Raw genomic sequence first — 461,373 nt, forward strand, 5'->3', positions numbered from 1 at the left:
CCAGGGATTCATTGGCAGGGTTGTAAACGGCGATCAAGGCGTCGCTGGCGGGCTTGACGAATTGACCGTTAAAGAAATTGCGCTCGAATTGCATGTGGTTTGCCCAACGTTGTTGTTTTGCGAGTGACATGCAGTTTTGTCGTTGTTAGGGGGGCAGGCAAACGACTTATTGGGTGGGGTAACGTGAGGAAAATGCAGGTTTGTGTGTCTGTGGCGGGAACATATCTCCTGAGTGGTTGAAGCAAAAGCACAGCCAAAGCGGCCATGATCAGGCAAGCTGCACACGGTCAACTGTGGGAGCTGGCTTGCCTGCGATAGCGGTCTTTTGGTGGTGTACATATCCGTTGCTGCGGTAACGGCTTCTATCGGTTCCGCTCTTACAGCGGGTCACTTTTGGCAAACGCCCCAAAAGTAACCAAAAGGTCTGTGCCCCACCCCTCGGCACCTCGCTTAGGCTCGGTGTGCCCTCACTCCGGCTTGAATCCGTGGGCCGCCGCGATGGGCCATCCTTGGCCCAGCGCGGCTAACCCGGCGTCCTGCCGGGTTACCCACGGATTCAAGCCTGCGTTCGGCCATCGTGGTTAACGGGGCGTCTCAGATCAAGATCAAGATCTACAGCACGGCGGCCTGAAAGCCGACCTGAGTGGTTGAAGCAAGAGCCAGATCAAGTGCAAGGCAAAAGCCTATCTGAATACACTGAAGAACTGCTTTTCTGTGGGAGCTGGCTTGCCTGCGATGCAGACACCTCGGTACATCAGGCACACCGAGTTGATGCCATCGCAGCGGTGCGACGATTCGACAAGCCAGCTCCCACCTTTGACCGAGTATGGCTTTGCTGTTGCTGTTGCTGTTGCTGTTGCTCCGGCCCTTACATCCTTTTCGATGACGAAGTCAGCGGTCTTTTGATCTGCGCTTTTGATCTTGATCTGAAATCGCCCCGTTAAACACGATGGCCGGAATTCGACAGTGATTTGGGGGGTAAACCGGCAGGGATGCCGGTTTAGCCGCGCTGGGCCAAGGATGGCCCATCGCGGCGGCCCCCCAAATCACTGTCGGATTACGGGCATGCCGAGCCTAAGCGAGGCACCGAGTGTTGGGGCGAAGACTTTTTGGTTACTTTTGTGTCTTTACAAAAGTGACCCGCTGTAAGAGCGGAACCAATAGAAGCCGTTACCGCAGCAACGGATATGCCCCCCGACCGCCCAGCCCCACCAAGACCACCTCAACGTTAATGTTGTGTAGATGCCCATGCTGCGATGGCCTGACATACCGAGGCGTCTGTATCGCAGCGGTGCGACGATGATTCGACAAGCCAGCTCCCACAGAAATCAGCTCTTTGGTGTATGCCATTCGCTTTCGCTTTAGATCTAACCACTCAGGTCGAACGCAGGCTTGAATCCGTGGCTAATCGGATATGCACACAATCAACCCGCCGCAGTAGAGGGCTCCAACTGCCGCTGCGCCAACCAGATCTCCTCCTGCAACCACCGGCCGAACACCTGCAACTGCGGCGAATCCGTCTGCTCCGGCCGGGTCACCAGCCAATAGGACTGATGCCCTTCCACATGCACATTCAGCACCTGCGTCAACTGCCCACAGGCCAGTTCCGCTGCGACCATGTGCCAGTCGGCAATGGTAATCCCCAACCCATCCGTCGCCGCCCGAATCGCCAGGTCCAGCAAGTCGAATTCATAGCCGCCCTGGGTATCCACCCCATGAATCCGCGCCGCGTCCAGCCAATGCTTCCACGTCAAGTAACGCTGATCTTCACTGGCCAACACATGCAGTAAAGTCATGCGATTCAGATCCACGCCATCACTGCATTCCCGGGCATACAGCGACGGCGCGCACACCGCGATGTGCCGCTCCTGAATCAGCAACGAACTGTCCAGGCCATCCCACTCGCCATTGCCGAACCGAATGGCGCAATCGAGCGTGCTGGTCTGCGCCAGGCTGTCTTGCAGGCACGTGGTGATGCTCAGCTCCAACTCCGGATGCGCCTCGCGCAAACGCCCCAAACGCGGCATCAACCAGCGGCTGGTAAACGTCGGCGGCGCGTTGATATGCAAGCGGTTGGAGTGGGTTTTCTGCTGGATGCTGCGCACCGTCAGCTCGATCTTGTCGAAGGACTGGTGCAACGCCCGCAGCAACACCCGGCCGGCGCTGGTCAGTTCCAGATGGTGATGGCGGCGCTCCAACAGGTTCTCACCCAATTGTTCCTCAAGCTGGCGTACCTGGCGACTGACCGCGCTTTGGGTCACATTCAACAGCTCTGCAGCCCGGGTAAAGCTGCCAGTACTGCCGGCGACTTCGAAGGCTTTGAGGGCATTGAGACCAGGCATTTTGCGTTTCATGGAGGGCACTCGACAGCAGCGAACAAGGAATGATTGAGCGGAGCAATTGTGCGCACAACATACCTTTATGTGTTGGGCCAGGGGTAGCTCCCTCTTCACAGGACTGAAACTGACTGTGTCGTTTTTTGACTAATCACGTCGTGCACGAACAAATAGCACGCGTATTTCGCATGCACACTAAGACAATTAAGCACTGGTCGCCCACTGCCTACAAAAGTTAGCCTGCCGAACAACTAACCCTGTTGGTTTCCCCTTAATTAATCCGAGACCTCGGCATGTCGAACACACCCGTTTCATCAAGGCGAAGTGTCGGCTTGCTGGCACTTGTATTTACCGCCTGCAATGCCACCACCCACGGTTTCAGTATTTTCCTGTATTCAGCTTTATTACCGCAGATCCGCCAGGTATTTGAACTCAGCTATAGCCAGGCCGCACTGATTGCCGCCGTGTTGCAGCTGTTCTACATGGGCGCCTCGATTGCCAGCGGCGTTGCTGCGGCCTGGGTTAGCCCGCGAAACATGGTGCGCATGACGATTGGGTTAAGCCCGGTGCTGCTGGCTCTGGCCGTCGCCACGCCGTGGGTATTGCCGTTTGCCCTGTGCCTGGCGTTGGTGTCGGCGTGTGCGGTGTCGAACTGGAATGCTATTACGGCGTTGGCGCGCGAGGTCATACCGGCCAGCCACCTCAGCCGCGTATTGGGGCTGGCGTCATCGGGGGCGGCCTTTGCAATTTGTTTGAACGGGCTGTTGATTGCGCTGTTGCAGGGGCTGTCGTTGCGCCAGTTCTGGTTGATCTGCGCAGGCTTGACACTGCTGGTCACGCTGCTGACCCTGTGGGCCCTCGCCTCGCACGTCGAACAAGCGCCCCGCGCCGTCCGCCCGCCCGCGTTCGACCAAGTGCTCAGGCAATGGCTGCATCTGTGTGTGAACCAGCCGGTAGCCTTGCAGATTGTGTTGCTCAGTGGATTTATCGGCGCTATCAGTGGGCCGTTTCTCAATTTTTTGTCGGCCTTTGTCAGCGATCGACTGCATGCCGGCGCGACGGTGACCGGCTCTATGTGGACATTGATCGGAATCGGCGGCGCCATCGGCGGGCTGCTATTGGGCACGTTCGCGGACCGCTGGGGTGCGCTGCGCGTGCTGGCGCTGAGCATCGGCGCCTTTGGTCTGGCGATGCTTGGCCTGCTGTGGCATCCCAGCCTGCTATTGAGTTGGCTGGCCGCCGGTTTGTTTGCAGTATTTTATTTCCCCTCATGGGGCTTGATGGCGGCCTACCTCAGCGCACGCCTGGAACCGGTACACAGCCTGCAAGTAGTGAGCCTGAGTATGGTCAGCTATGGCTTGGCGAGTGCCTCGGCGAACGGGCTGTGTGGTTGGTTGTTGCAGGCCAGTGGTGAATTTGCCGTAGTGCATGCCTGGATTGCCGGCTGGGTACTGGCGAGTTTGTTACTGCTCAAACGCATGGCTCATCGACAGGCCCTGGATGCGCTGGCTGTGCAGGTACCCTGAGCGCCCCAACTGGCGCTGCAATATTTCTACCAGAGCGTCCACTTCCGGCACCTGGCAACCTGTCGAGCGCCAGAACATCAGGCGCGCCGGTGCAATCGGTGGAAAGCCTTGTTGCTCATCCAGAATCTGCCAGCCCTGCGGCACCAACCGCCGCGCCATGACCCCTACCGACAACCCCTGCTCGATGGCAATCGCAATACCACGCGGGCTTTGGCTGGTATAAACCACCTGCCATGAACGCCCGGCCTGAGCCAGCGCCTGCACGGCATTGGCACGGAACGCGCACCCTTCGGCGTACACAGCCAGCGGCACCGATTGGCGCCCTACGCCACTCCAACTCGGCGCCGCCACCCACACCAACGGTTCATCGCACAGGTATTCCCCCGGTTGCAGGCCCGCATGTTCAACACCCAGCACCAAGTCCAGCTCGCCGCGATGCAAGCGGCTGACCAGCGCCGTAGACATCTCACAGCAAATATCCGGGCGCACCTGGGCAAACTGCGCCTGAAAATCCTTGAGCATCCCGCCCAGGCAGTATTGAGCGTAGTCCTCGGGCATACCCACATGGATACACACCTGCTCATTGGGTAATTGAGCCGCGCTGACCGCCTCAAGGTGCAGCTTGAGGATCTGCCGCGCATAAATCAGAAAGGTTTCGCCGCTCGGCGTAAGGCCGATGGAGCGGCTGGTGCGGTGAATAAGCGGCGTTCCCACGATCTCTTCCAGGCGCTGCAAGCTCTGGCTGACGGTGGACTGGGTTTTATGCAGACGCTCGGCCGCCGCCGAAAACCCCTGGCATTCGATAATTGCCACAAACACTTTAAGTAAGCTGCCATCCAGTTCGCCTGACATAACTATCGCCCCTGCCGATGGATTCGATCACAACTTGTAATTTCCACTTCAAACCGGTTTACGCAACTATCGACTCAACACAACAGCCTACTTCAGGAGCCGTGTATGAGTCTTAAACTTGCCGATGCCGAAACCGGTGATATCAGCGATATCATTAATACAGCGCTGTATCCCATACATGATTCGGGCCATGTTCGACTGCGCGCATTAATTGAACATGCGCGTGCCGAACTGGCCGAAGACGGTTGCTGCCTGCTGAAGAACTTCCTGCGCCCCGAAGTGCTGGAACAGGCGCGCCTGGAAGGCCAGGCACTGTCGGGCAAGACGTTCTATTCGGTGCGCAAGGTCAACGCCTACTTCACCGAAGACGACCCCAGCCTGCCCCAGGATGACCCGCGCCGCACGTTCATGGAGCGCACCAGTGGATTCGTGACCCGCGACATGATCGCCCCCGACGCGATCATCCATCGCCTGTACGTGTCGCCAATGATGAAGCGCTTTATCGGCGCCTGCCTCGACGAACCGGAGATTTTCGAATACGCCGACCCTTTCGCCGGCCTGGTGATCAACGTGATGCCCGAGGGCACCGAGCAGCCTTGGCACTTCGACACCAACGAATTCATCGTCAGCATGATGACCCAGAAGCCCGAGGCCGGTGGCCTGTTCGAGTACGCGCCGATGATCCGCTCGCGCAGCCAGGAGAACCTCGGCGCCGTCGGCAAAGTGGTGCGTGGCGAAGACCGCTCGCGGGTGCAGAATCTGGAGCTCAACCCCGGTGACTTGCAGATCTTTAAGGGCCGTTTCTCGGTGCACCGCGTCACCCGCGTGGAAGGCTCAACCGAGCGCAACACCGCGATCTTCGCCTACTCCGAGAAGCCCGGAATCATTGGCCGCGCCCAACGCACCAAACAGCTTTACGGACGCCTGTCCGAAGCCCACCTGCAAGCCGAACGCAACCTGGTGCGCAGCGACCAGTTGCTCGACTGATTCACGCCCATAAAAAACCAAAAAACCGTCTTTGCCCTGCGAGGAACACCCATGAGTCTGTCAGGCCCCAACCGCAACCCCGCCGACTGCGAACCCACTTATGACGAAATCCAGCAAATCCAGCTGGACCGCCTGCAACGGGTACGCAACGAACTGAAAAAACGTGACTACGCCGCTTGTGTGCTGTTCGACCCCACCCATATGCGCTACGCCACCGGCTCACGCAACATGCAGGTGTACTCGGCACGCAACCCGGCGCGTTATGCCTTTATACCGGCAGAAGGCCCGGTGGTGATCTTCGAGTTCGGCGGCTGTCTGCACCTGGCCGAAAGCCTGAATACCGTGGATGAAGTGCGCCCGGCCAAAGCCATTTCCTACTACTTCTGCGACAGCTTCTTGAGCAACGTCACCGCCGACTGGGCCGCCGAGATTGATGAACTGGTGCGCAAGTGCGGCGGGGGTAAACGCATTGCCATCGAAAGCGCCACCTCGGCCGCCGCGTTCGAACTGCAACGCCTGGGCTACCAAGTGTTTGACGCCCAGGAACCGCTGGAGCGTGCGCGCTGCATCAAGGTGCCCAACGAACTGAAAATGATCCGCGCCAGCCTGCGCGCCACTGAAGCGGGTGTGCGCCTGATGGAAAGCAAACTGGTGCCTGGCATCAGCGAAAACGAACTGTGGTCACATCTGCACCAGCATGTGATCGCGACCGATGGTGATTACGTCGAGACTCGCCTGCTGTCCTCTGGCCCACGCACTAACCCGTGGTTCCAAGAGTGCAGCACGCGGCCTATTGAAGCCGGTGATCTGGTGGCGCTGGACACCGACGTGGTCGGACGCTTTGGCTACTACGCTGACTTTTCGCGCACCTTTCTCTGTGGCGACCAGGCCGCCACCGCCAAGCAACAGGAACTGTACAAACTCGCCTACGAGCAAGTACAGACCAACGTGGAAATGCTCAAGGCCGGGCGCAGTTTCAAGGAATATGCCGAGATGGCCTGGAAAATTCCCGAACATTACAAAAACAACCGCTACTTCGCTCTGGCGCACGGGGTTGGCATGACCGGTGAATACCCTTACGTGGTGCACCGCGAAGACATCGATGCGCTGGGTTATGACGGCGTGTTCGAAGCTGGCATGACCATCTGCGTGGAAAGCTACATCGGCCACGATGACGGCGGCGAAGGCGTGAAGCTCGAAGAACAGATTTATATCCACGAACACGGCATTGAGTTGCTCTCTGATTACCCGTTCGACCCGCGCCTGTTGCCACGCTGAACACGTCTAGCTCGATAGGTGCCCTTGGGAGGGATCCGTAACATGCATTTATAGAAGGTTACTGCGCAGAATTTGTCGTTTGTCCATCTTTGCGCAAATGACAAAACTGCGGGCATCTCTAATAAAAACAACATGAGAGCTGCCCTATGTCCTATCCCATTGCCCGCCTTCTGACTTCGTTGCGCCTTGTTCTTCTGCCGGTTTCACAGCGGTTCGTGCTGCGCCGTTGCTGCGCTTGCCACTGACCCTTGCGGTTCAACAAAAACGCATATTCGCAAGTACCGGAGAGGCTTATGAAAGACTTGACTACCCTGGACGGCGCCCCGCCGCATCCAGCCATCAATGACCTGTGTGTGCAAGTTAAAAGCGCTGAAATCAACCGCCGCCAGTTCCTGCGCACCGCCGCGCTATTGGGCGTCACCGTCGCCAGCGCCAGCACCTTTCTGGGCTCTGCTTTACTGGGCAGCGACGCCCAGGCCGCCGAAGGCACACCGGCCCGCCAAGGCGGCAGCCTGCGCTTTGCCTGCGCGATCCAGGAAATCCAGGACCCGATGCTGATCACCTGGATCGAAGCCTCGAACCTGTTGCGCAACTCGCTGGAATACCTGACCTGGGTCGACGCCGACAACATCACCCATCCGTACCTCGCCGAAAGCTGGAGCCCGTCCGACGACCTCACCACCTGGACCTTCAACCTGCGCCAGGACGTGAAGTGGAGCAACGGTGACAGCTTCAACATCGACGACGTGCAGCACAACATTGAACGCTGGATCGCTGCCGACTCCAAGTCGGTCAACCGCACCGCGTTCCAGGACATCAAAGCCTTCGAAAAAGTCAGCGACTACCAGTTCCGCCTGCAACTGAAACGGCCAATGCTGGCGATTCCGGAAATGCTCAACGCCTTCACCTGCGCCATCGTGCACCGCAGCTTCAAGGCCGGTGACGACTGGTCCAAGAACCCGCTGGCCACCGGGCCGTTCAAGCTGGTGGCGTTCGCGGTGAACAAGCAGGCGACCTTCGCCAAGCGCGCCGACTACTGGGGCAAACCCGCCAACCTCGACGAGTTGCGTTACATCGACATGGGCACCGACGTGTCCACCCATCTTGCCGCCCTGCAAGCCGGGCAAGTCGATGTGCTGTACCGCGTGACCGTGGCCGAACTCGACCTGGCCAAGCGCCTGCCCGGCGCGCAGTTGCTGACCTGCAAATCCGCGCAAACCGTGGTGATGCGCATGGCCTGCGACCAGAAACCCTTCACCGACTTGCGCATCCGTAAAGCCGTGGTGCTCTGCGCTGATAACGCGCAGATGCTCAAGATCGCCTATCGCGGCATGGGCACCTTGGGCGAAGACCACCATGTGGCCCCCTCCCACCCCGAATACTTCCCGCTGCCCAAGCGCGAGCGCGACGTGGCGGCGGCGAAAAAGCTGCTGGCTGAAGCGGGTTTTCCGAACGGTTTGGATATCGACCTGATCGTCGGCAACACCCAGGGCCGCTATGAGCAGGACTGCGCGCAGATCCTGCAACAGAACTGCCTGGAAGCCGGAATTCGCATCAACCTGAAAGTGGTGCCCGCCGCGCAGTACTGGCCGATCTGGGACAAGGCCGCCTTCAGCCTCACCTATTGGGCGCATCGCCCGCTGGGCGTGATGTCCCTGGAGCTGGCCTATCGTGGCGGCGGCGCATGGAACGAAAGCCACTACAGCGACCCGGCGTTCGACGCCGCGCTGGACAAAGCCATGGGCATCATCGACCCCAAGCAACGCGCGGTGGCGATGCAAAGCGTCGAGCAGATTTTGCAGGACGCCTGCGTGATCGTGCAGCCGTTCTGGGGCGACAAGTTCACCGCCGTGAGCAAAAAAGTGCAGGGCTTTGAGGTGCATCCTTCCGACTTCTACCCCATGGGTAACGTGTGGCTGAGCGCCTGAATCAAGGCGCGCGCGTTTCCTGCCCACAGGGCAGGCATTCCAAACTTCGTCGGAGCATGCACCCATGGCTCATTTTCTATTGCGCAAACTACTGGCGCTGCTGGCGACCTTGCTGTCGGTGTCAGTGATCGTGTTCCTGGCCCTGGAACTGAACATCGAGGACGTCGCGATCAACGTCCTCGGTCCCTACTCCGCCGCCGATCAGCGCGCGGCATGGTTGGTGGAACATGGCTACAACCAACCCTTCGTGTGGCGTTACCTGCTGTGGCTCAAGGACTTTGTCAGCGGCGACTGGGGCACCTCGGTGTACTTTCGCGAATCGGTGATCAAACTGCTGCTGCCCAACCTGGCGCAAACCCTGACCCTGGCTGGCCTGGCCTTGCTGGTGATGGTGCCCGTGGCCTTGACCCTCGGCATCCTGGCCGGCATTCGCCAGGGTTCGCTGCTGGACCGGCTGGTGTCGTTCCTGTCGATCGTCACCACCTCGATCCCCGACTTTGCCAGTGCCGTGTTCGTCTCGGCGATCTTCGTGTTCTGGCTCAACTGGCTGCCAGGCGTGAGCAGCATGAGCGACGGCTTCAGCGCCGTGCAATTGGTGCTGCCGTTGATGGTGCTGTGCCTGTTCGGCATCGGCTACCTGGCGCGGATCACCCGGGCGTCGATGGTCGAAGTGATGCAGTCGCCCTACATCCGCACCGCGCGGCTAAAAGGCGCCTCCACCGCGCGCATCGTGGTACGCCATGCCCTGCGTAACGTACTGATCGCACCGATCACGGTGATCATGCTCTACATCCCGTGGCTGCTGTCCAACGTGATCGTGGTCGAGGTGTTTTTCGCCTACAAGGGCTTCGGTTCGCTGCTCTACACCGCATCGCTGAACCATGACGTGTACCTGATCGAAGCCTGCGCGATGGTCAGCGCCGTGGTGGTGGGCATCACCAAGATCTTCTCGGATCTGGCCTACACCTGGCTCAACCCGCGCATCACCCTGCGCAGTCTCGGCGGAGGTGCTCAATGAATCGCCTGCAAGCCTTCAAACATCCTCTGGCGTTACTCGGCTTGTTGCTGGTCGGCGGCTGGGTATTGATCGCGCTATTTGCGCCGTGGTTGGCGCCGCATGATCCGCTGGAGAGCTTCACGCCCTTGCTGACGCCGATGAGTGTCGGCGACAACGGCCAGAGCTTCCTGCTGGGCACCGACATGATCGGGCGCGACATCCTCTCGCGGCTGATCTGGGGCACCCGCACCGTGCTGTTCTGGTCGATCCTGGCCACGCTCACGGCGTTCGCCGTCGGCATCGCCATGGGCCTGTGTGCCGGTTACTTCAACGGTTGGGTCGATGCGCTGCTGTCGTATGTGGCCGACACCGTGCTGTCGTTCCCGGTGCTGGTGTTGTACATCGTGATCATCATCGCCCTCGGCGCCTCGGCGCTGAACATCCTGATTGCGGTGACGTTTACCAGTGCGCCGGCGATCTTTCGCATCATGCGTGCGCTGACCATCGATATTCGCTCGCGCGACTACGTGCTCAGTGCAATCACCCAGGGCGAAGGCTCGCTGCGCATCATGCTGGTGGAGATTTTGCCCAACTGCGGTGGCCCGTTGATCGTGGATTTCTGCCTGCGCATCGGCTACACCGCGATCATGATTGGCGCCCTGGGTTTTCTCGGCCTCGGCCTGCCGCCGCCCACACCCGACTGGGGCGGCATGATCAACGACGGCCGCGCCATGGCCATCGCCTTCCCGCACCTGGTGATCTTCCCGTGCATTGCCATCTCCACCCTGATGCTGGGCTTGAGCCTGCTGGCCGACGGCCTGGATGAAAACGCCCAGCAAGGCGCAAGGAATTGAGCATGAACCCACAACCCGTATTGCGCGTGCAAAACCTCTCGATTGAACTGCCAGCCGGCGCAGACCGCAGCCATGCGGTGCACGGCATCAGCCTGGAGGTACGCAAGGGCGAAATCCTCTGTGTGATCGGCGAATCCGGCTCAGGTAAATCGGTGCTGTCGGCGGCGATCATGGGCGACTACGCCAAAGGCTTGCGTCACGCCGGTGGGGTGATCGACTTTCTTGGCGAGGATATTTGCACCCTCAACGAAACCCGCCTGCGCCAGTTGCGCGGCAACCGCATCGCAATGATTTTCCAGGAACCGATGGCAGCGTTGAACCCGGCGATCCGGATCGGCAAGCAAGTCGAAGAAATCTTCGAAATCCATGCGCCGCAAATGCCCCAGCGCGAACGCCGCGAACGCATGCTCGCACTGCTGGAATCCACCCAGTTGCCCGACCCGCCGCGCATCGCCAACAGCTTTCCCCATCAACTCTCCGGCGGCCAATGCCAGCGGGTAGTGATCGCCATGGCCTTGGCGATGAACCCCGACTTACTGATCGCCGACGAACCGACCACCGCCCTCGACGTCACCACCCAGGCCCAGGTGTTGAAGCTGGTGCGCGACCTGCGCGGGCGCGGTCAGCATGGCATTTTGTTTATCACCCACGACTTCGGGGTGGTAGCGCAGATTGCCGACCGCATCGCCGTGATGGAAGGCGGCCGTCTGGTGGAAATCGGCGAGCGCGACCAGGTGCTCAACGCCCCGGCCCACGCCTACACCCGCAAGTTGATTGCGGCGGTACCGGCGCTGCATCCTGAACTGCACACACCCAGTGCCGATGGCGAGCTGGCGCTGCGCATCCAGAACCTGACCAAGACCTACACCGTCGGCGGCAGCTCGGTCGCGGCCTTGCGTAACGTATCGCTGAACCTGCCACGCGGCAAAACACTGGCGATTGTCGGCGAGTCCGGCTCGGGGAAAAGCACGCTGGTCAAGGCCGCAATCCGCCTGGTGGACAGCGACAGCGGGCATGTATGGGTCGGTGATACGGACTTCTTGGCCTTGCGCGGCGCGGCCCTGGCGGCCAATCGGCGGCGCATCCAGATGATTTTCCAGGACCCGTATGGCTCACTCAACCCGCGCCATCGGGTCGGCGACATCATTGCCCGTGCTGCGCAACTGCGTGGTTTATCGGCCAAGGACGCCTGGGCCGAGGCCGGTGATTTGCTTGAACAAGTGGGCCTCAAGCGCGATGCGCTCAAGCGCAAACCCCGGCAGTTTTCCGGTGGCCAGCGCCAGCGCATCGGCATCGCCCGCGCCCTGGCGATGCGCCCGGAAGTGTTGATCGCCGATGAAAGCGTCTCGGCGCTGGATGTGTCGGTGCAAAAGCAGGTGCTGGAGCTGCTGGCCGATCTGCAAAAGCAACTCAACCTGAGCATCCTGTTTATCACCCATGACCTGCGCGTAGCGGCGCAGATCAGCGACCACATCGCCGTGATGCGCCAGGGTGAGGTGGTCGAATACGGCAGCGCCGAACAGGTGCTGTTGCGGCCCCAGAACAGCTACACCCAAGCCCTGCTCGCCGCCGCACCGGGCGCCACGCAATTACCGGCTGCCGGGCCACCGCTGAGGTTGATCCGCCCCGCCGCGCACTGAGTTCAAAGCCTTTCCCTGCGTCGCAGCGCTCGCTGCGACAACGGGCTGCTGTTGCCAAAAATAACTAATAACGAGAGTAAAACCATGCGACCAACCCTACGTTACATCGCCCTGGTACCCGTGCTCGGCGCCCTGGCGGCACCCGCCATGGCCTACCAGGTCACCGACAACCTCGACCTCGGCGGCGCCGTACGCGCGCGTTGGGACTATGACCCGGACCGCGGCATCCAGAAATTCGGCCTCGACACCGCGTTCCTCAGCGCCAAGTACAACTCCGACACCTGGATCGGTGAGGCGCAGTACCGTTTCTACGGGCGTTCGTACCCGTACCAGTACACCAAGAACTACGGTGATATCCAGTTCGCCAAATTTGCGTGGGTGGGCTACAAGTTCAATCCCAACCAGCAAGTGCAAGTGGGTCTGAACACCGTACCGTTCGGCTTGCAGCCCTATTTCGGCAGCACCTTCTACGAAACCCTGGGCAATGTGATCGGTCTTGAAGACGTACAACAGGTCGGCGCCAAGTACATCCAGCAAAGCGGCGACTGGAATATTCAGGCCGGTTATTACCTGCGCCCGGCATGGCAAGGCAAAGGCACCAGCAAGGGCGTGACCTATTCCAGCGTGGTCTCCGAAGCCGACAGCTACGTGGCCGATGGTAGCAACAACCAGGAACGCAACACCGTGGTGGTACGCGTGGCCAAGGCAATGGACCTGGGTAACTGGAAATCCGAAGTCGGCCTCTCCGGCCTCACCTCGACCCTGGAGAACAAAGACACCGGCAACGATGGCCGCCGCAACGCCGTGGCCATTCACTACCTGGGCAAGAACGGCCCGTGGGGTGTGCAACTGCAGGCGGCGCGCCAGCAAATGTCGCCGCGCAACGAAGGCACCGACGGCGTGGTGACGCTGGGCGGGTATGACGGCACCTTCAACGTCGCCAGTCGCGGCAACTTGTATGTGGCGGATTTGAGTTACGACGTAGGCGGCAAGTACCTGTTCGACCAGATCAGCGGGGTGAAGCTGTATGCCAACTACAGTGCCTTTGACAAGTCTGACAATGACTTCAAAACCTCACAGCGGCTGATCCTGGGCACTTCGTTTTCGGTCAGTAAATTATGGGTGGCGACGGAGTGGCTGATCGGCAAGAACGACCCGTACATTGGCGGCAGCAGCTACACCCAGAGCTTGGGCGCAGGCGGCAGTAATCAGTTGGAAAATCAGCTGTACATGAACATCGGTTACTACTTCTAATAGGCCACCGGCGCCATCGCAGGCAAGCCAGCTCCCACATTGAAATGCGTTGCCAGTTTGGGAGTGGGGTTGCCTGTGATGAGGCCAGCAAAGACACCATAAAAATAACAAGTATGGACTCCACCCATGCGCCACCTGCCTGCCCTCACCATGCTCCGCGTCTTCGAAGAAGTCGCCCGCCATCGCAGCTTCAGCCAGGCCGCCGTGGGCCTCAACGTGACCCAGGGCGCGGTCAGCCGCCAGATCAAACAACTGGAAGACTACCTCGGTGTCGCCCTGTTCATTCGTACGCCCCAGGGCCTGTCCCTGACCGAAGCCGGCTTTGCCCTCTCGCCGCACCTGAGCGACGCCTTCGACCATATCGAGCGCGCCCTGCAAGCCGTGCGCGTGCCCAACCTGCGCCAGCGCCTGCGCGTCGTCGCACCGCCCACCTGGGCCACGCGCTGGTTGTCGGCACACTTGCGGCGCTTTTGCGAGCGCTACCCGGATATCAACCTCAGCGTCACCCACCAAAACACCCACGACAGCCTTGCGGAGGTCGACTGCCGGATTCGTTTCGGCCTGCATGCGGACCCGCATTGCAGCAGTGAGCTGTTGGTGATGGAGCGGCATATCGCGGTGGCCAGCCCGGAACTGTTCGAAGGCGGCCAACCGCCGGATCTGCGGCGTTTCCCACTGCTGCATATCCTGCACGACGGCAAGCGTTTGAAGGTCTGGGAGAACTGGCTGGCGGCCATGGGCCGAGACGACATCGATGCGGGCCAGGGCCTGGAATTCAGCACCCTGGACCAGGTGATCCACACCGCCCTGGCCGGCGGTGGCCTGGCGGTGATCGACCGGCAGATGATCGAACGTGAATTGGCCAATGGCAGTTTAGTGCCGATCACTCCCGTGGAAGTGATCGGCCCCTATGGTTATTGGCTGGATGTGGCGGCAGACAAACAGGGATTATCCAAGGTTCGCTTGTTTACGCAGTGGCTGGGCCAGGTCAGCAATCCCTGACACCGACGGCGCTTGGGCTTTGCACGCTTGGCTCAAGGTCAACGCTTTGGTCTCTGGCGCCCAGGCCCAGGAGATGATCGCACCCAACACCAGGATAGCCGCGAGAATCCCCATGGTCGGGCTCAAGCCAATGCCCGCCACACTCACCGGCAGCAAAAACGTGCTGATCGCCGACCCCAACCGGCTTACCGCTGTCGCCAGGCCAATCCCGCTGGCACGCACTTCGGTTGGAAAGCTTTCGGCCGGGAACACGCCAACCAAGTTGCTCACGGCCGACAACACCAGCGTGAACACACCAAAGGTCAGCACCATCAACCACGCCATACTCCCCGGCAACACAGCGAGTAAAAACAACGCCGCCGCAAGGATGATGAATGAGTTGATGAGGAAGCCCCGCCGCGAGAACTTCACGGTGCACCAAATACCTATCAATGCACCGACAATCAGCAACAGGTTAAGCAGCAACTCAGTACCGAACCCCTGGGACAACCCCATCTTCTGCAGGATCGATGGCAGAAACGTATAGATCGCGAAATACGGCATCACGATGCAGACAAAAAACAGGCAATTGAACGCGGTGCGCTTACGGTACTCACGACTGAACAACACGCCATAACCGGAACGGGTCTGCGTCGGCGGTTCTTCATCCAACACCACATGCTCGCCCAAGTGCTTTTTGACGATGGCACGGGCCTCGGCGATGCGCCCACGGTTGACCAGCCAACGCGGTGATTCCGGCGTGCCGATTCGGGCGATCAGGATCAACCCGGCCGGAATCGCCGACGACGCGAGCATCCAGCGCCAGGCGTCGTCGCCGAGGCTGAGCATCGCGGTACCGACAAAGGTTGCCGCCACATAACCAACGGTCCAGACCACGCTAAAAGAGCCGAGCAACACGCCGCGATGCTTCTTCGGCGCGAATTCGGCAAGCATGGCGTGGCCCACGCTGAAATCGCCGCCCAGGCCAATGCCGATGAGGATGCGGCACAGCAACAGGCCCATGGCCGTCTCGGCATAAAACTGCATGACCGAGGCGACGGTAATCAGCACAAAGCTGACCAGGAAGATTTTCTGCCGGCCGAGAGTGTCGGAAATCCAGCCGAAAAACAGGCTGCCCACAAACAGCCCGATCAGCGCCGAAGCGCCGATCAAGCCTTGCCAGAAGGCGTCCAGTTGCATCTGTGGGCTGAGCAGGGTGAAGGCAATGCCGATCAGGCCAAGGATATAGCCATCGGTGAAATGTGCGCCGAAGGTGAGGCCGGCAATTTTCAGGTGAAAACGGCCGATCGGCAGGTCGTCGATTTTGACGGGTTGAGCAGTCATGGTGTTCTCCATTTTGTTGTTCTTGACGGAGTAACAGCGGGCAACACCCGATCCAATGTGGGAATGGGCTTGTGTGGGAGCTGGCTTGCCTGCGATAGCGGTGTGTCAGTTAATCAATGGGTGGCTGACCCACCGCTATCGCAGGCAAGCCAGCTCCCAAATCAGGACTGCGTAGTCTTACAGCCCTCCCATCAACAGGTATTTGATCTCCAGGTAATCATCCAGCCCATACTTGGAGCCTTCACGGCCCAGGCCCGATTCCTTGATCCCACCGAACGGCGCAACCTCGGTGGAGATGATCCCTTCGTTGATGCCGACCATGCCTGCCTCCAGGCCTTCGGCCATGCGCCACACGCGGCCGATATCGCGGCTGTAGAAGTAGGCGGACAAGCCGAACGGCGTGTCATTGGCGCGTTGCAGCACTTCGGCTTCATCCTTGAAACGGAAGCACGCGGCCACCGGGCCAAAGGTCTCTTCCTGCGCGATCAGCATGTCACCCTGGGCTTCGGTGAGGATGGTCGGTTCGAAAAAGGTCCCGCCCAATGCATGGCGACGGCCGCCGCAGAGCAGTTTGGCGCCCTTCTCCAGCGCATCGCCCACATGCGCTTCAACCTTGGCCAAAGCCGCTGCATTGATTAACGGGCCTTGTTCGGTGTCGCCATCCAGCGCACTGCCCACGCGCATGGCGCTGACGGCTTCGGCCAGTTTGCGCGTGAAAGCGTCGTACACGCCGTCCTGGATAAAGAAGCGGTTGACGCACACACAGGTCTGCCCGGTGTTGCGGAACTTGGACGCCATGGCGCCTTTGACGGCGGCGTCCAGGTCGGCGTCGTCAAACACGATAAACGGCGCGTTGCCGCCCAGTTCCAGCGAGACTTTTTTAAGCGTGTCGGCGGCCTGGCGCATCAACAGTTTGCCGGTGCGCGTGGAGCCGGTGAACGACAACTTGCGCACCACGCTGGAAGCTTGCAGCGCACCGCCGATGGCCACCGCATCGCCGGAGACGATATTGAACACACCGGCCGGAATGCCCGCCTGCTCTGCCAGTACCGCCAGGGCAAACGCCGACAGCGGCGTTTCTTCCGAGGGTTTGAGAATCATCGTGCAACCGGCCGCCAGCGCCGGGCCGACCTTGCGGGTGACCATGGCCAGCGGGAAGTTCCACGGCGTGATCGCCGCGACCACGCCAATGGCTTCCTTGGTCACGATAATGCGTGCGTCGGCCTTGTGGGTCGGTATCACATCACCATAGGCGCGCTTGGCTTCTTCACCAAACCACTCCAGGAAACTGGCGGCGTAGACCACTTCGCCCATGGCTTCGGCCAAGGGTTTGCCCTGCTCCAGGCTGAGCAGTTGGGCCAGGTCTTGCTGATGGCTGAGCATCAACTCGCTCCAGCGCTTGAGGCGCTGGCTGCGTTCCTTGGCGGTAAGCTTGCGCCAGGCCGGCAGCGCGCGGTTGGCGGCGTCGATGGCCAGGTTGGTTTCTTCAGCGCCAGCGCGTTGCACCTCAACGATCAGCGTGCCATTGGCCGGGTTGACCACCGGGTAAGTCGGCGCACCGCTGGCCCATTGACCATCGATGTAGTTGCCAGTACGGATCAGCGGGTTCATGCCACGGCCTCGATCAGGTTGAAACGGTCCAGGCCCGGGCGGGCCGCGCGCAGGATGCGCTTGCCGGCGGTGTAGTCATTGATCACGTCGCACGGGGTGTAATTGCGTTCCAGCTCGTGCAGTTCTTCGGCGTCGAATTGGGTGTCCAAGGCCGCCAGCGCGCTGTCGAACTGCGCGGTGGTGTCGGCGCCCACCAGCATCACGTCGACGCCTGGGTGGTTGGCGACCCAGGCCTGGGCGATCTGTGCATTGGACACGCCACGGGCACGCGCCACACGCTGAACCGAATGGGCGATGTCGAACGAAGCCTGGTCGCTGTACATCTGCTGGGTGAAAAAGTCGGTCTGGTTGCGCGTCGACTGCACTTCGCCGGTCAGCAAGCCACGCGCTAGCGGGCTGAACACCGAGACGCCCAAGCCCTGGTCGCGGCAGAACGGGATCATCTCGCGCTCTTCTTCGCGGTAGGCGCAGTTCAGTTGCAGCTGCATATTGATCGGCTTGACCCAACCATTGCGTTCGCAGGCCATGAGGATTTTCGCCAGTTGACCGGTGAGCATGGTCGACACGCCGATGTAGCGGGCCTTGCCGGAACGCACGATGTCGTTCATCGCCGCCATGGTTTCTTCGACCGGGGTGTTCACATCGAAGTAATGCAGCATGAACACGTCGACGTAATCCATGCCCAGACGGCTAAGAGACGCGTCGATGCTGTCCATGATGTGCTTGCGTGAGTGGCCGCTGGCATTGATGCCACTGCGGGTGCCGTAGCCGACCTTGGTGGTGACCACAATGTCTTCACGCCGTGCCACACGCTTGAGGATGCGCCCCACCACTTCTTCGCCAACGCCTGCGGAATAGAAGTCGGCCAGATCAATGAAGTTGACGCCGTTGTCCAGGGCGTGAGCGACGATCGGCTCGCTTTGCTTTTCATCGAAAATCCACGGTTTCCAGTCCGGGGTGCCCATGTTCATGGTACCCAGGCACAGACGCGAAACTTGCAGGCCGGAGTTGCCCAAACGAATGTATTGCATGGCAGTCTCCTCAGGCCTTTGGCGTATAGAAAGGGTTGCTGATGTGGTTGACCACATCCGCCAGTTGCGCGGTGTAAGGCGAGCCATTGAGGGCCGCGCGGATCGCGGTGCGGCAGGCGTTGTAGTTGTTCAGGTAGACCGCATCGAGGTCGTCGCAGCCTGGGTTGACCCAGTTGGCGGTGACAATCGCCCACTCGTCTTCGGCTTCGGGCGGCAAGGTGCCGTCCAGCAAGGCTTCGAGCACCGCCTTGGCGATGCCGGCCTGGGACGCGCCCCAAGTGGCGTTGCCGTGCAAGTCGCTGCCGATCGCGGCCTTGTTGACGTAGAGGGTCATGGGTTTGACCGGGATATTCGGCTGGGCAATCACCATGAACGGGCAGTGGCCCTGGCTTGGGGACGCGAGGCTGTTGGCGAACGCTTGGCCGGCAGGGCCGTTGCGTGGGCCGATCAGAATATTGATGTGGGCAGCATTGACGCCTGGGCCTTCGAAGCCTTCGCCGATGTACAGATCAAGTGCTTTCATTTTCGCAAACGCTCGTTGTTGTTATGGGGAGCTGGTTGGCGAATTTTTAGCACTGACGGCAGAAGCGCCCGTAACCATTAAAAGTCATGGGGCTGTGAGTTTTTATCATGGCTCTGCTATAGGGCGAGCTCCATCTTGATGATCTCGATGGACACCGGGCTGTTGCCCCGGCTGAAGGTGCCCTCGCCGACCTTGCGAAAGCCGAAGGCGGCATAGAACTTTTCGGCGTTGAGGGTCGCTTCCAGGTAAGCCTTGGCGTGGCCGGCGTTCTTGATGCGCTGCAAGGCTTCATTCAATAAGCGTGCGCCAATGCCCTGCCCGGCTGCATCGCCACGCACAAACAGTTTGCTGATTTCATTGCCGTCGATTTCGATAAACCCCTGCAGCCTGTCGGTGTGTGCCAGCCACAGGTTGCCGGCGGCGATAGGTTCGCGGTAGGTCGCCGGTGAGCGGCCGTCGAGCCACATGGCGATCTGTTCGGGGCCGTAGTCGCCTGTGCAGAGTGTTTCGACGGAGTTCTTATGCACCTCGAAAAGGTTTTGCGCGTCTTCCAACGTGGCGGATCGGATCAGTATTTTTTTCATTCCCTTGAAATTCCACCGTCAGTCAATGAACCCAGGCTTTATAGCTCAACGGGCGCTGTGCCGCGACCCAAGACCGCACATCTTGTGCGTTGACCTGTTTTGTTACACACCATATAGTGTGCCCACAAACACAAACCACCACTACATAGTGTGCAGTATCGGTATTTACCGACCACACTCTGCGCAGTATTTCAATGCCTTGAAGCCTGCAAAAACCTATTTTTCGAGTACCAGGAAGGAGAATTTCAATGTTGAGTTGGGATGAAGTCGACAACGAAGACACCGGTGCAGCGGTGATCAAAGGCGCCAACGCCGGCCACGCCAGCGAAGCCAACATGGACCGCCTGGACGGTGCCGGCGCCGCTGCCGCCCTGGAAGCGCGTAACGTGACCGCCAACGACTCGGCCGCGATCATCCGCGCCAAGGCCGCCCTGGACAAACTCGACGTCGCCGAAGGCCTCGCCGAGCTCGAAGGCTCCGCCGCCCGCGTCGCCGTTGACGAAAAGCGCATGATCAACTGCCGCGCCGACCTCAACCAACTAGTGCCCTTCAAGTACGACTGGGCCTGGCAAAAGTACCTCGACGGCTGCGCCAACCACTGGATGCCGCAAGAGGTCAACATGACCGCCGACATCGCCCTGTGGAAAAACCCCGAAGGCCTCACCGACGACGAACGCCGCATCGTCATGCGCAACCTCGGCTTCTTCTCCACTGCCGATTCGTTGGTCGCGAACAACCTGGTGCTGGCCGTGTACCGCCTGATCACCAACCCGGAGTGCCGCCAGTACATCCTGCGCCAGGCCTTCGAAGAAGCGATCCACACCCACGCCTACCAGTACTGCATCGAATCGCTGGCCATGGATGAAGGCGAGATCTTCAACATGTACCACGAGATTCCATCGGTCGCCAAAAAAGCCGCCTGGGGCCTCAAGTACACCCGCTCGATCTCCGATCCGAAGTTCGAAACCGGCACCGTCGAAACCGACAAAGAACTGCTGCGCAACCTGGTCGCCTACTACTGCGTCCTGGAAGGCATCTTCTTCTACTGCGGCTTCACCCAGATCCTGTCCATGGGCCGCCGCAATAAAATGACCGGCGTCGCGGAACAGTTCCAGTACATCCTGCGGGATGAGTCGATGCACCTGAACTTCGGTATCGATGTGATCAACCAGATCAAAATCGAAAACCCGCACTTGTGGGATGCCGAGATGAAGGAAGAAGCGACCCAGATGATTTTGCAGGGGACGCAGCTGGAGATTGAATACGCGCGCGATACCATGCCGCGCGGGGTTCTCGGCATGAATGCGGCGATGATGGAGGATTACCTCAAGTTCATCGCTAACCGTCGTCTGTCGCAGATCGGCCTGAAAGAAGAGTACCCAGGGACGACCAACCCGTTCCCGTGGATGAGCGAGATCATGGACTTGAAGAAGGAGAAAAACTTCTTCGAAACCCGCGTGATCGAGTACCAGACCGGTGGTGCGTTGAGCTGGGATTAAAAATGTAGGAGCGGGCTTGCCCGCGATGGCGGCGGGTCAGTTAAGCATGTATTGGCTGACACTCAGCTATCGCGGGCAAGCCCGCTCCCACATGGGTTAGCGGTATTTTTTAGACTTGCGTACAAACTTTATGCCCAACCAAACCATCAAAACGCCCTGCGTCGGCCTGTGCTCGACCGTTTACGGCGACCTGGTCTGCCGGGGCTGCAAGCGTTATCACCATGAAGTCATCCAGTGGAATGGCTACAACGCCGACGAAAAGCAGGCGGTGTGGCTGCGCCTGGAGCAGTTGTTGGTGCAGGTGATGGCCAGCAAGTTGGAAGTGTTTGACCCCAAGCTTTTGCGCCAGCAACTTGAAACCCGCAAAATTCGCTTTATGCCACACCAGTCGCCGTACTGCTGGGCATACCAGCTGATTGCCCGGGGCGCGCGGGTGATTTCCAGGCTGGATGCGTATGGGCTGGCGTTGCTGCCGGAGTTCCGCGAGCGCCATCTGGCGGATTTGCGTGATGCGATTGACCGCGAGTTTTTCCTGCTGTCCGAGGCGCATTACGAGCGCTATATCGCACCGGGCTTCTTGAAAGAAGCCTTTGGGCCAGCACTGATTGCCACCTTCTAGACTTGCCGTCAGCGATGGACAGGCAGCGCTAACCCGAACAGCACAAAAAAACCACCGCAGACTTTATTGAATCGGCGTCCGGTTCGGGCTAACCAGGGCCTGACCCGATGTGCTGCGCTGGCCACCAGATATTCAACAACAAACTCCACCACGGCGTAGGTCAGCGCAATGGCGGCCGTCTGCGCGATGAGGCTTCGGTGTGGGTCCAGAAAAGGTGGAATGAAGGCGGTGAACAGCAGCAGCGCCTTGGGGTTTGAAATCGCCGATACCAGCCCTTGGCGAAACAGCGACCAGCTTCGCAGGCTGGTCGTAACGGCTGCCTCAAGACTCACAGGCGCCGAGCGCCACAACCCAAACCCCAGCCAGATCAGGTACAGCCCGCCAACCATCTTCAGTGCCGTGAACCAGGTGGCAGACGCCTGGATCAGTGCCCCCAAGCCTAAAGCGCAAAACGACAGCACCACGGCAAAACCGAGCACGCCGCCCGAAATCGTGAAGAGTGTTTTGCGGCGCCCGTGAATGGCGCCATGGGTCAGCACTAATAATGCATTGGGCCCTGGCACTATAGCGATGCCGCAGCAGGTAACCAGGTAGAGCAACCAGGTGTCGAATGGCATGGTCAAATCCAGCAGGCAGGGGTTGAGGCCAGGATTTTGCGGGTGAACAAACCTCTTGAAAAGCGCATAATTTACGTCACAGCCATTCGATTAACGAATAGAGGTCACCTGGATGCCTGCCAGCAATTTGCAGATCGATTGGCTCAAATGCTTTGTCGCCGTGGTGGATGCCGGCTCGCTCTCTGGTGCGGCCCATGAGGTCAACCGCTCGCAGTCCGCCGTCAGCATGCAAATGAAAAAACTGGAGGCCGCGCTGGGGCGGCAGTTGTTAAGCCGTGGCCCGCGTCACCTTCAACTGACGGCGGACGGTCAGTTACTGCTGGGCTACGCCCGGCGCCTGCTCGCACTGCACGCCGAGACCCAGGCGGCCTTTCACGGTGAAGAATTGACCGGACGCATCCGCCTTGGCGTTGCGGAAGACTACGCGGCAATGTATCTCACGCCGGTGCTCAAGCGTTTTTTGCCGCGCTATTCGGGTGTGGAAATAGAACTGACTTGCGAACAGTCGGCCGCACTCATCCCGCGTGTGCGCAGCGGCGATCTTGATCTTGCACTCGTGTCGCGTGACGCCCCTCAAAGCGGCACTTTTCTGTTCAAGGAACCCATGGTATGGGTCGGTTCGCCCCAGTTCGAACTGTGGAGGCGCGATCCACTACCTATAGCCGTCTACGAAAGTGCAAGCCTGGCCAGACGTTATGCGGTGAACTCACTGAGCCAAAAGGGACGTGAATTCAAGGTGGTGTACAACAGCTCCAGCCTTGCCGGCCAACTAGCCGCCGTTGAAGGTGGGCTGGCGATTGCCGCAATCACCCAATGTACCGTGCAGGCATCGCTTCAGGTTCTGGGCAGCGAGCACGGCTTGGGCAGAATTGAACCCATGGAGGTTTCAATCCTGCGAAGCCGGGCCTCGCGCGGGTCTGAAGCGGTTGATAGCCTGCATGCATTCATCATCAGCTCACTGAGGCAACAGGCTTAACTGGGGTTCAAGAGGTCCAGGAAGGCTCGCGCTCCGCCTGCACGCCATACCGCTCGATCGCTTGGCGACAAACATCGGGCTCCAGACTGCCCTGCTCCACCAATGCCGTCAGTGCCGCCAGTACAATGTGGTGGCGATCCACCTCAAAGAAATCGCGCAAGGCTGCCCGCGTGTCACTGCGCCCAAAACCGTCTGTGCCTAACACCGTGTAGCTGCTGTCCAGATACGAAGCGATCATCTGCGGCACCGCCCGCACATAGTCGGATACGGCAATCACCGGCGCACCAGCGGGCAAACAGTCGCTCACATGACTGACGCGCTTTGCCTCTTGCGGATGCAATCGATTCCAGCGCTCCACCTCCCGCGCATCGCGTGCCAGTTCGCTGAAACTGGTCACGCTGAATACCTCGCTCGCCACTTGCCAATCTTCGGCCAGTAACTGCGCGGCTGCCTGAGCCTCACGCACCAGTGTGCCCGAGCCGAGCAGGCGCACCTTGGCATCCGCAGCACTTTGCAACCGATACATGCCCTTGATAATCGCCGCCTCCACACCCGCCGGCAGCGTCGGTTGCGGGTAGTTTTCGTTCATCAGGGTGACGTAGTAGAACTCGTCCACATCGTGCTCCAGCATTTGCCGCATGCCGTGGTCGAGGATCACCGCGAACTCGCCGGCAAATGCTGGGTCGTAGGCGCGGCAATTGGGTACTGTCGCGGCCGTGAGGTGGCTGCTGCCGTCCTGATGCTGCAAGCCCTCGCCGCCCAGGGTGGTGCGCCCGGCGGTGGCGCCGAGCAGAAAACCTCGGGCGCGCTGGTCGGCGGCAGCCCAGATCAGGTCGCCGACGCGCTGGAAGCCGAACATCGAGTAATAGATATAGAACGGCAACATGCGCAGGCCATGCACGGAATAACTGGTGGCGGCCGCTACCCAGGAGCTGATGGCGCTGGCTTCGCTGATGCCTTCTTCGAGAATTTGCCCGTCGGTGGCCTCGCGGTAGCTGAGGATCGAGCCGATGTCTTCGGGTTCGTAACGTTGCCCAACACTGGAATAGATGCCGATCTGCTTGAACAGGTTGGCCATGCCGAAGGTACGCGCTTCATCCGCCACAATCGGCACGATGCGCGGGCCCAGCGCCTTGTCCTTGAGCAGGTTGGTGAGCATGCGCACAAACGCCATGGTGGTGGACATTTCCTTACCCTCGGCTGCCGTGGCGAAACCGGCGTAAGCCGCCACCGGCGGCACGCTGACGGGTGCGGCCAGCGGGCTGCGGCTTGGCACATAACCGCCAAGTTTGTGCCGACGTTGGTGCAGGTAACGCAGTTCAACGCTGTCCTCGGCGGGTTTGAAAAAACTTAAGGATTCGGTCTGCGCATCCGTCAGCGGCAATTGGAAGCGATTGCGAAAGGCGAGCAGCGCGTCACGGTCGAGCTTCTTCTGCTGGTGTGTGGTCATCTTGCCTTGCCCGGCTTCGCCCATGCCGAAGCCCTTTTTGGTCTGGGCCAGGATCACTGTGGGCTGGCCTTTGACCCGGCGCGCGGCGTGATAGGCGGCGTGGATCTTGACCATGTCGTGGCCACCGCGCTTGAGGCGATCGATCTGTTCGTCGCTCATGCCCGCCACCAGGGCCGCCAGCGACGCGCTTTGGCCGAAGAAGTGCTCGCGGTTGTAGGCGCCGTCTTTGGCGGCGAAGGTCTGGAATTGCCCGTCGACGGTGTTCGACAAGGTGTCCATCAGTGAACCGTCAGTGTCCTTGGCCAGCAAGGCGTCCCAGTCCGAGCCCCACACCAGCTTGATCACATTCCAGCCGGCACCGGCAAACAAGGCTTCGAGTTCGTCGATGATGCGCCCGTTGCCACGCACCGGCCCGTCGAGGCGCTGCAGGTTGCAGTTGACCACCCAGGTCAGGTTGTCCAGGCCTTCGCGGGCGGCCAGGGTCAGGGCCGACATGCTTTCCGGCTCGTCCATTTCGCCATCGCCGAACACGCCCCAGACGTGACGCTCGGCGGTGTCCAGCAAGCCGCGATGTTGCAGATAGCGCATGAAACGCGCCTGGAAAATCGAGCTGATCGGGCCGATGCCCATGGAGCCGGTGGGGAACTGCCAGAAGTCCGGCATCAACCACGGGTGCGGGTAGCTGGACAGGCCGCGTGCCCCGGCTTTTGGCCCACCGATTTCCTGGCGGTAGTGCGCCAGGTCGTTTTCCGTCAGGCGGCCTTCCAGATAAGCACGGGCATAAATTCCCGGTGCCGAATGTGGCTGGTAGAACACCAGGTCGCCACCGAAGGTGTCGCTGCGCGCTCGGAAGAAGTGATTGAAACCGACTTCGAACAAGTCCGCCGCACTGGCATAACTGGCGATATGGCCACCCAGCTCGCCATACGCCTGGTTGGCGCGCACCACCATGGCCAAAGCGTTCCAACGTACCAGCGAGGCGATGCGTTCTTCGGTGGCCAGGTCACCGGGAAACGCCGGTTGCTGCTCAACACTGATGCTGTTGATGTAGGGCGTGCCGTGACGCGGTTTCCAGTCGATGTGCGGTGCGCTGCCTTCACGGGCCAACAGGTCGAGGATCTGGCGCGCGCGTTCTGGCCCGGCATTGGCCACCAGCGAGGCCAGGGCGTCGCGCCACTCATCCAGTTCTTGCGGGTCTTGGGCTGTGTGATTGACTGCACTCGCGAAACCGTTCATGGGCACCTCCGGGCTTTTTTTCCAGTTCATGTCGGTGCCTGAGGATTTTTTGCCTGTTATCAGGCGCAGGTTCAAGCATTTTGAGCATGAATCACTGCTAATCATCTTTTTAGCAGCACGTTGTGCTCAAACACGACGCAGCACCGCAACTGTGTTTAAAATGCCGCCCGCTCAACGACTGACGCTCAACGATGAACCCAGACGCACTCGCTACCCTGCACGCCCATTTGCTCACCGCCCTGGCCCACCCGCCGAGTGAAACCCGGCGCCTGTTCCACGGCCGTGGCCGCTGCTGGCCGGGCCTGGAGCAACTGACGGTGGACTGGTTGCAGGGCGTGCTGCTGGTCTCGTTGTTCAAGGAACCCGAGCCTGCGCAGCTCGAAGCCCTTAAACAACTGCTGCAAACGCAGTTCAGCGCTTACACCGTCGCCTTGCAACACCGCTACTTGCCGCAAAGCACCACCGAATGGCTCGCGGGCGAGGCCGTTGACGAACTGACCATTACCGAAGGCGGCCTGCGTTACCTGATCGACCTGGGTAAAAAACAGAACAGCGGGCTGTTCCTCGACATGCGTTACGGCCGCAACTGGGTGCGCGAACAGGCCAAGGGCCAGCGCGTGCTCAACCTGTTCGCCTACACCTGTGGTTTCTCGGTGGCCGCCATCGAAGGCGGCGCCGACCATGTGGTGAACCTGGACATGGCCCGTGGCGCCTTGAGTCGCGGGCGCGACAACCATCGCCTCAATGGTCATGACCTGAGCCACGTCAGCTTCCTGGGCCACGACCTGTTCAAGTCCTGGGCCAAGGTGACGAACAGCGGCCCTTACGATCTGGTGATCATCGACCCGCCGTCGTTCCAGAAAGGCAGCTTTCTGCTGACCAAAGACTACCAACGCGTGTTGCGCCGCCTGCCGGATCTGCTCACAGCCCACGGCACGGTGTTGGCGTGCATGAACGACCCGGCCTTCGGTGAGGACTTCCTGATTGACGGCGTAACCCGCGAAGCACCGGGCCTGCGCTTTGTGCAGCGATTGGAAAACCCGCCGGAATTTCCCGATGTCGACCCGCAAAGCGGTTTGAAGGCATTGGTGTTCCGTCAGGGTTGATGCCGAAACGTCTGACCCTTGCTACGCTAAGTGATACACCGGGGCGGTGAACCTTATCCCCCCCTTCCCGGTCGATACCTGCATTCCCCGGCCAGACTCGACGGCGTTACGTCGTCGGCTGCCCTGTTTCATCTTTTGGAGAGCCGCCCGTGATATCGACCCTGCATGTAGCCAGACTCAAAGCCTGGGGCGCCCACGGCTTTACCGCCACCGGCGTGGTGCTGGCGTTCCTGGCCACCCTGGCATTGCTGGAAAACTCACCCAAGGCCTGCCTGCTGTGGCTGGGCCTGGCGCTGGTGGTCGATGGCGTCGATGGCTCGCTGGCGCGACGGGTAAATGTCAGCACGGTACTGCCCAGCTTTGATGGGTCGGTGCTGGACCTGGTGATTGACTACCTGACCTATGTGTTTATTCCGGCGCTGTTCATCTACCGCTACATCGACCTGCCGGACTTCACCCACCTGTTTACCGTGTCGGTGATCCTGGTGTCGTCGCTGTTCTGCTTCTGTAATGTGAACATGAAGAGCAAGGACAACTACTTTGTCGGCTTTCCTGCGGCGTGGAATGTGGTGGCTCTGTGCGTTTACATCATCCAGCCGGATGCCTGGGTGACCCTTGCCACAGTGATCGGCCTGGCGCTGCTGACCGTGACGCCGATGAAGTTTCTGCACCCCTTCCGGGTCAAGCGCTTTATGCCGATCAACATCGCCGTGACCACCATATGGTTGCTGTGCAGCTTTTTGATGGTAGTGGATTACCCCAATACCAACCCATGGACGTTTGGGTTGTGGTCGGTGATGTCGGCTTATTTCCTTGGGATTTGCGTGTGGCGCACGGCGTTGGAGTGGTTGGGTACCCATAAATAGCCGGGCGGGCACGGTTTAAAGGTGGGAGCTGGGTTGGCTGTCTGTCTGCCTGCGATGGCGTTGGGTCAGTTACATCGGTTGGGCTTGCGCCACTGCTATCGGCGCAGTTTTATCTTGGGGGCATATCCGTTATTTAGGCCACGGCTACTATTGGTTCCGCTCTTACAGCGGGTCACTTTTGCAAGGACGCAAAAGTGACCCGCTGTAAGAACGGAACCCTACTCAGCCGTTACCGCAGCAACGGATATGTACACCACCAAAAGACCATCATCGCAGACAACCCAGCTGCCACATTTGGATCTGGGTACATGCGGCAGGTAAGATGGCGATCTTTGGCGCAGCCCTTTTCTGCGCCCTGCCAATAATAAGCCCTGCCCATGCCCTTCGAACTCAGCGTTGACCTGACCACCCTCGCCATTCTTGCCTGCGTGGCCTTTATCGCCGGCTTTATCGACGCCATCGCCGGCGGCGGCGGGCTGCTCACCACGCCGGCCTTGCTCACCGCCGGCATGCCACCGCACCTGGTGTTGGGCACCAACAAGCTCAGCTCAACCTTCGGCTCCGCCACTGCCAGTTTCACCTTCTACCGGCGCAAGCTGTTCCACCCGCGCCAATGGGTGCATGCCATCGTCGGTACACTGGTCGGTGCCTTGGCTGGCGCCGTGGTCGCCCATTACCTGCCCGCCGAAACCCTGAACAAAATGCTCCCGGTGATCGTGTTCGCCTGTGGTGTGTATTTGCTGTTCGGCGGCACGCCCAAGGCACCGCTGGATGCCGATGCACCGATCAAGAAGAAATGGCAGTCCACCCAAGGCTTCGGCCTGGGTTTCTACGACGGTGTGGCCGGCCCCGGCACGGGTGCGTTCTGGACGGTGAGCACGATGCTGCTGCACCCCATCGACCTGGTCAAAGCCAGCGGTGTGGCGCGCAGCATGAACTTCGTCAGCAACGCGGCGGCGCTGTCGGTGTTTATCTTCAATGGCTCGGTGGACTGGATCGTCGGCCTGGCGATGGGCGTTTCGGTAATGTGTGGCGCGTTCTTTGGCGCACGCAGCGCAATCAGCGGCGGCGCCAAATTCATTCGCCCGGTGTTTATCACCGTGGTCCTCGGCCTGACGGTGCGCCTAGCCTGGCAACACTGGTTCAGCGTGGCCTAAACGGCGCGCCAGGTAGAGGTCGATCAGGTAACGCGCAATCGAGCGTGACGCCGGCAACGGCGGCAAGTCGTGGATGTTGAACCACTGCGCGTCTTCGATCTCATCGGCCTGGGGCACGATGTCGCCGCCGGCGTACTCGGCATGGAAGCCCAGCATCATCGAGTGCGGGAACGGCCAGCACTGGCTGCCCATGTACTGGATGTTCTTGACCTCCACCTGCACTTCTTCGCGCACTTCGCGGATCAGGCAGTCTTCGGCCGACTCACCCGGCTCGGCGAACCCCGCCAGCGTGCTGTACACACCCGTGACAAAACGCGGCGACCGTGCCAGCAGGATCTCGTCGCCACGGGTCACCAGCACAATCATGCTTGGCGAAATGCGTGGGTAGCTGCGCAGGTCGCAGGCCTGGCAATACATCGCACGTTCGCGCGGCACCTGGGCCATGGCCTGGCCGCAACTGCCACAGAACCGATGCTCCCGCGCCCAGGTGCCGATCTGCGCGGCGTAGCCCAGCACTTTGTAAAGGGTGTGGTCGCCCTGCAACATAAAGCCGCGCAGGCCCTGCCAACTGCAACCTGGCACCTCGGCCGCCGCGTTGAGTTCCAGCAGGTACACCGGCTCACCGTCGAGGTGGCCAATGCCATGCTCGGCGAATACCGACAGGTCCTGGCGCTTGAGCCATTCACGCGGGAACAGCGGGCCATTGGTGTCATGCAAAAAGCCCTCGCGGCTGCGGGCGACGGCCCAGCCGCCAGGGGCGTCGTTGTCCAGCAGCGTTGTGGTAATCCAGCCTGGGGTCATGTCAGTCAATCCACGAATTCGGGTTTCTGCTTACTCATATGGGCCGCGATGGCCACGCGCAGGTCGTTGGATTGCAACATAGCCGAGTTCCAGGTGGCAACGTATTCCAGACCATCATTGACCGTATGGTCACGCATGTAGCTGATCATGGCTTTGGTGCCGGCCACGGCAATCGGTGATTTGCTCGCGATTTCATGGGCAATTTCCATTACACCGGCCAACAGGCTGTCCTGATCGGGATACACACGATTGACCAGGCCGATGCTGCGCGCTTCTTCTGCGCCGAACGGGCGACCGGTGTAGGCCAGTTCACGCAACATGCCGTCGCCAATGATGCGTGGCAGCCGCTGCAAGGTGCCGACGTCGGCGGCCATGCCGATGTCGATTTCCTTGATCGAGAACTGCGCACCTTCGGCGGCGTAGCGCATGTCACAAGCGCTGATCAGGTCGATGGCGCCGCCGATGCAGTAACCCTGGATCGCCGCCAGCACCGGCTTGCGGCAGTTGTCCACGGCATTGAACGAGGCTTGCAACTCGAGGATCTTGCGCCGCAGCAAGCGTGCATTGCGGCCCACGTCCTTGCCGAAGCTATTGGCTACCGAGGCCATCATCATCAAGTCGATACCAGAGGAGAAATGCTTGCCGGCGCCGCTGAGCACCACCGCGCGCACGGCGTCGGTGTCTTCGACCCATTGGAAGATGTCGATGATCTCGGTCCAGAACGCTGCGTTCATCGCGTTGATCTTTTCCGGGCGGTTGATCTGCACATGGGCAACGTTGCCAGTGAGTTCGACGATGAAAGCTTGGTATTCGGACATGGCAGTGATCCCTGACTGGCGAGTAATAAGGCTCGAACTATAACAAGGGAGCATGACGGCGCATCGGCCAAAAACGGGACTGGCAAAAGTAACGAAATATTGTGGGCGCCGAGTTTATGGCCTGCCGATACATTTCACCCAGGAGCCGCGCTTTATCGGCTATACACTCAGGGCCACTGCCTGGAGCCCGCTATGCCGTCCACCTTTCGTTCATCATTGATTCTGGCCCTGGTGGTCGTGCTGACCGGCATTGGCGCCGGGCTGGGCGGGATGCTGCTGGCGTTACTGCTGCATGGCATCCAGCACCTTGCCTACGGTTACAGCCTCGACAGCCTGGTCAGCCACGAAACCTTTTTGTGGGGCGTCACCGCTGCCGCGCCGGAGCGCCGCCTGCTGGTGCTGGTGGTGTGCGGCCTGGTCGCCGGGCTGGGCTGGTGGATGATTTATCGCTATGGCCGCCCGCTGGTGAGCATCAAACAGGCCGTGTCTGAAAAGATGCCGATCATGCCGCCCAAGACCACCCTCGCCCACGCCGTGCTGCAGATCATCACCGTGGCGCTTGGCTCGCCATTGGGCCGTGAAGTGGCGCCGCGTGAAGTCGGCGCGCTGGCCGCGACCTGGCTGTCACAACGCGCGCGCCTGGAACCGCACATGCACCGATTGATCGTAGCCTGCGGTGCCGGTGCCGGGTTGGCGGCGGTGTATAACGTGCCATTGGGCGGCGCGGTCTTTGTGCTGGAAGTGCTGGTGGGCGCCTTCAGCTGGCCGGCGGCGGTGATTGCGCTGGCGACCTCGGCGATTGGTGCGTCGGTGGCGTGGATCGGGCTGGGTGCGGAATCGCAATATGTAGTGCCGCACTTTGTGCTCAGCCCGGCGCTGATCGCCTGGGCGGTGGTATGCGGGCCGGTGTTTGGTGTGGCGGCCTATGGGTTCAGCCGTTTCACCGCCGGCGCCAGGGCCAACGCCGCACGCGGCTGGCGCCTGCCAGTTATGTCGCTGATCAATTTCACGTTTATCGGCGGGCTGGCGATGCTGCTGCCGCAGATCCTCGGCAATGGCAAAGGCCCGGCGCAACTGGGCTTCGACAATGAGCTGACGATAAGCCTGGCCGCCATCCTGCTGCTGGTCAAGGTATTGATCACTGCGAGCAGCCTGCGTGCGGGCGCCGAGGGTGGCCTGCTGACGCCGGGCCTGGCCAATGGCGCGCTGCTCGCGATTCTGCTCGGCGGTGCCTGGAGCCTGGTGTGGCCAGGGGTGCCGCTGGGCGCATTTGCGATCATCGGCGCGGCGGCGTTTTTAGCGTCCAGCATGAGCATGCCGCTGACCGCGATTGTGCTGGTGGCCGAATTTACCCGCATCGAGCATGACTTTCTGGTGCCGATCATTCTGGCAGTGGTGGGTTCGATGTGCGTGAGCAAGCTGTGTCAGCGCTGGGAAATAAGTGGAAAAAAGCCCGCCCAAGCGCCATCCTCTGCGCTTTAAGCCGCCCACTTCGCGGCGCTCGACGTTTAAAGGATATGCCCATGCTCGCCCACCCCCTCACCCCTGCCGATTTCGACTTCATTGACGAAACGCTGTTGAAATACGGCGACGATCATTCGGTGCTGAACCTGGCTGAACTCGACGGCTATTTCACCGCGCTGGTCTCCAGCCCGGCACAGGTGGACGTCGCTGAGTGGTTCCCGGCGATTTGGGGCGGGCAGAACCCGGCCTGGGAAAACGTGGAAGAAGCCCAGCGCTTCCTTGAGCTCTGCGTGCGCCATATGAATACGCTGGCGGCGCTATTGGCCACCAATGCGCAAGGCTTCAAGGCGCGCTTCGATGACACCGAGCATCAAGGCCAAACCCTCACGCTGGCCGAGGAATGGTGCTTTGGTTATATCCGTGGCGCCGCGATTGGCAACTGGCCAGAACTGCCTGCCGAACAGGCGGCGCTGCTGGAGAAGATTTCCTGGTGCGCCGAGCAGGACAACTTTGAACTGCCCGCAGACCTGGATGTAAACGCCCACCAGCAGCGGGCTCGAGCTATCGAACCCGCTGCGCGGGCGTTGCATGATTACTGGTTGGCCCAGCGTTAACAGCGCTTATTTGAAGTCCAGGTCAAACGCCTGATAGAACGCGTTGCCGGTGTTGGCCACGATCCACATCAACACCACCACATGCCGGCCTTGCTTGCCCTTGGGCAACGTGACCTGGTGTTCGACCTTGGCTTTCATTTCATCGGCGTGCTGGTAGTACGGCACCTGGGTGTAGAAGTCTTCGAAAAACGGCTTGGCCTCCAGTTGCGCACGGCTGATGCGTTGCTTGGGGTCCCAGCCATCCTTGGTGATCAGCCAGCGATAACCACGGGTGACGTGGGCGGCGGTGTACTCCCACTGCACCTTGAACACCTGGCCTGCCTCAACATTAAGCAATGGCCAGGTAAACGGTGTGTTGAGCTTTTTGCTCATCTCCTCGTCCGTGAAGTTGATGCAATCGCGGTCGTCGGTCTTGCCGCCGCTCAAAATATGTCCGTCGGCCGGCGGCGTGACACTTTGATCATCGGTTTCATAAGGTGCCGGGAATGGCCCGGCGGTGAGCGATGGGAAGTTTTTGCCGCCTTCCATCTCGTTCACCTGCCAGTTACCGAGCAGCCCGCGCTCCACCGCCACTGAACCACGGCTGGGCGGGGTCACCACGCGACCGTGACGAAGTTGGGTCTGGGGTTTGTTCATTTCATTCACTCCTTGATTGAATGTGCCCCGTCATGGAGCACGCCTTGAACTTACCTTGGCGGATTTTATTGTCCAACTGCCGCTTCTCTCAGAAAGCTCGTACATCGCCACCGTTTCGCGAAGCAAAAGCCGTTCTCCTGCATCGGCTTTGTGCTTTGTCCTACCCGATAAGAGGCGGTACGGCTACAAATCGCGACATGGATAAGACGTCAAGTCGACACCAATGTGGGAAATATCGACCTGCACGGTGTTATCCATTGCGACCCTCCCCCGATTCTTGCTATCACAGGCGCCTCCAATAAAACGCCTGCTCAAAGGATTGATCGACCATGACTGACCACGCTGACACCTTCCATGCCCTGCACCACGACAGCCTGTTGATCCTGCCGAACGTCGCCGACGCCGGCGATGCGCGCCTGGTGGCGCAGCTGGGGAGCAAGGCGGTTGCCACCAGCAGCGCCGCCGTGGCTTGGGCGCATGGCTACAAAGACGGCAATCAACTGCCGCAGCCGCTGTTGATCAGCACGGTGCAGTCCATCGTGCGGGTCATTGACGTGCCCTTGAGCGTCGATATCGAAGGCGGTTATTCCGACGATCCGGAGCACGTCGGCAAATTGGTCAAGGCACTGATAGACGCCGGTGCCGTAGGCATCAACCTGGAAGACGGCAGCGGTTCGCCAGAGCTGTTGGCACGTAAAATCGAAGTGGCACGCCGGGTCGCAGACAGTGCTGGTGTGAAACTGTTTATCAACGCCCGTTGCGACGTGTACCTCAAAGGCCTGGCGCCCGAGTCACAGCGCCTGGAGGAGCTGTTGCGTCGTGCACGTCTTTATCAGCAAGCAGGCGCCGATGGCTTGTTCGCCGCAGGTATCCACCTTGAACACGAAATCCAGCAGTTGTGCCAGGCGACTACCCTGCCGGTAAACGTGCTGGCCTGGAACGGCCTGCCCACTCCAGAGGTACTGCAAGCGTTGGGCGTGCGCCGTTTGACTGCAGGCTCCAGCATTGCCGAGTTCCTCCATGGCGCCATGCATCAGCTCGCGGCCGGATTCCTGCGTACCGGCACATTGCAGACCCACGAGTTCAAGGCGTTCACCTATGGTGAAGTTAACGCGCTGATGGCGCCGTAATACGCGCCGTACAACGATCCCTGCTCGACAAGGGTGGCGTGTTTGGCTGATTATTCGGGTCCGCCCGTCGGCCACTCCATACCGCCTTGCCTTGATCAGGAGCCTTGTACCTTGAGTTCGCAGAAAACCGTGACCGTTACACCGCCCAATTTCGCCCTGAACGGCAAGGTCGCGCCCCCCGGCTCCAAATCCATTACCAACCGTGCCCTGCTGCTGGCGGCCCTGGCCAAGGGCACCAGCCGCTTGAGCGGCGCACTTAAAAGCGATGACACCCGCCATATGTCGGTGGCCCTGCGCCAGATGGGCGTGAGCATCGATGAGCCGGACGACACCACCTTCGTTGTGACCGGCTCCGGCAAACTGCAATTGCCCTCGCAGCCACTGTTCCTCGGCAATGCCGGCACCGCGATGCGTTTTCTGACTGCCGCCGTCGCAACCGTCGAAGGCACTGTGGTACTCGACGGCGACGACTACATGCAGAAACGCCCGATCGGCCCGTTGCTGGCCACCCTCGGCCAGAACGGCATCCGCGTCGACAGCCCGACCGGTTGCCCGCCCGTGACCGTGCACGGCGTAGGCAAAGTGCAGGCCAGGCGTTTTGAGATTGATGGCGGCTTGTCCAGCCAGTACGTGTCGGCGCTGCTGATGCTCGCCGCCTGCGGCCAGGCGCCGATTGAAGTGGCATTAACCGGCAAAGACATCGGCGCGCGTGGCTACGTCGACCTGACGCTGGACTGCATGCGTGCGTTCGGTGCGCAGGTCGAGGTGGTCGACGACACCACCTGGCGCGTGGCCCCCACCGGTTACAGTGCCCATGACTACCTGATCGAACCCGACGCCTCCGCCGCCACTTATCTGTGGGCTGCCGAAGTGTTGACCGGCGGGCGCATCGACATCGGCGTGGCCGCGCAGGACTTCACCCAGCCGGACGCCAAGGCCCAGGCCGTGATCGCCCAGTTCCCGAATATGCAAGCCACGGTAGTCGGCTCGCAGATGCAGGACGCAATCCCGACCCTGGCGGTGCTGGCCGCGTTCAACAACACCCCGGTGCGCTTCACGGAACTGGCCAACCTGCGCGTCAAGGAATGTGACCGTGTACAGGCGCTGCACGACGGCCTCAACGCGATTCGTCCAGGTTTGGCGACCATCGAGGGCGACGACCTGCTGGTGGCCAGCGACCCGGCACTGGCCGGCACGTCCTGCAATGCACTGATCGACACCCACGCCGACCACCGCATCGCCATGTGCTTTGCCCTGGCCGGGCTGAAGGTGGCGGGTATTCGCATCCAGGACCCGGACTGCGTGGCCAAGACCTATCCTGATTACTGGAAGGCCTTGGGCAGCCTTGGGGTAACGCTCAGCTACTGAGCCAGCACGTCGGCGTAGGGAGGGAATGCACATGACAATTCGCCAACCCTGCCCACCCGGCGTCTGTGCCTGTGACCGCGAACACCTGCTGCAAGCGCCCGGCGCCGACCTGCGCATCCTCAGCCTGACGCGTCAGGAAGAAAAAAAGCTGGTCGAGCGCCTGGAAAACCTCCAGAGCCTGCAAGACCTGGAACACATGCAACAGAAGATGTTCGAGCTATTGGGCATCCGCGTGCAGGTGGCGCCAGGGCACACCGAGGTCAAGAGCATGCGCGGCATACAGATCAACATCGATGAGCAACCCGGCCTGTGCCGCAAGACCCGCCAGGCGATTCCGGCAGCGATCCGTCGCGGCATGGAGAGGCGCCCGGAAATCGCCTACCGCCTGTTGGATGCCCACGATCTGTTTCGCGAAGGCTGATTCACCCGGCCACCAGTTCGCGTGCAAACAGGCTTTGCCCGATGGCCTTGGCAGTGTGCAAGTGCGCTTGCGCAGCGCCGCTTTCCGAATCCAGCAGCAGCTTTGACGTCACCACCTGCGCCCCACAGTAATCAAAAATCCCGTAGTCGATCTGCGTGCGCATGGCCTTGGCGTAGCCGTGCCGATCGAACGCGCCTTCATCCGCCGCACCCAGCGCCAGCAGGTGTACCTGCAAATGCCGCAGTTTTTTCACCACCGGCGTATCGGGGCCGTAATCGATTGCCCAGCCGTTGACGAACACGCGGTCGATCCAACCTTTGAGCAGGCCCGGCAGGGACCACCAATAAATCGGAAACGCCAGCACCAGCGCATCGGCGCGGTCGATGCGCGCCTGTTCGGCCAGCACATCGGCGGGTGCTTGTGCGCGAGTGCGGTGTACCAAGTGGTCGGCGGCGGTATAGCGCGGGTCGAAGCCTTCGGCGGCGAGGTCGGCAACCTCATAAGTGTGGCCGGCCGCCGTGAGCCCGGCCGCCACCTGTGCGGCGACGCTATGGGTGAGGGATTGCGGGTCGTGATGGGCTACAACGATCAGTGCGTGCATGACATTGACTCCATTTCGAGCTAGGCTGGGCGCTAGCTACTTTTAGTAGGTTACGCGCCTTAAGTTACTTTTGGTATATAAGCATGTCAAGCGATCAATCCCCTGCCCCACGCCGCCGCCTGTCCCGCGAGGACCGCCTGCGCCAATTGCTCGACGTCGCCTGGCAACTGGTGCGCGAGGAAGGCACCGAAGCCCTGACCCTGGGCCGTCTGGCCGAGCTGGCGGGCGTCACCAAACCGGTGGTCTACGACCATTTCATCACCCGTGCCGGCTTGCTGGCGGCCCTGTACGAAGACTTCGATAGCCGCCAAAACCAGGTGTTTGCCGAGGCGCTGGACACCAGCGCCGCCACCCTGCAGGAGCAAGCCTGGGTTATCGCGTCTTGCTACGTCGATTGCGTGTTGTTGCAAGGGCGGGAAATTCCGGGGGTGATTGCCGCCTTGAGCAGCTCGCCGGAATTGGAAACACTGAAGCGCAAATACGAGGCGATCTTTCTGCAAAAGTGCCGCGATGCACTGTCGCCGTTTGCGCCCAGCGGCACTGTTTCCCAAGCGGGCTTGCGCGCCATGCTGGGTGCCGCCGAGGCCTTGTCCCAGGCGGCCGCCAGCGGCGAGATCAGCCGTGAAGAGGCGCAGCAGGAGCTGTTGGCGACGATTCTGGCGATGGTCAATCGCGGCCGCGTTTAACTAATTATTCACGCAGAAGGAATAAAGCGCCGCGACGGGTGTTTACCTGGGTACACCTTCTCAACACCAGAAAAACCCAGGAGCTTGTCATGCTGAAAAAATCCTTCCTCGCGGCCGCTGCCCTCCTCGCCTGCGCTTCATCCATGGCCTTCGCCGCCCCGGCCAAGGTGGCCGACAGTGCCAAGGGCAAAGTGCTGGTGGACAGTCACGGGATGACGCTTTACACCTTCGCCAAAGACAGCGCCGGCAAGTCGGTGTGCACGGGCCAGTGCCTGGCCAACTGGCCGGCATTCACTGCCGCCGCCTCGGCGAAAGATGCCGACGGCTACAGCGTGATCAGCCGTGACGACGGCAGCAAGCAGTGGGCCTACAAAGGCCAGGCGCTATATACCTGGGTCAAGGACGCCAAGCCTGGCGACGTCACCGGCGACGGCGTGGGTGGGAACTGGAACGTCGCTAAGCCGTAAGGGCTGGGCTGTGTACATATCCGTTATTTTTGTAACGGCGGCTATTGGTTCCGCTCTTACAGCGGCTCACTTTTGCAAGGACGCAAAAGTAACCAAAAGGTCCTCGCCCCAACACTCGGTGCCTCGCTATGGCTCGGCATGCCCGCAATCCGCCAGTGATTTGGGGGGCCGCCGCGATGGGCCATCCTTGGCCCAGCGCGGCTAAACCGGCATCCCTGCCGGTTTACCCCCCAAATCCCTGTCAGATTCCGGCCATCGTGTTTGACGGGGCGATTTCAGATCAAGATCACAATCAAAAGCGCAGATCAAAAGACCGCTGACTTCGTCATCGAAAAGGATGTAAGAGCCAGAGCAACAGCAACAGCAACAGCAACAGCAACAGCAACAGCAACAGCAACAGCAACAGCAACAGCAACAGCAACAGCAAAGCCATACTCGGTCTAATGTGGGAGCTGGCTTGCCTGCGATGGCATCAACTCTGTGTACCTGACACACCGAGGTGTCTGCATCGCAGGCAAGCCAGCTCCCACAGAAAAGCAGTTATTCAGTGTATTCAGATAGGCTTTTGACTTGCACTTGATCTGGCTTTTGCTTCAACCACTCAGGTCGGCTTTCAGGCCGCCGTGCTGTAGATCTTGATCTGCTTTTGATCTGAGACGCCCCGTTAACCACGATGGCCGAACGCAGGCTTGAATCCGTGGGTAACCCGGCAGGACGCCGGGTTAGCCGCGCTGGGCCAAGGATGGCCCATCGCGGCGGCCCACGGATTCAAGCCGGAGTGAGGGCATGCCGAGCCTAAGCGAGGCACCGAGTGGTGGGGCACAGACCTTTTGGTTACTTTTGGGGCGTTTGCCAAAAGTGACCCGCTGTAAGAGCGGAACCAATATCAGCCGTTACCGCAGCAACGGATATACACACACCCCCCTCTACACCCAAGGAAGATTTTTAACACTCAGGACACGTGCTGATTCACAAACAACCGCACCTTACGCCCCAATTGATCCAAGTGCCGATCTCGCTGCTTCTCGGCATCGACCATCGCGCGCTTGCCGTGCTTTTGCAGCAAGTACGTATGAATCTGCCGCACCTCCAGCGAGCTGTAAATCGCGGCCACGTCCAGCACGCCCATCAAACCATCGGTCCCATAATCGCGCGTATTCATCAACACCTGGGTATCGCGTGCGCCACGCACCTGAAAGCCCAGCGCTTGAAACGCCGGGACTTTTTCCACTGAGCAGGCCAGCTCTGCGTGGGGATAAAGCGCCAGCACCTCGCCAAGCATCGCGCGGGCCACGCCCTGGCGCCGGTGCCCGGCCTGCACCGCCATGAAGGCGATGCCACAGGCGTGCGGGTCGTCCTTGACAGGCAAGTACAGGCAAAAGCCGATCACCTGTTCTTCTTGCATCGCCACCACCAGTTCAACCGCGATGCCCTTGGCCCCATTCAGCGCTTCAAGGTACAGGTGCACCTCGTAACCGACGGCATATTGATAGATGTTGTAGAGCAAGTTGCTCGGCGGCAACGCGACACTGCTGATGTCGGTGAGGTTATCCACCACCAGCTGCAGGATCTGGCTGTTGATCGGCTCGGGGCACGCGGAGGTGTAGCGGGTAAGGCTGAACATGCAAATTCCTGGGTTTAGCGTCAAGGCAGCGGTGATTGTACCTGCTGCCCGCACACCTCGCGCAAACAGCCGCGCAACCAGCGGTGGGCCACATCGGCATCCAGGCGCGGATGCCAGAGCATGGCCACAGTGAACAGCGGGACCACTATCGGAAGCGCAAAGCTATACAGCCCGTCGCGCTGATGGGCGGTGTAGCGTTCGGGCACGCTGGCGATCAGGTCGGTGTCGCGGGCCAGGGCGATGGCGGTGGCAAAGCCGGCGACAATGGTGCTGATGTCCCGCGTCAGGCCCAGCGCTTGCAGCGCGTCGTCGACTTGGCCACGGTCAAGCCCACGGCGCGATACGTAGACATGCTGGCCCTGGGCAAAACGCTCGGCGCTGACGTCACCCTGGCTCAGCGCATGGCCGCTGCGGACCACACCGATCAGCCGGTCACGGAACAACGCCTGGGTCAATAGTTCGGGGCTGGCGCTGGCGTCAACCACGCCGATCGACAGGTCAATACTGCCCTCGCGCAGCAGCGCCGAGTCCTTGTCGCTCTTGTCGACGAAACGCAGGCGTACGCCCGGCGCTTGCTGGGCGATACGCGCGAGCAATACCGGGCCGAGGTTTTCGACAAACTCCTCGCTGGAGCGCAGCGTGAAAGTGCGTACCACCTGGCCCAGGTCCAACGTTTGCGCCGGGCGCAGCACCGCTTGGGCTTCCTGTACCAAACGGCTGACCTGTTCACGCAGTTCGACCGCCCGTGGTGTCGGCACCAGCCCGCGCCCGGCGCGCACCAGCAAGGGGTCACCGGTGGTTTCACGCAGGCGTGCCAGGGCACGGCTCATGGCCGAAGGGCTGAGGCGCAGGCGCTTGGCGGCAGCCGCGACACTGCCCTCGCTGAGCAACGTATCCAGGGTAATCAGCAAATTCAGGTCGGGCATACGCGCTCCTTATCAGGCGTTTGATGCAGGTATTAGCTGCAACCCATGCGTCTTCCGCCATATTAGGCCACGCCGTAGAGTTGTGTCAGTTGCGTTCACTTAAGGAATCGTCCATGCACAGCTCTTCACGCGCCGCGCTCGTCAGCCTGTCGCTATCCATGTTGCTGGCCTCTTTGGGCACCAGCATTGCCAATGTTGGCCTGCCCAGCCTGGCCCAGGTATTTAATGCCTCGTTTCATGCCGTGCAGTGGGTAGTGCTTGCCTACCTGCTGGCGATCACCACGGTGATTGTCGGCGCCGGCCACCTGGGTGATCGATTTGGGCGCAAGCGCGTATTGCTCACCGGGTTGCTGCTGTTCGCGGTGGCGTGCGCACTGTGCGCGGCGGCCCCATCGCTGGAATGGTTGATTGCCGCGCGCGCCCTGCAAGGGTTAGGCGCCGCCAGCATGATGGCGATGACCCTCGGCCTGGTCGGCGATACGGTGACCAAGGCGCGCACCGGTCAGGTGATGGGCTTATTGGGCACGATGTCGGCAGTCGGCACCGCCATGGGCCCGAGTGTCGGCGGGGTGTTGCTGAGCCTGTGGGGCTGGCGCGCGTTATTTGCGGTCGGAGTGCCGCTGGGCCTGTTGGCCACCGCCCTCGCCTTTTATTACTTACCGGCAGATCGCCAGGCCAACACCAGCGTATCGGCAGGTGCTTTCTGGCAGCCTTTGCAAGACCCGTCGCTGCGTGCCGGGTTGGCGATGAGCGCGCTGGTGGCGGCAGTGATCATGGCCACCTTCGTGGTCGGGCCGTTCTACCTGTCACGCGGGCTGGGGATGAACCCGGCCTGGATGGGCCTGGCCATGGCCGTCGGCCCTTGTGTTGCGGCGCTGACCGGTGTGCCGGCGGGCCGCCTCACCGATCGCCTGGGCAGCCAGCGCATGACCCTCGCGGGACTGGGCGTCATGGCCCTGGGCGCGCTGTCGCTGGCGCTGGCGGCGGGACTGCTGGCTTACCTCGGCGCCCTGATCCTGCTGACGACAGGCTACAGCCTGTTTCAAGCCGCCAATAACACCGCGGTAATGAGCGACGTCGCACCGACACGCCGAGGCACCGTTTCCGGCCTGCTGAACCTGTCGCGCAACCTGGGCCTGATTTTCGGTGCCTGGGCCCTGGGTGCGGTATTTGCCTGGGCCAGCCCCGATGTGGCCCACGCAGCGCCGCCCAGTGTTGCCACTGGCTTGCACGTGACCTTCGCCGTGGCGTTGGCCCTGATCGTCACCGCCAGCACCTTTGCCTGGGGCCGCAACCGCACCACGATCTGCCCGCAGAACACCCGTTGAGGCAAAAAAACAAAAAAGGCGTTGCCCCAAACCGGGTTACTTCGCGCATCATGGGCACTTTCAAGCTCAAGGGTAACGTCCATGCGCGTGCTGTCATTGATGATGGGTCTGACGACGCTGGCCGCCAATTTGGTGTTCTGCGCCAGCGCGATGGCGAATGAAGAAAGTCAGTTGGTGCAACAGATCAACGAATACCGCAGCCAGGTTCAACGCTGCGGCAACCAGGGTTCCCAGGAACTGCCACCGTTGGCCAGCGATACACGGCTGGTGCTGCCGGCCACCAATGTCGGCGACTTGCAGCAGGCACTGGCGCGGGCCGCGTACCCGATGGTGAATGTGCAGGCCATCAGCCTCTCCGGCCCCAAGGACGCCCAGGCGGCGATGAAGGCGGTGCGCGAAAGTTTCTGCCGGGTGGTGCTGGACCCGCAATTTGTCGACATCGGCGTGAGCAACAGCGGCCAGGACTGGCGCATCGTGCTGGCACGCCCGCTGCTCACCAGCGGCCTTGGCGATTGGCAGACCGAGGGCAAAAAACTCCTCGAACTGGTCAACACTGCCCGTCAGCAACCGCGTCAATGCGGCACCCAGGCGTTTACCGCAACGACGCCGCTGTCGTGGAATGATGATTTGGCCAACGCCGCCAACAGCCATTCGCGCAACATGGCCAATGGCAATTTCTTCGACCACCTGGATCATGACGGCCGTACGCCTGGCGATCGTGCGGAATTGGCCGGGTACATCGCAAAAAACATCGGCGAAAACATCGCCGCCGGCCTCGACAACCCGCGCAAGGTGGTGGACGGCTGGCTCGCCAGCCCCGGGCATTGCGCCAACCTGATGAACCCGCAGTTTCGTGAATTGGGCGCCGCCTACGCCATGGATCCCAAGAGTGATGCCGGCATTTATTGGACGGGGGTTCTCGGCGCGCAATAGGTGTTTTGAGGCGCGGCTGCAGTCCTATTCATTTGGATAGAACATCAAATTGCTATCACCTGGATAATCGTGCTGAACTGGCAGCATTCAATCCGGTCTGTTGCTTGTTAGCCTGACCGCTTCAGGCCCTCGACAGACTGTGGTAAACAAGGTGTTCTCGCAATGATGAATTGGCTGCAAAGCAGCAGCGACATGGCTGAGCGGGTTCGCCGGCACGACTGGGCCAACACGCCGCTGGGCCCGCTGGAGCAGTGGCCCGACGTGCTCAAGACTACCGTAGCGCTGTGCTTCGCATCGAGCTTTCCCCAGGCGATTGTCTGGGGGCCGCAGTTGATCACACTCTATAACGACGCATTCATTCCGATACTGGGCAGCAAGCCCGACCCATTGGGCCGCCCCTTCAACGAGGTGTGGCATGAGGTGTGGGCGGATATCAGCCCCATCGCCGATGCCGCCTTCCAGGGCCATGCCACCTACATCGAAAATTTCCCTCTGGTGATTGAACGCGGCCCGACGCGGGACCAGGCGTACTTCACCTTTTGCTACAGCCCGATTCGTGACCCCGAAGGCAAGGTGGTGGGCATTCTCGACACCGTGTCGGAAACCACCACCACGGTATTCCTCGCGCGGCGCCTTGCAGTGCTGGATGCCATCAGCCACACCGTGGCCAATGCCGCCGATGCCGAAACCATTCTGACCGGCACCACCCAACTGGTGGCCGAACATCTGCAGGTGAGCAACTGCGCCTACGCCGATATGGACGCCGATGAAGACGGCTTCACCATCCGCGACAATTGGGTGGCACCCGGTTCGCCCAGCCTCATCGGCCGCTACAGCCTGGCGGCTTTTGGCGAGACAGCGGTCAAGTGCCTGCGCGCGGGTGAGCCACTGGTGATCCATGACCACGTGCGTGAACTGCCGCCAGAAGAATCGGCGTCCTTTCAGGCACTGGGTGTCAGCGCCACCATCTGCATGCCCTTGATCAAGAAGGGTCGGCTGACGGCCTTGATGGCGATACACGATAAATCTCCACGGCTGTGGTCGAGCTACGACCTGGCGTTGCTGCGCGAAGTGACCGAGCGCTCGTGGGCGCATATCGAGCGCGTGCGCGCCGATGCCCATGTGCGTGAAGGCCTGGCAGCCTTTGCCGAACTCAACACCACCCTGGAGCAGCGCGTCGAAGAACGCACCCTGGCACTGGCTCAGGCCGAAGCCGCGTTGCGCCAGTCGCAGAAGCTCGAAGCCATCGGCCAGTTGACCGGCGGCGTGGCCCACGACTTCAACAATCTGCTGACCATCATCCGCTCCTCGGTGGATTTTCTACGCCAGCCGGGGTTGTCCGAAGAACGCCGCCAACGCTACATGACCGCAGTGTCCGACACCGTCGAGCGGGCCAGCAAACTCACCAGCCAACTGCTCGCCTTTGCCCGCCGCCAGCCGCTGAACCCGGAAGTCTTCGATGTGAGCCTGCGGGTCAAGAACATCGGCGAGATGCTCGAAAGCCTCACCGGTGCGCGTATCCGCGTGCAGCTGGAACTGCCACGGCGACCGTGCCATGTGTGCGTCGACTCCAGCCAGTTTGAAACCGCGCTGATCAACATCGCGCTCAATGCCCGCGATGCCATGGAGGGCCAAGGCACCCTGACCCTGCGCGTGGCCCACAGCGCAACGCTGCCGCGTATCCGTGGCGATGCCGAATCAAGCCAACCCTTTGTGAGTATCGCGCTGGCTGACACCGGCAGCGGTATTGGCGCCGACACCGTCGAGCGTATTTTCGAACCGTTCTTTACCACCAAGGCGGTGGGCAAAGGTACCGGGCTTGGCTTGTCCCAGGTGTTCGGGTTTGCCAAACAGTCCGGTGGCAACGTCGACGTCACCAGCAGCCTCGGCCAGGGCAGCGTGTTTACCCTGTATCTACCCGAGGCGGAGCCTGTGGCAGTGCAGCCCTGCCCGGTGCAGGAAGACCAAGGCCCGGTGCCTGACACTGCGGCGCGCCACATCCTGGTAGTCGAAGACAACCTTGAGGTTGGGCGCTTCGCCAACCAGATCCTGCAGGACCTGGGCTACCGGACCACGTGGGCCACCGATGCCGAGCAGGCACTCGCGCTGGCCGGCCCGGACGGTAAGGCGTTTGACGCGATTTTCTCGGATGTGGTGATGCCCGGCATGACCGGCGTGGCCATGAGCAAACTGCTGCGCCAGCGCCGCCCCGAATTGCCGGTGGTACTTACGTCGGGATACAGCGAAGAACTGGCCGACAGCGGCTATGAAGGCTTTGAGTTTCTCCCCAAGCCCTACTCCGCCGACCAAGTGGCGCGGGCATTGGCCAGGTCGATGTTCAAGGAGTAACGCGCTACAGCGCGACGGCCACCTGATTGCGGCCCATGGCCTTGGCGCGGTACAGCGCTTTGTCGGCGTTGTTCATCAGGCTGTGCAGGTCCTGATCAAGGCTGCGGGTGGTGGCCACACCGAGGCTGGCGGTCAAGCCCTTTACCGGTTCGGAGGTCAGGCCCGAAATCGCCCTGACCAGTTGCTCGGCAATGTCCCGTGCGGTTTCCAGCGAGGTGTTGGGCAGCAACACCGCAAATTCTTCGCCGCCGAGCCGACCATAAACGTCGGCCTGGCGAAACGACGCGCTGATCACCCCGCCAATCTGGCGCAATACCTGGTCACCGGCCTGATGGCCGTAGGTGTCGTTGATGTCCTTGAAGTGGTCCATGTCCAGCATCAGCGCGCTCAGCGGCTGCTGGTTGTGGCGGCATTGCGCGTACAACAGGTGGGCATGTTCGAAAAACGCGCGACGGTTCATCAGCCCGGTGAGTTCATCGGTCTGCGCAGCACGCGTAGAGATATGGTGGGCACGCTCCATTTGCCGGGTCAGGCGGAAGGCTTTTTCCAGCGCATCCGAGAGCTTGCGCGTGGCACTGACCACAAAGGTCGAGAACACCAGCACCGCAATCGCCACACCCACTTGCATCGGCGCCGGCTGGAACAGCAACCACAGGGTACACGGCAACAGCACCAGCGCCATGGAGCCCAGGGTCATATAGCGATAGGCCGAATAACACGAAACCGCGCTGACCGACATGCCCACGGTGAACAGCATGACCAGCACTTGGGATACGCGATCATCCGGCGGCATCACGGCCAGGGCGCCGATGCCCCAGGTACCGGCTGACAGCATCAGCGTGACCCAATAGCGGCGCTCCCAGCGCGCGGGTGTGCGCTCGCTGTCGGGGCAGCGAAACCAATCGGTGAACAGTTTGACGCGCACCAGCGATGTCACCGCCAGCACCGCCAGCCAGACCAGCATGACCTTGTGGTCAAACCGGCTCCAGCACAGCCAGCAGAGCATGACGGCGCCCAGGTAGCTGCCGAAAATAGCCGAAAACGATTGGCGAAACAGCTGGTGCAAACGGTCGGTTCGCACCTGCTGTTCGATGAGTTCATCCGGGTCTTGCCCACGCCCAAGGCCGTTCATGAAATACGCCTGCTTCGACTGCCACGACAAAGGCGCCATTGTGGCACCCTGCCAGTAGCGCGGACAACAGAATCCACCACGCTAGAGCCCTTAAAGCGCTTCCGGTCGAAGAATCAACACGCCCAAAGGCGGCAGATTCAGCGACAGCGACACCGGCTGCCCATGGCGCGGCGCCTCCTGGGTGAACACTTCGCCGCCGTTGCCATAATTGGAGCCTGCATACGTATCGGCATCGCTGTTGATCACCTCGCTCCAGCGCCCGGCAAACGGCACACCGACCGCATAGCCCTCACGCGGCACCGGGGTGAAGTTGGCCACCACCAGCACCGGCTTGCCGTCCTTGCTCCAGCGCAGCCAGGCATAGACGCTGTTGATCGCGTCGTCGCCAATCAGCCACTGGAAGCCTTGGGGCGCGTCGTCTTGCTCATGCAACGCCGGCTCTTCGCGGTACAGGCGGTTAAGGTCGCCGACCAGCTTTTGCACTCCGCGGTGTTCAGGGTATTGCAGCAGGTACCAGTCCAACTGCTGGTCGTGGTTCCACTCACGCCACTGGCCGAATTCGCAGCCCATAAACAGCAGCTTCTTGCCGGGGTGCATCCACATAAAGCTCAGGTACGCGCGCAGGTTGGCGAACTTCTGCCAGCGGTCACCAGGCATCTTGTCGATCAGCGAATGCTTGCCGTGCACCACTTCGTCGTGGGAGATCGGCAGGATAAAACGCTCGGACCACGCATACACCAGGCCGAAACTCAGCTCATTGTGATGATGGGCGCGGTACACCGGGTCTTGCTGGATGTAATGCAGTGAATCGTGCATCCAGCCCATGTTCCACTTGTAGTTGAAGCCCAGGCCGCCCTGCTGGGTGCTCTGGCTGACGCCCGGCCAGGCCGTGGACTCTTCGGCGATCACCAGCGCGCCCGGCGCTTCCAGCGCCACTACATCATTGAGATGGCGCAGGAAGTCGATGGCCTCCAGGTTCTCGCGACCGCCATGGCGGTTCGGCACCCACTCCCCGGCTTTGCGCGAATAATCGCGATACAGCATTGAGGCCACGGCATCCACGCGCAGGCCATCAATATGGAAGTGTTTGAGCCAGTGCAGCGCCGAAGCCAACATAAAGCCGTGCACTTCGGTGCGGCCCAGGTTGTAGATCAGCGTGTCCCAGTCCTGGTGGAAGCCTTCCAGCGGGTTGGCGTATTCGTACAAGGCCGTGCCGTCGAACTGCGCCAGGCCGTGGGTATCGGTGGGGAAATGCGCCGGCACCCAGTCCAGAATCACGCCGATGTCGGCCTGGTGCAGGGCGTTGACGAAAAATCCGAAGTCTTCCGGCGAGCCAAAGCGTGCGCTCGGCGCAAACTGCGACAGCGCCTGGTAACCCCAGGAGCCGCCGAACGGGTGTTCCATGATCGGCATCAACTCGATATGGGTAAAGCCCAGTTGCTGCACATAGGGAATCAAGCGCTCGGCCAGTTCACGCCAGCCATATTGGCGCGATACTTCGCCGGCCTCATCCAGTTCGCACTGCCAGGAGCCCACATGCAGTTCATAGATCGACAAGGGCGCCGAGGCCTTCTGCTTGTCGGCACGCGCCTGCATCCATTCATGGTCTTGCCAGTCGACCTGCAACGGCGCGGCGACTTTCGAGGCGGTGTCGGGTGGCAGTTGAGTCGCAAGCGCCATCGGGTCGGCCTTGAGCGGCAGGATCCCATGCGCACCGAGAATCTCGTACTTGTAGGCTGCGCCCGCTTGCAGGCGTGGGATAAAGATCTCCCACACGCCCGACGGATGCCGCAGGCGCATCGGATGGCGGCGGCCGTCCCAGATATTGAAGTCGCCCACCACCGATACGCGTCGCGCATTCGGCGCCCACACCGCAAAGCGCACGCCTTGCACGCCGTCGACGCTGGTGACCTGCGCGCCCAGGCAACTGCTGAGGTCACGGTGATTGCCTTCGGCAAACAGGTACAAATCCATCTCACCCAGCAGCAATTGGCTAAAGCTGTAAGGGTCTTCGGTGATCTGTTCGCCACCGGCCCACTGGATTTTCAGCAGGTAGCCCTGACGCGTGGAAAAATGCCCGACAAACAAACCCGGCACCTGGGTCGCGTCCAGGCCGCCGATGGTTTCACCGCTATCGCGGGCTAACACTTGGACGCTCAAGGCTTCGGGCAGGAACGCGCGGATAAATTGCCCGCCCTGCTCGTCATCGTGCGGCCCCAGGATAGAAAACGGGTCCGGGTGTTCCGCGCGCACCAACGCTTCTACATCTTTGGGCGCCGGCATGGCGGTCAACTTCGCTTGCAGCGGTTCTCTCTGTGTAAAACTCATGACGTCTCCTCACCGCGTGCAGTCTTCGATATAGGTAGCAGCCCGCTGAGCAAACCGTGCAGCCCTTGCAGGGGCACCGGCAACCAGGTCGGGCGATTTTCCGCTTCGTAAGCCACTTCGTACGCGGCCTTCTCCAGGCTGAACAACGTCAGCGCTGCGTCCTGGCCTTTGGCATCCTGCCAGTCATGCGCCAGTGTAGACGTAGCCTGATGATAAGCCTGGATAAATGCGCTGCGCGCTTCACTCAGGTAACGGTCAGTCACACGCTTGCGGGCGGTATCCGCTTGCGGTGAATGATCCACACCTTGCACATTCAGGGCCATGGCGGCGGCGTAATCAAACGAGCGCAACACGCCACTTACATCTTTATACGGGCTGTGCTTGCCGCGCCGCTCATGCAGAGGGCGCGCAGGCTCGCCTTCAAAGTCGATCAAATACGCATCGCCCTTCACCACCAGCACCTGGCCCAGGTGCAAGTCACCGTGGACACGAATGCGCAAACCGCCGGCCGTGGCTTTCGCAAGGGCCTGGATGCTGCTGGCAAGCGCTTTTTTCTGCCCCAGCATTTCACTGACCAGCGCCTGATCGGCGGGGTTCAACTGGCTTTGATGAAGTTTTAACAAGTGCAGCGCACGGTCGATCTGTGCGCCGATGTCCTTGGCCCAAGCCTGAGCGTCCTTGGCCGTGGTGGTCTCGGGCTTGAAGTCTTTGTTGGTGGTTTTCGCCGCCAGCACCGCGTGCATTTCGCCCAGGCGCTGGCCAAGCAAGCCGGCAAAATCCTGCAGTTCGCCCAAGGCGTTGTAATGTTGCTCCTGCTCGGACATGGCTTCGGCCAGCTCGTCGCGAATGGCGCGTTCCAAACTGTTCTGGGTCCAACTCCAGGCGTCGCCCTGGTTGCTCAAATAGCCTTGGGCGATCATCAACAGGTTGTCTTGCCCTTCGCCATCGCGGCGAATCATCGAGCCCAGCAACGGCGAAATATTCGGGTAATCGGCCGCCGTCAGGTAAGCACTCATTTCCAGCTCCGGGTGTACCCCGGTGCTGACTTTGCGGATCAACTTGAGCACCAGGCTTTCACCCACCACCACCGAACTGTTGGACTGTTCGGCAGACAGATAGCGCACTTGGGAGTCATCGCTCAGTTGCAGCGCAGCCAGGTGCGGCGTGGCTTCAAAGCGCAAGTCACCTTCGTCAGTGGTCAATACGGTGCCCGCCTGCAAACTCTGGATCACCGCGCGGATAAAGTGTTCCAGGCTGAAGGCGTCGGTCACCAGCCCGACCTGGCGGCCCCGGCGTACGCGGGCCAGCGCCAGTTGCTGGGGCAAGGCACTGGTGAACTGGTCTTCGGCCAGGAAACCGAACGGCAACTGATAACGACTGACCTGGCCGCCACTGGTCACCTCGACTTCGCTGAGCAGCACCGGGTGCTGCGGGTCGCCAAAACGCACGCCGTAGGCAATCTTTATCTGATCGATGGCCGCGTCTTTGCCGGCAAACCAGCGCCGCTTGGGCAACCATAGCGGCAGCGAGGTGTGTTCCAGCGTGGTGCGGCATGGCTCGTCGAGTAACTCTTCCATGCGTTGTTTGAGTACCAGCGTGGTGAAATCCGGGATGCTCTGCGCCGGCTCCACATGCCAGCTGGGCATCTGGTTCTCTGCCGCCAGCACAAACCAATAGAAACCGTACGGCGCCAACGTCAGCAGGAAATTCAGCTGGCCGATGGGCGGGAACGCGTTACCGCCGAGCATCTCCACTGGCACCATGCCGGCGAACGCGGACAAGTCCAGCTCGGCCGCCTGGGCGCTGCGCGACACGTTGGCCACGCACAGGATGATTTCTGTGCGGCCATCGTCGCCGGTGAACTCACGGGTGTACGCCAGGATGCGGCGGTTGCTCGGCGAGAGCATTTTCAAGCTGCCGCGCCCAAACGCCTTGGACTGCTTACGCACCGCCAACATGCGCCGGGTCCAGTTCAGCAGCGAATGCGGGTCTTGGGCCTGGGTTTCGACATTCACCGACAGGTAGCCATATTGCGGGTCCATGATCGGCGGCAACACCAGGCTGGCCGGGTCGGCGCGTGAGAAACCGCCGTTACGGTCGATGGACCATTGCATCGGCGTGCGCACGCCGTCCCGGTCGCCCAGGTAGATGTTGTCGCCCATGCCGATTTCATCGCCGTAGTACAAGGTCGGCGTGCCGGGCATCGACAGCAACAGACTGTTGAGCAGTTCGACGCGGCGGCGGTCACGCTCCATCAGCGGTGCCAGGCGCCGACGAATGCCCAGGTTGATGCGCGCGCGGCGGTCAGCGGCGTAGTAGTTCCACAGGTAATCACGCTCTTTGTCGGTGACCATCTCCAGGGTCAGTTCATCGTGGTTGCGCAGGAAGATCGCCCATTGGCAGTTGGCGGGAATTTCCGGGGTCTGGCGCAAAATATCGGTAATCGGGAAACGATCTTCCTGGGCCAGCGCCATGTACATGCGCGGCATCAGCGGGAAGTGAAAGGCCATATGGCATTCATCGCCGTCGTCGCCTTTTTTGTCACCGAAATACAGTTGAGTGTCTTCCGGCCACTGGTTGGCTTCGGCCAACAGCATGCGGTCGGGGTAATGCGCGTCGATCTCGGCGCGGATCTGCTTGAGCACGCCGTGGGTTTCCGGCAGGTTCTCGTTGTTGGTGCCGTCGCGTTCGATCAGGTAGGGAATCGCGTCCAGACGCAGGCCGTCGATGCCCATGTCCAGCCAGTAGCGCATCACCGACAGCACGGCCTTCATGACTTGCGGGTTATCGAAGTTCAGGTCCGGCTGGTGCGAGTAGAACCGGTGCCAGAAGTACTGGCCGGCGACCGGGTCCCAGGTCCAGTTGGACTTTTCGGTGTCGAGGAAAATGATGCGGGTGCCGTCGTACTTCTGGTCGTCATCGGACCACACGTAAAAGTCACGGGCTGCCGAGCCCGGCTTGGCCTTGCGCGCCCGCTGGAACCAGGGGTGCTGGTCAGAGGTGTGGTTGATCACCAGCTCAGTGATCACCCGCAAGCCACGTTTGTGCGCCTCACTGATAAAGCGTTTGGCGTCGGCCATGGTCCCGTAGTCGCTGTGTACACCCCGGTACTCGGCGATGTCATAGCCATCGTCGCGACGTGGCGAGGGGTAGAACGGCAGCAGCCAGATGGTGTTGACGCCCAGATCGGCGATGTAATCGAGTTTGGCGATCAGGCCGGGAAAGTCGCCGATACCATCATTATTGGAATCGAAAAAGGATTTAACGTGAACTTGGTAGATCACCGCGTCCTTGTACCAGAGCGGGTCTTTGATGAACGTGGCTGGGGTGGGTTTCTTCGCCATTGGAAACTCCTGGAACACTGGAAAATCTAGGATCTGGACGCCGTCAGTGTGGGAGCGGGCTTGCTCGCGAATACGGTGGATCAGTTACAGATGTATTGCCTGACACTCCGCGTTCGCGAGCAAGCCCGCTCCCACATTTTGATCTTCGTCCGATCAGGAGACGGTGATGCGCCATATGCCAAACGGCATCTGCGGCTCGATGCGCATCCACTGGTTCTTGCCGTACCAGGTCCAGCGATGGCCATTCATCAGGTCTTCGCCTTGGGTCTGGGCGTCGTCCGGCAGGCCCAACTCCCACAGCGGCAATTCGAAATGGGCCTCTTGGGCATTGAACGGGTCAAGGTTGACCGCCACCAGGATAAAATTGCTGCCATCGTCACTGCGTTTGCCGAAGTACAGGATGTTGTCGTTCCAGGCGTTATAAAGCTTCAAGCCCAGATGGGTGTGCAGTGCCGGGTTCTGCCGACGAATGCGGTTGAGCTGGGCGATCTCGGCAATGATGTTGCCGGGCGCGGTGAAGTCCCGGGGGCGGATCTCGTATTTCTCCGAGTCCAGGTATTCCTCTTTGCCCGGCACCGGCGCCGCTTCGCACAGTTCAAACCCCGAATACATGCCCCACAAGCCAGAGCCCATGGTGGCCAGCGCGGCGCGAATCAGAAAGCCTGGGCGCCCGGATTCGTGCAGAAAACCTGGGTTGATGTCCGGGGTATTCACAAAGAAATTCGGTCGGAAACACTCGCGCCACGGCGATTCGTTCAACTGCGTGAAATATTCGCTCAACTCTGCCTTGGTGTTACGCCAGGTGAAATAGGTGTAGCTCTGGGAATAACCGACCTTGCCCAGGCGCGCCATCATCGCCGGCGTAGTGAAGGCTTCGGCGAGGAAGATCACCTCTGGGTGCCTGGACCGCACATCACTGATCAGCCATTGCCAAAACGGTAGCGGTTTGGTGTGCGGGTTATCCACGCGAAAGGTTTTCACCCCCTCTTGCACCCAACCTACAACAATGTCGCGCAACTCGGTCCACAGGCTCGGAATCGAGTCCGCGGCGTAGAAATCGACGTTAACGATGTCCTGGTATTTTTTCGGCGGGTTTTCGGCGTATTTGATCGTGCCGTCCGGGCGCCAGTTGAACCAGCCTGGATGCTGTTTAAGCCACGGGTGGTCCTGGGAGCACTGAATGGCAAAGTCGAGGGCGATTTCCAGGCCATGCTCGGCGGCGGCCTTGACCAGCCGGCGAAAGTCGTCGCGGCTGCCCAGCTGCGGGTGGATGGCTTCATGGCCGCCCTCCTCGCTACCGATCGCATACGGGCTGCCGGGATCATCGGCGCCTGCGGTCAGTGAGTTATTCTTGCCCTTGCGATGGCTGCGGCCGATCGGGTGGATCGGCGGAAAGTACAGCACGTCAAAGCCCATGTCATGGATCATCGACAGCCGCGCATGCACGTCATTAAAGGTGCCGTGGCGCGCCGGATCGTCGGTGATCGAGCGCGGAAACAGCTCGTACCAACTGGCAAATTGCGCGGCTTCACGCTCAACGTCGATCGGGTATACGGTGCTGATGCTCAAGTAGGCGCGGTGGTCGGCCTGGGTCATCAAATGTGCACTGTCTTCGTGCAGGAACTGCGCGACCTGCTCGGTTTCCAGCAAACCCGACAGTTCGTGGTGCAGCAGCATCAGGCGGTCGCGCAGCTCATTGTCGCTACGCTCGGCGGCCTGCAATACCAGGCTGCGGCCTTCCTGCAGTTCAAGGCTGACCGACACACCGGCCTCATGCTTTTTGCGCAACTCGTAGCAAAAGCTCGCAAAAGTGTCGATCCAGGCTTCGATGCAGTATTCGTGCGGGCCTTGCTGGTCCACGGTAAACGCGCCTTCCCAGCCATTGTTGCCGACATCGTTCATCACCACGCTGTGCCAGCTTTCGTCCTGCAGCGGGCGCCAGCGGATCAGCACCGCAAGCTTGTCATGGCCGTCGGCAAACACCTTGCTGGTGACGTTGACGCGTTGGCCCACCACGGCCTTCACTGCAAATTCACCCCCGTCAATGACGGGTGTGGTGCTTTCAATCGCGATCCTTGGCAACAACAAAGCCTGGGACAGCGGCAATATGGAGTCTTCTGGAGTCAGTGTTTCAGCAGTCATCGAGCATCTTCCCCTTACGCCCTGTGGACGCTCTTTGCTTGATCCGAATTCTGAGACGGCGACGCTCTCCCTGAGCAGGGCCGTAATAGGTCCGAGCCTGGGCTGCGATGAAAAGTTCAGGTGGATGTGCCGCCATTGGGCGGGAATCAAACCTGCCCGGCGGTTGTCCACCGATAGAGCAAAGCACAAAGGAGGCCATACCGATGAATATCCCAATCCCGGCTGAAACCCCAGACCCGAATATCGACAATCCAACCCTGCCGCCGAGTGAACCGCAACCGATCCCGGAGAAGGAACCGCCGGAAAACGAGCCACCACCGGTGGAGGAACCACCCACGACCATGCCGCCGGTGATTGTGCAATCCTGTTGATCAACGGCCTCACTCACACGCGTACTCGGCATCGGGTACCTGCCTAATACGCATCCCCCTGCGCGTACAGATGAAATAGCCTACATCTCGCCTGTACGCCTATTGCTACAGTCCTACTCGCGATTACTAGAGCATCTTTCAGTTTTCCCTTCTTAAGCGCGAGCGGGTTAATACCATGTCGGACATCCATGTGAAGCAGGGCCACCACCACCTCCACGTAAATCCAGAGGTTTCTATCAGCCGAAGTTATCTCAAGGAGTTTAAAGCGAGCCTCACAGAGGACGATATCGCCCAGATTTTGCGCGCCCCCAACTCCCTGAAGTCGCGTAAAATCCTTAATGAAATGCGCTTGCTTTTCAGTAAGGAAGGTATCGACGCCATGTTGAAAGAGCCAGATGCCAAGGAAGTTGCTGAGCTCCTAACGGAAATCGGCAAGTTTCTGGAAAAAAACTGCGACGAGTCCTGTATTAAAATAGCCACCCAATTTTATTTCAGCGACTATCAGGCCGCCTATGACAAACAGAAAATCGCCTTACTGTTAAAGTTGATATCGGGTAAGGAAGAATTTGGCTTCCCCCATATTTTTGAGTTTTTCAAAGACACGGCCGGAGCGTTGGAGCAACTGAATGATAGCCTGAAGGACACAGGCGAAACGATCACGCATATGCACACCATCACCGCAAAGCTCACTCCAAAACACCTTAAATCAAGGATGAAGGCTCATTGATCGCGGGCTCACCGTTCCTTCTCGAAGAGCCTGACGACTTTGGGCATCAAGCTCAGTACAACCAGCGCCAGCAGTGTACTCAAGACCGCCGTTGATTCACGCCCGACGCCTGCCGCCACGCCGATCGCGGCGGTCATCCACAGGCCGGCCGCAGTGGTAAGACCTTTGACGTGCTGGCCCTCTTCATCCTCCTTGCCCTTGAGGATAGTGCCAGCACCCAGGAAGCCGATCCCGGCGATCACCCCCTGCAGCACCCTGCTCATGGCGTCCGACTGGCTGCCTGACATCTGCGGCACCAGCACAAACAGTGCCGCGCCCAACGCCACGAGCATGTGGGTACGCACACCCGCCGCCTTGCCCTTATGCTCACGCTCAAAACCCAGGATACCGCCTAGGATCGCAGCGATTAGCAGGCGAACGGTTATCTGCGTGAGCTGCTTTGCATCAGCGATGTCAGCGAATTCAGCGTGCAGGGTTTGAAGCACTTCTTGCCACCAGGCGTCCATGGTCGTTGTCCGTTTTATTGTGGTTAGCCGATAGACAGCAGCAACCGCCAGTCAGTTGCCTGGAACACTCGGCATTGCGCGACGACCTAACCCATGACTGCCCATAAAAAGGAGAGCCCCATGCCTGTACGTATCGTCAACCAAACGTGCTTTTTCAAAGTCACTGACCAAGGCCCGGAACACGCCCTGCCGGCCGCTCAAGTAACGGTGAGTACCGACAGCGCCAGATCCATGTCTTTTATCGAGTTCAAAGGCGATAAGGTTTACATCACCGAAGCCGAAGCGGACGCATTGACCATTGCGGGTGCCACCGACGGGCGCAAACACTTGAAGGCGACCGACAGTGGTTCGGTGATTTGATTGATCTGTATCAGCCGGTAAAAAACGCAGCTGCGCCCCAAGCGCCACGGGGTGCAGCAGATTGTCGCAGTAACGTATAAATAACCCATCTGATCCGCTTTTTATCGACCTACCTGAGTCTGTTATGTAAACAGCCTGAAGCTCATAGTTCATTGGCCTGATGGAGGCTGATGAGCGAATGACCATGAGCGAAAGAATCCCAACCGTGGACACCTTTGAGCCCATACACCCAAAGAAGGTGAAGGCCAAATCCAGTGACAACCTGATCCATACCCGCAGTTTTACCGGCGTATTCCGCACCTTGCGGGTGAGCGGCGCCGCTGTGCTGTTCCTGGCTTTTTTTGGCACCGTATGGCTGAACTGGTCCGGGCGCCAAGCCGTGCTGTGGGACTTGGCCGAAAGCAAATTCCACATCTTCGGCGCCACCTTCTGGCCCCAGGATTTCATCCTGCTGTCGGCGCTATTAATCATCTGCGCTTTCGGCCTGTTTGCAATAACCGTATTTGCCGGCCGCGTATGGTGCGGCTACACCTGCCCGCAAAGCTCGTTCACCTGGCTGTTCATGTGGTGTGAAAAGGTCACCGAAGGTGAACGCAACCAACGCATCAAACTGCAAGCGGCGCCCTGGAGCCTGAACAAACTGGCGCGGCGTTCGGCCAAACACACGCTGTGGCTAGGTATCAGCGTGCTGACCGGGCTGACCTTTGTCGGCTACTTCACGCCCATCCGGCCGCTGGCCACTGAGTTGCTGACCTGGCAAATGGGCGGCGTGAGCCTGTTCTGGGTGGTGTTTTTTACCGCAGCCACCTACCTCAACGCCGGCTGGCTGCGCGAAGCGGTGTGCATGCACATGTGCCCGTATGCACGCTTTCAGAGCGTGATGTTCGACAAAGACACCCTGACCATTTCCTACGACGCGGCGCGTGGTGAAAACCGTGGCCCGCGCAAACGCGAGGTGAAACCGGCGCAGGTTGGCCTCGGGGACTGCATCGACTGCCAGCTGTGCGTGCAGGTATGCCCCACCGGCATCGATATCCGTGACGGTTTGCAAATGGAATGCATCGGCTGCGCGGCGTGCATCGACGCCTGCGATTCAATCATGGACAAGATGGGCTATGCCCGTGGACTCGTCAGCTATACCAGCGAACATCAACTGCAAGGCGGCAAAACCCACCTGCTCAGGCCACGCCTGATCGGCTACAGTGCCGTGCTGCTGGTGATGATCGCGGCCATGGTGGTGGCCTTGATTGAGCGGCCAATGGTATCGCTGGACGTGACCAAGGACCGAGGCATGTTCCGTGAAAACAGCCAGGGATTGATCGAAAACATCTACAGCTTAAAGGTCATCAACAAGACCCAACAGCGCCAGGACTACCGCCTGGAACTGGTGGACGCCGAGGGCTTCCAGTTGCAAGGCAAGACCCAGCTCAGCCTGGCACCGGGGGAAATCAGCGATGTGCCGGTGTCGGTGGCGTTGCTGGCCGATAAACCGGCGAGCAGCTCGCAGACCCTGCGCTTCAAGGTTGTGGATGTGGATGAGCCGTGGATTTACAGTGCAGCGGACAGTCGTTTTGTGGCGCCGTTGAATCGTTGATATTCAACACACACAGAAGATCAAGTGTGGGAGCTGGCTTGCCTGCGATGGCGTCCGGTCTGGCACGGATGATGTTGAATGTGCCACCGTCATCGCAGGCAAGCCAGCTCCCACATTGAGTCGGCGTTCAATTTTTTAGAAAGTTAATCAGGCCGCCATGAAACGCTACGAAAAATTTGCCGACGACATCGCAGAACTGATCCGCTCCGGCGTCCTCGGCCCTGGCCAACGGGTACCGTCGGTGCGCTATGCCAGCCAGACTTACGGCGTCAGCCCGTCCACGGTGTTCCAGGCCTACTACCTGCTGGAACGCCGTGGCCTGATCCGTGCGCGGCCGCGCTCCGGTTACTTCGTCAACACTCACGCGCCCAGCCCGTTTTCCGAGCCGGTGGTGAGTGAACACGTGCATGAGTCCACCCAAGTCGATGTGAGTGAGCTGGTGTTCTCAGTGCTCGACTCCATCAAGGACCCCAACACCGTACCGTTCGGCTCGGCGTTCCCCAGCCCCATGTTGTTCCCGTTGCCACGCCTGGCGCGCTCGTTGGCCAGCGCCGGCCGCGAGATGGACCCGCGCCTGGTGGTCACCGACATGTCGCCGGGCAACCCGCAACTGCGCCGCCAGATTGCCCTGCGCTACATGGTGGGCGGCCTGATGCTGCCGATGGAAGAGCTGTTGATCACCAACGGCGCCCTCGAAGCGCTGAACCTGTGCTTGCAAGCGGTGACCGAACCGGGTGACCTGGTCGCCATCGAAGCCCCGGCGTTTTATGCCTGCCTGCAAGTGCTCGAACGCCTGAAGCTCAAGGCGGTGGAAATCCCCGTACACCCGCGCGACGGCATCGACCTCAATGCCCTGGCGCAAACCCTGGAGCGCTACCCGATCAAGGCCTGCTGGACCATGACCAGCTTCCAGAACCCGATGGGCGCCACCCTGCCAGAGGCGAAAAAACAGGCACTGGTAGAACTGCTGCGCAGCCATCAAGTGCCGTTGATCGAGGACGATGTATACGCCGAGTTGTATTACGGGCAGCACGCGCCAAAACCGGCCAAGGCCTTCGACACCGAAGGGCTGGTGATGCACTGCGGCTCCTTCGCCAAGAGCCTGGCACCTGGCTATCGCGTCGGCTGGGTCGCGGCCGGGCGCTATGCGCAGAAGGTTGAACGCCTGAAGCTGATGACGTCACTGTGCCCCTCGATGCCGGCCCAGGCGGCGATTGCCGACTACCTGCAACACGGCGGCTATGACCGGCACCTGCGCAAATTGCGCTACGCCCTGGAAGAACAGCAGAGCGCCATGCTGGCCGCCATCGCGCGCTACTTCCCGGCACAGACGCGGGTCAGCCAGCCGGCCGGCGGCTATTTCCTGTGGCTCGAACTGCCGGAGCAAACGGACTCGTTGAAGTTGTTCCAGATGGCCCTGGCCCAGGGCATCAGCATCGCGCCGGGGCCAATTTTTTCGGCAACCCAGCGCTTCAGAAATTGCATTCGCTTGAACTATGGCAGCCCGTGGACCGAGGCCTCGGAGAAGGCCATGGAAACACTCGGGCGCATTGTGCGGTCCTTCTAGTGTGCGGTCCTTCCAGGCTCGGTTGTTGCCTTATCTGACACCATCGCGGGCAAGCCCGGCTCCCACAGTGAAATGCGTTCCACTGTGGGAGCCGGGCTTGCCCGCGATGGCACCTTGGCTGGCGCTAAAGCCTCAACGGCCACCGCCCAAATCCAGAAAAGTGCCAGTGGTATACGAGGCCTTGTCCGACAACAACCAGATAATCGCTTCCGCCACTTCATCCGGGCGCCCGCCGCGGGCCATGGGAATACCGGACTCCAGTTTGCTGACCCGATCCGGGTCACCGCTCAAAGCATGGAAATCGGTAAAGATATAACCAGGGCGCACCGCGTTGACGCGGATCCCCTCGCCCGCCACCTCTTTGGACAGGCCGATGGTGAAGGTGTCCAGTGCGCCCTTGGACGCGGCGTAGTCGACGTATTCACCCGGCGAACCCAGGCGCGCGGCGACGGACGACACGTTGACGATGCTGCCGCCCTGCCCGCCATGCTTGGGTGACATGCGCAGCACCGCCTGCTTGGCGCACAGGATCGGCCCCAGCACATTGGTCTTGATGATTTTCAGGATGCGGAACTCGGACATCTCATCGACCCGCGACTTGTGCCCCACGGTGCCGGCGTTGTTGACCAGTGCCGTCACGCGCCCCAGCTCGGCGTCAACGCGATTGAACAATGCAATCACTTCATCTTCGATGCTGACATCGGCCCGCACCGCAATGGCTTGTGCGCCCAAGGCACGCACTTGTTCCAGCACACGCTGGGCCGCCGCCTCATCGGACTGGAAGTTGATGCAAATACGATAGCCCTGGCGCGCAGCCAACAAGGCCGTCTCGGCGCCGATACCACGGCTGCCCCCGGTGATAATGACGACTTTGTCCATGCGTGCGGTCTCCTGAATAAACCAACGGTTTAAGGTTGGATCCAAGAATACCCGTCATCCACAGCTTTTGTCAGGCGCTATGGCGTCTTCGGCGCGCTGGATATCAGCCATGAAACCCTCGGCCGGCAATGGGTGACCGAGCAAATAGCCTTGCAGGGAGTTGCACCCCAGCCGGGTGAGGAAACTCTGCTGCACATCGGTCTCCACGCCTTCGGCGACAATGCGCAGCCCCAGTGCCTGGCCGAGGGCGACAATGGCCGAGACGATGGCGGCGTCGTCGCTGTCGTGTTCAAGGTCACGCACAAACCCGCGGTCGATCTTCAGCTCGTTGGCAGGCAGGCGTTTGAGGTACATCAGGCTCGAATAGCCGGTGCCAAAGTCGTCGATGGACAGGTCCACGCCCATGTCCGACAGTTGCTGCAACACGGTCATGCTCGCATCGGCATCGCTCATGGCGGTGGTTTCGGTGATTTCCAGGGTCAGGCTGTTGGCCGGCAACTGGTGACGCTCCAGCGCCGCTGCGACACTATTGACCAGCCCTGCATGGCAAAACTGCAACGCCGAGAGGTTGACCGCAATGCGCCAGTCTTCATACCCCTGCGCATACCACACGGCCATCTGGCGGCAAGCTTCGTTGAGGACCCATTCGCCGATGGGAATGATCAACCCGGTTTTTTCCGCCAGCTCGATAAACATCGCCGGCAATAACAGCCCCTGCTGTGGATGCTCCCAGCGCAACAACGCTTCGGCACCGACCGCAATACCGCTGAGTGCGTCGAACTTGGGCTGGTAGTACAGGCGGAACTGTTGGTGCTCAACGGCGTTGCGCAGGTCCTGCAACAACTGCAGCTGTTTGCGCGCATTGGTGTTCATCGACACATCAAAGAAGCTGTAGCCGTTTTTGCCCATGCCCTTGGCGTGGTACATCGCAGCGTCGGCGTTCATCAACAGTTCCTGGGGGGTGCCGCCGTTGCCGGGGAACATGGCAATACCAATGCTCGCGGAGATCTTCAGTTCGTGCTCGGCCACCTTGAACGCACGGTTGATCAAGCCGACCTGGCGCTCGGCCAAGCCCATGGCGTCGTCCGGCTGAGTCAACTGCACCAGCAACACAAACTCGTCACCGCCGATGCGTGCCAAGGTGTCCTGGCTGCGCAGGTCTTCGCGCAAACGCAAACCCACTTCGCGCAGCAATTGGTCACCCAGGTGATGGCCAAAAGCATCATTGACCGGCTTGAAACCGTCCAGGTCGATAAACATCAATGCAAAACAACCACCCTGCTCTTTCACTGCCTGTATGGCCTGTTGAATGCGGTCGGCGAGCAAGGTGCGATTAGGCAGGCCGGTGAGCATGTCATGCAGGGCCAGATGGGTGAGTTCCTGGTTGGCCAGGGTCAGTGAGTCGGCGAGCACGGCAGTGCGGGCTTCCAGGCGGGCGTCGAGCAACGAGGTCAGTAACGCGATGATCAAGACCGCCAGCGAAGTGACCAGCACCAGGTTATCCAGGCCCTTGCCACTCAGGCCCGTCAGCGCGGCGCCGCAGAAACTGTTGTCATCAAAACGCGCGGCAGCCATGCCGGTGTAGTGCATACCGACGATCGCAATGCCCATCACCACTGCGGCGCCGCCCCGCGCCAGGCGCACGTAAGGCGTGTTGCGCCGCAGGTTGAAAGCGATCCACAAGGCCGCACCGGACGCCACCACGGCGATCAACAACGAAGCGCCAAACAGCGCCGGGTCGTAGTCGATGCCCGGAGTCATGCGCATCGCGGCCATGCCGGTGTAGTGCATGCTGGCAATACCGGCCCCCATCACCAGTGCGCCAAACGCCAACTGCCAGGCCGGCAGACGTGGCTGGCTGACCAGCCACAGTGCAAAGCCACTGGATAATACGGCGATCAATAACGACAGCGCGGTAATGCCCAGGTCAAACCCGAGCGCAAATGGCAGGCGCAACGCCAACATGCCGATAAAGTGCATGGACCACACGCCCACGCCCATGGCCAATGCCCCACCGGCCATCCACAGGTACACCGCGCGGCCCTTGGCGGTCGCAATACGGCCAGCCAAGTCCAGCGCGGTATAGGACGCCAGGATCGCAACGCACAGGGAGATCACGACCAGAGAGGGGGAATAACTACCGATCAGCATGCAAACTCTCAAGACTGACGGGCCTGAAACGCCCGTGCCAAGTGGCAAAGCGGGCGATTGTAGCGAGAATAATTATTGCCGGTTTGATTAATTATCATGGGGCCATCAGTGGCATTTTGGCGCCAATCTACTGACCTTAAAACGCCACCTGCTTTAGCCCGCTGAAACGGACCATCTGCTTGAATATCAGGCTCGGTCCGACAGGATCGGCCACTTTAAAATCCCGGAGGCGATTGAACCGGCACGGGCGGATTTTGATCGGCGGTGTGCCGAGGCGTAACCAGTGCGGGCTGTTGTGGCGAGGGAGCTTGCTCCCGCTCGGGTGCGCAGCGCCCGCAAGGTTTATGGGGCCGCTGCGCAGCCCAGCGGGAGCAAGCTCCCTCGCCACGGTGATAGTGCCCAGTCTTGATTGGGGAGGCGCTTGAGTTGTTTTTACAACCTACTCGGCGGATCTTGATCGGCGGTGTGCCGAGGCGTAACCAGTGCGGGCTGTTGTGGCGAGGGAGCTTGCTCCCGTTCGGGTGCGCAGCGCCCGCATGGTTTTTGGGGCCGCTGCGCAGCCCAGCGGGAGCAAGCTCCCTCGCCACAGTGATAGTGCCCAGTCTTGATTGGGGAGGCGCTTGAGTTGTTTTTACAACCCACTGGGCGGATTTCGATCGGCGGTGTGCCGAGGCGTAACCAGTTCGGGCTGTTGTGGCGAGGGAGCTTGCTCCCGCTCGGGTGCGCAGCGCCCGCAAGGTTTTTGGGGCCGCTGCGCAGCCCAGCGGGAGCAAGCTCCCTCGCCACAGTGATAGCGCTCAGCCTTGATTGGGGAGGCGCTTGAGTTGTTTTTACAACCTACTCGGCGGATTTTGATCGCCGGTGTGCCGAGGCGTAACCAGTGCGGGCTGTTGTGGCGAGGGAGCTTGCTCCCGTTCGGGTGCGCAGCGCCCGCATGGTTTTTGGGGCCGCTGCGCAGCCCAGCGGGAGCAAGCTCCCTCGCCACAGGGATAGCGCCCAGCCTTGATTGGGGAGGCGCTTGAGTTGTTTTTACAACCCACTGGGCGGATTTTGATCGGCGGTGTGCCGAGGCGTAACCAGTGCGGGCTGTTGTGGCGAGGGAGCTTGCTCCCGTTCGGGTGCGCAGCGCCCGCGAGGTTTATGGGGCCGCTGCGCAGCCCAGCGGGAGCAAGCTCCCTCGCCACAGTGATAGTGCTCAGCCTTGATTGGGGAGGCGCTTGAGTTGTTTTTACAGCCTACTCCGCGGATTTTGATCGGCGGTGTGCCGAGGAATGACGAGAGCGGGCTGTTGTGGCGAGGGAGCTTGCTCCCGTTCGGGTGCGCAGCGCCCGCGAGGTTTATGGGGCCGCTGCGCTGCCCAGCGGGAGCAAGCTCCCTCGCCACAGGGATAGCGCTCAGCCTTGGGGAGGCGCTTGATTTTTTAAAAGCTACTCAGTCACTGTTTTTCAGCCAAAGACGTCTGCCCATCCCAGCCGCCGCCCATCGCCGCAATCAACTGGACACTCGCGACCAACCGGGTCTGCAACAAGGTCAGCACGGTGCGCTCATTACTCAACGCAGTGGCCTGCACGGTCACCACATCCAGGTAGGCAATCAACCCAGCCTTATACTGATTCTGCGTCAACCGCAGGGACTCCCGCGCGGCCTCCAGGGCCTCATTGCTGACCACCGCCTCGTCCTCCAGCACCTTCAACTGCACCATATAGTTTTCCACTTCGCGAAAACCATCCAGTACAGTCTGACGATACTTGGCTACCGTCTCGTCATAGGACGCCACGCTACGATCAACCTCAGCCGAACGCTGCCCACCGTCAAACAAGGTCATCGCAAGCTTTGGCCCCACCGACCAGAACCGGTTGGGCAAACTGATCCAATCCGCATAGGTGCTGCTGGAATACCCACCCGCCAGGCTCAAGGTCAGGTCCGGGTAATACGCCGCCTTGGCCACGCCGATATTCGCGTTGGCCGCAATCACTGAGCGCTCTGCCGACGCAATGTCCGGGCGCCGCTCCAGCAATTGCGACGGCACACTCAGCGGAATCTGCGGCAAGGCTGGAATGTCTTTGCTCACCGCCAGATTGAAGTTGGCCGGCGCTTCGCCGATCAACACCGCAATGGCGTTTTCCAACTGCGCGCGCTGCCAGATCAAGTCGATCAAGCTGGCCTGGGTGGTCTTCAGTTGAGTTTGTGCCTGAGCAATCGCAGCCTTATCGGAAACGCCCGCCCGGTACTGGTTTTCAGTCATCTTCAGCGAGCGCTGATAAGTCTCCAGCGTGGCCTGCAGCAGACGCGTCTGTTCGTCCATCACGCGCAGTTGCAGGTAGTCCTGCACCAACTCCGATTGCTGGCTCAACCGCATCGCCGCCAAATCCGCCGAGCTGGCCTCAGCCGTCGCTTCATTGGCCTCAAGGCCACGGCGCAACTTGCCCCACACATCGGCCTCCCAACTCACGCCCAACTGGGCATTGAGTGTGTCGCGGATACCACTGCTGGAACTGCTGAGGCTGGCATTACTGCTGCCGGTGCCCTGGCTGGCACGGGTTTTACCGGCACTGAGGTCCACCGTTGGGAAAAACGCCCCGCGTGCGCTGCGCACCTGGGCCTGGGCCTGGCGAAAGCGCGCTTCGGCCTGGGCCACGGTCTGGTTGGAGTTGTTAAGGCGCGTGACCAGTTCATTGAGTTGACGGTCCCCATACAACTCCCACCAGGCGCCACGGGCCAGGGAATCGCTCGGGTTGGCCTGGCGCCAGCCCTGGGCTTGCTTGAACTGCGCGGGTTCGACCACCTCCGGGCGTTTGTAATCCGGGCCGATGGCGCAGGCGCTGAGCAAGGCGCCGCACAGCAGCATCGTTAGGCCCTTCACACCCTTGCCGATACGTGTGGTGTGGCGAGGGCGCTGGTTAGGGGCCGCTGCGCAGCCCAGCGGGAGCAAGCTCCCTCGCCACAGGGTCGCGGCATTCGTTGAATCGGTCATAGCGCAGTATCCAAGGCAGCATCGGTACGCACGCCGCGCCAGGCGTTGAAGCGGTGGCGCGCGCGGTCAAGATAAAGGTAAACCACCGGGGTGGTGTAAAGGGTCAGGATCTGGCTGAACACCAGCCCGCCGATGATGGTCAGGCCCAGCGGCTGACGCATTTCGGCGCCATCGCCGGAACCGAGCAGCAACGGCAAGGCGCCGAGGATCGCGGCGAGCGTGGTCATCAAAATCGGCCGCAGGCGCAGCAGGCAAGCGCTGCGGATCGACTCCAACGGGCTCATGCCGTCGTGGCGCTCCAGTTGCAGCGCCAGGTCGATCATCAGGATCGCATTCTTCTTCACCACACCGATCAGCAGGAACAGGCCCAGCAGGGATATCAGGCTGAACTCGCCGCCCAGCAGATAGATCGACAGCAGCGCCCCGACACCCGCCGACGGCAAGGTCGAGAGGATGGTCAGCGGGTGAATATAGCTTTCATACAGAATGCCCAGCACCAGGTACACCGCCACCAGCGCGCCGAGGATCATGAACGGCTGGCCCTTCTGCGTCGCCGCAAAGGCATCGGCGGTGCCGGCCATCTTGGCGATCACGTCTTCGGGCAAACCGACCTTGGCAATCGCCCGTTCGATAGCGGCCGTGCCCTGCTCCACCGTCACCCCAGGCGACATGTCGAAGGCAATGTTTTCCGAGGCGAACTGGCCTTCATGGCTGACGCGGTCGTCGGCCAGGCTGTTTTCGTAATGGGCAATGGTCGATAACGGCACTCGCGCGCCCGTGGAGGTGATCACCTGCATCTGGTTCAGCGTGATCGGGTCCTGGGCGTATTTCGGGTTGACCTCCATCACCACCTGGTACTGGTTGAGGCTGTCGTAGATGGTGGAAATCTGCCGTTGGCTGTAGGCGTTGTTCAACACGGACGTGACCATGCTCATGTCGATGCCCAGGCGCTTGGCCTGGTCGCGGTCGACTACCAACGTCACCTGCGCCGCACCGCGACCTTCGCGGGCGTCGATGGCGGTCAACTCCGGCAGCTCGCGCAAGGCAGCGACCACTTTCGGGTACCACAAGCGCAAGGCAGCCAGGTCACCGCTTTGCAGGATGTAGGAGTATTGGGCGCTGGTCTGGTCACGGCTGCCGCCAAATTGCAGGTCCTGGTCGGCCATCAGAAACAGGCGGCCGCCCGGCACCAGCGGCACGTCCTTGCGCAGCCGCTCGATCACTGCCTGGGCCGAGAGTTTGCGCTCGGCAATAGGCTTGAGGCGTACCAGCATCACCGCGTTGTTGGTGCCGTTGTTACCGCCGATAAAACCGGCCACGCTGAGTACTGCCGGATCCTTGAGGACCGCCTTGCGGAAGGTTTCCATTTTTGGCTGCATCACATTGAACGACAGCCCGTCATCGCCGCGCACAAAGCCGATCAACTGGCCGGTGTCCTGCTGCGGCATGAAGGTTTTCGGTACCACCACGTACAGCGCGATGTTCACGCCCACGGTGACCAACAGGCTGAGCAGGGTCAGGCGCCGGTGGCGCAGCACCCAGTCCAGGCTGGTGGCGTAGGCCGCAACCATGCGGTCGTTGATCTTCTGGCTCCAGCGCTGCAAACCGCTCATGTGCCCTTTGACATGCGGTTTGAGCCAGCGCGCGCAAAGCATCGGGGTCAAGGTCAGCGAAACGATCAGCGACACAATGATCGCCGCCGACAAGGTGATGGAAAACTCACGGAACAGGTTGGTGACAATGCCGCCCATAAACAGGATGGACAGGAACACCGCCACCAGCGACACGTTCATCGACAGCAAGGTAAAGCCGACTTCTTCGGCGCCCAGGTACGCCGCCTTCATCGGCGGCACGCCGTCGTCGATATGCCGGGAAATGTTTTCCAGCACCACAATGGCGTCGTCCACCACCAGGCCGGTGGCCAGAATAAGTGCCATCAGCGAAAAGTTGTTCAACGAAAACCCAAACAGGTACATCACCGCAAAGGTGCCGACCAGCGACACCGGCACCGCCAGGGTCGGGATCAATGAGGCGCGGAAGTTCCCCAGGAACAGGTACACCACCAGCACCACCAGGGCCACGGCAATCAGCAGGGTCATCTCGGCTTCATGCAGGGTTGCGGTGATCACCGGCGAACGGTCCATGGCCAGGTTGAGCTTGACGCTGGACGGCAGCACCGCCTGCAACGCCGGCAACTGGGCCTTGATCTGCCGGACGGTCTCGATGATGTTGGCGCCCGACTGGCGGTTAATCACCAACAGCACCGCCGAATCATTGTTGAAGAAGCCGCTGTTGTAGCGGTCTTCCACGCCGTCGCTGATCTTCGCCACATCCCCCAGGCGCAAGGCTGCGCCGTTCTGGTAACGGATCAGCAGCGGCTCGTAGTCCTTGGCCTTTTCCAACTGGTCATTGGCCTGGATCTGCCAGTTGCGCTCGCTGTCTTCCAGGGAACCCTTGGGCCGGCGCTGGTTGGCATTGGCGATGGTGTTGCGCACATCGTCCAGGGCCACGCCGTACTGGTCCAGCGCCTTGGGTTCCAGCTCGATACGCACCGCCGGCAAGGAACTGCCGCCGATCTGCACTTCGCCCACGCCCGGCACCTGGGACAGGCTTTGCGAAAGGATGGTCGAGGCCAGGTCGTACAGCTCGCCTTTTTGCAGCACGTCAGAGGTCAGCGAGAGCACCATGATCGGTGCCTGGGACGGGTTGATTTTCTTGTAGGTCGGCATGCTGCGCATGCCACTGGGCAGCAGGTTGCGCGAGGCATTGATGGCCGCCTGCACTTCGCGCGCCGCACCGTTGATATCGCGGCCGGAATCGAATGCCAGAATCACCCGCGTCGAGCCCTGGCTCGATGAACTGCTCATGGTGGTGATGCCGGAAATCGCGCCGAATGAGCGCTCCAGCGGTGTCGCCACTGTCGAGGCCATCACCTCCGGGCTGGCGCCAGGCAAGCTGGCCGACACCACGATCACCGGAAAGTCGATCTGCGGCAGGGGCGAAACCGGCAGCAAGTTGAAGCTGACGCCACCGAGCAACATGATCGCCAGGCTCAGCAGCATGGTGGCTACCGGCCGGCGAATAAAAGGTCCGGACAGGTTCATGACTCAACCGGCTCCAGGCTCTGCGGCTCTTTGCGCCAGCGGCGGCCAAGGCGGTCGAAATACAGGTAGATCACCGGCGTGGTGAACAGCGTCAGCACCTGGCTCACCAGCAAGCCGCCGACCATCACCAGGCCCAGCGGTTGGCGCAGTTCGGCGCCCGAACCGCTGGCCAGCATCAATGGCACCGCACCAAACAAGGCTGCCAGGGTAGTCATCAAAATCGGCCGAAAACGCAGCAACGCCGCCTGATAAATCGCCGTCTGCGGGTCCAGGCCCTGGTTGCGTTCGGCGTCGAGGGCGAAGTCGATCATCATGATCGCGTTCTTTTTGACGATACCGATCAGCAGGATGATGCCGATGATCGCGATCATGCCCAGGTCATTGCCACTGAGCAGCAACGCCAGCAAAGCGCCGACTGCGGCGGATGGCAACGTGGAGAGAATCGTGATCGGGTGAATGTAACTCTCATACAAAACGCCGAGCACGATGTACATGGTCACCACCGCCGCCAGAATCAGCAACAAGGTGCTCGACAGCGAGGCTTCGAACGCCTGGGCCGCGCCTTGGAACTGGGTCTGCACGCCCACCGGCATGCCGATGTCCTTCTGGGTCTGGTTGATCAGCTCCACGCCTTTGCCCAGCGCGACGCCTGGGGCCAGGTTGAACGACATCATCACCGCCGGGAACTGGCCGATATGCGCGATTGCCAGTTGCGCCTGACGCTGTTCCACATGCGCCAGGCTCGACAACCGCACCTGGCCGCCGTCGGTGGTTTTCACATGGATCTGGTTGAGTGCAGCAGGCCCCAGGGTTTCACCCGATTGCGCCTGCAAGACCACGCGGTACTGGCTGGCCTGGGTGTAGATGGTGGAAATCTGCCGTTGGCCGAAAGCGTCGTACAGCGCGTCGGTGATGGTCGACACACTCACGCCCAGGCGCGAGGCGGCGTCGCGGTCGATCACCAGGAACACTTGCAGGCCCTTGTCCTGCAGGTCGCTGGCCACATCGGTGAGTTCCGGCAACTGGCTGAGGGCGTGTACCAGCTTGTCGCTCCACAGCGCCAGCAGGTCGGCGTCCGGCGAGGACATGCTGAACTGGTACTGGGTGCGGCTCACGCGGTCTTCAATGGTCAGGTCCTGCACCGGCTGCATGAACAGGCGAATGCCCACCAGCTTGTCGATCTGCGGTTGCAGGCGCGTGATCACCTGGGCCGCGCTCACGTCGCGCAGGCCGTGGGCCTTGAGGTTGATGAGCAAACGGCCGCTGTTGAGGGTGGCGTTATCGCCATCCACACCGATGTAGGACGACAGGCTTTCAACCGACGGGTCGGCCAGGATCACTTTGGCCAACTCCTGCTGGCGCTGGCTCATGGCGGCAAACGAAATCGACTGTGGTGCTTCCGAGATGCCCTGGATCACCCCGGTGTCCTGCACCGGGAAAAAGCCCTTGGGCACTACCAGGTACAGCACCACGGTAAGACCCAGGGTGGCGATGGCCACCAGCAGGGTCAGCGGCTGGTGCTTGAGCACCCACTGCAATTTGCGCCCGTAGGCTTCGATCAACCAATCGATCCAGGCGCCGCTGGCCTTGTAGAAACGGCCTTGTTCTTCTTCCTTGGGTTCGCGCTTGAGCAGGCGCGCGCACATCATCGGCGTCAGGGTCAGGGACACCACCAGGGAAATCAGGATCGCCACCGCCAGGGTGATGGCAAATTCACGGAACAGCCGCCCAACCACATCAGCCATGAACAGAAGCGGAATGAGCACCGCGATCAGCGACAGGGTCAGGGAAATCAGGGTGAACCCGATTTGCTTGGCGCCCTTGAGCGCAGCCGCCATGGGCGTCTCGCCTTCCTCGATATAGCGCGAGATGTTCTCCAGCATCACGATGGCATCGTCCACTACAAACCCGGTGGCGATGGTCAGCGCCATCAGTGTCAGGTTGTTGATGGAGAAGCCTGCCAGGTACATCACGCCAAAGGTGCCCACCAGCGACAGCGGCACGGCGATCGACGGAATGATCGTGGCGCTGACCCGGCGCAGGAACAGGAACGTCACCATCACCACCAGGGCAATGGCGATCAGCAATTCGTGCTGTACGTCCTTCACCGAGGCGCGGATGGTCTGGGTACGGTCGGTAAGCACCGTCACATCCAGGCCCGCCGGCAGGTTGTCGGTGATGCTCGGCAGCAGCGCCTTGATGCGGTCCACTACCTCGATCACGTTGGCGCCGGGTTGGCGCTGGATATTGAGCAACACCGCCTGGTTTTCATTGGCCCAGGCGGCAAGGCGTTCGTTTTCGGCGCCGTCGACGATCTGCGCCACATCTTTAAGGCGCAAAGGCGCGCCATTGTTGTAGGCCAGGATCAACTGCGCGTATTGCTCGGGCGAGACCAACTGGTCGTTGGCATCGAGCATCGACACCCGCGTGGGGCCGTCGAAGTTACCCTTGGGCTGGTTGACGTTGGAGGCGGCGATCAGGGTGCGCACGTCCGACAGGTTCAAACCGTTGGCCGCCAGGGCCTCGGGGTTGACCTTGATACGCACGGCCTGACGCTGGCCACCGGCGATGCTGACCATGCCGACGCCGCTGATCTGTGCAATTTTTTGCGCCATGCGCGTATCAACCAAGTCGTTGAGCTTGGGCAGCAACATGGTCTTGGAGGTAATCGCCAGGGTCAGCACCGGGGTATCCGCCGGGTTGACCTTGTTGTACACCGGCGGCGCCGGCAAGTCCTTGGGCAGCAGGTTGGTCGCGGCGTTGATCGCGGCCTGCACCTGTTGCTCAGCGACATCCATATTGATGTCGAGGTTAAAACGCAGGGTCAGCACCGAGGCGCCACCCGAACTGGTCGAGGCCATTTGTGTGAGGCCGGGCATTTGCCCGAACTGCCGCTCCAGCGGCGCCGTCACTGCGCTGGTCATCACGTCCGGGCTGGCGCCGGGGTACAGGGTCATCACCCGGATGGTCGGGTAGTCCACCTGAGGCAAGGCCGAGACTGGCAACAATCGGTACGAAATGATGCCGGCCAGGACGATGGCCAGCATGCTCAGCGTGGTGGCAACCGGGCGAAGGATAAACAGTCGCGACAGGTTCATGAACCGACCTTTTGCGCCTTGCCGGCGTTAGCGCCGGTCTCCCCTTTTGCCGCAGGCTTGCCTTGCAGGTGTTCGGTCGGCGTGGTCGGCACTTCGCTGCTGTCATTGACCACTTCAATCTCGCTGCCGTCCTTGAGGCGGTCGGTGCCTTCCAGGACCACGCGGTCGCCGGCCACCAGGCCTTCCTTGATCACCGTGTTGTCGCCATCGGTATCGCCGACTACCAACGGTTGCATCTTGACCTTCTTGTCACCGTCGAGCTTGTAGACGAAGGTGCCGCTATTGCCGAACTGGATAGCAGCCGACGGCGCCAACACCACGTTGTGCAAGGTGTCGGCCAACAGGTGCACGTTAACGAACTGGTTGGGGAACAGCGCCTGGTCCTTGTTATCGAAACGGCCTTTGAATTTGAGGGTGCCGGTGGTCACGTCGATCTGGTTGTCCAGGCTCTGCAGCACGCCAACCGCCTGCTGTTTCACATCGCCACGGTCCCAGGCTTCCACGGGCAGTTTGTTGCCGGCGTGGTAACGGGTGAGCACGGTGTCGAGGGTGTTTTCCGGCAGGGTGAAGACCACGCTGATCGGCTGGGTCTGGGTGATCACCGCCAGGAACGTGGTGTCGTTGGCTGCCACCAGGTTGCCGACGTCGACCTGACGCAGGCCGACCCGGCCGCTGATTGGGGCGCGGATCTTGGTGAATTCGAGGTTGAGCTTGGCGTCGTCCACCGCGCCCTGGTTGGTCTTGACGGTGCCCTGATACTGCATGACCAAGGCTTCGGCGGTGTCGAGGGTCTGTTTGGCGATGCTGTCCTGGGCATACAGGTCACGGTAACGCTGCACATCAACCTGGGCGTTTTTCAGTTGTGCCTGGTTCTGCAGCAGTGTGCCCTGGGCCTGGAGCAAGGCGTTCTGGTAGCTGCGCGGGTCGATTTCCGCGAGCAAGTCGCCGGCCTTGACCATCTGGCCTTCTTCAAAGGCGATCTTGACCAGCTCACCGCCTACCCGGCTGCGCACATTAATGGTATTGAGCGCGGTTACCGTGCCCAAGGCCTTGTAGTACACCGGGAACTCACCCAGTACCGCTGGCGCCACGCGCACCGGGATCGGGCCGGTGGAACCACCGAAACCAGGCCGCGCCATTCCCGTTTTGCCGGTATGCCCAGCCGGTTTCTGCGTGCTGGCATCTTTATGGCCGGCGGGCCAGAATTTCCAGCACAGGCCGGCGATAACCAATAGCACGAGCAGGCCGAATAGCCAGCGGCGGGAATTGCGGGGGGAGGATTGCATGGAGTGATCAACCATTGGGCGCGAGAGCTTCTTCTTTGGGAGGCTGAAAGATAAGCACTGGGGCGCATTAAGAAAAGCGCCTTTACCGGCTATTTACCTTGGATTACAACTTTTAACTTCTGAGCTTAGTCCGTTGGCTATTTCGCTAAACGTCTGAAGCGCAAATAAAAACGGCCTGGACTAGGCCAGGCCGCAATCTTGCATCAAGCGTGCTACTGCAAAATGACAGTAATGCGCCGAAACAGTTACTTCAAAACAGCCAGGGCTGCTTCGTAGTTTGGCTCTTGGCCGATTTCTGGCACCAGTTCGCTGTGCAGCACGTTGTTGTTTTCGTCCAATACCACCACGGCACGGGCGGTCAGGCCTTGCAGTGGGCCATCGGCCAGGGACACACCGTAGTCAACGGCGAAGTCGGCGTTGCGAAAGTCCGACAGGCTCAGCACGTTGTCCAGGCCTTCAGTGCCGCAGAAACGCTTCTGGGCAAATGGTAGGTCGGAGGAGATGCACAGCACCACGGTGTTGCTCAGATCGTTGGCCTGGGCGTTGAATTTACGCACCGATGTTGCGCAGGTCGGGGTATCGACACTTGGGAAGATGTTCAGCACTTTGCGCTTGCCGGCGAACGTTTCCAGGCTTGCCTGGGACAGGTCTACAGCGACAAGGCTGAAATCTGGAGCGGTGGAACCGGTTTTCGGCAATTCGCCTTCAACCTGGACAGGGTTACCACGAAGGGTGACTTGAGCCATGAACGGAATCCTTATGCTGGGTTTTGGTTAAACGAATTCGAGAGGCCGAAGTTAACCACAAAGCGCAGTGACTACCTACCACCGGACACAAATTGTCATGCCACGCAGGTGTGGTTTAATTGCGCGTTTTTTGCCCGCCCTTCAAGGATCTGCTTTAGATGAATCAGCCCGCCACCAAAGTCCTGGTCATAGGTTATGTCTGGCCGGAGCCTCGCTCCTCAGCCGCCGGCGGGCATATGATGCAGATTCTGCAAAGCTTCCTGGACCAGGGTTGGGACATTACCTTCAGCAGCCCGGCGACCATTGGTGAACACAAGGCCGACTTGCCTGCCCTGGGCATCGCCGAGTGCGCCATCGAGCTCAACAACCGCAGCTTCGACGATTTTATCCGCGCGTTAGCCCCGGATATCGTGTTGTTCGACCGTTTCATGATGGAGGAACAGTTCGGCTGGCGCGTGGAGCAAAGCTGCCCTGACGCGCTGCGCGTGCTGGAAACCTCCGACCTGCAATGCCTGCGTGATGCGCGTCAGCAGCGTTTCAAGGCCCAGCTCAAGGCCCACCCGGACAGCGACGACTTCAGCGCGCTGTTCGAGCCGGCACTGCAGGAAGAATTCCAATTGATGGCCGACACCGACATCGCCAAGCGCGAGATCGCCGCCATTTACCGCTGTGATATCAGCCTGATGATTTCCGATGTAGAAATCCGCCTGCTCACCGAGCAATTCAAGGTGCCCGCCGCCCTGCTCCACTGGTGCCCGTTGATGCTCGAGCCGCCGGCTGAAGCCTTTGCGCCGTTTGAAGACCGCGCGCACTTCCTCAGTATCGGCAATTTCCGCCATGCGCCCAATTGGGATGCGGTGCTGTGGATGAAGAACAGCCTGTGGCCGTTGATCCGCCAGCAACTGCCGGGAGCACAGCTGCATATCTACGGCGCCTATACGCCGCCCAAGGCCACCGCCCTGCACAACCCGGCGCAAGGTTTTCATGTAATGAACTGGGCTGAAGATGCGCTGCGGGTCATGGGCGCTGCGCGCATCTGCCTGGCGCCGCTGCGTTTTGGCGCCGGCATCAAGGGCAAGCTGATGGATGCCATGCTCTGCGGCACGCCAAACATCACCACGCCGATTGGCGCCGAGGCCATGGGCGACGATCAGCCGTGGCCCGGTGTTATCGGACAGAGTGCCGAGGCCCTGGCCGCTGCCGCCGTGGCGCTGTATCAAGACCGTGAGCATTGGACTCAGGCCCAGGAAGACGGCCGCCGCTTGCTGGCTCGGCGCTACGACCAGAGCCTGCATGGCCCCGCCCTGGTAGCCTGCCTGGAACATTGCCGCAGCGGCCTCGCCGCCCATCGCCGGGACAACTTCACCGGCAGCATGCTGCGTCACCACGCGCATAAAAGCACCCAGTACATGTCGCAGTGGATCGAGGCAAAAAACCGCAGCGTATAAAGGATGGCGCTGGCGAGGTTGCGCGCAAGGAGGCATTATCCTACGCAGCAACCACAATAAAGCGACGGCAGCATGACCCGAGCAATGCGAATCACCGACCCTTCCTACGAGTTGATGGACGATCACAACGGTCTGTCCATCATCTATCGCCAGCACGGTTTCCCCTGCCCACTGGTGCGCTGGCACTTCCACAAGGAATACGAGCTGCACCTTATCGTTGCCAGCTCAGGCAAAGTATTTATCGGCGACTACATCGGTAACTTCTACCCCGAAAGCCTATTCCTCACCGGCCCTAACCTGCCCCACAACTGGATCAGCCAGGTAGAGGAAGATGAGGTGGTACCCAAGCGCGACATGCTGGTGAACTTCACCGACGAACTGTTTGAACAGGGCAGCCCAGTGTTTGCCGAACTCAAGACCCTGGCGCCGATGCTGGAACGGGCGCAGTACGGCATCGAGTTCCGGTGCAAAAAAACCATCGCCCAAGCCATGACCCTGATGCAGCGCATCGAAGACGCCCAGGGCATGGCGCGCCTGGGGCACTTCTTTATTCTGCTGGAGGTGTTGAGCGCCTGTGACGACTACCAACTGTTGTCCGGCGTGAACACACCGCAACTGGCCGATGAACACAGCATTGACCGCACCAACCGCGCGGTGGACTACATTTTTGCCCACTACGCCCGCGAATTGTCGCTGGAGGAAGTAGCCGAGCACCTGGGAATGAAGCCCACGTACTTTTCCCGCGTGTTCAAGCAGGCCACCGGGCGCACCTTCATCGAATTCGTCAACCGGCTGCGCATCAGCAAATCCTGCGAGTTGCTCGCGGATGGTGACAAGGCCGTCACCGATGTGTGCTTTGAGTCGGGTTTCAACAATATCTCCAACTTTAACCGGCGCTTCCAGCAGCTCAAGGGCATGACGCCGTCTCACTACCGACGCCTGGCGGTGCAACGGTTGACCGAACAGAACCTGGCTTAAAGGTTTCAGCCCATGACTTGTCGAGTGCAAAAAAGTATCAGCTCCAGTGCGCCCAAGGATTTGTCATAACCCCAATTGAAGGCTGTAATCAACGCACACTCTTCCTGACACCTTGTAGGAAGACACAACAACAATAACTGTCCTTCTGTAGCCCCCTGGGCGCGGAAATGGAGTGCGCGATGAAGTTCACAGCAAAAGCACTGCTTGTCTCCACCTGCATGACTACCTGCATGACCCTCAGCGCCGTCAGCTTTGGCGCGCAAACCCTGACCATTGCCACCGTCAACAACAGCGACATGATCCGCATGCAAAAGCTCTCGAAAACCTTCGAGACCGAGCATCCGGACATCAAGCTGAACTGGGTGGTGCTTGAAGAAAACGTACTGCGCCAACGCCTGACCACCGACATCGCCACCCAAGGCGGCCAGTTCGACGTGTTGACCATCGGCATGTACGAAGCTGCACTGTGGGGCGCCAAAGGTTGGTTGGAGCCGATGAAAGATCTGCCGGCGTCCTACGACCTCGACGACGTGTTCCCTTCGGTGCGTGACGGCTTGTCGGTCAAAGGCTCGCTGTATGCCCTGCCGTTCTATGCCGAAAGCTCGATTACCTACTACCGTACCGACCTGTTCAAGAACGCCGGGCTGAGCATGCCCGAGCACCCGACCTGGAGCCAGATCGGCGAATACGCGGCCAAACTCACCGACAAGAGCAAAGAGCAATACGGCCTGTGCCTGCGTGGCAAAGCCGGTTGGGGTGAGAACATGGCGCTGATCACCACCCTGGCCAACGGCTACGGGGCGCGCTGGTTTGATGAAAAGTGGCAGCCGGAATTCAACGGCCCTGAGTGGAAGGAGGCGTTGAACTTCTACGTCGACAACATGAAGAAATCCGGCCCGCCGGGTGCTTCCAGCAACGGTTTCAACGAAAACCTGGCGTTGTTCAACAGCGGCAAATGCGCGATCTGGGTCGATGCCAGTGTGGCCGGCTCGTTCGTCACCGATAAGTCGCAGAGCAAGGTCGCTGACAGCGTCGGCTTCACCTTCGCCCCGCACGAAAAGACCGACAAGGGCACCTCGTGGCTTTACTCTTGGAGCCTGGCGATCCCGACCAGTTCCAAAGCCAAGGACGCCGCCAAGGTGTTCACCACCTGGGCAACGTCCAAGGAATATGGCGAGCTGGTAGCCAAGACCGACGGCATCGCCAACGTACCGCCTGGTACGCGCAAATCGACCTACAGCGACGAATACCTCAAAGCCGCGCCGTTCGCCAAGGTGACCCTCGAATCGCTGAAAGTCGCAGACCCGACCAAACCGACGCTCAAGCCGGTGCCGTATATCGGTATCCAGTTGGTGACCATTCCTGAGTTCCAGGCGATTGGTACCCAGGTCGGCAAGTTCTTCTCGGGTGCGCTGACCGGTCAGCAGACGGTGGACCAAGCCTTGACCGCCGCGCAGACCACTACCGAGCGTGAGATGAAGCGGGCGGGTTACCCCAAGTAACTCAGCATCACCGCGATAAATGCTTTGTGTGGGAGCTGGCTTGCCTGCGATGCGGGCGACTCGGTCTGTCAGCCAGACCGATGTGATGCCATCGCAGGCAAGCCAGATCCCACATTGAGCGCGCTCCGATTCTAGTTTTGCATGCACCCGACTGGTCTTGATCCTAATGAATACAACACCCAAAAACCGCCTGGCCAACCCCGGCTGGTTCCTTGTCAGCCCCTCGGTGGCCATGCTGCTGCTGTGGATGATCGTGCCGCTGGGCATGACCCTGTACTTTTCGCTGATCCGCTACAACCTGCTCTACCCTGGCGAAAACCAATTCGTGGGGCTGGAGAACTTCACCTACTTCATCACCGACTCGGGCTTCTTGCCCGGCGCCACCAACACCCTGTTACTGGTGGGCAGCGTGCTGCTGATCAGCGTGGTGTTCGGCGTGTTGATCAGCGCTTTGCTGGAAGCCAGTGAGTTTTTTGGCCGTGGCATCGTGCGGGTGATGCTGATTTCGCCGTTCTTCATCATGCCCACCGTCGGTGCGCTGATCTGGAAGAACCTGATTTTCCACCCGGTGTCAGGGATTCTCGCTGCCGTGTGGAAGCTGTTCGGCGCCGAGCCGGTGGACTGGCTGGCGCACTACCCGTTGCTGTCGATCATCATCATTGTGTCGTGGCAGTGGCTGCCCTTCGCTATTTTGCTGCTGATGACCGCCATGCAGTCCCTCGACCAGGAACAAAAAGAAGCCGCACGCCTGGACGGTGCCGGCGCCATCGCGATCTTCTGGCACTTGACCCTGCCGCATCTGGCGCGGCCGATTGCCGTGGTGGTGATGATCGAAACGATCTTTTTGCTCTCGGTATTCGCCGAAATCTTCACCACCACCAACGGTGGTCCCGGCTACGCCTCGACCAACCTCGCCTACCTGATCTACAACCAGGCGCTGGTGCAGTTCGACGTGGGCATGGCCTCGGCCGGCGGCTTGATTGCCGTGGTCATCGCCAATATCGCGGCGATCATCCTGGTGCGGATGATCGGCAAAAACCTGACTGACAAGCCTTGAGGGCCGCGCCATGACGCTTCAACAATCCCGCCGCCTGCAAAGCCTGTTGCTCGGCACGTTGGCTTGGGCCATCGCGATCCTGATTTTCTTCCCGATCTTCTGGATGGTGCTGACCAGCTTCAAGACCGAAATCGACGCGTTCGCCACGCCGCCGCAGTTCATCTTCACGCCGACGCTGGAGAACTACCTGCACATCAACGAGCGCAGCAACTACTTCGCCTACGCCTGGAACTCGGTGGTGATTTCGTTCAGCGCCACTGCCCTGTGCCTGCTGATCTCGGTGCCGGCCGCCTATTCCATGGCGTTCTATGAAACCAAGCGCACCAAGGGCACTTTGCTGTGGATGCTGTCGACCAAGATGCTGCCGCCGGTGGGTGTGCTGATGCCGATCTATCTGCTGGCCAAGAGCATGGGCCTGCTGGATACGCGCATTGCGCTGATCATCATCTACACCCTGATCAACCTGCCGATTGTGGTGTGGATGGTGTACACCTACTTCAAGGATATCCCCAAGGACATCCTTGAAGCCGCACGCCTGGACGGCGCCACCCTGTGGCAGGAAATGGTCCGCGTGCTGCTGCCGATCGCCAAGGGCGGCCTGGCCTCCACTGTGCTGCTGTCGCTGATCCTGTGCTGGAACGAGGCGTTCTGGTCGCTGAACCTGACCTCCTCGAATGCCGCACCGCTGACCGCACTGATCGCCTCTTACTCCAGCCCCGAAGGCTTGTTCTGGGCCAAGTTGTCCGCCGTCTCGACCCTCGCCTGTGCGCCGATCCTGATCTTTGGCTGGATCAGCCAGAAGCAACTGGTGCGTGGCTTGTCCTTCGGCGCAGTTAAATAATAATTCCAAGCGGAGGCCCATCATGGCCAACCTGAAAATCAAGAATTTGCAAAAAGGCTTCGAAGGTTTCTCGATCATCAAGGGTATTGACCTTGAGGTGAACGACAAGGAATTTGTGGTATTCGTCGGCCCGTCGGGCTGCGGTAAATCCACCCTGCTGCGTTTGATCGCCGGCCTTGAGGAAGTCACCGAAGGCACCATCGAACTGGATGGGCGTGACATCACTGAAGTCACCCCGGCCAAGCGCGATTTGGCCATGGTGTTCCAAACCTATGCGCTGTACCCGCACATGAGCGTGCGCAAGAACATGTCGTTTGCCTTGGACCTGGCGGGCGTCGACAAAAAAATCGTCGAGAGCAAAGTCAACGAAGCCGCGCGCATTCTGGAACTCGGCCCGTTGCTGGAGCGTAAGCCCAAGCAGCTCTCGGGTGGCCAGCGTCAGCGTGTAGCAATCGGCCGCGCCATCGTGCGTAACCCGAAGATTTTCCTGTTCGACGAACCACTGTCCAACCTCGACGCCGCCCTGCGCGTGCAGATGCGCTTGGAGCTGGCGCGCCTGCATAAAGAGCTGCAAGCCACCATGATTTACGTGACCCACGACCAGGTCGAGGCCATGACCCTGGCCGACAAGGTGGTGGTACTCAACAGCGGCCGTATCGAGCAGGTCGGCTCGCCGCTGGAGCTGTACCACCAGCCGGCCAACCTGTTTGTGGCGGGCTTTCTGGGCACGCCGAAAATGGGCTTCCTCAAGGGCAAAGTCACCCGCATCGAGGGCCAGGGCTGCGACGTGCAGCTGGACGCCGGCACCTTGATCAGCCTGCCATTGAGCGGTGCCAGCCTGAGTGTGGGCAGCGCCGTGACCCTGGGCATTCGCCCCGAACACCTGGAAATTGCCGCGCCTGGGCAAACCACCCTGACCGTCACCGCCGACGTCGGCGAGCGTCTAGGCAGCGATACCTTCTGCCACGTCATCACCGCCAACGGCGAGCCGCTGACCATGCGGATTCGCGGCGACATGGCCAGCCAATACGGCGAAACCCTGCACCTGCACCTGGACCCGGCGCACTGCCATCTGTTCGACACCGATGGCGTGGCCGTGGCTCGTCCACTGCGCGCTGCCGCCTGATTTTGCGAGAGTTGTGATGAAACTGAATAAACAGAACCTCACCCAGTTGGCGCCGCAAGTAAAAATCCCCGCCTACGCCATTGCCAGCACCAGCCAGGGCATCGCGCATATCGGCGTCGGCGGCTTCCACCGCGCGCACCAGGCGTATTACACCGATGCGCTGATGAACACCGGCGTTGACCTGGACTGGAGCATCTGCGGCGTCGGCCTGCGCAGCGAAGACCGCAAGGCCCGCGACGACCTGGCCGGCCAGGATTACCTGTTCACCCTGTATGAACTGGGTGACACCGACGACACCGAAGTGCGCGTGATCGGCGCCATCAGCGATATGCTGCTGGCCGAAGACGGCGCCCAGGCGCTGATCGACAAGCTGGCGAGCCCGCAGATTCGCATCGTTTCGCTGACCATCACCGAAGGCGGCTACTGCATCGACGACAGTAACGGCGAGTTCATGGCGCACCTGCCGCAGATCCAGCACGACCTGGCGCACCCCAATGCACCGAAAACCGTATTCGGGTTTATCTGCGCCGCACTGACCCAACGTCGCGCCGCCGGCACCCCAGCGTTTACCGTGATGTCCTGCGATAACCTGCCGCACAACGGCGCCGTCACGCGCAAGGCCCTGCTGGCATTTGCCGCCCTGCACAACGCCGAGCTGCATGACTGGATCAAGGCCAACGTGAGCTTCCCGAATGCCATGGTCGACCGCATCACGCCCATGACCAGCACCGCCCACCGCCTGCAACTGCACGACGAACACGGTATCGACGACGCCTGGCCGGTGGTGTGCGAGCCGTTTGTACAATGGGTGCTGGAAGACAAATTCGTTAACGGCCGCCCGGCGTGGGAAACCGTCGGTGTGCAGTTCACCGATGACGTCACGCCTTATGAAGAGATGAAGATCGGCCTACTCAATGGCAGCCACCTGGCCCTTACTTACCTGGGTTTTCTCAAGGGTTATCGGTTTGTGCACGACACCATGAATGACCCGGTGTTTGTCGCCTACATGCGCGCCTACATGGACCTGGACGTCACGCCAAACCTGGCGCCGGTGCCGGGCATTGATCTGACCCAGTACAAGCAGACGCTGGTGGAGCGCTTTTCCAACCAGGCGATTGCCGACCAGTTGGAGCGTGTGTGTTCCGATGGCTCGTCGAAGTTTCCCAAGTTCACCGTACCGACCATCAATCGCTTGATTGCCGATGGGCGCGAGACCGAACGCGCGGCGCTGGTTGTCGCAGCCTGGGCGCTGTACCTCAAGGGCGTTGATGAAAACGGCGTGACCTACAAGATCCCGGATCCGCGCGCCGAGTTCTGCCAGGGGCTGGTGAGTGATGATGCGCTGATCAGCCAGCGCCTGCTGGGTGTGGAAGAGATTTTTGGCAAGGCTATTCCCAACTCGGCTGAGTTTGTGGCAGCGTTTGAGCGTTGCTTTGCCAGCTTGCGCGACCACGGTGTCACCGCAACCCTGCAGCAACTGCTGAAGAAACTCGATTAAACCTGTGCGAGCTGGCTCATGTGGGAGCTGGCTTGCCTGCGATAGCATCACCTGGGTTTGACTGGTAGACCGAGGTGCTGGCATCGCAGGCAAGCCAGCTCCCACACAGACCAGCTCCCACATTTGAGCGGGTTAACAATCCAAGAATAATACTGCTGAGCACTCCTTCATGACCCAGCAAAACCTGTACCTCGGCATCGATTGCGGCACCCAGGGCACCAAAGCCATCGTCCTCGACGCCTCCAGCGGCAAGGTGCTTGGCCTGGGCGCCGCCGCGCATACGCTGATCAGCGGCGCCAATGGCCGCCGCGAACAGCACACCCAGGAATGGCTGGATGCCTTTACCGAAGCCACTCACCGCGCTTTGCAACAGGCCGGTGTGGACGGCCAGGACATCCTCGGCATCGGCGTCTCCGGCCAGCAGCACGGGCTGGTGCTGCTGGACGAGCACGGTGAAGTGCTGCGCCCGGCCAAACTCTGGTGCGACACCGAAACCGCGCCGGAGAACGACCGCCTGCTGGCATATCTGGGCGGCGAAAGCGGCTCGTTGGAACGCCTCGGCGTGGCGATTGCGCCGGGCTATACCGTCTCCAAACTGCTGTGGACCCGCGAACAACACCCGGACGTGTTCGCGCGCATTGCGCATATCCTGCTGCCCCACGACTACCTCAACTACTGGCTCACCGGCCGCGCCGTGGCGGAATACGGCGATGCGTCGGGCACCGGTTACTTCAACGTGCGCAGCCGCGAGTGGGACGTAGAGCTACTGAAACACATCGACCCGAGCGGGCGCCTGGAAAAAGCCCTGCCCGCGTTGATTGCGGCCGATCAAACGGTCGGCACCATCCTGCCGGCCATCGCCGAACGCTTAGGTATCAACCCGAATGCCAAGGTGTCCAGTGGCGGCGGCGACAACATGATGGGCGCCATCGGCACCGGCAATATCGCGCCCGGCGTGATCACCATGAGCCTGGGTTCGTCCGGCACCGTATACGCCTTCGCCGAGCAGCCGAATGTCAGCCCGCAAGCATCGGTCGCGACCTTCTGCTCATCCAGCGGCGGTTGGTTGCCATTGATTTGCACCATGAACCTGACCAACGCCACCGGGGTGATTCGCGAGCTGTTCGAGCTTGACCTTGCGGCCTTCAACAGCCTGGTTGAGCAAGCGCCGATTGGCGCCGATGGCGTCAGCATGCTGCCGTTCCTCAACGGCGAACGCGTGCCCGCCCTGCCCCACGCCACCGGCAGCCTGCACGGGCTGACCATGACCAACCTGACCCGCGCCAACCTGTGCCGCGCCGTAGTCGAGGGCACCACCTTCGGCCTGCGCTACGGCCTGGACCTGCTGCGCCAGACCGGCCTGCAAAGCCACAGTATCCGCCTGATCGGCGGCGGCTCGAAAAGCCCGGTGTGGCGGCAGATGGTCGCCGATATCATGAACACCGAAGTGGTGTGTACCGAACAAAGCGAAGCCGCCGCCCTCGGTGCGGCAATTCAGGCGGCCTGGAGCCAGTCCGGCGAATCCCTGGCCAGCCTGTGCGACACCTGCGTAAGTGTCGACCCCAGCAGCCGCACGCTGCCGGTGGCGGCCAGTGTCAGTGCCTATCAACAGGCTTACGAGCGCTATCAGCAGCTCGTGGCAACCCTTTAAGAGCGAACGACTATGTATCTGGTGTGTGGCGAAGCGCTGTTCGATTTTTTCAGCGAGGAGGATGCCAGCGGGCAGGCTTCCAAGGTCAATTACAAGGCCATTGCCGGTGGTTCGCCGTTCAACGTGGCCGTCGGTTTGCGTCGCCTGGGCATTGAGTCCGCGCTGTTGGGTGGCGTGTCCAACGACTTCCTTGGCCAGCGCTTGCTGCAAGTGCTCAAGGACGAAGGCGTCAGCCAGCAATTTCTACTTGAGTTCGCCGCGCCGACTACCCTGGCCATGGTTGCCGTGGGCGCCAATGGCTCACCGCAGTACAGCTTTCGCGGTGAAGGCTGCGCCGATCGGCAACTGGCGATTGAGCACCTGCCGACCTTGGGCGATGAGATTCGTGGCGTGCATATCGGCTCGTTTTCGCTGGTGGTACAGCCGATCGGCGACACCCTGCTGAGCCTGGTCAAACGCGAAAGCGGCAAGCGCCTGATCAGCCTGGACCCCAATGTGCGGCTCAACCCGCAGCCGGATATCCAACTGTGGCGTGAGCGCGTGGCCGAGTTGGTCAAGCATGCCGACCTGATCAAGGTCAGCGATGAAGACCTGCACCTGCTCTACCCCGACCAGTCGCCCGAGAGCGTGCTGCAAGGCTGGTTGCAACACCGTTGCCAACTGGTGTTCCTCACCCGTGGCGGCGAGGGTGCGACAGTCTTCAGCCGCCAGCACGGCAGTTGGTCGCAACCTGCGGTCAAGGTGGTGATGGCCGATACAGTGGGCGCCGGCGACACCTTCCAGGCCGCGTTAATTGCCTGGCTGACCGAGCAGCAGCTGGATTCGGTGGAAGGCGTGCAGCAGCTGACACGCGCGCAGATCGACAGCATGCTCGGCTTTGCTATCCGCGCCGCCGCACTGACCTGCAGCAAGACCGGGCCGGATTTGCCGTATCGCCAGCAATTGGGCTGAAGCCTGGGTTTCATGAAGGTTTTGTCAGCCAAGGCAAAATTAATCGATGGTTAATCCCGCAAGCCGAGAGTGAATTTGAACTCACTTGCGGAGCACCATCATGAAACTGCGTACATTGTTATTCACCGGCACATTGGCCCTTGCCGCCGTGTCGGGCATGGCCCAGGCCGACACCGCCGCCAAGCCCGTGCCTTATCAATACGGCATGCCCTTGAACGTCGACAAAGTGATCGCTATGCACGAGGAAGATACCAGCCTGTGCAAGGTGATCAACGCCGATATCAAGTTTGTGGACAAAGCCGGGAAGATCGAAGATGTGGGCTACCGGAAAATGTCCGAAGCCTGCGATTTTCAGAATTGAAACGCACCGTACTGGGCCTGGCGTTTACCAGGCCCACAGGTCGTCGGTGAATCACTCTCAAACACTTGGCTGACTAGTAGCCGCGCCCCGCCGCCCTTTGCTGAGCAGGTGCTTGGGTGTGCTTGAGGTCTTCGCGCAACCCGCTGATCAGGTTGCAAATGGCTCGACTGCTGTCGAGTTTTTCCGCGTTGATACCTTTGACTTCCAAATCCACCCGGTCACGGTCGCGGTCGTCATAGACCTTGATCGTTAATGAAGCGTCTTCGGCTTTGGTGCATTCGCACCGCTTGGGCAGGAAACTTCCTTCAATAATGCTGCGTAGCTCTAGTTCCGAAAGCATGGCCAACCTCTCCTTTTTTGAGACTGCCAACAGATTTTTAGGTACAGATATTCAGGTACGGTGCAGGCGCAGGCCTGCGGCGTCTTACCGACCCTGGCAGACGCTTTCATTCATCAGCCTACTAGGCAAAATCCACTCTCGTTGTAACCTTTCCTCATAAGCGCCGCGCTGACTTATATAAGTCTGTTCACCCCGGGCTAATTATCGTCGAACCGCGCCGATTAAACGTTTATGCACTAAATTACACCTTGCGCCGCTACTCTCTCTGCAACATGTCGCAAACTATCAAAGTTGATATTGGCCCCGGAATTTACCGCCACCAAGGTCTGCCCGCGCACGCCATTTTGGTTGACGTACTTGCGAATGCCCGCCACTGCCAGTGCGCCGGAAGGCTCGGTGATGGAGCGCGTATCGTCGTAGATCAGCTTGATAGCGCTGCACAGTTGGTCATTGCTGACGGTGATCACTTCATCGACCCAATCGCGGCAGATCTCAAAGCCATAGGCACCGATCTGCGCCACCGCGGTGCCATCGGCAAACCCGTCGACACTGGGCAGCACCACCCGCTCACCGGCGCGCAAGGCCGCCAGCAGGCAACTGGAACCCTCGGGTTCGACCCCGACAATGCGCACCTCGGGCCGCAGGTATTTGACATAGGAGGCAATCCCGGCGATCAGGCCACCGCCGCCCACCGGTACGAAGATCGCGTGCAGCGGGCCTTGCTGCTGGCGCAGTATTTCCATGGCAACGGTGCCTTGGCCGGCGATCACATCGGGGTCATCGAACGGCGAAACAAAGGTGCAGCCCGAAGCCTCGGCCAATTGCAGCGCATGCGCCAAGGCAAACGGAAAGCTTTCGCCATGCAACACCGCCTCGGCGCCACGGGAGCGCACGCCCAGCACCTTCAACTGCGGCGTGCTGCACGGCATGACGATACGCGCCTTGATGCCCAGCTCCCGCGCCGCCAGCGCCACGCCCTGCGCATGGTTACCCGCAGAGGCGGTTACCACGCCACAGGCTTTTTGCTCATCGCTCAGTTGCACCAGCTTGTTATAGGCACCACGGATCTTGAAGGAAAACGTCGGCTGCAAATCTTCCCGCTTGAGCAGCACCTGGTTGCCCAGTAACGCCGACAGCGCAGGCGCCAGCTGCAAGGGCGTGCGCACCGCCACGTCGTAAACCGGGGCGGCGAGGATCTTTTTCACGTAGTGCTCAAGCAGCCCGGTGTTGGCGGTTTGCGCGGCGCTGTGGGTACTCATGGGCATCTCCTGGTGTTGGTGTGCTGCCCAGGAGTCGGAAAAACAAAACCCGCCTCTAGGGCGGGTTTGGGTGCAGCCGTGTGCTATCCCGCCAAATGAGGAATGGCGGTAATAATAATGCTCGGCTGGCTGCAGAAGGCTTGAAAGGTCATGCAGCGAAATTAACCGGCGGTTGCTGGGCAAGTCAATGGCCTGTCGCCATTTAGCCGGTTGGGGTTTACGGGCGATATACGAAACGTATACGCTTTGTATATCCATCTAACACAGTGAACCCCATGGGCATCGTCAAGATCACCGACCAACTGCACGAACAGCTTCGCCTGGCCAGCGCCGCCATGGACCGCTCCATCAACGCCCAGGCCGAGTTCTGGATCAAGATTGGCCTGCTCGCCGAACTCAACCCGCACCTGCCCTACAACGAGCTGATCAACAAGTTGTTGCTGGACAAGCCTGACCTGATTCGAGGGCGCGGCTGATGATCAAGACGCCTGCACAACTGGCGGTGATGCGCGAATCCGGGCGCCTGCTGGCCCAGGTATTCAGCATGCTCGACGGCTTTGTCGCCGCTGGGCGCTCAACCCTGGAGCTGGACAGCGCCGTCGAGGCCTTTATCCGCAACGACCTCAAAGCCCGCCCGGCGAGCCTTGGGCAGTATGACTACCCGTTTTGCATCAATACCTCGATCAACGAAGTGGTGTGCCATGGCATGCCCAGCGCCAAGGAGGTGTTGAAAGACGGCGACATCATCAACATCGATATCACTCTGGAGAAAGGCGGTTTTATCGCTGACTCCAGCAAGATGTACATGATCGGCAACGTGGCGCCCAAGGCCCGGCGCCTGGTGGAACAGACCTTCGAAGCCATGTGGGCCGGCATCCGCCAGGTTCGCCCCGGCGCCCGCCTGGGCGATATCGGCCATGCGATCCAGAGCCATGCGCAGGCCAACGGCTACAGCGTAGTGCGCGAGTATTGCGGCCACGGCATCGGCCGGCAGATGCACGAGGAACCCCAAGTGCTGCACTTCGGCCGCCCCGGCACCGGGTTGGAACTGTGCGAGGGCATGGTGTTTACCATTGAGCCGATGCTCAACCAGGGCAGCGCCAAGGTGCGCGACCTCAAGGATGGCTGGACGGTGGTGACCAAGGACAACAGCCTGTCGGCGCAGTGGGAACATACCGTGGCGGTGACGGCGGACGGCTTTGAAGTGCTGACGCTGCAACCGCCAACTGACGCATAACCTGGGGGGCTGGCTTGCCTGCTGTGGCGGTTTGTCGGTGTGTATATCCGTTGCTGCGGTTATGGCCGCCTATGGTTCCGCTCTTACAGCGGGTCACTTTTGGCAAACGCCCCAAAAGTAACCAAAAGGTCTGTGCCCCACCCCTCTGCACCTCGCTTAGGCTCGGTGTGCCCTCACTCCGGCTTGAATCCGTGGGCCGCCGCGATGGGCCATCCTTGGCCCAGCGCGGCTAACCCGGCGTCCTGCCGGGTTACCCACGGATTCAAGCCTGCGTTCGGCCATCGTGGTTAACGGGGCGTCTCAGATCAAAATCAAGATCAAGATCAAGATCTACAGCACGGCGGCCTGAAAGCCGACCTGAGTGGTTGAAGCAAGAGCCAGATCAAGTGCAAGGCAAAAGCCTATCTGAATACACTGAAGAACTGCTTTTCTGTGGGAGTTGGCTTGCCTGCGATGCAGGCACCTCGGTACATCAGGCACACCGAGTTGATGCCATCGCAGCGGTGCGACGATTCGACAAGCCAGCTCCCACATTAGACCGAGTATGGCTCTGCTGTTGCTGTTGCTGTTGCTGTTGCTCTGGCCCTTACATCCTTTTCGATGACGAAGTCAGCGGTCTTTTGATCTGCGCTTGTGATCGTGATCTTGATCTGAAATCGCCCCGTTAAACACGATGGCCGGAATCTGACAGTGATTTGGGGGGTAAACCGGCAGGACGCCGGTTTAGCCGCGCTGGGCCAAGGATGGCCCATCGCGGCGGCCCCCCAAATCACTGGCGGATTGCGGGCATGCCGAGCCTAAGCGAGGCACCGAGTGTTGGGGCGAAGACTTTTTGGTTACTTTTGTGTCTTTACAAAAGTGACCCGCTGTAAGAGCGGAACCCTACTCAGCCGTTACCGCAGCAACGGATATGTACACCACCAAAAGCCCGTTCCCACAAAGTGCAATGTACTCACGCGCGGCTGGCGCCGCCGGCTATGCGCTTGAGCCCGAACACCATCAACCCCGCTCCAACCCCCATCGCCACCATCAACAGCGGGTAAGACACCCACCACGGCGTGCCCGCCGTCATCATGCTGAACTCCGACATCCCGCCCACGCTGGCGATCAGGTTGAGCGGCAGGAACACAACGTTGATCAACGTCAGCTTGCGCAGCAGATTGTTCATGCTGTTGTTCATCAGGTTGCCGCGTGCATCGATCAGTCCGGAAAACACGTTGGAGTAGATTTCCGCCTGCTTGTAGCACTGGTGGTTCTCAATGATCAGGTCATCAATCAAGCCCAGCACCTCGGCGCTGAAATGCTCTTTTTCCGCGTGGTTGCGCAACCGTGACAACACCGCGCCGTTGCTGTGCAGCGCGTTGATGTAATAGATCAAACTCTCGCTGAGGTTGAACATCTGCATCAGGTGCTGGTTGCTCATCGACGCGTTGAACTGTTGCTGCAACTCCCGCGCCACCAGCTTGATCACCTTGAGGTGCCCAAAGTAGTGGTGGATGTTGTTAAGCAGCAGATCAAGCAGCACGTCCAGCGGCGTATGCAACGGCCGGCGTGCGCCGAGCCCGGACAGTGGGGTGGCATCCGTGGCAATCACCAGCAGGCGACCGGGCGAAAACAACAGCCCGCAGGAGGCCACTTCGAACATCAGGCTGCCGCCGCCCGAATAGTTCTCCGGGCGTTTCCAGATCAGGAACAGATTATCGGGGTGGAACTCTATGCGGGAGACTTCATCCGGGTCGAGGGCCGAGGCCAGGGCGTGCTCGTCGAGTTTGTGATGCTCTCGCAGCCACTCGCGTTCGGCCGCGTCCGGGTTGTTGAACAGCATGATTGCAGCGTCGTCCTTGTCCGCTTTGCACAGTTTTCCCTCGATCAGTTCAAAGCGCTGGATCATCGCGCGTCACCAGCCCTGGCCCTGGCGTTTCAACTCCAGCCGCCGTACGAACTCCTCCAGCACTAGTGCATACAGGTCGTCTTGCAAATAGGCATCTTCGATACCGGCGTCCATGTTGGGGTTGTCGTTGACCTCGATCACCACCACTTTATCGCCGGACTGCTTGAGGTCGACACCGTAGAGGCCGTCGCCGATCAGGTTGGCGGTTTTCACCGCCAGTTCCACCACCGCCTTGGGCGCTTCGTGGACCGCCAGGGTGCGGCATTCACCGTTGATGTCCTGGCCGATAGCCTTGTGGTTATAAATCTGCCAGTGGCCCTTGGACATGAAGTATTGGCAGGCAAAGATCGGCTTGCGGTTGAGCACGCCAATGCGCCAGTCGTACTCGGTGTAGAAAAACTCCTGGGCCAGCAACAGCACCGAATGTTCGAACAACTCGGCGGTGGCCTTGAGCAGGGCTTCCTGGCTTTCCACTTTGATCACGCCGCGCGAGAAGCAACCGTCGGGGATCTTCAACACCAGCGGGAAACCCAGGCGCTCACCGACCCGTTCGAAATCTTCCGGTCGCTCCTTGTAGAGAATCTCGGTGGCGGGCATGCCCAGTTGATGGCTGTTGAGCAAGTCAGTGAGATAGACCTTGTTGGTACAGCGCAGGATCGATGCCGGGTCATCCATCACCACCAGGCCTTCGCTTTCGGCTTTTTTGGCAAAGCGATAGGTGTGGTTATCGACGCTGGTGGTCTCACGGATCAGCAAGGCGTCGTACTCGGCCAGGCGCGAATAATCCTTGCGCTCGATCAGCTCCACATCGATGCCCAGCCCTTTGCCGACCCGCACGAAGTTTTCCAGGGCGCGGGCATTGGACGGCGGCAGTTGCTCCTGTGGGTCGTGAAGAATCGCCAGGTCATAACGCGCCAAGCGGCGTGAGCGCGGTTGGCGCCAGATCTTGCGGCTGAAGTTGTCGAGGGCGTGGGCGAACTGGTCTTCCTGGTCATCGCGCAACTTGTGCAAGACCCCGGATTTGACCCCTTCGATGTGCCAGCCATTGTGTTTGCGAAACTCAACTAACAAGATCGGGCACGGGAACGTTTCAAATAACTGGCGGGCCAACTCTTGCAGCGGTTCTATATTGGTTCGACCAAAATAAAGTGTCAGGGTAAAGCCTTCGGTATTGCTGTAAAGGTGATGACTCAAGGCTTTATCGAGGGTTTTATCCAGGTCATCCAGCGACAAGCCATACAGCGACTTTTTAGTCAGTTCACTGATGGTGCGTACCGACGGAATCACCTTGTGCCCGCGCGCTTCGGCCAGCAACGAGCAGTAGTAGCCATGCCCCAGGTACTTGTAGCTGCGGCACAGGTTGATCACCTGTACACGCTTGCCCGTCTCGCTTTCACGGGTTTGCTCAAGGTATTCCTGGGCGGTCACGATGTCTTCGCTGGGGAAGTAAGAGGCCCAATCTTCCTTGCGTTCGACAATGATCACCACTTGGCTTGAGCCTTTGCTTGCGACCGAAAAATAACCGTTGGAAGTTATTGTCGCCGCGACGTTTTGCTCGGATACTTCACGCCAATGACCTTGTACCGCTGACATAATATTTGATCCGCTTTAGAGAACTCGACCTTTTCTATTAAGCACGATCTTTTAGAGAAGTCCCGTTTCGTTACGCAACTTTTACGGCGGTCATATGGCTCTTTTCTTTCGCGTTGCAACCCCCGCAGATGTGCCCGAACTGGTCACGCTGGAACAGCACTGTTTCACCACCGACCGGCTCTCGCCGCGCAGTTTCCAGTGGATGGTCAGCCGTGCCCATGGGCAGTTGCTGGTGGCGGAAAATGACCGGCAGTTGCTCGGTTATGCACTGGTGCTGTTCCATCGCGGCACCTCGCTGGCGCGGCTGTACTCCATCGCCATCGCCGAACACGCGCGCGGCATGGGCTTGGGTAAGCAATTGCTCACGCGCATCGAGGCCTGCGCCCTGGAACATGACTGCGCCTACCTGCGCCTGGAAGTGCGCACCGACAACCCCGGCGCCCTGGCGCTGTATGAGCGCAATGGCTACCGCCGCTTTGCCCTCATCAATGACTATTACGAAGATCACACCGCGGCTATTCGGCTGGAAAAACGCATCCTCCAGCACCAGGTCGCACGCCCGCAGAGCGTGCCGTATTACCAACAGACCACCGACTTCACCTGTGGCGCCGCGTGCCTGCTGATGGCAATGGGTGCGTTGCTGCCGGGGCGCATGGCCGGGCGGCGCGAAGAACTGCAGATCTGGCGCGAGGCCACCACCGTATTCATGACCGCAGGCCACGGCGGCTGCAGCCCGCAAGGTTTGGCGCTGGCCGCCTGGCGCCGAGGTTTTCGAGTGCGAATGCAGGTGAACGTGCGCGGGCCGTTGTTTCTGGATGGCGTGCGTGACCAGCACAAAAAGGACGTGATGCGCTTAGTACACGAGGCGTTTGAAGAAGAATTGGCCGGCAGCGACGTCGAGCAGTTGCTGGGCGGCCCGCTGGATTTACCCCAGGTATTGCAGGCCGGCGGGCAGCCATTGGTGCTGATCAGCAGCTACCGCCTCACCCGTTCCAAGTCGCCGCACTGGGTGATGGTCACCGACTGCGACGCAGAGTTCGTTTACTTGCATGACCCCGATGTGGACCACAGCCAGCATCGCCAGCCCCTGGACTGCCAGCACCTGCCGGTCAGCCATGGGGAGTTCGAGCGCATGTGCCGTTTTGGCAATAACAAACTGCGCGCTGCGGTTGTGCTGTTTATGCCACCTGCTTGACCGCGGCCTTGGCTTCCAGTTCGCGCACCAGCGGCAGGACGCGCTGGCCGAAGTATTCGACCTCTTCCTGAAAATGCAGGAAGCCGGCCAGTATCAGGTCCACGCCCACGGCCTTGAGCGCGACAATGCGCTCGGCGATCTGCTGCGGCGTGCCAATCAGGTTGGTCTTGAAGCCGTCGTTGTATTGCACCAGGTCTTCAAAGCTGGACTTGGCCCAGTTGCCCTCGCCTTCCGGTGAGGCCTTGCCGGCCTGTTTGGCCGCATCGCCAAACGCATTCACCGCTTCGGGGTCGGCCTTGTCGATGATTTCGGCGAGCACGGCGCGCGCTTCTTCTTCGGTATCGCGCGCGATCACGAAGGCGTTTACACCGACTTTCACCGAATGATGATTGGCCGCGGCCTTGGTGCGGATGTCATCAACCTGGGCCTTGATACCTTCGGGCGTGTTGCCGTTGGTGAAATACCAGTCCGACACGCGTGCCGCCATGTCCCGCGCCGCCCGTGAGCTGCCGCCCTGAAACACTTCCGGCTGGCCGAGCGGCTTGGGTTTCAGGCTGTAGTTGTTGAAGCGGTAAAAGTCGCCCTTGAAGGTGAAATCGTCCTGGCTCCAGATGCCTTTGAGGGCACGGATAAACTCCTCGGAGCGGCGATAACGTTCATCGTGTTCCAGCCAGGGCTCGCCGATGGCCTGGAATTCGCCCTTGAACCAACCGCTGACAATGTTCACCGCGATGCGCCCGTTGGTGAGCTGGTCGATGGTCGCCAGTTGCTTGGCCGCCAGCGCCGGCTGCCACGGGCCGGGCAGGATCGCTGCGATCACCTTGAGCGTGGTGGTCGCCGCCAGCAACGCGTGGCTGAACGCTACAGACTCATGCTGATTGTCGGCACCGTAGCCGGCGGTGAAACGAATTTGCGTCAGGCCATATTCAAAGCCGGCCGCCTCGGCCAACTGCGCGAGCTTGCGGTTGTAGTCGATGCCCCAGTGAGTGCGCTGTTCGATCTTGCTGACCACCAGCCCACCGCTGACGTTGGGCACCCAATAGGCAAATTTCACGGCTTGCTGACTCATCTGGCAGTACCTCGCACGAAAGGATGTAACCAGGCTTGAGCAGCAAGCGTGCCAGACATCATCAAAGCGCCACCCCATGGGCGTTGCAGCGTATATCGCAGTGGTTGTTGCCACGCCGGCGAATGTCGCGCAGGGCCTTGATTTGTCGATTTACTGTTGCTGGGCCAACAGCAGGTTGGATCCATCCTCAGTAAATACGGGCTGCGCCGCCCGGCACGGACTGTGCAATCAACTCAGCATTGATCACTGCCCAGGAGCCGTACCCCATGACCGAGCAACATGTCATCAACCCGTTGTCTACCGGCGTCGATTACGCCACCCTGGCCGCGCGCTTTCGGCCGATTTTCCAGCGCATCGCCGAAGGTGCCGTGGCACGTGAACAGGCGCGCGCCCTGCCCTATGAGCCCATAGAGTGGCTCAAACACGCAGGGTTCGGCGCGGTGCGGGTGCCAGTGGAATACGGCGGTGGCGGCGCGTCCCTGCCGCAATTGTTCGAGCTGCTGATCGAACTGGCGGCGGCCGACTCCAATGTGCCCCAGGCGTTGCGCGGGCACTTCGCCTTTGCCGAGGACCGCCTGAACGCGCCACCCAGCGCAGGCCGCGACCTGTGGTTCAAGCGATTTGTCGACGGCGATATCGTCGGTTGCGCCTGGACTGAAATCGGCACTGTGGCCATCGGTGATGTGGTCACTCAGGTCAGCCCGGATGGCGATAACTGGAAGCTCAACGGCGAGAAGTTCTACAGCACCGGCAGCCTTTTCTCTGACTGGATCGACGTGTATGCCCAGCGCAGCGATACCGGCGCCGACGTGATCGCCGCCACTCGCACACGCCAGCCCGGCGTAGTGCAACGTGATGACTGGGACGGGTTTGGCCAGCGCACCACGGGCAGCGGCACCACGCGGTTTACCGATGCGGTGGTCGAGGCCGACAACGTGATCGACTTTGCCACGCGCTTCAAATACCAGACCGCGTTTTACCAACTGGTGCTGCTGGCGAGCCTGGCCGGTATTGGCCGTGCGGCGCTCAACGATGTGGCGCAGCAGGTGCGCAATCGTAAACGCATCTACAGCCATGGCAACGCGGCGCATGTCAGCCAGGATGCGCAGGTACAGCAAGTGGTGGGTGAAGTGGCCGCGCTGGTGTATGCCGCCGAGGCCAGTGCGTTGAAAGCTGCGGTGCCGGCGCAACGGGCTTACTTGGCGAGATTTGCCGGGGACGAGGTGGCGGAGCGTGAGGCGAACGTGGCTGCCGAGATTGAATCGGCGACAGCGCAGGTGGTGGTGTCGGAGTTGATTCAGCGTGCCACGAGTGAGCTGTTTAATGCGCTGGGGGCGTCAGATGTGCGCCAGGGTAAATCGCTGGATCGCCACTGGCGCAATGCGCGGACGGTGTCGTCGCATAACCCGGTGATCTACAAGGCGCGGATTGTGGGGGATTGGGTGATCAATGGGACCGAGCCGCCGTTTGTGTGGCAGATCGGGAATGGGCCTGGCAAGGGCTGAGGTGGGTTACCTGTGGGAGCTGGCTTGCCTTCGATGGCGGCTTGTCGGTGTACATATCCGTTATTTGGGTAACGGCGGCTTATGGTTCCGCTCTTACAGCGGGTCACTTTTGCAAGGACGCAAAAGTAACCAAAAGGTCCTCGCCCCACCACTCGGCACCTCGCTTAGGCTCGGTGTGCCCTCACTCCGGCTTGAATCCGTGGGCCGCCGCGATGGGCCATCCTTGGCCCAGCGCGGCTAACCCGGCGTCCTGCCGGGTTACCCACGGATTCAAGCCTGCGTTCGGCCAGCGTGGTTAACGGGGCGTCTCAGATCAAAATCAAGATCAAGATCTACAGCACGGCGGCCTGAAAGCCGACCTGAGTGGTTGAAGCAAGAGCCAGATCAAGTGCAAAGCAAAAGCCTATCTGAATACACTGAAGAACTGCTTTTCTGTGGGAGCTGGCTTGCCTGCGATGCAGACACCTCGGTACATCAGTTACACAGAGTTGATGCTATCGCGGGCAAGCCAGCTCCCACAGTTGACCGAGTATGGCTTTGCTGTTGCTGTTGCTGTAGCTGTTGCTCTGGCCCTTACATCCTTTTCGATGACGAAGTCAGCGGTCTTTTGATTTGCGCTTTTGATCTTGATCTGAAATCGCCCCGTTAAACACGATGGCCGGAATTCGACAGTGATTTGGGGGGGTAAACCGGCAGGGATGCCGGTTTAGCCGCGCTGGGCCAAGGATGGCCCATCGCGGCGACCCCCCAAATCACTGGCGGATTGCGGGCATGCCGAGCCTAAGCGAGGCACCGAGTGTTGGGGCGAAGACTTTTTGGTTACTTTTGTGTCTTTATGTACGGACCGGACACATGGTTGACGGGTGTGCGGGGACATGGTGGACACTTCTCGGCAAGCTAACTGCGCCGGGAGGCCATCATGCCCTGGAACTCGAGAGACGCCATGAGCCTAAAAGAAGAGTTTGTTTCCTTAGCAAAGAAACCCGGCAGTAATAAGCGAGAGCTGTGCCGACGATTCGGCATAAGTCCGCAGACAGCCTACAAGTGGCTAAAACGCTACGAGGCCGGCGGTTCTGCAGGCCTGCAAGAGAAGTCACGTAAGCCCGTCAGCAGCCCCAAGCTGACCCAGGCCGAGCTGGAGGCTGAGGTTATTGCACTTCGCCAAGATCATCCGGCATGGGGCGGACGCACAATTAGCAGCATGCTGGACAAGCGAATTGCCCCCAGTACTGTCACGAATGTCTTGCACCGGCATAGCTTGATTAAACCCTCAGATAAAGAACCAGGGGCCCTGCTGAGATTTGAACATCCTGAGCCCAACGATCTTTGGCAGATGGATTTCAAAGGCCACTTTGCAATGCAGCAAGGCCGATGCCACCCCCTGACCATCCTGGACGATCATTCGCGGTTCAATCTGGCCATCCAAGCGTGTGATAACGAGCGAGGTACCACCGTAAAAGAGAAGATGAGCAAGGTATTTGAAATTTACGGTTTACCAGCACGTATCAACGTCGACAATGGCGCGCCTTGGGGCTCACCGCGTAATCCTGGCGAGATCACCGAGTTGAGCATTTGGCTGGTGCGTTTGGGAATTCGGATAAGTTTCAGTCGTCCCTACCATCCGCAAACAAATGGGAAAATCGAGCGTTTCCATCGATCACTCAAGGCAGAAGTCCTTAACGGACGTCACTTTCTACACTGGCAGATGCCCAGCTAGCTTTCGATCAATGGCGTGAAATATACAACCTGCAACGTCCCCATCAGGCGCTGGAATACAAGGTGCCAATGGACCGTTATCGCAGCAGTTCTTGGGATTATCCGCAGCAACTACCGGAGTTTGAATACGGACCAGATGACGTATTAGCCAAGGTTTATCACAGCCGTTTTCGCTTTCAGAAAAGCTATTTCAGCATCGCAAAAGGCCTGGCAGGGCAACACATAGCAATCCGCCCTAACCCTGAAAGCGATGGTCTGTTCGATGTCTATTTCTGCCATCATTTTTTGCGAACTATCGAAGTTAGTAAGCCTGATTATGGTCAATAATGTGTCCACCATGTCCCCGCACATGTGTCCACCATGTGTCCGGTCCGTACATGTCTTTACAAAAGTGACCCGCTGTAAGAGCGGAACCAATAGAAGCCGTTACCGCAGAAATGGATATGCACACCTAAAGCCAGCGCCCACACTTGCCCTGTGTACCACTCAGAACGCGAGCTTATACCCGATGGTCATCAACATAATCGCCAGACACGGTCGCAACACGCCGTCCGGGACTTTGCCGGTCATGTGGCTGCCCAGGTAAATCCCCGGCAACGACCCCATCAGCAAAAAGCCCAACAGGTGCCAGTCCATATTGCCCATGCTGGCATGCCCCAGGCCCGCCACCAGGGTCAGCGGCACGGCGTGGGCGATCTCGGTGCCGACCAAACGCCGCGTGGCCAGGAACGGGTACAAGATAAACAACGCCACAGTCCCAAGCGCACCCGCGCCGATGGAGGTCAACGCCACCATGGTGCCCAGGACCGCACCGGTGACCACCGTGAGTGCATTCAGGTTACGCGGGCTCATGTGGTAATCATCACCGGCGTGGCGCTGAGCAAACGCCAGCAGGCTTTTCTTGAACAGAATCGCCAGCGCCGTCAGCAGCAGCACAAAACCCAGCGCCTGCTTGATCACCGCGTTCATCGCGCTGGGGTCGGTGTGCAGGCTGGCCAGGAACCACAAGGTCAACAGCACCGCAGGCACGCTACCCAAGGTCAGCCAGCCGGTGATGGTCCAGTCGATATTGCGGTTTTTGCTGTGCACCAGTACGCCACCGGACTTGGTGATGGCGGCGTACAGCAAGTCAGTGCCCACGGCGGTGGCCGGGTTGATGCCAAACCACAACAGGATCGGCGTCATCAGGGACCCGCCGCCGACACCGGTCATGCCGACGATAAAACCAACGATCAGGCCAGCGACTACAAAACCAAAATTGCCCACATCCATTACAACTACCCGCGGCCTTATAAAATTCTGGCCGCAGGATAGCGATTTTTCTTATAACGACTTATATCAATATGATCTGACTTTATGCCTTTTCTGCCAGACGATGGCAGACATAGGCCTGGGTCTGATACGGAAACGCCACAGTGTCACGCCCGCGCAGCGCCGGGTGAGTATCGATCAGCCGGCGCAATTGCTCAGTCACCGTGGCCTTTTGCGCCGCCGGCAGCGCCGCGATGAAGCTCACCGACAGGAAGCGATCCATGATCACTTCCTGGGGGCTGCCCACATGCTGATAGGCAAAACAGCTCATTTGCGGCGCGGAAAAATACTCACCGGTGAAGGCTTCGCGCCAACGCCCTGTATGAAAACGCGGCGTGTCACCTTCATAGGGCGTAATGATTTCGGTGATGGCCGCGACCCAGTCCACCGACTCATCGCGCACATTCCACACCAGGCCCAGGCGGCCATCGGGCTTGAGCACGCGGTGGATCTCGGCCAGTGCGGCCTCGGTTGCGAACCAGTGGAAGGCTTGCGCACACACCAACGCATCGGCGCTGGCATCCGGCAACGGCATAGCTTCAGCGGTGCCGCTGAGCAGGCGCACATCCGGCAACAGTTTGCTCAGTTGCGCGCCCATGGCCTCGACCGGCTCGACGGCAATCAGGCTAGGCGCCAGGGTGCTGAGCAAACGGGTGAACTTGCCGGTGCCGGCGCCCAGGTCGATCACGCTCGACTGTGGGTTGATCCGCAGCGTATCGGTCAGCCAGCCGGTGAGTTGGCGGGGATAATCCGGCCGACCTTGGGCGTAAGTGGCGGCTTGGGTCGAAAAACCTTGTTGAGCAGACGTGTGAACACCAGTCATTGCGACGTTCTCCTCGGGGGCGGGGCGCACAGTGTGCGCCCTCTGAAGTTTATTTTCTAACCCGTGCATCCAATCGTGCGCCTCGCGTGTAGTCCTTGCAGTCACCCTGCTGTTTTACTCAAATGGAGCACTACCCATGAACGCTAAAACACTGTTCTGCCTCGCGGCTGCACTCTCCGTCGCGCCTGCGGTTTTCGCCCAGACCGGTTTGCCTGACAGCATCAAGGTGCCGGATGGCCACAAGGTCGCCATGGAAACCACCGGGGTCGGCGAAATCACCTATGAATGCCGCGACAAAGCCAACGCCGTCGGCCAGACCGAATGGTTCTTTGTCGGCCCCAAAGCCGTATTGAATGACCGCAGCGGCAAGCCAGTGGGCAGCTACTTCGGCCCGCCCGCTACTTGGCAAGCCCAGGACGGCTCGAAAATCACCGGCACGCAACTGGCGGTCGCGCCTTCGAGTGCAGGCAACCTGCCCTATCAACTGGTCAAGGCCAACCCGGCCGAAGGTAAAGGGGCCATGAGCGGCGTCAGTTATATCCAGCGGGTCGCGCTTAAAGGCGGCGTGGCGCCAAGCAGCGAATGCACGGCGGCAAACAAAGGCCAGCAGGCCGTGGTGAAGTACCAGGCCGACTACATCTTCTGGGCGGCCAACTGAGCAAACTCGGCTACGCTGCCTGTGGCGAGTGCGCTCGCCACAGGACTCAGCCATTTTAAGGATGCCGTGTTTGTTTGATTATGAAGCCTGCCTGGCGGCATGTGCCCGTGGCGACCGACGCGCCTTGCGCCAACTCTATGCCGAGGACAGCAGCCGTTTGCTCGGCGTGGCGTTGCGCATCGTGCGTGACAAAGCCCTGGCCGAAGATGTTGTGCATGACGCGTTTATCAAGCTCTGGCGCGGCGCCGGCAGTTTCGACCCAAGCCGTGGTTCGGCGCGGGGCTGGGTGTTCAGCATCACCCGGCACTTGGCGCTCAATGCCGTACGCAATCACTCCCGGGAGGTGGCCTTGAGCGACGAACACGAACAGGTCGCCGCCGCCCATGACAGCTTCGAATTCAGCGCCCGAGAAGGTCAGGTATACCGCTGCCTGGAACAACTCGACCCGACCCGTCGCACGTGCATCCTTCACGCCTATGTCGACGGTTATTCCCACAGCGAAATCGCCCGGAAACTGGACACGCCCCTGGGCACCGTCAAAGCCTGGATCAAACGGAGCCTCGTCGCGCTGCGCGAGTGCATGGCATGAGCAACCCACTGGATGAACTCGCCAGCGAATACGTGCTGGGCACCCTGCCCGCCGAGCAACGCGCCGAGGTCGAGCAACGCTTGAAACATGACAGCGAGCTGCGTGCAGCGGTGGATGCCTGGGAGCAGCGTCTGCTGCCGCTGACCGCCTTGGCCGAACCCGTGCCGCCGTCCGCACAGCTGTGGCGGCGCATCGAACGCAGCACGGCAAATCAGCCAGCCGGCCTGCCGTGGTGGAACCTGCTGGCGCTCTGGCGTGGGTTGGCCGGCGCTGGCCTGGTGACCACACTGGTGTTGGCCGCGCTGTTGCTGACCCGCCCACCCGTAGCCGATCCGACGTTTGTGGTGGTGTTGGTCGCGCCACAGAACCAGGCACCCGGCTGGGTGATCCAGGCCAGCCATGATCAGCAGATCCAACTGATTCCGTTGGGGGTGATGGAGGTGCCGAGCGACAAAGCCCTGCAATTCTGGACCAAAGGCGATGGCTGGCAGGCTCCGGTTTCGCTGGGGCTGGTCAAGCCTGGGCAAACCTTGTCGGTGCCGCTGGACAAGCTGCCGCCACTCACGCCAAACCAGCTGTTCGAACTGACCCTGGAAGACCCGCAGGGCTCGCCGACCGGCAAGCCGACGGGGCCGATCCAGGCGATCGGCCGCGCGGTCAAAGTGCTCTGATCAGTTTTAGCTGGGCAGCCACACCCTGAACCGCGCCCCGCCCAGGGGCGAGGCCAGGGCCGTCAAGGTGCCGCCCTGGGCTTCCATGGCGCGCCGGCTGATCGCCAGGCCAAGGCCAAAGCCGCCGGTGGCGCGGTCGCGGCTGCGGTCCAGCCGATAGAAGGGTTCGAAGATACGCTCGCGCTGCTCCACGGGAATGCCGATGCCGTCATCGTCCACGCAGATTTCACAGCCGTCGGCGCAGACCTTGACCCCCACCTGGATGCGCCTGTCGCAATAACGCGTGGCATTGCGCAACAGGTTCTGCAACGCCCGGGCGGTGAGGCGCGGGTCGAGGCTGAAACGCTCCACGGCGCAGTCGAGCGCGACGTCGATGACGATCTCGGGGTTTTCCAGTTCGTCATCGACGCTGCCCAGCACGCTGTCGATAAACTCATCAAGCACCACGTCGACCCGCTCCGGCAACTGCGCCGGGTTTTGCAGGCGGCTGTAGGAAAGCAATTCAAGCACCAGCTCGTCCAACTCGCGAATATGCGCCACCAGGCTTTGCAGGCGCTCGCGGCTGGCCTGGGGCAAGTCTTCGGACAGCGCCAGGGCCAGGCCGAAGTCCAGGCGCGTCAGCGGTGTGCGCAGTTCATGGGACACCGCGTTGAGCAAGTCGCGCTGCTGGTTGAGCAGGCCTTCGATGTCATCGGCCATGGTGTCGAACACCGACGCCAGGCTGCCGATGTTGGAGCTCGCGGGAATCTGTGTGCGCTCGCTGAGGTTGCCCCGGCCCAATTGCGCGGCGGTGCTTTTCAGGCGCTCCAGGTCGCGCCAGTGCGGGCGCAGCCAGAACAGCAGGCAGGCGAGCAAGGCGGCGCCGATCAGCACGTTCATCGACCAGTACAACAGGTTCATGTCGAGCGGGTCCGGCGGGATGCTCAGTTTTACCGCAAACTGCTGGTTGATCGGCGAGCTGATGTCTTCCATCCAGCCCCACTCGCCCAGGCGGATCACCGGCTTGCCGTGCTCCAGCAGTTGTTCCTCCTCGGGCGTATAGCTGGCGTCCTGGCGCAGCAGCAACTTGACTTGCAGCGGTGCGAAATCCCGGTTCAGTTGCTCGGTCACGTGCGACCAACGCTCCACCGGCGCGCGCAGATACTGCTTGACGATAAGCTTTTGCAGGCCACGGGTCTGTTCGACGTTGTAGTCCATGTAGCGGTGTTCAAACAGCTGAATCACCAACTTGGGTATCAGGAAGATCGCGGCACTGAAGGTAATGATGGTGATCAGGTAGAGGCGCAGCAGTACACGAAACATGAATCAGCATTCCCACTCGGAACGGCTGAACAGGTAGCCCTTGCCCCATACGGTCTTGATCTTGCGCGCCTCGCCTGCGTGGTCGTCGAACTTGCGGCGCAGCTTGGAAATGGCCACGTCCACCGAGCGGTCGGTGCCGTTGAACTCGATACCGCGCAGGCGTTGCAGGATCTGGTCGCGGCTGAGCACTTCACCGGCGTGCCGGGCCAGCACCACCAGCAGGTTGTACTCACCGCTGGACAGCTCCACGGCCTGCTCGCGCCAGGTCACGGTGCGCTCCGACAGGTCGATGCACAGGTTGCCCATGACGATCTGGTCATTGGCCACCTGCGGTTCGGACAAACTGCTGCGGCGCAGCAAAGTGCGTACACGGGCAAGCAGCACGCGCGGCTCGCAAGGTTTGGTCACGTAGTCGTCGGCGCCCATCTCCAGGCCCAGCACCTGATCGTGGCTGTCATCGCGGGCGGTAAGCATCAGAATCGGCAGGCCCGCCGAGTCGGCACGCAGCAGGCGGCACACCTGCAAGCCGTCGAGGCCGGGCAGCATCAGGTCGAGGATCACCAGGTCCGGCGGGTTAAGGCGCGCCCGTTCGCGCACATGGTCGCCACGGCTGAGCACGTTGACGTGGTAGCCATTGCGTTCCAGGTAGCTGGCAATCAGCTCGGAGAGTGCGGCGTCGTCTTCCACCAGGAGGATGTTGGGCATGGTGTTTCCAAATAATGCAGTTTGTCGGCGGTATACAGACCCTTGTGGGAGCGGGCTTGTGTGGGAGCTGGCTTGCCTGCGATGGCATCGCCTCGTTCTCTATGAAAGACCGAGGTGCCTGCATCGCGGGCAAGCCCGGCTCCCACATAAGTCCGGCTCCCACACCTGCCCGGTTTTCACATTTGATCTTTGCTGTTTGCAGGATTGTGCAAGGATATACGCCCTCAAGCGACTATGGGCCGCACCTTACACTTCTTCACACACGGCCTACACAGCTTCACAGCACCACGGCGCAGGTGTCTTTAGGATGCGCCAGTCAATATTGGGATATGAGCATGTCGAAGAATCTGTTTGCGCCATTTTGCCTGCTGGCCCTGACGCTGGCCCTGAGTGGCTGTGGCCAGTCGGCCGATGAAGCGCCAGAGGCGCCACTGGCCAAAGTGCGCATCGAAACCCTGCAGGCCAAGCCTCTCTCGATCACCAGCGAATTGAGCGGGCGTATCGCCGCGCCGCGCATTGCCGAAGTGCGCGCACGGGTCGCCGGCGTGGTGATGCAGCGGGTGTTCAAGGAAGGCCACGATGTAAAACAGGGCGATGTGCTGTTTCGCATCGACCCCGCGCCGTTCAAGGCCGACCTGGACAGCGCACAGGCCAACCTGAGCAAGGCCGAAGCCAACGCGTTCCAGGCGCGCCTGCAAGAGCAGCGTTACAGCCAGTTGGTCGAAGGCAACGCCATCAGCGGCCAGGACTACGACAACGCCCGCGCCGCCGTGCGCCAGACCAACGCCGAAGTCGCCGCCAACAAGGCCGCAGTCGAACGCGCGCGGTTGAACCTGGGCTACGCCACCGTCACCGCACCGATTTCCGGGCGCATCGGGCGTGCGCTGGTGACCGAAGGTGCGCTGGTCGGCCAGAACGAGGCCACGCCGCTGGCGATCATCCAGCAACTGGACCCGATCCACGCCGACCTCACCCAATCGACCCGCGAACTCAATGACCTGCGCCGCGCCTTTCGCGCCGGCAGCTTGAAGCAGGTCGGCCAGGACCAGGCCAAGGCCACGCTGATCCAGGACGACGGCAGCCTGTACCCGTTGCCGGGCAAGCTGCTGTTTGCCGAAATCAGCGTCGACCCGGGCACCGGGCAGATCATCCTGCGCAGCGAGTTCCCCAACCCGGACCTCGACCTGTTGCCGGGCAGTTTTGTGCGTGTGCGCCTTGAACAGGCCGTCGACAAGCAAGGTATCAGCGTGCCGCAACGTGCCATCACGCGTGACAGCGCCGGCATCCCGATGGTGCTGCTGTTGGACGCCGAGCAAACCGTCAGCCAGCAGCCGGTGGAACTGGGCGCGGTGATTGCAGACCGTTGGATCGTCAGCAGCGGCCTCAAGCCCGGTGACCGTATCGTCGTCGAAGGCCTGCAACATGCGCGCCCCGGTGAAAAAGTCGAGGTGGACGACAGTCCCGCCTCCGGCCAGCCAGTCAAGGAATAAACCGCCATGCCGCAGTTCTTTATTGACCGCCCGATTTTCGCCTGGGTGGTGGCCCTGTTTATCCTGCTGGCCGGCGCGCTCGCCATCCCGCAGTTGCCGGTGGCCCAGTACCCCAACGTTGCGCCGCCGAAAGTGGAGATCTACGCGGTGTACCCGGGCGCCTCGGCCCAGACCCTGGATGAAAGTGTGGTCAGCCTGATCGAGCAGGAGCTAAACGGCGCCGATCACTTGCTGTACTTCGAATCCCAGAGCAGCCTGGGCTCGGCCACCATCACCGCGACCTTCCAGCCGGGCACCAACCCGGAAATGGCCCAGGTGGATGTGCAAAACCGTCTTAAAGCGGTGGAGCCGCGCTTGCCGCAAGCGGTGACCCAACAAGGTTTGCAGGTGGAGAAAGTCTCCGCCGGCTTCTTGCTGCTGGTGACCCTGACCTCCAACGACGGCAAGCTCGACGACGTAGCGCTCAGCGATTACCTGGCGCGCAACGTGATGAACGAGCTCAAGCGCCTGGACGGCGTGGGCAAGGCCCAGCTGTATGGCGCCGAACGTGCCATGCGTATTTGGATCGACCCGCAGAAGCTGATCGGTTTCAACCTGACACCGGCCGACGTGAATGCCGCAATCAGCGCGCAGAACGCCCAGGTTTCGGCGGGCAGCATTGGCGATTTGCCGGGCACCAAGACCCAGGAAATCACCGCCGCGATCCTGGTCAAGGGCCAGCTGTCGACCCCGGCGGAATTTGCCGACATCGTGCTCAAGGCCAACCCCGACGGCTCCACCGTGCGCATCGGCGATGTGGCGCGGGTGGAAGTCGGCAGCCAGGAATACCAGTTCTCCACGCGCCTGAACGGCAAGCCGTCGACCGCCGTCAGTGTGCAACTGTCGCCCGGCGCCAACGCGCTGAACACCGCCACCCTGGTGCGGGCAAAGATGGACGAACTGTCGCGCTACTTCCCGGCCAACGTGGAGTACAAGATCCCTTACGACACGTCGCCGTTCGTCAAAGTCTCGATCACCAAGGTGGTCTACACCTTGCTGGAGGCGATGGCGCTGGTGTTTGCGGTGATGTTCCTGTTCCTGCAGAACGTGCGCTACACCTTGATCCCTACCCTGGTGGTGCCGATTGCACTGATGGGCACCTTCGCCACCATGCTGTTGCTGGGTTTCTCGATCAACGTGCTCACCATGTTCGGTATGGTGCTGGCCATTGGCATCCTGGTGGACGATGCGATTGTGGTGGTCGAAAACGTCGAGCGCATCATGGCCACCGAGGGCCTGTCGCCCAAGGACGCGACGAAAAAAGCCATGGGCCAGATCACCGGCGCCATCGTCGGTATCACGTTGGTGCTGGTGGCGGTGTTCCTGCCGATGGCGTTCATGCCGGGTTCGGTGGGTGTGATCTACCAGCAGTTCTCGCTGTCGATGGCCACCTCGATCCTGTTCTCGGCGTTCCTGGCCCTGACCTTGACGCCGGCGCTGTGCGCCACCTTGCTCAAGCCGATCGCCAAGGGCGAACACCATGCCAAGGGCGGCTTCTTCGGCTGGTTCAACACGCGCTTTGAGCGCCTCACCGACCGCTATGAAGGCTGGGTGGCCTATGCCCTCAAGCGTAGCGGCCGCTACTTGCTGATTTATCTGGTGCTGCTGGTGGGCCTGGGTTGGATGTTCAGTCGCCTGCCCTCCTCGTTCCTGCCGGTGGAAGACCAGGGTTACACCATCACCGATATCCAGCTGCCGCCGGGCGCGAGCAAGAACCGCACGGTGCAGGTGGCCGAGCAGATCGAAGCGCACAACGCCGGCGAGCCTGGGGTGGGCGATACCACCATGATCATGGGCTTCAGCTTCTCCGGCTCTGGGCAGAACGCAGCGCTGGCGTTTACCACGCTCAAGGATTGGTCGCAGCGCAGCAGCGAAGATTCGGCCTCGGCAATTGCCGACCGCGCCAACGCCGCGTTCAGCGAGCTTAAGGACGCGATCGCCTACGCGATTCTGCCGCCGCCGGTGGACGGCCTGGGTACTTCCAGCGGCTTCGAGTTCCGCTTGCAGGACCGTGGCGGCGTCGGCCATGCCGCGTTGATGCAAGCGCGTACGGAGTTGCTGGCCGCCGCCGAAAAAAGCCCGATCCTGGCCAACGTGCGCGAAAGTGCCTTGGCCGAAGCACCGCAAGTGCAGTTGCAGGTGGATCGTAAGCAAGCCAACGCCTTGGGCGTGTCGTTTGCCGATGTGGGTAATGTGTTGTCGTCGGCCATCGGTTCGGCCTATGTCAACGACTTCCCCAACCAGGGCCGCATGCAGCGCGTGGTGGTGCAGGCCGAAGGCGACCAGCGCAGTCAGGTGGCGGACTTGATGAAGATCAACGTGCGCAATAACGCCGGCAAGATGGTGCCCCTGTCATCGTTTGTTGAAGCCAGCTGGACCCAAGGCCCGGCGCAACTGACGCGCTACAACGGCTACCCGGCCATTTCCATCAGCGGCGAGGCGGCGCCGGGGCACAGCACCGGTGAGGCCATGGAAGAAATCCAGCGCCTGGTCAGCCAATTGCCGGCCGGCCTGGGCCAGGAATGGACCGGGCTGTCGTTGCAGGAACGCTTGTCCGGCTCCCAGGCGCCGTTGCTGTTGGGCCTGTCGCTGCTGATCGTGTTCCTGTGCCTGGCGGCGCTGTACGAAAGCTGGTCGATACCGACCTCGGTGTTGCTGGTGGTGCCGCTGGGTGTGCTTGGCGCCGTATTGGCGGTGAGCTTGCGTGGCATGCCCAATGACGTGTTCTTCAAGGTCGGCTTGATCACCATCATCGGTTTGTCGGCGAAGAACGCGATTCTGATCATCGAGTTTGCCAAGGACCTGGTTGACCAAGGTGAGGATCTGATCGAGGCCACCCTGAAAGCCGCACGGCTGAGGTTACGGCCGATCATCATGACCTCGCTGGCGTTTATCCTCGGTGTGGTGCCCTTGGCGATTGCCACCGGCGCCAGCTCGGCCAGCCAGCAAGCGATTGGTACAGGCGTGATCGGCGGCATGATCACCGCGACGTTGGCGGTGGTGTTTGTGCCGGTGTTCTTTGTGGTGGTGATGAAGCTGGTGCGTAGACGCAGCAAGTCTGACTGATCGGCGTCGTGGATCCCTGTGGGAGCTGGCTTGTGTGCTGTGGCGGGCTTTTGGTGGTGTACATATCCGTTGCTGCGGTAACGGCGGCTTAGGGTTCCGCCCTTACGGCGGGTCACTTTTGGCAAACGCCCCAAAAGTAACCAAAAGGTCTGTGCCCCACCACTCGGCCCCTCGCTTAGGCTCGGTGTGCCCTCACTCCGGCTTGAATCCGTGGGCCGCCGCGATGGGCCATCCTTGGCCCAGCGCGGCTAACCCGGCGTCCTGCCGGGTTACCCACGGATTCAAGCCTGCGTTCGGCCATCGTGGTTAACGGGGCGTCTCAGATCAAGATCAAGATCTACAGCACGGCGGCCTGAAAGCCGACCTGAGTGGTTGAAGCAAAAGCCAGATCAAGTGCAAGGCAAAAGCCTATCTGAATACACTGAAGAACTGCTTTTCTGTGGGAGCTGGCTTGCCTGCGATGCAGACACCTCGGTGTGGCAGGTACACAGAGTTGATGCCATCGCAGGCAAGCCAGCTCCCACATTAGACCGAGTATGGCTTTGCTGTTGCTGTTGCTGTTGCTGTTGCTGTTGCTGTTGCTCTGGCCCTTACATCCTTTTCGATGACGAAGTCAGCGGTCTTTTGATCTGCGCTTTTGATCTTGATCTTGATCTGAAATCGCCCCGTCAAACACGATGGCCGGAATCTGACAGGGATTTGGGGGGTAAACCGGCAGGGATGCCGGTTTAGCCGCGCTGGGCCAAGGATGGCCCATCGCGGCGGCCCCCCAAATCACTGGCGGATTGCGGGCATGCCGAGCCTAAGCGAGGCACCGAGTGTTGGGGCGAAGACTTTTTGGTTACTTTTGTCTGGGCCGGCATTCCGGTCTTTACAAAAGTGACCCGCTGTAAGAGCGGAACCAATATCAGCCGTTACCGCAGCAACGGATATGTACACCACCAAAAGCCCACCATCGCAAGCCAGCCAGCTCCCACAGGGTTCGCTTGTCTCAAGTGCAACTGAATGCGCTATGGTGCTCACAACCTCTCCCCTGTTGTGAGCACCTATGGCCTTCCTCGCCCGCACCCACCCTCGCCTCTCATCCGCCGCCGTCCTTGGCCTTGCCGTGGGCATTTTGGCGCCGGCCGATACGCTGATCAGCAAAATCCTGATTGGCTGGAATGCCGGCGTCTGGACCTACCTGGCGCTGATGCTGTGGCTGACCAGCCGTTCACGTGCCGATGACGTGAAGCGCATCGCCGAGATCGAGGATGAAAACGCCGGGTTGGTACTGTTCATGGTGTGCGTTGCCGCGATTGCCAGCCTTGCGACCATCACGGTAAACCTGGTGGGCAGCAAAGACCTGGACAGTACGGCACGCCTGTTGCACTACGGTTTCACCGGCATGACGGTGATTGGTTCATGGTTGCTGACCGGGGTGATTTTCAGTGTGCATTACGCTCGGCTGTTCTACACCTGGGACGGCGACGAGCCGGCGCTGCGCTTTGCCGAAGGACTGCGCACCCCCAATTACTGGGACTTCCTGTACTTCTCGTTCACCATCGGCGTGGCGGTGCAAACGGCGGATGTGGGGGTTGCAACACGTGCAATGCGCAAAGTCGTTTTGGGGCAGTCGTTGATTGGGTTTCTGTTCAATACGGCGATTCTGGGCTTCTCGATCAATATTGCCGCCGGATTGTTCAGTTGAACCTTAATGCATGGCGACAACCCTGAACTCACTGGGAAAGGCTATTGCGAAGCGCTTTTGAGCTGACTAAAAAAAAACCTGATCTTTCGATCAGGGCTTTTTAGCGTTGCCTGTTTATTTAGAACGCATAACGCAGGCCAACGTTAACAGCGGCTTTTTGCTTGATTTTGTCACTGGTGCTGGTCTCCAGGTCGACATGCGCCTGCAGGTCCTGGGTAAACGACACCGCCACACCGGCACCGTACTTGGCGCGCGAGCCCGACAAATCATTGTTGAACGTCTGGTTGTTGACCGTGACCTTATTGTTGTCAGCAAACTCGTGGACCATTGCTGCACGCAGGTAAGGCTTGATCAGCGTGCCATCATCCAGCTGGAACTCGTGGCCAATGGTTGCACCGGCCTCGGCGGTCCTTGAGCGAGTGCGCTCACCGTCCACTTGCAAGCCGTTTTTCAAGCTGTACGTGCCACCTTGGACCACAATGGTCGACAGTCGGCCGTAAGGTTCAATAAAGGAACCCTCACCAAACTTGATATGACGGCCGAGCTCAGCCGACAAACCACCGCCTACGTTGTTGTAGCCACCCTTGGTGGACGTGTTGTCACTGAGGGTGGCCTTGGCCTGGTTCTGGAACCGGTTGGCTTTGGCGACGGCATCAAAGTAGAAACCGCTTTCTTCGTCCACCCAGGTGGCATAAGTACCCAGGAAGTAGCTCTTGACGGTACCGGCAGCGCCGCGAACCGGGTTCACGTCAGAATTACTGTGGCCGCCGAATACACCGACTTTCCATTGGGTGTCGGCCAGCGGCATATCAGCACCGATGGAAAAACCCTGCAGGCTTTGCGAGTAGCCGGTGCCCGAACTCTGGGACACATCATATTTACTGCCGAAACCACGGATCCAGAGACCCGTGCTGTGCGGAGAGTAGCGCAACTCACCCATACGGGCGCGCAGCGAACCCTCTTCGGCGGTCATGATGGTCACCGGGGTATTGAACAATGCCGTCACTACGCGGGCACTGCGGCTGACAATACGGGTTTGCGTGTCCAGAAACCAATCATTGCCTTCCTGTTTCAGGTTGTAGGCATAAGCACCCATGTCGACCGGGCCGCCCTCGAGAGAGAACGCCGCATCACCGCCGCCGGTGTGCACAACCTGGGTTTTGACCAGTTCGCTGCCGCTGGCTGCGAGTGCCAGGCTGTGGTTACCCGTGGCTTCGCCGGTCACATTGATGAAGTCGGTTTTGCCCTCGTCAAAGTTGGTGCCCATGACAAAGGTGCCGTTGCCGGAAAGCGTCTGCAGGTTCAACTGGTAAAACTCATTCGCCGCGCCCATGGTCACCCTACCACCGGCCATGTTCAGCGCACCCACTTGGCTGTCGCCGGTCATGTTCCAGTTCGAAGCATTGCCTACGCTCATGGTGGAGACATTCTGCAACTGGCCCGTCAGCTCGGCATTGTTCTGCAGGTTCAAATGGGCCGTGCTGGTGGCGTCGGCGATTACATTACCGAACAGGTTTCGGCTGTTATCAACATTCATCGTCGCCGTGGCACCGCCAGACACAGACAGCAGATTGCCATTGCCGCCCTTGAGCGTAGAACCGTTGAGTACGTCGATAGACACCACTGGCACTCGACCTGGCGTGCCCCTGACCGAGATGGCCGAACCGCTACGGCCCTCAACCACAGACTGGTCCAAAACCAGTTTGCCATCCGTCAAGTCGTTCCGATTACGCGTGAACGTCACGCCATGACCATTGCCGATAATAGTACTTTGCGTGGCCGTCGCCGTGGCGCCTGTAAGGGAGAGTCCAAAGGCCCCTGCTCCCGTACCTTGTACCAGCGAGTTTTGTTTAAAGTGTAACTCACTGCCGGTGAATGCTTCCGCACCGCCGATAGCGCCTCTGATCGTGGTGTTGCTGACTTCGGCCGATGAGCCGCTCAACGCGCCTACAACACCAAACGCCTGCAACCCTAGGCCATTGGTATTGGTCAGGGTACTGTTGTTAATAACCGCCTTACTGCTGTCCAGCCGCACGGCGCCGTATTGGGAATCGCTCGAAGTAACACGTGCAGCGTCCATGTTGACTGTGGAGCCCTGCCCAGCGCGCACACTATCCGCTGCGCTGCCGCTGTTCATGTTCAACGTGGAGCTTGATAGGTCGATGGTGGTGGCTGTTGCACGGTTCATCGTCAACATGGACCGGCCCGACAGTTGCCAGTCCGTTGATTGCTGAGTCGCGTCAATGGTTCTTTGCTCACCGTTACCCAACTCAACTGCCTGAGCTTGCCCCTGTATCGCGGCAAACAAACAGAATGTAATGGTGGGGACTTTCATCATCGCACTCAAGGGTTTGAGTTCGAACGTATTCAGTGCCGACATGGTCAATCACTCTTTTGGTAAGGCCTACAAAAGCGGTTCGGCTCACTCTCTGAAAGTGACGCCTTACCCGTGCGGCACGTAGAGTAAGTATTAGAGATTAATTCCGATGTAGGACTAATCTGTAACCCCTTGGTAAGAAAGCAGCACTTGGGGTCATCTAATTAGTCAGGTTCTGTCAGGGAATTCCCCTCTCAGGCTGAGAGGGGAACCCTGCCGCGTATCAATGACGCCTCTAAGGGATGAGGATTGCTCCCACGTTATCGCACCGTGTGAAACTCAACGTCGTACGTACGTTAACGCCCGCGGTTCCACGCCCCAGCGTGCCGTTGTTCAGCGGCGCGGTGTAAATCAACTCCGCACGCCCTATTTGGGCATGTTCAAGGAAACCCGCATAGGGAATCGGGAAGGTATAGCCATTAGCTCTAATGGCAGGGGTAATGGTTACGTTGTAACTCTGCGTTTGGTCAAAAAGCCGAGGTGTGCCCGTGCGAGGCCTGAACACCTGCAGTACCAAGGTCAGTTGCTGACCATCAACCATTCTCGAGTCCCCTGGCACAGTAATCCTGCCTTCCCAGTTTGTCGGCGCCGGTGCTACTAGTGCTGGGCAGCCCCATTGAGCAAACGTCCCCGCCGTTGCACCAATATATCGAGCCGCCGGTAGGGGCGTAGTTACCGCGCCCAGCAATTCAACCGGTGTAGGACCCGCGCGATTGAGGTTAGTGGCAGACGTTGGCGTTGCCGTTGGTGATACGACATAGCTGAGGTTATGTGTACCATTGCCCAGTTGTTGAAAGACACTCCAGTCGATGTCCCAGGAGACACGCGCTCCGGGTAACTCACCGCTGAGTTCCTTAGAGGGCGCGACGAACGTACCGTCAGGGTTTACAAGGATAAGAAACATGCCTGCCGCCGGCAATTCAAAACGGTCAGTGGTTTGCCATAACTCGATTGTAACGGTGACCGGCAGGTTAGACTGTGCAAACTCCAGCTTGTTATCCACAGTCGCGCCGGTACCACGGAACGATGCAGGAATCAATCGGGTATTGATACTGCCTGGTATGCCCGGATTGCTCGGCCCTGTCACACTAAAGTCCACTCTGAACGGTGTGATCGGGCCAGGGAAAGTGTCACCATTTTTGCGTATTTCATAGGTGATAACGACTGATTTCGGGCCTTTTATGTTGCCGTAGTCCGCTACAGCCAGCGGGCTCAGAAAGGGCTGATCCAAAGTGATTGGAACCGAAACAACACGAAACCACTGGCTCCAAGCCCCATTGTTGTATCGAATCCGAAACTCGTCCTTGGTAACGTCAACGTTCGTATAGGCCGGAATTACGCCCGTAGGGCCTAATTTCAAGTCGTCAACATCGACCAAGTCATCAACGAGGTCTGGCGCCTGTTGAATGACAATCGGCCGTAAATTTTCGGGTGCCGGATCCAACGCGATAGTGAACGTAATTGAAGGCGCAGAGACCAAACTTGTATTGCCCTGCGAGTCCGCGATTTGATAAGTAAAGAAGCACGGCCCTCCTTGCGTAATCTCACTGGCGAGCACTGTCACTGTGTTACCGGTTTGTGTCATGCGCCGCGGTGGAGTCTGCCTGGCCACTTCTGTGGCTGTCACGGGGGTGCCGTGGTTATAGAAAATGGTCAGCGTATCTCCTGGCTTCCAAGCCCCGAGGCCCGTCGTTATGTTGTCAGGAATAGAGAACGGCAAATTGAACTGCGTCAGTTGTGCCAGACTAATAACCTGGCCCGGCGGGAAGGCCCCCGTGTATATCGGTGCAGGTGGCTGCACCCTTAAGTAGGGGGGATCCAGGTCCATTTTATAAGTCGAAAAGGGTGACGTCTGGCCGATAGAACCAGGTCTGTCTACGTCGCCTGGAATATTTGGATCCGCAGCAGTATTCTCGAACAATTCAAAACGTACTTGAAAATCACCCGACAGCTGTTTTCCCGAACTCGCAACGACAGGAATACTCACCTCAAACGTGTCGTATAGGGCGACGATTACAAATTGCTTTTCAGCCACCAACGTCCATGAGTCAGGAAAGTCATTAATGACGTCTCTTCGATAGACTCTAACCCAGTCACCCGCGTCTGAACCTGAGCCAGAAGTGATGGTCAGCTTTATAGGTTTGTCACCGTCAGCCGCTGAAAGATACCCTGTTACAGGGTCTACTCCTTGGATAACGGGAGGGAGTGCTCCAGGGGTAACAGGTATTGCCTTTAGTGTAATTTTTTTACCGATCATGTCGTGCTCTCCATTCGCAATTGTATTATTTACCGAATAAAATCAAACGACCAAGGACCTCTGGATGACTGAAGCCCCCTCACGCCACTTACTTCACTGCCACCTTCACTTCGATCTTGATTAATGAATTTATCCAGCGCTAGACTGGCCCACAAAACTTCCCGGACGAATACTTAAGGTCAACTTGTACATACCCGACTTTCGACACGCCGACTAATCCGCCGTCTCGAAAAACACTATATTTTGCTGAGGCGCCGGCATAATCCCTCAGCGGCTTTATGATGTTTTGATAATCCGTGATTTTAAAAATATGCGACACTTGATTGATGCCCCACGTATGACTCAGGGTCAGTGCCGTCGACACCAGCGGGTTACGATCCGGGTAATCATCGAACCCCTGGAAGGCCAGCGTAAACAAATCCCCTGCCGATACACCGACCCCAGGCGTCACCTGAATCTGAAATTCCTCCCAGGGAAGCGGGAGCGGTTTACCGTCTGGGCCAAGGCCAGGAGTGCAATTAATAAATTTATTAGGATGATTTACATTTTGAGGGAACGTGGGCTTTGGAAAGCTTATAGGCGGCGTGATGCTTATGACAACGCGTTGATTACCCGATTGTTGCTCGTTAACGCCGTTAGTGCTCACGTAATACACGAGGGCAGTCGTATTACCGCCGCCCTGTATGATCGACCAGCTAATGCGATTGTCAAAAACGATAAGGGCGCCAGCGGTGTCACCCAACTTGACGGTATAGGTTGCCACCGGCGCTGCCTGCCCCGGCCAGTACAGCAACAGCAAGTCACCGAGTTTCGGGTTACCGGACAGGCGCGCTTCCACCCTGACAGCGTCGATACTGTCGCGACTGTCCAGTTTATTGGCTGTATTGGACACCGCGCCATAGAGATTGGCCAAGTCCAACAGTGGGTTAAGTAACGCTGGCGCCTGATTGTGATCGCGGCCGAATACCGTGAAATCCATATTCAGCAATTTCAGCGGAGATATCGTCCCAGGGCCCACCGTGTCGGAAGCACGTCTAATGTAATAGCGAAACGGCACCCTGTCCTTTCGTTGCAGATCGGAGCCGTTGGCAATCAGCTGCTGCCAGGTCAAGGTTCCGGTAAACGGAAATGAAGTGACAGGTATCGGCGGAAGTTTAACACCCGCCAATTCAGGGATACAGAGATCCCCAGGTATAAAATTGGTGTAGCTGCTGATGCCAAACGAGACGATATTACGCGCATCGTCACGTTTGATGAGTTGATCAAAATCAAACGCAGGCACCGTAGGCACGGGCAAATTGCCGGGCAGTGGCGTTAGGCTCAGCAATACACTTCCGGGCGTGGAAAGTTGACTGATGTTACCCCCCTCATCCTTGACCCGGTACACCGCAAACAATTTTTGCGCACCTGAAAACTTGCGAAATTCCGACACCAGCACCTTTAAAATAATTGCACCTGTAGTAGCAACTATTTTTTCAACGTGAATCGGTAAGCCCGTCGGATCTGAATTGCTGTCCATAAACCACAGGAAGATTTCGTCAAGCGTGGCGCGAACCTTATAATCGCCCGGCACCACGACATCCAGTGTCAAATTATTATCCAGATCAGGCGTAGTAATAACTGTATTTGAAAACACCGGCGCCTTAAGCACCTCGCCTTTACCCGGCGCACTGCGGTCGATAATAATCCTGACTGGGGGCGAGAAATTGGCCACCGGTGCGTCGGACTGGTCATTGTGTATGCGATAAGAAAGATTGACGACAGCGTCACCCAGCAGCAAACCGCTAGGAATATACATTCGCAGTGGAAAGTCGCGGGGAAACAACTCTCCCACGACCGGTATCGGTTCAACGTAAACAGGCAGTGCTAACCCGACGACATGCCAAACAAACACAATATAATCAATGCTCCCCGGCTTGGTCAGTTCAATCCATGGGCCAGGTATCCATACGAGAAGATCATCATCCAGTAAGCGTTTTGGAATCACACCACTCGCCAATCGTCCCTCAACGATTGGCAAGGGAGCTTGAGGCACGGCGGTCACAACTGTGCTGTCGGGCAAACCTTTGGCGCTATTGGTTTGAACATTGCTATTAGTTGGGGGCGGGGTCATATCGTTCTCCGTAAAAGCAACATTGCGCCGGTCACTGGTTTTTATTGAAGGCTGTGACGTTGATTGAATACCCGTTGCTAACGTCCCGATACTGTCAGAACTAACAGGTCTTACCGCCATTCGTCGGTTGCACGCGCGAATGAGCGCTTGCCGCGCGCTGAATGACACTTGACGTTGTTTCGTGAATGAGGTCTCCTGAAACCGGTTTCATAACGTCACCACCTCCAATAAGAAAGGCCTGCCACCGTGACTCCTTTTTCCGCCGCCCAGCGCAGCCGCGTGACCATGCTCGACGTCGCCGAACGCGCCGGCGTGTCCAAAGCCAGCGTGTCGCGCTTTATCGGCGAGGACCGCGCCCTGCTCTCCGACGCCATTGCCTTGCGCATCGAACAGGCGATCAGCGAACTCGGCTACCGCCCCAACCAGATGGCACGCGGTTTGAAACGCGGCCGCACACGCCTGATCGGCATGCTGGTGGCCGATATCCGCAACCCCTATTCCATTGCCGTGATGCACGGCGTCGAAACCGCCTGCCGCCAGCATGGCTACAGCCTGGTGGTGTGCAACACCGACCGCGATGACGAGCAAGAGCGCCAGCACCTGGCGGCGCTGCGTTCGTACAACATCGAAGGGTTGATCGTGAACACCCTCGGCCACCACCTTGACCAACTGCTGGAGTTGCAGCGCGAAATGCCCCTGGTGCTGGTGGACCGCAAGGTCGAGCCGTTGCACAGCGACCTGGTGGGGCTGGATAACCCGGCGGCGGTGCGTATTGCCGTGGAGCATCTGCAACAGCAGGGTTATCGCGACCTGTTGCTGGTGAGCGAAAAGGCCGATGGCACCAGTTCACGCCTGGAGCGTCAGGCGAGTTTCACGGCGGAAATTGCGGCCCGGCCGGCGTTGACCGGCGCGGTGCTGGAACTCGATGACAGGCTGGCAAACCATCTGCACAGCTTCCTCGCCAAGCCAGGCCCCAAGGCGTTGTTCTGCGCCAATGGTGTGGCTGCGCTGGCCTGCACCCACGCACTCAAAGCGCTGGGCCGCAACCTCTTTGATGACTTCGGCCTGATTGCCCTGGATGACCTGGACTGGTACCCGCTGGTGGGCAACGGCATCACCGCCCTCGCCCAACCCACCGACGCGATTGGCGCCAGCGCCTTTGACTGCCTGCTTAAACGCTTGCGCGGCGATGACGCACCACCGCGTACCCTGGATTTTTTGCCCGAACTGATCGTCCGTGGCTCCACCCAATCCCTTGTGGGAGCTGGCTTGCCTGCGATGGCGGTCTGTCAGGCGAAGCCGTAGTCGCCTGACACACCGCCATCGCAGGCAAGCCAGCTCCCACATTGGTTTTTCGTATAAAAATGAAACCGGTTTCAGAGGTACATAACAATGCATAAATACCCCGTCTCCATCAGCCTTTCCAGCTACGGCGCCGATCTGGTACGCGAGCAGGGCCAATTAGGGTTTGTCGAACTGTTGGTGGCTGCCGGCGCCCAGCGCATCGAGTGGCGCGAAGAACTGCTGACCACCGAACAACCCACCGCCCTCGCCCAGGCCGCTGCCGAACACGGCCTGGAATCGGTGTACTCATCGCCCCTAGAACTTTGGATCGCCGGACGCGCCCAGCCCAACGCTGAACTCAGTGCAACCCTGGACCGCGCCCAAGCCTTTGGCTCGCGCTGGCTAAAGGTTTCCCTCGGTTATTTCACCGACACCAACGACCTGCAAAGCCTGCACGCCCTGCTCAACCGCCACCCGGTCAAACTGCTGGTGGAGAACGACCAGACCCTGCACGGCGGGCGCATCGAGCCGATGCAGCGCTTCTTTACTGAGGTGGAACGCCTGGGCTTGCCGGTGAAAATGACCTTCGACATCGGCAACTGGCAGTGGCAGGACCAATCCGCGCTCACCGCCGCGCGGCTGTTGGGCCGTCATGTGGATTACCTGCACTGCAAGGCTGTAGCGCGGCGCCAGGACGGCAAGCTGGTGGCCTTGCCGCCCGGCGCCACCGACCTGCATCTGTGGGAACAACTGCTCAAACATATGACTCAAGGTATTACCCGGGCCGTGGAATTCCCGTTGCAAGGCGATGACCTGGTTGCAGTCACCGCACAGCAGGTCGCCGCCCTCGCCCTCCTTGGCCAGCCCCGTGCGGAGAACGCCCATGTCTGAGATCGATATCCTTTCGTTTGGTGAAACCATGGCGATGTTTGTCGCCGAACAGACCGGCGACCTGGCCCAGGTGACGCAGTTTCACAAGCGCATTGCCGGGGCCGACAGCAATGTCGCCATCGGCCTGTCGCGCCTGGGTTTCAACGTGACGTGGCTGAGCCGTGTCGGCGACGATTCCCTGGGGCGTTTTGTGGTCGACACGCTTAAAAAAGAGGGCCTGGATTGTCGGCATGTGGCGGTCGACCCGCTGCACCCGACCGGCTTTCAATTCAAGTCCCGCGAAGAAGCCGGCGCCGACCCGCAGGTGGAGTACTTCCGTAAAGGCTCGGCGGCCAGCCACTTGTCGATTGCCGCGATCAGCCCCGCCTTGCTGCAAGCGCGTCACCTGCACGCCACCGGCATCCCGCCCGCCTTGTCCGAGGCCACCCGCGAGTTGTCCGTGGAGCTGATGACGCAGATGCGCAAAGCCGGGCGCAGTGTGTCGTTCGACCCGAACCTGCGCCCATCGTTGTGGGCCAACCAAGCGCAGATGGTCCGCGAAATCAACGCCCTCGCGGCCCTCGCCGACTGGGTCTTGCCGGGCCTGGGCGAAGGCCGCTTGCTCACCGGTTTCGACGACCCGGCCGACATCGCCGCGTTCTACCTTGACCAGGGCGCCGAAGCCGTGGCGATCAAACTGGGCGCGGACGGCGCCTACTACCGCACCCACATGGACCAAGGTTTTGTCGCCGCCGTCCCGGTGGAAATCGTGGTGGATACCGTGGGCGCCGGTGACGGTTTTGCCGTCGGCATGATCAGCGCCCTGCTCGAAAACCTGAGCTTCCCCGAGGCGGTACAGCGCGGCAACTGGATCGGCAGCCGCGCCGTGCAAAGCCGTGGTGATATGGAAGGTTTGCCCAACCGTGCCGAATTACCCACCCGATCTGTTGCATGACCCACTCCCTGTTGCCACAACTACAACAAGCTCAGGAGCAACCCCATGGAAACTGTGAAACTCGCCACCCGCCGCTGGTGGTACATCATGCCTATCGTGTTTATCACCTACAGCCTGGCGTACCTGGATCGCGCCAACTACGGCTTCGCCGCGGCCTCCGGCATGGCCGAAGACTTGATGATCACCCCCGGCATGTCGTCGTTGCTGGGCGCGCTGTTTTTTCTTGGCTACTTTTTCTTCCAGGTGCCGGGTGCGATCTACGCGCAAAAACGCAGCGTTAAAAAGCTGATTTTCGTCAGCCTGATTCTGTGGGGCAGCCTGGCCACACTGACCGGCGTGGTGTCCAACGCCTATATGCTGATCGCCATTCGCTTCATGCTCGGCGTGGTCGAAGCGGCGGTGATGCCGGCGATGCTGGTGTACCTGTGCCACTGGTTTACCCGTGCCGAACGCTCACGCGCCAACACCTTCCTGATCCTCGGCAACCCGGTGACCATGATGTGGATGTCGGTGGTGTCGGGCTACCTGGTGCAGCACTTCAGCTGGCGCTGGATGTTTATCATCGAAGGCCTGCCGGCGGTGATCTGGGCGTTTATCTGGTGGAAGCTGGCGGATGAAAAACCCGCCGACGCCAAGTGGCTGAGCGAACAACATAAACAAGACCTGCAAAGCGCCCTGGCCGCCGAACAGGTCGGGATCAAAGCGGTGAAGAACTACGCTGAAGCCTTTCGTTCGCCCAAGGTGATCATCCTGGCGCTGCAGTTTTTTTGCTGGAGCATCGGCGTGTATGGCTTTGTGCTGTGGCTGCCGTCGATCCTCAAGGCCGGCTTGCAGATGGACATGGTCGAAGCCGGTTGGCTTTCGGCGCTGCCGTACCTGGCGGCGGTGATCGGTATGCTGGCGGTGTCGTGGGGCTCGGACAAGCTGCAAAAACGTAAACGCTTTGTGTGGCCGCCGCTGCTCATCGCGTCTATCGCCTTCTACGCATCCTACGCGCTGGGCGCTGAGCACTTCTGGTGGTCCTACACCCTACTGGTCATCGCCGGCGCATGCATGTATGCGCCCTACGGTCCGTTTTTCGCCATCGTCCCGGAAATCCTCCCGGCCAACGTCGCCGGTGGCGCCATGGCGCTGATCAACAGCATGGGCGCACTCGGCTCGTTCGGCGGTTCGTACTTGGTCGGTTACCTCAATAGCAGCACCGGCTCACCCGGCGCCTCGTACCTGCTGATGAGCGGCGCGCTGATGTTTGCCGTGGTGTTGACGATTTTCCTCAAGCCCGGCGTCAGTGATCGCGTGCCGGTGCCAACCCTGGAGTTGAAGGTAAAAACCTCATGAAAAAGTCTGTGGTCCTGTACAAAAAACTTTCCGCGCCGTTGATGGCCCGCTTGCACGAACACGTCGACGTGACCCTGATCGACGCCCTCGACGAACCCGGCCTGGCCCGGCTGCGTGACGCCTTGCCCGGCGCCCATGGCCTGTTGGGTGCCAGCCTGCGCCTGGATGCCGAGCTGCTCGACCTGGCGCCCAAGCTCGAAGCGGTGGCCAGTGTGTCGGTGGGCGTCGACAACTACGATATCGACTACCTGACCCAGCGCGGCATTCTGCTCAGCAATACCCCGGATGTGCTGACCGAAACCACCGCGGACACCGGTTTCGCGCTGATCCTGGCCACCGCCCGCCGGGTGGTCGAGCTGGCCGATATGGTGCGTGCCGGGCAGTGGAACAAGAACATTGGCCCGGCGCATTTCGGCACCGATGTGCATGGCAAGACCCTGGGCATTATCGGCATGGGCCGCATCGGCGAAGCGCTGGCTCAGCGTGGGCATTTTGGTTTTGGCATGCCGGTGATTTACCACAGTCATTCGCCCAAGCCGCGGGTCGAGGAGCGCTTTGGGGCGCAGTTTCGTAGCTTGCCGGAGTTGCTGCAGCAGGCTGATTTTGTGTGCCTGACGTTGCCGCTCACGGCTGAAACCGAAAAGCTGATTGGCGCGCGTGAGTTTGGGTTGATGGGGCCGGAGACGATTTTCATCAATATCTCGCGTGGCAAGGTGGTGGATGAAGCGGCGCTGGTTGAGGCGCTGCAACAGCGCACAATTCGGGCGGCGGGGTTGGATGTGTTTGAGCGCGAGCCTCTGAATCATGACTCGCCTTTGTTGCGCCTGAACAATGTGGTGGCCACGCCGCATATCGGTTCGGCGACCCACGAGACGCGGGAGGCGATGGCCGCTTGCGCGGTGGAAAATTTGCTGATGGCGCTGGCTGGGGAGCGGCCGGACAATCTGGTTAATCCGAGTGTGTATGTTCGGTGACTGGCACCCTGTTGTGTACATATCCGTTGCTGCGGTAACGGCTGAGTAGGGTTCCGCTCTTACAGCGGGTCACTTTTGCAAGGACGCAAAAGTAACCAAAAAGTCCTCGCCCCAACACTCGGGGCCTCGCTTAGGCTCGGCATGCCCGCAATCCGACAGTGATTTGGGGGGCCGCCGCGATGGGCCATCCTTGGCCCAGCGCGGCTAAACCGGCATCCCTGCCGGTTTACCCCCCAAATCACTGTCAGATTCCGGCCATCGTGTGTGACGGGGCGATTTCAGATCAAGATCAAAAGCGCAGATCAAAAGACCGCTGACTTCGTCATCGAAAAGGATGTAAGGGCCAGAGCAACAGCAACAGCAACAGCAACAGCAACAGCAACAGCAACAGCAACAGCAACAGCAACAGCAACAGCAACAGCAAAGCCATACTCGGTCAACTGTGGGAGCTGGCTTGCCTGCGATGGCATCAACTCTGTGTACCTGATGTACCGAGGTGTCTGCATCGCAGGCAAGCCAGCTCCCACAGAAAAGCTGCTCTTCAGTGTATGCAAAACCGCTTTTGCTTTTGATTCAACCACTCAGGTCGGCTTTCAGGCCGCCGTGCTGTAGATCTTGATCTTGATTTTGATCTGAGACGCCCCGTTAACCACGCTGGCCGAACGCAGGCTTGAATCCGTGGGTAACCCGGCAGGACGCCGGGTTAGCCGCGCTGGGCCAAGGATGGCCCATCGCGGCGGCCCACGGATTCAAGCCGGAGTGCGGGCATGCCGAGCCTAGGCGAGGCACCGAGTGGTGGGGCGAAGACCTTTTGGTTACTTTTGGGGCGTTTGCCAAAAGTGACCCGCTGTAAGAGCGGAACCATAAGCCGCCGTTACCCGAATAACGGATATGTACACCGACAAACCGCCACAGCAGGCAACCCAGCTCCCACACTTAAAGGCCCTAACCCTCAAATCAAATCAACGCAACGCCCGGCGCAGCACCTTACCCACCGTGGTCTTGGGCAACTCAACACTGCGAAACTCCACATACTTGGGCACCTTGTACCCCGTAAGATATTCACGGCAATGGGCCAGGATCTGCTCCTGGGTCAAGCTCGGGTCCTTGCGCACCACGATGATCTTGACCTTCTCCCCCGTCACCGGATCTTCCACCCCAATCGCCGCCACCTCCCCCACACCGGGATGCAACGCCACCACGTCTTCAATCTCATTCGGATACACGTTAAACCCCGAAACCAGGATCATGTCTTTCTTGCGATCCACCAGACGAATATACCCCCGCTCATCCATCACCCCAATGTCCCCGGTGGAAAGCCAGCCCTCAGCATCCAACACTTCAGCCGTTTCTTTGGGCCGTTTCCAGTACCCCTGCATCACCTGCGGGCCACGCACTTGCAGTTCACCCTGCTCGCCAATCTCCGCCAGCTCGCCATCCTCGCGCATAAACCGCACCCAGGTCGACGGCAGCGGTACGCCGATGCTGCCGGTGAATTCCATCTCGCGCATGCGGGCAATATTGATCGGGCTGATACTCACCACCGGCGAGCACTCGGTCAGCCCATAACCTTCAATGATCGGCAGCCCAGTGACCTCCTTCCAGCGTTTGGCCACCGCTGTGTGCGTGGCCATGCCACCCGCAATCACCATGCGCAGGTCAGAAAAATCCCGCGCACAGAACTCTTTGTTTTCGAGCAAACCGTTAAACAAAGTGTTGACCCCGGCAATGCCATTGAAGCGCTCCTTGCGCAAAATCATCTGCACCCGTTTCACATCCCGTGGGTTGGCAATCAGGATGTTGCGCCCGCCCAGGCACATAAACATCAGGCAGTTCACCGTCAGCGAAAAGATGTGATAGAGCGGCAGCAAGGTCACGTTGGTTTCCTGCTTGTCCTGGTCCAACTGATCCCCGACCCAGGCCTTGGCTTGCAGCAAATTGGCGATGATATTGCGATGGCTGAGCATCACGCCCTTGGCATCCCCCGTAGTGCCGCCGGTGTATTGCAAAAACGCCAGCTCGTCGAGGTGCATCTCCACCGGAAAATGGTTCAGCGCCCGTCCCTGTTTCAACACGTTGTTGAAGCGCACCGCGCCAGGCAGGTGAAATTTTGGCACCTGTTTTTGCACGCGACGCAGGATGAAGTTCATCGCCGCGCCTTTGAAAGTGCCCAGCAGGTCGCCAATGGCCGCGACTACCACGCGTTTGACACGGCTGCCCTGCGCGACTTTTTCAAAGGTGTGGGCGAAGTTTTCAAAGATCACCAGGGTTTCGGCTTCGCTGTCCTTGAGCAAATGCTTGAGTTCATGGGAGGTGTACAAAGGGTTGACGTTGACCACCACCGCACCGGCCAGGATCGTGCCCAGCAGGCAGATCGGGTACTGCAAGCAATTGGGCATCATCAGTGCCACCCGGTCGCCCTTTTTCACGCCCTGGCCCTGCAACCACGCGGCAAACGCCTGGCCTTGCACCTGCCAGTCGGCGTAGGTCATTTCGGTGCCGATGCTGACGTAGGCGACCCGTTCGCGGAATTTTTCCAGGTGCTCCAGGAACACCTCGCGCAGCGACGAGTAGGCCTCGATACCGGCCTCGATGTCCGCCGGCACGCCCGGCAAGTAGGCGTTCAACCAGACCCGTTCGGTGTGTTCCTGGCTTACAGCGTTCATGGCAGTCTCCTTATTGTTGTTTTTGATCAGGCTATTTTTCGACGATGGCGGTAATGCCCAGCCCGCCTGCTGCACAAATCGAAATCAGGCCGCGCCCACCACCGTTCTCATGGATGGTTTTGGCCAACGCCGCCAGTTGCCGGCCACCGGTGGCGGCAAACGGATGGCCACAGCCCAGCGAGCCACCATTCACGTTCATCTTGCTGCGGTCGATGGCGCCCAGCGGTGCCTCCAAGCCTAGACGCTCGCGGCAATACTCGGGGTCTTCCCACGCCTTGAGCGTGCACAGCACTTGGGCGGCAAAGGCTTCGTGAATTTCAAAAAAATCAAAGTCGGCAAACCCCAGGCCCTCACGCTTGAGCATGCGCGGCACGGCATACGCCGGGGCCATCAACAAGCCTTCGGTGCCGTCGACAAAGTTCACCGCGGCGGTTTCGCCAGTACGCAGGTAGGCAAGCACCGGCAACCCCTGCTCGGCAGCCCAGGCTTCGCTGGCCAGCAAGACCACTGAGGCGCCATCGGTCAGCGGCGTGGAGTTACCCGCCGTGAGCGTGCCGTTTTGGCGGTCGTAGGCAGGCGATAGCCCGGCGAGCTTCGCAAGGCTGGCATCGGCACGCAGGTTGTTGTCGCGCGCCAGCCCGCGATAAGGGCTGATCAGGTCATCGAAAAAGCCGCGTTGGTAGGCCGCATCCAGGCGCTGGTGGCTGGTGAGGGTCAGCTCATCCTGGGCCAGGCGTTTGATCTGCCAGCGCTTGGCCATTTCTTCGCAGTGTTCACCCATGGACAAACCGGTACGCGGCTCGCCATTGCGCGGCAGCAACGGCTTGAAAAACATCGACGGGCGCACCTTGAGCAAGGCCTTCACCTTGGCGCCCATGCCCTTGGCGCGATTGGCCGCCAGCAAGGTGTGGCGCAGCGATTCGTTGATGCCGATGGGCGCATCGGAAGTGGTATCGGCACCGCCGGCGATGCCCACTTCGATCTGGCCGAGGGCAATCTTATTGGCGACCAGCAGGGCCGCCTCCAGCCCAGTGCCGCAAGCCTGTTGCACGTCGTAGGCAGGTGTGTCTGGCGACAGCGTGGTAGACAGCAACGCCTCACGCGCCAGGTTGAAATCCCGCGAATGCTTGATCACCGCGCCCGCAGCAAACTCGCCCAGACGCTGGCCGTGCAGGTTATAGCGCTCGATCAGGCCTTGCAGGGCTGCCACCAGCAGGTCCTGATTGCTGTCGTGGGCATAGACGGTGTTGGAGCGGGCAAACGGGATACGGTTGCCGCCGATAATCGCCACACGGCGGGTCGGGGCCGGGTTGAAGCTGTAGTCACTCATTCGTGGCTCTCTTTCCAAATAAATAGCCCACGCATATGCGGTTTATCACCGGCACCATTGCGCACTTCTCACTCACGGCGCGGCCCGGTCACCGGGCGGCTCCACAGTGCAACCTGGCCGGGCAGGAAGATCGGCAGCTTGAAGTCGCAATGCGCTTGCGCCTGATCCAGCCCGCCCGGCGGTTGCTGCGCCGCCAGTGCGCGGCCCAGGGTCCACATGCCATGGGCGATGGCGCGGCGAAAGCCGAAGATCCTGGCGCCGATCACTGAGGTGTGAATCGGGTTGAAATCCCCCGAGACTTTGGCAAACCGGCGCCCCAGGTCGGCCGGCAGCACCCAGCGCTGGGTACGCAGCAGGCCATCTTCCTGCAGGGGCAACACGTCTTCCCAAGGCTCACCAACCGGGTCTTTGACGTCTCGGCGCAGGTACAGGCTGTCGCTTTCCCACACCAACGTATCCGCCGCAAAGGCGCGGGTGGCGATGCTCAGCGCCTGGCCCTTGGGGTGCGCCACCCAGCGTTCGCAATACACTTCCAGGCGCAAGGCCTGGCCTTCGTGCAAACGCTGGTGCTGACGAATGCGATTGGCCAGGTGCACCATGCCACTGGCCGGGTACGGAAAGCTCGGCCGGGTCAGCAGCATCAGGTGCAAGGGAAACGCCAGCACATGCGGGTAAGACAGCGGCACGCCCTGCTCACGGCGAAAACCGCAGGCGCGGCCATAGGCGGCGATGCCAGTGGCGCTCAGCTCCACCGCCGAGCGCACCAGCCGTTCCGCAGGCAATGGCGGCGGCCCGTCGAGCTTGGGTTTGCGCAGCGCACGCACGCCGTCCAGCAACAACTGGGTGCGTGACGGTGGCGGGTCGATGATCTGCGTCACATAGTCCATAGCTCAGGCTCCCAGCAGGCTTTGGCCGCACACGCGCACCACCTGGCCATTGACCCCGCCGGACGCCGGGTGCGCCAGCCAGGCGATGGTCTCGGCCACATCGATCGGCTGCCCGCCCTGGGACAGTGAGTTCATGCGCCGCCCGGCCTCACGAATCATCAGCGGGATTTTGGCGGTCATCTGGGTTTCGATAAAACCCGGTGCCACCGCGTTCACAGTGACTTGCAGCGCGGCCGCCTGCGGCGCCAGACCTTGCACCAGGCCAATCACGCCCGCCTTGGAGGTGGCGTAGTTGCTTTGCCCGAGGTTGCCGGCAATACCGGAAATCGACGACACGCACACAATCCGCCCGCCAGGGTTCAAGCCCTGGCCTTCCAACAGTGCGGTGCTGAGTTGCAACGGCGCTTCGAGGTTGACCGCCAGCACACTGCGCCATGCGGCTTCGGTCATCTTGGCGATGGTCTTGTCGCGGGTGATCCCGGCGTTGTGCACCACCACATCGAATGCGCCGTATTGGCTGACATGCGCCTGCAACAGCGCGGCCGCATCGGCTGCGGTAATGTCCAACGGCAAGGCCGAGCCGTTCACGCTGTCGGCGGCTTGCTGCAGCGCAGCCTGGGCTTGGGGCACGTCCACGCACACCACATGGGCGCCATCGCGAGCCAGCACCTGGGCGATCGCCAAGCCAATGCCACGGGAAGCGCCGGTGACCAGGGCACGGCGACCGGCGAAGGGCTTGTCCCAGTTCGCCGCCACCTGGGCGTCCACGGGTTTTTCCAGGCGCACCACCTGGCCCGACACATAGGCCGAGCGGCGCGACAAAAAGAACCGCAGGCTGCTGTCCAGCGCGCCTTCTGCGCCCGGCGCCACGTAGATCAACTGCACCGTGATTGCCCGGCGCAATTCCTTGGCCAGCGAGCGCACCAGCCCCTCAAGGGCACGCTGGGCGATGGCCTGGGGCAGGTCCTGGCAATGTTCCGGCGCCGTGCCGAGCACCACCACGCGGCCGTGCTGGCTTAGGCGCTTGGCATTAGCGTGAAAGAACACGTAGAGCTCGTCGAGTTGTTGCAGGTCAAGCACGGCCGTGGCGTCGAACACCGCGCCCTGCACCTTGACCGTGGACGGCGCCTTGAGGGTTGCCGGGGTGGCGGCGACGGTGTCGGTGTCTTTGAAAAGCTGTTGCACCTGCGCACCCAGGCGCCCTGCCCCGGCGATAATCACCGGGTTGGCCAGGCCTTGCTGGCCGCTGCGGTGGCGTTGCAAGGGCAAAGGTTGCGGCAGGCCGATGGCTTGGGCCAGGCGCCGACCCCAGGGGGAATTGACGAAGGATAGGTAGCTGTCACTCATAAAACATTCTTTCCCTGTAAACCCGATCCAGTGTGGGAGCTGGCTTGTTGTGGCTAGGAAGCTTGTTGTGGCGAGGGAGCTTGCTCCCGTTCGACAGCGTAGCTGGAGCCCGCTTTTGGGGGCGCTTCGCACCCCAGCGCAAGCAAGCTTGCTCGCCACAACAAGCTTGCTCTCCACAACAAGCCAGCTCCCACACTGACCGTGTTAATTAACTGAGGCGTTTTCGCTTTGGCTGCTGCGGCGCTTGGTCGTCGGCTCAAAGGCTTGCTTGCGTTGCTGCAAAGCCTCCAACAAGCCAAAATCCTGCGGGAAGTCGTCAACCTGAATACCGTGGTCGGCATATTCCACGTAACGCCCGAGCAAGCTGTCTTCCTCATCGCTGATCAAATCCAGCGCCCGCGCCTTGACCCGCCAGCCGGTGAAAGCCGTGGCGGAAATCGGCATCGGTTCGATCAGGCCTTGCTTGATCGCCGGCTTGAGCCGCGCCTCGATCAACTCCACCTGCGGCAACAACCGGAAGCCCAATTCGCCATAGGCGAGCTTGTCGATTTCCGGGCGCGGAATGTAGGAATTGGCCAGCAAGCGGTCGCGGGTTTCGCCGGGGGTTTGCACCACCTCCGCCACCTGGGCCAGCAGGCGGTCCGAGGGTTTGTGCTGGGGAATACCGAACGGGAAACTCAAGGCACGCACCACGGCTGCCGCAGGTTTCGATGGGTAGTTGTCGAGCACTTCGTTCAGGGCTTCATGGGCGCGCAGCAACGCGTCCTGGGCCGACCAGTGCACCAGCGGCAAGTCGGCCTGGGGCCGCCCGTCGTCCTCAAAGCGCTTGAGCACGCAGGACAAGATGTACAGCTGCGAAAGAATATCGCCCAGGCGCCCGGTGATACTTTCCTTGCGCTTGAGCGCACCGCCGAGCACGCCCATGGACACATCCGAGATCAATGCCAGCACCACCGACAGCCGATTGGCCTGGCGGTAGTAGGACGCCAGCGCCGGGTCGGTCTTGGCCGGTGCGGCGATCAAGCGCCCGCCGGTCAGCGAATGCACCGCAGCACGCACGGTATTGGCCAGCACGAAACTCAGGTGGCCAAACATCGCGCTGTCGAAGGCTTCCAAGGCTTTGCGTCGATCCGGGTTGTGCGCCGCTTCCATCTCGCGGAACACATATGGATGGCAACGAATCAGGCCCTGGCCAAAGATGATCAGGCAGCGCGTCATGATGTTCGCGCCCTCTACCGTGATCGCAATCGGGCTTTGCTGGTAGGCGCGGGCCAGAAAGTTGTTGGGCCCCATGCAGATGCCCTTGCCGGCCACGATGTCCATGCCATCGTTGACGATGATGCGCGCGCGCTCGGTGACGTGGTACTTGGCAATCGCCGAGATCACCGAGGGCTTTTCACCGGCATCCAAAGACGCCACCGAGACCTTGCGCACCGCATCGCAGGCATACAAATGCCCGGCCATGCGCGCCAAGGGCGCCTGCACGCCTTCGAACTTGCCGATGGGCAGGCCGAACTGCTTGCGCATCGCCGCATAAGCCGTGGTGCCGCGTACCGCCACCTTGCCCAGGCCGACGTTGGCCGAAGGCAGCGAAATCGCGCGCCCGGCCGCCAGGCACTCCATCAGCATGCGCCAGCCATTGCCGACCTGTTCGCGGCCGCCAATCACCCATTCCAGCGGAATGAACACATCCTTGCCGGTGGTCGGCCCGTTCTGGAATACCGCGTTCAGCGGCCAATGCCGACGACCGCTGTTCACGCCCGGATGAGAGGTCGGGATCAATGCGCAGGTAATCCCCAGCGAACCAGCCTTGCCGAGCAGACCGTCCGGGTCTTCGGCGCGAAACGCCAGGCCCAGCACCGTGGCAATCGGGCCGAGGGTGATGTAGCGCTTGTCCCAGGTCACTTTGAAACCCAGCACTTCCTCGCCTTCGTGCATGCCCTTGCAGACAATGCCCAAGTCCGGAATCGCGCCGGCATCGGAACCGGCATACGGGCTGGTGAGGGCAAAACACGGGATGTCTTCGCCGCGTGCCAGGCGCGGCAAATAGTAATTGCGCTGGGCATCGGTGCCGTAATGCAGCAGCAGTTCAGCCGGGCCGAGGGAGTTGGGCACCATCACCGAAATCGCCGCCGCCGAGCAACGCGTCGACAGCTTCATCACCACCTGCGAATGCGCATAGTGGGAGAAGCCTTTGCCGCCGTACTGCTTGGGAATGATCATGCCCAGGAACCCGGCGTCCTTGGTGTACTGCCAGCCTTCGGGCGACATGTCCTGCCAGACCTGGGTGGTTTCCCAGTCGTTGGCGATGTCGCAGAGGGTTTCCACTTCGTTGTCGAGGAACGCCTGTTCTTCAGCGCTCAGGCTGGCCGGCGCGGCTTGCAGCAGACGCTGCCAGTTGGGCTTGCCGCTGAACAGCTCGGCGTCCCACCACACGGTGCCGGACTCGATGGCGGCGCGCTCGGTATCGGACATCGCCGGCATGATCGTACGAAACAGGCCCAGGGCCTTGCTGGTCAGCAGTGTGCGGCGCAGCGGCTTGATCGTCATCAGCACGGCGGGCAATACCACCAGGATGGCCGCGACGCTGGCGCCAAAGCCTGCGACCCCATTGAACAGATAACCAAGCGCCAGCCAGACCAGGCCGACGCCCAGCCACAGGGCCGCGGCGGCTTGTCGATAGGCCAGGGCAATCGCGGCGGCGACACCCATCAATAACCAGATAACCATGGGGATACCTCTACTCAATTCAGGGTATGGCATGCGCGTCGCTCGTTCAGGATGAACGAGGGCGTAAAGCCACACTACAAACTTGAAAGGACAAATTCAAATTTTGTTTTGAAATTTTTATTTAATACTTTGACCAAAAAAAAGCGGCCGAACGCCTCAGCCAAAAACCCAGGGATGAAACGCTGCAGGTCGAGCGCATCAAGATGCGCTTGACTCCCTCGCCTGCAGCGGCACAACAGGATCAGAATTTATACGTGGCCGACACACTCACCACGTCGCCGGAAGATTCCGCCGTGCCGTCCAGTTGGCCTTCACCAAGGCGATCGACGTTTTTGGTCTTGAGGTTGACCTTCTGCACGAATTGGTGGGAATACGCCGCGTCCAGCGACAGGCCAGGTACGGCCTTGATGTCATAACCGGCACCAAAGGCAAGGAAGTAACGATCACCGTCGGGAATCCGTGGGTCACGCGTGGAGTTACGTGTAGGCGTCTGGTCATAGGCGACACCCGCGCGCAATGTCAGCTCATCCGTGGCTTTGTAGTCACCACCGATAGAGGTCATCCACGAGTTTTTGTAGTTGTACGGAATCGCAACAATCGTGGTGCCCTGGGACTTGAGTGTCAGGTCCTGGAAGGACGACCATTCGGTCCAGGTTGCGCTCATGCCCAAGGTCCAACGGTCGTTGAATTGGTGCACCCAATCAATCGACGCAGTGGCGGGAATATCCAACTGAGTACTTGCGTGGGCACCGTCCGGGAACAGTTTCAAGCCTGGGTAGGCCAATTCCACCAGCGTTTCGCCATTCGGCCCTTGTGGAGCAGTCATGGCATTCCTGCCGATCGCATCGGTTTTAATGTTGTACTTGCCAGTCATCTTGTTCTTGATTTTGGCGTGATAGTTCAAGCCGAGGGTATCTCTGTCGGTCGGCTTCCAAACCACGCCACCGAACCAGCCTACCGAAATGTTATCCACTTTGACCCGGATCAGCGACTCGCCCACGCCGGATGGAAATGCCGCCCCGCCAAGCCCTGGAGACACAGCGGCAGCGGCTAACAAGTCCACGTTCTGGCTGACGAAGCCCTGGCTACGCTGAACAATTGCACCACCACCGATGGAGAACTGATCGTTGACCTTGAACGACAGCGAACCTGTCAGGCCAACCGTTTCGATTTTGGTATCGACGGCAAAATCACGAAACTTGGAGTTCTCATTCCAAGTCGTGCGCATGCCCTGTGGCACCACCTGACTCAAGCCAAACGCAAACCGGTCGCCCATGGGAATAACCAGGAACCCGGTCGGCAGCCACGCGGTAAAACCACCTTGGCCACCGTCGTTGTTGTTCAACACCGGGTCGCCCATGGCGCCTTGATCATCGAGCACGGGCGTATTAGTCACAGGGTTGCCGGCATAGTCATACGCCTGGCCGCTGTATTTGATTTTGACGCGTGCGTAGTCAACCGTTTGTTGTGCAATGGTGGAGTCGATAAATGCCATCGCCGCCGGGTTGTTGTACGCGGCACTGGGATCGTTCTTGAACAGCGAACCACCACCAAATGCTCGGCCCCAGCCAGGAGCGCCATAGGTTGGCGTAGAGAAACCGCCCGCCTGTACGGTGCCCGTGGTCATCAAGCCGCCCAGCAGGGCCAGGCCCAATAACGTGTGAGCGTGTTGTTTCTTATTATTCATGCGGCACTCCTTATTATTATTTACGCCCGGCCCCTGCCGGTGGGTCGTGTGCTACAGCGCGTGGTTAAAGAACGCGCCTGTTCTGATGCGGGTAATGCATTCAGGGATTGGTCGTAATCGAACCGGTCAACGTGGCGTTCAACGACACCAGCGTGCAGTTGCCAGCCATGGCTTGATTGGCGCCGCTCAACACATGCGATGCGTTGTCCCAGGAGGCCACAACATTGGTGGGACCGCAGTGGGTAGTGTCAGCCCCCCAAAGGTTGCGCATCGTGAACCCCACATTGTTGATGACGCCTTGGTTGGTGCTGCTCAGATTCACGGTCCACGGTAAGTCGACAGGTTTGAATAAGGCGCAAAGCGCATTCGCCGCCGGGATGACGCTGTTGATAGTGGCGACGCCATTGGCGTCAATTGTTCCCGAGAGACTCAAACCACACGTCATGGCCCCTTGGAAGGTGGCCGGCGATTTCAATACAACACTGGCATTGGTACTGCTGAACGGACCCGGCGGGCTGAAACCTGCCGCGCACACTGCCGATGAAACCACGCCCAGGGCGACTATCATTGAACCCAGGAGGGCTGTTTTTCTAAGGCTTTGCATTGTCATGTTCCCCAGACAATAAACACCGAATCCAACCGGCTCCGCCGGTGGTTTTCCCGCAGCCGGCACCTCGTGGGAGGCACCGGCCTTTCTACGGGTGATCAGCCCTTACGGAGTGACGCGCTTACGGGTTAACCGACAGCGTCGGAGCCACGACACTCAGGGAAACCACGGTGCAGTTGCCGCTCAGCGATTGGTTGGCAGCCGACAGGGTCTTGGTGCCTGGAGTCCATGCCACAGCGATAGGGGTAGGACCGCAGTTGGTGGCCGGGATCGAGGTGATCTTGTAGCCGACATTGGTCACGGTACCGGTGGTGCCCGTTGCAGCAGTGAGCACCCAAGGCAGGTTGGTCAGGGTAGGCAAACCGCACAGGCCGCCACCGGTCAAGGTGGCACCATTGATAGAAGCCACGCCACCGCTAACGTTGCCGGTAAAGGTGATGCCGCAGGTCACCGCAGCACCGAAGGACGAAGGCGACTTCACCACGATGGTGCCGGGGTTAGTCGAGAACGGGCCATCCGGAGTGATGGAAGCCGCACTGGCCATCGAAGCCGCGCCAAAGCACAGAGCAAAAGAAGTTGCACAAACGAGGGTTTTCAAGCTTTTCATTGTTTTTCCTCACATGTTATGGCGAGTCATTTCGCCAGGGGTAATGGCCATGATCGAGAGGTCACGGTGAAACTGCAGAACTTCCCTTTCCAGCCAAATTTCAATGCAGGTACCGCTACAGTTTTAGAATTCGTTTATTCGACCACTTTGAAGGTCGGCGGCATCTTGATCGACACCGTCTTGATCTTGCAGTCTTCGCCAATCGGCACATTGGCGGCTTCCAACTTGCCGGTGGCATTGTCCCAAGTGCCGTCGGCGGTCGACGGGCCGCACTTGCCGCCTAAACCGAAGGCATGCACATCCACGCTGATGTTCGACATCGAGCCGCTTTTAGTGTCTTTGGCAATGAGTACCCAAGGTAAGTTGATGGCCTCGACACGGCTGCATTTAAGGCCGCCGTCGAATTCAACTTTGTCGACATTCACCGACGTGCCATCGGCCGCGACCTTGCCGGCCACCTTGATGGTGCAGTCGGCGCTGATCAGCGCGCCTTTGGAAAAGCTGATCGGGCCTTGGGCCGTAAAGGCGCTGCCGGCCGGCTCGATACGCGCAGCCTGGGCGTGTTGGTAAACCATCAGGCCCAGTGCGGCCAGGATGACATGGGCAGTAAAGGTGGCAGGGCTTTGCATGGTGTACGTCCTTCCCTTGAATTTATTGTTGTAGGGTCAAACCACTAACTTGCAATAAAACCGATGAATCCTGGGCGATGAAGGCCTGCGCGGTACACAGACCCCGAGTTCACCCACACACGCGTTAGTTCAGATTAAAACGGCGTCGCGCTGTTGCTGTACTTCTCCAGATACTTCAACCGCTGTGAGGGTTGAAGATTGGTCAGGGTGATATCCCCGGCATAGTGGTTCAATACACGGTGGTCCATGCGACGTCGCCATAAGTACGGCACGTAGGCCCAGACAATCATGCTGGCGTAACCGTAAGGCAGTTGCGGCGATTCATCGAAGTGGCGCAGCGACTGGTAACTGCGGGTCGGGTTGGCATGGTGATCGGAGTGGCGCTGAAGTTGGAACAGAAAGATATTGGTGACAATCCGATTACTGTTCCACGAATGCCGAGGCGAACAACGCTCATAACGACCATTGGGCAACTTCTGGCGTTTAAGCCCGTAGTGCTCGACGTAGTTGACCACTTCCAGCAACGAGAACCCGTAAATGCCCTGGATGATCAGGAACGGAATCACCGCTGCGCCCAACCAGGCAATCATCGCCCCCCACAGCACCAGGCTGTACATCCAGGCGCTGAGCACCGCGTTCTTCCAGTGCAAGGCCGGCAGGCCGAGTTTGCGCAGGCGTTCGCGCTCCAGGTTCCAGGCCGACACAGCGCTGAACCACACTGAGCGCGGCAGGAATGCCCAGAAACTCTCACCCAGGCGCGAGCTGGCCGGGTCTTCCGGGGTGGCGACGCGTACATGGTGGCCACGGTTGTGTTCGGTGTAGAAGTGCCCGTAGAAGGTCGGCGCCAGGGTAACTTTGGCCAGGAACACTTCCAGCGGCTTGGGCTTGTGCCCCAGTTCGTGAGCGGTGTTGATAGCAATGCCGGTGGCGGCACCGGTGGACATGGCCATGCCCAGGTAAGTGAACCAGCTCACTGAGCCATGCAGTTCGGTGCGCGCGGTAATGAACGCGGCGGTTTTAGCCAGCCAGCTCGACGGCTCAAAGTGGGCAGTGGCGTTGAGTAGACCGCCGCTGATGATCCAGTCGATGCCGCCGGCGGCGAGCCAGCCGGTGATCACCACCGACGAGATGACGAACAGCACACCGGTGTAGACGATCCAGCGGTAATAGCTTTGCGATTCGAGGTGGTTGACGGCGGATTCGGGTGGGTTACTGACGTCTTCACCGAGCAGGCCATCGATCAGCGGGATAAGGCCGAAGATCACCAGCACACCGACCCACCACAGTTGCTGTACGCCGGTGGACATCGCCAGGGCGCCGGACAGCAATGGGGTTGCCAGCGGCATGATGCCGAGCCACCACAGGTGACGCTTGCCGTCGGTCCAGACGGTTGGGCTTGCCATAGTCTGATTCATGGCAGCCTCCGAACGAGGCAGATTGGACATGCGATAAAAGGCGTTTTTTTCATTATTTTATTCGCTCTTAGGCACTTCAAAAACTGTTTCAAATTACACATTGAAATAATTTTTTAAAATTAATAGCGCGGAATCGTTAGGTCGTCAACTAGTTTCTCGAAGGCTTTTTTACGTGACCGGGCAGTCTCTTTTTCAGCCGTTTGGTCAGGTGTCTAAAGCAGGCATCGACGCCGTTGAACCGCGAGTCGGGTGGCACAATTATTTACCCTGCTACTTACCCACTAGGGCCAATGGCGTGTGCGGCAGCGGGTCGTTTTGCGGCGGTTTGACGCGCTTGGCAATCTGCTCCACCACCGCCACCACACGCTCTGTGGCGGTGATCGGCAGCATATGGCCCCTGCCCTCCACCACTTGCAGCTTCAGCCCCGGCACCTTGCTGGCCAGGGCCTGGCCGTGCTTCTGAAAGTCCAGCACCTTGTCGCGCGCGCCATAGATCAGGCCGATGGGCAGGGTCAGTTGCGGGTAGCGCTTGACCATGTCCGGCAAGTGATCGTTGACCGTGTTGATCTCGGTGGAGGCGGCGTAGAAGTTGTCCGCGCGCATCCCCAGCAAACCGCCGCCACGCGTGGCGAAGTCCGGTGGCGCGGCGTCCGGAGCGAACACGCCCTTGACCACCGAACCTTTGGTCAACAGCCCCACAGGCATGGTCAGGGTCTGCGACATCCAGCGCCGGAGCCAGGCCGGGCGCACGGCCAGGGACAGGAACACCAGCGGCAACAGGCGCTGCGGGTGGGTCAGCGGCGCGACCAGAATCAACCCCGACACTGCATGGGGATGATCAAGCGCCAGCGCCAGGGCAATCGCACCGCCAAGGGAATGCCCCAGCACCAGCGGCTTATCCAGGTCGAGTGTCTTGATAAATGCGGCGATTTGCCGGGCCTGGGCCGGCAGGTCTGCCGCCGTGTGGGCGCCACGGCTGGAATAGCCGGAGCCTGGTCGGTCCAGGGTGATCACCCGAAAGCGCTCACGTAATTGCCCGGACAACGCATAGGTGAGGTTGCGACTGCTGCCCATCAGCCCGTGAATCATCACCAGCGGTGGGCCTTTACCTTCTTCGACATAGTGAAAGCGCTCGCCATCGACCTCGACGAAACGCCCGTTGATCGGAACGGTGGCTTCTATACGCCGTGTCATCCAGGCACTAAAGCCCCACAACAGCGCACTGGCGCCCACCACCACACCCGCAGCGACAACCCATTCAACCGCCATAGCTTGGTCCTCTGCTTCCCTGCTGCTGCTCCCTGACCGGTATTGGTCAAGGCCTCAGCCACCGTCCACACCCTGGACCCGGACTTGCTGCACAGCGTGCGCGTCTGTCGGACAAGGCGCACATTACGAACAAGGTCCTAGCGTAGGCGATATTTTCAGGTAGATTATTTAAAATCTTTTTTAAAATAATTAATTCATTTTTTCTTTGCAATGGTGTTCTATCTAAAAGACAAAACAAAAACAGGAGCACATCTGATGCCCATGAGGGACAGCCTATGAATGCCCACAGTGATTCCATCGACATCGCCATCATCGGTTCAGGCTTTGCCGGCCTGTGCATGGCGATCAAACTCAAGGAAGCCGGGCTTACCGACTTCTTTATCGCCGAGCAGGCCGACACCCTCGGCGGCACCTGGCGTGACAACCATTACCCGGGCTGCGCCTGCGACGTGCAGTCCCATGTGTATTCGTTTTCGTTTGCGCCCAACCCCAACTGGACCCGGCAATTCGCGCCGCAGGCGGAGATCCGCGCTTACCTTGAGCAATGCGCGCAGCGGTTCGGGCTGGCGCCTTATTTGCGCTTCGGCATGGGCCTGCAACGCGCGGTGTTTGATGAGCAGCAGCAACGCTGGCAACTGAGTTTCAGCGATGGCCGCCAGGTCAGCGCGCGGGTGCTGGTGTCGGGCATGGGCGGCCTGTCGCGTCCGGCGTTGCCGGATATTCCAGGACTGGACAGCTTCAAGGGCAAACGCTTCCACTCCCAGCACTGGGATCACGACTATTCGTTGAAAGGCAAGCGCGTAGCGGTGATCGGCACCGGCGCCAGTGCGATCCAGTTCGTGCCGCAGATCGCGCCGCAGGTGGCGCACTTGGACCTGTTCCAGCGCAAGCCACCGTGGATCATGCCCAAGCCGGATCGCGAGATTTCAAGGCTCGAACGCTGGGCCTTCAAACACCTGCCGTTTACCCAACGTCTGGTGCGCGGCGCTTTTTACTGGGCGCTGGAAGGCCGCGTGGTGGGTTTTGCCCTGCACCCACGGTTGATGAAGATGGTACAGAAGATCGCCCTGCGGCACCTGCGCAAACAGGTGGCGCGCCCTTCCCTGCGCAAAACCCTGACGCCCGACTACACCATCGGCTGCAAGCGCGTACTGATCTCCAATGACTATTACCCGGCGCTGTCACGCAGCAATGTCGAGGTGGTCACCGACACCGTGCTGCGCATCGAAGCCGACGGCGTGATCACCAGCGACGGCATCAAGCACCCGGCCGACTGCCTGATTTTCGGCACCGGCTTCCAGGCCACCGACCCGCTGCCCCGCGACTGCATCATCGGTCGCGACGGTGTCGACTTGATGGACGCTTGGCGCGATGGCGCCCATGCCTATAAAGGCACGACGGTGCCGGGTTATCCCAACCTGTTCCTGATTGTCGGGCCTAATACGGGCCTGGGGCATAATTCGATGATCCTGATGATCGAGGCCCAGGTCAGCTACATCCTCGATGCGCTCAAGCACATGCAGCACCAGCGCATTGCCACGGTCGAGGTCAAACCTGCCATCGAACAGGCTTACAACCAGCAACTGCAGGACAAGCTCAAGCGCACCATCTGGAACACCGGTGGTTGCCAAAGTTGGTACCTGGACCCGCGCACCGGCAAAAACACCACGCTGTGGCCCGGATCGACCTGGCGTTTCAAACAGGTCACCCGGCACTTTGCCCTCAAGGACTACCTCGCCAACCCGTTGCCGGCCTCTGCGCCGCGTGCGGTAGTGGCCCCGCAACCCACCGTAGAAGGCAGCCTGTCATGAAGTCATTCAATGGCCGCGTGGCGGCAATCACCGGCGCAGCTTCCGGTATGGGTCGCGCCCTGGCACTCGCATTGGCGCGTGAAGGCTGCCACCTGGCGCTTTCGGACAAGAACAGCCAAGGCTTGGAACACACCTTGGCGCTGATCAAAACGTCGACCTTGTCGCCGGTCATGATCACCACCCACGTCGTCGATGTGGCCGACCGCCAGGCCATGGAGGATTGGGCCGCACGCTGCATGGCCGAGCATGGCCAGGTCAACCTGATTTTCAATAATGCCGGCGTGGCGCTATCGAGTACCGTCGAGGGCGTGGACTATGCCGACCTTGAGTGGATCGTCGGCATCAATTTCTGGGGCGTGGTGCATGGCACCAAGGCGTTTCTGCCGCACCTCAAAGCCAGCGGCGACGGGCATGTGGTCAACACCTCCAGCGTGTTCGGCCTGTTCGCCCAGCCAGGCATGAGCGGCTACAACGCGACCAAGTTTGCCGTGCGCGGCTTTACCGAATCGCTGCGCCAGGAGCTCGACCTGCAAGGCTGCGGTGTGTCCGCCACCTGCGTACACCCTGGCGGCATTCGCACCGATATCTGCCGCAGCAGCCGTATCGACGCGAACATGACCGGCTTTCTGATCCACAACGAGCAACAGGCCCGCGCCGACTTCGAAAAACTCTTCATCACCGACGCCGACCAGGCCGCCAAGGTGATTCTGCAAGGCGTACGCAAGAACAAGCGCCGCGTGCTGATCGGTCGCGACGCGTATTTTCTCGACCTGCTCGCCCGTTGCCTGCCGGCGGCCTATCAAGCCCTTGTGGTGTTCGCCAGCAAGCGTATGGCGCCCAAACCACGCACGCCGGTGTTCGAAACCAACGACGAAACCCGTCTCTGAACAGGAGCACGCACCATGCTGCCGATCCGTCGCGATATCCGTTTTGCCTTGCCTGCCGAGCGCATCAAGGACTGGCACGAACAAGGCCCCTTTATCACGCACTTCTTCAATGCGCTGTCGCTGTTGTTTCCCCAGGGCGAGCTGTTTTTCATGGACAGCGTGCGCCACTATCGCCAGCGCATCGACGACCCGGCGATGAAGAAAGAAATCCAGGGGTTTATCGGCCAGGAAGCCATGCACAGCCGCGAACACGTGGCCTACAACGATCACTTGCAAGCGGCCGGTCTGCCAGCGCACACCCTCGACAAGCGCCTGAAGTTCTTCCTCGACCTGCAAAAGAAACACCTGCCACCGTCGTTCAACCTAGCGGTGACCATCGCCCTGGAACACTACACGGCGATGCTCGCGGAAATCCTGCTCAGCGACCCGTCGCGTTTTGGAGAGTCACTCAAGGGTTACCAGCAGATGTGGTACTGGCACGCCCTGGAAGAAACCGAGCACAAGGCCGTGGCGTTCGATGTGTGGAACACCGTGATCAAGCCGGGGCCGATGCGTTATTTATTACGCACCGGCACCATGTTGACCACCACGCTGCTGTTCTGGCTGGTGGTGTTTGATTTCCATGTGCGCCTGCTGATGGCCGACCGCAAAGCCGGAGGGCAACTGAAAGGGTTCTGGCGCATGCTCAAGTTTCTATACGGGCCCAAGGGCGTGTTCCCACGCATGGTGCGGCCGTGGCTGCACTACTTCAAACCGGGCTTTCACCCCTGGGACCATGACAACCGTGCACGCCTGGCGGGTATCGACGATCTGGTCGAAGAGATCGAACGAACCCAGCGCGAATACGCGTCCGCCCACGCTTAAGCCTGAGCCGCCGCACGCCTGCGGACAAAGCCCGGCAGCAGGTCGCCGGGCAGCGCCTTACTGTAATACCAGCCCTGGATAAACAGCTCGCTGCCGGTGTTCAAAAAGGCCAACTGCTCGGCGGTTTCCACACCCTCGACCACCACGCCCAGGTTCAGCGCCTCACAAAAACGCAGCATGCCGGTCAACACCTGTGCGCCTTTGGGGTCGCGCTGGGCCACCACGAAACTGCGGTCGATCTTGATAAAGTCCACCGGGAACTGGTGCAGGTAACTCAAGGCCGAAAACCCGGTGCCGAAGTCATCGATATACACCTTGGCGCCGATCGCCTGGAGCCTCTGGATGGTCTGGCGGGTGGCCTGCACATCACCGACCAACGCATCTTCGGTGATTTCCACCGAGACCTGCCCACGGGCCTGCGCGAGAATCTCCACCAGGCGCTCGCCATAGTCAGCCTGGGTGAGCGTGGCGCTGGAAATATTGATGGTCATGGGCAAGGCAAAGCCGATCTTTTGCCACTTCTGATACTGGCGCACCGCCTGGGACGCCACCCACACATCCACGTCCGGCATCAACCGCGCCTGGGCCAGCCATTGCAGGAACTCCCAGGGCGAATGCACCGTGCCCTGGCTGTCGCGCGCGCGCATCAGCGCCTCGCAGCCGGTACACAAGCCGGTGCGGGTCGAGACTTGGGGCTGGAATTCCAGGTAGAACTCGTAATCGCTGATCTGCTGGATACGGCTCAGTTCGACAGCCTGGCGGGCGGCCGCCTTGTGCGACGCCAACACCGGGTCCAATTCCAGCAGGCGGCCTTTCTCTTCGAGGCCACGGAAGGTCATGTCCAACGACTTGAGGTATACCGTACCGCCCTCACTGGACTGGCGATGAATCGCGCGCACATACGGCGCATACACCAGCGTGCCCAGGCCCAACAGCAGCACTTGCAGCACCACCGCCGCCACGTCGCCGTGGGTGCTGAGGTAGGCATTGAGCAGCACGGGCGCGGTAAATGGCACGCTGGCCACCGCCGGCGAGACCCAGCCCAACTGCACCACCGTCAAGGCCAGCAGGGTGTTGAACGCCGGCACCAGCAAAAATGGGATAAACAAGCGTGGGTTAAGGATGATCGGCAAACCGAACAACAGCACTTCGCTGACATTGAACAACGACAGCGGCAGACTGGCCATCGCCAGCAAACGCATGGATTGGCTCTTGGAAAACAACAGGATCGCCAGCAGCAAACACAACGCCCCGCCCGAGCCACCGATAAATGCGAAAGAACCGAGCAAGCCACTGTTGAGCAGGTACTTGACCGGTTCACCCGCCGCGAGCGCGGCGCCATTGAGCACCACGGCCTGGTCCAGCACATCGAACAGCGGCTGCATGGCGTACACCCCGTGAATGCCGAAAAACCACAGCAATGAGTTCATCAGGGTGACAAACAACCCGCTGCCATAGGGTGATTGCAGCGCATCCAGTACCTGCGGCCCCTGCAACTGCGCCACATAGGGAATCTGCACCAGCAACGACAACACCACCACTAGCAACAACGCCGTAATGGCGCCCGGCACCACCATATTGATGGTGCCGCGCAGGTTGTGGCCCACCAGGTTTTCGTTGACCAGGCGGGTCCAGCGAAAACGGTGCAGCCAGGCGATCGCCGGCACATTCAACAGCGGCGAAGCAATGGCGATAAACAACACAAACGTCGCCGATGCTCGCGGGTAATCACGCAACACAAACGTGGCAACCACCACGTGGGCCAGGCACAAAAATGCCACCGGCAACTGTGGCAGGCGGTGCTGTATGGCGAGCATGTAGCCAATCGATGCCGCCACCAGCAGCGGGATCACCGAGCTGATCTGGTTGTGCAGCCCAGACAGGAAAGCCACCACCTGCGGATCGAAGCCCAGCACGTTGGCGCATTCAGACAGGATCAGGAAACCGGCTGACACCAGCAGGCACGGCAGTATCCACAGCAAGCCCTCGCGGATAGCGCGCAATGACTCGGTGCTGGCCAAGGCCGCCAGGCGTTGGGTGAGGAAAAGTTTGAACAGCGTTTGCGCCATGCCCCGTCCCTCTGCCCGTATCGCTTTCTGCCCATACTTGGCAGTGCCCAGAAATCCCATGTAACGCTACACGGCCACCTACCGGTTGCGAAAGGCTTTTGCCGCACTACGATTAATTATTCAGAATTAATTTCAGTTTGCGCGGCTTGTCGCAACCGTCGGGTTAGCCCTCAAACCCGTTTCCCGATGCCCAGGCCAGCGACCCTGCGCGCCTACGCGGCAATTGCCCGCTAGCTGATTGCAAAGCCTGGAGCGTGACCCCATCTATTCACTTCATCCCATCAGGAGTAAGCCCTTGTCAGAACCCGGTGATAACCACCAGCGCGCCCTCGACCGTTTCTTGAGTGAACACCCCGAGGTAGCGACGCAACTGGATACCCTCAACCCTCTGGCCGCCCAAGCCAAAGGCGAAACCCTCGCGCAGTATCGCGCCGAGCGCTTGCATGAGGCTTTCGAGGCCGAGGCTGAGCGCCAACATCTGTTTGCCTGGGAGCTGACGCTGAAGTTGACGGCCGAGTCGGCTGAAGCTTTTGAGGCGCAGCGCCTGGAAGTGCATAAAGAAGTCGCGCAGATGGCGGGGTTGGGTTGGGAGGAGTACTGCCGGCTGCATGAGTTGGCTGGGTAGGTAATGTGGGAGCTGGTTTGCCTGCGATGGCGGTTTGGCGGGGGGTGTTTGGTAGGGGTACATATCCGTTGCTGCGGTAACGGCTGAGTAGGGTTCCGCTCTTACAGCGGGTCACTTTTGCAAGGACGCAAAAGTAACCAAAAGGTCCTCGCCCCAACACTCGGTGCCTCGCTTAGGCTCGGCATGCCCGCAATCCGACAGTGATTTGGGGGGCCGCCGCGATGGGCCATCCTTGGCCCAGCGCGGCTAAACCGGCATCCCTGCCGGTTTACCCCCCAAATCACTGTCAGATTCCGGCCATCGTGTTTAACGGGGCGATTTCAGATCAAGATCAAGATCAAAAGCGCAGATCAAAAGACCGCTGACTTCGCCAGCGAAAAGGATGTAAGGGCAACAGCAACAGCAACAGCAACAGCAACAGCAACAGCAACAGCAAAGCCATGCTCGGTCTAATGTGGGAGCTGGCTTGCCTGCGATGGCATCAACTCTGTGTAACTGATGTACCGAGGTGTCTGCATCGCAGGCAAGCCAGCTCTTATCAAACAAAAAATAACTCATTGTTTTTGCTCTTAAAAATTAAGCCGCTTCAATCAGCTGCAACCCCAACTTTCGCGCCTTGCGTTCCAGGGCGCGCAGTTGTCGGTCTCGGCTACGTTCTTCAAATTCCTCCATTCCCTTCTCAACATAAGGCTGACCTTTGGTCAGCATCGCGTAGATCAGCCGTGCCAGTTGATGAGCTGTCGCCTTGATGGCACAACAGGTGTCCATCCGGGTCAGGCGCGCTCGGTGGCTGGCACCGATAAAACTTTTATCGTTGCGTGCAATAGAGGCAGCTTGCTTCAGCGCTTGCGCAGCTCGATTAATCACTTTCACCGTCTTTCCAGGAAGGGGTTTTCCTCCCGAAATTCTCGTCGGCGGTGCAAGGCCTAGCCACGAACAGAAGTGCTGCGAAGTCGGAAAGCGTGATAAATCCGCCCCCAATTCACTGGCCAAAACCAACGCCGTGTCGATTCCGATGGTTGGGATTGCGGTCAAATCCACGCCCATGACCTTGTTCAGCGCGCGATGCAAAATCAGTTGCTGCTCATTTGAGCGGTGTGGGTTGCGCAGTGTTTTGCTGGGCGGAACAACATCCGCCTGAAGAACGGGTAGTCGCTCCAGTGCCTGCGCAATGGCTTGATCACACTCGCCAATCTGTTTTTCCAGAAAATCATAAGCTGCCAACTCCTGACTCAGCGCATGCAAATGCTCGGCTCGCCAATTACCGCGCAAGCTGCGGGCGACAGTGGCCTGGTCTGCTTTGACGCGCTTGTCTCTGAGCATGGCGAGTACTTCGGGGTCCCGTTCGCCTTTAACGATTGCTCGCAAAATGCTCATGCCCGTCACCCCGGCAATGTTGCTGATGACCTGAGCCAGCTGGATGTTCATTTGGACCAGCGCCTTTTGCATCCGATTAAGCGCTTTGGCTTGGTCACGCACCTTATTGCCACGCTGACGGACCAGTGAGCGCAGTGAGCACACTTCGTCCGAGGGCCGAAAAGCGCCTCTCAACAGGCCGTGCGTCATGAGCTGAAGAATCCACTGGCAATCCAGTACATCGGACTTTCGTCCGGTAATTTGTCGAGTCGCGCGGGAGTTAACGAGATAGACCTCAAAACCTCGTCTATCCAGTATCTCGAAAAGTGGGATCCAATAAACGCCGGTCGCCTCCATCGCCACCATCTTGACGCCCATGGACTCAAACCAATCGGCCATGGCGTGCAAATCGTCGGTGAAGGTTGAAAACCTTTTAACCGGGTCATCGCATTTCGTCGGATCAACGGCAGCCAAATGTTCACCGCCGCCAACATCAACGGCAGCGCAGTCAGGGTGAATAACTTCAAACCGTTTTTGGTTCTTGCGCGTCATGACAATTCCTCGCAGGATTGAATGACGCGGGCGGGGTACACGGTGGCGAGCGGATTCACTCTCTTATACGTGGTCACAGCTAGCTGTGCCGACAATGACTCCACGCCGATACCGTGCAGGCCACTCTCCCACTCGGGTGCTGTCACACCAGTGCTGGTTACGGCCTTTGCCCCGCCCGCGTTCTTCAACCTTACGATGAACCAGTTTGATGCGCGACAGCGCTACATCGAAGAGGTGGCGGGGCCTCCCACAGAAAAGCAGTTCTTCAGTGTATTCAGATAAGCTTTTGCCTTGCACTTGATCTGGCTTTTGCTTCAACCACTCAGGTCGGCTTTCAGGCCGCCGTGCTGTAGATCTTGATCTTGATCTGCTTTTGATCTGAGACGCCCCGTTAACCACGCTGGCCGAACGCAGGCTTGAATCCGTGGGTAACCCGGCAGGACGCCGGGTTAGCCGCGCTGGGCCAAGGATGGCCCATCGCGGCGGCCCACGGATTCAAGCCGGAGTGCGGGCACACCGAGCCTTAGCGAGGTGCCGAGTGGTGGGGCGAGGACCTTTTGGTTACTTTTGCGTCCTTGCAAAAGTGACCCGCTGTAAGAGCGGAACCGATAGAAGCCGTTACCGCAGCAACGGATATGTACACCGACAAACCGCCATCGCAGCCAAGCCAGCTCCCACAGAAAACCAGATCCCCACAAAACAGCCGATACACAGCGTAGGCCAAATCGATACCTTGCCAGGCACCGGTAGCTACCCGAACCAGCGCCATCGACAACGCGCCATTACCTCGCCCAACGCCTCTACGCTGATCGTTCGACGCTCAGGGTCCATAGCCAAGGCCAAGCGCAACGCCGGCCAGCATCCTGCCGGCAACTGTCGGGGGCGCTGCAGTCGCTCAGTGGCGCCACGCTCACCCAAGCGCCTGCCATGGGCCAACTCATAGATCACACAGGCCACCGCATACAGATCAGCACCCGCCGTCAGCGCACCGCCTGCCAACAACTCCGGCGCCGCATAAGCCGGTGTCCAGGCGTTAAACCGGTCACGACTCAAAACCGGCAAACCCGCCATAACATCCGCCATCGCCCGCCCGAGGCCGAAATCGAACAAACGAATGCCCTCTTCACCCACCATGATATTCACCGGTTTCACATCACCATGCAGCACACCTTGGCGATGCACATACGCCACGGCATCCAGCAACTGCACGGCCAGGGGCTGCAACTCACGCCACGGCAAGCCATCGGGACACTCCAGCAGCAGTCGGTCCAGGGTCATACCGTGCATTAACTCCATGCTGAAAAAGGCCATCTGGCTGCTGACATCCACCTCGAACGCAAACATTCGCACCACGCGCTCATGCTGCAGGCTGCGGGTCAGGGCGAACTCGCTGTAGAGCAGCACATGTGCATCCGGCGCCAATCGGAGATTCTCACCCAGCACCTTGATTGCCACATTGGAACAGGGCTCGCCAAACTGTTCGTGCAACAGGTCGCGCGCCCGGTAGACCACGCCCATGCCGCCCGAGCCCAGCACGCGCTCAAGGTGATAACGCCCCGCCAGCAAGGTGGGCATGCCAGGTGCCGTGGTCATGCGTGCACCACCACGGCCGTCAGGTCATCCCGCGCCGGCCCGCGTAACGCTGCCGTGAACAGCTGCGCCACGACCTGTTGCGGCGTACCGCTGTCCATGGCGCTGCCCAACTCGGCATGCGTCATCGCCTGGTACACACCGTCACTGCACAGCACAAACACATCGCCTGGGTGCGCGCCCAACTCCAGCACCTCGAGTTTCAGCGGGTGCCGAGCGCCTACGGCGCGGGTCAATGCCCTGGCGTCGGGATGCGCCTGGGCCTGCGCCATGCTCAACCGCTGCTCATCCATCAATTGGCGCAGCAGTGAATGATCGCGCGACAGCTGATACAACCGCCCGCCTCGCCACAGGTAACAGCGGCTGTCCCCTGCCCAGATACACGCTGCGCGACGGTCTTCCAGCAGCAGAACCACCACGGTACTGCCCATCCTGTCGTCGCGGCCTTCGGCCGGCGGTGAGGCGTTATCCCCCCAACACTGGTTGAGCCGTTGCAGGCATCGCCGCACCGCATCGATGCGCTGATCGAACGTACCCTGGGCCGGCAACGCGGCAAGGCTGTCGACAACCCATTGGCTGGCCCTGTGCCCGGCCCGGTGGCCACCCATACCATCGGCAACCGCCCAAAAACCCTGTTGCGGGCAGTCAAGAAACGCATCTTCGTTGCGCTGCCTGGCCTTGCCACGTTGGGTGCGTGCCGCGCTCACTGCGCAAGCTTGTCGCGCGGTCATAGTTGCTCCGGTAAACGGAACGTGCGCCATGTGTCCATCTGAAACGGGCTGGGTGTGCGCTGGCTGACCAACAGGTAATTGGCACGTAAACCGGCGAGGTCGGACTTGAGTATCTGCGCATCGCGCCCGCTGGCAGGCTCGCTTTGCAGCAAGTCAAAGAACCGAAACAACGACCAGGCCCCGCTGTTCTTCTCGATGCCCAACGGTCGTTGTGCGCCGCGCTCCAAAACCAGGCTGCTGCGACCATTTTCCACTTCACTGGGCCACTGGAACGTCACAGGCACAATCGGCCCATGACGGTACTCCAGCTGCTGACCGCCAAAGCTCAACACCGCACGGCTGACCGCCTGGTCCAGGCTATAAGGTGCCAACGTAAATCGAACCGCCAGTTCGCCCTGGTCGCCACTGAAAAAACTACGGCGGATGGTCTGCGCTTTGCCGAGTTGCTCCAGTATCGCGCGCGACATTGGCAAGCTTTGGCCTTCCAGGCCGCGCAAGCGATAACGCCCGCCGTCGGCGCTGATAAACGGGCGCAGGTAACTGTCATGGAATTTTGCCAACACGCCCTGGGGTTTGAAAAACTCCTCGAAGTCGCCCACGGCCACGTCACTGCTGGCATGGGCATTGAACGGGTAACGCTGGCGGATAGCCCTGGCGTACAGGCTATACACCTCGCTCCGATAGCGTTGGTTCACATGCGTATAGGCCTCATCGAACAAATGCCGCCAACTGTCGTCGGCAAGGCCCTCAATCCAACCTTTGAGCGGCAGCGGCAAACGTGCGGCAACATCACGTAACTGTCCCAGCCCAGGCTGTTGCCCTTCCATTCGCCGTTTTACCATCTGGAAAGCCGCCTGCTCCGGCGCCCCTTCGCGGTTCAGCGCCGCCAGTTGCAGGTGTACAGCGTCAAGCTGGCGCAACGCCTGGGTCAGTTGTTCACCCGGGTTTTGCTGCTCATCAAGCAGCTGATGCAAAGGCTCGAAACGGCGTTGCAAAGCGCGTCTTGCGGCGTCATCGCCTGTGGGCTTGGGCAAAACACCTGCGCGTACACGGGCAGCCATCGACACAGCGATGGCAGCCACGTCACCTGCCTCGTGGGGCACCGCTGACATCGGGTCATCAGTGGCTAGCAAACGGGTATTTTCACGCACCTGTTGTAACAACAATAGCAACGGTGATTGCGCCGAGGTGAGGCTCGCCAGTTGCTCCGCATCCTGGCGCAGGTTTTCGGTTTCGCGTAAATGAATCTGCCCCAGGGCCTGGCTCCACGCATCGGCGTACTCACTGAAATAGCGCTGTTCCAGTTCGACTATCAACCGGCGCAATTCCATCGTACTAAGGTCGGTCGCCTGCCCCAGCACCCAATTGTCCTGAACAATCGCGTTAACCAGTCGCGGGCCTTGCTGGTCGAAATACTGCACATAGCGCTTGCTGTAAAAACCGGCAATCGGTTGATCCAGCGCCGTGAAAACTGTGCCGTCCGTAAGGCGGATAGGTTCCAGCGTGTGCGATTGCTCGCGCAGCACGCGATACACCACGTCTGCCAGCGACTCTGCGCGCAACACCTGGCGCGCCTGGGCGACCAACTCATCATTGAGCGGCGCGGCGAAGGGTTGTTCAAGCAGCCGGCCGAAGTGCTCACTCAGGCGTGCCTGCGTCGAGGCCTCGCCGGTAAAGCGCTCCGACCACCGAGTGGCCACACGCTCCGCCAACCACCCAGTATCACGTCGCTCGCGCAGGTTGAGCATCAGGTAGGCGCGCAGGTTATCCAGTAACCGTTCGCGATCCCCAAGGCTGGACCGCACGCGTTCTTCGAGCAGCGAAGCGACCTGGGCGACCATGTGCTGCAGGGCGTCGTTGTAAGCATCGACTAACACTGGGCGGCTCACTTCCCCCTGAAACAGTCCGGCCCTTTCCAGCACGCCCGCGTCCGACACCGGCGGAAAAACCCGAGTGGCCGCCAGGCGCTTGTCCAGCAGCGTCAGTAACGCCAACGTCTGGTCCGCATCGGCAGAAGTCTGCGCATTAACTTGCCCTAACTGCGCCAACTGCTCCAGGCGTTGGTGATTGATCCAATAGCTGTTCATCCAGAGCATGCCCGCCGCACCGATGACCAGCGCTACGGCGCTGGCCCATCCCGCCTGCTGCCAACGAATGCGTCGGTGCTCTTCGGTGTGCAGCCCCGCAAGATCGGCCTCGGCGAAAATCACCTGGTTGAAAAGACCTTGGGCAAAGCGTTCGTGCCGCTCACCCGCACTGGTCAAATAGAAACCTCGCAACCCCTGGATGCGCTGATTGCGATGGGCGCAGAACGCCACCTCGATAAACAGGCATAAACGCTCACCGATGCGTGCCACCTGGGGCGCAAAATCCAGCATCAGGCCTCGGCGCTGTACATTGCGCTCCTGGTGCAGGCGCTGCACCAGTTCGCCACTCAGGCGCTCCAGCAACGCCTCGAACGCCTGGCGCACCTGCGCCATAGGCACACCCGTGTGGCTGCCGGTGATCAGTTCACCCAGTACGCCCTCTGCGGTGCTGTCCTGCGGCGTATCAAAAAACGCGGTAAAGCCCGGGATGTGGTCAGCGTGAGTCAGCACCAGATACACCGGAATATCGATGTGCAGCGTCTGCTGGATATCCTGTAAACGCGAATGCACATGCCGTGCGTGGCGCTCCAGATCGTGCTCATTGCTGCCCAGCAAGGTGTCCACCGACAACGTCACCACCACGCCATTGAGTGGACGTACCCGGCGCCTGGACTTGAGCAGACCGAGTAATGTCGACCAGCCTGCGGCATCGACCACGCGGTCGGGTTGGTCCAGGTAGCGCCCGGCACTCTCCATCAGGACGCCCTGGTCGGCGAAGAACCAATCACAGTAGGCGCTGGCCCCAGGTGAGGCTGATTGAACGTGATCCGGCGGGCGCCGCAAGCCATTCGCCGCCAGCAAAGCGCTCTTGCCACTGCCTGGTTGTCCGATCAACAAGTACCAAGGCAGTTCATTGCGGGAGCGCGCGCCGCGCCCGAGATATTGGCGAGATGTTTTCAAGGTGTACAGCGCGTCCTTGAAGCGGCTGCGCACCTGTTTGCGCTCATCCTCTACCAGCGCCGGATGCTGACGCTCGGCCCGAAGCTCGTCAGTTCGGGGCCGAGCGCTGTGGCGTGCGCCCGTAATGACCATCGCCAGCCCCCATAGCAGAAACAGCGCGCTGATAGTCACGAGCCGAGCCGGAGCACCTTGCCAGAACCGGTGGTCATCCACTGCCAGCACAGGCCCGAAAAACCACACCAGGCAGGCGCTGGAAAGCACCAGCAACAAGCTCCATACCCAAACGATGCGCAGCATGGTGCCCACGCCCTTAAAGAATGCGTTCATTCAATGTTCCCAGCGTTACAAGGGCGTCAGAGTCAGTTCCGGCGCCGAAGATTGAAAGGGTTGCAACGCATGGGCTCGTTCCTGCCCCAATACCCAGGCAGTTGCCGAATACATCGCCAGCAAAGCGATCAAGCCCAACGCCATACACCAGCGTGCAGAGAGCATGCGCAGTCGCCTGCGGCGTGCCTGCTGCGGTCGCAAGGCACTTGCAAACACAGACACCGGGGCGCCACGTACGTGTCTTATCTGGCGATACAAGGCATCACGGACGCCCTCAAGCTCGGTCACACCGCGCTCCATGACCCTGTATTTGCCTTCAAAACCCATCGACAGGCACAGGTACATCAACTCCAGCATGGCCAAGTGCTTTACGGGGTCGCGGGACAGCCGCTCCAAGAGCTGGAAAAACTTTTCGCCGCCAAAGGTTTCGTTATGAAAACGACTCAGCAGACTGATCTTCGACCAGTCGCTGCGACTCCCCCACGCCGTGGTGACCACCGCCTCATCCACGACGCTGCACAGCACATAACGGGCAGCAATCACCTGAGCGCTTTCCATGCCTTCATGCTGGGCGCGGACTTCAAAGCGTGTGAGGCTTGCGGCCAGGCGGTCATTGAGCGTCTGCAGGTTTTCCCGGCCACTGCTGAGTTTGAGTTCAAGCACCTCGGACAGCAGTTCCCAGGCAGCCGCCACCAGCGGGTTAAGGCCCACGTTGAAACGTTGCGCGCCCTGCACAGCGGCGGCGTAGACCATGCGGTCCTCCAACTGCTCAAAACGCGGTGGCGAGGGGAAGTCCGTCACCGGACGCTGTTCCGGGCCGTGGCCATTACGGTCCAGCAACACGGTTTTTTCATCCAGCGGGTATTCACTGTCCATGTTCATCATGTTCAATTCCTGATAGCCCAGAAGGTCAGTTCCAACTGGCTGAACTCGCCGCCGACATGGAACGCAAACCCACCCGACTGCTCCAGCTGCGCGATATCGCGGGCACTGAGTTCGAGCATGAAATAGGTTTTACCGGCATGAAAAGGGATCTGGCGGGGCGCCACCGGCAGCAGTTTGACCTTGATGCCCGCCAGGTGCAGGTTGACCAGTTCACGGATGCGCTCTACAGGGCCGATCTTGAGATGGGCCGGCAAGCGATGGCGCAGTTCTTCCGAATCGCACTGAGCTGCGACTGCCAGGATGAATGTCGCGGTGCCCAGCAGCTTGAGATCAGCCACTGGGCAGACCATCACTCCATACTGGCGCTGTTGCAGTACCAGCTCCAGGGTATGCTGCTCAAAGACCATCGACAGCACCGTGCGCAGGCCCGCCATCAGCCCACGAAAACTGGCGCCCTGGTCGCCATGGAGGTAGCGCACCTGCTGGGTGGCGCGCTTGCTGTCACTGGCGAACGTCGCCAGCTCCCCCAGTATCGACAGCATTTCGCGGAACAACGCCTCTGAACGCACTTGCGCCTGAGCCAGGTAATGACGCAGCACCGGCTCGGCCCGATTGATCAGCTGCAGCATCAGAAAATCCGAAATCTGCGCACCTGCCTTGGCGCCATTGCCGCCAATCCGCTCAGCAATCGCATCCCCCCGGCTGGCGAGCAGGCTGATCACTTCTTTGAGGCAGGACGAAACAAACCCCGAGCCCTGCACATAAATAAACGTCGGGGCAAAATCAGCCTCCATGCGCAGCCCCTCTTCAGCAGAGCACTCCACTACCTGCGCAAGCTTGAGCTTCACGTAGACCTCATCACCCGGCTGCTCACCCAGCAACAGGCGCAAATCCGGGCGTGCGCAACGGATCTGGCAACGCGCGTCACGGCCTGCATTGGAGTCAGCCACTTCAACGTCACAGGCGATGTAGCGCGCCAAGACATCCGGCGCCTCCAGCGTGCGGGTTTCAACCTGATTGCCGGTCGCCATCGGCAATGCCAGGTACACCGATTGTCTGCCCGCGTTGGTCGGCACCTCCAGTACCAGTGGCGCCATGGCGGAGGTCAACTCGAAAAGACTGCCGTCCGGCAAAACGCCACTGGCTTGATTGACCACCAACTTGCCCAGGTTAAGGTACTGCAGATCGATCTCCAGGCTCAGAAAACCCCAGGCATCACTGCCCAACAAGCGGGTTCGGTTGAGCTGCTGGTGGTAATAACGATCGTTGTGTTGCAAGTGTTGGGGGCGCAGCAACATCCCTTCCTGCCAGATGACTTTATGAACCTGCATATCAGTTCTCCACCGGGCTGGCGATTGGGTCGCCAGCACGGATACCCGACTGGTCAAGTACCAGGTGCGCTCGCGTCACTTGCTGTGGCGCCAGCGCCAGCACCCATCGCCATTGCACATGGGGCAAATCGCGGTACGCCGCGATGATGCCCACGTAACGGCTCTGCGGTTCGCTCCTGAGCTTGAGGGCCACCTGCTCGCCGGGACGCAACTCCAGCTCCTCGCTGCTCACCCAGTCTTTGGGCAGCGCCTGCTCGGCATGCCCATAAAGCGTAAAAAAATCTGCGTGTTCGAATGCAACCGGATGCTTGAGTTCAAACAGCTGCACCACCACCGGCGAGGGACGCCCATGCAGGTCGGGGTTCACTTCTTCACTGGCGGCCAGCGTCAGGTCCAGCTTGGTCAATGTGGAAAAGGGTGACAGGCTGCTGCAACCACCCAGCAGCCCCAATACCACCAAAAGAGGTAGGGCGACACGGCTCATGGGCATCCTCCTGGCTGTGTGGCAAATAACGCTGAGGCCAGGCGTACCTGCTCCTCATAGGCCTTGGCAAAGTCGCCGCGCAACAGGCCCGAGCTCAATGCGTCGTCTTCGACCAATCGTTGATAGTGGCGCTGGTAGGCCCGCCAATGCGCCCCGTCGGCAAAGAACGTCGGCACCTTGTCATCGCGCTCAAAACTGGCCAGCAAGTGATCCGGGGCAAACGTCGCCAATGAGGTGCGCACGGCCGTGCGGCACGCAGCGAGCAGAGCGACCTGATGCACTTGTATTTGCCGGTACACCTGCGTAATAGCGGCTTCGGCGCTGGGTTGTGCCAATTCACCCGTGCCCAGCAATGCCACCAACGCAGCGTCAATGCCCAGGCTGTCTTTCAACGCATTAGGGCGCTTGATCGAGGTGCTCGCATCCAGCTCCAGTTCGTTGCGCAGTTCGTCGTGTGTGCGCAGGTTTTGTTGCAACCCATCGATGGCGTACCTGAGCAAACCCGCAGTCTTGATCGCCAACGCCTCGCGGCCAGCGCAATCAAGCGTCTGCACATTGACGCCCAACGCCTTGGCGAACTGCGCCCAGAACGCTGCGTCAGCCTCGGGCGCCTGCGCTTCAGGCAACACCGGCTCGACCCTCTCCACCACAGGAGCTGCTTGTGTAGGTAAGGCCAGGTGATCGCGCTCGACACCGTCACCATACATCCAGGCACCCGATGCCTCTTGCACGTCGTTCAAGGCGTCCAGCTCACTCGACAGTGCCCCATGCATCGACTGGCGATCCCATTCATGAACGGGGTCAAGGCCCAGGTAAGCATCCTCGGGTATCACCCCGCCCTCGGCGGACAATGGCGGGCTATGCGACGCCACACGCTCAATCAGCCGCGCACGGATGGCAAATGGGCCCAATTGGAAAACATCACCCTCCAGGATCAACCGCGCCTGCCCCTTCTGCAGCGACTTGCCACTGCCCACCTCACGGATACCGTTACTGCTGATATCGGTCAGGAAATAACGCGCGTCACGGTAACCGATCAACCCGTGGTGACTGGAAAGCAAGCGACTGGGGTCAGGGATAGTCCAGTCGCAACCGGCGCCACGACCGACCACCCCGCCCATTCCATCGAACACCTTGCGCGCGGGCGGGTCACCGCCCGCGCCATCACACACCTCAAGCAGTAATTGCATGAAAGGCTCCCTTTTCATTGGCCGCGACGGGTCGCTTGGGGGTCACCCAAGGGACGATAGTCAGCATCATCAAACACGTAATTGGCGCTGCAGCCGCTCAGCAAACACAACACAAGCACCACGGCTCGCCATGCACGATCAAGCATCGGGTTCTCCCAGGTAGATAAAACAAGCGCGGTATCGCAGAGCCCATGAGCACGCCAGCGTGAATTCGCCATTCAGCATTCCCCTCGAGACGCGCCCATGGGGATATTCAACCGTGCAATCCGGTACAGCAGCGTGCGACGCGCAACCCCAAGTTCACGCGCAGTACGCGTTCGATTGCCACGGTTCTTGTGCAGGCAATCGATCAGAAAGACCCGCTCCACCCGCTCCATGCGCTGACGCAAGGTTGCCTCGACGGCTGCACCTGCGGGAGCCGACGACAGCGACAGATGCGCAGGCAAAATCACCCCGTCGTCACACAGCAGCACCGCACGTTCCACCAGGCATTTGAGCTCTCGCACATTGCCTGGGAAGGCGTGGCCCGAGAGCTGATCAAGCGCAGCACTGGACCAACTGACCAGCGGTTTTTCGAGTGCAACGCAGACCTTTTCGGCAAAGTGCCGGGCAAGCAGCAGCACATCACCCTCGCGCTCACGCAATGCCGGTAATTGGATAGGGAACTGTGCCAATCGGTAATAGAGGTCTTCGCGAAAAGTCCCCTGGCTGACCATTGCCAGCAGGTCGCGATGGGTGGCGGCAATGATTCGCACGTCGACCTTGTGGGCGGTACTGGCGCCCAAGGGGCGCACCTCACCTTCCTGTAAAACCCTCAGCAGCTTTGCTTGCAGGGCAAGTGGCATATCGCCAATCTCATCCAGCAGCAATGTGCCGCCGTCGGCAGCGTCAAACAGCCCTGAATAGTTGCGCTCCGCACCGGTAAACGCGCCTTTGCGGTAGCCGAACAGCTCACTCTCCAGCAAGCCCTCAGGGAAGGCGGCGCAGTTTTGCACCACAAACGCCTGGTTGCTGCGCGGGCTGGCGGCGTGAATTGCACGCGCCACAACCTCTTTGCCAGTGCCTGTTTCACCGTGCAACAGCACAGTAAAAGGCGCCTGCACAACCTTGCCGATCAGGCGACGGGTCGCCGCCATCGCCGTACTGTTGCCGATCAAACCATAGACCCCGGTGACAGGCGCACCGCGCTGGGCAACAACAGTGACGCGCCCAGGATGGGCAAGCCGGTGCAGCGTTAATTGGCCAAGGGCAAAGCTACCCAGTTGGCCCAGCGACACGGCGTAGCCCTGCAATTGCGCCGGACGCAGGCTGGCACACAGCAGGACGCCGCACACCACCTTGCTCTGGTTGAACAGGGGCAGGCATGACAGCGCGTGCCAAGGCGTTGTCGTCGCTGGTAGAAAACCGCTGTCATAGGCGCTGTTGCACAGCTCATCAATGGTCAATGCACACCGCTGGTCGAGGGCGTAATGCAATAACTGCTGGTGCTGAACAGCCACGCTTTGCGCCAGCACCTCTGCGGGTTCGCCGTCAGGGAAGTATTGAGCGATCAGCCGCAACTGGCCGGTCGTTTCATCTCGGGCGTACAGTTGGCTCAGGTCGCACCGGCTCAACTGCGCAGCAGCCGTGACACAAAGGTCCGCCAACGTCTGTTCTTCGCGCTCGAATCCCAGGCGGCTGAACCAGCCCAGCAATTGCTCGGCATAAGTCAGCGGATCAGGCAACGGGTTGACCGGGCTGTGCGTCATTGGCTGAACTCACACACCGGCACACCGCTGCCATCCAGCGTCACGTGGGTGGCCGAGAGGGATTCGTCAACGGCCATCGCACTGAGCAGGCGGTCAACGATCTGCGGCAGCAAATGGGACTCGATCCATTGGTCGATATAACGTGCGCCACTGTCCTGGTGCATACAGCGTTCGACCATGTGCGTGACCAATTCGGCGCTGTAGCTGAACGCCAGTTCGCGCGTGTGCAAACGTTGGGCAAGGCGCGCCAACTTGAGCCTTGCCACGTCATGCAAGCGTTCGCCAGCGAGCGGGTAATACGGCACAACACGCATGCGGGCCAGCAGAGCCGGCTTGAAGTGAGCGCGCAATACCGGGCGAATCACTTCCTCCAGGGCCGCAGCGTCCGGGCGCTGGCCATCGGCGCACAGGGCTGTGATGCAATCGCTGCCCAGGTTGGACGTCATCAGGATCAGCGTATTACGAAAGTCAATTTCGCGGCCTTCACCGTCATTGGCCAAGCCTTTGTCAAAGACCTGGTAGAACAGGTTCAATACGTCCGGGTCGGCCTTCTCGATTTCATCGAGCAGCACCACCGAATAGGGTCGCTGGCGCACGGCTTCGGTCAGTACGCCGCCCTCGCCGTAACCAATGTAACCGGGAGGCGCTCCGATCAATCGGGACAGGGAGTGTTGCTCTTGGTACTCCGACATATTCAACGTGATCACAAAGCGCTCGCCGCCGTACAGCAAGTCCGCCAGCGCCAGCGCCGTCTCGGTCTTGCCGACCCCGCTCGGGCCTGCGAGCAAAAATACGCCCACCGGGGCATCAGGGTTATTGAGGCCCGCAGCCACCGCTCGCAGGTTGCGATCAAGCGCCTGCACCGCCGGTTCTTGCCCAATAATTCGCCTGCGCAGAGCGTCGGCAAACCCCAGCACGCGCTCACTGTGCTCCAAGGCCAGTTGCTCAACCGGGATACCTGTCCAGCCGCTGATGACCCGAGCGACTACCCGTGGGCATACCTCGTGGCGGGCTTGCTGCTGTTCACGCTGCATCCAGCTCTGTTCGGCTTGCTGGCGCTCGAGCTCAAGGGTGGCCAGCCGCCGGACCAGTGTTTGCAACGCCGGCTGGTCAACGGGCAAACCTGCTTCAACATCCCGCTCAAGCGCCACACGCTGTCGAACGCCCTCAGCCAATTCAGCGCACAGGTGCTGCAACGCCTCAGGCGCCGCCGTCAGGCTTATGCGTACTTGCGCACAGGCCGTATCCAGCACGTCGACGGCCTTGTCCGGCAGCTGCCGCCCTGCCAGGTAACGAGCACTCAACTGCGCTGCCGCGACCACCGCATCGTCACGTATGTAGACGCCATGGCTGGCTTCATACACCGGCACCAACCCGCGCAAAATGCAGACCGCTGCCGCCACACTCGGCTCGCCGACCTTCACCGGCTGGAAGCGCCGTGCCAATGCCGGGTCTTTTTCGATGTATTTTTTGTACTCGGACCAGGTCGTGGCTGCGATGGTGCGCAATTGCCCACGCGCCAGGGCGGGCTTGAGCAAATTGGCGGCATCGCCGCCCCCCACCTGCCCGCCGGCACCCACCAAGGTATGCGCCTCGTCAATAAACAGAATCACGGCCTGGGGTGAGGCGTTAACCTCGTCGATCACACCTTTGAGCCGCCGTTCGAACTCGCCCTTGATGCTGGCACCGGCCTGCAACAAGCCCATGTCCAAGGTCAGTATGCGCACACCCTTGAGTGGTTCGGGCACTTGTGAGGCCACCACCTGCAGCGCCAGCCCTTCGACGATGGCGGTCTTACCCACGCCCGCATCACCCACCAGAATCGGGTTATTCTTGCGTCGACGCACAAGGATATCGATCACTTGACGGATCTCCGCATCTCGACACAGGACCGGGTCGATACGCCCCTCGCGAGCCTGATGCGTCAGGTCATGGGTAAAGCGCTCCAGCAGTGTTTCCTCTTGTCGCAACGGGCGGGTATCGGAGCCCTGGCTCAACAAAAAATCACGCACACGCTGCGCGTCCAAACGACTCAATAGTTGCTGGTAAGCACTGCCCGCGTGTTGCAACGGATGACGCAGAAGTGCCAGCAATAAAGCACCTGCCTCTACCTCTACCTGCCCCAGTTCAAGGTGGGCAACCATTAACGCTTGTTGCAACCACTGCACCAGTGCCGGGGCAAACACCGGGCTGCGCGATGCACACTGCTGGCCTTTGAGTTGCAGCATGGCCTGAAGCTCGCCTGGAGCGATTTCGGCATCCGCCAGCGCCCTGACCAAAGGGCCGTCAGGGTGCTCCAGCAGTGTCAGCAGCAGGTCCTCAACCAACACTTCCTTGCCGCCGCGCGTTACACATCGCTCGGCGGACCGCGTCAAGTCCAGGCGCGTCTGCGGGGTCAAGGTCCGGATCAGTTGTTGCAGGTCTACATTCATCATAATCATCAGTCCCTACTCTGAGTGGCTGGCCAGAGTGACCACACCGTCGGCACTCTCGTACCCCAACCAACTGGTCCAACCGAGACGGCACACGTTGCGCTCGCCAATATGCAGCGGCCGCACTTCACCCTCGGCCAGTACCAGGCGCACGTCATAGTCCAATGGCGTGCGCAGCATCAGGCGAACCAGCGAGCACAACGGTTTGCAGGCGCTGCCGGCGGGTAGAAACGCGTGGAATAGCTGCCAGCTCAAGCCCTCGACATGCACCCTGAACTTGCCGCTGCGATCGGCAACCTGATGCCCCAGCAGCAGGTCTTCGCCAAGCACGTTGTTGGCCGCACCGAGTTGATTGCGTTGTTGCTGGGCGATGACCACCGTGCGTTCAACCCATTGCTCAATGAACAAACGGCTGTGCTTGAAGTAATGACGCAGTACCGTTTCGATCAAGGTTGCCGAGTGCGCTCGCAGGCTCAGCAGCCCCAGGTACGGTAACAATCGCTTGCAGTCCAATTGCGCGACGTCACGAATCTGGGGGCTGCCCAGACCGACCAGCGCGAACATCTGCGCGGAAAAAGCATCGCTGGCGTCGGCGCGAAAACACGCTCGATAGCGGTATTTGCGCCAGATCGGCAGCATCAACCTCTGCAGGCGGTGGTGAAATACGTCTAGAAAGCCACGGCTGACGCTGCCATTCGCCTGCTCTTGATAAAACCCAGGCAATGGCGAACCGGAGCCAAACAGGCCAAGCACGTTAAGACGCAGGCGCGCCCGTAACTGTCCGTGTTCGACAAAAAAAGCCACCCGGTCGATGTCGTGCCCAGGGAACCCCAGGCTTGGGTTGGCCTGAAACTCGAGCAGGTCATATAGCGCGTCGTCATCCAGCAAGGGATGGCTGTCGCGCAGGCGCTCAATCACCTGCAGCACCGCCTGAAATAACGAATACTCGCGAATGGTGCGTGCCAGAGCAGTCAAAGCAGGGCCTGCCGACCCATCCGGGGTGGCCATAGATACACGTCTCCTTGTGTGCTGGTGACCCGCAGTTCGTGGTACGAATTGAGGCCGGCGTATAGGGCAAAAAACTCGTTGAGTGCCGAGGCGAAGACAAACAGGTCGCCCTGCCCGGCAAAGCCGTTGGCATCAATGCTCAAGTCGACCTGCAGGCCGCGTATGGGCAGCCCACGATGCATTCGATCGACGGCTTGATGCCTGATGGACTTCAACGCATCCAACTTTCGCTGGCTGACGTTGTGTGCCTGTCGATCGTGATAGCGCGGCAAGTCGTAGGTCTGGAGGATGACTTTCAAAGCGCCGGTATCGGTCAACGAGAGGTAGTTGAGCGACATGTTGCTGATCAGCTTCCAGAGGAAGTCCTGGTCCAGAGGCGGAGCAAAGCTCGCCGTCGGCGCACAGATATTGCGAAACGTCAGGAATTCCGGGGTTTGCTCGCAGGGCTGATTGATCTCCCCAATCTGCAACAGGCGTGGCAAGTTGTGGTTGGTGCAGGTCAATTCAATCGAGAGGGTTTCCTGCTCATTGCCTGGGCCAGTGCCGAAACTCAACCAAGTATCCAGTTCGGCACTTTGCACCGATGAGCGCTGACGAATGCTGTAGCTGGGCGTCCGCGCCGAAGTCGCATTGCCACTGTCATGCTCAAAGGATTCGAACGGCACGTATACCTGGTAGCCCAAACCACCCGGGCGCCACCCGGTCACCTGGTCCACGGAAAAAACAGCGGCATTGCCCCGGGCTATACCACCCGGCAGCAGCAGGTACTCATCCTGCTTGCCATCCAGGCGAATAGGCACTGCGTCATGCTTGAACAGGTTGGCAATTGGCGTGCAATACAGTTTTACGTTGTCCAGCGTGGGGCGATGCGTGGCATGCGCGTGATGGTTTAACTTGAAACGCAGCTCTACCCCCCTTGCCTGCTTGAGCAGTTCATTGGGCAACGCCTGTAACGCATCCAGCCCCAGTACATCGACAAACAGATACTTGTCCGTGAACGCAAAATATTCCTGCAGATGGCGATAACCGCAAAAGGTGTTGGCTGGATAGGGAATCAGTGCCTGTTCCTCATCGAACCCCACCGGTTTTACTTGGCTGGCAGCAAGGCGCAGCGACAACGGCTGGCCATCGTGAGCGTTGATCACAAGCCCTTCATCGTCAAAGAGCCGTAATTCGATGCCTTCCAGATGACGCAGCAGGCTCAGGTACAAGCCTTGGCTTACCTGTCGATCACCCGCCAGGTGCAAGCGCAATTGATCGAACGCCAACTGACTGAAATTGCCCTCCACGCTCATCTCCATGCGCAGGTTGAGCAACGTGTGCGCGCCCTGGGGCAAGTACTCCATTTGGCTCAGTTGCAACGCCAGCACCTGGGTGGCATAGCAGGTACGAAAACGGCAGCGCTCACCGTTGACCAGCACGCTTTCAACCGGCGTGTCGCGATCTACGCTTATCGGGGTACACGCATGCTTCAAAGGGTCGAACTGCAAGATGCTGAAGGCCGGCAGTGGCCGCATATAGTTGGGCCACAGCAGATGCATCAATGAGTGAGTCAGCTCTGGAAGCTCGTCGGCCAGCTTTTGGCGCAAGCGCCCAGTAAGGAAGGCAAAGCCTTCCAATAGACGCTCTACATCCGGGTCCTGGCCTGAGTCGGCAAGAAACGGGGCCAAGGCTGGATTGCGTTCAGCAAAACGCCGCCCCAGTTGGCGCAAGGCACTGAGTTCACTTTGATAAAAGTGGTTAAAGGACATCAGGCAGCACCTCAACCCGACCACCACCGGCCAACTGCGCGTTAAAAACCACCGGTTGCATAACGCCATCAATCAGCAGTGTTGCCTCAATCACAAACACCAGCACCAAAGGGTTGCCGTTATCGGGTAACCCCCTGACACGCACGTTCGACAGGCGGGGTTCGTATACCTGGATGAACCGTTCAATCGACAGGCGTGACTGGCTCAATGACTCATGCAGGCTCAAGCGCATGTCATTGAGGTCGGGCAGCCCGTAGTCAGGCAGCGTCAAGACACTGCCTGCACGTGTGCTGAGCATTTTCTCCAGGTGCGCGGCAATCGACGCCACGCTCCCCGCCCTGGCGGGTGCCAGGCCTTCGAGACGCTCAAAAAGGCTGCGATGATCGGGTATCCCCTGCCCCTGTCTCATTCTTTGTCGAGTTTGCCGACGAGCGACAGAGTGAAGTCCGCGCCCATGTACTTGAAGTGCGGCCGTACACTGAGGTTGACGCGGTACCAGCCAGGTTCGCCCTCGACATCACTGACCACGATGCGGGCAGCCCGCAATGGGCGCCGCCCACGCACTTCGGCGCTGGGGTTTTCCTGGTCGGCAACGTATTGGCGGATCCATTTGTTGAGCTCCAGTTCCAGGTCGGTACGCTCCTTCCATGAACCCAACTGCTCGCGCTGCAACACCTTGAGATAATGGGCCAGCCGGTTGACCACCATCATGTAGGGCAGCTGTGTCCCCAGGCGGTAGTTCAATTCCGCTTCCTTGCCCTCGGCACTGTTACCGAAATACTTGGGTTTCTGTACCGAGCTGGCTGAAAAGAACGCCGCGTTATCACTGCCTTTGCGCATGGTCAGGGCAATAAAGCCTTCCTGCGCAAGCTCGTACTCACGACGGTCAGAGACCAGCACTTCGGTCGGTATCTTGGTTTCAATTTCACCCATGCTCTGGAAGTGATGCAGGGGCAGGTCTTCGACCGCACCACCGCTTTGCGGACCGATGATGTTCGGGCACCAGCGAAACCGGGCAAAACTGTCAGTCAGCCGGGTGGCAAAGGCAAACGCGGTATTGCCCCACAAATAGTGCTCGTGGCTGTTGACCACGTTTTCCTGGTAGGCAAATGTCTTGACCGGGCAATCAAGGGGATCGTAAGGGGTACGCAGCAGGAACCGCGGCACGGTCAGGCCAATGTAGCGGGCATCTTCGCTCTGACGAAAACTTTGCCATTTGGCAAATTGAGGCCCCTCGAAATGATCCTTGAGGTCCTTCATGTCTGGCAAACCGGTAAAGCTTTCCAAACCGAAAAAGCCCGGCCCTGCGGCGGCAATAAACGGTGCATGGGCCATGCAGGCAACACTGGAAACGTATTGCATCAGTTTCACATCCGGCGCGCTGGGCACAAGGAAGTAGTTGGCGATGATGGCGCCCACGGGCTGGCCGCCGAACTGACCATACTCGGCGCTGTAGATGTGCTTGTAGAGCCCCGACTGAGTTATTTCCGGAGAGTCTTCGAAATCTTCCAGCAAATCCTGTCGTGAGACGTTCAGCAGTTCAATCTTGATGTTCTCGCGAAAATTCGTGCGGTCGACAAGTAGTTGCAGCCCTCTCCAGGCGGCCTCAAGTGCCTGGAAATCCGGGTGGTGAAGAATTTCATCCATTTGCTCGCTGAGCTTCATGTCGATCTCGGCGATCATGCGATCAACCAGGCGCTTTTTGACCGGTTCGCCGCGGTTGTGCGGCTTGACAAGCTCCTCGATAAACGCCGAGACACCACGTTTGGCAATGCTGTAAGCCTCGTCATCCGCGCTCAGCAGTGTCTGGGCAATGATCGTATCCAGAATGCTGTGCTCGTCAGCCATTCGGGTGGGTAGCGGATGCTGTTGGGTCGTCATGGCATCAGTGTCCTTTACTGAAAGTGTCAGGCTTTGGGGTCACTCAACCCCAATTCGGTCAATACTCGGGCGCGGGAGTCGTCATCCGCCAGCGCCTGTTCGATCGCCTTGCGAAAGCTCGGCGTGTTACCCAACGGCCCCTTGAGGGCCATCAGCGCTTCACGCAGCGCCATGAGTTTTTGCAGCTCCGGGATCTGCTCGACCAGGTTGGCCGGGGTAAAATCCTTCATCGAGTTGACCCGCACCTGGATCGCCAGTGCTTCAATATCGGGAAGCTCTTGCAGGCGATTAGGCACACTTAGCGTCAACGCCAGTGCCTGTTTGGCCAGCACGTCGTCAAAGGTGTTCTTGTCGATGCCGATGGGCTTGCGGTCTTCGAGCTTGCGTGGGTCTTCGCGCTGGGCGAAGTCGCCCAGCACGAGCAACTTCAGCGGTAGCTCGACCTCTTCCTGGGCGCCCCCGACGGCGGGCTTGAAGGTGATATTGATACGTTCCTTGGGCGCTACCGAACCTTCTTTGGCCACGGTAAATCTCCTTTTTTCGAGGGGGTTCAAAAGCCTATTCAAGTACCGCTTCAACATCGAAGTGGCATAGCCTTCGGTGGGTAGTTTCCTTACGCTCGCGTACGGCCTGGCTTTGCGGCAAAAGCTCGCAACAGCGATACAAAAGCTGTGCAACCTGCAGTGCCAGTTCCGGCTCCCAACGATCCAGGCCGGCGTGCTGAAGCTCGTGGTCAAGGCCTTCCAGTTGCACCTTCGCCAGCGCTTGCTTGCCAGCCGATACGCATAACCGCGCCAGCGCCAGCCGCCAATGAAAACGCGCGCGCTCGCTGCGTGCGGTGTGCATGCCCTGCTTGAGTTCGTGTATTGCCTGCTTGAGCCCGTCCGTGCGCAGCCTGGGCATGACCGCTTGCAAGGCCGCCTCCCAGGGTTCGGCGTTGGCGTCAACGACCACGCCGGACGGCGCAGGCGGCTGCAAGTGTCGAGCGACCTGAAGCGTGATCCAGTCACGGGTGGCGGTATCGGCAAACGGCACACCGTCGTGAAACCTGAATTCGTGCAGGTCTGGCAAGCGTTGCAGTAACAGCGCGAAGCTGACTTCCAGTTCGGTCATGGCCAGATTGGCCTGCAAGGCCTCAAGGCATTCCCAAACCATGCGCAAGCCATCAAACCAGAACAAAGCGCCCGCCAGGCTGGCCTCCAGTTCGAGCAACAGTTCGCCGTAGTGCCCTTGGGCAAAACGCTCCCGGTAGCGCTTGAGCTTGTCGGGCGTGGGGCCACGAAGCACCGTGAGCCGCTCACTGTCAGCGTCCGGGTAGCTGTTGAGTGCCAGCCAGGTCAGTGTCCGGTTAAGGCGCAAGGCACGCAGGTCGGCCGCATCCTGGCGCAGCCACCAGTTGCATAAGTGCCGGCCATGTTCCTGTAACGTGCGCAGTGACTTGTGCGCGTCTTTTTCGCTGGCTATCGTCTGGCCGCCAGTGTTGTCCTGACCTGCTGCCGGCTCGGCGCTCGGCAACCGCGTCGCCGCCTGCTTGACCTGCGCAATCACACCCGCCGAATCGGCTTCAGGCAGCTCTGCTGCGGCCTGCTCCAACCGCTGCGTCAACTGCCTGCGCAGCGGCAACAACAGCGGCGCCTCATCGCCCAAATACGCCGACCAGAGCCGATCAAGGTGCACCAGATGTTCAAGCATGCCGCGAAATAATGGCTGCTGATCGTTGAGCGAAAAGCCTTGTGCAAATACCTGCTCCAGGCGCAGCGCCAACCAGCCCAATGCTGCGCCACGGGTGCGCAATTTTTCCGGATAGACAACCGCCCAATGGTGCTCGCATAAATGACGCATCAACCCCAGGCCCGCCACCAGCCCTGGCAAAGATTCACGCTGGTACAACGCCCACGTCAACCAGGCGGCCACCCGCAGATCCTTGGTGTGCTGACGCAGCAGGCACTCGCTGATTTGCACGACCACCTGCCAGTCCGGCTGAGTGCTGACATGAATCGATTGGTGCTTGCCAAGTTCGGCCTCCAAGTCTTCATATTCACTTGAAAAGCGCATATTACTGCCTGCAAAGTTACTTTGCGCACAGGGCACTAAGGCAAGTTCAAGATAATAACCACACAAAGCGCCTGAATAATCCATTTTGGGCCGCACACCAATAAAATAATGAAATCCTGTGCACCTGAACCACACTGAGGCGCAAAAAGCACGATTATAAAAACCTCGCCACTTGCGCCACGAAGTTCGCAAACACTAGCCGTGCAAATGACATCCAGCAAGTCTCAAGCTCGCACTTAAGGATTTTCCTACAACCCCCTAAATTATTGGCGTGCGCAGCATTTTGCACAGCAAAATCAGCACAATATGTTTAATTGCACTGTTCCTTTCAATAAGCGCACGCAACAGCAAGACGAGCAAATTAATGCGCACTTCTGCGCAAACAATTTCATTAAAATCCGATTAAAACGACGAGCCACTTATCGAAAACCAGCCTGACAACAAGCGCACCCCTTGGTTTTACTGGCTCGGTTAATTTCAGGCACGCTTCTTGTTATAAGAACTTGCCCAACCGGCACAACTGCCGCTTGGCACTACTTAATTCATCAGGCAAGGAAACCCGTCATGCCAACACCCGCATACCTTTCGATCACCGGTGTAAAACAAGGACTGATTACGGCAGGCACTTTTACCCAGGACTCGGTAGGCAACATTTACCAGGAGGGCCACGAAGACCAGATTCTGGTCCAGGCCTTTTCACATCAGGTGATCATCCCCCGTGACCCGCAATCCGGTCAGCCAACCGGCCAGAGGGTTCACAAACCGTTGATGATCAGTAAGGTCTTCGATAAATCATCGCCTCTGCTGTTCAGCGCGCTGACCAGTGGCGAAGAAGTCAAATGCCAGTTGCAATGGTTCCGTACGTCGTCGGCCGGCACCCAGGAGCACTACTTCACCATCGAGCTTGAGGGTGCCACCATCGTGGATATCCAGTCACGCATGCCGAACTGCCAGGCGCCGGAAAACGCGCACTTCACGCATTTGGAAGATGTGCATTTCACCTATCGCAAGATCATTTGGACCCACGAAGTGGCAGGGACTTCCGGCTCGGACGATTGGCGTAGCCCGGTCGCCGGCTAACCCTGGACGACGCAGAAACGGCGGCCATGGACGGCACCGTTTCTGCGCGTTTGCTACACCATTACTGGCTATACCATTGACAGTGGATGCTTGCGTTTGGGTGCGCCGAACACACGGTCGATCGCATCCAGATCGTGCTCGTCGAGCACCAGTTTCGCGGCGTTTGCGTTAAGCCGCACATGCTCGGGGCTCACCGCCTTGGGGATGGCAATCACACCCTCCTGGCGCAGTACCCAGGCCAGGGCGATCTGTGCGGGTGTGGCCTCATGGCGGTGGGCAATTTGCTTGAGCGTCGGGCTGGACAGCAGCTCGCCGCCCTGGGCGATTGGGCAGTACGCCATCAGTGGCAAATGGTGCTGTTGCCACCATGGCAACAGGTCGAATTCGATACCCCGTTCTTCGATGTTGTAAAGCACCTGGTTGGTGGCACAGGCCGGGGATGCAAGTTCCTGCAGGTCGGCGACGTCGAAGTTGGAAACACCCCAACGACCGATCTTGCCTGCCTCGCGCAGACGTTCGAACGCTTCGACGGTTTCTTCGAGCGGATACTGGCCGCGCCAGTGCAGCAGGTACAGGTCGATATGATCAGTGCCGAGGCGCTGAAGGCTGGCGTCACAGGCACGCGGCACGCCCTTGTGGCTGGCATTGTGAGGGTAGATTTTACTGACCAGGAACACCTGGTCGCGCTTGCCACGAATGGCCTCGCCTACCACCTTTTCTGCGCCACCTTCGCCGTACATTTCAGCGGTGTCGATCAGGCTCATGCCTTCTTCGATACCTAATTGCAACGCGGCGACTTCGGCTTTGTGCTGGTCCGGATTTTCACCCATGCGCCAGGTGCCTTGGCCGATGACAGGCACGGGCACACCGGCCAGATCAATGGTACGCATAACAACCTCCTGATGAGTTGGCGAATTAACAGTGTGGCACTGACCGGACAAAAGGGTTCAATCGAAGTATGGTTAGCCTTTACCCAATCGCCAGGCAGGAACTGTAATGCTGTTTGTGGTCATGCTCGGGGGCAAGCACCCAAGGGCCAAAATCGAAGTTCACGATGTGGTGTTCGCAGTGGCGGACACGCTGCAAGCCACCTACGCGCAGTTGCGCGACGGCTGGTTCGGCAGCCCCAAGGGCATGCATATCGACGCCTGGATGGCGGTCGATGGCGTAGACGGCTGGAAGGTCGAACTCAGCCAAATGGCGCCGCCTGCTGGTGCTTATCACCTGTACTTCATCAACCTGGGGGGTTATGAAGCTAACGTGTTTGGCGAGGCCCACCATTACTTAGTGGTGGTGGCTCGCGACAAACAGGAAGCCAGGCGCAAGGGCCAGCAGCAGCTGTTGCAGCATTGGTCGCAGGCCCATACCGATGGCGTGATGGACATTGACGACTGCCTGCCTATCGATCTGGTGGACGGGCGTTATGTTCACCTGGTGCAAGGCGCACACCAGCCGATCATCCAGCAGAACGATTACATCACCCTGCCCTGAGCCGTTATGTGCGGGGCTGCAAGGTTTTGCCAAATAAACGATTGCCGTGGGTTTCTCCCTGGAAGGTATAGGTCGGCGAGCCCAGCACCGCATAACCTCGCCGAGGGTAAAAACCCAACGCGCGTTCATTGCCCACCCACACGGTCGCCCACAATAAAGACGCGGCGCCCAGGGCTGCGCGCTGTTCTGCCGCCTGCAGCAACCGATAGCCAATTCCCAGGCCGGTAAATCGCTCCTGGATGTAGAGGCGCTGCAACTCGGCGGCATCCGGTGCTGTGATCATCGAATGAGTGGCGTGGAGTTTGATCTGGGCGAAGCCAACAAGGTGGCCGTTCGACTCAGCCACCACCAGCGACAGACCTGGTTGTGCCATCAGGTGGGCGATGGTCTGCGGCGCAAAGGCTTGTAACGCCTCATTGGCAATCGAGGCACGGATGCCGTGGGTGGCATAAGTATCGAGGAATACCTGCATACCGAGCACGCCAATGCATAAGGCGTCCTCGGCAATGGCATCGCGAACGGTAATGGGCGGCGGATTGATAGCTGGCATTGAGTCTCCGTACTCAGGGGTGCAAGGTTCAACGTTTTACCACGAATACAGGTGACAGCAATTGCCTCTGCCGATGGGCCGCAGTAGGGTTTACGCCTCGCCCAATCTGCTGGAGCCCGCCATGAGCTTTTTTTCCGACCCCGATGCCGTCGCTCGCTACGCCGAAGGCCCTGTGCGTCTGGTACCAGGCTTCGATGGCTTGCAACGGATGACCACCTTGCTGCTGCGTGAAACTGTTCCAGCGACCGGCAGTGTGTTGGTATTGGGCGCCGGGGGCGGCCTGGAGCTAAAACGTTTTGCCGACGCCGAGCCAGGCTGGCGCTTTACAGGCGTCGACCCGTCGGCCGAGATGCTGAAGTTGGCGCAGGCGACACTGGGCCCTTTAAATGAGCGCGTGCAGTTGCACGAGGGTTATATCGATACCGCCCCATTGGGTCCCTTTGACGGCGCCACCTGCCTGCTGACCCTGCACTTCATTCCCGAAGAGGAACGCCTGCAAACCCTCAAGGCCTTGTGGCAACGGTTGCTACCCGGAGCACCGCTGATCGTGGCGCACCACAGTTTCCCCCAGGCACCGCAGGAAAAAAGCCGCTGGTTGAAGCGTTACGCAGCGTTTGCGGTGGACTCCGGCGTGCCGGCCGAGGATGCCGAGCGCGCGATTACCGCAATCAGCGCCAAATTGCCGGTACTGTCACCTGAGCAAGATGCCGCCTTGATGGTTAAAGCCGGGTTTGAAGGCGTGGAACTGTTCTACGCCGGCTTCAGTTTCAAAGGATGGGTAGGCTACAAACCGCGCTAGCGCTTACCAACTACCGGATGCGCCCCCGCCGCCACTGGAACCACCGCCTCCGGAAAAGCTACTGCTGGAACTGGACCCTGAACTCGAGCTGGAGCTAGAGCTAGAGCTAGAGCTAGAGCTAGAGCTAGAGCTAGAGCTAGAGCTAGAGCTAGAGCTGGAACGGGAGCCGGAACAAGAGCAAGAGCAACACCGACACCCGCCCTCACCGCACGAGTCGCTCCCGTTGTCATACCTGGCAAAAATCAATAATGCGGCAATAGAGGCGATCACCAACGCCGCCCAGCGATCAGGGGGGGTACTTGCCAACAAATACACTGCCAGGAAGATCGCCAACACGAACATAGCGCGGAGGATAAAAAAGCCCCGATGCGTGTTCCAGGATGCTTTGATGACGTTAAACAACTTCACGTAGTAACTCAGCACCATCAGCGCCATCAGCGGCAGCGCGATCCAGTTCACCAGGCTCAGATCCACGAGTTGGCTCACTATTACCACGCCCGTGCTGTAGACCAGTGCACCGAACACGCCATAAAACCACCCGCGCTTGCGCCACAAATTACCAAACACAGCAGCACCGGCCAGTTGGACCAGCGGAAGCACCAGCCAGTACATCGCAGTTTCCATGCCACCGGCGAACATCACCAGCAGCCCCAGGAACATCGCTTGAGCGATCAGTACAACGGGCCGACGCTGCTTGCGCGCCACGCCCCACACGGCGATGGCGCCCCCGCCGACTAGCGCCAGCAGAATGCTTATCACCTCAGTCGCAAGGCTTGGTTGTTGCCACACGACCTTGGGCAAATCGCCTCCATCCACCAACGCAGTCAAGTCATCCAAGGCGTATTGAATACCTCCGGCGTAGTCACCTCGGCTAAACGCCGGCGCGATGTGTTCCCGGATTATGAGGTGAGCGAGCAGGTCAGTGACCGTACCTTCCAGGCCATACCCCACTTCGATGCGCACTTTGTGGTCGTCCTTGGCCACCAGCAACAAGATGCCATCGTCAACTTCTTTGCGCCCCAGCCTCCAGGCACGAAAAAGTTGGTTGGCGAAGTCCTCAATACTCGCTTCACCGGTGCTGGGCAGCATCAACACAGCGATTTGTGAACCTGTGCTCTCTTCCAGCATTTCGAGCTGGTCGCGCATGCGCTGGAGGGTGCTGACATCCAGAGTGTCGGTCAGGTCGATAACCCGCTGGTTCAGCGCGACGCTGATCAGCGCGGGCCGCACCGTATCGGCATGGACCGGGGCGTTCGTTAACAGCCCCATTACAACCAAGGCCAGCAGGCCCAAAACAGATTGTCGTAAAAACACCATCATTCCATCGTTACCTGAAGCATCTTCCTGAAGACGGCGAGTTTACCTTACTGGCATTTGAGCCCCCCAAAAAAACTTACCAACTACCGGATGCCCCACCGCCGCCACTGGAACCACCGCCACCGGACGAACTGCTGCTTGAACTGCTGCTTGAACTGGAGCTTGAGCCAGAGCCGCCACCCGAACCCGAACCACCATCGGAAATGCTCTGCAAAAACACTATAAACGCCACCACCGAAGCGGCGGGTATGGCGATGATCCAGCCTTGATAACCGTGCCCCAGCAGTAACCCGACGGCCACATACACCGCTACCACCGCCGCCACCCGCACGAGGAAGAAGCGCGGGCTATTTTTCCAGGATTGGTGGATAACGAAAAACAGCCCCACGTACAACGCCAGCACTAACGCACTGCCAAACGGCCATACCAGCCAATGGACGAAGTTGACGGCGATGAAGTGGTCCACCACCAGCAGCCCGACCACATAGGCCAGCACCCCAATCACGCAGTAAAACACGGCGCGCGCCAGCCACAAGGCGCCGAAGGTCGCGCCGCCTATCAGCAGGGTCAGCGGCAATACCAGCAGGTACATCGGCCAGTCGCGCCCGCCCCCATACAGCGTCAGCAGTAGCGTAACCGCCATGGTGGCGATTAACGCCCAGCGCCAAGGCAGCTTGCCGGCGGCGATCAGCACACCGCCGACGCCCCCAAAGATAAACGCCAACAGCACCGCAATGGCCTGCGGGTTGACCTCAGGCCCCACCGGCGTGGGCAGGTCGCCGCCGTCTACCAGTACGCCCAGGTCATCGACAGCTTGTTGAATCCCACCCGCATAGTCGCCCTGGCGAAACGCCGGGGTGATGTGTTCCTCGATGATGCGGTGGGCCAGCAGATCGGTAACCGTGCCTTCAAGGCCATAACCCACCTCGATACGCACTCTGTGGTCGTTTTTGGCTACCACCAGCAGGATGCCGTCGTTGACGTCCTTGCGCCCCAGTTTCCAGGCACGGAACAACTGGTTGGCAAAGTCCTCGATGGTTGCGCCGCCGGTGGTAGGCACCAGCAGCACGGCAACCTGGGCGCCTTTGCGTTGTTCGAGGGCGGCGAGTTGAGCCTTCAAGCGCTCGGTTGTGCCGCTATCCAGCGTATTGGTGAGGTCGATCACCCGCTGGTCGAGGGCGACTTTGATCGGCGAAGTGTCCGCCTGGGCGCTGGTCAACAGACTGAGAAATGCCAAGGCCAGCAGACTCAAGACAGTTTGGCGCAGAAACAGCCGCATGCTTTGTTACCTGAAGTTTCTTCGTGGAGGCCTCGACTTTACCTTATAGACGTATAACGCGTGACCCCGCGCCCGCGACTATCTAAACTGCCCGCACATATAGCAATGCGCCATAACTGAGAACCCCATGAACCTAAAGCACCGCAACAACGTCAGTGTGATGGGTAACGGCACCGCGACCCTGGTGTTCTCCCACGGTTTCGGCTGCAACCAGGCCATGTGGAATTATCTGGCGCCGCCCTTTGCCGAGCGTTTTCGCGTCGTGATGTATGACCTGGTGGGTGCCGGCCTGTCGGACATCAGCGCATTCGACAAGACCAAATACGCTGCGCTGGAGGGTTATGCCCGCGACTTGAACGAGATTATCGACGCTTTTGCCAGCGGTCCGGTGATCCTGGTCAGCCATTCGGTCAGCGCGATGATCGCCACCCTCGCCGACCGCCTGGCGCCAGGCCGTATCGCGGCCCATGTGATGATCGGCCCTTCGCCGCGCTATATCGACGACGCGGATTATGTCGGCGGTTTCAAGCGCAGCGATATCGATGACCTGCTCGACACCCTCGACAGCAACTACCTGGGCTGGTCCAGCACCATGGCTCCCGTGATCATGGGCGCCCCCGAGCAACCGGGGTTGAGTGCCGAGCTGAGCGACAGTTTCTGCCGCACAGAACCGGATATCGCCAAGCAGTTTGCGCGGGTGACCTTTATGTCGGATAACCGCAAAGACGTGATCGGCCTGACCACACCCGTGCTGATCCTGCAATCCCGTGACGACCTGATTGCGCCAGTGGCCGTGGGCGAATACTTGCACAGCGTGCTGCCCAACAGCACCTATTGCCTGGTCGATAACGTCGGGCATTGCCCGCATATGAGCGCGCCCCTGGCTTGCACGATGGCGATGGACAACTTCCTGGCGCCGTGGGCCGTGGCCCATGCCAGCTGACCTGTTCGAGAACGCCGCCTGTGCCCTGGCCGTCACGGCCGAAGACGGCACGATCCTGCGCGCCAACGCCATGTTCGGCGAATGGCTGGGGCTGCGCAGCGCCGAGCTGTGCGGGCGGCGCTTCCAGGACTTGCTGACCATGGGCGGGCGAATATTCCACCAGACCCACCTGGCGCCGATGCTGCGCATGCGTGGCAGTGTGAGCGAAGTCAAACTCGACCTGGTGCACCACGACGGGCACAAAGTGACCGTATTGCTCAACGCCAACGCCCGCGAACAGGCCGGCACGCTGGTACACGACCTGGCACTGTTCGGCACTACCGACCGCGACAAGTACGAGCGCGAGCTGCTCAATGCACGCAAGCTCGCCGAAGCCCTGTTGCAGGAACGCACCAGCACCGAATTGGCCCTGCATCAGGCCCAGGCGGAACTGAGCGAAGCCTATGCCATTGCCCAGCGCCGCGCGTTGTTTGCCGAGCAGATGGTGGCGATCGTCAGCCATGACCTGAAAAACCCGCTGACCGCCATCCGCATGGCCACCGACATGCTTGCACGCAGCGAGCGCACGCCCAAGGAACGCCAGTTGCTGGGCCATATCGGCCAGTCCTCCGAGCGCGCCCAGCGAATGATTGCCGACCTGCTGGACTTTACCCAGGCCCGGGTTGGCCACGGGATCAGCATCAAGACCACGCCCTTGGATTTGCACAGCGTGATCCAACACGCCGTGGATGAACTGCGCATGGCCTTCCCCAAGGCCACGTTAAAGCACCAGGCCGAAGGCATCGGCCAGGCGTGCCTGGATGCCGACCGGGTGCAGCAGATCATTGGTAACCTGGTGGCCAACAGCGTGGCTTATGGCGACTTGCTCCTGCCTATCACCATCACTTCACGCTTGGGCGACAGTGGCTGCGAAGTGGCGGTGCATAACCACGGTGCCGCGATCCCGCAGACGCTGATCGCCGTGCTGTTCGAGCCCATGACCCGCGGCACCGACCAGGGCAGCGAGGTGCGCAGCGTGGGGTTGGGCTTGTATATCGTGCGTGAACTGGCCAAGGCGCACGGTGGCGACGTGGCGGTGAATTCCTGCACCAACCTGGGCACGACCTTTACCGTGACGTTTTAGACCAGGTACACCGTGCCCTGCATGACCGGCTCGACACGACCGGTCAACACCACACCGCCCTGCCCGTCCCACTGCACAGTGACCGTGCCACCGTCGCACTGCACCTCAACCGTGGCGTCCAGCAAACCGCGCCGAATCCCATTGACCACTGCGCCACAACAGCAGGAACCGGACCCCAGCGGCACGCCCCCGCCGCGTTCCCAGATACGCAGGCGGATATGGCTGCGGTCCAGTACCTGCACAAAATGCACATTGGTGTTGGCCGGGAACAACGGATGGGTCTCCAGCGCCGGGCCCACGGCCGCCACGTCGATGGCGCTGATGTCGTCGATAAAATAGGTGCAATGCGGGTTGCCCATGCTGCAGGCGGCAGGCGCGCCATCGATGGGCAAGATGCGGGTGTCGAGCGCTTCGGCCAACGGCACGGCAGACCAGTCCAACGAAGGCGCGCCCATGTCCACCGACACTTGCTGGCCGGGCGCTCGAACGCAGGTCAACAAGCCTCGATCGGTGCGCAGTACGAGGCTGTTGCGACCGGTCTCATGCATCAAGCGGTCAGCTACGCCACGGGTGGCGCTGCCGCAGGTTTGCAGCGGCGTACCGTGGGGGTTCCAGAACTTGATGCGGGCCAGCGCATCTTCGCAGTCGAGCACCACGGCCAGTTGGTTAAAGCCGATACCGGTGTGGCGGTTGCCCAGCCGCCGGGCCACCTGCGCAGTGATCGGGTCGTCCTGGCCACGGCGGTCGATGATGATGAAATCGTCGCCATGGGCATGCATCTTCACAAAGGGCAAGGTCATGGGCGGTCCTTGTTCGAGATCAGCCTGCAAGCATACGGGAGTTTCATCCTAGCCGTTTCAGCCACGTGCTAGCGTTGGCGCATCCTCATCCAGCAGAACCGTCCATGAACAAAACCACCCTCGTCTTTACCTTGCTGCTGGCCTCGTTGCCCGGGGTGACCATGGCTGCAAGCCTCTGCCAGCCTGCGGCGGCAAACCCGGCAGCCAACGCCCTGCTGGCCAACGCCCAAAGGCATTTGGCCGACCAACCTGCGCCGTTGCCGCATGTGCACACCGAAGGCACCCTGCCAAACCATGGCATTCGCGAGCAAAGCATTGCCGCCGAAAAGGACTGGCCGCTGATGCGCCAGGCGGCGCTGGCCTGGCGCATCAGCGGTGACCCGCGCTACCTCAGGCAAGTCGATGACTACCTTGCCGCGTGGGCCGATGTCTACCAGCCGGATTTCAACCCCATCGACGAAACCAACCTGGATATGCTGATCACGGCCTATGCGCTGACCGCCGACCACCTGCGCCTGGAAACCCGCGCAGCCAGCCGCCGCTTGATCAGCAACCTGGGCAATGGCTACCTCGCGCATATCGAACAATTCCACGGCCCGAAAAAAGGCACCCAGACCAATAACTGGCAGAGCCACCGCATCAAGTTGGTGACCCTGGCCGCCGGCGCACTCAACGACCAGGCCATGCTTGAACAGGCTCATCAGCTGTTTAAACAGCAAGTCGCCGACAACATCCTGCCCGACGGTTCGGTCACAGACTTCCAGGACCGTGACGCCCTGCATTACGTGGTCTACGACCTTGAGCCGCTGGTGCAGGCCGCACTGGCGGCCAAGCCCTACGGCGGCGACTGGCTGAGCCTCAAGGCCAATGGCGCGTCGCTGGGCGCCGCGCTGGATTGGCTGGTGCCTTACGCCACTGGGCAACGCAGCCACCAGGAATTCCTGCATACCCACGTTCAGTTCGACAAAGACCGCGCCAAGGTGGGCGAACCCGGTTACAGCGGCACCTGGGATGCCAAAAGCAGCGCGACGCTGTTCTGGCTGGCGGCGCAACTGGATAAACGCTACCTGCCCGTGGCCACGCAGCTGGCGGCCCACCCGGCCGATTGGATCAGCACCTGCTATTTGAAGTAAGCGCGGCTAGACTGGCCGGGCGCCCCATTCAAAGGATTGACCATGCTTATTGTATTCAGCGGCCTGCCCGGCACCGGCAAGACCACGATTGCCAGCGAACTGGCACGTCGGATAAACGCGGCTTACCTGCGTATTGATGTGATTGAGCAGGCGCTTCGGGATGCAAACGTACTGACCAGTGATGTGGGCGCCAGCGGTTATGGCGTGGCGAATGCGCTGGCATTGAGCAATTTGCGATTGGGGCAGACGGTGATTGCCGACTGTGTGAACCCTGTTAAGGAAAGCCGGGAGGCATGGCAGGCCGTAGCAGCGACAGCGGGTGTCGAGCTGCTTGATATTGAGGTGATTTGCTCTGACCTGCGGGAGCATCAGCGCCGTGTGGAAAGCCGCACGGGCGATGTTGCCGGGTTGGTGCCGCCCTCCTGGCAGTCCGTGTCAGTACATGAATATGAGGCGTGGACTGAAGCGCCACTGACTGTCGACACTGCAAGTGTGACAGCCGCCGAGGCCGTCGAAGTGATCCTGGCACACATCACCCCTGTGGCGAGCAGGCTTGATGTGGCGAGCAGGCTTGCCCTGCGTTGGGCTGCGAAGCGGCCCTAATACAGTCACCGCGTTTTGTCAGATAAACATCAGTGTCTGGTTTTGGGGCTGCTTCGCAGCCCAACGCAGGGCAAGCCTGCTCGCCACAACAAGCCCGCCTGCCACAACAAGCCTGATTGCCACAACGAGCGTACTCGCCACAGTAATCCCATCAGCCACAACGAGCTTCAGAGCACCGCCCCCATCGCCTTCACCAACACTGGGTCACGCCCATAAATATCCGGCGAGTACACCAACCCGCCCTGGCGATCGACCTCCACCGTCCAGTAGCCCAACAGCACCGGCACCGGCGTGGCCAGCCTGAACTCATGGGTTGTGCCGGTGGCCAGCAATTCTTCAGTGCGCGTGCGTTCGGCCGGGGTTACCAGCAAATCGCGCAGCATCATCGGCTGCTCAACACGCACGCAGCCCGAACTGAATGCCCGTGGGCCTTTGGTAAACAGCGGCTGGCTTGGCGTGTCGTGCAAGTAAACGGAATAAGGGTTGGGAAAGCGCATCACGATGCGGCCCAGCGGGTTGCGCGGGCCGGCCTCCTGGCGCAGCAGAATATTGCCAGGGCGCGACCAATCCACCTGGTCGGCGGTGAGTGGGCGGCCTTGAGCGTCGAGCACTTGCAGGTTTTGCTGGCGCAGGTATTCGGGGTTGAGGCGGATGGCCGGGAGTTTGTCCTCACGCATGATGGTCGGCGGGATGGTCCACGTAGGGTTGAGGGTCAGCCGGGTAATGCGCGACTTGAGCAGCGGCGTCTGGCGTTCGGCACGCCCGACTTGCAGGCGGGTTTGCCACACCGGAATGCCGGCTTGGTAGACGCTCAGTTGCGCGGCCGCAACGTTGACCACAACGCCTTCAGGCTCCAGGTCCTGGGCCAGCCAGCGGAAGCGTTCGAGGTTGATGCGCAACTGATCGCGGCGCATCGCCGGGCTGATATTGAGTTCGGCCACGGTGCCCGTGCCTATCACACCGTCGGCCTGCAACGAGTGGCTGAGCTGGAAGGCCTTGACCGCCTTGACCAACTCGTCACGGTACTGCCGGCTGTTGCCCGTCGGCGCCTTGGCGAGATAACCACCGCTGTACAAGCGCCGCGCCAGTTCGGGCACGCGCGGGTCTTCCATGCCGGGCTTGAGCAGCGGCCCGGTGGCGACCGGGTCCCAGTGGGGCAGCGGCTGCAGGCGCACAGTGGCATAGGTATTGCGCAAGCTGCGGTACAGGTCGGCGCTGGGGCGCGCCTGGTCAAAGGCTTGCGCCATGTCTTGCAGGCCGGTGGCGGCAAAAGCCAACACTTGGGCATTCGGGTCCAGGGTGGGTGGCTGGGAATGCCACAGCGGCTCGAAATGCGACTGTTGCAGGCGGCCGTAATGCAGATCCTGCAGGGCTTGCAGGTATTGCCGACTGCTGCCGATATCGCTGCACAGCACGTTACCCGTGGCCTCCACGGTAGGCAGGCTATAGTGGGTAGGGTCCAGGCCATCGTCGGCCAGCACCAACAACTGAGATTGCAGTGCATGGCGGCGCTCATCGGACCACAACGGCACATTACCCTGCTGCTGGTAGAGCGCCTGCAAGCGCGCTTGCGCCGTTGCGTCTATCTGCGCGGCAAGGGTGGGGCAAACGCTGGGCAGTTGAGAAAGGGCCAATTGCACCGGGCTGGTTGAAACCACCGGCACAGCGTCCACCGGCAGCTCATCAGCTGTCGCGACCAGTGGTGCAACGAGCAGGCAAATGCTCAAGTAACATGCGTGTTTTTTGAACAATTGACTTAACTCCAATCCACAGCGGGGGGGATGTACTGTAGATGCTGACTTTTATATGCCGCGCCGGCTTGATCGCCGTGACCCTGGCTACGCTGAGCACTGTTGCGCTCGCCGCCAATGCCAACCCTCCTACTTTGTATAGCAGCCTGGCGCGCTCGGCTCCAGAACTCAATCCCACTGTACTGAAAAGCGCCCTGAGCGCGGTGCAATGCGCGGTCAATAACGGCGAGGAACGCTCGGATCGCCTGGCCGTCATTGACTACTCCCAGCCCTCTACCGCCCGTCGGCTGTGGATCTTCGACCTGCGCAAAAAGACCCTGGTGCTGCGCGACCTGGTGGCTCACGGTGCCAAATCCGGGGAAAACTTCGCCACGCAGTTCTCCAATCGGGAAGGCAGCCACCAATCCAGCCTGGGTTTGTTCCGCACCCAGGAAAGTTACTTGGGCACCCACGGCTACTCGTTGCGCATGGACGGCCTGGAGCCGGGCTTCAATGACCAGGCCCGCGACCGCGCGCTGGTGATTCATGCGGCCGACTACGTCAACCCGGCCTGGAGCAAGCGCGAAGGCCGTATCGGCCGCAGCCAGGGTTGCCCGGCTGTGCGCCCACAAGTAGCGCGTCAGGTGGTAGACAAGCTCAAGGATGGGCAGTTCATGTTCTCCTGGTACCCGGACCAGCGCTGGCTGAAGTCCTCGACGTACTTGAACTGCAAGCCCCAACAAGTGGCCAGTAGTCGTACAATCCGTGGTGGTTAGCCTGTCCCCACAGATAAAAGAGAGCGTCGCATGCTTCTACATACGTCCACCTGGATCGAGATCGGGCAGTTTCTGGAGCGCAGCCGCACGGTGGTGATCCCCATCGGCTCCAACGAACAACACGGCCCCACCGGCCTGCTGGGCACTGATTGGATGTGCCCGGAAATCATCGCCCATGAGGCACAGAAGAACGCCGACATCCTGATCGGCCCGACCTTCAATATCGGCATGGCCCAGCACCACCTGGGCTTTCCCGGCACCATTTCGTTGCGCCCTTCCACCTTTATCGCCGCGATTGGCGACTGGGTGCGTTCGCTGGCCGGGCATGGTTTCGAGAAGATCCTGTTCTTGAATGGTCACGGCGGCAATATCGCCACCATCGAAGCAGCCTTTTCCGAGCTGTACGCCGAAGCCAGCTACGCGCGCCGCCCGGCCGGGTTTGCGCTCAAGCTGGTGAACTGGTGGGACTTGGAAGGCGTCAACGAACTGGCTCACCGCCAATTCCCGGTGGGCCACGGCAGCCATGCCACACCATCGGAGATTGCGGTGACGCAATGGGCGTACCCGGAGTCGATCAAGTCGGCTGAATATTCGCCACAAATCGCCAACACCGGGCCGATCCGCGAAGCACTGGACTTCCGCGCACGCTTTCCGGATGGCCGCATGGGCTCTGATCCCGCACTGGCGACGGTGGAAAAAGGCGGTGAGTTGGTGGCGTTGGCAGCCAAGGGGCTGGTCAACACCGTGAACATCTTCAGCAACGAAGCCAAACCCTAGGCCCACCATAAATCCAAATGTGGGCGCTGGCTTGTAGGGTCGCCGCATCGCTGCGATGGCGGTGTATCAGTCGAGAGGTTTAGTGACTGACACTCTGCTATCGCAGCGATGCGGCGACCCTACAAGCCAGCTCCCACCTTGAACGGTGTGAAGGCTCGAGTTACTTGCAGTCCTGTGCCGCCAACTCAAGCCGCGATGGCTTGATCGCCGACGCCAGTGGCTTGCGCTCATACAGGAACACCTTGGTGCCGTCCTGGGATTTGTAGGCTTCCAGCACATCATCGGCAGCAATCTTGCTGGTCAACACCACTTTGGCATGACGCGAGTTCTGGGTCACGGTCGAGGTAATGCCGTGCTTTTCAAGCTTGGGCAATACGCACTGCACATAGCCTTCCGGGGTCTTGTCAGTTAGCAGGGTCAAGCTTGGAGCGTTCGGAGCGGTGATACAACCGGTCAGCAACAAAGGAGCCGCAGCCAGGGCCGGGACGAAAAAAGCGCGCATATAAAATCCTGAATATAAAAAGAAAAGTTCACATTAACTGGCGCTTACCAGCGCCTTGAGCGACACATCGAACTGCTTCAACGCATCAAGCTGTACATCACGCTGCTGTTCAATCTGTGCGGCAATCTCCGGCGCCGCCTTATCACGCACCCACACCGACGGCACTTGCTTGTGCACCGAGCCTTCGGCCTTGGCAATGTATTGCAGGTTCACGTCATAGAACCGTGCAACAAAGCGCGCCTCAACCTGATCGTTACGCTGGGTCAACAGCTGGTTGTGGGTATCGAGCACCACCACCACATCCGGGTGCGCCTGCACCAGTTCATCCAGGCTGCTATAGACCGTTACCGTGAGAAAAGTGCCCTGCAGCGAACTCATTAACCAATCAATCGCCAGTTCCGGGTCGGAGCTGTTGACGAACGCCTGGCGGATACGCCCGTCGAGGGCATCCTTGGCGCCGTTCATGGCCATGGCGTGGTAGCGTTCCAGATAACTGAGGTTGTCGCGGGTGTTTTCGCTGTACAACACCCCCACCGATTGCGCGTGCCGCAGGGAGTCTACGCTACCGACGAGGGGCAGCAAATGGCCGGTACGCAGATCATCAGCAATCGCCGGGTTGGCCAGCACTGCCGTGCCGAGCATCAGTACCATCAGGCCCAGCTGGATTATCGTCCTCATCGCGCATTTCCTTGAACAGCGTGTCGATGGCGTGATTGTCCGCTTTTGGCGCAAAAACAGAACTTGTGATCCTTGATGGTGACTATCATTTGAACCGATAGTGTCAGGCAGCCTACCCCCATAAAACCTATAAGGACCACGCCATGAAGCCCCACCAGAAAACCTTCGACCGCATCCGCGAAGCCGTATTGCCGGAGTTTCGCGAGCGGGTCGCCGATTACCTGGTTGAATATGAAAACGTGCTGCAGGACGACACCGCGGACGCCGACCTGCGTTGTGCCAGCGCCCAGCAGCTGCGCGGCTACCTGCGCGGTTTGAACACCATGCGGGTGCTGGGCATGGCCGATTGGGAAGACCTGGACCGGCGTGTGGCCCAGGAATGGTTGTAACCCTTAGAGCGCCGGACGTTGCAGGTTGACCCAGGCCTGCACCGATGGCCGTTGCCATTGGCGTTGTGCATAGGCCACCAACTCGGTCGGCACGTTGTCACCGTTGAGGATCAAACGGTTGAGCATCACGGCCAGGTCAACATCGGCTATCGACCACGCTCCGAACAGGTACGCCGAGTTGCCTGCCAATAACGCCTGTGCCGCCTGAATCAACTTGTGCGCGGCCGCCTCACCCGCAGGCGATAACGGCGGCATCTTCTGCGCGTAAAACACCACCAGCGTCGAGCGTTCCTGGCGAATCGCCTGCAAGTCGCTGCGCAACCACGCCTGCACCTGACGCGCCCTCGCCCGCTGTTTTGGGTCCGTCGGGTACACCGTGGTTTCGGGGTAGGCCTCATCCAGGTACTCGCTGATCGCCGAAGACTCCGACAACGCAAAGTCGCCTTGCACCAACGTGGGCACGCGCTGAGTCAGGGACAGCTGGACAAATTCGGCCGCGCGGTTTTGCGCCGCGTCCAAGTCAAGGGTGACGGTTTCGAAGGCCAGGCCCTTTTCCTGCAGGGTGACGAACACCGACATGGCGTAGGGGCTGGTGAATTGAGCATCGACATACAGGCGCAACGACGGTGAAGGCATACAGGCTCTCCTTGGGTGAGAGCCCACGCTACGAGATCGACGGCGAGAAAGACAATGCGCAGTTTTTATGGAGGCATTCCTGGCGGGAATAGCAGCATTAATGGCAAGATAATAGCTCTTGGCCACACCGCGAAGCTGCTCCGGCCTTCGCCACCCTCACCCATAGCTTTCAAGGAAGATAAGCTTATGAAACAAGCAGTTGTCGTTATACACGGCATCGGCGAACAGCGCCCGATGGACACCTTGCGCGGTTTCGTCGAAGCGATGATCCCGGCGGACACGCCCGATGGCACGCCGTTCTACTGGAGCAAGCCGGACCGGCTTTCGCGCAATTTCGACCTGCGTGTATTGAAGTCGTCGGGCCGTACCAGTACCGATTTCTACGAGTATTACTGGGCCCACAAAATGCAGGGCACCAAGGTCGGCCACCTGCTGGGCTGGCTGTGGGATATTTTCAAGCGCCCGCGCCGTGATATTCCCGACGCCATCGTGCCGATCTGGCGTACCACGCGCTGGACGGTGATGGTGCTCCTGCTGCTGATTGCCAGTGGCACCCTCGCCACGGCCTGGGGCCGGTTCGACCACAGCGACAATCCCTTCGCACTGGTGCCGCTGCTGCTCGGCGCCATTGGCTTGGGGCTGCGTTATTCCGCGCTGTCCTACCTGGGCGATGCGGCCCGCTACCTGAGCCCCAACCCGCAGAACGTGGTAGTGCGCGAACAGATCCGCGCCGACGGCGTGGCATTGCTGCGCGCCCTGCATAACAAAGGCGACTACGACCGCATCATCGTCGTCGGCCACAGTTTGGGCAGTGTGATTGCCTACGACATCGTCGGCTACCTGTGGCATGAACACCACGATCAACTGACTAAAGTCATCCCCAGCAACCGCGAGCTGGCTCGCCGTTACGCTGACCACGAACCGCTGCAACCGGTGGTCAAGGAAGCACTGCCCAACGCCGGCGCGGCGCTCGACGCAAGCCTGGGCAGTCTGTTTAGATTTCGTGAACAACAGGCCGAAGCCTTTATCGAGCAGCGCGGCCTGGGCAACCCCTGGCGCATTACCGATTTAGTCACTGTGGGCAGCCCCATGGCCCACGCCAGCCTGTTGTTGGGCCGCAGCGTGAGTGACTTCAAAAAACGCATCGAACGCCGCGAAGCCCCCGCTTGCCCGCCCACCGAGGACACCAAGGGCTACGGCTACAACGCCCGTCAACCGGTGATGCTGGGGCAAAAACCGTTTACCCCGCAGTACCTGCACCACGCGGCGGCGTTCGCCGTGACACGCTGGACCAACCTGTACTTCCCCGCACCCTACGGTTTGTTTGGCGATATCGTCGGCGGCCCGGTCAAGCCGGTGATGGGTGCAGGCGTGCTGGATTTACCGGTCACTGTAAGTACCTGGAAAGGCTGGCTCGCCCGCTCCTGGCTCAGCCATACCGGTTATTGGAGCGAGCGCGGCGGCGCACAGGGCTACCTCGGCACGCTCACCCAGGATGACAACGCGATCACCCATGGCCCACGCCCGTCGGCCACCGAAGCACTGCGCTGGGCGGTCGACCTCAAGGGGCTGCGGCGCTTTCGTCCAGTGGGTACCAAGGAAACCCAGACGCCCGCCGAGGCCTAGGAAGCATGATCGTTCCCACGCTCTGCGTGGGAATGCCGCCCCGGACGCTCCGCGTCCCAAGTTGGCGCATGCCTTAAGCCTTGCGCAAGGCAACGCAGAGCGTGGGAACGATCATGCGACCGCCGCCTAGCCGGTGAAGCCGCCGGCCTTGAGAAACTCATGCTCGGGCTGGGTGGTTGCCCTGGCCAATACCGCATTGCGATGGGGAAACCGCCCAAACCGCTCAATGATATCGGCGTGTTCCTTGGCCCAATGGTAGGTGTTGGCATCCAAATGCCGGTTCAACGCCACCGAGCGCTGCTGGTCTGCCGGGTCTTCGGAATGTTCAAACGGCAGGTAACAGAACGCACGCAGTTCGGGCTCGATCTGTTGATCCAACCCGGCGTCCACCATCCGCCGTGCATACAGACGCGCCAACGGGTCGGTGGCAAACATATGCGCCGTGCCGCGAAACGCATTGCGCGGGTACTGATCCAGCAAAATCAGCAAGGCCAGCGCGCCCTGCGCCGAATCCAGCCAGCTTTCCAGCTCACGCCGGGCGGCTTGCATATGCGTGGCGTGAAAGGTCTCGCGAAAGGCTGCGTCAAACGCGTCGTCCTTGGCGAACCAGCGTTTGGGTCCTGCCTGCTTCCAGAACGCGATCACTGCCTCGGCGGATTGATCGTTCATGCTCGTCATCGTTTTCTCCAACGTTTAACCCAAAAAAGCCGCACAGATTTCATCATCGACGCCGGCAATATCCATTAAGTTTCCCACAGGAGCCGCGCAAGCTTGTGCGCGGCCGCACCATTGCCCATAGGGTTTACCTGATGATCCACCGTCTTGCCCAGGTTTTCAGCGATTCCAATCGCCAAGTGCGCAGCAAACTGTTTGGTATTTATGGGGTATTGATCGCCCTTAACGTCGGTGCCTGGCTTTGGGCGCTGGCGGCCTTCCACGACCATCCGGTGCTGCTCGGCACCGCCCTGCTCGCCTACGGTTTCGGCCTGCGCCATGCGGTGGACGCCGACCATATCGCGGCCATCGACAACGCTACCCGCAAGCTGATGCAAGAGCAGAAACGCCCGGTAGCCGTGGGCTTGTTTTTCTCCCTCGGGCATTCCTCCGTGGTGGTACTGGCCTCGATTGGCGTGGTGTTCGCAGCGTCGGCCATGCAGGCGCACTTCGAAACCTTCAAAGCGGTAGGCGGTGTGATCGGCACTTCGGTGTCGGCGCTGTTTCTGCTGTTGATCGCCCTGATGAACCTGATCATCCTGCGCGCCATCTACAAAGCCTGGCGGCATGTGCGCGAAGGCGGCGCTTATGTGGATGACGATTTTGACCTGCTGCTGGCTGATCGGGGTTTGCTGGCACGCTTCTTTCGCCCGCTGTTTCGCTTGATAACGCGCAGTTGGCACCTGTACCCGCTGGGCTTTCTGTTCGGCCTGGGCTTTGACACCGCCACCGAGGTCGGCTTGCTCGGCATCTCCGCCAGCCAGGCCTCACAGGGCCTGTCGCCTTGGTCGATCATGGTGTTCCCGCTGCTGTTCAGCGCCGGCATGTCGCTGGTCGACACCCTCGACGGCCACTTGATGCTCGGCGCCTACGGCTGGGCCTACCTCAAGCCGATCCGCAAGATTTACTACAACATGACCATCACCCTGGTGTCAGTGGTCGTCGCTGTGGTGATCGGCAGTATCGAGGCGTTGGGGCTGATCTCGGACCAACTGGACCTCAAAGGCGCGTTCTGGGGCTTTATCGGCGCCTTGAACGACAGCTTCGGCATGCTCGGGTACATCATCATCGCGATATTTGCCGTCAGTTGGGCGATCTCGGTGATGCTGTACCGCTGGAAGGGTTTTGACGCCATTGAGGTCAATCGTCCTGTGGCCTGAAACTGCGCGCCACCGAGGCAAGCCCTCGGTTCAAGGCGCAAGGACGTGCAAATAGAACGCGTGAAACATGAAATACGCACAGCCGGCCAGCGCCAGCCCCATGCAGCGGTTGAACCAGGTAAACGCCGCCGCTCCGTTGATCCGCCGCCCCAGCAGCGCGCCCAGCAATGCGTAAACCCACGGCGCGCCGACTGCCCCCAGCCCCAGCAAGGCCGACACGCCAAAGATCGAGGCACCGGTAATATGCGCCGCCGGCAGCATCACGCTGGTGATTGGCAACACCGCGACGATGCCCTTGGGGTTGAGCAACTGGATCACCAGGCCATTTAAGAAGGTCAGGGTCTTGGCCGGCGAGCTTGAGGCGTCATCCACCTCGGTACGGGCGGTGAACACTTGGTACGCGAGGTACAGCGTGTACACGCCGCCAATCAAAGATATATACGGCAGCGCCGCCTGGGAGATGATCGCTTCGCCGGTGTAGCCAAACAGCACGAACATCAGCAGCATCGCGCAGCCCACGCCGATGTAGAAGCCGCTGGAGCGCCGTAACTTGCCCGTAAGCCCGGCATTCAGGCCCATCAAGTTGACGGGGCCGGGGCTGTACATGACGCTGAACGCGTAGAGGAAAATGTCCATGGGGAACCTGCAGTAGAAGACGTCGGGCGAGTCTACTGAGGGGTTGGTGCGCACTCTTGAACGTTTGTGGTGAGTTATAAGTGAGTGTTTCTTAGGGTAGAGGGCATTAATTGATGTACCTGTTCGTTCATCAGTTAGCCGACCGCGATCGATTTCCAAAAAGCTTAAAAAGCGCAATAGCTCAGTCATCAATCCCAAAAGTCATTGAAGCTCGACCTAGACGATCCAACCAAGTCATGATATCAATACACCACTATCGCATGGAGGCAATCAAATGTTCGTACGTGACCCTATACGCTCAACAAAAACCTCATGCCGCTTGTACTTTTTCAAAAGAATGGTTTTGTAATGAGCATTAATTTTTTTGTCATTGGTAAAAATGAAATAAATTTAGCCTCTCAAGATGCAATAATTCTTGTGCCCGACGGATGGGATGACTTCGATTACAAAACTTCCTTTGACGTATACTGCACCATCAACAATCAAAAAATCAATTTAGGCACAACGAAAATCGGCTACAACGGACAACTTCCAGGAAGAACACTAACAAAAATCCCCAATAATTTTACTGCGCTTTCTGAAGATTGGTTTTCACTCGGACAAGATGTAGATTTCTATAAAAACATTAAAAAACATCTGGGCCATAAAAAAGGGACAGAACTTCTTACAGCCCTGAGGGATGCATCTATAAGTAATCTTTATTTCGACAAAGCCAAAGACGAAATAGTTTTTCGAAAGTCATTAATGCGCGATGTAAGCACATCGTCAATATTCGGGCAATTTTCGCGCATTATACAAGGAAAACCAGAGCTCACCAGTTTCAGCTTCAGCTACAGCGAACCAAAAGACCCAAGCCACGCGGGAGTAAATCTCTATTTTCAAGTGGAGCCCGCATCCAAACCACCGACTAACGTACATGTTTTAATTGGTGCAAATGGGGTCGGAAAAACGACCATCCTAAACAACATGGTCGGCGCTATCACTGAAAAGCACAACAATTTAGCACCCCCTGGCACCTTTCATTCCACCAACCTTTGGGGAATTAAGTTTCCGCTACCTTCAGACTACTTTAGCAGTGTAATTTCCGTATCATTCAGTGCATTCGACCCTTTTATCCCACCATCTGACCAACCTGATCGAACCCAAGGAATTGCGTACTTCTACATCGGAATGAAACAAGCACGACAAGGTGGCAATTTTGCTCCACCCAAAACCAGTAGCGACTTTGAAAAAGAGCTTTTTGAGAGCATCGGATCGTGCTTTAGTCAGCCAGCCAAACGTGAGCGATGGTTCACAGCAATCAAACAACTAGAGTCGGATAGCAACTTCGGAGATATGGATTTAAGTAAAGATCGAAAACTTCCGGCGGAGGAAGGGCTTATTGTAGCCAAGCAAAAAATCAGAGGGATGAGTTCAGGACATTTCATCGTACTGCTGACAATTTCTAAGCTCGTAGATAAAGTTGAGGAAAAAACTCTAGTCCTCCTAGACGAACCAGAAAGCCATCTTCACCCCCCACTCCTTTCTGCATTTACACGAGCCCTGTCTGACTTATTGTACGAACGTAATGGGGTAGCAATCATTGCAACCCATTCTCCTGTAGTCGCGCAGGAGGTACCGCGCTCATGTGTATGGAAGCTCACTAGAATAAGAGCTGAGGGACGGTCAGATCGCCCGGACATCGAGACATTTGGTGAAAATGTAGGGGTGTTGACTCGTGAAATTTTTGGACTTGAAGTCTCAAAATCAGGCTTCCATTCGGTACTCCAAGACCTCGTTAATCGTGGCGGCACATTTGATCAAATCCTTGATGAGTACGATGAACAACTTGGCTTTGAAGCACAGGCGATACTGAGAACTCTAGTAAGAGTCAGAGACAAATACCAGGCAAAGCCGCAATGAACATACTTCAGAAACCATTTATAAACTATTTAAAGGTACTTGATGCTTGTAGGGGGGCGATTTCTGAGCCAGGAATAGCGCTTCGGTTCGTTTTAGCGAGAAACCAGCTTTCTAAAGCATTCAATGAGTATGATCGCGAAGCAACCGCACATCGCTTGTTTTCACTTCCAGCTAGCGGACGAGCACACCCGGAACAAGTGGTTGTCAAAAATCTGACAAAGGGTGAACTTGTCGACCTTTACTCAATACATATGATTGGAGACAGCAAGCCTGCTCGCGCCTACTACGATCAAATAAAATTAATTGCCCCTCTTAGAAAATGCCCATTTTGCGGATTCGGGCAAGTTACTACCTTAGACCACTTCCTCTCCAAAGCGAGATATCCGACCTTTTCCATTCTACCATCAAACTTAATCCCCTCTTGCTCTGACTGTAACAAAGGCAAGGGCTCATCTATTGTCACCCAGGCAAAACAACTATTACACCCCTATTTCGAAAGTAAATGCATAGAAACAAAACCATGGCTTTTTGTAGAAGTCATTGAGACTGTGCCTCCCACAGTACTTTACTTCGTCGTACCACCAACGAGCTATCCGCACGACCTAGCATTTAGAGTTCGAAATCACTTTTCAGACTTCGAATTAGAAAGGCGGTTCTCTATAGAAGCTACAACAGAGCTTTCCACGCTGGCCGATTTACTCGCAGATTTGAATGACTACGACCTAATCAACGACCATCTAAAAAGGGTTGCTCGAGTCGAGCGAAAGCATAGGAAAAATAGCTGGAAAGCGGCCCTATATGACGCATTATCTCATAACAGCTGGTATAAAAATGGTGGCTTCCGAAGAGAGGTAAAAGAACGCCAAGCGACCTCACACTTAAATTTTCTTTATTAATACTAACGAGCCCCCTAAACACCAAATAGCCAAGTTATTATTCTTACCACCTTACATTTAAACCAATCATTCAACCCTAATCAAAATTCATAGCTCTCGTTCAGCCATAAGGAAAACCATGCCACTGAATCTGCACACCGCAGTATAACTATCAAGAGCGCTTTCGCGACTGACTACTAGCCGTGAAATCAACTCGAAATTTAGAACATAAACGCGACGCCGCTGGCCCCCTCCATTCGTAACGCCTAACATAGGCAAAAACACCCACTCAAATGAGCACCCATGATCAAAGCCAGCCTGCGCACTCACCTGACCTTATGGTTTGCCGGTTTGTCACTGCTCACGCTGCTGAGCGTTGGGGTCTACGTGGGCCACATCGCCACTGAACAGATGAAGCAGGCCAGCGGCAATGCCCTGCTGAGCACGGCGCGCTCCACTGCGGCCTTGCTCGCTGTGCAACTGCGTGAACGCCAGCTGGAAGTGTCTTTGCTGAGCAAGGCGCCGATCATGCGCAAGGGCAACCTGGGTGCGCCGGACATCCTCACCTTGATGGAACTGCGCACCCAGTCGCGCGCCGAATATGCCTGGATGGGCATTGCCGACGCCGAGGGCCGAGTGCTCCAGGCCGTCAACGGGTTACTGGTCAACCAGTCGGTCGGCCAGCGGCCCTGGTTCCAGGCCGGCCTGCACGGCGAATACACCGGTGACCCTCACGAAGCGGTATTGCTGGCCAAGCTGTTGCCCAGTTCGGCCAGCGGCGAGCCATTGCGTTTTATCGACTTTGCCGCACCTATCCGCAATGCCCAGGGCGAGACCATCGGCGTGCTGGGCGCGCATGCGCACTGGAGCTGGGTCACGCAGATCGTCGACTCGGCGGTGATGCAAAAAGACGCTATCCCTGATATCGAGGCCCTGATCGTCGACTTCGACGGCAAGGTGCTCTACCCCGAAAGCCTCGCAGGCGAGCAAATGCCGCAAGGCAAACTGATCACCCATTCCGGCTGGTGGGCAGGCAACGGCTACGTCACCGCCTCGGTCGCCGTGCCGAGCCCATCCAATGCGAACATGACCTGGTACATCATGGTCCGCCAACCTCTGGACGTGGCCCTGCAACCGGCGCGGACGCTGCTGTATAAATTGCTGATACTTGGTGTGCTGGCGGCGGTCGCGTTTGTACTGGCCGCCTACTACCTCGCCTCGTCCCTCAGCCGCCCGATCGAACGCCTGGCCAAATCCGCCAGGCTCGTTCAGGAGCAGCAACCTGGCGCTGCATTCCCTCAGGAACACTCAGTGCTGGAGATTGCGCAACTGGGCCGCTCCCTCACCAGCATGACCCAATCGCTGCTGGCCAAAGAGCGCCAATTGCAAGAGGCCAACGCCTCCCTGGAAGCCACCGTCGCCCAACGCACGGCCGACCTCACCCAGGCCAACGCCGACCTGCTCAACCTGGCGACCCACGACGCGCTGACCGGCGTCTACAACCGCCGCCGCTTCGACGAAAAACTTGCCGAGAACAGCCTGCTGTTCCAACGCACCGGCCGCACCTTCGCCCTGCTGCTGATCGATGCCGACTACTTCAAGCGCGTCAACGATACCTACGGCCACGCGGTCGGTGACGAGGTGCTGTGCCAACTGGCCGCCCTGATCGAAAGCAACACCCGCGCCACCGACTTTGTCGCACGCTATGGCGGTGAAGAGTTCGCGGTGTTGCTGCCGGAAGTCGAAGAGCCGGACAGCCCTGACGTGGTCGCCGAGAAAATCCGCGCGGCGGTGGCGGCCGCGAAATTTGCGACGGTGGGGCATGTGACGGTGAGTATTGGCGTGAGCCTCGCAGAGCCAGCCGACCGGGACTCCTCGGCGCTGCTCAAGCGCGCGGACATGCAGCTGTATCAGGCCAAGGGCGCGGGCCGTAATCGGGTGGCGTGATGGTTCTCAGCCAAGACTTTTCGATAAAACGACTGGAAGATCTGCCCGAGCAGATCCACACGCTGCAAGCGCAGGCCGTTGCTGAGGGGTTCAGGTTCCTCACGCGGCTTGTCACCGAATGGGAAAACCGCACTAACCGGTTTGATCAACCCGGTGAGTGCCTTCTGGGTGTGTTCCGCCACGACCAATTGGTCGCAATCGGGGGCGTTTCACGCGATTCGTATTCCACTGCCGACAACGGCCGAATACGCCGCGTCTACGTCGCTCCAGCGATGCGTGGGCAACAGGTCGGAAAAACGTTGGTACAACAGTTGCTGGCATTCGCCGCAATGCACTTTCAAACGGTACGCCTGACTACAGACACAACACAGGGCGCAGCGTTTTATCTACAGTGCGGGTTTCACTCGGTGACTGATGACACCGCCACTCACGCCAAGTCCGTGAAGTGATTTGGCTCACCTGCAGCTACCGCAGACCAGTGTCGTAGCCACAAACAGTCATACTCAGACGCTACCTTTGAAAACCTGGCGCGCAAAATCCGCCCGCTAACCTTTCGATCTGATCCAAGTGCGGGCACAATGCGTGTCCTTTTTTGGCAGGCACCGCCGCAGGCTCTCAAAAATGATCAAAACGCCGTACTACCTCATCGATAAACAGAAGCTTCTGGTCAACATGCAGAAGATTGCTTACGTGCGCGAGCAGTCCGGCGCCAAGGCGCTGCTGGCGCTCAAGTGCTTTGCCACCTGGTCGGTGTTTGACCTGATGCAGGAATACATGGACGGCACCACCTCGTCGTCGCTGTATGAGTTGAAGCTCGGTCGCCAGAAGTTCGAAGGTGAAGCGCACGCCTACAGCGTGGCGTGGGCTGACGACGAAATCGAAGAGATGTTGGATAACTGCGACAAGATCATCTTCAACTCCATCAGCCAATTGCAGCGTTTTGCCGAACGCAGTGAAGGCAAGACCCGCGGCCTGCGCGTCAACCCGCAAGTGAGCAGCTCCGACTATTTGCTCGCCGACCCGGCGCGCCCGTTCAGCCGCCTGGGCGAATGGGACCCGGTGAAAATCGAAGGTGTGATCGAGCAGATCTCGGGCTTCATGTTCCACAACAACTGCGAGAACGGCGACTTCAGCCTATTCGACAAAATGCTCGGCACCATCGAAGAACGCTTCGGCGCGCTGCTGCACAAGGTCAACTGGGTCAGCCTCGGCGGCGGCATCCACTTTACCGGTGAAGGTTACGCCATTGATGCGTTCTGCCAGCGCCTCAAGGCGTTCTCGCAGAAGTACGACGTGCAGGTGTACCTGGAACCTGGCGAAGCGGCGATCACTAACAGCGCATCGCTGGAAGTGACTGTGCTCGACACCCTCTACAACGGCAAGAATCTCGCTGTAGTAGACAGCTCCATCGAAGCCCACTTGCTGGACCTGCTGATCTACCGCCTCAACGCCAAGCTGGCGCCGAGCGAGGGTGAACACACCTATATGGTGTGCGGCAAATCCTGCCTGGCCGGGGACATCTTCGGCGAATATCAATTTGATCGTCCGCTGGCCATCGGCGATCGGCTGTCGTTCATCGACACCGCAGGCTACACCATGGTCAAGAAAAACTGGTTCAACGGCCTGAAAATGCCGTCCATCGTAGTGAAACAACTCGACGGTACAGTCGAGGTGGTTCGTGAATTTGGTTACGACGACTACCTGTCCAGCCTTTCGTAAGCTGGCGGATAAAGGAGAGATAAAGCAATTGAAAAAGAACGTTCTTATCATTGGTGCAGGAGGTGTCGCCAAGGTGGTGGCCCACAAGTGCGCGCAGCACAACGACGAACTCGGTCGTATTGCTATCGCGTCGCGCAACATCTCCAAATGCCAGGCCATCATCGACAGCGTCAAGGCCAAGGGTAGCCTCAAGGTGCCTGCGGATATTAAAGCCTTTGCGCTGAACGCCATGGACGTGGAAGCGACCAAGGCCCTGATCCGCGAGACAGAGTCGCAGATCGTCATCAACGTAGGTTCCTCGTTCCTCAACATGTCGGTACTGCGTGCCTGCATCGACACGGGCGTTGCGTACCTGGACACCGCCATTCACGAAGAGCCGGGCAAGGTCTGCGAGACCCCGCCGTGGTACGGCAACTATGAATGGAACCACCTGGAAGAGTGCAAACAGAAGAACATCACCGCTATCCTTGGCGTGGGCTTCGACCCGGGTGTCGTCAACGCGTATGCCGCGCTGGCGCAGCAACAGCATTTCGACCGCATTGATTCGATCGACATTCTCGACGTCAATGCCGGCAGCCATGGCAAATACTTCGCCACCAACTTCGACCCGGAAATCAACTTCCGCGAGTTCACCGGGCAGGTGTGGAGCTGGCAGAACAGCCAGTGGACCAGCAACACCATGTTCGAAGTCAAACGCACCGACGACCTGCCGGTCGTCGGTTCGCAGAACCTCTACCTCACCGGCCACGATGAAGTGCACTCGCTGTCGAAAAACCTCGACGTGCCCAACGTGCGGTTCTGGATGAGCTTCGGCGAACACTACATCAACGTGTTCACCGTATTGAAAAACCTCGGCCTGCTCTCCGAAAAACCGGTCACCACCGCCGAAGGCCTGGAAGTCGTGCCGCTTAAACTGGTCAAGGCCGTGCTGCCCGACCCGTCGTCGCTCGCCCCAGGCTACACCGGCAAAACCTGCATTGGTGACCTGGTCAAAGGCACCAAAGGCGGCCTGCCACGTGAGATGTTCATCTACAACGTGGCCTGCCATGAAGAAGCCTTTGCCGAGACCGAAAGCCAGGGCATCTCCTACACCGCAGGCGTGCCTCCGGTAGCCGCTGCGCTGCTGGTAGCGCGTGGCGAGTGGGATGTGAAACACATGGCCAACGTTGAGGAATTGCCGGCTGAGCCGTTCCTGAAGGCGCTGGACGTGATGGGGTTGCCGACTCGGATTAAAGACGAGCACGGTGATCGAGCTTGGGATGCGATGGCCTGATAGGCGATAGCTGACCGAAGAAAAAAATGCGCCCTCAGGGGCGCATTTTTTGTTGGGGCTATAGCAGACTTGTCAGAATAATGAAGAACCAAATGTGGGAGCGGGCTTGCTCGCGAAAGCGATGTTTCGGTAGCGAACAGGTTGACTGACCCCCTGCATTCGCGAGCAAGCCTGCCCTCACATTTGGGGCTCTAGCATCACTACTGCTCAACCGTCCGGCTTGAAATAACGTCCTGCGGCGCCAGCAACCAGTGCCGCGTAACAGTCCATCCCAGAAAGACTCTCGCGCCGTCCTCAGTTTCAGCGTGCTGAGGCAACGCTTCGCCGGCGCAAACCTTGCGCAAGCCACTCATCACCGGCAGGAATGTCTCTCGAAAAGCCACTGGCTGTATGGCGAAAAAAGCCTCGACTGACGCCATGGCATCCCTGCGCTCACCCTCATCAAGCATCGCCAGGTAGAACACCATCTGGCGCCAGGCATAGGCAGTATTTTTGAGCATGATCAACCGAGCATGATAGTGCTCAATCCGCATCCGGTGCCGTTTGCAGATCCACTCAAAACACGCCTGCACCATGCTGCCTAATCTCGGCTGCAGCAAAACCTTCAACCCAAGATCTTCAAACAGTAACGCGAGGTTCTGCGTGGTTAAAATCTGCTGTTGCTCAAGAATGGTGCCGTTGGTCGCCGGGTGCCACGTACCCAACTCAGCCCCTGCACGCTTTGCGCACAACTTCACGAAGGCATCGTTTGCCACTCGCGCACGTCGCCGCCCTCGGGTAACAAGGCTCGCCAGCTCATCGGTATCAATGTCGTAATAACGTGCGTAAAGGGAGCCTGCCAGCACCCGGCCTGCTCGCCTGGCAACATCGGTAAACTTACCGGAAAACTTACCCATGAAGATATCTGCAGCGACCTCTTCCACAAAGGGGAGGTTCAGTTGAGCAGTGTCCGCCAGTGTTGAAAACTCCTGGAGAAGCTTGTTAGGCAGGATGGCGTAAGGGAAAGCAGACAGCGTCAACGCCGATGACTCAACCAGTGCCTGCTGGGCAGCTCCCGCCACCACGGCACCGGACTGGCGGTCGCCTTCAATGACGGCAACCCAAGGCAACTCACTGAGGCCAACCTGACGCTGAAGGTTCAGCAGTAATAACGAACGCCGTCGACGGAACGCGCGATAGGTAGAGGTGTATACCATTCTCAGCGCTTCATCGCGCAACCCCGAGCTACTCAGTTGCGCGGTCATCGCGGGCAACACCCGCGCGACGGTATCACCTGAAGTAATCAGCCCATGCTCGATCAATTCGCTGATCGTGCCACTCCGGCAGCGCTGAAGGCGGCGCTGGACCGCAGGTGGAATGGCAACGCCCTCGCCTTGCCCAAACGCCAATGCTTCCTCAGCGGTGATCGGCGCTGCCAAATCAGCAAAATCTGAGAGACCACCTTGCGCGGGGTACCTTGAGAGCCGATTCGCCACAATACGGGCAATGAGGTGATGCGCCGACCCCGCCACCTGACGAAGCTGGCCCGTACGCAACGCCAGGTGAGAAGCTGACCCCGGCTCGCCATGCTTGCACACAAAATCATCAACTATTTGCCGTACGCGACCGACTTGACGCCCACTGAGCGATTGCGCGTCGCGGGCGCATCGCCCAAGTAAAAAAAACAGTTCCCCCACGCGCTCCGAAGAGCGCCTGTCGATACCGAGCCGTTTAAAATCCAGCTCTAGCTCGGCAGCCCGCTCACACCACCCACTCGGGTAATGACGGCACGGCCAGCCTGCATCATAAGTAAGGAGGAAATGCGAAACAGCTGAATCATAAAGCGGTAAACGCGTTTCGATCGTCTGTTTCTGCATAACGATCTGAGCCTGAGAAGGCAAGGTTGAAAGCAACTGCTTGATCTCACCAGTGTCCACAATGTGCACCTGCGCGGCTGAAATCGGCAGCTGCGTAGAGATCGACGGAAAGAAACGCAGCCGGTCAAAGAACGGCCCAATCACGTCTATCAGCGCCCGAGCCTGCTCGGTGCGCTGCTGCCCGACTAGCCAAGCTACTGTCAGTAACGCGGCCTCTTCCGGCACATCAACCGCATAATCACAGCGGGCTAAACGTGAGTGCAGGGCCTCAAGGCCGTCATCCGTGAGATGCCAGGCATTGATATCGAGCCGTTCAAAGCCTGGACGAATACCTGGAATAGAGGCGGCCAGTTCACGCTCATAGTTCGTCAGTTCGCCACCTGCCAACAGATTGCCGGTAGCAAAGCCGCCCGTGACGACTTCTAGCGTAACCCAGGCTGGAATCTCAGCAATCGGTGTACGCGAGCCATACTCGACGTTGCCTTGCAGCAGGTTCCCAATGACCTGCTGCCAGCGTGAGATACGTCTGCGGGCGTTAAAGCGAGCGACTGGGCCGCAATCCAAATCGTGCGCGAGCAGCGCTTTCGACAGTTGGAAGACTGCGTAACCTGCGTCCATGCTAGTCACTCCCTGTGATCTGGAGGTGTGCCCAGATTGCTGTGTATGTGATGGGTCCGGAGGCTGGATTCGAACCAGCGCCCACCCGGTTAAGAGCCGAGTGTTCTACCGCTGAACTACTCCGGAACAGAGCGCGCATTGTCGAGCAACACCTGAAAAATGTGAAGGGCTACGACCGTCATAAGGCTGGAGGCAAAAAAACTCTAAAAAACTGTCAGTTCTCACAGGTTACGCCTCCCACTAACTGCGCTAGCTTAGCCAGTCGAGAGCGCAATCATTGATTGCGCTCACCCATTGATCATGAGCGAAAGGACTCGTCCATGAACCGGCCAAAACCCGCAACCGCAACACTTCGCCGATCAAGCCACGGGCACGAAGCCGTTTAGGCATCACCGCCCACCTGCCCCGCTGGGTGTTCGCGCTACTCATCGCACTCTGCACCCTTGGCGCACTGCAAGACCGCGTCCGTCGCGTAACGCCGGTGTACGCCGTGCTGCTGTGTGTCGGCGTGCTCATGCTGTTATGGGCGGGTTGGATACGCTGGTTTGCGCCTAGTTCATAGCTCGCAGGTATGACACTCGCCATCAACGAGCGATGAAGATCAACCTGTGGGAGCTGGCTTGCCTGCGATGGCGGCCTTTCAGTGCCGGATGGGTTGACTGACACACTGCTATCGCAGGCAAGCCAGCTCCCACAGGAGATCGCGTGCGTTCAGATATTTCCCACAAGGCTTTCAGGTTGTCGGTCGGAAGTGGGCTGACTAATCTCTGTGCCGTCGCTGCCAACTCAGCGGCCGGATTTGACCGTCCGATTAATTAAAGTGCAGCTTGGCTAAAACCTATTTCAGGCGTTTTTTTCACGCCTGAGGTATCGTGTTGCGGTGGCTGTACGCGGGATACCTTCGGGTATGCCGGATTTCCTTTGATTGCCGGTCGGTCAACCCGTGTACAGCTGCCACCCTCTTCGCTTGACCGCGAATGTTGGCAGCTTCACTCAATCTTAGGACCTTCACGATGATCAAAGACAGCCCAAATCCCCCAGGCCAGCCAGACTACGACACCAGCACTCTGCACGAAGTGGCCTACCGTGCGATCGCCCACTACCTCAACCCCGGCAAACCCATTCCCGAGCCCAGTGAAGGCATCTTCACCGTGCGCGCCGACCTGAGCACGGAAACCCTGCTGATCAACGCCTCCCAGGATCTGGCGTCCATCAGCGATATCGCCACCCACTTGGCGTTTGAAATAGAAGGCTCCCAACGCAATGTCGCGCTGGGCATCTGCCGCATGCTCGACGGGGTGCAGCTGCTGGTGGACAAAGCCCTGAATGTAGTCCATCCAGCAGCCTGAAGATCGTTCCCACGCTCTGCGTGGGAATGCCGCCCCGGACGCTCTGCGTCCCGCCTCCAGACCCGCGCAGCGTGACGCGGAGCGTCACAAGGTGCATGCCCACGCAGAGCGTGGGAACGATCAATAGACGAGATAGAGCGCCTGAGCTATCTTCGGGCGCTCTATCGACAGACCCGAAACAGGAAGTTACCGCTTGAGTACTTTGCCCCTTCTGCGAGGCCGCACCTTCGCCCTCCTCGCCGGCATTGCTTTTGTTGCCGTGGACCAGTTGGTCAAACTGCTGGCCTTGGTTTCGCTGCAAGCCAGCAGTTTCAAAATCGGCTCCAACCCTCTCAACCTTGCGCTGGAACTGAGCCTCAACCCAGGCGCCTTCTTGAGCCTGGGCGCCGCATTGCCGCCGCAGGTCAAACAGCTGATCTTTATCGTCGCAGTAGCCGTTGTGGTGACTTGGGCAATGTGGTGGTCGCTTTCCAACTGGAGCCAGCCGCTGCGTAAAGTCTTGCCACTGTATGCGATTGCCTTGGGCGGCATCGCCAACTTGATTGATCGTGTGTTTCGCGACGGGCATGTCGTGGATTACATGGTGCTGAACGTAGGGCACGCACATACCGGCGTGTTCAATATTGCCGATATTGCGATCACCGCTGGGGCGTTGTTTTTGATGATTGATCTGTTCGTGAATCCTCGTAAGTCCTGATCAGCAAGGGGACTCATGCATCAGCGTGAATCCCCAGGCACTCAAAACACCGACCACCCAATCCGCTCGCTCAGCAACTCCAACGCCTTCATCCCCGCCAACGAGTTCCCCGCCGCATTCAGCTCCGGCGACCACACGCACACGGTAAATTGCCCCGGTACCACCGCGACGATCCCGCCACCGACGCCACTTTTACCCGGCAAACCCACGCGGTAGGCAAAGTTTCCTGCCTCGTCATACAGCCCACTGGTGGCCATGATCGAGTTGACCTGCTTGGTCTGGCGTGCGGTCAAGATCTGCTCGCCGCTGTGGGCACTCACGCCCTCGTTGGCCAGGAAGCTGAAGGCCCTGGCCAGATCCAGGCAGCTCATTTGCAGCGCGCAATAGTTGAAGTAGCTGTGCAGCACCGCGTCGACGTCGTTGTGGAAGTTGCCGAAGGACTTCATCAAGTAGGCCATGGCTGCGTTGCGCGCGCCATGCTGCGCTTCGGAGTCGGCGACGACGCTGTTGACCAGAATTTGCGGGTTACCGGACAGGCGCCGCACAAAGTCGCGCATCGACAGAATCGGCACGGCAAAGCGCGACTGGTTAATGTCGCAGATGACCAGGGCGCCGGCGTTGATGAAGGGGTTGCGCGGGCGCCCGCGTTCGAACTCCAGTTGCACCATGGAGTTGAACGGTTGCCCCGAAGGCTCGTGGCCCAGGCGCTCCCAGATGGTTTCGCCGCCATGGTCGATGGCCTGCACCAGGCTGAACACCTTGGAGATGCTCTGTACCGAGAACAGCGTGTCGGCATCGCCGGCACAATAGGCCGAGCCGTCGTTGCCGTACACGGCGATGCCAAGTTGGTCGGCGGGTACATCGGCCAGCGCGGGGATGTAATCGGCCACTTTGCCCTGGCCAATCAGTGGGCGGACTTCGCCCAGGATCGAATCCAGCAGTGCCTGCATGTCTTGTCCGGTCATTCTTGTTTGAATCAGTGGTAAGCGGGGCGCGGAGGATACTGTAATGCGTCCGCGAGGACACCCCTTGATCGTTCCCACGCTCTGCGTGGGAATGCCGCCCCGGACGCTCCGCGTCCCGCAGTTCAGAAATGCGCCACATCCGACACCTGCTCATCGAGCACATCCCGCGCCAGCGCCCAGGCGCGGTCCTTGGATTCGACCACCAGCAGTGGGTAGCCCCAGGCCTTGCCAAACATTACCGCAAACGGCTTGAGGGCCAGGCGTTGCGCGGCGCTGGGTTCCACCTGGATCATGCCTTTGACGTAAGTGCGCAGCGCCGGTTTGTTTTTCTTCATCCAGATCGAGGCGTGTTTGCGCTCTTCGTGGGAGTGTTCGTGGTTGTTTTCGTCGACAGCTTTTTCGTGCAGCAGCACAAACGCTTGCTGGCGAGCGAGCAGGTTTTCGAACGCAACAAAAGCGTCCTCGGGACCGCCTTCGTTCGGGGCGTCAAACACGATTTTCACCACGGGGAAGTTTGTACTGTCGAGTCGCATGGCAAAGCTCCTTAATGAGAGTGAATCTCATCATAACGCTCAGCACGCTGGACGCCATTGCACAGAATAGCCAGAATGTTTCGCAATTCGGCCAATGAGCAAATCCGCCATGCAACGCCACCGCCTTGAAGAACGTGACCTTTCCCGCTCCAGGGACGCCGACCTGATCCCGCGCGCAGTGGTAGCCGTGGGCGCCACTAGCACGTCCGAGCGTTGGGAGCACACGCCGCACGCCCATCGCAAAGGCCAGTTGATGTACACGCTGCGCGGGGTGATTCATTGCCAGATCGAGGCCGGCATCTGGATCGTGCCGCCCCAGTGCGCACTCTGGATTCCCGGTGGCCTGGCCCATGCGGCGCGGGGCTCCGGAGCGGCGGAGGTGTATTGCCTGCTGATCGACCCGGACGCCGCCGGCGCACTGCCCACCCAAGGCTGCACCTTGGCGGTGTCCGGCCTGTTGCATGAGTTGATCAGCAAGGCGGTGAGCTTTCCTCACTTGTATGAAGAAAACGGCGCACAGGGGCGCCTGATCAGCACACTGTTGGATGAACTGGCCCAGGCGCCCATTGAAGACCTGCACCTGCCCATGCCCCAGGACCTGCGGCTGCGGCGCCTGGCCGACAGTTTGCTGGCCGACCCCAGCGACAAGTCCACGCTCGAGCAGTGGGCACAACGCATCGGCATGAGCGAGCGCAGCATGACGCGCCTGCTGTTGGAAGAATTGGGCCTGAGTTTCGGCCGCTGGCGCCGACAGTTACATGTGATTTTGTCACTGCAACGCCTGGCCAAGGGTGAAAGCGTGCAACGGGTGGCGCTGGACCTGGGTTACGAGAACGCCAGCGGCTTTATCACCATGTTCCGTAAAACCGTGGGCCAGCCACCGGCGCGTTACCTGGCGGATCGCACCGGCGCGTCGAGTGCAACGGCGGTGGGCGCCATCGCGTTGCACCCCGACAGTTGATCAACGCTGAACCGGAATGCGGATATCACCATCTTTGCATTGGTTTTTTACACTGCGAGGGCAGCCGGCAAAACGCAGCTCTTTACTCAGGCACACGCGCACTTCGGACAGCACCTTGCCTTTGCAAATGACCGCCATGCCGTGGTTGCCCATGGCCGGGTTGCTTTGCCGGAACAAGTCCTCGATCTCGCGTGCCTGCATGTAATTAGGCACGTTGAACGGCTGCAACTGCTGCGGAATCTGCACGGTCGCCAGCGCCGTATCACTCGCCTCCAGGTAGCTCGAAGCATCCAGCCCGCTGCAGGTGCCGTGTTTGGCCCATTCGTGCTTGAGCAAGGCCGGCGTAGGATAAATCAGCGCGCCCTTGGCGAGGTCCGCCGCCGACAGCCGAGATTGCGTATCGCACGATGCCGGCCAGCCGCCTTTGGCGTATTGCGGCCATAGCCCGTGCAGTACAAAGCCATAACCTTTACCCGTGCATTGCTCGTTGCCAGGGTGCGTCAGGCAAAACGTCGGCGACCATGACAACGACAGCACATAAAAATCAAACTCCCCAGGCGTCCCCTGACTACGCGGGGCCGCCAGCACATTGGTGGCCAGTAACAGCCACAACAGCATCCAATATTTCATTTGCCTATTCCTGAGAGAAAAAACAGGTATATCCCGCTTAACCCGGCAAATTGGGGTTACGCAGTAACACCTTATCGAGGATCCGATCAGTCTTCAGCGCCTCGATCGCCAGTGAAGGGTGCTCCGACTCGCCACGAATATGCGCATTCATGGCCAGCACGTGATGCCACTGGATATGTGCATGGCAGGGTATTTCCAGCACCTCATTCACCTCACCTTCCAGGCGTAACGGCTGGTCTTCGAATACGGCAAAGGTGATGCGGCCAAGGCTGCCGATCAGCTCTACGCGGTCTTCGCGCCGGTCGGCGACAAAGTTCCAGCAACCCATGCCCAGCGCGCCGTTCGCGAACGTCCAGCACGCCGTTACCGCATCTTCCGCCGCGTAATTGCCGGCCTGTCGCGCGGTAAACCCGGTGACCTCGACAATATCGCCGGCCAGGTACTGGAACAAATCGAACCCATGGCTGGCCAGGTCGGCAAAGTAGCCGCCGCCGGCAATGGTCGGGTCGGTGCGCCAGTTGGCAGCGCTGGCATCGGCGGCCGCCGGTGGCTTGCACAGGCTCCAGGTCACGTGGCGTAGCTCGCCGATACGCCCTTGCTGCAGCCAGTCGCGCACTTGCTGGAAGCGCGGCAACGAACGGCGATAGTAGGAGACAAACAAGTGCAGCCCGGCACGCTCGAAGGTGCGCTGCATCAAGGCGCTCTGCTCGGCATTCAGCGACATGGGCTTTTCGACGCAGCAATGCTTGCCGGCCGCCGCCACCATCAGGGCATATTCGAGGTGGCTGTCGGGCGGTGTGGCGATGTACACCGCGTCCACTTCGGGGTCGTCGATCAAGGCTTGGGCGTCGGTATAGAAACGCGCAATGCCGTGGCGTGCCGCGTAATCGCGCACCGCTTCCTCACGGCGCCCCATCACGGCCACCAACGCCGAACCTGGCGCTTTGTAGAAGGCGGGTCCACTCTTGAGTTCAGTGACGCTGCCACAGCCAATCATGCCCCAACGTACGGTATTCATCAGTTGTCCTCGTCCGTTTTCATCAAGGGGGCAGTATCCACATGACCGCCCGTGCATGCCACCCTCGATTAGCATGACAATTGCATTACACTTTCATGACAGTCACTGAGCCAGGCAGGTGTAGACATTGAAAATACGTGCAACCGTTATTTGTGAACACGAGGGGCATATCCTCTTCGTGCGCAAGGCCCGCTCCAAATGGGCCTTGCCGGGCGGCAAGGTCGAGCGTGACGAGCGCCCGGTCGGCGCCGCCGCACGCGAGCTGGAAGAAGAAACCGGCTTGAATGTGGATGGCTTGCTGTACTTGCAGGAGCTGAAGGCCCGCGACACCGTGCACCACGTGTTCGAGGCCTCGGTGGTGAACATCAGCGAGGCGCGCCCTTGCAACGAGATCATCGACTGCCGCTGGCACGCCTACGGCGCCATGGACGAACTGGACACCACCGACGCCACCCGCCACATCGTCAAGTCGTTCCTACGACGCCTGTAAGTCCGCGCTCTGCCCGCTGTCCAGCAACCCGCGCTTGACCCCACCCTTGGTTTTCTGCCGTTCGACAAAGGATTTGACGAACGCGGCAGCAGCTGTGTGCGCCACCGGCACTGCCATGGCTTGGTGGATGGTCATGAAGTCATCGTCAAGCAGGCGCGACTGCGCAGACACACGGGTTTGCAGAAAATCCCTCACCCCCGCCGCCGCATCAACCATGCGCAGATCGTCGCCGGTGCTCGCTGGCTGGATGCGGTGACTTTGGAAATGACCTGGATCTACCCGCAGACGGCGTTTCGAGATCGCGTCATCTGTGTGTTTGAAGGCAATGGGTGAGCGTTGCACGCACGGTTAACGTCAACAGTGCGCAACGCGAGCAGCAAGTGCTGATCGGCGTGTTAGCCTGTTCGCTTCCACCGGCTTTGGTTAGCATCATGCGCACCGATCTGAACCTGCTACGCGTCCTGCTGGCCATCCACGACTGCCGCAACGTGACTGCTGCAGCCAAACGTTTAGGCATGAGCCAACCGGCCGCCAGCGCTGCGCTGGCACGCCTGCGCCACTCCCTCGGCGACCCGCTGTTCGTACGCAACGGCACCACCATGGAACCTACGCCACGGGCGCGCAGCATCGTCGAACGCACCCGTGAAGTGATCGCGACCATCGACCAGGAAATCCTTCCAAACCCCACCTTCGACCCGGCGCACACCCGTGAAACCTTCACCTTCTGCACCAGCGAAATCGGCGAAATGGTCTTCCTGCCCGCCCTCTTCGACCGCCTGCGCAGCGCCGCGCCCCACGCCAGGATCCACTGCGTGAGCCTGAGCCCCAAAGACCTCCTCGACGGCCTGCGCGAAGGCCAAATCGATTGCGCCCTCGGCTACTTCCCCGACCTCGACGCGCCGAACATCTACCAGCAACGCCTGTTCTCCCACGACCTTGTCTGCCTGATCGGCCGCCACCACCGCGTCACCGGGCCACAGCTGAGCCTGGAAGAATTCTGCACCCTGGAACACGTACAAGTGCGCGATGGCAGCCGGAGCCAGGAGATGTATGAGAGCTTTCTGGCCGAGCAAGGGATCGAACGCAACATCGTGCTGCAGATCTCGCACTACATGAGCATGCCGGCGATTATCGAACGCTCGGACTTGATTGCGGTGCTGCCACGGTCAGTGGCGCATATTTATGAGAAACACGCGGCAGTCAGGATGATTGAACCGCCGGTAGGGATACCGGCGTATAGCTTGAAGCACCATTGGCATGCGCGGAATCAGAAGGATCCGCGGCATGTGTGGCTGCGCAAGGTGCTCCTGGATATTTTTTCAGCGCAGTGATACCGAGGCGCGTGCATCGCAGAGGTGCGACGGCTCGATACGCCAGCGGCCCCAGAAGATCAGACCGGTGAAGCTATTAAACATGTGGGAGCCGGCTTGCCTGCGATGGCGGTCTTTTGGTGGTGTACATATCCGTTGCTGCGGTAACGGCCGCTTATGGTTCCGCCCTTACGGCGGCTCACTTTTGGAAAGACCCAAAAGTAAGCAAAAGGTCTTCGCCCCAACACTCGGTGCCTCGCTTAGGCTCGGCATGCCCGCAATCCGCCAGTGATTTGGGGGGCCGCCGCGATGGGCCATCCTTGGCCCAGCGCGGCTAAACCGGCATCCCTGCCGGTTTACCCCCCAAATCACTGGCGGATTCCGGCCATCGTGTTTGACGGGGCGATTTCAGATCAAGATCAAAAGCGCAGATCAAAAGACCGCTGACTTCGTCATCGAAAAGGATGTAAGGGCCAGAGCAACAGCAACAGCAACAGCAACAGCAACAGCAACAGCAACAGCAACAGCAGAGCCCTACTCGGTCAAAGGTGGGAGCTGGCTTGCCTGCGAAGGCATCAACTCGGTGTACCTGATGTACCGAGGTGTCTGCATCGCAGGCAAGCCAGCTCCCACAGAAAAGCAGTTCTTCAGTGTATTCAGATAGGCTTTTGCCTTGCACTTGATCTGGCTCTTGCTTCAACCACTCAGGTCGGCTTTCAGGCCGCCGTGCTGTAGATCTTGATCTGAGACGCCCCGTTAACCACGATGGCCGAACGCAGGCTTGAATCCGTGGGTAACCCGGCAGGACGCCGGGTTAGCCGCGCTGGGCCAAGGATGGCCCATCGCGGCGGCCCACGGATTCAAGCCGGAGTGAGGGCATGCCGAGCCTATGCGAGGCACCGAGTGGTGGGGCGAAGACTTTTTGGTTACTTTTGTGTCTTTACAAAAGTGACCCGCTGTAAGAGCGGAACCAATAGAAGCCGTTACCGCAGAAATGGATATGTACACCGACAAACCACTATCGCAGGCAAGCCAGCCCCCACACTTGGACCGCATTGCATCAGTTGGATGCAGGCAACCGTTCAAGAACGCGGTCTACTCCCCGCCACCTGCGGCAACTTATCGCGGTTTTTAGCCTGTCCACGCTGGTACAACGCCTCGACCAGTTTCTGCCGCTCATCCTGGGGCAAATTACTCGCGAACTGAGCCAGCGTCGAGTCCACCAACGCCCGCAGTGCGACGTCTGCCTCACGGGCCTTGGCCAGTTCAGTCACCAGCGCATCACGATCCAGCGTCGGCGCTTCGAGCTGCTTGATCACCCCCAGGCGTGCTTCCCGGCCGGCCATGATCAAAGGCTGACTGTCGGCACGGTTGTGGCGCAACAACTGACGCAACTCCTTGCGCCGCTCCATCGGCAACTTGATCATCGCCTGGCGCAACCCATGCTGGTTAACCACCGCTTCGGCAGGCTTGGCGGTGGCCATCCAGTGATAGAGCCCACCGCCCACACCGCCGATCAAAAACACATTGAGCAATACCGAAAAGACCAACCAGGGTTTAAGGGATGTTGGGGTCATTGCTCGGTTTCCTCGGCGTTGACGGTGAAGACGACATCGGCGTCGCCCTGATCGAAGACGCTGGGCAGCACGTCGGATGACAACATCGGCAACGGCACACTCAGTGACGCCACCAGTACCCCGGCGGCAATCCCGGCAATGCCCACGCCGACCAAGCCTGCGGGCGACAGCCAGTTGGCATAACGCGCCCAGAACGACAGCCGTCGCGGTGCAGACTCGCGAATCTGGCGCGCAAGCGCTGGGTCATGGAAAACCAGCTGATGGCTGTCCAACTGGGCATCGAGCCAACTGACCTCACGCAACGCCTCGCGGGCGCGGAGGTTGCCGCTGTCGAGCAATGCCTGGGCAGCGGCTCGTTCGGCGCCGGGCCAGCGATGCAGGCTCGCACCGTAAGCGTCAGCCAAGTGCGCAAAGCGTTCAGGTGTCATGGTTTTCCCCTTCCTGGGCGGGCGAGCCCGGGTGTGTCGGCAAGTTGACTGCGCAACTGGCGTCGGGCCCGCGACAGCAGGCTCTCCAGTGCCTCGACGCTGATGTTCATCAGGGCCGCGGCGTCGATGTTCGACAGCTCCTGGTAGTACTGCAACACAATGGCTTCGCGCTGGCGCTCGGGCAAGGTCGCCAGGGCGGCGGCCATCCTTGCACTGCGGTCCGCCGTTTCCAACTGTTCATCCGGCGACGGTGCGCTGTCCGCCAGCTCCAGCACCTCGTCCTCATTCAACGGGCGTTCCTTGCGTCGGCGCAGGCGGTCGTGGCACAGGTTGAGTGCCACGCGGTGCAGCCACGTGTCAAAACGCGCTTCGCCAGGGCGCCAGTTGGCCGCCTGGCGCCAGATGCGCAGGAAGCTTTCCTGGGCCACGTCCTTGGCTTCGTCGGCATCCCCCAGCAGCCGACCGGCGAGCGCAAGCAGGCGCGGCAGCTTGCGCGTCACCATTTCGTTGACGGCCGCAGGTTCGTTGTTGCCGATACGTGCCAGTAGCTCAACGTCCGGATCAGTGTCTTTCAATCAGGTAATACTCGGTCCGGGGGCTAAGAGGTTTCAGCGGATCCAGTGCCCTTCGCGCCAGTACCAGTTGGGGCCACGGGATTCCCAGTGCCCAGGCTCCCAGCGCGCGTTACGCACCACTTCCTGCCAGTGGCCCGGCACCCAGGCATACGCGCCGCGTTCCCATTGCCAGTGGCCACGGTCCCAGACGAAGCCTGGGCGCTCAGCCGGGATCACTTCGACGCGCTCGGCCGGTGGGGCCTGGCGGATGATCACTTCGGTCTGGGCAAAGGTCGGGGTGCTGACAAGCGCGGCGAAGGCCAGCGGGACCAGCAAGGCGTAGCGCAATTTGGCCAGTGGGTTCATGGCAACTCCTTCATTCGGCGGACGACAATGTTCGCCTCTGATGGGTTGAACGCTGAGCACAGGAAAATCCGTCGCGAGAAACCTAAGTTTTTTCTCGACGCTGGAAGTATTGCTCAGGGGATGAAGACGCTTGATGAAATGTTTGAAAGCATCGCGACGGATTTGCGCCGGTGGCTGCGTTCAAGACGTAACGCAGAACACACAATGAGGAAACATCATGACCCGTCGACTCTCTATGCTGGTTGCCGCCCTGCTGATTGTCAGCCTGAGCGGCTGCGTGATCCTGCCCGAACACCGGCATTGCTGCTGGCGCTACTACGGTGCGGTCGACACCTCAACCAGCAGCGTGAACAGCTAGCCTACCGCCGCAAAACCTCGGCGCCCGGCCTTTATCTCCGTGCGCAGTTCGCCAATGAGGTTTGAGATGGAACGGATGCTGTCCAAACCTTGGGGCGACACCCGTGGCAGCAGCAGGTCAACGCGACCCGAAGCCGGTTCGTACACGCTGATGCGCAGCGAGCCGTCGCTGTTGAGGCTGCAATCACAGGCCAGCGGCAGGAAGCCTGCGGCCATGATGTTATTGAGTTCATCGATCGAAATCATGCCGAGCCCCCCGTCCCTGGGTTCTACCCTGTAGGTGTAATGCAACCAGCATAGATAAGGATTTGCCTGCTACTGAACAATTAATTCAAAAGTGATACCTGCGCCGCATTTTGCCCTGTAAACGCTAGTGCGCTGGCGCCAAAAACCCAGCACACGACCTCTCGTCTGCCGCGTTGGCAAGGGCTTGACTCACGATGTGTATCAAAAGACGCTCTTGGCTTTTCGCCATCACCCGAGCCGCCCACCATGAGCATCGTTCCCCCGAGCCAGCCCGACAGCGACGTGTACAAAACCCTGCTGGAGTCGACCAAAGCCATCCCATGGCGCATCGACTGGCAGAGCATGACCTTCAGCTACATCGGCCCGCAGATCGAAGCGCTGCTTGGCTGGACCCCGCAAAGCTGGGTGAGCGTGGATGACTGGGTAGAACGTATGCACCCGGACGACCGTGAATACGTGGTGAATTTTTGCGTATCGCAATCGCGCGCCGGCGTGGACCACGAAGCCGACTACCGCGCACTGACGGTCAACGGCGACTATGTATGGATCCGTGACGTGGTGCATGTGGTGCGCAAGGACGGCGAAGTTGAGGCCTTGATCGGCTTTATGTTCGATATCAGCGAGCGCAAGAAGACCGAAGAGCACCTGATCCGCCTGCAAAAACAACTGGAGGAATACTCCTTCCAGGACGGCCTCACCGGCATCGCCAACCGCCGTATGTTCGACACCGTGCTCGAACGCGAATGGGCCAGCGCCCTGCGCAGCCAATTGCCGTTGTCGTTGATCATTCTGGATATCGACTTTTTCAAGCAGTACAACGACCACTACGGCCATATCAAGGGCGATGAAGCTTTGCGCCAGGTAGCCCGCACGTTGTCTCAGGCGGCCAACCGGCCACGGGATTTTATTGCGCGTATCGGCGGTGAGGAATTTGTGTGGTTGCTGCCCGAAACCGACGCAGCGTCAGCCAGGCAAGTGGCGCAGCGCTGCCTGCACTTGATTTGCCAGCAGCAGATCGAACATGCCGTTTCGCCGGTGTCCAAGTGGCTGAGCCTCAGCCTGGGCGTGGGTACGCACAGTGTGACACCCGGCAGCGACGTGCTGGTGTTCGTCGAGTCGGTCGACAAGTTGCTGTATCAGGCCAAACGCAATGGGCGCATGCGCGCAGAGTTTGCCGAGAGTGAAGTTTGACGCCGAGGTCAAATGGCAGACAAAAAAAATCCCAAGTAGCTGATGGAAACTTGGGATTTAAAAATGCATAAACCGTGGGAGGTGAACGCCCGGCTATAGTAACGATTGTAAAAACCTGTAACAAGATTATTTTATTCCTTTCGTCGGATTAAAATCCGCGTAAGTCATTCAATAACCACATGTTTTTTAAGGTAGCCAAACAAACAAGTGCCACTTTTTGGTGCAATAAGCCGCTATAACCCTGATCACTTAGTGGCTATATATCCATTATTCAAATGTGGTTATTGATTATAACGGCGCGACACTCTCGGTATATCGCTTCCTGAGTTGCTTACAAGCGTCAGGCGACGCGAGGCCGTTAGTCGAGGCCGCACGGGCCACACTTTCAATATGTTGGCATAGCGCCAAGCGTTCGGCGGCCTCTTCCCGTTCCAGGTCGACCTGAGCATTGAAGCGCATAAACAAGACGCCCAGCACCACCGCCACGCACACAACGCCGATCGCCGCATAGCGAAGGCCGTTGGAGGGCGTGTGTTCTGCTGGTTTCATGACTTAACCCGCCCTGCTCTTTTCATACCGCACATCGTCGCCCTCGACCCGGCCCACCTGCGTCCAACCCAGCCGTTGATAGAACCCGTTGGCGCGGATCTCATCGCGCCCGTCGGTGATCAGGTACAGCGTCGGGTGATGCTCAAACAGCGCGGCTTCAGCCACCGCCATCAGTTGGCGGCCCAGGCCCCGGCCTTCGTAAGCGGGCAGTACGAACATGGCAAATACCTCGCCGCTGTCATGGTTGACCATTGAGAAAGCAGCCGGCTGGCCCTGCACTTCTGCGAGCCACACACACGGCGATTCAGCCATGCTGTCTGCCAGCACCTGTGGCGTAATGCCCAGATCCGCCATCTGCTCACGGCTCAAATGGTTCTGCACCACTGCGGTGCGAATGGCGAACAACGTATCAATATCCGCCAGCGTCGCCAGCCGAACAAGGGTTTGCATAGATGCCGCCTCCGTGGATGCACGCAATTGTATGTAAATAGAAACACAGAGATTGTCGTGGATTTGTAAGAGAAGACATCCAACTACAGGGGTTTGGCCTGTTGTTGACGCCGAAACTGCCCTGGCGCCAGGCCATGGGCCTTGCGAAAACAGCGGGAGAAGTACGCCTCGTCGGTAAACCCGCAACGCTGGGCTACCACACCGATCATCTGCGCAGTGTTGAGCAGTAAGGTGCGCGCCAACTGCATGCGTCGGTCGAGCACCCACTGGGAGAAGGGTTTGCCGGTTTCTTTGCGCAGCAGATGGGTGAGGTAGTTGGGTGACAGGAAGGCAGCGGCCGCAGCATCAGTAAGATTCAGGCTCGGCTCGTGCAGATGCTCGCGGATATAGCCGTGTACCCGTGCCAACGCGTCTTTGCGTCCGCGCCGGGTGGCGTTATTGGCGGCAAACGCCTGCAAGGGTTCGGCGTACTGCTGGCAAACCAACCCGATCAGTTGGAACAAGTAACCCTTCAAGCGCTCACGCGCGCCGAAAGTGCGCTGGGCGTCCAGGGTGCGCATATGGCCGAGCCAGGTGTGCACTTGCTCAAAGTCTGCGTCGTCAAGAATGAAGTCCAGGTGCTCCTGAAAACGAAACGGTGACAGCTCCGGCGCCTGGCTGATGGGGATGTCTTCCAGGTCCAACGGGTCGCAGGTCAACTGCGGCAGGAAGAACGCCTGGCTGAAGTTGATCAGGATGAACTCGCCGTCTTGCGGGTGCGGAATTACATGCAGGCGATGGGGCAGGATAAACGCCATGGCTTTGTGCGGGAACGGACGCACCGCGCCGCCGATATGTTGCACGGTGTCGCCGCCCAGGTTGATCTGGATCTGGAAGTATTCATGCCGATGCGGGCTGGTCAGCGCCGCCCGCCCGCGCTTGTCGCGGATATAGAAGTCGGGGCGGTCGCTGCGTTGTTCCATGCCATAGGTGGTAACGCGGGTGCCTGGCATAACGGTCTCTCGAATGGCCTGGGCACCACTTTAGCCTCAACCCTGGCTTAGGGTGAAACTCAACTCGCCGATGCCCTCGATGCCGCCGGTCACCACGTCGCCGCGCTGCAACGCGCCGACGCCCGCCGGGGTGCCGGTAAAGATCAGGTCACCGGCCTTGAGTGCCACGGATTTTGAGGCGTAGCTGATGATTTCGCTCACCGACCAGATCAGGTCGGCCAGGTCGCCGACCTGGCGCTGCTCACCATTGACCTTGAGCCAGATCTTGCCGCTGGCCGGGTGACCAATAACGCTCGCAGGTTGCAAGGCGGTGCTGGGCGCCGATTCATCGAACGACTTGCCCCAATCCCATGGGCGCGCAAGTTTTTTCGCCTCGGCCTGCAGATCGCGACGGGTCAAGTCGATGCCGACGCCATATCCCCATACGTGAGACAACGCGTCCTCTGGGTTGATATCCGCCCCACCCGTGCCGATGGCCACCACCAACTCCACCTCATGGTGCAGGTCGGCGGTCAGTGGCGGATAAGCGATCACGCCTTCGGCCGGCACCACCGCATCCGCCGGTTTCATGAAGAAAAATGGCGGTTCGCGATCCGGGTCATGCCCCATTTCGCGGGCGTGTTCACTGTAGTTACGGCCCACGCAAAACACGCGACGCAGCGGGAAACGTGCGTCGCTGCCCTGTACGGCCAGGGATGGGGTTGGCGCGGGGGTGAATACGTAATCAGTCATGGCCTGTGCCTCTTGGTTTACCTGGGGCCAGTATGGCCAGCAGCGCCAAGGCAAAGTTGGACAGGTTTACGCAGATTTTGCACTGGCCGGTGCAAAACAGCCCTGGATCATTTACGCGCCACTTTGTAGCGCAGGCAATCCTGGTAAAAACTCTGGCGGATGACTTCGGGCTTGAGCCGTGAGCGGCTGTCGTAGGTCTGCTCGGTGATACCCATGGCCATCATGCGCATCCACGATTTGCTGAACTTGATGGTCTGGATCTTCTGCCGCGCGGCATACAGCGACACGCCTGACAGCTTGAGTTCCTGAGCCCTGGCGGCAGTGCCGGCGCCCCAACTGCACATGTACTTGTCGCCCTCGCGCAACTCTCGTGCCTGCAAGGTAGCCGCGCCGCCAGCCAGGGAACAGGCGATCAGCATCATTCCAACAGTGCGCATTTGCATCCCACCTAACCACCTGAAAATAAAAGTGATTTTGGCGGGGATTTTGTTACAAAGGGGCCATTAAATTGCCTTCCTGGCTAAACATTTACCTAATCAATGTTGGCAAACCCTGTGGCGAGCGACTGTGGCGAGCGAGCTTGCTCGCGCTGGGGCGCGCAGCGGCCCCTCGACAAAACAACCGTGTACATCAGGTGTACCCAAGTGTCAGGTTTTGGGGCTGCTGCGCAGCCCAGCGCGAGCAAGCTCGCTCGCCACAAAAAAACTGATGACCGTGGAGGGTGCCGATTACCACTGGTAGGTGGCGCTCGCCTGCACGGTGCGCTGCGAGCCGTACCAGCACCACGAATAGGAGTAGCACGAGGCCACGTATTCCTTGTTCGCCAGGTTGGTGGCGTTCAGCGCCAGGCGCAGGTTGTCGTTGGGGTTGGCGATATTCGGGATGTCGTAGTGCAGCGCCGCATCCATCAAGGTGTAGCCCGGCACTTTCAGGGTGTTGGCGGTATCGCCCCAGGACGACCCCACATACCGTGCGCCTGCACCCACGCCGAAGCCCTTGAGCCGGCCGTCGTGGAAGGTGTAGTCGGCCCACGCCGAGGCCGTATGGCGTGGCACGCCGTAGGTGGTGGTGCCCTCAACGGGAACCGCCGGCCCGGTGCCAACATCGCTGATCGGCGCATAGCGCACGGTGCTGTTGGATTTGCTCGCGCGGTTGTCCAGGTAGGCATAAGCCGCGGTAATGTCCAGGTTATCGTTGAGGCTGGCCTTGCCTTCCAGTTCAAAGCCACGGGACTGTTGCTCGCCGTCCTGGATCTGGCAGCGGCCACTGCCACACAGGTGCGTCGGGTCCGGGTCCATGGTCGGCACGTTGGATTGGCGCAGGTCGAAAATCGCTGCGGTGATAAAGCTATTACTGCCCGGCGGCTGGTACTTGATGCCGATTTCATACTGCTTGCCTTCGGTGGGCTTGAACACCGACCCGCCATACCCCGTGCCCGATTGCGGATTGAACGACTCCGCATAGCTGGCATATGGCGCCAGGCCGTTATCAAACAGGTAAACCAGGCCGACGCGCCCGGTGAACGCCTTGCTGTCCAGCGACGACTTGCTCTTGGCGCCAGAGCTGATGGTTTTAGTGGTGCTGTCGGTGCTGGCCCAGTCATAGCGGCCGCCCAGCAACAGCACCCATTGGTCCCACTTCATTTGCTCTTGCAGGTAAACACCGGTCTGCTCGCTGCGCGCGGTGGCATCGGTGATGAACGCGGGTGTGGTGACCGGCGCGCCGTAGACCGGGTCGAAGATATCCAGGTTCGGGCCACTGCCATACCCGGTTTTGGTGTCGGTGCGGGTGTTCTGGTAATCGAGCCCCATCAACAGCGTGTGCTGCAACGGCCCGGTGTCGAATTTGGCCTGCACCTGGTTATCGAGGGTGTAAGCGTCCATGTCCACATCGGCAGCGATGGTGGAGCGCTTGGAGGTGCGGTAATCACCCATAAGATAGCTGTTGTAGATGCTGCGATAGACGCCCTCGGCGCGCAGGTAGCGGGCGTTCTGGCGCAGCGTCCACACGTCGTTGAAGTGATGTTCGAAGGCATAGCCTAGGGAGTAATGCTCGCGGTCGCTTTTCTCGAAGTTCTTTTCACCATCATAGAAATCCACATCGATCTTTCGCCCGGTAGGGCTGCGCAGCACCGAGCCCCAGGCCGGCACCGAACCGTAGGACGCGCCCTTCGGGTCTTTCTGGAAATGCCCGAGCAACGTCAACGAGGTCGCATCGTCCGGGCGCCAGGTGAAGGCACTGGACAGTGACTGGCGGCGGGTCTCGGTGTGTTCGACCTGGCCATCGGCATCATCGAACAATCCGGCCACGCGATAGGCATACACACCTTGATCATCAAGCGGGCCGCTCAGATCGAAGGTGGTGCGCTTCTTGTTGAAGGTGCCGTACTCCACGCCGACTTCATGAAACGGTGTGTCCAACGGGCGTTTGGTGACCATATTGATCACACCGCTTGGCGTGCCCTGCCCGTACAGCACCGAGGCCGGGCCGCGCAGCACTTCGACGCGCTCCAGGTCGAAGGCATCTTTCTGCGGCAAGGCATCCCGGCTTGATGGCATGCGCAGGCCATCCAGATAAGTAGCCGGGGCGAAACCACGAATGGTCAGTTGATCAAGACGCGACGCCGTGGCCCCACGGGTTTCAGGCACCACAGCAGCGCTATAGCGCAGGATCTGGTTGAGGCTTTCGGCGTTTTGCGCACGCATCTGATCCTTGGTGACCACCGAAATCGACTGCGGCGTCTCGATCAGCGCGGTATCGGTCTTGGTGCCCGACAGGCTGCGGGTGGCGACATAACCCGCCACCGGCCCGGTGGGGCTTTCGCTCTGGTAGGCGCCGCTGATGGTGGTGGCCTGCAACTGCATGGCGCCGCCATCGTCCGGGAGCGCTTCGAGGCGATAGCGCTCGGCGGAGATCTTCAAGGCCTGCAAGCCACTGCCCGCGAGCAATTGCGCAAGTGCCACGTCGGTGTCGTATTGCCCGCTCACACCGTTGCTGTGCTTGCCGCGCGTCAAGCCTGCATCAAATGCCAGTACCAGCCCGGCCTGCTCGGCGAGGATATTGAGGGATTGGCTCAAATCACCGGCGGGAATCGAAAAACGGCGCAACTCGCTGCCGGTTTCTTCGGCAAAGGATGGCTGAACGGCAAATAACGGCACAGCGGCAAAAGCCATCGCCACTGACAGGGCCAGTGGGTGCAAGGGACGAGCAAGGCGCGACATGGGAAATCCTGCGTAATGGAGGTTCTATTAACCATGACGGCCATGTCGCGGAATCGGGCAAGGATGAGAGTCATTTTTATTTGAGTTGTTTTATTGCAATGAGCCAGATCGCTTTTTTGCGTAGTCCTTCCGTATAGATTTTCGCGTTTTTTACCCGTCCAGCGTCATCCCATTCTGATTTTTCCAACCATTCGTCCAGCGGCTTTTTCCTGCTGCAGACTCCGACGCCTTGCCATTTTTGCCGAGACGTCACGGATGACCAACGCCACCCACATCGCCTTTATCGAACATGAGCTGAATGGCTTTCATCAGAGCCTGGCGGAGTATCGCCAGCAGATGGGCGCCTGGTATGCGCGGGCGCTGGATACGCTCAGCCATGCTGCGGATATGCCGTCGCTGTTGGGCATGGACCGCGTGCTGCGGGTTGGTGATGCGCAACAGTCTGTGAGTATCAATGACATGGGTTTTTCCACCGTGGCCCTGTGCCCGGCGGGCGGCGAGCTGAAAATCCAGAGCCTGTTCGAATCGGTGTATGAGGTGCCGATCGGCGATATCCCCGTTGAGGTCATCCGGCTGGATGACGGCAGTTCCACGCTTGTCATGCTCGATGAGCACGGCAAGGGCTCGCATTTTTGCGCCGCTGGCGGGCGCTATCAGGTGCGGGTGCAGGGCGGCGTGTCTGCGCAGCAAGTGGACGCGCTGTTTGCCTCCTACTCCGGGCTGACGGCTGACCTTGAGCACTGGCTGCGCGAGCAGTGGAAAGGGTTCAAACCCTACTGGCAGCAATCGACCGCCACCGCGATTGGCAGCGGTGTGCTGGCGGGCAGTTGGGCGGCAATCCGCGATGTATGGGACAGCATCAAGCTGGTTCAGGCGATTCTTGAAGACCCGCTGAAATTCGCTGAGCAACTCGGCGCCGAGGCCGCCAAGTTGGCGCAGTTGGCTACCGATGCGCCCAAGGTCATGGAACAGGCCATGTTACTGGCCAGCGATGAAGCCGCGCTGTACCTGATGCTGCGCACCGCGATGCTCTGGCTTGACGCACTGCCACCCGGCGAAATCGCGGAGACCGCGGCAGGGTTTGTAGTGTCGCTGCTGATTGATCTGGTGATCGGCGCGGTACTGACCATCGCGTTACCGGCAGCAGGCGTGGCTTATCTCGGTTTGCGGCTGGTCAAGTACGGCGCGCGGGTTTTGGATGCCGCTGTGGGTTTTGTCAGGAGCCTGCTCGGGATTCTGACCAAATTCCTGCAGGCGGTGGACCGTTACAAGGCGGTGGCAGTTCGCGGTGTGGTTGGCGGGCTGAAGCAAGGCACGCTGCAGATGCGCTGGCGGGCGCGGCAAAACGCGGTTGTGAAGCAAAAAGAACACGTTGATGACGTGCCGGCTTCGGCCAAGAACCTGAATGGCGATGCGGCGGCATCTGCGGACAAAACCGTTACCAACGGTTGTCCGGTGTCGATGGTCACCGGCGAGGAATTGCTGACCCTCACCGACGGCACGCTGGACGGGGTTTTGCCGTTTGAGTGGACACGGCTGTATCGCACCAGTGCAGTGGAAGTGGATGGCGGGTTGGGGTTTGGCTGGAGCCATTCGCTGGCGCATAGGCTTTGTGTTTCCGGTGATTCGGTGGTGTGGACGGATCATGAAAATCGCCGTACTGAGTTTCCGTTGCCTACCGCTGCTCGACCGGCGATTACCAATAGCTTGGCCGAAGCGGCGATCTATTTGGGCGACTTGCCCGATGAACTGGTGCTGGCCCAGGCGTCGCGCTTTTATCACTTTCGCGACGGTACACTGACCGCGATCAGCGATGCGTATGGCAACCGACTGCGAGTTTTTCACGATCGGTTGGGGCGGGTTGAGCGGCTGGATAACGGTGTGGGGCGCTCGCTGCTGTTGCGGTATGAGTTTGGCCGCATTGTGGCGGTGGACTATCAGGTTCATCGCGCCAAGGGGCACGACCCCTTCGAATGGGTGACGGAGCAGAAGGTTGTTTCCTACGCCTATGACGACCTTGGCCGACTGGTTTCTGCGACCAATGCTGTAGGTGAAAGCGAGGTATATCGGTACGACGAGCAGCACGTCATTCTTGAACGCGGGTTGGCCGGTGGGGCGAGCTTCTTTTGGGAATGGGAACGGGCTGGCAAGGCGGCGCGGTGTGTTCGGCATTGGGCCAGCTTTTCGCAGATGGATACGCGGTATGCCTGGGGCGATGACGGCCGTGTCACGGTGCATAACGCTGATGGCAGCCGGGAAGTGTATGTCCACGATGACCGTGCGCGACTGGTGCAGCGCATTGATCCGGACGGTGCTGAACACTTCAAGTCTTATGACGATAAGGGCCGGCTGACAGTCGAGCAGGACCCGCTTGGGGCGGTGACGGCGTACCAGTACGACGAAGCCGGACGCTTGGTGGCGTTGTTTCCGGGGGATGATGAGCCGACGTCCTACGAGCATGACAACGGGTTCGTACGAGTTGTACGCCGTGGTGAGGCAGTTTGGAAATACGAACGTAACGATCAGGGCGACGTCACGCGTAAGACCGATCCTGACGGCAATATCACGGACTACAGCTACAACAAATATGGGCAACTGACGGGGGTTTGGTTTCCCGACAACAGTTGCCATCGGCTGGTCTGGAATGAGCGTGGGCAGTTGCTTGAGGAGCTGCTGCCTAATGGCGGTAGCAAGCGTTATCGCTATGACGATCTAGGGCGGCAGATTGCTCGCGAGGATGAGCACGGTGCGCTGACCCAGTACCAGTGGGACAGCGTGGGTCGGTTGATTCGTGTCGTATTGCCAGGCGGCGCAACGCGCGAATACAGCTACAACGCCTACGGAAAAATCACCGCCGAACACGACGAACTTGGCCACGTCACCCGCTACGAATACGCCGACGGCCTGCACCTGATCAGCCGCCGTATCAACGCCGATGGCACCTACGTTAAATACCGCTACGACAATGCGCGCCTGCTGCTGACCTCAATCGAAAACGAGGTGGGCGAAACCTACCAGCTCGATTACCACCACAATGGCCTGATCCAGCAGGAAATCGGCTTTGATGGCCAGCGCACGGCTTACGTGTATGACCTCAACGGCAACCTGGCGGAAAAAACCGAACACGGCGACGACGGCAGTCAGCTCGTAACCCACTACGCGCGAGACCACGCCGGCCGCCTAGCAAGAAAAACCCTGCCAGACGGCAATGTTGTCGACTATGCCTACGACCGCCAAGGCAACCTCCTCAGCGTCGACGACGGCCACTGGGCGCTGGCCTACGAGTACGACCCACAAAACCGCCTCACTGCCGAACACCAGGGCTGGGGCACCTTGCGTTACGGCTATGACGCCTGCGGGCAGTTGCACCATCTACGCCTCCCGGACAATAACCGGCTGGTGTTCAACCACGACAAAGGCGGCCACCTTTCCACCGTCGAGCTAAACGGAGAAACCCTCACCTCCCACCTATTCAAAACCGGCCGCGAACACCAACGCCAACAGGGCCAGCTCCTCAGCCACTACCACTACGACGACCAAAACCGCCTGCACGCCCACGCCGTCAGCCAACAGCAACACACCCTTTATCAACGCCAATACGACTACGACAAAAGCGGCAACCTCACCCGCCTGCTCGACACCCGCAAAGGCGAACACCACTACCACTACGACCCCCTCGCCCGCCTGACCCGCGCCGACCACTCGCAAGACGTGCAGGAACGCTTCGGCCACGACCCGGCTGGCAACCTGCTCATGCAAGACCGCCCCGGCCCGGACATCGTGGCGGGGAACCGGTTGATGATCCAAGGCGATCATCATTACGACTACGACGCCTTCGGCAATCTGATCCGCCAGCGGCGTGGCAAGGGTCATCAGCTCGTTACCGAATATCGCTACGACTGCCAGCATCGGTTGATAGGGATCACACAGCCCAACGGGCAAACCGCCAGCTACCGCTATGACCCGTTTGGGCGGCGGATCAGCAAGACGGTGGACGGAAAAACCACGGAGTTTTTCTGGCAAGGCGACAAGCTAATTGCCGAACACGAGGCGGATCGGCATCGCAGCTACCTCTACGAGCCAGACAGTTTTCGCCCGTTGGCACTGCTGGAAGGCTTTGGGCCACAAGAAACAAAGCCCTTCCACTACCAACTCGACCACCTCGGCACACCGCAGGAACTCACAAATCCCGAAGGCGAAATCGTCTGGTCCGCGCACTACCGCGCCTACGGCGAAATCGCCCGCCTAGACGTAAGAAAAATCGACAACCCGTTGCGTTTTCAGGGCCAATATTTTGATGCGGAAAGCGGACTGCACTACAACCGCCATCGCTACTACAATCCAGATATTGGTCGTTACCTGACGCCGGATCCGGTGAAGCTGGCGGGTGGAATTAATGCTTACCGGTATGTGCTCAATCCTACTGGTTGGGTGGATCCGCTAGGCTTAAGCACGTGCCCTGGCGGGGATGGATGTAATCCGACACACGTCGCTGATGATCCCGGTAAATATGCCAAGGTACACGAAGGGGATACGGAACTCCCCAAAGGAGCCTACAGTGAACTATCTAGAAATGGCGCATTTAAAAGGGCGAAGGCAATAGGGGGCGTTCCACAAACGCAACACCCCACGCTAGTACGTAAAGTTAAGATCACAGACCAATACCAACACACAGAGGGCAGAGTGTATATATTTGAACTACAGGAACGCCAAATAGAAATCAGGGAGCACTCACTTGGCCATAAAAAAGGCAACCTTGGCCCGCATTTCAATACGGAGGCTAGTATCGATGGAAAGTCAACACCCTTAAAAAATCACGTAGACAATCACTCATACTTTAAAGGAAACAAATGAAATCAGTATTCATAAGAGAAACAGGTATACATCCCTGGGAGCAACTGCAGCCTATTCATGATAAAAACTATATAACGGTTACACTGCTTAACCAAGAGTATACCGATGTTTGGGAAACCTGGTGCGAGTTCGCCTCGATACTTACACTAAGATGGCCAAAAATCGTACAATGGCACACAAAACTGTTACCTTTCCATAGCAAAAGCCAAGAATATATTTCACAAAAAACCTTTCATAAAAACTCGAAGCCAGGTGATATCTTAAGAAAAAACGAATCAACCAAAATCTACTCACAGATAATTAACTTAGATTTTGACTCGCTTCGAACACCCCCTAACAGCATGACACCCCATCGAACATCTATAATAATTATGCAAAACAACAACGATAACAACCTTGACCCTTTATGGCATAAACTAAGCAACCTCGCTGAAATTTATAAAACTGATGATTTCAAAATAATACTTACTGATGAGGAATCTATTACCTTCAGCTTCTATGAAGCAGAAACACATGGCGTTGCTCAGCTGATTTGCCACTCAAAACACTTGCCGTACCTAAACGAAAGCATTAATAAAATCCACCTAGAAGAAATTCAGAAAAAAGATATATACGCATACATCCACAGGTAACGCGTAGAGATACTCGATTTTTTGCTCTACGTGCTTCTCCTTTCAGAAATAGCCAAATATAGGATTTGGTAGGAAAAATCTAAAGAAAATTAACAAGCCTGGTAAAATATCTGCATGACACGAACACGACCACTCACCTCCCATTCAGAAAACTAAGAGAGATAAAAAAATAGCTATCTAAGTGAAAATTTGATTACTAATTACGCGGCAATTCACATGCCCCTTCGTTCCTGGGCTTCAGACACTGCCTAAGCCTAGGCCAATTAGCAAGTATCCCTCTTCTGTAGAGCACGTGGGCAGAACATAACGTGATATAATGAAGCTCATTTGCACGCCGCTGGCTCTGGAAGCAATGAATTTTTAGACACAGGTGATTACCCAGATTCATTATTGGAAAGCATTTCATTGACGAACGGAGAATACCAGCAGCTTTGGGAATCAGCAATTATAGATTAGATTAGATTAACGATGAGCTAGGAAAAATGATCGACGACTATGAATTCGAAAGCATTAACCCTCATGAAGATTTCAAAAAAGGTCTGCACATACTAAAACATAATTCCATAGCCGAAAACCAAGAGCTATCATGCAAAACAATTCAACCAAACAAGCTGGCGACTGACAAGAACACAGGACTGTATTTCTTATTTTTATCATAAAAATCATGAGCCCTGCCAACCACTATCTAAAATATTCAAAAAATAATTTGTACACCTCTCCCACTTTTCAATTCAAAAGAGACACCGAACTGCGACAAAGTGCACATAGAGCGACATTCTCACCAACTTAAAAGTTTGAAAAATAAACTATTTTGACGAAGAAATAATTAGAGACTTTAATGAAGTCAACACACAGCTCTTTGTTTTATCTGAAACAGACCAAGACGTTATCGTCGACAAAATAAATAGTAACCTCACTTTTTCTGGAAATCGGATCGAATGGAGCTCGTTAAAAAATAGTGTTCACCTAGGCACTGCCATATCACAAACAGCGCTAATCTCTTGCGGAAAAAATCAAACTTGCAACCAAAGAAAGTGTCATTATAGTCGGAAATTCCACTGACAACTCTTACTCAGTAAGTGTTGAAAACCTTCTTTCGGCATTACAAATATTCTCCACAACCCCACAACACACATACATCTTACAACAACATCTAGACTGGATAGCATTCATATCATTTGAAGGAGACATTTATTTTTCCAACCTATAGCTTTACTCACGTAAAACCCTAGGTTCAAGACTAAAGCAGCAGGACTCAAATACCTGCCCCCCAAAAAAACAAAGTTTAAATCATAGAAAATTTGACATTCGACCATTTAAACAATTCAAAATCTACAGATTTTCTTGGACACGGAACCAAAAAATAAAACATTAAAGTATAATTCAAACAAACATTTAAAAATGCAAAGCCAGACTAATAAAAAATCAGACTCCGACTTGAACTTCATGCAATGCTATCAAAACACATAAACAGGACTAATCTCAAACAAACTAATTACACGACTTATATCCGCGCATACTAAAACTAAAAATCTCTTAATCCAGCCAATACAAAATCGTTAAACCCTACAATTTCAATATAAATATAAATATTAAGTCAATACAAGACAAAAAAATAACACTAATCCCTTAAATAGCTAACCGCATGTGAGAAATCTTAATGTTAGAGCAAAACAGAAAAATAACTATCACTGGAGAGGACGCGCTTGACGCCCTCAAAGAGATCGAATTCATACTGATCTCCCTGCATAGAATGGGTAGCTTTTATGCCGAAAACCCTGGAGCCTTAAACGACTACCGAAGAGAAACTACGGAATTCATTGACAACTTCAATATCACCCAACGCCTCGCAAAAGTTCGTACAAAAATTGCTCAGCACTTTGACGACACGCTCGGCGACGACGACATGAACGATGTGGAAAGATATCTTTCCGATTTAAAATTTTGGCAGCCCACACGGTCTCAAAAGTCCGATTGCGATCCGGAAAAAATCTCGATTATGGGAGGGACGATTGAGCAAGTTACTTGCAAGCGTGGTGAGTTACTCATGGTATTCACCGACCGGCAAGACCGCTCTCTTCTTATCACCTTCCATAATCCAACCACCTTTCAAGGCGTAAGCGCAGTCGGCGCTGAGGTAAGCGGGATACATGAAGAGAAAAAATCAATTTCAGCACAAAAATCAGCGCAACATGGGGACGAAATCAAAAAAAACTATAGTTTTAAATCAAGCAATAGTCATCAAATTATCTTTTCCGTAACTGCAAAAAACTACAGCATTGAGCAGATATGACATCTCCAACTACAAAAATAGGGTTCACAAAAAAACGTGACTCCGAAGCACAAACGATGAAAACCCAGACCCTGGAAAATTTGATTACTGAATATTTAACAGGTAAAACAAGCCACAGTGAAAGGTTTACAAAAAAAATGAGCTATTTTGACGAAGAACTAATTACAGACCTAAAAAAGCTCAATATCGATTTCAGTGTCATCTCTCAGGCAGAACAAGACTCGATGGTCAGTAGAATTAATGAGCGCATTCCTTTTAGCGGAAATCAAATCGATTGGAGTCGTTTGGGGAGCAGCGTTAACTTCGGGTCCGCATCTTCAACCTTGGCGATTTCGCTCATTGCGGCGGAAATCTGCAAAATTTCTGACAATGACTTGGTTATCATCAGTGATTCCGCCTGTGACAACGCCTATTCAATTAGTCCAGAGCACTTAAATCAAGTACTAAAAGTTCTCTCCGATTTCCCACAACACACCTATATTGTATCGGATGATTTCACATGGATAGCCTGCATCTCATTTGAGGGACACTTGGATTTTTGCAAATTTTTCTCAGAGCCAAAACTAAACCAACCCTAGTAAATTCAAATTATAAAGACAACTTGTCGCATCAGAAACGTTACCCCTGTCGACCAAACGAAACTTCTGAGAGTCCATCTAACACAGCTCATAACGGACATTATTTCACTTAAACTCCACTCCATGGCGCGGCCATCTCAAGCGATGAAAGAACAATCAGACCCCATAGCGAACAACGTCAAAAATGCACTGGTGGTAGCAATCAACGAACTGGTAGAAGAAGAGATTACCCTGCTAATTGAAGATACTGTAATAACCTGCTTTGCCAGCCACTGCCCCTACGAAATCGTAGTGGGAAAAACTTATTGCGTTGAAATAACTTTAAATCTATCTGAAAGTTATGAAGCTCATAAAACCCCCACGACTCACGTTTTGGCCAAGCGAATGGGCAGCGGATTTTCTCACGCGCTTTACGGAATGCTGAGCGACGATACCTTTCAGACATTTACTTTGCTGAACGGTGAAGGGATCCATTACGATCATCCCGACTTGAACGATTCTTTTATTAAAATAATTGTTGACCGAATTGATGTGGCCTTTCATTAAAAACCCAACTACTAAAACTACCCATCTAGGCCTCTGACGATTGATAAACTAAACCTAACCAACGTACCCTAAAAAAATCGGGGCCACTCACTTTAATAAGAGCATAGAAAAATGAAACTTATATGCACCCCTTTGACTAAAGAAGCGATGATTCTATTAGACACTGACGAATGCCCAATCTCGTTATTGGCGAATTGCCCCCTAACATAACCAAAACACTCACACGAAAACCGGCAATCTCCCACTCGGGAAAAATATGAAAATAGTAGTGATCGATACATTTTCCTATCTGAACGTATTGCACGTAAAATTCCATTCACCCTTCGGAGATGGCACTGCACTATGGAGCGATACTGCGCCAAAAATCGGTGAAATTATCGACGTTGAGTTTGATTTTGAGGAAGTTTTCTCATGGAATATAAACGTGAAGCCAACCGCTGAAAAATCTTCAAAAATCAAAATGGAGGGCCGCCTCATCCAAATAACCGCCGAGCTGGTCCAAGTTGACGAAGACGGATGTGCAGCATTAAAGCTCGGCGATTCAATAATTCTAATTGAGTTGGATGGCCCCCTATCGCAGAAATCAGGATTTGTTGAACTCAGCGCTACCGCAATTCAAATTTACCCAACACATATTTGAGTCCACATAAGTTACACGCTCAAACCGGGGCCACTCACCGCAGCCCCGATCCACCTTCAACTCATAACCGGCGCAGCCCCCACCTGCACTCCACGCCCACTCGCCGCCATCTCAAACAACCCCTCCACCCGCGCTTTCTCCACCGCGCTCGGCTTGATCACCAGCGCACACACTACAAAAATCGCAGCATTCACCACCAGCCCCACAATCCCGCTGGTCAACGACCCCAGCGCGGGAATGTCATCCGGGTACAGTGTGGTCAGCACAATCGCCACCACAATTCCCGCCAACATGCCGGCAATCGCGCCTTGTTTGTTGCCACGGCGGCTGAAGATTCCGAAGAACAGTGGCACGGCCAATTGAATGATGCCCTGGTAGGAGATCTGCGCCAGTAATTGCAGGCGCGAATAATCAAAGGTCAGGTAGGCCAGCACCGAGGCGGCGACGATAAACACCACCATGCCGGCCTTGGCCAGTACGGTGAGTTGGCGGTCGGTGCGTGGGGTGTTCCAGGTGGCGAGGTCGTTGGCGAACTGGGTGCCGCAGACTTGTACGCAGCCGTCGACGTGGCCGATGCTGGCGGCCAGTACGATGACGATGGCCAGCGCCAGCAGCCATGGCCCGCCAATGTCGAACAGCGAGAGGAACCAGCCTTGTTGCGGGTGGGCCAGCACGTTGGGGTCCTGGCTGATGGCGGCAGCGAACAGCATGAGGATGCCGTAGAAGCCGCCCACCAGCAGCATGGTGTACAGCGTGCCCTTTTTCACCGAGCGCACGCCGCTGGCGGTGTAGATGCGCTGGAAGCTCATCGGCCAGCACATCGAGCCGATCACGCCGGTGAAGATCAGGCTGAACATGTACATCGGGCCATAACCGGTGCCGGTGGCGCCGGGGATTTGCAGCATTTTCGCCGGCAATTGCGAGAGGTTGGAAAACGCGGCCTGATCGCCGAACAACAGGAACACGCACACGCCGGCGCACACCACATAGGCGATCAGGCCCTGGAACATGTCGGTCATGATCAACCCGCGCATGCCCATGCTCACGGTCCAGTATTGGCGGATCAGTACCACCGCCACGCCCGCGAACAGGCAGGTGGTGACGCCCCAACGGCCAAAGCTGGCGAACTGGAACAACATCGCCAGGGCCTGGATGCCCATCACCACCCACGGAAACACCGAGATGATGCCGATGATCGAGGCCACCCGTTTGACCACCGGGCTGTCGAAGCGCATCCCCAGCAGGTCCGGTTGGGTGCGCAGGTTGAAGCGTTTGCCCCAGGTCCAGGCGCGGCTGGCCATCAGGTACATCGCGGTCACGCCAAGGGTCGCATAGACCATGCCGTAGAAACCCAGGGCGCCGCCGACGCTCAGGGCAAAAAACGCGGTGAAGGTCGAGCCCGGCCACCAGGAGCTGGTGTAGCACATGGCGATATACCACGGCCCATAGGAGCGCCCGCCAACGGCATAGTCGGAGAAACTGGTGCTTTCGCGGTTGGTGGCATAGAGCACGGCGATCATCCCGGCCAGGAACAGGCCGATCACACCGAAGGTAATAAACAAGTGGGCATCGCTGCTGGTGCTGATCATCACACGCCCTCCTCGTCAGGAATCTCGCCGGCCTTGAGTTCGGCCAGATACAAGGCCCACACCCCAAGGGCGGCCAGTACGGCAATGGCGATCCAATAGAAGATCGGCAGCGGGATGCCCACCACCAAGGCGCGGCTGCCACTCACGCTCAAGTAAAACGGCGGGAATAACGCCAGCATCAATAACAGGAAAAAGTAGCCGCCGAAGATCTGGTTTCTCAGGCGTGCGGGTGACGCGCTTGCGGGTTTCATGATGAAGGGTGCTCCTTGAATTTCTGGATCGGTTTGTTGTGTGATCAATCAAAAAATCAAGCAGTGAAACGTCAGCGCAAACCAGCGCCAAAAGAGCTGCAGGGTGACTCGTCGTTATTGTGCTGGCGCAGGCTCAGGCCTGTCTTAGCCAGGTTTCCCATTGCGAATCATTGATCACGCTACGCGCGCGCATGTGCTTCCAGGCACCGTATTTGTAGAAGTCGAAATCCAATTGCGACACCGCGTGCTGGACCATCGCCCAGGTCGACCATTTGATGTCGGCCAGGGCCTTGTGCAATTTGATCCGCGCCAGCCGTTGCGGGGTGACCTGGCCGAAATAGTCTTCGATCAGCGCCAGTTCCATCTCGTCGGTAAAGAACATCTCGCCAAACCACAGCGCCAACTCGTAATGACGGTCGTTGTTGGAGGCGTACTCAAAGTCCACCAGGCGAATCTGGCGGCGGTCATTGAGCATGAAATTGCCCGCCAGCGTGTCATTCATGCACGGCGCCAGGTCGATGCCCGATGCTTGCAACGCGCCACGCGCCCGGTCGCACTGACGGCGCAACCAGGCATCATCGCTGGGCTTGCAACCCTGCAGTTCTTCGACCTGGCGCTGGTGCTCGGCAATCATGTCGAACACGGTTTTGGTCTGGCACAGCGGCGACTGGTCGTTGAACGCCTTCAGCGCGTGCAAGGCGTTATGGCGTACATCGCGGTCGAGAAAGTCCTGATTCGAAGAGGCTCGCCAGCCTTCCATGAACTCGAACACTTCAACGCCAAACTCTTCGAGGAAGGCAAACACCGGCGCGCCATAGCCGGTTTGCGCGGCCTTGACGCTGGCGTCATGGGCGGTGCGCCGGTCGATAAACATCTCGGTGCCGGCACCGGGCACTTTGAAGAAGTAGGCGGTGTTGAGGCCGCTGACCTCGACCCGCCAATTGCTGTTGGAGATCCCACCGCTGACCGGCTCGTAACGAATGCCCGAACCGCCCCAGTCGCGCACGCCGCGCACGGCAGCCTCCAACTGGCATTCCTGAGGCGTACAGGCCTCACCCATTGCTTTCATGCCTGCCCCTCCTGTACCTGACGTAACCAACTTTCAAATCGCGGGTCTTGCAAGCTTTGCCGACAGCGCAGCAAGGTCCACTGCCCGACTTTGGAAAATTCCAGGGGGCGCGTTGAAGTTGCGCCAACCCACAAGCCCCACAGCGTCCAATACCAATCATTGATCAGCGCATAGAGTCGGCAGCGCGCGTAATCGCACTCGCGGCACTCGCCGGCCCAGGCCTTGATACCGTCACGCCACTGGCTTTCGAAGGCATACAACTCGTTGAGGCTGACGGCCACGTCGTACCACGGGTCAAAGCAGCCGGCGTAGTCGAAGTCGATCAATTGCAGCGCGCCGCCGGGGCCGATCATCACATTGCTCGCCAGCCCATCGCCGTGCACGGGCACCCAGGTGCCAGGGTTCAATTGCAGCGCGGTCCAGGCCAAGTCAATGCAGGTATCGATCCAACCATGATCAGCGGGCAAGCCCACGCCATCACGGCTGCACAGCTCACGCAGGTGCTGGATATCCTGCAGCGGCGAGCGGTTGAAGCCCGGTGAGGTGCCGACGTGCAGCTGCCGTTTCAAGGCCCACAACGCTTGCAGGCGCTGGGGCTGCAGCAACTCATCGAGGCGTGCCCAACGCCACTCGTGGGCCGGCAACGCATCCAGCAGCAGCACACCGGCGGCTACGTCCACCAGGCGCACGCCGGGGGTTACGTCACAGTCGGCCGCCAGTTGCGTGGCGCGGCCCGTGCGCTCGATGTCGATCAGCGCACGCATATCGTCGTGCAGCACTTTGGCGTAGCACTGGCCCCAGGGCGCCGTGAGGTGAAAGCCGGTCCACTCGGTGGCCAGGCGTATCGGCGAGGCGATACCGGCAGTGCCGTCCGCGACCTCTACATGGGCGGACAAGCCGGCAGACTCCAAGGCGACCATCAGGCGCGACAGTGCATCAGTACGGTTCGACATAGCGTCCCTCACCGGTAAGCGTTGGGGCAAGTACACGCACAATGCAGCAACGCGGTCAGCATCTGCAGGCCGGTGCGCATATCGCGGTCATGGGTGAACTCCGCCTCGTTGTGGGACACGCCGTTGCTGCTCGGAATGAACAACAGGCACGCCGGATAATGCCGGCCAAGGCTGATGGCGTCGTGGCCGGATACCGTGACGCTATTGCCGACTGCCAGCCCCAGTTGTTGACCAACGCTGTAGGCCAATTCGGCAAAACCAGGGTGCAACGCTATCGGTGCACGCAGGGCTCGGCTTTCGACTTCGTAAGTGGTTGCGGTCGAGGCGGCGACGGCCTTGAGGCTGGCATCCAGCCGATAACCGGCGACCGCCAGCAATGCCGTGTCGGGCGAGCGGTATTCCACATGCAAGGTGACGCGCGAAGGCACCACGTTCGGCGAGTTGGGGTAAATCTCCAGGCGCCCTACCGAGCTGTGAAACTGCAGCCCGTGCACGTCCGCTTCGGCACGCACGGTGGTAATCGCATGGGCCGCCGCGAGCAAGGCATCCTTGCGGGCGGCCATCGGGGTTGGGCCGGTGTGGTTCTGTTCACCGTCGAAACGGATACGCTGCTTGAGCGCTGCCCAGGTTTCACGCACTACGCCAATGTCCAGGCCCTGGCTTTCGAGGCCGTCGCTTTGTTCAACGTGGATTTCCACATAACCGGCCACATTCAGTTCAACCAGGCCGTCGCCAAGATAGCCGATCGCTTGCAGCGCATCCTTGAGGCGAATGCCGTCGCCGTCACGGCATTCCCAGGCTTCGTGCAGGGCCAGGTCGCCGGTGAACACACTGCTGCCGATGAGGCTGGGTTGAAAGCGTGCGCCTTCTTCGTTGGTCCAGTTGACCACCGCCAGGTTGCACGCCGGGGTTTCGCCGCGCTCGCGCAGTTGGCGCGCCAGGCTGGCGATGGCGACTGCGCCGGCCAGCACACCATAGATACCGTCGAAACGCCCTGCGCTGGGCTGGCTGTCCAAGTGTGAGCCGCACAGCACATAGGGAGCGTCCGGGTTGAAGGTGATCAGCCCGAACAGATTGCCAATGGCGTCGACCCGCACGTCAAAACCACGCTCGCGCAGCCACGCGCCGAACAGGTCACGCACCGCGCCGTCTTCGGCCGACGCGGCCAAGCGGTGCAAGCCACCGGCCGGTGTTGCGCCGATGGCTGAGCTGTCGCGAAACAGCGTCTCGAACGCCTCAACGTCAGCCTCGCTGGGAGACAGCCACTCAGGGGTAAAGGATGTCGACATGGGCGTGCTCCAGGCAAGTCGCAAACTCCGCGGACGGAGGGCGATTAGTGACCAACGTGGTGATGGCGCTGAATGGCAGCGTATTGATGAACGTGCGATGGCCGAACTTGGCATCGTCCGCGAGGATGACGCTGCGCAGGCAGTGCTGGGTCAAGGTGCGGCGCAGCAGCGCCTCGGGCTCCTGGTAATCCATGAACCCCAACTGCAGGTCCACCGCGCCGATGCCCATGAAGGCGATGTCGTAGTGAAACTGCCGGACGAATTCCAGGGTGTGGGCGCCGATCAGCGCATTGTCATTGCGGCGCACATCGCCGGGCACCACCAGCACCTGGTTACTGCTTTGCTGGGTGATCAACTGCGCGATGTCCAGCGAGTTGGTGATGATGCGCAGCTGGCTGAAACCAATCAACTGCTGGGCCAGCGCCAAGGTCGAGGTGCCGGTATCGAGAAACAGCACCATGCCTTCACTCACCAATTTGGCCGCGCAGGCGGCCATGCGGGTCTTGGCCTGGGCCTTGATGCGGGTGCGCACTTGCAGCGGCTGCTCTTCGTTGAGCCTGGGCAAAATCGCGCCGCCATGGATGCGGCGCAACTTGCCGGCTTCCTCCAGGTATTTGAAGTCACGGCGAATGGTTTCTTCGCTGACAAACAGCGCTTGCGCCAGGTCCGACGCTTTGACGCGCTGATGTTGGGTGAGCATGAGCATGATTTCATCGAGACGCGGCTGGTTAAGCATAAAAGGTGCATTCCAAGGCAAATTCGAGCCATCAGTATCACGCGCTTTGCGCCCACCACGGTACGCGGCATGCACCGGTCCGGCAGGGAGAAAAGGACGATTGACGGCGGTTGATCGGGTCACGGGTACCTCTCACTCTTCAAGGTGTGAAAGGGCAGAAACACTACAAAAGGATCTGTCCAGGGCAGGCTTCTAACGAGCCGGCTCCACGGGGCAATCAGGCATTACAACAACAGGGGCGGCAGGTGCTGGTCCCAGGGCGCAAGGGCTTCTACTGCGGCGCAGAACTGCAACACCTGGGCATCGGCAAAGCGTGGGCCAACCACTTGCAACCCAATTGGCAAGCCGCTCGGGCTGAAGCCGCACGGCAGGCTGGCGGCGGGGTTGCCGGTGATATTGAACGGGTAGGTAAAAGGCGTCCAACGCGCCCAGGGCACCGCGCCGTCTGCGCCCGGCCAGCCGTCAGGCGCGACCTGGTCGGCAGCGAACGGCAGGGTTGGCAACGTCGGCAGTAGTAACACGTCGTAGTCGGCAAACAGCGCATGCACCTGGTTGGCGAAGTGCGCACGCTGTTGCACGGCCTTGAGGTAGTCACCAAGGTCGTAGTCGCCCGCGCGCTGGATCAGCGCGGCAAAGCCTGGGTCCAGTTGGTCGAGGCGATCGGCCAGGGCTTTGCCGTAGGCAATGCCGCGCCCGCCGACCCACAAGGTTTCGAACGTGGCGAGCGGGTCTTGCCAGTCCACTTCCAGGGTAGTCACGGTGACCGGCAAACGTTCCGCCAGGTTGTACACGGCGGCCTCGACGGTAGCGGCGATGACCGGGTCGACCGGGGTGTTGAACAAAGTCGGGCAATACGCCACCCGCAGCGGCCCCAGGGGCTGGTCGCAGCGTGCCAGGCAGGATTCGGTCAAGGCCGGCAAGGCCTGATGGTCCAGCGGGTCAGGCCCGGAAAGCAGGTCGAAGAGCAAGGCGCTGTCGCGCACCGTGCGTGTGATTGGCCCCGCATGGCTGAGCATTTCGGTGGCCGACCACGGCCAGGTCGGAATGCGGCCCAGGGAGCCTTTCATCGCAAACGCCCCGCAGAATGCAGCCGGAATCCGCACCGACCCACCGCCATCGGAGCCCAGCGTGCCCGGCACCATGCGTGCGGCCACGGCAATCGCCGAGCCGGAGCTGGAGCCGCCGCTGGTGAGGTGTGGGTTCCAGGGATTGCGGCCGTTGCCGAACACGCGCGACGTACTGGCGCCGGTCCAGCCGAATTCGGTGGTGGCGGTTTTGCCGAGGATAATTGCGCCGGCTTCCTTGAGGCGGCGAATGATCGGCGCGTCCTGGGTGGGCACATGGTCAAGCCCGGTCAATGAGCCTCGGGTGGTACGCAGGCCGGCGGTGGAAAACAGATCCTTGATACCAAACGGCACGCCGTGCAACGGGCCACGCAACTGCCCTGCCCTGGCTTCTTCGGTCAGCACTTGTGCTTGCGCCAATGCCGAGTCGGCGTACACGTCGCCAAACGCATTGAGTGTGGGATTGTGGGTTTCGATTGCTTGCAGGCTTTGCTCGACCAGGTGTACCGCAGACCGCCTGCCCGAGCGAATGGCCTCGGCAGCGTCGATCACAGTGGGCATCAAGAGGTCTTTGTTCATTGAGTATCCTGGGCCGTCTGCACATGGGTCCGGTGGGTACGTCAATAAACGCCCGAGGCTGGGGGCGTGTCAAGTGGGTTTTGTTGGGTATGTGGTTTTTGTGTGCTTTGTTCTCAACTCCACGCCACGATCAATAACCCCGCGCCTAACACCAGGCACAAGGGTGAGTAGAAATAGGTATCCAAACGGGCAAATCTAGACCCGCTCACCTTCTTGAAAAAGCCGACCAATTCCGAATCGCCAATTGCCCTGGCGAACATCACCAAGGCAATCGCACTGATGCCCCATTGCAGTGCGCCGTGCGACACCGGCGAGAAGTACAACCCCGCCCGCAGGCACACCAGCAAGGCAATTGCGACCAGCCCCATCGCCACCAGAAACGTGCCCAACGCCGACGGTTTGAACGCCGGCCGCGGCCCCTGGGCGAATTCGCCGGGCAGCTCGGGGATGGCGGCCAGGCTGCCGAGTTTGCCACCGGCGGCCCAGTACAGATGCACCATGCTGATGCAGGTAAAAATGGCGACGATCCAGCGTGCGACGAAAAAGCTCATGGCAGGCGCTCCCTCAAAGGTGCGAATGAGGATAGTCGTCCTGAGATTTTTTGTAGGCATTTCGTCGGCGGCTGATGGTAAAGTGCCGCCCCATGAAAATCGCTCGTGCCGACCGCTCACTCATTGCCTGGATGCTGTATTGCTGCGTCCTGTTCAATGTGTTCGCGTGCAGTATTGGTCATGGGCAGATGCTGGGCATGCAGCTCAACGGCATCGGCGGCCAGTTTTGTACGGTCGACCCGCGCACCCAGGCGCCTGCGCAGAAGAACTCCACCGACGAGAACCTGCCGACGCTGTCCAAGGCATTTGGTTGCCCACTGTGCTCGACCGGCGGTATGGGCCCGGCACTCAGTTCCAGCCTCAATGTGGCGGTGCTGCCCCAACCGCACGCGCCACCGCCGGCGGTGGTGCTCGCCGCTGATATTCCTGCCCGCTTCACCTGGCCCACGGCCAACCCTCGCGCACCTCCCGCTTTCGCCTGATCCCTGCGCTTTCTGATCTGCATCGGCCAACGTTCCCAACCGGGAATACGTGCGGCTGTGCGTTGTTTTCAAGCCAAGATTTTCAGGATTCAACCATGAAACATTTACCCTTGTTGGCGAGCCTGTTCGGCTGCCTGCCCGTCTGTGCCTGGGCGCTCGAGTTGGCCCCCACCACCATTGATGGTGAACAAACCAGCGAACCGGGCCTGGCCCTGGACCAATCCAGCGGCACGGCATCACGCCTGGGTTTAAGCGTGCGTGAAACCCCGGCGTCGGTGGCCATTGCCAACCGTAACGACATTGAGCGCCATGGCGCCAAGACCTTCCGCGATGCGGCAAACACCTTGCCCGGCGTCAACGCCAGTGCGCCGCCGGGGTTTGGCGGGTTTGTGTCCTATCGTGGTTTTACCAGCAGCCAGATCACCCAGATGTTCAACGGCATCAACGTCGCTACCGGCCTGGCGCGGCCGGTGGATGCGTGGATCTATGACCGGGTTGAACTGGTCGGCGGCCCCTCTTCCCTGATCAACGGCGCCGGCTCCGTGGGCGGCTCGCTTAACTACGTGACCAAGCTGGCCACCCGCGAGGAACAAGCCGCCGAAGGCCAGCTCACCTATGGCAGCTACGACACTGCCGGCATGGCCTTTGGCCTCAACCACGCCCTGACCGAACCCGGCGCCGAAGTGCAGCACTACGCGCGCCTGGATGTGAGCCGCAATACCAACCACAGCTACATCGACCGCGACCAGCGCGATGCCTGGAGCCTGGCGTTCTCCTTGCTCAGTGACCTCACCCCCAACCTGTCCCACACCCTGGCCCTGGAATACCAGGATGAACATGAAGACAGCCCGTATTGGGGCACGCCGGTGCTCAACCCCAAGGCGGGCGAGCTGAAAATCGACAAGCACAACCGCTTTAACAACTACAACGTTGCCGATGGTCGTTACGAGCAACGCACGATCTGGATGCGCTCGATCATCGACTACCGGATCAACGACAGCACCACGCTGAAAAACACCCTCTATCACCTCGACAGCCAGCGCGACTATCGCAACCTGGAAACCTACCAGTACAACGCCGACAACAGCGCGGTGAACCGCTCGACCGCCTACCAGGTACGCCACGAGGGCGAGCAGCACGGCAACCAGTTCGAGCTGCGCCACGACGACAGCGTGTTCGGGCTGTCGACCACCTGGTCCGGTGGTTTTGAATACAAGGTCAACAGCACCACCAATAACCCGTTGAATGTGCCGGGCAATAGCACAGTAGACCCGAACAGCTACAACCCCGGGCACTTCTATGACATTCCGGGCACCAAGCCAGGTTTTATCAAAGACAAGACCAACGAGGTCACCACCAAAGCCTTGTTTGTGGAAAACCGCCTGGGCCTCACCGATAAACTCTCACTGCTGACAGGCCTGCGTTACGACGCCATCGATCTGGACGTGACCAACCATCGCGTGATCACCGCCACCAACCCACGGCACTTCAAACGCAGCTGGGAGCCGATCACTGGCCGCGTGGGCCTGACGTATCAGTTCATCCCATCGGCCAATGTGTATGTGCAATACAGCACCGCAGCGGAGCAGCCCTCCACCACCACTCAAGTGTTCGATGTGTCGACCGGCAAACAATGGGAAGTCGGCAGCAAGTTCGACTACCTCGACGGGCGCGGCTCGGCCACCGTCGCCGCCTACAGGATCGAGCGCAAGGACTTTGCCGTTACCGACCCGCTGGACCCGAACAACAGCATTCCGGTGGGTGCGCAGACCTCCAAGGGCATCGAGTTGGCCAGCTCGCTGCGCATCACTCCACGGCTGCTGGCCGAAGGCAACGTTGCCTGGGTGGACGCCGAATACGATGACTTCAATGAGAAAATCGCCAGCGGCGCGGTGGTCTCGCGCAAAGGCAATACGCCCACCAACGTGCCCAAGCGTGTGGGCAACCTGTGGCTGACGTACGACTTTGCCGAGGACTGGCAAGGCGGTGTGGACGCGCGGTATGTGGCCCAGGTGTATGCCGATAATGCCAACACACAGACGGTGCCAGCCTATACGCTGTTCGGCACGTTCCTGCGTTACAAAGTGGATTCACATACCTCGGTGACTGGGCGGGTGCGTAACCTGACCAATGAGGTGTATGCCGAGTTTGCGCATGTGTCGCCGGCTTACTATTTGGGCTCGCCAAGGACGTTTGAGTTGGCCGTACAAACCAGGTTCTAAAGCTGGAATAAAGATCCAGATGTGGGAGCCGGGCTTGCCCGCGATGGCCATGGGTATCTACACAACGTTAACGTTGAGGCGGTCTTGGTGGGGCTTGGCGGTTGGGGTGCATATCCGTTATTTGGGTAACGGCTGCCTATGGTTCCGCTCTTACAGCGGGTCACTTTTGCAAGGACCGGAATGCCGGCCCAGTCAAAAGTAACCAAAAGGTCCTCGCCCCAACACTCGGTGCCTCGCTTAGGCTCGGCATGCCCGCAATCCGCCATCGTGTTTAACGGGGCGATTTGAGATCAAGATCAAAAGCGCAGATCAAAAGACCGCTGACTTCGTCATCGAAAAGGATGTAAGGGCCAGAGCAACAGCAACAGCAACAGCAACAGCAACAGCAGAGCCATACTCGGTCAAAGGTGGGAGCTGGCTTGTCGAATCGTCGCACCGCTGCGATAGCATCAACTCAGTGTGCCTGATGTACCGAGGTGTCTGCATCGCAGGCAAGCCAGCTCCCACAGAAAAGCACATGTTCAGAACTGCATGCGGTCAACTGTGGGAGCGGGCTTGCTCGCGAATGCGGTGGGTCAGTTACAGATGAATTGACTGACCCACCGCTTTCGCGAGCAAGCCCGCTCCCACATTTTGACTGCGTTGCATCAGGTAGACAGGCTTTGGTTTTGCACTTGATCTGGCTCTTGCTTCAACCACTCAGGTCGGCTTTCAGGCCGCCGTGCTGTAGATCTTGATCTTGATCTGAGACGCCCCGTTAACCACGATGGCCGAACGCAGGCTTGAATCCGTGGGTAACCCGGCAGGACGCCGGGTTAGCCGCGCTGGGCCAAGGATGGCCCATCGCGGCGGCCCACGGATTCAAGCCGGAGTGAGGGCACACCGAGCCTAAGCGAGGGGCCGAGTGGTGGGGCACAGACCTTTTGGTTACTTTTGGGGCGTTTGCCAAAAGTGACCCGCTGTAAGAGCGGAACCAATATCAGCCATCACCGCAGCAACGGATATGTACTCCGACAAACCGCCACAGCAGGCAAGCCAGCTCCCACAGTGGGCCTTCATTAAATAGCCAAGCGTCGGTTACTTAAGGCTCGCCTCAACCTTCTGCGCCACCTCCGGCGTCAACCACGCCTTCCACACCTCAGGATGTTCCTTGAGGAACACCTGCGCCACTTCACGCGGCGCCGTGTGATTTTCGCTCATCGCCGCCAAGGCTTTATTCAAAGGTTCAATCGGAAACTGCACCTTGGTAAAGAACTCGGCAATCTGCGGCTGCGCCTGCTGGAACGGTGTCGACACACCGATGCTCAGCTTGGACGCCAACGAGCGAGTCGGCCGTGGGTTAGGATTATCTGCATCGGTCAAGGTCTTCCAGGCATCGGCGTCAAATGGCGGCTCTTCCAGCTGGATCAGTTTGTAGCGGCCCATCAAAGGCGTCGGCGACCAGTAGTAGAACAGCACCGGCTTGCCACGACGGATCGACGAAGCGATCTCCGCATCCAGCGCCGCACCCGAGCCGCTGCGAAAGTTCACATAGCTGTCGCTCAGGCCATACGCCTTGAGCTTCTGGGCGTTGACGACTTCCGACGTCCAGCCAATCGGGCTGTTGAGAAAACGCCCTTTGCCGGGCGACTCAGGGTCTTTGAACACATCCTTGTAGCGCGCCAGGTCCTGCACGGTCTTGAGGTCCGGCGCCAGCGGCTTGAGACCTTTGGCCGGGTCGCCCTTGACCACGTATTCCGGCACCCACCAACCCTCGGTAGCGCCTTTGACCGTATCACCCAGGCCGATAACCTTGCCTTCGGCTTCGGCCTTGATCCACACGGGGCTACGGCCGGCCCACTCTTCGCCAATCACCTGGATGTCATTCTTCGCCAGGGCGGTTTCCAGGGTGATGGTGGTACCGGGCAAGGTGTCGGTGGGCAGGTCATAGCCCTTTTCGACGATATAGCGCAGCACTTCGGTAATCAGGCTGCCGCTTTCCCAGTTCAGGTCGGCAAAGTGCACCGGCGTTTGCGCAGCCGATACCGGCAACGACAGACTCACCGTCGTCAGCGCCGCAGCCAGCAGCGTTCTCAATCCTTTCATGCCTTTGCACCTCGCATTTTCACAACCATAGCGGGCGGCTTTGCTGCGGATGCGCGAAGCCTCTGAATAGTTAAGTCAACTCAACTGTAGTAGAGGTTCCGGAGGAGCAAGAATACACCTGGTGTTTAGCAGTTACTCACTGGCCTTGAACGTCACCAGTTCACCCTTGCGCCATTTGGCGGCCTTGCCGGTCACGGCCTTGAGGGTTTTGGTCAAGCCTTCCTGCAGTTGTTCATGGGCGGCGAACACCAGCATCACACTGTGGCCTTCCTTGAACACGATGCCCTGGCCTTCGGCCGACGAAACAAAGGCGTAATCGCCCAAGCCATACACCGTCAACTTGATGTCGCGAAACTTCAATTCGAACTTGCCACCTTCGCGGCTCGGCAATACGGCGGCACGAAAATGATCACCCACCTTGAGTTCCAGGCGCGGTTTATCGTCCACGACCAACGCCGACTCGGTATCGATCTCGGCGATGTAAATGCCTTCCGGCGTCTGTTCAGTGATGTAAACGAAACGGGATTGAAACTGCTTGACCAACTTTGCGCGCAAATCACCCAGCACGAATAAAGCGTGCATATCCAGATTACTGACTGCCAAGGAAACGCCCCCACATCAAAAAAGGCACTGACCGCCAGAGCGGGCAGCACAAAAAAACGGCCGTTACGGCTCGATCACTTATTGGTAAAAAACTGAAGAAACCTGCTGCTGCACCATAAGACTAGTACAGACATGCACGATGGGCCTTATGCAAGGTCATCCGGCAACACAGCAAATCACAGGTTCAGCAGCCCGAGAACACGGGCTGACCAGCTTCAGAGAATAACCCAGTAAAAAACGCAGTTTCCGACAGCCTACACATTACATAACACCCGTAATGGAACCAGGCACGAACCGCCAGCGACAATACTAAAACAGCAACCCGGTTCAAAACCACCGGAAACGCTGCTGGTAAGTCCACAAGATCGATCGACAGGAGCTGAGCATGCAACCACGTCAACACGCCGTTATGTCATCCCGCACTCGTTCATCATGTCCAGACGAGCGCCAATACTACTGCTTAGATAACCCCAACGGGTACTCCAATTACGTTCTTTACCAAGTGGTACCGGCCGGGCGCAATTTCTTTCATATCCTGGAAGTGACCAGCGGCAGGATCAAAGGTTTTCGCAGCACGCATTCCAAGGCGTGCGAATTGGCCAAACAACTTGAAGCCAACCTGCAGGCGGTTCACGGTGCAATCGTTTCGTCACCCGGCTGACTTTACTGCGCCGCCGCCCTTCAACTGCTGCCATACTGACCCGTCCATTGAAGTTTGCCCCTTGCGGGTCAGGTTTCATCAGTGCAGGTACCTTGATGCAGTTCACTTGAAGGGAAGGCTATACGTGACGGAATTTGATATTGGCGAATTTTTCATCCATGGCGATGCGCGGGAGGTAGACGGTGAGTTTCAAGCGGTGATCATCATGCGGGCCAAGCCCCCGCTGACCACGGTCACCACGCATCAGGTCGAAAAAGATCGCTGGTTCAAAACCGTCGACGCAGCAGCCGTGGCCGGTAAAGAGGCTGCCAAGGCACTGAAATCCGCAGTGGATTCAGGTGCACTTAATTCCTGAGCTTTCCAAATCCTGAACTCTGCCGCGTCCGTGGCCTCACATGCACAACATCCCCTACCACGCATGGAGAACTCACCATGGACGCGCCAATCCCAACGCTTGAAACCCTGTTTGAACAACTCGGCCTGGACTCGGCACCCGAAGCCATCGACGCGTTTATCGTCGCGCATCCTCTGGCTGAAGACGTGAAGCTGATCGACGCACCGTTCTGGTCGCCGCAACAAGCGGCGTTTCTCAAGGAAGAACTGCGCGACGACGCCGAATGGGCCATTGCGGTAGATGAGCTGAACCAGCGCCTGCACCAACCTCAATAACACGCCTCAATGCAGGCTGTCTGACTGTTCCAGGCACATCAGTGCCTGCCAGGCAGCCCTGCACTCCTCAGCTTCACTGCGACTGGCGAACGCCGTGCCGCGTTGTTCGCCATTGAGCAACACGACCCAGCAAGCCTTCTGGCCCAGCGCACGCAGGGTTTCGGGGACACCACTGCCGATCATCACGGCGACATCGACCTTGTTTTGCATGGAGCTTCTCCGGCACATTTAGTTAGCTGCCTAACAATGTTGGCCATGCTACGGTTTTATTCCAGTTGGAAAAAGCTATCCCCGGAATAGCTCTATTGCATAAACAGCAACAATCCTAGCGCGCAGCCTTGGCCCCTTCCGGTTTGTAACCCAGGCGCAAGCCACCCCAATGCCGCCCTTTGACCATGATCGGCACCGACAAGTCGTGCATTAACTCGCCGGTGTCGCGGGTATAAGTCTGCAACAGCACCGCTTGTTGATGGCTGCCACAACGAATGCCGGTACGGTCGTCGAACTTGCGTTTGGTGCGGTTCTGCACCGCATCAACCTGCGCATCTCCGGTAAGGGCGTGGGAGAACGCCTTGTTATGCGTGGGCACATAGCCTTGCGGTGTGCAGGCAATCGCGAATACCAGCCCCTCATGGCGCGGCAACAACGCCTCTTGGATCGCCGGCAGCACTTGGTCGGTGTAGCCATCAAAACGCGTGTGGTATTTGCTCGGCTGGGTGTTAGGGATCGGTATGTAGCTGCGGTCGAACAAGTCTTCCAGGCTGATGCGGTTTTGCAGGATGTCAGCCTCGAACTGCTCGCCCATGCGGCTCGCGCCTTCGCGGGCCAGGTCGTAGATGCGCTGGTGGTAGTCATCCAGCCCGACTTCGGCCAGGCGTTCGCTGATGGTTTCAGCCTGCCCTTCCATCTGCACAGCGACTTCGGCCAATTGCCGCGTTTGCTGGTCGCTCACCGACAAGTCGCTGCGCATCTGCTCCACGGCATGGAACAGGCTGTCGAGTTGCGTACGGTTGGTGTCGGTGCCTTGGGCGATTTCGTTGACCTGCCCTTCTACGTCCGCTGCCAGGCTGGCGATATTTTCCAATTGTTCACCCGCCTGCTCCACCTGCTCGACGCCGATGTGCAGGTCGGCCGACAGTTGGCGAATCTGTTCCACCACCTGGGCGGTGCGCTGCTGAATATCGGCGACCATCACGCCGACCTCATCGGTCGCCGTGGCCGTGCGCCCGGCCAGGCCACGTACTTCATCGGCCACCACCGCAAAGCCGCGCCCGTGCTCACCGGCGCGCGCCGCTTCAATGGCGGCGTTCAGCGCGAGCAAGTTGGTCTGGCTGGCTATGGACTGGATCACCAGGGTCACGCGCTGGATCTCTTCACTGCGCTGGCTCAACGCCTCGATCAACTCTCGACTGGCATTGGCGCGCAGGCGCAGCTGGTGCATGCGGGTGATCGACTGGGCCAACACTTCGCGCCCTTCAGTGCTGCGCTGGTGCGCCTGGCTGGCTGCGCCCAATGCCTGGCGGCTGAGCTGGGAGGTGACTTGCTCAGTGCCGATCATCACTTCGGCGCTGCTGACAATTTGCTGGGCGGCACCTAATTGCGATTGCACGCGCGCAGCCAGCTGCTTGACCGAATAGGCCACGCCGGCAGCGGAAAGTGCGTTGTGACTGGTGGTGTAGGAAAGATCGCGGGTCAGCTCGCCCAGCGTATCAATCGCCAGGGGCGGCGCAGCACTTGGCACTCGGGCTTTGAGCGTGGGCAGCCAGATCACCAGCAAGGCCAATGGCAGGCACAGGTAGAGTGGCAAGCCGGCAAACACCAGGCCCAGCAGGACCAGCACCAGCGCGGTGCTCTGCATAAGCGGCGTCAGCCAGCCGGGCAGCACGCGCACCACCGTTTGCGGTGGCGCGGCTGCGCCCATCAGAGATCCGTCTCCAGCCATCATTGTTACCCCACTGTTTGTCGTTATTGTTGCTGCATTAAACGCCACTATTGGGCCATTATCCATGGGCCTTTCGTGGGGGGCTTGCAGCAGATCAATAGACAGGGGCGTAACCGGTATTTCTCTCGGGCATCACAGGTGCGATGCCCGACTTCAGCGCGTCAAGCCTGGCGCTGGTGCTTGTCGATCTGTTCGTGGCGCTCTTGCGCTTCGATGCAGTACTTGGTGGTCGGGCTGATCAGCAGGCGCTTGAGGCCGATAGGCTCGCCGCTGTCATCGCACCAGCCAAATGAATCTTCCTTGATGCGCTCCAGGGCACGCTCAAGCTGCGGCAGCATGCGCTGGTCGCGATCGATGGCGTTTACCAGCCAAGTGCGCTCTTCTTCCACAGAGGCAGCGTCAGCCGGGTCAGCCGGGGTGTCCAGGCTTTCGATGGCGATGCGGTTCTGCTCAATGCGCTCGTGGTGTTCCACTTTCATGTCTTGCAGCAACTGCTCGAAAAAAGCGTGCTGTTCGGCATTCATGTAGTCATCCGCCGGCATGGCCAGCAACTTTTCCTTTGTCATTGATTTCTCTATAAAAAATACGTGCATTAAGGCGAATAAGGGAGCGTTCCGGCAGACCTTCGCAGGCCTCGGAAAGGCGCCGTCCATTTCAAGCGCCACCCGGCACTCAATTTACGAGGGGCGGCAGTCTAAGGCCGACTTGAGGCCTCAGCAACTGAAAAGACAGGCATTTTTTCCCAATTAACCCCCAAAGGCACCAGGACGGGCTTGGCGAACGGTCATCGGAGTGCGTTTATAGCAAGAAATTCAGTGCTGTGGAGCTATATAGAAGACAAACGGTTAGAACTGATGGTGGTAAGTGGGAATACACCCATCAGGTTCACTGAAGATTTAGTGGGGCTGCTGCGCAGCACAACGCAGGGCAAGCCTGCTCGCCACAACAAGCCCGCTCCCACATTTTGCTTTTCTACCAACTGCAAATACGCTTCAGCGCTTGAGTTTGCGTTTGTTACGGTACTGGTCGATCACTACTGCAATCACAATGATCAGGCCCTTGATGATGTCCTGGATATACGCATCCACACCCACAAAGGTGAACCCGCTGGCCATCACGCCGAGAATCAGCGCGCCGATCACGGTGCCGGTGATGCGGCCTACCCCGCCCGCCAGGCTGGTGCCGCCGATCACGGCCGCCGCAATCGCATCCAGCTCATACGACATGCCCATGCCGGCCTGGCCGGTGGCAGCCCGTGCCGAGGCCACTACACCGGCCAGGCCCGCAAGCAAGCCTGCAATGCTGTAGACGATGATCAGGTGGCGCTTGACGTTGATCCCCGAGGTGCGCGCCGCCTGCATGTTGCCGCCGATGGCGTAGGTGTACTTGCCGTACTTGGTGTAGCGCAGGGCGATATGGAAAATCACCGCCACCACCAGGAAGATGATCACCGGCATCGCACCATGGCCGATGGCCGTGTACGAATCCGAGAGCATGCTCACCGGCTGCCCTTCGGTGTAGTAGCGCGCCAGGCCACGGGCCGAAACCATCATGCCCAGGGTCGCAATAAACGGCGGAATGCCGGTCACCGCGATGATACTGCCGTTGATTGCCCCCGCCAGCAGCCCCACACCCAGGCCCATCGCCACTGGAATCCACACTGGCAAGTCGGTCAGGCTGGGAAACACCGCCCGGGAAAAGTCCGAGGTTTGCGCCAAACTGGCGGCGATCATTGCCGATAACGCCAGCACCGAGCCGGAAGACAAATCGATACCCGTGGTGATGATTACCTGGGTCACACCAATCGCCAACAGGCCGATAATTGACACTTGCAGGATCATCAGCACCAGGCGCTGAGAGTTCATCAAAAAGCTCTGGTCGCGCACGATCCAGCCGAACACCTCAAACACCAGGCCGATGCCGATCAACACCAGGAAGATGCTCAGCTCGGTGGGTAAACGCCGACGGTGCTTGACCGGTGCCGTGGCAGGCTTGTTGTCTGTTATTGCGTTCATAGCCAATCACCTTCTTATTCTGTGCGGTTCGTCAGTGGACTACGGTCATACCGGAAGCCAGCTGCATGACTTTTTCCTGGGTCGCATCCGCGCGGTCCAGGGTGCCCATCAGTTCGCCTTCGTGCATCACCATCACCCGGTCGCTCATGCCCAGCACTTCCGGCAGCTCGGAGGAAATCATGATCACCGCCATGCCTTCGCTGGCGAGGAAGGAAATCAAGCGATAGATCTCGGCCTTGGCGCCCACATCGATGCCGCGTGTCGGCTCATCGAGGATCAGCAGGCGCGGGTTGGTCATCAACCAGCGCGCCAACAGGGCTTTTTGCTGGTTGCCGCCAGACAACGTATCAATGCACTGCTCCAGGGACGGGGTTTTCACCCGCAGCTTCTTGCACATGTCTTCGCACAGCACACGCAGGGCTTTTTGCTGGATAAAGCCGTTACCCGAGTAATGCGGCAACACGGCCATCTCCATGTTCTCCAGCACCGACAGGCACGGGAACAGGCCACTGAGCTTGCGGTCCTCGGTCAACAGCGCAAAGCCCTTCTCGATGGCCATGTGCGGGTCGGTAATGCGCACCGGTTTACCGTCGAGGGTGATCTGGCCGCTGGAGCTTGGGGTGATGCCGAAAATGGTCTCTGCCACGTTGGTCCGCCCCGAGCCCATCAGCCCGGCGATACCTAGAATTTCACCGGCATGCAGGTCGAACGACACGTCCTTGAACACGCCGTCCAGGCTCAAGTCGCGCACCGACAAGAGTAAATCGCCGATGGGCGTTTCGCGCACCGGGAACAACTGGCTCAGTTCACGGCCGACCATCATCGAGATCAGGCTGTCGCTGTTCATGCTGTCGGCGCGCTGCAGGCCGATGTACTGGCCATCACGAAACACCGCGACTTCATCGGCGATAGCAAACACTTCGTTCATTTTGTGCGTGATGTAGACGATGCCTTTGCCCTGGGACTTGAGGTCGGCAATGATCGAAAACAGGTGGGCCACTTCCTTTTCAGTAATGGCTGAAGTCGGTTCATCCATGATCAGGATGTCGGAGTCGTAGGACACCGCCTTGGCAATCTCGACCATCTGCCGCTCGGCGATGCTCAGGTTGCCGACGTGTTCTTCCGGGTCCAGGTTGATACGCAGACGGGCCAGTAACTCGGCGGTGCAGCGGTGCATTTCGCGGTGGTTGACCATGTGCAGGCTATTGAGCTGCTCGCGGCCGATCCAGATGTTCTCGGCGATGCTCATGTGCGGCATCAGGTTGAGTTCCTGGTGGATCATCGCGATCCCGGCCTTCTGCGCCGCCAGCGGTGTTTCAAACACAATCGGCTTGCCGCGCAGGCGGATTTCCCCGGCGTCGGGCTGGTAGATGCCGGCGATGATTTTCATCAACGTCGACTTGCCCGCACCGTTCTCGCCCATCAGCGCCAGCACCGAGCCTGGGCGCACGCGCAGTTGCACATCGGCCAGGGCCACGACGCCGGGAAAGCCTTTGCTGATGTTGACGATTTCCAGCAGGTAGGGTTCTTCCAGCAGCGCGGGCTGGAGACCGGGAGGCTGCGAGACAGTGGCTTGAGCGAGCATAGAAAAGTACCTCGACTGCAGGGCGACCGTGGCCGCCCTGCCGGCTTATTGTTGTTGTGTGCGGGCTACTTGAAGTCTTTGACGTTGTCCGGCGTGATCAGCTGGAACGGGATCACCACGTTCTGCTCGATAGGCTCGTTTTTAGCCATCTTGCGCGCAGTCTCCACCGACTTGTCCGCCTGGCCTTTGGCATCCTGGAAGGCCGACACGGTCATGTCGCCCTTGGTGATCGCATTGAGGCCGTCCGGCGTGCCGTCAACACCGGCGATCAACACGCCTTTTTTGCCCGCCGACTTCAGCGCCATGGATGCACCAATGGCCATCTCGTCATTGTTGGCCAGCACCGCGTCAAAATCGCGGCCCTGGGTCAGCCAGTCGTTTACCAGCGTCATGCCCTTGTCACGCAACCAGATACCGGTCTGTTCCTGCTCGATCTTGATGCCCGGGTACTTGGTCAGGACTTCCTTCACGCCCTTGGTACGGTTGGTGGTGGAGTTGTTCGCCAGGTCGCCCAACAGAATCACAATGTTGCCCTTACCGCCGAGTTTTTCGGCGATGTATTGCATTTGCAGTTTGCCGGCCTCGACGTCATCGGAGACCACCGCTGCCACGCCCGGGGCCAGGGTTGGGCTATCCGGGCGGCGGTTGACGAACACCAGCGGGATCTTCGCCGCGGTGGCGGCCTTGATGATATTGGCCGTCGATGCGGTGTCCACCGGGTTGACGATAATCGCGTCGACCTTCTGGCTGATGAAGTTCTCGACCTGGCTCAGTTGCTTGACCACGTCGGCGCGGGCGTCTTCAAACTGCAATTGCACGCCGTCGCCCTTGGGATAGGACTTGGCTTGCTTGTCCATGTCTTCACGCAGGTAGGTCAGGAAGGTGTCATCGAAGGCGGACATGGTCACGCCAATCTTGAGGTCGGCGGCTGAGGCAAAACCACTCGCCAGCAACATGGACAGGGCCAGCGCGGTAAAACGGATCGGGGTCTTCATGAACGGTCTGTCTCCACTTTCTTGTTGGTTTTTTGGACGTTGCGTTTATCAGCGCTCGGCGGGCAATCGAACCACCGGTGCCCCTGGGATGCAGCAGACCAGCGCGCCGTGGTTTTCGACACACAGCACATTAAGGAAGGAGAAGTAGAACGGCCGGGCGCGGGGCAGACCGCGTGGCGTGTGGGAGGGGCGTAAAACTCGCAGTACAGCGTTGAAGATTTTCATCTGACGGTACCTGGTTGTTTTTGATCTTGTTTTTGTTGAGCCGTGCGAATCGAGTCCGAACGTACTTTATGCAACCTGGAAAAGACTTTATTGGAAAATAATTTCCATATCAACCCGTTTTAGAATTTTATTCTGTTTTTGTCGAAACCACCTGCTGGCGCTCGGCGCTAAGGCGTGCGGCGTCCAATATACGGGTGGTTTCCAGCGCGTCATAGGCACTTACCGGCAGCGGCCCCTGCCCTTGCACGGCCAGTTGCAACTGGCGATAGAACTGCGTCCAGCAGCCCTTCTCGGACGGCACTCGTTCGCGCTCCTCGCCTTGCTCGAACCAACCCCAGCGTCGATGCTCCTCGGCGCCCCAGTGCTCGCCTTCGGTTTTCGGTGACTTGCCGGCCATCAGTGCGTCTTCCTGGCCGTCCAGCCCATCGACGGTGTAACACCCCAGCGTGCCACTGACGCGAAAACGCGGCGCCTGGCTGTTTTGCAGGGCGCTGCCCCACAGGTGCGAAATCACGCCATTGGCGTGAGTGAGGGACACAAAGAAGCCGTGATCGAGGGTTGGGTGTTGCGGCGTGAACTGCAATTGCGCAAACACCCGGTCCACCGGGCCGAACAACTGCAGCGCCTGGTCTACCAAGTGGCTGCCCAGGTCACGCAACCAGCCGCCGCCGCTGGGATTACCGACTGCCTGCGGGCTGTAGCGCTCGACACGCGATTCAAAGCGCGTGATCTCACCCAAGGCACCGGCATCGATCAGCTTGCGCAGGGTCAGGTAATCCGAATCCCAGCGCCGGTTCTGGTAGACGCTGAGCAGCGAGCCCTGGCGTTCGGCGGCGGTGATCAGCGCCTGCGCCTGTTCGGCGTTACTGGCGAAGGGTTTGTCGCTGACCACCGCCACGCCGTGCTCGATGGCTTCCAGCACCAGCGCCGGGCGGCCTTTGAGGGTGGTGGAGATCACCAGCGCGTCCACGCCGGCTTCGACGATCTGGCCGATGCTGTCAAAGGCTTTTACGCCGGGAAGGTCGGTACTCAATTGCTGGCGGCGCTCCGCTGAACGGGTCACCACGCCAACAAAGGTCGCACCGGGCAAGGTTGCAATCAGCGGCGCATGAAAAAAGCGCCCTCCGTGGCCGTAGCCGACTAGTCCGATTCGCATAAGTTGTTTCCTTGTTGAATTGCAAACCCAATCAAGTGTGGGAGCTGGCTTGCCTGCGATAGCGTCGTGTCAGTCGATGAAACTGTCACTGATAGACCGCTATCGCAGGCAAGCCAGCTCCCACACTAACTGCATTCCACCTGGCAGATTGTGATTAGCCGTAAAAGTGCGGACGCTCCGGCAAGCTCACCTTCACGATCTGCTCACTGTTCTGCGCCTCGATGCACGCATCCGCCGCCACCGCCGCTGCAAAACCGTCCCAGGCCGACGGCCCGCCGATTTGGCCCGCACGCACGCTGTCGATAAACGCCTGCAATTCCACGTCGTAAGCCCCGATAAAGCGGTCCTTCCAATCCATCAGAATGGCATTCGACAGCTTCGCGCCACTGCGCATTTGCACCTGCGAAGGCTCCGGCAGTTTGGCAATACCGGTCTCCCCCACCACTTCACACTGGATGTCGTAGCCGTACTGGCAGTTCACGAACACTTCCACGTCGATGCGCGTGCCCTTGGCGGTTTCCAACAGCACGATCTGCGGGTCGCGCAGGTGCGCCAGGGCTTTGCTCGACTTGCGCGGGAACACCACCTGCACCGACACATAGTCGTCATTGAGCAGCCAGCGCAACACATCCAGCTCGTGGATCAAAGTGTCAGTGATCGCCATATCCGTCTTGTAGTTCTCGCCCACCGTTGGGTTGCGGTGTGCGCAATGCAGCATCAGCGGCTCGCCGATCTGGCCGCTGTCGATCACGGCCTTGAGGGCGCGATAACCTTCGTCATACGGGCGCATAAAGCCCACTTGCACCAGGCGCTTGCCGTAGGCCACTTCGGCGTCGACGATCTTGCGGCAGCCTTGCGCCGTTACCGCCAGCGGTTTTTCGCAAAACACCGGCTTGCCGGCGGCGATGGCGGCCAGCACGAACTCTTCGTGGCTCGGCCCCCAGGACGTGACGAGAATGGCTTCAACCTGTGGCGAGTTGATCAGCGCATGGCCATCGGCGTAGACCTCGGCGGCAAGCTTCAAATCAGCGACGACCTTGGCGGCTTGCTCAAGGTTGATGTCGGTTACCGCCACCACCTGACTATTGAGCAAGGTCTGGCTGCAACGACGGATATGGTCACGGCCGATAGCGCCGGTGCCAATCACTCCAAGCTTTAACGACATACATAACTCCTCTTGTTATTAGTACTGCCGGGCCTTGGCCAGCTGTTCATTGAGTTTTTTCGCGGCGGCATTCGTGCGTTCACTGGTGGACACTTGCGCCACGCCCACCCGCCACCACGACAGGTAGCCGTGGACCATGGTCTTGGGCAGTACCTTGATATCAATCAGCGTGGACACCGTTTGCGTGCGCGCATCGGCCAGCGCCGCCTGAAGCTGTTCCACGCTGCTGACCTTGTAGGTCTTGCAGCCATAGGCCGCCGCGCTCATGGCGAAATCCACCGGCACCAGCCCGCCGTCGAGCTTGCCGCTCTCGGGGTTGCGAAAGCGGAACTCGGTGCCGAAGCTGTCCATGCCGTTGCCGATCTGCAGGTTGTTGATGCAACCGAAGGCCATGTTGTCGAGCAACACCACGTTGATCTTGCGTCGCTCCTGAATCGAGGTGGCCAGCTCCGAGTGCAGCATCATGTAGGAGCCGTCGCCGACCAGCGCATACACCTCTTTGCTCGGTTCGGCCAGCTTCACACCGAGGGCGGCGTTGATCTCGTAGCCCATGCACGAATAGCCATATTCGACGTGGTAGGTGTTGACGCCCTTGCTGCGCCAGGCGCGTTGCAAATCGCCGGGCAGGCTGCCGGCGGCGGCAACGATGATCGCGTCGTCGGCCAGGGTATCGTTCAACACACCAAGCACACGGCTCTGGGTCAGGCACGAACCGGTCAGCTCGATAAATTCGCGCAATACGGCGCGGTCCAGGTGGTCATCCACCTCCGGCACAAAATCGTCGCCGTGGTATTCCACCTGATGCACGCGATCCACTTCCGCGTCCAACTGCGCCTTGGCATCGCGGACCTGCTCGCCCCAGCCGGCGCGGTAGTCGCCCAAGGCGTCAGCCAACGCTTCAAGGGCAACCTGCGCATCGGCCAGCACTTGTACGCCATCGAGTTTCAACGCATCGCACGGGCTGATATTGAGGTTGAGAAACTTAACCTCGGCATGTTTGAACAGCGACTTTGACGAGGTGGTGAAATCGGTATAACGCGTGCCGATGCCGATGATCAGGTCCGCCTCGGGCGCCAACAGGTTCGCCGCCAGGCAGCCGGTTTCACCGATGCCACCCAGGTTCAGCGGGTGGCTGGACACCACCGCACTCTTGCCCGCCTGGGTTTCGGCGAAGGGAATCTCAAAACGCTCGGCGAACGCTTGCAGGGCCGCATTCGCGCCGGAGTACTTGACCCCGCCGCCACAGATAATCAGCGGCTTGCGCTTGCCCCGGAAGGCCGCCAGCGCATCGCCGATCATCGCCGCAGTCGCCGGCCGACGTTCGATACGGTGCACGCGTTTTTGCAGGAAATAATCCGGGTAGTCCCATGCTTCGGCCTGCACATCCTGCGGCAGCGCCAGGGTCACGGCGCCAGTTTCCGCCGGGTCTGTGAGCACGCGCATGGCATGGATCGCCGCCGTCATCAGTTGCTCAGGGCGGTTGATACGGTCCCAGTATTTGCTCACCGAGCGGAAGGCATCGTTAGTGCTGATGCTCAGGTCGTGGAATTGCTCGATCTGCTGCAACACCGGGTCCGGCTGACGGCTCGCGTACACATCGCCGGGCAACAGCAGCAGCGGGATTCGGTTGGCCGTGGCGGTGGCCGCAGCGGTGAGCATATTCGCCGCACCGGGGCCTACCGAGGCGGTGCATGCGTAGATCTTGCGACGCAGGTGCTGCTTGGCGAAACCGATGGCGGCATGGGCCATGCCTTGCTCGTTACGGCCCTGATGCACCACCAGGTCGCCGCTGTCCTGCTCCAGCGCCTGGCCCAGGCCCAGCACATTGCCGTGGCCGAAAATCGTGAATACACCGGCGACAAACTTGCTCTGCACGCCATCGACTTCGATGTATTGGTTATCCAGGAACTTCACCAGGGCCTGGGCCATGGTCAGTCTTGTTGTGGTCATCACTTGCACCTTGTGTGAATGCAATTGGATTGATTAACACTGCTTCAATGTCGGAGCTGGCTTGCCTGCGATAGCAATGTGTCAGGCAATGTACCTTTCACTGATAGACCGCCATCGCAGCGGTGCGACGATTCGACAAGCCAGCTCCCACAGGTTAATCGGCGTCAGGTTCGGGGGTTTTGCAGGTGGGCGATGCTGGCCCCAATGGCCTGCTGGATATCCGCCAACCCATGCACGCTTTCGGCAAACGGCTCAAACGACAGGTAACCGCCGTACCCGCTACTGAGCAAGGTGTCGATCTGCGCGGCGTTGCCGAGGATATCGCCCTCGCCCACCAGCACGCGGTGGCCGTCACGAATCGAATTGAGCGGCGCTTCGGCGTCTTCCACGCCAGAGATATGCACCAGGCCGGTCAGTTGCGGGAAGAACTCCTGCTCGCTGGCCAAATGGTGGTGAAAGGTGTCGTGTACCAGGCGGAACACATCCAGGCCGCCAATCGACTGGATAGCATCCACCGCCACGCGTTTGCGGCGCAGGGCACATTCCTCGAAGCCCAACGGTTCAATAAACCCGAGGATGCCGTACTCGCGCAGGATCGGCGCCAGCTCGCTCAATGCCGTGCGCAAACCGGCGGCACGCTGGGCTTCATTGCGCGTATCGCCGCGCTCATTCAACGGGCACATCACCAAGCCTTGCGCGCCGCATTCACGCGCATAAGTGGCGAGTTTGATGGCCTGGGCACGGCGCTCGTCATTCCACACGTCAAACGGGTACAGCGCATTGATCGACAGCACCGTGATGCCCTGCACTGCGCACAACTCTCGCACGCGGCTGGCCGGGGTGCCGTATTCGATTTCATGGCCTTTAAGGTCGTTGCGAATCTCGATGGCATCGCACTTGAGGGCCGCGGCCAATTGGATAAATTCCGGCAACGACAGGTTGGGAGCGACCATGCGGTTAAGGGCAAAACGTAGCGGCGACTTCATTGTTGTTGTTCTCCGTCCAAAACCGTTTAAAGGTCCAGCAGCCAGCTGTGCTGCGGGTCGTTATGGAAATGCCAGGCACGTTTTGGCCCGGCCATCACGTTGAGGTAATACGATTCGTAGCCATACGGCACGCTCACTGGGTGATAACCTTTGGGCACCACCACCAGGTCGCTGTTTTCCACGGCCATGGCCTGGTCGATGCTACGGTCGTCGGTGTACACGCGCTGGAACACGAAGCCCTGCGGCGGGTTGATCTGGTGGTAGTAGGTCTCTTCCAGGAAGCTCTGGTGCGGCAGGTCGTCGGTGTCGTGCTTGTGCGGCGGGTAGCTCGACGAGTGCCCGGACGGCGTGCGCACTTCCACCACCAGCAGCGAATGGGCCGGCTCGCTGTCAGGCAGGATGTCGCACACGTAGCGGGTGTTGGCGCCTTTGCCGCGCACGCTGCGCTTGCACTGTTCGGGGCGAATCAGGCGCGGTTCAAAACCAGGCGCACCGGGCGCGGCGCAGACGGCAATCTGCACGTCGCTCAAGGCGGTAATCTGCGCATCGGTGCCTGGCGGCAGGTACGCGGCGAAGGGCGATTTGTCTTCGAACACCGACTGGCGATCACCAAGGTTCTGCCAGTTGAAGCCTTCGCCTTCTATATTGACGCGACCGCTGAGCAACACCAGGCACAGCTCTTGATCCCCGGCGCTGACCGGCAGGGTTTCGCCCAGGCTCAGTCGATAAGCGGAAAACCCCACGTACTCCAGGCGCCCTGCTTCCAGGGCCACCATGGTTTGCCCGCGTTTGCTGCTTTTGACCAACAAGCTCATCACTTAGTCCTCTCGTTGAGCAGCGCGCGCAAGGTGTCATAGCCTTTTTTGGCATAGATGTAGCTGGGCGCCACGGCCGGATCCTGCTCGGCTTCCACCACCAGCCAGCCCTTGTAGTGGGCAGCCAACAGCACATCGAGCAACTCGGCAAAATCGATGTCGCCATCGCCGGGCACGGTGAACGTGCCGTTGACGATGCAGTCAGGGAAGCTCCACATCTGGTTGCGCGCCAGTTGCACCACCGGCTTGCGCACGTCCTTGAAATGCACGTGGCAGACGCGGTCGATATGTTTACGCAGGACCTCGATGGGTTCGCCGCCGCCCATGTAGCAATGGCCCGAATCGAACAGCAGGCCAACTTCCGGGCCGGTGCGGCTCATCAACTGGTCAATGTCTTCAGGGGATTCGACATAGGCGCCCATATGGTGGTGATACGCCAGGCGCACGCCTTGGGACAGGGTGAAACGCGCCAGCTCCGTGAGCTTGTCGGCGTATTCCTGCCAGGCGTGCTCGCTGTGAAAACGCGGGCGTTCGATCAGGCGCACCTTCGAGCCCTGGATCGAGTCGGCGACTTCGCCGTACACCAGCACATTGGCGCCATTGAGCTTGAGCAACTCGACATGGCCGGCGATGGCTTCGATTTCTTCGGCCACCGAACGGCGCGCCAGGCGGCTGGAGTACCAGCCGGAGACCAGCGCCAGGTCATACGGGCGCAGCACATCACCGACGCCCTTGGCGTCCTTGGGGAACTTGCCGTTGAGTTCAAAACCTTCGTAGCCGATTTCCTTGCCTTCACTGAGCGCTGTGCTCAGCGGCGTTTCACCGCCCAGCGCCGGCAGGTCGTCGTTGCTCCAGGAGATCGGGTTGATGCCAATTCGGATTGCGGGCATGGCTGCACCTTTTGTTTTTATCTGACTTAAGCCTGGTTAGATCTGCTCTATGTGGGAGCTGGCTTGTGTGGGAGCTGGCTTGCCTGCGATGGCATCACCTCGGTTTCACAGGTAGACCGAGGCGATACCATCGCGGGCAAGCCCGGCTCCCACAAAAAGCCCGCTCCCACATTTCACTGTGTTTAATTTCTGGAGCTGCGCCAGGCGTTAATGAGCTGTTCGAACGTGGCCTGCACCTGCTCAATCAACCCTTCATCATCAATCTCCCCCGCCATCCACGCACGGCTTGGCTCCTGGAAGATTGTGCGGCCCACCGCGAACCCACGGCAGGTGGTGCTTTGGCTGGCTTGCTGAAAGCCATCGGCCAGAAACTGCGCCGAAGCATTCAGGCCCAGCAGCACCACGCCACGGCAGTACGGGTCACGCTCGTGGATCAGTTCGTCGAGCTTTTTCCAGTCTTCGGCCGACTGCGCCTCGATCTTCCACCACGCCGGGTAAATGCCCAGGTTGTACAAGCGCTTGAGGCTGCGGTAGAGCACATCAGGATAGGTCGACGGGTGATCCTTGGGCGGCACGACTTCCAGCAGCAGTTCATGCCCGTTGACCAGGGACGCCTCGTAGACCGCCTTGAGCTGCGCCTCTTGCTCCAGGCGCAGCATCGGTTCGTCGTCCGGGTGGAACTGCACTAGGCACTTGATGATTTGCTCCTGGGGCCAGGCGATCAAGTTGCTGCCCACCGAGCGGCCGTGTTCAAACGCCAGCGGTCGTGAGTTCTGCACTTCAACCGGGCGCGCAATCCACCAGCCGCGGCCGCTGGCGGCATTCAGTGCATCCTGGCCGAAGCGCTGGTCGGCCAGCAGGCCCACATCGGCTTCGATGCCCTGCTGCGCCAGCTTGGTTTCCACACGTTCGATGGCCTGGATAAACAGCTGCTTGATGTCGCTGATACGGCTCAGGTCCTGGCCGCCTTTTTGCGCCAGGTCCACCAGTTGCCAGCGGTGGTCGAAGGCAAACACAAACAACTGCTTCCAGGTTTTGCGCGGCACCGTGACGCGGTGCAGGCGTTGCAGGGTTACGTCCTGGTCCGGCCGGGTGATGGGCACCGGGCTGTTGAACAGGTAATCCAGTTCGGCGGGCGTGGGCATGGCCGGCGCGCAAGCGTGGCGGGACACGACCAGGCCGCCGCAGGCGTTGGCCAACTGGCTGCAACGCTCATCGCTGGCGTCATTGAGCCAGCCGCTGAGGAAGCCGGACATGAAGGCGTCACCAGCACCCAGTACATTGAGCACTTCAACCCGCACGCCGGGGTAAATCGCGCCGTCTTCCAGGCGCGCCGGGACGGCGCCGTGAATCACCGTGCAACCTTGCGGGCCGAGCTTGACCACCAGGGTCGCCGGGGTCAGTTCACGCACGGTGCGCAACGCCGTCAGCAGGTCTTCACTGCCACCGGCGATCAAGAACTCTTCTTCCGTGCCGACGATCAGGTCGAAACGTGGCAAGATTTTTTGCACATGCTGGCTGACGTTCTGGTCGGCGACAAACCGCGTTTCGCCATCCGCCTTGCCCGCCAAGCCCCACAGCACCGGGCGGTAGTCGATATCCAGCACACGCTTGACGTTGTGCTTGGCGGCGTAATCCAGCGCCTGGATGCTGGCCTTGTACACGCCATCGGTGGAAAAGTGTGTGCCGGTGATCAGCAAGGCTTTGCTGGAGGCGATAAAGGCTTCGCTGATGTCTTCGGCGCGCAGGGCCATGTCGGCGCAGTTTTCGCGGTAGAACACCAGCGGGAAGGTTTCGCGGTCTTTAAGCCCGAGCAATACCAGGGCGGTAAGGCGTTCCGGGTCGACCTTGATACCGCTCACGTCACAGCCTTCGCGGGCCAGGGATTCGAGCAGGAACCGGCCCATATGGTCATCGCCCACCCGGCTCAACATCGCCGACTTGAGGCCCAGCCGCGCCGTGCCGAAGGCGATATTGGCGGAGGAACCGCCGAGGTACTTGGCAAAGCTGGACACGTCCTCAAGCCGCGCACCGACTTGCTGTGCATAGAGGTCGACGCCCAGGCGCCCGAGGCAAATCAGATCCAATTGACGCCCACTGGCAAAACGAGTCTGGCCCATGCTGGCTCCTGTTATTTTTATCAGCCTGCGTGGTGCCGCCGTGGTGACGGCACACGCTCTTGGTGCAAGCAGACTAGAACGTCCAGCGGCGGCAATCAATATTTATTCCATAATTATTTTTAGTGGAATATTTTTTCCAATAAGCCAGCATAATGGCATGCCAGCCGCCGTGCATCGTTTCAGCAGCCCACGGGCGCCGTGATGCCGAGGTATTTTTTTGCGCCTACCCTGTAGACTTGCGCCACCCATCAGCGCATCAGACGAACACGCCAGAAGGATTGCCCATGTCCCGCACCGATCCCGAGACCACCCTGGAAGATACGGTCGCCAGCCCTCCGATCAATGCCGAACGCCTGTTGCAGCTGATCACGGACGAATACGAAAGCCTGCCGCGCCAGCTCAAACGCATTGCCAGCTACATGAGCCAGCAGAGCGACCGCATCATGGTCGACCGCATCAGCGACATCGCGCGCGAATGCGAAGTACACCCTTCGGCCATCGTGCGGTTTTCCCAGCGGTTTGGTTTCAGCGGGTTCAGCGAGATGCAGGCGCTGTTTCGCGAGGCTTACACCCACAAGACCACGCCGGTGCAGAACTACCAGCAGCGCATCCGCAGCATGATCGCCAACAAGTCGCAGAAGGCCAGCGGCGGCGACCTGGCGCGTGAGTGCGTGAATGCCACCCTTTCCGGCATCGAGCGCCTGGGTCTGGAGCTCGATGATGTGGCGTTCGAAAAGGCCGTGGACCTGGTGGTCAATGCCGACAATATCTACGTGGTAGGTGTGCGCCGCTCATTTGCCGTGGCCGATTACCTGGTCTACAACCTGCAGCACACCAACAAGCGCATCCACCTGATCTCGGGTTTGGGCGGCAGTTATCGCGAACAGATGCGCAGCGTGCGGGCCAACGACCTGGTGATTGCGATCAGCTTTACGCCCTACGGTAAAGAGACCCAGCATTGCCTGCGCATCGCCCAGCATCATCAGGCCAAGACCTTGATCATCACTGACAGCAACCTGTCGCCCCTGGCCAAACGGGCGAACGCGGTGTTGTTGGTGAATGAGGGTTCGTCGTTTGCCTTCCGCTCCTTGAGCGCCACGTTGTGTCTGTGCCAGGCGTTGTTTATTGCCGTGGCGTATCGGTTGGAATTGAAGGTGGATGAGATTCATGAGCAGGTCGGGTTTGACGACTGACCGGCTGACGCTGCAATAGCGTGCTTTTGGTGTACATATCCATTTCTGCGGTAACGGCTGCTATTGGTTCCGCTCTTACAGCGGGTCACTTTTGTAAAGACCGGAATGCCGGCCCAGACAAAAGTAACCAAAAAGTCTTCGCCCCAACACTCGGTGCCTCGCTATGGCTCGGCATGCCCTCACTCCGGCTTGAATCCGTGGGCCGCCGCGATGGGCCATCGTGTTTAACGGGGCGATTTGAGATCAAGATCAAAAGCGCAGATCAAAAGACCGCTGACTTCGTCATCGAAAAGGATGTAAGGGCCAGAGCAACAGCAACAACAGCAACAGCAACAGCAACAGCAACAGCAACAGCAACAGCAACAGCAAAGCAACAGCAGAGCCATACTCGGTCAAAGGTGGGAGCTGGCTTGTCGAATCGTCGCACCGCTGCGATGGCATCAACTCGGTGTGCCTGATGTACCGAGGTGTCTGCATCGCAGGCAAGCCAGCTCCCACAGAAAAGCAGCTCTTCAGTGCATGCAAATCCGCAGCCGATCTCATATTCAAAACTGCATGTGGCGAACTGTGGGAGCGGGCTTGCTCGCGAAGGCATCAACTCGGTGTACCTGATGTACCGAGGTGTCTGCATCGCAGCGATGCGGCGACCCGACAAGCCAGCTCCCACAGAAAAGCAGTTCTTCAGTGTATTCAGACAGGCTTTTGCCTTGCACTTGATCTGGCTCTTGCTTCAACCACTCAGGTCGGCTTTCAGGCCGCCGTGCTGTAGATCTTGATCTTGATCTGAGACGCCCCGTTAACCACGATGGCCGAACGCAGGCTTGAATCCGTGGGTAACCCGGCAGGACGCCGGGTTAGCCGCGCTGGGCCAAGGATGGCCCATCGCGGCGGCCCACGGATTCAAGCCGGAGTGAGGGCATGCCGAGCCTAAGCGAGGCACCGAGTGGTGGGGCGAGGACCTTTTGGTTACTTTTGCGTCCTTGCAAAAGTGACCCGCTGTAAGAGCGGAACCAATATCAGCCATCACCGCAGCAACGGATATGTACACCGACAAACCGCCACAGCAGGCAACCCAGCTCCCACATTTTGTTCAGCGCTTGGCTTTTGGACGGCGCATCAGTTGATAAGCCGCCGGAATCACAAACAGCGACAGCAACGGCGCCGTCAACATCCCCCCAATCATCGGCGCAGCAATGCGGCTCATGACTTCGCTGCCAGTCCCACCACCCAACAGAATCGGCAGCAACCCCGCGATAATAACGGCCACAGTCATCGCCTTGGGCCGCACGCGCAGTACGGCCCCCTCAGTAATGGCCGCCAGCAAATCACCATCCTTACGCTCAGCCCAGGCGTTTTTCAGATACAACAGCATGATCACCCCAAACTCAGCCGATACCCCCGCCAGCGCGATAAACCCGACACCCGTGGCCACCGACAAATTGAATCCCAGCCAGTAGAGCAACCACACACCGCCAGTCAGTGCGAACGGTAACGTGCCCAAAATCAGCACCGCCTCATCCACACGGCGAAAGGTCAGGTACAACAGCACAAAGATGATCATAAGCGTGGCCGGCACCACCAGTTTCAAGCGTTCATTGGCCCGTTCCAGAAACTCGAACTGCCCTGAATAACTGAGACTCATGCCCGGCTGCAAGCGCACCTGCTGCTCGATCGCGGCCCGCAGGTCCTTCACCACCGAAGCCAGGTCGCGGTCACGCACATCGATATACACCCAGCCGGACGGCCGTGCGTTTTCGCTTTTGAGCATCGGCGGCCCATCACTGATCTTGAGCCTGGCCACCGTGCCGAGGGTGATCTGGCTGCCCTGCGGCGTGTAGATCGGCAGGCTGCCCAGGGCTTGCACCGAGTCGCGCCACGCCTTGGGGTAACGCAGGCTGATGGGGAACCGCGCCAGGCCTTCGACCGTTTCGCCAATGGTTTCACCGCCGATGGCGCCCGCCACAATCGACTGCACATCGGCGATATTCAGCCCATATTGCGCAGCGGCCGCACGGTCGATATCCACGTCGATATAGCGCCCGCCAGTCAACCGTTCAGCCAGTGCCGAACTCACACCGGGCACGGTCTTGGCAACCTTCTCCACTGCCTGGGTCACCGCGTCGATCTGCATCAGGCTGGTGCCCGCGACCTTCACGCCAATCGGGCTTTTGACGCCGGTGGCGAGCATGTCGATGCGGTTGCGGATCGGCGGGATCCAGATATTGGTCAGGCCCGGCACTTGCACCACACGGTCCAGTTCCTTCACCAGTTTTTCCGGGGTCATGCCGGGGCGCCATTGGTCCCTGGGCTTGAACTCAATCGTCGTTTCAAACATCTCCAGCGGCGCCGGGTCGGTGGCAGTTTCGGCGCGACCGGCCTTGCCGAACACGTGGGCCACTTCCGGTACGGTCTTGATCAGCCGGTCGGTGCGTTGCAGCAACTCACCGGCGGTTTGCGTCGACAGCCCCGGCAGCGCCGACGGCATGTAGAGCAAGTCACCCTCGTCCAGCGGCGGCAGGAACTCACCACCGAGTTTTGCCATCGGCCACAGCGCGCTCGCCACCATCAGCAGCGCCACCAGCAAGGTCAGGCGTGGCCAGCGCAGCACCGCATCGAGGGCTGGCTTATAGAGTTTGATCAAGCCACGATTGAGCGGGTTGCGCTGTTCGTCGGGAATGCGCCCGCGAATCCAGTAGCCCATCAACACCGGGACCAACGTCACCGACAACCCGGCCGCTGCCGCCATGGCGTAGGTCTTGGTGTAGGCCAACGGGCCGAACAGGCGGCCTTCCTGGGCTTGCAACGTGAACACCGGAATAAACGACAACGTGATGATCAGCAGGCAGAAAAACAGCGCAGGCCCGACTTCCACCGCCGCGTCAGTCATGACTTTCCAGTGCTCGTCACCTTTCAATTCCCGGCCAGGATTAGCGTGGTGCCAGGCCTCGATTTTCTTGTGGGCGTTTTCAATCATCACCACCGCCGCATCCACCATTGCGCCGATGGCAATCGCGATACCGCCGAGCGACATGATGTTGGCGTTGATGCCCTGAAAGCGCATGACGATAAAGGCGATCAATACGCCCACCGGCAGCGAAATAATCGCCACCAGGGATGAGCGCAGGTGCCAGAGGAAAATCCCGCACACCAGCGCCACCACCAAAAACTCCTCCAACAGTTTGTGGCTGAGATTATCCACGGCGCGGTCAATCAACTTGCTGCGATCGTAGGTGGTGACGATTTCCACCCCGGGCGGCAGGCTGTTTTTCAGTTGCGCAAGCTTGGTCTTGACCGCCGCGATGGCCTCGCGCGCATTTTTGCCGCTGCGCAGGATCACCACGCCGCCGACCGCTTCGCCCTCGCCGTCCAGTTCACTGATGCCGCGACGCAGGTCCGGGCCAAGTTGAATGTTTGCTACGTCGCCAAGGCTCACCGGCACGTTGTTAGTGCCGAGCCGCAGCGGAATCGCGCGAAAATCCGCCAGGCTTTTCAGGTAGCCGGAGGCGCGCACCACGTATTCGGACTCGCCCAGGTTCAGCACCGAGCCGCCGGTTTCCTGGTTGGCCTTGTCGATAGCCTCTTTAACCTGCGCCTGGGTAACGCCGCGACTCGCCATGGCAAGCGGGTCGAGCTGCACCTGGTACTGCTTGACCTGGCCGCCGATGGTCGCCACTTCGGCCACATTCGGCAGGGTCTTGAGTTCGAACTTGAGGAACCAGTCCTGCAGCGCGCGTAATTGCGCCAGGTCGTGCTGGCCGCTGCGGTCCACCAAGGCGTACTGGTAGATCCAGCCCACCCCGGTGGCGTCCGGCCCCAGCGACGGCTTGGCCGATGCGGGCAGCCGCGCCTGCAATTGGCTGAGGTATTCCAGCACCCGCGAACGCGCCCAGTACAAGTCGGTGCCTTCGTCGAACAGCACGTACACATAGCTGTCGCCGAAGAACGAAAAACCGCGCACGGTCTTGGCGCCCGGTACCGACAGCATGGTGGTGGTCATCGGGTAAGTGACCTGGTTTTCGACAATCTGCGGCGCTTGGCCCGGGTACGGCGTACGGATGATCACCTGCACATCCGAGAGGTCCGGCAAGGCATCCACCGGCGTATTTTGCACCGCCCACACGCCCCACGCGGTGATGAACAACGTCGCGAGCAACACCAGAAACCGGTTGGCCACCGACCAGCGAATCAGCAAGGCGATCATGGCCGGGCTCCTGGCTGCATGCTCATGCCCGACATGTCGGACGTTGGCGCGGTTATGCCGCTTAAACTGGCTTCGGAATCGAGCAGGAATTGGCCGGAGGCGACCACCTGCTGGCCTTCCTGCAAGCCGCCGAGGATCACGGTCTGGTCCTGATTTTCTGCGCCGACTTCAACCTCTACCGGGCGATAGCGCCCGCCTTCCTCGGCCAGCATCACCAGCACGCGCTTGCCAGTGCGGATCAAGGCTTCGCTGGGCACTTGCAACACCGCTTGCCCGCTGGTTTGCGCCAGGCGCACCTGGGCGGTCATGCCGGGACGCAGGTTGCCGTCGGGGTTGGGCAACTCGACACGCACCTGCACGGTGCGGCTGTCCATGGCGGTGGCCGGCAAAATCGCGCTGATGGTGCCGTCGACGGTTTTGCCCGGTAAGCCGACAAAACGGCTCTGCACGGTTTGCCCCACGGCCAGGGCCGCGCCTTGGGCTTCGGGCACGGCCACCTGCAGCCACACCGAATCCAGGCCATTGATACGCGCCAGGGTCTGCCCTGCCGCCAGCGTCATGCCTTCGCGTACCTCCAGGGTTTGCAGGGCGCCGCTTAACGGACTGGTGACGGTCAACAACGACTGCACCCGGCCGCTGCGTTCCATCTGCTGGATCAACCCGGCAGGCATGCCGCTCAGGTGCAGGCGTTGCCGGGCTGCCGCGATCAAACCACTGTCACCGCTGTGGCGCAGGCTCAGGAATTCTTCCTGGGCCGCCGCCCATTCGGGGATCAACAGGTCCGCCAACGGCGCGCCGGCCTTGAGCACATCACCCGGCGCCCGCCCATAGACGCGCTCGACGAACCCGGCAGCCCGCGCCTGCACCACGGCCACATCGCGGTCGTTGAACGCGAGGGTGCCCGACAGCTCCAGGGTCGACGTCAGCACACCCCGGCTGACGCTCGACAGGCGCACGCCGAGGTTCTGGGTTTGCCGTGGGTCAATCTGCACCGCAGGCGTATCCGCAGCCGCCGTGCCTTCGGCATACCGCGGCACCAGTTGCATGTCCATAAACGGCGATTTGCCGGGTTTGTCGAACTTCTGCTGCGGGTACATGGGGTCGTACCAGTACAGCGCCGGTTTGTCGTCCTTGGCTGCAACAGACGCCACCGGGTGAAATTGCGCCAACCCATAACCCGCGCCCAGACCCAGCAGCACCAGTGCCGCGACGATTGGATTATTCATGGCTGGGTTCTCCGTAGGCGAAATACAGCTGAGCGCCGATCAGGGCGCGCTGCTCGATGGCATCAATTTGTTTGAAACGGGCCTCGACCAGCTCACGGCGAGCGCCGACCACCGCGAGCAAATCGCCCTTGCCGGCGCGATAACCGGCCAGGCTGAGGTCGACTTTTTCCTCGGCCAACGGCACCAGGCTGTCCTGGCTGCGCTGCACGGCGCGGTCCAGGCGCTGGTAAACCGCCAGGTCGTCGTCGAGCATCTGCGTGTGTTCGCGGGTGGCGGCTTCGCGTTCGGCGTCGAGTTGGTCGAGTTCGGCCTGCTTGGCCGCGATGCCAGGGTTTTGTCGGCGCCCGGGAAAGATCGGCAAGTCAAAACTCAATTGCACGGTGACCATGTCGCCGTACTCACGGCTGCGGTGCCCGTAGTCGACTTCCCAGCTCCAGTCCGAGGTCTTTTGCGCCTTGGCCTCCTGCACACGCGCCTGTGCCTCACGGGTGCGCGGCACGAAGGCTTGCAGTGCAGGGTGTTGATGCAGGTTGTGGCTGTAGCCGTGGCTGTCGATGCTCCAGTTGGGTAACTGGCCGCTGGGGGCTTGATTGGCAGCGGCACCGATCCAGCGCTTGAGGGCGGCGCGGGCCTGGGCACGTTGTTGGGTCAGCTCGTCCTCACGCCCCGCCAACTCGGCCGCTTCCTGTTTGGGAATCACCGCATCGGACGCCTGGCCGCGCCCACCGGCCAACTGCGCGCGCACGCTGTCTTGCAGCAGGCGGTTCTGTTGGTAGAAGTCTTGGAACAAGGCCTCTTTGCGCTCCACCGCGTAAGCACGGATCCACGCCTGGGCAGTGGCTTGGCGCACATTAAGGCGCTCGATGCGCCCCTCGGCGGCGGTGCGTTCTATGGTTGCATCAGCCAGCTCGACCCGCGCTTTGCGCTTGTCGCGGCTGGGCACCTGTTGCTGCAGGCCGATCATCTGTTGCGTCATGTCATCGCCATACAACGTGCCGCGATTCGGCCCGCCGATGGGAAAATTCTGCAGGCCCACCAGCAATTTCGGGTCGGGCAATTCGCCGGCCGGAATCGCTGCCTGTGTCGCAGCTTGCAGCTTGGCGGATTCGGCCACCAGCGACGGCGCGTTGTTCTGCGCCAGGCGCAGGGCCTCATCCAGGGTCAGCGCCGAGGCGAGCGCCGGCCACACCAGCACGCCCACCACCAGGGCGCGCACATAGAGGGAATTCATCGTGAAGATTCCTGATCTGTGCCACTGCGCGCCGCGTTATGCGGCCCACAGCAAGGCCATCCCGCAGTGGGGATGGGTTTTCAGATGCAACAGGAATCAGCTACGCGGCGGGCGCCAGACGCCGGAGGGCGTGCGGTCGGGGATAAAATCAGAGATGTGGCCGATGGCCAAAGGATGAGCGCGTGTCAGCGGTGCCTTGAGCACCGCCAGGGACAGTTGCAGCAGGCCGCCGGTTTTGCATTCCTGGCCCGGCTTGCAGACTTTGCCGTGGTCACCGCCGTCCTGGCAGCAGTCGGGGCTCATGTCGGTCATCACCTGCATGTCTGCCATCTTCATCGGGCACGGCTCGGTGCTCGACGGCACTCCCGCCATCCCGGTCAGGGGAAGCGTGAGGCTTAACAGCATGACCAGGATTAAACGCAGAAGGCGGCTCATGGGGCGCGAGTCTAGCCAAGGGGCAGTTAAGCCGCCATTAACAATTTCGTGAGCACTCGACCGTGAAAACGAATCTGCGCCAGGGTCAGCGCGGTGTAGCCGATGATCACCGCAGGCTCCAGGCTGGCCTCGTCACAGAACTTGCCCAACGGCTGCAAGGTCAGGCCGACGGCGGCAGCGCGGCTACAAAAATCCGCCTCGCAGACGCCTGCCGGCAACCACAGCACAAAATGCAACCCAGCCTGCTGGCCGCTGACCCTGCAGCCCTGCGGCAGGCAGGCGAGCAACGCATCGCGGCGCGCCTGATAGGCTTGGCGGGAAGCGCGCAAATGGCGCACGAACGCACCACTGCCCAGGAACTCGACCAGGCCCAACTGATCCGTGGCACCCACCGAATGCCCGGTCAATTGTGAGGTGCGCAATAACGCGGGACGCAGCGCCCTGGGCACCACCATGAAACCCACACGCAAGCCGGGAAACAGGTTCTTGTTGAAGCTGCCGCAGTAGATCACCCGGTCGCCGGAATCCAGGGCTTTGAGCGCGGCCAGTGGCGCGCTGTTGTAGTTGTATTCGCTGTCGTAATCGTCTTCGACCACCCAGGCGTCAGCGCGGGCGGCCCAGTCCAGCATTGCCAGGCGGCGCGAGACCGACAAGGTCATGCCCAATGGCGCCTGGTGGGCAGGCGACACGTAAGCCAGGCGCGCCGTGCCTGGGAGCTGGTCAGTGTCGAGGCCGTCGGCCGTGACCGGGATCGATTGAACCTGCGCGCCAGCCAGGCTGAACAGCCGCCGAGCGGGCTTATAACCTGGGTCTTCGACGCAAGCGGTGTCGCCGGGCTTGAGCAAGGTGCGCGCGATCAGGTCAAGGGCGTGACGAATGCCCGTGGTCACAATCACTTCATCCGCCTCGCAGCGCATGCCGCGATAACTGCGCAAGTAGTCGGCGATTTGCTCACGCAACGCCGGTAACCCAGCCGGGTGCGCGGCCTCCAGGGCACCCGGCCCCGCCGACAGCAAGCCACGGGAAATACAGCGTGCCCAGGTTTTCAAATCGAACAGGCTGGCATCCGGGCGCCGGGCCACAAAGGGCACGTGGCTTTGCACACCTGTATCGGGCTGGTCAGGCACGGCCAGGCGGCGTGGGTGGCTGCTCAGCGCCGGGGCCGCAATAAATTGCTCGGGGATCACCGCACTCACCCGTGTGCCGGAGCCCGCCACACGTTCTACGTAACCCTCGCTGTGCAAGCGCTCGAACGCCGCCTCCAGGGTGCCACGCGACACCAGCCAGCGCTCGGCCAGGCTGCGGGTCGACGGCAAGCGGCTGCCCGCCGGCAGCTGCCGGTTGAGGATGGCGGCGCGCAACGCGTCATAGGCGCCCTGTTGCTTGCCTGCGTTCAATGTATCCGGGCGCGGAAGGTCCAGGGTAGCGGCGGTTTTTCCTCGGCGCATAAGTGGTCCAGTGTTTTAAGCCATAAGTGGCTCAAAGGATTAAACCACAAAGTCGTTAGAGTTCAGGCTCTACTCGTTAACGAAGAAGCTTCCCATGACTCAACGCGCCCTCTCCACCGGGTTCTGGCTGGTCCTGCTGACCGTGCTGATCGCCCTGCCCCGCCTCACGCTCGACCTGCATCTGCCAGCCTTGCCCGCCATGGCTGACTACTTCCACAGCAGCGACAGCCAACTGCAACTGACCCTCACGCTGTACACCCTGGGTTCGGCGATTTCCCTGCTGGTCAGCGGCCCGTTGACCGACCGTTTCGGCCGGCGCCCGGTCTTGCTGGCCGGGCTACTGCTGTACGTGGTGGCGACGGTGACCTGCGCCCAGGCCGACAGCCTCGGCGTGCTGGTGATCGCCCGGCTGTTCCAGGCTCTCGGCGGTTGCTGTACCACGGTGATCGGCCGCGTGATCGTGCGCGATTACTTCGACCGCCACGAACAGGCGCGCCTGCTGGGCCTGATCTCCATGGCCATGGCGATCTCGCCGATGGCCGCGCCGGTACTTGGCAGCCTGATGCTGCCCTTGATCAACTGGCGAGGTTTGTTTGGGCTGCTGGCCGTGATCGGCGCCGGGCTATGCCTGGTGGTTTACCGCCGCCTGCCGGAAACCCGCCCGCCGGAAGTTGCCGCCGCGCCGCCGAGCAACCTGCTGCGCGTGTATGGCCAACTGCTGCGTGATCGCTATTTCCTGCGTTACGCCCTGGCCATCGGCTGTGTGTACAGCACGTATTTTCCGTTTATCAGCGAGTCGTCTTCGCTGTTGCAGCGCGGCTACCAACTGACGGCCACGCAATACGCGCTGGTATTTGCCGCGACCATCAGCGGCTACATGCTCGGGGCAAACTTGTTTCGGCGCCTGGTGGTGCGTTTCGGACCCGACCGTTTGATCAACGCTGGGATCGGCTTGAATGTGCTGGGCAGCGTTTTGCTGGCGATGGCGACCCTCGCGCTGCCGGGAGAATGGCTGGCGATTGTACTGCCGATGGTGGTGATCATGGTGTCGGTGGGAATGGTGATTCCGGCCTGCCAGCTGTCGGTGCTGCAGCCCTATGGCGCGATTGCGGGGACGGCGTCGGGGTTGTTCTTTTTTATCCAGATGTTCCTGACGGCGGTGAGCAGCTGGGTGACGGGGTTGTTATCGGATGGCACTTCACTGCCCTTGCTGATCATGACCGCAGTGGCCAGTGCATTGCTGATCACAAGCTGGCTGACACTGCACAAAACCCAATGTGGGAGCGGCGGTGCGACGACTCGACTTGCCCGCGATAGCGGTGTGTCAGTCAGATAATCCATCAACTGACACTCCGTCATCGCGGGCAAGTCGAGTCGTCGCACCGCCGCTCCCACAGTTAACCTGGATCAGTGCATAAAGATCGCGATCAGGATGATCACCGGAATCGGCACGCCGAGGAACCACAGTAGTAATGAGCGCATGATGTTCTCCTTGAATTAACGAACGTAGTTTTCGGTTTCGACGTACACCACAGCATCCCGACGACGACCGCCGAAGGTAGCCGCGAAGCTGGCAAAGAACGCGCCGATCAACAGGGTCACAAAGGTCCACAGCGAGGCGTAGGCAGCGACTTTGGCGGCAGTGTCGGCCGCTTGCTTGGCTTTGAGCTTGGCATCGTCAATGGCTTTACGGGCTTCGCCGTACACTTTGTCGATACGCGCTTCGGCATCGGCCTGGCTGAGGTTGGTGCGCTGGCTGATCAACTGGGCCAGGTAGGTACGGTCTTCCGGTGCCAGTTGGCCGTCGTTGCTCAGGGTGCGGGTGAGGATACGTGCAACCACACCGTGTACCGCGTCATCGCTGACGGCAGCTGGGCGGTCATCGCGGAAGAGGCTGTCGACGTAGTAGTCGAAGTCGCCGCTGTTGGCGCCTTTGGCTGCGCTACCGGCGGCCTGGCTGATGCCGCTGGCGGCACCTGCGGCAACACTGGCACCGGCTTTCACGCCGCCGCTGACCACGCTGCTGACCGAACCGACCACCAGTACTGCGGTGACCAAAGTGGCGACGGCCCAAGCGAGGAAGCCATGGGCAGTGTCGCGAAAGTACACTTCATCGCCATGCATATTCGCCCACTTCACACGCAACCGGCCGGCAATGTAACCGCCCAGGCCCGAAGCGACGATTTGGGTGAATGCCAGCCAGATAATCGTGGAAATACCCAGCCCCTTGGCGCTCATGCCGCTGTCGGCCCACGGCGACACCGCCGAAAAGCCCAGGCCGAAGCCCAGCAGCACCAGGATAAGCGACAGTGCAGCCGCCGCAGCGGCCCCGGCAAAGATTGCGCCCCAGGAAACCCCAGAGCGCGCGCTTGACTCTTGCAGCGTGGATGACGATGTGATCATTGTTGTTTTGCTCCCGGCAGGAAAAATAGTGTTACAAGTCTCAAAAGGGACAGTGCAGGCAGCATGCCAGCCGGGCAAAAAATTAATATCCTTTAATTTCAATAATTTAACTAAATTGAACTTCCTGGGACCGTGCAACTTGCAAGAAACCACATTGGCGGGCGTGCTTTATGCAATCTCCCTGCAAACCCGCTCACTGTGGGAGCTGGCTTGCCCGCGATAGCGGTCTTGCAGGTTGATATTTTATGTCTGATACACCGCTATCGCAGGCAAGCCTGCTCCCACAATAAAAGTGTCCAACCCGGAAAATTGTGGTGGTTTTGCCAAGATGAAGTTTAATTTAGGAAACATTCAGCTACTTCTTGGCAAAATGACCCCACTTCTAGTGTGAATCGCTCACCAGGTAATCCTATGACCCGTATTTTGACCATCGAGGATGACGCCGTAACGGCCCGCGAGATCGTCGCAGAGCTGAGTAGCCATGGACTGGATGTGGATTGGGTGGACAACGGCCGCGAAGGCCTGGTCCGTGCTGTGAGTGGTGATTACGATCTGATCACCCTCGACCGGATGCTGCCGGAGTTGGATGGCCTGGCCATCGTCACGACCCTGCGCACCATCGGGGTGTCGACGCCGATCTTGATGATCAGCGCCCTCTCCGATGTCGATGAACGCGTGCGAGGCCTGCGGGCCGGTGGTGATGACTACTTGACCAAGCCGTTCGCCTCCGACGAAATGGCCGCCCGTGTCGAAGTGCTGCTGCGGCGCAAAAGCACGGTCAAGGAGTTCGAAACCGCCCTGCGCGTGGCCGACCTGGAACTCAACCTGATCAGCCGCGAAGCCAGCCGTGCCGAGCAGCCGCTGAGCCTGTTGCCCACCGAATACAAACTGCTCGAGTTCCTGATGCGCAACACCGGGCAGATCCTGTCGCGGATGATGATCTTCGAGGAAGTCTGGGGTTATCACTTCGACCCGGGCACCAACCTGATCGATGTGCACATCGGTCGCCTGCGCAAGAAAATCGATCCACCGGGCCTCACGCCGCTGATCCGCACGGTACGAGGTTCCGGTTATGTCATTGCTGAACCCCTCTAAGGGCTGGCGCTCCTCCAGCAGCCGCTTGCTGGCGCTCTACAGCTCGCTGTTCGTGGCCTGGAGTTGCATCCTCATGGGGGTGTTGTATTTCGAAGTGTCGGGTTACCTGGGCGACCTGTCCCGCCACTCGCTGATGCAGCGCCAGCACTTGTTTCAGCGTTTCGACGGCGAAGAACTGGTGGAAGCCCTGACCACCAGTATGACCTTCGACATGAAGGGCGTGGACGCCTACGGCCTGTTCGATGAGCAATTTCGCCCCTTGAGCGGGCCGATCCGCGCCGTGCCGCCGGACTTGCCGCTGGACGGCAAGATCCACGCGCTGGCCAATTGCGTCGAGTCCGACGACCCCAAACTGCCCAAAGACAGCTGCGACGCCGTGGCCACCCACACCGAAGACGGCCGCTGGCTGGTGCTGGTGCGAGCCAATGGTTCGCTGTTCGGCGTCACCCGGATCATCTGGCATGCACTGCTGTGGGCGCTGTCGCTTACGATTATTCCGGGAGCTGCTGGTTGGCATTTATTGCGCCGCCGCCCATTGCGGCGTATTCGCGGGATCCAGGCAAGTGCCGAGGCCATCGTCGCTGGCGACCTGACCCACCGTTTGCCGCTGTCCAATCGGCGTGATGAACTGGACATGCTCGCGGCCATCGTCAACGCCATGCTCGACCGCATCGAGAAGCTGATGAACGAGGTCAAGGGCGTGTGCGACAACATCGCCCACGACCTGCGCACCCCGCTGACACGCTTGCGCGCGCAGCTGTACCGCATCAAGCAGGAAGCCGAGGAGAACTCGGTGTACGCGGTGAAGCTCGACGACGCCATCGCCGAGACCGATACGCTGATGGCGCGCTTTCGCGGGCTGTTGCGCATCTCGGAGCTGGAAGACCACCAGCGCCGCTCGGGTTTCCTGGTGATGGACCCGCTGCCGCTGCTGCGTGAGCTGCATGACTTTTATCTGCCATTGGCCGAAGAAGGCGAACTGCAGCTGCGCCTCGAAGTGCCAGAAGCGCTGCCGTGGATCACCGGCGACCGTGCACTGTTATTCGAAGCCTTGGCCAACCTGCTGAGCAACTCGATCAAGTTCTCGCCCGCCGGTGGTGAAGTGATCTTGCGTGGTGTGAATGACGGCGGCAGCACGCGTATCGAAGTGCACGACTCCGGGCCGGGTATTCCGGCGGCGGAACGTGATGCGGTGTTCCAGCGTTTTTATCGCGTGGATGAAAGCGACCAGCAAGGCGGCTTCGGTTTGGGCTTGTCGATTGTGGCGGCGATCATCAACTTGCACGGGTTCAAGCTGGAGGTTGGCAGCAGCCAGAGTGGCGGTGCGCGGTTGGTATTGGAGTGTCGGCAGCAGTTGATGCCCGAATAGTCCAGGCGCTACAAAACCTTGTGGGAGCTGGCTTGCCTGCGATGACGATGTACCCGGCAAATTTGCATTGCCTGACACTCCGCTATCGCAGGCAAGCCAGCTCCCACATTAAAACGGCTTTGCCAGTTAGTTAGAAGTTGGCGCGCAGCGCCTCGAGGCCGCCGCTGTACACACCGGTGAACAACTCTTCCACCGCCGCATCCGTGGTCCCGGCTGCCGGGGTGAACACGCCCGACCAGGTCACTTTCGCCGAGCTGTCGGTGAGCGCCTCTACCTGCAAGGTCGCCAGGTAGGCACTCACCGGAAACGGCGATTGCTCGATGGTGTAGCTGTAGCTGCGCGCTACGTTATCAAAACTCTGCAAACGCTCGACCACCACACCGCCATCCGCGGTTTGCAGGTGGCGCACGCGCCCGCCATCGCTCGGCTCGCTCTTGACGATAAACGGCAGCCAATCCGGCAGCGCGTTAAAGCCACCGACCAATTGCCAGACCTGATCGGCCGAAACCGGTATTTCAATTACAGAAAAAGCTGTCGCCACAATAAATACTCCAGGAAAAATAAGACTTCAGATCGCCATGCTGTCGACAACACCACCGTCGACCCGCAACGCAGCGCCTGTGGTTGCAGAGGACAGCGGTGAAGCAATGTACGCCACCAGGTTCGCCACTTCATCCACATTCGCCGCGCGCTGGATGATCGAGGTCGGCCGTGCGTTACGTACAAATACGTCGGCCTCGTCCCGCGCACTGCGCCCGGACTTTTGCGTGGCGTCCTTGAGCATCTGCTCCAGGCCGTCGGTAAAAGTCGGCCCCGGCAGCACTGCGTTCACCGTCACGCCGGTGCCGGCCAGGCGCTTGGCCAGGCCATGGGAAACCGCCAGGTTGGCGCTTTTGGTCACGCCGTAGTTGATCATGTCGGCCGGTGTGGCCACGCCGGACTCCGACGACAGGAAGATCACCCGCCCCCAGCCCTGCTCGACCATGCCGGGCGTGTAATGCCGTGCCAGGCGCACGCCGGAGATCACATTGACCTCGTAGAAGCGCGTCCACTCGCTGTCGGGTGCGTCGAAGAAATCCACATCGTTGAAGATGCCCAGGTTGTTAACCAGAATGTCGGCACGCGGTTCGGCGGCGAACAGTTTCTGGGCGCCTTCGGCGGTGCCGATGTCGGCCACCAGCCCGCGCAGGTCAGCACCTGGCACCGCCTGGCGAATGCTCGCCAGCGCCTCGTCGACCTTGCCCGATTCACGCCCGATCACCACCACGGTTGCGCCACAGGCGGCCAGCGCCTGGCTGATGCCCAGGCCAATACCGGCGGTGCTGCCGCTGACGATGGCTACTTTGCCGCTTACATCAATGTTCATCGGTGGTACTCCTGAAGTTAGAGCGGCAGAGGCGCACGGGCCGAAATCAATCGGGCATCGCGCAGCGCCTGCCAGAAGGCTGCCGGAATCTTCTCTGACAACGCCGCAACGTCTTCGGCAATTCGTCCCGGACGACTGGCACCTGGAATCACCGCCGCCACGGCCGGGTGAGCCAGCGAAAATTGCAGGGCTGCGGCTTTTACGCTGACGCCGAACGCCTGGGCAATCGCCTTGATCTGCTCGACTTTACTGATGATCGCAGGGCTCGCTTTTTGATATTCGAAGTGCGCGCCACCGGCCAGAATGCCCGAGCTGTAAGGGCCGCCGACGACGATCTCGACGTTCTGCGCCAAGGCTGCGTCCAGCAAACGCTGCAAGGCGCGTTCGTGGTCCAGCAAGGTGTAGCGGCCGGCCAGCAGGAAGCCGTCGGGCTGGGCTTCGCTGAGGTCAAGGGTCAACTCGCAAGGTTCAACGCGGTTGACGCCCAGACCCCAGGCCTTGATCACGCCTTCTTCGCGCAGGCGGGTCAGTACTTTGAAGGCGCCGGTGCGGGCCTGGTTGAAGTAGTCGAGCCATTGATCGCCGTAGAAGTCCTGGGCGATGTCGTGAATCCACACGATGTCCAGGCGGTCGGTTTGCAGGCGCTCGAGGCTGTCTTCGATGGAACGCAAAGTGGCGTCGGCACTGTAGTCGTTGAGCATCTTGTTGGGACGGCCGTGTTCGAACACGCCGCTTTTTTCGCCGAGGTCGCGAGTGCTTTCTTCGACTTCATCGAGAATCACCCGGCCGACTTTGGTGCTCAGCACGAAGTCATCGCGGTTGTACTGCGACAGGGCCTGGCCCAGGCGAATTTCCGACAGGCCCGAGCCGTAGAACGGAGCGGTGTCGAAGTAACGCACGCCCTGGCTCCAGGCAGCCTCGACCGTGGCCTGGGCTTCGTCTTCAGGGATCGCGCGGAACATGTTGCCCAGCGGTGCAGTGCCAAAGCCCAGTTGACCGGGCAATTTGTCTTTCAAGCTCATGGTGGAACCTCAATGGCGTGGTGGGTCGCTGTGACCGTTGAGCAGATCCTAGATTGCGAAGATCGGACCGTCCAAGACATACTGCGACCAACTTGAGTCCTGCAAGGTCTTACACATGATTGATCTACGCCAACTGCGCTACTTCGAAGTGGTCGCGGAAGAAGAACATGTCGGCCGTGCCGCCGAGCGCCTGCATATTTCGCAGTCGCCGCTGAGCCGGCAGATCGCCCAGCTCGAAGAGCGCCTGGGCCTGACCCTGTTCGAACGCAGCCAACAGCGCATCCGCCTGACCCGCGATGGCCAGACGTTCCTGGCGGAAACCAAGGCGCTGTTGACCCATGCCAACCGCTTGGAATCGCTGGGCAAGCGCCTGGGGCGCGGCGAAGAAGGCGGCTTGTGCATCGGCTACATCGAAAACGCCATGCATGCGGGCGTGCTGCCCAATGCGTTGCGCGTATTGAGGGATGACCGGCCCACCGTGCATATCAAGCTGTACAACTTGCCGTCGCTGGAACAGCTCGAAGGCTTGCGTCAACGCAGCCTCGACATTGCCCTGGTCGGCGAGCCACCGGCCACCGATGACCCGGATCTGACGGCGCTGCAGGTGCTGGACGAGCCGATGCTGCTGGCACTGCCGGAGCAGCATGCATTGGCGCGCCAAAGCGAGTTGTTACCCGAGCATTTGGCTGATCAGGAGTGGATCGGCGTGCAACGCAAGCTTGGCGCCAACCCGGCGGATGACTTCGTGGCTGCGTGCATTCGCGCGGGTTTTACGCCGCAAATCCCTATGGAAGCCAGTGAGCCGTTTACGGCCCTGGGGTTGGTGGCCTCGGGTTTGGGTGTGGCGATGGTGCAAAAGGGGCTGAGCCGGAATGCGCCGCCTGGGGTGGTGCTGCGTGAATTGCCATGGCTGAGTTACACCACACCGCTGTGGGCGGCGTGGCATCGGGTTAATTTGCGGCCGTTGGTGGAGACGTTCAGGAAGGTGCTGACTGAGCCGCGGTGATGGGTGTTGGTGTTGGCGTTGGCGTTGGTGTGTATATCCGTTATTTAGGTAACGGCGGCCTATGGTTCCGCTCTTACAGCGGGTCACTTTTGCAAGGACGCAAAAGTAACCAAAAGGTCCTCGCCCCAACACTCGGTGCCTCGCTATGGCTCGGCATGCCCGCAATCCGACAGTGATTTGGGGGGTCGCCGCGATGGGCCATCCTTGGCCCAGCGCGGCTAAACCGGCATCCCTGCCGGTTTACCCCCCAAATCCCTGTCAGATTCCGGCCATCGTGTTTAACGGGGCGATTTCAGATCAAGATCACGATCAAAAGCGCAGATCAAAAGACCGCTGACTTCGTCATCGAAAAGGATGTAAGGGCCGGAGCAACAGCAACAGCAACAGCAACAGCAAAGCCATACTCGGTCACAGGTGGGAGCTGGCTTGCCTGCGATGGCATCAACTCTGTGTACCTGATACACCAAGGTGTCTGCATCGCAGGCAAGCCAGCTCCCACAGAAAAGCACATGTTCAGAACTGCATGCAGTCAACTGTGGGAGCGGGCTTGCTCGCGAATGCGGTGGGTCAGTCAATTCATCTGTCACTGATACACCGCATTCGCGAGCAAGCCCGCTCCCACACTTAAACCGCGTTGAGTCAGGTAGATAGGCTTTTGCCTTGCACTTGATCTGGCTCTTGCTTCAACCACTCAGGTCGGCTTTCAGGCCGCCGTGCTGTAGATTTTGATTTTGATCTGAGACGCCCCGTTAACCACGATGGCCGAACGCAGGCTTGAATCCGTGGGCAACCCGGCAGGACGCCGGGTTAGCCGCGCTGGGCCAAGGATGGCCCATCGCGGCGGCCCACGGATTCAAGCCGGAGTGAGGGCACACCGAGCCTAAGCGAGGTGCCGAGTGGTGGGGCGAGGACCTTTTGGTTACTTTTGCGTCCTTGCAAAAGTGACCCGCTGTAAGAGCGGAACCAATATCAGCCGTTACCCAAATAACGGATATACACCCATACCCACTACCGCCCCAACCCACCCATAATCCCCGCCGAATTAACGAAAATCGCAATCCCCACAAACACCAACCCAATCGCAAACCCCTGCTCCACACTCAGCTGTTCACCAAAGAACCAGTAGGAAGTGAGCAACCCCGAAACCGGTACCATCAGCGACAACGGCGCCACCACCGAGGCCGGGTATTTTTTCATCAGGTTATTCCAGACCCGGTAACCGACGAGGGTGGTGACATAACACTGGAACACAATCGAAAACCCAGCGCCCCAGGTCAAATCCCCCAACAGATCGCAAAACGCCACGACCCCCTCGAAATACAACGTCATCACCAATAGGAAAGGAATCGAAAACAAGCTCGACCAGACGATAAAGGCCACCATGTCCTCAGGCCGGTTAACCTTTACGATCAAGTTGCACAACGACCACGACAACGCCGCCACCAACACCAGCAAAATACCCAACGTGGTCGAGAGCTGCTCCGACACCTGCAAGATCATCAACAACCCCACCACGCTAAACAGCATCCCCGCCCCGTGCACACGGCTGATCGGTTCCTGCAAAAACAAGCGGCTCATAATGATGGTGAAAAACGCACCGAACTGCAGGAACACTGACGACATCCCCGCCGACAACCCGTGCTGCATCGCCACATTCACCACCCCCCAAAGCCCTGCACCAAACAACACGCCATAGGCCGCCAACGTAGCGTAGGAAACACCCCGGGGCTTGGGGATAAAGAGCACCAACGGCACTGCGCAAAACGTGAACCGCAACAGCGTCAACATAAAGGGGTCGAGTGAGTGCAACCCCAGGCCGATCACCGAAAAGTTGGCGCCCCAGATGATCGTGACAACCAACCCGGCAACCAGGTCGCGCTTGCTCAGTTGCATACCGCGCCCCTTACGCCAATGTCTTCGGTGGCGTGCCGAAGTGAACGAAGTTGTCGAAGTCTTCGTGGCGGTAGGTGTCATGGCGCTCGTAGTAGTTGTACACCACCGAAAGCTTTTGCTCAGTCACCGTCGGCTCGCTGTGATGCAGGGTCTTACGGCCCTGCATGATCAACAACGAACCCTTGGTGGCAAAAATCCTGCGGTGCTCGATCCAGGGCTTTTCCTGGCTGGGATGGTGGCGCTCGACCTGCATGCACAGCGGCGCTTCCTGGTTAGTGGTGAGAAACAGCAGCACGGTGATGCCATTGGTGTCGTAATGCAGCCCAAGGGTGCCGCCACCGGCCGGATAGGCTTTGATAGTGATATCGGAAGGCGGGTACGGCGACACCACTGTGTCGGTATGCGTGATGAGGCTGATCAGCGGCACCAGGCTGTGGTAGATCGCCGTCAGTTCCGGCACATAGCGCCGGATGTCGTCGCCCTTGAAAATGTGATGGTTGTACACCCCACCCAAGTCCGAAACCGCATCGGTGCCCAGGCCCTGGTGCTTGACCCAGTCGACGCCCTGTACCGCAATGATGTTGTTGACACGGGCCACGAGCGTATCGCACAGGTCATCGGGAATTATCCCGCCGATAACCGTGGCGAGGTTGTAGAAGTAGTCGTGTCGGTGTTGGTTGACGTCAAACATAGGCATCCTCCCTGGACAGTATTTCGTGCGGGGCAGAATCTACGTAAGAATTGCGCGGCGGGTAACTAACCGTACGGTCAGTAGCAAAACCGTATAAAAAGTGCCTGCACACAGGCACCTCATCACTTCCCCCTCACGCCCGAAAGGCTAAACGCGAGGTCCCGTCAGAGCATTTCCCGCAACCGATACCACAACATCCCCAACGCCAGCAGCGGCGAGCGCAAGGCTTTACCACCGGGGAAGGTCATGTGCGGCACTTGGCTGAAGATGTCCAGGCCCTGGCTTGCGCCGGCGTGAATGCCTTCGGCGAGCAGGCGCGCGCACCAATGGGTCACGTTCAGGCCATGCCCGGAGTAGCCTTGGGCGTAGAACACATTCGGGTAGTGCTTGAGGCGCCCGACCTGGGGAAAGCGGTTCGCGGTGATGCCGATCTTGCCGCCCCACTGGAACTCGATGGCGGTGCCGGCCAACTGCGGGAACACCTTGAGCAGCTTGGGCTGCATATACGCGGCGATATCCGCAGGGTCACGCCCCGAGTAATGGCAGGCGCCACCGAACAACAGGCGCCGATCAGCCGAGAGCCGGTAGTAATCGAGCCCGACTTTCTGGTCGCACAGGGCGAGGTTTTGCGGGATCAAGTGCTGGGCCAATTCGGCCGACAGCGGCTCGGTGGCGATGATGTAACTGCCCGCCGGCAGCACCTTGCCGCTCAAGCGCGGTTCCAGTTCCTCCAAGTGCGCGTTACAGGCCAGTACCAGATTAGCTGCGCGCACCGTACCGCCGGCGCAACGCACCTGCACCGTATCGCCGTGTACAAGCTCCAGCACCTGGGTCTGTTCGAAAATCTTCACCCCCAACGACTCGGCCACCTGTGCCTCGCCCAGCACCAGGTTCAGCGGGTGCAAGTGCCCGGAGCCCATGTCCACCAGGCCGCCAGCGTAGACGCTGGAGCCCACCACCTGCGCCATGTCTTGCGGGCCGACCAATCGGGTTTCAGCGGCATACCCCAGCGCCGCCAGGCCCGCCTGCTCGCCCTTGAACGCGGCAAACTGCGCCGGGGTGTTGGCCAGTTCGCAAAAGCCCCAACGCAAATCGCAGTCAATGCTGTGCTGGGCGATACGCTCGCCCACCAGCGCCACCGAGTCGATCCCGGCGCGCTCCAGGTAACGCACGCCCTCCTCGCCCACATACTTGGCGAACCCCGACACGTCATGGCCGATACCACGGATCAATTGCCCGCCATTGCGCCCACTGGCGCCCCAACCGATACGCCGGGCCTCCAGCAGGATCACCGAGAGCCCACGCTGGGCCAGTTCGATGGCGGTGTTGACGCCGGTGAACCCGCCGCCGATCACGCACACATCAGCGCTCAGGTCGGCGCCCAGTGACGGGCGCTCCGGCATGGCGTTGGCCGAAGCCCGGTAGTAGGACCGGGCATGGTCATTGGACTGGATCATTTGTTGGTCTTCACTTTGCTCCAGGCGCGGGTCATCAGGCGCATGGTCGCCGGGGTTGGCGTGGTGGAAATATAGAGTTTGTCGAGCACTTCCTGGGACGGGTACACCTCAGGATTATTCACCAGTTCGGGCGCCATGAAGGGCTTGGCCGCCGGGTTGGCGTTGGCATAACCGACCGAGGCACTGACCTTGGCGATCACCTCTGGGTCGAGCAGATAATTGATAAAGGCGTGGGCTTCTTTCGGGTTGCCGGCATCGGCAGGAATCGCCAGCAGGTCGAACCACAGGTTGGAGCCTTCCTTGGGAATCGAGTAGGCGATATTCACGCCGTTCTTGGCTTCCTTGGCGCGGTTGGCGGCTTGAAATACGTCGCCTGAATAGCCGAAGGCCACGCAGATATCGCCGTTGGCCAGGTCCGAGATGTACTTGGAAGAATGGAAATAGGTGATGTACGGGCGCAGCGTCAGCAGCTTGGCTTCGGCCTGTTTGTAATCCTCGGGGTTTTCGCTGCGCGGGTCTTTGCCCATGTAGTTGAGGATCGCCGGGAACAGCTCATCGGCTGAATCCAGGAAGGCTACGCCGCACTCGTGCAGCTTCTTGATGTTCTCGGGTTCAAACAGCACCGCCCATGAGTCGATATGGTCGATGCCCAGCACCTGCTTGACCTTGTCGACGTTGTAGCCGATGCCATTGGTGCCCCACAGGTACGGCACCGAATGCGCGTTACCGGGGTCGTTTTTCTCCAGCAGCTTGAGCAGTTTGGGGTCAAGGTTCTTGAAGTTGGGCAACTGCGAACGGTCGAGTTTCAAGAACGCGCCGGCTTTTACCTGGCGCGCCAGGAAGTGGTTGGACGGTACCACCACGTCATAGCCGGTGCGCCCGGCGAGTAACTTGCCTTCCAGGGTTTCGTTGGAGTCGAACACGTCATAGATCACCTTGATCCCGGTCTTGGCCTGGAAATCGGCCAAGGTGGTCTCGCCTATGTAGTCGGTCCAGTTATAGACACTGACCGTCTGGGCGGCCTGGCTGGTGCTGCTGAACGCCGCGACGAGAGCCAGCGGGAGAAGCTTTTTCACAAGACGCATATCGACACCCCTTTATTGGTTTTTTAGACGCTCAACAGCAGGAACTCACGTTCCCAGGAACTGATCACCCGCTTGAAATTCTCGTGCTCGGCGCGCTTGACCGCCACATAGCCACGCACGAACTTATCGCCCAGGTACTGCTTGACCGTGTCGCAGTCCTCCATGCGCGCCAGCGCATCTTCGAGGGTGAACGGCAGGCGCAGGTTGCGGCGTTCGTAGGCACGGCCTTCCACCGGCGCGCTCGGTTCAATCTGCTCGATCATGCCCAGGTAGCCGCACAGCAAGCTCGCAGCAATCGCCAGGTAGGGGTTGGCATCCGCGCCCGGCAGGCGGTTTTCCACGCGCATCGCGTCGGGACTGGAGGTCGGCACACGCAGGCCGACGGTGCGGTTTTCTTCGCCCCACTCCACGTTGACCGGCGCTGAGGTGTCCGGCAAAAAGCGGCGGAACGAGTTCACGTTCGGCGCGAACATCGGCAGCAGCTTGGGAATGTACTTTTGCAAGCCGCCGATGTGATGCAAGAACAGCTGGCTCATCTTGCCGTCGGCGTCGACAAACACCGGCTTGCCTGTGGCGATATCCACCACGCTCTGATGCAGGTGCATGGCGCTGCCCGGTTCGTCGGCCACCGGCTTGGCCATAAAGGTCGCGGCCACGTTGTGCTTGAGCGCGGCTTCACGCAGGGTGCGTTTGAACACGGTGATCTGGTCGGCCAGGTCGAGGGCATCGCCATGGCGGAAGTTGATTTCCATCTGCGCCGGGCCGTCTTCGTGGATCAGCGTGTCGAGGTCCAGACCCTGCAGTTCACACCAGTCATAGACGTCTTCGAACAGCGGGTCGAATTCGTTGGCGGCGTCGATGGAAAACGACTGGCGCCCGGTTTCGGCACGGCCCGAACGGCCCACCGGGGTTTTCAGCGGCAGGTCCGGGTCTTCGCAGCGCTGGGTCAGGTAGAACTCCATTTCTGGCGCGACAATCGGCTGCCAACCTTTGTCGGTGTAGAGCTGCAGGACTTTTTTCAGCACGTTGCGCGGCGACAACTCGATGGGGTTGCCTTGTTTGTCGAAAGTGTCGTGGATCACGATCGCGGTGGGTTCGATCGCCCACGGCACCACGTAGGTGGCGTTGGACACCGGCCGGCAGATCATGTCGATGTCGGCAGGGTCGAGCAAGTCGTAGTAGATATCGTCGTCGACAAAGTCCCCGGTCACCGTTTGCAGCAACACACTTTCCGGCAGGCGCATGCCTCGCTCATGCAGGAACTTGTTGGTGGGCGCAATCTTGCCGCGTGCGATGCCAGTCAAATCACTGATCACGCATTCGACTTCGGTAATCTTGTGTTCTTTCAGCCAGGCGGACAGCTGATCGAAGGGGGCGTTCATAAGGACCTCGTCATGGGTTGGTTGCACGCGCCGACTTGTACTCCCGGCGCATTGAGGTCTATCTTGGGCCAGCCTTCAAATGGCATCTATCCACTTTGCACCAACCACAACGCACCAATAGAGTGCGCCCAGGTTACCCATGACACAGGCAACAGCTTTGCGCGTACAGGCCTTCACCACCGGTGATGTGGCCGCTCAATGCAGTGCGACACCCGGTTGGGTGCAGCAGTACCAACAAATGTCCCCCGGCCATTTTGCCGGGCAGATCCGCTACCTCGACCTGCACGGCGTCGAGGTCTACGAAGAGTGCATGAACACGCGCGTCGAACAGCATTTCAATGCGCCACCGGGCTCGCTGGCGTTCTGTTTCGATGGCAGCGACAACGCGCTGTACATGCTCAATGGCGAGAGCCGCAACACCTGGATCACCCCGGAAAACTACCGCGAAGTGGCGGTGGTGTTCGGCCCCCAGTTTGTGCAGCGCCATGGCCTGGATGTGGCGAAACTTGAGGGGTTGTTCATGGCACCGCTGACGTGCCAGCAGAACGCGCTGTTCACCCGTTGGCTCAGTGGCACGCTGACGCGGCTGTCTGCGCTGACTGACCCTATCAGCCGTGATGCCCTCACCCAGCAATTGCTTGATGACTGCCTGTTTATTCTCGACAACGCTTGTGTGTGCCTGGACCGCAGCTCGTTGCAGCGGCGCAGCGCCGAGCGCCTATTGATGGCGCGCATCGGCGAATGGGCGGCGGATGCGCCGGATGAAACCGTCAACCTGCTGGAACTGGCGCAGATTGCCGGTGTGCCGTTGCGTCAATTGCAGCAAGGGTTCAAGACTTACACCGGCATGAGCCCGGCGCAGTGGTTGCGCTTGCGACGGTTGAACGGGGCGCGGCGTGAGCTACTGAGTTCAGCTGGGGCCACGGTAGCTGAGGTGGCGATGAATTGGTCGTTCTGGCATTTGGGGCGGTTTTCACATAGTTATCGGGCGTTGTTTCGGGAGTTGCCCAGTGAGACGCTCAGGCGCTCGGGCTGATGTGTGTTTTTGGGGTTGGCTGTGTACATATCCGTTGCTGCGGTCACGGCGGCTTAGGGTTCCGCCCTTACGGCGGGTCACTTTTGTAAAGACACAAAAGTAACCAAAAAGTCTTCGCCCCAACACTCGGTGCCTCGCTTAGGCTCGGCATGCCCTCACTCCGGCTTGAATCCGTGGGCCGCCGCGATGGGCCATCCTTGGCCCAGCGCGGCTAACCCGGCGTCCTGCCGGGTTACCCACGGATTCAAGCCTGCGTTCGGCCATCGTGTTTAACGGGGCGATTTGAGATCAAGATCAAAAGCGCAGATCAAAAGACCGCTGACTTCGTCATCGAAAAGGATGTAAGGGCCAGAGCAACAGCAACAGCAACAGCAACAGCAACAGCAGAGCCATACTCGGTCAAGGTGGGAGCTGGCTTGCCTGCGATGGCATCAACTCGGTGTGCCTGATGTACCGAGGTGTCTGCATCGCAGGCAAGCCAGCTCCCACAGAAAAGCAGCTCTTCAGTGTATGCGAATCCGCTTTTCGCTCTTGATCTAACCACTCAGGTCGGCTTTCAGGCCGCCGTGCTGTAGATCTTGATCTTGATCTGCTTTTGATCTGAGACGCCCCGTTAACCACGATGGCCGAACGCAGGCTTGAATCCGTGGGTAACCCGGCAGGACGCCGGGTTAGCCGCGCTGGGCCAAGGATGGCCCATCGCGGCGGCCCACGGATTCAAGCCGGAGTGAGGGCACACCGAGCCTAAGCGAGGTGCCGAGTGGTGGGGCACAGACCTTTTGGTTACTTTTGGGGCGTTTGCCAAAAGTGACCCGCTGTAAGAGCGGAACCATAGGCCGCCGTTACCGCAGCAACGGATATGTACACAACACATCTCAACAGAACCATTCTCAATAACTTGTAAATCCCAGCACATCCCCCTAGCTTATGCGCCCCCGCCCTGCGCTTTAAGGCCCTACCCCCATGGTTGTGCGTTTTCGTCCCGTCGTTACCTCACGTTTCGCCCTCGGCCTGCTACTCAGCGGCAGCCTGGGCAACAGCATGGCCGCTGAAATCGAACTACCGGCGGTAAAAGTCCAGGGCCAGGAAGACTCCGGCTATCGCACCAACAGCGCCTCAGTCGGCGGCTTCAACGAAGCCCCACTGCTCGACACCCCAGCGTCGATCACCGTCATCAATGCCGAACTGATCAAAGACCAGCAAGCCCGCCTGCTCAGCGAAGTACTGCGCAACGACGCCTCAGTAGGCGACAGCTACGCCCCCATCGGCTACTACGAAAACTTCGTGATCCGCGGCTTCTCACTGAACGCCGCAAGCAGCTACAAAATCAACGGCCGCACCATCACCGGCGAGCAAAACGTAGCCCTCGAAAACAAGCAGCAAGTGGAAGTGCTCAAAGGCCTGGCCGGCTTGCAAAGCGGCATCTCCGAGCCCAGCGGCGTGATCAACTACGTGACCAAACGCCCGGAAGATGTGCGCTCAGTCACCGTGTCCACCGATGACCGAGGCAGCGGCTACATAGCCACCGACGTGGGCGGCTGGTTTGGCAGCGAACAACAGTTCGGCCTGCGCGCCAACGTCGCCCACGAAGACCTCAATTCCTATGTAGAACACGCCAACGGCCAGCGCGATTTTGTGTCCCTGGCCTTCGACTGGAACATCAGCCCCGACGCGGTGCTGCAACTGGACGCGGAATACCAGAACAAACAACAGCGCTCAGTCCCCGGTTACCAACTGCTGGGCGGCACCGAGGTCCCCCATGACGCGTCACCGAAGAAATTGCTGGGGCACCAGAGTGGCTCCCATCAGGTGGGCATTGACTCACTGAACCTCAACGGCAAGTTTGAATACCGCTTCAGTGATCAGTGGAAAGGCAGCCTCAGTGCCGCCCACAGCAAAGTGGTGATTGATGATTACAGCTCGTTTGCCTGGGGCTGTTACTACGTGGGTAGCTGCAACGCCAACACCTTCAGCCCGGAAGGCGACTACGACGTCTACGACTACCGCAGCCCAGACGACACCCGCCGTGATGATGAAGTACAGGCGGCGATGACAGGCCTGTTCGACACCGGCAGCCTGGGCCATGAACTGACCTTCGGCACCAGCGCGTTTCGCCGGGTGATCGACAAGCGCAAGTCCGTCAACGAATACATCGGCAGCGGCAATATCAATGAAGACGCGCCAACCTTCAAACCCACCGACGAGCCGCTGAACCCCAGCCACCGCAACCTCGACAGCCGCCAGTACGGCCTGTTCGTCACCGACCGCATCCGCTTCAACGAGCAATGGCAAACCATCATTGGCGGGCGCGAAGTGCGTCTGGATGAAAAAGCCTACGATGACCAAGGCAACCAGGCGCGCCACACCCAGCAATACGTATTCCTGCCTCAAGCTTCGTTGATCTATAAACCGGTGGAAAATATCTCGCTGTACACCAGCTACAGCAAGGGTTTGTCCTTAGGCGGCACGGCACCGTGGTTTGCGCAGAACGAAAGCGAAACCCTGGCCCCAACCGTGTCCCGGCAAATCGAAGCCGGCGTGAAATACGACTGGCACCGCATCAGCTTCGCCGCCGCCGTATTCCAGACCCGCCAGGCCTACCAATACGCAAAACCCGAAGGCGTCGAGTTTATCTACGTCCAACAAGGCGAACAAAAAAACACCGGCCTGGAACTCTCCGCCAACGGCTGGGCCACCGACCGCCTGCAGATCGCCACCAGCGTCGCGGCGATTCGTGCCCGTGTGAACAACAGCGGCACGCCAGACTACGAAGGCCACCAGGCGCTCAACGTCCCCAAACTGCGCGCCAGCCTGTATGCCGATTACGCCCTGCCATGGATGAATGGGCTGGCCGTGCTGGGCGGCGTGCAATACAGCGCCAAGAAGTACGCCGACCGCACCGGCAATGTGCAAGTGGGCGACTACGCCGTAGTGAATGTCGGCAGCCGCTACACCACCAAAATCGACGGCTATGAGACCGTGTTCCGCCTCAGCGTCGATAACCTGTTCGACAAACGTTACTGGCGCGATGCGGGTGAATACCTGGGCGACGACTACCTGTTCCAGGGCGCGCCCTTGACCGCGCGCCTGAGTGCTTCGGTTAACTTCTGAGCCTGCGCGGCGCTGCCAGCCACAGCGCCGCCAAACCACAGACCAACAGACTCCAACCCAGGTCCTGGACCCAGGCGACCAAGGTCAGCCCGGCGCCGATCACCAGGTAATACAGCAAGCCAAACAGCGCGGCGGCAGTGCCCAGGCGATCGTGATAGGCCACCAGAGCGGCCCCCAGCACATTGGGAATGGCCATGCCGAACGCCAGCACCACCAGCAACATCGGCCAGACAAATAACCCGCTGTTTTGCAGCAGCACTACCAGCAAGCCACCCAGCACCGCGACACCGGCGGCGATCAGCACTAATTGCTCGCCGTTTACCCCACGCTTGAGCAGCCACTTGTTCAGCCAAGCACCAAACCCCGAACCCAGCGCCAGCAGCACGCCGCTGTAGCCGAAGTCGGCGGCAGACAAGCCCAGCCGTGAAAAGATGAATGGCCCCACGCTGTAATAGCTGAACAGCGCAATATTGAACGCCGCCACCAGACCCACCGAACGCCAAATCTCGCCATCCCGGAGCATCAACCGCAACGTCTCGCCCAGCGCGGCCGTCGGCATCGAGGCTGGACGCGTCTCGGGCAAGGCCCACAGGCACCACGCCCATAAGGTCAGCGACAGCAGCAACAAACCACTGAGCACACCACGATAACCGAAGAGCTGCACCAGGCTGGCGCCCGTGAACAGGCCCACGGCCGGGCTGGCGGCCAGGGCGATGCCCATCAGCGAAAATACCTGGGCCAATTGCGCGCCCTGGAAACGATCACGCAGCACGGTCTGCGTCACCACCGAACCGACCGCCGCGCCAAACGCGGCCAATGCCTGAGCCAGCAACAAACCGTCGAAGCTGGTCATTCGCAGGGCCAGCACCGAGGCCGCCACGTACAGGGCCAACCCGGCCAGCATCACCGGGCGCCGCCCCCAACGATCACACAGCCGGCCCCACACCACTACGCCAAAGGCGAACGCCAGGAAGTACACCGACAAGGTCTGCCCGGCACGCTCCGGCCCCACCGCAAAGGCCCGGCCGATATCTCCCAGCGCCGGGCTGTAAAGCGTTTGGGCCAGTTGCGGGAACATCAGCAACGCGACCGTCAGTGCCAAAAAAAATTTAACCTTCATCCCTAACTCCTTCGCTTGAAACAGCGCAAGAAGTGTAAGGACTGTCGAATGGGCTATTATCCAGACTTTGACAATTTATCCATCAAATCGGACAACCTATGGCCTGGCTTGCCGCCGACGCAACCTTCGACCCCGACCGCCTGGCAGCGTCGGTCATCGGCATTGCCGCCCTGCTCGGCGATCACGACTCCGGCCTGCACCGCCACCAGCGCGGGCAACTGCTGTTCACGCGCCAAGGCTGCACCCGTATCATCCTGGACAACCAACTGTGCCTGCTGCCGCCTTCGCGCGCAGCGTGGATCCCGTGCGGCGTGCCGCATCGCGCGATGATGCACAAAACCGTGGACTATCGCTCGGTGTATCTGAGCCCGCCACTGGCCGACCAATTGCCTGCACAGGTGGGGGTGATCGAGGTCAGCCCATTGCTGCGCGCCGTGTTGGAACCCATAGCGATGGCGCCCTTCGACACCGATTGGCAAACGGGCCGCTACGCGCATTTGCTGGCGCTGTGCCTGGACGAAATCCAGGCGGCCACCGCACAACCGATGCTCCTGCCCTTGCCCCAGGACAAACGCCTGGCGCCCTTGCTCGCCGATCTGGAAAGGTTACCGCCGACCCTGCAAGACCTGGAAAAACAGATAGGTGCCAGCACCAAGACCATCGGCCGGATTTTCCTGCGGGAAACCGGCCTTGGCTATCAGCAATGGCGCCAGCAGTGGCGCCTGATGCGGGCCATCGAACTGCTCGCCATCGGGCGCAACCTGGGCTACTGCGCGTTCGAGTTGGGCTTTGCCAGCGACAGCGCGTTGATCGCCTTCTTCAAAAGCATGACCGGCAACACGCCACGCGGGTATTTGCAGGTCGACTGAGGGCGCGCTTGAAGCAGCGTCAGCCCGGCAGCGGAATCACCCGCAAAGGCCGCACCGACTTATAGGAAAAACTTGAGTAGATTTCTTTAACACACGGCAACGTCTGCAACACCTCGCGCGCAAACTCGCCAAACGACTCCAGGTCTTTGGCCACCACTTCAAGCAAAAAATCATAGCGCCCCGACACGTTGTGGCAGGCAACAACCTCGGGAATCTCCAGCAGCCGCTGCTCGAATGCCCGGGCGATTTCCTGGGTGTGGCTTTCCATCATGATGCTGACAAACGCCGTCACGCCGTATCCCAGCGCCTTGGGCGACAGAATCGCCTGATAGCCGCTGATCACCCCACTCTCCTCCAGGTTGCGCACCCGTCGCCAGCACGGCGAGGTGGTCAGGGCCACGCGGTCGGCCAGTTCGGCGACGGTCAGGCGGGCATTGCCTTGCAGGGCGTTTAAAAGGGCTTTGTCGGTGCGGTCCAGACTCATGGGCATAACGTGCCTCTATTTATTGTTTTTATCGATGATTCGCCCCGTAATCCGGGATTTTCCTGGCTTTTTTGCAATGTTCAACTGTGGTTATGAGCATAGCATTGTAGGAAATAAGGAGCGTCCGACATGAACAATAAACACAATACATTCGGCTTTTCTACCCGTGCCATTCACCACGGTTACGACCCCAAGGACCATCACGGCGCCCTCGTACCGCCGATCTATTTATCTGCCACCTTCGCGTTCCCCACGGCCGAATATGGCGCCGCGTGTTTTGCCGGGGAAGCCAGCGGCCACTTCTATACACGTATCTCGAACCCGACCCTGGCGCTGCTGGAGTCGCGCATGGCGACCCTGGAAAACGGCGAAGCCGCCGTGGCCTTCAGCTCCGGCATGGGTGCGATTGCCGCGACGTTCTGGACTCTGCTGCGTCCGGGCGATGAAGTGATCGTCAGCCAGCCCCTGTATGGCTGCACCTTTGCCCTGCTGCACCATGGCATCGGTGAGTTCGGCATCCAGGTGCGGCATGTCGACCTTACCGACCTGGCCGCCCTGCGCGCGGCATTGTCGCCCGCCACCCGTATGATCTACTGCGAAACCCCGGCCAACCCCAACCTGCGGCTGGTGGACATCGCTGCCGTGGCCGAACTGGCGCACCAGCAGTCCAATATCACCGTGGTGGTCGACAACACCTACTGCACACCCTACCTGCAACGGCCGCTGGAACTGGGGGCCGACGTGGTGGTGCACTCGGCCACTAAGTACCTCAGCGGCCATGGCGATATCACCGCCGGTATCGCCGTGAGCAACCAGGCGCTGGCGCAACGTATTCGCCTGCAAGGCCTCAAGGACCTCACCGGCGCGGTGATGTCGCCACAGGACGCGTCCTTGCTGATGCGCGGCCTCAAGACCCTGGCTCTGCGCATGGACCGCCATTGCAGCAACGCCCAGGCGGTGGCCGAAGCCTTGCAGGCCCACCCTGCCGTGCAGTGGGTCACCTACCCCGGGCTGCGCTCTTTCCCGCAATACGCATTGGCGGCGCGGCAGATGAAACAGTCCGGCGGCATGATCGCCTTTGAACTCAAGGGCGGCATCGACACCGGCCGGCGCTTCATGAATGCCCTCAACCTGTTCACCCGCGCCGTCAGCCTGGGTGACGCCGAGTCGCTCGCCCAGCACCCGGCGAGCATGACCCACTCCACCTACACCCCCGAAGAACGCGCACAACACGGCATCAGCGAAGGCCTGGTGCGCTTGTCGGTCGGGCTTGAAGACATCGCCGACCTGTTGGCCGATATCCATCAGGCCCTGGCCAAATGCACCCAGGCGACACCGCGCCGGGCCGTGGTGGAGGAACACGCTGTGAAATAAGGCCTACAGCTGAAGTGCTCCTTTCCCACATACGGTGGTCGGACGGGTCCGACCACCGTTATGCGTTTTTAATCTGGTTTTTTTGCCGATTGGATCCCCATGCTTTTCCCAGGCTGTACTAGCATAGGTGCTCGGCGGGTGCATTATCACTGTAGGTTATTCACCTTTGTTACCTTGTTAAACCCCGTCGCTATAAGGATGAATACCCGCACTCGACACTCATGGACGAACTGATGAACTCACACCTGTTCCCTCATATAGGCAAGGTCATCGCCAGCACCGGCAGCCGCCATTTCCCGCGCATGCTGCATGACTTGATCCTGACCCAACTGGCAGTGGACGCCACCCATATCACCCAACTCCAGGTCAGTGCCGAAGGGCACATCCGGCGCCGGATCAGCCCGGTCTACACCGACTCCGTGGCGGCGCTGGGCGAAGCACAACCCGCCGCCCAATTGCACCTCACGCGCCGCAAGGATGATGTGCGTTATGTGCTGTCGGTGTATCGCTCGCATCAATCGGAAAGTTTTTCGCCGCAGGAACGCAGCATGCTGCAGGATTTTTCTACGTTGCTTCTGCCCATGGTCGAGAAGCACATCACTGCAATCCAGCCGTGCCGCCAGGGCGGTTCGCCTGTGGTGGCGGAAAATCAGGGGCTTGAAACCTTGCGTCGGCGTATTGAAGAGCGCCTGGTGCAATCGGGGTTGACCTTGTCCAACCGTGAGCTGGAAGTGTGTGTGGGTCTGCTGGCCGGGCGTACTGCACCGGAATTGGCGGAGCAGTTGGCGTTGAAGGTCAACACTATTGAAAGCTATCTCAAGCGGGCGGCGATCAAGCTGGGGATTAGTGGGCGGCATTCGTTGTTGCGGTGGATGTATGCGGGTGACGAGGGCGTCGTCACGGCTCTCTAGATCAGGCTGTGGGTTGTCTTTTGGTGGTGTACATATCCGTTATTTTTGTAACGGCGGCCTATGGTTCCGCTCTTACAGCGGGTCACTTTTGTAAAGACACAAAAGTAACCAAAAAGTCTTCGCCCCAACACTCGGTGCCTCGCTTAGGCTCGGCATGCCCGCAATCCGACAGTGATTTGGGGGGCCGCCGCGATGGGCCATCCTTGGCCCAGCGCGGCTAAACCGGCGTCCTGCCGGTTTACCCCCCAAATCCCTGTCAGATTCCGGCCATCGTGTTTGACGGGGCGATTTCAGATCAAGATCAAAAGCGCAGATCAAAAGACCGCTGACTTCGTCATCGAAAAGGATGTAAGGGCCGGAGCAACAGCAACAGCAACAGCAACAGCAACAGCAAATCCATGCTCGGTCTAATGTGGGAGCTGGCTTGCCTGCGATGGCATCAACTCTGTGTGTCTGATGTACCGAGGTGTCTGCATCGCAGGCAAGCCAGCTCCCACAGAAAAGCAGATCCCAGGTGTATGCGAATCCGCTTTCGCTCTTGATCTAACCGCTCAGGTCGGCTTTCAGGCCGCCGTGCTGTAGATCTTGATCTTGATCTGCTTTTGATCTGAGGCGCCCCGTTAACCACGATGGCCGAACGCAGGCTTGAATCCGTGGGTAACCCGGCAGGACGCCGGGTTAGCCGCGCTGGGCCAAGGATGGCCCATCGCGGCGGCCCACGGATTCAAGCCGGAGTGAGGGCACACCGAGCCTAAGCGAGGGGCCGAGTGGTGGGGCACAGACCTTTTGGTTACTTTTGGGGCGTTTGCCAAAAGTGACCCGCTGTAAGAGCGGAACCATAGGCAGCCATTACCGCAGCAACGGATATGTACACCGACAAACCGCGATCGCAGGCAAGCCAGCTCCCACACTGGTCAAACATTGCCAAAGCCAATCAATCCCGCGCCAGCGCCTCAATCGGGTCCAACCGCGCCGCATTCCGTGCCGGCACAAAACCAAACACAATCCCGATCAACGTCGAACACGCAAACGCCGTCACAATCGACCCCACGGAAAACACCATCTCCCACTCCTTCACAAACAACGAAAACAGATAACCAATGGCGTAAGACAACGAAATCCCAATAACCCCGCCGATCAAACACACCATCACCGCCTCCACCAAAAACTGCTGGCGAATATCCGACTGCCGCGCCCCCACCGCCATGCGAATCCCAATCTCACGGGTGCGCTCAGTCACCGACACCAGCATGATATTCATCACCCCAATCCCCCCCACCAGCAACGAAATCACCGCAATCAGCGACAACAGCAGCGCCAGGGATCGGCTGGTTTTCTGCACCGTCTGCATGATGCTATCAAGGTTATTGGTGAAAAAATCCTTGGTCCCATGCCGCTGCAGCATCAGCTTGTTGACGTTGTCTTCCACCACCTTGCTCGGCTGCCCATCCTTGATACGCACGGTAATACTGTCCAGATGCCGCTGCCCCAACAGCCGCCCCGCCGCCGTTTCATAAGGCACCCACACGTTCAACGCCTTACTGGCAGCAAACATGTTTTTATTGTCAGCCGTCACCCCGATCACCGTACACGGCAGGTTCCCAACCAAAATCACCTGCCCCAGCGGGTCCACATTCGGCCCGAACAGGCGATGCCGAGTGTTGTGGTCAATCACCACCACCTGCGCCTGCCGCCGCGCATCACTTTCACTGAAGGCAATCCCGGCTTCGAGCTTGAGCCCCTTCACTTTGAAATACCGATCACTCACGCCATTCACCTGCGCATCCAGGTCGATATTGCCGAAACGCAGCAACAGGTTACGCCCCACCACCGGCGTGGCGCTGTCGACGTAATACAGCTGGTTCAACGCCTCCACATCCGACGGCATCAACGTCTCGATGGCCGACGCACGGCTGTCGCCGAAACTGGTGCCGGAAAAGATATCGATAGTGTTGCTGCCAATCGCCTGGATGTCCTTGAGCACATACCGCTTGGCCCCCTCGCCGATCGCCGAAATCGACACCACCGAGGTTATGCCGATGACAATACCCAGCATGGTCAGCAAGGTGCGCATGCGATGGGAAATCAGCGCGACCCAGGCCATGTTGAAGGCTTCCTTGAACAGCCCCAGGCTCGCCACCAGACGCCGTGCGCCGCTGCGTTTGGGTTCGATCGGCGCTTCGCTGGGCAACTCCAGGCCGACACTGTCATTGGCCTTGTCGCTGACTATTTCACCATCGCACACCTCGACAATGCGCTGGGCGTTCGCCGCCACCTTGGGGTCGTGGGTGACGATGATCACCGTGTGCCCGGCCGCGTGCAGCTCGGCGAGGATGCGCATCACCTCTTTGCCGCTGTGGGTGTCGAGGGCGCCGGTGGGCTCGTCGGCGAGGATCACCTCACCGCCGTTCATCAAGGCCCGGGCGATACTCACACGCTGTTGCTGGCCACCGGAGAGCTGGCTCGGGCGGTGGGTGGTGTGCCCCGCCAGGCCCAGGCGCGTAAGCAGATCGCGTGCGCGGCTGTGCCTTTGGCTCTCGGGCGTACCGGCGTAGATCGCCGGCATTTCCACGTTGTGCAAGGCGCTCAAGTGCGCGAGCAAATGGTAGCGCTGGAAGATAAACCCGAAGTAATCACGGCGCAGTTCCGCCAACTGTTCATCGCCCAGCGAGCGGGTCTCGATGCCGTTGATCTTGTAGCTGCCGGCGGTGGCGTAGTCGAGGCCGCCGAGGATATTCATCAGGGTGGATTTGCCCGAACCCGAGGCGCCGATGATCGCGACCATTTCGCCGGCATGAATCGTCAGGTCGATGCCCTTGAGCGCAATGAACTCGCGCTCGCCGGCCATGAAACTGCGGGTAATGCCCTTGAGCTCCAACAGGGGCTGGGTCATGGTTCAGTTCCCCGCCACAGCTGGGGTGGCGTCGCCAATCACGACTTTGTCGCCCTCGGCCAGGCCCTCCAGAATCTGCACCTTGACGTTGTTATTGATGCCGGTCTTCACATCCCGCGACAGCGCCTTGCCCTTGGCGTCCAGCACCCGCAACGGGTAAGTGCCGTCGTTATTGCGCGCGCCGAGCGCCGCCACCGGCACCATCAACGCCGCCTGGGCGGTGTCGAGCACAATACGCACCTGGGCGGTCATGGCGATGCGCAGGCGATGGTCCGGGTTGGGCACATCGAACAGTGCGTTGTAAAACACCGCGGTGTTTTGCTTGGGGGTGCCGGCAGTCTGGGTTTCGAGGAAGTTCTGCGGCGCCGGCTCCGTGCCACGCAACTTGGCGTAGTAGCGCTTGTCGGCTTCACCCAGGATGGTGAAATACACCTGCTGGCCGGGGCTGATATGGATCACATCGGCCTCTGACACCTGGGCCTTGACGGTCATGGTGTCCAGGTCGGCCAGCTTGAGCAGCACCGGCGCCAACTGGCTGGCGATCACGGTCTGGCCTTCCTGCGTGACGATACCCACCACATCACCGTCGATGGGCGCGACGATGCGCGTATACGCCAGGTTGACCTTGGCGGTATCGATCTGGATATGCGCGCTTTTGATCTGCGCATCCAGCGACAACAGGTTGGCCTGTTGCACCTGGAAAGTGGACTCGGCGTCTTCAAAATCCTGGCGCGATACAGACTCATCCACCTGCAAGCCCTTGTAGCGCTCATACACCGACTTGGCCTGCTTGAGCTGCGCCGCCGTGGCACGGCGCTGGGCTTGCAGGTTTTCCTCATCCACCTGGGCCTTGCGCAAGGTGTTCTGCAGGATCAGCGGGTCGATTTCGGCCAGCCACTGGCCCTTCTTCACCTTGTCGCCGACCTTGACCTTGAGCGACTTCAACTGCCCCGACACCTGCGCGCCGACATCGACCTGCTTGATACCCTCAAGCAAACCGGTGGCCAACACCGCATTCTCGATATCACCGCGCTCAGCCGTAGCCGTAAGGTACTGCGGCGCGTCGGCGGGTGCCTGCACCGTATACACCACCAGGCCAATGGCAACAGCCAACACCGCGAGCATTCCAATTTTGCGAAACTTAGACTTTTCCATAAATGACCATAAAAAGATGAAGAGGGCCTACAACGGCACGGTCCAGTGTGGAAGCTGGCTTGCCTGACACACCGAGGTGTCTGCATCGCAGCGGTGCGACGATTCGACAAGCCAGCTCCCACAGAAAAGCAGATCCCAGGTGTATGCAAATCCGCTTTCGCTTTTGATCTAACCACTCAGGTCGGCTTTCAGGCCGCCGTGCTGTAGATCTTGATCTTGATCTGCTTTTGATCTGAGGCGCCCCGTTAACCACGATGGCCGAACGCAGGCTTGAATCCGTGGGTAACCCGGCAGGGATGCCGGGTTAGCCGCGCTGGGCCAAGGATGGCCCATCGCGGCGGCCCACGGATTCAAGCCGGAGTGAGGGCACACCGAGCCTAAGCGAGGTGCCGAGTGGTGGGGCGAGGACCTTTTGGTTACTTTTGCGTCCTTGCAAAAGTGACCCGCTGTAAGAGCGGAACCATAGGCAGCCGTTACCGCAGCAACGGATATGTACACCAGCCGCTTCACGACACCACCTCCCCAATCACCACCCCCTCAAGCCACCACTGCGCCAACCCCAAAACATTCGGCGCCTTAAGCAACGTAAAGTGATTCCCCGCGCCATACCAAACCTGCAACCCACTCCCCTGGCGCCGCCACCCTTCCACCATCAACCCCTGCTCACGCTGATTACCCGCCGCATCCAACGCCGGATCCTGCGCCAGCACCAAGCGCACCACCCCGTTGAACCGCTGCGCCGGCCGATACACCGTGCGCAACGCCGCCGCATAAGTACGCGCCGGCCCCGCCATCGCATCCACACTGGCACGCCCCGGCAACAACCCCACACTCACCATCCCCGCATGCAGCCACTGCTGCTGCGCCACCTCATCGCGCCCGGCAAAATCCACCTGGTCAATGCCCAGCGACTTGCCCGCCGACAACTGCATGGCCTCAATCAAGCGCAACAACGCGGCCGTGGTCGAATAAGGCTTGCCCGCACCGCCCGGTGATTCACTGTCGATCACCGTCAACGACGCCACCTCGCGGCCCATCGCCTGCAAGCGCAGCGCCATCTCCAGCGCGACCCAGCCACCAAATGAATGCCCGACCAGATGCACCGGCCCACGCGGGCACTCCTGCGCCAGCGCCGCCAGGTAACACTGCGCTGCCGCTTCCACCTGGCTGTGGGGCACCGCCTCGCCATCCAGCCCGCGCGGCTGCAAACCGAACAGCGGCCAGTCGCGCCCGAGAGCCTCGCTCAACCCCACAAACCCGGTGACGCTGTCCCCCGCTCCCGGCACACAGAACACCGGCGCATGGCCTGCACGCCCACTCTGAATGCGCAGCAACGGTTGATGCACCGCTTCCCTCACCGGCGAACTCACAGCCAAGGCCTCAGCCATCGCCGCGCCCAAGCCTTGAATATGCGGTGCCTGCATCATGCTCTGGTGATCGCCAGGCACCTCGACCCGGCGCAATTGCCCAGGCGCCAAGGCGGCTTCCCAACCCAGCGATTCACTGCGCCGCGACAGCTCGGTCGGCCGTTCGCGGGCACTGAACAGATGCACCGGCACCGGCAGCGGGAACAGGCTGTAGTGCGCCAGCGCATGCCCGTGGCCAACTTCACGTTGGATAAAACTCAAGAGATCCGCGTCCGTAGCCGCTGCCATTTGCGCGTATAGCAGACCTTGATCGCGACAGCGTTGCAGCAAACCCGCAAAGTCCAGCTGTCCAATACCCGCCTCAAGCTGTTCAAGGCTCGCCAGTTCATCCACACCTCCCTGTGCTTTCCAATACGCCGTGCACTGCAACAGCAAATGCCGCTTAAGCGCATCCGGCCCACTCCAACGCGCCTTGCCTTGGTCGGTCATGCGCGGCACGTAGCTGTCGATCAGACCGAGGAACGCCACCGGCTCATCCAGCCCCAGCAATTGCATCGCCACCTCATAGGCCAGCACGCCGCCAAACGACCAGCCCGCCACGCGGTAAGGCCCGTGTGGCTGAACCTGACGGATCAGGCCGACCATGCGCGCCGCCAAGCCTTCCATAGTGTTCAGGTGCGGCTCGCCCAGTGCCGCGCCCGGCAGGCCGTAGATCGGATAGTCGCCGGGCAAGTGCTGACCCAGCGCCGGGAAATACACGTCCATGCCGCTGAACTCATGCACCAGAAACAACGGCGGCTGCGAACCGCTGCTGCGCACGGTAATCAGCGCGGTGTCACGCACCGGCTCGCCGGTGCGCTGGCGCAACATCGCCGCCACCGAGGCCACGCTGACGTGCTGGAACAGCTCGGCCAGCGACACCTGCAAGCCCGCTGCTTCCATCAGGTTGACCAATCGAATCGCCAGCAAGGAATGCCCGCCCAGCTCAAAGAAGCTGTCGTGACGCCCCACCTGCTCAAGTTTCAACACCTCGGCCCACAGGCCGGCGAGCGACTGTTCAAGTGCATCGGCCGGCGCCTCGAAGTCGCGGCTGAGCAAGGCCTCCAACGCCGGAACCGGTAAGGCTTTGCGATCGATCTTGCCATTGGCCGTGAGCGGCAACTGCGCCAGCGGCACATAGGCCGACGGCAGCATGTAGTCCGGCAACTGGCCGTGCAGGTGCGCACGCACACTGTCGACGTCTACGGGCTCGCCAGCCCAGGTGAAATACGCCACCAGACGCTTGTCGCCCGGCACGTCCTCACGGGCCAGCACCACCACGTCCTGGATCGCGGCGAAGGTCGCCAGGCGCGCTTCGATCTCGCCCAACTCGATACGGAAACCGCGGATCTTCACTTGGTCATCGTTACGCCCGATGCACTCCAGCAAGCCGTCCGCCGTCCAGCGGCCGAGGTCGCCGGTGCGGTACATCAAGGCGCCTGGGTTGAACGGGTCGTCGACAAACTTCTCGGCAGTCAGCTCCGGCCGGTTCAAATAGCCCTTGGCCACGCCGTCGCCACCGATGCAGATTTCGCCCATCACACCCACCGGCAGCGCCTGCAAGTACGCATCCAGCACGTGAATCTGCGTATTGGAAATCGGCCGACCGACCGGCACGCTGTCAGCAATGGCGGCAATCGCCTGCACCTCGTAAGTGGTGGCATAGGTGGTGGTTTCGGTCGGCCCGTAGCAATGCACCAGGCGCAAACCCGGCGCCTGCGCCAGCAAGCTGCGGAACGCCGCCGGGTCGGCACGCTCACCGCCGCAGAGCAAAATGCGTAAACCAGCCAGGGCCTCTGGGATCATCTGCACATACTGGTTAAACAGCGCGGTGGTCACGAACAGCACCGTCGCACCTTGCAGCGCACTGCCGAATGCAGCCGGGTCGAGCAAGGTGGCGTGGTCGATCACCTGCACCTGGCCGCCGTTGAGCAGTGCGCCCCAGACGTCCATGGTGCTGGCGTCGAACGCCGGGTTGGAGGCAAACGCCACGCGGTCGGCGGCGTTGAAGTCGGCGTAACCGTTGTTGAGCACCAAGCGCGTGATGCCGCGATGGGGCACCAATACGCCCTTGGGCGTACCCGTGGAGCCGGAGGTGTACATGATGTACGCCACGCTGTCCGAGGACTGCGACAGGTCGGGGTTGTGGCTCGGTTGCGGGTCCAAGGCCAACGTATCCAGGTCCAGACGCCGCGCCGGGTACTCAAGCGTCGCGTCACTGCGGGTCAACAGCCAGCTCGCGCCGCTGTCCTGCAACATAAAGCCCTGGCGCTCGGCGGGCGCATTGATGTCCAGCGGTACATAGGCCGCCGCGCACTTGAGGATCGCCAGTTGGCTGACCAGCAGGTCCAGGGAACGCGGCAGCAGGATCGCGACGTTATCGGTCGGGCGCACACCCAGGCTCATCAGGTGATGGGCCAAGCGGTTGGCGCGGGTATTGAGTTCGCCGTAGCTCAGCACCGCGTCAGCGTGCAACGCAGCCACCGCGTCTGGCCGTGCCTGGGCCTGGGCTTCGAATAGGCGCTGCACCGTGTGCTCGCGGGGGAACACACGGGTGGTGGCGTTGAAACCCGCCAGCTGTTGACGCTCGGCCGCCGGCAGGATTGGCAAGCGGCTGATGCCCCTATCACTGTGCTGCTCTAGCGCCTCAACCAGTTGCTCAAGGGCAATGTTCAGGTAATCACACAACCGCCGGGCGCCCTGCCCCATGGCGGTCAGGCTGAAACCCTTACCAAGGTCATCGACACTCATCGACACCCCGTAATTGGTCTGTTCCTCGGCGCCAAGCAGCGCAATCCCCTGCCATGCCTCGGCCACACCACCACTGTGCGGCGCGCTGTGGCGGTAGTTGAACAGCACGCTGAACAACGGCGTACCCACTGGCACGCCGCTGCACTGCTGAGCCAAGGCCAGCGGCGCGTGCTCATGGCTGAGCAATTGGCTCAGGCGCGCATGGGTGGCGCGCAGTGCGGTGCGTACCGAGTGTTCGCCCAGGTCGACGCGCAGCGGCAAGGTGTTGATAAACACGCCCATCGCGCGCTCGGCGCCTTCGCCGCCTTGCAGGCGCCCAAGCATTACGGTGCCGAACACCACCTGTTCGCGGCCACTGACCTTGCCCAGCACCTGCGCCCAGGCCAGGTGCATAAGGCTGGCGGCACTCACGCCTGCCTGGCGGGCCTGGGTGCGCAGGCGCTGGCTCAACTGAGGGTCGATGGCCAGATGCGCGTGTTCATCGACGCCCAGGTATTGGACGTCGGTTGGCTCATCGACTTCACCGAGCATTTCGCGCAAGAAGGTTTCGTGGTCGTCAATGCCCAGGCGGGTCTGGGCCACCGTCTGGGCCACATAGGTTCGATACGGGACGGCCGCGCCCAGCGTGTGCTGGGTGCCGAGCAGGAACGCCTGCATTTCATGCTGCAGGATGTCCAGCGCGATGTGGTCCATCACCAAATGATGGAAAAGCAACGTGGCAACCACGCGCTGCGGCTCCTCGGTATAGATCAGCCGCATCAACGGCGCTTGCGAAAGATTCAGGCGCTGTGGCACGGCACCGGTTTCAATGCTGAGCGAGGCTTCGCGCCACACCACTTGCACCGGTTCCTCCAGGCCGTCCCAATGGAAAGAGGAACGCAGGATGTCATGCCGCTGGATCACCGCCTGCAATGCATGGGCAAAGGCGTCCAGGCGCAGACGGTTGTCGAAGGCAAATTGCGCCCGCAACAGGTAGGCATCGCCTTCAAGCACTGCTCTATGGTGATACAGGATGCCGGCCTGCAGCGGCGCCAGCGGGTAAATATCCTGCACATTCGCCGCACCGCCGGGAATGCACGCGACGATGCGGTCGACGGCGGCCTGGTCCAACTGGACCAAGGGCAACATAGCCGGGCTGATGTGGGTACAGCCTTCGGCAATGCCATTGGCCGGCACCGCCACTTCGCGCCCAGCGCCCAGCGCCGCCGCCAAGACCGAGAGCGTCGGCTGGCCGAACAGCACCTTCACATCCGCCGACAAGCCCAGGCGGCGCATGCGCCCCATCAAACTGACGGCCAACAGCGAATGCCCGCCCAGTTCGAAGAAGTTATCGTGACGGCCCACGCGCTCAACATTGAGCAGTTCGGCCCACAGGCTGGCCAAGGCCATTTCGGTATCGCCCTGGGGCGCTTCGTATTCGCGCACCACCACTGAATCCAGGCCCGGCGCCGGCAGCGCCTTGCGGTCGAGCTTGCCATTGGGGCTCAGTGGCAACGCCTGCAGATGCACGAAAATCGCCGGCACCATGAACTCCGGCAGATGCCGCAGCAGATTGCTGCGCAGTGCGTCGATTTCGCTCGGCGTGCCGGTGTAGTAGGCCACCAGCCGCTCTTCACGGGCGACCACGGCGGCTTCGTTAACCTGCGGATACTCGAGCAGCCGCGCCTGGATTTCACCCAGTTCGATGCGCAAACCACGGATCTTCACTTGGTCATCGTTGCGCCCCAGGTACTCGATATTGCCGTCCGGCTGGTAACGCCCGACATCACCGGTGCGGTACATGCGCCCCGGCATGAAAGGGTCGTCAAGGAAACGCTCGGCGGTCAGTTCCGGCCGGTTCAGATACCCGCGCGCGACTTGTACGCCCGCGATAAACAACTCGCCCACCACGCCCAGCGGCACCGGTTGCAATTGGCTGTCGAGCAGGTACATGCGCGTGTTGGCGATGGGTTTGCCGATCGGCGTGTTGTCCGGCGTTACCGGGCCGGCACAGTTCCAGGCAGTGACGTCGACGGCCGCTTCGGTCGGCCCATACAGGTTATGTAATTCGCTGCCCGGCAGCTGCTGCTTGAAGCGCCGCACCAGGCTGCCCGGCAAGGCTTCGCCGCTGCACATCACCCGCACCAGCCCGGCCGCCTGGCGGATATCGCCATGAGCCAGGAACACATCGAGCATCGACGGCACAAAGTGCAAGGTGGTGATCTGTTCGGCTTCGATCACTTCGCACAGGTATTCGGGCTCTTTGTGCCCGCCCGGGCGCGCCATCACCAGGCGCGCGCCGGTAAACAATGGCCAGAAGAATTCCCACACCGAAACGTCAAAGCTAAACGGGGTTTTCTGCAGCACCGAATCCTGTGCCGTGAGGCGATATTCGTCCTGCATCCACAGCAGGCGGTTGACCACCCCGGCGTGGTCGTTGATCACGCCTTTGGGCTGGCCGGTGGAACCGGAGGTGTAGATCACATAGGCGCTTACGCTCTGTACGTGCGGGTTGCCTGCGGGCAGATGCTGCCAGCTTGGCTGGTCCAGATCGACCACCGCCGCCTCGCCCAGCAAGCCACGGGTCGCAGCTTGGGCCAGCACCACCAGCGGCGCACTGTCTTGCAGCATGTAGGCCAGGCGCTCCTGCGGATAGGCCGGGTCCAGCGGCACATACGCCGCGCCAGCCTTGAGAATCGCATACAGGCCAACGACCATTGAAACGCCGCGCTCGACGCAGATCGCCACCCGCGAAGCCGGCTGTACGCCCAACGCCAGCAGGTGATGGGCCAACTGGTTAGCCTGCGCATTCAGTTCGGCGTAGGTCAGTTGCTGCTTGCCCGCCTTCACTGCAATCGCGTTCGGCGTGCGCGTTACCTGCGCTTCAAACATCCCGTGCAGGGTTTGGTCGAGGTTGTAGTCCACTGCGGTGGCGTTGAAATCGACCAGCAGGTGCTGACGCTCACGCTCATCCACCAACGGTGCGTGTTCCAGCACCGCCTGGTCGTTATCGACCATGGCCTGCAAGGTGCGGATGAAATAACCGGCATAACGCTGCACGGTCGACTCATCAAACAGCGCCACGGCAAATTCCAATGCGCCGAGAATGCTGCCCTGCACTTCCCCCAGGTTCAGCGACAGGTCGAACTTGGCAAAGTGGCTGTTCTCGACAATGCCTTCCAGGGCCAGGTCACCCAAGGCCAGGGTCGGCGCGCTGCTGTCCTGCCAGCTCAGCAAGGTCTGGAACACTGGGCTGTGGGCCAGGCTGCGCAACGGCCGGGTGATTTCCACCACCTGCTCGAACGGCAAGTCCTGATGTGCCTGGGCCGCCAGCGTCAGCGCCTTGACCCGCGCCAGCAAGGCCTCGGTGCTCAGCTCGCCCGTGGTGTCGATGCGCACCGCCAGGGTGTTGACGAACAGGCCGATCAACCCTTCCACCTCGCTGCGGGTACGGTTGGCCACCGGCGAGCCGATCACCACATCCAGTTGCCCCGAGAGCCGCGCCAGCAGTGAGGCCCAGGCCGTCATCAAGGTCATGTACAACGTGGTGCCATGGCGTTGGCTCAAGGCCTTGAGCCCAGCGGTCAGGCGTTCGTCCAGGCGCACTTCGACGCTATTGCCGGCGTAGTCCTGCTGCACAGGGCGTGGGCGGTCGGTGGGCAGCGTGAGCAAGGCCGGCGCACCGGCCAGGGCCTGTTGCCAATAGGTGCTTTGGCGCTGCAACACTTCGCCGCTCAGCCATAAACGCTGCCACACGGCAAAGTCGCCGTACTGGATCGGCAGGCTTGGCAATGGGTCAGGCATGCCGTGGCTGAAGGCTTGATACAACGCCATCAACTCACGGGTGAGCACGCCCATCGACCAGCCATCGGAAACGATATGGTGCAAGGTCAACAGCAGCACATGGTGATCGTCGGCCATTACCACCAGGCGCCCACGCAGCAACGGGCCGCGTTCCAGGTCGAACGGCGCCGAGGCTTCGCCATGAATCAAGGCATCCAGCGCCTGTTGCGGTTGCGGGTGGCGGCGCAAATCCTGCACTTGCAGGGGCAACATGTCTTCAGCCGCTACGATCAGCACCTGGGCTTGGTCGCCCTGCTGGGTAAAGCGGCTGCGCAAGGTTTCGTGGCGCGCGACGATACGCGCCAGCGCGCGTTGCAGCGCCTCGACATGCAACTGGCCACGTAAACGCAGGCCGATGGGAATGTTGTAGGCGGTGTTGGCGCCTTCCATCAGCGCCAGGAACCACAGGCGCTGCTGGGCGAACGACAGCGGCACGTCTTCATCACGATTGGCCGGCAGGATATCCGGCAAGGTGCTGCGTGCCGACTTCGCCAGCACTTCAGCGACCGCCGCCAGCTCTGCATTGGCAAACAAGTCGCCCAGCACCAGTTCCACCCCCAGGCGCTGGCGCACTTGCGAGACCATGCGCATCGCCAGCAACGAGTGCCCGCCCAGTTCGAAGAAATGGTCATGCCGCCCGACACGCTGCACCTGCAGCACATCGGCCCAGATCTGTGCGAGCACGCTTTCGATCTCGCCCTCGGGCGCTGCGTATTCGCGGCTAAACACCGCGGCCATGTCCGGCGCCGGCAACGCCTTGCGGTCGAGCTTGCCGTTGGCGGTGAGTGGCAACGCCTCGAGCTTCACATAGGCGACCGGGACCATGTAGTCCGGCAGATGCGCAACCAGGTGGGAACGAATATCACCGACCGCCAGCGCGTCGAGTTGTGGGTTCTGGGTGAAATAAGCGACCAAGCGGTCCTCACGCACCAGCACCACCGCTTCCTGAATCCCAGGCAGTTGGCCGAGCTGGGTTTCAATCTCGCCCAGCTCGATACGCACGCCGCGAATCTTCACTTGATCATCGTTGCGCCCCAGGTATTCAAGCGTGCCGTCCGGCAACCAGCGCGCCAAGTCGCCGGTGCGGTACATGCGCCCAGGGTTGAACGGGTCTTGCAGGAAGCGCTCGGCGGTCAGCTCCGGGCGGTTGAGGTAACCGCGCGCCACGCCCTTGCCGCCCACGTACAGCTCACCGGCTACCCCCAATGGCACCGGCCGTTGTTGTTCATCGAGCAGATACACCGTGGCATTGGCCACCGGTTTGCCGATATGCAACGGCTGGCCTGCCTCGACCTTGCCGGAGGTGGCGACCACCGTGGCTTCGGTGGGGCCATAGTTGTTGATCAGCTCAAATCGCTGTGCCCGCGCAAACTGGCGCAGGCGGTCACCGCCGATGAGCAAGGTGCGCAACGTAGGGTGTTCGATGTGCTGGCTGAACGCGTACTCGGCCACCGGCGTAGGCAAAAAGCACACGTCCAGCGGCTGCGCGCACCACCAGCTCAGCAGCGCGTCGATATCTTCGGCGCCGTCCGTGGCGGGCGGCAGGTGCAAGGTCGCGCCGACACACAGCGCCGGCCAGACTTCCCAGGCCATCGCATCAAAACCAAAGCCGGCAACACTGGCGGTGTGGCGCCCGGCGCACAGGTCAAAGGCGCGACAATGCCAGTCCACCAGGTTGGCCACCGTGTGGTGCTCCACCATTACCCCTTTGGGCAGGCCGGTGGAGCCGGAGGTGTAGATCACATAGGCGAGGTTCGAAGGGCTGACGGCGGCTTTCGGATTGCTGGCTGAATGGTGCTGCCAGGTGTAGCGGTCCAGCTGGATCACCGGCACGTCCAGCGCCGGCAAGCGCTCAAGCAATGCCTGTTGGGTCAGCACCGCCACCGGGGCGCTGTCGCTCAGCAGGTAGCTCAGGCGCTCGGCCGGGTGCGACGGGTCGACCGGCACGTAGCAGGCACCGGCCTTGAGGATGGCCAGCAACCCGGCCAGGGTGTCCAGGCCACGGCGCGCGACGATGGCCACGCGGTCATCGGGTTTGACCCCCAACGCCAACAGGTGATGGGCCAGCAGGTTGGCTTGCTGGTTGAGTTCGGCGTAGGTCAGTTGGCGGCCCTGCTGCACGGCGGCGATCGCGTCCGGCGTGAGCGCGGCCTGGGCTTCGACGCGCCCGTGCAAGGTGCTGCCTTGGGGGAAATCGGCCTGGGTGGCGTTGAACTGTTCCAGCAGCAGCTGTTGCTCGGCGGCGGGCAGCACCGACAGCTGATTGAGCGCGGTGTGCGGTGCCTGCTCCAGCGCCGTCACCAGGTTTTCCAGGGCGGTTTGCAGGTAGCTGCACACGCGCTGCGGGTCGACCCGCTGGCTGGCCAGCAGGCTCAGGCCAAAGCCTTCACCCAGGTCATCGACACTCAGGGTCAGCGGGTAGTTGGTGCGCTCTTCGGCGCTGAGCGCGGCGATCCCGTGCCAGGCCGACACGGCTTCGGCGCTGGCGGCCGGGGCGCTGTGGCGATAGTTGAGCAAGGCGCTGAACAGCGGCGTCGGCGCCACCACCCCACTGCAGCGTTGGGCCAGGGCCAGCGGCGCGTGTTCATGGCGCAACAAGGTGGTGAGCCGCGCGTGGGTGGCCTTGACCCCGGCGCGTACGTCCTGGGCGCCCACGTCCACGCGAAACGGCAAGGTGTTGATGAAAATACCCAGCGCCCGATCCGTGGCATGGCTGCCTTGCATGCGGCCCATCAATACGGTGCCGAACACCACCTGCTCTTTACCGGCCAGCACACCCAGCACCTGCGCCCAGCCCATATGGAACAGGCTGGCGGCACTCACGCCCAATTGCCGGGCTTGCGCGCGCAACCGTTGGCTCAGCGCTGCGGGCAAAGGCAGGCTGACTTCGCTGATGCCACGAGCATCGCCCTGCACGTCCTGCAAGCCGTATGGCAAGGTCGGCTCACTGATGTCGCCGAGCATCTGGCGGAAGAAACCTTCGTGTTCCGGCTCACTGATGCCCAACCGTGCCTGCGCCACATAGTTGCGAAACGGCACGGCCTGGCCAAGCGCCGCGCCCTGCCCCAGCAGGCACGCCTGCATTTCATGGCACACCACTTCGAGGGCGCTGTGGTCGAGGGCCATATGGTGGAACAGCAAGGTTGCGACAATGCGCTGGTTCAGTGGGTCGTCGGCCCGTACCAGGCGCAGCAGCGGCGCCTGGGTCACGTCGAGGCGATAGTGGCGGGCATCGAACAGCCCGTGCAGTTGAGCGGCAATATCGCCGTCAGCCGGGTTCAATTGCAGCGCCTGCACCGGCAGGCGTGCCTGGCGCCATACCACTTGCGAAGGTTGCTGCAAGCCGTCCCAGACCACGCCGGTGCGCAGGATATCGTGGCGGTCCATCACGCTCTGCAACGCTTGGGCGAAGGCCTCGAAACGCTCCAGGCTGTCAAACGCGAACTGCGACTGCATCACATACGGATCGCCCTGCTCGGCGCTGACGTGGTGGAACAGAATGCCTTCCTGCAACGGCGCCAGCGGATAAATGTCCTGAATATTCGCCACACCGCCGTCGACCGTGGCCACGATGCGCTCGATCTCGTCCTGGCTCAACGTCGACAGGCTCAGCATCGCCGGGGTGATGTGCTCGGCACCCGTCGGAATGCCATTGGCCGGCACCTGCACTTCACCGGCCTTGGAGGCCGAGTATTCACCGGCCTTGATCAGTTCAATCAAGGCCGCTTTGTGCTCGCGCAACGCCGCCAGGATCGCCGGGTCGCTCAGCGCTTGTTTATTGCCTTGCACCGACAACTGCTCGCCCTTGAGCGCCAGTTGCACGTCCTTGGTTTTCAACGTGCTCAATAACTCAAAAATGCTCACAGGACGATCTCCATTCGTTCGGTAATGGCGGCGTAGCCAGCCAGGCTCGGCTGTTCGAACAGCGCCCGTACATCCGCTTCCAGGCCTTCCTGGCGCAGGCGTCCGATCAAGCTCACGGCCAGCAGCGAGTGCCCGCCCAGCTCAAAGAAGTTGTCATGGCGCCCAACGCGCTCCACGTTGAGCAGTTCGGCCCACAGCGCCGCCATGAGGATTTCGGTGTCGCCTTCGGGCGCTGCGTATTCGCGCACACTCAGCGCGTCCATGCCCGGCACCGGCAGTGCCTTGCGGTCGAGCTTGCCGTTGGGGCTCAGTGGCAATGCGTCGAGGTGCACAAACACGGCGGGCACCATAAAGTCCGGCAAGTGCTGCAACAGGTGGGCGCGCAAGCGGTCGATGTCGGTGTGTGCGCCGGTGTAGTACGCCACCAGACGGTCCTCGCGGGCGACCACGGCGGCCTCGTTGACCTGCGGATGTTCCAGCAGGCGCGCCTGGATTTCGCCCAGCTCGATGCGCAGGCCACGGATTTTCACCTGATCATCGTTGCGGCCCAGGTACTCGATATTGCCGTCGGGCAGGTAACGACCGACGTCGCCCGTGCGGTACATGCGCCCGCCGGTGAACGGGTTCTTGAGGAAACGTTCGGCGGTCAGCTCCGGGCGGTTCAGATACCCGCGCGCCACTTGCACACCGCCGATAAACAACTCACCCACCACCCCCAAAGGCACTGGCTGCAACTGGGCGTCCAGCACGTACAGGCGTGTATTGGCGATCGGCTTGCCGATCGGCGTGTTGTCCGGCACGTCGGGGCGCGCGCAGTTCCACGCAGTAACGTCGACCGCCGCTTCCGTCGGGCCGTATAGGTTGTACAGGCCAACCCCCGGCAGTTGCGCTTTGAAGCGCCGCACCAGGCTGCCCGGCAAGGCTTCGCCGCTGCACATCACCCGCACCAGCCCTATGGCCTGGCTGACATCGCCATGGGCCAGGAACACATCGAGCATCGACGGCACGAAGTGCAAGGTGGTGATCTGTTCAGCCTCGATCACCTCGCACAGGTACTCCGGCTCTTTATGCCCGCCCGGGCGCGCCATCACCAACCGTGCGCCGGTAAACAGCGGCCAGAAGAATTCCCACACCGACACGTCGAAGCTGAACGGGGTTTTCTGCAGCACCGCGTCATGGGCCTTGAGGCCATACGCGTCCTGCATCCACAGCAAGCGGTTGACCACGCCGGCGTGTTCGTTGATCACGCCTTTGGGCTGGCCGGTGGAGCCGGAGGTGTAGATCACATAGGCCTGGTGCCGGGCGGTAAGGCCTGGCACCTGCGGGTTGCTCGCGCTCTGGTGTTGCCAGGTGAGGTGATCCAGGTCCAGCACTGGCACGTCGCCCAACAACTGGCGGGTCGCGCCTTGCGCCAGCACCACCACCGGTGCGCTGTCTTGCAGCATGTAAGCGATGCGTTCGAGTGGATACGCTGGGTCCAGCGGCACATAACCGCCACCGGCCTTAAGGATCGCAAACAGGCCGACCACCATGTCCAGCCCACGCTCGACGCAGATACCCACGCGCGCATCCGGCTGCACGCCGAGTTCGCGCAGGTGATGGGCCAGGCGGTTGGCGCGCTCGTTAAGTGCCCGGTAGGTCAACTGCTGGTCGCCGGCCTTGACCGCTACCGCATCCGGGGTGCGTTCGACCTGGGCCTCGAACAGACCGTGCAGGGTCTGGTCGAGGTTGTAATCGACCTCGGTGGCGTTGAACGCTACCAGCAGTTTCTGGCGTTCCTCGGCGCCCAGGATCGGCAGGCGATTGAGCGCCTGGTGCGGCGCCTGCTCCAAGGCTTCGACCAGCCCGGCCAAGGCGTTCTGCAGGTAACCACACACCCGTTGCGCGTCAATCTGCGCCAGGGCGGTGACATCATAACCATCGCCCAAGTCATCCACGTTGAGGGTCAGCGGGTAGTTGGTGCGGCCATCGTTGACCAACGTCTGCATGCCTTCCCAGGCGTGTTGCGCTTCGGCAGAACGCGTCGCGGCGCCGCGATGGCGATAGTTGAGCATCGAGCTGAACAACGGCGCCGGGGCCGCCACCCCACTGCAACGCTGGGCCAGCGCCAGGGACGCGTGCTCATGGCCGAGCAACGCGGTGAGCCGCGTGTGGGTGGCCCGCACCGCATCGCGTGCGCCTTGCGCGTCGATATCCAGGCGCAGCGGCAAAGTATTGATAAACACCCCAAGGGCGCGGTCGGCACCCTCGCCGCCTTGCAGACGGCCGACCAGCACGGTGCCGAACACCACGCTGTGACGCCCCGAAGTGGCCGCCAACACTTGGCCCCAGGCCAGGTGGAACAGGCTTGCGGTGCTCACGCCGAGCAACCGCGCCTGGGCGCGCAGGCGGCGGTTGAGGTCGCTGTCCAGGTGCAGGCTGTATTCCTGAATCGCGTTGCCGTCGCCGCGCACGTCCTGCAAGCCGAACGGCAAGGTCGGCTCATCGACATCGGCAAGCATCTCGCGAAAGAACGCCTCGTGCTCCTGCTCACTGACACCCAATCGCGCCTGGGCCACATAGTTGCGATACGGCATCGGCGCCGCCGTCGGGGCGGCGTGCCCCAACAAGTGCCCTTGCATCTCACGCAGCACCACGTCGAACGCGGTGTGGTCCAGCGCAATATGGTGATAGAGCAACACCACCACCACGCGCTGGTTGGCCGGGTCCTTGGCGTACTTGAGGCAGATCAGCGGCGCCTGGCTGATGTCCAGGCGGTAACGCCGTGCATCAAAACGTTCGTGCAGGCCGGCGAGTACATCGCCCTGCAACTGCAGCTCTTCAAGCGGCAATCGGGCCTGGCGCCACACCACTTGCAGCGGTTGCGCAAGACCTTCCCAGACCACGCCGGTGCGCAGGATGTCATGGCGGTTGATCACCTGCTGCAGCGCCTGGGCGAAGGCCTGCAGACGCTCGAGGCTGTCGAAGGCCAGGTGCGATTGCAGCAGGTACGGGTCGCCCTGCTCGGCGGTGAGGTAGTGGTAAAGAATGCCCTCCTGCAACGGCGCCAGCGGATAAATATCCTGCACGTTGGCGGCACCGCCGGGGATGCGGCTGACAACTTGATCGAGGGTCGACTGGTCGATATCAACCAAGGGCAGCATATCCGGCGTGATGCGCAGGCAATCGGCTGCGATCCGGTTGGCTGGCACCTGCACTTCGCGGCCACTGCCCATGGCAGCCGCCAGCGCGGCCAGGGTCGGCTGGCTGAACAGTACGCGCACATCAGCGCTAAGGTTCACTTGACGCATGCGTTCGATGAGGCTCACGGCCAGCAACGAATGGCCGCCGAGTTCGAAGAAATGGTCGTGGCGACCGACTTTCTCCACCTGCAACACCTCGGCCCAAATCTGCGCCAGCGTCGTTTCCACCTCGCCCTGAGGCGCTTCATAAACACGGTTCAACAACGCGCTTTGGTCAGGTTCCGGCAACGCCTTGCGGTCCAGCTTGCCGTTGGCGGTCAGGGGCAACGCGTCAAGCCTCACGTAAGCGGCAGGCACCAGGGCGTCGGGCAGTTGCGCCTGCAGTTGTGCGCGCAGGGTTTCGATCGCCAGCGGCTGGTGCTCAGTGAACCAGGCAATCAAGCGCCCTTCGCGCACCAGCACTACCGCTTCAGCCACGCCTTCGAGTGCGGCCAGGCGGCTTTCGATCTCGCCCAGCTCCACGCGCACGCCACGCACCTTGACCTGATCATCGTTACGGCCCAGGTATTCGATATTGCCGTCGGGCAACCAGCGCGCCAGGTCGCCGGTGCGGTACATGCGCCCAGGGTTGAACGGGTCTTGCAGGAAGCGTTCGGCGGTCAGGTCCGCGCGGTTCAGGTAACCGCGCGCCACGCCGCTGCCGCCCACATACAGCTCACCGGCCACGCCCACCGGCACAGGGCGCAGTTGTGCATCGAGCAAGTAGGTGCTGGCATTCGCCACTGGCCGGCCGATATGCAGCGCCTGGCCGGCGCGGACACGGCCGGAGGTGGCGACCACCGTGGCCTCGGTCGGCCCGTAGTTGTTGATCAGCGCAAAACGTCGCTCCTGGGTGAACTGGCGCAGGCGGTCGCCGCCAATCAGCAGGATGCGCAAGGTCGGGTGTTGCAGGTGCTGGCTGAAGGCGTATTCGGCCACAGGCGTGGGCAGGAAACTGACGTCCAGCGGCTGCGCCAGCCACCAGGCCAGCAGTTCGTCGATGTTTTCATTGCCGACGCTGGCAGGTGGCAAATGCAGGGTCGCACCGGCACACAGCGCCGGCCAGACTTCCCAGGCCATGGCGTCGAAGCCAAAACCGGCGACACTGCTGGTGTGGCTGCGCGCATCCAGGCCGAAGGCTTCGCAGTGCCAGTGCACCAGGTTTTCCACGTTGCGGTGTTCCACCATCACGCCTTTGGGCTGGCCGGTGGAGCCGGAGGTGTAGATCACGTAGGCCAGGTGCGCCGGGATCAGCGCTGCGAGCTGGGGATTGCTGACCGCGTGGTGCTGCCAGCTTTCGCCCAGCAGGTCGACTGTGGCGAATGCCCCCAGCAACGCTTGCGTACTGGGCTCGGCCAGCACGGCCACCGGCGCACTGTCCTGCAACAGATAGGCGATGCGCTCGGCAGGGTAAGCCGGGTCGATCGGCACATAACCGGCGCCGGCCTTGAGTATGCCCAACAGCCCGATCAGCATCTGCGGGCCACGGCGGCAGCAGATCGCCACGCGGTCGTCCGGCTGTACGCCGAGCGCGAGCAGGTGATGGGCCAGTTGGTTGGCGCGCTGATTAAGCTGCTGGTAGGTCAGCGACCGTTCGCCCTGCTGCACCGCAATCGCGTGGGGCTGGCGTTCGACCTGGGCTTCGAAGGCACCGTGCAGGGTGTGCCCGGTGGGGAAGTCCGCAGCCGTTGCGTTGAATTCGCGCAACAGGGTCTCGCGTTCGGCCGACGGCAGTATCGGCAGGCGGTTGAGCGCGGTATCGGCAGCATTTTCCAAGGCCTCGACCAGTTGCTCCACGGCGTTATGCATATAGCCGCACAGGCGCTGGGCGCCGATCTGCGGCAGCGCCAGCACACTGAGGCCAAAGCCTGCGCCAAAATCATCCACGCTCAAGGTCAGCGGGTAGTTGCTGCGCTCTTCACCGCCCAGCAGTTGCACGCCTTCCCAGATGCCGTGGCCATCGCGGGCCATTTCGCCGAGGCTACTGTGGCGAAAATTGAGCAAAGCACTGAACAGCGGCACGCTGGTCGGCACGCCGCTGCAACGCTGGGCCAGCGCCAGCGACGCGTGTTCGTGCCCGAGCAAGGCGCTCAAGCGTGAATGGGTGGCCTTGACCGCCACAGCGGCGCCCGCCGCGACATTCACCCGCAGCGGCAAGGTGTTGATGAACATGCCCAGCGCCCTATCGGCGCCCTCACCCGCTTGCATGCGGCCCATCAATACAGTGCCGAACACCACGTCATCGCGCCCGGACACCAGCCCCAGCACCTGCGCCCAGGCCAAGTGCATCAAGCTCGCCGCACTCACACCCAACCGGCGCGCCTGTTCGCGCACACGCACGGCCAGCGCCGCGTCCAGGTGCTGCTCGGCCTCTTCGATATCGCGGCCATCGCCCTGCACGTCCTGCACGCCAAACGGCAGGGTCGGTTCGTCCACATCGGCGAGCATGGCGCTGAAGAACTGCTCATGCTCGGCCACGCTCACGCCCAGGCGTGCCTGGGCCACGTAGTTGCGAAACGGCGCCGCCACCGGCAGTGCGTCCGCCTGGTTGAACAGAAACGCGCGCATCTCCTGGCCCACCACTTCCATGGCCGTATGGTCCAGCGCCAGGTGGTGAAACAGCAGGATCGCTGCGACTCGGTTATTCGCCGGGTCCTGGGCGTAAACCATGCGCAGCAGCGGCGCCTGGGTAATGTCCAGGCGGTAATGACGGGCATCGAAACGTGCGTGCAATTGCTCGATGATGCCGCCCTCGGCCGGATCCAGGATCACCTCCTGCACACTCAGTTGCGCGTCGCGCCAGACCACTTGCACCGGGCTGTCCAACCCTTCCCAGACCACGCCGGTGCGCAGGATGTCATGCCGTGCCACCACCTGTTGCAGTGCGCCCATAAAGCCGTGCAAACGCGCCAGGCTGTCGAACGCCATGCGCGATTGCAGCAAGTACGGGTCGCCCTGTTCGGCGCTGATGTGGTGATAAAGAATGCCTTCCTGCAACGGCGCGAGCGGGTAGATATCCTGCACATTGGCCGCACCGCCGGGCACGTTGGCAACGATGCGTTCGATTGCTGGCTGGTCGAGCTGCACCAGGGTCAGCATCGACGGCGTGATTTGCGTGCAGCCCGGCGCAATGCCATTGGCCGGCACCACAATTTCACGCCCGCTGCCGACTGCCGCCGCGAGTGCCGCCAGGCTTGGCTGGCTGAACAGCACGCGCACGTCAGCGCTCAGGCCGACCTGGCGCATGCGCTCGATCAGGCTGACCGCCAGCAACGAATGCCCGCCCAACTCGAAGAAATGATCATGGCGCCCGACGCGTTCGAGCTTGAGCACGTCCTGCCAGATCTGCGCCAGCACGGTTTCCACTTCACCTTCCGGGGCTTCGTAGCCACGGCTGAGCAGCGCACTTTGGTCCGGCACCGGCAGGCCTTTGCGGTCCAGTTTGCCATTGGCGGTAAGCGGTAATAGCTCCAGCCACACAAAGGCCGATGGCACCATATAGTCGGGCAACTGGCCTTGCAGATGGGCGCGCAGCGCTTCGATTTCCAACGGGGCCTGGGCGGTGTAATAAGCCACCAGGCGTTTGTCGCCGGGCTCGTCTTCGCGGGCCAGTACCACAGCGTCGCGCACGCCTGGGAAGGCCGCCAGGCAGGTTTCGATTTCGCCGGGCTCGATGCGGAAACCACGGATTTTCACCTGTAAGTCATTGCGCCCCTGGTACAGCAAGGTGCCGTCGGCCTGCCAGCTGGCGAGGTCGCCGGTGCGGTACAGCAGGCCTTCGCCGAACGGGTTGGGGATGAATTTTTCGGCGGTCAGTTGCGGCTGGTTCAAGTACCCCTTGGCCACGCCCGCACCGCCGATGTACAGCTCGCCGACCACACCCAACGGCAGCGGCTGCTGGCGCGCATCCAACACGTAGGCCTGGGCATTCGCGATGGGCCGGCCAATCGGCACGGCGCCCGCGCCCGGCGTGGTGATTTCAAAGGTGGTCGAGAAGGTAGTGGCTTCGGTCGGCCCGTAGCCGTTCAACAGGTGTTGCGGCTTGCCGTGCTTGAGCACGCGGCCAATCACCAGCGGGTCGAGCACATCGCCGCCGACGATCAGGTAGCGCAACTGGCGCAGCACCGGCAGCAACGCGTCGGCGTATTGATGGAACAAGCCTGCGGTCATCCACAGCACGCTCACGGCCTGCTCCTGCAACAGCCCGGCAAATGCGGCCTGGGACAGCAGCACCGCATGCTCGACCACCACCACGCAACCGCCATTGAGCAACGGCGCCCACAAGTCGAGGGTGCTGGCATCGAACGCCGGGTTGGAGGCGAAGGCCACGCGGTCGCGCTCGTTGAACTCGGCATAGCCGTTGTTAAGCACCAGCCGCGAGATTGCCCGGTGCGGCACTTGCACGCCTTTGGGCGCGCCGGTGGAGCCGGAGGTGTACATGATGTACGCCACGTCGTCCGAAGACTGCGCAAGCTCCGGGTTGCGCGGCGACAGGCTCTCCAGGTTGAGGTCGGCCAAGGTCGTGAGCACCAGGCGCGCACCGCTGTCCTGCACCATAAAGGCTTGGCGTTCGAGCGGCGCGTTGACGTCCAGCGGCACATACACCGCCGCGCACTTGAGGATCGCCAGTTGGCTGACCAGCAAATCCAGCGAGCGAGGCAACGCCATCGCCACGCTTTCACCCGGTTGCACACCCTGGTTGATCAGGTGATGGGCCAGGCGGTTGGCGCGGCGGTTGAGGTCGCGGTAGCTCAAGGACAACGCGCCCTGCACCGCCGCCACGGCATCCGGACGGGCCAAGGCCTGGGCCTCGAACAGCTGGTGTACGGTGAGTTGCGAGGGGTAGGCGCGTGCGGTGGCGTTGAACTCGACCAATAGCTGGTGACGCTCGGCCGCCGGCAAAATCGACACTGCCTGCAAGGCGGTGGTCGGCGCTTGTTGCAGTGCGGTCACCAGGTGGCTGAGCGCGGTGAGCATGTACTCGCCCACGCGCTGCACATCCAGGCTGGCCACGCCTTGTACGGTCAGCGCAAAGCCTGTGCCGAGGTCATCGACGTTGAGCACCAGCGGGTAGTTGCTGCGCTCCTGGGAACTGAGAATCTCGATACCGTGGGTGGCAAACGGGCTGTCTCCCGGTGCCTCGTCCGCGGCACTGTGGCGATAGTTGAGCAAGGTACTGAACAGCGGCAACGAGCCCGGTACGCCGCTGCAACGCTGGGCCAGGGACAGCGAAGCGTGCTCGTGCCCAAGCAACTGCGCCAGGCGCGCATGGGTGGCGCGCACGCCGGCCTGCACGCTGGTGGCGCCCAGGCTGACGCGCAGCGGCAAGGTGTTGATGAACATACCCAGCGCCCGGTCGGCGCCCTCGCCGCCTTGCATGCGCCCCAGCAGTACGGTGCCGAACACTACATCCTGCTGGCCGGAAACTTGGGCCAGCACCTGCGCCCAAGCCAGGTGTACCAGGCTGGCGCTGCTGACACCCAGCTGCCGCGCTTGCTCGCGCAAGCCCTGACCCAGTGCCCCAGCCAGCGGCAAATGCGCCTCGACGATGCCGCTGCCGTCGCCGTTCACATCCTGCAAACCGAACGCCAGCGTGGGTTCGTCGATATCGCCGAGCATGTCGCTGAAGAAGGCTTCGTGTTGCGCCTGGGTCACGCCCAAACGCGCCTGGGCCACGTAATTGCGGTATTGCACCGCCGGCGGCAGTTGCGCGCTGTGGCCGGCCAGGCTGGCGCTCATCTCCTCCACCAACACCTGCAGGGCGGTGTGGTCGAGCAGGATATGGTGCAGCAGCAGGATGCCTGCGAAGCCATCCTGCTGTTGCGCATAACCGAAATGCATCAGCGACGCGCGGCTCAGGTCGAGGCGGAAATGGCGTGGGTCGAAGCGCTGTTGCAGCTGCGCCAGCGCATCATCGGCTGGCACGTCGAGGCGCTCGACCTGCAGCTGCGCCTTGCGCAACACCACTTGCACCGGCTCATCCAGGCCTTCCCACAGAATACCGGTGCGCAGGATATCGTTACGCTCGATCACACTGTGCAAGGCGTGGGTAAACGCGTCCACCGCCGTTTGGTCGGCAAAATTGAACTGCACCTGCAACACGTAGGGGTCGCCCTCGGTGGTTGCCAGGTGGTGATACAGGATGCCGGCCTGCAACGGCGCCAGGCCGTAGATGTCCTGCACGTTGGCGATGCCACCGGGCACGTGCTTGAGGATATGATCGATGGCGGCCTGGTCCAGCGCCACCAGCGGCAGCATGTCGGGGCTGATGTGTTCGCTCGTCGCCGTGATCCGATTGGCCGGCACCTGCACTTCCTGCTGCCCGCCCACCGCAGCGGCGAGTGCGCGCAACGTAGGTTGGCCGAACAGCACGCGCACGTCGCAGCTCAACTCCACCTGGCGCATGCGTTCGATCAGCTTGACCGCCAGCAGCGAATGGCCGCCCAGCTCGAAGAAGTTGTCGTCACGCCCGACTTTGTCGAGTTTCAACAGCGACTGCCAGATGCCGGCGAGGGTGCTTTCCACCGCGCCTTGCGGGGCGGCATAGTCACGCCGCGCGAGGGCGTCGGCATCCGGCGCGGGCAAGGCTTTGCGGTCGAGTTTGCCGTTGGTGGTCAGCGGGAACTGGTCCAGCAGCACGAAGGCGCTGGGCACCATGTATTCGGCCAGGCTCTGCAACAGATGGTCACGCAGTTCGGCGGCGCCGAGTTCACGCTCGGCGATCACGTAGGCCACCAAACGTTTGTCACCCGGCTCGTCTTCACGGGCGATGACCACGGCGTCACGTACGCCGTCGGCGCTGGCCAGAGTGGCTTCGATTTCACCCAGTTCAATGCGGAAACCGCGGATCTTCACCTGGTCATCGTTACGGCCCAGGTAGTCGACGCTGCCATCGGCCAGCAGGCGGCCGAGGTCACCGGTCTTGTACATGCGCAGGCCGGTGGCCGGGTCGGCCAGGAAGCGCTCGGCATTCAGCTGATCACGGTTGAGGTAACCGCGCGCCACACCGGCGCCGCCGACGTACAACTCGCCGACCACACCCATGGGTAACGGCTCACGGCGCGCATCCAGCACATACAGCTGCAGGTCGGGAATGCGCAGACCAATCGGGCTGACGCCGACCAACTGCGCATCCGCCGCTTCCAGGGCGCGGTAGGTCACGTGCACGGTGGTTTCGGTGATGCCATACATGTTGACCAGCTGGGTGCCGGCGTTGATGGCGCGGGCGTACCACGGTTTGAGCATGCCCGGTTCCAGGGCTTCGCCGCCGAAAATAACCTGGCGCAAGGAATGCGCCTGGGCGCTCTGGGCCGCGATCAACTGCCGAAACGCACTGGGCGTCTGGTTGAGGATGCTCACACCGGCGTCGCAGATCAGCGCGTAGCACTCATCCGGCGAGCGGCTGACCAGTTGCGGCACGATCAGCAACTGGCCGCCGTGCATCAGCGCGCCCCAGATTTCCCACACCGAGAAATCGAACGCGAAGGAATGGAACAGCGCCCACACATCGTTGGCGTTAAAGCCAAACCAATGCTCGGTGGCGGTGAACAGCCGCGCCACTTGGCGGTGTTCGATCATCACGCCTTTGGGCAGGCCGGTGGAGCCGGAGGTGTAGATCACATAGGCAAGGTTGGCCGGGCTGAGCGCAACGCGCGGGTTGACGATGGACTCTGCGCGCAGGCTGTTGAGGTCTATGCGGGTCAAATCACCGACCAGATGCTGGGTGTTGGCTTGCACCAACACCGCCAATGGCGCGCTATCGGCCAGGGTATAGGCGATGCGTTCCAGCGGGTAAGCCGGGTCGATGGGCACATAACCGGCGCCGGCCTTGAGGATACCCAGCAGGCCGATGATCATCTCCGGACCACGCTCGACGCAGATGGCCACGCGATCATCGGGACGAATGCCCTGGGCCAGCAGGCGGTGGGCGACCTGGTTGGCGCGTTCGTTGAGTTGGCGGTAGGTGATGCGCTGGGTGTCAAAACGCAGGGCGATGGCGTTAGGTTGAGCGGCGGCGTGGGCTTCGACTTGCGCGTGGATCAGGTCGGTGTCGCTGTAGTGCGCGGGGCTTTGATTGAGGCTGTGCAGCAGATGGTGACGTTCGGTGTCAGGCAGGATGTTCAGGCCGCAGAGCGGCATATCCGGTCGCTGTTCCAGGGCCTCGGCCAGGCTGTGCAGGGCTGTGTGCAGGTAACCGGCGACCCGTTGCGCGCCGATGGACGCATCGACCATCACCGTCAGCGCAAAGTCTTCACCCAGGTCGTCGATGTTGACTGTCAGCGGGTAGTTAGTGCGCTCTTCGGCGCCCAGCACCTGGATGCCTTCGGCCACCTCGATCACCGCCGCCATGTCGGTGGCGGCACTGTGACGGTAGTTGAGCATCGCACTGAACAGCGGCGTCGGCGCCGCCACACCGCTGCAACGCTGGGCCAACGCCAGGGATGCATGTTCGTGATTGAGCAAGGCGGTGAGGCGTTCGTGGATGGCCTTGACCCCGGCGCGCACGCCCTGCTCGCCGACATCCACGCGCAACGGCAAGGTGTTGATAAACATACCCAGCGCGCGTTCACCGCCATCGCCGGCGCCCATGCGGCCAAGCATCACCGTGCCGAACACCACGGCATCGCGCCCGGAGACCACGCCCAGCACGCGCGCCAGGGCCAGGTGCATGATGCTCGCCACGCTGACGCCCAACGGCCGCGCCAAGCTGCGCAGGCGGCGGCTCAGGCTGCTGTCGACGGGCACACGCACTTCATCGATGCCGTGCCCATCGCCTTGCACATCCTGCAGGCCGAAGGGCAAGGTCGGTGCATCGATATCCGCCAGCATCTCGCGAAAGAACGCCTCATGCGCCTGTTCGCTGACGCCATGGCGCACCTGGGCGATATAGCTGCGAAACGCCACCGGCTCGGCCGCCAGGGCTTGCTCACCGGCCAGATACAGTTGGATCTCATGGCGCACCACATCCAGCGCGGTGTGGTCGAGGATGGTGTGGTGGAACAACAGCATCGCCACCACGCGCTGGTTGGCCGGGTCATTGGCGAACACCAGGCGCAGCAACGGTGCCTGGCCCAGGTCCATGCGGTAGCTGCGGGCGTCATAGCGGGCGAGCAACTGCGCCAGGCGGTCGCCGTCGGCAAAATGGGCTTCTTCGCAGGCCAGGGTCGCCTTGCGCCACACCACTTGCAACGGTTCGTCCAGACGCTCCCAGGCCATGGAAGTGCGCAGGATATCGTGGCGGTCGATCACCCATTGCAGCGCCTGGGCAAACGCATCGAGGCGCGCGCGGCTGTCGAATACAAACTGCGCGTGCAACACGTAGGGGTCACCCTGCTGCGCCGACAGGTGGTGGTACAGCATGCCTTCCTGCAGCGGCGCCAGCGGGTAGATATCCTGCACATTCGCCGCGCCACCGGGGATGGCGGCGACAATGCGGTCGATGGCCGGCTGGTCGAGCGTGACCAGGGCCAGCATGTCCGGGGTAATGCGGTAGGCCGGGCTGAGCCAGTCACCGCCGTGTTCAGCCACAAAGGCAAGCAGTCGGGGTTTGTGCGCGATCAGTTGATCCCACAGCACATCGTCCAGGGCATCGTCATCGCCGAGGATAATCAGGTCGCCTTCTTCCAGTTGCAGACGGATCGCACGGGTGGAAATCGCTGCCAATAATTCACTGAACTGCATGGGGGTAACCTGCCTGGTAAGTCACGGTTGAGGAGAACGTCCGTATTCAGCTGCCGTTTGAATCGGGTGTGCTGGGCGCCGGAAAAAATCGCGGGCGCAGCCGGGGGCCTGGAGTGGCTTCCGGCAGGCTTGGAAAATTAAGGGATTTGGCAGGCAGGGGGTGACATGGGAAGCGGGGACAAGCGGGAATCAGATAACGTTCAGTTTTATTAAGCCTACAGACTATCGATCGGCCGATAGTCCAGTTGCAGCTCAAGCGCCAGCTGCTTCGCGCGGCCCAGCCGGATCGGGCCGCGCTCGATATCTACCAGTAATCCTGGGCAATCGAGCACAGGCAACCCAGCGATAGCCTTGAGCCGCCCATCGGTGATCACCAGCAGCCGTTGCTGCTCGGCCGGGTAACGCTGGCGGCGCGCGTGCAGCCAGTGGCCGGCTTCGGACAACGCCGCCAGCAACGGTGTGCCGCCCCCGGCGCCGAGCTGCGCCAACCAGCCGGTCAAGCTTTTGGCGGCCTTGAGCCCCTGCACTTGCCACTTGGGCGATTGGCCGCTGGCGGTCAATAACGCCATGCGCGCGCGTTGCCGATAGGCGTCGTCAAACAGCTGGGCGAGCAGGCCTTTGGCGTCGCTCAGTGCGCCATGGCGGCGGGTGGACGCCGAGGCATCGACAATCACCAGCCACAGCTCATGGGCCGCGCGGCTGCGCAGGTGATAAAGCAGATCCTCACGGCACTGCGGGCGGCCACCGAGCAAGGTGCCCGGCCAATTGATCGCGCCACGCTGGGCGCTGCGTGCCTTGCCGTGCCTGCCGTGCTCCAGTCGCCCTGCCTTGGGCCGGGCATCCGCCCCCGCGTCAGGTCGAGGGCGAATGCCTAGGGCTTTTTTGGCCAGGCGGGCACTTCCCGGCGGGCGCCCGTGGGCAATGCGGGCGCGGGCATATCGCCCCACTGGCCCTGGCCGGGTGACGGGTCAGACGGTTTTGCAGCCTGGCCTTGATCGGGCGGGCTTGTCGACGGCGACTGCGGTTGGCGGCGATGACGCAAAGCGAACTCGGCCACCGCTTCGATATCTTCTTCGGCGATCGCAGCCGCGCCGCGCCAGGCGGCATGGGCACGTGCGCCGCGCAACCAGACCAGGTCGGCGCGCAAGCCATCGACGCCGGCGGCAAAGCACCGCTCGGTGATCTGCGCCAGGGCCTGATCGTCCAGTTCAATGTTGTCGAGCCGCTGGCGCGCCTGGGTGCAACGCTCACGCAGCCCCGCCTGTGGTTCAGCCCATTGGCTGCAGAACGCAGTCGGGTTGCTGTCGAAATCCAGGCGGCGCCGGATGATTTGCCCGCGCTCGCTGGGCACGGTTTGCCCGCTGAGCGCCACATTGAAGCCGAAGCGGTCGAGCAACTGGGGGCGCAACTCACCCTCCTCCGGGTTCATGGTGCCGATCAGCACAAAACGCGCCGAATGGCGATGGGAGATACCATCGCGCTCGATCAGGTTGGTGCCGCTGGCAGCCACATCCAGCAGCAGATCGACCAGGTGATCGGGCAGTAAGTTGACCTCATCGACGTACAACACGCCGCCATCGGCCTTGGCCAATACGCCCGGGGAGAATTGTGCGCGGCCTTCGCCCAGCGCGGCGTCCAGGTCCAGGGTGCCGACCAGGCGCTCTTCGGTGGCGCCCAATGGCAGGGTGACGAACTGGCCACTGGCGAGCAGGTCCGCCAGGCCACGCGCCAGGGTCGACTTGGCCATGCCGCGCGGGCCTTCGATCAGCACGCCGCCGATTTTCGGGTCGATGGCGGTCAGGCACAGCGCCAGTTTCAGGTCGTCGGCACCGACCACGGCGGACAGCGGGAAATGGGGGATATCGGTCATACCTGCTCTCTTTAAATTCTGCTATTTCTTGTGGCGAGCGGGCTTGCCCCGCGTTGGGCTGCGAAGCAGCCCTAAATCCAAACGCCGCGTTCTTTCAGGAAAACCAGGTTGACCTTATTGGGGCCGCTACGCGGCCCAACGCGGGGCAAGCCCGCTCGCCACAGTGTGGGAACGAGCGGTCAGCTGTCTTCTTCTATGTCCAGCAACAGGTTTTCCAACGCCTCGCGGTACGCGCCCGGCTCCTGCCACATGCCGCGTTGCTGGGCTTCGAGCATGCGTTCGGTCATGTCGCGCAGTGCCGCCGGGTTGTGCTGCTGCACAAAGGCGCGGGTGTCGGCGTCGAGCAGGTAAGCGTCGGCAAGCAAGGCGTATTGGTGATCGTCGATCAGCGCAGTGGTTGCGTCGAATGCGAACAGGTTGTCCACCGTGGCCGCCATCTCGAATGCACCTTTATAACCGTGGCGTTTCACCCCGTCGATCCACTTGGGGTTGGCGGCACGGGAGCGGATCACCCGGTTGAGCTCCTCCTTCAAGGTGCGGATCTTCGGCAGGTCCGGCTGGCTGTGGTCGCCATGGTAGCTGGCGGCCTTGTCGCCACTCAGGGTTTCCACGGCGGCGAGCATGCCGCCCTGGAATTGGTAGTAATCGTTGGAATCGAGCAGGTCATGTTCGCGGTTGTCCTGGTTGTGCAAAACCGCCTGTACCTGGCTCAAGCGCTGGGCAAATTGGTCACGGGCGGCGGTGCCTTCATCGGCGCCCCCATAGGCATAGCCACCCCAGTTCAGGTAGACCTCGGCAAGGTCTTCGCGGCTTTGCCACAAGCGGCCGTCAATCGCGCCCTGCACACCCGCGCCATAGGCGCCGGGTTTGGCGCCAAAGATGCGCCAGCCGGCCTGCTTTGCGGCGGCCGCTTCATCCAGGCCCGACGTGAGCAGCGCTTCACGCTCACTGCGCACCTTGGCGGCCAGCGGGTTCATGTCGTCCGGTTCATCCAGCGCCGCCACCGCCTGCACCGCCGCGTCGAACAGGCGGATCAGGTTGGCGAAGGCATCGCGGAAGAACCCGGACACGCGCAGCGTCACATCCACCCGTGGGCGATCCAACAGGCTGATCGGCAGGATTTCAAAGTCATCCACACGCTGGCTGCCGGTGGCCCATACCGGGCGCACGCCCATCAGCGCCATGGCCTGGGCGATATCGTCGCCGCCGGTGCGCATGGTGGCGGTGCCCCAAACAGAAAGACCGAGCTGGCGCAGGTGGTCGCCATGGTCTTGCAAGTGCCGCTCAAGGATCAGGTTGGCGGATTGGAAGCCGATGCGCCAGGCCGTGGTGGTGGGCAGGTTGCGCACGTCCACGCTGAAGAAATTACGCCCGGTGGGCAGCACGTCAAGGCGCCCGCGACTTGGCGCGCCGCTGGGGCCGGCAGGTACGAAACGACCACTCAGGGCATCCAGCAAGCCACGCATTTCGGCGGGGCCGCAGGCGTCGAGGCGCGGCGCGACAACAATGCGCAGGCTCTCGATCACCGACTTCACGTCCTCCCAACCGGGTTCTTCTAGCTGTTCGAGCGGGCCTTCGAGCGCTTGCTCGATCAGTCGCGCCGCATACAGCTCCAGGCGTTCACGGGTGTCGCCGGCGGTGCGCCACAACTGCGCGTCGATCTTCTGCAACACCTCGGGGCGGCGCCCGGTCCAGGGTTCGGCCAGGGCACAGTCCAGTGGGTCGAAACCCAGCTCGAAGGCTTTGGCCAACACCCGCAGCAGGCTCGATTGCGGGCCACGCCCATCGCCACGGGGAATGCGCAGCAAGGCCAGCAAGGTGTCGATGCGCAGGCGGCCTTCGGGCGACTCGCCAAAAATATGCAGGCCGTCGCGGATTTGCGACTCTTTCAAGTCGCACAGGTAGGTGTCCAGGCGCGGCAGCCAGACCGCCGCGTCGGCGTCGTTATCCAGCTCAAGCTCCTGGTCGATCCGGGTTTCGCGCACCAGCTTGAGAATGTCTTTTTGCAGTTCGAGGGCGCGCCGTGGGTCAAGCAACTGCGCTTCGTAATATTCGTCTGCCAACAGCTCCAGGTTACGCAGCGGGCCATAGGTTTCGGCGCGGGTCAGCGGCGGCATCAGGTGGTCGATGATCACCGCCTGGGTGCGGCGCTTGGCCTGGGCGCCCTCGCCTGGGTCATTGACGATAAACGGGTAGATATTCGGCAACGGCCCGAGCAACGCATCCGGCCAGCAATGTTGCGACAGCCCGACACCCTTGCCCGGCAGCCACTCAAGGTTGCCGTGCTTGCCCACATGGATCACGCCATGGGCGCCGTAGGTGTGCCGCAACCAGAAGTAGAACGCCAGGTAGCCGTGGGGCGGCACCAGGTCTGGGTCGTGGTACACCGCGCTGTGGTCCACCTGGTAACCGCGTGCTGGCTGAATGCCGACGAAGGTCAGGCCCAGGCGCAGACCGGCGATCATCATGCGCCCGTCGCGGCACATTGGGTCGTTGTGCGGCGCGCCCCAACGTTCCAATACGGCTTGGCGATTGGCGGCGGGCAAGCGCTGGAACATCGCCTCGTAATCGTCCAGGCCCAGGCTTTGATGGCACGGGCGCAGGTCGAGGCTGTCGAGGTCGTTGGTGACGCCGCCAAGCAGCTCATGGATCAAGGCCGTGCCGCTGGCAGGCAACTCACTGGGCACCGGGTAACCTTCGGCGTGTAGCGCACGCAAGATATTCAGCGCCGCTGCCGGGGTGTCCAGGCCTACGCCATTGCCGATGCGGCCGTCGCGGGTCGGGTAATTGGCCAGGATCAGCGCGATGCGTTTATCGGCATTCGGCACGCGCGCCAGTTCAACCCAGCGCCGCGCCAGCTCAGCGACAAAATCCATGCGCTCGGGCGCTGCGCGGTAGCACACCACGTCGGATTGGCTGCGCTCGCTGCGCCAGGCTAAATCTTTAAAGCTGATGGGCCGGCTGATAATGCGCCCGTCCAGCTCCGGCAGGGCGATGTGCATGGCCAGGTCACGCGGGCCAAGGCCTTGTTCGCTGGCCTCCCAGCCGGGCTGGTTGTCTTGCGCGCAGATCGCCTGGATCACCGCGATATTGCGGCGAAACGGCCGCAGGTGCGGGGCTTCCGGGCTGGACTGGGCAAAGCCGGTGGTGTTCAAAATCACCGCCGCCTGCACTTCATCGAGCAAGTCCTCGACCACCGTCAGGCAGCCGGGCTCTTTCAAACTGGCCACCGCCATCGGCAGCGGGTTAAGACCCGCCGCCTGCAAGCGTTGGCAGAACACGTCGATAAAACCGGTATTGGCCGCCTGCAGGTGCGAGCGGTAGAACAACACCGCCGCCACCGGCCAGTCGGCGTGCCAATCGGCCTGCCAGTCGTTCAGCCGTGGGTGGGGTTTATGTGGGTGATAAATGGCCGTGCGCGCCAGGGTTTGCGGCTCGTCCCAGGCGTAGTCGCGGCCCAGGTGGCTGCTGGCCAGGCAACGGTAGAAATCCAGCGCATTGCCCAAACCGCCCTGGCGCAGGAAGTGCCAGAGGCGGTCGCGCTCAGCCATGCCAACGGTGCTTAAGCCGCTGAGTTCCGGGTCGGGGCGATCATCGCCCGGCACCAGAATCAACTGCACGCCGCGCTCGGCCAACTCCACCAGGCGCTCAATGCCGTAGCGCCAGTAGCCGATGCCGCCGTGCAGCGAAATCAGGATGACCTTGGCGTGGCGCAGCACCTCGTCGACGTAAAGGTCGACCGAGGCATGGTTCTGCACCTGCATGGGGTTGGCCAGGCGAAAGCTGGGGTAGTCGTCGGGCAACTGCTGGCCAGCCTCGGCCAACAGTGCAAGGCTGGAATCACCGCTGCACAGGATCACCAGCTCGGCAGGAGTTTGGCCAAGGTCGGCAATATTGTCGTCCGAAACGAAACCGCCCGGCTGAGTCCTGAGCAGGTGCATGGGCTAAACGCTGAGTGCTGCGCGCAATTGCGCTTCGAGGCCCGCCGCGTCCAGTTCCTGGCCGATCAGCACCAGGCGTGTGATGCGCGCTTCGTCGGCGCCCCAGGCGCGGTCAAAATGCTTGTCGAAGCGCGTGCCCACACCCTGGATCAGCAGACGCATCGGCTTGTTCGGGATCGCCGCGAATCCTTTGACGCGCAGGATGCCGTGCTGCACCACCAACTGGGTCAGGGCGTCGAGCAGCAGTGCTTCGTCGGCCTGCGGCAAGTCGATGGAGATGGAGTCGAACGCATCGTGGTCGTGATCGTCTTCACCGTCGTGGTGATGATCGTGATGGCTGTGGCGGCCGTCGATGTGTTCTTCGGAACCGGCGCCCAGGCCGATCAGCACGTCCAACGGCAAACGACCGCTGCTTGCTTCGATGATCTTCACCGCCGGCGGCAGCTCCTCGGCGACTTCCAGGCGCACGCGGGCCAGGTCTTCGGGGCTGATCAGGTCGGATTTGTTGAGGATCACCAGGTCGGCGCTGGCCAGTTGGTCGGCAAACAGCTCGTGCAGCGGCGATTCGTGGTCCAGGTTCGGGTCGAGTTTGCGCTGGGCATCAACCTGGTCCGGGAAGGCGGCGAAGGTGCCGGCGGCCACGGCCGGGCTGTCGACCACGGTGATTACCGCGTCAACCGTGCAGGCGCTGCGGATTTCCGGCCACTGGAAGGCTTGCACCAAGGGTTTTGGCAGGGCCAGGCCCGAGGTTTCGATAAGGATATGGTCAAGGTCGCCGCGACGTGCCACGAGTTCACGCATGACCGGGAAGAATTCTTCCTGCACGGTGCAGCACAGGCAGCCGTTGGCCAATTCGTAAACGCGGCCGTTGGCTTCTTCTTCGGTGCAACCGATGGAGCACTGCTTGAGGATCTCACCGTCAATGCCCAGTTCGCCGAACTCGTTGACGATCACGGCGATGCGACGGCCTCGGGCGTTGTCGAGCATATGGCGCAGCAAGGTGGTTTTACCCGAACCGAGGAAGCCGGTAACGATGGTGACGGGGAGTTTGGCCAGTGTTTTCATCGGATGCCCTTGGGGGCGGGCAGACGGGACGATAGACCCTGCGACGGCGCGCAGCAGCGGATTTCGTCACCGGATCACCCCGCCCGGTTAAGTAGAAAATCGGTTACGAGGCAGGTCTCCTGGCTTGGGGTTTGCAGGTCTTGCGACCCGCGCTGGCTGCGCCTTCCCGCCGTTATGGCAGTGGCGTGGCAGGCAGATAAACCCTTTACAGTTGCGGGGGCAGCCGCGGCTTGTACCGCGTTCCCTTCTTAGCTTCGGCGTGGGCCGAAGAACCTCGAAGGTGCAAGGCTACAGGGGCTCGCGGCATTTGACTACCGTCGCCCGCCCATGCTCTCCTACACATCTTGTTTCGGGTGCCCTTCACAGGGTGAAACGGGAAACCGGTGAGTCATCGCGTAATGACGAGTCCGGTGCTGCCCCCGCAACGGTAAGCGAGCGAAGCGTCACAACCACTGTGCCTGTAGGGCATGGGAAGGCGATGCTTGATACGGCCCACCTCTTTCCCCAAGAGCGCCCCTCGCAAGCCCGGAGACCGGCCCGAAAAAATCAGATAACAAACCCGCGGTGGGCGGGCGCTGTTCGGAACCCTGCGTGCCTGGCTCGCGGGGTTTTCATGCGCTCGTGTCACCCTGAAACCCTGAAGGGACGCGCCATGTCGATCATCAGCAGCACCTCGCACACCGCCAGCAGCACCGCCACCTTGAGCCAACGCCTGAGCGCCGCCATCGGCGCGTCGATCCTTGGCGCGTGCCTGGTGTACTTCGCCGGCTTCTCGCATATCGAGGCGGTGCACAACGCCGCCCACGATACCCGCCACAGCGCTGCGTTCCCGTGCCACTGAGGCCTGCCGACATGATCAAGCGTATTGCCCAAACCGCAGGTTTCACTGGCCTGCTGGCTGCCCTGTTGCTGACCCTGCTGCAAAGTTTCTGGGTCGCTCCGCTGATTCTGCAGGCGGAAACCTTTGAAAATGCCCCGGTCGCCGAAGTGGCGCACGAACACGCCGCTGGCGCCGCAGCCCACACCCACGATGCCGAAGCCTGGGAGCCGGAAAATGGCTGGCAGCGTGTGCTGTCGACCACCGGTGGCAACCTGGTGGTAGCGGTCGGTTTCGCGCTGATGCTGGCCGGCCTCTACACCTTGCGCACGCCGACCCGCACGGCTCAAGGGTTGTTGTGGGGCTTGGCCGGTTACGCAACCTTTGTACTGGCACCCACCCTGGGCCTGCCGCCGGAGTTGCCGGGCACGGCTGCCGCCGACCTGGCGCAACGGCAGATCTGGTGGATCGGTACCGCGGCCTCCACCGCCGCCGGTATCGCGCTGCTGGTGTTTGGTCGTAGCTGGCTGCTCAAGGTGTTGGGCGTGGCGATCCTGGCCGTGCCCCACGTGATCGGCGCGCCGCAACCGCAAGTGCATTCGATGCTGGCACCCGAAGCCCTGGAAGCGCAGTTCAAGATCGCCTCGCAACTGACCAACGTCGCCTTCTGGCTGGCCTTGGGCTGGATCAGCGCGTGGCTGTTTCGCCGCAACCGCGACGGTCAATACTCGGCATGACACTGGTGGTCGGCCTGGGCTGCCAGCGGGGCTGTGATGTTCACGCCCTGCTCGGCCTGTTTGACGCAGCCCTCGCCGACGCCGGCATTGAACGCCAACGCATCACGGCGCTGGCAAGTATTGATCGCAAACAGGCTGAACCCGGCCTGCTGGCCCTGGCCCGACTGCTGGAACTGCCTTTGCAGTGTTTCAGTGCAGAACAATTGGCCGGTTTTGCACAGCGCTTGAGCCACAAGTCAGCCGTCGCTTTTGCGCATACCGGTTGCTATGGCATCGCCGAAAGCGCCGCCCTGGCCCTGGCTGAACAGTTGTCCCAGCGCCCTGCCCGCCTGTTGATCACGCGCAAAAAAACCGCCCAGGCCACCTTTGCATTGGCGTGCGCCGACTAAAATCCCGATAATTGCCCTCCTCGATCATGAGCAACTTTCATGCTCGCCCGTTTTTCAACAGGAACTCCCATGACCGTCTACTTTATCGGCGCAGGCCCCGGCGACCCGGAATTGATCACCGTCAAGGGCCAGCGGCTGATCCGCAGCTGCCCGGTGATCATCTATGCCGGCTCCCTGGTGCCGGCGGCGGTATTGCAAGGTCATCAGGCTGAACAGGTGGTCAACAGCGCCGAATTGCACCTGGAACAGATCATTGAGCTGATCAAGGCAGCCCACGCCAACGGCCAGGATGTGGCCCGCGTACACTCCGGCGACCCGAGCCTGTATGGCGCGATTGGCGAGCAAATCCGTTATTTGCGTGAGCTGGGCATACCGTTCCAGATCATCCCCGGTGTGACGGCGGTGTCGGCTTGCGCAGCGTTGCTGGAGACGGAGCTGACACTGCCCGACATCGCCCAAAGTGTGATCCTGACCCGTTATGCCGATAAAACCAGCATGCCGGTGGGTGAGGCATTTGACAGTTTGGCGCAACATGGCACGACGATGGCGATTCACCTGGGGGTCAACCATCTGGAGAAGATCGTCGCCGAACTGCTGCCGCACTACGGCGCGGACTGCCCGATTGCCGTGGTACACCGCGCGACGTGGCCGGATCAGGATTGGGTGGTGGGCACTTTGGTGGATATTGCCGCGAAGGTGGCGGCCAAAGGGTTTCGGCGTACGGCGTTGATTGTGGTGGGCCGGGTGCTGGCCAGTGATGGTTTCAGCGAGTCGTCGCTGTATCGGGCAGGCCATGCGCACCTTTACCGGCCCTGAATCACAGAAACAAAATGTGGGAGCTGGCTTGCCTGCGATAGCGGTGTGTCAGGTACCGGATTTGTTGGCTGATAGGCCGTCATCGCAGGCAAGCCAGCTCCCACAGTTGATCTTCTTTGTTAAGTAGACCGTTTAAGACACAGAATTTAAAGCATAAAAAAACGGCGCTCACGGGGCGCCGTTTTTTTCTTTGCAGTGAACACCTTACTCAATAGTAGGCGTTTTCTTTCTGCGTGTGGTCGGTCACGTCACGCACGCCCTTAAGCTCCGGGATACGCTCGAGCAAGGTGCGCTCGATACCCTCACGCAAGGTCACGTCCGCCTGACCGCAGCCTTGGCAGCCGCCGCCGAACTTGAGCACGGCAATCCCGTCCTCGACCACATCGATCAAGCTGACCTGACCGCCGTGGCTGGCCAGCCCCGGGTTGATTTCGGTTTGCAGGTAATAGTTGATGCGCTCGTTGACCGGGCTGTCGGCGTTGACGTTCGGCACCTTGGCGTTGGGCGCCTTGATGGTCAACTGGCCGCCCATGCGATCGGTGGCGTAGTCGACCACGGCGTCATCGAGGAAAGCTTCGCTGAAGTTGTCGATGTACGCAGTGAAGCTTTTAAGCCCCAGGGCGGTGTCTTCAGGTTTCTCTTCCCCAGGCTTGCAGTAGGCGATGCAAGTCTCGGCGTACTGGGTGCCAGGCTGGGTGATAAAGACGCGGATGCCGATGCCTGGGGTGTTCTGCTTGGACAGCAGGTCAGCCAGGTAATCGTGGGCGGCGTCGGTAATGGTTATGGCAGTCATGGAAACTCCTCACAGGCTTGCTCGGAGTTTACGCCAAATTGTTACGCAGGTACAAAGTCCTAGTGTTTTTGTCGGGATAGTTTTTTGTTTGGGCGCGAGAGGTGTGTTTATCCGTTATTTGGATAACGGCTGAGTAGGGTTCCGCTCTTACAGCGGGTCACTTTTGTAAAGACCGGAATGCCGGCCCAGACAAAAGTAACCAACATGTCTTCATCGAAAAGGATGTAAGAGCCGGAGCAACAGCAGAGCCATACTCGGTCAAAGGTGGGAGCTGGCTTGCCTGCGATGCAGACACCTCGGTGTATCAGGTACACAGAGTTGATGCCATCGCAGGCAAGCCAGCTCCCACAGAAAAGCCGCTCCCAGGTGTCTGCGAATCCGCTTTTCGCTTTTGATCTGAGACGCCCCGTTAACCATGTGTCCGGTCCGTACAGGGCGTTTGCCAAAAGTGGCCCGCCGTCAGGGTGGAACCCTAAGCCACCATTACCGCAGCAACGGATACATCCCCCCACCACCCCACTCACAAATTCTCATACCGATTCATATCCAGCACACCCTCTTCCACCGGCGTAGTCTCACGGACGTACTGCGACAGGTCGTGAAAGTATTGCCAGAACAGCGGATGACTGCGCCGCACACCCCACCGATCAACAATTTTCTCGAACCGCTTGGCATCCTTGGCATTCTCCATCGCCACCACAAACTCGGGCACTTCCTGGGCCGGAATATTGAAGATGAAGTTCGGATAGCTGCTAAGCACACCCGGATAGATCGTCACCGTATCCAGCCCCGGCTGATAGCGATAAGCCTCGCCCAGCAGAAACGCCACATTGCTGTGCGCGCGGTTACGCAGCAGGCTGTAGACCACGCGCTTGCCGCTGGCGGTCTCGATACGCAGCATGGTTGCCTCAGGCAACTGATCAATCACCTTGAGCCCCGCCGCCGGGCGCGATGTCAGCCGGCTCAATGCCTGCTCCGCGTCCTGCAACGCCGGGTCGAGACCATCGCGCGAGCAATAAGCACCCGTGCAACGGTTGATCGGATCCGGGCTGGCATTCAAATCGCCGTAACGCGTCAATAATTGGTTGGCAAAGTCACGTTTCGGGTCTTTTTCATCCAGATGCAAGCCGCTTGGCTTGTCGTCATCAATCGCCTCGTAGTCCAGCCACAGCTTGAGCTTGCCGCTGTTCTGGTACCAATCATCCATAAAATCATCGCGGGTATCGGCCGGCATCAGGCGCAGGAAATTCTGCTCAGCACCATTACGAATCAAGTCGAAATACAAGCGCGTCTGGGCCTGGTGCGACACATTGCCGAACACATCAAAATTCACCGCCAACTGGTAATAGGTGCGCTCCAGCAGTGGATAGTCAAACAGCCACATCGTCTGCGGCACTTCGCCGATCAGGCCCTTGGTCACCGAAGCACTGTCGAAATGCCGGAAAATCGTCAGCAAGGCATTGTCATTACCCGCCCACAACGTCGACCAGCTCGGTGGCGGCACGTCCGCATAGCTGTCTCGGCGCAAGGCTTCATACTGGTTGCGCTTGTCGCGATAGGCCAGCCACAGGCTCAGCACGCTGCCCACGTCATCGTTCTGCCCCGGCATCGCCAGCAACGGTGTGGCCTGCCCGCGATAACGTGCATCGGTGATGTACAGGTCGTGGTCCGGGTCCTGGAACAACGTCCAGAAGTTGTCGCGGATCACGTCCGTAGCAATCTGCCCACGGCACACCGGCCCACGAATAAAGGTGCGCACGAAGTATTCGGCGTTATCCAGCATGAACTGGTAGCGCGCCTTGACTGGGATGGCTTCGAAGGTCTCGAACGGGTTGGCACGGCGGCCCGGCCCGTAGCCCGGCAAGGCGCTCACCTGCCAGTCGCCGGAGTAGAACAGGGCTTTGATCCGCGCCATTTTCGCTGCGCTGAACGGATAAGTGATGTGGGTTTTATGCACGATCACCCCCTGCACCGGCCACAGGCGGTAATACACCTGGGTGCCTGGGTCGTCGTTGGGCCGGCGAGTGGCGATCAAGTCGATAGGCTGCCCGCTCGGCGTGCGCGAGCGTACCCACTGGAAGAAATGCCCCGGCTCGCCGTTCTCGAAATAGATATGCGCCAGGAACAAATGCTCATACAGCCAGCGCGCCACCAGGCTTTCACGGGCGCCAGGCTGGTTGAACAGGTTTTCCCACTGCTGTACTTGCAGGGCTTCCCTGGCACTTGGCGCCAGGCCTTGCTCGTCAATCGGCGCACCGGAGGCGAGCCAGCGCTGCAAGGTTTGGTATTGCTGGTCGGTCAAACCGGTGACCGCCAGCGGCATGCCTTCCTTGGGATGGCTGCCGGCGTAAGCATTGAACTCGCCGGGCATGGCGCACATGTTTTGGCGGTTGAGGCCCAACACAATCTCATCGGGCAACTTGGCATTCGGTTGCAGCGGCGCGTTATGCCCCAGCTCCAGCATGCGCGCCATCAATGCGGCCTGGCTGCCTTGGGCGTCGAGTACCGAATAGAAGCCTTTTTGTTGCCAGGCCTGTTTGCCGAATGCGTCGTAGAACAAACGCGTGGTCGGCGTGGCCTGGCTGCGCTCGCCGTCATACACCGGGGTTTTGCTCGCGCCACGGGACGCACCCTCGGCGCTGCCCAGGTTTAATTGGCACGCGGAGTCGTAGCAGGCATGGCAGGCCACGCACTTTTCGGTGAAGATCGGCTGAATGTCGCGGGTATAGGAAATCGCCGGGGCGGGTCCGTTGGCCTGTGCAACGCAGGCGACCAGTGCCAGGACGGCGCTGGTGAGTAGACGAAGTGACATGTATCCGGTCCCGATTCAATGCGTGCGCTATAAGTGCCGGCAAGTCTACCGGGCCAAGACCTGCACCAACATGAACGATATTCATGCAAAACCAGTACATGCTCTAAATCGGCACAGGTTTGCTATGATTCACGCCCTCCGAAATGCCTGACCAGAGTAGCCCCATGTCCGACCGTAGCGTTCGTCTGCAAGCCCTTCATCAAGCCCTCAAGGACCGTATCCTGATCCTCGATGGTGGTATGGGCACGATGATCCAGAGCTACAAGCTCGAAGAGCAGGATTATCGCGGCAAACGCTTCGCCGACTGGCCGAGTGACGTCAAGGGCAACAACGACCTGCTGGTACTCACCCGCCCGGACGTGATCGGCGGTATCGAAAAGGCTTACCTGGATGCCGGCGCCGACATTCTGGAAACCAACACCTTCAACGCCACGCGCATCTCCATGGCCGATTACGGCATGGAGGAACTGGCCTATGAACTGAACGTAGAAGGCGCACGCCTGGCGCGCAAGATCGCCGATGCCAAGACCCTGGAGAACCCGGCCAAGCCGCGTTTTGTTGCCGGCGTGCTTGGCCCGACCAGCCGCACGTGCTCGCTGTCGCCGGATGTGAACAACCCCGGCTACCGCAATGTGACCTTCGATGAACTGGTGGAAAACTACACCGAGGCCACCAAAGGCCTGATCGAAGGCGGCGCCGACCTGATCCTGATCGAGACCATCTTCGACACGCTCAACGCCAAGGCCGCGATATTCGCCGTGCAAGGCGTGTTTGAAGCATTGAACGTCGAACTGCCGATCATGATCTCCGGCACCATCACCGATGCCTCCGGCCGTACCCTGTCGGGCCAGACTACTGAAGCGTTCTGGAACTCGGTGGCGCACGCCAAGCCGATTTCGGTCGGCCTCAACTGCGCCCTCGGCGCCAGCGAACTGCGCCCGTACCTGGAAGAGCTGTCGAACAAGGCCAACACCCATGTGTCGGCCCACCCGAACGCCGGCCTGCCCAACGAATTCGGCGAGTACGACGAACTGCCATCGGAAACCGCCAAGGTCATCGAAGAGTTCGCCCAGAGCGGTTTCCTCAACATCGTCGGCGGTTGCTGCGGCACCACGCCAGGCCACATTGAGGCCATCGCCAAGGCCGTGGCCGGTTACGCGCCGCGCCAGATTCCGGACATTCCCAAGGCCTGCCGCCTGTCGGGCCTGGAGCCGTTCACCATCGATCGCAGCTCGTTGTTCGTCAACGTCGGCGAGCGTACCAACATCACTGGTTCCGCCAAATTCGCCCGGCTGATCCGTGAAGACAACTACACCGAAGCCCTCGAAGTCGCCCTGCAGCAGGTGGAAGCCGGCGCGCAGGTGATCGACATCAACATGGACGAGGGCATGCTCGATTCGAAGAAGGCCATGGTGACCTTCCTCAACCTGATTGCCGGCGAGCCGGACATCTCCCGTGTGCCGATCATGATCGACTCCTCCAAGTGGGACGTGATCGAAGCCGGCCTCAAGTGCATCCAGGGCAAGGGCATCGTCAACTCGATCAGCATGAAGGAAGGCGTCGAGCAGTTCATCCACCACGCCAAGCTGTGCAAGCGCTACGGCGCGGCGGTGGTGGTGATGGCCTTTGACGAAGCCGGCCAGGCCGACACCGAAGCGCGTAAAAAAGAGATCTGCAAACGCTCCTACGACATCCTGGTGAATGAAGTTGGCTTCCCGCCGGAAGACATCATCTTCGACCCGAACATCTTCGCGGTCGCCACCGGTATCGAGGAGCACAACAACTACGCCGTCGATTTCATCAACGCCTGTGCCTACATCCGTGACGAGCTGCCGTATGCGCTGACCTCCGGCGGCGTGTCCAACGTGTCGTTCTCGTTCCGCGGCAACAACCCGGTGCGTGAGGCGATCCACTCGGTGTTCCTGCTGTATGCGATCCGCAACGGCCTGACCATGGGCATCGTCAACGCCGGCCAGTTGGAGATCTACGACCAGATCCCGGCCGAGCTGCGCGACGCGGTGGAAGACGTGGTGCTCAACCGCACGCCGGAAGGCACCGACGCCCTGCTGGCGATTGCCGACAAGTACAAGGGCGATGGCAGCGTCAAAGAAGCCGAGACCGAGGAGTGGCGCGGCTGGGACGTCAACAAGCGTCTGGAGCACGCGCTGGTCAAGGGCATCACTACGCATATCGTTGAAGACACCGAAGAATCCCGGCAGTCGTTCGCACGCCCGATTGAAGTGATCGAAGGCCCGCTGATGTCCGGCATGAACATCGTCGGCGACCTGTTTGGCGCCGGTAAGATGTTCCTGCCCCAGGTGGTGAAGTCCGCCCGCGTGATGAAGCAGGCGGTGGCGCATTTGATTCCGTTTATCGAGCTGGAAAAAGGCGACAAACCCGAAGCCAAAGGCAAGATCCTGATGGCCACGGTAAAAGGCGACGTGCATGACATCGGCAAGAACATTGTCGGCGTGGTGCTCGGTTGCAACGGCTATGACATTGTTGACCTGGGCGTGATGGTGCCGGCGGAGAAGATCCTGCAGGTGGCCAAGGAACAGAAGTGCGACATTATCGGCCTGTCCGGCCTGATTACGCCGTCGCTGGATGAAATGGTGCATGTGGCCCGTGAGATGCAGCGCCAGGACTTCCACCTGCCCTTGATGATCGGCGGCGCCACCACTTCCAAGGCGCACACGGCAGTGAAAATCGAGCCCAAGTACAGCAACGACGCGGTGATCTACGTCACCGACGCCTCGCGTGCCGTGGGTGTGGCCACGCTGTTGCTGTCCAAGGAGCTGAAGGCCGGTTTCGTCGAAAAAACCCGCCTGGAATACATCGACGTGCGTGAACGCACCGCCAACCGCAGTGCGCGCACCGAGCGCCTGAGCTACCCGGCCGCCATCGCCAAGAAGCCGCAGTTCGACTGGAGCAGCTACGTGCCGGTCAAGCCGACCTTCACCGGCTCCAGGGTGCTGGACAATATCGACCTCAAGGTGTTGGCCGAGTACATCGACTGGACGCCGTTCTTTATCTCCTGGGACCTGGCCGGCAAATTCCCGCGCATTCTTGAGGATGAAGTGGTCGGTGAAGCCGCGACTGCGCTGTATGCCGATGCCCAGGAAATGCTCAACAAGCTGATCGACGAAAAGCTCATCAGCGCCCGCGCCGTGTTCGGTTTCTGGCCGACCAACCAGGTGCAGGACGACGACCTGGAAGTCTACGGCGACGACGGCCAGCCGATTGCCAAGCTGCACCACCTGCGCCAGCAGATCATCAAGACCGACGGCAAGCCGAACTTCTCCCTGGCCGACTTCGTCGCGCCTAAAGACAGCGGCGTGACCGACTATATCGGTGGTTTTATCACCACCGCCGGCATCGGCGCCGAAGAAGTCGCCAAGGCCTATCAGGACGCCGGCGACGACTACAACTCGATCATGGTCAAGGCCCTCGCCGACCGCCTGGCCGAAGCCTGCGCCGAATGGCTGCACCAGCAAGTGCGTAAGGAACACTGGGGCTACGCCCAAGACGAACAGCTGGATAACGAGGCACTGATCAAAGAGCAATACAGCGGCATCCGCCCTGCCCCAGGCTACCCGGCGTGCCCGGACCACACCGAAAAAGCCCAGCTGTTCCAACTGCTGGACCCAGAGGCCCGCGAGATGCACGCGGGCCGCAGCGGTGTGTTCCTTACCGAGCACTATGCAATGTTCCCGGCGGCGGCCGTCAGCGGCTGGTACTTCGCCCATCCACAGGCGCAGTACTTTGCCGTGGGCAAGGTCGACAAGGACCAGATCGCCAGCTACACCGCACGCAAAGGCCAGGACCTCAGCGTGACAGAGCGCTGGCTGGCACCAAACCTGGGTTATGACAACTGACCCGAAGCGCTTTATGACTGATGTGAAGGCCCGGGCTGGGGTGATGCCGGGCCGGGCTGAGGCGCTTCAACGCCTGGGCCGGATAACCGCTGCACCTCAGTTCGAGACAGCCTTATCAGCGTCTGGTTACGCGTGCTGACCCGTTCGATGTCCAGCCGGTTCAGCGCCTCGCTGTAACGTTGAAGCGTCTCGGCGTCCTTGCGATCAGTGTATTGGTCCTCCAATGCCGCAAGTTTTCGCTGGAACGTCTCATCAAGGCTACTCAGCTCTTCGCGATAGCGCTCCTCGAGGTAGTCAGTCCAGTAGCTATGGGAGATCAAGGATTGATAAAACTCATCGCTTGCCTCCGCGTCCAGGATCGACGCCCGCGCCGCACTCAGCTGCGACCCACTGATAGGCCTGGCATACATCATGTGCTCAGTTTGCCCAGGCAATACCAGACCGTCGGGCCACCCTCGCGTCAGCGGGATACGGTACTGCAGGTGCACTTCAGCCCGGTCTTGATTGATCGCATGGGTTTCAGCCAATTGCTCGACCCTGCCTAAGCGAAACAACTGCCGCGACAAGTTCAGCAAGGCGCGGCCCTTCAAGTCGGGACGTCCCGTAGGCACATTCAGCAAGGCGTTGTGTACGTACACATGCGTTTCCAACTCGGTGAATACCAGGATTCGGCCGTCGTGACAGGTTTGGTGAGTCTGGGCATTGATAAACAGCGTGTTGCGCAGGCTTTCGTCTTGCGCAGCAGCGTCTATCACCTCCCAGACACGTTCCGTAAGGCCGGTACGCGAATACCTGAACTCATCTGTCAAGCGTAGTTGCGAGAGTAAGAAAAAGAACGCGTCATGGTCGTCCGTATGGGCCAGCCCATTCCATTGGCTCGTTCTGATACCCGTAGACTCGGCACGTGTACCCACCAACCATGGCGCGAGCGCCTCGGGGGCAACGTTAAGGTGCGCGTTGACAAGTTCCTCCAGGGGTTCGACCGCTGCTCCCCTGTCGTCATCATCGTCGAAATCATCCGAGTCGGGATCAGAGTCCGAATCCGAACCCGAGTCCGCGTCAGAACCTGACTCAGAACTGTCAGAACCGGCTTGATGCAACCGAACTTGAATCGTCAAGTCAATATCGTGCCGGGACATCCCCATGACCGCTCCCCTGTTGTGGGCATCGCTGTAAGCACGCATGAGTTCCAGGCTGTTGAGCGACAAAGAATTCTCCGCCAAGTCGGTACCCGCCACGAACCCCTCATGATTGCCATTGAGCAAGCGGTCCGGAAAGGTGGTGAGGAGATTTCGGCTCAGATCGAGCCGGGTCAGATGACGCGCTTCCAATACACCTTCGGGCCAGATTCGAATACTGTTGTAGCTCAGGTCCAGGGTTTCCAGGCGACTGAAAGTCTGAGCATCGAATGTGTCCAGGTTGTTATGACTCAAGTCGAGCCAGCGCAAGCGCTCGCCGCCCAGCTGGGTCGCCAGGGTGACAGCATCCGAGAAATCATTGCTGGCAAGCTCCAGGCGCTCCAGTTGGCTCATGTGCTCAAGCGCGGCGGGCAATTGCGTCAGTTTGTTGCCACTGAGTATCAAGCGGTTCAGCCCAGTGAAGCTTGAGAGAAACCCATTGGAGCCTTGGGCGCTTATACGCACACCGGACAAGTTGAGCGTGCGCACGTGTGGTAACTGCACCCCCAAGTCCGGCAGGTCTGCGGTTAGCAAGCTGTCGAAGCTTAACTCTGGATCAGGCGCACGGTTGTACCCCGACAAACCCTCCTGCCAGCAATCACGAATATTGCGCATCGCCAGCAGGCGGTTTTCTGCGCGAACCGCCACCGCTGCGCCCGGACCCTCAGGGGCGAGCCTCCAACCTTCCCAGCCGCGCACCAACGTTTCGTTTGGCACCTCACGGGTGAAGATCCAACCATTCAAGCGGCGCACCAACGCTTCGCCAGCCTGTTGCCATTCGCTGATCTGCGCGTCGATGCGAGTATCGGTGAGGCCCTCCTGGCGCAGCCGCTCAAGCCATTGCAGTGCCTGGTCATCGCTCATGCCCACGACCAGCCGTTGCAGACGCGGCGCATACCCGGCTGCGCCCGCAAGCCCTTCGCCGCCCCTGGGCAGAGGTAACAAGTGCCGGGCAACCGTCGCGGCGGTTTCTTGTGCAGGAAACGCCTGAGGTGCTGGCTCAGCGCAAAACCGTCGCAATGCCCCGGCCGGCAGGCCTTTGTTGGTTTCTACGCGCTCGCGAGCCGTACTCAGGGAGGCTTCACCCTCGGCACTGAAAAGGTTGCCGGCAAACTCGGTTTTCATTAGCACGGCATCATTGGCGAGGACGGCGTCTGGCAGTGTCGAAACAGCGTTGTCACGCAGGTCCAGGAACGCCAGACGTGGCAGGCCTTCGGCTCCCGTTGGCCAGGTTTTCAGGTGGCCCCCGCGCACGCTCAGCGCGTTGAGGTTGGACAGTGCGCTGGCGTCCAGGCTTTCCAACGGGTTATCACGCAGGTTCAGTTGTTCAAGCTGCGTCAGTTGGTTGAGTTGCGCCTGTACCTGGGGCGTGACGACAATGCGGTTGTTGGACAGGTCAAGCCGACTCAGTTTTGGCAGGTTGGCGGGTACGAACGGCAATTCAGTCAGACCATTGGCACTCAGTTCAAGGGTTTGCGCATCACCGAATGCGCGTATAAACCCACGCGACTGGACACTGGGCACGCCCTCCAGCTGGCTTAGACGCAGGGTTTTGACATGGGAAAACACGCCAGCTGGCAATATGGGCAGTTCCTGGACTTTCTCAATATTTTGCCCGCCAAACCCCCACGATTCACTCTGGGGAAATTCAAACGTGTCGACGCCTTCAGTCACCACTGCGTAGCGCTGCTGCACAGCCCCACGCCAGCTTTTCTCAAGCGCGTGCAAAACCGCCGCGTTGCTCCCCGAGCCCCAGTGGGCCAGCTTCGTTCTGTTTCTTAACAGTAGCGCGGACGGCTCATAAAATTGCCGGAAGATCCCGACATACTCCATGTGCAGTAACTCGACAGCGGCCATTCTGGTTTGCGCCGTGTCCCACTTCGCCATGACGCTGTCAGTCAGGGGCGCGCTTCGAAAGCGATCGCCCAGCAGAAAAGCCAACTCCCCCCTGCTGTAGCTGCGGACCATCTCGTCAAGACTGATCAGGTGCCCTGAACTCGCAGGCAGGGCTTTGACATACTGGTAGGCGGGCACGAAAGACTCACGGGTAAACCGCGACCAGTCCAATGACAACCCAGCCCACACGTGTTCATGCCCGGCATAGAGCGTGCCGGGCAATGAATCGATGCCACTGTTACCCAGATCCAGACGTTTGAGCTGTGCAAGGCGGCTCACGAATGCCGGCCATTGGGTCAGGCCTGCGGGCGCAACGATTTTCAGGCTTTTCAACTGCGTCAAGGCACTCAAGTCCAGGCTATTGAGCGCAGCCGGCCCGAGCCCGGCGTAGTTGAGATGCAGCGCCTCAAGCGTGCTCAATGCGGTGAGCCTTGAGGAGAAATCCGCGGGCAATGCATTTGCGTTTGAATCGAGCCTCAGGTCTTTAAGGCCGCGCATACCCTCCAGAGCCCGAGGCAAGCTGACCTGAGTAGCGCTGTTACTCGCGCCGAAAAGCGCGACCGGATGCCGTTCACTGAGTGTGAGTTTTTCAACCTGGGGAAACCGCGCCAGGCACGCTTGCAGCTCGGCCTCACCCACGCCCTCCGAAGATAGCGACAGCTCACGCACATGGGAAAAGTCGACGTCCAGGGGTGGCAACTGATCACTGCAATAGAGCTCAAGCATCTCTGCGCCAGGTTCTTCCCCGGCCAAAAGGGTACGATTCCAGCTTTTCTTGATGGCGTCCGCGGCCTGCATCCTCTGCAAATACTTCAATTGCTCCACATCCACCCCGCCGCGCAGGGGGTTGACCAACGGTTGCGTGCCTACCCAGTTATCGAGTTGCGTATACAGGCTGTTGCGTTGGCGTTTAAGCGTGCGCAGCAGCGCGACCGTTTCCCGTGCGCTTTTACCCGCCCGCTGTTGCGCCAAAAGAAACCCGCGCACATGGCGGTCCTCCAGGCCCGGGTAGATTTGGCGGATTTCTCGGGTGAGCACGTTTGCGGGCATGCTTGCACTTGAACCCGCGCCGCGCCCGCTGGCGTAGTACCCCACCAACTTGTCGTTGACCCGCACGGGGGCCTTGAACAGCGGCGCCCGGGGCTCCAGCAAGCGCACCGCCTCGGCGCGATGCACATCGGTATACGCGATGATTTTTTCTTGCAGCCCAGCGCTCTGGCTTACCTGTGGCACCCCCAGCCCCTCACGGGCATGATCAGGCAGCGCGTGCATCAGCGACGCGTAAAAGTTATCGCCTTCCACGGGCAGGCTGTTAAGCGCTTCGCCTCGGTCATCGAATGCCTGGTAGCGCGGGCCGCGTTTGACCAGGTATTTTTTTTCGCTCGCCGTCTGCGGGCCAATGCTGTCGAGCAACGCGCCGTCGACACGGGTGTCACGCACCTCCAGGCGCAAGGTGTCCGGCCAGCCAGGCAGGCGCTCCAGGCTGTGCAAGGCCAACCGCCGACTGTCCGCCGAGGCAATCGTTTCGCTGCGCAGCCCGGCATACGCACGCGTCAGGCGGCCCTCACGGGCATACCAGCGTGCGTGCTCCAACATATTGAGCGGCACGCGACGGGTGCTTTCAAAGCGTTCAAGCTCACCAACGCGCGCCTGCGCCAGCACTTCCTGCGCCGCCGCTTCACTGAGCCCGGGGCACGTGCGTCGCAGCAGCCGCACGCGACTGTCCATCGGCTCCGAGCCTGTATAGAGGCTGTCAAATATCGCCGCCTTGCGGGTGCGGGCGTAATCAACCAGCAGCTTATTGAGCGCCGCCACGCGTGATTCCTCGGTAAGCGCCCCTTTGTCCCCGAGCAACTGCGTGACCTCAGCCTCATCCAGGGCGACGAGGATCCGCGACGCCAATTCCCCCCCTTGCAAGTTCCTGCGGGTAACCTTGATGGTAGGTTTTCGGGGGCTCGCGGCAAACGCTCGCTCTGAGCCGTACCGGACGGATTTGCCAATGGTGCCCGGTCCTTCGAACACCTCCAGCACCCTGCCCCGCGGCCATGTGGGCATTTGCGTCACCAACGGCAAGGCATAGGAATACAGCTCATTGACCGGTTTGCTGCCTGCCATTTGTGCAATCACCTGCTCCACAGCGGCGTCGGCTTTGACCAGGCGCATGGCATCTGTCAGCTCAGGCGGCGGCGCGGCGTTATCGACGTGCATTTTGCGCAAGGCGTTATCGCTGACACCGCTGAGGTCGGCAATGTCGAGCAGTTGCTGATCCGTCAGGCCCTCGGTTGAATGCCCCATGCGGCGCAACAGGGTCAGGCGGTCCCATTGCAGCGGGTATTCCAAGGTATGCCGCCAGGCACCGCGGCGGTTGTTTTCCAGAATCGGCTGGTAAGCCTCGGTATCGGTTGGGTGCTTGATACGCCACTGTTTTATCGCATCATCAAAGTACGTTTCATACACTTTGCCGTCCTGGCGCAGGTAAAGGTTGCCCTCATGCGCGTAGTGCCCCAAAGCGTCAGGAACGCTGCCTTCAGCCAGCACCACCGGGCTTTGATAAGGGCCCAAGTCAGGGCGCCAGAGACGGACCTGGCCATTGGGCAACGTGACCGGGCTAAGCGGTTCAAGCACAGGCTCGGGGTCAAGCGCTTTGAATTTTCCCGCCGCCGCCCCCACACCCGCCATCACCGCGAGCTGGGCCAGATTCTCCGCCAAGTCGATCAGGTGCGCCTTGGCCGCGTGCTTGTCGCCCTCGGCCCACTCCACCGATGCCTCCACGGCCTCCGACAGCAACTGCTCGGCCATCAACGTCAGCATGACTTCACCCAGTACGGGCACAAACATCGAGACCAGATTGAGTGCCAGCATGCCGACTTCGAACAAATGCGCAAGCTTGGCCTCCCGCGCCTTGGCATCGACCTCGGCGGTAGGCACCGCATGGGCGCGGGCATCGGCCAGGATCTTGTCACGGTGTTTTTCGTACAGGTAGGGCCATAGGTCGAGCAGCCCGGAAAAGGTCCCTATGCCGCGGTAGGGCATCATGTTGCTGGGTGCAAGGTAAGGGTCGCTGACCGGCTCCATTTTCGCAGGCTTTTCAGGCGGCAATTCTTTGATGCGTGTGAGCGGCGACAATCCAAATACGAACGCCACGAACCATCGCCAAGGCGAGCTGGAAGACTTTTGTTTGAACTGACTGAAATAGTAGGGACGCTGATCATAGGGCAGGAACTGGCTGAAAAACTGTTGGTAGGCCGTTGGCGCCGGGTCGTCATCCGCCATCCCGTCGCGCGCGGTGAACAGGCGTTTGAACTCCAGGCGTAGTTGCTGGCGGGTATAGCGCTTGAGGGGGGTGAACCGGGTCATGCGGGACATACAGAATCAACGCCTCGCCGTAGCGGTCACCGATTGCAAAATAGACGCAGCCGGTGAGTCTTTTTTGCATCAGGCTCAGGTCCAGCGGCCAGACTCGCTCGTCGCCAAGCGTGGGATACAGATTGCCGTTGATCACCGACAGGATCATGACGTGATCCGCAGGCTCGATATCGCCTTTCACCACGGCATATTCGGCGGCCGCCTTCATAGCCGCTTTTTGGCTGGCAATGAAGTGTTGCTGAAGCGGCGGTTCAGGGCGGGTGTCGACCGGGTCGAAAAACGCTTTGAGGTAGCTTTGATACTGCGCGCCGATATCCAGGCTGCGGCACAAGGTCATGAACTGGCTGACCGTCAGCTCGACAGCGGCCTGTTCAAAGGTGCCAGGTGTGGTGCTCTCGAGCACAAAACCTGAAGTCTTGTGGTAGGCACCCGCCTTGCATTCCCAGGCTTCGAAATTATGCAGGGTCGCTTGCAGCATCGACAGCTTCAACAGTTCGAACGAACCCAGTTCCGCTTCCAGTACGCTGATATCCAGTGCACGGCGCAGGCACAGGAACGTCTTGTCCACGTCTACCTCGACCTTGAACTGGTCTTTGAGCGCTTTGAGCAACAATGGCCTGGCGAACGCATCGACGTCCTTGAATGCCGCCATGGTGTTATCCAATTGGGCCTGGGCCACAGCGTTGGCTTTGACGCTTGCATTGATGCTGTTGCGCTGGGCGGGCGTGGCACTTTTGTACCATTGCGGCAAGACCGGGGCCGCGGCTTTAAGCGCCTGCCGGCGAGCCGGCGTTGCCTCGACCAGCCATTGAGGCAGGTTCTGTTCGAGCAAGTCGCCGTGAAGACTGCGGGTAGCCTCAAGCGCCAGGCTAACGGCAGGTTGAGGGGATGAATCTGCCATGGTGTCACTCCTTTGAAATGGAATGACAGGACATCACGCGAGTCGATGTGCCCGGTGGTGCATAAATAGCAGCCCGCGCCACGCCGGGTTGAAGGCCCAGGCTTTATTCGCGGTATACCGATACCGCCCCCGCGCTGAGCAAAATCGTTTTTCTAATGGCGGGCCGACCCTCGGCCCATCGCCCCGGCCGCCACAAGGCACCGGATTGAAACCGGAAAAAGGATTTTGTCATGCATGCCGCAACGCCCTCCGCGTCCCCCCTGCCCCTGAGCCAACTGCCCGCCAAGGCCGTGCATGAACGGTTCGCCACACGCCCGGCCTTGTATTCAGTGCTCTCCAATGCCTTGCGCAATCGCATTCTGGAGCACTACCCCACGCTGGCGCTGGACCTGCTCAACCTCAAACTGGCCAGCCCGACCCCCTCGGGCGCTTACACCTACCGCCTGCTGATGAACGTGGTGATCGAGCATGTACTCAACCCGCAGCTGCTGGACCTGCACTCCCACCGCGAACTGCCGTATTACTTGACGCAGAAAGTACCCAATATCCTCAAGCCTGCGACGCTGCCACTGATCGACATGCAAGTGATCGCGACAATCATCGACGAGTTGCGCCTGTCGCTCCCCGTGTATTTCCAGCACGACCTGGCTGACTACTGGAGCGCCAGCGACAGCCATGGCAACAGTCGCTGGCAGTGGCTGGGGGATTTTCTCAATGGCCAGATGACCGCCGCGGCGGCCGGCCGATCAAACCTCAACGACAGCCAACGGGACATGCTCAGCGTGGTCGCCACCTGGCCGACACGCGTGGAGCGCCTGCCGCACTCCACGCCCATTACCTATGCCTATTTCATTGAAAGCACCCTCGCCAGGGCCGGTGAAGAAACCCGCGTACTGACACCCGACCTGCTGCTGGTGCGTGATAAACACGTACTGCTCTACAGCGTGGCCGGGGCCATCGAGACTTTTGCCTCCCTCGATGACTTCGGCGTCGCCTGGACCGCCAGGATGCACAACCAGTTCCAGTTCGAACGTCTGACTTGGCGCTGCAACGAACCCGATACCAACGTGTTCGAGCAACAGGCCGGGCTGATCCTCAATCAACAGCTTGAAGATCTGCAGGCATTGACATTCCAGGGGCATGACGAACTCACCCTGGAGCGGCGCCTGGACACCCTCACGGACCCCGCGCTGTGGTTTACCACGCTCGCCACACCCGAGCCCGCGCGCCTGCAGCAGGTCAACCAGCAACTGCCCGACTGGCTCAGGCAAGCCGAGCCCGCAGACCGTTTTGCCTACCACCGCCACCTTCAGGATATGGCGCGAGTGCTGCAACAGAACCAAGGCCGCAGCTTCAACGAAGGGATTGAAAATATCCACGCGTTCAGCCGCAATGCCCTGCGCACGCAAATGAAAATGGATCACGCCGACTTCGACCCCGACGAAGTGCTGCTGGATTTCGCCGTGGCCGCCGGTTACCCAGGCGGTGCCGGCATTATCGAGCACGTGCCGCTGACGCTGACGCAACTGGCACTGAAGAATCTTGCCGGCAAGCCCAAAGGCACACTGACGCTCTCGACCACAGGCACCCAGGCCCTGCCGGACTGGCTGGATGAAGACTATCTGTTGGGCAGCAATGGGTTGATCCAGCGCGTCGATATCGGCAGCGCCTACCCGAAAAAAATCCAGGCTCTGCTGCTGTCCGATACCCGCGATGCACGGCGCCGGGAAACGCTGTTTACCGGTGAACTCAAGGTCAAGCTGCCCATGCAGGCGCTGGAATACAAAATCCGCCGACAGCACGGTGTCACCGTCACCGGTTACCGCTATGTCAAAGCGCTGCTGGGTGAAATGCCCGCCGACCGCTATGTCGATGAACAGGAGATTGTCCTGCGACCACTGGCGTTGTGTCGCAAGGCTGGCGCCAAGCCCGATGAAGTCAACAACGCCTTTATTATCGAACCGCGCGATGCCCGTATCGGGCCACACCTGCTGTATCAACCGTTATATGCCGATTGCCTGCACGAATACCCCACGCGCCAAGCGCTGCTGGACGCGCTGGCCGAACCGGGCGAGCTGCAAACACGTGTGCTGACCTGGCTGAGCGACACGGCGCGCCCGGTGTATGCCTACAACGGCATCCGGGAACCGCACATCATTCGCTTTTTGCCGGGCGATGAAACCCGCCCGCCGCAACAACCGGCACCTGCAACCCTGGCAGTCGATGAGGGCGCCGGAGAGTGGCTGCAGTCTCAGCTCAACGGCCAATTGCTGCACCATCTGTTCGGCAGCACCGCACGGGCGCTGGTCGACCTGGCTGACCGCGAGTCGGTCTCCAACAGCGAGAGCCGCTGGGCCATTGTGATGGAGGGTGCATGGCTGCTGTTCAATACCCTGCTGCTGCCACTGGTACAGGGGCCGGCGATGTTGGCGGGCTGGTTCATGGTACTGGTCGCCAGCCTGGAGCAGGACCTGGCAGGCCTGGACAGCACTGATGCAACCACCCGTGAGCTGGCGCTGATTGATCTATTGCTCAACACCGCGATGGTTCTGCTGCACGCTGGCGCACCTTCCAGCCGATCCTCGCAGCCGTTGCTGGAGCCAGCCGCACAAGAGCGCGGCGTGCACCTTGAAGCCTGGCGTCACCGCGGGGATTGCCGCCTGGGCAAACCGCTCCAGTGACCCGCCGTGGCGCCGTGTCGCTGCCGGGTGAGCCCCCCGCGCAAGGGCACACCACCCTGGACTTCAGCCGTTCGTTGGCCAGCCCCTAGGCCGCCGCGAAATTGCTCAAGGCGTTACTGGATATCCATGTGCCGTGGCCCAATCCCCTGCCAACCGCGCAGACAACCGGCGTGTTCAAAGGGCTCTACCGGATCAACGACAAATGGCACGCCAGCATTGCCGGGCTACTGTTCCAGGTCAGCGTGGTGCCGGGTTTTGGCGATGTCTACATCGTTCATCCGCAGCACCCGCTGCATCCTGGCTTCAGGCTGTTCAGCGACGGCCAGGGGCATTGGCGGCTGGATCGCGGTGCAAGGCTGGAGGGAGGCATGCCCAGGGAGCGGTTAAGTGAATGGCAAAAAAAACGCAAGGCTCGATTGGAGGAGCTGAACTCAGGACTCGAAGCCCTCAGTGTTGAAGCAAGTGCATTGGTACCCCAGGCGCAACAGCTCACAGACACAGTGAAAAAGGCTCAGGGTCAACTGATAGAACACAAGCAAGCCTTGAGAGCGGACTGGGAAAGGCTTGGCAGCGCCACATTACTTCCCGAACTGCGCCCCCGAATCGCTGAACGTCATGCGCAAAGGCAAGACTCGACAGCACGCGCCACAAGCGCTTGGAACATTGCAGTCGACAATTACCAGGAAAACACAAAAGCCTATATTTCCACCCAGGAAAAATCGCTGGCCATGGCCAGAGAACTGCTGGAACTGGACAGAACGCAGCGTCAATACACGGAGGTACGAGATATCGCGACCAACAACATTTTCAATTACTTATTATCGTCTTACTCGAACCTGTACCAGAAAATCAAAAACACGCTGGATACCGTACGCGGCGAAAGCCTTTCCGAGCTATTGCGACGGGTCAACACAGAACTGCCCAACCACATCACCGACGCTTACGAGGCGTTCATCAGCGGTGCAACGCAGCGGCTGGAAGTTCTCAAGGAAATGTTCGACGTCGCGCAAAAGATTGAAGCCACTCTGCAACAGGCTCATCCGGAATTGAGGACTCGGCTCACCAGTAAAATCACGTCCAACAACACGGTTTCGTCGGTGATTATCGAACAGCATAAGCTGTTGGCGTATGTCGAGTTGATCGTCGATCGGGCGCGTGACACTGACAACCCAAAGGAGCGGCCTTTCCTCGAGGTTCTCACCGATCGCCGAGCGACTATCGCCATACTCACGCATACCGAAATACTCGCCACCAGCGGTTACTCAGCGGCCGAAAAAATTGACGTTCTCAAGGGTGCGCTCCAGCAGTTCGGTCGACTGGAAAACGCCGTTAACTCGTTATCTGAAATGGGTTCCGAGCTTGTGCGAGAGCGCTACAGAACCTCTTTCCTGGAGCAGTTCAGCGTGGCCCGCACCACCCTCGAAGCGCAACTGGCCCAGTTGATCCTCTCTGAAGAGGGCTTTGCCCCCAGGCAAGCCCCCAACCGATACGCCCGGCAGAAACCCGCCAGCCGCAGGCTGATCAAAACCCGTAACCGGGAGACCCTGGTGGGTGACTTGCGTGCGAGCGAGCCAGGTGTTGAAGGCAGTTTCGTCGACATCAAGGACCCACTCACCGGGCAAACCATCGCCACTTACCATCAACACGCCAGTGAAGCCGTCTGGAACGTCGTCGACCCCGCACAATCGCCCGAGCCGCCCACTGCGCATGTGGGCCGCCGCACGTTAGCAGCGATCAAAGCGCAGGCAGAGATCGTCAAGGGCGAACGGGCCGGTATTGATGCAAGTATTCGCTTTCAACAGCGCAAGCTTCAGGACCTCAGCCGACGCGAGGGCCTGGACCCTCACGAATGGGATGTGATGCTAAGCCAGCATGCGGCGAAGTTCGAAGCCCTTGCTGAGGAGCTTATGCGTAACCATGCGACCCATGCAGAAGGCGTCACATTGCGCACTGATTACCTGACGCAAGCCAGCGCCGCGACACAACAAGCCCGCGAGGCATGCGCCACAGGGTATAAGCTGCAGCGCCCGAAAGCCGCCAATGTCGCTTATTTGTGGCGCCATGGCTTTGTCGATATCAACCTGGTGCGCAGTCGAGTCGTTTTGAAGGCCGGTGACTTTCTCACCGAGTATGCCATTCGTGATAAAAAACCGATCAACGCCGGCAACCCCCTTGAGGACGGCGTGTTGTGGTACGCCCACTTCCACTACCCCGCCGCCGATACACCTGCGTCGCAACCTGCCTTCGGCCATTTGAAAACGATTGCCGAGCGCAGGTACACCCGCCGGGAACTGATCGAGCAAGCACGCGCCGACAACCGTGCCGTGGTCAACCTGGAGAAAGCCGAGATCAAGCCACCGCTCGACCAGGAGTTGTTCCTGGGGCTGGAAGCGCTATGACCTGAATAGGCGCCGCCGGATTGTCTATGCTCTGTACGAACACCTTGCAGACGAGGGCTGTATGGACGACCCCAACGACAACAAACCGCCGAGCTTCTGGCAGATGCTGCACAGCGTGATGGCGGCGGCCTTTGGCGTACAGAGCGGCAAAAACCGCGCCCGCGACTTCACCCACGGCAAGCCCAGCCATTTTGTGATCATGGGCTTGCTGTTCACGGCGGTGTTTGCGTTGACCTTGTTCGGTATCGTCAAGCTGGTGCTGCACCTGGCCGGGGTTTAACGCAGCAGCAGTTGCAGGCTGAACGGGTAGCGGTAAGAGGCGGGCTTGCCTGCAGCCGACAAGGCGCGAAAATCCACCGGCGGCGTTGGCCCCAGCAAGCGCTGTGCCTGGGTGCTATCGATCAACTGGAACAACGCCTGCTGGCGATCACGCCCGCCGTAGGCGCCGATATCGACACCCTTGGCATCGTCATTGATCAATACCATCGCCCACCCGCCCAGGGTGAAATGCCCCGCCACCAGAGTACTCAGGCGCCCCTCCAGACGCGCATTGAGGATATCGGGTGAGCTGTTGATGGCGCCGAACAGGATGTCCCTGCCCGGCATGCGCCCGCTGCTTTGCAGCGCCTGCATGGCCCCCAGCGCCATCTCATCGTTGGCCGACCACACCAATGCGGTATGCGGGTAGCGCTTAAACAACTGCGTGGCTTGTTCAAACGCGCGTTGGCGGTTCCACTCACCGTAGACCAATTGGCGCAGGCGCACTTCGGGGTGTTCGGCCAGGGCGCGGTGCAAGCCTTGTTCGCGCAGTTGCGCGGCCGGGGTATTCTTGGCGCCGGAAAACGCCAGCAGGTCGAGTGACTCGCCGGCGGCGATCGGGCCGTGCTGGTGCAGCAGGTCGATGAGCATCAGGTAACCGGCGTGCTCGTCGTCCGCCACCAGGCTGCCGATCCACTGCGCGTCTTTATGTGCATCGAGCAATTGCACCTGGTCAGCGGTGAGCGCGTTATTGACCATCAGTAACTTCACCCCACTGCCCTGGGCCATGCGCAGAATTTGCGGGGCGACATATTGCTCGTTCACCAGCACCAGGTAATCGGGCCGCTCACTGCCTTGCAGCGTTTCCCGGGCCTGGGCCAAGGTGTTATCCGCGTTGCGCTCGGAATAACGCACGCGCAAATCCAGGCCGAGGTCCTTGGCGGCGGCCTGCATGAATTGCGCATAGCTGACCCAGAAGGTTTCCGTGGACGTGCCTGGGTTGAGAAATACCACCGACGTCGCATGGGCCATCGCCCCATACGCCGATCCCAGTAACCACGCACACGCAATCAGAACCTTCAACATGGTTATTTGAGCCTCGAATGTTGATCGCCATCATAGTGGCAATGCGACAGTCAATCGAGGTTCAATCAACCTTCTTTTACTGGTGGCTAACCCAGAACACGGCGGTTCCAACCACCAGAATAATCAGGAACAGAATGGCCCAGGCATCAACGGTACTGTCAGGTTTACGGGCTTTGGTTGAGTTGCTCATCGCATCGCCTCTTGTCGGTTTTATAGGTGATTGCACGAAGACACGAGCACAGTAAAGTTGATGATTGCCCGCATGACAAATGTGGGTATCGCGATAACGGTTCTCATTAGTCAATTTGGTTATTTACATATACTCAAACATCACTTTTGCGCATAAACGCAAACTGGTATCGTGCGCCGGCTCCGTTGGGAGTGCGCGGCCGTGCGCGCAGATTTGCCGAGAACAGGACCTATATGTACGTATACGACGAATACGATCAGCGCATCATCGAGGACCGCGTCAAGCAGTTCCGTGATCAGACCCGACGCTACCTAGCAGGTGAACTGAGCGAAGAAGAGTTCCGCCCTCTGCGCCTGCAAAATGGCCTTTATGTTCAGCGCTTTGCGCCGATGCTGCGGGTTGCCGTGCCTTATGGCCAACTGACCTCGCGCCAGACGCGCATGATGGCCAAGATTGCCCGCGACTTCGACAAAGGCTACGCCCACATCAGTACCCGCCAGAACGTACAGTTCAACTGGCCGGCGCTGGAAGACGTGCCGGACATCCTCGCTGAGCTGGCGACCGTGCAGATGCACGCGATTCAGACCAGCGGTAACTGCCTGCGCAACGTGACCACCGACCAATTCGCCGGCGTTGCCGCTGACGAGCTGATCGACCCACGCCCCTGGTGTGAAATCGTCCGTCAGTGGACTACCTTCCACCCGGAATTCGCCTACCTGCCGCGCAAGTTCAAGATCGCCATCAATGGCTCGACCTCGGACCGCGCCGCCATCGAAGTGCACGATATTGGCCTTGAGCCGGTGCACAACGCCGCCGGCGAGCTGGGTTTCCGTGTGCTGGTGGGTGGCGGCCTCGGCCGTACGCCAGTGGTCGGTGCATTCATCAATGAGTTCCTGCCGTGGCAGGACCTGTTGAGCTACCTCGACGCCATCCTGCGGGTCTATAACCGCTATGGCCGTCGTGACAACAAGTACAAAGCCCGGATCAAGATCCTGGTCAAGGCGCTGACCCCTGAGGTATTTGCCCAGAAGGTCGATGCCGAGATGGAACACCTGCGCGGCGGCCAGACCACCCTGACCGAAGCCGAAGTACACCGTGTGGCCAAGCACTTCGTCGACCCTGAGTACAAAGCCCTGAGCAATCAGGACGCCGAACTGGCTGCCCTCGACCAGCAACATCCAGGCTTTGCCCGCTGGCGCACGCGCAACACCCTGGCGCACAAAAAGCCGGGCTATGTGGCCGTGACCTTGTCGCTCAAGCCTACCGGTGTTGCACCGGGCGATATCACCGACAAACAGCTGGACGCCGTCGCCGATCTGGCCGAGCGCTACAGCTACGGCCAACTGCGCACCTCCCACGAGCAGAACATCATTCTCGCGGACGTCGAGCAGAGCCAACTGTTCACCCTGTGGGGCGAGTTGCGCGAAGGCGGTTTCGCCACGCCGAACATCGGCCTGTTGACCGACATCATCTGCTGCCCAGGCGGCGATTTCTGCTCCCTGGCCAACGCCAAGTCGATCCCGATTGCCGAATCGATCCAGCGCCGTTTCGACGACCTGGACTACCTGTTCGACATTGGCGAGCTGGACCTGAACATCTCCGGCTGCATGAACGCCTGTGGGCACCACCACGTCGGCCACATCGGCATCCTGGGCGTGGACAAGAAAGGCGAAGAATTCTACCAAGTGTCCCTGGGTGGCAGCGCCAGCCGCGATGCGAGCCTGGGCAAGATCCTCGGCCCGTCTTTTGCCCAGGAAGCCATGCCCGAGGTGATCGGCAAGCTGATCGACGTGTACATCGAACAGCGCACCGAAGATGAGCGTTTCATCGACACCTACCAGCGCATTGGCATCGACCTGTTCAAGGAGCGCGTCTATGCAGCGAATCATTAAGAACAACGAAGTCCTCGACGAAACCTGGCACCTGCTGCCCAAGGACGCGAGCTTCGACGGCATTTCCAACTGCGACGACCTGATCGTGCCGCTGGCCCTGTGGCGCGAACACGGGCACGCCCTCAAGGCCCGCGACGGCGGCCTGGGCGTGTGGCTGGACGCCGACGAGGAAGCCGAAGAGATCGGCGACGACGTGCAGCACTTCCAGGTCATTGCCCTGAACTTCCCGGCCTTCACCGACGGCCGCAACTACTCCAACGCGCGCCTGCTGCGTGACCGTTACGGTTACAAGGGCGAACTGCGCGCGATTGGCGATGTGCTGCGCGACCAGCTGTTCTACCTGCGCCGTTGCGGGTTCGATGCCTTCGCCTTGCGCGCCGACAAAGACCCGTATGAAGCGCTGGAAAGCCTCAAGGACTTCTCGGTGACGTACCAGGCCGCCACGGATGAACCGTTGCCGCTGTTCCGTCGCCGCTGAGTACCAAATATGTGGGAGGAGCAGTACGCCCCTCCCACATTTGGATCTGCTTAACGCTGCCAATGCGCGAGTAAATGCGCCGCCTTAGCCGTGGGCGCCAGCCCAACGCCAAGATCGCCCTCTCGCTGGCGCTGGTGTGTGACCAGTGGTTTATCGCGCGGCGCACGCGGCAGTACCGCGCTACCATAAAGCCTTAGCGGGCAAACAGAACTCCGAGCTATCTGGCTGCCCTGCGCGCTCATTGAAACCTCATTCAAAGAGAATCCAGTTAAGCGCATTGCAAAAGAGACATTTCTTACATCCAAGAACCACGAAACGCGGCGAATCCGTCCGACATGACATCGCATAACACCGAAGTTCTAATAGACATACTTTTAGAACAGGGTTTGCCCGATGTCGGAAGCACAAAACTCCCACTCTTCACAACTTACCCCACACCCGCAGGTAACCAGGCCGGAGCGTCCGGCCTCGGTTGACACCCTCGCGCTGTTATTGGACCCGGAGTTCGACATGCGTGGCGTGGCATGGAATCCATTGTGCGGCGCGGCTACGCCGTTGATCGGGCTGGTCATCCGCCTGCGCTATCTGGATCAACTCGACAATGTACCTGCGCTGTACCAAGCCGTGCGTAACCATATCACTGCAATCTTGGAAGAGGTCAGCCAACTCGACTACGACGCCGGCATGCTCAAGGCGTACTCCTACAGCCTTTGCTTGTTAGTGGATGAAGTGGTCATGGGCACTCCATGGGGAAGATCTTCAGAATGGAGCCAGGACTCGCTCCTCAACGCCTTCCATCAGGAAACCTGGGGTGGGGAGCGGTTCTTCATCGTGATGAACAACATGATCCCCGACGCGGCCAGATACCAGCATGTGTTGGAGTTCATGTACCAGTGCCTCATCACCGGTCTGAAGGGCAAATACGGCGCCCACGCCAAAGGTGATGACGAAATACAGAAGATCATCGACCAACTGCACGGTCTGCTGCGCCCCTTGCGCGGCGAGACACCCAAGCGTCTGACCGACCCGCTGAAGAACGTCGCGCCGCGCAACTACCGGATCAAACGCACCTGGCCACTTTGGACGCCTTGGGCCATGGCCGCTGTGGTGCTGACGGTCGCCTACACGGTCTACTCAATCCGCCTGAATGCTATCACTCAGGAAGTACTGGTATCGCTGAACAAAATCCTCGCGATGTAGCGTCTTGTTCATATATAGCCGATCAGGAGGGCCACAATGCCCCGCCAAAGCGACCTGCGTTTTACCTTCGAACCCTTGAAAGGCGGCGCCTTCGACGTGGTCTCGTTCAAGCTCGATGAAAGCCTGTCCCAGCCCTTCAAGCTCACCCTGGAACTGGCCAGCCACAACGCTGCCATCGACTTCAATAACGTGCTCGACCTGGCGGGACTGTTCACGATCTCGCGCGGTGAAACCCCGGTACGTTACGTGCACGGCTTGGTCAGCCTGTTCACCCAGGGCGATACCGGCTTTCGCCGCACCCGCTACACCGCTGTGGTCGAACCGACCCTGAAGCGTTTCGATCTACGTTCCAACTGGCGGATCTTCCAGGCCCAGACCGTGCCCGACATCATCACCAGCATGCTGGCCGAGCAGAAACTGACCGACATCCGCAGCGAAATCTGCTTCGAACACCAACCCCGCGAATACTGCGTACAGGCTGGCGAAACCGACCTCGACTTCATCGCCCGCCTGGCCGCCGAAGAAGGCCTGCTCTACACCTTCGAACACCGCGCCGACGGCCACACCCTGGTCCTCACCGACCGCGTCGGCGGCCTTGGCACCATCGGCACCCATACCGATTGCCCGGTGATCTACCAGCCAATGGCGGGCGCTGATTCCATGGAACCAGCGTTAACCCGCTTTCACTACACCGAACAAGTGCGCACCGCGCGCCAGGTGCAGCGCGACTACACCTTCACCCACCCGCGCTACGACCAGCAACACACCGCCACCGGCGACCAGGACCTGAACCACCAGCACAAGGACTACGAACGCTACGACTACCCCGGCCGCTACAAGCGCGATATCGCCGGCAAGCCCTTTACCAAAACTCGCCTCACTGCACTGCGTAATGACGCCAAGCTGGCACACGTGGCCGGTGACGATGCGCGCCTGCAACCGGGACTGGCGTTCGACCTCAACGAGCATCCCCGTGAGGATTTCAATGATCGCTGGCGCAGCATTGCCGTCACCCATGAAGGCAAACAGCACAGCAGTCTTGAGGAGGAAGCATTCGGCAGCGACAGCGGCACCTCCTACGAAATGAAGGCCAGCGCGATCCATTGGATGTCCGACTGGAAAGCCCCGCTGTGCGATAAACCCTGCATCGACGGCCCGCAGATCGCCACCGTGGTTGGGCCGCCGGGCGAAGAGATCTATTGCGATGAGTGGGGCCGGGTCAAGGTGCAGTTCCCGTGGGACCGCGCGGACAAAAACAACGATCAGAGCTCGTGCTGGATTCGCGTGGCTCAGGGTTGGGCCGGTGCGACCTGGGGCGCCATGGCCGTCCCTCGTGTAGGTCAGGAGCTAGTGATCAGCTATTTGGACGGTGATCCTGACCAGCCGATCGCCACGGGCCGCACCTACCGGCAAACCAATTTGCCGCCCTATGAATTGCCCAAGCATAAGACACGCATGACCATCAAGAGCCGCACCCATAAGGGCGAAGGCTTTAACGAGCTGCGCTTTGAGGATGAACTCGGCCAGGAAGAGGTGTTTATCCATGCTGAAAAAGACAAGAACATCCACATCAAGCACAACAACACCACTTTCGTGGGTAACGACCGAAGCGAAAAAGTCGAGCGTAACGAACAAATTGAAATAGGTCACGACCGTAACGAGCGAGTGGGCAACGATGAGCGACTTGTTGTCGTTCAAGACCAGCATCTGGAAGTGGGCCGCGATCGAACACACAAACTGGGACGCAACCATCACATCAGCATTGGTGGTGACCGAATCGAGGAAATTGCCAATGATCGATCTGACAAGATTGCTGCTGACCACAACGTGCAGATTGGCGGCAACGTTGAGCAATCCGTGGGCAACCGTTACCGTCTCTCGGCAGGACAATGTATTGAGCAAAAAACCCGAGTGTTTGATCTTGCATCGGGCGAGCGCCTTGTTCTGAGAGCTCCCGGGGGCAGCATCACGATCGATGGCGACGGCATTACCCTCGATGGTCTGGCTATCAGAATCAAAGGGCCCGTCACCACAGATGCGGTCGGTACGGGTAATCCTCTTGGCCTTGCACAAAGCTCTGTGCTACCGCCGGGGGCCTTCCTGGGACGCTACACGCTGCTCAAAAACGATCAACGTGCTTTTGCAGGCTATCGATATCGCATCACGGATGGCGCAGCGGTCCTTGCCGAAGGCCTGACCTGCCCTCTGGGTGGAACCGAGTGGACGGCGACTGAGACATGCACCCCCGTGCAGGCCCACAAGGCAATCATGCGCGACGATCAGCAAATCACCGAAACCTGGCAGCCCTATCTGATGGCCGTTGATGACCAAGGGTCACCCGTTGAAGCCACCGCCATTTTCCCCGACGGTTTTCTGGATCAACACAAGGGAGAACGTGACTGATGCCCGGTCCTCTAGCCCCCGTTGTCGCTCGGATTATCGACGGTGCCTATCGCGCCTATCGTGCTAATCAAGCATTCGAAAACACTAAGACCGCCGCCGAGCTGGCCCAGCTCGCCCTGGAGATTGCCGAGCGCAGGAAGCAGATAAAACAAACGCTTCGCGCCACCATTGAAGCAATGAGCCGCGAAATCGAGGTCAAGAGTTCGACCTTTGCCGTGGTGGATCGCGGCGGCAACAGCACGGTTTCTCGGCGGGGCCAGGAGAACATCACATTCAAGGAATACATCGAGCGCAAGGTGCCTTTTCGTCCGGCCATCAGCCAGGTCTGCACCGTTGCGTTACAGATGCCGATCAAGGTGCCACGCCGTATTCGCAAGAAAATTGCTGGCGATACTGTGCAAACCACCATCGAAATCGCCCTCAAGCAGTTCACCGCCTCGTTGTTTTTTGAGGCCGTGGACGAAGCACTGGCGTGGCGCAGCCCGCTCAAGGCAGAACCCAACTACAACGGCAACAGCAAGAAAGCGCTGCTGGGTGAGCCGGCCACACGACCTAAGCGATTCGGAAGTGCAATGCAGCCTTTTTGGCCACGGCCCAAAAGTTCGCTCGCGCCGGACCTGGTAGTCGTTGAGTACCGGCAGGAGCCGTTTGAAACCGAGAATGTGTTTGCAGCGGTGGAGATCAAGTTTCCGGGGGATTGGGTGAGAGACGAACAACTGAATGATTACGTCCGGCTCATGACACCGCAAACGGGCGTCAATCCAAACAAAGTCGGCAAGGAGAAAGTTGCGCTTTTGAGGGTGCCGGAGGATTGCGTTGGCTTTGAGGCAGATGAGAAGAAATCCACTCCCAATGAGCAGGCAAGAAAGAAGAAATAATATGAGCACAACTCATCAGATGTTTACCGCTGAAGAAAAAGATCTCTTTATCGAGTTATTGAAAGAGTGGCCAAACTCTGAATCTGGCACCGAGCTAGCTTCGCATAGCGTCAGCCCTTTCCTAAGCTTCTATTTCCATCCCTCCCGTGACGACCATCGGGATGTCGCGCTATTGATGGTGGATATCCACGAAGCCTTCGAGCAACTGCTTGGCCACCCATACACCATGACAATTCATCCTGACGCAGATCGCCCTCATCCCTACCCCGAGGAGGAACCTGAGCTACGCAAGCAGGCCATTGAGGCCCATCCAAGCCTTACCTTCGCTTTCTGGTTCACAGACGAAGCAAACCATGCCTCCTCCCCGACGACGGCAGGTCATTTCTGGCGCAGTCCGCTCGAGGCAGAGGGAACCAGAACCCATTATTCCTCGATATCATTCTATTACCGCTGGCAATGGTGGCTGGACAACCGCGATGCCTGGCGCCAGTTCGTGCTCAGGACCATTGACCTGCTCAAGGCTCATCAGGTCTACAGCGGTTTCGCCATGGCCAACCCAATGGAATATGGCACGCGGGCCGAAGTTACCACTTGGGAGCGCGCGCTGACCCCGGCTTTCTATGGGCTCGACATCGAATACCCTTTTGGCATGCGCGACGAACTACCCAACGGCATCCGCCCTCCCACCTGGGCCTTCCTGCTGGCCGATCACTGGCGCGAAAAACTCGACCTGAGCCGTGAACAGGTACGCGAAGCACTCGCCCACCCCTGCATCAGCATCACCGAACTGCACAGCGGCCAATGGATCGAGCTGGGTGAGCAGCCCGAGCTTTACCCCGTCGAACACGGCGTGCCCGAACTGCCCATGCTCTTGAACAAGCTGCTCAAGCCCATTCGCTACGACGACCTGGGATTACTGGGCTTCGGCCAATGGGACGGTGACCCGAATGAACGCTTTACCGACCCCGATAGCCTACGCTGGATGGCGCGTTTCGATGCCGACAGCGACTGGCCGACGCCAGCACAGCGACAGATCAAGCCAATGCCGCCCGCCCCCGCCCGAACCTCTAAGTCGCTTAGCATGGTCGCAGACATGACGTGCACTCAAGCTGGCTGGTGGCTTGTGCCCGGCGTTGCGGGTTCGCGCCGCGAATTCAAACAAGGCGAAATTCTGCCAACGCTCCCCCAGCAACCCAGTGACAGCTTGGCACTGTGGCAGCGCGATACCGATCAAACACCCCCAGAGCCAGCCCAGCACGCCTACAGTGGCGATCCTGCCCCGCGCACCGGTCGCTGGGAAATGGAAGCTGACCGCTGCGTGGAGTGCGCCGTCCAGTTGAATGAGCGCCTGCCGATGCATGAAGGCCAGAACGTGCGCTGGCTATGGACCGTCAGCGGCATGCGTGCACGCAGCGGCGAACCCTGCCCTTATCCGGGAAAGTGGGTGTGCGATTACAAAGCCGGCAGCGAGCGGCTATTGGATTACGCAGCCCTGATGCCTCGGGTTGATGGTGAGAAAGTTGTGTGGCGTTGGTTGGGGCTAGTGCGAGCCTGATGATCAATACCGCGCCTCCATGACGCAATCTTCACATTAACAGCGGAGCATTCGCCATGATCGAACTGTCCTCTACTGATCAGCAGCCTTTAACCTCACTGACGATTGGAGTTCTTCATGGCGAAAATCAACCTGGCCCAGCAATTGGCGACCACCCTTGAACAGGCGGGCATCAAGCGCATCTGGGGCCTGACCGGCGACAGCCTTAACGGCCTCACCGACGCCCTGCGCACCATGGACAGCATCGAGTGGATGCACGTGCGCCACGAAGAAGTGGCCGCCTTCGCAGCGGGTGCCGAAGCGGCAGCCACCGGCGAGTTGACGGTGTGTGCCGGCAGCTGCGGGCCGGGCAACTTGCATTTGATCAATGGCCTGTTCGACTGCCATCGCAACCATGTGCCGGTGCTGGCTATCGCGGCGCAAATCCCCTCCTCCGAGATCGGCCTGAACTACTTTCAGGAAACCCATCCGCAGGAACTGTTCAAAGAGTGCAGCCACTTTATCGAGTTGGTCACCAACCCGGCGCAGATGCCCCAGGTGCTGCACCGCGCCATGCGTTCGGCGATCCTCAACCGTGGCGTGGCGGTGGTGGTGATCCCGGGCGATATCTCGCTGCTGGAAGTGGAAGACAAACTCAAGCCCTGGCCGGCCCTGCACGCACCGCGCACCTTGCCAGCGGAACAAGACCTGCAGCGCCTCAGCGAGATCCTGCACAGCAGCGAGAAAGTCACCCTGCTGTGCGGCAGCGGCTGTGCCGGTGCCCACGACCAGGTGGTCGCGCTGGCCGATGCCTTGGGCGCGCCGGTGGTGCATGCCTTGCGCGGCAAGGAGCATGTGGAGTGGGACAACCCGTTTGACGTGGGCATGACCGGCCTGATCGGCTTCAGCTCCGGCTACCACGCAATGCTCAACTGCGACACGCTGATCATGCTCGGCACCGACTTTCCTTATCGCCAGTTCTACCCGACCGACGCCAAGATCATCCAGGTCGACCGCAACCCGCAGGCGCTGGGCCGTCGCGCCACGCTGGACTTGGGCATCGCTGCCGATGTGAGCGAGACCATCGATGCACTGTTGCCACGCCTGACGCGCAAGACCGACCGCAGCTTCCTCGACACGTCGTTGAAACACTACGAGAAAGCCCGCCAAGGCCTGGATGACCTGGCGCAGCCATCGAAGGCCGATCGGCCGATTCACCCGCAGTACGTGGCGCGCTGGCTCAGCGAGCTGGCGGATGACGATGCGATTTTCACCGCCGACGTCGGCTCGCCTACCGTGTGGGCGGCGCGGTATTTGAAGATGAACGGCAAGCGTCGCCTGATCGGCTCGTTCAACCACGGCTCGATGGCCAATGCCATGCCCCAGGCCATCGGTGCGCAGGCAGCATTCCCCGGGCGCCAGGTGATCTCAATGTCCGGCGATGGCGGCTTTGCCATGTTGATGGGCGACTTCATCTCGCTGGCGCAGTTGAAACTGCCGGTGAAAGTCATCGTGTTCGATAACTCGTCACTCGGGTTTGTGGCCATGGAGATGAAGGCCGCCGGTTACCTGGACACTGGCACCGAGCTGAAAAATCCGGATTTTGCCGCCATGTCCAACGCCATGGGCATCCTTGGCATTCGCGTGGAGCAGTCCGAAGACCTGGAACCGGCCTTGCGCCGCGCCCTGGCCCATGACGGCCCGGTGCTGGTGGACGTGGTCACCGCTACCCAGGAACTGGTGATGCCGCCGACCATCAAGCTGGAACAGGCCAAGGGTTTCAGCCTGTATATGCTCAAGGCGGTGATGAGCGGGCGTGGCGATGAAGTGCTCGAACTGGCGCGCACCAACTGGTTGCGCTGAGCATCAGTGGCGACGAACAGCGCCGTAGCGGACCACCACCTGAGTGATTATTTCAACCAGGCGCGGGTCCGCCTCCGGCGCGCTGAACAAGCGGAACTCGGCATCCGGCAACGCGGGTAAACCGTGTTCGGCGCCGAGTACCGTCAAGCCCGGCCCGACTTGGCTTTGCGCCATCGGTGCAATGGCAAACCCGGCCAACGCGGCGGCATGCAGCGCCGCATAACTGCTGCACTGCATGGCGCTGCGCTGGGCGATGCCGGCTTGGGCCAGACGCGTCAGCGCCGCTTCGCGGTAAGGGCAAGGCTCGGGAAACAAGGCCAGAGGCAACGGGTTCGGCAAGGCCACCAACTGCTGCCCGGACCAAGCCCAGACTAATGGCTCACACCACAGCGCCAAACCAGGCTCACTGGATTCGCACAACGAGCCCAGCACCACATCCAGCTCACCCTGCTTCATCAAACTCAACAACGAACCGGGAATGCCAACCTGCACGCTGATGTGCATGCCTGGGTATTGCGCCGCGACGTTTTGCAGTTCACGCAACAAGCGCGCATCCGCGAACTCTTCCGACACGCCTACCCGCAGGTTTCCTTCAAACGCCGAACGCGTCAGCTCGGCCCAGGCGTCCCGGTTCAGCGCGAGGATGCCACGGGCATAGGCCATCAACCGTTCGCCATCCGGGGTCAATTGCTGGGAGCGCGTGGTGCGGGTGAGCAAGGGCTTGCCCACCTGCTCTTCCAGACGGCGCAAATGCCCACTGACGGCGGACTGGGTCAGGTGCAGGCGCTCTGCGGCACGGCTGAAACCGCCCTCATCAACCACAGCAACAAAGGTTTTGAGCAACAAGGCATCGAACATATTCTGATTGGTGATCAATAGATGATTTAAATACGATTTATATTTCAATGAGCGCTATGTTGCAATGCCCAGGTCAACTTTCCCTGAGGCCACGCCATGACCACGCTCCTGCACATCGAATGTTCGCCGCGCAAACAACGCTCCGCGTCCCTGGAGATCGCTCGTCAGTTTATCGCTCGCTACCAGCAGAACGCCCCGGACACCCAAGTGGTGACCCTGGATTTATGGGCGCTGGACTTGCCGGAGTTCGACGGGCCGGTGATGGATGCCAAATACGCGGGCATCGCCGGTACGCCGTTAAGCGCAGAACAAAGCGCGGCTTGGACGACACTCACAGCGCTGGCGGCTCACCTGCATCAAGCCGATGTGCTGGTGTTTTCGGTGCCGCTGTGGAATTTCGCGATTCCCTACAAGCTCAAGCACTTTATCGACTTGGTGTCGCAGAAGGATGTGCTGTTTGAGTTCAGCCCGGAGCATGGGTTGCGTGGGCTCTTGCATAACAAGATCGCAGTGAATGTGTATGCGCGGGGGATGGATTTTTCGGCACCTGGCGCGCAGGCGATGGACTTTCAGAAGCCCTATATGGAAGCGTGGCTGGGGTTTATCGGGGTGAGCGAGGTGCACTCGCTTTATGTGGAAAAAACTATTTTGGGGCCGGAGGTGGATCAGGTGTCGCGCCTCGAAAGTGCGGGGTTGGCGGTGTTACTTGCTGATCGACTGGGGGCTAGGATCTGCTGAGTGTATATCCGTTATCGGCGTGATGGCGGCTTACGGTTCCGCTCTTACAGCCATCCCTTTCAAGGTCCGTGTTTAAAATCCGTTTAAAACCATGTTCAAGTTTGTTTATTCGACTTGGCAGCCTTAAGTACCCGAGCTGTTGAGAAATGTTTCTGCGCGGCCTTACCTTCCAGCCACTCCTTGGGTTTGGCGACTTTGGGACCGCGAGGGCTTTTCGCGACGGCCTTGGGGTTGATCAACCTCGCCAGGGCCAACAGCCGTTCTGCCAGCCCCTGCGAGGTTTTTTCAAGAGGGAAATTTTCCGCAGGCAATGCGATCTGCATTCCCTGATAATCACTGCGAACATGCACCGCCAAATGGAAAATCGAAACTTCCCAACCCTCTGGCTGCGTTTCTCGGTGCGCCTGCTCAACGCTACGCTTGAGAACCGACAAAACGTTGTAAGCCAGCACCGCCGAGGCAAAGCCCAGTAGAGCTGCTTTGGGACTGCCAAGGCTTTTAATTTCACTTTCCAGCGCCGACTCAAGGCGTTGGAACATCCCTTCAATATTCCAGCGACGACGATATAAATCAGCTATTTGGCAAGCACTGACAGTGTCTGGCAGGTTGCTCCAAAACCACATTACCAAATCACCTGAGTCATTCGCCGTTTGCAGGCTCAACTCAACACGCCGCCAGCGGCGACCACCTTTTACCTCGATGATTTGTTCGCGAACGGCTCCGCTGTCGACGGTTCCTGACTCCTGCCAATCACCTTCTTGCATAAGGCGTGGATGCTTGCTGTGTTGACGAACGATGAACGAAGCCCCGGTGTCTTCGCAGGCTTGCAGGACGGGCAAGGTGCAATAGAGGCGATCAGCCATCCACAGCTGGCCCTTGCTTGCACGGGTCAGCAGCGGCAGAACACTGACTCGCTCGCTGGCGTAGGCGTCTTCCCACGGTTGAAGATCAACGACCAAGTCCAAATCAGGGTCGTAGACCACCACAGAAAACCCCGGACGAGCCGCACCTCGCTCAGTGCGCAAAGGGCCAAGACGCTTTTGCGTGGCTGGCAGGTGATTGCCATCGACAATGCGCAATTGCCAACCGGGCAGAGTCGATGAGTGGCCGAGCGTTTTTATTGTGGGCTCTAAACGCTCTGCGCTGCCTGAAATCAGGGCTCGAAGCAACTCGGGTTCGGTTCGTTTGATCTTGTCATAGACTGCGGCGAGGCTGACTGAAAGCCCCTCCATTTTGCGAGCTGCTGCATGTAAGGATGGCCGCAAGCCCAATGAAACCAGGGACATCAGCTCAACAACGGTTGAAAACAAAAGCTCACGTGAATACTGACGTTGGCGGTATTCATCGAACACCTTGTCGACCCACTCAGCAGCTACCGCCTGCTCCAGTACCAGCTTCGTCATGACACTGGCCGGCGCTTGTTTTTCAAACCGCTCTAGAACCTTTTCCCACATCGTTTCGTCATCCTGACTAAAGTATTTGAGGATATTTTAAACCAAGACCTTGAAAGGCATGGCTCTTACAGCGGGTCACTTTTGTAAAGACACAAAAGTAACCAAAAAGTCTTCGCCCCAACACTCGGTGCCTCGCTTAGGCTCGGCATGCCCGCAATCCGCCAGTGATTTGGGGGGCCGCCGCGATGGGCCATCCTTGGCCCAGCGCGGCTAAACCGGCATCCCTGCCGGTTTACCCCCCAAATCCCTGTCGAATTCCGGCCATCGTGTTTAACGGGGCGATTTCAGATCAAGATCAAAAGCGCAGATCAAAAGACCGCTGACTTCGCCAGCGAAAAGGATGTAAGGGCCAGAGCAACAGCAACAGCAACAGCAAAGCAACAGCAGAGCCATACCCGCTCAACTGTGGGAGCTGGCTTGCCTGCGATGGCATCAACTCGGTGTGCCTGATATACCGAGGTGTCTGCATCGCAGGCAAGCCAGCTCCCACAGAAAAGCAGCTCTTCAGTGAATGCAAATCCGCTTTTGCTTTTGATTCAACCACTCAGGTCGGCTTTCAGGCCGCCGTGCTGTAGATCTTGATCTTGATTTTGATCTGAGACGCCCCGTTAACCACGATGGCCGAACGCAGGCTTGAATCCGTGGGTAACCCGGCAGGACGCCGGGTTAGCCGCGCTGGGCCAAGGATGGCCCATCGCGGCGGCCCACGGATTCAAGCCGGAGTGAGGGCACACCGAGCCTAAGCGAGGTGCCGAGTGGTGGGGCGAGGACCTTTTGGTTACTTTTGCGTCCTTGCAAAAGTGACCCGCTGTAAGAGCGGAACCATAGGCAGCCGTTACCGCAGCAACGGATATGTACTCCGATAAACACCCCACTCCCCCATAGATATCAGCCCAGCTGCTTCTCAACCCACTTACCATAGGCATCAATAAACGCCTGCAAGAACGGCCGGGTCTTCTCCGACACCTTACCCGCCTCATCAAACACGCTCCCCGCCCCACCCAGATACGCCTCGGGCTGCTGCATACACGGCACATCCAAAAACACCAGCGACTGACGCAAATGATGGTTCGCCCCAAACCCACCAATGGCCCCCGGCGACACGCTGATGATCGCCCCAGGCTTACCGCCATAGACACTTTGCCCATAAGGACGCGATCCCACGTCAATCGCATTCTTCAACGGCGCCGGCACAGAGCGGTTATATTCCGGGGTCACAAACAACACCGCGTCGGATGAGCGTACCTGCTGACGGAAAGTACTGTAGGCTGCGGGCGGTGCGGTACCGTCGATGTCTTCGTTGTAGAGCGGCAAGTCGCCAATTTCCACAATGTTCAACGTGAGGTTGGCAGGTGCCAGTTCGGCCAATGCCAACGCGACCTTACGGTTGATCGACTCTTTTCTTAGGCTGCCAACCAGGACGGCAATCGTGTAGACCTTGCTCATTGAGGTTTTCCCGACGTCTGACTAAAGGAGCTTGTAGTTATAGAGCCTTCGCGACGGCTTCACCAGCGGGTTTTGATCGCCCCCACAGCGTTTTCTATGCAGTCACACGCGTAGGAAGCGTCTTAAAACATCAACGAATAGTATTTTTTTTCCATAGGTAAACTACCCCGCTCCATGACGGTCTACAGAACCGCAAATCGAGTGTTTATCTCCAGAGGTTCTAAACAGATGGCTGCAGTACTTGTCGGACAGTTCCATGCCAGAGACGCGGAAGGACGCGTGTATTCGGTGCATGAGTTCCAGGAATCCAACCCGGCGCAGGACAGCCAGGCTGGCTCGACGCCTACCACCACCTACAAGCTGGCCATTGGCGACCGTGTAGAGAAATTGGAAGGCGATGAATTCAAATTGATCCAGTCGGGGACCATCATCGTCCGCGAATCGCAAACTACCCTCGCTTCATAAGATCGCGCCTTATCGACCTGCTCAGTCCTGGCCATTACTGGCGTTGACTGGGCCGGGTGATCACGGCCGGCGCATCTGCGTCACCTCCACGCCTGGCTCACCGTCCAGTTGCTTGAGCGTCACCAGCAACCGCCCCCGCTCGCCTTCAACGGCATACAGCGAACGCTTGTAGCCCGGCGTGCCGTAGGCGGGATACGCCACCACCTGCCTGACCAGCGCAATCTCCAACACCGCGCCGACCTGCTCGCTCACCTGTTCCTGGGAACGGATAAACGCCTCAAGGGCGTGGTTTTCCGGGAGGTGTTCGTCTTGATTATTGAAGAGATAAGCAGCCACGCAGCCAATGGTCACCAGGACCAGCAGTTGTTTGGCCGTTACCCCGAAAAACGTCGAGGGTAGAGGCATGTGAGACCAGACCTGTTGTTGTTTTAAGTGCCGGGTGAGCGGCATTGGTCGTTGATGATCAGATGCGCCATTCTAATCAGGTCGATGGGGAATGCCAGGTGAATCAGTGGTCGCCGTAGGTAATATCCTTGTTAGCGCCGACGCCGCCCAGGGTCCGGTCCTTGCCGAATGAAAACAGATCGAAGGGGGCGTCGGGCTGGGTCGCCGGGTAGTGGTACTGATAGGCAACGCCCCAAGGGTCGGTCAATAGCGCTTCCTTGACGTAGGGGCCTTTGCCGTTGGCCGACGACGCAGATTGCGCGGTCAACACCTCCAGGCCTTCCTCATCCGTGGGATAGCGGCCGGTGTCCTGATGGAACTGCTCGACAGCCTTGCCCAGTTCAGCCACCTGCGCCTTGGCAGTGGCGATTTCCGCCAGTGTCACATCCCCGAACAGGCGTGGCCCCAGCGCCAAGGCCAGCAAGCCAATGATGACCAGTACCACCAGCACCGCCCAGCGCGTGAAGCCGCGCTGGGCGGGTATTTTTCCGTTTAAGAGACTTGCTGGCATGTTGAGGCTCCCCTTTTCCCTCGATTGATCCATTCTTTGTATACCCGGCCCGTGACAGTGACATACCCACTAACGGTAGCCAACACTCCCCCATGGCTGTGCTCTTTTTTACCCAGGCATTGAAACCCCACCGCACTGAACATAGACTCCGGCGATGCGTTTACGTCATATCGAAGTGATTCAGGCCATCTTACAGACCGGACACCTCGGCACGGCCGCCGAATGGTTGCAACTCCCCGTGGGCGATGTGGACGCGACCCTCAAGGACGCCGAGCAGCAATTGGGCTTCATGCTGTTTGCCAGCGTGCGCGGTCGTTTGCAAGCGACACGCGAAACCCTTGAGCTGCAGGCAGAAATCGCCCAGCTTTATGAGGCGCTGGAGCCGATACAACGCTTGGCCAGCCGCCTCAAACACCATCACGCCCCGACCTTGCGCACGCTGTGTACGCCGCCCCTGGCCAATCAACTCTTGCCGCAAAGCCTGGCGCTGCTGCGTCGGCGCTTTCAGGACACGCCGTGCAACCTGTCGAGCCAGCCAACGCGGGAGATTGTCAGGAGCCTGCTGTTGCACGACGCCGACGTGGGCCTGAGCCTGCATGATCCGCAACACCCGCAAATCCAAAGCACCGTGCTGGCCCAGGGCAAGTTGCAACTGCTCGCGCCCCATGGTTGGCTCAAACCCAAACAAAAGTACATTGCGTTACAAGACTTGGCCGGGCAATCGATGATCGGGCTGGAAGGCCATGACCCGCTGAGCCGTCTGTTAGACGCCAAACTGCAAGCCCTGCGCCCGCTGCCGGTGGTGCAAACGCGGGTGCAGACCTACCAGATGATGCGCAGCATGGTCGAGGCCGGAGAAGGTCTGGCGATTGTCGACCCGTTCACCGCCTATGGCGCTCGGGAAGCAGGGCTCGATGCATGCCCGTTGTCACCGCCGATACCTGTGGTCCTTTACGCATTGACGTTGAAGGCGTCTGAACCCGCCCCAGCGCTGAATGCACTGCTGGAGATCGTTGCCTCTAAGGCCGACGCCTTGCTGACGGGCACGGCTGCCACCTGACCCGCCCTGCGCACCTTTTTGTATGCCTTTTCACCGACACAAACGCTAAAAAATCACGTTGGAACCTTGTTCTAGAGTCGTCGCACTCACAGAGGCAGAAAGCACCGCTGCGTGCTTTCTACTGGACGAAATACTCTAACCAAGGAAGCGTTTTCTATGACCACCCTCCAACCTGCCCTATCTCATCAAACACTACAGAACCCTGCCAACCTCACTTCGTCGCAGAGCACCGGTGCGCTAATTACCACTGAGCCGGCTTTGATTGAAGAATCAGCCAACGATGCAACCTCTGATGATCTGGACAACCCGGCCGCGCTTAAAAAAGCCTTTGCCGAGCGGTGTAACTGGGAAACCCTGGCGGCAAAACTGCGCGCGATCCTGGAAGATCTGCACAGCGCTTTCCCGCCCCCCCTTTCCAGTGAGCAGCAAAGCCTGCTTGAGACCCAACTGGCGTCAAACTTGAACAGCGTCTCAGTACCGGTATGCGAAGGCTCCAGCTACTATCAGAAACACACTCTGGCGCCCACCAGCCTCGTCAAACTGGGCACCTTCCTCAGTGGCAACGACCTGCCCCTTCCCAAAACCCTCGACGCGTTACTGGCCCTTTATCAGTTAGCGACAAAGCACGTTCAGACACCGCCCCTGGGCAACTTCAGCGGCGCGCTGTCCTGGCCGACGCCGATCTCGGCGCAGGAAAAACAAGCCATCATCGATCTGTTGAGCGCCCCTGACCCAGCGCTGCCCGACCTGCCATTGACCGACAAACAAGGCGTGTTGGGCTATCTGTTATCTGCCTGTGAACTGTCCAGCGATGAATTGAAATTTCCCAGCAGCGCAGTCGAGAAGCTGCTCGGGTCAGCCAAGGCGCAAGCGCTGGGCAAGGCGATCCAAACCCGATTGGGCGGCATTGCGACCAATACCAGCGTCAATGACTACTTGCTCGCCGCCATTGAGCCGGGGCTAGACCCGCAATCCCTCGGCACACCAGCGCGTAACAGCGTTGGCGGCTTTGATCTGGGGCAGCAATCACTCTGGAATCAGCCACCCAGCGTAGTGATCGAGGCGTTGAGCCGTTACTTGGTCAAGGAAGGTCAGGCCTCGGTGAAATCGGCTGGGCTGGCTGCGCATATGTTGCTGGCCCGCACTGCGCCTGAATATCTGGTCAAGGGCATTCCGCCCAACGTGACCTACGGCAGCATTCCCTGGGCCCAGTTGGCCAGCGCTGTGGCCAAGCTGGAAATCGAATCACCGGGACGCGTACTCACCATGACCTATCGCGAAGTACTCGCCGCCGCCGAAGCGAGCGACGTTGGTACATCGCTCGCTCAAAATATCCAGCGCGAAGCCTTGCACAATTGGGCGGTGGTCAATGGCTACTTGAAGGCTGACGAGACACCTACCGACACACAAATGCGCGCCGTGCAGAGCGCTTTCGGCGCCCAGCAGCAGGCCTTGCAAGCCACCGCCCTGGCACTCGCAACGCCCATCCCGATGCGCGAAGAAATGGGCATGGATCTGCTCAGAAAAACCTTCCCGGGCGTACCCGATGAGGTCTTCAGGGCCAAAAAACTCACGAAAGTCTGGTTGAACAAAGGGCGCCCCGGCCTCTTCCCCGGAACACACTCAATGCTTGATGTGGTCATGCACGGCGACAAAGTCAAAAACAATGACCTCGAACATTGGCTTACCAATGACAAGCGTATCCCCATCCAGCAGTTTTGCACGCTATCCGATAGCGGTGCACTCTCGGTCTCAGACACCTTTACCCAGCGCTACACGCCGGCTATAGCCGCGCTGGAAAAAGGCCACGCAGGGATGGCCCAGTACCTGATCTCGACGTTGCCACCCGAGGATCGGAAAAACTTTGAATATGGAAAACTCGATTTTTTTCATACCGACAGTTACCTCGTCGGCTTGGACTTCTCAACAAAAACCCTGACCCAAAAAGGCCATACGCTGGATGTGAAAATCACCCGTGACAGGCAGGTCAGTATCTACCGTATCGACACACGCGCCGGGACCATTTCAAAACACGATTACTTGAGAAATATTTACTCGCCACCCTATACCAGGCTCGACAGCTATGACGCCAACACGCTGCATAGAACCGTGCGGTACAACCCCTTTGCAGACGAGCACACTGAGCAGGCCGAGGAAAAGCCGGCGGCCGTTGCAACGCCACAAATGTTCGATTCAGACCGTACCCGCTACATAGCCAAAGTACTCGGTAAACGCCTGGACTTGCAGGGCGATGACCTGCTCAAACATGCACGCGGAACAACGTCCTACGATAAAACCAGTGCCGCGAACACGGCCATCGGTGAATTTTTCCTGAATATGATTCCGTTAAGGTCCGCGATTGTTAACTTCATGCAGGGCAATGTCGGCGATGGTTTGCTCGATCTTGGCATGGATGTGGTTGGCTTGGTGACCTTGGGCGCCGGCAAGGCCGCGCATGCGAGCAAAGTGGTGGCCAAGGGTGTGGCCGGCCTGAAGGGCGCAGCAAGAACCGCCCGGTTTCTGGGTACCGTCGTAATCGACGCGGTCAACCCGTTGGGCGGTGCGGGCGACTTTCTCAAGGGGCTCAGCCGCTGGACCTGGTCCAAGGGAAAGAGCGCATTCAATGCCCTCAAGGGCGCCAGTGGCAGCTACGACGTACTCAAAGCGGCCAGCACGCAACATGGCCTGGTTGCTATAGGCACCTCCAAGGTTGCCGGTGAAGTTCTGGAAAGTGATGCGTTGTTCCGGGGCGGCAACTGGTATGCCTTCGACGCTGCCAAGGGGCGGCCCTACGGTTCACCGCTGAAAGATTTCCAGCCTACGGTGGCGGCTGCAGGTGATAGGGTCGAAGTCTTCAATAGGCCATCGCTGCGAGACTATGAGGCCACTGTTTCCCCGGCCCAGTTGCAGGTCAAAGGCTTGCAGGCGAATGTCTACGTCGGCCCGAACAATAAAGAATATATAAAAGTCGATGGCAAGTTCTATCAGTCCAGCCTCAAGGACGGCCAGCGGGTTATCCAACACCCCAGCGCGCCACGCGACACCATTGCGGTCAAGGACTTGGGCAGCGCCGGTTGGGAGCCTTCCGCCACCGCCAATCGTTTGTTCGGCGGTGAGTCCCTCAGCCCCTGGAAACTCGACGAAAACACCTACGTCGTGCCGGTAGACGACATATCAATAAGCACGGGCACTCCATACCCCTACACTATCAATTACCGGGGCATGAACTATGTCACCACCTTTGATACCAAGATGGGCGCCTGGAAGTCCGGATCGGGTACCGCCAATGCACTGAACACCGAATACTTCTGGAGAAGCGCAAAGAACAAGTGGCAGAAGGGCACCCTGGAGGAACTTAAAAAAGCCCCGAAGATCCCCGAGCACAAGTTCAGGTTTATCGCGATAACCCCGCCGGCCATCTTGCAGATGCCCAGCAATATCAGGCCCATTCCTACCGACATTCACTACTTCTGGGCGGGCGGCGAAATACCCGACAATCTGATCAAGAACATCGCGGCCAATGCCGAAAAAATGCCCGGCTTCACATCCATTGTGCACGTCGACGCCGACACACCAGAGTTGCTCCAGGCCATTAAGCTCAAGCTGCAGAAGGATGCTCCCGGCGTTACCGTCATGAACTTGCATGACGAAGACTTTTTCCAGCCATTGAAAACAACCGAGCTGTACACCTACTTCCGCAAGGGCCAGGGGAAAAATCTCGCCGCCACTTCCGATGTGGCTCGCTATCCGTTGATGAACAAATATGGCGGTATTTATCTCGACACCGATGACACGATCAAAGGCGCCGTGGGGGCCGCCGGCTTGAACGCGGGTGACGCGGATATGCTGCTCAGCAAACCGGTTGCTCACAAAATCACCGACTACAAACCCTTCTTCAATACCAGTAACTTCGCCACGCAACCGGATAACCCGGTCGTGACCGAAATGATCGCCGAGATGAACCGGCGCTTCACTAATAACAAAGCGTACTTTGAGGCCAATCGCCCCACCCTCTCCAAGGACGCCAATGGCGGATTCACCTACACCGAAGATTTTCTGGAGTACGAAGGCAAGATCTTTGAAACCGTCGGCCCGAACATGTTTGACGATGTACTGAAAACCAAGCGACCTGACATTTACGATGCAGGCTTTGATGGGATGAGCAAAGAAAAAATGCAAAAGCGCAATAACAGGTATGCGCCCGGCGCCCCGTTCAAGTTGGAAGACGAGACTCGCCAGTATTATCTTAATAACGGCCTGACTGAGCCGGATGGGATTTCACAAAGCGTGGCCCAGGCCAGGGCGCACTACCGCGCCTTCCGTGAGCAGTTGCAGATCAACATCGGTGCCGAACATTCCTGGATCGATTCCTGACCTGGCCCGCTGTACTTCAACGTGGCCTGAACATCAGCGGTACGCGTGTTCAGGCCATTTGCAACTCCGACTTAAACAACCGATACCAGAAAATCGCCACTTCGCGGGTTTGCGGATCGATCCCGCGATAGCGTAGTTGATCGATCCCGCCCATCACATACCCGCAGCGTTCATACAGGCGGCAGGCCCCCAGGTTATTGTTCTGGGTTTCCAGCATCATGCCCGGCAGGTTTTTCTTGCGCGCCCAGAACTGTGCCACATCCAGCAACGCCTTGGCCACGCCATGGCGCCGCGCAGGCAAGGCCACCGCCAGTTCGTCGACATGGGCAAAGCCATTCCAGTTGGTGCTGACCACAACGTGCCCCACCGCGCGATCATCCAGGTACGCCATAAAAATCGCACTGTCGGGAACATCGCGAAAACTGGCGAATTCTGCCGGGTCGATGCCATAACATTTGCGGTACGGCAGGATGCGCTCCACCGCCCATTGATCGACCCGCTTACCCATCTCCGGTATGCCGTACGCACTGACCTCAAAGCTGAAGTCATTGCCCCACACGTAGGCGTCAAAGCCTTCATCGGCGACCCGAACACTGAGCCCCGGGTACTTCGGGTTCATTACAGCTTGCATAAACATCCTTAACCCTTGATGCAATCGACTGTGTAACAACGACCACTGCCGTCATCTTCGTGTTGCAACCCATGAACATCGGCGACGAAACCGGGAAAACTGCTATCGAACGTGCGGGCAAATGCCAGGTAGTCGATGATCGAGCGCGTCGATTCAGTAAAGCGCTCGCCCGGCATGATCAACGGGATACCCGGCGGATACGGCACCAGCATCACGGCTGCGATGCGTCCTGGCAAGGCGTCAATGGAAACGGCTTCGACTTCACCCCTGACTAGATGGTCGTAGGCATCGGCCGGTTTCATCGCAATTTCCGGCAACACCGTGTACATCCGCTTGAGGTGCTTGGCCGTGGCGTTGCTGCGGTAACAACTATGCAACTGGTCGCACAGGTCACGCAAACCCAAGCTTTGATAACGTGCCGGGCCCTCTTTGAACACCGAGGGCAAACAGCTGGCCAGGCTGGCATTGGCGTCGTAACTGCGCTTGAACTCCAGCAACTCGGTGAGCAAGGTACTCCATTTCCCTTTGGTGATACCCATGGAAAACAACACGAGGAAGGAATACAAACCGGTCTTTTCCACCACCAGCCCACGCTCCCAGAGGAATTTGCTGACCACTGCGGCGGGAATTCCGCAGTCGCTCAAGGCACCACCGGCGTTAAGGCCGGGCATGACCAGGGTGACTTTGATCGGGTCCAGCAACACATAGTCTTCGGCCACATCGCCGAAGCCGTGCCAGTCATCCTGCGGGTGCAACAGCCAATCCGCCGTGGCGACCCGGTCGATGCCGGCCACCGACGGCGGCTGCCAGATCGAGAACCACCAATCTTCGGCTGCAATATGCTGGCGCAAGTTGGCCAGGGCACGGCGAAAACTCAGGGCTTCATCGAACATCTCCTGCAACAGCGAGCGCCCAGCCGGGCCCTCCATCATCGCCGAGGCCACGTCCAGCGAGGCGATGATGCTGTATTGCGGCGAAGTAGAGATGTGCATCATGAACGCTTCGTTGAAGCGATCGCGGTCCAGTTGACGCGCGCCGCCGTCCTGCACATGGATCATCGATGCCTGGCTGAAGGCCGCGAGCAATTTGTGCGTCGAGTGGGTGGTGAACACCAGCGGGCTGTCCGGGGTACGTGAAGTGCCCATGCCATAGCGCCCGGCGAAAAACTCGTGAAAGGCCGCGTAGGCGTACCAGGCCTCGTCGAAGTGCAACACCTCGACACTGTTGCCCAATTGCTGCTTGATCAGCTCGGCGTTGTAGCACAGGCCGTCGTAGGTGGAGTTAGTGACCACCGCCAGTTTCACTTTCGCCGGCCGGCCACGGGTCAAAGGGCTGGCTTCAATTTTGGCGCGGATCGACTCGGGGCTGAATTCGCTTAAGGGGATTGGGCCGATAATCCCCAGTTCATTACGCTCCGGGCACAGGTACAGCGGGATCGCGCCGGTCATGATGATCGAATGCAGCACCGACTTGTGGCAGTTGCGATCCACCAAGACCAAGTCGTCGCGCGCCACCATGGAATGCCAGACGATCTTGTTGGCGGTCGAGGTGCCGTTGATCACAAAGAACGTGTGATCGGCACCAAAGTTGCGCGCCGCACGGGCCTCGGCTTCGGCTAATGGCCCGGTGTGATCGAGCAGCGAACCCAACTCCGGCACCGAAACGGACAAGTCCGAACGCAGGGTGTTTTCGCCAAAGAACTGATGGAACGCCTGCCCCACTGGGCTTTTGCGATAAGCCACGCCGCCGCCATGGCCGGGGGTGTGCCAAGAATAGTTGGAGTCGGCAGTGTGCTGCACCAGCGCTTTGAAGAACGGCGGCAACAAGCCATCAAGGTAGGCGCGCGCGGCGCGAGCAACTTGGCGGGCCAAAAACGGCACAGTGTCTTCGAACAGGTACAGAATGCCGCGCAGTTGGTTAAGCTCGCTCATGGCGTCGGCTGGCGCGTTTTCCAGGGTGACCTGCTCGCCCAGGGCGAAGATCGGCAAGTTGGGCGCCCTCACCCGCGCCAGGCGAATCAGCTCGACCATGTTTTGTAGCAGGTGGGTGTTTTCACCAGCGCCTTCGGCGGCGATCAACATGCACGCCAGGCCGTGATGGGTAGAGGCCACCAACCGGCCTTCGGCGTAATCCACGGCGGAAAAAATACTGAAGCCCTCTTGCTCCAACTCCCTGGCGATGCCTCTGACCCGATCACCGGCAACGGTGTCGGCCTTGATGTCGCGGTGCACGATAAGAACAGGGAACTTCAGGTCTTTGTACATGAGTGCTTGGAGTCCTGAGGGCTATGCACTCAGGGTAGAAGCTGGGAGTGGATGTGGCGAATGAAGATTTTACAGAGGACGCAAATCTACTGTGGGAGCTGGTTTGCCTGCGATAGCGGTTTGTCGGAGTACATATCCGTTATTTGGGTAACGGCGGCTATTGGTTCCGCTCTTACAGCGGGTCACTTTTGCAAGGACGCAAAAGTAACCAAAAGGTCCTCGCCCCACCACTCGGCACCTCGCTTAGGCTCGGTGTGCCCTCACTCCGGCTTGAATCCGTGGGCCGCCGCGATGGGCCATCCTTGGCCCAGCGCGGCTAACCCGGCGTCCTGCCGGGTTACCCACGGATTCAAGCCTGCGTTCGGCCAGCGTGGTTAACGGGGCGTCTCAGATCAAGATCAAGATCTACAGCACGGCGGCCTGAAAGCCGACCTGAGTGGTTGAAGCAAAAGCCAGATCAAGTGCAAGGCAAAAGCCTATTTACCTGATGCAACGCGGTTTAAGTGTGGGAGCGGGCTTGCTCGCGAAGGCGGTGTATCAGTGACAGATGAATTGACTGGCCCACCGCATTCGCGAGCAAGCCAGCTCCCACAGTTGACCGCATGCAGTTTTGAATATGAGCTCGGCTGCGGATTTGCAGGCACTGAAGAGCTGCTTTTCTGTGGGATCTGCCTTTCTGTGGGAGCTGGCTTGCCTGCGATGCAGACACCTCGGTGTGTCAGGTACACCGAGTTGATGCCATCGCAGGCAAGCCAGCTCCCACCTTTGACCGAGTAGGGCTCTGCTGTTGCTGTTGCTGTTGCTGTTGCTGTTGCTCCGGCTCTTACATCCTTTTCGATGACGAAGTCAGCGGTCTTTTGATCTGCGCTTTTGATCTTGATCTGAAATCGCCCCGTCAAACACGATGGCCGGAATCTGACAGGGATTTGGGGGGTAAACCGGCAGGGATGCCGGTTTAGCCGCGCTGGGCCAAGGATGGCCCATCGCGGCGGCCCCCCAAATCACTGTCGGATTGCGGGCATGCCGAGCCATAGCGAGGCACCGAGTGTTGGGGCGAAGACTTTTTGGTTACTTTTGTGTCTTTACAAAAGTGACCCGCTGTAAGAGCGGAACCATAGGCCGCCGTTACAAAAATAACGGATATGTACACCACCAAAAGACCGCCATCGCAGGCAAGCCAGCTCCCACATGTTCAACCGTGCTCGACAGTGACTATTGCTGAGTCAGTTGCGACCACAACGCCGGCGCACCCGCCGACTTGGCAATCGCTTCCAAGCGCGCCGCATGCTCGGCCAGGTCCTGCTCGCTGGCACGGATAATGGTGGTCGGCTTGCGATCTGCCGCCAAGCGGCGGATTTCCGAAGGTCGGTTGCCCGAGCCTTCCGCCGAGCCGCTACCATCGGAAGCGTTACCGGCCAGGGACAGGCTGGTCTGCCCGCCGGTCATGGTCAGGTAAACGTCGGCGAGAATCTCGGAGTCGAGCAAGGCGCCGTGCAGTTCACGGCCGGAGTTGTCGACGCCATAACGCTTGCACAAGGCATCCAGGCTGTTGCGCTGGCCGGGGTGACGCTCACGGGCCATCATCAAGGTATCGAGGATCGAGCAGTGCTGGGAGATATCCGCGCGCTCGGTCTGCCCCATCAGGGCAAATTCGTTATTGATGAAGCCGACGTCGAACGCCGCGTTATGGATGATCAGTTGAGCGCCGTTGATGAACTCGAAAAACTCGTCCGCCACTTCAGCGAAGCGCGGCTTGCCCTTGAGGAATTCATCAGTGATGCCGTGGACGCCAATTGCGCCCTCGTCACTGTCACGATCCGGTTGCAGGTAGACGTGAAAGTGACGCCCGGTGAGACGCCGCCCCATCAATTCGACACAGCCGATTTCAATGATCCGGTGACCATCGGTCACCGGCATGCCGGTGGTTTCGGTATCGAGTACAACAGATCGGATGGCCATCAGGGTTCAGCTCTCAACGGTGGTATGCAGTGTGGTGTGAATCAAGGGGCGCGATGTTAACACGTCAGCCGGCTCAGCTCTGTTTGTAGCCCCGCACTTCATCCACGCCACGATTGGCCAACTGGTCGGCGCGCTCGTTGCCCGGGTGGCCGATGTGGCCGCGCACCCATTTCCAGGTGATGTCATGGCGGTTGCATTGCTCATCGAGCAATTGCCACAGGTCGGCATTCTTTACCGGCTCCTTGGCCGCGGTTTTCCAGCCGCGCTTCTTCCAATTCACCATCCACTCGTTGATGCCCTTCATCACGTATTGCGAGTCGGTCACCAACAGCACGTCACAGCGGCGTTTGAGCTCTTCCAGGCCGCGAATGGCGCCCATCAGTTCCATGCGGTTGTTAGTGGTGTTGGCTTCGCCGCCCCACAGTTCCTTCTCCACGCCTTTGCACACCAGCAACGCGCCCCAGCCGCCGGGGCCAGGGTTGCCCTTGCAGGCGCCATCGGTGAAGAGTTCTACGGTATCGGTCATCAGTTGCTCGGTCTTAAATCAAAAAGAGGGTTTTACGGTTCGCTTTGCTTGCGGTTGACCTTGGCCATCGGCATCGGCACCAGCTTGCCCATGGGCTGACGCGCCACCTGACGCACCGGCCGCAGCCCGACCACGATCTTGCGCGCGACCAATAAATAGAAGCCGCCGCCCGACAGTTGCCAGGCACCCGCGCGGCGTTCCCAGCCGGCCAGACGGCCTTGCCACTTGGCAGACGCAAGCGGCGGACGATAGCACCCGAAGCGGCGTTTCTCCAGCGCGAAGCCCAGCAGGTTCAGCCAGTCACCCACCCGCGACGGCGCGATGCAGCGCGCCTGGCGCAGGCCGTCATGGGCGAACACATGGCGCAGGCCCCAACTGCTCCAGGGGTTGATGCCAATAATCAGCAAATGGCCACCTGGGCGCACGCTGCTGGCGGCCTCGCGCAGCAAACCGTGGGGCGACAGGCAGAAATCCAGGCCATGCTGCAGCACCACCACATCGGCGGCATGTTCGCTCAGCGGCCAGGCCTGTTCCTCGCAAACAATCTCGACCCCAGGTAACGGCGCGCCCAGGCGCACATTGCGTTGCACCTGCGGCGCAGCGGGCGGCGTCTGCGCCGAGGGGCCGTAATGCACCAGGTAACCACCAAAGAACCGGCCCAGCTCGTCTTCGAGCATGCGCCGCTCTTCATCCAGCAAAAATTGCCCGATCGGCCCGGACAGCCAATCACGGGCTGCGCTGATCAGGGCCAGCCATTCAGGATCAGCCTGGGCGAACGCTTTATCAGTCATTGCATTCTCCAACTCGCCTAGACGTTCTAAGATGCACCAATGTGTTCAGCTTGGCGAATCGAAGAATGATACAGATCAGTGCTCTACCCGCCTTCACCGATAACTACATCTGGTTGTTACAAGACCCTGCTACCCAACGCTGCGCCGTGGTCGACCCCGGCGATGCCGCGCCGGTGCTGGCCTGGCTCAAGCAAAACCCTGGGTACAGGCTCAGCGACATCCTGATTACCCACCACCACCATGATCATGTCGGCGGCGTCGAACAACTCAAACAGGTAACCGGTGCCCAGGTCTACGGCCCGGCGAACGAGAACATCCCCGCGCGCGACGTGGCCCTGCACGATAATGAGCGCATCAACGCACTCGGCTGGGACTTCGACGTTTATAGCGTGCCCGGCCACACCCTTGGCCATATCGCCTATTACCACCAAGGCGTGCTGTTTTGTGGCGACACCCTGTTTGCCGCCGGCTGCGGGCGCCTGTTCGAAGGCACCCCGGAACAAATGCACACCTCGCTTGAGCGCCTGGCCGCCCTGCCCGCCGACACGCTGGTGTACTGCACCCACGAGTACACACAAAATAACCTCAAATTTGCCCACGCCGTGGAACCGGACAATGCCGATATTGCCGAACGCGTCGAAACCGTCAAGCAATTGCGCGCCCGTGGCGAGATGACGCTGCCCTCCAACCTGGCTCTGGAAAAACGTACTAACCCTTTTCTGCGTACCGCCGAAACATCCGTTAAACAAAAAGCGGACGAACGGAATGGTCGCGACAACCGCACTGGGGCCGAGGTGTTTGCTAGCTTGAGGGCATGGAAAGATAAGTTCTAAGCGGACGCAATCTGATACGGAATTTCTGAATGGTTGACCGGAACCAAAGCGCTTTCTAGAATCGCCCGACATTTTTGCCCGGAACTTACTTCCAGCCAATGTCGTCATCTATTCGTAAATCCATTTCTTCAGACGCATTGACCCGCCTGGCTCAAGCCGTGGCGGTGGCCGTTTCCGCGACTCTGGCGGGCTGCCAATCGACTAATTTCGCTGCACAATCCACCGTGCAACCCAAACCCAATCTTGCTGCCAAGATCAAGCAAAAACCTATTTGGCTCTCAGAGAAGCCTAGCCCCGAAGTGCCCCAGGATGTCTGGGAACGCATGCGCCGGGGCTTTCAATTGCAGGACGGCCTGGGTGTGAACCCACGCATCGAGCAACAACGCTTGTGGTTCGTCAGCAACCCGTCCTTTTTAGAGAACGCCGGAGAACGCGGCAGCCTCTATATTCATTACATCGTCGAACGCCTTGAAGAACGCAACATGCCCCTGGAGCTGGCGCTGCTGCCAGTGATCGAAAGTGCCTACAACCCCATGGCCTATTCGCGCAGCGACGCCGTCGGCCTGTGGCAGTTCATCCCCTCCACCGGGCGTTACTTCAACCTGCGCCAGACACGCGCCTACGACGGCCGCCGCGACATCACCGCCTCCACCACCGCCGCCCTGGACTACCTGACGCGTCTGCATGACATGTTCAACGGCGACTGGCTGCTGGCCCTGGCGGCCTACAACGCCGGCGAGGGCACGGTCAGCCGGGCCATCGAGCGCAACGAAAAGCTCGGCCTGCCCACCGACTACTGGAACCTGCCCCTGCCCCAGGAAACCAAGGACTACGTGCCCAAGTTCCTGGCGCTGTCCCAAGTGGTGCTGGCCCCCGAGGCCTATGGCGTCAACCTGAGCCCGATTGCCAACACGCCGTACTTCGAAGTGGTCGAAGTCAAGCAAAGCATGGACCTGTCCCGGGTTGCCGCGCTGGCCGAGATCGACGAAGACGAATTGTTCCAGCTCAACCCGGCCCTGAAACAACGCACCACCCTGGATGGCCCGCAGCATTTGCTCGTGCCAAGTTCCAAGGCGCAGTTGCTCACCAGTACCCTTTCGACGATGAAGCCCGAAGAATTGCTGGCGATGCGCCCTAAAAAGCAGGTGTTCGACGAAGTTGAGAGCACTCGAGTGGCTGGGCGTACCCGCAACTACAAGGTGCGCAGTGGCGACAACCTCACCCTGATTGCCAAGGCGAACAAGGTCGATGTGCATGACCTGCAGCGTTGGAACAAGCTCAACGGCCAGGCCCTCAAGGTCGGCCAGACTCTGGTGATGCAGGACACCCGCAAACTGGTGGCCAGCAGCAAGAAGCCGGTGCAGTACAAGGTCAAGAAAGGCGACTCGCTGTACATCGTCGCCAAGCGCTTCAACGTTGAGATGCAACATCTCAAGCGTTGGAACCCGCGTACTGGCCAGGCGTTGAAGCCGGGGCAGATGCTGGTGGTTTCCGGGCCACGCTAACCCCCTTTCAGTGTTGAGCAGGCTTGTTGTGGCGAGGGAGCTTGCTCCCGCTGGGCTGCGCAGCAGCTCCATACCAGACACCGCGTTTTACCCGGCATGATGGGGCTGCTTCGCAGCCCAACGCAGGGCAAGCCTGCTCGCCACAACAAGCCTGCTCGCCACAGCAAGCCTGCTAGCCACAACAAGCCTGATTACCACAGCAAGCCCATCAGGCTCACTCCCCACAATGAGCCCACACACATCCGATCTCGCCAGTGTTTTCAGCGACCTTTTTCCAACCGGAACAAGCTGTTACTGTACCGATCATAAAGCCCAAGCCGCCTGGATCGGATCTCTGACTTGAAGCGTCCCCTCCTTCTACTAATAAGTCTGGCCTTGAGCTTTGCTGCGAACGCGACGATTACCGAGAGCCACGGTTATACGCAGTTCGGCACACTCAAGTACCCGGCCAAATTCACCCACTTCGATTGGGTAAACCCTGCAGCGCCCAAAGGTGGGACATTGCGGGTCATGGCATTTGGCACCTTCGATACCCTCAACCCCTACACTTTCAAGGGCACCAGCCCGGTGTCCACACCCAACTTCCTGCAATACGGCGTCAACGAGCTGAACGAGCCGCTGATGGTCGGCACTGGCCAGTACGCGCCTTCCGGTGACGAGCCCACCTCCAGCTACGGGCTGATTGCCCAATCGGTGGAGTACAGCGAGGACCGCAGTTGGGTGGTGTTCAACTTGCGCCCGGAAGCGCGCTTCCATGATGGCAAGCCGATCACCGCCTATGACGTGGCGTTTTCCTATCGCACCCTGCTCACCGAAGGCCACCCGCAGTACCGCACCAACCTGCAGGAAGTCGCACGGGTCGACATCCTCAACCGCCATCGCATCCGTTTTGTGTTCAAACGCGCCGGCAACCCGCTGCTGATCCTGCGTCTGGGCGAGCTGCCAGTACTGCCCCAGCATTACTGGAAAAACCGCGACTTCAAGGCCACCACCTTCGAGCCGCCTTTGGGCAGCGGGCCGTATCGCATCACCAAGGTCACCCCGGGCCGCCAACTGGTGTTCGAGCGGGTCAAGGATTATTGGGGCAAAGACCTGCCGGTCAACCAGGGTTTCTACAACTACGACAAGGTCGAAGTGGAGTTCTACCGCGACAGCGACGTGGCCTTCGAAGCCTTCAAGGCCGGCGAATTCGACCTCTACATCGAGCATCAGGCCAAAAACTGGGCCACCGGCTACAACTTCCCGGCGGTCAACCGCGGCGACGTGATCAAGGCGCAGATCGCCCACCAGATACCGACCCAGAGCCAGGGCCTGTTCATGAACACGCGGCGGCCGACCTTCAGCCAGACCAAGGTGCGCGAGGCGCTCGGGTTGATGTTCGATTTTGAATGGACCAACCGCACCCTGTTCAGCAGCGCCTATAAACGCACGCTGAGTTACTACCCCAACAGCGAGTTTTCTGCGACCGGCGTGCCGGTGGGGCATGAATGGCTGATGCTCTCGCCCTTCCGCGATCAGTTGCCGCCTAGCCTGTTTACCCAGGCCTTCAGCCTGCCGCAGACCGATGGGCGTGGCATCCCGCGCGAGACGTTGCGCCGCGCCCTGGCGTTGCTCGGCGAAGCCGGCTGGAAACTCTCCGACCAGCGCCTGCTAGACAGCAAGGGCCAACCGCTGCGCTTCGAGATTCTGCTGGTCAACCCGAACCTTGAACGCATCCTGCAGCCCTACGTCGAAAACCTTAAAAGCATCGGCATCGACGCGCGCCTGCGCACCGTTGACCGGGCGCAATACAAGCAGCGCCTGGATCAGTTCGACTACGACATGATCCTGATCACCCTCAACCAGACCTTGAGCCCCGGCCTTGAGCAGTGGCAGTACTTCCACTCCAGCCAGGCGGCCATCAAGGGCAGCAAAAACTACGCCGGCATCGCCAACCCGGTGGTCGACCGCCTGCTTGAGCAACTACTGGCGGCGCAGACCCGTGAAGAACAATTGGCCGCCGGCCGCGCCCTCGACCGAGTGCTGCTGTGGCAGCACTACAGTATTCCCAACTGGTACCTCAACTATCATCGCTTGGCGTACCGCAACCGGTTCGCCTTTGTCACCACGCCGCCCTACAGCCTGGGCTTGAGCGCGTGGTGGCTGAAAGCTTCGGAGAAAGCCCAATGATGACTTTGCGCACCGCCTTGTTTGGCGCCTTGTTAGCGTGCGGCGCAGCCACTGCCGCGCCGCAACATGCGCTGACCCTGTACAGCGAGCCACCCAAGTACCCCGCCGACTTCAAGCATTTCGACTATGTAAACCCCGACGCGCCCAAGGGCGGCACCTTCCGTGAATCGAGCATGGGCGGCTTCGACAGCCTCAACCCCTACATCAGCAAAGGCGTGCCCGCAGACAACCTGCCGCTGATCTACGACACCCTGGCCATGCAAAGCCTCGACGAGCCCGTCACCGAGTACGGCCTGGTGGCCGGCAAAATCGAAAAGGCCCCGGACAACAGCTGGGTGCGCTTCTACCTGCGCCCCGAAGCACGTTTCCATGATGGCCACCCGATCCGCGCCGAAGACGTGGTGTTCACCTTCCAGGCGCTGATCAAGGACGGTTCGCCGCTCTACCGCAACTACTACGCCGACGTCGACGAAGTGGTCGCCGAAGACCCGCTGCGTGTGCTGTTCAAGTTCAAGCGCACCAATAACCGTGAATTACCGCTGATCCTCGGCCAACTGCCGGTATTGCCCAAGCATTGGTGGGCAACGCGCGACTTTGCCAAGGGCAACCTGGAAATACCGCTGGGCAGTGGCCCGTACAAGGTCGCCGAGGTCAAACCAGGGCGCATGGTGCGCTATGAGCGGGTCAAGGACTACTGGGCCAAGGACTTGCCGGTGACCCAGGGCTTCTACAACTTCGATAACCGCATCACCGACTACTACCGTGACAGCACCGTGGCCCTGGAAGCCTTGAAAGCCGGGCAATTCGACTACTGGCTGGAGTTCAGCGCCAAGAACTGGGCCAACGCCTACAACATTCCGGCCGTGGCCCAGGGCCGCTTGATCAAGGAAGAGATCCCCAACGGCAACCCCACCGGCATGCAGGGGTTTGTGTTCAATACGCGCAAACCGATGTTCCAGGATGTGCGGGTACGCAAGGCCATCAGCTTGCTGCTGGATTTCGAGTGGAGCAACAAACAGCTGTTCAATGGCGCCTACACCCGCACCCGCAGCTACTTCGAAAACTCGGAAATGGCCGCCACCGGCCTGCCCGGCCCGGCGGAAACCGCCATCCTCGCGCCGTTTCGCGACAAGCTCCCCGCCGAGGTGTTCACCCAAGCTTTCGAGCCTGCCAAAACTGACGGCAGCGGCATGATCCGCACCCAGCAGCGTGAGGCTTACCAGCTGTTGCAGGAGGCTGGCTGGAAGATCGTCGACGACAAGATGGTCGACACTACCGGCAAGCCGGTAAACATTGAGTTCCTGTTGACCCAGACCGATTTCGAACGGGTACTGCTGCCCTTCAAGCGCAACCTGGCGGACCTTGGGATCAACCTGGTGATCCGCCGCGTTGACGTGTCGCAGTACATCAACCGCCTGCGTTCGCGGGACTTCGACATGCTGGTGGGCAGCTTCCCGCAATCCACCTCGCCGGGTAACGAGCAGCGCGAATTCTGGTCGTCCGCCGCCGCCGACAAATCCGGCAGCCGCAACTACATGGGCCTCAAGGATCCGGTGGTCGACCAACTCGTCGAAGAACTGATCAACGCCGACTCGCGCCAAAGCCTGGTCGACCACGCCAAGGCGCTGGATCGGGTCTTGCAGTTTGGCTACTACGTGATCCCCAACTGGCACATCAAGACCTACCGCGTGGCGTACTGGGATAACTTGGGTCACCCCAAGGTCCCGCCACGCTACGACGTCGGCACGGCCACCTGGTGGGCCAAACCGGAAGTCAAACCTGCCATCGACACTGTCCAAAGCGCCGATCCGGCGAGCGGAGGCGATTAAATGCTGGCCTATATTGTTCGCCGCCTGTTGCTGATCATCCCCACACTGTTCGGGATCCTGCTGATCAACTTCATCATCATCCAGGCCGCCCCCGGTGGCCCGGTGGAGCAGATGATCGCCAAACTCGAAGGGTTCGACGGCGCCACCAGCCGCATTGCCGGTGGCGGCGCCGAGGTCTCGGTGGCCGGTTCCAGCTACCGCGGCGCCCAAGGCCTGGACCCGGCGCTGATCAAGGAAATCGAAAAGATGTACGGCTTCGACAAATCGGCGCCGGAACGCTTGTGGATCATGGTCAAGAACTATGCACGCCTGGATTTTGGCGACAGCTTCTTTCGCGACGCCAAGGTCATCGACCTGATCAAGGAAAAGATGCCGGTGTCCATCTCCCTCGGGTTATGGAGCACCCTGATCATGTACCTGGTGTCGATCCCGCTGGGCATCGCCAAGGCCACCCGGCATGGCAGCCACTTTGACGTGTGGACCAGCTCGGCAATCATCGTCGGCTATGCCATCCCGGCGTTTTTGTTCGCGATTTTGCTGATCGTGGTGTTTGCCGGCGGCAGTTACCTGGACTGGTTCCCCTTGCGCGGGCTGACCTCCAACAACTTCGAGGAACTGAGCTTTGGCGGCAAGATTCTCGATTATTTCTGGCACCTGGCCCTGCCCGTCACCGCGCTGGTGATCGGCAACTTCGCGACCATGACCCTGCTGACCAAAAACAGCTTCCTCGACGAAATCAACAAACAGTACGTGGTCACCGCCAAAGCCAAAGGCCTGACCAACCACCGCGTGCTCTACGGCCATGTGTTTCGTAACGCCATGCTGCTGGTGATTGCCGGTTTCCCCTCGGCGTTTATCGGGATCTTCTTCACCGGTTCGTTGCTGGTCGAGGTGATCTTTTCCCTCGACGGCCTGGGCCTTATGAGCTTTGAAGCGGCAATCAACCGCGATTATCCGGTGGTGTTCGGCACGTTGTTTATCTTCACCTTGCTGGGACTGATCGTGAAGCTGATCGGCGACCTCACCTACACCCTGGTCGATCCGCGTATCGACTTTGCCAGCCGGGAGCATTGAGATGAACCTATCCCCCCTCAATCGCCGCCGGTTCGAGCGTTTCAAAGCCAACAAACGTGGCTGGTGGTCGCTGTGGCTGTTCCTGATTCTGTTCGTGCTCAGCCTGGGCGCCGAGTTGATCGCCAACGATAAACCGCTGGCAGTCCATTACGACGGTGGCTGGTATTTCCCGGCGCTTAAACGCTACCCGGAGACCACCTTCGGCGGCGAGTTCCCGCTGGAGGCCAACTACAAGAGCCCGTATATCCAGGAACTGCTCAAGGCCAAGGACGCCTGGACGCTGTGGGCGCCCATCCCGTTCAGCTACCAGAGCATCAACTACGACCTGAAAGTACCGGCCCCCGCGCCGCCTTCCAGCGTCAACCTGCTGGGCACCGATGACCAGGGCCGCGATGTGCTGGCGCGAGTGATCTATGGCTTTCGGGTGTCGGTGCTGTTTGCCCTGACGCTGACCGTGCTCAGCTCGATCATCGGCGTTGTCGCCGGCGCCTTGCAGGGCTTCTATGGCGGCTGGGTCGACCTGGCCGGCCAGCGTTTCCTGGAGATCTGGTCGGGTTTGCCGGTGCTGTACCTGCTGATCATTCTCGCCAGCTTTGTACAGCCCAACTTCTGGTGGCTGCTGGGCATCATGCTGCTGTTTTCGTGGATGAGCCTGGTGGACGTGGTGCGTGCCGAGTTCCTGCGCGGGCGCAACCTGGAATACGTGCGCGCCGCCCGAGCGCTGGGCATGCAGAACGGCGCGATCATGTTCCGGCATATCCTGCCCAATGCCATGGTCTCGACCATGACCTTCATGCCGTTCATCCTCACCGGCGCCATCGGCACCCTCACCGCCCTGGACTTTCTTGGCTTCGGCCTGCCGGCGGGTTCGCCGTCCCTGGGCGAACTGGTGGCCCAGGGCAAATCCAACCTGCAAGCGCCCTGGCTGGGCATGAGTGCGTTTGCCGTGCTGGCGATCATGTTGAGTTTGCTGGTGTTTATCGGCGAGTCCGCTCGCGATGCCTTCGACCCGAGGAAATGAGATGAATCAGGACAATCTGATCGAAGTCCGCGACCTCTGCGTCGAGTTCGTCACCGGCGACAATCTCCACCGCGTGGTCAACCACATCAGCTTCGATATCAAACGCGGCGAAACCCTGGCGCTGGTGGGTGAAAGCGGTTCGGGCAAATCGGTGACCGCCCACTCGATCCTGCGCCTGCTGCCCTATCCGCTGGCGCGGCACCCGGCCGGCACCATCAGCTATTCCGGGCACGACCTGCTGACACTTAAAGAGAAGACCCTGCGGCACATTCGCGGCAACCGCATTGCGATGATCTTCCAGGAGCCGATGACCTCGTTGAACCCGCTGCATTCGATCGAGAAGCAGATCAACGAAGTGCTCGGGCTGCACAAAGGCCTTACCGGCAAGGTCGCGACCCGGCGCACCCTGGAACTGCTCGAACTGGTGGGCATCCCCGAGCCGCACAAACGTCTCAAAGCCCTGCCCCACGAGCTGTCCGGCGGCCAGCGCCAGCGGGTGATGATCGCCATGGCCCTGGCCAACGAGCCCGAACTGCTGATCGCCGATGAGCCGACCACGGCCCTCGACGTCACCGTGCAATTGAAGATTCTGGAACTGCTTAAGGAACTGCAGGCCAGGCTGGGCATGGCATTGCTGCTGATCAGCCATGACTTGAACCTGGTCCGGCGCATCGCCCATCGCGTGTGTGTGATGCAGCAGGGTTGCATCGTTGAACAGGCTGATTGCGAAACGCTGTTTCAGTCGCCCCAGCACCCTTACACCCAGGAACTGCTGGCGGCGGAGCCCAGCGGTGGACCGGCCAGTAACGAGGCCGGGCCGCCACTTTTGGAAGTTGACGACCTGAAGGTCTGGTTCCCGATCAAAAAGGGCTTTTTGCGCAACACCGTCGATTACGTCAAGGCGGTGGACGGCATCAACTTCAGCCTGCCCCAGGGCCAGACGCTGGGCATCGTCGGCGAAAGCGGCTCGGGCAAGTCCACCCTGGGCCTGGCGATTCTGCGCTTGATCGCCAGCAAAGGCGGGATTCGCTTTGAAGGCCAGCAACTTGACCGCTTGACTCAGCAACAGGTGCGTCCGCTGCGGCGGGAAATGCAGGTGGTGTTTCAAGACCCGTTCGGCAGCTTGAGCCCCAGGATGTGTGTGAGTGAGATTGTTGGCGAAGGGTTGCGTATCCACAAAATGGGCACGCCGGCCGAGCAGGAAGTGGCGATTATTGCAGCGCTCAAGGAAGTGGGCCTGGACCCGGAGTCGCGGCATCGTTACCCCCATGAGTTTTCGGGTGGGCAGCGTCAACGCATCGCCATCGCCCGTGCCTTGGTGCTCAAGCCCCGCTTGATATTGCTCGATGAACCGACGTCCGCGCTGGACCGCACGGTGCAGCGGCAAGTGGTGGAATTGTTGCGGGGGCTGCAGGCCAAGTACAACCTGACGTATCTGTTTATCAGCCATGATTTGGCGGTGGTGAAGGCGTTGAGTCACCAATTGATGGTGGTCAAGCATGGGCAGGTAGTGGAACAGGGCGACGCGGCGGGGATCTTTGCGGATCCGCAGCATGCTTATACGCGGCAGTTGTTGGAAGCGGCGTTTTTGGTGCCTGCTGTTGTGGTTTGATCGTGTACATATCCGTTATTTAGGTAACGGCGGACTAGGGTTCCGCTCTTACAGCGGGTCACTTTTGCAAGGACGCAAAAGTAACCAAAAAGTCCTCGCCCCAACACTCGGTGCCTCGCTATGGCTCGGCATGCCCGCAATCCGCCAGTGATTTGGGGGGCCGCCGCGATGGGCCATCCTTGGCCCAGCGCGGCTAAACCGGCATCCCTGCCGGTTTACCCCCCAAATCCCTGTCAGATTCCGGCCATCGTGTTTGACGGGGCGATTTCAGATCAAGATCAAGATCACAAGCGCAGATCAAAAGACCGCTGACTTCGTCATCGAAAAGGATGTAAGGGCCAGAGCAACAGCAACAGCAGAGCCAAACTCGGTCAACTGTGGGAGCTGGCTTGTCGAATCGTCGCACCGCTGCGATGGCATCAACTCGGTTTGCCTGATACACCGAGGTGCCTGCATCGCAGGCAAGCCAGCTCCCACAGAAAAGCAGCTCCTCAGTGTATGCAAATCCGATTTTCGCTTTTCGCTTTTGATCTAACCACTCAGGTCGGCTTTCAGGCCGCCGTGCTGTAGATCTTGATCTTGATCTGAGACGCCCCGTTAACCACGATGGCCGAACGCAGGCTTGAATCCGTGGGTAACCCGGCAGGACGCCGGGTTAGCCGCGCTGGGCCAAGGATGGCCCATCGCGGCGGCCCACGGATTCAAGCCGGAGTGAGGGCACACCGAGCCTAAGCGAGGTGCCGAGTGGTGGGGCACAGACCTTTTGGTTACTTTTGGGGCGTTTGCCAAAAGTGACCCGCCGTAAGGGCGGAACCCTAAGTAGCCGTTACCGCAGCAACGGATATGTACTCAATCACCCCACCCCACCACAAGATGGAACTTTGCCAACAAAAAACCGCCTGAATCCGGTAGGCTCACCCTTTTTACTTCAAGGAGTTACCCCCATGGCCAAAGCCACCGCCCGCCACATCCTCGTTTCCACCGAAGACAAGTGCAACGAACTCAAGGCCCAGATCGAAGGCGGCGCCGATTTCGCAGAAATCGCCAAAGCCAACTCCAGCTGCCCATCCAGCCGCGACGGTGGCAACCTGGGTTCGTTCGGCCCAGGACAGATGGTCAAGGAATTCGACACCGTCGTCTTCAGCGCCCCCGTCAACACCGTGCAAGGCCCGGTAAAAACCCAGTTCGGCTACCACCTGCTGGAAGTCACCAGCCGTCAGGACTGATCCTGTCTGCACTGATGCTATAAACAACGGCCCGCCTTTTGGTGGGCCGTTGTGCATCAGGTGACTGGCAACCCATAAGCCGTTAACGTACAAATCCCTATTACTATTCACCCGGCGCTCAAGGCTGATAATGCGATTGGTTTTTTCCACAAAACTCTTCAGCTCCACCCTGGCCCTGCTACTGGCCAGCACCGCCGTGATCGCGGCCCCGCAAACCTACCTCACGGTCTACGGCGAGCCGGCCAAGTACCCCACCGGCTTCACTCATTTCGACTACGCCAACCCCAGCGCCCCCAAAGGCGGCAGCCTGCGACGCTCAGCCATCGAAATCGGGCGCTTCGACCATGTATTGCCGTACATAGACAAAGGCATCGGCGTCTCCCAGGTCGACGGCTGGCTCTACGCCCCGCTGGCCCAACGCTCCCTGGATGAGCCCTACACCGTCTACGGCCTGGTCGCCGAAAAAATGGAACGCGCCGACGACGGCCTGTCACTGCGCTTCTACCTCAACCCCAAGGCACGCTTTGCCGATGGCACGCCGATCACCGCCGAAGATGTACGCTACAGCTTCGACCTGCTGATGACCCAAGGCAGCCTGCGCTTTCGCACGCTGTTTGCCGACGTCAAACACGTCGAAGTCGAAGGCGAGCGCCAAGTGCGCTTCGACTTTTCCAGCAATGAAAACCGCACCCTGCCCCTGGATATCGCCACCCTGCCGGTGTTCCCCGAGCATTGGTGGAAAACCCGCGACTTCGCCAACGGTGGCGGCTACGAAGCACCGCTGGGCAGCGGCCCGTACAAAATCAGCAAGATCGACTCCGGCAGCACCATCACCTTCACCCGCGACCCCGACTGGTGGGGCAAGGACTTGCCCGTCAGCCGTGGCCTGTACAACTTCGATCACCTGAGCCTGGAGTACTTCGGCGACACCGAGGTGGCCCGCCAGGTGCTGCGTGGCGGCGCCTATGACTTCAACCGCGAGTTCTCCGCCACCGGCTACTCCATCGGCTACAACGGCCCGGCCCTCGACGATGGCCGCCTGCAACGTGCGCACTTAGCCAAAGAGATGCCGCAACCGGCCCAGGGCTATGTGTTCAACGTGCAAAAGCCGATGTTCAAGGACCGCCGCGTGCGCCAGGCGCTGGCGATGCTGTGGGACTTCGAATGGGCCAACCGGCAGATGATGCGCAATATGTACATCCGTCAGCAGAGCTTCTTTTCCAACAGCCCGCTGGCCGCTAGCCAACCGCCGACCCCAGAGGAACTGGCGATTCTTGAGCCACTGCGCGGCCAGGTGCCGGACGAAGTGTTCACCCAGGTGTTCAAGGCGCCCGTCACCGACGGCAGCGGCATGATCCGCGACAAACAGCTGCAAGCCCTGGCGCTGCTGGAAGCCGCCGGCTGGAAACCCAAGGGTGACAAGCTGGTCAACGCCGAAGGTGAGCCGCTGGAGTTCACCTTCCTCAACGCCCAACCCGGTCTGGAGCGCCTACTGCTGCCGTACAAGCGCAACCTGGCGCAGATCGGCATCACCCTGAATATCCGCCGCATCGACTCTTCGCAGTATGTGAACCGCATGATGGCGCGTGATTACGACATGATCGTGATTGGCTTCCCGGTCACCACCTCACCGGGCCTGGAGCTTTACAACTACTTCGGCTCGCAGGCCGCCTACGACCCTGGTGCGAACAACTACATGGTGCTTAAAGACCCCGCCGTCGACACCCTGATCAGCGGGCTGGTCAAAGCCACCACCCAGGCGCAGATGCTCACCTATGCGCATGCGCTGGACCGCGTGCTGCAATGGAACTACCTGTGGATCCCCAACTACTACCCGCCCGGCACCTCGGCCGCGTGGTGGAACCGCTTCGGCCGCCCGGCCATCGAGGCCAAGAACGACGAAGCGCTGGAAACCTGGTGGGAAATCAGCCCCACACCACTGACCAATGAACAGATGAACTCCGAGTTGAAAAAACGCGGAGGAACGCGCTGATGTTTGCCTATATCGTGCGGCGCCTGCTGCTGATCATCCCCACGCTGGTGATTATCCTGCTGGTCAATTTCGTGATCGTGCAGGCCGCGCCTGGCGGCCCGGTTGAACAGGCCATTGCCCACCTGCAAGGCATCGGTGGCGGCGGCATCGGCGGTGGTGGCGGCGAAGCCGTCAACGGCTCGCGCGCCAGCCGTGGCCTGGACCCAAAACTGATCAAGGACATCGAAAAACAATACGGTTTCGACAAGCCCGCGTCGGAACGCCTGTGGCTGATGCTCAAGAACTACGCCCAACTGGATTTCGGTAACAGCTTCTTTCGCGGCAAAAGCGTGATCGACCTGATCCTGGAAAAAATGCCGGTGACCATTTCCCTCGGTTTATGGGCCACCTTGATCACCTACCTGGTGTCGATCCCCTTGGGGATTCGCAAGGCCGTGCGCCACGGCAGCAGCTTTGACGTGTGGAGCAGCACCGCGATTGTCATCGGCTATGCCATGCCGGCCTTCCTGTTTGCGATGTTCCTGATCGTGCTGTTCGCCGGTGGCACCTCGCTGAACTGGTTCCCGGTGCGCGGGCTGGTCTCGGAGAACTTCGACGACCTCAGCACAATCGGCAAAATTGCCGACTACTTCTGGCACCTGGTGTTGCCCGTCACCGCGTTGGTGATCGGCGGTTTCGCCACGCTGACCATCCTCACCAAAAACTCGTTCCTCAACGAAATCACACGCCAATACGTGGTCACCGCCCGCGCCAAGGGTTTGAGTGAACGCCGCGTGCTCTACGGCCATGTGTTTCGCAACGCCATGCTGTTGGTGATCTCGGGCATTCCCCAGGCCTTTATCAGCGTATTTTTCGCCGGTTCCCTGCTGATCGAGGTGATCTTTTCCCTCGATGGCCTGGGCCGCATGAGTTATGAAGCCGCCGTGTCACGTGACTACCCGGTGGTCTTTGGTTCGTTGTTTATCTTCACCCTGTTCGGGCTCTTGATAAAACTCATCGGTGACCTCTGCTACACCCTGGTGGACCCGCGTATCGACTTCGCCGCGAGGAACGCCTGATGCTTAATCTGTCTCCGGTGGCCCGTCGACGTTTCGAGCGCTTCAAGAAGAACCGCCGTGGCTGGTGGTCGCTGTGGCTGTTTATCGGCCTGTTTATCCTGACCCTGGGCGGCGAGTTAATCGCCAATGACAAACCCTTGGTGCTGAGCTTCAAGAACGAGCTGTATTTCCCGGTGTTAAAGCGCTACACCGAGCAGCAGTTCGGCGGCCAATTGCCCTTCCAGGCCGACTACCGCAGCGACTACGTGCAAAAGCTGATCAAGCAGGACGGCGGCTGGATGCTGTTCCCGCCGATCCCGTTCAGCGACGACACGCCCAACTACGAATTGACCCGCCCTGCCCCCAGCCCGCCCTCGACGGTGAACTGGCTGGGCACCGACGATCAATCCCGCGATGTGCTGGCGCGCGTGATCTTTGGCGCACGGGTGTCGATCCTGTTTGCCCTGGCACTCACCGCCATCAGTGCCGCCATCGGCATTGCCGCCGGCGCGTTGCAGGGTTACTACGGCGGCTGGGTCGACCTGCTCGGCCAGCGCATCCTCGAAGTGTGGTCCGGGTTACCAGTGCTGTACTTGCTGATCATTTTGTCCGGCTTTGTCGAGCCGAATTTCTGGTGGCTGTTGGGGATCATGGCGCTGTTTTCCTGGCTGGCCCTGGTGGACGTGGTGCGCGCCGAGTTCCTGCGCGGGCGCAACCTGGAATACGTCAAGGCCGCACGCGCCCTGGGCCTGGGCGATGGCAAGATCATTCGCCGGCATATCCTGCCCAACGCCATGACCGCCACCTTGAGCTACCTGCCGTTTATCTTGACCGGGGCAATTTCAACCTTGAGCGCCCTGGATTTTCTCGGTTTCGGCATGCCCGCCGGCAGTGCCTCCCTGGGCGAGTTGATCGCCCAGGGCAAGCAAAACCTGCAAGCGCCCTGGCTGGGCCTGACGGCGTTTTTCACCTTGGCGCTGATCCTGTCGCTGCTGGTTTTTATCGGCGAGGCGTTGCGTGATGCCTTCGACCCACGCTCATGAGTAATTGCGTATGAACCTGATCGAGATCCGCGACCTTTGCGTCGCCTTCAACGGCCAGACCGTGGTGAGCAAACTGTGCCTGGACGTGCGCCCTGGCGAATGCCTGGCCTTGGTCGGCGAGTCGGGTTCGGGCAAGTCGGTGACCGCCCATTCGATTCTGCAATTGCTGCCCGAGGCTGGCACGCACACCACCGGCTCGGTGAAATATCGCGGCCAGGAGCTGATCGGCGCCTCGGCGGCCACCTTGCAAAAGCTGCGCGGCAACCGCATTGCGATGATCTTCCAGGAGCCGATGACCTCGCTCAACCCGCTGCACAGCATCGAAAAACAGATCGGCGAAACCCTGTTGCTGCACAAGGGCCTGGGCGGCAAGGCGGCGCAGGCGCGCATTCTGGAACTGCTCGAACTGGTGGGTATTCAGAAGCCCCAGGAGCGACTCAAGGCTTACCCGCATCAACTCTCCGGCGGCCAGCGCCAGCGGGTGATGATCGCCATGGCCCTGGCCTGCGAGCCGGAACTGCTGATTGCCGACGAACCCACCACCGCGCTGGATGTGACCGTGCAGCGCAAGATCCTGCTGCTGCTCAAGTCCTTGCAGCAACGCCTGGGCATGTCGCTGCTGCTGATCAGCCACGACCTCAACCTGGTGCGCAGCATTGCCCAGCGCGTGTGCGTGATGCGCGCCGGGGAGATTGTCGAGCAGGCCGACTGCGAGACGCTGTTCACTGCGCCGCAACATCCGTACAGCCGCTTGCTGCTGGATGCGGAACCCGCTGGCGATGCGCTGTGCAGTGATGAACGCGAAACGGTGTTGCAAGTCGACGACCTGAGCGTGCAATTCCCCCTCGGCGGCGGGCTGTTCAGGCGCAAAACCTGGCTGCGCGCAGTCGACGGCATCAGCCTTAGCGTGCAGCGTGGCAAAACCTTGGGGATTGTCGGCGAGTCCGGCTCGGGCAAATCCACCCTCGGCCAGGCCATCCTGCGCTTGCTCGATTCCACCGGCAGCATTCGCTTTCAGGGTGAAGCCCTCGACCCGCTGAACAACCAGCAGATGCGCCCGTGGCGCAAACAGATGCAGGTGGTATTCCAGGACCCGTTCGGCAGCCTCAGCCCGCGCATGTCGGTGCAGCAGATCATCAGCGAGGGCCTGGAAGTGCATGCGCCCTGCAGCCTGGCCGAGCGTGATGCGCAAGTGGTCCAGGTGCTCAAGGATGTGGGGCTCGACCCCGAAAGCCGCCACCGTTACCCGCATGAATTTTCCGGTGGCCAGCGCCAGCGCATCGCCATCGCCCGCGCGCTGGTGCTTAAGCCGGCACTGATGCTGCTGGACGAACCGACCTCGGCCCTCGACCGCACCGTGCAGAAACAAGTGGTGGCGTTGTTGCGTGAACTGCAGGAGAAATACGGCCTGACCTACTTGTTTATCAGCCACGACCTGGCGGTAGTGCGGGCCATGGCCCATGACATGATCGTGATCAAGGACGGCAAGGTGGTGGAGCGCGGCGCAAGCCATGTGGTGTTCGATGCGCCACAACATCCTTACACCAAAGAGCTGCTGGCGGCGGCGCACATCCCCTTGTAGGAGCTGGCTTGCCTGCGATGGCGATCTTGAGGACGCCATCGCAGGCAAGCCAGCTCCCACAGGACCGTATTCCAATCATATTTTGCGTTGGCAGTGTGAGCATGAACATCAGCGACAGCCTCAAGGACTACCAACAGGTTCGCGGCCTGGCCATCCAGTCGCTGTTCGAGATCATCGAGCAGTCCAGCGAAGGCACGGTGATTGTCGATCGCGACGCGAATATCGTGTGGATGAACGAGCGCTACGCCAAGCGTTTCGGCCTTAAAAGCGCGGATGAAGCCATCGGCCAGCCGTGCGAGCAGGTGATTTCCAATAGCCTGTTACGCCAAGTGGTGCGCAACGACCAGCCGATTCTGCTGGATATCCAGGACACGCCCAAAGGCCCGTTGGTGGTGATGCGCCTGCCGATCCATGATGACGCAGGCGCGGTGATCGGCGCGATCGGGTTTGCGCTGTTCGATGAGCTGCGCAACTTATCGCCGCTGATCGAGCGCTACCTGAGCATGCAGCAGGAGCTGGCCTCCACCCGCTCACTGTTACGTTCACGCCAGAGCAAATACAACTTCGCGCATTTTATCGGCACCAGCGCCGCCACCCTGGAAGTCAAACGTCGGGCACGGCGCAGTGCGAGTGCCCAGTCGCCGGTGTTGCTGCTGGGTGAGACCGGCACCGGAAAAGAGCTGTTGGCCCAGGCCATTCATGGTGCCTCCACACGCGCCCATAAGGCGTTTGTCAGCATCAACAGCGCGGCCATTCCCGGCGACCTGCTCGAAGCCGAGTTCTTCGGCACCGCACCGGGCGCCTTTACCGGCGCCGACCGCAAAGGCCGCCCCGGCAAGTTGCAGATCGCCCAGGGCGGCACGCTGTTCCTCGATGAAATCGGCGACATGCCGCTGCCACTGCAAAGCAAACTGCTGCGCGTGTTGCAGGAAAAGGAATACGAGCCGGTAGGCTCCAACGAGATGGTGCACAGCGATGTACGGGTGATTGCCGCCACGTCCATGGACCTGGAAGCGGCGATCAAGCGCGGCGAATTCAGGGCGGATTTGTATTACCGCCTGAACGTGCTGCCGATCCGGGTGCCGCCGTTGCGTGAGCGGCTGGAGGATATCCCGGCGTTGAGCGAAGCGATTCTTGAAGAGCTGCGCAGCCAGCATGAACTGGACCGTGAGGCTCTGGCATTGCTGGCGCAGCATGCGTGGCCAGGCAATATCCGTGAACTGCGCAACGTGCTGGAGCGCGCGGCATTGCTGAGTGATGACTTGATGCTGGATGCGGAAGAGATTCGCGCGGCGATCGGGACGTTCAGCCCGGTAGCGCGTGGAGCCGTGGAAACAGTCGAGGGCGAGACGTTTGCGGCGGCGCGGGAGCGGTTTGATCGACAGGTGGTTGAGGCAGCGTTGGCGGCGTGTGAGGGCAATGTCGTTGAGGCAGCCAAACGCTTGGGCCTCGGGCGGTCGACGCTGTACAAAAAAATGGTGGCGCTGGGCATTAGCGAGTCTCAATAAAGAGACACCATTCCACAATCAAAGACAATCCAATGTGGGAGCTGGCTTGCCTGCGATAGCGGACCTTCAGCCAATACCTATTCAGCTGAACCACCGCTATCGCAGGCAAGCCAGCTCCCACCTTTAATCCTTGTTAGTCTCAAAAAAGAGACAATCTCAGGAATTGCACCCAGACACAATAATATTATCTATATATTTCAACCACTTAGTTACTTGGCACACATCTCGCTATAGCCCCTCTCCAACGCACCACCCCCACAAAAATAACAATTCGATCTGGAGACACACCATGAGTGTGATCATTGCCCTGGCAGCCCTCGCGCTGCTGATGCTGGCTGCCTACCGTGGCTACAGCGTGATCCTGTTTGCCCCTATCGCCGCCCTCGGCGCCGTGCTGCTCACCGACCCGTCCGCCGTCGCCCCTGCGTTTACCGGGGTGTTCATGGAGAAAATGGTCGGCTTTATCAAACTGTATTTCCCGGTGTTCCTGCTCGGCGCGGTGTTCGGCAAGCTGATTGAGCTGTCGGGCTTTTCGCGCTCGATTGTGGCCGCCGCCATTCGCTTGCTTGGCACGCGCCAGGCGATGCTGGTGATTGTGCTGGTCTGCGCCCTGCTCACCTACGGCGGCGTGTCGCTGTTTGTGGTGGTGTTTGCGGTGTACCCGTTTGCGGCGGAGATGTTCCGCCAAAGCAACATTCCCAAGCGCCTGATCCCGGCGACCATCGCCCTCGGTGCGTTTTCGTTCACCATGGACGCCCTGCCCGGCACGCCGCAGATCCAGAACATCATCCCCAGCACCTTTTTCAACACCACCGCCTGGGCGGCGCCGTGGCTGGGTTTGATCGGCACGGTCTTCGTGTTCTGCACCGGCATGCTCTACCTGGCGCGCCAGCGCAACAAGGCGCAACGCGCCGGTGAAGGCTATGGCACCGAGCTGCGCAACGAGCCGGAAACCGCCGACAACCTGGCGTTGCCCAACCCGTGGGTCGCGCTGTCGCCGCTGATTCTGGTGGGCGTGATGAACCTGCTGTTCACCCACTGGATCCCGCAATGGTATGGCAAGACCCACAGCCTCAGCCTGCCGGGCATGAGCACGCCGGTGACCACCGACATTGCCAAGCTCACGGCGATTTGGGCGGTGCAGGCGGCGTTGCTGGTGGGCATCGTCATGGTGCTGGTGTTCGGCTGGTCGGCGATCAAAAGCAAGCTCGCCGAAGGCAGTAAAAGCGCGGTCAGCGGCGCGCTGCTGGCGGCCATGAACACCGCCTCGGAATACGGTTTTGGCGCGGTGATCGCCTCACTGCCAGGCTTTCTGGTGCTGGCGGACTGGCTCAAGGGCATCCCCAACCCGCTGGTCAACGAAGCGATTACCGTGACCCTGCTGGCCGGCATCACCGGCTCCGCGTCAGGCGGCATGAGCATCGCCCTGGCGGCGATGTCCGAGAGCTTTATTTCGGCGGCCCATGCGGCCAATATCCCCCTTGAAGTGCTGCACCGGGTCGCGGCCATGGCCAGCGGCGGCATGGACACCCTGCCGCATAACGGCGCGGTGATCACCCTGCTGGCGGTCACCGGGCTGACTCACCGCGAAGCCTACAAGGACATTTTCGGTATCACGATCATCAAGACCCTCGCGGTGTTCGTGGTGATCGGTACTTTCTACGCCACCGGCATTGTGTGAGGTTTTCATGACGACTTTGAATGGCAAGACCGCCCTGGTTACCGGCTCTACCAGCGGCATCGGCTTGGGCATCGCACTGAGCCTGGCCAAGGCCGGCGCAGACCTGATCCTCAACGGCTTCGGCGACGCCAGTGCGGCGGTCGCCCAGGTGCAGGCGTTCGGCGGCAAGGTCGGGCATCACCCGGCGGACGTCAGCGACCCGGCGCAAATCGCCGACATGCTTGCCTACGCCGAGCGCGAGTTTGGCGGTGTCGACATTCTGGTCAACAACGCCGGCATTCAGCACGTGGCGGCCGTGGAAGACTTCCCGGTGGAACGTTGGGATTCGATCATCGCGATCAACCTGTCGTCGGTGTTCCACAGCACGCGCTTGAGTTTGCCGGGCATGAAGGCCAAGGGCTGGGGGCGCATCGTCAATATCGCCTCGGTGCATGGCTTGGTCGGCTCGGTGGGCAAGGCGGCCTACGTGGCGGCTAAACACGGGGTCATCGGCCTGACCAAGGTGGTGGGCCTGGAGACCGCCACCGGTAACGTCACCTGCAATGCCATCTGCCCAGGCTGGGTGTTGACGCCGCTGGTGCAAAAGCAGATTGATGATCGCGCGGCCAAGGGCGTTGATCCGCAGCAGGCGCAGCATGATTTGCTCGCAGAAAAACAACCGTCGCTGGAGTTTGTGACGCCGCCACAGCTGGGTGAGTTGGTGTTGTTTCTGTGCAGTGAGGCTGGCGCCCAAGTACGCGGCGCCGCGTGGAACATCGATGGCGGCTGGCTGGCCCAGTAATGGTCGTAATGATCGTTCCCACGCTCTGCGTGGGAATGCAGCCCAGGACGCTCCGCGTCCCAAGAGCGGACGCAGAGCGTCCATAGAGGCATTCCCACGCAGAGCGTGGGAACGAGAAGAGGCAACTGTATGTCCGAGATCCTCTGGCAACCCTCGCCCGAACGCATCGCCAACACGCGAATGGACCAGTTCCGGCACTACATCAACCAACGCTACAACCTGCAGCTGCGCGACTACCCCGCGCTTCACCAGTGGAGCATCGACCAGCGCGCCGACTTCTGGCAGGCGATTGTCTCTTTTTTTGAGGTGCAGTTTCGCAGCCCGCCCAGCACCACGCTGATCGAAGGCGCGGCAATGCCCAGCGCCGAGTGGTTCCCCGGCGCGACCCTGAACTTTGCCGAACACCTGCTGCGCCGTCGGGATGCTCACCCGGCGGTGGTGGCGGTCAGTGAAGACGGCCAGCGCGAACAGCTGACCTATGCCGAACTGGCCGAACATGTCGCAGGTTTGCAGCGCAGCTTGCGGGCGGCCGGTGTCACCCAGGGCGACCGCGTGGCCGCGTGCATGCCCAATACCTGGCAAACCCTGGTCGGCATGCTCGCCACCACCAGCCTGGGCGCGATCTGGTCGTGCTCTTCGCCGGATTTCGGCACCCAAGGCGTGATCGACCGCTTCGGCCAGATCGAGCCCAAAGTGTTGATCACCTGCGCGGGCTATCGCTATGCCGGCAAGGACATCGACCAAAGCGCCAAACTCAATGAAATCCTCGAACGCCTGCCGTCCCTCGAACAGCTGATCATCGTGCCGTATGCACGGCCCCAGGCACGCATCGAGGACTACCGCAGCCACGCCAGGGTCGCACTGTGGAACGACTTCTACCGACCCGGCGGCGAGCCTGAATTTGTCGCGGTGCCGTTCGATCATCCGCTGTATATCCTCTATTCCAGCGGCACCACCGGCGTGCCCAAGTGCATCATCCATGGCACCGGCGGCGTGCTGCTCACCCATCTCAAGGAACACGGCCTGCACGCCGACCTGTCGCGCGAAGATTGCCTGTTCTACTACACCACCTGCGGTTGGATGATGTGGAACTGGCTGGTGTCAGTACTGGCGCTCGGTGCCACGGCGGTGCTGTATGACGGCTCGCCGTTTCACCCCGGCCTCGAACGGCTGATCGACCTGATCGACGCGGAAAAAATCAGCGTATTCGGCACCAGCCCCAAGTTTCTCGCCAGCCTGGAAAAAGCCGGCCTGCAACCGCGCCTCAGCCACGACTTAGGCAGCCTCAAAGGCCTGATCTCAACCGGCTCGCCGCTGTCGCCGCAGAGTTACGACTATGTGTACCGCGAGATCAAGGCCGAGCTGTGCCTGTCGTCAATGTCGGGCGGCACCGATATCGTCTCCTGCTTTGTGATCGGCAACCCGGTGCTGCCGGTACGGCGCGGCGAAATGCAGTGCAAGAGCCTGGCCATGGCCATCGAAGTGTGGGACGACCAGGGCCAGCCGCTGGTCGCGGAAAAAGGCGAGCTGGTGTGTACCCGGCATTTTCCGGCCATGCCGATTGGCCTGTGGAATGACCCCGATCAGACCAAACTGCGCGCCGCGTACTTCAGCCAGTTTCCCGGTGTCTGGGCGCAGGGCGACTACGCCGAGCAGCGTCCCAATGGCAGCCTGCTGATTCATGGGCGCTCCGACGCGGTGCTCAACCCCGGTGGTGTGCGCATCGGTACGGCAGAGATTTATCGCCAGGTGGAAAAAGTCCCGCAGGTCCTGGAAAGCCTGGCCATCGGCCAACGCTGGCAGGACGATGTGCGGGTGGTGTTGTTTGTGCGGCTCAATGACGGCGTGGAACTGGATCAAGCCCTGGAGCAGCAGATTCGCCAGGTGATCCGCGCCAACACCACACCGCGCCATGTACCGGCGAAGATCCTCGCCGTCAGCGACATACCGCGCACCATCAGCGGCAAGATCGTCGAACTGGCGGTGCGTAATGTGGTGCATGGCGAGCCGGTCAAAAACACCGATGCCCTGGCAAATCCGCAGGCGCTGGAAGAGTTTCGCAACCGCCCTGAGCTGGCAGACTGATGAAAGGTTTCAGCTCTAACGCACTGATTTGAAGACAAACGCCCAATGCATGCTATTTTTCGGGGGTAGTCAGCCGTTCCCGTCTCGCGGGATAATCGGCTTTTGTCGTATTTCAAAGTGTCAGGTGCAGGGCTTTTTCATGAATGGAACATCCACCGGTAGCGAAGCCGCTGCATTGATTGCGCGGCTGGACTGGGCGCAAAGCCCGCTCGGTGAGGCTAATGACTGGCCGCAAAGCCTGCGCACAGCCGTCGATATCGTCATCCATTCACCGATGCCGATGTTGCTGCTGTGGGGCAACCAGCTCACCCAGCTATACAACGATAGCTTCGCCGTGCTCGCGGGCAACAAGCATCCCGAGGCGCTGGGCCAACCGGCCCATGACACCTGGCCGGAGCTTGAAAGCTTTACTGCGCCGATCTACGACGCGGTGCTGAGTGGCCAGGTGCGCACCTTCAGCGAACAGCGCTTTGTGCTGCAACGCAATAACCGCGACACCGAGATCTGGCTCGACCTCACCTACAGCCCGGTGCGCGAAGAAGGCGGCAGCGTGGCCGGGATCCTGGTCACTGCCATCGAGACTAACGAGCGCCGCAGCAGAACCCTCGAACTGCAACAGCGCTCCGAAGACAGCCTCAAGGCCCAGCACAACAGCGAACAACGCCTGCAACTGGCACTGGCGGCAACCGACGCGGTGGGCACCTGGGACTGGGACATCGGCGAGGACCGCTTTATCGCCGACGCCCACTTCGCCCACTTGCACGGCGTCGACCCGCATGATGCCGGCCTCTTGCCCATCAGCGACTACCTGCAAGGCGTACACCCCGAAGACCGTGGCATGGTCGCGCGCAGCATCAAGCATTGCATCACTTTCGGCACCGAATACGCCGAGGAATACCGCTTGCTGCAAGCCGATGGCCAGGTGCGCTGGGTGTTTGCCCGTGGCCGCTGCTACAAGGACCACCAAGGCCGCCCGGCGCGCTTCCTCGGTGCCGCGCTGGACCTGACCGAGCGCAAGCAGACCGAACAGGCGCTGCGCCAAAGCCAGACCGAGCTGCAACTGATCATCAACGCCATGCCGGTGCTGATCGGCTATGTCGACCACGAGCAGCGCTTTCGCCTCAACAACAGCGCCTACCTTGAGTGGTATGGCATGACGCCCCAGGAGCTGTACGGCAAGAGCATCCGCGAAGTGCTTGGCGACGAGGTCTATGCCGGGCGCGCCGACAAGATCGACGCCGCGCTGCGCGGCAAGGCCTGCAGTTTCATGACCATCACCCCGCACCGCGATGGCCGGCCGCGCCATGCGCTGATGAAGTACTTGCCGCGCTTCAGCAATGACGGTTCGGTGAACGGTTTCTACATTTTTGTGATCGATGAGACCGAACGCAAACTCACCGAAGAAGCCCTGCGCCACCTCAACGAAAACCTTGAAGAACGTGTGGCCCAGCGTACCCAGGCACTGGCCGAGGCCAACCAGCGCCTGCAAAACGAGATGTTCGAGCGTGAGCGCGCCGAAGACGCACTGCGCCATGCGCAAAAAATGGAAGCGGTCGGCCAGCTCACTGGCGGCATCGCCCATGACTTCAACAATATGCTCACCGGCATTATCGGCAGCCTGGACTTGATGCAGCGTTATATCGCCGCCGGGCGCAGCGACGAAATCGGCCGCTTTACCGACGCGGCGGTGTCGTCCGCCCATCGCGCGGCCGCCCTCACCCACCGGCTGCTGGCCTTCTCCCGCAGGCAGTCGCTGGACCGCCGGCCACTGGACCCGAACGAACTGGTGGCGTCCCTGGAGGATTTGTTCCGCCGCACCAAAGGCGCGCATATCACCCTCAAGGTGCAATTGGGCAAAGATATCTGGCCGGTCAACACCGATGCCAGCCAGCTGGAAAACGCCTTGCTCAACCTGGTGATCAATGCTCGCGACGCGATGCCCGACGGCGGCGAATTGCTCATCGAAACCGCCAACAGCTACCTGGACGGCACCGATATCACCACCCTGGAACCGGTCAAGGCCGGCGACTACGTGATGCTCGGCGTCTGCGACAACGGCACCGGCATGGCACCGAAGATTCTCGCCAAGGCCTTCGACCCGTTCTTCACCACCAAGCCCATCGGCCAAGGCACCGGCCTGGGGTTGTCGATGATTTACGGCTTTGCCCAGCAATCCGGCGGCCATGTGACGATTCAAAGCGAACCCGGCCAGGGCACCTGCGTGCGCCTGTACCTGCCGCGCCTGCATGGCACTGCACTGGAAAGCAGCTTGCCGCCAAACCTCGGTGAAGCGCCACTGGCACTCGCCGGTGAAGCAGTGGTGGTAGTCGAGGACGACCCGGCGGTGCGCATGCTGGTGGTCAATGTGCTCGACGAACTGGGCTACACCGCCCACCAGGCGGCGGATGCGCGCACGGCGCTGCCGTTGCTGGAATCGGATTTGCGTGTGGACTTGTTGGTGACAGACGTTGGTCTGCCGGGCATGAACGGCCGCCAACTGGCGGAAATCGCCCGTCAGCACCGGCCGGGCCTGCGTGTGTTGTTCATGACCGGTTACGCCGAAAAAGCCGCCGAGCGCCAGGGCTTCCTGGAGGACGGCATGGACATGGTGGCCAAGCCGTTTTCGATTGACCTGCTGGCGACTAAAATCCGCAGCATGATCAACGTCGACGAATGAGTTCAGGCATAATCGCGCGCCGTCGCACACCTGGTAGAACGTTATGAAAGCCCAAGCCCGTCATATTCTGGTGAAAACCAGCGAAGAAGCCGAACAGCTCAAGCAGCGCATTGCCAAGGGCGAAGCGTTTGATGTGCTGGCCAAAAAGTACTCCACCTGCCCGTCCGGCAAGCGCGGCGGTGACTTGGGTGAAGTGCGGCCTGGGCAGATGGTGGGGGTGATTGATGCGGTGATCTTCAAAAAGCCGGTGAAAGTGGTGCACGGGCCGATCAAGAGCAAGTTTGGCTACCACTTGGTACAGGTGTTTTACCGCGACTGAGGGGTTGGCCCAGGACCGCTATCGCAGGCAAGCCAGCTCCCACACCTGAGCGCATTTCAACTGGAGAAATGCAGTCAAATGTGGGAGCTGGCTTGCCTGCGAACCGCCGCAGGCGGCCATTCACCGAGGGATCAGAGCCCCTGGCACCTGAATCACCCGGCTCGCCAACCGATGCCCGGCCAGCGCCGCCTGTTCAGGCGAGCCGCCCTTGAGCCGACTGGCCAAATACGCCGCACTGAACGAGTCCCCCGCCGCCGTGGTGTCCACCACCTTCTCGACCTTCACCGCCGGCACCGCAAAGCGCTCGCCGTCACAACGGATCAAGCACGCATCCGCGCCGCGCTTGAGCACCACTTCTGCAATCGCCGGGTACGCCGCGAACACCTGCTCGCTGTCGGCATAACCAAACAATGCGCGCTCGTCATCCTCGGTCAGCAAAGCGATATCCACCTCAGCCAGCACCTGGTGATACGCCGCGCGCGCCGCGTCGACACTCGCCCACAGGCGCGGGCGATAGTTGTTGTCGAACACCACCCGGCCGCCGCGCTTGCGGGTTTCGATCAGGGTTTGCAACAACCGCTGACGCCCGAGTTCACCCAGCACCGCCAGGCTGATGCCGCTGAAATACACCACGTCGTACTCCGGCAGCGCTGCCAGGATCGGTTCGGCTGCCGGTGTGGTGAAGCAGTCGCGCACGGCAGCTTCGTTGCGCCAGTAGAGGAATTTGCGTTCGCCATTGGCATCGGTCTGGATGCAGTACAAGCCGGGCAAACGTCCGGGCAGGCGCTGGACCATGCCCAGGCCGAGGCCTTCGGCGGTCCATTGTTGGCACATGGCATCGCTGAAACTGTCATCGCCCAGGGCGGTGACGTAGTCGACGCTGCCGCTGGCGCCCAGCTCGCGGCGCAGGTACACGGCGGCGTTGAGGGTATCGCCGCCGAAGCTTTGGTGCAGGCTGCCGTCGGCGCGCTGTTGCAGTTCGATCATGCATTCGCCGATCAGGGCGATGCGGGGAGTTGTGTTCATGCCTGGGGCCTCTTGGTGTGTGGGAGGGCCACATCGCAGGCAAGCCAGCTCCCACAGTTGGAATGCATTTCAACTGTGGGAATTCGGTCAAATGTGGGAGCCGGCTTGCCTGCGATGGCCGCGACGCGGTCTAGAAGCAGGTATGCAAGGATTCAATGACCTGCAACTGCTCATCCACCAGGCAACCCACTTGCCACTTGTCGAAGGTCAGGCACGGGTGCGAAGTGCCAAACGAGATGATGTCGCCAATACGCAACTCAACCCCCGGCGCCACGCTCATAAACGCATGCTGGTCCATTACCGCCGTGACTTTGCACGCGCTCACATCATCGCCTTCAGCCGGCACAATCCCGGCCTTGTAGCGTTTGAGTGGCACCGGCAAACCGGCGTCATAGGCCACGTCGCGTTTGCCCAGGGCGATCACCGCAAAGCCCGGCTCGGGCAACGATTGCACATGCGCCCAGACTTCCAGCGCCGGGCGCAGGCCTTCGTTGAGGTCGCTGCGACGGTCGAGCACGCAGCATTGCGCCTCTTTGTAGATGCCGTGGTCGTGGGCCACATAGCTGCCGGGGCGCAACACACTGAGGAAGCGGCCGGCGGCGTTTTGCGCTTCGAACGATTCGGCGATCAGGTCGTACCAGGCCGAACCCGAGGCGGTGATGATCGGCTTGGGCAAGTCGAACGCGCCATTGTTTTGCAGGTCCACGGCCAGGCGCACCAGGCTGGCGGCGAAATCACGGATGCCGCTGACGGCGTGTTCGCCGTGGATCACACCTTCGTAGCCTTCAATACCGGTCAGGGCCAGGGCCGGTTGGGCCTTGATCGCCTTGGCCAGCTCGCGCACTTCCTGCTCGCTGCGGCAGCCGCAACGGCCGCCGACCACGCCGTATTCGATCATCACGTTCAGGCGCAGGCCACGGGCGGCGAAAAACAGCCCCAGGTCGGCGACGTTGTCCGGGTGATCGACCATGCAGTGAAAGTCAAAATCCGGGTCCGCCAGCAGGTCGGCGATCAGCGCCATGTTCGGCGCGCCCACCAGCTGGTTGGCCATCAACACGCGACGCACGCCACCGGCATAGGCGGCGCGGGTCTGCACGGCATTGGCGAGGGTGATGCCCCAGGCGCCCGCCTCGATCTGACGCTGGAACAGCGCCGGCATCATGCTGGTTTTGCCATGGGGCGCGAGCTGCGCGCCGCTGTTGCTGACAAACGCCTGCATCCAGCGAATGTTGTGTTCCAGGGCGTCACGGTGCAGCACCAGGGCCGGCAGGCTGACGTCACGCACCAGATGAGCGCCAACGGCAGCGGCGCCTTTTTCAACGGCATTGAGGGCAGACATGAAGTACTCCTATTCGTTGATTCGCCGGGCTAGGTGGTTGGCGCTGTCGATCAACACCCGGCGATAGTCGTTGTAGTTTTTGATCGCATCGGCGCGCGGCGCAACGATGCACAAGGTCGCAATGCTGATGCCCTGCGCGTCCCGCACCGGGGCGGCAAAACAATGGGTGAAGGTGTCGGCCACGCTGTCGAAGGAGAAAAACCCATCGAGGGTGGCCTGACGGATTTGTGCCAGGAAGGTTTCCAGTGGCAGGCGCTGGCCGTCCGGCAGGATGAAGTCGTCGTAGTCGATCAGGTCAATGATCTGCTGGTCGCTCAAGTGCCCCAGCAGCAAGCGCCCGGAAGCGGTCCAGGGGATGGGCGCGTTTTCGCCGATGTCCGAGGAAATACGAAAATGCCGCTCGCCTTCGCGCATCAGCGCCACCGTGTATTTGCGCCCGTTGAGCAGGCACATCTGCGCGGTTTCATGGGTCTGGCTGACGATCTCCTGCAAGGCGTGGTCGGCCTCACGGGTCAGGTCGAAATGGCGCAGGTGCGCCTGGCCGAGAAAGTACAACTGGCGGCCGAGGTAGACGTGACCATCCTTGCCCACCGTTTCCAGAATGCGCCGCTCCAGCAAGGACGCAACCAGTTCATACACCGTGGATTTGGGGCTGCCGATGCCACTGGCAATATCATTCGGGCGCAGGGGCTGGCCGATTTCCTTGAGAAAATCGAGGATATCGAATGCACGGTCCAGTCCTTTGGCGCGGCGTTTGATGGTGTCTTCGGTCATGGCAGTCGTCGGTCCGGTCAAAGTCTAAAAGCGAGTGAAAATCCTGTGGCGAGGGAGCTTGCTCCCGCTGGAGTGCGCAGCGCTCCCGCTTTCTTTGGGGCCGCTTCGCAGCCCAGCGGGAGCAAGCTCCCTCGCCACGAGCGTGCTCTACAAGGCAGCCATCTTTACTTCTTCTTGTAGGCCACGCAATCGATCTCGACTTTGCAGTCCACCATCATGTTGGCCTGCACGCAGGCGCGTGCCGGGGCGTGCTCCGGGGTGAAGTACTCGCCGAACACTTTGTTGAAACTCCAGAAGTCCCGAGGGTCTTCCAGCCATACGCCGACGCGCACCACATCTTTGAGTTCGTAACCGGCTTCTTCCAGAATCGCCACCACGTTGCGCATGGTCTGGCGGGTTTGTTCGATGATGCCGCCGGTGATGATTTCACCGTCCACCGCCGGCACCTGGCCAGAAACGTAGAGCCAACCGTCGGCTTCCACAGCGCGGGCAAAAGGACGCGGCTGGCCGCCGCCGGCAGTGCTACCGGCACCGTAACGAGTGATGCTCATAAAAATTGCTCCTGATTAAAAACGAATGTTCTTCAAAAATTCCGCCAGGCGCGGCGATTGCGGGCGTTCGAAGATCTCTTTGGGCGCGCCCTGCTCTTCAATGCGGCCTTGGTTCATGAAAACGATCTTGTCCGACACTTCATAGGCAAAGCGCATTTCGTGGGTGACCAGCAACATGGTCATGCCCTCTTCCGCCAGGCCCTTGATCACGCTGAGCACCTCCCCCACCAACTCAGGGTCGAGGGCCGAGGTGACTTCATCAAACAGCATCAGGCTGGGGTTCATCGCAATGGCGCGGGCAATCGCCACGCGCTGTTGCTGGCCGCCGGAAAGTTGACCGGGGAAGTGATTGCGCCGCTCCAGCAGGCCCACGCGGTCCAGCCATTTTTCGGCCAGGGCGACGGCTTCGTCCTTGCCCATCTTCTTGACCTTGAGCAGGCCGAGCGTGACGTTTTGCAACGCGGTCAGATGCGGAAACAGGTTGAATTGCTGGAAGGCCATGCCGGTCATTGCACGGTGCTGGGCAATCACCCGCTCGGGGTGGCGCACGCGCTTGCCGGCGATTTCGCTGTAGCCGATGGACTCGCCGTCCAGGCTGATCTGCCCGCCCTGGAACTCTTCGAGCAGGTTGACGCAACGCAGCAAGGTGGTCTTGCCCGAGCCGCTGGAGCCGATCAACGTCACCACGTTACCGCGCTGCATGGACAGGTCGACGCCCTTGAGCACTTCGACCTGGCCATATTGTTTGCGCAGGCCACGAATGTTCAGCAGCGGTTGGTTGGTTTGAGGTTGGTTCATGGCAAGGCCACCCGCTTTTCAATGTAGCGCCCGAATAACTCGATGGCGTAGTTGATGACAAAGAACAGAAACCCGGCGAACAGGTAGAACTCCAGGGTCATGAAGGTACGTGCGATGACTTGCTGGGTGCTGAGCAGCAATTCGGCCACGCCGATCACCGAGAGCAAGGTCGAGGCCTTGACGATTTCGGTGGAGGAATTGACCCAGGTCGGCAGGATCTGGCGCAACGCCTGGGGCAACAGCACGTAGGTCAGTGACTGTTTAAACGTCAGCCCAATCGCCCGGCCCGCTTCCAGTTGCCCACGGGGAATGGCTTGCAGCGCGCCGCGCACGATTTCCGCCACGTGAGAGCCGCAGAACAGCGTCAGCCCGACGGCACCGGCCTGGAACGCGCTGATCTGCCAACCCAGCGCCGGCAGCATGTAGAAACACGCCAACACCAGCACAAACACCGGCGTACCCCGCACCAGGTCGACATACAGACGAAACGGCGCGCGCATCCAGAACTTGCCGTAGGTGAGGATCAAACCGGCAAAAATGCCGATCAGCGTGCCAAAGATAATCGCCAGCACCGAGCAATAAATACTGGTTTGAAACCCCGCCCAGAGGGTATCCCGGGCGATCCACAACTCATGCAGCCAGCTTGGGGACTCGTACATGCAAACCCTCCTTAACGACGGATCGCCAGACGCTGTTCCAGGTAACGGAGCAGCATGGCAATGAGGTAACAGGCCGCCACATAGAGCGCGGTCGTGACCATCCAGGTTTCAATCACCCGGTAGCTTTCGACGTTGATCTTGCGGGCGTAGTAGGTCAGCTCGGGCACCGCAATCGCGGCCGCCAGCGACGTGTCCTTGAACAGCGAAATAAAGTTGTTCGACAGCGCCGGCAACACGTTGCGCAGCATTACCGGCACGGTGATGTAGGCGCGGATCCGCCACTCACCCAAACCGATGGCCAAGCCGGCTTCACGCAAGCCCTTGGGAATATTCAACAGCCCGGCGCGGAACACTTCGGTCAGGTAAGCACCGGCATACAGCGACAGGGTGATGATGAACGAGGGGATCTTGTCGAGCCGAATCCCAAGCGAGGGCAGTGCAAAGTAGATCAACAGGATCAGCACGAGGATTGGCGTATTGCGGATCACCGTCACATACACCGAGGCGAGGATTCGTAACGCGCGGTGTTTGGACAGCATCGCAAACGCCATCATCAGGCCGATCACGCAGCCGATGGCGATGGACAGCAAGGCCAGTTCCAAGCCCAGGCCGAGCCCCGCCAGCAAGCTGGGGAAATCACGCCACACGGCGGCAAAGTTCAACTGATAGTTCATGGTCGGCAGTACCTGATTGGGGCGCCGTCAGCGACGCCCCAGGATTTACGATTTACTTGAACTCAACCGGGAAACCGATCGCAGGTTCTGGCAAATCCACACCGAACCATTGTTTGAACGAGGCTTTGTAGGCCGGGAATTCCACGCCGGTCATGGCTTCATGCAGCGCGGTGTTGACGAAGTTCAGCCAGTCCTGATCGCCACGCTTGACCGCGCACGCGTAGGTTTGCGGGCTCCAGGCGTAGGTCGGGCTGCGGTAGCGGCCCGGGTTTTGCACCATCAGGTACTTGACCGAGGACTGGTCAGTGGCGGCGGCGTCGGCACGGCCGGAGTTCACGGCCTGGTACATCAGGTCGACGCTGTCGTACTGGTCGACCTTGGCTTTAGGCAGGGCCTGGTGCACCAGCTCTTCGGCATACACGTTTTGCAGCACGGCCACGGTCACGCCGTCGCCGGCCGCTTGCAGGTCTTCGATTTCCTTGTATTTGCTGTTGTTCGGCAGCAGCAGGCCTACGCCTTCGCGGTAGTACGGCAGGGTAAAGGCAACCTGCTGCGCACGGCTGGCGGTGACGGTGATGAACTGGCAACTCATGTCGACCTTGTCGGTCAGCAGGTTGGGAATACGCGCGTCGGACGACTGCACCACAAACTCGACCTTACTGGGGTCGTTGAACAACCCTTTCGCCACGATACGGCCGATGTCGATATCAAAACCCTGCAACTTGCCATCCGCTCCCTGGAAGTGCCACGGCGCATTGGTACTGCCTGTACCCACGATGAGATGCCCACGTTTGAGCACATCATCGAGCTTGCTGTCCGCCGCGTGCACAACGCTTGCGAGGGAAGCCGATGCGGCGAAGAGAAAAACACACGCTTTAAACACGGAAGGTCGGTGATGCATGACAAGCACTCCAGGAGTTGTGTATTCCGCTATACCGGAACCTAGTATGTAACAACGGAATAGACAGCAGAAAGTGTGCCACACGCAGCAACAGAAAAACATGACAGGGATAAATTCGTTCTAAATCATAAGGATAGTTATCAGGCTAGTACGCGGCGTTACGCCAGCATTGCGAACCGGCTTGCTACCCAAGGCCCCAGACGTCGGTGACAGGCCCCAATCGAGTGCGCCACAACGGTGTTACCACGCACCCTTGCAGTGCGCGCGCGCCGTGGATAAATCCTCACACTGAACTAGCCTTTGCACATCCACGCCAACAAGGACGCCCTTCCCCATGAAGCTCAGTCTCGCTCTGGTTTTGCTTTCATTGCTGGCTGCCGGCAACGCTTCGGCCGCCAACGACCGTCACGACTGCACTGCAGAACTGCAAAAGCTCAAGGAAGCCTACAGCACTGACTACACCAGCCAGAATCACCACGGCTATCGCCGGGCCAAGGCGTCCAGGGACAATGAGGAATACAGGAAGTGCGCGAGCCAGGCGCGCAAGGCCCGCGAACGCGTGGAGCGGGACAAGGATGCGTGAGCATGTCTACCTGTGAAGGTTGACAGTAGACGGCCCTGCCCGGCCGCTCTAGCGTGGGTACCCTACGTCTATGAGCGGGCACGCAAGGAAATCCTATGGGCATTGCACGCATGGCTTACAACGATCTGAAGGACTACGAGGCGCAACTGAAAAAATATGCGGTGGCGATCGTGTTATTCACTCATCCCGATTGCGAGGCCTGCGTTGGACTCGACGAGAAGTTCGAAACCATCGCTAAACAATACCCCGGCCCTGTAACAGCCCTGATCGTGAATACCGGGCAAAACCCGAGAGTGCCCAGCGTACCGGGCACCCCGGCGACGCTGGTGTACCTGTTTGGCAAGGAGGAGGAGCAGCATGTTGGCCGCCCCTTGGACACTGATGCGTTTTTCAGCGACCTGTTCGAGGATTATTCATCAAGGGCAGTAACTGCACCTGTGTAACCCGACGCTCCTCAACCGCCGCGACGGTCAAACGCCAGCCCTCATGCTCCAGGCTATCACCCACCACGGGCAGGCGGTCGAGCAGGCTCATCACCAACCCCGCCAGGGTTTGATAATCCTCCGTCGCGGCAGCCTTGAAGCCGGTACGCTGGCGCACCAGGTTAAGGTTCAAGGCGCCATTGGCGCGGTAGCCCTCGCCTTCCTCGACAATATCCGGCCCTTCGATTTCACTGGCATCGGGCAATTCACCGGCGATGGATTCAAGGATGTCGGTCATGCTCAACACGCCCATGAAGTCGCCGAATTCGTTGATCACGAAGGCAATGTGGGTCGACTCCTGGCGCATTTGCTCCAGGGCGTTAAGGATCGAAAAGCTCTCCAGCAAATTGATTGCCCGGCGCGCCAGGTGCTCAAGGTTTGGCTCGTTACCGGACAGGTATTCCTTGAGCAGTTCCTTTTTATGCACAAAACCCAAAGGCTCATCCACAGCGCCATTGCGGATCAACGGCAGGCGCGAATAAGACGAATGCATCAGTTTTTGCCGGATGGTGTCGGCGTCGTCCGCCAAGTCAATACAGTCGACCTTGGCCCGTGGCGTCATCAAGGTGCGGATCGGCCGCTCGGCCAATTGCAACACACCGCTGATCATCACGCGTTCACGTCGATCAAACAGCGGGCCTTGGCTGGCATCCGACTCGCCCAGCAGGTCAGCGACGTCATCATCCACGCCCTCCACCGCCAAACTGCGGCCACCAAGCAAACGCATCACCGCATGGGCGGTACGCTGGCGCACCGGCAAGGTGCCTTGCGCCGACTTCTTGCGACGGGCGCGGGCCAGTTGGTTGAACAACTCCACCACAATCGAGAAGCCCATGGCCGCATACAGATAGCCCTTAGGCACATGGAAGCCCAAGCCTTCGGCAGTCAGCACCAGGCCAATCATCATCAAGAAGCTCAGGCACAGCATGATCACCGTCGGGTGCGAATTGACGAAGCGTGTCAGCGGCTTGCTCGCCACGATCATCAGGCCGATGGAGAAGACCACGGCGATCATCATCACCGCCAGCTCATCGACCATGCCCACGGCGGTCACCACCGCATCCAGGGAGAACACCGCGTCGAGTACCACGATCTGCGCGACGATCGGCCAGAACATCGCGTAAGTGGCGTTGCCGGTGCGTTGCGCCACATGCCCCTCAAGGCGTTCATGCAATTCCATGGTGGCTTTGAACAGCAGGAACACACCGCCAAACAGCATGATCAGGTCACGCCCGGAGAAGCCTTTGCCGAACACCTCGAACAATGGCTGGGTGAGCGTCACCATCCACGAAATACTTGCCAGCAAGCCCAGGCGCATCAGCAATGCCAGGGACAGCCCGATCAACCGCGCGCGGTCGCGCTGCTCCGGCGGCAACTTGTCCGCCAAAATCGCGATAAACACCAGGTTGTCGATACCCAGCACCAGTTCCAGCACAATCAAGGTCAACAAGCCGAGCCAGGCCGTTGGATCCGCTAACCATTCCATTTATAAAAGTCTCGTAATTGATTTCAGAATGCCGGGCACGGCAAGGCGCGGTCAGTGGACCGGGACAAGGTTAGCAGTCGGAATACGGGGTGGTTCAGCAGGAACGGCGACAGTGAATGTCTTGGGGAAAGACGACTGGGAGGCTCCGAGAGGGTGTTCATGCAAGTCCTGCAATGGGAAAAGGACTTGAATCGTACAGTCGAAACTTAAATTTCCCACAATGCAAAACTATTACAAGATCTGTATTTCAAGCACGCACAAAACTAATGTGGGAGCTGGGTTGGCTGCTGTGGCGGTCTTTTGGTGGTGCACATATCCGTTGCTGCGGTGATGGCTTCTATTGGTTCCGCTCTTACAGCGGGTCACTTTTGGCAAACGCCCCAAAAGTAACCAAAAGGTCTGTGCCCCACCACTCGGCACCTCGCTTAGGCTCGGTGTGCCCTCACTCCGGCTTGAATCCGTGGGCCGCCGCGATGGGCCATCCTTGGCCCAGCGCGGCTAACCCGGCGTCCTGCCGGGTTACCCACGGATTCAAGCCTGCGTTCGGCCATCGTGGTTAACGGGGCGTCTCAGATCAAAAGCAGATCAAGATCAAGATCTACAGCACGGCGGCCTGAAAGCCGACCTGAGTGGTTGAATCAAAAGCAAAAGCGGATTTGCATACACTGAAGAGCTGCTTTTCTGTGGGAGCTGGCTTGCCTGCGATGCAGACACCTCGGTACATCAGGCACACCGAGTTGATGCCATCGCAGCGGTGCGACGATTCGACAAGCCAGCTCCCACCTTTGACCGAGTATGGCTTTGCTGTTGCTGTTGCTGTTGCTCCGGCCCTTACATCCTTTTCGATGACGAAGTCAGCGGTCTTTTGATCTGCGCTTTTGATCTTGATCTTGATCTGAAATCGCCCCGTCAAACACGATGGCCGCAATTCGACAGGGATTTGGGGGGTAAACCGGCAGGGATGCCGGTTTAGCCGCGCTGGGCCAAGGATGGCCCATCGCGGCGACCCCCCAAATCACTGGCGGATTGCGGGCATGCCGAGCCTAAGCGAGGCACCGAGTGTTGGGGCGAGGACCTTTTGGTTACTTTTGCGTCCTTGCAAAAGTGACCCGCTGTAAGAGCGGAACCCTACTCAGCCGTTACCGCAGCAACGGATATGTACACCACCAAAAGACCGCCATCGCAGGCAAGCCAGCTCCCACCTTTGACCGAGTATGGCTTTGCTGTTGCTGTTGCTGTTGCTGTTGCTCCGGCCCTTACATCCTTTTCGATAACGAAGTCAGCGGTCTTTTGATCTGCGCTTTTGATCTTGATCTGAAATCGCCCCGTTAAACACGATGGCCGGAATTCGACAGGGATTTGGGGGGTAAACCGGCAGGGATGCCGGTTTAGCCGCGCTGGGCCAAGGATGGCCCATCGCGGCGACCCCCCAAATCACTGGCGGATTGCGGGCATGCCGAGCCATAGCGAGGCACCGAGTGTTGGGGCGAGGACCTTTTGGTTACTTTTGCGTCCTTGCAAAAGTGACCCGCTGTAAGAGCGGAACCCTACTCAGCCGTTACCGCAGCAACGGATATGTACACCACCAAAAGACCGCCATCGCAGGCAAGCCAGCTCCCACATGAGCCAGCTCCGACCTAAGCCAGTTTCCGATGGCGGGTCAGGATTTACGCGTCGCATCATCCAGCGCCAGAATCGTGTGCGCATTCGTCACCGTGGTGGCGAGCGTATTGATCACCCCCGACCGCAACGCGCCAAGCGTCGCTGCCGCCTTGGTGTTCTCGCTGGCAATCGCCACCACATCCGGGATGCGAAACAACTCCTGCACGGTCAACCCGATCACCCGACCTTGAATCGCGTTGACCGCCGGCTGCCCATGAATGTCGATAAAGTCATACCCCATCATGTCGCCCACCGTGCCGGACAAGCGCGCCTGGGCGATTTCCTGCGGCGAGAACCAGCCCATGCGTACCATGTTGCTGTTCTCACTCATATCACCAATGCCGATCAGCGCAATGTCTGCACGCCGCGCGCGATCAAGGGTTGAGCGCACCGTGTCATTGTTGATCAGCACGCCGCGCAATTCCGGGTTGGCCACCAGTGCAGGCGCATACAAACTTTCACTCTCGCCACCAAAACGCAGGGCCAGGCGTCGGCAGATATGGTCGGGATTCATGTATTCGCCCGCCTTGAGCGAACCACCGATGGCGCAGACAAATGTGCAGTTGCGCGTCACCGGCAAAAACACGTTGTCGGCCACCGCGCCGACGTTACGGCCCATGCCGACGGCGACGATCATGCCGTCGCTCAAGGTTTTATTCAGGTAGTTGGCCACCAGGCTGGCGACGGCCGAGCGCTGGGTATCGGGTTCGCTATGGTCGACGGCGATCAACGCGCGGTCGAGCTTGAAGCGCTCCACCAGCGCGCGCTCCAGCTCGTTGTTCATTGCCGGGTGCTGCAACACCCGCACCTCGACAATCCCTTCATCGCGCGCACGTTTGAGCAAGCGGCTGACTTTGGCCCGCGACAGGTCGAAGCGCTTGGCAATCGCCTCCTGAGTGACGTTCTCAAGGTAATAGAGCATCGCCACTTCGGTCATCTGATCGATATCGCTGGCGATGCGCTGGGTACTGTCACTCATGGGGACGGGCTTCCGTTTCGGCGTCAAAAACCCATTCTCCCGACTCTTGCCCCGTCCCGTCCACTACTGATGCCCATCGCGCTCTATCGCGTTGATACGCTCGACCTTGGCCCCGGAACGCGCCGCCTCGAACTCCGACTCCAGAAACGATTTGACGACGCTTTTGGCCAGCTCGGCGCCGATCACCCGTGCGCCAATAGACAGGATTTGCGCATCGTTGCTCTTGCGTGCGCGCTCCGCCGAATAGGTGTCGTGGGCCTGGGCCGCACGAATGCCCAGCACTTTATTGGCCGAGATGGCCATGCCAATCCCGGTGCCACACACCAGCACGCCGAGGCGTTGCTGCCCGGCATTAATGGCGGTGGCCACCGCCAGCGCGATGTCTGGGTACAGCACCGGCGCGGTGGAATGGGTGCCGAAGTCGGTCACCGGGTAACCCAGCGCCTCGATATGGCGCTTCAACAGCTCTTTGAGCTCAAAACCCGCTTCATCGCATCCGATAGCCACCGGGAAAGGTGTGTTCATGGCGTTTGGCTCCGCTGCCGTTTAGGTGCTTTAGACTGATCATATGATCACTCAATGAAATTTCGCTCAGTTATTTCTCAGGTATTACACCCCTTATGTCAAGCGAGTTTTAGCTGACCTCGCAGTCAAAGCCGTCTAAACAGGCGTACTTTGCGCAAACAAGCGTATTTATAACTTTTTAATGAAAGCGATTGACTGATCAGAATTTCATTTGGTACACATATGATCACAGCAAAACATGACTGTGCGACCTAATAAGAATTCACAGCACGAGGACACGCCGATGGCCACGCCATTACTGCTCCAGGCTGAACACGTCGCCAAGGCTTACGCCGGGGTGCCTGCCCTGCGTGACGGGCGCCTTTCCCTGCGGGCCGGCAGCGTGCATGCGTTGTGCGGCGGCAATGGCGCCGGCAAGTCGACCTTCCTGAGCATCCTGATGGGTATCACCCAGCGTGACGCCGGGACCATCCTGCTCAACGGCACGCCCGTACAGTTCAACCGCCCAAGTGAAGCCCTGGCGGCGGGGATCGCGATGATCACCCAGGAACTGGAGCCCATCCCTTACATGACCGTCGCCGAAAATATCTGGCTGGGCCGCGAACCGCGCCGCGCCGGTTGCATCGTCGACAGCAAGACCCTCAACCGCCGCACCCGCGAGCTGCTCGAAAGCCTGGAATTCGAGGTCGATGCCACCAGCCCCATGCACCGCCTGAGCGTGGCGCAGATCCAACTGGTGGAAATCGCCAAGGCGTTCAGCCATGACTGCCAGGTGATGATCATGGACGAGCCGACCTCGGCGATCGGCGAGCGCGAAGCGGAAACCTTGTTCAAGGCCATCCGCCGCCTCACCGCGCGCGGCGCCGGCATCGTTTATGTGTCGCACCGCTTGAGCGAGCTGGCGCAGATCGCCGACGAGTACAGCATCTTCCGTGACGGCGCCTTTGTGGAAAGCGGGCGCATGGCCGATATCGACCGCAACCATTTGGTGCGCGGGATTGTCGGCCAGGAACTGACACGCATCGACCATAAAGTCGGCCGCGAATGCGCCGCCACCACCTGCCTGCAAGTCGATAACCTGAGCCGTAATGGCGAGTTCCACGACATCAGCCTGCAACTGCGCCAGGGCGAGATCCTCGGCATCTATGGGCTGATGGGTTCGGGGCGCAGCGAGTTTCTCAACTGCATCTATGGGCTGACCGTCGCGGATTCCGGCAGCGTAACCCTGCAAGGCAAGCCCATGCCCATCGGCCTGCCCAAAGCCACGATCAACGCCGGCATGTCGCTGGTCACCGAAGACCGCAAAGACAGCGGCCTGGTGCTCACCGGCAGCATTCTGTCCAACATTGCGCTGTCGGCCTACAAGCGCCTGTCGAGCTGGTCGCTGATCAATGCGCGCAAGGAAACCCAACTGGCCGAAACCATGGTCAAGCGCCTGCAGATCAAGACCAGCTCCCTGGAATTGCCGGTGGCGTCCATGAGCGGCGGCAACCAGCAGAAAGTCGTGCTCGCCAAATGCCTGTCGACCGAGCCGGTGTGCCTGCTCTGCGATGAGCCGACCCGTGGCATCGATGAAGGCGCCAAGCAGGAGATCTACCACCTGCTCGACCAGTTCGTGCGCGCCGGTGGCGCTGCCATCGTGGTGTCGTCCGAAGCCCCGGAACTGCTGCACTTGAGTGATCGCATCGCCGTATTCAAGGGCGGCCGACTGGTGACTATCAGCACCGATACCGCCCTTTCCCAGGAAGCCTTGTTGAGTCTTGCCTCATGAATGCCAAAACCATCGCACCGCCCATGACCACCACGCCGCGCAATCGCCTGCGTTTGTCCCTTGACCGCTTCGGCCTGCCGCTGGTGTTTATCCTGCTGTGCGTGGTGATGGCGTTTTCCAGCGAATACTTCATGACCTGGCGCAACTGGATGGACATCCTGCGCCAGACCTCGATCAACGGCATTTTGGCCGTGGGCATGACCTACGTGATTCTCACCAAAGGTATCGACCTGTCGGTGGGCTCGATCCTGGCCTTTGCCGGGCTGTGCAGCGCCATGGTTGCGACCCAGGGTTATGGCCTGCTGGCGGCAGTCAGTGCGGGGATGTTTGCCGGCGCAATGCTCGGCGTGGTCAATGGTTTTATGGTCGCCAACCTGTCGATCCCGCCGTTCGTGGCCACCCTGGGCATGCTCAGCATTGCGCGCGGCATGACCTTCATCCTCAACGACGGCAGCCCGATCACCGACCTGCCCGACGCCTACCTGGCGCTGGGCATCGGCAAGATCGGCCCGATTGGCGTGCCCATCGTTATCTTCGCGGTGGTCGCGCTGATCTTCTGGATGGTGCTGCGCTACACCACTTACGGGCGCTACGTGTACGCGGTGGGTGGCAATGAAAAGAGCGCGCGCACCTCGGGGATCGGCGTGCGCAAGGTGATGTTTTCGGTGTACGTGGTCTCGGGCTTGCTCGCCGGGTTGGCCGGCGTAGTGCTCTCGGCACGCACCACCTCCGCCCTGCCCCAGGCCGGGGTTTCCTATGAGCTGGACGCGATTGCCGCCGTGGTGATCGGCGGCACCAGCCTGTCGGGCGGCACCGGCAGCATTGTCGGCACGCTGTTTGGTGCGCTGCTGATCGGCGTGATCAATAACGGGCTGAACCTGCTCGGCGTGTCGTCTTATTACCAACAGGTCGCCAAGGGCCTGATCATCGTGTTCGCAGTACTGATCGACGTGTGGCGCAAGAAAAAACGCTAGAGAACGACCCACAACAATAACCGGAGTTCTACTCATGAAACTTGGTACCACTTTGGCCGCCGCGGCGACCCTCACCCTGCTCGCCAGCAGCATTGCCTTTGCCGCCGATGGCAAGACCTACAAGATCGGCGCCGCCGTCTACGGCCTCAAGGGCCAGTTCATGCAGAACTGGGTCCGCGAGCTCAAGGAGCACCCGGCGGTCAAGGACGGCACCGTGCAACTGACGGTGTTCGACGGCAACTACGACGCGCTGACCCAGAACAACCAGATCGAAAACATGGTGACCCAGCACTACGACGCCATCCTGTTCGTGCCCATCGACACCAAGGCCGGTGTCGGCACAGTGAAAGCCGCCATGAGCAACGACGTAGTGGTCATCGCCTCCAATACGAAAGTAGCCGATGCCTCCGTGCCTTATGTGGGTAACGACGACGTAGAGGGCGGCCGCCTGCAGGCCCAGGCCATGGTCGACAAGCTCAATGGCAAAGGTAACGTGGTGATCATCCAGGGCCCGATTGGCCAGTCGGCGCAGATCGACCGGGAAAAAGGCGAACTGGAAGTGCTCAGCAAGCACCCGGACATCAAGATCATCGAGAAAAAGACCGCCAACTGGGACCGCGCCCAAGCCCTGACCCTTACTGAAGACTGGTTGAACGCGCACCCCAAAGGCATCAACGGCGTGATCGCGCAGAACGACGACATGGCCCTGGGTGCCGTGCAGGCGCTGAAGTCCCACGGGTTGACTTCCAAGGACGTGCCGGTCACCTCTATCGACGGCATGCCGGACGCGATCCAGGCGGCGAAAAAAGACGAAGTCACCACCTTCCTGCAAGACGCCCAGGCCCAATCCCAAGGCGCGCTGGATGTGGCGTTGCGCGCACTGGCGGGCAAGGACTACAAGCCGCAATCGGTGATCTGGGAGCGCTACGGCAAGGATGTGAAATGGGGCGATGGCACCGCCAAGAACTACATCCTGCCGTGGGTGCCCGTCACTAACGCGAATGCCGATGCGCTGTACCAACAAGTCAGCGGCGGCAAGTAGTTCTCACCTTGAAATAAGGTCAAGTGTGGGAGTTGGCTTGTGTGGGAGCCAGCTCCCACATTGGATCTCTACTGCTTTCGAAAATGGAGTCATTCATGTCTGGATTCTGGAACCAAGCCTTCGACCTCACCGGCCGTTGCGCGGTGATCACCGGCGGCGCCGCCGGCATTGGCCTGGCCTGCGCCCACCTGTTGGTGGAGCGCGGCGCCCGCGTGGCCTTGCTCGACCGCGACCCGGCGGTGGTGCAGGTCGCGGCCCGCCTGGGCGACGGGCACCTGGGTATTGCCGTCGACCTCGGCCAGATCGGCCAGATACACCACACCATCGACAGCGTATTCGAACATTTCCAGCGCCTGGATTACCTGATCAACAGCGCCGGCGTGGTGTTGCTGGACAAGGCCATCGACGTCAGCGAAAGCGCCTGGGACACCACCCTGGACATCAACCTCAAGGCCAGCTTCTTCGTGGCCCAGGCCTGCGCCAGACACATGCTGGCGCAGGGCAGCGGGCGCATCGTCAACCTGGCCTCCCAGGCCGCCGTGATTGGCCTGGACCGTCACGTCGCCTACTGCGCGAGCAAGGCCGCCATCGTCGGCATGACCAAAGTACTCGCCATGGAATGGGCGCCACAGATCAACGTCAACGCCATTTCCCCGACCATCGTCGAGACCGCCCTGGGCAAAAAAGCCTGGGCCGGTGAAGTCGGTGAAAAGGCCAAATTGCAGATCCCGGCGGGCCGCTTCGCCCAGCCGGAAGAAATCGCCGGGCTGGCGCTGTACCTGCTCAGCGACGCCGCGCAGATGATCACCGGCGCCAACATGGTGATCGATGGCGGCTACAGCATTCAGTAATTCATCTTTTGTCGTGAGGTTTTTGTCATGTCCACCGTCACCGAACGCACACCTGAACACCTCTCCCCGGTCATCCCGAAAACCATGCAGGCCGTGGTCTGCCACGGGCCGGAGGACTACCGCCTGGAAACCGTCGACGTCCCTACGCCAGGCCCCGACGAGATTCTCACCAAAGTCGAGCTGTGCGGCATCTGCATGGGTGACATCAAGACCTATCGCGGCGCGCCGTCGTTCTGGGGCGATGCCGAACAACCGCGCTATGTGAAGCCGCCGATGATTCCCGGGCATGAGTTCGTCTGCCGTGTGGTTGCCCTCGGCCCAGGTGCAGAAAAACGTGGCGTGGCAGTCGGTGACCGAGTGATCTCCGAGCAGATCGTGCCGTGCTGGGGCTGCCGTTTCTGCAACCACGGCCAGTACTGGATGTGCCAGAAGCACGACCTTTATGGCTTCCAGAACAATGTGCAGGGCGCGATGGCCCAGTACATGATCTTCACCAAGGAAGGCATCATCCACAAAGTGCCGGAATCCATCGCCCCGGATGAAGCCATTTTGATCGAGCCGCTGGCCTGCTCGCTGCACGCGGCCGAACGCGCGAATGTCGACCATGACGACGTGGTGGTGGTCGCCGGTACCGGCACCTTGGGCCTGGGCATTATCGGTGCGGTGCGCCTGCGCAACCCGAAAAAACTCATCGTGCTGGACATGAAACCCGAACGCGCCGCCCTCGCCTTGCGCATGGGCGCCGACGAGGTGTGGAACCCGGCCGAAGTCGACGTGATGGCCAAGATCCGCGCAATGACCGACGGCTATGGCTGCGACATTTATATCGAAGCCACCGGGCACCACAAGGCGGTAAACCAGGGCCTGGCGATGTTGCGCAAGCTGGGGCGTTTCGTCGAATTCAGCGTGTTCAATGACGAGGCCACGGTAGATTGGTCGATCATCGGCGACCGCAAGGAGTTGGATATTTTGGGTTCACACCTGGGGCCGTACATGTACCCGCGCGCCATCGATTTTATCGGTAACCGCAAGATCGACATGCGCGACGTGGTGACCCACAAGTTCGCATTGGCGGACTTCAAGGAAGCGTTTGCGGTGATGGAGCGTGGCGACAAGTCGCTCAAAGTAGTCCTGCAACCCTGATTTCAGCAACACCACCGGCCCCCTGTGGGAGCCGGGCTTGCTGTGGCGAGGGAGCTTGCTCCCGCTGACTGCGCAGCAGTCTCCGGCTTTTTGGGGCTGCTTCGCACCCCAGCGCAAGCAAGCTTGCTCGCCACAATAAGCCAGCTTTCACCATTAAACGTGTTGCCCAACCAGAACAAGAACAGGAACCCGCGTTATGAATCGAGTCATCAACGATCCGGACCAAGTGGTCGAGGACATGCTGCGCGGCATCCTGGTCGCGCACCCCGAGCTGCGCCAATTCGAAACCAACCCAAGAGTCATCACCAAGGCCAAGCCTTCGGCAGCCGGCCGTGTCGGCATTGTCACCGGCGGCGGTTCCGGCCATGAACCGGCCTTCCTCGGCTACGTTGGCCCTGGCCTGGTGGACGCCGTGGCCGTCGGCGAGATTTTCTCCTCGCCCACCGCCAAGAGCTTTTTCGACGCCTTCCGTGCCGCCGACCATGGCGCGGGCGTGGCCTGCCTGTACGGCAACTATGCCGGCGACAACATGAACGTGAAGCTGGCAATGAAAATGGCCGCCAGCAAAGACATGCGCATCCGCACCGTGGTCGCCAATGACGACGTCGCTTCCGCGCCCAAGGCCGATATCGCCAAGCGCCGTGGCGTGGCCGGCGAAATATTCATGTGGAAAATCGGCGGCGCTGCGGCCGCTCAGCATTACGACCTGGACGGCGTAATTCGCGTCGCACAGAAAACCGTGGATAACTGCCGCTCCATCGGTATCGGCCTCACGCCCTGCACCATCGCCGCCGTGGGCAAGCCGAACTTCCAGATTCCCGACGGCCAGATGGAACTCGGCATCGGCCATCACGGCGAACCGGGCATTGAAGTGATCGCCATCGAACCGGCTGCCGCCATGGCCGAGCGCATGCTCGCGCCGATCCTCGCCGACCGCGATTTCAGCCAGGACGACAGCGTGGTGGTGCTGGTCTCGGGCCTGGGCGCCACGCCGGTGATGGAGTTGTATGTGTTCTACGCCGAGGTCGAAAGCCAACTCAAGGCCAAGGGTTTGAAGATTCACCGTTGCTACGTCGGCAACTACTTCACCTCCCTGGAGATGATGGGCGTGACCCTGACCCTGCTCGGCCTCGACACCGAGCTTAAAACCCTGATCGACCAACCCTGCCGTTCCATCGGCATGACCCAGGCGGAATGAACCATGAGCCAGCACTTTTCCACCCGCGACGGCAGCGCCATTGTCGCTGACTTGGTCAGCGTGATCGTGGCCAACCGTGAATACCTCAGTGAAATCGACGGCGCCATTGGCGACGGCGACCACGGCATCAACATGGCCAAGGGCTTTGCCCATTGCGGGCGCAGCCTCGAAGGCCGTGAACTGACCCTGGCCGAAGCCCTGGATGAGCTGACCCTGAGCCTGATGGAAGGCATCGGCGGCTCCATGGGGCCGCTGTATGGCAGCCTGTTTATCGGTATGGCCGACGAAGTGCGCAGCAGCGTCGACATCAACGCGGCGACCTTTGCCCACCTGCTGCGCGGCGGCTTGACCTCGTTGCAGGACATCACCGAAGCGGGCGTGGGCGACAAGTGCTTGATGGACACGCTGATCCCGGCCGTTGAAGCCTTTGAGCGTGCGCATGCCAGTGGTACTTCCTTCAACGATGCGCTGGAGGCAATGAAAACCGCCGCGTCCCAAGGGCGAGATTCGACCAAAGACCTGATCGCCAAAATCGGTCGCGCCAGCCGCCTGGGCGAGCGCTCGTTGGGCGTACTGGATGCCGGGGCGGTATCGTGCTGCCTGATTCTTACGCGCCTGGCCGATTCCGTGCAGCCACGGCTGACTGCTTGACCTGCTGGATATACCGCGCCACTGCCGGCGCTTTTTCAAAGCGCCGGTGAATCAGCGACAGCCACGAAGCGGCCTCATTCGCGCCCTGATGGATCGTGCGGTACACCACGCCTGGCAAATTCACGTGCCCGACCATCGACGCCGGCACCACCGCCACGCCCTGCCCTAACGACACCAACGCGACCACTGCGACCAACCCACCGGGCTGCGGCCCCAGGCGTGGCGCGAAACCACCCTGCGCCGCGACATGCAAAGTGCCGCTGATTTGTTCCGGCAATATAAACGTCTCGTTTTGCAGGTGTTCGCAGCCGATGGCCTTGAGCCCCAACAACCAGGAATCCTGAGGCAGCGCCAACACAAAGCCTTCACTGTCCAGGCGCACCGCCTCCACACCGTCTGGCAAGGTCATGGGCGAGCGAATATAGCCAATGTCATAACGCCCGTCGGCCACCGCGCCGGGCAAGGACGCCATGGCGCATTCGCGCACATTCACGCTCACATCGGGAAACGCCTGGCTGAACGCCTGCATCTGTTTTTGCAGCAGCCCCGAATACACCGCCGACGCCACATAGCCCAATTCGATATGCCCGATTTCCCCGCGCCCGGCACGCTGCGCGTTGCGTTGGGCGAACTCGAATTGGCGCACGGTGGCTTCAGCCTCGATCAGCAAGGCGGCGCCGGCTTCGGTGAGGCTGACCTCGCGTTGCTGACGGATAAACAGGCGCGTGCCCAGCGTGGCTTCCATGTCCTGGATCTGTCGGCTCAAGGTGGGCGGCGCGATACCCAGTTGCTCAGCGGCGCGGGTGAAATTGCGCTGCCTGGCGACGGCGAGAAAGTAGCGGAAATGGCGGATTTCCATTCAGGCATTAGCTCAAAGGTAATGAAGTGAGTGTTTCCAGCTAATAAAACCATGCTTAGCCAGGGATAAGCTCAGCGTACACCCACAATGAGGCGCCTGCGATGCAGACTAATTGTCTTTTCCATATTACCTGTAAGGCAATCAAGCCATGAGCCAGATCAGCCCGCGCCTCACCCTGCTGACCGCCTCCGGCGTCTGCTCGTTGATTGTGCTCGACACCAATATCGTCGCCGTCACCCTGCCGAGTATCGCGCGCGACCTGGGGGCGAACTTCGCTGATATCGAGTGGGTGGTCAGTGCCTATATGCTGGCGTTCGCCGCGTTATTGCTGCCCGCCGGCAGCATCGCCGACCGCTTTGGTCGCAAGCGGTCGCTGATCTGGGGCTTGAGCATTTTCATCCTCGCCTCCCTCGGCTGTGGCGCTGCACCGAATGCGTTGTTCCTCGACATTGCCCGCGCGGTCAAAGGCGTCGGCGCAGCCTTGCTGCTGACCTCTGCCCTGGCCTCCATCGGCCACACCTTTCACGATGACGTAGAACGCGCCAAAGCCTGGGCGTTCTGGGGCGCGTGCATGGGCGTGGCGATGACCGCCGCGCCGACGCTCGGCGGCGTGATCACCCAGTACCTGGGCTGGCGCTGGATCTTCTACCTCAACCTGCCCGTGGGCCTGGGGTTGATGGCGTTGGCGCTGCGCGCGATCCCCGAATCGCGCGACACTCAATCTGCGCGCCTGGACCCGTGGGGCAGCCTGGCCTTCAGTGCCAGCCTGTTGTGCCTGATCTGGGGCTTGATCGAGGCCAATCGCATCGGCTGGGACAGCCCGCTGACCTACGCGCGCTTGATCGGCGGCGCAGTGTTGCTGGGGGTGTTTGTGCTGGTCGAACGTATGCAACAGCGGCCCATGGTCGACTTGCAGCTGTTCCGCCATCCGCGTTTTATCGGCGCGCTGCTGGGGATGTTTGCCTACGCCGGATGTGCCCAGGTGATGATGACGTTACTGCCGTTTTATCTGCAGAACGGCCTGGGTTTTTCGGCCATAGCGTCGGGTCTGGGCATGTTGCCGTTTGCCTTGACCATGCTTATTTGCCCGCGAGTCGGAGCGCGACTGGCCGGGCGTTTTGCACCAGCGACGATGATGGCAGCCGGCTTGACCCTGGTGGGCTGCGGCAACCTGTTAAGCGCCTGGGCGGTGAATGTGGGCGGTTATCTGCCCTTCGCGCTGGCGATTGCGGTGACGGGCGCCGGTGCGGGCCTGCTCAATGGCGACACGCAGAAAAACATCATGGCCTGCGTGCCACGTGACCGTGCGGGCATGGCTTCGGGCATGAGTACCACCATGCGTTTCAGCGCGATCATGTTGGCCATCGGCGTGTATGGGGCGCTGTTGAGCAGCCATAGCGAGCAATTGCTCAGCGCGAGTATCGACGCACAGTGGCAGGCGCAGGTGGCGGGGATTGCGTCGCGGGTGGTGGCCGGGGATATGCCGGCGGCGATGGGCTTGCTGCCGGAACCGGCGCGGGCGATGGTGCAGCCATTGGCCCGACAGGCGTTTGTGGGTGGGTTCAGCGGGGTGTTGTGGGTGGCGGGGTTGTTGGGGTTGCTGGGGGCATTGGTGGTGGGGACGTTGATGCGAAAGCCGATACCCGCCCTGGCGCAAAACTAAAATGTGGGAGCGGGCTTGCCCGCGATTACGGTGTATCAGCCGACAACTATGTTGCCTATGCCACCGCCATCGCGGGCAAGCCCGCTCCCACATGGATCACCTGGGTCTTCAGATGTGGGTTACCAGAACCGCTGCTGGGTCAACCGGCTCCACCAGGTCAGCAACACGCGGTCGACCGAGCCGCTGGCCGCCAGGCCCACGCGTTCTTGCAGGCTTTTACGCTCGGCGTAGTGCAGGTGGAACACGTCAGCCGTCTTGGCCTTGGTTGCCAGGTATTCGTCGCTGGTTTGCAGTTCGTCGACCAGTTGTTTATCGAGCGCTGCAACACCCAGCCACACTTCTCCGGTCGCGACGTCATCGATTGCCAACTGCGGGCGATAGCGCGACACAAAGTTCTTGAACAACTGATGGGTGATGTCCAGGTCTTCCTGGAACTTCTCCCGCCCCTTCTCGGTGTTTTCGCCAAACACGGTGAGGGTGCGTTTGTATTCACCGGCGGTCAGCACTTCAAAGTCGATGTCGTGCTTTTTCAGCAGGCGATTGACGTTGGGCAACTGCGCCACCACGCCAATGGAGCCGAGGATGGCAAAGGGTGCGCTGATGATCTTCTCGCCAATGCACGCCATCATGTAGCCGCCGCTGGCCGCAACCTTGTCGATGCACACGGTCAACGGCACGCCGGCCTGACGAATACGCGCCAGCTGCGATGAGGCCAGGCCATAGCTGTGTACCATGCCGCCGCCGCTTTCCAGGCGCAACACGACTTCGTCCTTAGGCGTGGCCAGGCTCAACAGCGCGGTGATTTCATGGCGCAGGCTCTCGGTGGCCGAGGCCTTGATGTCGCCGTCAAAGTCCAGCACAAATACCCGCGCCTTGGCCTCGGGTTTCTTCTTGCTGTTCTTCTTTTCGGTCTTGCTTTCGGATTTGCGCAGGGCCTTGAGCTGGTCCTTGTCGAGCAGGCTCGATTCGAGGCGCTCTCGCAGGCCTTTGTAGAAGTCATTGAGCTTGCTGACCTGCAATTGGCCGGCGGATTTGCGCCGCCCCTTGCTGCGCAGCGCGGCGAAACTGATCAGTACCACCAGAATAGCGACCACCAGGGTGACGGTCTTCGCCAGAAAGCTCGCGTATTCAGCCAAAAAATCCATATGTCTCCTCAAAAAGCACGGCGCCAGGCGCGGATGGCCCCAGCATACCGACGGCACCGCCTTGGGACCAGTGCTCAAACCGCCAGCAGTCGGCCTCTAACGCGCTTTTAAAACAAGCGTATGTTTTTTCATTGACAGCTCGCAGGCATCCTCATAACCTCGCCAGACTTTCAACGTACCGGGAAAACGGACGTGGGCAGCATCTATCTGATTCGACATGGCCAGGCCTCCTTCGGTGCAGACGACTATGACGTCCTGTCGCCCGTCGGCGTGGAGCAAGCGCAAGTCCTCGGTCGCCACCTGGCTGACCTGGGCCTCACGTTCGACCGTTGTGTCTCGGGCGACCTGCGTCGCCAGCAACACACCGCCACCGCCGCATTCGACCAATACCGTGCCCTCGGCCTGCCAGCCCCAACCTTGGAAATCGACCCGGCCTTCAACGAGTTTGACGGCGAAGCGATCATCCGCGCCCTGCTCCCCGACCTGCTGACCACCGAGCCTCACGCCGTGGATATCCTGCGCAACGCTGCGCAAAACCGCAGTGAGTTCCAGCGCATTTTCGCCCTGATCATCGAGCGCTGGCTGGCCGGCACCTACGACCCGCCCGGGCTGGAAAGCTGGCTGGGTTTCGTGGAGCGTGTGCAGGGTGGCCTGCAACGCATCCTGGAAATCGCCGAGAACACCGACAAGGTCGCCGTGTTTACTTCCGGCGGCACCATTACCGCCCTGCTCCACCTGATTACCCGAATGCCTGCCGCGCAGGCCTTCGAACTGAACTGGCAAATTGTTAACACCTCGCTCAACCAGCTTAAATTCCGTGGTCGCGAGGTGGCACTGGCTTCCTTCAACAGTCATACCCACTTGCAACTGTTGAAGGCGCCGCAGCTCATCACGTTCCGATGAATTGCGGCCAACCGTGACCCCAAGGTCACTGGACTCTACCTTAAAGGATCGAAACCATGACTGACGTAGCCAAAGCTGTAGAAGCAATGAAAGCCAAATTCAACCCAGCCGCCGCCGACGGCCTGGACCTGGTGTTCGGTTTCCGTATCGACGACACCCAGAACTTCTCGCTGGTGGTGAAAAACAACACCTGCGAACTGCTGGAAGGCGAAAACCCTGACGCCCAGGTTACCCTGGTGACTGACGGCGAAACCATGGAAGGCATCGTCAGCGGCGAGACCGACGGCATGCAGGCCTTCATGAGCGGCAAGCTGCGCACCGAAGGCGACATGATGCTGGCCATGAAACTGAGCGAGCTGTTCCCGGCCTGATAAGGCCGCGCTCAAAAAAATCCCGCCTTTCGGCGGGATTTTTCGTTCAGCCAGCCTCCCGGTCAGCGGGTGTTGGCGTTATCCATTTCTTCAAACGTGTCCATGTACGCAGGGTCATTACCATCGTTTTCACGAATCACACGCCCTTCATAGTCGGCGGTGATTTCACCGGTATTGACGTCAAGCCCAACCACGATCACCACCTTGTATTTGCCCACTTGCAAGTACATGTCATAGAGGTCCCGGGGTTCATCGGGCGCCATAAAAAAGCTGTAGCTGTAACGTACGCGCCTGGTTAACACGGGCCACTGTGCTTCAAACGTGCGGGAATCGAAGGATGGGAGCACATCGCCGATTCCACGCAGCGCGGCCTCGACCAGTTGGTCATTGTCCTTGGCTTTGAAGACCACCGGATGCGTGCGAGTCATCGACCGCATCGGATTGGGAACAATATCCGTTTCAAGGCGGTACATGCCGCTGCTGAACCACTTTGTTGCATCGAAGGTGTCGTCACCTTTCTCGCATTCGCGGCAATGCATCATCAACGGTGCCGCAGCGCTTTCTCGGGAATACAGTGAAGTGATCAACACACCGCAGGTAATCAGCAGTGCCCCCAATAGGCCTGCCCTGCCAACCCGCGCGATAACATTTGCCATCGTTTACATCCTTGTCTGGAGGGGTGGCGAATTTACCTGATTCAGACCTTTTGGTGGCGGGAATTTTTGGCTGCCCGTTCGCAAGCGATTTAGTTTTAATGTGGGGACTGGGTTGCCTGCTGTGGCGGTTTGTCGGAGTACATATCCGTTGCTGCGGTGATGGCTTCTATTGGTTCCGCTCTTACAGCGGGTCACTTTTGCAAGGACGCAAAAGTAACCAAAAGGTCCTCGCCCCACCACTCGGTGCCTCGCCTAGGCTCGGCATGCCCTCACTCCGGCTTGAATCCGTGGGCCGCCGCGATGGGCCATCCTTGGCCCAGCGCGGCTAACCCGGCGTCCTGCCGGGTTACCCACGGATTCAAGCCTGCGTTCGGCCAGCGTGGTTAACGGGGCGTCTCAGATCAAAAGCAGATCAAGATCAAGATCTACAGCACGGCGGCCTGAAAGCCGACCTGAGTGGTTGAATCAAAAGCCAGGTCAAGTGCGAAGCAAAAGCCTGTCTACCTGATGCACCGTGGTCTAAATGTGGGAGCGGGCTTGCTCGCGAAGGCGGTGGGTCAGTCAATTCATCTGTCACTGATACACCGCATTCGCGAGCAAGCCCGCTCCCACAGTTGATCGCATACAGTCCTGAACATGTGCTTTTCTGTGGGAGCTGGCTTGCCTGCGATGCAGACAACTCGGTACATCAGGCACACCGAGTTGATGCCATCGCAGCGGTGCGACGATTCGACAAGCCAGCTCCCACATTAGACCGAGTATGGCTCTGCTGTTGCTGTTGCTGTTGCTGTTGCTGTTGCTGTTGCTCTGGCCCTTACATCCTTTTCGATGACGAAGTCAGCGGTCTTTTGATCTGCGCTTTTGATCTTGATCTGAAATCGCCCCGTTAAACACGATGGCCGCAATTCGACAGGGATTTGGGGGGTAAACCGGCAGGGATGCCGGTTTAGCCGCGCTGGGCCAAGGATGGCCCATCGCGGCGACCCCCCAAATCACTGGCGGATTGCGGGCATGCCGAGCCTAAGCGAGGCACCGAGTGTTGGGGCGAAGACCTTTTGGTTACTTTTGGCTGGGCCGGCATTCCGGTCTTTCCAAAAGTGACCCGCTGTAAGAGCGGAACCCTACTCAGCCGTTACCGCAGCAACGGATATGTACACCACCAACAAACCACCACAGCAGACAACCCAGCTCCCACAGAAAAGCGAATCAGTGGCACGGCTTAGCTTTTCGGTTGCAGCAACAACGCCACCAACGCACTCCACCCGGTCTGATGCGAAGCCCCCAACCCACGCCCGGTTTCGCCATGGAAATACTCATGGAACAACACCAGATCGCGACTGGCCGGGTCTGCTTCCAATTGCGCATAGCCCGCCATCGACGGGCGCAGGCCATCTTCATCGCGTAAAAACAAGCGGGTCAAACGTTGGCTGAGGCTGTCGGCTACTTCTTCCAGGGACGCCAGATAACCACTGCCCGTCGGGTACTCCACCGAGAAGTTATCCGCGTAGTAGCGGTGAAACTCGCGCAGCGATTCAATCAGCATGTAGTTCACCGGCATCCACAGCGGCCCGCGCCAATTGGAGTTGCCGCCGTACAAGCGTGAGTCGGACTCGCCGGGCTGGTAACGCGCGCACAGGGTGTCGCCGTTCATCTTCAGCGCCAGCGGCTGCTCGGCGAATGCCTTGGACAGGGAACGCACGCCGAAGGCCGACAAAAACTCCTGATCATCAAGCATGCGCCGCAGCAGGTCCTTGGTGCGCTCGCCGCGCAGCAAGGCGAGCAACAGGCGGTTGCCCTGCCCCGGTTCGTTCCAGCGCGACACCAGCTTGGCCAGGTCCGGCCGGTGCTTCATGAAACCCAGCAGTCGCTCACGCAAGCCTTGCAAGCCTTCGTGCTCGCGTTGCTCCAGCACCAACACGGCAAACAACGGCATCAGGCCGACGATGGAGCGCAGGCGCACCGGCTCGTTCTGGCCGTCCGGGCGGTGCAGCACATCGTAGAAGAACTGGTCCTGCTCATCCCACAAGCCTTCGGCGCTGTCGTCGACACGGTTGATCGCGCCGGCGATGTAGAGGAAGTGCTCAAAGAACTTCACCGCGATATCCACGTACACAACATTGCGCTTGGCCAGTTCCAGGCCAATGCGCATCAGGTCCAGGGCATAGGCCGCGACCCACGCGGTGCCGTCGGCCTGATCCAGTTGGTAGCCCGGCGGCAAAGTGGCCGAGCGGTCGAACAAGGCGATATTGTCCAGGCCCAGGAAGCCGCCCTGGAACAGGTTGCGGCCCTCGGCATCCTTGCGGTTGACCCACCAGGAAAAATTCAGCAGCAGCTTGTGGAAAATCCGCTCGAGGAAATCCATGTCGCCCACGCCGGTCAGCGCCTTGTCCTGCTGATACACGCGCCAACTGGCCCAGGCATGCACCGGCGGGTTGGCGTCGTCGAAACGCCATTCATACGCCGGCAGTTGGCCATTGGGGTGCATAAAGCGATCTTTGACCAGCAACAACAACTGTTGCTTGGCATACCCCGGATCAATCAACGCCATCGCCACGGCCTGGAATCCCTGGTCCCAGGACGCATACCACGGGTATTCCCAAGTGTCGGGCATGGACAAAATGTCGAAGTTCGACAGGTGCCGCCAATGGGTATTGCGGATATGCAAGCGCTCGGGCGGCGGCGCGGGTTGGGCCGGGTCGCCGTCGAGCCACTGGTTTACATCAAAGTAGTAGAGCTGCTTGGACCACAGCAACCCGGCCAGGGCCTGGCGCTGCACATTGCGCGCGTCATCATCGGCAATGCCTTGCTGCAAGGCGGCGTAGAAGTCGTCCGCCTCTTGGCGGCGCAGTTCAAACAGCTTGCGTGCATTGACCTCAGGCGCGTCCACCGGCGCAAACCGCAGGTACAGGGTCTTGCTCTCCTGGCCCGCCAGTTCCAGGACAAAACGCGCGGCGACCTTGGTGCCCACGTCCCGGCGGATTACCGAGTCTGCGCCACCCACCACGTAATCGTTGATGCCGTCCTTGAACGGCCCCGGCGCCGGTTGCCCATCGAGCTTGGGGAAGTTGCTTTCGTTTTCGCAGAACAGCCACTCCAGGCCGTCCTGGCCCCAGGCGCTGAGATGGCGGTCGGTCAGCTCATGATGCCGGGCCAGCACCTGCTCACCGTCCAGGCGCAATTGCGGCTTGGGCGCGTCAAGGGTCCAACTCCAGTCATTGCGCGCCCACAGTTGCGGCAGCACCTGCACACGCGTCGGCTGGTCCGCGCGGTTGTGCACGGTGACGCGCATGAAAATATCGTCAGGCTGATACTTGGCGTATTCGACCGTTACATCACAGTAGCGGTTGTCTTCGAATACGCCGGTGTCGAGCACTTCGTACTCAGCATCCTCAAGCCCACGGCGGGCGTTTTCGGCGATCAGGTCGGCATAGGGAAAAGGCGCATGCGGGTATTTGTAGAGCATGCGCATATAGGCATGGCTGGGCACGCCGTCGACAAAAAAGTACAGTTCCTTGACGTCTTCTCCGTGGTTGCCCTCGGCGTTGTTGAGGCCGAACAGGCGCTCCTTGATGATGCTGTCACGCTCGTTCCACAGCGCCAGGCCCAGGCACCAGCGTTGCGCCTTGTCGCTGAAGCCGGCCAGGCCGTCCTCGCCCCAACGGTAGGCGCGGCTGCGGGCGTGTTCGTGGGGGAAATAGGCCCAGGCATCGCCGTCGGCGCTGTAGTCTTCGCGCACCGTGCCCCATTGGCGTTCACTTAAATACGGGCCCCACTCGCGCCAACGCTCGGCGTCTTGGGCGGCCAGGCGCTGGCCTTCAATAGTTGCAAGGATGTTGGTTGCGGGCGTGGCCGTCATTGGGTCCTCCATCACTGACACAGTGGGGGCAGTGTAAAACCCATCCGTGCGCGGATGCACATGAAGTCGTGTTCGCGCGCGCAAAAAAAAGAGGCCGCTGATTAGGCGGCCTCCGTTTGTAGCGGCGCGAGCTTAGAAGATCGCGTAGGTATAGTTGAAGATCAGGCGCGTCTGGTCCTGGTCCGCAGTGCCGGTGTTGTGCCCTTTGTAGGTACCGGTACGGAAGGTGGTGCCGAAACCTTTGAGCGGGCCTTCCTGCACGACGTAATCGAGGCGGAAGTCGGTTTCGTTTTCTTTCTGATCGGAGCCGCCGGCCACTTTGGACTTGATGCCCGTGCCGTCCAGGTACGCCACGGAGGCTTTCAAGCCCGGTACAAGGGCCTTGAAGTCGTAGGAGTACTGGCCAAAATTGACCTGCTCGCCCGCACGGGAGAACTGGCCAACCACGGCGTCGGTGAACAGGTAGAAGTCGCTGCCGCCCGCACCTTGTGCGTTTGGATCAGCGATGCTGCCCTGGTTGACCCAGACGAAGCCGCCGTCATCGCTCACACCGATGTGACCGAGCATCAGGCTGCTGCCACCCAATTGATAGGTGAACGCGGCGCTGTAGGTTTTGTTGTCCACTTCGCCGGCGTGCTTGGCGTAGCCGCCGTTGTTGTTAAACTGGTAGCCGGCTTCGCCGTTGCGACCGTCGCTGGTGCTGTCGAAGTAGCGCAGGTCAGTCTTGAACGACTGGTCGTTGCCCAATGGCAGCACGTGCACCAGGCCGAAGTAGTTCTGCTTGTAGAAGTCTTGCAGGTCGGCGTAGTAGTACTGCAACGTCAGGTTTTTAGCGATGGCGTTGTCGGACGAGCCAAACGGTTTGTAGTCCACGCCGCCGAACTTGAAGCTGTCGCTGTCGCGGGTACCGCCGGCAACGCTCAAGCCTGTGGAGTTGCTGGAAGCACGGCCTTCGGCACGGTTGAGTTCACCACCGGTGAAGGTCACGTTGGGGATGTCGTTGGAGGTCAGGATGCCGCCGTCAAAGGTCTGCGGCGCCACACGGCTGTCGTTGGAGACCAGGATAGGCAACACCGGGGCCAAACCGCCACCGACGTGCAACTCGGTCTGGGAAATGCGGAACTTCACGTTACCCGCAGCGCGACCGAAACTGTCGGCGGGTTCAGTGCCATTGTTTTTGGTCGGGAAGAAGCTGTTGCCGTTACCCGCCAGGCCCGGGCCTGCGGCGTGGCCGTCGCCACCGTCCAGACGCAAGGCGCCGAACGCCATCACGTCGAAACCGACGCCAAGGGTGCCTTGGGTGTAACCGGATTTGTAGTCAAAACGCAGCAAGGTCGCGGCTTCGCGTAGATCATTGCTGGTGCCCGAACGGTTGTCCGCGCTGTAATACATGGTTCGCGAGCTGACAGCCGCATGGCTGTCTTCAAGAAAACCGCTGTGCCCCGTGCCCGTGCCCAGAGAACCGAGCCCGAAGTCATCAGCGCACGCTTGTTGCGCGAGCAACGCTGCGGTGATGGATAACGCCAGTGTAGAAATTTTCATGTGTAACAGCCCCTAAACATTTTTTTATGTGCGTTGTGTGCAAACGGCGTTTTCATCCCTACAAACGTAACGATTGTTTCATGAGGACCGGGGCGCGCCTCGTGAAGAATTAGTTAGGAAAGTACCCGTGAAAATGAAATTTTCCTGGCGTCGATTTTTGTCATATTTGCGTCATTTCATTCATTTGCAGAATGAAGTCCTGAGGATTCTTCGTTTGCCAGCCCCCCTAAAGCCCAACAGAATCCAGAGAAAGGCCGCACCCTCACCACCGTGTTCAGGAATTTTTCTATGCCAAGCGCCGCGTATGTCAGCCCCGACGAGATTCGCAAAGACTTTTCCAGGGCCATGTCCGACATGTACCGAGATGAAGTTCCGCTGTACGGCGCACTGATGGAGCTGGTAGCCGAGACCAACACGCGGGTTCTGGAGAGTGATTCGGGCCTGGCCCAACAGCTGCGGCGCACCGGTGAAGTGGAGCGCCTGGCCATGGAGCGCCACGGCGCCATCCGCCTGGGCACCGCCCATGAACTGGCCACCATCGGCCGTCTGTTTGCGGTGATGGGCATGCAGCCAGTGGGCTATTACGACCTCACACCCGCCGGTGTGCCGGTGCATTCCACCGCCTTTCGCGCCGTGCATGAACAGGCGCTGCAGGCCAGCCCGTTCCGCGTCTTCACGTCTTTGCTACGCCTGGAGTTGATCGAAAACCTTGAGCTGCGCGCCTTCGCCGAAAGCGCCCTGGCCAAACGCTCGATTTTCACCCCTGGCGCGTTGGCGCTGATCGCGCAAGCCGAGCGCGACGGTGGCCTGAACGCGGAGGATGCCCAAGTGTTTATCCGCGAGGCTTTGGAAACCTTTCGCTGGCACCACACCGCCACCGTAACCGGCGCCCAGTACCAGCAATTGAGTGACCAGCATCGCCTGATCGCCGATGTGGTGGCCTTCAAAGGCCCGCACATCAATCACCTGACCCCACGTACCCTGGACATCGACCAGGTGCAGGCCGCCATGCCCGGTAAAGGCATCACGCCCAAAGCCGTGATCGAAGGTCCGCCACGTCGCCAGTGCCCGATCCTGCTGCGCCAGACCAGCTTCAAGGCGCTCGACGAGCCCATCGCGTTTACCGACGCAAAAGGCAGCCACAGCGCGCGCTTTGGCGAAATAGAACAACGGGGTGTGGCGTTGACGCCAAAGGGTCGCGCCCTGTATGACCAACTGCTGAACGCGGCGCGCGACGAACTGGGCGCCTTCCCGAATGAGGGCAACGCTGCACGTTATGTCGAATTGATGGAGCAACACTTTCAGGCCTTCCCCGATAACCACGCGCAGATGCGTGAACAGGGCCTGGCGTATTTCCGCTACTTCGTCACCGAGCAAGGCTTGGCGGCACGCGGCCAAGCCGATTCAGCGCAGACGCTGGAGGCCTTGATGGCAGCCGGGCACGTGGCGGCGGAGCCATTGGTGTACGAGGATTTTCTGCCGGTGAGTGCGGCGGGGATTTTCCAGTCGAACCTGGGCGATGCCGCGCAAAGTCACTACACAGCCCATTCGAACCAGGCTCAATTCGAGCAGGCACTGGGGCGCGGGACGATTGACGAATTGAAGCTGTATGCCGAGACGCAGCAGCGTTCCATGGATGAATGCATCCAGGCGCTGCGTGCATGAAATAGGATGCCCGCCCGGCTCAGCAGCGCAATCCTTGCGCCGCAACAGTCCCCAGAGCCGGGTGGACGGCCGGCATCATAAGCAGTGAAACGCCGGCTGTCGCTCAGACAATTCTGAACAAATATGTCCGCGTCCTGTAGGACCCTTTATTGCAGCAAGTCCCTGATCTCGTCTTTAACCAACAGGCGTTTATCCTTCAGTTTCTTCAACGCCTCATCACTACCGGAAGCCTTTTCGGCGCTCACCACCTGCTCATCGACGGTGTTGTACTTATCAAACAGCGCGTTCAAATGGGGATTTTTCGCCCGACGCCCGTCGACCTCTTCCTTGCTCAAACCCAAATCCTGATACAGGTCGTGTTTCACTGGCATGGAGTACCTCCGCAAGTTGATCAATGGCCTACGCTTTGAAACTAGCCCATTCCAAGGGCTCTTGTCATGTCTTGGGTCAAGGCGGTCCCGTTCGTCGTAATGCGCACGATGGGATCAAACCTTTGCCGTGCCCTGCCCTCCACTGTAGATCGCCACCCGAGGGAGAACGGTTTCATGACTCACGCTGCCACTGCTGTCGACACCCAATGCATCAACACCATTCGCACCCTGGCCATGGATGCCGTGCAGAAAGCCAATTCCGGCCACCCCGGCACGCCCATGGGCCTGGCGCCAGTGGGCTACACGCTGTGGAGCCGCTTCCTGCGTTACCACCCCGAACATCCGGACTGGCCTAACCGCGACCGCTTTGTGCTGTCGGTGGGGCACGCCTCGATGCTGTTGTATTCGCTGCTGCACCTGGCCGGTGTGGTTGAGATTGATGCCCACGGCAAGCGCTCCGGCCAGCCGGCGATCAGCCTGGACGACATCAAGCAGTTCCGGCAGATGAGCTCCAAGACCCCCGGCCACCCCGAATACCGCATGACCACCGGCGTGGAAACCACCACCGGCCCGCTGGGCCAGGGCTGCGCCAACAGCGTCGGCATGGCCATGGCCGAACGCTGGCTGGGCAAACGCTTTAACCGCGACGGCCAGGTGCTGTTCGACTACAACGTCTACACCCTGTGCGGTGACGGCGACATGATGGAAGGCATCAGCAGCGAAGCGGCATCGATGGCCGGGCACTTGAAGCTCGATAACCTGTGCTGGATCTACGACAACAACACCATCAGCATCGAAGGCCACACCGAGCTGGCGTTCAGCGAAGACGTGATCAAGCGCTTCCAGGCCTATGGCTGGCACACCTTGCACGTTACCGATGCCAACGACCTGCAAGCCCTGAGCACCGCCCTGGAAACTTTCCAGGCCAACACCGGCGCGCCGACCCTGATTGTGGTCGACAGCGTGATCGGCTACGGCTCACCGCACAAACACAACACCGCCGCCGCCCATGGCGAGCCATTGGGCGATGATGAGATCCGCCTGACCAAGGCGGCCTATGGCTGGCCGCAGGATTCCAGTTTCCTGGTGCCCGACGACGCGCGCACGGTGCTGCAAGATGCGCTGCTGGAGCGCAGCCAGCCGCTGTATGAAACCTGGAAGCAACACGTGGCGCAGCTTGAGCAGTACGAACCGGAACTGGCCGATGAATTGCGCCGCATGCGCGCCGGCGAAATGCCGGAGCATTGGCAGGACGAACTGCCCCACTTCGACACCGACGCCAAGGGCATCGCCAGCCGCGCCGCCGGCGGCGAGGTGCTGAATGCCTTTGCGCAACAAATCCCTTGGCTGCTGGGCGGCTCGGCGGACTTGTCGCCGTCAACCAAGACCAACCTCACCTTCGACGGCGCCGGGCGGTTCTGTGCCGATGACTACAGCGGGCGCAACTTGCACTTCGGCATCCGCGAGCACGCCATGGGCGCGATTGCCAATGGCATGGCGCTGTCCTACCTGCGGCCGTACACCTCCACCTTCCTGGTGTTCAGCGACTACATGAAACCGCCGATCCGCCTGGCGGCAATCATGGAATTGCCGGTGGTGTTTGTGTTTACCCACGACTCCATCGGCGTCGGTGAAGACGGCCCGACGCACCAGCCTATCGAGCACCTGACACAACTGCGCGCCACGCCGGGGTTGCTGACCCTGCGCCCTGGCGATGCCAACGAGACGCTGGAACTGTGGAAGGTGGCCCTGGCACAAACCCATCGGCCGAGCTGCGTGGTGTTGTCGCGCCAGGCGCTGCCGACCTTGGATCGCACAAAATATGCGCCGGCGACTGGGGCGGCCAAAGGCGCTTATGTGCTGGCGGGTGCTGATACGCCTCAGGTTCTGCTGTTGGCGACAGGCAGTGAAGTGAGCCTTGCGGTGGCGGCTTATGAGCAGTTGCAAGCTGAAGGCATTGCCGCTCAGGTCGTGTCGATGCCCAGCTGGGAATTGTTTGAAGACCAGGATCAGGCGTATCGCGACAGTGTCTTGCCACCTGCGGTAAAAGCCCGTGTGGTGGTGGAGCAGGCTGGGCCTCTGGGTTGGGACCGCTATGTCGGGCAGACCGGTGCCAAGGTGGTGATGAACAGCTTTGGCGCGTCGGCACCTCTGGCCAAGTTGCAGGAAAAGTTCGGGTTTACGGTGGAGAATGTGGTGAAGCAGGCCAAGGACCAGATTCGCCTGGCTGGGCGTTGAGGCTGGGCGTTGAGGGGGCATATCCGTTATTTGGGTGATGGCTGATATTGGTTCCGCTCTTACAGCGGGTCACTTTTGTAAAGACACAAAAGTAACCAAAAAGTCTTCCCCCCAACACTCGGTGCCTCGCTTAGGCTCGGCATGCCCGCAATCCGCCATCGTGTTTGACGGGGCGATTTCAGATCAAGATCAAAATCAAAAGCGCAGATCAAAAGACCGCTGACTTCGCCAGCGAAAAGGATGTAAGAGCCGGAGCAACAGCAACAGCAACAGCAACAGCAACAGCAACAGCAACAGCAACAGCAACAGCAACAGCAACAGCAAAGCCATACTCGGTCAAAGGTGGGAGCGGGCTTGCTCGCGAATGCGGTGGGCCAGTCAATTCATCTGTCACTGACCCACCGCCTTCGCGAGCAAGCCCGCTCCCACATTTAGACCGCGTTGTATCAGGTAGATAGGCTTTGGCTTTGGCTTTGCACTTGACCTGGCTCTTGCTTCAACCACTCAGGTCGGCTTTCAGGCCGCCGTGCTGTAGATCTTGATCTTGATTTTGATTTTGATCTGAGACGCCCCGTTAACCACGATGGCCGAACGCAGGCTTGAATCCGTGGGTAACCCGGCAGGACGCCGGGTTAGCCGCGCTGGGCCAAGGATGGCCCATCGCGGCGGCCCACGGATTCAAGCCGGAGTGAGGGCACACCGAGCCCAAGCGAGGTGCCGAGTGGTGGGGCACAGACCTTTTGGTTACTTTTGGGGCGTTTGCCAAAAGTGACCCGCTGTAAGAGCGGAACCGATAGAAGCCGTTACCGCAGAAATGGATATGTACACCGACAAACCGCTATCGCAGGCAAGCCAGCTCCCACATCTTGACCGGATCAAGGCTTAGCCCAACTCGCGCGCCAGAAACGGCGCAGTGCGACTGGCCTTGCTCTTAGCCACCTGATGCGGCGTACCACAAGCCACCACCTTCCCCCCCAAATCCCCAGCCCCCGGCCCAATATCAATCACCCAGTCACTCTGAGCCACCACGCGCATCTCATGCTCCACCACAACCACCGTATGCCCCGCCTCCACCAGATGATTAAGCTGGCTAAGCAAGCGATCCACATCCCGAGGATGCAAACCGGTAGTCGGCTCATCCAACACATACAACGTCGCACCCCGGGCATTACGTTGCAACTCGGTCGCCAACTTGATCCGCTGCGCCTCCCCCCCGGACAGCTCAGTCGCCGGCTGCCCCAACCGCAAATACCCCAGGCCGATATCACGCAATACCAACAACGAACGCAACACCCCAGGCTGCTCGGCAAACACCTCGACTGCCTGCTCCACCGTCAGCCCCAGCACCTGGGCAATGCTCAAGCCTTGCCACTTTATCGCCAACGTCTCAGGGTTATAACGCGCCCCATGACAGGTCGGACACGGCGCATACACGCTGGGCATAAACAGCAACTCGACACTGACAAACCCTTCCCCCTCGCAATGGGGGCAACGGCCCTTGGCGACGTTGAACGAAAACTGCCCGGCATCGAAATGACGCTTCCTGGCCGCCGGCGTTGCCGCAAACAATTTGCGCACGTTATCGAACAACCCGGTGTAGGTCGCCAGGTTAGAACGCGGCGTGCGGCCGATGGGCTTCTGGTCCACCTGCACCAGACGTCGAATCTGTTCCAAGCCGCTGCTGATCCGCCCGCCACTGCTTTGCGGGGCATCATCTTCAAGGCTCGGTTCTTCGTCGCTTTCCAGCACACGGCCCAAGCCTGTGCCCACCAGTTCCAACAGCGCCTGGCTGACCAGGCTGGATTTGCCCGAGCCGGAAATCCCCGTCACCGCCGTAAAGCAACCCAGCGGGAAATCCACGCTCAGATCCTTGAGATTATTACGCGTCACGCCTTCAAGCTTCAGCCACCCGGAGGGCTCACGTAGCGTCGTGCTGCAAGCGCGGCGCTCGGCGAACAAATACTCGCGCGTCTGCGACGCCTGCACATCCGCCAACCCGGCGGGCGGGCCGCTGTACAGCACTTGCCCGCCGTGCTCACCGGCAGCCGGGCCGACGTCGATCAGCCAGTCGGCGCGGCGCATGGTTTCCAGGTCATGCTCCACCACAAACAACGAATTGCCGGCCGCTTTCAAACGCTCAAGTGCAGTAAACAATGCTTCGCCATCCGCCGGGTGCAGGCCCGCCGAGGGCTCGTCCAGCACATAGATCACGCCGAACAGCTGCGAGCCCAATTGGGTGGCCAGGCGCAGGCGCTGCAATTCCCCTGACGACAATGTCGGTGTGCTGCGCTCCAGGGACAGATAGCCCAGGCCCAACTCGGTCAGGGTGCTGACCCGCTCCAGCAAGTCCTGGGCGATACGCTGGGCCGCCAGGCGTTTTTCCACCGACAGCTTCATCTTGTCCTGCCCCGCCGCCACCGGGCGCAGCAGCTCGGCCAACTGCGCCAGCGACAACTGCGACAGCGCGCCGATGTCCACCCCGGCAAACTTCACCGACAGCGCCGCCTTGTTCAAGCGCTTGCCCTCGCACACCGGGCAGGCGCTGCCCTGCATGAATTGCGACACGCGTTTTTTCATCAGTGCGCTTTGGGTGTGGCTGAAGGTGTGCAGGATATAGCGCCGCGCACCGCTGAACGTGCCCTGGTAGCTCGGCTCCAGCTTGCGTTTCAACGCGTCGCGGGTTTGCTGTGGGGTAAAGCCTGCGTACACCGGCACGGTCGGGGTTTCTTCGGTAAACAGAATCCAGTCGCGCTGCTTTTTCGGCAGGTCGCGCCATGGGATGTCCACGTCGTAGCCCAGGGTCACAAGGATGTCGCGCAGGTTCTGCCCCTGCCACGCCAACGGCCAGGACGCTACCGCACGCTGGCGAATGGTCAAGGACGGATCGGGCACCATCAGCGCCTCGGTCACCTCATACACGCGGCCCAAACCGTGGCAATGCGGGCAAGCGCCCTGGGGCAGGTTGGGCGAGAAGTCCTCGGCGTACAGCATCGCCTGCCCCGGCGGATAACTGCCGGCGCGCGAATACAGCATGCGGATCAGGCTCGACAAGGTGGTAACACTGCCCACCGACGAGCGCGCACTCGGCGTGCCGCGCTGCTGTTGCAGGGCCACGGCCGGTGGCAGGCCTTCGATAGCGTCCACATCCGGCACGCCGACCTGGTCAATCAGGCGCCGCGCATAGGGCGCCACCGATTCAAAATAGCGGCGCTGCGCCTCGGCATACACCGTGGAAAACGCCAGGGATGATTTGCCGGAGCCCGACACGCCGGTAAACACCACCAGGGCATCCCGGGGAATGTCCACATCGACGTTACGCAGGTTGTGTTCGCGGGCGCCGCGCACGCGGACAAAGCCTGGGCGCTGGGCAGTGATCGGGGGGATGTTGCGCTGTGACGTCATGGGCAACCTTGTCTGGCGGTGAGCACGCTGCGCACCCGTTGCGTGAGGGCTTCGGGGCTGTAGGGCTTGCTCAGCAGATGAATGTCGGGGCTCAGCAGATGAGTGCTGGAAAGAATGTCGCGGGTGTGGCCGGAAGTGAACAGCACCGCCACCGGAGGGTGCTGCACGCGTGCCCAGTCGGCCAGGTCGGTGCTTTTGACCCGGCCGGGCATCACCACGTCGGTGAAGATCAGGTCCGGGCGCACGTCGTTTTGCAAGGCCTGCATGGCCCGGTCGCCGTCTTCGGCGGTCAGTACGGTGTAGCCCGATTGTTGCAGCAACTCGACCACGGTCAGGCGCACGCCTTCGTTGTCCTCGACCACCAGGATGGTTTCCTGGCCGCCGCTGTGGGTTACTTGCTCGGTGTCTACCTCACCACATTCGGGTTCCAGGCTGCGGGGGAAATACATCTGCACCACCGAGCCTTTGCCCTCCTCGCTCCGTACGTCCACATGCCCGCCGCTTTGGCGTACAAAACCGAACACCATGCTCAGGCCCAGGCCGGTGCCATGCCCTTCACGCTTGGTGGTAAAGAACGGCTCGAACGCACGTTTGAGTACCTCCTGGGGCATGCCGACACCGGTGTCGGTCACCGCCAGGCGCACGTATTCGCCCGGTTTGATGCTTTTACCGATGCAATCGCCGGGGTTGAGGATGATATTTTCGCCGCTGATGCGAATCACGCCTTCGCCTTGCATGGCATCGCGGGCATTGATCGCCAGGTTGAGCAGCGCGTTTTCCAATTGGTTGCGGTCGACGTTGATGCACCAGGAATCCTGGGGCAGTTGCACGTCGATATGAATGGTCTCCCCCAGCGCCCGTTGCAGCAGTTCACCTAAACCGGCGTAGATGCGTTGCGGGTTGTACACCGCCGGCGACAACGGCTGGCGACGCGCAAACGCCAACAGTTGCGAGGACAGCTTGGCCCCACGCTCCACCGCAGCGATGGCCGCCGTGACGCGGCGCTGCACCTGGGGGTTGTCCGGCTCGTGGCGGGCCAGCAGGTGCAGGTTGCCGGCGATCACTTGCAGCAGGTTATTGAAGTCATGGGCCACGCCGCCGGTCAGGCCGCCGATGGCTTCAAGCTTCTGCGATTGGCGCAACTGGTCTTCGGCGGCGGAACGCGCTTGCACTTCGGCGGCAACGCGTTGCTCCAGGTTGTGGGTCAGCTCCTGGCGCAGGCGCTCGGAATGCACATGTTCGGTGGTTTCCACCACAATCGCCAACACACCGGCTGGTTGCTGATTGTCCCCGGCGACGGGGCTGTAATAGAGGTCCAGCCACACGGTTTCCGGCTTGCCGTTGCGCAACAACACCAGGTCTTTGTTATTAAACGTCAAGGTGCCACCCGCTAGGCAGGTGCCGACCACGTGGCGGTTGAACTCGGCCACTTCCGGCCAGCCCAGCTCCACCGGCTTACCGAGTAGATACGGATGCCGGCCGCCGGCAAACACCGAATAGCTGTCGTTGTAGATCATGTACCCCGCCCGCCCCCACAGCATCACCATCGGCACGGGCGAGGCCAGCATCATCTGCACGTTGCAGGCCAGGCTGGCGCTCCAGGTGTCAATCGGACCCAGGTCGGTCGTCGACCAATCGAAGGCGCGGATCCGCTGGGCCATTTCACCGGACCAGCCTTCACAGCCATGGGGGTTGGATAAAAACTGCATCGGTCGGCTCTGTGCAAAATGAGGGCATGGACAACGTTTTGGAGCGCGACAGCGGCGGATGGTTTCACTTGTTATACGTTAGGAGGTAACGCAAGCAAAAACCACTGCTCTCAATGAAAATCCCGGCTGCGCACATGCATGCCTTCCAGCAGTGGCGTCAGGTCGGTGAGACGCCCGGCGATCAAGTGCCGCACCTCGCCCACCGCCTCCCAGCGCCCGTCGACTTTGAGCAGCCGCGAGCCGACCAGCGCCAGGCGCTGGCGTTCTGCCAGGTCGCGCCAGACCACCACATTGAGGTTGCCGAATTCATCTTCCAACGTCACAAAGGTCACGCCACTGGCGGTGCCTGGGCGCTGACGCCCGGTCACCAGACCGGCCACACTGACATTGCGCCCATGCTCCACCGCCATCAGCTCAAGGGAGCTGCGGCAACGGCGTTTACGCAACTCATCACGTAGCAACGCCAGCGGGTGCGGGCCGAGGGTGGTACCCACGGTGGCGTAGTCAGCCTGCAGGTCTTCGCCAACCGTCGGTGCGGGCAATTGCACCGCCGCTTCTTCGGGGCTCGGCAGGCCCGCGAACAACCCCAGCTGTTTATGCACGCCTGCCACTTCCCAACGCGCGGTGTGCCGGTTGCCCGCCAACCCACGCAAGGCCCCGGCATCCGCCAGCAATGCCTGGGCCCGTGCATCCAGGCCGGCGCGGTCGTCCAGGTCGGCAATGTCGCTGAACACACGACGCTGGCGCGCCGCCTCGATGCGCCGCCCATCCTCCTCACGAAACCCAGAGATCATGCGCAAGCCCATGCGAATCGCCGGTTGCTGGCCGTCGACAGGCTCAAGGCTGCAATCCCAGTCACTGGCCAGCACATCCACCGGGCGGATCTGCAAGCGATGGCGCCGCGCATCCTGCAGGATCTGGTCCGGGCTGTAGAAACCCATGGGCCAGCTGTTGATCAAGGCGCAGGCGAACGCCGCCGGTTCATGGCACTTGAGCCAGCAACTGGCGTAGGTCAACAAGGCAAAACTGGCCGCGTGGGACTCGGGGAAGCCATAACTGCCAAAGCCTTTGATCTGCTCGAAGATCTGCGCGGCAAATTCCTCGCTGTAGCCATTTTTGAGCATACCGGTGCGCAGGCGCTGCTGATGCGGCTCAAGGCCGCCATGGCGTTTCCAGGCGGCCATGGAGCGGCGCAACTGGTCGGCTTCGCCGGGGCCATAGTCGGCGGCAACCATGGCGATCTGCATCACCTGTTCCTGGAACAGCGGCACGCCCAAGGTGCGCTTCAGCACGGCCTCAAGTTCCGGCGATGGATAAGTGGTGGGCTCTTCGTTATTCCGGCGCCGCAGGTACGGATGCACCATGCCACCCTGGATCGGCCCAGGCCGCACAATCGCCACCTCAATCACCAGGTCGTAGAAGTTCTGCGGCTTGAGCCTGGGCAGCATCGACATCTGCGCCCGCGACTCGATCTGGAACACGCCGATGGTGTCGGCCTTGCTGATCATTGCGTAGGTTGCCGGGTCTTCCTTGGGAATCGTCGCCAACGCCAGATCGCGATTGCGATGGCGGCGCAGCAAGTCGAAGCAGCGGCGGATCGCACTGAGCATGCCCAACGCGAGGATATCCACCTTGAGCAGGCCGACGGCGTCGAGGTCGTCCTTGTCCCACTGGATAATGGTGCGCTCGGCCATGGCGGCATTTTCCACCGGCACCAGGGTGTCCAGCGGGTATTCGGAAATCACAAAACCGCCAGGGTGCTGGGACAAATGCCGGGGGAAGCCGATCAGCTGTTGAGTCAATGTCAGCACACGCCGCAGGATCGGGCTTTGCGGGTCGAAGCCGCCTTCGCGCAGGCGTTCCAGCGGCGGCGCATCTTCACTCCAGCGCCCGCAACAGTCGGCCAGCGCGTTGATCTGGTCCGGCGGCAAACCGAGGGCCTTGGCCACGTCGCGCACCGCGCCGGACGCGTGATAACTGCTGACCACCGCCGTCAACGCCGCGCGGGTGCGGCCGTAGCGTTGGAACACGTACTGCAGCACTTCCTCGCGGCGTTCGTGTTCAAAATCCACGTCGATATCCGGCGGTTCATTGCGCTCCTTGGACAGGAAACGCTCGAACAGCATGCTCGTCAGGCTCGGGTCGATTTCGGTGATGCCCAAGGCAAAACACACCGCCGAGTTGGCCGCAGAACCTCGGCCCTGGCACAGGATCGAGCGGCTGCGGGCGAAGCGCACGATGTCATGCACCGTCAGGAAGTAGCTTTCGTAGCCCAGCTCGCTGATCAGCACCAGTTCCTTGTTGATCTGCTGCAAGGTCTTGGCGTCGACACCGTGCGGCCAACGCTGGGCAATGCCTTCTTCAGTCACCGCGCGCAGCCAGGATTGCGCGTCATGGCCGGCGGGCACCAGCTCGCGTGGGTAGTGGTAGCGCAACTGGCTGAGGTCAAAGGTGCAACGTTTCGCGATGGCCAGGGTTTCGTCGCGCAAGGCTTGTGGGTACAACGCGGCCAGCGCATCGAGGCTGCGCAAATGCCGCTCGCCATTGGGGTGCAGGCGCGTGCCGGCTTCGGCCACCGGTACGTGATGGCGGATCGCGGTCATGGTGTCTTGCAAGGCCCGGCGCCCGCGCGCATGCATGTGTACATCGCCGCAGGCCACCGCCGGGATCTGCAGGCTGGCGGCCAGGGCCAGGCGCTGTTGCAAATGGCGCGCATCGTCCTGGCCGCAGTGCAGGTGCACCGCCAGCCACAGACGTTCGGCGAAGGTGTGTTGCAGCCATTGGAGGGTGGCCTGGGTGTCGTTGTCTTCGGCCACCCACAGCGCCAGCAGGCCGGGCATGGGCTGTTCGAAATCGGCGTGCAGCAGGCGGTAACTGCCTTTTTCGGCGCGGCGGCGAGCCAGGGTAATCAGCCGGCACAGGTGTTGATAGCCGCTGAGATCTTCGACCAACAACACCAGTTTCGGGCCGTTTTCGATGCGCATCTCGCTGCCGATAATCAGTGGTAAATCCACCGCCTTCGCCGCCTGCCAGGCCCGCACGATGCCCGCCAAGGTACATTCATCGGTGATCGCCAGGGCGCTGTAGCCTTGGCGCTTGGCACGTTCGAACAGCTCCAGCGCACTCGACGCGCCGCGCTGGAAACTGAAATTGGACAGGCAATGCAGCTCGGCGTAGCTCATGCGAACCAGCCTTGCAGCCATAGCCCGTCGTTCTGCCCTACATGGCGATAGGCCCAGCCTTGCTGGCCGGCGCGCGTGCGGATCAGGTAATAGTCGCGGCGGATATCGGCGCCGTCCCACCAGCCGGACTCGATGCGTTCCGGGCCCATCAGGATCTGCACGCCCTGCTCGGCCAGCAAGGTCGGTTCAGTCAACAACCAGCCGGGGCGCTGCACCTTGTGCAAGGTCGGGCACGCACGGCTGTCGGCGCTCGCCTGCCAGGCACATTCGGGGCGGTGGTCGGCGTGAAAGCGCAGGCTTTGTACGGCCTCATCGCCAAGCCGTGCGCGCAGGCGTTCGCGCAGTTGCTCCCAAGGCAAGGTTTGTTGTGGGCGATCGTCGAACAGGTCCAGGCGTTGCGGCACAAACACCGGCAGGTCCTGGGCCACCAGGCGAAACCCGCGCACCGGTGAGGTGACTTGCACCTGCTCCAGACGGCCACGGGCCAATTCGAACAGCATCGACGGTTCGCGCTCGGCGCTGAGCAGGCCGACCTTGATCACACTGTCGGGCGCCTGGGCGTGTTCCAGGTGCAAGTCGAAGCGCTGCACGCCACTGTCGCGCCCGCAGAGGAAGGCGGACAGATCGCCGGTCAGGCGTCGCAACGGGAACAGCAGCGCCTGGTGCGATTGCACGTCGAAATTCAGCTCGATGCGCACGTCGAACTGATCCGGCGGCTGATAAAACGCCAGGGCCAATGGGCGCTGTCCGCTCAGGGCATCCAGGTGCTTGAGCAAGCCGGCGTCAAAGCGTCGCGCCAGGGTATGCCGAGGCAACGCCTGCACCTGGGCCAAGGTGCGCAGGCCCATGCGTGACAAGGCCGTGGCCGCCTGCGGGTCAAGGCCGGCGCGGTCGATGGGCAGCGGCGCCAGGGCTTGCTGCAACGCGTCCTCACCGATCGCCAGGCCATCGTAGATATTGGCCAGCACCCGCGCCGCCGCCGGGTTGGGCGCAGCGACGATACGGTGGCGAAAGCCCAATTCGGTCAACTCCTGACGCAAGCGCGCCTCGAACTGCGGCCACGGCCCGAACAGGCCGAGGCTCGACTCGATCTCGAACAGCAACGCACGCGGGTAATACACGCTGACCTGGGAGCTGAAACGGTAGGCCCAGGCCGCGAGGAACTGCTGCCAGCGTTCGATTTCGGCGGGGTCGTACTCGGCGCTGGCAAAGGTTTTGGCCAGGGCATGCGCGGCCGTCAGCGATTGACCTGGTCGCAGCCCCAAAGCCCGGGCGGCGGCATTGACGGTTTGCAGCACGCGGCGCTGCGGCGTGCCGGCCAGCAGTGCCAAGGGTTGATCCGGCTCGGGGTGCACACGCTGCACCCCGTCCAGCGCCAATTGCGGGAAGACAATACACACCCAACGCATGGCAACCTCAGTGCCCCGCCAGGGCTATCGGCGCCGGGTGGGCCAAACCGCCCCGGCACTTGAGCACTCGCACTTGCGCAGGTTTTGCCTCGACAGCCAGGCGCAAGGCGGCGGGCGATGAATTGACCGCCTCGCTTAGAGAGCGCCAGGCAAACGCCAGGGTCTGGCCGGTCTCGGCCGCCACCTGCAAGCGCCGCAAGGCGCGGTCATCGGCCTTGTGCGGCCAGCACAGCACCGCGCCGCAACTGCCGGAACGCAGGCACTGCTCCACCGCCCACAACACATCGCGCGCCTCGGCCTGGATCACCGAAAGCTGGCGCAGATCCACCCCGGCATTCTGCCAGGCGTGGGGGTACGGCGTGTAGGGCGGCGCCACCAGCACAATGCGCTCGCCCGCCGTTGATAAGCGGGCCAGGGTTGGCAACACCAATTGCAGCTCGCCAACGCCCTCCTTCGCCATCAGGATTTCACTCAACGCCGACTCCGGCCAGCCGCCCGTGGGCAACACCGCGTCCAGCGCCGCCAGCCCAGTGGGGTGCACGCTGGCCGGTGGCGCGGCGGGCCGGCCTTTCCAGACGCGGCCGCCATTGAACAGCGTGTCCAGGGCAACGACGGCGCCCATCAGCCTTGCCTCACCAGGCCACAGAACACGCCTTCGATGGCCAGGTCCTGATCCGGCCCGACCACAATCGGTTGATACGCGGGGTTGCGTGGCAGCAGGCGCACCTGCTCGCCATGGCGCTCAAAGCGTTTGATGGTGACTTCGCCGTCCAGGCGTGCCACCACGATCTGCCCGTTCAAGGCTTCGGCGCTGCGGCGCACGCCCACCAGGTCGCCGTCGAGAATGCCGTCTTCGATCATCGAATCGCCCTGCACGCGCAGCAGGTAATCCGGGGTTTTGGCGAAGGTGGCGGGGTCCAGTTGCAGGCGGTTGTGCACCTCGGCATCGGCGCCGATGGGCAGGCCGGCGGCAACGCGACCGAGCACAGGCACATCCAGCCATTCGGGGCGCGCGGGTTGGTTGAGCAGGCGGATGCCACGGGCCTGGTTGGGGTTGACCTCGATAAAACCGGCTTCGGTCAGGGCCACCACGTGTTTGCGTGCAACGCTGCGCGAGGCGAAGCCGAACGCCTCGGCGATCTCGGCGAGGCTCGGGGGCTGGCCTTGTTGCGCGATACGGTCGCGGATGAAGGTCAGGATGGCGGTGCGGCGGGGGGTCAGGGTTGTCATGGAGTACATTTGTACCCTTGTGGGAAATTTCTGACAATAGCCGGTAGTCGGGATGGGGTTGGGTTGGGTTGGGTTGGGTTGGGTTGGGTTGAGTGCATATCCATTATTTGGGTAACGGCCGCCTATGGTTCCGCTCTTACAGCGGGTCACTTTTGCAAGGACGTGTACGGACCGGACACATGGTGGACACATGTGCGGGGACATGGTGGACACATTATTGACCATAATCAGGCTTACTAACTTCGATAGTTCGCAAAAAATGATGGCAGAAATAGACATCGAACAGACCATCGCTTTCAGGGTTAGGGCGGATTGCTATGTGTTGCCCTGCCAGGCCTTTTGCGATGCTGAAATAGCTTTTCTGAAAGCGAAAACGGCTGTGATAAACCTTGGCTAATACGTCATCTGGTCCGTATTCAAACTCCGGTAGTTGCTGCGGATAATCCCAAGAACTGCTGCGATAACGGTCCATTGGCACCTTGTATTCCAGCGCCTGATGGGGACGTTGCAGGTTGTATATTTCACGCCATTGATCGAAAGCTAGCTGGGCATCTGCCAGTGTAGAAAAGTGACGCCCGTTAAGGACTTCTGCCTTGAGTGATCGATGGAAACGCTCGATTTTCCCATTTGTTTGCGGATGGTAGGGACGACTGAAACTTATCCGAATTCCCAAACGCACCAGCCAAATGCTCAACTCGGTGATCTCGCCAGGATTACGCGGTGAGCCCCAAGGCGCGCCATTGTCGACGTTGATACGTGCTGGTAAACCGTAAATTTCAAATACCTTGCTCATCTTCTCTTTTACGGTGGTACCTCGCTCGTTATCACACGCTTGGATGGCCAGATTGAACCGCGAATGATCGTCCAGGATGGTCAGGGGGTGGCATCGGCCTTGCTGCATTGCAAAGTGGCCTTTGAAATCCATCTGCCAAAGATCATTGGGCTCAGGATGTTCAAATCTCAGCAGGGCCCCTGGTTCTTTATCTGAGGGTTTAATCAAGCTATGCCGGTGCAAGACATTCGTGACAGTACTGGGGGCAATTCGCTTGTCCAGCATGCTGCTAATTGTGCGTCCGCCCCATGCCGGATGATCTTGGCGAAGTGCAATAACCTCAGCCTCCAGCTCGGCCTGGGTCAGCTTGGGGCTGCTGACGGGCTTACGTGACTTCTCTTGCAGGCCTGCAGAACCGCCGGCCTCGTAGCGTTTTAGCCACTTGTAGACTGTCTGCGGACTTATGCCGAATCGTCGGCACAGCTCTCGCTTATTACTGCCGGGTTTCTTTGCTAAGGAAACAAACTCTTCTTTTAGGCTCATGGCGTCTCTCGAGTTCCAGGGCATGATGGCCTCCCGGCGCAGTTAGCTTGCCGAGAAGTGTCCACCATGTCCCCGCACACCCGTCAACCATGTGTCCGGTCCGTACACAAGGACGCAAAAGTAACCAAAAGGTCCTCGCCCCAACACTCGGTGCCTCGCTTAGGCTCGGCATGCCCGCAATCCGACAGTGATTTGGGGGGCCGCCGCGATGGGCCATCCTTGGCCCAGCGCGGCTAAACCGGCATCCCTGCCGGTTTACCCCCCAAATCACTGTCGAATTCCGGCCATCGTGTTTAACGGGGCGATTTCAGATCAAGATCAAGATCAAAAGCGCAGATCAAAAGACCGCTGACTTCGTCATCGAAAAGGATGTAAGGGCCGGAGCAACAGCAACAGCAACAGCAACAGCAACAGCAACAGCAACAGCAACAGCAACAGCAACAGCAACAGCAACAGCAACAGCAACAGCAACAGCAACAGCAACAGCAACAGCAACAGCAACAGCAACAGCAAAGCCATACTCGGTCAAAGGTGGGAGCTGGCTTGCTCGCGAATGCGGTGTATCAGTGACAGATGAGTTGACTGACCCACCGCATTCGCGAGCAAGCCCGCTCCCACACTTAAACCGCGCTGCATCAGGTAGACAGGCTTTTGCTTCGCACTTGACCTGGCTCTTGCTTCAACCACTCAGGTCGGCTTTCAGGCCGCCGTGCTGTAGATCTTGATCTTGATCTTGATCTGCTTTTGATCTGAGGCGCCCCGTTAACCACGATGGCCGAACGCAGGCTTGAATCCGTGGGTAACCCGGCAGGACGCCGGGTTAGCCGCGCTGGGCCAAGGATGGCCCATCGCGGCGGCCCACGGATTCAAGCCGGAGTGAGGGCACACCGAGCCTAAGCGAGGGGCCAAGTGGTGGGGCACAGACCTTTTGGTTACTTTTGGGGCGTTTGCCAAAAGTGACCCGCTGTAAGAGCGGAACCAATATCAGCCATCACCGCAGCAACGGATATGTACTCAATCACCAACCATCTTTAAGCATCCGCAATTCCAGATGCTGCAACAGCATAATGGTCTTGCCATCAACAATCTCCCCACTCTGCACCATCGCCAGCGCCCGCTCAAACCCCAGCTCCAGCACTTCGATATCCTCGCCCTCCTCCTCCAGCCCGCCCCCCGTACCAATCTGATCCGCCTGCGTATACTCACCGATAAAAAAGTGAATACGCTCGGTCACCGAGCCAGGACTCATAAACGCCGCATAGATTTTTTCCACATGCCCCACGCGATACCCGGTCTCTTCCTCAGCCTCCAGGCGAATACGTTCTTCAGGACTGGCATTGTCCAGCAACCCGGCGGCCGCTTCGATCAAGTAGCCGGGGTAATCGTTGACAAACGTAGGCATGCGAAACTGGCGGATCAACAGCACCGTGCGCTGCCCACGGTTGTACAACAAAATAGTCGCGCCATTGCCCCGGTCATACACCTCACGAGTCTGGGCCTGCCAGCTGCCGTCCTGGCGACGCAGGTCGAAGCTGTACTTTTTCAAGTTGTACCAGCTGTCTGAAAGGGTTTCTTCAGCGGTGATGCGAATGGGGCTGTTGTCCATGGTCGGGCCTTTGCTCATAGAAGCCGGAAGCATGTCGCGCCAGCAATACCAGCGTCAAGCGGCCTGCTTACGGCTACAATCGCCACCCAAGAAGGATCGCCAGGTTCACGCCAATGATGCTGCACATCCCGACGCTATTGATGGTAGCCGTGTTCGTGTTCGGCCTCATGGGCCTGCTCACGGTACATGCCTGGAGCCGTGGCCGCGAACCGACCCTGGGCTATCTGGGCAGCATGCTGCTGCTCGCCGCCCTGGGCACCGGGCTGATTGTGGTGCGCGGCGTGGGCATAGACTTTGTCGCGCTGGTCATCGGCAACGTGGTGCTGCTGCTCAGCGCCGCCATGAACTGGACCGCCATGCGCACCTTCGTGCAACAAAAACCCCATGTACCGGGGATCCTCGCCGGCGCCGTCGTGTGGTTGCTGATGTGCTTGGTGCCGCCGTTCTATGGCTCGCTGTCGGCGCGCGTCACCCTGTACTCACTGTTGGCTGCCGGCTACGGCGTGCTGTCGGCGCTGGAGCTGTGGCGCAAGCGCAAAAGCCTGGAAGTGGCCTACGTGCCGGCCCTGGCGCTGACGCTGTGGCACACCGGTTTTTATGGCGTGCGTGCCTTTACCGACCCTGGCCTGCCGATCAACAGCGAACGGGCCTCGGAGAGCGAAAGCACGCCGTTTTTTGCATTCATGCTGTTTGAGTCGATGCTGTACGCCATCGGTATCGCCTACGTCACCTTGGCGATGGTCAAGGAGCGCGCCGAGTTGCGCTTCAAGGCCGCCGCCTTCAGTGACGCGCTGACCGGCATCGGCAACCGCCGCGCCTTTATGCTCAAGGGTGAACAACTGCTGCAGCGCCATCAATGCGCGGCCCTGCTGCTTTGCGACCTGGACCACTTCAAACGCCTGAACGACAGCTTCGGCCATCCCATGGGCGACAAGGCATTGATTGCCTTCAGCCAGGTGCTGCAGGACGCGTTACGCAACGAGGATGTGTTCGCACGCATTGGCGGCGAAGAGTTCGCCTGCCTGTTGGCAGGCAGCGATGAAACCGATGCGTTGGCAGTGGCCGAGCGAATCCGCCTGGCGTTTGCGCGGTTGGAATTGCTGGCGCCGGGCTTTCTGAGCGTGAGTATCGGCATCGTCACCACCCAGGCAGCGGGCAGTGACTTATCGCATTTATTGTCCCAGGCCGACCAGGCGCTGTACTTGGCCAAGGCGCAGGGGCGTAATCGGGTTCAACTGGTCACGCCGGCCTGAGCCAGCGGCTGCTTGATGCGCGACCACGCGGCGGCAACTTCTTGCGCATTGGCCGCCTTGATGCGCGCAAGATTGCGCGGGTACTCCACGCCTGGGTTTTCGGTGAAGCGCGTGGCGGTGAATTGACCATTGCTGGCGCGCAGGATGTAGCCCGTGTCCTGGCACTGCCCAGAGGCCAGGAACACTACGCCCGGCGTCACCCACTCTGGCTTGAGTTCATACGGTTCGTCGGTCACGCCCCACATGCGCGTCTTGGCCACCGGCGAGATCGCATTGACCTTGATACCGGCCTCGGCGCCTTCATGGCTCAGGGCGTTCATGATGCCCAATTGCGCCATCTTGCCGGCGCTGTAGGCCACCAGCCCGGTTTGCTCGTATTGCACGTACATGGCGCGGTCGGAGGTGGTCAGGATGATACGCGGCGCCGCCGAGCGCAGCAGGTGCGACCAGGCGTGCTTGCACAGCCAGAGCGGCGCGTAGAGGTTGATGTGCATGGCGCGCTGGAGGAAGGCGGCGTCGAGGTCGGCGATGTTCTGGTAACCGACCCAGCCGGCGTTATGGATCAGGATATCGAGCTGGCCGTAAGCCTCGATCGTGAAGCTGATCAGTTGCTGGCAGCCCTCGTCGGTAGACAGATCGCCGTCATGCCCGAGCACCGCCAGCCCTTCGGCCTGCAAGGCTGCGGCTGCTGCGTGCACCACCGACGCATCGGTGCCGGCGCCCAGCTTGTCGGCGCCGATATCACTGATCACCACCCGCGCGCCGCCTTGGGCCAGCGCCCGTGCATAACTGAGGCCCAGCCCACGCGCGCCGCCGGTGATAATTGCCGTTTTGTCGGTGAAATCCATGTCTGTGCTCTCCTGCTCGGCCGTCCACCCTAACAACCCGCGTACGGATTGTTCAAGGCTGCAATACTTTGCAAGCAATCCTCCTCTACGGCCGTCGAATTAATGCCTGCCGGCCCACGCCATCTGGTAAAACGCCTGCTTCGCCTTTGTCCTGGAACCTTCATGTCCTCTCGTTTTCTGTCCCGCCTGGGCCTGCGCTGGTTTCCCCTGCTGTGCATGGCCATCCTGATTGTCGGCCTGCCGGTGGGGTGCGCCGTGCTGCAACACAAGGAGCGCGAGCTGGTGTTTCGCATCGAGCCGGGCACCGCCGGGTGGTACACCGGCCTGCCCAAGGCGGTGCAGGAATTCGATATCAAGCCGGCCAGTTTCAAATCGGGGCAGAACCTGCACGGCTGGTGGTACCCGGCCGATCACAAGGATGCGCCGGCGATCCTCTACCTGCACGGCGTGCGCTGGAACCTCACCGGGCAGTTGTTTCGCATTGAACAGCTGCACGCGCTGGGTTTTTCGGTGCTGGCCATCGACTATCGCGGGTTTGGCCAAAGCCACGGTGATTTGCCGTCGGAAACCAGTGTGTATGAAGACGCGCGCATTGCCTGGGAACGCTTCCAGGTATTGCAGCCCGACCCCGCCAAACGCCTGCTCTATGGGCATTCGCTGGGGGGCGCCGTGGCCATCGACCTCGCCGCTGAGCTGAGCAAACAAACACCTGTGCCGGTGCGCGGGTTGGTGATCGAGTCCACCTTTACCTCGCTGGGGGACGCGGCCACCGCCGTGGCCAATACCTCGTTACCGGTGCGTTGGTTACTGTCGCAGAAATTCGATTCCATCGACAAGATTGCCGACGTACATATGCCGTTGCTGGTGGTACATGGCCTGGCCGACCAGTACGTGCCACCGCGTTTCAGCCAGCAGTTGTTTGAAGCCGCCCAGGAACCCAAGCGGTTGTTGCTCGTACCTGGTGCCACCCATAACAACAGCATGAGCCTGGCGGGTCGCACGTATGGCCAGGCATTGGAAAAACTGATGCAGGCGAAGATGCCAGCAACCATAGCCACGCACTCCACAGGTCGCGACGGAGAGTCGTAACCGCACTTTTCGGCACTGGCTTCGCGCTTGGCTGTCAAGCGCCAAGCCTGCCCATACTGGCCCAAAACGAAATCTGATCAAATATTAACCGAAGGTTAAATCGCCAACCCTGCCGGGCCTTCGCAAAGTTATCCACAGAGATACCCACGGTTTTCGTGGACAACTCTTTTTCCTTTTTTACGATTTTTTTGCTCAACAACCCCCTGAGGGAAAGCTACCCGGCAGCAAAATCTCGCGATTCACATCGCGTATATCGTTATAGCCACACAGTGCCATCGACACATCCAACTCGCGGGCGATGATGTCAAGCGCCTTGGTTACACCGACTTCACCCAGTGCACCCAACCCATACAAATGCGCGCGGCCGATCATGGTGCCTTTGGCACCCAGTGCCATGGCCTTCAGCACGTCCTGGCCGGAGCGAATGCCGCCATCGAGCCACACTTCAATCTGCTCGCCCACAGCCTCTGCAATCGCCGCCAATTGGCTGATGCTCGACGGTGCGCCATCGAGTTGGCGGCCACCGTGGTTGCTCACCACCAACGCATCTGCGCCGCAATTGGCGGCCAGCCGCGCATCTTCCACATCCAGAATGCCCTTGATAATCAGCTTGCCGCCCCAGCATTTTTTGATCCATTCCACATCGTCCCAGCTCAGGCGCGGGTCGAATTGCTGGCCGATCCAGGATGACAGCGAAGTGATATCGGCCACGCCTTTGACATGCCCGACGATATTGCCGAAGCCATGGCGCTTGGTGCCGAGCATGCCCGCCACCCAACGCGGTTTGGTCAGCATGTTGAGGATATTCGGCACGGTCAGTTTGGGCGGCGCCGACAAGCCGTTGATCAAGTCCTTATGGCGTTGGCCCAGGATCTGCAAATCCAGGGTCAGCACCAGCGCATCCACACCGGCGGCCTTGGCGCGCTCGATCAACTGCTGCATAAACGCGCGATCACGCATCACATACAACTGGAACCAGAACGGTTTGCCGACGTGAGCGGCAATGTCTTCCAGCGAACAAATGCTCATGGTCGACAAGGTATAACGCAGGCCGAACGCGGCGGCAGCGCGGGCGGTAAGGATCTCGCCGTCGGCATGCTGCATGCCCGCCAGCCCGGTGGGCGCCAGGGCCACGGGCATCGCCATGTCCTGGCCGATCATACGGGTGCGGATTGAACGCTCATCGATGTTGCGCGCCACGCGCTGGCGAAATTGGATGCGGGCAAAATCGCTTTGATTCGCCCGGTAGGTGCTTTCAGTCCAGGAGCCGGAATCGGCGTAATCGTAGAACATCCGTGGGACACGTTTTTGCGCGAGCCTGCGTAAATCTTCGATGGTTGTGATCATCGGCATCTAGGTCACCTCTCCCTGAACTGAGCTTGGAGAGTAACCGCCCATCGGCTTGGCAACCAGCCATTGCGTTTGGATTGGCGGGCGACTAATCTTGCAAAAACCCGCACAAAGACGCATAACCATGCACAACACCCATCAAGCCATTGACCTGCCTTCGTTGCGCAAACAGAAGATTTTGCTGCTGCTGGAACGCGACGGCAAAGTCACCGCATCCGAATTGGTCGAACACTTTGCCGTGTCCCAGGACACCATCCGCCGGGACCTCGGCGAACTCGCCGCCGCCGGGCTGCTGCAACGCGTACACGGCGGCGCCCTGCCCCGGCCCAAAGACACCGGCAAAGACTTTTTCACCCGCGTCGGCGAAACCAACGAGATCAAGCGTCATCTTGCCCGGCTGGCCGCCGACCTGGTGCAAGACGGCCAGATCGTACTGTTCGATTCCGGCTCGACCACGCTGCAGATCGCTCAGTCCTTGCCGCGTTCGATCCGCCTGACCGTGGTCACGCCGTCGCCAATGATCGCCATCGCCTTGGCCGATCATCCCGAAGTCAAAGTTATCCTCGCCGGCGGCCAACTCAACCCCGCCACCCTGTCCACCAGCGGCCAGGACGCCGTGCGCCTGATCCAGAGCATCAAGGCCGATTTGCTGTTCACCGGCGTCTGCGCGCTGCACCCGCAAGTGGGCATCAGCTCGCTGCATTTTGATGAAGTAGCGGTCAAGCAAGCCCTGCTCGACAGCGCCTCCCACGTGGTGGCCGTGACCCTGGCGGACAAGCTCGGCGCGGTAGAGCCCTTTGTGGTGGCGCCGTGTAACCGCATTCATACGCTGATTACCGAGTGGCATGTGCCGAGTGTCGAGGCGTATGAGCAATTAGGCTTGGAAGTGCTGCGGGTAGAGGTCGAGTAGCAACAAGCCATCGGCCACGGCGTGGCCGCTGGCGGTGTTGTCGAAGATACACCAGGCAGGAATACCTGCTTCGGCAAATTGACTCAGCTGTTCAGCCAGCGCCTGCACCCGTTGCGGGCCATAAGCACTGTGGTAGATGCGCGGTGAGCCATGCAGGCGCCAGTACTGCACGCCTTGCCAACCTGCGCTGGCATCGAGCACCGCTGGGTCGGCGGTCACGCGGCCTATCTGCAGGTCCACCAGCAATGCCTGCGCCTCCAGCCAACTGGCGTGCCGTGGTTCAAGCACCACGGCACCAGCAAATCGCCGGCGCAATGCAGTGAAAAAAACCGACGCCACACGGGGTTCATAACGCAGCGAAGGCGGCAATTGAATCAGCAGGCAGCCGAGTTGCTCACCCAAGTGCACGCACTGTTCAAGGAACTCATCCAGTGCCGTCTCGCAATGCTGCAAACGCAGTTCATGGGTGATGACCTTGGGCACCTTGACCGAAAACCGAAACCCCGGCGGCACCGACTGTGCCCAGCGCTTATAGGTGTTGGGTTGGTGCGGCCGGTAAAAGGAGCTGTTGATTTCCACCGCATTGAAACGCGATGCATAGCGCTGTAAATGCGTACCCTCGCCCGTAAAGTCCGGCCAGTGCGCGCGCGGCAGACTCCAGCCCGCACAGCCCACGTAGAGCGGCGCCATCAAAACAGAACCTTGGCCGCGTCACGCATGAAAATCTCGATGGTTTTTGGCCCCACACCGTCGAATTCGCCCAGGCGCTTTTCGAAGGCTTGACGGTTTTTACTGACGTTGCGAATGTGGCTGATCTTGCCCGCGTACTCGGCATTCAACTTGGCGCTGAGGTCCAGCAGACGCTGCGCTGTGCTTTCGTCGTAACGCACGTAGTGGGCACGTCCGAGCATCGAAACCAGTTCACGCGACGTGCAATGTTGCAACTTGCGTGCAGTGTCGCGGCCCTCTTGCTCGACGATCACCTTGTAAGCCTGCGCCGCAATGGGTGCCTGAATACGCTTGCCCATCAGAAAGCTGGCGACAAACCACTTGAACAGGCTGGCGTCATCGTCGGGCGCAAGCTCAATGCCCAGTTCAGACGCCGTGATCGAACGGGCCATGCTCAGTGGCCCAGCTTGCGCTCGGCCTTGGCGGCCTGCTCGTTGATGGCGTCAGTCTGGCGTTCGGTGTCCTTGATCGAGGTAGGCGTGAGCACCTTGTCCACGGTTTTGGTCTTCGGGTTGGGCTGTTCCAGCGTCTGCCCCTTGGCAGGTTGTTGACGGCCTTTCTGGGCATCTTCAGAGCTGATGGGTTCCGGGGTTTTGTCGACAGTCTTGGGATCGGTCATGTGAATCTCCTGGCCATTGAAGGCCGGCAAAAAGCAGCAGGGTCTATGCAGCAGAGGCCATCCATTTTCGATAGTTCAAGGTTTTTGCAGGCCAGCCTTCCGCGAAAACCATCCACGAAATAAGTCCAAATTAATTTAAACCTTTGCCACCCACCCTCGATCCACTCTCCCACACAGCATGATTAATCCATCCAGCAGGAGAGACTCGACCATGAGCTCACAACTCAACGGCAAGAACATCCTCATCATCACCTCCAACACCGGCATCGAGCGCGACGAGTTGCTCAAGCCGCTGCAAGCACTGCGTGGCTATGGCGCGACGGTGACGCACGGTTCCAGCAAAGGCGGCACCGTCCAGACCTTTGTCGGCGATACAGAGAAAGACCAGACCGTGGAATCCCAGGTCAAGTTGTCGGAGGTGGTAAGCAGCGACTTCGACGCGTTGGTGATTCCCGGCGGCACCGTGAATGCCGACACCCTGCGCCAGGACGCGGCTGCGCTGAAGCTGATCAGCGACTTCGCCAAAGCCGGCAAAACCGTCGCCGCCATCTGCCACGGTCCATGGGCGTTGATCGATGCCGGTGTGATCAAGGGCAAGACCCTTACCGCGTACAAGAGCGTGCGCATCGACCTTGAAAACGCCGGCGCCGCGGGCGTGGTCGATGCCCAAGTCAAAGAGTGCAAGGCCAATGGCTGGACCTTGATCACCTCGCGCACACCGGATGACTTGCCGGCATTCAACGAGGCGATTGCCAAGGCGGTTGCAGGTTAACCGCCACGCTTGAACGCAAACAGGCGCCTATGGGCGCCTGTTTGCTGTGTGGCTTATGTTCAGTGTTTACGGTGCTATTTACGGTGCTGGGCCATCTCACGTTTTGGCCCGACCATGGCCCAAGCAATGAGCCCGAACAGCGGCACAAAAATCAGAATGATCAACCACAGCCCCTTGGTCTCCCAGCCACCGGTACTGCGCAACACGATGTTGATCGCCCACAGCTCCAACACCAGCAAAATTACCGCCAGCACGATCCAGATATAGTCTATTTGCATGCATCACCTCCTGAGGTCGTATGCATTAGGTCAAGGGATCGGCGTGAGGGTTCATTAAAAATGTCGGTGCATGGCCTTTCGTCGTGGCGGCGAAAAAAATCCAAACTTTGCCAGATCCCCTGCACTCCCAATTAATGCCTCCCTTGGGATTCACAGAAAGGGACGCTTTTGACAGGTGAAGCATGGAAAAGGATTCTCGTCATGAAGACCGGTATTTCCTGCAAGATCGTGTTAGTCATTTGCCTGACCGGATGGTTGGCAACACCCGCCTACGCAGCCTTCGGCGACGCCGTTCCAGGCTCGGCCCTGCCTCCGGGCTCCTACCCTAGCAGCCCGTCGGACAGCAGCAAGAAAGCTGAAACGCCGCCGAAGGAGAAAGCTTCCTCCAGCAGCACCTCAACTCAGCAACAGGGCGCGAAGAAACCCCAGAAAAAAGCGCCAAAAAAAGGCCGTTGATCTAGCGCCATACCCGACGGGCGCTGCCCGTCATGCGCCGCAACACCTGCGGTTTACCGCGCAGATGATGCACGATCACCATGCCGATATGACCGACGATCAACACCAGCATCGTCCAGCCCAGCAGGCTATGAAAGTTGCGCCCCAGGTCAATCATCCACTGGATTTTTTCGCCCTCCAGACCCGCCATAATCGACAGGCCAAACGCCGAAAACTCACGACCGGAGCCGTACTGGCGTACCAGCCCGATAAAAGGGATCAGGAACATCAGCGCATACAGCACAGCATGCCCGACAGCAGCCGCAGGGTTCACGCTCGGCGGGCGGTTGTGCCGGTTCAGCAGGCTCCAACCGGCTCGCAGTATCAGCAGCACCAGCAAAAGCAGGCCCGCCGATTTGTGATACGGCCATAGCAGCTTGTCCAGTGCAGAATCGGAGGACAGATAGTGGGCAACCGCCGAGCAATAACTCCAGGTAAATACGATTGCCATCAGCCAATGCAAGGCCCGGCTGAGCGTGTCGTATTGGTCGCTCGCGCAGAAGGAATGGGGCATCTCATCAGAAGTTTTCGTCATCTCAGCCTCTTATTAGTCTGTGCATTACATAGACCGTGAAGATGGCATTGCCGGCAAAAAAATAGAATTGATGAGGATCCCCGCACTGAACATCAGGCCGTTTCCTACGAGATAATGGGACACTCTTGTAGGCGGCGCGGTCAGCCAGTAAGAAAGAGCGGGGCTGCTGCGCAGCCCAACGCAGGGCAAGCCTGCTCGCCACAGTGACGGCGATCGTTCCGGAGCCACAGTGTCACCCAATGGCTTCGCCAGAATCTCAAGGCACCGGCAACCAGCCGCTGAAACCGTTTTTGGCCAGCGGGCACCAGGCAAAGTCGCCTGTCGGGTCGGGCAGTAGCTGATGCTCAACGCCCGCCAACGCGCCGCCCTTCCAATCAAACACCCTTGAGCCTCGCCAGGCCAGGACCACGCCCTGGGCCTGGCTTTGATCCGCATTGATCCAACGTGCCGCCGCTGCCGCCATAAAGGCCTCAATCGGCTCGTCGTCTATCTGCGATCGATACGGCGACGCCAGCAGCCAGCGGCACACATTCAGGTGGTAGGTCCAATCCTGGGCGACCTGGTTGCGATAGGCCCAGGTCATGAAGCCGCGAAACAGGTTCAAGCCCTCCGGCGGGTCGAGCTTGAGCAGCGCCGGGCAGATATCGAACAAGGTGTGCCAATACGGCAACAGGCGTGCATCCAGGTGCACGAAGCAGCGCGAATTGCTCGGGTATTCGGGGCGCAACGGTTCGGCGCGCAAACGCCGGGATGCCTTGCTGACCAGGCGGCTGGCGCCTGCTGGCAATTGTTGGTTCATGAAGCGCACTCACAGTCGTGACGATAGAACGCCTCCTGATCACAGGAAGCCCAAGGTACACGTCAGAAAGCGGGGGAAGCGCGGGGGTTGGCCGACGGCCAGGAATAGCGTGGAGGGGCTTTGTTGCGCCGTTCATGGGCCGGGCGCGGGGTTTGCCCAAGGCCGAGCAGCCAGGCCAGGCCGATCATGAACACGATGGCCACGGTCACGGCCGCGCACACCGGGCAGGCAAAGTAGTTCGAGATGTTGCTGGAGGCGGTGTTTCCTAACCCTTTGTCGGAAAGTGGCGCCTGGCTACCGTCCACCGAACAGAACGCCCCACCGATACCATTGAGCTGCAAGCCCATCATCTGCCCGTGCCCCAAACCGCAGACGAACACGTTCATCAGCACGCAGAAGTACAGGGCCCAGGCGATCAGCGAACGGTTGGGGAGGCTCAATTTCATGGCGGCGACTCTACCACCGAAGCCACAAAAGGATGAAGCGCCACGCGCCCC

At 60.2% G+C, this 461,373-nt stretch carries 359 protein-coding genes, 1 tRNA gene, 3 pseudogenes and 2 riboswitches (1 of these 365 only partly in view); of the genes and pseudogenes, 164 read left to right on the top strand and 199 right to left on the bottom strand.

Annotated elements, in window-relative coordinates; translation table 11 throughout:
• Positions 1-94: the beginning of an aldehyde dehydrogenase gene (aldA, locus tag P5706_RS17690; protein WP_200434676.1), read on the bottom strand. It extends 1,331 nt beyond the left edge of the window; the window shows 94 of its 1,425 coding nt (coding positions 1-94); its start codon is at positions 92-94; its stop codon lies beyond the left edge, outside the window.
• 1,330 nt (positions 95-1,424) lie between these two features.
• A complete protein-coding gene (locus tag P5706_RS17695) occupies positions 1,425-2,354 on the bottom strand; it encodes a LysR substrate-binding domain-containing protein (protein ID WP_285680486.1) in 930 nt (309 codons plus the stop codon).
• Positions 2,355-2,629: 275 nt separating this feature from the next.
• Between P5706_RS17695 and P5706_RS17700 the strand changes: the two genes are divergently transcribed.
• Positions 2,630-3,862, top strand: coding sequence for an MFS transporter (locus P5706_RS17700; RefSeq protein ID WP_285680488.1), 1,233 nt, complete (start codon positions 2,630-2,632; stop codon positions 3,860-3,862).
• On the opposite strand, the gene P5706_RS17705 is transcribed toward P5706_RS17700, so the two are convergent.
• Positions 3,800-4,714 (bottom strand): LysR family transcriptional regulator, encoded by a 915-nt coding sequence (locus P5706_RS17705; protein ID WP_285680490.1) that lies wholly within the window; start codon positions 4,712-4,714, stop codon positions 3,800-3,802. The genes P5706_RS17700 and P5706_RS17705 overlap by 63 nt on opposite strands.
• Positions 4,715-4,819: 105 nt before the next feature.
• On the opposite strand from P5706_RS17705, the gene P5706_RS17710 reads away from it, so the two are divergent.
• The 8 genes from P5706_RS17710 to P5706_RS17745 all read left to right on the top strand — a co-directional run bounded on the left by P5706_RS17710 (position 4,820) and on the right by P5706_RS17745 (position 14,654).
• Positions 4,820-5,701 (top strand): HalD/BesD family halogenase, encoded by an 882-nt coding sequence (locus P5706_RS17710; protein ID WP_285680493.1) that lies wholly within the window; start codon positions 4,820-4,822, stop codon positions 5,699-5,701.
• Between the two features lie 51 nt (positions 5,702-5,752).
• Complete coding sequence (locus P5706_RS17715; protein WP_200434184.1) at positions 5,753-6,979, top strand: M24 family metallopeptidase; 1,227 nt, start codon at positions 5,753-5,755, stop codon at positions 6,977-6,979.
• 293 nt (positions 6,980-7,272) lie between these two features.
• Positions 7,273-8,907: an ABC transporter substrate-binding protein gene (locus P5706_RS17720; protein WP_285680495.1), complete on the top strand. Its 1,635-nt coding sequence runs from the start codon at positions 7,273-7,275 to the stop codon at positions 8,905-8,907.
• A gap of 64 nt (positions 8,908-8,971) precedes the next feature.
• Positions 8,972-9,925, top strand: coding sequence for an ABC transporter permease (locus P5706_RS17725; RefSeq protein WP_200434186.1), 954 nt, complete (start codon positions 8,972-8,974; stop codon positions 9,923-9,925).
• Positions 9,922-10,758, top strand: coding sequence for an ABC transporter permease (locus P5706_RS17730; RefSeq protein ID WP_200434187.1), 837 nt, complete (start codon positions 9,922-9,924; stop codon positions 10,756-10,758). The genes P5706_RS17725 and P5706_RS17730 overlap by 4 nt, the downstream gene beginning before the upstream one ends.
• Positions 10,759-10,760: 2 nt before the next feature.
• Positions 10,761-12,398: a dipeptide ABC transporter ATP-binding protein gene (locus P5706_RS17735; RefSeq protein WP_200434188.1), complete on the top strand. Its 1,638-nt coding sequence runs from the start codon at positions 10,761-10,763 to the stop codon at positions 12,396-12,398.
• An 84-nt stretch (positions 12,399-12,482) separates the two neighbouring features.
• Positions 12,483-13,652, top strand: coding sequence for a hypothetical protein (locus tag P5706_RS17740; RefSeq protein WP_200434189.1), 1,170 nt, complete (start codon positions 12,483-12,485; stop codon positions 13,650-13,652).
• 126 nt (positions 13,653-13,778) lie between these two features.
• Entirely contained in the window at positions 13,779-14,654 is an 876-nt protein-coding gene (locus P5706_RS17745) for a LysR substrate-binding domain-containing protein (protein ID WP_285680500.1), read from the top strand.
• Here the strand turns inward: P5706_RS17745 and P5706_RS17750 are convergent.
• The 5 genes from P5706_RS17750 to P5706_RS17770 all read right to left on the bottom strand — a co-directional run bounded on the left by P5706_RS17750 (position 14,601) and on the right by P5706_RS17770 (position 19,726).
• Complete coding sequence (locus P5706_RS17750) at positions 14,601-15,977, bottom strand: MFS transporter (protein ID WP_285680502.1); 1,377 nt, start codon at positions 15,975-15,977, stop codon at positions 14,601-14,603. The two genes, P5706_RS17745 and P5706_RS17750, sit on opposite strands and share 54 nt — an antisense overlap.
• A gap of 177 nt (positions 15,978-16,154) precedes the next feature.
• Positions 16,155-17,588, bottom strand: coding sequence for an NAD-dependent succinate-semialdehyde dehydrogenase (locus P5706_RS17755; protein ID WP_285680505.1), 1,434 nt, complete (start codon positions 17,586-17,588; stop codon positions 16,155-16,157).
• Positions 17,585-18,619, bottom strand: coding sequence for an aldo/keto reductase (locus P5706_RS17760; protein ID WP_285680507.1), 1,035 nt, complete (start codon positions 18,617-18,619; stop codon positions 17,585-17,587). Before P5706_RS17760 ends, P5706_RS17755 begins: the two co-directional genes overlap by 4 nt.
• Positions 18,620-18,629: 10 nt before the next feature.
• Complete coding sequence (gene fae, locus P5706_RS17765; RefSeq protein ID WP_285680510.1) at positions 18,630-19,142, bottom strand: formaldehyde-activating enzyme; 513 nt, start codon at positions 19,140-19,142, stop codon at positions 18,630-18,632.
• Between the two features lie 116 nt (positions 19,143-19,258).
• On the bottom strand, positions 19,259-19,726 hold the full coding sequence (locus tag P5706_RS17770) for a GNAT family N-acetyltransferase (RefSeq protein ID WP_200434195.1): 468 nt from the start codon (positions 19,724-19,726) through the stop codon (positions 19,259-19,261).
• Positions 19,727-19,974: 248 nt separating this feature from the next.
• On the opposite strand from P5706_RS17770, the gene P5706_RS17775 reads away from it, so the two are divergent.
• Together P5706_RS17775 and P5706_RS17780 are read left to right on the top strand one after the other, a co-directional pair.
• The gene (locus P5706_RS17775) at positions 19,975-21,225 is read left to right on the top strand and encodes a ribonucleotide-diphosphate reductase subunit beta (RefSeq protein WP_005788524.1); all 1,251 of its coding nucleotides are present in this window, start codon (positions 19,975-19,977) and stop codon (positions 21,223-21,225) included.
• A 130-nt stretch (positions 21,226-21,355) separates the two neighbouring features.
• Positions 21,356-21,844 (top strand): DUF1289 domain-containing protein, encoded by a 489-nt coding sequence (locus P5706_RS17780; RefSeq protein ID WP_285680513.1) that lies wholly within the window; start codon positions 21,356-21,358, stop codon positions 21,842-21,844.
• An 8-nt stretch (positions 21,845-21,852) separates the two neighbouring features.
• On the opposite strand, the gene P5706_RS17785 is transcribed toward P5706_RS17780, so the two are convergent.
• Positions 21,853-22,461: a LysE family translocator gene (locus P5706_RS17785; protein WP_285680515.1), complete on the bottom strand. Its 609-nt coding sequence runs from the start codon at positions 22,459-22,461 to the stop codon at positions 21,853-21,855.
• Between the two features lie 112 nt (positions 22,462-22,573).
• Here P5706_RS17785 and P5706_RS17790 point away from each other — a divergent pair, with 112 nt between their 5' ends.
• On the top strand, positions 22,574-23,437 hold the full coding sequence (locus P5706_RS17790; protein ID WP_099548300.1) for a LysR family transcriptional regulator: 864 nt from the start codon (positions 22,574-22,576) through the stop codon (positions 23,435-23,437).
• Positions 23,438-23,444: 7 nt separating this feature from the next.
• Here the strand turns inward: P5706_RS17790 and mdeB are convergent, their stop codons facing one another.
• The gene (gene mdeB / locus P5706_RS17795) at positions 23,445-26,123 is read right to left on the bottom strand and encodes an alpha-ketoglutarate dehydrogenase (RefSeq protein ID WP_285680518.1); all 2,679 of its coding nucleotides are present in this window, start codon (positions 26,121-26,123) and stop codon (positions 23,445-23,447) included.
• 191 nt (positions 26,124-26,314) lie between these two features.
• Here mdeB and P5706_RS17800 point away from each other — a divergent pair, with 191 nt between their 5' ends.
• The 3 genes from P5706_RS17800 (at position 26,315) to P5706_RS17810 (ending at position 29,252) form a co-directional block, all read left to right on the top strand.
• A complete protein-coding gene (locus P5706_RS17800; RefSeq protein WP_285680520.1) occupies positions 26,315-27,229 on the top strand; it encodes a class I SAM-dependent methyltransferase in 915 nt (304 codons plus the stop codon).
• Positions 27,230-27,378: 149 nt separating this feature from the next.
• Positions 27,379-28,095 (top strand): phosphatidylcholine synthase, encoded by a 717-nt coding sequence (pcsA, locus tag P5706_RS17805; protein WP_200434200.1) that lies wholly within the window; start codon positions 27,379-27,381, stop codon positions 28,093-28,095.
• 377 nt (positions 28,096-28,472) lie between these two features.
• Positions 28,473-29,252, top strand: coding sequence for a TSUP family transporter (locus P5706_RS17810; protein ID WP_285680523.1), 780 nt, complete (start codon positions 28,473-28,475; stop codon positions 29,250-29,252).
• Here P5706_RS17810 and nudC read toward each other — a convergent pair.
• Together nudC and P5706_RS17820 are read right to left on the bottom strand one after the other, a co-directional pair.
• Complete coding sequence (nudC, locus tag P5706_RS17815; RefSeq protein ID WP_200434790.1) at positions 29,220-30,053, bottom strand: NAD(+) diphosphatase; 834 nt, start codon at positions 30,051-30,053, stop codon at positions 29,220-29,222. The two genes, P5706_RS17810 and nudC, sit on opposite strands and share 33 nt — an antisense overlap.
• A 5-nt stretch (positions 30,054-30,058) precedes the next feature.
• On the bottom strand, positions 30,059-30,871 hold the full coding sequence (locus P5706_RS17820; protein ID WP_219267018.1) for a crotonase/enoyl-CoA hydratase family protein: 813 nt from the start codon (positions 30,869-30,871) through the stop codon (positions 30,059-30,061).
• Between the two features lie 192 nt (positions 30,872-31,063).
• Here P5706_RS17820 and P5706_RS17825 point away from each other — a divergent pair, with 192 nt between their 5' ends.
• Together P5706_RS17825 and P5706_RS17830 are read left to right on the top strand one after the other, a co-directional pair.
• Positions 31,064-32,353: a chloride channel protein gene (locus P5706_RS17825; RefSeq protein WP_285680527.1), complete on the top strand. Its 1,290-nt coding sequence runs from the start codon at positions 31,064-31,066 to the stop codon at positions 32,351-32,353.
• 41 nt (positions 32,354-32,394) lie between these two features.
• Entirely contained in the window at positions 32,395-32,949 is a 555-nt protein-coding gene (locus P5706_RS17830) for a UPF0149 family protein (RefSeq protein ID WP_285680529.1), read from the top strand.
• A 6-nt stretch (positions 32,950-32,955) separates the two neighbouring features.
• On the opposite strand, the gene P5706_RS17835 is transcribed toward P5706_RS17830, so the two are convergent.
• The gene (locus P5706_RS17835; RefSeq protein WP_200434794.1) at positions 32,956-33,585 is read right to left on the bottom strand and encodes a lytic polysaccharide monooxygenase auxiliary activity family 9 protein; all 630 of its coding nucleotides are present in this window, start codon (positions 33,583-33,585) and stop codon (positions 32,956-32,958) included.
• A 329-nt stretch (positions 33,586-33,914) separates the two neighbouring features.
• Between P5706_RS17835 and P5706_RS17840 the strand changes: the two genes are divergently transcribed.
• The 3 genes from P5706_RS17840 (at position 33,915) to P5706_RS17850 (ending at position 36,504) form a co-directional block, all read left to right on the top strand.
• The gene (locus P5706_RS17840; RefSeq protein WP_285680532.1) at positions 33,915-34,715 is read left to right on the top strand and encodes an isocitrate lyase/PEP mutase family protein; all 801 of its coding nucleotides are present in this window, start codon (positions 33,915-33,917) and stop codon (positions 34,713-34,715) included.
• A gap of 111 nt (positions 34,716-34,826) precedes the next feature.
• Positions 34,827-36,083: a 3-phosphoshikimate 1-carboxyvinyltransferase gene (locus P5706_RS17845; RefSeq protein ID WP_285680534.1), complete on the top strand. Its 1,257-nt coding sequence runs from the start codon at positions 34,827-34,829 to the stop codon at positions 36,081-36,083.
• A 31-nt stretch (positions 36,084-36,114) separates the two neighbouring features.
• Positions 36,115-36,504, top strand: a complete 390-nt coding sequence (locus P5706_RS17850) for a hypothetical protein (protein WP_200434797.1) — start codon at positions 36,115-36,117, stop codon at positions 36,502-36,504.
• A gap of 1 nt (position 36,505) precedes the next feature.
• On the opposite strand, the gene P5706_RS17855 is transcribed toward P5706_RS17850, so the two are convergent.
• On the bottom strand, positions 36,506-37,105 hold the full coding sequence (locus P5706_RS17855) for an NAD(P)H-dependent oxidoreductase (protein WP_200434798.1): 600 nt from the start codon (positions 37,103-37,105) through the stop codon (positions 36,506-36,508).
• 83 nt (positions 37,106-37,188) lie between these two features.
• On the opposite strand from P5706_RS17855, the gene P5706_RS17860 reads away from it, so the two are divergent.
• Entirely contained in the window at positions 37,189-37,791 is a 603-nt protein-coding gene (locus tag P5706_RS17860) for a TetR/AcrR family transcriptional regulator (protein ID WP_200434799.1), read from the top strand.
• Between the two features lie 89 nt (positions 37,792-37,880).
• The gene (locus P5706_RS17865) at positions 37,881-38,258 is read left to right on the top strand and encodes a COG4315 family predicted lipoprotein (RefSeq protein ID WP_285680537.1); all 378 of its coding nucleotides are present in this window, start codon (positions 37,881-37,883) and stop codon (positions 38,256-38,258) included.
• Positions 38,259-39,210: 952 nt separating this feature from the next.
• Here the strand turns inward: P5706_RS17865 and P5706_RS17870 are convergent.
• Both P5706_RS17870 and P5706_RS17875 read right to left on the bottom strand, forming a co-directional pair.
• Complete coding sequence (locus tag P5706_RS17870) at positions 39,211-39,882, bottom strand: GNAT family N-acetyltransferase (RefSeq protein WP_285680539.1); 672 nt, start codon at positions 39,880-39,882, stop codon at positions 39,211-39,213.
• Between the two features lie 20 nt (positions 39,883-39,902).
• Entirely contained in the window at positions 39,903-40,808 is a 906-nt protein-coding gene (locus P5706_RS17875; RefSeq protein WP_285680541.1) for a LysR family transcriptional regulator, read from the bottom strand.
• Between the two features lie 113 nt (positions 40,809-40,921).
• Between P5706_RS17875 and P5706_RS17880 the strand changes: the two genes are divergently transcribed.
• The 3 genes from P5706_RS17880 to P5706_RS17890 all read left to right on the top strand — a co-directional run bounded on the left by P5706_RS17880 (position 40,922) and on the right by P5706_RS17890 (position 45,418).
• On the top strand, positions 40,922-42,136 hold the full coding sequence (locus P5706_RS17880; RefSeq protein WP_285680543.1) for an MFS transporter: 1,215 nt from the start codon (positions 40,922-40,924) through the stop codon (positions 42,134-42,136).
• A gap of 81 nt (positions 42,137-42,217) precedes the next feature.
• A complete protein-coding gene (locus tag P5706_RS17885; RefSeq protein WP_200434244.1) occupies positions 42,218-43,069 on the top strand; it encodes a CAP domain-containing protein in 852 nt (283 codons plus the stop codon).
• 162 nt (positions 43,070-43,231) lie between these two features.
• Entirely contained in the window at positions 43,232-45,418 is a 2,187-nt protein-coding gene (locus tag P5706_RS17890) for a GAF domain-containing hybrid sensor histidine kinase/response regulator (protein WP_285680546.1), read from the top strand.
• 4 nt (positions 45,419-45,422) lie between these two features.
• Here the strand turns inward: P5706_RS17890 and P5706_RS17895 are convergent, their stop codons facing one another.
• The 4 genes from P5706_RS17895 to P5706_RS17910 form a co-directional block, all read right to left on the bottom strand.
• Complete coding sequence (locus P5706_RS17895) at positions 45,423-46,589, bottom strand: GGDEF domain-containing protein (protein ID WP_200434242.1); 1,167 nt, start codon at positions 46,587-46,589, stop codon at positions 45,423-45,425.
• 51 nt (positions 46,590-46,640) lie between these two features.
• A complete protein-coding gene (gene glgB / locus P5706_RS17900) occupies positions 46,641-48,878 on the bottom strand; it encodes a 1,4-alpha-glucan branching protein GlgB (protein ID WP_285680549.1) in 2,238 nt (745 codons plus the stop codon).
• A complete protein-coding gene (gene treS, locus P5706_RS17905) occupies positions 48,875-52,222 on the bottom strand; it encodes a maltose alpha-D-glucosyltransferase (RefSeq protein ID WP_285680550.1) in 3,348 nt (1,115 codons plus the stop codon). The genes glgB and treS overlap by 4 nt, the downstream gene beginning before the upstream one ends.
• Before the next feature lie 153 nt (positions 52,223-52,375).
• Positions 52,376-54,364: an alpha-1,4-glucan--maltose-1-phosphate maltosyltransferase gene (locus P5706_RS17910; RefSeq protein WP_285680552.1), complete on the bottom strand. Its 1,989-nt coding sequence runs from the start codon at positions 54,362-54,364 to the stop codon at positions 52,376-52,378.
• A gap of 203 nt (positions 54,365-54,567) precedes the next feature.
• On the opposite strand from P5706_RS17910, the gene P5706_RS17915 reads away from it, so the two are divergent.
• On the top strand, positions 54,568-54,735 hold the full coding sequence (locus tag P5706_RS17915; protein ID WP_200434238.1) for a hypothetical protein: 168 nt from the start codon (positions 54,568-54,570) through the stop codon (positions 54,733-54,735).
• A gap of 175 nt (positions 54,736-54,910) precedes the next feature.
• Entirely contained in the window at positions 54,911-55,462 is a 552-nt protein-coding gene (locus tag P5706_RS17920) for a hypothetical protein (RefSeq protein WP_285680554.1), read from the top strand.
• Positions 55,463-55,470: 8 nt separating this feature from the next.
• On the opposite strand, the gene P5706_RS17925 is transcribed toward P5706_RS17920, so the two are convergent.
• Complete coding sequence (locus P5706_RS17925; protein ID WP_200434236.1) at positions 55,471-55,968, bottom strand: MgtC/SapB family protein; 498 nt, start codon at positions 55,966-55,968, stop codon at positions 55,471-55,473.
• Positions 55,969-56,088: 120 nt separating this feature from the next.
• Here P5706_RS17925 and P5706_RS17930 point away from each other — a divergent pair, with 120 nt between their 5' ends.
• From P5706_RS17930 to mapR, 3 genes are all read left to right on the top strand, one after another.
• Positions 56,089-56,328 (top strand): DUF3203 family protein, encoded by a 240-nt coding sequence (locus P5706_RS17930; protein WP_285680557.1) that lies wholly within the window; start codon positions 56,089-56,091, stop codon positions 56,326-56,328.
• Positions 56,329-56,512: 184 nt separating this feature from the next.
• The gene (ccoG, locus tag P5706_RS17935; RefSeq protein ID WP_285680559.1) at positions 56,513-57,922 is read left to right on the top strand and encodes a cytochrome c oxidase accessory protein CcoG; all 1,410 of its coding nucleotides are present in this window, start codon (positions 56,513-56,515) and stop codon (positions 57,920-57,922) included.
• Positions 57,923-58,079: 157 nt separating this feature from the next.
• Positions 58,080-59,489: a GntR family transcriptional regulator MpaR gene (gene mapR / locus P5706_RS17940; RefSeq protein ID WP_285680561.1), complete on the top strand. Its 1,410-nt coding sequence runs from the start codon at positions 58,080-58,082 to the stop codon at positions 59,487-59,489.
• A 132-nt stretch (positions 59,490-59,621) separates the two neighbouring features.
• Here the strand turns inward: mapR and P5706_RS17945 are convergent, their stop codons facing one another.
• The 7 genes from P5706_RS17945 to tpx form a co-directional block, all read right to left on the bottom strand.
• Complete coding sequence (locus tag P5706_RS17945; RefSeq protein WP_200434233.1) at positions 59,622-60,368, bottom strand: SDR family oxidoreductase; 747 nt, start codon at positions 60,366-60,368, stop codon at positions 59,622-59,624.
• Between the two features lie 54 nt (positions 60,369-60,422).
• On the bottom strand, positions 60,423-62,519 hold the full coding sequence (locus tag P5706_RS17950) for a putative bifunctional diguanylate cyclase/phosphodiesterase (RefSeq protein WP_285680565.1): 2,097 nt from the start codon (positions 62,517-62,519) through the stop codon (positions 60,423-60,425).
• Between the two features lie 1,435 nt (positions 62,520-63,954).
• Entirely contained in the window at positions 63,955-65,367 is a 1,413-nt protein-coding gene (locus tag P5706_RS17955; protein ID WP_244657906.1) for an efflux transporter outer membrane subunit, read from the bottom strand.
• Positions 65,368-65,489: 122 nt separating this feature from the next.
• Positions 65,490-68,597: an efflux RND transporter permease subunit gene (locus P5706_RS17960; protein ID WP_285680567.1), complete on the bottom strand. Its 3,108-nt coding sequence runs from the start codon at positions 68,595-68,597 to the stop codon at positions 65,490-65,492.
• Positions 68,594-71,695, bottom strand: coding sequence for an MdtB/MuxB family multidrug efflux RND transporter permease subunit (locus P5706_RS17965; protein ID WP_200434336.1), 3,102 nt, complete (start codon positions 71,693-71,695; stop codon positions 68,594-68,596). Before P5706_RS17965 ends, P5706_RS17960 begins: the two co-directional genes overlap by 4 nt.
• Positions 71,692-72,996: an MdtA/MuxA family multidrug efflux RND transporter periplasmic adaptor subunit gene (locus P5706_RS17970; protein ID WP_200434335.1), complete on the bottom strand. Its 1,305-nt coding sequence runs from the start codon at positions 72,994-72,996 to the stop codon at positions 71,692-71,694. Before P5706_RS17970 ends, P5706_RS17965 begins: the two co-directional genes overlap by 4 nt.
• A gap of 230 nt (positions 72,997-73,226) precedes the next feature.
• Entirely contained in the window at positions 73,227-73,727 is a 501-nt protein-coding gene (gene tpx / locus P5706_RS17975) for a thiol peroxidase (protein WP_200434334.1), read from the bottom strand.
• A gap of 158 nt (positions 73,728-73,885) precedes the next feature.
• Here tpx and P5706_RS17980 point away from each other — a divergent pair, with 158 nt between their 5' ends.
• The 10 genes from P5706_RS17980 (at position 73,886) to P5706_RS18025 (ending at position 85,140) form a co-directional block, all read left to right on the top strand.
• On the top strand, positions 73,886-75,175 hold the full coding sequence (locus P5706_RS17980) for a glycosyltransferase (protein ID WP_285680570.1): 1,290 nt from the start codon (positions 73,886-73,888) through the stop codon (positions 75,173-75,175).
• 72 nt (positions 75,176-75,247) lie between these two features.
• The gene (locus tag P5706_RS17985) at positions 75,248-76,153 is read left to right on the top strand and encodes an AraC family transcriptional regulator (protein ID WP_200434332.1); all 906 of its coding nucleotides are present in this window, start codon (positions 75,248-75,250) and stop codon (positions 76,151-76,153) included.
• 218 nt (positions 76,154-76,371) lie between these two features.
• Positions 76,372-77,655: an ABC transporter substrate-binding protein gene (locus P5706_RS17990; RefSeq protein ID WP_502945510.1), complete on the top strand. Its 1,284-nt coding sequence runs from the start codon at positions 76,372-76,374 to the stop codon at positions 77,653-77,655.
• A 166-nt stretch (positions 77,656-77,821) separates the two neighbouring features.
• The gene (locus tag P5706_RS17995) at positions 77,822-78,712 is read left to right on the top strand and encodes a carbohydrate ABC transporter permease (RefSeq protein WP_056859283.1); all 891 of its coding nucleotides are present in this window, start codon (positions 77,822-77,824) and stop codon (positions 78,710-78,712) included.
• 10 nt (positions 78,713-78,722) lie between these two features.
• Complete coding sequence (locus tag P5706_RS18000; RefSeq protein WP_078742104.1) at positions 78,723-79,553, top strand: carbohydrate ABC transporter permease; 831 nt, start codon at positions 78,723-78,725, stop codon at positions 79,551-79,553.
• 22 nt (positions 79,554-79,575) lie between these two features.
• Positions 79,576-80,679 (top strand): ABC transporter ATP-binding protein, encoded by a 1,104-nt coding sequence (locus tag P5706_RS18005; RefSeq protein WP_200434330.1) that lies wholly within the window; start codon positions 79,576-79,578, stop codon positions 80,677-80,679.
• 16 nt (positions 80,680-80,695) lie between these two features.
• A complete protein-coding gene (locus P5706_RS18010; protein WP_200434329.1) occupies positions 80,696-82,177 on the top strand; it encodes a mannitol dehydrogenase family protein in 1,482 nt (493 codons plus the stop codon).
• Positions 82,178-82,346: 169 nt separating this feature from the next.
• Entirely contained in the window at positions 82,347-83,828 is a 1,482-nt protein-coding gene (xylB, locus tag P5706_RS18015) for a xylulokinase (RefSeq protein WP_285680579.1), read from the top strand.
• A 12-nt stretch (positions 83,829-83,840) separates the two neighbouring features.
• Positions 83,841-84,779 carry a carbohydrate kinase family protein gene (locus P5706_RS18020; protein WP_285680581.1) on the top strand — a complete coding sequence of 313 codons (939 nt, stop codon included), beginning with the start codon at positions 83,841-83,843 and terminating at the stop codon, positions 84,777-84,779.
• 100 nt (positions 84,780-84,879) lie between these two features.
• On the top strand, positions 84,880-85,140 hold the full coding sequence (locus P5706_RS18025) for a DUF2790 domain-containing protein (protein WP_285680583.1): 261 nt from the start codon (positions 84,880-84,882) through the stop codon (positions 85,138-85,140).
• Between the two features lie 73 nt (positions 85,141-85,213).
• On the opposite strand, the gene P5706_RS18030 is transcribed toward P5706_RS18025, so the two are convergent.
• Together P5706_RS18030 and ilvA are read right to left on the bottom strand one after the other, a co-directional pair.
• Positions 85,214-85,480, bottom strand: a complete 267-nt coding sequence (locus tag P5706_RS18030; RefSeq protein ID WP_200434325.1) for a DUF1652 domain-containing protein — start codon at positions 85,478-85,480, stop codon at positions 85,214-85,216.
• A gap of 236 nt (positions 85,481-85,716) precedes the next feature.
• Positions 85,717-86,739: a threonine ammonia-lyase, biosynthetic gene (ilvA, locus tag P5706_RS18035; protein WP_285680585.1), complete on the bottom strand. Its 1,023-nt coding sequence runs from the start codon at positions 86,737-86,739 to the stop codon at positions 85,717-85,719.
• 275 nt (positions 86,740-87,014) lie between these two features.
• Here ilvA and P5706_RS18040 point away from each other — a divergent pair, with 275 nt between their 5' ends.
• Together P5706_RS18040 and map are read left to right on the top strand one after the other, a co-directional pair.
• Complete coding sequence (locus tag P5706_RS18040) at positions 87,015-87,215, top strand: ParD-like family protein (protein ID WP_017135045.1); 201 nt, start codon at positions 87,015-87,017, stop codon at positions 87,213-87,215.
• The gene (gene map / locus P5706_RS18045) at positions 87,215-87,976 is read left to right on the top strand and encodes a type I methionyl aminopeptidase (protein WP_200434323.1); all 762 of its coding nucleotides are present in this window, start codon (positions 87,215-87,217) and stop codon (positions 87,974-87,976) included. Before P5706_RS18040 ends, map begins: the two co-directional genes overlap by 1 nt.
• 952 nt (positions 87,977-88,928) lie before the next feature.
• On the opposite strand, the gene P5706_RS18050 is transcribed toward map, so the two are convergent.
• Complete coding sequence (locus P5706_RS18050; protein ID WP_285680588.1) at positions 88,929-89,867, bottom strand: magnesium transporter CorA family protein; 939 nt, start codon at positions 89,865-89,867, stop codon at positions 88,929-88,931.
• 6 nt (positions 89,868-89,873) lie between these two features.
• Entirely contained in the window at positions 89,874-91,460 is a 1,587-nt protein-coding gene (locus tag P5706_RS18055; RefSeq protein ID WP_207161316.1) for a RimK family ATP-grasp domain-containing protein, read from the bottom strand.
• A 94-nt stretch (positions 91,461-91,554) separates the two neighbouring features.
• Between P5706_RS18055 and P5706_RS18060 the strand changes: the two genes are divergently transcribed.
• Positions 91,555-92,655, top strand: coding sequence for a GNAT family N-acetyltransferase/peptidase C39 family protein (locus P5706_RS18060; protein ID WP_200434862.1), 1,101 nt, complete (start codon positions 91,555-91,557; stop codon positions 92,653-92,655).
• On the opposite strand, the gene sfnG is transcribed toward P5706_RS18060, so the two are convergent.
• Entirely contained in the window at positions 92,639-93,724 is a 1,086-nt protein-coding gene (sfnG, locus tag P5706_RS18065; RefSeq protein ID WP_138817467.1) for a dimethylsulfone monooxygenase SfnG, read from the bottom strand. The genes P5706_RS18060 and sfnG overlap by 17 nt on opposite strands.
• 266 nt (positions 93,725-93,990) lie before the next feature.
• Between sfnG and P5706_RS18070 the strand changes: the two genes are divergently transcribed.
• Positions 93,991-95,229, top strand: a complete 1,239-nt coding sequence (locus P5706_RS18070; RefSeq protein WP_200434861.1) for an acyl-CoA dehydrogenase family protein — start codon at positions 93,991-93,993, stop codon at positions 95,227-95,229.
• Positions 95,230-96,148: 919 nt separating this feature from the next.
• Positions 96,149-97,272 (top strand): annotated as a pseudogene (locus P5706_RS18075) (IS481 family transposase).
• Between the two features lie 159 nt (positions 97,273-97,431).
• Here P5706_RS18075 and P5706_RS18080 read toward each other — a convergent pair.
• Positions 97,432-98,217, bottom strand: coding sequence for a sulfite exporter TauE/SafE family protein (locus P5706_RS18080; RefSeq protein WP_200434777.1), 786 nt, complete (start codon positions 98,215-98,217; stop codon positions 97,432-97,434).
• A gap of 82 nt (positions 98,218-98,299) precedes the next feature.
• Complete coding sequence (locus P5706_RS18085) at positions 98,300-99,079, bottom strand: class I SAM-dependent methyltransferase (RefSeq protein ID WP_285680593.1); 780 nt, start codon at positions 99,077-99,079, stop codon at positions 98,300-98,302.
• A gap of 136 nt (positions 99,080-99,215) precedes the next feature.
• Here P5706_RS18085 and P5706_RS18090 point away from each other — a divergent pair, with 136 nt between their 5' ends.
• The 3 genes from P5706_RS18090 to P5706_RS18100 all read left to right on the top strand — a co-directional run bounded on the left by P5706_RS18090 (position 99,216) and on the right by P5706_RS18100 (position 100,997).
• Entirely contained in the window at positions 99,216-99,737 is a 522-nt protein-coding gene (locus P5706_RS18090) for a DUF3455 domain-containing protein (RefSeq protein ID WP_200434775.1), read from the top strand.
• Positions 99,738-99,798: 61 nt separating this feature from the next.
• The gene (locus tag P5706_RS18095; protein WP_285680595.1) at positions 99,799-100,326 is read left to right on the top strand and encodes a sigma-70 family RNA polymerase sigma factor; all 528 of its coding nucleotides are present in this window, start codon (positions 99,799-99,801) and stop codon (positions 100,324-100,326) included.
• The gene (locus P5706_RS18100) at positions 100,323-100,997 is read left to right on the top strand and encodes an anti-sigma factor (protein WP_200434773.1); all 675 of its coding nucleotides are present in this window, start codon (positions 100,323-100,325) and stop codon (positions 100,995-100,997) included. The genes P5706_RS18095 and P5706_RS18100 overlap by 4 nt, the downstream gene beginning before the upstream one ends.
• Positions 100,998-101,003: 6 nt before the next feature.
• Here P5706_RS18100 and P5706_RS18105 read toward each other — a convergent pair whose 3' ends face one another.
• Positions 101,004-102,299: an ATP-binding protein gene (locus tag P5706_RS18105; protein ID WP_200434772.1), complete on the bottom strand. Its 1,296-nt coding sequence runs from the start codon at positions 102,297-102,299 to the stop codon at positions 101,004-101,006.
• A 3-nt stretch (positions 102,300-102,302) separates the two neighbouring features.
• On the bottom strand, positions 102,303-103,004 hold the full coding sequence (locus P5706_RS18110) for a response regulator (RefSeq protein ID WP_017135033.1): 702 nt from the start codon (positions 103,002-103,004) through the stop codon (positions 102,303-102,305).
• 335 nt (positions 103,005-103,339) lie between these two features.
• Here P5706_RS18110 and P5706_RS18115 point away from each other — a divergent pair, with 335 nt between their 5' ends.
• From P5706_RS18115 to P5706_RS18125, 3 genes are all read left to right on the top strand, one after another.
• The gene (locus P5706_RS18115) at positions 103,340-104,494 is read left to right on the top strand and encodes an efflux RND transporter periplasmic adaptor subunit (RefSeq protein ID WP_285680599.1); all 1,155 of its coding nucleotides are present in this window, start codon (positions 103,340-103,342) and stop codon (positions 104,492-104,494) included.
• 6 nt (positions 104,495-104,500) lie between these two features.
• Positions 104,501-107,599: a multidrug efflux RND transporter permease subunit gene (locus P5706_RS18120; RefSeq protein ID WP_200434770.1), complete on the top strand. Its 3,099-nt coding sequence runs from the start codon at positions 104,501-104,503 to the stop codon at positions 107,597-107,599.
• A 1,048-nt stretch (positions 107,600-108,647) separates the two neighbouring features.
• Entirely contained in the window at positions 108,648-109,289 is a 642-nt protein-coding gene (locus P5706_RS18125; RefSeq protein ID WP_285680602.1) for a DUF1345 domain-containing protein, read from the top strand.
• 118 nt (positions 109,290-109,407) lie between these two features.
• On the opposite strand, the gene P5706_RS18130 is transcribed toward P5706_RS18125, so the two are convergent.
• The 3 genes from P5706_RS18130 to P5706_RS18140 all read right to left on the bottom strand — a co-directional run bounded on the left by P5706_RS18130 (position 109,408) and on the right by P5706_RS18140 (position 116,036).
• Positions 109,408-111,669, bottom strand: coding sequence for an autotransporter outer membrane beta-barrel domain-containing protein (locus P5706_RS18130; protein WP_285680604.1), 2,262 nt, complete (start codon positions 111,667-111,669; stop codon positions 109,408-109,410).
• Between the two features lie 232 nt (positions 111,670-111,901).
• Complete coding sequence (locus P5706_RS18135) at positions 111,902-113,923, bottom strand: hypothetical protein (protein ID WP_285680606.1); 2,022 nt, start codon at positions 113,921-113,923, stop codon at positions 111,902-111,904.
• A 139-nt stretch (positions 113,924-114,062) separates the two neighbouring features.
• A complete protein-coding gene (locus tag P5706_RS18140; RefSeq protein ID WP_285680609.1) occupies positions 114,063-116,036 on the bottom strand; it encodes a hypothetical protein in 1,974 nt (657 codons plus the stop codon).
• A gap of 246 nt (positions 116,037-116,282) precedes the next feature.
• Between P5706_RS18140 and P5706_RS18145 the strand changes: the two genes are divergently transcribed.
• The 5 genes from P5706_RS18145 to P5706_RS18165 all read left to right on the top strand — a co-directional run bounded on the left by P5706_RS18145 (position 116,283) and on the right by P5706_RS18165 (position 121,457).
• Positions 116,283-117,341, top strand: a complete 1,059-nt coding sequence (locus P5706_RS18145) for a LacI family DNA-binding transcriptional regulator (RefSeq protein ID WP_285680611.1) — start codon at positions 116,283-116,285, stop codon at positions 117,339-117,341.
• An 87-nt stretch (positions 117,342-117,428) separates the two neighbouring features.
• Complete coding sequence (locus tag P5706_RS18150; protein ID WP_285680613.1) at positions 117,429-118,211, top strand: sugar phosphate isomerase/epimerase family protein; 783 nt, start codon at positions 117,429-117,431, stop codon at positions 118,209-118,211.
• A complete protein-coding gene (locus P5706_RS18155) occupies positions 118,204-119,145 on the top strand; it encodes a sugar kinase (RefSeq protein WP_285680615.1) in 942 nt (313 codons plus the stop codon). Before P5706_RS18150 ends, P5706_RS18155 begins: the two co-directional genes overlap by 8 nt.
• A gap of 45 nt (positions 119,146-119,190) precedes the next feature.
• Positions 119,191-120,483: an MFS transporter gene (locus P5706_RS18160; RefSeq protein ID WP_285680617.1), complete on the top strand. Its 1,293-nt coding sequence runs from the start codon at positions 119,191-119,193 to the stop codon at positions 120,481-120,483.
• Entirely contained in the window at positions 120,480-121,457 is a 978-nt protein-coding gene (locus tag P5706_RS18165; protein WP_285680619.1) for a 2-hydroxyacid dehydrogenase, read from the top strand. The genes P5706_RS18160 and P5706_RS18165 overlap by 4 nt, the downstream gene beginning before the upstream one ends.
• Before the next feature lie 962 nt (positions 121,458-122,419).
• Here P5706_RS18165 and P5706_RS18170 read toward each other — a convergent pair.
• The 11 genes and pseudogenes from P5706_RS18170 to P5706_RS18220 form a co-directional block, all read right to left on the bottom strand.
• A complete protein-coding gene (locus P5706_RS18170) occupies positions 122,420-124,123 on the bottom strand; it encodes an AMP-binding protein (RefSeq protein ID WP_285680621.1) in 1,704 nt (567 codons plus the stop codon).
• 31 nt (positions 124,124-124,154) lie between these two features.
• Positions 124,155-125,453 carry an acetyl-CoA C-acetyltransferase gene (locus P5706_RS18175; RefSeq protein WP_285680623.1) on the bottom strand — a complete coding sequence of 433 codons (1,299 nt, stop codon included), beginning with the start codon at positions 125,451-125,453 and terminating at the stop codon, positions 124,155-124,157.
• Positions 125,450-126,340 (bottom strand): annotated as a pseudogene (locus tag P5706_RS18180) (MaoC/PaaZ C-terminal domain-containing protein). The gene P5706_RS18175 and the pseudogene P5706_RS18180 overlap by 4 nt, the downstream one beginning before the upstream one ends.
• A gap of 3 nt (positions 126,341-126,343) precedes the next feature.
• Complete coding sequence (locus P5706_RS18185) at positions 126,344-127,687, bottom strand: 3-oxoacyl-ACP reductase (RefSeq protein ID WP_285680625.1); 1,344 nt, start codon at positions 127,685-127,687, stop codon at positions 126,344-126,346.
• Between the two features lie 204 nt (positions 127,688-127,891).
• The gene (locus tag P5706_RS18190) at positions 127,892-130,417 is read right to left on the bottom strand and encodes an acyl-CoA dehydrogenase (RefSeq protein ID WP_285680627.1); all 2,526 of its coding nucleotides are present in this window, start codon (positions 130,415-130,417) and stop codon (positions 127,892-127,894) included.
• Positions 130,418-130,658: 241 nt separating this feature from the next.
• Entirely contained in the window at positions 130,659-132,104 is a 1,446-nt protein-coding gene (locus P5706_RS18195; RefSeq protein WP_200434387.1) for an outer membrane protein transport protein, read from the bottom strand.
• 100 nt (positions 132,105-132,204) lie between these two features.
• On the bottom strand, positions 132,205-132,708 hold the full coding sequence (praB, locus tag P5706_RS18200; protein ID WP_285680630.1) for an alkane oxidation protein activator PraB: 504 nt from the start codon (positions 132,706-132,708) through the stop codon (positions 132,205-132,207).
• Between the two features lie 124 nt (positions 132,709-132,832).
• Positions 132,833-133,318, bottom strand: coding sequence for an alkane oxidation protein activator PraB (gene praB / locus P5706_RS18205; RefSeq protein ID WP_200434385.1), 486 nt, complete (start codon positions 133,316-133,318; stop codon positions 132,833-132,835).
• Between the two features lie 134 nt (positions 133,319-133,452).
• Positions 133,453-133,947: an alkane oxidation protein activator PraA gene (gene praA / locus P5706_RS18210; RefSeq protein WP_065912133.1), complete on the bottom strand. Its 495-nt coding sequence runs from the start codon at positions 133,945-133,947 to the stop codon at positions 133,453-133,455.
• 134 nt (positions 133,948-134,081) lie between these two features.
• Positions 134,082-135,362, bottom strand: coding sequence for an alkane 1-monooxygenase (locus P5706_RS18215; RefSeq protein ID WP_285680636.1), 1,281 nt, complete (start codon positions 135,360-135,362; stop codon positions 134,082-134,084).
• 270 nt (positions 135,363-135,632) lie between these two features.
• Positions 135,633-136,631, bottom strand: coding sequence for an alpha/beta fold hydrolase (locus P5706_RS18220; RefSeq protein ID WP_285680638.1), 999 nt, complete (start codon positions 136,629-136,631; stop codon positions 135,633-135,635).
• A gap of 275 nt (positions 136,632-136,906) precedes the next feature.
• Here P5706_RS18220 and P5706_RS18225 point away from each other — a divergent pair, with 275 nt between their 5' ends.
• Genes P5706_RS18225 through P5706_RS18235 form a run of 3 tightly spaced genes read left to right on the top strand, consistent with a single transcriptional unit; the run spans position 136,907 to position 140,193 of the window.
• A complete protein-coding gene (locus tag P5706_RS18225) occupies positions 136,907-138,442 on the top strand; it encodes a flavin-containing monooxygenase (RefSeq protein ID WP_285680640.1) in 1,536 nt (511 codons plus the stop codon).
• Positions 138,439-139,329, top strand: a complete 891-nt coding sequence (locus P5706_RS18230; RefSeq protein ID WP_200434381.1) for an SDR family NAD(P)-dependent oxidoreductase — start codon at positions 138,439-138,441, stop codon at positions 139,327-139,329. Before P5706_RS18225 ends, P5706_RS18230 begins: the two co-directional genes overlap by 4 nt.
• A gap of 15 nt (positions 139,330-139,344) precedes the next feature.
• The gene (locus tag P5706_RS18235; protein WP_285680642.1) at positions 139,345-140,193 is read left to right on the top strand and encodes a metal-dependent hydrolase; all 849 of its coding nucleotides are present in this window, start codon (positions 139,345-139,347) and stop codon (positions 140,191-140,193) included.
• Here P5706_RS18235 and P5706_RS18240 read toward each other — a convergent pair.
• The gene (locus P5706_RS18240) at positions 140,190-142,262 is read right to left on the bottom strand and encodes an EAL domain-containing protein (protein WP_200434379.1); all 2,073 of its coding nucleotides are present in this window, start codon (positions 142,260-142,262) and stop codon (positions 140,190-140,192) included. The genes P5706_RS18235 and P5706_RS18240 overlap by 4 nt on opposite strands.
• A 295-nt stretch (positions 142,263-142,557) precedes the next feature.
• Here P5706_RS18240 and P5706_RS18245 point away from each other — a divergent pair, with 295 nt between their 5' ends.
• Positions 142,558-142,887 (top strand): DUF6388 family protein, encoded by a 330-nt coding sequence (locus P5706_RS18245; RefSeq protein WP_285680645.1) that lies wholly within the window; start codon positions 142,558-142,560, stop codon positions 142,885-142,887.
• Between the two features lie 576 nt (positions 142,888-143,463).
• On the opposite strand, the gene P5706_RS18250 is transcribed toward P5706_RS18245, so the two are convergent.
• From P5706_RS18250 to tssA, 17 genes are all read right to left on the bottom strand, one after another.
• Entirely contained in the window at positions 143,464-144,795 is a 1,332-nt protein-coding gene (locus P5706_RS18250) for an IS110 family RNA-guided transposase (protein ID WP_285679304.1), read from the bottom strand.
• Between the two features lie 750 nt (positions 144,796-145,545).
• Positions 145,546-146,388, bottom strand: a complete 843-nt coding sequence (locus tag P5706_RS18255) for a serine/threonine-protein kinase (protein ID WP_200433630.1) — start codon at positions 146,386-146,388, stop codon at positions 145,546-145,548.
• A complete protein-coding gene (locus P5706_RS18260) occupies positions 146,385-147,116 on the bottom strand; it encodes a PP2C family protein-serine/threonine phosphatase (protein WP_285680648.1) in 732 nt (243 codons plus the stop codon). The genes P5706_RS18255 and P5706_RS18260 overlap by 4 nt, the downstream gene beginning before the upstream one ends.
• Positions 147,113-150,490, bottom strand: coding sequence for a type VI secretion system membrane subunit TssM (tssM, locus tag P5706_RS18265; RefSeq protein ID WP_285680650.1), 3,378 nt, complete (start codon positions 150,488-150,490; stop codon positions 147,113-147,115). Before tssM ends, P5706_RS18260 begins: the two co-directional genes overlap by 4 nt.
• Before the next feature lie 15 nt (positions 150,491-150,505).
• Complete coding sequence (gene icmH / locus P5706_RS18270; protein ID WP_285682764.1) at positions 150,506-151,372, bottom strand: type IVB secretion system protein IcmH/DotU; 867 nt, start codon at positions 151,370-151,372, stop codon at positions 150,506-150,508.
• A 5-nt stretch (positions 151,373-151,377) separates the two neighbouring features.
• Complete coding sequence (tssK, locus tag P5706_RS18275) at positions 151,378-152,706, bottom strand: type VI secretion system baseplate subunit TssK (RefSeq protein ID WP_285680651.1); 1,329 nt, start codon at positions 152,704-152,706, stop codon at positions 151,378-151,380.
• Between the two features lies 1 nt (position 152,707).
• Positions 152,708-153,190, bottom strand: a complete 483-nt coding sequence (gene tssJ, locus P5706_RS18280) for a type VI secretion system lipoprotein TssJ (RefSeq protein ID WP_200433634.1) — start codon at positions 153,188-153,190, stop codon at positions 152,708-152,710.
• Complete coding sequence (gene tagH / locus P5706_RS18285) at positions 153,187-154,380, bottom strand: type VI secretion system-associated FHA domain protein TagH (RefSeq protein WP_285680655.1); 1,194 nt, start codon at positions 154,378-154,380, stop codon at positions 153,187-153,189. The genes tssJ and tagH overlap by 4 nt, the downstream gene beginning before the upstream one ends.
• A 14-nt stretch (positions 154,381-154,394) precedes the next feature.
• Positions 154,395-154,526 carry a type VI secretion protein gene (locus P5706_RS18290; RefSeq protein WP_285682766.1) on the bottom strand — a complete coding sequence of 44 codons (132 nt, stop codon included), beginning with the start codon at positions 154,524-154,526 and terminating at the stop codon, positions 154,395-154,397.
• A gap of 72 nt (positions 154,527-154,598) precedes the next feature.
• A complete protein-coding gene (locus P5706_RS18295) occupies positions 154,599-156,128 on the bottom strand; it encodes a sigma-54 interaction domain-containing protein (protein WP_285680657.1) in 1,530 nt (509 codons plus the stop codon).
• Positions 156,125-158,563: an AAA family ATPase gene (locus tag P5706_RS18300; RefSeq protein WP_285680659.1), complete on the bottom strand. Its 2,439-nt coding sequence runs from the start codon at positions 158,561-158,563 to the stop codon at positions 156,125-156,127. The genes P5706_RS18295 and P5706_RS18300 overlap by 4 nt, the downstream gene beginning before the upstream one ends.
• A 12-nt stretch (positions 158,564-158,575) precedes the next feature.
• Positions 158,576-159,568 (bottom strand): type VI secretion system baseplate subunit TssG, encoded by a 993-nt coding sequence (gene tssG, locus P5706_RS18305; RefSeq protein WP_285680661.1) that lies wholly within the window; start codon positions 159,566-159,568, stop codon positions 158,576-158,578.
• Positions 159,532-161,319, bottom strand: a complete 1,788-nt coding sequence (gene tssF, locus P5706_RS18310) for a type VI secretion system baseplate subunit TssF (protein ID WP_285680663.1) — start codon at positions 161,317-161,319, stop codon at positions 159,532-159,534. The genes tssG and tssF overlap by 37 nt, the downstream gene beginning before the upstream one ends.
• Complete coding sequence (gene tssE / locus P5706_RS18315; RefSeq protein ID WP_502945497.1) at positions 161,309-161,728, bottom strand: type VI secretion system baseplate subunit TssE; 420 nt, start codon at positions 161,726-161,728, stop codon at positions 161,309-161,311. The genes tssF and tssE overlap by 11 nt, the downstream gene beginning before the upstream one ends.
• The gene (gene tssC / locus P5706_RS18320) at positions 161,725-163,200 is read right to left on the bottom strand and encodes a type VI secretion system contractile sheath large subunit (RefSeq protein ID WP_285680665.1); all 1,476 of its coding nucleotides are present in this window, start codon (positions 163,198-163,200) and stop codon (positions 161,725-161,727) included. Before tssC ends, tssE begins: the two co-directional genes overlap by 4 nt.
• 26 nt (positions 163,201-163,226) lie before the next feature.
• Positions 163,227-163,724 (bottom strand): type VI secretion system contractile sheath small subunit, encoded by a 498-nt coding sequence (gene tssB, locus P5706_RS18325; protein ID WP_285680668.1) that lies wholly within the window; start codon positions 163,722-163,724, stop codon positions 163,227-163,229.
• Positions 163,725-163,758: 34 nt separating this feature from the next.
• Positions 163,759-165,339: a type VI secretion system protein TssA gene (gene tssA / locus P5706_RS18330; RefSeq protein WP_285680671.1), complete on the bottom strand. Its 1,581-nt coding sequence runs from the start codon at positions 165,337-165,339 to the stop codon at positions 163,759-163,761.
• Between the two features lie 480 nt (positions 165,340-165,819).
• On the opposite strand from tssA, the gene P5706_RS18335 reads away from it, so the two are divergent.
• A complete protein-coding gene (locus tag P5706_RS18335) occupies positions 165,820-166,335 on the top strand; it encodes an Hcp family type VI secretion system effector (RefSeq protein WP_017136833.1) in 516 nt (171 codons plus the stop codon).
• Positions 166,336-166,403: 68 nt separating this feature from the next.
• On the opposite strand, the gene P5706_RS18340 is transcribed toward P5706_RS18335, so the two are convergent.
• Positions 166,404-167,225 (bottom strand): aldo/keto reductase, encoded by an 822-nt coding sequence (locus P5706_RS18340; RefSeq protein ID WP_200433643.1) that lies wholly within the window; start codon positions 167,223-167,225, stop codon positions 166,404-166,406.
• Between the two features lie 106 nt (positions 167,226-167,331).
• On the opposite strand from P5706_RS18340, the gene P5706_RS18345 reads away from it, so the two are divergent.
• Complete coding sequence (locus tag P5706_RS18345; protein WP_285680675.1) at positions 167,332-167,826, top strand: DUF1543 domain-containing protein; 495 nt, start codon at positions 167,332-167,334, stop codon at positions 167,824-167,826.
• A gap of 4 nt (positions 167,827-167,830) precedes the next feature.
• On the opposite strand, the gene P5706_RS18350 is transcribed toward P5706_RS18345, so the two are convergent.
• A complete protein-coding gene (locus P5706_RS18350) occupies positions 167,831-168,376 on the bottom strand; it encodes a GNAT family N-acetyltransferase (RefSeq protein ID WP_200433645.1) in 546 nt (181 codons plus the stop codon).
• A gap of 121 nt (positions 168,377-168,497) precedes the next feature.
• Between P5706_RS18350 and P5706_RS18355 the strand changes: the two genes are divergently transcribed.
• Positions 168,498-169,175: a class I SAM-dependent methyltransferase gene (locus P5706_RS18355; RefSeq protein ID WP_285680678.1), complete on the top strand. Its 678-nt coding sequence runs from the start codon at positions 168,498-168,500 to the stop codon at positions 169,173-169,175.
• A 3-nt stretch (positions 169,176-169,178) separates the two neighbouring features.
• Here P5706_RS18355 and P5706_RS18360 read toward each other — a convergent pair whose 3' ends face one another.
• On the bottom strand, positions 169,179-170,495 hold the full coding sequence (locus P5706_RS18360; RefSeq protein WP_285680680.1) for a TPM domain-containing protein: 1,317 nt from the start codon (positions 170,493-170,495) through the stop codon (positions 169,179-169,181).
• A 73-nt stretch (positions 170,496-170,568) separates the two neighbouring features.
• Positions 170,569-171,771, bottom strand: coding sequence for a TPM domain-containing protein (locus tag P5706_RS18365; RefSeq protein ID WP_285680682.1), 1,203 nt, complete (start codon positions 171,769-171,771; stop codon positions 170,569-170,571).
• 127 nt (positions 171,772-171,898) lie between these two features.
• Between P5706_RS18365 and P5706_RS18370 the strand changes: the two genes are divergently transcribed.
• On the top strand, positions 171,899-172,714 hold the full coding sequence (locus P5706_RS18370) for an alpha/beta fold hydrolase (protein WP_200433649.1): 816 nt from the start codon (positions 171,899-171,901) through the stop codon (positions 172,712-172,714).
• Positions 172,704-173,837, top strand: coding sequence for a PAS domain-containing sensor histidine kinase (locus P5706_RS18375; RefSeq protein ID WP_285680685.1), 1,134 nt, complete (start codon positions 172,704-172,706; stop codon positions 173,835-173,837). The genes P5706_RS18370 and P5706_RS18375 overlap by 11 nt, the downstream gene beginning before the upstream one ends.
• Here P5706_RS18375 and dapF read toward each other — a convergent pair.
• Entirely contained in the window at positions 173,834-174,637 is an 804-nt protein-coding gene (gene dapF, locus P5706_RS18380) for a diaminopimelate epimerase (protein ID WP_285680687.1), read from the bottom strand. The genes P5706_RS18375 and dapF overlap by 4 nt on opposite strands.
• Before the next feature lie 104 nt (positions 174,638-174,741).
• On the opposite strand from dapF, the gene P5706_RS18385 reads away from it, so the two are divergent.
• Both P5706_RS18385 and P5706_RS18390 read left to right on the top strand, forming a co-directional pair.
• On the top strand, positions 174,742-175,770 hold the full coding sequence (locus tag P5706_RS18385; RefSeq protein ID WP_200433652.1) for an alginate lyase family protein: 1,029 nt from the start codon (positions 174,742-174,744) through the stop codon (positions 175,768-175,770).
• 42 nt (positions 175,771-175,812) lie between these two features.
• Positions 175,813-176,373, top strand: a complete 561-nt coding sequence (locus P5706_RS18390; RefSeq protein WP_285680691.1) for a P-loop nucleotide/nucleoside kinase family protein — start codon at positions 175,813-175,815, stop codon at positions 176,371-176,373.
• Between the two features lie 167 nt (positions 176,374-176,540).
• Here P5706_RS18390 and P5706_RS18395 read toward each other — a convergent pair whose 3' ends face one another.
• Entirely contained in the window at positions 176,541-178,124 is a 1,584-nt protein-coding gene (locus P5706_RS18395) for a L,D-transpeptidase family protein (RefSeq protein ID WP_285680693.1), read from the bottom strand.
• Between the two features lie 41 nt (positions 178,125-178,165).
• On the opposite strand from P5706_RS18395, the gene P5706_RS18400 reads away from it, so the two are divergent.
• Positions 178,166-178,879, top strand: a complete 714-nt coding sequence (locus P5706_RS18400) for a murein L,D-transpeptidase catalytic domain family protein (RefSeq protein ID WP_200433655.1) — start codon at positions 178,166-178,168, stop codon at positions 178,877-178,879.
• Between the two features lie 30 nt (positions 178,880-178,909).
• Positions 178,910-179,656 carry a creatininase family protein gene (locus P5706_RS18405; protein WP_285680696.1) on the top strand — a complete coding sequence of 249 codons (747 nt, stop codon included), beginning with the start codon at positions 178,910-178,912 and terminating at the stop codon, positions 179,654-179,656.
• A gap of 160 nt (positions 179,657-179,816) precedes the next feature.
• Here P5706_RS18405 and P5706_RS18410 read toward each other — a convergent pair whose 3' ends face one another.
• The gene (locus P5706_RS18410; RefSeq protein WP_138815891.1) at positions 179,817-180,158 is read right to left on the bottom strand and encodes a hypothetical protein; all 342 of its coding nucleotides are present in this window, start codon (positions 180,156-180,158) and stop codon (positions 179,817-179,819) included.
• Between the two features lie 33 nt (positions 180,159-180,191).
• Positions 180,192-180,836 carry an ATPase gene (locus P5706_RS18415; RefSeq protein ID WP_200433657.1) on the bottom strand — a complete coding sequence of 215 codons (645 nt, stop codon included), beginning with the start codon at positions 180,834-180,836 and terminating at the stop codon, positions 180,192-180,194.
• A gap of 143 nt (positions 180,837-180,979) precedes the next feature.
• Here P5706_RS18415 and P5706_RS18420 point away from each other — a divergent pair, with 143 nt between their 5' ends.
• Positions 180,980-181,225, top strand: coding sequence for a hypothetical protein (locus tag P5706_RS18420; protein ID WP_200433658.1), 246 nt, complete (start codon positions 180,980-180,982; stop codon positions 181,223-181,225).
• Positions 181,226-181,228: 3 nt separating this feature from the next.
• On the opposite strand, the gene yfcF is transcribed toward P5706_RS18420, so the two are convergent.
• Positions 181,229-181,861: a glutathione transferase gene (gene yfcF, locus P5706_RS18425; protein WP_200433659.1), complete on the bottom strand. Its 633-nt coding sequence runs from the start codon at positions 181,859-181,861 to the stop codon at positions 181,229-181,231.
• 186 nt (positions 181,862-182,047) lie between these two features.
• On the opposite strand from yfcF, the gene P5706_RS18430 reads away from it, so the two are divergent.
• Positions 182,048-183,487, top strand: a complete 1,440-nt coding sequence (locus P5706_RS18430) for an alpha/beta hydrolase family protein (protein WP_285680700.1) — start codon at positions 182,048-182,050, stop codon at positions 183,485-183,487.
• 126 nt (positions 183,488-183,613) lie between these two features.
• Here P5706_RS18430 and P5706_RS18435 read toward each other — a convergent pair whose 3' ends face one another.
• Positions 183,614-184,156, bottom strand: coding sequence for a DUF924 family protein (locus tag P5706_RS18435; protein ID WP_200433661.1), 543 nt, complete (start codon positions 184,154-184,156; stop codon positions 183,614-183,616).
• A gap of 140 nt (positions 184,157-184,296) precedes the next feature.
• Between P5706_RS18435 and P5706_RS18440 the strand changes: the two genes are divergently transcribed.
• Entirely contained in the window at positions 184,297-185,361 is a 1,065-nt protein-coding gene (locus tag P5706_RS18440) for a HoxN/HupN/NixA family nickel/cobalt transporter (RefSeq protein ID WP_285682770.1), read from the top strand.
• 30 nt (positions 185,362-185,391) lie between these two features.
• Here the strand turns inward: P5706_RS18440 and P5706_RS18445 are convergent, their stop codons facing one another.
• The gene (locus P5706_RS18445; RefSeq protein WP_285680702.1) at positions 185,392-185,997 is read right to left on the bottom strand and encodes a LysE family translocator; all 606 of its coding nucleotides are present in this window, start codon (positions 185,995-185,997) and stop codon (positions 185,392-185,394) included.
• 348 nt (positions 185,998-186,345) lie between these two features.
• Here P5706_RS18445 and P5706_RS18450 point away from each other — a divergent pair, with 348 nt between their 5' ends.
• The 6 genes from P5706_RS18450 (at position 186,346) to P5706_RS18475 (ending at position 193,713) form a co-directional block, all read left to right on the top strand.
• Positions 186,346-187,899 carry an AAA family ATPase gene (locus tag P5706_RS18450; RefSeq protein ID WP_285680705.1) on the top strand — a complete coding sequence of 518 codons (1,554 nt, stop codon included), beginning with the start codon at positions 186,346-186,348 and terminating at the stop codon, positions 187,897-187,899.
• Positions 187,896-188,795 carry an HNH endonuclease gene (locus tag P5706_RS18455; protein ID WP_285680708.1) on the top strand — a complete coding sequence of 300 codons (900 nt, stop codon included), beginning with the start codon at positions 187,896-187,898 and terminating at the stop codon, positions 188,793-188,795. Before P5706_RS18450 ends, P5706_RS18455 begins: the two co-directional genes overlap by 4 nt.
• 282 nt (positions 188,796-189,077) lie before the next feature.
• A complete protein-coding gene (locus P5706_RS18460) occupies positions 189,078-190,721 on the top strand; it encodes a sensor domain-containing diguanylate cyclase (RefSeq protein WP_285680710.1) in 1,644 nt (547 codons plus the stop codon).
• Positions 190,721-191,170: a GNAT family N-acetyltransferase gene (locus tag P5706_RS18465; RefSeq protein WP_285680712.1), complete on the top strand. Its 450-nt coding sequence runs from the start codon at positions 190,721-190,723 to the stop codon at positions 191,168-191,170. The genes P5706_RS18460 and P5706_RS18465 overlap by 1 nt, the downstream gene beginning before the upstream one ends.
• Before the next feature lie 172 nt (positions 191,171-191,342).
• A complete protein-coding gene (locus tag P5706_RS18470) occupies positions 191,343-192,440 on the top strand; it encodes a carboxynorspermidine decarboxylase (RefSeq protein WP_285680714.1) in 1,098 nt (365 codons plus the stop codon).
• A gap of 28 nt (positions 192,441-192,468) precedes the next feature.
• Positions 192,469-193,713 carry a saccharopine dehydrogenase family protein gene (locus P5706_RS18475; protein ID WP_285680716.1) on the top strand — a complete coding sequence of 415 codons (1,245 nt, stop codon included), beginning with the start codon at positions 192,469-192,471 and terminating at the stop codon, positions 193,711-193,713.
• Positions 193,714-193,913: 200 nt separating this feature from the next.
• Here the strand turns inward: P5706_RS18475 and P5706_RS18480 are convergent, their stop codons facing one another.
• Together P5706_RS18480 and P5706_RS18485 are read right to left on the bottom strand one after the other, a co-directional pair.
• Positions 193,914-196,187, bottom strand: coding sequence for a hypothetical protein (locus tag P5706_RS18480; RefSeq protein WP_285680718.1), 2,274 nt, complete (start codon positions 196,185-196,187; stop codon positions 193,914-193,916).
• A 51-nt stretch (positions 196,188-196,238) separates the two neighbouring features.
• Positions 196,239-196,313 (bottom strand) — tRNA-Lys (locus tag P5706_RS18485).
• An 887-nt stretch (positions 196,314-197,200) separates the two neighbouring features.
• Between P5706_RS18485 and P5706_RS18490 the strand changes: the two genes are divergently transcribed.
• Positions 197,201-197,536: a DUF6124 family protein gene (locus tag P5706_RS18490; RefSeq protein ID WP_285680720.1), complete on the top strand. Its 336-nt coding sequence runs from the start codon at positions 197,201-197,203 to the stop codon at positions 197,534-197,536.
• Between the two features lie 193 nt (positions 197,537-197,729).
• Complete coding sequence (locus P5706_RS18495) at positions 197,730-198,233, top strand: signal peptidase II (protein WP_200433668.1); 504 nt, start codon at positions 197,730-197,732, stop codon at positions 198,231-198,233.
• A gap of 41 nt (positions 198,234-198,274) precedes the next feature.
• Here P5706_RS18495 and glsB read toward each other — a convergent pair whose 3' ends face one another.
• Positions 198,275-199,183, bottom strand: a complete 909-nt coding sequence (glsB, locus tag P5706_RS18500) for a glutaminase B (RefSeq protein ID WP_285682772.1) — start codon at positions 199,181-199,183, stop codon at positions 198,275-198,277.
• 137 nt (positions 199,184-199,320) lie between these two features.
• Positions 199,321-199,731 carry a hypothetical protein gene (locus tag P5706_RS18505; protein WP_285680723.1) on the bottom strand — a complete coding sequence of 137 codons (411 nt, stop codon included), beginning with the start codon at positions 199,729-199,731 and terminating at the stop codon, positions 199,321-199,323.
• Positions 199,732-199,840: 109 nt separating this feature from the next.
• On the opposite strand from P5706_RS18505, the gene P5706_RS18510 reads away from it, so the two are divergent.
• Positions 199,841-200,692 carry an AraC family transcriptional regulator gene (locus P5706_RS18510; protein WP_285680725.1) on the top strand — a complete coding sequence of 284 codons (852 nt, stop codon included), beginning with the start codon at positions 199,841-199,843 and terminating at the stop codon, positions 200,690-200,692.
• On the opposite strand, the gene P5706_RS18515 is transcribed toward P5706_RS18510, so the two are convergent.
• The gene (locus P5706_RS18515; RefSeq protein ID WP_285680727.1) at positions 200,693-201,322 is read right to left on the bottom strand and encodes a ribonuclease T2 family protein; all 630 of its coding nucleotides are present in this window, start codon (positions 201,320-201,322) and stop codon (positions 200,693-200,695) included.
• A 37-nt stretch (positions 201,323-201,359) separates the two neighbouring features.
• On the bottom strand, positions 201,360-202,340 hold the full coding sequence (locus P5706_RS18520) for a Gfo/Idh/MocA family protein (RefSeq protein WP_285680729.1): 981 nt from the start codon (positions 202,338-202,340) through the stop codon (positions 201,360-201,362).
• A 127-nt stretch (positions 202,341-202,467) separates the two neighbouring features.
• Between P5706_RS18520 and P5706_RS18525 the strand changes: the two genes are divergently transcribed.
• Complete coding sequence (locus P5706_RS18525) at positions 202,468-202,830, top strand: NUDIX hydrolase (protein WP_138815870.1); 363 nt, start codon at positions 202,468-202,470, stop codon at positions 202,828-202,830.
• Here P5706_RS18525 and P5706_RS18530 read toward each other — a convergent pair.
• Positions 202,816-203,172, bottom strand: a complete 357-nt coding sequence (locus P5706_RS18530) for a type 2 periplasmic-binding domain-containing protein (protein ID WP_285680731.1) — start codon at positions 203,170-203,172, stop codon at positions 202,816-202,818. The two genes, P5706_RS18525 and P5706_RS18530, sit on opposite strands and share 15 nt — an antisense overlap.
• Here P5706_RS18530 and P5706_RS18535 point away from each other — a divergent pair.
• The gene (locus P5706_RS18535; protein ID WP_285680734.1) at positions 203,160-204,161 is read left to right on the top strand and encodes a LysR family transcriptional regulator; all 1,002 of its coding nucleotides are present in this window, start codon (positions 203,160-203,162) and stop codon (positions 204,159-204,161) included. The two genes, P5706_RS18530 and P5706_RS18535, sit on opposite strands and share 13 nt — an antisense overlap.
• Positions 204,162-205,222: 1,061 nt before the next feature.
• Here P5706_RS18535 and P5706_RS18540 read toward each other — a convergent pair.
• From P5706_RS18540 to P5706_RS18555, 4 genes are read right to left on the bottom strand one after another with little or no spacing between them, the layout of a single operon-like run.
• Positions 205,223-205,717, bottom strand: a complete 495-nt coding sequence (locus P5706_RS18540; protein WP_200434708.1) for a periplasmic heavy metal sensor — start codon at positions 205,715-205,717, stop codon at positions 205,223-205,225.
• Positions 205,714-206,145: a hypothetical protein gene (locus P5706_RS18545; protein ID WP_200434709.1), complete on the bottom strand. Its 432-nt coding sequence runs from the start codon at positions 206,143-206,145 to the stop codon at positions 205,714-205,716. Before P5706_RS18545 ends, P5706_RS18540 begins: the two co-directional genes overlap by 4 nt.
• A complete protein-coding gene (locus tag P5706_RS18550) occupies positions 206,142-206,720 on the bottom strand; it encodes an RNA polymerase sigma factor (RefSeq protein ID WP_200434710.1) in 579 nt (192 codons plus the stop codon). Before P5706_RS18550 ends, P5706_RS18545 begins: the two co-directional genes overlap by 4 nt.
• Positions 206,721-206,753: 33 nt before the next feature.
• On the bottom strand, positions 206,754-207,065 hold the full coding sequence (locus P5706_RS18555; protein WP_099547786.1) for a YXWGXW repeat-containing protein: 312 nt from the start codon (positions 207,063-207,065) through the stop codon (positions 206,754-206,756).
• Positions 207,066-207,282: 217 nt separating this feature from the next.
• On the opposite strand from P5706_RS18555, the gene P5706_RS18560 reads away from it, so the two are divergent.
• The gene (locus tag P5706_RS18560) at positions 207,283-207,423 is read left to right on the top strand and encodes a hypothetical protein (RefSeq protein ID WP_178112676.1); all 141 of its coding nucleotides are present in this window, start codon (positions 207,283-207,285) and stop codon (positions 207,421-207,423) included.
• On the opposite strand, the gene P5706_RS18565 is transcribed toward P5706_RS18560, so the two are convergent.
• Positions 207,420-207,668, bottom strand: coding sequence for a DUF1652 domain-containing protein (locus P5706_RS18565; RefSeq protein WP_200434711.1), 249 nt, complete (start codon positions 207,666-207,668; stop codon positions 207,420-207,422). The genes P5706_RS18560 and P5706_RS18565 overlap by 4 nt on opposite strands.
• A gap of 246 nt (positions 207,669-207,914) precedes the next feature.
• Between P5706_RS18565 and P5706_RS18570 the strand changes: the two genes are divergently transcribed.
• A complete protein-coding gene (locus P5706_RS18570) occupies positions 207,915-208,859 on the top strand; it encodes a sensor domain-containing diguanylate cyclase (protein WP_200434712.1) in 945 nt (314 codons plus the stop codon).
• 288 nt (positions 208,860-209,147) lie between these two features.
• On the opposite strand, the gene P5706_RS18575 is transcribed toward P5706_RS18570, so the two are convergent.
• The 6 genes from P5706_RS18575 to P5706_RS18600 form a co-directional block, all read right to left on the bottom strand.
• On the bottom strand, positions 209,148-209,408 hold the full coding sequence (locus tag P5706_RS18575; protein WP_285680741.1) for a hypothetical protein: 261 nt from the start codon (positions 209,406-209,408) through the stop codon (positions 209,148-209,150).
• A 3-nt stretch (positions 209,409-209,411) separates the two neighbouring features.
• Complete coding sequence (locus tag P5706_RS18580) at positions 209,412-209,858, bottom strand: GNAT family N-acetyltransferase (protein WP_200434714.1); 447 nt, start codon at positions 209,856-209,858, stop codon at positions 209,412-209,414.
• An 83-nt stretch (positions 209,859-209,941) separates the two neighbouring features.
• Positions 209,942-210,850, bottom strand: coding sequence for a helix-turn-helix transcriptional regulator (locus P5706_RS18585; RefSeq protein WP_285680743.1), 909 nt, complete (start codon positions 210,848-210,850; stop codon positions 209,942-209,944).
• 36 nt (positions 210,851-210,886) lie between these two features.
• Positions 210,887-211,582, bottom strand: a complete 696-nt coding sequence (locus P5706_RS18590) for a fumarylacetoacetate hydrolase family protein (protein ID WP_285680744.1) — start codon at positions 211,580-211,582, stop codon at positions 210,887-210,889.
• Positions 211,583-211,689: 107 nt separating this feature from the next.
• A complete protein-coding gene (locus P5706_RS18595; RefSeq protein ID WP_200434717.1) occupies positions 211,690-212,019 on the bottom strand; it encodes a hypothetical protein in 330 nt (109 codons plus the stop codon).
• Positions 212,020-212,310: 291 nt separating this feature from the next.
• Positions 212,311-214,803 carry a TonB-dependent siderophore receptor gene (locus P5706_RS18600; protein ID WP_285680746.1) on the bottom strand — a complete coding sequence of 831 codons (2,493 nt, stop codon included), beginning with the start codon at positions 214,801-214,803 and terminating at the stop codon, positions 212,311-212,313.
• 255 nt (positions 214,804-215,058) lie between these two features.
• Between P5706_RS18600 and P5706_RS18605 the strand changes: the two genes are divergently transcribed.
• The 6 genes from P5706_RS18605 to P5706_RS18630 all read left to right on the top strand — a co-directional run bounded on the left by P5706_RS18605 (position 215,059) and on the right by P5706_RS18630 (position 224,346).
• Positions 215,059-219,657, top strand: a complete 4,599-nt coding sequence (locus P5706_RS18605) for an RHS repeat-associated core domain-containing protein (protein ID WP_285680748.1) — start codon at positions 215,059-215,061, stop codon at positions 219,655-219,657.
• Positions 219,654-220,289, top strand: coding sequence for a hypothetical protein (locus P5706_RS18610; RefSeq protein ID WP_285680750.1), 636 nt, complete (start codon positions 219,654-219,656; stop codon positions 220,287-220,289). The genes P5706_RS18605 and P5706_RS18610 overlap by 4 nt, the downstream gene beginning before the upstream one ends.
• A 1,660-nt stretch (positions 220,290-221,949) precedes the next feature.
• A complete protein-coding gene (locus P5706_RS18615) occupies positions 221,950-222,582 on the top strand; it encodes a hypothetical protein (RefSeq protein WP_285680752.1) in 633 nt (210 codons plus the stop codon).
• On the top strand, positions 222,579-223,160 hold the full coding sequence (locus P5706_RS18620) for a hypothetical protein (RefSeq protein WP_285680754.1): 582 nt from the start codon (positions 222,579-222,581) through the stop codon (positions 223,158-223,160). Before P5706_RS18615 ends, P5706_RS18620 begins: the two co-directional genes overlap by 4 nt.
• Positions 223,161-223,304: 144 nt before the next feature.
• Positions 223,305-223,706 (top strand): UCP019853 family protein, encoded by a 402-nt coding sequence (locus P5706_RS18625; protein WP_285680756.1) that lies wholly within the window; start codon positions 223,305-223,307, stop codon positions 223,704-223,706.
• 268 nt (positions 223,707-223,974) lie between these two features.
• Positions 223,975-224,346, top strand: a complete 372-nt coding sequence (locus tag P5706_RS18630; RefSeq protein ID WP_202940746.1) for a hypothetical protein — start codon at positions 223,975-223,977, stop codon at positions 224,344-224,346.
• 56 nt (positions 224,347-224,402) lie between these two features.
• On the opposite strand, the gene P5706_RS18635 is transcribed toward P5706_RS18630, so the two are convergent.
• From P5706_RS18635 to P5706_RS18670, 8 genes are all read right to left on the bottom strand, one after another.
• Entirely contained in the window at positions 224,403-225,935 is a 1,533-nt protein-coding gene (locus P5706_RS18635; protein WP_285680758.1) for a sodium:solute symporter family protein, read from the bottom strand.
• Positions 225,935-226,186 (bottom strand): hypothetical protein, encoded by a 252-nt coding sequence (locus P5706_RS18640; RefSeq protein ID WP_200433887.1) that lies wholly within the window; start codon positions 226,184-226,186, stop codon positions 225,935-225,937. The genes P5706_RS18635 and P5706_RS18640 overlap by 1 nt, the downstream gene beginning before the upstream one ends.
• Positions 226,187-226,319: 133 nt before the next feature.
• Positions 226,320-227,255: a choline kinase family protein gene (locus P5706_RS18645; protein WP_200433888.1), complete on the bottom strand. Its 936-nt coding sequence runs from the start codon at positions 227,253-227,255 to the stop codon at positions 226,320-226,322.
• Positions 227,252-228,208 carry a phosphotransferase family protein gene (locus P5706_RS18650; RefSeq protein ID WP_285680763.1) on the bottom strand — a complete coding sequence of 319 codons (957 nt, stop codon included), beginning with the start codon at positions 228,206-228,208 and terminating at the stop codon, positions 227,252-227,254. Before P5706_RS18650 ends, P5706_RS18645 begins: the two co-directional genes overlap by 4 nt.
• 8 nt (positions 228,209-228,216) lie before the next feature.
• Positions 228,217-229,497, bottom strand: coding sequence for a Zn-dependent hydrolase (locus tag P5706_RS18655; RefSeq protein WP_285680765.1), 1,281 nt, complete (start codon positions 229,495-229,497; stop codon positions 228,217-228,219).
• Positions 229,475-230,233 (bottom strand): DeoR/GlpR family DNA-binding transcription regulator, encoded by a 759-nt coding sequence (locus tag P5706_RS18660; protein WP_200433891.1) that lies wholly within the window; start codon positions 230,231-230,233, stop codon positions 229,475-229,477. The genes P5706_RS18655 and P5706_RS18660 overlap by 23 nt, the downstream gene beginning before the upstream one ends.
• Positions 230,234-230,457: 224 nt before the next feature.
• Positions 230,458-231,858, bottom strand: a complete 1,401-nt coding sequence (locus tag P5706_RS18665) for an amidase (RefSeq protein WP_285682774.1) — start codon at positions 231,856-231,858, stop codon at positions 230,458-230,460.
• 131 nt (positions 231,859-231,989) lie between these two features.
• On the bottom strand, positions 231,990-232,427 hold the full coding sequence (locus tag P5706_RS18670) for a DUF3995 domain-containing protein (protein ID WP_285680768.1): 438 nt from the start codon (positions 232,425-232,427) through the stop codon (positions 231,990-231,992).
• A 92-nt stretch (positions 232,428-232,519) separates the two neighbouring features.
• Here P5706_RS18670 and P5706_RS18675 point away from each other — a divergent pair, with 92 nt between their 5' ends.
• The gene (locus P5706_RS18675; protein WP_138815834.1) at positions 232,520-232,909 is read left to right on the top strand and encodes a DUF2946 domain-containing protein; all 390 of its coding nucleotides are present in this window, start codon (positions 232,520-232,522) and stop codon (positions 232,907-232,909) included.
• 95 nt (positions 232,910-233,004) lie between these two features.
• Positions 233,005-235,131 carry a TonB-dependent receptor gene (locus P5706_RS18680; protein WP_285680770.1) on the top strand — a complete coding sequence of 709 codons (2,127 nt, stop codon included), beginning with the start codon at positions 233,005-233,007 and terminating at the stop codon, positions 235,129-235,131.
• Positions 235,132-236,208: 1,077 nt separating this feature from the next.
• Here P5706_RS18680 and P5706_RS18685 read toward each other — a convergent pair.
• Together P5706_RS18685 and P5706_RS18690 are read right to left on the bottom strand one after the other, a co-directional pair.
• Positions 236,209-237,216, bottom strand: a complete 1,008-nt coding sequence (locus P5706_RS18685) for an ABC transporter substrate-binding protein (RefSeq protein WP_285680772.1) — start codon at positions 237,214-237,216, stop codon at positions 236,209-236,211.
• A gap of 132 nt (positions 237,217-237,348) precedes the next feature.
• Positions 237,349-237,798: a hypothetical protein gene (locus P5706_RS18690; RefSeq protein WP_200433908.1), complete on the bottom strand. Its 450-nt coding sequence runs from the start codon at positions 237,796-237,798 to the stop codon at positions 237,349-237,351.
• A 406-nt stretch (positions 237,799-238,204) separates the two neighbouring features.
• On the opposite strand from P5706_RS18690, the gene P5706_RS18695 reads away from it, so the two are divergent.
• From P5706_RS18695 to P5706_RS18705, 3 genes are all read left to right on the top strand, one after another.
• Positions 238,205-238,480, top strand: coding sequence for a hypothetical protein (locus P5706_RS18695; protein ID WP_200433894.1), 276 nt, complete (start codon positions 238,205-238,207; stop codon positions 238,478-238,480).
• Positions 238,481-238,604: 124 nt separating this feature from the next.
• A complete protein-coding gene (locus tag P5706_RS18700) occupies positions 238,605-238,835 on the top strand; it encodes a hypothetical protein (protein ID WP_200433895.1) in 231 nt (76 codons plus the stop codon).
• 77 nt (positions 238,836-238,912) lie between these two features.
• Entirely contained in the window at positions 238,913-239,149 is a 237-nt protein-coding gene (locus P5706_RS18705; protein WP_285680775.1) for a DUF2789 domain-containing protein, read from the top strand.
• A gap of 6 nt (positions 239,150-239,155) precedes the next feature.
• Here the strand turns inward: P5706_RS18705 and P5706_RS18710 are convergent, their stop codons facing one another.
• From P5706_RS18710 to P5706_RS18775, 14 genes are all read right to left on the bottom strand, one after another.
• Positions 239,156-239,359 carry a hypothetical protein gene (locus P5706_RS18710; RefSeq protein ID WP_200433897.1) on the bottom strand — a complete coding sequence of 68 codons (204 nt, stop codon included), beginning with the start codon at positions 239,357-239,359 and terminating at the stop codon, positions 239,156-239,158.
• Between the two features lie 115 nt (positions 239,360-239,474).
• Positions 239,475-241,157, bottom strand: coding sequence for a methyl-accepting chemotaxis protein (locus P5706_RS18715; protein ID WP_502945498.1), 1,683 nt, complete (start codon positions 241,155-241,157; stop codon positions 239,475-239,477).
• 95 nt (positions 241,158-241,252) lie between these two features.
• Positions 241,253-241,657: a TraR/DksA family transcriptional regulator gene (locus P5706_RS18720; protein WP_010564800.1), complete on the bottom strand. Its 405-nt coding sequence runs from the start codon at positions 241,655-241,657 to the stop codon at positions 241,253-241,255.
• A gap of 426 nt (positions 241,658-242,083) precedes the next feature.
• A complete protein-coding gene (locus P5706_RS18725) occupies positions 242,084-243,106 on the bottom strand; it encodes an ABC transporter permease (protein ID WP_138815826.1) in 1,023 nt (340 codons plus the stop codon).
• Between the two features lie 31 nt (positions 243,107-243,137).
• The gene (locus tag P5706_RS18730; protein WP_200433899.1) at positions 243,138-244,691 is read right to left on the bottom strand and encodes a sugar ABC transporter ATP-binding protein; all 1,554 of its coding nucleotides are present in this window, start codon (positions 244,689-244,691) and stop codon (positions 243,138-243,140) included.
• A gap of 65 nt (positions 244,692-244,756) precedes the next feature.
• Entirely contained in the window at positions 244,757-245,686 is a 930-nt protein-coding gene (locus tag P5706_RS18735) for a sugar ABC transporter substrate-binding protein (RefSeq protein WP_065931775.1), read from the bottom strand.
• A gap of 48 nt (positions 245,687-245,734) precedes the next feature.
• On the bottom strand, positions 245,735-245,911 hold the full coding sequence (locus P5706_RS18740) for a hypothetical protein (RefSeq protein ID WP_200433900.1): 177 nt from the start codon (positions 245,909-245,911) through the stop codon (positions 245,735-245,737).
• Between the two features lie 127 nt (positions 245,912-246,038).
• A complete protein-coding gene (locus P5706_RS18745; RefSeq protein WP_285680786.1) occupies positions 246,039-247,067 on the bottom strand; it encodes a Gfo/Idh/MocA family protein in 1,029 nt (342 codons plus the stop codon).
• 154 nt (positions 247,068-247,221) lie between these two features.
• Positions 247,222-248,232 carry a bifunctional inositol 2-dehydrogenase/D-chiro-inositol 1-dehydrogenase gene (iolG, locus tag P5706_RS18750; RefSeq protein ID WP_169987723.1) on the bottom strand — a complete coding sequence of 337 codons (1,011 nt, stop codon included), beginning with the start codon at positions 248,230-248,232 and terminating at the stop codon, positions 247,222-247,224.
• An 18-nt stretch (positions 248,233-248,250) separates the two neighbouring features.
• On the bottom strand, positions 248,251-250,182 hold the full coding sequence (gene iolD / locus P5706_RS18755; RefSeq protein ID WP_285680789.1) for a 3D-(3,5/4)-trihydroxycyclohexane-1,2-dione acylhydrolase (decyclizing): 1,932 nt from the start codon (positions 250,180-250,182) through the stop codon (positions 248,251-248,253).
• Between the two features lie 164 nt (positions 250,183-250,346).
• A complete protein-coding gene (locus tag P5706_RS18760; protein ID WP_285680791.1) occupies positions 250,347-251,168 on the bottom strand; it encodes a TIM barrel protein in 822 nt (273 codons plus the stop codon).
• A 26-nt stretch (positions 251,169-251,194) separates the two neighbouring features.
• Entirely contained in the window at positions 251,195-251,983 is a 789-nt protein-coding gene (iolB, locus tag P5706_RS18765) for a 5-deoxy-glucuronate isomerase (RefSeq protein ID WP_099489518.1), read from the bottom strand.
• Positions 251,983-252,873 carry a myo-inosose-2 dehydratase gene (gene iolE, locus P5706_RS18770; protein WP_200433904.1) on the bottom strand — a complete coding sequence of 297 codons (891 nt, stop codon included), beginning with the start codon at positions 252,871-252,873 and terminating at the stop codon, positions 251,983-251,985. The genes iolB and iolE overlap by 1 nt, the downstream gene beginning before the upstream one ends.
• Positions 252,874-253,055: 182 nt before the next feature.
• A complete protein-coding gene (locus P5706_RS18775; protein WP_285680797.1) occupies positions 253,056-254,993 on the bottom strand; it encodes a bifunctional 5-dehydro-2-deoxygluconokinase/5-dehydro-2-deoxyphosphogluconate aldolase in 1,938 nt (645 codons plus the stop codon).
• Between P5706_RS18775 and P5706_RS18780 the strand changes: the two genes are divergently transcribed.
• The gene (locus tag P5706_RS18780) at positions 254,992-255,195 is read left to right on the top strand and encodes a hypothetical protein (protein WP_141722670.1); all 204 of its coding nucleotides are present in this window, start codon (positions 254,992-254,994) and stop codon (positions 255,193-255,195) included. The genes P5706_RS18775 and P5706_RS18780 overlap by 2 nt on opposite strands.
• 82 nt (positions 255,196-255,277) lie before the next feature.
• A complete protein-coding gene (locus P5706_RS18785; RefSeq protein ID WP_138815817.1) occupies positions 255,278-256,186 on the top strand; it encodes a MurR/RpiR family transcriptional regulator in 909 nt (302 codons plus the stop codon).
• Between the two features lie 262 nt (positions 256,187-256,448).
• Here the strand turns inward: P5706_RS18785 and P5706_RS18790 are convergent, their stop codons facing one another.
• The 6 genes from P5706_RS18790 to pdxR all read right to left on the bottom strand — a co-directional run bounded on the left by P5706_RS18790 (position 256,449) and on the right by pdxR (position 264,727).
• A complete protein-coding gene (locus P5706_RS18790; RefSeq protein ID WP_285680801.1) occupies positions 256,449-256,841 on the bottom strand; it encodes a hypothetical protein in 393 nt (130 codons plus the stop codon).
• A gap of 435 nt (positions 256,842-257,276) precedes the next feature.
• Positions 257,277-260,387, bottom strand: a complete 3,111-nt coding sequence (locus P5706_RS18795) for an efflux RND transporter permease subunit (RefSeq protein WP_285680803.1) — start codon at positions 260,385-260,387, stop codon at positions 257,277-257,279.
• On the bottom strand, positions 260,384-261,613 hold the full coding sequence (locus tag P5706_RS18800) for an efflux RND transporter periplasmic adaptor subunit (RefSeq protein ID WP_285680806.1): 1,230 nt from the start codon (positions 261,611-261,613) through the stop codon (positions 260,384-260,386). The genes P5706_RS18795 and P5706_RS18800 overlap by 4 nt, the downstream gene beginning before the upstream one ends.
• Entirely contained in the window at positions 261,606-262,844 is a 1,239-nt protein-coding gene (locus P5706_RS18805) for a TolC family protein (protein ID WP_285680808.1), read from the bottom strand. The genes P5706_RS18800 and P5706_RS18805 overlap by 8 nt, the downstream gene beginning before the upstream one ends.
• 96 nt (positions 262,845-262,940) lie before the next feature.
• Positions 262,941-263,279 (bottom strand): hypothetical protein, encoded by a 339-nt coding sequence (locus tag P5706_RS18810; RefSeq protein WP_285680810.1) that lies wholly within the window; start codon positions 263,277-263,279, stop codon positions 262,941-262,943.
• Between the two features lie 26 nt (positions 263,280-263,305).
• Positions 263,306-264,727: a MocR-like pyridoxine biosynthesis transcription factor PdxR gene (gene pdxR, locus P5706_RS18815; protein ID WP_285680813.1), complete on the bottom strand. Its 1,422-nt coding sequence runs from the start codon at positions 264,725-264,727 to the stop codon at positions 263,306-263,308.
• Positions 264,728-264,821: 94 nt separating this feature from the next.
• Here pdxR and P5706_RS18820 point away from each other — a divergent pair, with 94 nt between their 5' ends.
• Positions 264,822-266,063, top strand: a complete 1,242-nt coding sequence (locus tag P5706_RS18820; RefSeq protein WP_285680815.1) for a multidrug effflux MFS transporter — start codon at positions 264,822-264,824, stop codon at positions 266,061-266,063.
• A 161-nt stretch (positions 266,064-266,224) separates the two neighbouring features.
• Here P5706_RS18820 and P5706_RS18825 read toward each other — a convergent pair whose 3' ends face one another.
• Positions 266,225-267,130 carry a hypothetical protein gene (locus tag P5706_RS18825; protein ID WP_200434564.1) on the bottom strand — a complete coding sequence of 302 codons (906 nt, stop codon included), beginning with the start codon at positions 267,128-267,130 and terminating at the stop codon, positions 266,225-266,227.
• 411 nt (positions 267,131-267,541) lie between these two features.
• Between P5706_RS18825 and P5706_RS18830 the strand changes: the two genes are divergently transcribed.
• Complete coding sequence (locus P5706_RS18830) at positions 267,542-268,225, top strand: response regulator transcription factor (protein ID WP_003219726.1); 684 nt, start codon at positions 267,542-267,544, stop codon at positions 268,223-268,225.
• Positions 268,203-269,594 (top strand): sensor histidine kinase, encoded by a 1,392-nt coding sequence (locus tag P5706_RS18835; protein WP_285680821.1) that lies wholly within the window; start codon positions 268,203-268,205, stop codon positions 269,592-269,594. The genes P5706_RS18830 and P5706_RS18835 overlap by 23 nt, the downstream gene beginning before the upstream one ends.
• A 130-nt stretch (positions 269,595-269,724) precedes the next feature.
• On the opposite strand, the gene P5706_RS18840 is transcribed toward P5706_RS18835, so the two are convergent.
• From P5706_RS18840 to P5706_RS18850, 3 genes are read right to left on the bottom strand one after another with little or no spacing between them, the layout of a single operon-like run.
• Complete coding sequence (locus P5706_RS18840) at positions 269,725-270,135, bottom strand: SRPBCC family protein (protein ID WP_285680823.1); 411 nt, start codon at positions 270,133-270,135, stop codon at positions 269,725-269,727.
• A 27-nt stretch (positions 270,136-270,162) separates the two neighbouring features.
• The gene (locus tag P5706_RS18845; RefSeq protein ID WP_285680825.1) at positions 270,163-270,960 is read right to left on the bottom strand and encodes an SDR family NAD(P)-dependent oxidoreductase; all 798 of its coding nucleotides are present in this window, start codon (positions 270,958-270,960) and stop codon (positions 270,163-270,165) included.
• 17 nt (positions 270,961-270,977) lie between these two features.
• Positions 270,978-271,982, bottom strand: a complete 1,005-nt coding sequence (locus P5706_RS18850) for an aldo/keto reductase (protein ID WP_285680827.1) — start codon at positions 271,980-271,982, stop codon at positions 270,978-270,980.
• 115 nt (positions 271,983-272,097) lie between these two features.
• On the opposite strand from P5706_RS18850, the gene P5706_RS18855 reads away from it, so the two are divergent.
• On the top strand, positions 272,098-272,988 hold the full coding sequence (locus P5706_RS18855; RefSeq protein WP_200434572.1) for a LysR substrate-binding domain-containing protein: 891 nt from the start codon (positions 272,098-272,100) through the stop codon (positions 272,986-272,988).
• 1,008 nt (positions 272,989-273,996) lie between these two features.
• Here P5706_RS18855 and P5706_RS18860 read toward each other — a convergent pair.
• The 5 genes from P5706_RS18860 to P5706_RS18880 all read right to left on the bottom strand — a co-directional run bounded on the left by P5706_RS18860 (position 273,997) and on the right by P5706_RS18880 (position 279,496).
• Positions 273,997-274,881, bottom strand: a complete 885-nt coding sequence (locus P5706_RS18860) for an EamA family transporter (protein WP_285680829.1) — start codon at positions 274,879-274,881, stop codon at positions 273,997-273,999.
• A gap of 10 nt (positions 274,882-274,891) precedes the next feature.
• Positions 274,892-275,572, bottom strand: coding sequence for a hypothetical protein (locus P5706_RS18865; protein ID WP_285680831.1), 681 nt, complete (start codon positions 275,570-275,572; stop codon positions 274,892-274,894).
• A 164-nt stretch (positions 275,573-275,736) separates the two neighbouring features.
• On the bottom strand, positions 275,737-277,029 hold the full coding sequence (locus P5706_RS18870; RefSeq protein ID WP_285680833.1) for an NAD(P)/FAD-dependent oxidoreductase: 1,293 nt from the start codon (positions 277,027-277,029) through the stop codon (positions 275,737-275,739).
• Positions 277,026-278,114, bottom strand: a complete 1,089-nt coding sequence (locus P5706_RS18875; RefSeq protein ID WP_285680835.1) for a polyamine ABC transporter substrate-binding protein — start codon at positions 278,112-278,114, stop codon at positions 277,026-277,028. Before P5706_RS18875 ends, P5706_RS18870 begins: the two co-directional genes overlap by 4 nt.
• A 23-nt stretch (positions 278,115-278,137) precedes the next feature.
• Positions 278,138-279,496, bottom strand: a complete 1,359-nt coding sequence (locus P5706_RS18880) for a glutamine synthetase family protein (RefSeq protein ID WP_056859454.1) — start codon at positions 279,494-279,496, stop codon at positions 278,138-278,140.
• Between the two features lie 139 nt (positions 279,497-279,635).
• Between P5706_RS18880 and P5706_RS18885 the strand changes: the two genes are divergently transcribed.
• Both P5706_RS18885 and P5706_RS18890 read left to right on the top strand, forming a co-directional pair.
• Complete coding sequence (locus P5706_RS18885) at positions 279,636-280,532, top strand: helix-turn-helix domain-containing protein (protein ID WP_285680838.1); 897 nt, start codon at positions 279,636-279,638, stop codon at positions 280,530-280,532.
• A 963-nt stretch (positions 280,533-281,495) separates the two neighbouring features.
• On the top strand, positions 281,496-283,643 hold the full coding sequence (locus P5706_RS18890) for a TonB-dependent siderophore receptor (protein ID WP_285680840.1): 2,148 nt from the start codon (positions 281,496-281,498) through the stop codon (positions 283,641-283,643).
• On the opposite strand, the gene P5706_RS18895 is transcribed toward P5706_RS18890, so the two are convergent.
• Positions 283,633-284,763, bottom strand: a complete 1,131-nt coding sequence (locus P5706_RS18895; RefSeq protein ID WP_285680842.1) for an MFS transporter — start codon at positions 284,761-284,763, stop codon at positions 283,633-283,635. The genes P5706_RS18890 and P5706_RS18895 overlap by 11 nt on opposite strands.
• Positions 284,764-284,861: 98 nt before the next feature.
• Between P5706_RS18895 and P5706_RS18900 the strand changes: the two genes are divergently transcribed.
• Positions 284,862-285,632: an AraC family transcriptional regulator gene (locus P5706_RS18900; RefSeq protein ID WP_285680844.1), complete on the top strand. Its 771-nt coding sequence runs from the start codon at positions 284,862-284,864 to the stop codon at positions 285,630-285,632.
• Between the two features lie 19 nt (positions 285,633-285,651).
• Here the strand turns inward: P5706_RS18900 and P5706_RS18905 are convergent, their stop codons facing one another.
• On the bottom strand, positions 285,652-286,122 hold the full coding sequence (locus P5706_RS18905; protein WP_200434662.1) for an Lrp/AsnC family transcriptional regulator: 471 nt from the start codon (positions 286,120-286,122) through the stop codon (positions 285,652-285,654).
• Between the two features lie 123 nt (positions 286,123-286,245).
• On the opposite strand from P5706_RS18905, the gene P5706_RS18910 reads away from it, so the two are divergent.
• Together P5706_RS18910 and P5706_RS18915 are read left to right on the top strand one after the other, a co-directional pair.
• Complete coding sequence (locus tag P5706_RS18910; protein ID WP_285680847.1) at positions 286,246-287,490, top strand: methionine gamma-lyase; 1,245 nt, start codon at positions 286,246-286,248, stop codon at positions 287,488-287,490.
• Positions 287,491-287,723: 233 nt separating this feature from the next.
• The gene (locus tag P5706_RS18915; RefSeq protein ID WP_285680849.1) at positions 287,724-288,401 is read left to right on the top strand and encodes a helix-turn-helix transcriptional regulator; all 678 of its coding nucleotides are present in this window, start codon (positions 287,724-287,726) and stop codon (positions 288,399-288,401) included.
• Between the two features lie 934 nt (positions 288,402-289,335).
• Here the strand turns inward: P5706_RS18915 and P5706_RS18920 are convergent.
• The 8 genes from P5706_RS18920 to cobW all read right to left on the bottom strand — a co-directional run bounded on the left by P5706_RS18920 (position 289,336) and on the right by cobW (position 324,070).
• A complete protein-coding gene (locus tag P5706_RS18920) occupies positions 289,336-291,294 on the bottom strand; it encodes a MacB family efflux pump subunit (protein ID WP_186618254.1) in 1,959 nt (652 codons plus the stop codon).
• Positions 291,295-291,297: 3 nt separating this feature from the next.
• Entirely contained in the window at positions 291,298-292,449 is a 1,152-nt protein-coding gene (gene macA / locus P5706_RS18925) for a macrolide transporter subunit MacA (protein ID WP_200433122.1), read from the bottom strand.
• 506 nt (positions 292,450-292,955) lie between these two features.
• Entirely contained in the window at positions 292,956-304,292 is an 11,337-nt protein-coding gene (locus tag P5706_RS18930; protein ID WP_285680854.1) for a non-ribosomal peptide synthetase, read from the bottom strand.
• Positions 304,289-317,194, bottom strand: coding sequence for a non-ribosomal peptide synthetase (locus P5706_RS18935; protein WP_285680856.1), 12,906 nt, complete (start codon positions 317,192-317,194; stop codon positions 304,289-304,291). Before P5706_RS18935 ends, P5706_RS18930 begins: the two co-directional genes overlap by 4 nt.
• A 215-nt stretch (positions 317,195-317,409) precedes the next feature.
• Positions 317,410-318,012 (bottom strand): vWA domain-containing protein, encoded by a 603-nt coding sequence (locus tag P5706_RS18940; protein ID WP_200433151.1) that lies wholly within the window; start codon positions 318,010-318,012, stop codon positions 317,410-317,412.
• A 53-nt stretch (positions 318,013-318,065) separates the two neighbouring features.
• Positions 318,066-319,064, bottom strand: coding sequence for a magnesium chelatase ATPase subunit I (locus P5706_RS18945; RefSeq protein WP_285680858.1), 999 nt, complete (start codon positions 319,062-319,064; stop codon positions 318,066-318,068).
• A gap of 179 nt (positions 319,065-319,243) precedes the next feature.
• Entirely contained in the window at positions 319,244-323,005 is a 3,762-nt protein-coding gene (cobN, locus tag P5706_RS18950) for a cobaltochelatase subunit CobN (protein ID WP_285680860.1), read from the bottom strand.
• Between the two features lie 3 nt (positions 323,006-323,008).
• On the bottom strand, positions 323,009-324,070 hold the full coding sequence (cobW, locus tag P5706_RS18955) for a cobalamin biosynthesis protein CobW (protein ID WP_285680862.1): 1,062 nt from the start codon (positions 324,068-324,070) through the stop codon (positions 323,009-323,011).
• Positions 324,071-324,162: 92 nt separating this feature from the next.
• A riboswitch (cobalamin riboswitch) is annotated at positions 324,163-324,362 on the bottom strand.
• A gap of 42 nt (positions 324,363-324,404) precedes the next feature.
• Positions 324,405-324,625: riboswitch (cobalamin riboswitch) on the top strand.
• Positions 324,626-324,722: 97 nt separating this feature from the next.
• Here cobW and P5706_RS18960 point away from each other — a divergent pair.
• The 4 genes from P5706_RS18960 to cobM all read left to right on the top strand — a co-directional run bounded on the left by P5706_RS18960 (position 324,723) and on the right by cobM (position 326,829).
• The gene (locus P5706_RS18960; RefSeq protein ID WP_138815786.1) at positions 324,723-324,911 is read left to right on the top strand and encodes a CbtB domain-containing protein; all 189 of its coding nucleotides are present in this window, start codon (positions 324,723-324,725) and stop codon (positions 324,909-324,911) included.
• 11 nt (positions 324,912-324,922) lie between these two features.
• On the top strand, positions 324,923-325,624 hold the full coding sequence (locus P5706_RS18965; protein WP_285680864.1) for a CbtA family protein: 702 nt from the start codon (positions 324,923-324,925) through the stop codon (positions 325,622-325,624).
• On the top strand, positions 325,621-326,013 hold the full coding sequence (locus P5706_RS18970) for a cobalamin biosynthesis protein (protein ID WP_200433129.1): 393 nt from the start codon (positions 325,621-325,623) through the stop codon (positions 326,011-326,013). Before P5706_RS18965 ends, P5706_RS18970 begins: the two co-directional genes overlap by 4 nt.
• 69 nt (positions 326,014-326,082) lie before the next feature.
• On the top strand, positions 326,083-326,829 hold the full coding sequence (gene cobM / locus P5706_RS18975; RefSeq protein WP_285680866.1) for a precorrin-4 C(11)-methyltransferase: 747 nt from the start codon (positions 326,083-326,085) through the stop codon (positions 326,827-326,829).
• Between the two features lie 208 nt (positions 326,830-327,037).
• On the opposite strand, the gene nfuA is transcribed toward cobM, so the two are convergent.
• Both nfuA and P5706_RS18985 read right to left on the bottom strand, forming a co-directional pair.
• Complete coding sequence (gene nfuA / locus P5706_RS18980; protein WP_017136914.1) at positions 327,038-327,622, bottom strand: Fe-S biogenesis protein NfuA; 585 nt, start codon at positions 327,620-327,622, stop codon at positions 327,038-327,040.
• Between the two features lie 520 nt (positions 327,623-328,142).
• Positions 328,143-330,434 (bottom strand): fatty acid cis/trans isomerase, encoded by a 2,292-nt coding sequence (locus tag P5706_RS18985; protein ID WP_285680869.1) that lies wholly within the window; start codon positions 330,432-330,434, stop codon positions 328,143-328,145.
• Between the two features lie 164 nt (positions 330,435-330,598).
• On the opposite strand from P5706_RS18985, the gene metH reads away from it, so the two are divergent.
• Positions 330,599-334,309 (top strand): methionine synthase, encoded by a 3,711-nt coding sequence (gene metH, locus P5706_RS18990; RefSeq protein ID WP_285680871.1) that lies wholly within the window; start codon positions 330,599-330,601, stop codon positions 334,307-334,309.
• Between the two features lie 11 nt (positions 334,310-334,320).
• Here metH and P5706_RS18995 read toward each other — a convergent pair whose 3' ends face one another.
• On the bottom strand, positions 334,321-340,749 hold the full coding sequence (locus P5706_RS18995; protein ID WP_285680873.1) for an NEL-type E3 ubiquitin ligase domain-containing protein: 6,429 nt from the start codon (positions 340,747-340,749) through the stop codon (positions 334,321-334,323).
• Positions 340,646-341,650 (bottom strand): dermonecrotic toxin domain-containing protein, encoded by a 1,005-nt coding sequence (locus P5706_RS19000; RefSeq protein ID WP_285680875.1) that lies wholly within the window; start codon positions 341,648-341,650, stop codon positions 340,646-340,648. The genes P5706_RS18995 and P5706_RS19000 overlap by 104 nt, the downstream gene beginning before the upstream one ends.
• A gap of 230 nt (positions 341,651-341,880) precedes the next feature.
• Here P5706_RS19000 and P5706_RS19005 point away from each other — a divergent pair, with 230 nt between their 5' ends.
• From P5706_RS19005 to P5706_RS19015, 3 genes are all read left to right on the top strand, one after another.
• Complete coding sequence (locus tag P5706_RS19005) at positions 341,881-344,331, top strand: dermonecrotic toxin domain-containing protein (RefSeq protein ID WP_285680877.1); 2,451 nt, start codon at positions 341,881-341,883, stop codon at positions 344,329-344,331.
• A gap of 101 nt (positions 344,332-344,432) precedes the next feature.
• Positions 344,433-346,730 carry a hypothetical protein gene (locus P5706_RS19010; RefSeq protein WP_285680879.1) on the top strand — a complete coding sequence of 766 codons (2,298 nt, stop codon included), beginning with the start codon at positions 344,433-344,435 and terminating at the stop codon, positions 346,728-346,730.
• Positions 346,731-346,791: 61 nt separating this feature from the next.
• Positions 346,792-347,010: a DUF2970 domain-containing protein gene (locus tag P5706_RS19015; protein WP_200433135.1), complete on the top strand. Its 219-nt coding sequence runs from the start codon at positions 346,792-346,794 to the stop codon at positions 347,008-347,010.
• Here the strand turns inward: P5706_RS19015 and P5706_RS19020 are convergent.
• Complete coding sequence (locus P5706_RS19020) at positions 347,007-348,074, bottom strand: ABC transporter substrate-binding protein (protein WP_285680881.1); 1,068 nt, start codon at positions 348,072-348,074, stop codon at positions 347,007-347,009. The two genes, P5706_RS19015 and P5706_RS19020, sit on opposite strands and share 4 nt — an antisense overlap.
• Positions 348,075-348,497: 423 nt before the next feature.
• Here P5706_RS19020 and P5706_RS19025 point away from each other — a divergent pair, with 423 nt between their 5' ends.
• From P5706_RS19025 to poxB, 8 genes and pseudogenes are all read left to right on the top strand, one after another.
• Entirely contained in the window at positions 348,498-350,156 is a 1,659-nt protein-coding gene (locus P5706_RS19025; RefSeq protein WP_099549122.1) for a nitrite/sulfite reductase, read from the top strand.
• Positions 350,140-350,634, top strand: coding sequence for a DUF934 domain-containing protein (locus P5706_RS19030; RefSeq protein ID WP_017136920.1), 495 nt, complete (start codon positions 350,140-350,142; stop codon positions 350,632-350,634). Before P5706_RS19025 ends, P5706_RS19030 begins: the two co-directional genes overlap by 17 nt.
• A gap of 74 nt (positions 350,635-350,708) precedes the next feature.
• A pseudogene (locus P5706_RS19035) lies at positions 350,709-350,831 on the top strand (hypothetical protein); the annotation flags it as partial.
• A 196-nt stretch (positions 350,832-351,027) separates the two neighbouring features.
• Positions 351,028-351,834, top strand: coding sequence for a type IVB secretion system protein IcmH/DotU (gene icmH / locus P5706_RS19040; protein ID WP_200433137.1), 807 nt, complete (start codon positions 351,028-351,030; stop codon positions 351,832-351,834).
• A 36-nt stretch (positions 351,835-351,870) separates the two neighbouring features.
• Entirely contained in the window at positions 351,871-354,237 is a 2,367-nt protein-coding gene (locus tag P5706_RS19045) for a type VI secretion system Vgr family protein (protein WP_285680887.1), read from the top strand.
• Positions 354,237-355,115, top strand: a complete 879-nt coding sequence (locus P5706_RS19050) for a VRR-NUC domain-containing protein (RefSeq protein ID WP_285680890.1) — start codon at positions 354,237-354,239, stop codon at positions 355,113-355,115. Before P5706_RS19045 ends, P5706_RS19050 begins: the two co-directional genes overlap by 1 nt.
• A 1-nt stretch (position 355,116) precedes the next feature.
• Positions 355,117-356,670 (top strand): type VI immunity family protein, encoded by a 1,554-nt coding sequence (locus P5706_RS19055; protein WP_285680892.1) that lies wholly within the window; start codon positions 355,117-355,119, stop codon positions 356,668-356,670.
• A 117-nt stretch (positions 356,671-356,787) separates the two neighbouring features.
• Entirely contained in the window at positions 356,788-358,512 is a 1,725-nt protein-coding gene (poxB, locus tag P5706_RS19060; RefSeq protein ID WP_285680894.1) for a ubiquinone-dependent pyruvate dehydrogenase, read from the top strand.
• Positions 358,513-358,515: 3 nt separating this feature from the next.
• Here the strand turns inward: poxB and P5706_RS19065 are convergent, their stop codons facing one another.
• A complete protein-coding gene (locus P5706_RS19065) occupies positions 358,516-359,370 on the bottom strand; it encodes a LysR family transcriptional regulator (protein WP_285680896.1) in 855 nt (284 codons plus the stop codon).
• A gap of 96 nt (positions 359,371-359,466) precedes the next feature.
• Between P5706_RS19065 and P5706_RS19070 the strand changes: the two genes are divergently transcribed.
• Positions 359,467-360,108, top strand: a complete 642-nt coding sequence (locus P5706_RS19070) for an FMN-dependent NADH-azoreductase (RefSeq protein WP_285680898.1) — start codon at positions 359,467-359,469, stop codon at positions 360,106-360,108.
• 95 nt (positions 360,109-360,203) lie between these two features.
• On the opposite strand, the gene P5706_RS19075 is transcribed toward P5706_RS19070, so the two are convergent.
• Together P5706_RS19075 and P5706_RS19080 are read right to left on the bottom strand one after the other, a co-directional pair.
• On the bottom strand, positions 360,204-361,511 hold the full coding sequence (locus P5706_RS19075; protein ID WP_200434883.1) for an IS4 family transposase: 1,308 nt from the start codon (positions 361,509-361,511) through the stop codon (positions 360,204-360,206).
• 939 nt (positions 361,512-362,450) lie between these two features.
• Positions 362,451-363,008 (bottom strand): NADPH-dependent FMN reductase, encoded by a 558-nt coding sequence (locus tag P5706_RS19080; protein WP_200433144.1) that lies wholly within the window; start codon positions 363,006-363,008, stop codon positions 362,451-362,453.
• Between the two features lie 228 nt (positions 363,009-363,236).
• Between P5706_RS19080 and P5706_RS19085 the strand changes: the two genes are divergently transcribed.
• The gene (locus tag P5706_RS19085) at positions 363,237-363,473 is read left to right on the top strand and encodes a hypothetical protein (RefSeq protein WP_017136925.1); all 237 of its coding nucleotides are present in this window, start codon (positions 363,237-363,239) and stop codon (positions 363,471-363,473) included.
• Positions 363,474-363,533: 60 nt separating this feature from the next.
• Here P5706_RS19085 and P5706_RS19090 read toward each other — a convergent pair whose 3' ends face one another.
• Complete coding sequence (locus tag P5706_RS19090) at positions 363,534-363,878, bottom strand: hypothetical protein (RefSeq protein WP_200433145.1); 345 nt, start codon at positions 363,876-363,878, stop codon at positions 363,534-363,536.
• Between the two features lie 103 nt (positions 363,879-363,981).
• Complete coding sequence (gene gspG / locus P5706_RS19095; protein WP_285680902.1) at positions 363,982-364,428, bottom strand: type II secretion system major pseudopilin GspG; 447 nt, start codon at positions 364,426-364,428, stop codon at positions 363,982-363,984.
• A gap of 154 nt (positions 364,429-364,582) precedes the next feature.
• Here gspG and P5706_RS19100 point away from each other — a divergent pair, with 154 nt between their 5' ends.
• A complete protein-coding gene (locus tag P5706_RS19100; RefSeq protein ID WP_200433147.1) occupies positions 364,583-365,488 on the top strand; it encodes a LysR substrate-binding domain-containing protein in 906 nt (301 codons plus the stop codon).
• A 258-nt stretch (positions 365,489-365,746) separates the two neighbouring features.
• Positions 365,747-369,862 carry a glycosyltransferase gene (locus P5706_RS19105; protein WP_285680905.1) on the top strand — a complete coding sequence of 1,372 codons (4,116 nt, stop codon included), beginning with the start codon at positions 365,747-365,749 and terminating at the stop codon, positions 369,860-369,862.
• Between the two features lie 49 nt (positions 369,863-369,911).
• On the opposite strand, the gene P5706_RS19110 is transcribed toward P5706_RS19105, so the two are convergent.
• The 5 genes from P5706_RS19110 to P5706_RS19130 all read right to left on the bottom strand — a co-directional run bounded on the left by P5706_RS19110 (position 369,912) and on the right by P5706_RS19130 (position 376,033).
• Complete coding sequence (locus P5706_RS19110) at positions 369,912-370,493, bottom strand: GNAT family N-acetyltransferase (protein ID WP_200433149.1); 582 nt, start codon at positions 370,491-370,493, stop codon at positions 369,912-369,914.
• An 8-nt stretch (positions 370,494-370,501) separates the two neighbouring features.
• The gene (locus P5706_RS19115; protein ID WP_200433150.1) at positions 370,502-372,757 is read right to left on the bottom strand and encodes an Orn/Lys/Arg family decarboxylase; all 2,256 of its coding nucleotides are present in this window, start codon (positions 372,755-372,757) and stop codon (positions 370,502-370,504) included.
• A 1,212-nt stretch (positions 372,758-373,969) separates the two neighbouring features.
• Positions 373,970-374,710 carry a DNA polymerase III subunit epsilon gene (dnaQ, locus tag P5706_RS19120; protein ID WP_169987818.1) on the bottom strand — a complete coding sequence of 247 codons (741 nt, stop codon included), beginning with the start codon at positions 374,708-374,710 and terminating at the stop codon, positions 373,970-373,972.
• Between the two features lie 79 nt (positions 374,711-374,789).
• The gene (gene rnhA, locus P5706_RS19125) at positions 374,790-375,242 is read right to left on the bottom strand and encodes a ribonuclease HI (RefSeq protein WP_017136932.1); all 453 of its coding nucleotides are present in this window, start codon (positions 375,240-375,242) and stop codon (positions 374,790-374,792) included.
• A 32-nt stretch (positions 375,243-375,274) separates the two neighbouring features.
• Positions 375,275-376,033 carry a class I SAM-dependent methyltransferase gene (locus P5706_RS19130; protein ID WP_017136933.1) on the bottom strand — a complete coding sequence of 253 codons (759 nt, stop codon included), beginning with the start codon at positions 376,031-376,033 and terminating at the stop codon, positions 375,275-375,277.
• A 65-nt stretch (positions 376,034-376,098) separates the two neighbouring features.
• On the opposite strand from P5706_RS19130, the gene gloB reads away from it, so the two are divergent.
• The 18 genes from gloB (at position 376,099) to P5706_RS19220 (ending at position 402,008) form a co-directional block, all read left to right on the top strand.
• Positions 376,099-376,866: a hydroxyacylglutathione hydrolase gene (gene gloB / locus P5706_RS19135; protein ID WP_285680911.1), complete on the top strand. Its 768-nt coding sequence runs from the start codon at positions 376,099-376,101 to the stop codon at positions 376,864-376,866.
• A gap of 98 nt (positions 376,867-376,964) precedes the next feature.
• Complete coding sequence (locus tag P5706_RS19140; RefSeq protein ID WP_138815762.1) at positions 376,965-378,371, top strand: transglycosylase SLT domain-containing protein; 1,407 nt, start codon at positions 376,965-376,967, stop codon at positions 378,369-378,371.
• Positions 378,372-378,710: 339 nt separating this feature from the next.
• A complete protein-coding gene (locus tag P5706_RS19145; protein ID WP_200433910.1) occupies positions 378,711-380,540 on the top strand; it encodes an extracellular solute-binding protein in 1,830 nt (609 codons plus the stop codon).
• Positions 380,537-382,369 (top strand): extracellular solute-binding protein, encoded by a 1,833-nt coding sequence (locus tag P5706_RS19150; RefSeq protein WP_285680915.1) that lies wholly within the window; start codon positions 380,537-380,539, stop codon positions 382,367-382,369. The genes P5706_RS19145 and P5706_RS19150 overlap by 4 nt, the downstream gene beginning before the upstream one ends.
• Entirely contained in the window at positions 382,370-383,443 is a 1,074-nt protein-coding gene (locus P5706_RS19155; RefSeq protein ID WP_099549133.1) for a microcin C ABC transporter permease YejB, read from the top strand.
• A 1-nt stretch (position 383,444) separates the two neighbouring features.
• Positions 383,445-384,464: an ABC transporter permease gene (locus P5706_RS19160; protein ID WP_200433912.1), complete on the top strand. Its 1,020-nt coding sequence runs from the start codon at positions 383,445-383,447 to the stop codon at positions 384,462-384,464.
• Between the two features lies 1 nt (position 384,465).
• Positions 384,466-386,076 carry an ABC transporter ATP-binding protein gene (locus P5706_RS19165; protein ID WP_285680919.1) on the top strand — a complete coding sequence of 537 codons (1,611 nt, stop codon included), beginning with the start codon at positions 384,466-384,468 and terminating at the stop codon, positions 386,074-386,076.
• A 944-nt stretch (positions 386,077-387,020) separates the two neighbouring features.
• Positions 387,021-387,302: a peptidylprolyl isomerase gene (locus P5706_RS19170; protein ID WP_010210937.1), complete on the top strand. Its 282-nt coding sequence runs from the start codon at positions 387,021-387,023 to the stop codon at positions 387,300-387,302.
• A gap of 130 nt (positions 387,303-387,432) precedes the next feature.
• A complete protein-coding gene (locus P5706_RS19175; protein WP_285680921.1) occupies positions 387,433-389,295 on the top strand; it encodes an extracellular solute-binding protein in 1,863 nt (620 codons plus the stop codon).
• Complete coding sequence (locus P5706_RS19180; protein WP_285680923.1) at positions 389,295-390,353, top strand: microcin C ABC transporter permease YejB; 1,059 nt, start codon at positions 389,295-389,297, stop codon at positions 390,351-390,353. Before P5706_RS19175 ends, P5706_RS19180 begins: the two co-directional genes overlap by 1 nt.
• Complete coding sequence (locus P5706_RS19185) at positions 390,353-391,375, top strand: ABC transporter permease (protein WP_285680925.1); 1,023 nt, start codon at positions 390,353-390,355, stop codon at positions 391,373-391,375. The genes P5706_RS19180 and P5706_RS19185 overlap by 1 nt, the downstream gene beginning before the upstream one ends.
• 10 nt (positions 391,376-391,385) lie before the next feature.
• Positions 391,386-392,957, top strand: coding sequence for an ABC transporter ATP-binding protein (locus P5706_RS19190; protein WP_200433916.1), 1,572 nt, complete (start codon positions 391,386-391,388; stop codon positions 392,955-392,957).
• A 101-nt stretch (positions 392,958-393,058) separates the two neighbouring features.
• On the top strand, positions 393,059-394,465 hold the full coding sequence (locus P5706_RS19195; protein ID WP_285680928.1) for a sigma-54 interaction domain-containing protein: 1,407 nt from the start codon (positions 393,059-393,061) through the stop codon (positions 394,463-394,465).
• 289 nt (positions 394,466-394,754) lie between these two features.
• A complete protein-coding gene (locus P5706_RS19200) occupies positions 394,755-396,146 on the top strand; it encodes a GntP family permease (RefSeq protein WP_058421914.1) in 1,392 nt (463 codons plus the stop codon).
• Positions 396,147-396,153: 7 nt separating this feature from the next.
• Positions 396,154-396,927 carry a 3-hydroxybutyrate dehydrogenase gene (locus tag P5706_RS19205; RefSeq protein ID WP_200433918.1) on the top strand — a complete coding sequence of 258 codons (774 nt, stop codon included), beginning with the start codon at positions 396,154-396,156 and terminating at the stop codon, positions 396,925-396,927.
• A gap of 129 nt (positions 396,928-397,056) precedes the next feature.
• Complete coding sequence (locus tag P5706_RS19210; protein ID WP_285680932.1) at positions 397,057-399,012, top strand: acetoacetate--CoA ligase; 1,956 nt, start codon at positions 397,057-397,059, stop codon at positions 399,010-399,012.
• 139 nt (positions 399,013-399,151) lie between these two features.
• Positions 399,152-401,689 (top strand): PAS domain-containing hybrid sensor histidine kinase/response regulator, encoded by a 2,538-nt coding sequence (locus P5706_RS19215; RefSeq protein ID WP_200433920.1) that lies wholly within the window; start codon positions 399,152-399,154, stop codon positions 401,687-401,689.
• 43 nt (positions 401,690-401,732) lie between these two features.
• Positions 401,733-402,008: a peptidylprolyl isomerase gene (locus tag P5706_RS19220; RefSeq protein WP_010564624.1), complete on the top strand. Its 276-nt coding sequence runs from the start codon at positions 401,733-401,735 to the stop codon at positions 402,006-402,008.
• 120 nt (positions 402,009-402,128) lie between these two features.
• Here the strand turns inward: P5706_RS19220 and P5706_RS19225 are convergent, their stop codons facing one another.
• The 8 genes from P5706_RS19225 to P5706_RS19260 all read right to left on the bottom strand — a co-directional run bounded on the left by P5706_RS19225 (position 402,129) and on the right by P5706_RS19260 (position 408,730).
• A complete protein-coding gene (locus P5706_RS19225; RefSeq protein WP_285680935.1) occupies positions 402,129-403,034 on the bottom strand; it encodes a sugar kinase in 906 nt (301 codons plus the stop codon).
• Between the two features lie 130 nt (positions 403,035-403,164).
• Positions 403,165-404,373, bottom strand: a complete 1,209-nt coding sequence (locus tag P5706_RS19230; RefSeq protein ID WP_285680937.1) for an amino acid deaminase — start codon at positions 404,371-404,373, stop codon at positions 403,165-403,167.
• A gap of 9 nt (positions 404,374-404,382) precedes the next feature.
• Positions 404,383-405,147, bottom strand: a complete 765-nt coding sequence (locus tag P5706_RS19235) for an IclR family transcriptional regulator (RefSeq protein ID WP_138815747.1) — start codon at positions 405,145-405,147, stop codon at positions 404,383-404,385.
• A 164-nt stretch (positions 405,148-405,311) separates the two neighbouring features.
• A complete protein-coding gene (locus tag P5706_RS19240; RefSeq protein ID WP_016976584.1) occupies positions 405,312-405,698 on the bottom strand; it encodes a RidA family protein in 387 nt (128 codons plus the stop codon).
• Between the two features lie 15 nt (positions 405,699-405,713).
• Entirely contained in the window at positions 405,714-406,496 is a 783-nt protein-coding gene (locus P5706_RS19245) for an amino acid ABC transporter ATP-binding protein (protein ID WP_056859508.1), read from the bottom strand.
• Positions 406,493-407,155 carry an amino acid ABC transporter permease gene (locus P5706_RS19250; protein ID WP_056859509.1) on the bottom strand — a complete coding sequence of 221 codons (663 nt, stop codon included), beginning with the start codon at positions 407,153-407,155 and terminating at the stop codon, positions 406,493-406,495. The genes P5706_RS19245 and P5706_RS19250 overlap by 4 nt, the downstream gene beginning before the upstream one ends.
• Before the next feature lie 11 nt (positions 407,156-407,166).
• A complete protein-coding gene (locus P5706_RS19255; RefSeq protein WP_200433924.1) occupies positions 407,167-407,829 on the bottom strand; it encodes an amino acid ABC transporter permease in 663 nt (220 codons plus the stop codon).
• A 52-nt stretch (positions 407,830-407,881) separates the two neighbouring features.
• The gene (locus P5706_RS19260; protein ID WP_017135917.1) at positions 407,882-408,730 is read right to left on the bottom strand and encodes a transporter substrate-binding protein; all 849 of its coding nucleotides are present in this window, start codon (positions 408,728-408,730) and stop codon (positions 407,882-407,884) included.
• 334 nt (positions 408,731-409,064) lie between these two features.
• Here P5706_RS19260 and P5706_RS19265 point away from each other — a divergent pair, with 334 nt between their 5' ends.
• Positions 409,065-409,313 carry a hypothetical protein gene (locus P5706_RS19265; RefSeq protein ID WP_285680944.1) on the top strand — a complete coding sequence of 83 codons (249 nt, stop codon included), beginning with the start codon at positions 409,065-409,067 and terminating at the stop codon, positions 409,311-409,313.
• Between the two features lie 95 nt (positions 409,314-409,408).
• Positions 409,409-409,756 (top strand): thioredoxin family protein, encoded by a 348-nt coding sequence (locus P5706_RS19270; protein WP_285680946.1) that lies wholly within the window; start codon positions 409,409-409,411, stop codon positions 409,754-409,756.
• Here P5706_RS19270 and P5706_RS19275 read toward each other — a convergent pair.
• The 4 genes from P5706_RS19275 to rpiB all read right to left on the bottom strand — a co-directional run bounded on the left by P5706_RS19275 (position 409,704) and on the right by rpiB (position 414,447).
• Positions 409,704-411,281, bottom strand: a complete 1,578-nt coding sequence (locus P5706_RS19275) for a TerC family protein (protein ID WP_285680948.1) — start codon at positions 411,279-411,281, stop codon at positions 409,704-409,706. The two genes, P5706_RS19270 and P5706_RS19275, sit on opposite strands and share 53 nt — an antisense overlap.
• A gap of 598 nt (positions 411,282-411,879) precedes the next feature.
• On the bottom strand, positions 411,880-412,194 hold the full coding sequence (locus P5706_RS19280) for a hypothetical protein (protein ID WP_285680950.1): 315 nt from the start codon (positions 412,192-412,194) through the stop codon (positions 411,880-411,882).
• A gap of 747 nt (positions 412,195-412,941) precedes the next feature.
• Positions 412,942-413,922 carry a sugar-binding transcriptional regulator gene (locus P5706_RS19285; RefSeq protein ID WP_017135920.1) on the bottom strand — a complete coding sequence of 327 codons (981 nt, stop codon included), beginning with the start codon at positions 413,920-413,922 and terminating at the stop codon, positions 412,942-412,944.
• A gap of 63 nt (positions 413,923-413,985) precedes the next feature.
• Positions 413,986-414,447 (bottom strand): ribose 5-phosphate isomerase B, encoded by a 462-nt coding sequence (gene rpiB, locus P5706_RS19290; protein ID WP_200434645.1) that lies wholly within the window; start codon positions 414,445-414,447, stop codon positions 413,986-413,988.
• A gap of 283 nt (positions 414,448-414,730) precedes the next feature.
• Here rpiB and P5706_RS19295 point away from each other — a divergent pair, with 283 nt between their 5' ends.
• From P5706_RS19295 to dhaL, 7 genes are all read left to right on the top strand, one after another.
• The gene (locus P5706_RS19295) at positions 414,731-416,218 is read left to right on the top strand and encodes a sugar ABC transporter ATP-binding protein (RefSeq protein ID WP_138815741.1); all 1,488 of its coding nucleotides are present in this window, start codon (positions 414,731-414,733) and stop codon (positions 416,216-416,218) included.
• Complete coding sequence (locus P5706_RS19300; protein WP_200434644.1) at positions 416,215-417,192, top strand: ABC transporter permease; 978 nt, start codon at positions 416,215-416,217, stop codon at positions 417,190-417,192. Before P5706_RS19295 ends, P5706_RS19300 begins: the two co-directional genes overlap by 4 nt.
• A 34-nt stretch (positions 417,193-417,226) precedes the next feature.
• On the top strand, positions 417,227-418,234 hold the full coding sequence (locus tag P5706_RS19305) for a substrate-binding domain-containing protein (RefSeq protein WP_200434643.1): 1,008 nt from the start codon (positions 417,227-417,229) through the stop codon (positions 418,232-418,234).
• A 95-nt stretch (positions 418,235-418,329) separates the two neighbouring features.
• The gene (locus P5706_RS19310; protein WP_285680954.1) at positions 418,330-419,085 is read left to right on the top strand and encodes an SDR family oxidoreductase; all 756 of its coding nucleotides are present in this window, start codon (positions 418,330-418,332) and stop codon (positions 419,083-419,085) included.
• Positions 419,086-419,112: 27 nt separating this feature from the next.
• On the top strand, positions 419,113-420,228 hold the full coding sequence (locus tag P5706_RS19315) for an MDR/zinc-dependent alcohol dehydrogenase-like family protein (protein ID WP_285680956.1): 1,116 nt from the start codon (positions 419,113-419,115) through the stop codon (positions 420,226-420,228).
• 196 nt (positions 420,229-420,424) lie between these two features.
• Complete coding sequence (locus P5706_RS19320; RefSeq protein WP_200434640.1) at positions 420,425-421,426, top strand: dihydroxyacetone kinase subunit DhaK; 1,002 nt, start codon at positions 420,425-420,427, stop codon at positions 421,424-421,426.
• 3 nt (positions 421,427-421,429) lie between these two features.
• Positions 421,430-422,077, top strand: coding sequence for a dihydroxyacetone kinase subunit DhaL (dhaL, locus tag P5706_RS19325; protein WP_285680959.1), 648 nt, complete (start codon positions 421,430-421,432; stop codon positions 422,075-422,077).
• Here the strand turns inward: dhaL and P5706_RS19330 are convergent.
• On the bottom strand, positions 422,034-422,936 hold the full coding sequence (locus tag P5706_RS19330) for a LysR family transcriptional regulator (protein WP_200434636.1): 903 nt from the start codon (positions 422,934-422,936) through the stop codon (positions 422,034-422,036). The genes dhaL and P5706_RS19330 overlap by 44 nt on opposite strands.
• A 148-nt stretch (positions 422,937-423,084) precedes the next feature.
• Between P5706_RS19330 and P5706_RS19335 the strand changes: the two genes are divergently transcribed.
• On the top strand, positions 423,085-424,599 hold the full coding sequence (locus P5706_RS19335; protein ID WP_285680961.1) for an MFS transporter: 1,515 nt from the start codon (positions 423,085-423,087) through the stop codon (positions 424,597-424,599).
• 119 nt (positions 424,600-424,718) lie between these two features.
• Here the strand turns inward: P5706_RS19335 and sohB are convergent, their stop codons facing one another.
• Positions 424,719-425,744 (bottom strand): protease SohB, encoded by a 1,026-nt coding sequence (gene sohB / locus P5706_RS19340; RefSeq protein ID WP_285680963.1) that lies wholly within the window; start codon positions 425,742-425,744, stop codon positions 424,719-424,721.
• Positions 425,745-425,936: 192 nt separating this feature from the next.
• Here sohB and P5706_RS19345 point away from each other — a divergent pair, with 192 nt between their 5' ends.
• The gene (locus tag P5706_RS19345; RefSeq protein ID WP_285680965.1) at positions 425,937-426,647 is read left to right on the top strand and encodes a histidine phosphatase family protein; all 711 of its coding nucleotides are present in this window, start codon (positions 425,937-425,939) and stop codon (positions 426,645-426,647) included.
• Positions 426,648-426,703: 56 nt separating this feature from the next.
• A complete protein-coding gene (locus P5706_RS19350) occupies positions 426,704-427,018 on the top strand; it encodes an SCP2 sterol-binding domain-containing protein (protein WP_095016621.1) in 315 nt (104 codons plus the stop codon).
• Between the two features lie 62 nt (positions 427,019-427,080).
• Here P5706_RS19350 and P5706_RS19355 read toward each other — a convergent pair whose 3' ends face one another.
• From P5706_RS19355 to P5706_RS19365, 3 genes are all read right to left on the bottom strand, one after another.
• The gene (locus tag P5706_RS19355; RefSeq protein WP_285680969.1) at positions 427,081-427,674 is read right to left on the bottom strand and encodes a hypothetical protein; all 594 of its coding nucleotides are present in this window, start codon (positions 427,672-427,674) and stop codon (positions 427,081-427,083) included.
• Between the two features lie 1,219 nt (positions 427,675-428,893).
• The gene (locus P5706_RS19360) at positions 428,894-431,530 is read right to left on the bottom strand and encodes an MGH1-like glycoside hydrolase domain-containing protein (RefSeq protein WP_285680971.1); all 2,637 of its coding nucleotides are present in this window, start codon (positions 431,528-431,530) and stop codon (positions 428,894-428,896) included.
• Between the two features lie 132 nt (positions 431,531-431,662).
• The gene (locus P5706_RS19365) at positions 431,663-433,072 is read right to left on the bottom strand and encodes an OprD family outer membrane porin (RefSeq protein ID WP_200434835.1); all 1,410 of its coding nucleotides are present in this window, start codon (positions 433,070-433,072) and stop codon (positions 431,663-431,665) included.
• Between the two features lie 288 nt (positions 433,073-433,360).
• Here P5706_RS19365 and hglS point away from each other — a divergent pair, with 288 nt between their 5' ends.
• Positions 433,361-434,737, top strand: coding sequence for a 2-oxoadipate dioxygenase/decarboxylase HglS (gene hglS / locus P5706_RS19370; RefSeq protein WP_285680973.1), 1,377 nt, complete (start codon positions 433,361-433,363; stop codon positions 434,735-434,737).
• Between the two features lie 146 nt (positions 434,738-434,883).
• On the opposite strand, the gene P5706_RS19375 is transcribed toward hglS, so the two are convergent.
• On the bottom strand, positions 434,884-435,108 hold the full coding sequence (locus P5706_RS19375) for a DUF465 domain-containing protein (protein ID WP_056860349.1): 225 nt from the start codon (positions 435,106-435,108) through the stop codon (positions 434,884-434,886).
• A gap of 174 nt (positions 435,109-435,282) precedes the next feature.
• Between P5706_RS19375 and tkt the strand changes: the two genes are divergently transcribed.
• On the top strand, positions 435,283-437,346 hold the full coding sequence (gene tkt, locus P5706_RS19380; RefSeq protein ID WP_285680977.1) for a transketolase: 2,064 nt from the start codon (positions 435,283-435,285) through the stop codon (positions 437,344-437,346).
• Positions 437,347-437,554: 208 nt separating this feature from the next.
• Here the strand turns inward: tkt and P5706_RS19385 are convergent, their stop codons facing one another.
• The 10 genes from P5706_RS19385 to P5706_RS19430 all read right to left on the bottom strand — a co-directional run bounded on the left by P5706_RS19385 (position 437,555) and on the right by P5706_RS19430 (position 451,199).
• Positions 437,555-437,740, bottom strand: coding sequence for a hypothetical protein (locus tag P5706_RS19385; RefSeq protein WP_285680979.1), 186 nt, complete (start codon positions 437,738-437,740; stop codon positions 437,555-437,557).
• Between the two features lie 488 nt (positions 437,741-438,228).
• On the bottom strand, positions 438,229-440,748 hold the full coding sequence (locus P5706_RS19390; RefSeq protein WP_285680981.1) for an excinuclease ABC subunit UvrA: 2,520 nt from the start codon (positions 440,746-440,748) through the stop codon (positions 438,229-438,231).
• A complete protein-coding gene (locus tag P5706_RS19395; protein ID WP_285680984.1) occupies positions 440,745-442,457 on the bottom strand; it encodes an ATP-binding protein in 1,713 nt (570 codons plus the stop codon). The genes P5706_RS19390 and P5706_RS19395 overlap by 4 nt, the downstream gene beginning before the upstream one ends.
• Positions 442,458-442,567: 110 nt before the next feature.
• Entirely contained in the window at positions 442,568-445,660 is a 3,093-nt protein-coding gene (locus tag P5706_RS19400) for an error-prone DNA polymerase (protein ID WP_200434803.1), read from the bottom strand.
• Positions 445,636-447,048: a Y-family DNA polymerase gene (locus P5706_RS19405; protein ID WP_200434802.1), complete on the bottom strand. Its 1,413-nt coding sequence runs from the start codon at positions 447,046-447,048 to the stop codon at positions 445,636-445,638. The genes P5706_RS19400 and P5706_RS19405 overlap by 25 nt, the downstream gene beginning before the upstream one ends.
• Positions 447,049-447,055: 7 nt before the next feature.
• Entirely contained in the window at positions 447,056-447,670 is a 615-nt protein-coding gene (gene imuA, locus P5706_RS19410; RefSeq protein WP_285680987.1) for a translesion DNA synthesis-associated protein ImuA, read from the bottom strand.
• The gene (lexA, locus tag P5706_RS19415; protein ID WP_017135402.1) at positions 447,670-448,287 is read right to left on the bottom strand and encodes a transcriptional repressor LexA; all 618 of its coding nucleotides are present in this window, start codon (positions 448,285-448,287) and stop codon (positions 447,670-447,672) included. The genes imuA and lexA overlap by 1 nt, the downstream gene beginning before the upstream one ends.
• Before the next feature lie 205 nt (positions 448,288-448,492).
• Positions 448,493-449,617 (bottom strand): IS481 family transposase, encoded by a 1,125-nt coding sequence (locus P5706_RS19420; protein ID WP_285679306.1) that lies wholly within the window; start codon positions 449,615-449,617, stop codon positions 448,493-448,495.
• Between the two features lie 333 nt (positions 449,618-449,950).
• Positions 449,951-450,112 carry a hypothetical protein gene (locus tag P5706_RS19425; RefSeq protein ID WP_285680990.1) on the bottom strand — a complete coding sequence of 54 codons (162 nt, stop codon included), beginning with the start codon at positions 450,110-450,112 and terminating at the stop codon, positions 449,951-449,953.
• A gap of 499 nt (positions 450,113-450,611) precedes the next feature.
• Positions 450,612-451,199: an NUDIX domain-containing protein gene (locus tag P5706_RS19430; protein WP_200433388.1), complete on the bottom strand. Its 588-nt coding sequence runs from the start codon at positions 451,197-451,199 to the stop codon at positions 450,612-450,614.
• Positions 451,200-451,312: 113 nt separating this feature from the next.
• Here P5706_RS19430 and P5706_RS19435 point away from each other — a divergent pair, with 113 nt between their 5' ends.
• Entirely contained in the window at positions 451,313-452,452 is a 1,140-nt protein-coding gene (locus P5706_RS19435; protein WP_285680992.1) for a GGDEF domain-containing protein, read from the top strand.
• Here the strand turns inward: P5706_RS19435 and P5706_RS19440 are convergent.
• The gene (locus tag P5706_RS19440; protein WP_285680994.1) at positions 452,431-453,300 is read right to left on the bottom strand and encodes an SDR family NAD(P)-dependent oxidoreductase; all 870 of its coding nucleotides are present in this window, start codon (positions 453,298-453,300) and stop codon (positions 452,431-452,433) included. The genes P5706_RS19435 and P5706_RS19440 overlap by 22 nt on opposite strands.
• 162 nt (positions 453,301-453,462) lie before the next feature.
• On the opposite strand from P5706_RS19440, the gene P5706_RS19445 reads away from it, so the two are divergent.
• Positions 453,463-454,389 (top strand): alpha/beta hydrolase, encoded by a 927-nt coding sequence (locus tag P5706_RS19445; protein ID WP_285680996.1) that lies wholly within the window; start codon positions 453,463-453,465, stop codon positions 454,387-454,389.
• 192 nt (positions 454,390-454,581) lie between these two features.
• Here P5706_RS19445 and P5706_RS19450 read toward each other — a convergent pair whose 3' ends face one another.
• Positions 454,582-455,742, bottom strand: a complete 1,161-nt coding sequence (locus tag P5706_RS19450) for an alpha-hydroxy acid oxidase (RefSeq protein WP_285680998.1) — start codon at positions 455,740-455,742, stop codon at positions 454,582-454,584.
• A 121-nt stretch (positions 455,743-455,863) separates the two neighbouring features.
• Here P5706_RS19450 and P5706_RS19455 point away from each other — a divergent pair, with 121 nt between their 5' ends.
• Entirely contained in the window at positions 455,864-456,649 is a 786-nt protein-coding gene (locus P5706_RS19455; RefSeq protein WP_200433340.1) for a DeoR/GlpR family DNA-binding transcription regulator, read from the top strand.
• On the opposite strand, the gene P5706_RS19460 is transcribed toward P5706_RS19455, so the two are convergent.
• Genes P5706_RS19460 through P5706_RS19470 form a run of 3 tightly spaced genes read right to left on the bottom strand, consistent with a single transcriptional unit; the run spans position 456,614 to position 457,997 of the window.
• Positions 456,614-457,339 (bottom strand): DUF72 domain-containing protein, encoded by a 726-nt coding sequence (locus P5706_RS19460; RefSeq protein WP_285681000.1) that lies wholly within the window; start codon positions 457,337-457,339, stop codon positions 456,614-456,616. The genes P5706_RS19455 and P5706_RS19460 overlap by 36 nt on opposite strands.
• Entirely contained in the window at positions 457,339-457,770 is a 432-nt protein-coding gene (locus P5706_RS19465; RefSeq protein ID WP_200433342.1) for a DNA methylase, read from the bottom strand. Before P5706_RS19465 ends, P5706_RS19460 begins: the two co-directional genes overlap by 1 nt.
• A 2-nt stretch (positions 457,771-457,772) precedes the next feature.
• Entirely contained in the window at positions 457,773-457,997 is a 225-nt protein-coding gene (locus tag P5706_RS19470) for a hypothetical protein (protein ID WP_056859557.1), read from the bottom strand.
• Between the two features lie 211 nt (positions 457,998-458,208).
• Here P5706_RS19470 and P5706_RS19475 point away from each other — a divergent pair, with 211 nt between their 5' ends.
• Positions 458,209-458,769, top strand: coding sequence for a type 1 glutamine amidotransferase domain-containing protein (locus P5706_RS19475; protein ID WP_200433344.1), 561 nt, complete (start codon positions 458,209-458,211; stop codon positions 458,767-458,769).
• A 74-nt stretch (positions 458,770-458,843) separates the two neighbouring features.
• Here P5706_RS19475 and P5706_RS19480 read toward each other — a convergent pair whose 3' ends face one another.
• On the bottom strand, positions 458,844-459,047 hold the full coding sequence (locus tag P5706_RS19480; protein WP_069788464.1) for a hypothetical protein: 204 nt from the start codon (positions 459,045-459,047) through the stop codon (positions 458,844-458,846).
• A 201-nt stretch (positions 459,048-459,248) separates the two neighbouring features.
• Here P5706_RS19480 and P5706_RS19485 point away from each other — a divergent pair, with 201 nt between their 5' ends.
• Positions 459,249-459,503 carry a hypothetical protein gene (locus tag P5706_RS19485; RefSeq protein ID WP_285681007.1) on the top strand — a complete coding sequence of 85 codons (255 nt, stop codon included), beginning with the start codon at positions 459,249-459,251 and terminating at the stop codon, positions 459,501-459,503.
• A gap of 1 nt (position 459,504) precedes the next feature.
• Here P5706_RS19485 and P5706_RS19490 read toward each other — a convergent pair whose 3' ends face one another.
• The 3 genes from P5706_RS19490 to P5706_RS19500 form a co-directional block, all read right to left on the bottom strand.
• Positions 459,505-460,077, bottom strand: a complete 573-nt coding sequence (locus P5706_RS19490; RefSeq protein WP_285681009.1) for a cytochrome b — start codon at positions 460,075-460,077, stop codon at positions 459,505-459,507.
• A 256-nt stretch (positions 460,078-460,333) separates the two neighbouring features.
• On the bottom strand, positions 460,334-460,876 hold the full coding sequence (locus P5706_RS19495) for a putative natural product biosynthesis protein (RefSeq protein ID WP_285681012.1): 543 nt from the start codon (positions 460,874-460,876) through the stop codon (positions 460,334-460,336).
• Positions 460,877-460,938: 62 nt separating this feature from the next.
• Positions 460,939-461,322 carry a DUF2946 domain-containing protein gene (locus P5706_RS19500; protein ID WP_200433348.1) on the bottom strand — a complete coding sequence of 128 codons (384 nt, stop codon included), beginning with the start codon at positions 461,320-461,322 and terminating at the stop codon, positions 460,939-460,941.
• Between the last annotated feature and the right edge of the window lie 51 nt (positions 461,323-461,373).

The organism is Pseudomonas sp. ChxA (assembly GCF_030263855.1).
Classification (GTDB): Bacteria; Pseudomonadota; Gammaproteobacteria; order Pseudomonadales; family Pseudomonadaceae; genus Aquipseudomonas; species Aquipseudomonas fluorescens_CB.

Excerpts from the sequence above, each read along its gene's own strand:
- P5706_RS17695 (WP_285680486.1), bottom strand. The coding sequence starts at position 2,354 with ATGAAACGCAAAATGCCTGGTCTCAATGCCCTCAAAGCCTTCGAAGTC.
- P5706_RS17700 (WP_285680488.1), top strand. The coding sequence starts at position 2,630 with ATGTCGAACACACCCGTTTCATCAAGGCGAAGTGTCGGCTTGCTGGCA.
- P5706_RS17705 (WP_285680490.1), bottom strand. The coding sequence starts at position 4,714 with ATGTCAGGCGAACTGGATGGCAGCTTACTTAAAGTGTTTGTGGCAATT.
- P5706_RS17710 (WP_285680493.1), top strand. The coding sequence starts at position 4,820 with ATGAGTCTTAAACTTGCCGATGCCGAAACCGGTGATATCAGCGATATC.
- P5706_RS17715 (WP_200434184.1), top strand. The coding sequence starts at position 5,753 with ATGAGTCTGTCAGGCCCCAACCGCAACCCCGCCGACTGCGAACCCACT.
- P5706_RS17720 (WP_285680495.1), top strand. The coding sequence starts at position 7,273 with ATGAAAGACTTGACTACCCTGGACGGCGCCCCGCCGCATCCAGCCATC.
- P5706_RS17725 (WP_200434186.1), top strand. The coding sequence starts at position 8,972 with ATGGCTCATTTTCTATTGCGCAAACTACTGGCGCTGCTGGCGACCTTG.
- P5706_RS17730 (WP_200434187.1), top strand. The coding sequence starts at position 9,922 with ATGAATCGCCTGCAAGCCTTCAAACATCCTCTGGCGTTACTCGGCTTG.
- P5706_RS17735 (WP_200434188.1), top strand. The coding sequence starts at position 10,761 with ATGAACCCACAACCCGTATTGCGCGTGCAAAACCTCTCGATTGAACTG.
- P5706_RS17740 (WP_200434189.1), top strand. The coding sequence starts at position 12,483 with ATGCGACCAACCCTACGTTACATCGCCCTGGTACCCGTGCTCGGCGCC.
- P5706_RS17745 (WP_285680500.1), top strand. The coding sequence starts at position 13,779 with ATGCGCCACCTGCCTGCCCTCACCATGCTCCGCGTCTTCGAAGAAGTC.
- P5706_RS17750 (WP_285680502.1), bottom strand. The coding sequence starts at position 15,977 with ATGACTGCTCAACCCGTCAAAATCGACGACCTGCCGATCGGCCGTTTT.
- P5706_RS17755 (WP_285680505.1), bottom strand. The coding sequence starts at position 17,588 with ATGAACCCGCTGATCCGTACTGGCAACTACATCGATGGTCAATGGGCC.
- P5706_RS17760 (WP_285680507.1), bottom strand. The coding sequence starts at position 18,619 with ATGCAATACATTCGTTTGGGCAACTCCGGCCTGCAAGTTTCGCGTCTG.
- fae (WP_285680510.1), bottom strand. The coding sequence starts at position 19,142 with ATGAAAGCACTTGATCTGTACATCGGCGAAGGCTTCGAAGGCCCAGGC.
- P5706_RS17770 (WP_200434195.1), bottom strand. The coding sequence starts at position 19,726 with ATGAAAAAAATACTGATCCGATCCGCCACGTTGGAAGACGCGCAAAAC.
- P5706_RS17775 (WP_005788524.1), top strand. The coding sequence starts at position 19,975 with ATGTTGAGTTGGGATGAAGTCGACAACGAAGACACCGGTGCAGCGGTG.
- P5706_RS17780 (WP_285680513.1), top strand. The coding sequence starts at position 21,356 with ATGCCCAACCAAACCATCAAAACGCCCTGCGTCGGCCTGTGCTCGACC.
- P5706_RS17785 (WP_285680515.1), bottom strand. The coding sequence starts at position 22,461 with ATGCCATTCGACACCTGGTTGCTCTACCTGGTTACCTGCTGCGGCATC.
- P5706_RS17790 (WP_099548300.1), top strand. The coding sequence starts at position 22,574 with ATGCCTGCCAGCAATTTGCAGATCGATTGGCTCAAATGCTTTGTCGCC.
- mdeB (WP_285680518.1), bottom strand. The coding sequence starts at position 26,123 with ATGAACGGTTTCGCGAGTGCAGTCAATCACACAGCCCAAGACCCGCAA.
- P5706_RS17800 (WP_285680520.1), top strand. The coding sequence starts at position 26,315 with ATGAACCCAGACGCACTCGCTACCCTGCACGCCCATTTGCTCACCGCC.
- P5706_RS17810 (WP_285680523.1), top strand. The coding sequence starts at position 28,473 with ATGCCCTTCGAACTCAGCGTTGACCTGACCACCCTCGCCATTCTTGCC.
- nudC (WP_200434790.1), bottom strand. The coding sequence starts at position 30,053 with ATGACCCCAGGCTGGATTACCACAACGCTGCTGGACAACGACGCCCCT.
- P5706_RS17820 (WP_219267018.1), bottom strand. The coding sequence starts at position 30,871 with ATGTCCGAATACCAAGCTTTCATCGTCGAACTCACTGGCAACGTTGCC.
- P5706_RS17825 (WP_285680527.1), top strand. The coding sequence starts at position 31,064 with ATGCCGTCCACCTTTCGTTCATCATTGATTCTGGCCCTGGTGGTCGTG.
- P5706_RS17830 (WP_285680529.1), top strand. The coding sequence starts at position 32,395 with ATGCTCGCCCACCCCCTCACCCCTGCCGATTTCGACTTCATTGACGAA.
- P5706_RS17835 (WP_200434794.1), bottom strand. The coding sequence starts at position 33,585 with ATGAACAAACCCCAGACCCAACTTCGTCACGGTCGCGTGGTGACCCCG.
- P5706_RS17840 (WP_285680532.1), top strand. The coding sequence starts at position 33,915 with ATGACTGACCACGCTGACACCTTCCATGCCCTGCACCACGACAGCCTG.
- P5706_RS17850 (WP_200434797.1), top strand. The coding sequence starts at position 36,115 with ATGACAATTCGCCAACCCTGCCCACCCGGCGTCTGTGCCTGTGACCGC.
- P5706_RS17855 (WP_200434798.1), bottom strand. The coding sequence starts at position 37,105 with ATGCACGCACTGATCGTTGTAGCCCATCACGACCCGCAATCCCTCACC.
- P5706_RS17860 (WP_200434799.1), top strand. The coding sequence starts at position 37,189 with ATGTCAAGCGATCAATCCCCTGCCCCACGCCGCCGCCTGTCCCGCGAG.
- P5706_RS17865 (WP_285680537.1), top strand. The coding sequence starts at position 37,881 with ATGCTGAAAAAATCCTTCCTCGCGGCCGCTGCCCTCCTCGCCTGCGCT.
- P5706_RS17870 (WP_285680539.1), bottom strand. The coding sequence starts at position 39,882 with ATGTTCAGCCTTACCCGCTACACCTCCGCGTGCCCCGAGCCGATCAAC.
- P5706_RS17875 (WP_285680541.1), bottom strand. The coding sequence starts at position 40,808 with ATGCCCGACCTGAATTTGCTGATTACCCTGGATACGTTGCTCAGCGAG.
- P5706_RS17880 (WP_285680543.1), top strand. The coding sequence starts at position 40,922 with ATGCACAGCTCTTCACGCGCCGCGCTCGTCAGCCTGTCGCTATCCATG.
- P5706_RS17885 (WP_200434244.1), top strand. The coding sequence starts at position 42,218 with ATGCGCGTGCTGTCATTGATGATGGGTCTGACGACGCTGGCCGCCAAT.
- P5706_RS17890 (WP_285680546.1), top strand. The coding sequence starts at position 43,232 with ATGATGAATTGGCTGCAAAGCAGCAGCGACATGGCTGAGCGGGTTCGC.
- P5706_RS17895 (WP_200434242.1), bottom strand. The coding sequence starts at position 46,589 with ATGGCGCCTTTGTCGTGGCAGTCGAAGCAGGCGTATTTCATGAACGGC.
- glgB (WP_285680549.1), bottom strand. The coding sequence starts at position 48,878 with ATGAGTTTTACACAGAGAGAACCGCTGCAAGCGAAGTTGACCGCCATG.
- treS (WP_285680550.1), bottom strand. The coding sequence starts at position 52,222 with ATGGCGAAGAAACCCACCCCAGCCACGTTCATCAAAGACCCGCTCTGG.
- P5706_RS17910 (WP_285680552.1), bottom strand. The coding sequence starts at position 54,364 with ATGACTGCTGAAACACTGACTCCAGAAGACTCCATATTGCCGCTGTCC.
- P5706_RS17915 (WP_200434238.1), top strand. The coding sequence starts at position 54,568 with ATGAATATCCCAATCCCGGCTGAAACCCCAGACCCGAATATCGACAAT.
- P5706_RS17920 (WP_285680554.1), top strand. The coding sequence starts at position 54,911 with ATGTCGGACATCCATGTGAAGCAGGGCCACCACCACCTCCACGTAAAT.
- P5706_RS17925 (WP_200434236.1), bottom strand. The coding sequence starts at position 55,968 with ATGGACGCCTGGTGGCAAGAAGTGCTTCAAACCCTGCACGCTGAATTC.
- P5706_RS17930 (WP_285680557.1), top strand. The coding sequence starts at position 56,089 with ATGCCTGTACGTATCGTCAACCAAACGTGCTTTTTCAAAGTCACTGAC.
- ccoG (WP_285680559.1), top strand. The coding sequence starts at position 56,513 with ATGAGCGAAAGAATCCCAACCGTGGACACCTTTGAGCCCATACACCCA.
- mapR (WP_285680561.1), top strand. The coding sequence starts at position 58,080 with ATGAAACGCTACGAAAAATTTGCCGACGACATCGCAGAACTGATCCGC.
- P5706_RS17945 (WP_200434233.1), bottom strand. The coding sequence starts at position 60,368 with ATGGACAAAGTCGTCATTATCACCGGGGGCAGCCGTGGTATCGGCGCC.
- P5706_RS17950 (WP_285680565.1), bottom strand. The coding sequence starts at position 62,519 with ATGCTGATCGGTAGTTATTCCCCCTCTCTGGTCGTGATCTCCCTGTGC.
- P5706_RS17955 (WP_244657906.1), bottom strand. The coding sequence starts at position 65,367 with ATGCTGCTGTGCGGCGCCTTGCTCAGCGCCTGCGCCATCGGCCCGGAT.
- P5706_RS17960 (WP_285680567.1), bottom strand. The coding sequence starts at position 68,597 with ATGAACCTGTCCGGACCTTTTATTCGCCGGCCGGTAGCCACCATGCTG.
- P5706_RS17965 (WP_200434336.1), bottom strand. The coding sequence starts at position 71,695 with ATGAACCTGTCGCGACTGTTTATCCTTCGCCCGGTTGCCACCACGCTG.
- P5706_RS17970 (WP_200434335.1), bottom strand. The coding sequence starts at position 72,996 with ATGGTTGATCACTCCATGCAATCCTCCCCCCGCAATTCCCGCCGCTGG.
- tpx (WP_200434334.1), bottom strand. The coding sequence starts at position 73,727 with ATGGCTCAAGTCACCCTTCGTGGTAACCCTGTCCAGGTTGAAGGCGAA.
- P5706_RS17980 (WP_285680570.1), top strand. The coding sequence starts at position 73,886 with ATGAATCAGCCCGCCACCAAAGTCCTGGTCATAGGTTATGTCTGGCCG.
- P5706_RS17985 (WP_200434332.1), top strand. The coding sequence starts at position 75,248 with ATGACCCGAGCAATGCGAATCACCGACCCTTCCTACGAGTTGATGGAC.
- P5706_RS17990 (WP_502945510.1), top strand. The coding sequence starts at position 76,372 with ATGACTACCTGCATGACCCTCAGCGCCGTCAGCTTTGGCGCGCAAACC.
- P5706_RS17995 (WP_056859283.1), top strand. The coding sequence starts at position 77,822 with ATGAATACAACACCCAAAAACCGCCTGGCCAACCCCGGCTGGTTCCTT.
- P5706_RS18000 (WP_078742104.1), top strand. The coding sequence starts at position 78,723 with ATGACGCTTCAACAATCCCGCCGCCTGCAAAGCCTGTTGCTCGGCACG.
- P5706_RS18005 (WP_200434330.1), top strand. The coding sequence starts at position 79,576 with ATGGCCAACCTGAAAATCAAGAATTTGCAAAAAGGCTTCGAAGGTTTC.
- P5706_RS18010 (WP_200434329.1), top strand. The coding sequence starts at position 80,696 with ATGAAACTGAATAAACAGAACCTCACCCAGTTGGCGCCGCAAGTAAAA.
- xylB (WP_285680579.1), top strand. The coding sequence starts at position 82,347 with ATGACCCAGCAAAACCTGTACCTCGGCATCGATTGCGGCACCCAGGGC.
- P5706_RS18020 (WP_285680581.1), top strand. The coding sequence starts at position 83,841 with ATGTATCTGGTGTGTGGCGAAGCGCTGTTCGATTTTTTCAGCGAGGAG.
- P5706_RS18025 (WP_285680583.1), top strand. The coding sequence starts at position 84,880 with ATGAAACTGCGTACATTGTTATTCACCGGCACATTGGCCCTTGCCGCC.
- P5706_RS18030 (WP_200434325.1), bottom strand. The coding sequence starts at position 85,480 with ATGCTTTCGGAACTAGAGCTACGCAGCATTATTGAAGGAAGTTTCCTG.
- ilvA (WP_285680585.1), bottom strand. The coding sequence starts at position 86,739 with ATGAGTACCCACAGCGCCGCGCAAACCGCCAACACCGGGCTGCTTGAG.
- P5706_RS18040 (WP_017135045.1), top strand. The coding sequence starts at position 87,015 with ATGGGCATCGTCAAGATCACCGACCAACTGCACGAACAGCTTCGCCTG.
- map (WP_200434323.1), top strand. The coding sequence starts at position 87,215 with ATGATCAAGACGCCTGCACAACTGGCGGTGATGCGCGAATCCGGGCGC.
- P5706_RS18050 (WP_285680588.1), bottom strand. The coding sequence starts at position 89,867 with ATGATCCAGCGCTTTGAACTGATCGAGGGAAAACTGTGCAAAGCGGAC.
- P5706_RS18055 (WP_207161316.1), bottom strand. The coding sequence starts at position 91,460 with ATGTCAGCGGTACAAGGTCATTGGCGTGAAGTATCCGAGCAAAACGTC.
- P5706_RS18060 (WP_200434862.1), top strand. The coding sequence starts at position 91,555 with ATGGCTCTTTTCTTTCGCGTTGCAACCCCCGCAGATGTGCCCGAACTG.
- sfnG (WP_138817467.1), bottom strand. The coding sequence starts at position 93,724 with ATGAGTCAGCAAGCCGTGAAATTTGCCTATTGGGTGCCCAACGTCAGC.
- P5706_RS18070 (WP_200434861.1), top strand. The coding sequence starts at position 93,991 with ATGACCGAGCAACATGTCATCAACCCGTTGTCTACCGGCGTCGATTAC.
- P5706_RS18080 (WP_200434777.1), bottom strand. The coding sequence starts at position 98,217 with ATGGATGTGGGCAATTTTGGTTTTGTAGTCGCTGGCCTGATCGTTGGT.
- P5706_RS18085 (WP_285680593.1), bottom strand. The coding sequence starts at position 99,079 with ATGACTGGTGTTCACACGTCTGCTCAACAAGGTTTTTCGACCCAAGCC.
- P5706_RS18090 (WP_200434775.1), top strand. The coding sequence starts at position 99,216 with ATGAACGCTAAAACACTGTTCTGCCTCGCGGCTGCACTCTCCGTCGCG.
- P5706_RS18095 (WP_285680595.1), top strand. The coding sequence starts at position 99,799 with ATGCCGTGTTTGTTTGATTATGAAGCCTGCCTGGCGGCATGTGCCCGT.
- P5706_RS18100 (WP_200434773.1), top strand. The coding sequence starts at position 100,323 with ATGAGCAACCCACTGGATGAACTCGCCAGCGAATACGTGCTGGGCACC.
- P5706_RS18105 (WP_200434772.1), bottom strand. The coding sequence starts at position 102,299 with ATGTTTCGTGTACTGCTGCGCCTCTACCTGATCACCATCATTACCTTC.
- P5706_RS18110 (WP_017135033.1), bottom strand. The coding sequence starts at position 103,004 with ATGCCCAACATCCTCCTGGTGGAAGACGACGCCGCACTCTCCGAGCTG.
- P5706_RS18115 (WP_285680599.1), top strand. The coding sequence starts at position 103,340 with ATGTCGAAGAATCTGTTTGCGCCATTTTGCCTGCTGGCCCTGACGCTG.
- P5706_RS18120 (WP_200434770.1), top strand. The coding sequence starts at position 104,501 with ATGCCGCAGTTCTTTATTGACCGCCCGATTTTCGCCTGGGTGGTGGCC.
- P5706_RS18125 (WP_285680602.1), top strand. The coding sequence starts at position 108,648 with ATGGCCTTCCTCGCCCGCACCCACCCTCGCCTCTCATCCGCCGCCGTC.
- P5706_RS18130 (WP_285680604.1), bottom strand. The coding sequence starts at position 111,669 with ATGTCGGCACTGAATACGTTCGAACTCAAACCCTTGAGTGCGATGATG.
- P5706_RS18135 (WP_285680606.1), bottom strand. The coding sequence starts at position 113,923 with ATGATCGGTAAAAAAATTACACTAAAGGCAATACCTGTTACCCCTGGA.
- P5706_RS18140 (WP_285680609.1), bottom strand. The coding sequence starts at position 116,036 with ATGACCCCGCCCCCAACTAATAGCAATGTTCAAACCAATAGCGCCAAA.
- P5706_RS18150 (WP_285680613.1), top strand. The coding sequence starts at position 117,429 with ATGCATAAATACCCCGTCTCCATCAGCCTTTCCAGCTACGGCGCCGAT.
- P5706_RS18155 (WP_285680615.1), top strand. The coding sequence starts at position 118,204 with ATGTCTGAGATCGATATCCTTTCGTTTGGTGAAACCATGGCGATGTTT.
- P5706_RS18160 (WP_285680617.1), top strand. The coding sequence starts at position 119,191 with ATGGAAACTGTGAAACTCGCCACCCGCCGCTGGTGGTACATCATGCCT.
- P5706_RS18165 (WP_285680619.1), top strand. The coding sequence starts at position 120,480 with ATGAAAAAGTCTGTGGTCCTGTACAAAAAACTTTCCGCGCCGTTGATG.
- P5706_RS18170 (WP_285680621.1), bottom strand. The coding sequence starts at position 124,123 with ATGAACGCTGTAAGCCAGGAACACACCGAACGGGTCTGGTTGAACGCC.
- P5706_RS18175 (WP_285680623.1), bottom strand. The coding sequence starts at position 125,453 with ATGAGTGACTACAGCTTCAACCCGGCCCCGACCCGCCGTGTGGCGATT.
- P5706_RS18185 (WP_285680625.1), bottom strand. The coding sequence starts at position 127,687 with ATGAGTGACAGCTACCTATCCTTCGTCAATTCCCCCTGGGGTCGGCGC.
- P5706_RS18190 (WP_285680627.1), bottom strand. The coding sequence starts at position 130,417 with ATGGTTATCTGGTTATTGATGGGTGTCGCCGCCGCGATTGCCCTGGCC.
- P5706_RS18195 (WP_200434387.1), bottom strand. The coding sequence starts at position 132,104 with ATGAATAATAAGAAACAACACGCTCACACGTTATTGGGCCTGGCCCTG.
- praB (WP_285680630.1), bottom strand. The coding sequence starts at position 132,708 with ATGCAAAGCCTTAGAAAAACAGCCCTCCTGGGTTCAATGATAGTCGCC.
- praB (WP_200434385.1), bottom strand. The coding sequence starts at position 133,318 with ATGAAAAGCTTGAAAACCCTCGTTTGTGCAACTTCTTTTGCTCTGTGC.
- praA (WP_065912133.1), bottom strand. The coding sequence starts at position 133,947 with ATGCAAAGCCCTGCCACCTTTACTGCCCATGTCATCCTGGCCGCACTG.
- P5706_RS18215 (WP_285680636.1), bottom strand. The coding sequence starts at position 135,362 with ATGAATCAGACTATGGCAAGCCCAACCGTCTGGACCGACGGCAAGCGT.
- P5706_RS18220 (WP_285680638.1), bottom strand. The coding sequence starts at position 136,631 with ATGGCGGTTGAATGGGTTGTCGCTGCGGGTGTGGTGGTGGGCGCCAGT.
- P5706_RS18225 (WP_285680640.1), top strand. The coding sequence starts at position 136,907 with ATGAATGCCCACAGTGATTCCATCGACATCGCCATCATCGGTTCAGGC.
- P5706_RS18230 (WP_200434381.1), top strand. The coding sequence starts at position 138,439 with ATGAAGTCATTCAATGGCCGCGTGGCGGCAATCACCGGCGCAGCTTCC.
- P5706_RS18235 (WP_285680642.1), top strand. The coding sequence starts at position 139,345 with ATGCTGCCGATCCGTCGCGATATCCGTTTTGCCTTGCCTGCCGAGCGC.
- P5706_RS18240 (WP_200434379.1), bottom strand. The coding sequence starts at position 142,262 with ATGGCGCAAACGCTGTTCAAACTTTTCCTCACCCAACGCCTGGCGGCC.
- P5706_RS18250 (WP_285679304.1), bottom strand. The coding sequence starts at position 144,795 with ATGACGCGCAAGAACCAAAAACGGTTTGAAGTTATTCACCCTGACTGC.
- P5706_RS18255 (WP_200433630.1), bottom strand. The coding sequence starts at position 146,388 with ATGACCACGGCACCTGGCATGCCCACCTTGCTGGCGGGGCGTTATCAC.
- P5706_RS18260 (WP_285680648.1), bottom strand. The coding sequence starts at position 147,116 with ATGACCGCGCGACAAGCTTGCGCAGTGAGCGCGGCACGCACCCAACGT.
- tssM (WP_285680650.1), bottom strand. The coding sequence starts at position 150,490 with ATGAACGCATTCTTTAAGGGCGTGGGCACCATGCTGCGCATCGTTTGG.
- icmH (WP_285682764.1), bottom strand. The coding sequence starts at position 151,372 with ATGAACATGGACAGTGAATACCCGCTGGATGAAAAAACCGTGTTGCTG.
- tssK (WP_285680651.1), bottom strand. The coding sequence starts at position 152,706 with ATGCAGGTTCATAAAGTCATCTGGCAGGAAGGGATGTTGCTGCGCCCC.
- tssJ (WP_200433634.1), bottom strand. The coding sequence starts at position 153,190 with ATGAGCCGTGTCGCCCTACCTCTTTTGGTGGTATTGGGGCTGCTGGGT.
- tagH (WP_285680655.1), bottom strand. The coding sequence starts at position 154,380 with ATGCAATTACTGCTTGAGGTGTGTGATGGCGCGGGCGGTGACCCGCCC.
- P5706_RS18290 (WP_285682766.1), bottom strand. The coding sequence starts at position 154,526 with ATGCTTGATCGTGCATGGCGAGCCGTGGTGCTTGTGTTGTGTTTGCTG.
- P5706_RS18295 (WP_285680657.1), bottom strand. The coding sequence starts at position 156,128 with ATGACGCACAGCCCGGTCAACCCGTTGCCTGATCCGCTGACTTATGCC.
- P5706_RS18300 (WP_285680659.1), bottom strand. The coding sequence starts at position 158,563 with ATGATGAATGTAGACCTGCAACAACTGATCCGGACCTTGACCCCGCAG.
- tssG (WP_285680661.1), bottom strand. The coding sequence starts at position 159,568 with ATGGCCACCCCGGATGGGTCGGCAGGCCCTGCTTTGACTGCTCTGGCA.
- tssF (WP_285680663.1), bottom strand. The coding sequence starts at position 161,319 with ATGTCCTTTAACCACTTTTATCAAAGTGAACTCAGTGCCTTGCGCCAA.
- tssE (WP_502945497.1), bottom strand. The coding sequence starts at position 161,728 with ATGAGACAGGGGCAGGGGATACCCGATCATCGCAGCCTTTTTGAGCGT.
- tssC (WP_285680665.1), bottom strand. The coding sequence starts at position 163,200 with ATGACGACCCAACAGCATCCGCTACCCACCCGAATGGCTGACGAGCAC.
- tssA (WP_285680671.1), bottom strand. The coding sequence starts at position 165,339 with ATGGATTATTCAGGCGCTTTGTGTGGTTATTATCTTGAACTTGCCTTA.
- P5706_RS18335 (WP_017136833.1), top strand. The coding sequence starts at position 165,820 with ATGCCAACACCCGCATACCTTTCGATCACCGGTGTAAAACAAGGACTG.
- P5706_RS18340 (WP_200433643.1), bottom strand. The coding sequence starts at position 167,225 with ATGCGTACCATTGATCTGGCCGGTGTGCCCGTGCCTGTCATCGGCCAA.
- P5706_RS18345 (WP_285680675.1), top strand. The coding sequence starts at position 167,332 with ATGCTGTTTGTGGTCATGCTCGGGGGCAAGCACCCAAGGGCCAAAATC.
- P5706_RS18350 (WP_200433645.1), bottom strand. The coding sequence starts at position 168,376 with ATGCCAGCTATCAATCCGCCGCCCATTACCGTTCGCGATGCCATTGCC.
- P5706_RS18355 (WP_285680678.1), top strand. The coding sequence starts at position 168,498 with ATGAGCTTTTTTTCCGACCCCGATGCCGTCGCTCGCTACGCCGAAGGC.
- P5706_RS18360 (WP_285680680.1), bottom strand. The coding sequence starts at position 170,495 with ATGATGGTGTTTTTACGACAATCTGTTTTGGGCCTGCTGGCCTTGGTT.
- P5706_RS18365 (WP_285680682.1), bottom strand. The coding sequence starts at position 171,771 with ATGCGGCTGTTTCTGCGCCAAACTGTCTTGAGTCTGCTGGCCTTGGCA.
- P5706_RS18370 (WP_200433649.1), top strand. The coding sequence starts at position 171,899 with ATGAACCTAAAGCACCGCAACAACGTCAGTGTGATGGGTAACGGCACC.
- P5706_RS18375 (WP_285680685.1), top strand. The coding sequence starts at position 172,704 with ATGCCAGCTGACCTGTTCGAGAACGCCGCCTGTGCCCTGGCCGTCACG.
- dapF (WP_285680687.1), bottom strand. The coding sequence starts at position 174,637 with ATGACCTTGCCCTTTGTGAAGATGCATGCCCATGGCGACGATTTCATC.
- P5706_RS18385 (WP_200433652.1), top strand. The coding sequence starts at position 174,742 with ATGAACAAAACCACCCTCGTCTTTACCTTGCTGCTGGCCTCGTTGCCC.
- P5706_RS18390 (WP_285680691.1), top strand. The coding sequence starts at position 175,813 with ATGCTTATTGTATTCAGCGGCCTGCCCGGCACCGGCAAGACCACGATT.
- P5706_RS18400 (WP_200433655.1), top strand. The coding sequence starts at position 178,166 with ATGCTGACTTTTATATGCCGCGCCGGCTTGATCGCCGTGACCCTGGCT.
- P5706_RS18405 (WP_285680696.1), top strand. The coding sequence starts at position 178,910 with ATGCTTCTACATACGTCCACCTGGATCGAGATCGGGCAGTTTCTGGAG.
- P5706_RS18410 (WP_138815891.1), bottom strand. The coding sequence starts at position 180,158 with ATGCGCGCTTTTTTCGTCCCGGCCCTGGCTGCGGCTCCTTTGTTGCTG.
- P5706_RS18415 (WP_200433657.1), bottom strand. The coding sequence starts at position 180,836 with ATGAGGACGATAATCCAGCTGGGCCTGATGGTACTGATGCTCGGCACG.
- P5706_RS18420 (WP_200433658.1), top strand. The coding sequence starts at position 180,980 with ATGAAGCCCCACCAGAAAACCTTCGACCGCATCCGCGAAGCCGTATTG.
- yfcF (WP_200433659.1), bottom strand. The coding sequence starts at position 181,861 with ATGCCTTCACCGTCGTTGCGCCTGTATGTCGATGCTCAATTCACCAGC.
- P5706_RS18430 (WP_285680700.1), top strand. The coding sequence starts at position 182,048 with ATGAAACAAGCAGTTGTCGTTATACACGGCATCGGCGAACAGCGCCCG.
- P5706_RS18435 (WP_200433661.1), bottom strand. The coding sequence starts at position 184,156 with ATGAACGATCAATCCGCCGAGGCAGTGATCGCGTTCTGGAAGCAGGCA.
- P5706_RS18440 (WP_285682770.1), top strand. The coding sequence starts at position 184,297 with ATGATCCACCGTCTTGCCCAGGTTTTCAGCGATTCCAATCGCCAAGTG.
- P5706_RS18445 (WP_285680702.1), bottom strand. The coding sequence starts at position 185,997 with ATGGACATTTTCCTCTACGCGTTCAGCGTCATGTACAGCCCCGGCCCC.
- P5706_RS18450 (WP_285680705.1), top strand. The coding sequence starts at position 186,346 with ATGAGCATTAATTTTTTTGTCATTGGTAAAAATGAAATAAATTTAGCC.
- P5706_RS18455 (WP_285680708.1), top strand. The coding sequence starts at position 187,896 with ATGAACATACTTCAGAAACCATTTATAAACTATTTAAAGGTACTTGAT.
- P5706_RS18460 (WP_285680710.1), top strand. The coding sequence starts at position 189,078 with ATGATCAAAGCCAGCCTGCGCACTCACCTGACCTTATGGTTTGCCGGT.
- P5706_RS18465 (WP_285680712.1), top strand. The coding sequence starts at position 190,721 with ATGGTTCTCAGCCAAGACTTTTCGATAAAACGACTGGAAGATCTGCCC.
- P5706_RS18470 (WP_285680714.1), top strand. The coding sequence starts at position 191,343 with ATGATCAAAACGCCGTACTACCTCATCGATAAACAGAAGCTTCTGGTC.
- P5706_RS18480 (WP_285680718.1), bottom strand. The coding sequence starts at position 196,187 with ATGGACGCAGGTTACGCAGTCTTCCAACTGTCGAAAGCGCTGCTCGCG.
- P5706_RS18490 (WP_285680720.1), top strand. The coding sequence starts at position 197,201 with ATGATCAAAGACAGCCCAAATCCCCCAGGCCAGCCAGACTACGACACC.
- glsB (WP_285682772.1), bottom strand. The coding sequence starts at position 199,183 with ATGCAGGCACTGCTGGATTCGATCCTGGGCGAAGTCCGCCCACTGATT.
- P5706_RS18505 (WP_285680723.1), bottom strand. The coding sequence starts at position 199,731 with ATGCGACTCGACAGTACAAACTTCCCCGTGGTGAAAATCGTGTTTGAC.
- P5706_RS18510 (WP_285680725.1), top strand. The coding sequence starts at position 199,841 with ATGCAACGCCACCGCCTTGAAGAACGTGACCTTTCCCGCTCCAGGGAC.
- P5706_RS18515 (WP_285680727.1), bottom strand. The coding sequence starts at position 201,322 with ATGAAATATTGGATGCTGTTGTGGCTGTTACTGGCCACCAATGTGCTG.
- P5706_RS18520 (WP_285680729.1), bottom strand. The coding sequence starts at position 202,340 with ATGAATACCGTACGTTGGGGCATGATTGGCTGTGGCAGCGTCACTGAA.
- P5706_RS18540 (WP_200434708.1), bottom strand. The coding sequence starts at position 205,717 with ATGACCCCAACATCCCTTAAACCCTGGTTGGTCTTTTCGGTATTGCTC.
- P5706_RS18545 (WP_200434709.1), bottom strand. The coding sequence starts at position 206,145 with ATGACACCTGAACGCTTTGCGCACTTGGCTGACGCTTACGGTGCGAGC.
- P5706_RS18555 (WP_099547786.1), bottom strand. The coding sequence starts at position 207,065 with ATGAACCCACTGGCCAAATTGCGCTACGCCTTGCTGGTCCCGCTGGCC.
- P5706_RS18560 (WP_178112676.1), top strand. The coding sequence starts at position 207,283 with ATGACCCGTCGACTCTCTATGCTGGTTGCCGCCCTGCTGATTGTCAGC.
- P5706_RS18565 (WP_200434711.1), bottom strand. The coding sequence starts at position 207,668 with ATGATTTCGATCGATGAACTCAATAACATCATGGCCGCAGGCTTCCTG.
- P5706_RS18570 (WP_200434712.1), top strand. The coding sequence starts at position 207,915 with ATGAGCATCGTTCCCCCGAGCCAGCCCGACAGCGACGTGTACAAAACC.
- P5706_RS18575 (WP_285680741.1), bottom strand. The coding sequence starts at position 209,408 with ATGAAACCAGCAGAACACACGCCCTCCAACGGCCTTCGCTATGCGGCG.
- P5706_RS18580 (WP_200434714.1), bottom strand. The coding sequence starts at position 209,858 with ATGCAAACCCTTGTTCGGCTGGCGACGCTGGCGGATATTGATACGTTG.
- P5706_RS18585 (WP_285680743.1), bottom strand. The coding sequence starts at position 210,850 with ATGCCAGGCACCCGCGTTACCACCTATGGCATGGAACAACGCAGCGAC.
- P5706_RS18590 (WP_285680744.1), bottom strand. The coding sequence starts at position 211,582 with ATGACTGATTACGTATTCACCCCCGCGCCAACCCCATCCCTGGCCGTA.
- P5706_RS18595 (WP_200434717.1), bottom strand. The coding sequence starts at position 212,019 with ATGCGCACTGTTGGAATGATGCTGATCGCCTGTTCCCTGGCTGGCGGC.
- P5706_RS18600 (WP_285680746.1), bottom strand. The coding sequence starts at position 214,803 with ATGTCGCGCCTTGCTCGTCCCTTGCACCCACTGGCCCTGTCAGTGGCG.
- P5706_RS18605 (WP_285680748.1), top strand. The coding sequence starts at position 215,059 with ATGACCAACGCCACCCACATCGCCTTTATCGAACATGAGCTGAATGGC.
- P5706_RS18610 (WP_285680750.1), top strand. The coding sequence starts at position 219,654 with ATGAAATCAGTATTCATAAGAGAAACAGGTATACATCCCTGGGAGCAA.
- P5706_RS18615 (WP_285680752.1), top strand. The coding sequence starts at position 221,950 with ATGTTAGAGCAAAACAGAAAAATAACTATCACTGGAGAGGACGCGCTT.
- P5706_RS18620 (WP_285680754.1), top strand. The coding sequence starts at position 222,579 with ATGACATCTCCAACTACAAAAATAGGGTTCACAAAAAAACGTGACTCC.
- P5706_RS18625 (WP_285680756.1), top strand. The coding sequence starts at position 223,305 with ATGAAAGAACAATCAGACCCCATAGCGAACAACGTCAAAAATGCACTG.
- P5706_RS18635 (WP_285680758.1), bottom strand. The coding sequence starts at position 225,935 with ATGATCAGCACCAGCAGCGATGCCCACTTGTTTATTACCTTCGGTGTG.
- P5706_RS18640 (WP_200433887.1), bottom strand. The coding sequence starts at position 226,186 with ATGAAACCCGCAAGCGCGTCACCCGCACGCCTGAGAAACCAGATCTTC.
- P5706_RS18645 (WP_200433888.1), bottom strand. The coding sequence starts at position 227,255 with ATGAAAGCAATGGGTGAGGCCTGTACGCCTCAGGAATGCCAGTTGGAG.
- P5706_RS18650 (WP_285680763.1), bottom strand. The coding sequence starts at position 228,208 with ATGTCGAACCGTACTGATGCACTGTCGCGCCTGATGGTCGCCTTGGAG.
- P5706_RS18655 (WP_285680765.1), bottom strand. The coding sequence starts at position 229,497 with ATGTCGACATCCTTTACCCCTGAGTGGCTGTCTCCCAGCGAGGCTGAC.
- P5706_RS18660 (WP_200433891.1), bottom strand. The coding sequence starts at position 230,233 with ATGCTTAACCAGCCGCGTCTCGATGAAATCATGCTCATGCTCACCCAA.
- P5706_RS18665 (WP_285682774.1), bottom strand. The coding sequence starts at position 231,858 with ATGCCCACTGTGATCGACGCTGCCGAGGCCATTCGCTCGGGCAGGCGG.
- P5706_RS18670 (WP_285680768.1), bottom strand. The coding sequence starts at position 232,427 with ATGAGCTTTTTCGTCGCACGCTGGATCGTCGCCATTTTTACCTGCATC.
- P5706_RS18675 (WP_138815834.1), top strand. The coding sequence starts at position 232,520 with ATGAAAATCGCTCGTGCCGACCGCTCACTCATTGCCTGGATGCTGTAT.
- P5706_RS18680 (WP_285680770.1), top strand. The coding sequence starts at position 233,005 with ATGAAACATTTACCCTTGTTGGCGAGCCTGTTCGGCTGCCTGCCCGTC.
- P5706_RS18685 (WP_285680772.1), bottom strand. The coding sequence starts at position 237,216 with ATGAAAGGATTGAGAACGCTGCTGGCTGCGGCGCTGACGACGGTGAGT.
- P5706_RS18690 (WP_200433908.1), bottom strand. The coding sequence starts at position 237,798 with ATGCACGCTTTATTCGTGCTGGGTGATTTGCGCGCAAAGTTGGTCAAG.
- P5706_RS18695 (WP_200433894.1), top strand. The coding sequence starts at position 238,205 with ATGCAACCACGTCAACACGCCGTTATGTCATCCCGCACTCGTTCATCA.
- P5706_RS18705 (WP_285680775.1), top strand. The coding sequence starts at position 238,913 with ATGGACGCGCCAATCCCAACGCTTGAAACCCTGTTTGAACAACTCGGC.
- P5706_RS18710 (WP_200433897.1), bottom strand. The coding sequence starts at position 239,359 with ATGCAAAACAAGGTCGATGTCGCCGTGATGATCGGCAGTGGTGTCCCC.
- P5706_RS18715 (WP_502945498.1), bottom strand. The coding sequence starts at position 241,157 with ATGGATAATGGCCCAATAGTGGCGTTTAATGCAGCAACAATAACGACA.
- P5706_RS18720 (WP_010564800.1), bottom strand. The coding sequence starts at position 241,657 with ATGACAAAGGAAAAGTTGCTGGCCATGCCGGCGGATGACTACATGAAT.
- P5706_RS18725 (WP_138815826.1), bottom strand. The coding sequence starts at position 243,106 with ATGAACGCAATAACAGACAACAAGCCTGCCACGGCACCGGTCAAGCAC.
- P5706_RS18730 (WP_200433899.1), bottom strand. The coding sequence starts at position 244,691 with ATGCTCGCTCAAGCCACTGTCTCGCAGCCTCCCGGTCTCCAGCCCGCG.
- P5706_RS18735 (WP_065931775.1), bottom strand. The coding sequence starts at position 245,686 with ATGAAGACCCCGATCCGTTTTACCGCGCTGGCCCTGTCCATGTTGCTG.
- P5706_RS18740 (WP_200433900.1), bottom strand. The coding sequence starts at position 245,911 with ATGAAAATCTTCAACGCTGTACTGCGAGTTTTACGCCCCTCCCACACG.
- P5706_RS18745 (WP_285680786.1), bottom strand. The coding sequence starts at position 247,067 with ATGCGAATCGGACTAGTCGGCTACGGCCACGGAGGGCGCTTTTTTCAT.
- iolG (WP_169987723.1), bottom strand. The coding sequence starts at position 248,232 with ATGTCGTTAAAGCTTGGAGTGATTGGCACCGGCGCTATCGGCCGTGAC.
- iolD (WP_285680789.1), bottom strand. The coding sequence starts at position 250,182 with ATGACCACAACAAGACTGACCATGGCCCAGGCCCTGGTGAAGTTCCTG.
- P5706_RS18760 (WP_285680791.1), bottom strand. The coding sequence starts at position 251,168 with ATGAAGTCGCCGCTACGTTTTGCCCTTAACCGCATGGTCGCTCCCAAC.
- iolB (WP_099489518.1), bottom strand. The coding sequence starts at position 251,983 with ATGAGCTTGTTGGTCAAAAGCAGCAAACGCGGGCAAACCATGGTGGCC.
- iolE (WP_200433904.1), bottom strand. The coding sequence starts at position 252,873 with ATGCCCGCAATCCGAATTGGCATCAACCCGATCTCCTGGAGCAACGAC.
- P5706_RS18780 (WP_141722670.1), top strand. The coding sequence starts at position 254,992 with ATGCTGGCTCCTGTTATTTTTATCAGCCTGCGTGGTGCCGCCGTGGTG.
- P5706_RS18775 (WP_285680797.1), bottom strand. The coding sequence starts at position 254,993 with ATGGGCCAGACTCGTTTTGCCAGTGGGCGTCAATTGGATCTGATTTGC.
- P5706_RS18785 (WP_138815817.1), top strand. The coding sequence starts at position 255,278 with ATGTCCCGCACCGATCCCGAGACCACCCTGGAAGATACGGTCGCCAGC.
- P5706_RS18795 (WP_285680803.1), bottom strand. The coding sequence starts at position 260,387 with ATGATCGCCTTGCTGATTCGCTGGTCGGTGGCCAACCGGTTTCTGGTG.
- P5706_RS18800 (WP_285680806.1), bottom strand. The coding sequence starts at position 261,613 with ATGAATAATCCAATCGTCGCGGCACTGGTGCTGCTGGGTCTGGGCGCG.
- P5706_RS18805 (WP_285680808.1), bottom strand. The coding sequence starts at position 262,844 with ATGAATTCCCTCTATGTGCGCGCCCTGGTGGTGGGCGTGCTGGTGTGG.
- P5706_RS18810 (WP_285680810.1), bottom strand. The coding sequence starts at position 263,279 with ATGAGCCGCCTTCTGCGTTTAATCCTGGTCATGCTGTTAAGCCTCACG.
- pdxR (WP_285680813.1), bottom strand. The coding sequence starts at position 264,727 with ATGCGCCGAGGAAAAACCGCCGCTACCCTGGACCTTCCGCGCCCGGAT.
- P5706_RS18820 (WP_285680815.1), top strand. The coding sequence starts at position 264,822 with ATGACTCAACGCGCCCTCTCCACCGGGTTCTGGCTGGTCCTGCTGACC.
- P5706_RS18825 (WP_200434564.1), bottom strand. The coding sequence starts at position 267,130 with ATGATCACATCGTCATCCACGCTGCAAGAGTCAAGCGCGCGCTCTGGG.
- P5706_RS18830 (WP_003219726.1), top strand. The coding sequence starts at position 267,542 with ATGACCCGTATTTTGACCATCGAGGATGACGCCGTAACGGCCCGCGAG.
- P5706_RS18835 (WP_285680821.1), top strand. The coding sequence starts at position 268,203 with ATGTCATTGCTGAACCCCTCTAAGGGCTGGCGCTCCTCCAGCAGCCGC.
- P5706_RS18845 (WP_285680825.1), bottom strand. The coding sequence starts at position 270,960 with ATGAACATTGATGTAAGCGGCAAAGTAGCCATCGTCAGCGGCAGCACC.
- P5706_RS18850 (WP_285680827.1), bottom strand. The coding sequence starts at position 271,982 with ATGAGCTTGAAAGACAAATTGCCCGGTCAACTGGGCTTTGGCACTGCA.
- P5706_RS18855 (WP_200434572.1), top strand. The coding sequence starts at position 272,098 with ATGATTGATCTACGCCAACTGCGCTACTTCGAAGTGGTCGCGGAAGAA.
- P5706_RS18860 (WP_285680829.1), bottom strand. The coding sequence starts at position 274,881 with ATGCAACTGAGCAAGCGCGACCTGGTTGCCGGGTTGGTTGTCACGATC.
- P5706_RS18865 (WP_285680831.1), bottom strand. The coding sequence starts at position 275,572 with ATGTTTGACGTCAACCAACACCGACACGACTACTTCTACAACCTCGCC.
- P5706_RS18870 (WP_285680833.1), bottom strand. The coding sequence starts at position 277,029 with ATGATCCAGTCCAATGACCATGCCCGGTCCTACTACCGGGCTTCGGCC.
- P5706_RS18875 (WP_285680835.1), bottom strand. The coding sequence starts at position 278,114 with ATGCGTCTTGTGAAAAAGCTTCTCCCGCTGGCTCTCGTCGCGGCGTTC.
- P5706_RS18880 (WP_056859454.1), bottom strand. The coding sequence starts at position 279,496 with ATGAACGCCCCCTTCGATCAGCTGTCCGCCTGGCTGAAAGAACACAAG.
- P5706_RS18885 (WP_285680838.1), top strand. The coding sequence starts at position 279,636 with ATGACACAGGCAACAGCTTTGCGCGTACAGGCCTTCACCACCGGTGAT.
- P5706_RS18890 (WP_285680840.1), top strand. The coding sequence starts at position 281,496 with ATGGTTGTGCGTTTTCGTCCCGTCGTTACCTCACGTTTCGCCCTCGGC.
- P5706_RS18895 (WP_285680842.1), bottom strand. The coding sequence starts at position 284,763 with ATGAAGGTTAAATTTTTTTTGGCACTGACGGTCGCGTTGCTGATGTTC.
- P5706_RS18900 (WP_285680844.1), top strand. The coding sequence starts at position 284,862 with ATGGCCTGGCTTGCCGCCGACGCAACCTTCGACCCCGACCGCCTGGCA.
- P5706_RS18905 (WP_200434662.1), bottom strand. The coding sequence starts at position 286,122 with ATGCCCATGAGTCTGGACCGCACCGACAAAGCCCTTTTAAACGCCCTG.
- P5706_RS18910 (WP_285680847.1), top strand. The coding sequence starts at position 286,246 with ATGAACAATAAACACAATACATTCGGCTTTTCTACCCGTGCCATTCAC.
- P5706_RS18915 (WP_285680849.1), top strand. The coding sequence starts at position 287,724 with ATGAACTCACACCTGTTCCCTCATATAGGCAAGGTCATCGCCAGCACC.
- P5706_RS18920 (WP_186618254.1), bottom strand. The coding sequence starts at position 291,294 with ATGACCCAGCCCCTGTTGGAGCTCAAGGGCATTACCCGCAGTTTCATG.
- macA (WP_200433122.1), bottom strand. The coding sequence starts at position 292,449 with ATGGAAAAGTCTAAGTTTCGCAAAATTGGAATGCTCGCGGTGTTGGCT.
- P5706_RS18935 (WP_285680856.1), bottom strand. The coding sequence starts at position 317,194 with ATGCAGTTCAGTGAATTATTGGCAGCGATTTCCACCCGTGCGATCCGT.
- P5706_RS18945 (WP_285680858.1), bottom strand. The coding sequence starts at position 319,064 with ATGACCGATATCCCCCATTTCCCGCTGTCCGCCGTGGTCGGTGCCGAC.
- cobN (WP_285680860.1), bottom strand. The coding sequence starts at position 323,005 with ATGCACCTGCTCAGGACTCAGCCGGGCGGTTTCGTTTCGGACGACAAT.
- cobW (WP_285680862.1), bottom strand. The coding sequence starts at position 324,070 with ATGAAAACACTGGCCAAACTCCCCGTCACCATCGTTACCGGCTTCCTC.
- P5706_RS18960 (WP_138815786.1), top strand. The coding sequence starts at position 324,723 with ATGTCGATCATCAGCAGCACCTCGCACACCGCCAGCAGCACCGCCACC.
- P5706_RS18965 (WP_285680864.1), top strand. The coding sequence starts at position 324,923 with ATGATCAAGCGTATTGCCCAAACCGCAGGTTTCACTGGCCTGCTGGCT.
- P5706_RS18970 (WP_200433129.1), top strand. The coding sequence starts at position 325,621 with ATGACACTGGTGGTCGGCCTGGGCTGCCAGCGGGGCTGTGATGTTCAC.
- cobM (WP_285680866.1), top strand. The coding sequence starts at position 326,083 with ATGACCGTCTACTTTATCGGCGCAGGCCCCGGCGACCCGGAATTGATC.
- nfuA (WP_017136914.1), bottom strand. The coding sequence starts at position 327,622 with ATGACTGCCATAACCATTACCGACGCCGCCCACGATTACCTGGCTGAC.
- P5706_RS18985 (WP_285680869.1), bottom strand. The coding sequence starts at position 330,434 with ATGTCACTTCGTCTACTCACCAGCGCCGTCCTGGCACTGGTCGCCTGC.
- metH (WP_285680871.1), top strand. The coding sequence starts at position 330,599 with ATGTCCGACCGTAGCGTTCGTCTGCAAGCCCTTCATCAAGCCCTCAAG.
- P5706_RS18995 (WP_285680873.1), bottom strand. The coding sequence starts at position 340,749 with ATGTCCCGCATGACCCGGTTCACCCCCCTCAAGCGCTATACCCGCCAG.
- P5706_RS19000 (WP_285680875.1), bottom strand. The coding sequence starts at position 341,650 with ATGGCAGATTCATCCCCTCAACCTGCCGTTAGCCTGGCGCTTGAGGCT.
- P5706_RS19005 (WP_285680877.1), top strand. The coding sequence starts at position 341,881 with ATGCATGCCGCAACGCCCTCCGCGTCCCCCCTGCCCCTGAGCCAACTG.
- P5706_RS19015 (WP_200433135.1), top strand. The coding sequence starts at position 346,792 with ATGGACGACCCCAACGACAACAAACCGCCGAGCTTCTGGCAGATGCTG.
- P5706_RS19020 (WP_285680881.1), bottom strand. The coding sequence starts at position 348,074 with ATGTTGAAGGTTCTGATTGCGTGTGCGTGGTTACTGGGATCGGCGTAT.
- P5706_RS19025 (WP_099549122.1), top strand. The coding sequence starts at position 348,498 with ATGTACGTATACGACGAATACGATCAGCGCATCATCGAGGACCGCGTC.
- P5706_RS19030 (WP_017136920.1), top strand. The coding sequence starts at position 350,140 with ATGCAGCGAATCATTAAGAACAACGAAGTCCTCGACGAAACCTGGCAC.
- icmH (WP_200433137.1), top strand. The coding sequence starts at position 351,028 with ATGTCGGAAGCACAAAACTCCCACTCTTCACAACTTACCCCACACCCG.
- P5706_RS19045 (WP_285680887.1), top strand. The coding sequence starts at position 351,871 with ATGCCCCGCCAAAGCGACCTGCGTTTTACCTTCGAACCCTTGAAAGGC.
- P5706_RS19050 (WP_285680890.1), top strand. The coding sequence starts at position 354,237 with ATGCCCGGTCCTCTAGCCCCCGTTGTCGCTCGGATTATCGACGGTGCC.
- P5706_RS19055 (WP_285680892.1), top strand. The coding sequence starts at position 355,117 with ATGAGCACAACTCATCAGATGTTTACCGCTGAAGAAAAAGATCTCTTT.
- poxB (WP_285680894.1), top strand. The coding sequence starts at position 356,788 with ATGGCGAAAATCAACCTGGCCCAGCAATTGGCGACCACCCTTGAACAG.
- P5706_RS19065 (WP_285680896.1), bottom strand. The coding sequence starts at position 359,370 with ATGTTCGATGCCTTGTTGCTCAAAACCTTTGTTGCTGTGGTTGATGAG.
- P5706_RS19070 (WP_285680898.1), top strand. The coding sequence starts at position 359,467 with ATGACCACGCTCCTGCACATCGAATGTTCGCCGCGCAAACAACGCTCC.
- P5706_RS19075 (WP_200434883.1), bottom strand. The coding sequence starts at position 361,511 with ATGACGAAGCTGGTACTGGAGCAGGCGGTAGCTGCTGAGTGGGTCGAC.
- P5706_RS19080 (WP_200433144.1), bottom strand. The coding sequence starts at position 363,008 with ATGAGCAAGGTCTACACGATTGCCGTCCTGGTTGGCAGCCTAAGAAAA.
- P5706_RS19085 (WP_017136925.1), top strand. The coding sequence starts at position 363,237 with ATGGCTGCAGTACTTGTCGGACAGTTCCATGCCAGAGACGCGGAAGGA.
- P5706_RS19090 (WP_200433145.1), bottom strand. The coding sequence starts at position 363,878 with ATGCCTCTACCCTCGACGTTTTTCGGGGTAACGGCCAAACAACTGCTG.
- gspG (WP_285680902.1), bottom strand. The coding sequence starts at position 364,428 with ATGCCAGCAAGTCTCTTAAACGGAAAAATACCCGCCCAGCGCGGCTTC.
- P5706_RS19100 (WP_200433147.1), top strand. The coding sequence starts at position 364,583 with ATGCGTTTACGTCATATCGAAGTGATTCAGGCCATCTTACAGACCGGA.
- P5706_RS19110 (WP_200433149.1), bottom strand. The coding sequence starts at position 370,493 with ATGCAAGCTGTAATGAACCCGAAGTACCCGGGGCTCAGTGTTCGGGTC.
- P5706_RS19115 (WP_200433150.1), bottom strand. The coding sequence starts at position 372,757 with ATGTACAAAGACCTGAAGTTCCCTGTTCTTATCGTGCACCGCGACATC.
- rnhA (WP_017136932.1), bottom strand. The coding sequence starts at position 375,242 with ATGACCGATACCGTAGAACTCTTCACCGATGGCGCCTGCAAGGGCAAC.
- P5706_RS19130 (WP_017136933.1), bottom strand. The coding sequence starts at position 376,033 with ATGACTGATAAAGCGTTCGCCCAGGCTGATCCTGAATGGCTGGCCCTG.
- gloB (WP_285680911.1), top strand. The coding sequence starts at position 376,099 with ATGATACAGATCAGTGCTCTACCCGCCTTCACCGATAACTACATCTGG.
- P5706_RS19140 (WP_138815762.1), top strand. The coding sequence starts at position 376,965 with ATGTCGTCATCTATTCGTAAATCCATTTCTTCAGACGCATTGACCCGC.
- P5706_RS19150 (WP_285680915.1), top strand. The coding sequence starts at position 380,537 with ATGATGACTTTGCGCACCGCCTTGTTTGGCGCCTTGTTAGCGTGCGGC.
- P5706_RS19155 (WP_099549133.1), top strand. The coding sequence starts at position 382,370 with ATGCTGGCCTATATTGTTCGCCGCCTGTTGCTGATCATCCCCACACTG.
- P5706_RS19160 (WP_200433912.1), top strand. The coding sequence starts at position 383,445 with ATGAACCTATCCCCCCTCAATCGCCGCCGGTTCGAGCGTTTCAAAGCC.
- P5706_RS19165 (WP_285680919.1), top strand. The coding sequence starts at position 384,466 with ATGAATCAGGACAATCTGATCGAAGTCCGCGACCTCTGCGTCGAGTTC.
- P5706_RS19170 (WP_010210937.1), top strand. The coding sequence starts at position 387,021 with ATGGCCAAAGCCACCGCCCGCCACATCCTCGTTTCCACCGAAGACAAG.
- P5706_RS19175 (WP_285680921.1), top strand. The coding sequence starts at position 387,433 with ATGCGATTGGTTTTTTCCACAAAACTCTTCAGCTCCACCCTGGCCCTG.
- P5706_RS19180 (WP_285680923.1), top strand. The coding sequence starts at position 389,295 with ATGTTTGCCTATATCGTGCGGCGCCTGCTGCTGATCATCCCCACGCTG.
- P5706_RS19185 (WP_285680925.1), top strand. The coding sequence starts at position 390,353 with ATGCTTAATCTGTCTCCGGTGGCCCGTCGACGTTTCGAGCGCTTCAAG.
- P5706_RS19190 (WP_200433916.1), top strand. The coding sequence starts at position 391,386 with ATGAACCTGATCGAGATCCGCGACCTTTGCGTCGCCTTCAACGGCCAG.
- P5706_RS19195 (WP_285680928.1), top strand. The coding sequence starts at position 393,059 with ATGAACATCAGCGACAGCCTCAAGGACTACCAACAGGTTCGCGGCCTG.
- P5706_RS19200 (WP_058421914.1), top strand. The coding sequence starts at position 394,755 with ATGAGTGTGATCATTGCCCTGGCAGCCCTCGCGCTGCTGATGCTGGCT.
- P5706_RS19205 (WP_200433918.1), top strand. The coding sequence starts at position 396,154 with ATGACGACTTTGAATGGCAAGACCGCCCTGGTTACCGGCTCTACCAGC.
- P5706_RS19210 (WP_285680932.1), top strand. The coding sequence starts at position 397,057 with ATGTCCGAGATCCTCTGGCAACCCTCGCCCGAACGCATCGCCAACACG.
- P5706_RS19215 (WP_200433920.1), top strand. The coding sequence starts at position 399,152 with ATGAATGGAACATCCACCGGTAGCGAAGCCGCTGCATTGATTGCGCGG.
- P5706_RS19220 (WP_010564624.1), top strand. The coding sequence starts at position 401,733 with ATGAAAGCCCAAGCCCGTCATATTCTGGTGAAAACCAGCGAAGAAGCC.
- P5706_RS19225 (WP_285680935.1), bottom strand. The coding sequence starts at position 403,034 with ATGAACACAACTCCCCGCATCGCCCTGATCGGCGAATGCATGATCGAA.
- P5706_RS19230 (WP_285680937.1), bottom strand. The coding sequence starts at position 404,373 with ATGTCTGCCCTCAATGCCGTTGAAAAAGGCGCCGCTGCCGTTGGCGCT.
- P5706_RS19235 (WP_138815747.1), bottom strand. The coding sequence starts at position 405,147 with ATGACCGAAGACACCATCAAACGCCGCGCCAAAGGACTGGACCGTGCA.
- P5706_RS19240 (WP_016976584.1), bottom strand. The coding sequence starts at position 405,698 with ATGAGCATCACTCGTTACGGTGCCGGTAGCACTGCCGGCGGCGGCCAG.
- P5706_RS19245 (WP_056859508.1), bottom strand. The coding sequence starts at position 406,496 with ATGAACCAACCTCAAACCAACCAACCGCTGCTGAACATTCGTGGCCTG.
- P5706_RS19250 (WP_056859509.1), bottom strand. The coding sequence starts at position 407,155 with ATGTACGAGTCCCCAAGCTGGCTGCATGAGTTGTGGATCGCCCGGGAT.
- P5706_RS19255 (WP_200433924.1), bottom strand. The coding sequence starts at position 407,829 with ATGAACTATCAGTTGAACTTTGCCGCCGTGTGGCGTGATTTCCCCAGC.
- P5706_RS19260 (WP_017135917.1), bottom strand. The coding sequence starts at position 408,730 with ATGCATCACCGACCTTCCGTGTTTAAAGCGTGTGTTTTTCTCTTCGCC.
- P5706_RS19265 (WP_285680944.1), top strand. The coding sequence starts at position 409,065 with ATGAAGCTCAGTCTCGCTCTGGTTTTGCTTTCATTGCTGGCTGCCGGC.
- P5706_RS19270 (WP_285680946.1), top strand. The coding sequence starts at position 409,409 with ATGGGCATTGCACGCATGGCTTACAACGATCTGAAGGACTACGAGGCG.
- P5706_RS19275 (WP_285680948.1), bottom strand. The coding sequence starts at position 411,281 with ATGGAATGGTTAGCGGATCCAACGGCCTGGCTCGGCTTGTTGACCTTG.
- P5706_RS19285 (WP_017135920.1), bottom strand. The coding sequence starts at position 413,922 with ATGAGTGACAGTACCCAGCGCATCGCCAGCGATATCGATCAGATGACC.
- rpiB (WP_200434645.1), bottom strand. The coding sequence starts at position 414,447 with ATGAACACACCTTTCCCGGTGGCTATCGGATGCGATGAAGCGGGTTTT.
- P5706_RS19295 (WP_138815741.1), top strand. The coding sequence starts at position 414,731 with ATGGCCACGCCATTACTGCTCCAGGCTGAACACGTCGCCAAGGCTTAC.
- P5706_RS19300 (WP_200434644.1), top strand. The coding sequence starts at position 416,215 with ATGAATGCCAAAACCATCGCACCGCCCATGACCACCACGCCGCGCAAT.
- P5706_RS19305 (WP_200434643.1), top strand. The coding sequence starts at position 417,227 with ATGAAACTTGGTACCACTTTGGCCGCCGCGGCGACCCTCACCCTGCTC.
- P5706_RS19310 (WP_285680954.1), top strand. The coding sequence starts at position 418,330 with ATGTCTGGATTCTGGAACCAAGCCTTCGACCTCACCGGCCGTTGCGCG.
- P5706_RS19315 (WP_285680956.1), top strand. The coding sequence starts at position 419,113 with ATGTCCACCGTCACCGAACGCACACCTGAACACCTCTCCCCGGTCATC.
- P5706_RS19320 (WP_200434640.1), top strand. The coding sequence starts at position 420,425 with ATGAATCGAGTCATCAACGATCCGGACCAAGTGGTCGAGGACATGCTG.
- dhaL (WP_285680959.1), top strand. The coding sequence starts at position 421,430 with ATGAGCCAGCACTTTTCCACCCGCGACGGCAGCGCCATTGTCGCTGAC.
- P5706_RS19330 (WP_200434636.1), bottom strand. The coding sequence starts at position 422,936 with ATGGAAATCCGCCATTTCCGCTACTTTCTCGCCGTCGCCAGGCAGCGC.
- P5706_RS19335 (WP_285680961.1), top strand. The coding sequence starts at position 423,085 with ATGAGCCAGATCAGCCCGCGCCTCACCCTGCTGACCGCCTCCGGCGTC.
- sohB (WP_285680963.1), bottom strand. The coding sequence starts at position 425,744 with ATGGATTTTTTGGCTGAATACGCGAGCTTTCTGGCGAAGACCGTCACC.
- P5706_RS19350 (WP_095016621.1), top strand. The coding sequence starts at position 426,704 with ATGACTGACGTAGCCAAAGCTGTAGAAGCAATGAAAGCCAAATTCAAC.
- P5706_RS19355 (WP_285680969.1), bottom strand. The coding sequence starts at position 427,674 with ATGGCAAATGTTATCGCGCGGGTTGGCAGGGCAGGCCTATTGGGGGCA.
- P5706_RS19360 (WP_285680971.1), bottom strand. The coding sequence starts at position 431,530 with ATGACGGCCACGCCCGCAACCAACATCCTTGCAACTATTGAAGGCCAG.
- P5706_RS19365 (WP_200434835.1), bottom strand. The coding sequence starts at position 433,072 with ATGAAAATTTCTACACTGGCGTTATCCATCACCGCAGCGTTGCTCGCG.
- hglS (WP_285680973.1), top strand. The coding sequence starts at position 433,361 with ATGCCAAGCGCCGCGTATGTCAGCCCCGACGAGATTCGCAAAGACTTT.
- P5706_RS19375 (WP_056860349.1), bottom strand. The coding sequence starts at position 435,108 with ATGCCAGTGAAACACGACCTGTATCAGGATTTGGGTTTGAGCAAGGAA.
- tkt (WP_285680977.1), top strand. The coding sequence starts at position 435,283 with ATGACTCACGCTGCCACTGCTGTCGACACCCAATGCATCAACACCATT.
- P5706_RS19390 (WP_285680981.1), bottom strand. The coding sequence starts at position 440,748 with ATGACGTCACAGCGCAACATCCCCCCGATCACTGCCCAGCGCCCAGGC.
- P5706_RS19395 (WP_285680984.1), bottom strand. The coding sequence starts at position 442,457 with ATGCAGTTTTTATCCAACCCCCATGGCTGTGAAGGCTGGTCCGGTGAA.
- P5706_RS19400 (WP_200434803.1), bottom strand. The coding sequence starts at position 445,660 with ATGGCTGCAAGGCTGGTTCGCATGAGCTACGCCGAGCTGCATTGCCTG.
- P5706_RS19405 (WP_200434802.1), bottom strand. The coding sequence starts at position 447,048 with ATGCGTTGGGTGTGTATTGTCTTCCCGCAATTGGCGCTGGACGGGGTG.
- imuA (WP_285680987.1), bottom strand. The coding sequence starts at position 447,670 with ATGGGCGCCGTCGTTGCCCTGGACACGCTGTTCAATGGCGGCCGCGTC.
- lexA (WP_017135402.1), bottom strand. The coding sequence starts at position 448,287 with ATGTACTCCATGACAACCCTGACCCCCCGCCGCACCGCCATCCTGACC.
- P5706_RS19420 (WP_285679306.1), bottom strand. The coding sequence starts at position 449,617 with ATGCCCTGGAACTCGAGAGACGCCATGAGCCTAAAAGAAGAGTTTGTT.
- P5706_RS19425 (WP_285680990.1), bottom strand. The coding sequence starts at position 450,112 with ATGGCTTTGCTGTTGCTGTTGCTGTTGCTGTTGCTGTTGCTGTTGCTG.
- P5706_RS19430 (WP_200433388.1), bottom strand. The coding sequence starts at position 451,199 with ATGGACAACAGCCCCATTCGCATCACCGCTGAAGAAACCCTTTCAGAC.
- P5706_RS19435 (WP_285680992.1), top strand. The coding sequence starts at position 451,313 with ATGATGCTGCACATCCCGACGCTATTGATGGTAGCCGTGTTCGTGTTC.
- P5706_RS19440 (WP_285680994.1), bottom strand. The coding sequence starts at position 453,300 with ATGGATTTCACCGACAAAACGGCAATTATCACCGGCGGCGCGCGTGGG.
- P5706_RS19445 (WP_285680996.1), top strand. The coding sequence starts at position 453,463 with ATGTCCTCTCGTTTTCTGTCCCGCCTGGGCCTGCGCTGGTTTCCCCTG.
- P5706_RS19450 (WP_285680998.1), bottom strand. The coding sequence starts at position 455,742 with ATGCCGATGATCACAACCATCGAAGATTTACGCAGGCTCGCGCAAAAA.
- P5706_RS19455 (WP_200433340.1), top strand. The coding sequence starts at position 455,864 with ATGCACAACACCCATCAAGCCATTGACCTGCCTTCGTTGCGCAAACAG.
- P5706_RS19460 (WP_285681000.1), bottom strand. The coding sequence starts at position 457,339 with ATGGCGCCGCTCTACGTGGGCTGTGCGGGCTGGAGTCTGCCGCGCGCG.
- P5706_RS19465 (WP_200433342.1), bottom strand. The coding sequence starts at position 457,770 with ATGGCCCGTTCGATCACGGCGTCTGAACTGGGCATTGAGCTTGCGCCC.
- P5706_RS19470 (WP_056859557.1), bottom strand. The coding sequence starts at position 457,997 with ATGACCGATCCCAAGACTGTCGACAAAACCCCGGAACCCATCAGCTCT.
- P5706_RS19475 (WP_200433344.1), top strand. The coding sequence starts at position 458,209 with ATGAGCTCACAACTCAACGGCAAGAACATCCTCATCATCACCTCCAAC.
- P5706_RS19480 (WP_069788464.1), bottom strand. The coding sequence starts at position 459,047 with ATGCAAATAGACTATATCTGGATCGTGCTGGCGGTAATTTTGCTGGTG.
- P5706_RS19485 (WP_285681007.1), top strand. The coding sequence starts at position 459,249 with ATGAAGACCGGTATTTCCTGCAAGATCGTGTTAGTCATTTGCCTGACC.
- P5706_RS19490 (WP_285681009.1), bottom strand. The coding sequence starts at position 460,077 with ATGACGAAAACTTCTGATGAGATGCCCCATTCCTTCTGCGCGAGCGAC.
- P5706_RS19495 (WP_285681012.1), bottom strand. The coding sequence starts at position 460,876 with ATGAACCAACAATTGCCAGCAGGCGCCAGCCGCCTGGTCAGCAAGGCA.
- P5706_RS19500 (WP_200433348.1), bottom strand. The coding sequence starts at position 461,322 with ATGAAATTGAGCCTCCCCAACCGTTCGCTGATCGCCTGGGCCCTGTAC.